Below are 461,373 nucleotides of genomic sequence, written 5' to 3'. Positions count from 1 at the left end.
ATAACTGACGATTAAGTAACTGTGCAGGGACGAATTAATCGCGAACAATACGCCAAATAAGAGTAGCCCGAGTGTGACGGTTACAAAAGGCGAAATCCCAATCATAAGTGCTAGGGCAATAAAAGCAGGTACAAAGGCGAGTAAGAATGCCCATAATATCGCACTGCGGCCATCCGGCACTTGGACATTTGTAGCCTGAGCATCTGCATCCAGAGCATTCGCTACTGCACTTTTCTTACCGCCAGTAAGCTTAGGCGCTTGGGTCTGCACTATGCCATAGGCAATAACCCAGAGTGCTAAAAAGCCCCCAACCGCCGAGTGTCCCCAACCAAACTGGCTCGATAGATACACGGGGAGCGCCACCACAAACCACACATCCCTCGCCGCGAACAGGAATAACCGCGCCGCCGAGAGGATATTTACGTTAGTGCTTTTAGAGAAGATTTCGGTAAATTTGGGCTTATTCTTCGCCTTACCTAAATCCCGTTTAAGCAGCATTAAACTGAGTAGCCAAACCACTGCCAAGGAAGCCATCATGGCCGCAACTGCCGCGTTAAAACCAAGTACGGCAAGCAAAGCACCACCGAGGAAAAAGCCCGCGCCCTTAAGGGCATTTTTAGAGCCTGTTAACAGCGCCACCCAATGATATAACTTCCCCTGTTCGCCCTTGGGCACTAAGAGTTTAATGGCACTCTTGGCACTCATCTTATTAAGATCTTTAGCAATTCCTGACAGCGCCTGCGCTGCCATCACCCAAGGCACGCCCGCAAGCCAAAGTGGTAATAGGCTTGTGGGCACCAATAACATCCCCAAGGCGAAAACCTGCATCCCAAGACCTAAGTTCATGGTGCGATTAAGCCCTAAACGCGCCCCTAAATAGCCGCCGACCAAGTTAGTCACTACGCCAAAAATCTCATAGAACAGGAACAACATGGCAATGGATAACGGCGAATACCCCAAATTGTGGAAATGCAGTACCACCAACATCCGCAGTGCACCGTCGGTGAGGGTAAAGCTCCAATAATTGAAGGTGATCAGCAAGTATTGCCGCACCGCAGTGGGCAATTGCATTAGTAATTCAAAGGGCTTAGCGCAGGCCTTAGTCAGGGACACAGGTATTCTCCTAGCGCGGTAAGTCAAGCTGGCCGACTAAACGCGCCAGCTCGGCGGTGCGATTGGCGTATCCCCATTCGTTGTCGTACCACACATAGAGTTTGAGTTGAGTACCATTGACCACCATGGTCGAAAGCGCATCGACAATGCTCGAACGTGGGTCGGTTTTGTAATCCACAGAGACGAGAGGACGCTCTTCATAGCCAAGAATGCCCTTAAGTTCTCCTTCGGCAGCAGTTTGTAAAAGCGCATTCACCTGCGCTTCAGTCACGCTTCGCTCAAGCTCAAACACACAGTCGGTTAAGGACGCGTTTGCCAGTGGCACACGTACCGCATGGCCATTTAATTTACCCTTAAGCTCTGGGAAGATATGGGTAATGGCCGTGGCGCTGCCGGTCGTTGTCGGAATGAGACTAATACCGCAGGCTCTGGCACGGCGCAGATCTTGATGCGGAGCATCGAGGATAGTCTGGGTGTTAGTAATGTCATGAATAGTTGTCATCGAACCATGCTTGATACCAATCTGCTCGTGAATCACTTTCACCACAGGTGCCAAGCAGTTAGTGGTACAAGATGCCGCCGTCACAATCGGATGGATGCTAGGGTCATATAACTGATGATTCACACCCATCACCACGTTAAGTACGCCGTCTTCTTTTACAGGCGCAGTCACCACAACGCGTTTAACACCTTGATCTAAATAGGCTTGTAATAAAGCTTTGGTTTTCATCACGCCCGATGCTTCAATCACCACATCACACTGTGACCAATCGGTATCACCAATGGCCTTATTGCGGCTGGTCGCAATCGATTTACCTTGGATAACAATTTTATCCCCATTACTGCTCACGGCATGACCCCAACGGCCATGGACAGAATCAAACTCAAGCAGGTGCGCTAGGGTCGCAGCATCTCCTGCGGGATCGTTTATTTGCACAAACTCGACATCGTCCCATTCCCAAGCCGCGCGTAGCGCTAAACGTCCCATGCGGCCAAAACCATTGATACCTATTTTGATTGCCATGATTGATAAATACCTAGTTAACTTCCAATATAATGATTTTAAATGCTTTTAATTTATAATTGCGCTTAAGATTCAAACCAATGCCTTGTCCTATTGGCAAAATACACCAGCGATAACATCACTGGCACTTCCACCAACACTCCAACCACAGTCGCCAGCGCTGCCCCCGAGTGCAGGCCAAATAGCGAAATTGCCACCGCGACCGCTAACTCGAAAAAGTTAGAGGTACCAATCATGCTGGCGGGCGCCGCAACGGCGTGGTTGAGTTTAAGCTTACGGGCAAGAAAGTAGGTCAGGATAAAAATGCCATAGCTTTGAATAATCAAAGGAATAGCAATTAACAAAATATTCTGTGGTTGACTTAAAATCGTCTGCGCCTGAAAGCCAAACAGAAGTACCACAGTCGCCAAGAGCCCAATCACGGACCAAGGTTTAAGTTTGGCCAATAACATGGGCAAAGCGTGGGGATCTTGGCGTGCTTCGAGGCGTTTACGGGTTATCACGCCTGCTAGCAGCGGCAATACGACATACAACACCACAGACAAAAGTAAGGTTTCCCAGGGCACTTGAATATCACTCACCCCCAGCAAGAGGGCACAAAGCGGCGCAAACAGAAACACCATAATGATATCGTTTACCGACACCTGCACTAAGGTGTAGTTGGGGTCGCCCTTAGTTAATTGGCTCCAAACAAACACCATAGCGGTACAGGGCGCAACACCGAGTAAAATCATCCCCGCGATATATTCCCCCGCGGTTTGCGCATCAACCAAATCGGCAAACAGCCCTTTAAAAAACAGCCAGCCGAGAAGCGCCATGGTAAAGGGCTTAATCAGCCAGTTGATGGTCAGGGTCAGTAATAATCCCTTGGGACTCTTACCCACATCCTTCACCGCCGAGAAATCAATCTGCACCATCATGGGATAGATCATTACCCAAATAAACAGCGCAATAACTAGGTTAACGTGGGCATATTCCAGTGCTGCTACAGCCGCAAAAGCACTCGGAAACCAATTCCCCAGCAGCACGCCCGCCACAATACTTAACCCTACCCACACGCTTAAATAACGCTCGAAAATGCCCATAACTGCCTCACACTTTGAAATGGCTTAACAACAGGCACGGGCACGTTCTGGCCGCGCGCCCATGCTACACAGATTATCTAAATGCGCCGCAAGCAATGTGCCGTTGGCCTCACAGCTTTGGGCTAAAACAGCTTGGCACCACTGACTTAGCGCAGGATTTATCTTGTAAAACACCCATTGCCCCTGACGTCTATCCACCAACAGGCCCGCCTTTTTTAACTCTGCCAGATGGCGCGAGATTTTGGGCTGACTCTCCGCGAGCGCGGCCATTAACTCACAGACGCACAGCTCACCCTCACGCTGAATAAGCAATAAACATTTCAGCCGAGTCTCATCGGCAAGGGCCTTGAAAAAAGCAACCGCTTGCATGGCTTAATCCTTAATAAAAACATATGGAAAAAAGTATATATGAAAAAACATATATATCTAGTAAGCAGAAGTAAAAGGGAGCTGAGTAAGAATGGTTTTACTGCCTAAAGGCAAGATTAACTTTGAACTGGCTCTCAAATAGTAAAGGAATGTAAATTAACAAAATTGCAAATGATAATAATTACCATTAAAATCCGCATTAATTAAACAGCTAGAGCTGTATCAGACTGTTTTACGGTCTCGAAATACAAAAATCGCTTTAGTTACAAAAACAACAAGATTGCTGCGCTTCCCATATCGGAGTCTATTCCTATGTCGACTAAAGGCATTTTTCGTTTATCCCTCATTCAACTCGCCATCCTTGGTGCTCTTTCCCAAACAGTGTACGCCGAAGAGGTTAGCGCTAATATCGAGCGACTCGAAGTCAAAGGCGTTCGTCAACCGTTCAGGGGCGATGTACCGCTAAAGGCACAGCCTCAGGCAGTAGAAAGCCTGTCGATGGAGCAGTTAAGCGATGCGGGCATTTCGACACTGATGGACGCCCTAGATCTCTCAGGCTCAGTCAATCGTCAAAATAACTTTGGTGGCGTGTGGGACAGTTTCGCCGTACGCGGCTTTGTGGGCGATGAAAACGTGCCTTCAGGCTACCTAGTCAATGGCTATGATGCCGGACGTGGTTTCGGCGGCCCACGTGACACCGCCAACGTGGAAAGTATTGAAATTATGAAGGGTCCAGGTTCTGCCCTGTATGGCCGCTCAGAACCCGGCGGCACTATTAATATCATTACCAAAAAGCCCAAATTCTCCCAAGAAGGTTATCTGCAGGCCAGTGCGGGCCGCTGGGATAACTACCGCTTCGAAGGCGATTACACCAATGGCATTACCGATTCGCTAGCATTTCGCGTCAACGGCGCCTACGAAGATAAGGGCAGTTTTCGTAATCCAGTCAACTCCGAAAAACGCGTATTAACCCCTTCCCTGCTTTGGGTGGCGAGTGATGCAACCCGTGTTAGCTATGAGCTTGAATATTCTAGCCAAAAAGTCCCATTCGATCGCGGTATCGTCGCCATAAATGGTGATATCGATGCCCTGCCCGTCGACAGATACTTAGGCGAAGCTAGCGATGGCCCGACTCAAATTGACCTTTTAGGCCATCAATTTTCCCTAGAACATGATTTGGGAAATTGGAGCCTATTGTCGGGCATCAGCTACCGCGACACGGCGCTCGAAGGCTATTCAAGCGATCCTGAACTGGTGAAAGGCCGTCAAATGCTATTCACCGATGGCGAGACTTTAAGCCGTCAGCACAGCTACCGTGACTTCCAATCAAGCGACCTGTCTGGCCGCGTTGAGTTAAGCGGTAAGGTCGAAACCGGCTCTATCAACCACCATATTCTGATTGGCGTTGATGGTTATCACTTCCACTTCGACAAATATTGGGAGCGTTACCGCCCAACGGCGGGCGATGCGACCTACAGCATCAATGTGTATAACCCTGAATATGGCCAAATAGCCCCTGAAGGCGTATTGCTCTACAACCAAGTAGAAACCCAAGATAACTACGGTATTTACGTTCAGGATCAGCTTGATCTAAATGAGAAATGGAAGCTGACCTTAGGTGGCCGTTTCGACAGCTTCGAGCAAAACATTGAAAACCATAAAAACCAGACCGAAACCGACCAAAGCCAAAACGTGTTTAGCCCTAGAGCCGGTGTGGTTTACGAATGGCAACCTTGGTTAAGTGTCTATGGCAGCTACTCTGAAGGTTTCCGTCCTAATACGGGTTCGGATTATCGCGGCGTGGCCTTCAAGCCAGAAGAAAGCAAATCCTTCGAATTCGGTACTAAGTTTGAGCTCGAAAGCCTAAGTGGTTCTATCGCGCTGTTCCGCGCCGAAAAGAGCAACGTGCTGACCGCAGACCCTGTCAACTCAGGCTTCTCAGCGGCATTGGGTAAGGCAGATAGCCAAGGAGTGGAGTTAGATTTAGCCGCTTACCTAAGCCAAGATACTCAGCTTTTGCTCTCCTATGCCTATACCGATGCTCAAACGGCAAACGATATTCTTAACGCCGATTGGGGTGTGAGCATTCCCGAGGGCAGCCGTTTAATTAACATTCCAAAGCACAGTGGCAGTCTCACGTTAAAGCATGATACCTCACTGTTTGGCTCCGATGCCTCGGCCGGTGCGAGTGTGTTATACGTTGGCGATCGCGTAGGTGAAACTATCGATCCAAGCTACGAGCTGCCAGCATATACCTTAGTGAATCTATTTGGTACCTACGCGCTAAATCAGGCTGTTAGCCTACAGTTTAACGTGAATAACCTGTTCGACGAGGTGTACTATCAAAGCTCTTACTCATCACTGTGGACTATGCCTGGCGAGCCTCGTAGCTATAAAGTGAGTGTGCGTTATAGCTTCTAATCTCGGCTAAGTGATTGCCTGAAATAACAAAAAGCCCCAGCACAAGTCTGGGGCTTTGTATTATCAGTGGCTATTTATTGTTAGCGGCCTTTAGGACTACAATCCCCGCTGCCATTCCTGCCTAAGGGGAATACTGCGCGGCGCATTAATGGCAAGCTCAACCTGGGCTAAAAGCTTTGCCTTATCCTTACCCAACACGCCCTTAAGCACTAAATAGTTCGAGGCATGGTCTGAGCGGAAAATGGTTTGCTCAAGCTCCAAGTTACTCAGCAGTGTGTGCATCTCACGAAATAGCCCCATTTGGTCAGGCAGTTGGAACTTACCATCGAATACCGCGTCCATACGCTCGCTGCCAAGCGGCAGAGTGACCACCAGTGTCGACAGATAATCAGGCTGGGCGGCATTCATCAGCTTGGCGGAATTGATGGCATGTTGCTCTGACAATGCCACCCCACCTAAACCGTTTAAAATCATCACAGATGACTTCATTCCCGCGGCGCGAATTTTTTGGAGCGCAGAAAGTGAGGATTCAAAGGTTTCACCCTTTTGAATACGCGCGAGCACTTCATCATCACCACTCTCACAGCCCACGTAGAGCAGGCTTAAACCCAGTTCTCGCAGACGGGCGAGTTGCTCTGGGGTTTTGTTAGTTAAATTTCGCGGCAAACAGTAACTACTGATGCGGTTAACTTGCGGCAGATGGGTGTTAATTAACTCACAAATGGCCTCTAGGCGGGCAAAGGGCAAACTCATGGCATCGCCATCGGCCAAGAACACCCTAGAAACAGGCATGCCAGTGCGAGCAATGGCGAGAATATCCTGCTCAATCTTATCGATTTTTTGCGCCCTGAACGCCTTTTGCGGCTCGGTATACATGTCACAGAAGCTGCATTTATTCCAACTGCAGCCGTTGGTGACTTGCAGTATCAATGACTTCCATTCAGACGGTGGTCTAAATACCGGTTCGATATAGTTAATTAACACAGCACGCTCCAACGCTTAGGCAATCACTTGGTGGTAGGTTTCCACATGGAATGACTCAACGAGATCGGGCATCACTTGGTGGAAATAGTGTTGAATTGCATCCTTGGCGCAGTGCTCATCGAAGGCTTGGATGTCGACAAACTTCTCTACAAAGGTCACGCGGCGTGGCTCATCGCGACTGACATTAAGCTCATAACGGATACAACCCGCTTCACGGCGGGTGTCGGGGATCAAGGATGCTAGCGCCTCTATGAGTTGCTCAGTCTTACCTTCCTTCGCCAAAAAGCTCGCCACGCACACGATTTGTTGTTGGTTAATTTTGTAGTTGCTTGTAGACATTGTCTTTCCTTAAATAATGAATAATTTCTGTCGCACTCGTTTACTGACGCGCAAGATGCTGTTACTGAGAGTTATAGCGCATATCGAGATGGGGAATACCATCTTCCAAATACATCTCGGAGCAAGCCACAAAACCCAAGCTTTGGTAAAACGTTTTTAGGTAATCCTGGGCGCCGATTTGAATGCCTACGCTCGGCCAAGTGTTAAGGGCGGCTTCAATCGCGCCCTGCATCAGTGGTGTCGCTAAGCCCTTGCCCCGTGCATTGGGTGCAACCACCACGCGGCCAATACTCGCCTCGGGATAACTTAATCCCGGCGGCAAAATACGGGCATAGGCTTGCAGTTCGCCGTTAGCCGATACGCCAAGAAGATGAATAGTCTCAGGGTGTCTGTCCTTATCATCTAACTCGGGATAGGCACAGGCCTGCTCGACCACAAACACATCGACCCTGAGTTTGAGAATGTCGTACAAGGTATTGGCGGATAATTGATTAAAGGGCAGATACTGCCACTGCATCGGCAAACTCCTAGGGAAAAAGAAACCAGAGTCTATCATAGCGCCAATGCTTAAACATAAGCGCTTAAACATGAGCCAATCAACACTCTGCACCTTCAAGATTGAGCCTTCAACACTGAGGTCAGCATGACCATTTAAGGGTGCCCATAAAAAAGCGCCTTAATTCACGTTGACTAAATCACAGGGAAAAAGGCGCTCAATTTCAGCGGCAAGTAGTGTGATACCTAAGCTTGGCTTCTAAGAAGAAACTATTCCACCACCGCATCGTAGGCAACAGGGCCTTGAGGTTTACGGATAAGCAACACGGCCACCACAGCAATCAATAACAGCGCTCCCATGATAAAGAACACATCGTTATAGGCCTGAATATAGGCCTGCTGACTCATGGTTTGGCCTAATAATGCCTTGGCTTGAATAGAAGCAGTGTAGGGATCTGAGCCGCCCTGTTGCAGTAAACTTGCACTTTGGCTCAAGTAATCCTGCGCCTGCGCACTTACCGCGGGTAAGGATTCCTTCACATGGGCTAAATGCCCACGGGCGAGGTTATCGGTCAAGGTCGCTACCAAGGCAATACCGAAGGCGCCGCCAAGATTACGCATCACGTTAAGTACCGTCGATGCAGAGGAGTTTTCATGGGGCTTTAGGTGCGCCGTTGCTAGCATACCAATAGGCACCAGAATAAACGGCTGACCGAGGGCACGCACCACTTGGGAGGCAATCATCTGCTGCCCTGCGAAATCGACGGTCATTTGGCTATTCATGTAATAACTGAGGGCAAACATAAAAAAACCAAAGGCGGCCAGATATCGGCCATCGAAACGCTGCATTAATCGCGGCACTAACGGCAACACCAATAACTGCGGGAAGCCCATCCACATGATCACTTCGCCAATTTCCAGCGGAGTGTAATCATGGATTTGTGATAGATAAAGCGGGATCAGATAGATAGCACCAAAGAGCGCCATCCCCAGCAAAAAGTAAGCTATGGTCGACAACACAAAGTCGCGCTTAGCGAGTAATCGCAAATTCACCAGCGGGTCTTTACGCTTAAGCTGCACCCAGACGAACAGCACTAGGTTTACCGCAGCAATGATCGCCAGGTTGCGGATAAGATCCGAGCCAAACCAATCCTTACGGTTACCTTCTTCGAGCACAACTTCAAGGCACCCCATACCTAGCGCCATAGTGACTATACCCGCAAGGTCGGCATTCTTAAGTTTGTCCCAAATGATGGGGCGCTTTTCGAGGCCATAGGCCAACATCGCCATCACCAGTAATCCCGGCGGCACGTTGATATAAAACAGGTAATGCCAGCTAAAATGCTCGGTTAACCAACCACCTAAGGTTGGGCCAATGGAAGGCGCGAAGGTTGCCGTTACCCCAAAGAGCGCCATCCCCACGGCGCGCTTATTCTCAGGCACAAATTCGAGGATCAAGCGGAACGCCAATGGGATTAACGCACCGCCAAAGAAGCCCTGCAACGCCCTAAAGGCAATCATCGCCTCTAAATTCCAGGAAATGGAGCACAGAATCGAAGCAAAGATAAAAGCCGCTGTCGTCCATAGCAGATAACGCCTTACCGACAGACCAGTACTCAACCAGCCCGATAACGGAATCGCGATCATCTCGGCAACCAGATAAGCGGTTGAGATCCAGCTGCCTTCCTCCAACGTCGCCCCTAGACTGCCCTGAATTTCCTTCATCGAGGCGTTAGTAATTTGGATATCGAGGATCGCCATAAAGGCGCCAATCAAACCGCCAAATACCGCGATCCAAGAACGGCGACTGCCGCGCTCATAACCGTTAGGCACTGTGGGAGAGCCGCTAGGTGCGCTTGGTGCAGCAGGGAGTGTTTTTAGCTCAGCGGTTGAGCCTGTTGCACTCATCCCATTTGCAGTCATCTTAGTTACCTAGTTTTGCTGCGATGGCAGAAGATGCTGGCTTTGATGCCGTATCGACTTTAACCACGGCGCTTAAGCCTGGTAGTACGCGGGTCTCTTCGTTGGATAAGTCTAAGCGGATGCGAACTGGAATTCGCTGCACGATTTTAGTGAAGTTGCCAGTCGCATTTTCGGCGGGCAGTAAACTAAATTTGGCTCCTGAGGCCGGTGCGAGACTATCGATAACACCGTTAAAGGTTTTGTCGGGAAACGCATCGAGACTGACCTGCACCGACTGGCCGGGTTGCATATGTTGGATCTGGGTCTCTTTAAAGTTCGCCGTGATCCACACAGCCCCGTCTGGAACCAAACTGTAGATGGCTTGGCCTGGCTGTACATATTGCCCCACCATAGCGCCGCGTTTACCTATCACCCCTGAAAATGGTGCAGTTACGCGGGTATCATCGAGTTGAATTTTTGCAAGCTTCAGCGCGGCATCCGCCTGCTCAACCACTGAGTTGGCTTGAATTAATTGGGCATTGAAAACCGCCAGTTCTCGCTGTTTGGCCACCAGCACGGCGTTGGCTTGATCAAGACCCGCGGCGGCTGAATCGAAACCCGCCTGCAATTGATCAACATCGTCCTGCGAACTGTAGTTGCTCGCCTTTAACTTTTTAGAGCGGCTTAATTGTTGCTCGGCGCGCAGTTTATCGGCTTGAGCGGCAACCACACCGGCATTGGCTTGAGTGATCAGCGCACGTTGCAGTTCAATTTTGGCGCCAAGGGTCTGAACATCTGCCTGCGCACTGGCAAGTGACGCCTCAGCTTGACTCACCTTGGCCGTGAATTGGTTATCTTCTAACTGCGCCAGTAACTCGCCCTTGCGCACATGTTGGTTATCGGTCACATCGGATAGCACCACATAGCCCGGCACCTTCACACTCACATTGGAAATATCCGCCTCAACATAGGCGTTATCCGTTGATTCGATGAAACGTACCTGACTCCACCAGTAATATCCGCCCGCAGCTGCGGCAACGAGAACTAAAGGCAGGACAATAGCGAACTTACTTTTGGACATGAATGACTCCTTGATTAGTACCCACTAGTATACTACTGTCTCATCAAACTTATTAGATAGCTTAAAATCAACCCACTGTTCCACAGGTGTAACAATCATGGATCTCAATCGCGTGCAAATCTTCGCCCAAGTGGTCGAGCAAGGCAGCTTTACCGGTGCCGCAAAAGCCCTTGGCCTCACCAAAGCCACCGTCAGTCGTAAGATTGCCGAACTTGAGGCCGACACTGGTACCCAGCTGTTGTTTCGCACCACCCGAGCCCTCAAACTCACCGAGGCGGGATCGGGTTATTACAACAGGATCAATAAGATCTTGAGCGATCTACAGAGCGCCGAAAATCAGCTCAGCGCCCATCAGCAATTGATCAAAGGTAATCTCAAAATCGTCTGCCCTATAGAACTGGGACAGTTGTTTTTAGGACCCATTTTCGCGCAGTTTTTAGCCCTCTACCCCGAGATCACTATCGAAGCCGAATTGACTAATCGTAAAGTCGATGTCATTGAAGAAGGTATCGATCTGCTGTTTCAAATCACAGATGCTACCGATCATCGTCTGCAAACCTACTCTATGGTTAACGCCTACAAATCCTTAATGGCTAGCCCTGATTATCTTGCCAAACATGGCACACCAAAGGTGCCGCAGGATTTAGCCCAGCATAAAGCCATTCGATTACAATCAGCCCATATTGAGGGCGCGTGGAAATTATTCGATGGTAAATCATGGGTCGAAATAGAGCCCGTTGCACAACTGACGGTGAACAATGTGACGATTGCCCGTGAAGCGGCGATTGCAGGATTAGGGATCACTGCGGTTCCCTCGATCATTGCCCAAGAGGCCATTGAAAATGGCTATCTTGTCCCGCTACTCGACGATTACCCCATGGTGCAAACTAAGGTAGTACTTAGTTACCCCAAACGAGCCTATCTTCCGAGAAAATATCGAGTATTTATCGAGTTTATTTATGCTGCGCTCTTTAAACGTTGGGGCGCGCAAGTGCTTGAAGTACCAGACTTCGTGACTGGATTACCACAAATACAACCTGCCCGTTAAGCCCTAAGACAATGCCTACTCAGCGCATTGGCGCCTTCATATGTTCATTGCGGAAATTCATTAGCCCCTATAAGCTGAGATTGTAACAGGCAGCATTTAAGCGCTTGGTTTTCCTGATACAACTTATAAAAATACTACTTTAGATTTGGAGGGAACCTAATGAGCTTACTTAAAGAATTTAAGGCGTTTGCATCACGCGGTAACGTGATTGATATGGCGGTCGGTATTATCATCGGCGCGGCTTTTGGCAAGATAGTGTCATCCTTTGTCGCTGACATCATCATGCCTCCCATTGGTATGCTTCTCGGCGGAATGAACTTCAGCGATTTGAGCATAGTGCTTCAGGCCGCTCAAGGTGATACCCCCGCCGTCGTTATCGCCTATGGCAAATTTATTCAAACCGTGCTCGATTTTACCATCATCGCCTTTGCGATCTTTATGGGCTTAAAGGGCATAAACAGCCTCAAGCGCAAGGAAGAAGAAGCGCCAAAAGCGCCACCGGCACCGACCAAAGACCAAGAGTTACTCTCAGAAATCCGTGACTTACTCAAGGCGCAGCAGGATAAGTAGTTTAAGACTTCAAATCGAAATCCAATAAAAAACCATCGCTGACGATGGTTTTTTATTGGGCTCAAACATTGCAAGAATTGCTTCAAACAACCCCGAGCAAATTAACGCACTAACTATTTAAATACACAGTGTTTCGCGTAATCAGCCGCTTCGTTTGCAGTCCAGTCACCCGATGGCTTTTCTTTCATTTGTTTACACCATGCTTCACTGCCCACTTCTGGTGCACAGGCACTTAGCCCCGCCGTAAAAGCTAACACCAGAGACACTGTCGTCACTTTTGTCACAATAGATTTCAACGATGACATAGATAATTCCTTATAAGTGATACCCATCATGGGCGGTTAAAACGTTGATCGCTTTGCGATCCATTCAATTGCGTGGGCTTTTTGTTCCAGCGGAAACCAAGCTACCTCCCCCTGCATAAAGGGGCCGAGTAAACGCACAGCGTTACCGACCCAATCTGGGCCGCCAACAAATACGAGTGCTTCAAAATTCGGTAGCTGCACCTCGCCACTTCCCGTGAGCGATGCAAACTCCCACCCTTCGAGCAATACGTCGGCTTCAATATACAAACAAACTTGGCCCCAATCCTTACGGTAACTCTTAATTGCCGGTTGCAAACGGGTACGATAATCGGTGGAGGAAAGGCGTCCACTGGCAAAAAGACTGATAACACCTTTAGCAATATCGGGGATTTGGCATAACATAAAGGCACTCCGAATCGAGAACATGATTGCCCGCTCACGTTACGGCAGCACAAGCAATTATGCGAGCGATAATAACAAATCTAGTAGAAAGCCATAAGCAGTTATTGTTTGCTTATCAATTTACGCTGAAAAAGCGAGGTCTTGTTAACGTTTCGAGATTAGCTTTTGTAAGTTATGGCATGCTCAGTCCGCGAAGCAAGGGGACAGTGTAGTTACTCTACTCACATGATGAGTGACAAAACGAAGGTGCTTGTCAGCCCCCTTCGGGCAGTGTTTGGATGGAGTTTATGTTACGTTAGCATCTGTTTATGTCGGTTAACTACACAGTACAGACTTTACTTTGCATAGACTCCAACCAAAATGCAGTAAAACACCCCTTAAACGTCAACACACCTAACTTACTATGATAAAAATCTCAAACCGCGTTGAACTGCCTGAAAATGAAATTGAGTGGCAGTTTATCCGCTCAAGCGGTGCAGGCGGCCAAAACGTCAATAAGGTCTCTACCGCAGCCCAGTTAATATTCGATATCAGGGCCTCATCACTACCGGAGTTTTATCAGGAGCGACTACTGAATAAAGCCGACCATCGCATTACCCAAAGCGGCAAAATCATCATTAAATGCCAAGCCAGTCGCAGCCAAGATGACAATCGCCAAACCGCACTGGCGCAATTTATCGCTCTTGTGGCCAGTGTGGCCGAAGTGCCCAAAAAGCGGATTCCGACCCGCGCAACGAGAAGTAGTCAAACCAAGCGTCTCGATGCCAAAAAACAGCGGGGCGCCACCAAGGCAATGCGACAATTTAAACTAAGTTGATAACAGCTAAGAGTGTTTAAAAAGCGTGAGAGTTTTATCGGATTCAGCATGGATGACTAATGCAAAATCCTAATGAACAGGGTAAGTTAATGCCAATACCGTCGTTTGATGCACCTTAAAGGAAGGCAAAATGCACCACAAAATTCTGCTGATCAATGGGCCAAATTTAAATCTTCTTGGGCGCCGTGAGCCCAGTGTCTATGGCAATCAAACTTTAGCCGACATTGTTTCGCTTCTTAGTTCCCAAGCAAAAGCGGCGGGAATTGAGCTTGAGCATATCCAATCCAATGCCGAATTTGAGTTGATCAATGCCATCCACGCCACAGAGGCTGGATTTATTATTATCAATCCGGCGGCTTTTACCCATACTAGCGTTGCCCTGCGCGATGCCCTGCTTGGGGTGGATATTCCCTTTATCGAAGTGCATTTATCCAATGTGCATGCCCGAGAACCCTTCCGCCACCATTCATACCTGTCGGACAAAGCCGTCGGTGTAATTTGTGGTTTAGGCTCCCAAGGCTATGAGTTTGCCCTTACCGCCGCAATCAAAAGACTCAAGCAAATCTAATTTTTGCATTTGGTGCAGACCAACTAAGGAGCCGTGCATGACAATGGATGTGCGCAAAATTAAAAAGCTAATTGAAATGGTGCAAGAATCCGGCATTGCAGAGCTTTCCATCACCGAAGGCGACCAGTCGATTCGTATTATCAGTCAGGGTCCGCAGCCTACGGGCATAGCAGTAAACCCAAAGCCAGCTGCTTCTCAGGCAAAGCAGCCCATAGCAAAAATTGAGACTCCCGTTATCGCAGGATTTGTACAAACATCTCCAATGGTCGGCACCTTTTATGGAAAAACGTCACTAGGCAATACCCCCAAACTTGGCCAGCACGTTCTCAAGGGGGAAATCATCTGTACCATTGAAGCCATGCGGATGCAAAATCCCATAGAGGCTGAGCGCGATGGTATCATGGGTGCTTTCTGGGTGAAGGATGGCGATGAGGTCGTGTTCGATCAACCCCTATTTACTTTAATCTGAAGCCGTATTTTAGAGGTCATCATGTTATTAATTACTGGCGCAAGTAGTGGTTTAGGCGCGGCACTTGCCGCACGTTATGCAAAAGAAAATCAAGCCTTAACCCTAACTGGTCGTGATGCTAAACGCCTGCAAACCGTGGCTAATGCTCTCACGCCCTTTTCCACTGAGTCCATCGGCGCCATCGCAGCAGACTTAAGTGATGAGTTAAGTGTGCAATCACTGTTTGATGGCCTGACTTCACCCCCAAAAACCGTGATTCACTGTGCGGGCAGCGGCTATTTCGGCACAATTGCCAGCCAAAGTGCGAAGGACATCCAAGTCCTGCTCAATAACAATGTCACCTCAACCATTTTACTGCTGCGTGAACTTGTTAAACGCTATCAAGATCAAGCAGTAACTGTAGTCGTGGTAATGTCGACCGCCGCCCTCGCGGCCAAGGCGGGAGAATCAACTTACTGCGCCGCCAAATGGGCTGTCAGGGGCTTTATCGAATCTCTACGTTTAGAGCTAAAGCAAAGTCCGATGAAAATCATCGCGGTTTACCCAGGCGGTATGGACACTGACTTCTGGCCAAGTAGCGGTAAAACCCTCGATACCTCAAACTTTATGTCCGCCGATGAAGCGGCTGGTATGCTCAAACAGGCATTGCTCGCCACCGAGCATGGTTATATTTCAGATATTACCATTCAACGGGGTTAAACTGGTGATATCGCCCAAACAAGCGTCCGTTTAACCAGTTATTCGATGCAATGTTCACTTCAGGCTCGGAGCGGTGCCTATTCTAGGTTTAAGCCAGCCACCACACATTAACCCATCAAGGGATGATAACGGGTGGCATAGCCTTTATGCGCAAATACTTTACCCAACAAGATTAGTGAGCGGTTAAGTCTTAACTAGCTTTTCATTCCCCATTAGGACCAATAATTAGCCAACCTTTTAAAATTTAGTACTTTCTCGCTAACGAGTTTAACTCATCAATAAGTTGCGCAAGATTGACATTCATTGCCCGTCCAAGCGCTATACCATTGCGCTCTGCACCTATAAAAGCCTCAGAAAATTGCGCCGTACCCATAGTGCGAATCAAATTATTATATATAACCTGGTTGTCACGTTTATCGACCAACTGGTAGTTCATGGAAATATGAGGAGACATAGAAAGACCGGGATCAAATTCCACATTAGTTAACGTACTTACCAACATAAAACTACCTGTTTCTGCAGGTGCTATAAGCCTTGCATCGTTAAGTGCGAATTCAATATCTTTGGTCAAAATTTCCGCTCTGACAGCGAATTGCTCAGATGTAATCTGCACAGGAGCAACGCTTATCTGTCCAGTAAAGTTGCTATAGGGGTCAATATTGAAATTTGAAATGCGCTGAGCTTCGTTACTGTCAAACGAGACATAGGTTGGTTCTCGTGGACCAGACGCACAGCCGGTGATAATAAACGTAATTACAACTAAAAAAATTCTTAAAATCATATAAATATACTCCCAAAAAAAAGCCGCTTAAAATCTTAGCGGCTTTCAAACTGCATTTTTACAAACTGAATTTCGACACCATGTCTTCAACAACCTGACGCATCAGCTTGTCATGAATGGCTCTTCGCCGATCTGCAGGACTCGCTCCGGTAGATAAGGCTTCACTTGAGCCTTGCAATAACTCCGGTGTGCTATCCTGCTCCTGTAACGGGGAGTAAGCGTTACAGAAACCCTCTGCACAATATATTGCGGTTTTTGTTTCAATCAGCTCGTTATTGTCCAAAGACTGCTGATGGTTCCATTCGTAAAACCAAATTGCGCGGCCATTTTCAACTAAAGTAACACTTGAGTTGATAGTGGCACTTAACACCTCATTGGCACCTAAAACTGACATTTCATTACGTTTTGCAATGTTATCTAGCTGACTGGCAATAGCAGGTGTCACAGCCGCCGCTTTCTGCTTTCTCAGTTTGGCATCAGTTTCCTGATAACGACGTTCCCAACGGGCATCCTGTCCGGCTTTAGAGGTAGAACGCTCTAAAGAATTAATCTGAAACAAAGCATCTGCTTGTAACTGTGTTGCCGCCTCTAAGTGCGTTTTGGCAACTTGCATTTCATTTTGCAGTACTTTCCAACTGATAACCCCATACCCTGCTTTTGCCAATGAACGCTCGATTTGTGCCATTTCAACGCCACAAGCTGTTTGCATGACGTTAGTTTCCGCTTTAGCGTTACCGCTGCGTTCGGTCTGCGACTCGCTAATACAATGATCAGGCGCTTTAACTGCTATCGTCTTAATTTTGTGAAAACTAGAAGAAAAATCCGTCCCTTTAGTAATAATTGGTGGTGTGGTTTGCGCTTCATTCACACGAAATGTTGAATCCACTAAATAGTAATTAACGGAACTACAACCAGATAGACCAATTCCTACCGTTAAGATACTTGCAAGCAATCCCAGCTTTTTCATAGCGTCCCCTTTTTTTATTTGCAACTTAATTAATATGCCAAGTTAAATCAGGCGGTGTACTCACCCGCAATTGGCGGGCGATAATAAATCCATCGCGATTAAAGGCCTGCAAATCAGCACAAGATGTTTCGAACTGAAACCTAATGCTACGACCTGTTTTAAGCATTTCAGCCAGAACAGTACCACCAGCGTAGAGCACTGTATTGCCATCATCACTACATGGCGTTGCGATTATTTTTTCCACTGTCTGGCCTGAATTATTAATAACAATGAGCTCCGCTGGCTTTATTTTAGGTGCCGAACTACTACAAGCACTTAGCAATAAAACACTCAACGCAGAGAAAACAATTGATTTGTACGGCATATGGATTCCCACGACTCGTATTAAAAATCATAAAAAGAACAGAAAATCATACAAATATAAAACAACGGATTAACGTATAAGACCCATATAGGATCCTGTAAAGGTTGGATGGAATAACAACAAGAGTGTGTTTTACACTGAAAACCACAACGCCGCCCAGCCACAGGTAAGCTTCCAAGAGTTAAACCTAGGCCAAAAAACGCCATCATTAGTGGGATTCTAATCGACCCGACTTAAGTCATTGGAGTACAGTTGACGCAAGGTAATTTGTACAAACAAAAAATTCCATTGCAGCGATACCCAGTCCCAGCCAAACATCGCGATTGTTAGGGATTTCAAGCTCATTCTTGGTGCGGGCGTTTGGTGATGCAGCTATATTGGGCGCAACATAGATGAATCATCACAGCAGAAATAGTTTCGATAATCGCCACAATGCCAATGTAGGCGCACCAGCCTAGGATTCATCACACCCAAGTCGCAAAGGGCGCACCGAAGATGGTCGCTAGCATTAATCCAATCATCACTCACCAAACGGCGTGCACCCTCATTTCGGGCTGCACAAACGAAGCGGCAAGCAACAGGGTCGCCCCCAAAAAACGCCGTGGGGTAAACCACTTAAAAAGTAAAAACACACTAGCCAACGTAGATTCAGAACAAAATTGCTAAAGCCGTTAGCGATTGCTATTGGCGCCACTAAACCAATCAGCGTAGTGATTCGCCTAATCCTGTCCCAAGTTTCATAACGATCGGTTAACCCACGACCACAACGATGGCATAAGCACGTATGAACAACTCATCTGGACCACTCTCACCCTTAAGTCATCTAGGGCTTGAGGCGCTAAGGTTGTAGCAGCAAATTTAGTAACTCCTAAGGCAGAATGAAAAGGCCAAGGACAATAATACCCAAAGGGACGTGTGCTTTTTGGTGGGTTGATAGTAGCTATTGCAAGGGATTTTGGGGCTATTCAGTAAATGATGGTATGTTTCAATATTTTCTTCGCGACTGTGTAAAACGATAACTTGCGTCGAAAACAATTTGGGGGCCTTAAGGCTCCAACTGTGCCTCTATGGGTAAATCAGACTATTTGACGAGTTGTTCTTGATAGGATTGGCTATCCCAATCGAAGGCATAGAGAACGCCCTGCCATTCGTATAGGGTTCTACCTTCATGCTGCACAAGTTTAGCATTTGCAGGCAGACTCGAAACACTGCGCCCTCTTGGTAGCGATATTTCATGATTTATAGCACTGCGACCATCAGGCTGCCCATTTGCGCCCAATGTCGTAGGCATCACTTGGCTTGACACCATTCTTTCAGTCTCTTGAGCCCCCAGCTCTTGCGAAGCGTATTGCATACTGGTTGTCACTTGGGTTGGCGCAGAGCGATAAACCTCTGACTCATTTGCTCTTAAAGGGAGCGAAATTCCAATTCCTGAATAGGGACCATTCCAATACACTGAGCCGCCATTGTTCCAGCCATTTCCATACCAGCCATTGTTATAAAAACCATTGATCCATCCCCATCCCGTCGCCAGACTTAAGCCTAAACCAAGCCCCCAAGGATAATAGGGTCGGTAAGGGTAATATCTGTGATGATGCCTGTGATGATTCTGACCGTGGCGGTTTTTTTCGTAAACGTTTGGCCTATAGTGATTGCTTATATGCCCTCCTCTGTCTGCACTAACACCCGCAGCATGGACCAACGTTGACATCATTAAAAGTGGTATGAGGGACATGAGTACGGCGCATTTGCTAATGGGCAGCTTTGAGCAAACCATCTTTGCCCATAGGTTTTTAAGATAATATTTATCTAGGGGAACCTTTGAAAATCGCAACATATCCACCTCGATGTGCCACATTTGACCGCCGCTGAGATTGTCATTTTACGCTTCTTACTGGCGAAGATCACTGAATTGGTTAACCCTAAAACAGAAAAATGCTATAGTGCGCGCCACACGGATTTCCACAGCAGAGGCTATTTCCACATGAGTTTTAAGGATTTACGCAGCTTTATCGACCATCTGGAAGCCAATGGCGAACTAAAACGCATTAGCTACCCCGTTGATCCTCATTTAGAAATGACAGAGATCGCCGATCGCGTTCTGCGCGCTCAAGGCCCTGCACTGCTATTTGAAAATCCAACCAATCATTCGATGCCAGTTCTGGCGAACCTCTTCGGTACGCCTAAACGTGTGGCTATGGCGCTGGGTAAGGAAGACCCGCTCGCCCTTCGCGATGTAGGTGAACTGCTGGCCTTTTTAAAAGAGCCTGAGCCACCGCGCGGTTTTAAAGACGTCATCGCCAAGATTCCGATGTTCAAGCAAGCCTTGAATATGCCCCCAAAAACCGTGCGTAACCCAAGCTGCCAACAGGTAGTGATTACCGGTGATGATGTGGATTTAACCAAATTACCTATTCAGCACTGCTGGCCGGGCGACGTTGCGCCGCTAGTGACCTGGGGATTAACCATCACTAAGGGGCCGCGTAAGAATCGCCAAAACTTAGGTATTTACCGCCAACAGCTGCTGGGTAAAAACAAACTTATCATGCGCTGGTTGTCCCACCGCGGCGGCGCCCTCGACTTTGCCGACTTTAAAAAGCAGTTCCCTGGCGAGCGTTATCCTGTGGTCGTCGCCTTAGGCTCAGATCCCGTGACCATTTTAGGCGCAGTCACCCCTGTGCCCGATGCCATGAGCGAATACGCCTTCGCGGGTTTGTTGCGTGGCGAACGCACCGAAGTTTGTCAGGCACTTAGCTGCGATTTAGAGGTCCCAGCGACGAGTGAGATGATTCTCGAGGGTTATATTGATCCTGAGGAAATGGCCGAAGAAGGTCCCTATGGCGATCACACTGGTTACTACAACGAGACAGACAAATTCCCAGTCTTTACCGTGACCCATATAACTCACCGTAAGGACCCGATTTACCACAGCACTTACACGGGTCGTCCGCCCGATGAGCCAGCCATGTTAGGTCTGGCACTCAACGAAGTGTTTGTGCCGATTCTGCGTAAGCAATATCCAGAGATTGTCGATTTCTACCTACCGCCCGAGGGCTGCTCCTATCGTATGGCGGTAATTTCGATTCGTAAGGAATACCCAGGTCATGCAAAGAGAGTGATGATGGGAGCCTGGTCCTTCCTACGTCAGTTTATGTACACCAAGTTTATTGTGATTGTGGATGACGATGTGAATTGCCGCGACTGGCACGATGTGATTTGGGCCATTACCACCCGCATGGATCCCAAACGCGATACCGTGATGGTGGATAACACCCCAATCGATTACCTCGACTTTGCCTCGCCGGTTTCGGGCCTAGGTTCAAAGATGGGACTCGACGCCACCAATAAGTGGGAAGGCGAAACTACCCGCGAGTGGGGCACACCAATCGTGATGGATCCGAAGGTGAAACAGAAAATTGATGATATCTGGAATGAGCTAGGTATAGACGACAGCCCAACCCTATAATTCAGCTTAAGCTCAACAAAACCGCTTAAGCCAAGAGAACAAGCCTACCAAGGGCGATTAAAATGACACCTGCCTCCATAGAGGTGCAAAGGAAGTTTGATGAAGACCATACGTTGTAAGATAGAGAAAGTTAGCCCATTTAACGATGCCGTTTATCAGGTATTGTTATCACCAGAAACCGCCTTCGATTTTAAGGCGGGACAATACCTGTGTATCGTCATGGGCGAAAAAGATAAACGCCCTTTCTCTATCGCCTCGGCCCCTAATGCCGAATTCATCGAACTGCATATCGGTGCCGCGGTAAGCGAAAGCTACCCAATGCAAGTGGTTGAAAAGTTGCGTACTAGCACGCACATCGATATCGAAGCGCCTGGCGGCGAAGCTTATTTACGCGAAGAAAGCCATCGCCCACGTCTGTTGATTGCTGGCGGTACAGGTTTCTCTTACATCAAAAGTATTGTTGAGCAGCAAATCGCTTTAAAACAAAAAATTGAAACCACTCTTTACTGGGGCTGCCGCACTCCAGATGCCATGTACTATGAGTCTATCGCCCGTGAGTGGCACGACGCTCACCCATGGCTGCACTTTGTACCAGTAGTAGAAGAAGCACCCGTTGAATGGCAGGGTAAAATCGCCAACCTGCTTACCCAAATCAAACAGGATTTCGTGAGCCTCAATGGCTATGACATCTATATCGCGGGTCGATTCGATATGGTGGGTGCGGCGCGTGAAAACTTCCGTCAAATGGGTGTGGATGAAGCGCATCTCTACGGTGATGCGTTCGCATTTATCAAATAATGCGATGATTTGTTTGCGGGTTGTCTCGCATAGCCACAAAGGCTAATTGGCCACATTAAACCCTAGCCTTGGCTGGGGTTTTGTTTTTACGGCGTGCCGTAATTGTCAGATAGCTTGCAAAGAAGCCACTCAAAGCACCGACAAAAAGTCTACGATAGAGATTAACAATTCCATTGTTGTACTAAATACCTAGTAAAGTTAGCCCGAAAAATTAATCAGCGAATTTTTCGATAATATCCTTTTGCATGGCTTCAATCAGCTCGCGATTCGCGGCTTGAGGTAACAGGGGATTATCGAGATAGAACAAGGTTCTTTTACTGAATTTGGCCTTAGCAAAGGCTGCTTGATGAGCGGGAAAACCAAAGAACAGCGCGTCAAAGGAGCCATCTTTATGTGCCTCCTCTAGACCAAATTGCAAGCGCTCGGCGAGCAATGGATTGTTTTTCGAAACAAAAAAGTAAATTGCCGCGGGATACACCACACCCAAATGATCATCGGCAATGACATCTGACTTAGGGCGCTCATCTATTTCGCTGTAGATTTCAGTCACCGCCCGCGGGAAATAATAGCCCTTATGCTGGGCGAGTTCTTTGTACATATCTCCTTCGTCCACATCGCTACGCACCAAAAAGCGATTCACCCGCATAATGGCGGTATCGGGCCAATCGCGCCCTAACAAGGCTGGCCAAGCGGCTAATTGTTCACGACTTTTGAGTGCAACAAAGCGTTGTTGATCACTCTGATTAATCGCAAACAGTCGGATACCATACATGCCCTTAGCCAAGGGAAAGCGCACAGGAAGCATATCCACTTCGCGGGCATAGGAGGTCATAGTCCAAAAAACGCTAATGCGGCCTTTGTTTAACTCACGGATTTGGCGATTCTGGGAAATATCAATATCGATGGGATTTAATGCAAACTCACCATATCGCACGGAGGATTTTTCCAGTGCCAATTTAAGCACTTCGATAAAATACACATTATTGGGGTTACGCTTGATGGATGAGGCATCGACGTAACTCACGACTGTCGTGGCCTCGGAGGCGACCACAGGTGTAGACAGAGCAAATCCAGCCAAATATCCCCAGATAATCAGCCAATAAGCATAAATTTGTCGAAAACGCCGGCAGCCCATTCGAGCAGTCAATCCTTTCATATCCTATTCCGTGCGGCTCCCTTACAGCTGTTGGGATTTTTTACGTTGCTTATCACTATACATGGCCTGATCAGCAGCGTGGAGCAGGTCACTAATGTCTCTAGCATCCTGCGGATAACAAGCTATCCCAAAGCTTAAACTAACCTCAATCGGGGTCGCATCATAGGTAAAAGGTGTTAAACAGGCCTGCTCAAGCTTTTGACGAACAAGTTCGATTTCAGTCATGCTGTATACTCGAGGCAGAATAATCAGAAACTCATCTCCCCCAAGGCGAGCCACCGTATCCGAACCACGTAGTGATTGCTTAAGTCTTTGTGCAACTTCTTTTAACAACGCATCCCCCGCATTATGCCCAAGAGTATCGTTTACTTGCTTAAAGCGATTTAAATCAATATTGATGATAGTAAAACGGCCATCTGCATCGGTGAGTTGGTCTAACACCATCATGGCATAACGCCGATTAGGTAACTTAGTTAATACATCCTGCAACGCGACCTGGTTTGCTAAACGGTAAGCTTGGAAGATAAAAATAAAGCTGATTAAAAATGAAATGGCAATAGAGTAGCCAGCAACTCGGGCAATATTATCCTTAGCCAATTTAGAAAGTGGACGAGTTTGATGCTTATCAGAATGGTTTATCCCTATCAACCAGCTGCCACTGGCGAGATTAACTGACTCTGTCACCAAAGGGTCATCAAAGACCCGAGCATCACCTAAAAATACTGGGCCTGATGCCCCCGTCGCATTCAGACCACGAATCGCAATTTGAATATTGTCGGGGAGATCGAATACCCCTGCATCTTTAAAAAGAGTATTAATATCAATAACTACACTACAATGCCCCCAATATTGGGTATTGAAGGGAGGATCAAAATACAACGGCATTCGGCCAATCACCGCCTCGCCTCCTTGAACTAACAGCAAGGGGCCTGAAATACTTAATCGTTGGGATTGTCTTGCCTGTACTATGCTCGCCCATTGCATGGGATTGTCATGAAAATCAAGCCCGATAACCCGCTCATTTCCTGCTAAGGGATACACAAAGGCAATCACATCGTTGGGTGCCACACTGATATTGCGAATGTGTTCGCCCTTTCGCACCAATAACTTAGCAACTTGCTCCCATTGAGCGGGCCCCGCATTAGGCGCAAAGGTAATTAGCGTTGCCATACTATCGGCGAGAAACAACTCAGCATTAACTTCCGCCTCAATATTGGCGCGGATAAGTGATAGGCGCTGAGCCAGCTTTTCAAGCTCTTGCGCTTCGGTATTACGGGAATAACTGCTTTGTAAATACTCCACAGTACTAAAAGACAACAGCAAGTAGAGTAAAACGAACAGCATGAGGCCGACATTGGTTTTAGTTGTTGTTATAAACGGCATGTTATTTCACATTATATTTACATAGCTTAATCATAAACCCTCAGGCAAGCTAATGAAAATAATTACTTACAATTGCATGATATCGCGCTCATACCTAGTTATAACTGCCACTTTTGCTGTCCTACCAAAGTCCATGCCTTCACATCACTACAACTGAGGCCGATGTAAATCGAAGCGCAGCGCCTCTGAGATACCATAATATGCCGATGGGCCACCCGCACGTAATACGGGTTCAGCTAACGCGGTTTGATAAATCCCTTCGCTATTGAGTAGATGGGCATCGATATGCACAGCTACTACTTCGCCAAGCACTAACCAGGTATCAATGTTGTCGCCATTGGCAGCAGTAAGTTGGATACATTGGGATATTTTACATTCAAAATGCACCGGACTTTCGGCTACTAAATCGGCTTTAACGATTTTGCCCTGTGTGGGTGTCAGTCCAGCAAATGCAAACTCATCCTGACCATGGGGTAGCATGGCTGAGGTTTGATTCATTTTATCGGCAAGGCTACGAGTCGTGAGATTCCACACAAATTCTCCCGTCTCAACAATATTGGCCACACTGTCCTTCCAGCCGGTGCTAGCAAAACCAATAATAGGTGGTTTGTAATTGAAACAATTAAAAAAACTGTAGGGTGCCAGGTTACGTTGTCCAGCCGCATTACGGGAAGAAATCCAGCCGATTGGCCGTGGGGCGATAATGGCATTTAAGGGATCATGGGGTAAACCATGTCCTTGGCTGGGCTCATAAAAATAACGATTGTTTGTCATTCGCTTGCTTCTCCGCTGTTACCACTGCTCAAGCCATTCTCATCAAGGATAAATACTTATGTTGGCTGAGTTCTAGGCTGCATATTAGCTTGTAAGTAAAGGAATAACACTGACAGAAAGTAAAGAAAGACCAAATAAAAAGAGGGACATGCGTCCCTCTTTTTCATTTGAATCGCGACTTATCTTGGATTAAGAACGGCGCGCTTTTTTAGCACGGCGAACAAACGCCATCGACAGTAAGCTCAGTAGGCTCCAACCTAATGCACCACCCGAACTAGACTCAGTTTCTTCAACTGGTGTCTCTGTTGTTTCTGGCGTTGGCTCTTTGCCATCTGAAACAACAGTCAGTTTAAAGCTAGTGCTCGCAGCATCAGAGCTGATCTCGTTATCACGAACCGTCACAGTTACAATCGTTTCGCCGTGGAAGTTCTTCTTCGGCATCAGAGTAAAGGTGTTCCCTTTCACTTCTGCAGTCACTTTATCGCCAGTGACTTCAATCGTGTTTGGTACTTTGTTCGCATCAACATAGCTCACCACTAGACCTTCTAGCTTGGTATTTTCAGGAACTACTTGGTCAGCAATTGGTGCGAGCTTAATGTTGCCATTAACGGTAACGGTATGAACTTGCTTGATAGATGGAGCACCTTCTAAGTCATAGTTCAGTTCGATATCCAAAGCCTTACCAGTCGCTTCTGGTTGTACCGCGACTTTGAAGCTCACTTCCATTTGGCTCTGCTCTGGACCTACATAGTCGTAACAGATAACCAGATCGTTGTGCAGCTTCTCATCTAAGTTATCGTAACCAAAGACTTCGTAAAGGTTACCATCTTTAGCGCCAACGGTTTTTGACCAAGGAGAATCAAAACCTTCAACGAATACGGCACCTTTCGCTAGGTTTTCGCCTAGATTGCTGTAGGCAAAGATGATTTCGAACTTACCAGGACGATAGTCAATACCACTGCGAAGAATCGCTTCGAAGTCGTACTCATCACCGGTTTTGGTGTCGGTTACGTTATCGAACTCAAGGAACAGCAGGTCACCTAGATCTGGACGATCTTCAGCGTACTGACTCGCAATCGTTAGACCCCATGGATCAGATGGGTCACGACGGTACTTGGTTGCAAAACTACCACGCCAGAATGGCACCACAGCTTCGTTCAGGAAGGTTGGACCACGGTGCTGAGACATGTACCAGAAACCAGTGTTGAATTGTAACGCACCCACGGTATGCATACGCATGTAACCCGCGTTCGGCTGGTTGTACACTTCGAACTTAGCGTCTTTTTTGTAGAACAACCAATCGATCGGTACATCAAATGAGGTGTTAAAATCACCAACAAACCAATCAGCAGTAGGCTGAATACGGAACTCACCCTGCAGGTCGATGTAACCACCAGTAGAGTACTCATCAATCAGCGGGGTGTGACACATCTTGTCAGTTAAGTTAGTGCTAACTTTATACTCACGGGCAACATCACGAGTCGACAGCTGTAAACCACTTAAGGTTAAACTGTGTTCATCGGCAACAATTGCCTTAGTCACGTCTTCGTTATTGGTCTGAATAGTGCCGGTGGCTAAACGCATACCTTCTGGAATTTTCAAATCGAACTTGTAGTTACGATCTTGAGTTTCCATGTTAGCAGCAATCTTCAGCGTAACGTCAATAACATCCATGCTACGGGCTTTATCTTGGCTGACTGACCAAGTTACCGCATCGTCTGCACGGCGAATATCCAATGCTGTGTAACCTAAAGTACCTTCAGCACCTGGCATGTTACCTAAGTCAAAACCGCCATAGTAGATATCGCCAGCTTTTGTTTCGGGTAAATTCCAGTTAATACCGATACTGTAGTTACCGTTACCATCGTGCGAAGCTGGGCCTGACATGGTCAGGTAACCTTTATCATCGTTTTCCATGATAATGGCATAACCGGTGTCGACGTTTACATCACCTTGGCTTTGGCCATAGGCAGCTGCAGTTGCCACCCAGTAAGTACCTGGTGTTGGGTTTTCGAAACTACAGTAGTTGTGCTCAGATAGGCTAGTTGAAATACAGACTAATTCGTCAACGTATTCCTGTCTGATTAGGGTAGCGCTAGTTGTGCCCTCTGTAACGAAGGTATTATTTTCGTTCTTATCCAGACCCACCATAATGAATGGTTGAGGTTGGCTATAACGAGGGTTTAAGTTCTCTAAAGTCGTGACCTTCTCAGCCTTCTGGACTGCAACAACGAAACGCTTTGTACCTTCAGGAATGACGACAGGACGAATATCCCAACCCTTATCGATGTTCGCTTTGCTCAGTAAAGCACTCACCGTTGTTAAGGTATTGGAGTACACTTCAGGTTTTACAGGACCATAGAAACGAGGCGTTAACTGGCTATAAGCGTCAGTGTTAACGGTTAAGGTTTCAGTACCTTGATCACGGGTGATTTCAAAGCGATGTGCAAGGGGTAACTGATTAGCAACACTTGCCACAACCACTGGCATATGTACTTCAGGTGAGTTGTTGTTAACCTCCTTTAATACCACTTGACCATTGAAGAAAGCATTCTTATTAAGGACACCACTCCAAGGCGCATCGACCTCTGCAGGCTCAGTCTTGTATTCGATAAAGCCAGGGTTTTTTGCCGTGATAATAATATCTTGGGTTTGACCGGCCTTAAGGGTGAAGGTGGCTGGCGAAACTGTCAGTTCAAAACCTTCTTCTTTAGCCACACCTTCAACGGTCCAAGAACCATCGCGTGTCGCTTTAACCGTACGCATCCAAGAACAGGTCTTCTCACACTCCATTTCAACCATAGAAGGTAAGTTCAACCAGTTAACGATACCACCATTATTGGGGTTAGCATTACGGTAGTTTTCAATGGTTTCATCCATTACTAAACCACTGTCAGCCGCACGTGCAACGTTAATCGCACCCGCACCCGCCATAAAGTTGTAGTAAGGATCAAGCAGCTCATAGCCTGTGTTCAGATATACAGGGCCTGCGGTTAACATAAGCGCAGATTGGATCTCCGCTGGTGTCCAGTCAGGGTGAAGCTGAGTCAACAGGGTCATGGCACCGGTTACATGCGGAGCAGCCATAGAAGTGCCGCTCATGAAGGTCCAGTCAGACGCTGTTGGATTATAGGTAAATGGCTGGTCGTCAGCGTTAGCCGCGTAAATATCCACACCTGGTGCAGTTAAATCTGGCACTAAAGTGTTGTTGGTCTTACTTGGGCCTAATGAGCTGAATGTCGCTAGGTTATTACCCATAGTCGCATCAAAATCATAACTATTGGTAAAATCGGTAATCGTTGCACGGGCCGCGGTGCCGTTTTTATTAACCCAGTTACGAATAGCCGTACGCTTCGCCGACTTAACTTGAATACCAGGGATAACAAACATATCCGCTGCTAGGTTATCCGCCGCTGTGCTGATGTTTTGCAGAATAATACCGCCTGCACCACCCGCTGCTACGTTTTTAGCTTTCTCAACACGGGCGATATCGCCGCGCTCACAAACCACGATTTGATCGCTTGTGAAAGTACCCGCTGGGAACGGCACGTTACAGCTTGCCGCTGTATAAGCATCGCTAGTGTCTGGATCAGCATAAGTTTCAGCCAGAACCACTTGACCTGTGATTGAACCCGAGAAGCTAGTCCCTTCGATTGGAGCAGTAGGCTTGCTTAATGAGCCCTCAAAGTCTTGCAGGGTCTTAATACCTTGCTTGAGCACGCGATCATGAGTCGTTGCCCCCACAGTAGTCACCCAAGGTGAACTGTGATCAGCCGTCCAGTAAGCGCCACTGTTACCCGCAGCCGCGGCAACAGAGATACCCGCTTCACGGGCTGCAAGGAAGGCCTCTTCCATTGGATCGCCCCAAGGCATTTGCTCAGATCCACCGATAGAGAAGTTAATCGCATCAACGCCATCGGCAATCGCATCTTCAAAGGCTGACAGGATCGCAGACTCTGGACAGCCCGCATAAGGGTCGCCGCTGCTACCAGGCCAACAAACTTGGTATGAAATAATGTGCGCGCGTGGTGCAACACCACTCGTTTGTGGGAAGTTAAATGGTACATCCACACCATCACTCACCGCATCGCCAGTAATACCTTGCAGCGGGGTGTTTTCAATGGTGTTACCCGCAACAGTACTTGCGGTGTGCGAACCATGGCCCGCGTAGTCTTCACCGTTGGCAGGGCGAATACGCTTGGTTGAATATGGTGAGCTTTGGAACTCAGCAGCCGAGTAAACGTCGGTGATTTCTGGGTATGAACGCACGCCCACTAGCTTGTTATTACAAAGCTCAGGGAAAGTACCACAATCACCGATAGGCGCGGCGTTTTTATAAGGGTTTAATCTTGCGTACTCTTCATCGTCAGCAAAAGCCACGTGGTCGGTGTTGATACCGGTATCGATAATACCGACGACCATACCTTCACCTTTAACTGGTAAGCCGCCTTGGGTTGCTGTGCCGTTCCACATTTTGTCCGCGCCAACAAAGCTTGGACCACGGTCGGTGCGTAATTCAAAAATACGGTTTAAAGAAATGCGTTTCACACCCGTTTGGTGTGACATTTTAATTGCATCTTCTTGAGTCATCTCAACAACTAACGCGTTGCTTGCAACCGTGAATTGTTTTTGAACTTTAACGTTAGCGCCCGCTTGACGCACTTTAGAAACAAACGAGTCCTGTGCGCTTAATAAATAGTTCTTATAGGATTGCGCTGTCGCAGTGTTCACACTGACGCGACCCTTTGCAATCACAGAACGGTTAACAGGCGCCCTAGTCGCTGCTAAACCAGGGATGTCACCTTCATAGGTAGCTAAGGGCTCAGCTTCAAGCTGGACAATATAGGTTTGAACACCATTAGAACTGGCTTGTGGCTGGAAAATCTCTTCAGGGGTGCGCGCCTTTTTCACGCGGTTTACCTGCCCTGGAGTGCCAACATAAATGTCGCCGCTGAGATCTGCTCGACGCTGTTCAGTCGCTTTCAGTACGTCTTCTGCGGTGAAAGTAGGAATATAAAAACTGCTACCTTCGGCCTTCTCCATCCTTGGTTCGGCCAATACAAACGTACTAGCACCGGCAACATAGAGAGCGGTTAAGCTCGCTATCGCGGTCCGTTTGAACTGCTGATTGTTCATAACATTTCCTTAAGCATTATATTGTTATTTTATTGGTGCACTAAAGTGCGGGGGGTAGGTATAACAAAATTCTCACAAAAAATGCGTACCATTATGTAACTTTTGCGCAACAACTAATCACACATTAAGAAACCAACTAGATGCAATTCGTTACATTTAACACAATAACGACCAGAATCGGTCCATAGAATCTTCACTCTCAAGCCTTAATCATCAGGCATTACAACTGGGTTCAAATAAAAATATACTTAAAATTCATCGCGTTTAATTAAAGCTGCTAGAGTGAGATCGAGGGGTAAGATCAATATTCATAGAGATTGAATTGATTACGGGGTGAGTGATGGTGATTGGAAAGCAAATCTCAAAACGTATGTTATTTACGGCACTTTTAGGCATTGCAGGTTGCGTTAGTGTTACCAATGTAAACTTCGATAGTCTCTACGGCAGCAGCTCACCCGATAATCGCGCACTATTAACGGCAAGTACGTCCGAGAACCACCGATTCGTCGCAGCAGCGGCAGAACCCATACTCAATAGCCGTTGTGTTGTGTGCCACGCCTGTTACGATGCCCCCTGCCAACTGAAAATGTCCTCAAAGGAAGGTATCGAACGTGGCGCAAATAAAGAGAAAGTCTATCAGGGCACACGACTTACAGCGTCGTCGCCTAACCGCCTATTTTTCGATGCCTTCGAGGTGCAACAATGGCGCGATCGTGGGTTCTATCCCGTCCTCAATGAACGTGCTCAAACACCTACCGCTAATACCCAAGCCTCGGTAATAGGGCGCATGTTGCAGCTCAAACAGGCACATCCACTGCCGGATACTAAACTGCTCGATAATCAATTTGATTTAAGTCTCGATAGGGTGCAGCAATGCCCTACGCTTGAGGAAATGCCAAGCTTTGAGCAACAACAGCCCCTTGCAGGTATGCCCTATGGACTACCCGCACTTAATGCCAAGGAGCATCACACTTTGATGCAGTGGCTTGAAGCAGGTGCTCCGCTGCCAAGCAAAAAACCACTGGGGTCGGCTTTTGATGTTGAGATTGCCCGCTGGGAACGTTTTTTAAATAACGACAGCTTAAAAGCGCAGCTTAGTGCCCGTTATATCTATGAACACCTTTTTGCTTTTCACCTGTATTTTACTGAACTGACCGCCGCCAGCAGTCCAGCCAGCTATTTTGAATTGGTGCGTTCGCGAACACCGCCAGGACAGCCTATCGAGCTTATTGCCAGTCGCCGCCCCTTTGATGATCCAGGCACGTCACGGGTGTATTACCGTTTTAGGCACTATAGCGCCACCATAGTCGATAAGACCCATATACCCTACGCCTTAGACCCGCAATTACTCATGAAATGGCAACAATGGTTTATCGATGCCGATTACAAGGTGGATGCTCTGCCCAGTTATGAAGCTAGCGTAGCGGCCAATCCCTTTGATGCCTTTATGCAGCTCCCCGCCAGTTCACGTTATCGCTTTATGCTAAATCGTGCCCAAGACACCATTATGGGTTTTATCAAAGGACCCGTTTGCCGTGGTCAGGTAGCACTCAATGTGATTAACGATCGCTTTTGGGTCTACTTCGTCAATCCCGAATATATGAACGATACCGATTTCAATCACTTTTATCAGAGTCAGCTTGAAAACCTGAACATGCCTGCCGAAGAAGACAGTACGGCACTTGCGGTCACTTGGGTCAAATACGCCAAAAAACAGGGGGAATACTTAAGGGCGCGCAACCAATTCTTAAATGAAAAATTTAAAGATGGTCAGCGCTTAAGCCTAGAGGGTATTTGGGATGGCAACGGCAGTAACGATAATGCCAGCTTAACGGTGTTTCGCCATTTCGATAATGCTACTGTAGTCAAAGGATTAGTCGGATCACCACCCAAAACAGCTTGGATTATCGACTATGCTCTGCTCGAGCGGATTCATTACCTATTAGTGGCGGGATTCGATGTCTATGGCAATTACGGCCACCAGCTACTTACCCGCCTTTATATGGACTTTTTACGCATGGAGGGGGAATCTAACTTTTTAACCCTACTGCCACAGGAGGAGCGGCGCAAACAGCTACAGGACTGGTATCAGGATGCGGGCACTCAGCTCACCGACTATATCACCGGTGACATCAATGGCTTTAACCAACCCACAGGTGAGCTTTACTATTCCAGTGATTTTAAGAGCGAATTATTCAAAAAGCTTGGTTCTAAAGTCGCTAAGGTTCAACCTAACCGCTACCGAATCGAAAACAGCACCCTTAACGCTAATAGCCAAGCCTTACTGCGGGCGCTTGCTAGGGTGAAAGGTCAACAGGCGACGTTACTGCCTGAACTTACCATGATTATGATTGAACCCAGCCATGGGAGAAACGCCGAGCTATTTACCTTAGTGCGTAACAGCGCCCATAAAAATATCTCCAGCCTATTTAGCGAAGAAAGCAATCGCGCTCAAATCCATGATGACGTAACTTTAGTGCACGGTCTTTTGGGGAGTTATCCAGAGGCATTTTGGCATATTGAGGAGGCGCAGCTCGCCAAGGTGACAGCAATGGTTGAGTCGTTGCAGACTGAAGATGACTATCAGGCACTGATGGATTTAGTCGGAGTGAGGCGAACCAATCCTGCATTTTGGGACTTTAGCGATAAACTGAATCAGCAGTTCTTCGCGAACCAACCGATTGAGAGCGGTTGGCTGGATTACAATCGGTTGCAGAATCGCTAAATGCGTTTGCACCTTAAACAGGTTATCGATTCAATTCCCGAAACCTCAGCCAAATAAAGAAGGGAACCTAAGGTTCCCTTCTTTATTCAAGCTCGATTACCAGATCTGTACCCGATCCTCTGGTGCCAGATACAGCTTGTCGCCCGGTTTAACGTCGAAGGCGGTATACCAAGCATCGAGGTTACGCACTGTGAGTGCGCGGTACATGCCTGGAGCGTGGCCATCGGTCGCCACACGGGCGCGAAGTGCCTCATCACGCATCTTAGTCGCCCAGGTCTGTGCAAACCCGATAAAGAAACGTTGATCACCGCTAAAGCCTTCGATCACTGGTGCTTCTTCACCCTTTAATGAGGCGCGGTACGCATCATAGGCTGCAGCTAAACCCGCCACGTCGGCAATGTTCTCACCTAGGGTGAGCTTGCCATTCACGTGTAAATCAGGGAATGGTGCATAACCGTCGAACTGTTTAGCCAGTGCTTCACCCTGTTTGGCAAACTGGGCAAAGTCAGCCGGTGTCCACCAGTTGCGCATCGCACCAGTTGAGTCAAACGCTGCGCCGTTATTATCGAAACTGTGGCTGATTTCATGGCCAATCACAGCGCCAATGGCGCCATAATTATAGGCCGCATCAGCCGCTGCATCGAAGAATGGCGGCTGTAAAATCCCCGCAGGGAAGTTAAGCGCGTTCTGCACTGGCAGGTTAACCGCGTTGACGACTTGAGGCGTCATCCACCACTCACCCTTATCCATCGGCTTACTGATTTTCGCTAACTGGTGGACGTACTCGGCCTTCTCACCGTTGATCGCATTAGCATAGGCATTGGTTGGTGAAACCACATAGCTGCCGTAATTGCGCCAGTGCTCAGGGTAGCCTACACCCACGGAGATAGTTCCCACTTTAGCGAGTGCTTCCTTCTTGGTTTCGCCATCCATCCAATCAAGTTTTTCAACCCGTTGGCCGAAGGCACTCACAATGTTGTCGACCATGGCGCTAACTTCGGCCTTGGCAGAAGCTGGAAAATATTGCTCGGCATACACGCGGCCAACCGCATCACCTAAGTAATCGTCTAATGCACTGAGGGCACGTTTATCGCGGCTGCGCTGCTCTGGCGTCCCAGAAAGCTTTGTACCATTAAAGGCAAATGCGGCATTATCGATAGTCGATGGCAATACATCGGCGTGACTGTTGATATGATGGAACACCAACCAATCCTTCCAGGCATCTAATGGTTCGGTGGCCACCAATGCAGAAAGCTGCGTAATCGCACTGCCGTGATAAGCGGCGAATCTATCTTGCGTACCCAGTTGAGCTGCCACTAAGAAGGCTGTCCAATCGATGCCCGGCGCCTTAATATCAAAGTCTGCGCGGCTCCATACGGCGGATGCCTTAGTAAAATCTTCACTGTCTTCACGACTAACATGGGCGGCAGCAATTTTACCTTCGAGGGCAAAAATACGATCAGCGCGTAATGCGGCATCACTCACGCCTGCGTCGTTTAACAGCGTCTCAATATAGGCGCGATAAGCGGTGCGAATTTCGGCCATTTTAGGCGCGTCAGAGAGGTAATATTCACGTTCTGGTAAACCTAAACCGCCCTGAAGAATGTAAGGCAGCACCTCACCAGGGGTTGCTAAACCTTGGGTCACAAAAATACCAAATAGGTTTTCAGTAAAGAAATCGGTCGCATTGAGCGGATCCACGTCGGCGCGAAGATTAGCCCCTAGGACTTCAGATAATTGTTGTGTATTGCTGATCGCTAGATAACGCGTCAGCTCAGCTTGTGCAGGCTTCATACCCGCGGCATCGATGGCGGCAACATCGGTATAGGCCTTGTAGAAATCGGCGATACGCGCTTCATCACTACCTGCACTGTGTTGTACTTTCACTAAATCTGCAATTAGGCTGGTTTTGTGTTTTTCCGTTTCGAGGAAGGCGACGAAGAAGGCACCAGTGCTTGAGCGGTCTGCGGGTATTTGGGTGTTCTTCATCCACTCGCCATTGGCGTAGGTGTAAAAGTCATCCCCAGGTTTTACGCTAGGTGACATAGAGGCGATATTAATACCAATCGACGGCGCTTCAACCTGAGAGGTCGCTTTAGATGCCACTTTAGCGGCTATATCACTGTTATTGATATTATTTACGGTGGGGTTATCGCCACAGGCGCTGAGTCCGGCTAGTACTGTCGTTGACAGTAGCAACGCGGGGATAAAACGGTCCGACATGAAAGACTCCTATTATATTAGTTTTTGTATTTTTTATAGTTAGATTTTGGCTAAGACTCAGCCTGATACTCGTCAATGAGCTCGATTGCAAATTGCCTAGCTGGTCGCGCTGCAGTGTAACTGGCGCTAGGGGCAGATGTAAAAGCAAACTCGCAGGCTCAAGCACTATATCCTAGGTTCAGCTTAACGAGCGAAGTACCTCGAAATAGCAAGCTTTGAATTTAAGGGCGGCTTTCATTAGAATTGCCGCTCCCATTTCCCCTATCAAAGGTATTTACATGCAACTCTCCTCGTTAACTCAACCCATTTACGACCACCTATACCGTGATATCAGTGAGTTTCGCAGCACCTTTGATTTAGCAGTGAACGATGCAGCCTCGTTAGATGACAAGGCAGATATCCTTCATACCTCGTTGATCATTGAAGAATTAACTGAGCTTGCAGAGGCCGATAGCCGTATAGAACAGGCCGATGCTATCGTCGATTCAGTCTATGTGTTGATGGGACGTTTAGTGCATTTAGGCGCCGTTAAAATGGATGCACGCTTAGAGATTAGCTACCTTATCGACCTGCTGCTTTGCGTGGCAAAAAACCGCGAAATTGATTTTATTCGCTGCTGGGATGAAGTGCATTCGAGCAATATGAGTAAAGTGTGCCGCAATGAGCAAGAACTGGCTGAAACGGTTGCGTTTTATGCCGAGCAAGGTGTCGAGATCGTGGGCAGCAAAAAAGGCGATTTTATTATTGCCAAATGTGCTAAAGATGTTGAAATGGCTGGTAAAGTCGTACGTCAGGGTAAAGTGCTTAAATCCGTCTACTATCGCCCAGCCGATTTAAGCAAACTCGTTAAAGCTTAAGCTTGAAGGCCTGTATGCTTGCCCGCAGTTGTGTTGTTGAGTGCCCAAAGGTGTCATTCACCTAGGGCGCTCATGCTGATAATTTGGCTAGACATCCATATCGATAGCTGCGGGTAATCGCACTTCCACCAACGTCATCCCCTTTGCCTCATCAACCTTAAGGCGAGTATCGCCCCCTTGAGCTCTGGCAAACAGGCGTGCTGCGTAAGTACCAATGCCGGTGCCATCTCGCTTACCTTCAGTGGCATATTTTTCCCAAAATCGCTCGCGAATCGACTCAGGGATCTTACCCAGATTCTCAATGTGTATCACGACTAACTGCGCTTCACGGGAGAAGCGTATGGCGATATTGGTATGGGGTGGCGCCGCCTCAAAGGCATTTTTGAGCAAGTTAAAAAAAAGCGGATGACATAATCTCGGTTCGGCCATGAGGTCGAAAGTGCTACTGATGTCTTCTTCGGGGGTAAAGGTAACCGCTAAGTGTTTATTTGTAAAAGTTCGCTGCATTAGTGCTGCAAGCTTTTCCATCAATTCGAGCACCGAAAACCACTCGGCTTCGACCTCGTATTCCCCAGCTTCGATAAGCAAAATATCCGATGCCAAATTAATGGTTTGAATCGACTGCAGTGCTAATTCATCCACCAAATTAATCTCTGATAACCACTCCTTCGGAAAACTGGCCTCTTGGGCAAATTTTTGTGCGAGTGCACTAATAGTCGCTAAGGGCCCCTTCAGATCATGAGTGATGATGCTGTCGGCGCTATCACGTTGCTCAAGATACTGCTTAATCTCCTCATGTTGTTGCTTAATGCGGTTCTGTTGTCGACGTCTAGCCAACGAATTTGCAATCTTTTGCTTAAGAATATCTGCCTGCACGGGCTTAACTAGATAGTCACAGGCACCAAAGCGCAGCCCTAGTAATTGTTGGTCGACATCATCGAGTGCACTGATAAAAATCACAGGGATCTGCGATGCCTTTGGGTGCTCGCGCATGCGTTTAAATACTTGGTGCCCATCCATCCCCGGCATCATCACGTCGAGCAACACTAAATCGGGTGGCGTATCGGATAAACAGTAATTGAGGGCGCTTTGACCATCCTGAGCCTGGAGCACTTGGTAGTCGTCGCCAAGTAATCCTGCCATCAGCACTAAATTTTCGAGGAGATCATCAACGATCAAAATAACACATTGGGCATTGTCCAAAGGCGCATCTTGACCAGACATCTCAAGCTGATTACTCACTTCAGAGGAAGATGCGGCCTCCAATTTTGCCCTATGGGAGGCCAGTGCCTGTATCACTCGACTCTGCAACGTTTTGGCATTAAAAGGTTTAGCGATAATGTCTAAAACCCCATACTGAATAGCGACTTGTACTAAGCTTCTGTGGGTATTAGCGGTCACCAGCACTACAGGTAACTGCTGCCATTTTTCCTGCAGCCTGAGATGATCTAATAACTCCTGACCATGGCCTTCGGGCATACTCCAATCGAGCAACATGAGATCAACAGCATTATTTCTCAATATTTCTTGCGCTTGCTTACCACTGTCCGCCTGCAGCACCTGCCCAAATCCCATTTGGCGTAATTGCTCTGCAATAATCTTTCGAAGCGAATCAACATCTTCAACCACTAATACCTGTAAATGGGTTAATTCCATGGTTAGCTCCTATCCTCAGTGGACAGATTAAGTTCAGTCATTAACGCGTTAAGCCCCTCCATGGCAGGTTCAAAATCAAAGAGTTCCACATCCATTTTCAATTGTTTTAGCAAGCCCCTTTGGGATTGCAATTGTGGAGCCTGAATAAGTTTATCCACTAGATCCAAAGCGTTTGTGTTGTAATCCCTTAAACTCTGTTGGAGTTGAGTTAGCAAGGAGCCTAAAGCTTCATCGGACAGTTCAAACTCAACTTTACGAAGCGTTTGCTGGCGTGACCAAGTACCAAGGCCACTCACCATGCACTGCAAATCAACCTGCAGCGCGAGTAATTGCGCTACAAAATCCTTTGTTAACGGTGGTTCTTCGGTTCGACAACGGCTTTCTAATTCTGCGGCTTGTCGACTCAAATCCACAGCGCCAAGATTGGCGCCCACGCCTTTTAGCGTATGCAAACACAGCATTAACGCACTGATATCATTTGCTTTAGAAGCTTGTTGTAGTTGAGACAGTAACGTGTCACCGGTATTGATAAATAAGCCTAAAAGTTGGCTGTAGAGCGCCTCATTGCGATCGCAAAGCGCCAGTCCCTTCTGGGTATTAAGACCATCGATTTGAGGAAGCGTTATTCCACCTACAGATTTTTTAGCGCTCACGGGAACGGGTTTACGCTGTTTAGGGGTAATCCAACGGGCCATCACAGCGTAGAGATCCTTTACATGTACAGGTTTAGTGATCTGATCGTTCATGCCGACATCCAATGCCTTTTCAATATCTCCCGTCATGGCATGGGCAGTCATGGCAAGTATGGGTAATTTGGAGAATGCATCGATAGCACGAATGCGCTTTGTCGCCTCATAACCATCCATTACCGGCATTTGGCAATCCATCAACACGCAGTCGAAGGCTCGTTTTTGTACTAATTCGACCGCCTCAAGTCCATTATTCGCGACCGTTACAACCATCCCTGCTTGGCGTAATAGCTCCACAGCAAGCTCTTGATTAAGTTCGTTATCCTCAACTAAGAGTACTTCAGCCCCCGCCAGCTGAGTCTTTAAACCATGCAGAGAATGCTCCTGAGTGAGTTGCACATCACCCTCCTTGTCGAGATCAAGTAGCATCAATAAAGCATTACCCACAGCGATTGGCGTGATGGGTTTAGTCTGAAACATAAGCTGTGTATGACTTTCAATTAATTGCCTCGACTCTTCCTGCTCCGCTAATGTGCCTAATAACAACATTTTCGCCTTAGGCGCATTAACTAAAGCAGTGCGCACTCCCTCATTGAACGCACTATAGTCACAGATAAGTACAGGTGCAGCGCCTAATTCCTTGTCCTGCGACGACGATTCTTGGTGTTGGTTGAGTGAATCAATCACCTGTTCCTCATTAATACTGCTAACGGACATCTTTGCCGAATTGCCATGATCGGTAAGTAATTTATCCAGCCTAGGATCTAGACCGACCAAATTAACGCTGACTCCGGCTAATGCCTTAAATGGTGAACGGGGTGCATGGTAATCCACCATTTCCAAGGTCAGTTTGAGATAAAAATGGCTGCCCTTTCCCTCCTCACTCTCACACCACACTTCCCCCCCCATCAAACTCGCCAGACGACGACAAATCGCCAAACCTAAACCTGTTCCGCCATATTCACGGGAGGTAGACGCATCGACTTGTTCAAAAGAGCCAAATAACACTGCCAATTTATGCTCAGGGATCCCTATACCAAAGTCTTCAACACAAAACGTGATGTCGACTTGGGCTTCCCTTTGTTCAACTTGGCAACTAAGAATGACCTTACTCATAGGCTCGGAAAACTTAATCGCATTGTTACAGTAATTAATGAGGATCTGCCCTAAACGCAGGCTATCGCCATAGAAATAGCGTGGAAGTTCAGGGGGAAGATCAAAGAGAAAATTCATCTGTTTCTCTTCGACCTTATAGCTGATTACATTGGCCAAATTAGAGAGCACATCGTCCAAATCAAACTCAGTCCATTCAATCTTCATCTTGTCGGCTTCGATTTTAGAGAAGTCGAGAATATCGTTGAGTATACCCAGTAAATTACCCGCCGCTTGATGCACCTTACCAACATAATCCCGCTGCTTACTCGACAATTCTGTCTGCAATACTAAATAGGACATACCTAAGATGGCATTCATTGGCGTGCGAATTTCGTGTGACATATTAGCGAGAAAATCTGACTTAGCTTGGTTAGCTGCCTCGGCAGCATCTTTTGCATCGGCTAACTCCAGCTGAATACCCTTAGCTTCTGTGATATCCAGCGCCCAACACAGGTTAGCATTTTGCCCGTCCTGCACTGTGTAATAGGCCGTAATCAATACATCCCTTGGTTCACCATCACGGTCAAACAGTTGAGTCTCAAAAATGGTACTTTCTTTATCTAAGGCAAGTTCCCTAATACGATTGTCATAAACATCAGGATCGATAAAAAGCGGATAAACCGACTGTCCCACTTCGAGCCCCGTCATCTCTGTGAGTTTCTCATTTACATAGCGACAGATCCCACCGATACAAATCCACACTCCTATTGGACTTTTCCCGAGGACGTTTTTCAAAAGATCACGCTCTCGTTCAAGCAGAGCACTCATCAACTTACGATCTGCCAGATCGTGGTAAGACCCCAGAATATATTGCTCTCCGTTGATTTCTATCCGTTTGAATTGCGCCTCAACGTCAACGATTTCGCCAGTGGTGGTCAGCAGTTGCGACTCAAATTTATATTGGCCATGGTCTAACACATTCTGCAATCGCTCAGCAAAACGCGACGACTTATCTCCATCGACGCTCTCCTCTGGATAATAGATCTGAACACTTTTGCCTATTAATGCCTGCTTATTCTCAAATTTCAGCATTGCTAACAGTGCCGTATTACATTCGAGAATGGTGCCTGTTTTATTGATGATCAAACAGGGGTCGACGGCGGATTCGAACAAGGCCTGAAACTTATGCATGCTCAAGCTGAGCTGCTCTTCCTTATCGATTCGTCTGGCTAAATCACGATTCAAGCGCCAATTACGAAGACCGAAAAACAACACCACTAACAGCACACCCACAATGATACGTACTAACCAGTTGTAAACCTCTTGCTTTTGAAGCCCAAGATCGTATTGCACATTCACCCATCGATTTTGAATTTCACGGGCTTTTTCATCTGAGATTTGGGCCAGAGCCTTATTCAAGATCCGTTGTAACTCGGGCCAGTCCTTGCGAATGCCCATAGACACTCCAAAGCGGTAATCACTAACGGCAGCAATACGCAATCGATTAAATTTCGCGGTTTGAAGTAAGTAAGCTGCCGTTGGAAAATGTACAAAGGCGGCATCGACCTCGCCCGAGTCAACTGCACCAAGGGCTTTATCTAAACGATCAAACAGCACGAGTTCGATTTCTGGGTGGTCTTTTACGAGTTGTTTATGTGATACATCATCCGCAACGACACTGATCCTTTTTCCCTTTAATTGTTCCAAGCTCTTGGGATGCTCACCTTCAATTAGCGTCACAATCACTGGCGGGTATTGCTCTATTGGGGCGGTGAATAACATCGATTGCTCACGATCCGCACCGGGCGAAGCCAAGGAGAGCATATCGACCTCCTGACGAGTGAAATCCTCTACCGCTTTTGCCCAACTCCCCTCGTTATAGGTTTGAAACGTCAACGGGGTAATACGGCTAATTTCGGCGAGATAATCCGCCATCATGCCTCGATGCACACCGTTTTCATCAATAAAATCAATTGGTGCAGAGGAGGGATCAACACCCACTCGAATATTAGGATGTTGTTTAATAAAAGCTCTTTCCTGTGTCGTTAATATGGTTAAAAAACGATGTAAATCCATATCAGGGATCAAGCTCAAAGGGCGATAATCGATATGACGAAGGCGAGGATTAAGGGCAAGCGATGCCTTAGTAAATTCTGGCTTTAACGTATCAAACTCAAGTAACTCGAAGTAATCATTGTAATTATGTTGATTAATGATCAACGGGGCGATTAAAAACTCAAAGCCCTTACTGTGAATATCAATACCATTTAAATGATCAAACATTAACACCAGCGCGAAGGCCCCTTGAAATTCAACTCCGCCCACACCGGCACTAACCTGACCATTTTGAATTGCCTCAGCTAGGGGTAAATTCCACGTTAATGAGCCAATTTGAGGGGCGGGAAGAGGTTTAGCCGCCTGCGCAAGCGCTGAGACAGTGAGGGCCATTTCGGAATTCATGGTAACCACAGTATTAATATCGGGGTCTAATTTCATCGCCTTCAAATAGGCTTGCTCGGTGCTCTCAACGCCCCAATCTGTATAAGCCACCCTAAAACTAGCATCAGGAAACTGGTTTTTAACGACGTTCTCAACCTCTAAGGTACGTTTCTGCACGTCCAAATTGTCTTTAGTACCGACTAATAGTAGCAAATTCAGCCGCTTCACTAAGCTCTCACCCTCCAGCATATTGTCGAGTAATTGCTGACCGAGGGCATCGTCGTTAACGGCGACCCGACCTATCCAGTTGGGATTCTGTTGTCGAAGGAATAAAGATGCGAGTTTGAAATTGGAATTGATAGTAACGACGGGAATTTGCTGTTGATTCGCCTCAGTGAGTAGCTCGTCCCCCATGCCCTGAATAGGCACAAAAATAAGCCCTGACACACCAGATTGAATCGCCTTTCGTCCAAGCGCCATCAGAGTCTCGGGGGTATCATCGCCATACACAACCTCTAGCTGAATATTGAGATCTTCTGCGGCACTGGAGGCAAATTTCTCTACTTGTCGCCAGTAGGGTCTATCCGCCTCCAAGATCAGGGTCACCCGATGCCGATGAGATAGCTTTTGTGCTGGAGTCAGCTGTGACAGCTTACTTGCACTGACTTTAGATTCATCATCAATGGCCATTGCAACGCAGGTAAAAACACTTAGACTCGCCAATATGACACTGACAATCAGCAAATAGCATCTTGATAGTGTTGACCAATACGACATACCACTAACTTGTTTATTGTGCATGGCAGAACTGCCCGCACTCAACAGACCAACAACAGACCGCTGTAATAGTGAACACACCCCGCCGAGTACGGCCATTGTGTTCCCCCTCAATTTTCGCCCCATAAGCTGGGGATTCTTAGTTGTAAAATTCACCAAAGATGTCGCCTATGGTGTCCAAACACACAGTTAGAGCAGCTCAAAGCCACCTTCGCAAAAAATTGACTCATAACAGTATAATGCGAAGAAATTGGTCTGTAGGCTTGGGCGAAAGTAAGGGATTAAAATAAGACATTCATCTGATATTGCTTAGTAAGCGAAAAATTGAAAAGAGTGCAGCTAGCAACGAGCCTTTCACTCTTATCAATGGAGGTTTTGGACTGTTTAGCCGTTTTATTATTTCGCAAAACGATTGGCAAAATTTCGTGTCATACTCTAGTAATTGAGCGTTTTAGATTCAGAGAATTAGTTTTCAGCGACTTACCAAGATGTAAAGGAATTCAGCAGCAAATCCTGCCGAAGTTGGCCTAGCTGGACGCATGGTAGAGCACAGCTTTAACCGACGTTGAGTTTAGCCAATCAAAGCTCAAGTTGAGGCAAAACGATGACCGATAGCACAACCAAGCCAACGTTACTTGTCGTGGATGATACCCCGAATAATATCCAGATTATCCACGGGATTTTAGGGAATGAATATAATATTCGTGCAACTACATCGGGGGCAAAAGCGCTAAAATTGGCCGCGACAGCCCCCTTTCCTGATTTAATTTTACTCGATGTGATGATGCCTGAAATGGATGGTTTCGAGACCTGTAAGCACCTGAAGCGCGATCCTAATACCAGCCAGATCCCCGTTATCTTTGTCACCGCTAAAACCGATACTATTGATGAGCAAACAGGCTTTGAGCTTGGGGCTGTCGACTATATTTCAAAGCCCATTATCCCAGCAGTGCTGAGGGCAAGAACTAAAACCCACTTGGCTCTGAGCAATCAAGCACGTCAGTTAGAAGCACTCGTTCTGGAGCGCACTCAACAGCTCGAAATTACCCGTTATAAAATCGTTCAAAAGTTAGGTTTAGCAGCCGAATACCGAGATAACGAAACAGGGCTTCACATTACTCGAATGAGCCATTACGGGCGCATTCTGGCTGAGAAAGTCAGTAATTCGAGTGCTTGGATTGAAATGTTCTACACCGCCCTGCCCATGCATGATATTGGCAAAATCGGCATTCCCGACGCCATTTTATCTAAGCCAGGTAAACTCACTGACGCCGAAAGGCTTATCATTCAGCAGCATTCAGTCACAGGTGCACAAATTTTGGGGGATGACGATGACCCGCTGATTTCCCTTGCAAAGGAAATTGCCCTTAACCACCATGAACGCTGGGATGGCACTGGATACCCTAATGGTATTAGCGGCGAACATATTCCCGTTAGCGCAAGAATTGCCGCCATCGCCGATGTGTATGATGCTTTGACATCAGATAGGCCTTACAAGGTTGCATGGAGTGCCGAAAAGGCCTTTGACTATATAGCCGAAAATGCAGGGACCCAATTCGATCCCGAATTAGCTCGAATTTTTCTAACCTGCAAAGAACAAATATTAGAAGTGCAACAACGCTTTGCAGAACCGGCTCCCCTTTCGGCCTAGTCGCACGAAAACAAGGATGCCAAATGAATGACGGCAAATGTTTTATATTAATCTGCAATCAAGGAACTCAGAGTGCATCCCTCTAAAGTCATTAGAGCCGAGGTGAAGTTATTAACTGACCTACCGAATATTGGCGCAGCCTGTGCCGAAGATTTACGTCAGCTTGGGTTAACCAAGCCTGAACAGTTGATCGGTCAAAATCCCTATCAACTCTACGAAAGACTCAATAGCATCACAGGCCAAACCCACGATCCCTGTATGCTGGATACCTTTATCTCTATCACCCGCTTTATGGATGGGGAAGATCCCAAACCTTGGTGGTTTTATACCGTAGAACGCAAACAAACCCTCAAGCTCAAAGCTAAGGATTAAAGCGCTGAATCTCGGCTTATGTCGGCCTCTGATGCTGAGTCAGTTGCTGTTATCTCGGGCGCATCGTGCAACCATTCTCGCCAAATTGCCACCAGCAGCGCCATAAGCACGGGGCCAACAAACAAACCGACAAACCCCATGGTTTTCACCCCACCAATTAAACCAAAGAAAGTCGGTAAGAAAGGAAGCTTTATCGGCCCACCCACTAAGTTAGGTCGCAGGGTTTTATCGACAATAAAGAGTTCAATACTGCCCCAAAGGAATAAACCCACACCGGCTGTCATATTACCTGTTCCCACTAAATAGATGGAAATTAGGGTAAACATAGTCGGTGCTCCACCTGGCACCAGCGCCATAAAGGCGGTTAACACCCCAAGTGCCACGGCAGAGGGCACACCGGCAATCCAATAGGCTGTCCCAAGAACAATCCCCTCACCAATGGCAATAAGCGTCATGCCAATCACAGTCGAACTGACCGTTGCAGGTACAACCCGCGAAAAGCGGTGCCAACGCACGGGTAGGATGCGCTCACCGACAATATCGACCTGTTTAGCAACAGACTCGCCATCCTTATAGAGGAAAAACAGTGTGATCAGCATAAAAAGGAGCGTCAACAATAAACCTAAGGTATTCCAGCCAAATTGCAGCACCCAACGGGAAATTCCACTTAAATTCTGACCACTAACGGCACTTACAATCTTGCCAAGCTCATGGGGCTCGCCAATAAATTGTTGCCATTGCAGAGTTAACCATTCACCCACTCCCGGCAGCTCTGTTATCCAAGTCGGAACGGGGGCACCGTGCTGATTGGCATAAACTAACCATTCAATCCAAGTACGAATTTCCTGTAATGCGTAGGAAAGTACCAAGGTCAGTGGCGTAATCAGTCCGAGAATGATAAGCACAAGGGCGATACTGGCAGCGAGTGTCGAGCGACCACCGCATTTATCTAATAGCTTTTGATACAAGGGCCAACTGGAAAAACACACAATCAGCGCAGCGAGGGCGGGAACTAAAAAATCGACAAAGAAGAACACACCGGCACACAGCAATAAAATCAATAGGGTACGACCAACCGCGGCATTGCTGATAATCTGTGCCATGGGTAAAACTCCTCGGAAATCCAATAATGGATACAACAGCGTCGGTAAGGGAACACTCACCATCGGGATTAATGCCTTTTAGGATCGAAAAACTTCGCCCCTATTCCATGGGCATGACATTAATTCAAATCGTTAGCTGATTTCAATTAGGTCATACAAAATAAACAACCTTCCATACCCTTAGGGCCCGTTATCTAGCGCATCTAATTCGCTGTCGTTAGTTTTAATGAGGTTAGCGGGTTTAGTGAAATCGGAAATCAGCTTACGCACTTTACCCTCCATTCTCCCTAGCTATTTCGTAATAGTGTAAATACCGAAATGAGTAAATTACCCTTACTACCAAAATCTATTAGAACCTTAAACCAAATGCTAATTGCTTGGTTAGCTCGGCGGCGGGGATGGCTCGACAGCCAGTCGCATTTTGGCCGCACCATAGGGGGCTAAAGTCAGCCAGTTCCTTGCTCTCGGCCACGCTTCTAAGCCCCGCAACCGCGCTTGACGCCAGAGGAAAGTCGGGTACGGCATCGTTGATAAATCCCATCTCATCCATAAAACGATTGACAATGCCGCGGGCGGGACGGCCTGAAAATAAATTGGTCAGAGCTGTGTGCTGCGATGCTTTGCTTTGCAGCGCGCGTCGATGAATCGCGCTGGTATTGCACTCGGGGCAAAGCAGGTATGCAGTGCCGACCTGCACTGCCGATGCCCCCATCGCCATTGCTGCTCTCACGGTAGTCGCATCGACAATGCCGCCCGCGGCAATTACGGGAATATTCACCGCTGCGATAACTTGCGGTAACAAGCTAAAAGTCCCTAGCTGCTGAGTTAAATCAGCGGATAAGAAGTGCCCTCTGTGGCCGCCGGCCTCAAGTCCTTGGGCGATAATCGCATCGACGCCACGCGCCTCTAACCAGAGCGCTTCTTCAACTGTGGTTGCAGTTGAGATGACTTTAGCGCCCCAAGATTTGATTTCAAGCAGTAGATCATCATTGGGTAAACCGAAATGAAAACTCACCACCTCGGGTTTATATTTGGCTAAGATTTCTGCCTGCGCCTTGCTATAGGGAGTGCGCTGTGCCCCAGTATTTTGCGTGTTGGGGTCGAGATTGAACTGTGAAAAATAAGGCGCGAGTTGCCCAAGCCAAGCCGCCTGTTTATCCACTTGAGCTGGCGGTTCGCTGTGGCAAAAAAAGTTAACATTGATAGGGTTGCTGGTATGCTGGCGTATAAGCTTAAGCTCTGTTTCGAGCGCGTCGAGGGACAACATGGCGCAGGGCAGTGAGCCTAAGCCCCCCACATTTGATACCGCAATCGCAAGCGCACTTCCCTGTACGCCCGCCATAGGCGCTTGAATAATCGGCAATGGGATCCCAAATAATTGCGTTAATCGGCACGGCATACTTCACCTCCTTTGAATTAATGCTTTTTACCGCGAGCGACTCACCCACTAGTCGCGAACAACGCCTAATGATGACACAAAATTAAAATAGGTAATCGGCACCTAGACCAATAAACAGTGCCAATCCAGCCCAGTTATTATTGAGGAAGGCCTTAAAACAAGGCGCACGCTCGCGGCCAAAAATCAGCATTTGCTGGTAGGTACTAAAGCCAACAAACGTTAGCAACCCTAAACCGTAGAGCAAGCCTCGGTCGGCAGTCCAGCCCGCGGCGATAAAGCACAACAGCGCGGCAAGCTGGAATAAGCCTATGATTTGACGATCGTATCGACCAAACAGAATCGCAGTCGATTTAATCCCGACCTTCAAATCATCGTCCCTATCAACCATGGCATACATAGTGTCGTAGGCAACGGTCCAAAACCAGTTCGCCGCAAATAACCACCATGCTTCCACGGGCACTTCGCCTGTTTGCGCCGCATAGGCCATGGGAATCGACCAACTCCACACCACCCCTAAAAACATCTGCGGCATGTTAGTGACCCGCTTAGTGAAGGGATAAATGATGGTGAGGATAATGCCGACAACTGAGAGTTTGACCACTAAGGCATTGAGCATTAACACTAACCCAAATGCCGATAAACCTAAGATTACAAACAGAGTTAAGGCTTCTTTAGTACTGATCTCGCCACTGGCAAGGGGGCGAGATTTAGTGCGCTCCACATGGGCGTCGAGATTACGGTCTGCGTAGTCGTTAATGATGCAGCCGCAGGCGCGCATGATAACTACTCCAATAATGAAGATGATCAGCACCTTAAGATCCGGCATGCCTCCCGCTGCCAGCATCAAGGCCATCAAACAAGGCCAGAGCAGGAGCAGAGTACCAATCGGACGGTCGAGTCGAGTCAGACGGGAATACACATCCCACTTTTTCTTTAAATTCATTAACTAACTACTCCAAACCTATTTTACTGCTACCATGGCCTTAACTCGTTAAAGCGGGTCGCTATTCTTATCGTATTTTTGTGTTAGAGCGCTTCTAAACGGGCGTAGGCCACGACCAGCCATTTACTGCCAAAGTCATGGAAATTCACCTGCACCCGCGCTTGAGCGCCGCTACCTTCAAAGTTAGTCACTTTGCCTTCGCCAAATTTCGGATGCATCACCCCTTGGCCCACATTAAAGCCAGTGTCGTTGGCCGCGGCCGATTTTTGGGTGCTAAAGCGATTGTTCGCCATGGGCGTTGAAACCTGCGCCTTTAGGCGGATTTCATCGACGAACTGCGGCGGAATTTCCTTAATAAAGCGCGACGGACGGGCGTAATCCTCGCGGCCATAGATACGGCGGGATTCGGCGTAGGTGATATAGAGTTTTTCCATCGCGCGGGTCATACCTACGTAACACAGGCGGCGCTCCTCATCGAGTCTATCGCCCTCTTCAAGTGCCATTTTGCTTGGAAAAATCCCCTCTTCGACACCCGCCATAAACACCATAGTGAACTCAAGTCCCTTGGCCGAATGCAGTGTCATTAGCTGAACTGCATCGGTAAAGGCATCGGCCTGACCCTCACCCGCCTCTAATGCCGCATGGGATAGGAAAGCATTTAACTCGCCCATATCCTCAAGCTCTTCTAGCATTTCGAAGGTGCGTGCTGCTGTGACCAATTCCTCTAAGTTTTCGATACGGGCGTGGGCCTTTTCACCCTTTTCCGCCTCGTACATCGCCTTAAGACCCGAGGCTTGGATAACGGTATCGGCCATGCGATAGAGCGCCATATCCTGGGTGTCTTCCTGCATAGTGACGATTAAATCCATAAAGCCACGCACCGCGCTGGCAGCGCGCCCAGCTAGCACCTTTTCATCCAGCAAGCGTAAACAGGCTTGCCACAGGGTGAGTTCCTGCTGCCGAGCGGTCGAGCGCAAAATATCTAAGGTTCTATCGCCAATACCGCGCGGCGGTGTATTGACGACCCGCTCAAAGGCGGCATCGTCGTTTTTATTACTGATAAGACGCATATAACCCATAGCGTCTTTGATTTCTTGGCGTTCGAAGAAGCGCAGGCCGCCGTAGATTCGGTAGGCTAAGCCTTTGTGTAATAAGGCTTCTTCAAGTACCCGCGACTGGGCATTTGATCGATACAAAATCGCGCAGTCACTTAAGTTACCGCCCTTTTCATGCCAATCGTTGATGCGACCGACAATAAAACGGGCCTCATCCATTTCGTTAAAGGCGCAGTAAAGGGAAATTGGCTCGCCATCGGCTTCGTCCGTCCAGAGTTCTTTACCTAAACGCTCAGGGTTATTGGCGATAAGGGCGTTAGACGCCTTCAGGATATTGCCCTTAGAACGGTAGTTCTGCTCGAGACGAATGGTGGTTGCCGTTGGGAAATCCTGTAGGAAGCGATGCAGGTTTTCGACCTGGGCGCCGCGCCAACCGTAAATCGATTGGTCATCATCACCCACTATCATCACATTGGCGGTTTGCCCAGCCAGCACTCTAATCCACGCATATTGAATCGCGTTGGTGTCTTGGAATTCGTCCACCAAAATATGCTTAAAACGCTCTTGGTAATGGGCGAGCAGATGCGGCTTATTGAGCCACAGTTCATGGGCGCGCAGCAGGATTTCGGCAAAATCGACCAGACCTGCGCGATCGCAGGACTCTTGATAAACCTGATAAATCTTCAGCAGATTTTGCTCAATCGGAAAGCCACCCGCATCTATATGCTTAGGACGAAGACCTTGGTCTTTCTTGCCGTTGATATAGGCCTGTGCCTGACGCGGTGGATATTGTTTTTCATCCAAATTTAGGCTTTTAAGAATACGCTTAAGCAAACGCACCTGATCGTCTGAGTCGAGGATTTGGAAACTCTGCGGCAGACCCGCATCTTGGAAGTGAGTGCGCAGCAAACGATGGGCTAAACCGTGGAAAGTCCCTATCCACATGCGCCCCATATTGGCGCCAACGACCTTCTCCACCCGTTCACGCATTTCGGCTGCGGCTTTATTGGTAAAAGTCACGGCTAAAATTGAGTAAGGGCTCTGCTGTTCGACCTGCATTAACCACGCGATTCTGTGGGTTAATACCCGCGTTTTACCACTGCCTGCGCCCGCGAGCACTAACATGCTAGATTGCGGTGCCGCTACGGCTTCACGCTGTTTATCATTTAGGCCGTCAAGTAAAGAAGATACGTCCATTCTCGCCTCCAAAAAATCGATGGCGCAGTATAACAGAATTAGCACGCTTAGCGTGCAGGGAGTTGAGGTCAGCAGTAAGGAGAGTAATTTAAGGGATAAATTATATAAAAATTAGATAACTAACACGTCGAGCATTAGAACTTAGCACTCTTTACGACCCCATCAAATTTAAGACAATCCTCAACCCTTTGCCTTTGAATGGCCGACAAATCATGGATTTCGAAGAAGTGAAACTCACTGTGCTCCTCACTCAATTTAATCTCTGCATCTTGGGGTAATTCACAGCGGAAAATAAAGGCTTGGGACTGGTAATGACTGTGATAATAAACGCCGCTGAGATAGTTAATGTTAACCTCAAGGCCAAGCTCTTCACGGCACTCGCGCATTAGTGCTTCATGGATGGTCTCGCCTGGCTCTAACGCGCCGCCAGGCAGTCCCCAAGCAGAATTGCCATAATTTGCCTTAAGCTGCAGGATTTGGCCTTGTTCGTTGGTTATCACCCCATGGCTACTTAATCTAAAGGTGTCGTTAAAGGCCACAGATTTCCCTTATTTTTTTATTCGGTTAAACGGACTTTCCGTTAAACGATCTTGCTCAGTTAAACGATCTAATTCAGCTAAACGCAAAGCTCGCGTTATTTCGCCGTAAAGGTATTGCAGCTGGCGATATCGCCCGAGGCAAAACCGACCTTAAACCACTTGATGCGCTGCGCCGAGCTACCATGGGTAAAGGCCTCAGGCTGCACCGCCCGCCCCGCCATTTTTTGTAAGCGATCATCCCCTACGGCGCTGGCGGCAGCAATCCCTTCATCCACATCGCCCGCTTCGAGTAAATTGAGCTGCTTATCGACATAATGTCCCCAAACACCCGCATAACAATCGGCCTGCAACTCGAGACCCACACTAAGCTGATTGGCACCGACCTTGTCAGTGGCTTGCTGCGCCTGACGCACCTTGGCATTAGTACCTAACAGATTCTGTACATGGTGGCCAACCTCGTGGGCAATCACATATGCGAAGGCAAAATCCCCTGGGGCGCCGAGCTTTTTAAGCTCCTCTAAAAAACTTAAATCGATATAGACCTTACTATCGGCGGGGCAATAAAAGGGGCCAGATTGCGCCTGCCCCATGCCGCAACCCGTCGAGGTCATGTTGCGATACAGTACCAACTTGGGATCCACATAGCGCCCTTTGAGCAATTGATTCCACACAGTTTCGGTCGTGCCAAGAATCGCCGCCACAAATTGGGCGTTCTCATCCTGCAGTTGTCCATTTGATGCAGATTGAGACTGGCTAAAGCCTGAGGTATTACTGGGTTCGAGGGAATAACCACCAGTAAAGTATTGGAAGGCTAGATAAGCGCCGCCAAGCAGTAACACTATGCGACCGATTTTAGTGCGCAGTAAAAAAGGCAATAGTCGCATCAGCAATGCACTCGGCACACCCGCCGAAGCCATCTGCTGATCCCGTCTGTCCTCAATGTTCGAACTTTTATCCGTATCTCGCCAACGCATCGCCGTGCCCACCACAATGATTACAGAGGAACTCTCATTTTAGCCGTAATTTAGCATCGCAATTCAAACCAATAGCCATCCTGCATATAAGTGCATTTTGGCCTAAGCTGGATTTTCATGCTTAACATAATCAATGTGATTGGTCTCGGCAAGGGTATGCTCATCCCCCATCAATTCGTTAATGAGTCACTAAATCCCCAGCTAAATCATTCATTGAGCCATTTGACAGAGCCGCATCCAAGACCAACACTCAATAGGCTAATAGTTAACAGGATTTCCCCTCCTTTGATTCAATTAAGGACAGCCCCTTGAACACTCTACTCCTCGGAAAAGGCGAGCAACAGGTTCTGCTCAATCTCAAATATGCTAACCGCCACGGTCTCATTGCTGGCGCCACAGGTACAGGTAAAACCGTCACCCTAATGAGCATTGCGGAAGGATTTTCCCGCCAAGGGGTTCCAGTGTTTATAACCGACATCAAAGGGGATATTTCTGGCCTTGCCGTAGCGGGCTCTGCCAATGATAAACTGCTCAAACGCGCCGCCGATATCGGCATCGAAGACTATCAAATGGAAGCGAATCCCGTGGTATTTTGGGATTTAGCCGGCGAGGCTGGTCATCCTCTGCGAACCACAGTCAGTGAAATGGGTCCCACCTTACTTGGGCGTATTCTCGAACTCAACGATACCCAAAGCGGCATTTTAGACATTGTGTTTCAACTCGCCGACGATCAAGGCTTACTACTGCTAGACCTCGATGATCTTAGGGCGCTACTCAATCTTGTCGCCGATGAACGTAAACAAATATCCGCTAAATACGGGCTTATCAGTGCACAATCACTAGCGGCGATTCAACGCGCAGTGCTCGGTTTAGAACGGGATGGCGGTAAAGACTTTTTTGGAGAACCCGCGCTCGATCTCAATGATTTGATGCGTACCAACCTCCAAGGAAAAGGCATGATTAACTTACTTGCCGCCAATAAGCTCATCCTCACCCCTAACCTCTATTCCAGTTGTATTCTTTGGTTACTGTCGGAACTGTTTGAAAACCTGCCCGAAGTGGGCGATTTAGAAAAACCCAAGCTAGTGTTTTTTATCGACGAAGCCCACCTGCTGTTTGAGGGTTGCCCTGCAAGCCTATTAAAGCGCATAGAACAGATCATGCGCCTTATCCGTTCGAAAGGTGTCGGCGTATATTTCTGCTCGCAGTTTCCCGACGATGTACCCAATGAAATCTTAGGTCAACTGGGTAATCGCGTACAACATGCCCTTAGAGCCTACACACCAAGGGATCAGAAGGCGGTTAAAACCGCCGCCGAAACCTTTGTCTCGAATCCCAAACTCGTAGTGAGCGAGGTCATCTCCCAACTTGGCGTGGGTGAAGCCTTGGTTTCAACCCTAGCCGACAAGGGCGTACCTACTATGGTGGAACGCGCCTTAATTTCACCACCTCGGTGCCGAATGGGGCCCGCAACACCCGAAGAGCAGCAACAGGTTCGCTCACAGAGTCCCATCGGAGGTAAGTACGACAACTTAGTCAATCGCGAATCCGCCTATGAAATGCTGAACCAGCGCCATACAGAAAACACAAATGGCAAAGCGACAGAACCCACTCCAACCGCACCTGCCAGTGTTCTCAAACAACCCAAAGAGGAAGAACAGGACTGGTTTAGCGAGCTGATATTCGGCAATAAACGCCGCCAAGGTCTGGCCGAAACCCTCTCTAAGCAAGCCGCTCGCACCGTAGGTAATCAGTTAGGTAAACAAATTCTACGGGGGTTACTCGGCGGCATAATGGGGAAATCTGGGCGTAAATAGTGGGTAACCAGCCCATATTAAGAACTTAAATTAGACTATGGAAACAGTGAACTATATCGCACAATTTATATACAAACTGGCACTAGCATTAGCGTGAATTATTCTAAGAAGGCAGTGGATCTTAGTCAGGTTTTAGGTGATAAGATTATTTTGCGAGTAGGGCTCAGAGAGGCAAATTAATTCAAATAAATTACTAATTGTTTTAAATAGATGAGATTTAAAAGCATTGTAATTCTAGAGTTTTGTTTTAGCTTCTATCAGGACGTCATGGAAACGGGTTTATGCAGTGGCTTACATGATTAGCCTGATTGACAACCACTAATTAACAACCACATGTGTACATGGAGTTAGCTATGAGTAAAGAGCAAAAAAATCGCAAAGAAGCCAAGAAAAAGCCGTTAATGACGATCAAGGAGAAAAGAGCTGCAAAGCACGCTAAAAATGCTTCCAAAGGTCTCCTCGACAACGTCAAATAATATTGTGGCACTTTAGGGTGCGCCTTCAATATTCCAATTAAGGGTTAACTCAGGTTAGCCCTTTTTATTTTCTATGGTTAACCACCTACGTAACACTGCTTTAGGCTTACCAACTCTGGTGTATCTTAGACTAAAGCAACATCCACAAAGCCCAAGGATTTTGTTAAGGTCTTAATGCATCTTGCTGTCTTAACACATTCAATAGATAACAAAAATTTAGCCCACGTGACCCGCTTTCTGACAATCGTACTCTGGCGAAACTTACTCCAGTTGAAGCCTGTATTTTGCACAAAATTAGGTATATAAGTAATGGACGCAGATTTGCAAGCGATTGAACCACCTAGGTAAGCCGTATATAAACTGATAATAAATAAGGATATTAGCCAATGAAGATCAATAAACGTTTTATCATGGCAGGCGCCGCCCTCACCCTATCGCTCAGCGCTGCAACTATGGCTGCAGCTCCAGCCTTTATTAATATTCTCACTGGTGGAACCAGTGGAGTGTATTACCCTATTGGAGTGGCGCTGTCACAGCTCTATGGGAATGGCATCGAAGGGGCGAAAACCTCAGTGCAAGCCACTAAAGCCTCGGTTGAAAACCTCAACTTATTACAAGCGGGTCGCGGTGAATTAGCCCTCGCATTGGGGGATTCAGTCGCCGCAGCTTACCAGGGGGATGAGGATGCTGGCTTTAAAAAACCATTAGATAAAATCCGAATTCTTTCAGCAGCCTATCCTAATTACATTCAAATCGTTGCCAACAAAGAATCAGGCATCAAAACCTTAGCGGACTTAAAGGGGAAACGCATCTCCGTTGGCGCCCCTAAATCGGGAACCGAACTGAACGCTCGAGCCATCTTAAAAGCCGCTGGCCTAAGTTACGATGATCTGGGCAAAGTGGAGTTTTTACCCTATGCCGAATCGGTTGAACTGATTAAAAACCGTCAGCTAGACGCCACATTGCAATCATCGGGTTTAGGGATGGCGGCTCTGCGAGACTTAGCTTCAACCATGCCGGTTAACTTCGTCGAAATCCCTGCGGACGTAGTTGCCAAAATCAACAACCCAGCCTATCAAACCGGCGTGATCCCCGCTTCAACCTACGATGGTCAAACAACGGATATCGCAACGGTTGCGATTCAAAATCTGTTTGTTACCCAAATGGAAGTGTCTGACGAACTGGCCTATCAAATGACCAAGCTTATGTATACCAACTTAGACCGTCTCGGTAATGCTCACTCTGCGGCCAAAGCCATCAGTTTAGACAAGGCGACTAAGAATCTACCTGCACCACTGCATCCTGGTGCTGAACGTTATTTCAAAGAAGTTGGCGCACTCTAAGCTTTAACTCAGTGATAACTATCATTCTAATCAAGCCCTTGGGAAGGTTTCCAAGGGCTGCTTTACCCTCTGTTGTCTAATGCTGTGGGGCATACATAAATGAGCGATTCCGAACAAGGCTTAGGCGCGCAAACCAGTGACTGGCCCAAGGCGCTATTTTATACCGCGCTTGTCTTCTCGATTTTTCAAATCATTACTGCGGCTTTTCACCCGGTATCCACCCAAGTACTGCGGGCGACCCACGTGGGGTTTCTATTATTAGTAGTGTTTTTAAGTTACCCCGCCTTAGGTAAATCCCGCCCATGGCAGCCCCTTGCCTGGGTACTTGGCCTTGCTGGGATGGCCACGGCCGCCTATCAATGGATTTTTGAAGCCGATCTCATTCAACGTTCGGGTGAACTAACCGATAGCGATATGGTGATAGGCATTATTTTGATCGTGCTGGTTTTTGAAGCCGCTCGCCGAGTTATGGGGATTGCCCTGCCCATTATTTGCAGCATTTTTTTAGCCTATGGCCTATTCGGCCAATACCTGCCCGGAGACTTAATGCACCGCGGCTATGGTGTCGATCAGATTATCAACCAATTAGCCTTCGGCACCGAAGGACTCTACGGCACACCCACCTATGTGTCGGCGACCTATATCTTTCTGTTTATCCTATTTGGCGCCTTCCTCGAACAGGCGGGCATGATCAAACTGTTCACCGACTTCGCGATGGGGCTCTTTGGCCATAAGCTTGGCGGCCCCGCTAAAGTTGCGGTAGTGTCCTCGGCAATGATGGGCACAATCACGGGCTCAGGGGTTGCAAACGTTGTGACAACGGGGCAATTCACCATTCCGCTAATGAAGCGCTTTGGCTATCGCGCCGCCTTTGCCGGAGGCGTTGAATCGACTTCGAGTATGGGAAGTCAGATTATGCCACCCATTATGGGCGCCGTGGCTTTTATCATGGCCGAAACCATCAATGTGCCCTTTATTGAAATCGCAAAGGCGGCATTGCTTCCTGCTCTGCTCTATTTCAGCTCAGTGTTCTGGATGGTGCATTTAGAGGCCAAACGCGCCAACCTATGCGGCCTACCAAAGGATCAATGTCCTAATCCATGGACGGCGGTCAAGGAACGTTGGTATCTACTTATCCCATTGTTTATTCTTATCTATCTATTGTTCTCGGGTAGGACGCCACTCTTCTCAGGCATGGTGGGCTTAGCGCTAACTTCCATCGTCATCTTAGGTTCGGCGATTATCCTAAAACTGCCGTCTAATGCCATGCGAATCGCCTTTTGGATTGCGCTTGGCGTGCTATGCGCAGGCTTCTTCCAACTCGGGATTGCCGTAGTGTTTGGTGTTATCGCCATCTTAGTGGCCATTTGTTGGTTTATTAAGGGCGGAAAAGACACCTTGCTTATTTGCCTGCAGGCCCTCGTTGATGGAGCTCGCCATGCGGTGCCCGTGGGCATAGCCTGTGCACTGGTTGGGGTCATCATCGGCATAGTGTCACTGACCGGAATAGCCTCTACTTTTGCCAGCTACATTCTAGCAATCGGCCAGGACAATCTCTTCCTATCATTAGTGCTCACTATGCTGACCTGTATGGTACTTGGCATGGGGATCCCCAGTATTCCTAACTACATTATTACCAGTTCGATTGCTGCACCTGCACTGCTCGACCTAGGTGTGCCGCTTATCGTGTCACATATGTTTGTGTTTTACTTTGGGATTATGGCCGACCTCACCCCTCCCGTCGCCTTAGCCTGTTTTGCCGCGGCGCCGATTGCTAAGGAGTCCGGCCTTAAAATCAGCCTCTGGGCTATCCGCATTGCCATCGCGGGTTTCGTTATCCCCTTTATGGCCGTCTACGATCCCGCTTTGATGCTGCAAAGTGACAGCTGGCTTGCTATTGGTTTTGTCGCCATAAAAGCCACCGTCGGCATTGGTATTTGGGGCGTTATTTTCACCGGCTACTTACTGCAAAATCTCTATTGGTGGGAAAGAGTACTGGGCTTTGTCGCGGGTGCGAGTTTGATCCTCGCCACACCATTAAGTGATGAAATTGGCTTTGGCCTCGCCCTTGTCTTTATCGTGCAGCACAGCTTAAGGGCGCGCAGACTTAAACGCCATAATGAGCAGAGCGAGTAAATATCCTTGAGCGCTAAAAATACCTATAGGAAAAACAGATGCTAGGTCTATGTTTAGGCCTAGCGGGCAGTCTGTGGGCATTTGTGCCCACGGACAACTTCACGCTGGCATGGCAGCACACGATAGAGAAAATTCGCTGGGAAGAGGATTACCGCATTTTACCAAAGGGATTAGTGCTCACCAAAGCTAGGGTAAAAGGCACAGGTGCGGGCATGGAAATCCCCGATAATGCCGTCTTTAGCGATGGCAGCTGGCATTATCAACCCACACTCCCGATAATCCCCAAATTACGCTTAGGAAGAACTCCTGAAGCGGGCGACTATGATATTTGCTTCGACCAAGCGGGTCAGGTTAAGTGTCAGGCGATGGCGCTTTGGGTTGGCATACCAGATAAGCAAACTGCAGCGGTTGAAATCTGGGGCTGCGAGCACACTCCTCTTTAAACAGCCTTGCCACGACCTCAACAGAGCAAATTTACTACCACGGTTTACTCCGGATTTAACGCGAAACGATAACTGTGCTTACCCTGATGTTTGACCTGATACATAGCGGCATCTGCACGTTCACAGCTCAAAGAAAAACTGTCTCCAGGGTTGAAAATATCAACCCCAATACTGAGCCCTATTTCGACATCATTCCCCTCTATCGAAAATGGCTGTTCATATTCGGCCAGCAAGGCCGTGGCAATTGAGGCTAAAAATACCCGATCAGAGGTCGCGAATAAAATCACAAACTCATCACCGCCAAGGCGAGCAATCTTGGCACTCTTCCCCGCATGGATAGTCAGACTCTGTGCCACATGGATAAGAATTTGATCACCAAATTTATGCCCATATTTATCGTTTAACTCTTTAAAACCATCGAGGTCGATAAAGAAAAGTGCGCCTGAGCCATTCGCTGACTCGAATGCATTCGCCACGGCCTGACGATTAAGTAATTGGGTGAGAGGATCGCTATGGGCCAATCGTGCAAGGTCAATTTCGTAGCGTTTTTCCTGGGTGATATCGATATGACTACCCATCATCCGCAGTGGCGTACCATCGGCTAAACGCTCAACGATGCGCCCCCTATCGGATACCCAAGTGATGCTACCATCCTTGTGCAACATACGATGTACTACTTGATAGTAATCAGCTTTACCGCTGATATGGTCCTCAAAGGCCTGAATAACCCAATCCCTGTCTTCCGGATGGAGTTTACTCTTCCAGCTATCAACATGGGCAGCAAGCTCCTCGCGACTAAACCCGAGCAGCTCACCCCACTTAACATTAAACAGAGTGAGATTGCCGCTGGGAACATGCTGCTCCCACAAACACAGACCATTGCCATCGAGTGCTGCAAATAGCTTTTCCTCGGCACGGCGATTTAAGGCCGTTAAACGTGCATTCTCACGTTTAAGCCTTTCGATTTCGGTCTGTTGTTGAGCAACTAATGCTGCCAAGGATTCCGATGACACTGCTCGTATCTTCCCCTTTACTCAATGTTGGCTAAGTGTAAAACACACTACAGTTAAGTAACACCCCAAAATCAGCCAGCCAGTTCGGTTTTGGCCGGAGCGGATTAATCGCGGGTCAAGACCTCAAGTAGTTCGATTTCGAAGGTTAAGTCGGAATTTGGTTTAATATGAGCGCCCACTTGACGCTCACCATAGGCCAGGTGAGCTGGCACTAACAATTTACGCTTGCCGCCAACCTTCATTCCCATCAACCCCTGATCCCAGCCTTTAATCACACGGCCAGTACCTATTACACACTGAAAAGGCTGACCACGGTCATAGGAAGAGTCGAATTGGGTGCCATCCTGTAAAAAACCACGGTATTGCGTGGTGATCAACGCGCCTTTCACGGCTTCTTTACCTTCGCCAACTACTAAGTCAATTACTTCTAATTCAGTCATTTTCTTCATCTCTTTCGTGTTGCTCGGCTATCGAGTCATTCAATCATGGCCAATGTTAACATTGGCGACAGCCGTTGTCGGTGTTGTTTGCTATTTTCTGAAGGTATAAAGGGTTCTCCCTCACGCCCTTTAAATTCGCGAACTCATCCCCATATCCTGATTATTGCTACTGCGCTGGAGCCCTATCATGATAATTGCCTGCCCCCATTGCCACACCCTAAACCGCGTTCCAGATGAACGCCTGCAAGAGCAGCCGAGCTGCGGTAAATGCAAACTCAGTGTGATGAGCCCTGAGCCCGTCGAGCTGACCAGCGCAAACTTTATCAACCATGCCCATAAATCCGAGCTGCCACTGGTTGTCGATTTTTGGGCCAGCTGGTGCGGTCCCTGTAAAAGCTTTGCGCCTATCTTTAATGAAAGCGCTAAATCCTGGGCGGGAAAATACCGCTTCGGTAAAATTAATACCGAAGAGCAACAGGCGCTTGCAGCGCAATTTGGCATTCGATCGATTCCGACTCTGATTATCTTTAAACAGGGTAAAGTGATTGCCCAGCAAGCTGGTGCCTTCCCTAAATCGGCACTGGATCAGTGGCTAAAAAGCTATATTTAAGTTTCCTCATAAAAATACCCAGCTAAGCTGGGTATTTTTATATTTGCTCTAAGTGATGATTTTAGACATCCCAAAACATATGGGCGATAACGGCCAGTACTAACATGCTGAGAAAGTTGACTATCATCCCGACCCGCACCATTTCTGACTGTTTCACATGACCAGAGCCATAAACGATAGCATTAGGCGGCGTAGCCACGGGCAACATAAAGGCACAGGAGGCGGCAATACCAATCAACACCGAAAGCATCACGGGCGATAAACCTAATGCCTCCGCTATCGCCGCAAATACTGGCACCAAGAGGGCGGCGCTCGCGGTATTACTGGCAAACTCGGTCAACATCACCACAAAGGCAATCACCGCCACTACGAATAACGACATATGGGTACTGCCAAAAATATCCGTCATCCAATGGGCTAAAAAGACACTGGTGCCGGTACTCTTTAGAATCGCGCTTAGGGTTAACCCACCACCGAACAAAATTAGCACTCCCCAATCCGTTGTCGATTCAATTTTCTTCCAACCCACCAGCCCTAGACCCGAGAGCAGCACCACGGCACTGAGTGCGACGATGGAATCAAACTGACTAATTCCACCGAATATCTTGGCCAGTGGCACACTGAAAATCCAACTACATACGGTGGCAAAGAAGATAAACAGTGTCAGTTTCCCCTGAAAGCTCAGCGTCTGTGTCGTCTCCTCAAGCTCACATTTCGCCGATAAATCAGGCTTTAAATACCAATATAAAGTCAGCAGCATTAAAGGTAATAACAAGACTACGGTTGGAATACCAAACCTTAGCCAATCGCTAAAACCTAAACCCGCTTGAGCCGCCGCAATCGCATTTGGAGGACTGCCAACTAAAGTACCAATACCGCCAATATTGGCAGAATAGGCAATCCCAAGCAGCATGAACACATAGGTACTGTGGTAAGTTTTACGGTCAAGCTGCTGCAAAATCCCCAGTGCGAGGGGCAGCATCATGGCCGTAGTCGCAGTATTACTGATCCACATAGACAGCAGCGCCGTAACCCCAAAAAGCATAAGACAAGCAACGCTGAGCTTTCCCTTAGAAGCACGCAGTAATTTTTGGGCAATCAGGGTATCGATCCGCTGATGTCGCAATGCCGCCGCAAGCACAAAGCCACCAAAGAACAGATATATAATCGGATTTGCAAAGTTGCTCATCGCTTCTTTGGTTTCAAATACCCCAAAGAACACCGCCAGAATTGGCACCAGAATCGCGGTCACACTGATATGAATCGCCTCGGACAGCCATAACACCCCAGCAAACACTAAAATGGCCAGTCCCGTATTAACACCTTGATCGAAGGGCAAACCGTAATAAAGGGCAAACAGCAGCACAATATCCGCTGCGAGGATCAGCATTTTGCGCTGATCAAAACCGAGGTTCGCTGTTGATGAAGGGTTTGATTCAGGAATTTTATGGGCTGACATGTTTACGACCTTTTATGCCATAGTGTTTTTGAGCCAACTTAAGGCATAGGACACACGAGACAAAGCAGTTTATTTTGTCGTTTTATCACCTTACAAAATTAAATCAGTTTGAAGCACCTAGTAACAACAGCATTAACAAGATCCCGATCACCTTGATTTGATCCCTACTGGCGTAAAAATATTTCAAAAAATCTAATCCCAGCCCAAATGCAGCTGCGACTGTAATTGAACAACGCTTACAAATTTGTGATGCGAATCAACCTCCCTAAGACAACAAACAATAGAGCTCCTTGGTAACGGCAATACTTAAGTTTGCTTTGTTAGCAATTTGTTGCCCACGCACTCCCCTTCAGTTACATTTGCCCTTGTTAAAATGCCAAACCTATAAAAATTAAAGTATTTAGTATCGTTTAGTCTTCTCAGTGTGCATGCCATGTGTGCGCACTTTTTACTGCAGGAAAGCACAATGATAAGAAATGATTTCAAAGTTCCTAGTTCGTTCAGCCTAATGACACTCATCCCTGTTGGGTTAGTAATCATCCTCATCATCTCACTGTTTAGCAGCTGGTACACAGTCGACCAAGGTGAACGTGGCGTAGTACTACGTAATGGTAAAATCATTGGCACCGCCGAACCTGGCCTAGGGTTTAAAATTCCCTTCATCGATACAGTCGTGAAAATCTCTACCCAAACCCACACCACTAGCTATAGCTCACTTCAGGCCTATAGCCGCGATCAACAGCCTGCCACCCTGCGTGCATCCGTCACTTACAGTGTGCCAGCGGATCGCGTCGATGAGGTTTATGCTAACTTCAAGAGTATCGATGCCATGGTAGCTCGCCTGCTCGACCGCCAAGTGCCCACCCAAGTTGAGAACATCTTCGGTAAATACACGGCAATTTCTGTAGTGCAGGAGCGGATTAAATTCGGTCTCGATGTAACTAATGCCATCATCCAATCGGTTAAAGGCCCGATTGAAGTGAGTTCGGTGCAAATTGAAAACATCGACTTCTCCAATGCCTACGAGAAATCAGTAGAAGACAGAATGCGCGCCGAAGTTGAAGTGCAGACCCAATTGCAAAACCTCGAAAAAGAAAGAGTCAGCGCGCAGATCGCCGTAACCCAAGCACAAGCGGCGGCAGACTCGCAGCTCGCCCGCGCAAAGGCCGAAGCCGAGAGTATTCGTATTAAGGGGGATGCAGAAGCATCGGCCATTAAGAGCCGCGCCGAGGCATTGGCACAAAACCAAAATCTGGTGGAATTAACTAAGGCCGAAAAGTGGGACGGTAAACTGCCGACAACAGTCCTACCGTCAGGCACCCTGCCCTTTATTGATGCGAAAAAATAGCTCACGCATAAATAAACAGGAGGTGGGATAGCCACCTCCTGTTTATTACACTTTTAAAACGGTGTTAATAGGAAAAACTATCAAACACGGCGAATATGTTACGTCGCTAGAATAAGTGACTCACTTCCCCCGGGGCCCAAAGCCAAGCGGCGCCACGAACACCCGATGATGCGCCATGGCGGTTTTTCACCACGAGGGTTTCACACTCACCACCTAGAACATACTGGGGTAAAATCTTTGGTAAATGCTCATAAATCAGGTCGATATTAGAAACCCCGCCACCGAGCACAATCACATCGGGATCCAGAAGATTGATCACATGGGCCAAGGAGCGCGCTAAACGGTCAATAAAGCGAGTAAATGCGACTTGAGCCAGAGCATCACCGGACTGCATCAGTGACACAATCTCAATGCCACTATCCGCAGTACCACCTAAGCTTCTAAAATCTCTGACAAATCCAGTGCCAGAAACGAAGGTCTCAATACAATCGGCATTGCCACAGAAGCAGCGGGTCGAATTAAACTCCTGTGCCGTCATCCAAGGTAAGGGATTGTGGCCCCATTCACCGCCGATTCCATTCCCACCCGCATGAACTTTGTGGTTGATTGCAATCCCAGCACCGCAACCTGTTCCTAAAATCGCACCGAACACTAGCTTCTTGCCTGCACCGGCACCATCTACGGCTTCCGATACTGCAAAGCAATTGGCGTCATTCGTGATACGCACCTCGCGCCCCAGCATAGCGCCCAAATCTTTATCCATGGGGCGACCATTTAGCCAAGTTGCATTGGAGTTTTTCACTAAGCCTGTGCGCGACGACACAATACCGGGGATACCGATACCAACACTGGCACTTTGCCCGACGGTTTGCTCGGCCTCGCCAATCAGCTCTGCTAAAGCTGCCAGCGTAGCGTCATACTCCCGCGGCGTCGCCACTTTCTTTCTGAAGCACTCGCCGCCATGAATATCGAGCATCACTAACTCAATTTTAGTGCCACCTAAATCTACACCTATGCGATACATAAACGTCTTGAACTCCATGAAAAACTTAGTTAGACGCCACAGGCATGACTAAAATGGATGCGCCGTTACAATCGAGCGCTTCAGTGATGGGTTTCCCTTTCACAATCGCCACATCGGCCAATTGCAAATCGGCGCCTTTCTCTACATGTAATTTCATAGGGCTAAATACCTGTCTCAGGGAATCGCTATTTGCAACCAAACAACTCAACGGAATACTGACTTGACGCCACTGACCATCGGCCTTGAGGTGCTTAGCAAGCGGAACCGTCGCCTGACAACCTGATTCACAGCTTAAGCCAACTGCAATCTCTCCCGCAGCAACACTTTCAACTGCCATTGAAAAATCAAGATAGCTATCCTTGAGATCAAAGCGGCGAAGATCCATCGAAAAATCATCACTAAAGCTCACCATGGCTGGCGCATTTAACGTAAAACGTCGTGCATCTTCCTGCACTAAACGGTTCACACTGCGTACCGACCAATCTCCCTGCTGCCACAATCCTGCCCCCACTTTGTGCATACCGTTACTGTTACCCACCGCGAGATGCCAAGGGGCTTTAATTGCCTTATTGAAGATTTCCAGTCTTGCAGAATCCACATCGCTAATGCCTGTATCTTCATTCAAGCGCGGTAAGCTGACCTTACTTTGATAGTTAAGTCCTTCGCCTACTTTGTATAATGGTGGATGCTGCTTAGCGTCACTCTTTAGATCCGCATCATAGCCATCTGCCAATGGAGAAGATGGCCATGGGAATGGCATAGTGCCTTTAAAATCCACCTGAGGTTTGCCATCTTTTCCCGCGACCAGTACATCAGCCACCCCAGCCCCCTCTGTGCCAGGTAACCATGCGGCGACGAAGGCATCGGAGGCATTAATCTCTGGATTCATCCACAGAGGACGTCCCGAGAGCAATACAGTCACAAGCGGTAATTTGTGCTCGCGAGCAGCATTGAGGAGTGCCAAGTCACGCTTGTCACCACGTTGATATTCCAGATTATCGAGGTCACCGTTACCTTCGGCATAGGGGTTTTCACCTATCACAGCAAGTACGAGATCGGGGCTGAAACCTGTGGGGATTTTGCCATCGACACTCAAGCGAGCCTCACCGCCAGTGGCCGCTAAGGCGCTTTGCAGTCCACTCAATATGCTAGTTGAACCAGGAAAATCGGCATTCGTTACCTCAGTGCCCTGCCATGTCATACTCCAGCCGCCCGATTGCTTAGGAATATTGTCGGCACCATCACCTATGACTAACACGCGCGCACCAGCTTTAATAGGTAGAGCGTTTTGATTGTTTTTAATCAATACCAATGACTTAGCTACAGCTTGTCTTGCGAGTAACCTGTGGCTTGAATGACCAATCCACTCTTGGTCTGCCGCAAATGGTCTGGCCGATGGGGTTTTAGCCTCAAACAATCCTGCACGCATTTTGACCCTTAGTATGCGACTGACCGCATCGTCGAGACGCTCGGCAGAAATAACACCCGCTTTCACATCCGCAATGGTATTCGGATAAAGCGCACGCCAACTGTCACCTGGAGCCATCAGAATATCGACACCGGCGTTGATTGCCGCCGCGCAATGTTCGTTATCGCAGCCGGGCACAAACCCATGGCCTAACCAGTCACCCACCACCAGGCCATCAAATCCCATTCGCCCCTTCAGCACGTCGGTCAGTAGGTAGTGGCTGCCATGCAACTTTTCACCGTTCCAGCTGTTAAAGGAGGCCATCACAGTTTGAGCGCCAGCGGCTAAGCCGCCGAAATACCCCTGAGCATGGCGTGCAATCAGAGTGCTTTCATCAACTTGAGTATCGCCTCTGTCGTCACCATTGGTCGTGCCGCCATCACCAATAAAGTGCTTCACGGTCGCTAGGGTATGGCTTGCATCTAACCAATGCTCACCCCAAGGACCCTGCATGCCTTCAACAAAAGCCTTACCATAACGTTGAATTAACTCAGGATCACGGGCATAACCTTCATAAGTACGACCCCAACGTAGGTTATCGACCATAGCGACTGTTGGCGCAAATACCCAATCAATCCCCGTTGCGCGAACCTCTTTCGCCGTTGCGGCGGCGATGTCTCGAATAAGCGCCTCATCTCTGGCAGCCCCTAAACCGATATTGTGGGGAAACAAGGTTGCCCCGAGCACATTGCCATGGCCATGAACGGCATCCGTCCCCCAAATCGGGGGGATAGCGATACCATCTTGAGAATCATCTATGGCCGCTTGATACATTGCATCGGCAAGAGCTACCCAATCGGCAGCAGTGGCTTTGCTATTATTGCCGGGGAATGAACCACCACCATTGAGGTAGGAGCCAAAGCCATAGCGGCGCATCTCATCAACACTGAAATCTCGGATTTCGGGCTGAATAAGTTGGGCGACCTTCTGCTCAAGCGTCATCGTCGCCAATAACTTCGCAACGCGCGCTTCAAGAGCCGCATCGGTTTTCACCTGATAGACCGACTTCGGCCAAAGCTCGATTTTTTGGTCTGTCTTTGGCATGCCTTCAGATTGATTTGGAGCAGCGATAGCCGCCGTAGATAAGACGCAGTGAATGGCAAGAGCCGTAATCGATAACGCTAACTTCATGTTTAGGCCTCCTGAGCCTTAGAACCACGCAGGCCATAAAACAGGATATAGCCATAACAAAGAACGGGAAGAATGAAAGAACTTGATAAACCTATGCTATCAGCAAGCAGCCCCTGTAATAACGGAACCACAGCACCGCCAACAATCGCTAAACATAAAATACCAGAGCCCTGCGCAGTTGCTGGTCCTAGGTTTTTCAGTGCGAGACTAAAAATGGTGGGGAACATAATAGAGTTAAAGAGTCCGACCGCAAGAATGGCCCACATTGACACCATGCCCTCGGTGCTGATCGCAACTAACACTAAGATTGCTGCCATCGCCGCGTTAAACCCAAGTACCTTACCAGCATCAATTTTTTGCATTACGGCGGCACCGATAAAGCGTCCCACCATAGCGCCGCCCCAGTAGAAGGCAATGTAATGCGCGGCCTCAGACTCAACCATTCCCGCTACATGGGGTTGACCTAAAAAGTTCACTAAAAAGCTACCGATGGCAACTTCACCACCCACGTAAACAAATATCCCTAGGGCACCCAAAACCAAGTGCCTATGGCTTAACGCACTAACTTTTGCAGCCCCTTGAACATGGTCTTCCTGCTCATGTAAATGTGGCAGTTTCAACAATGCAAAAACCACTGCCAGTACAATGAGCATGCCACACAGGAGGAGATAAGGTAGTTTTACCGCCTCAGCTTCGGCCTCAGCAGAAGCCCCCACCGCGGCAGATAAAATCAGCACAGAACCAAAGGCGGGAGCCACTGTGGTACCTAAGGCATTAAATGCTTGAGTCAGGGTTAATCGACTAGAAGCGGTTTGCACCGGCCCAAGCGCTGCCACATAGGGATTCGCCGCCACCTGCAATACAGTGATCCCACTAGCAAGAACAAACAGGGCGCCTAAAAATACCCCGTAGGTTGCCGATACAGCTGCAGGATAAAAGAGTCCACATCCCAGAGCTGCGGTCAAAAGACCAACTACTATGCCCTTTTGGTAACCAAGACGTCTAACTAAGGCTCCCGCAGGCACAGACACAAGAAAATACGCACCGAAAAAACAGAATTGAATCAACATTGCCTGAGCATAATTAAGCTCAAACACCGCCTTTAAATGGGGGATCAGAATATCGTTCAAACACGTAATAAATCCCCACATAAAAAACAAACTGGTAAGCGATGTTAACGCAAAACCATAGCGTCCGTTTGCTCCGCTGGTATTATGCGTAGCACTCGATTGCGAAAGAGGTGTCGCAGCCATTTTTATCCCCTGATTTTTGCCGTCATTTCTGCGGTCTTATAGCTTTATGATTGACCTTTGAATGTTCAGCCATTAGATTAATGTAAGCGCTTTCATTTTTAACACTATGCTAACTCTTGTCAACTTGTTTAGCCTATTAAACCAGCCGTATGACTGGAAAAGGGTAAACTGCTACAGGGTCAAGATCTGGAACTACACGACAATGACAACAATTCTGCCTTTCACTCTGCCGAGTGATTCAGCAATGATGCAAAAAGATTTTTTATATGGCGTAGCGACTGCGTCCTTTCAAATTGAAGGTGATGCACAACATCGTCAGCCCTGTATTTGGGATACTTTTTGCACCACAGAGGGCAAGATTGCCGACGGCTCTGACGGAAAAGTGGCCTGCGATCATGTCAACCGCTGGCAAGATGACGTTGAACTCATCGATTCCTTAGGCGTTGACGCTTATCGCCTCTCAATCAGTTGGGGACGAGTAATAAATGCCGATGGCAGCATTAATCATGATGGACTGAAGTTTTATATTTCTCTTTTGGATGAGCTCAATCGCCGTGGCATTAAAGTTTTTGTCACACTTTATCACTGGGATTTACCACAACACTTTGAAGATAAAGGTGGTTGGCTAAACCGTGAAACGGCCTATGCCTTTGCAGAATATGCCCGAATTGTCACGACCCATTTTGGAAATAGGGTATACGCCTATTCAACCCTCAATGAGCCTTTCTGCAGCGCATTCCTTGGTTATGAAGCCGGTATTCACGCCCCAGGGCGCACGAGTCGTCAAGAAGGTCGCTTAGCAGCACACCACCTACTGTTAGCACACGGACTGGCGATGCAAATCATTCGACGTGAAGCGCCAGAGGCACTGGCGGGCATAGTGCTGAATTTTAGCCCCAGCTTTGCGTTGACCGAAAGTGAGGAAGATTTACAAGCCGCCAGCCTAGCCCATGAATACCACAACACTTGGTATTTAATGCCTCTGATGCTCGGACGCTACCCCGATATTCTGAACTTACTCGCCCCCCATGAAAGACCATTGATACATCCAGGCGATATGGACATCATACGTGCGCCTATGGATTACCTTGGGATTAACTATTACACCCGCACCGTTTATCAAGCCGGTGGCGAGCTCGGGTTTGAGGAGGTACGCGTCGATAATGTGCCCCGAACCGATATGGGTTGGGAAATCAGCCCAGATGCCTTTACCTATCTACTTAAGAGCCTGTCTGAGGAATTTGATTTGCCGCCCATTTACATCACCGAAAACGGGGCGGCTGAACGTGATTCGTTAGTCGATGGCGAAGTATATGATCCTATGAGGCTCGATTATCTGCAATCACACCTGCTGGCTGTGCACAATGCCATTGAGCAAGGGGTCGATGTTCGCGGCTATTTTGCCTGGAGCTTGATGGATAATTTTGAGTGGGCCGAAGGCTATCGCAAACGCTTTGGTTTGGTATACGTAGATTACGATTCTCAAGCTCGGATCCCTAAGGCGAGCGCAAAGGCCTATCAGGGACTACTCTCACACAGGCGCGCAGTTTGCCAAAAATAATAATAAGGAGATTGCCATGTTAAGCGTCAAAGAAAAAATCGCATATGGATTAGGCGACACTGCGAGCAACATCATCTTTCAGACTGTCATGTTGTTCTTGACGTTTTTCTATACCGATATTTTCGGTATTTCGGCGGCCTTTGTCGGGACAATGTTTCTCGTAGTTCGCATTATGGATGCGGTAACCGACCCTCTGATGGGCTATTTGGCCGACCGCACTCGCAGCCGCTGGGGTCGCTATCGCCCCTACTTGCTCTGGTGCGCCCTGCCCTTTGCCGTCATCAGTGTATTAGCATTCACAACGCCCTCGCTCAGTGAAAGTGGTAAAGAAATCTATGCACTGATCACCTACGCCTTACTGATGCTGGCCTACACTGCCATCAATATTCCCTACTGTGCGCTAGGGGCGGCATTAACTACAAATCCGACCGAACGGGTATCAGTGCAGTCCTATCGATTTGTTTTTGCCATGCTGGGCGGACTTATCGTCACAGCACTCACCTTACCTTTAGTCGACTTTTTTGGGCATGGAGATAAGGCCAAAGGCTATCAGTTGACGATTTTCGCCATGAGCATACTGGGTACAGTGATGTTTTTGCTGTGCTTTGCTGGCACAAAGGAGAGGGATTTTAGCACTGATGACTCCAACGACAACCTGAAACTCGCCACCAAAGCCCTGTGGGCCAATGATCAATGGCGAGTGTTATCTGCAGCGGCGATATTTTTGCTGACGGGTTTAGTCCTCAAATCCACACTGGCAATTTACTATGTTAAATACTTCCTTGGCCGCGAGGACATGATAAGCGTGTTCGTGACCAGCGGCGTCGTAGGCAATCTCGTCGGGGTTGCGCTGGCACAAAAACTGGCTGACAAAGTCTGTAAGGTCAAAGCCTATATTCGTCTGCAGCTGATTGCGGCTGCACTGTGCGTTGTCGCATGGTTTGTACCCGGTGACCAATATCTGCTCGCGCTAGGGCTCTATATAGCTTGGAACTTTAGCATCAACATGGGCACGCCTTTGCTGTGGGCCAAAATGGCGGACACTGTCGATTATGGGCAATTTAAGACTGGTGTGCGCACCACGGGATTGGTTTACTCATCAATCATCTTCTTTATCAAACTCGGGCTTGCCATTGGCGGCGCGCTCGCAGGATGGTTACTGGCAGCCTATGGCTATCAGGTGGATGTAGCTCAAACCCCAGAAACCTTAGAGGGAATACTGCTGTGTTTCACCCTGTATCCTGCGCTTGCCTCAGTAGCAGTTGCCTTTGTCATGGGACGATATACACTGGACAACCAAAGAGTTGCTGAAATCAACTCCACGCTGAAACAAAAACTATCAGTTACATAGTAGTAAAAGGACTGCCAGTGCCTATGGCCACAATTTACGATGTTTCCTTTCTGGCCGGTGTTTCGCTAGCGACAGTCTCACGAGTAGTGAATAACACCGGCAAAGTTAGCGATAAGACCAAGAAAAAAGTCCACGATGCCATGGCAAAGCTGGATTATCGACCAAACACTATTGCCCAATCATTGGCATCCAATCGTTCTAATAGCGTTGGCGTGTTGGTATCACAACTCGATGGTCCCTTTTACGGCCCGATGATGCGAGAAATTGAATCGGCATTAAGGGCGGCAAATAAACACGTGATTATCGCGGCAGGACACAGTGATGCTGACCAAGAAAAGGACGGTGTGGAATTTCTGCTTTCCCGGGGTTGTGATGCGCTGATTGTCGACGCCGAAATTATCTCAAATGCCTATTTAGTCGAACTTTGCCAAGGTAAAACCCCCGTGGTACTCATTAACCGACATGTGGATGGCATTGATGAAAGATGCGTACATCTGAATAACCTTCAGGGTGGTTTACTCGCGAGTCGCCATGTACTTGAAAAAGGACATAAACAAATAGCTTATATCTCAGGGCCGCTCTTTAAACTCGATGCCAGAGAGCGCCTCGAAGGACATCGTCAAGCCTTAGCAGAATGGGGGCTGACATTTGATGAACGCCTGTTTTATGAGGGCGATTTCCGTGAAGAAGGCGGTTACGCCGCAATGGCGGCGCTTTTAGATCGCGGAGTGCTATTTACCGCCGTGGTTTGCGCTAACGACCAAATGGCCTCTGGCGCTATTAGTCTCTGTTTAGAAAGAGGCCTGAGAGTCCCTGAGGATGTGTCCTTTGTTGGCTTCGATAATATTAATTTCCCTCGCTATATTTCACCCAAACTCACCACGATTTCTAACCCTATCAATGAAATGGGGCGCATGGCCGCCCACTGGATACTAAGGGAAGTCTATGACAATACCGAGGTGTCCTTTAGCCATCGTTTCGAGCCAGAACTTGTCATCCGCGACTCAGTAATTTCACTGTGATTCCCACCTAAAAAAGGGAGCCAAATGGCTCTCTTTTTTGCTTAAAAATTAAGAGCAAACGCTAAATCGCCACTTTTTTAAACAATTTTTTAATATTGCGCCTCAAAATTGTTGACATAAAAATCAGCTCGCCCTACTTTATGTAAGCGCTTACATTTATGCTCGCAAGGGGAGCGCTGGATGCGAGCAAGTAAGGCCTTACAACTATAACCCCCTGGACCACTTATACGGTTACGGGTATGAGGGAGAATAAAAATGCGACCTACACAATTTAAAAAATCCATGTTAGCCACTAAGGTGTCGCTGGTATTGGGTGTGATGTCAGCCCTACCTGCGGTTGCCGAAGAAGCCCCTAAAGCAGAAAGTAATATCGAAGTTATTCAAGTCACTGGTATCCGTGGTTCCCAAGCAAGATCCATGGATCTGAAACGTCAGTCAGCCGGTGTTGTCGATGCAATTTCGGCTGAAGATATTGGTAAATTCCCAGATACTAACTTAGCAGAATCACTGCAACGTATTACCGGTGTTTCCATCGACCGCGTTAATGGTGAAGGCAGTAAAATCACTGTGCGTGGTTTTGGCCCAGATTTTAACTTGATTATGCTGAATAACCGTGTGATGCCAACGGCCCAAGTATCAGGTGAATCAACCCGTTCATTTGATTTTGCCAACCTATCTTCAGATTCAATCAGCGGTGTTGAAGTTTATAAAACCTCAAAAGCAGATATCAGCTCTGGCGGTTTGGGAGCAACGGTGAATATTCTGACGGCCCGCCCATTCGATACCCGTGACTTAGTAGCCACTGTAAGTGCTAAAGGCCACCACGATACTGAGGTTGGCACCGGCGACAGTTTGACTCCTGAAGTTTCGGGGATTTTCAGCAACACCTTTATGGACGACACTATCGGTTTAGGCTTTAACGCCTCTTACCAAAAACGCGATAGCAACCTCCGTAAAGCAACTATCGACGGTTGGCGCCAAAACGTTCATGCCGAGTTAAATCCAAACGCCGTTGTGGTAAATGAAAACAAAAACCCTTACGGCAATACTTTCTATGCCCGTAACGTTGGCTTTGCGGATCAAAATTCAGAGCGTGAACGTACCAATGCTCAAGCTGTCTTCCAATTTGCGCCAACAGATAAAATTGAAACAACGCTAGATTACACCTACTCAAAACTGTCGGATGTTTCTAATACTGACACTTGGGGTCTGTGGTTCTCGGGCCCTGGCAACGCGACCTACGCCCATATCAACGAACACGGCACCTTCGATTATGTGACTGAAGTTGATGGTGACTATTCAGGCACCATGAACCAAAATGCTTCAGACAATATCAATAAGTCACTGGGCTTTAACATTAAATGGCAAGCAAAAGACAACCTCGAACTGTCGTTTGACGCCCATGACTCTAAGGCAACCGCTGAAGGTGGTTTAGACAACAACGCGGATAATATTTTCTTTATCCTCGGCGCCCTAAACGTTGCTAATAAAACCTACGATGCAACAAGAACTGATATTCCGCTGTTAGGCGCAAACTACCTTGATTTAAACCCGAACGGTGAGCCTCATCTACAGCCTGAAGACTATGCCTCATTGTTTGCCGGTGTACGCGCTGGCCGCAATGAAACCGATGTGAACCAATATCAGTTTAACGGTAAGTGGTTAAACGAAGGTAATGACGCACTGGCTTCTATCGATTTCGGCCTTGCATTCACCTCAATGGAAACCCACGCCCAGGCTTCATACACTGGCCCTATCAGCGCTGGTTGGTATGGCAATAAAGGCATTTGGGCAGATGATGTCAGTTACGTTGGCCTAGGCTCAGACTTCCTGTCTGATTTCTCAGGTGGTGGTAACGACATGCTGATCCCATACTACTACACCTACAACCAACAAGCTGCAATGGATAGAGCCGAAGGCCTCTACGATGTTGAATATGTTGCCGCGCCTTGGCAGGACGATCACCGCATCCAAGAAGACACGACTTCTGCATACATCCAAGCCAACATCGCAAGTGAATTCAATAAAATGCCACTTAACATTGTAGTTGGTCTGCGTTATGAGCAAACCGATGTTACTGCAAGCTCAATGCAGCAGGAAGCGGAAGAGTTGGTGTGGTTAAACCCGACCGAGTGGCAAACCGTGTTTTCGGACGACTTCACTTTCAGTCATGAGTCGAGCGACTACAAAGAATTTTTGCCAAATCTGGACATCAATTTAGAAATCACAGACGACTTGATTGCTCGCTTCAGTTACAGCCGCACTATCAGCCGTCCAACCCTAGGGTCAATGCGGGCAACAACCTCGCTAACGCCAATTCCTAAAGTAGGTTCACGCACGGGCTTTTCGGGTAATACAGCACTGAAACCTTACAGCTCTAACAACATCGATCTGTCTTTAGAGTACTACTATGATGACGCAAGCTATGTTTCTGTTGGTTACTTCAATAAGGAAGTTGAAAACTTCCTTGCCGGCACCATCGAAACAGTAAGCTACGACAACCTACGTGATCCCTATTCAGGTCCCGCCGCAGAAATGGCCCGTGCAGAGCTAATTGCTAACAATCAAACTCCAAGCGATGAAGCCGTATTTCAATGGCTTATCGACAATGGCTATGGCAATGCTGACGGCCGAGTGCATCAGTCAGATTCAGATCCTATCGCCGAGTGGAAAATCAGCAAACCGAACAACGTTGAAGATATGAATATCTACGGGATTGAATTTGCATGGCAACATTGGCTCTGGGACACAGGTTTTGGTTTTGCCGCTAACTACACCTTAGTTGATGGCGATATTGAATATGATGTTGAGAAAGTGGATGAGCAATTTGCTCTACCAGGTCAATCAGATACTGCTAACTTCTCAATTTTCTACGAAAAATACGATGTACAAGCTCGCTTAGCCTACAACTGGCGTGATACCTTCCTCTCTGGATTGGGTCAAGCGGAAGCTGGCGGTCCTGCACCACAATTTACCGAAGCCTATGGCCAGTTAGACCTGAGTGTGAGTTACCAGCTGACTGACAGTCTAACTATCTTCGCTGAAGGTATTAACATTCTGGCACAGGAAAAGCGCGTTTACGGTCGTTACGAAGAGCAAATGCTGCTGGCACAACAAAACTCAGCACGTTATGCAATCGGAGCTCGTTACAGCTTCTAATCGCTTAAACACTTGAGTAAAAAAATCCCCAGCCTTGCTGGGGATTTTTATTTTCGATTTTCGGCAGCGGACTATCAGAAACTATGAACAGCAATCACTGCGGCGTACCCAGCTACGGGGAATTTTTTGCCACAACACGCGCGCCATTAACGCAGCCAACACTATGCCTGAGGTAGCGACTAACCAGCTCGGTAACATTTGGTGTTCATGGCCAATCTGTGGCATCACCACAAAACCAAAGCTATCAACCAGATAGTTAACCACCATTCCCGCCACTAAGGCCACACCCAAAACGCCACTTAAGTAACCAAACAAGGCACGTTTACCCAGCTCATTACTCACCACGCCTAAGGTCGCAATATTGGTCGCAGGGCCTGCCATCATAAACACCAGTACAGCCCCAGGTGAGACACCCGCCAACAATAAACCCGCGGCAATCGGCGTCGATGCGGTCGCGCAGATATACATTGGGATAGAAATCAGCACCATCACTAACATAGCACCGATACCATCGCCCCATTTCGCTAAAAAGTCAGCGGGAACATAGGTTTGTACTAGCGCCGCGAAAAATAAACCCACCAGCAACCATAAAGTTGTATCACGCACTAAATCGGTCGCGGCATATTTAAGCCCAACACCAATACGGGTAAGTACCGATTCTGATTTTAATTCGGTCGCTGTATCTTTAGTTGAAGCGCAGCAACTCGCGCCTTCAGCCTGATCCGATACTGATTGAGCCAATTTAGTTGCAGGCTCACTGCCACAGCAAGAGCCCTTTTTTACCACCACAATGGGTGCAGCTTCCTGATCGGCTTTAGCCTCAGAGCTACAGCAACTTGCGCTTGGCTTTACCTTTTCAACCTGCGCAGCATTGCTAACAGTTGGAGATATAGCCTTAATGCTACCTATTGCCACAGTGCCAGCGGGTGCATTCGCCGCCATAAGTGATGATGACTGCATTGGCATCATCTTGAAGGCAGGTTTTGCTTCTACTTTATCCTCTACTTTTACTTTGGCTTTGTTTTCACTCGATGAGCAGCAACTTGAAACGGGTTTCACTGAGGGAGCAGCCTTTGTCGAACTGCAACAGCTAGAAGTGGTGTCAGTCCCAATTGCTTCATTTGCACTAGCCGCTTTATTTGCATTAAGCGCTTTATTCGCCATAACCGCATCATTTGCTTTTGGTGCGCAGCATGAGCTAGTCGCAGCCGTTGTTTTGGCAGCATCGCTAGCAATAGCAGGTTTACCATCGTCATCATCGCGGCCAACCAAGAGGCCTGCAACGATGGCGCTCGTTACCGCAGCTATGGGTCTGACTATCGCCATAAAAGGCCCAAGCAGCACATAGGAGACGGTAACAGAGTCGACCCCAGTTTCAGGGGTGGAGACTAAAAAGGAAGTCGTTGCCGCTTTAGAGGCGCCCGAACGTCTAAGACCCACTGCTGCAGGAATAACGCCGCAGGAACATAAAGGCAGAGGTGCGCCTAATAGCGCCGCCTTAACCACGGTTTTAAAGCCGTGACCACCGAGCTGCTTTTGCATCCACGCCATAGGCACAAAAACTTTTAGCAGCCCCGCCAAAATAAGCCCCAGTAGCAGCCAGGGGGCTGAATCGAGAAACAGATCGATAAAATTCTTAAGTAACATGATAAATCCCCTGCGCTAATCTCTGCATTGAGCCTTTGCGCTCATTTCAGCAACGGCCGCTTGATGTTCGTGTTCACTGTGCTGTGCGTGATGATGCTCAGCTCTCACCTCTTCGGTGCTAGATTCCAGCGCCTCAAGAATCGAGCAATATTCAGCGCTACGTGGCCCACCACAACAGGCATCGGAAAGTCGTTGTAAGCTGCCTTGAAAATGTACCAGCTCGGCAATTTTGGCCTGCACCTGCGCCAATTTATGATCCACCATGCCCTTCACATCGGCGCAGGCCCAGTTGGATTTATCCAGCTCAATCGATAGCAGCTCGCCAATTTCACTCAAGGTAAAACCCACGGCCTTTGCCCGCAGAATAAACTTAAGCCTTGCGGCATCGTCCTCGGTATAAACCCGATAGCCAGAATCAGTCCGGCTCGAAGGGGCCAGTAATCCGTGCTTCTCGTAGAATCTTAATGTGTCGGCCTTCACCTCACATAAATCGGCCAACTCACCAATTCGGTACATAGTCCCATCCTTATCTGGCGTAGGTTGAATCCATCGTTCGATTCCAAACCTTTCACTATGGCGCGAGTATAAACCTTGGAGTCTACTCCAAGGTCAAGGGTTATTTTCCACTTTACTCTTAGGTCGAGTATTAAGCCACTTTGTTCTGAAAATCATATTGTGATATCGCGTAGAAAAAACAACGACGGGATCTCTTTTGCGGTAGAATACGCGCGCCTGACGATGGGACACAAAATATACGTAGGACCAAGGGGCTTTTGGAAAGCAGGATTAAATAGTCGTGCTTCTGTTTTCCGAAAGATCCTTGAAACTAAAATAACTGGACCCTGTACCCAAATGACTGTTGCAAATAATGCCAGACCCATTCGTCGCGCGCTGTTAAGCGTTTCAGATAAAACCGGAATTCTTGAGTTCGCCAAAGCTCTTCACGCTCAAGGTGTGGAACTGCTTTCAACTGGCGGCACCGCTCGCCTGTTAGCGGATAACGGCGTGCCTGTTATTGAAGTATCTGATTATACAGGTCACCCTGAGATTATGGATGGTCGTGTTAAGACTCTGCATCCTAAAGTGCACGGCGGCATCCTCGCGCGCCGCGGTCTTGACGAAAGCGTTATGGCCGACAACAACATCAACGCAATCGATCTGGTTGCAGTTAACCTCTACCCCTTTGCAGACACTGTTGCACAAGCTGGTTGCACCCTTGAAGATGCGATTGAAAACATCGACATCGGTGGTCCAACTATGGTGCGCGCAGCGGCTAAAAACCATAAAGATGTGACTATCGTTGTTAATGCAGCCGATTACGATCGCGTGTTAACCGAAATGGCCGCCAACAATGGCAGCACAACCCATGCTACCCGTTTCGACTTAGCCATTGCCGCCTTCGAACACACTGCGGGTTACGATGGCATGATCGCCAACTACTTCGGCACTATGGTTCCTGCGCACAGCAATGACGAGTGTTTCGAAGACTCTAAATTCCCACGCACCTTCAACACTCAATTAGTGAAGAAGCAAGATCTACGTTACGGCGAAAACAGCCACCAAACTGCGGCTTTCTATGTCGACACTAAGATCGATGAAGCTTCAGTCGCAACAGCCGTTCAGCTGCAAGGTAAGGCACTGTCTTACAACAATATCGCTGACACTGATGCCGCCCTTGAGTGCGTTAAAGAGTTTAGCGAGCCTGCCTGCGTTATCGTTAAACACGCTAACCCATGTGGTGTTGCATTAGGTAAAGACCTGCTCGATGCCTACAACCGCGCTTACCAAACTGACCCAACGTCAGCCTTCGGCGGCATCATCGCCTTCAACGGCGAATTAGATGCCGAAACGGCAAGTGCTATCGTTGAGCGTCAATTTGTTGAAGTCATCATCGCACCAGCAGTCAGCCAAGGTGCCCGCGATGTGGTGGCTAAGAAAACCAACGTACGTTTATTAGAGTGCGGTCAATGGGATACTAAGACCAAGACCTTAGACTACAAACGTGTTAACGGTGGTCTGTTAGTGCAAGACCGTGACCAAGGTATGGTTGGTTTAGACGACATTAAAGTGGTGACTAAACGTCAACCCACTGAAAGCGAATTAAAAGACTTAATGTTCTGCTGGAAAGTAGCTAAGTTCGTTAAATCTAACGCCATTGTTTACGCAAAAGATGGCATGACCATAGGTGTTGGTGCAGGCCAAATGAGCCGCGTATACAGCGCGAAAATCGCCGGTATTAAGGCCGCCGATGAAGGCTTAGAAGTGGTTAACTCTGTGATGGCATCGGATGCCTTCTTCCCGTTCCGCGACGGTATCGACGCAGCGGCAGCGGCAGGCATTAGCTGCATCATCCAGCCAGGCGGCTCAATGCGCGATGCTGAAATTATCGCAGCAGCCGACGAGCACGGCATGGCCATGGTGATGACGGGCATGCGCCACTTCCGTCACTGATAAAATAAACAGCCAGCACACAACCGTGCTGGCTGTTTCGTTATCACTGACACTGGCGGCTTTAAACTGTGATTAGAAAATAAAAATTGAAGGGATGATTCACATGAAAGTATTAGTTATTGGTGGCGGTGGCCGCGAACATGCCCTCGCTTGGAAAGCGGCTCAATCGGCACAAGTTGAAAAAGTCTTCGTGGCACCAGGTAACGCAGGTACTGCGCTCGAGCCAAAGTTGGAAAACCTGAACATCAGCGCAACCGACGTACCAGCCCTGCTGGATTTCGCTCAAACTAACCAAATCGCCCTGACTATCGTAGGTCCTGAAGCACCATTAGTGATTGGTGTGGTAGATGCCTTTAACGCTGCCGGTATGCCCATTTTTGGCCCAACTAAAGCGGCGGCTCAGTTAGAAGGTTCTAAGGCCTTTACCAAAGACTTTTTAGCGCGCCACAACATTCCAACCGCGGGCTACAAAAACTGTACCGAAATCGAAGACGCTAAAGCCTTCGTACTTGAATTGACTGGCACGACTGGCTATCCAGTCGTAATCAAGGCCGACGGTTTAGCTGCGGGTAAAGGCGTTATCATCGCCCAAGATCAAGCCGAGGCCGATGCCGCTATCGAAGATATGTTAGCGGGTAACAAGTTTGGTGAAGCCGGTTCGCGCGTGGTTATCGAAGAGTTCCTAAAAGGCGAAGAAGCCAGCTTTATCGTGATGGTCGATGGTAAAAACATTCTCGCCATGGCAAGCAGCCAAGACCATAAAGCCCGTGACAATGCCGACAACGGCCCGAACACTGGCGGTATGGGTGCTTACTCTCCAGCCCCTGTTGTGACGCAAACCGTTCACGATTGGACCATAGCTAACGTTATCCGCCCAACCGTGGATGGCATGGCAGCCGAAGGCAATGTGTACACTGGCTTTTTGTATGCGGGTCTGATGATCGCACCCGATGGCAGCGCAAAAGTACTGGAATACAACTGCCGCTTTGGCGACCCAGAAACTCAACCTATCATGATGCGCTTAAAATCGGATCTGGTAGAACTTTGCTTAGCCGCCACCCGTGGTGAGTTAGATAAAGTGACCGTTGAGTACGATGAGCGCGCCGCAGTGGGCGTAGTACTGGCGGCCGGCGGATACCCAGACGAATACCGCAAGGGCGATGTGATCCAAGGCTTAAGCCTAGGTAACAACGACGGTAAAGTGTTCCATGCGGGTACCGAGATGAAAGACGGCCACGTGGTGACTAACGGTGGCCGCGTACTGTGCGCAACAGCACTGGGTCACAGCGTAACGCAGGCCCAGCAAGCCGCTTACAAGCTGGTTGAAGAAATCCACTGGGATGACGTGTATTTCCGTACTGACATTGGTTACCGTGCGATTGCCCGTGAACAACAGGGCTAAGTCTATTCGTTAAAAAAGACCGGCGAACGCCGGTTTTTTTATGCCTTAAATTTGACGAACGTCAAAATTAAGTTAATGAATAATAAGGGATTTAACATTGTAAGACCTACTTTAAACTACCTTAGTTCGCTACAATAGCACGCGAATATCCCAACGAAATAAGGACTCTCTATGGGAATGAGATTCGTCTCAATCACAACCGCATTATTACTTGCAGGTTGTGGCGGCTCTGAGGATGCAGGGCCAACAACACCAGAAAAACCCATTCAACCGCCCGTTGTCAGCCAATACACTGCTAGCAGTGCAACAAGCTTAGGCGGCGCCTTAAGCCCGAGCAGTCAACGCGTGGATGCGGGCAAAAGCGCGCAATTTACCATTAAACCCGAAAGTGGCTATGTACTCGACAGTATCTCGGGCTGTAATGGCACACTCAATGGTGCGACCTACACCACGGCAGCGATGTCAGGCGATTGCAACATTGCGGCCGTGTTTATCACCAATGCCGAAAATGCCATAAAGCATCAGGATCACCAACTTGCTAGCGCCGAAGAGCTTATTGATTTTAGCCATGCACAGCTAAGCCAGATTGATACTGAGCGACATACACTCGTCAGCGCCCTGTTCCAAGGCGTTGGCTCGACCATTAGCTGGGATCCCAGCCATGACTCTATCACCTTCTCAAGCTTTATGCCGGAGAACACCTTTACCCTGCTACCATCAAATGTCGACGGCAGTGGCAATCCCGCCGTTAATGGCTTAGTGATGGTGAGTGAACAGCAAAACCTGCGCTATGGCGCCATGGCAGCGAACCTGTTCTCGGTAAATATCTCTAAGCAAACCGAAACCCTGCTCAGCAATCTCATTGGCTGGCTAACCCAGGGCAAAGATCGCATCGATGGCTTCTCGATTGTTACCGCGCAAATGCCAAGCCGCGCCGACAGTCAGTATTTTCCCCATAACGAAGCCATTCGCAATTGGCTAAGCAATCATTACCCTAACGCCCATAGCATTAATACCGCTAACAGCTGTGACTATGCCGAGCTGTCGACCTGTATCGACAACTTTAAGCCGGATTTGATTGTACTAAGCGACATCGACCGAGCATCCCTAGGTTATGCAGGCATTAAGGCGGCAGTAGAAAAAGCCAAAACTGCAGGTATTCCGATACTGTTATCGAACTATTCCCGCAACCAAAGCGAGATGTTAGCGCCTCTCTACCTTGAGATGGGACTTTCTACCGCAGGGAACTACTGGAGCAAACTGAAGGCGAGCGATCTGAGCTTGGATGATATTCTCGCCCAGGATCAATCACTACTGAAGGTGAGTGAATTGCTCACCCAGCTTCGCAATCAAACATTCAATACGGCAGTGTTAGATGACTGTACGGGCAATTACTTAAGTTGCACTAGCCCAGCCTTTGTCGATGCCTTTAAAGTGGGTGCAGATTGGTATCGCACTAACGCCATCAGCATAGATAACAACCATCTCGACATCTTTAAGGGCGCGAGCTTCCCGTTGATGAAGGCCGGACTGTTACTCGCAGATAAATACCGCGGCGACATCGATTACCCCATCGCCTATACCGAACAAAGTCAGTGGCAACAGGCGCTATTTGCCGACTGGGTGATAAGCTATGCCCGCAGCTTAAACCCAGCGCAGGCTGATTTGGGGGAGTTTGTTACCGATAAGAGCAACTTAACTAAGGGCACCTCGGCTAATTACACCTACCCAGCCACAGAATCGGAACGTAAAACCATAAGCGTGCCTTACACAGGCCAGTGGACGACGACGGGTTGGTATGCCCTGCCTGGCACGCCAATTAAGCTAAGTCGTGTGGATAGCAATAGCGCCAGCGTTGAAATCAAACTCAATTACCATAGACGCAATACTAATCGCGCCTATGAGCAAAAGGTTTACCGCGCTCCGCTTGAGCTCGCCCAGCAGCGCCTTAAGCTCAATGCGGATGAAAGCATCGAATTTTCGACGCCCTATGGTGGCCCTATTTATTTCTACATAACTGGCAGCGACTTAAGTGTCGAGGTTAATGCCGAAAATGTGGCGAAGCACCCCACCATCATGGATTTCACCGACACTGTTCAGATCAGCAACTTTAATGATCGCATTCAAAATACTGAGTTGCCCCATGTAGATCTACGCACCGACGGCGCGGAGCAGCACCTGCGTCGCGATCGGTTTATGAATGCGATTGGCGGTAACATTCCAGATGTGGACGCCTTGCTGACGAGCATTGTCGATGATCATATCAATAGCGTGTACACGCTGGCGGGGCTTAAAGTGCAAGGTAAGACATTAAACGAGTCTCTACCCAGCGATGTATTAGCCATTTGTAAGGGGCTATTTGGTGATGACTGCACCGATGCCAATTTGCACACCCGCAGTATCATCCAACATGCAAACTATGACCAAAATGCCCACTGCGGCTCAGGTTGTAGTGGTAATCCCTGGGATGCGGCTTGGAATATTTCACCAACGGGTTGGGGCGATAACCACGAGCTTGGCCACAACCTGCAAACCAACCGCCTCAACGTGCAATACGCAGGGGCGGAAAATATCGATAACTGGGCGAGTTACAGCAGCCGCGCGGGGGAAAACTCCAACAATATTTTCCCCTATGTAGTGCTGTGGAAAACCCATTATCTGCGCAATAAAGGTGAAGACATCATCAAAGATAGCCATATGAATCATAAGGATCTTTTCTATGTCTTCATGTCCGATGCGGCAGCGACGAAGGACAGTAATGGTAATCGCATCGTCTTTAACGCTAACTGCAAAGTGATCGATACGGGGACGGACAGATACACAGCGCCGTGGGCGAATAATAGCTACGCGGCGCACAACGGCTTTCGCATGGCCTTTTATATCCAAATGGCGCTCAAAGCCCATGGCATGACCATGGCCAATGGCACAGTGCTCAATAACGGCTTTAACCTGTTTACCCTGCTGTACCAACACAGCCGTATCTTTGGTAAATACGCCAATAATGCCAATGACTGGGAAGCCAATCGCGTCAATTTAGGATTTGGGCTTTTCCCCTATAGCGGCGGCAGTGTCTATGGTGGCAAGAGCGTGAAGGATATTCCCGGCAACGACTTTATGCTGGTGTCCTTAAGCAAATTAACTGGGCGCGATTGGCGCAGCCATTTCGATATGCTGGGTCTGCGTTATTCAAGCCTCGCGGCAACGCAAGTGGCCGCCAATGCCGACCTTGGCACTGTCCCTATGGGTATGTATGAATTGGAAACTGACCTGCCACCCGCCAATATGAGTCAAGGGCTGAATTTTATTCCTATGTCACTCACCGATGGCACAACGCTGTGGAAAAATTCAGGCTCGCCGACACAATGTACTAAGCCTTAAAACATGAGTGCTCATGCTTAATACCTAAACCACTGAAATTTAGTAGCTTCCCAAAAATAAACCTCGCCATGCGAGGTTTATTGTTATCAAGCAAAAGGCCAATAATTAATGCCCTGAGGCAATTGCTTTACGGGCAATTTTATCGATAAGTCCCGGCGCAATCAGTTTAATCCAGCGAGCCATTTTACCACGCATTGAAATAATTAACTGCCGTCCACGGCGAGCAATCACGGGTAACATCATCTCGGCGCACTGCTCAGCCGTTTGAATTTTCGATTCCTTCATCGGCGTTTCCCCCAACGGTTTGCCATTGCCATCGAGGGCGCGCTTGTGAGTTTGCGTGACGACAAAGTCGGGGCAAATGACAGTAACAGCCACATCATCGTCTGCAAGCTCAATACGTAGCGAATCGAAGAAGCCAATAAGCGCATGTTTAGAGGCTGCATAACCGCTTCGCGCTGGCACACCGGTAAGACCGGCAACCGAAGCGACCGCAACAACCTGCCCCTGGGTTTGTTTAAGATGCGGAAGAGCTGCGTGGGTTAAATAAGCTGGGCCTAAGTAATTGACCCGCATAATGTCATCGAGAATAGACAACTGGGATAACTGATCGAAACGCGACCACATGGTCATGCCGGCGTTATTCACTAAAATATCCAGCTTGCCATAGTGCGCAACCGCAGCTTTGACTAAGGCTTCGCATTCTGCGGGCACGCCCACATCTGCGGCAAAGACGAAGGGCGCAGGGCCATGATTGGCGATTTCGAGTGCCAGTGAAGCGAGCCTGGTTTCATTGCGGGCACTGAGCACCAATTTACAACCGACCTTTGACAGAGCGAGTGCAAGTGCACGACCAATCCCCTCCGAAGCACCTGTCACTATGACCACTTTGCCAGTAAGACCATCCATAAGCATTTACTTGTTACCACCGTGTTAATTCAACTTTGTGGTAACTTGTCATAATCATCTTTAAAGCGCAATCACTTATGCGCGCTGTATTTGGCGTTCTTCGACCAACTTGCTGTAATGTGCTAAGGGTTGCGGGCGACCTATGGCATAGCCTTGGGCATAATTAATCCCAAGGATTTGTAACCTCTCTATGGTCTCTTGGTTTTCAACAAATTCGGCCACGGTTTCAATACCCATCACACGGCAAACGTCCTGAATCGACTTCACAATCGCGTAGTCCTTGGCATTAACGGCAAGGTTTTTCACGAAGCAGCCATCGATCTTCACATAGTCGACGGGCAATTCTCGAAGATACCCATATGATGCTAAGCCACTACCGAAGTCATCTAGGGCAAAAGAAAAACCTAACTTACGGAGTTGCTTGAGCATTTCTAGACCACGTTGGCGATTCTGGATTGCCGTGGTCTCGGTAATTTCAAAGCAGATACATTGGCTCGGAATATCAAAGATATGCTGCTGAGTCGCGATATATTCCAACATTCCATCGGCACCTAAACTGTTGCCAGATAAATTGATCGAAATACAGTGATCCGCCCATAAATGGGGATGTAAAGAAAGCCAAAAGAACGTCTTACGGATAACTTCTTTGTCGATATCTGGCATCAATTTAAAGCGCTCCGCCGCCGCAATAAATTGCGCAGGAGGTAAGATACGGCCACAGGGCTCCTGGATCCTGAGCAGAATCTCCATCCGTTGGCGTAACCCGCTTCGACCTAGTCCTCTTATCGGTTGGTAATAGAGCAGCAGTTCGTTTTCTTCAATTGCCTTAGCAATACGTACAGCCCATTTAGGGGCATTACGTTGGTAATTCAGTTCTTTATTTTTATCGTCATAGATATGGATTTGATTTGCGCCCTTAGCCTTTGCCGCAATACAGGCAATATCCGCGTCTTTAAGTAATTCTTGCGCATCAACAACTGCACCATGATTAAAGGCCACACCTACACTCACCCCAACCCTATAGCTGCAATCATCATCAACTAAAACTTGCTTGCCGACATTGACGATAATTTGCTTGAGTAACTTGACCACAGAAACGGCACTGCGATTACGGATGACGATACCAAATTCATCCCCACCTAATCGGGCTAACAGCTCATTGTCCGTCAATAAGCTTTGGATAGCCTTAGCAACCAAAGACAACATGCGATCCCCTGCCCCATGGCCGCAACTGTCATTAATCAATTTAAATTGCTCAAGATCCAGATAACACATGGCGATATTGGAGGATGTGCTAACAAAGCCCTCGAGCTGCTCATCGAAGGCTTGGCGGTTTAGTAACCCAGTAATGCCATCGAAATTCGCCCTTTTTTGCAGTTTGAATTTCAGCAACTCCTGCTCTGTAATATCCCTTAGCACCAGCACTGTGCCAACAATGGCTCCCTGATGATTAAACACATTACTGATACTGCGCTCCAGAATGCGCCAAGAACCCAGCAACATTTTTACACTGGTGACACTAGGCGCACTGCCCCCATTGGCAATACTTTCAAACACTGCTTGATTCAGCTGTTCACCGGCCTTAATTAGCCCCGCCAATGTTTGACCTTCGGCGCTATCCACATCCACGTTTAGCAGGATTGCGGCTCTCGAATTCATATAAAGCACGTTGGCATTAAGATCGGTGAGGATAACCGCCTCGGCAATAGCCTCTAAGGTTGTCTTACTACGTTCTTTTTGTTGGTAAACTTGGGCAAGTAAGGCATTCACACTCGATGCGAGCACCTCTAGGGTTTGATGCCCTTCTCCGCTAACGGGGCGATAAACACTGGCAAAGGGATCTATCAGCGATAATTGCTTCATCAAGCCATGGAGCGGAGAGAGCAATCGAATACGAAGGCGAATATAACCGAAGGTCAAAAACAATAATGCTAAAAGCATCAAAGAAGCGGCCATAACGCTGCGGTCTACTGCCAATAGCGTAAGAGACTGCTCAACAAAAGGCAGGGAAAAATAATCTGGGCCGAACCTATAACTCAGGCTCAAGAATACAAGCACTAATGCAGGTAAACAAAATCCTGCCATAAATATTAATATTTTGTTGCCTATGCGCATCTTGCACCACGGTTCTATCGTTCAATCGTTATGGGCTTTTAATCAGCCTGTTATCGTCACGCAAAATATCGTATTTGCCATGGTGATGAAATCTCAATGACGACTGTTCGTTGCAAAAGCAGGCAATAGCATGCCGCCATTTACTTAAAACACTTTTGATTTAACTCAGTAAAAAGTAAATTAAATTAAAAAAGTGGCATATTTATCAATACCATAACCAACAAGCATTGACCGAAACAATTTGAATACATTTAATCATTTTGATTAAAACAATGCTTTATATGTAACATTTCGTATCATTGATGTATGAAATTGTGACCACCAGCGCCCCATCTTTTAGGCATAAAAAAACGGACCCTAAGGTCCGCTAGTTTTAATCTTCAACAATATTATTTGTGGTATTGCTTAGATTGAGCGTGAACGGCTTTGATAAAGGCGCCTGCATGCTCAGGGTCAACATGTTGGTGAATACCGTGACCTAAGTTAAATACATGACCAGTACCTTCACCGTAACCCGCTAGAATTTGGCTCACTTCTTCTTCGATACGTGGAATTGGTGCATATAACATTGATGGGTCCATGTTGCCCTGCAGAGCCACTTTATGGCCTACACGACGACGGGCATCGGCGATATCCACAGTCCAGTCTAAACCTAAAGCATCACAGCCCGTTTCAGCCATGGCTTCTAACCATAAACCGCCGCCCTTAGTAAATAAGGTCACAGGCACTTGGCGGCCATCGGCAAAACGCGTCAAACCATCAACAATCTTCTGCATATAACGCAGTGAAAACTCGCGGTAAGCGGTGTGTGATAACGCGCCGCCCCAAGAGTCGAAAATCATCAGCGATTGCGCGCCGTTAGCAACTTGAGCGTTCAAGTATAAGGTTACAGAATCAGCTAACTTGTCTAAGAGCATGTGCAGAGCGGCAGGTTCTGCGTAGGCCATCTTTTTAATTTTTTCGAAGGTTTTGCTTGAGCCACCTTCAACCATATAAGTAGCCAGTGTCCAAGGGGAACCAGAGAAACCGATTAATGGTACTTGGCCGTTAAGTTCACGGCGAATGGTGCTAACCGCTTTCATCACATAACCCAGATCATCTTCAGGATCGGGGATGGCTAGCTTTTTGATCGCATCGATAGTGTCTGTTGGGCGCTCAAAACGTGGGCCTTCTCCCGTCTCGAAGTAGAGACCTAAACCCATTGCATCTGGAACGGTTAGAATATCGGAAAACAGAATCGCAGCGTCTAAGTCGTAACGACGTAATGGTTGCAGTGTTACTTCACAGGCCAGATCATGGTTTTTGCATAAAGACATGAAATCACCCGCCTGTGCGCGAGTCGCTTTATACTCAGGAAGATAACGACCCGCTTGACGCATCATCCACACTGGCGTCATATCAACGGGTTGTTTTAGTAGGGCGCGTAAATAACGATCATTCTTTAATTCTGCCATGTGGCTTGATTCCTAGACTTAATTTGAGATCCGCTGGGTCGGTAGTTTAGCATTTACGCGAATAATGTAACCAACATGTGCAAATTAATGTGAGCTAATCCCCATCCTTGATCATCCTTTCAGCACATTGTGTCGAAATGTTAAACAGATAACACACTGTTTATTAATCGAACCCGATCTCACAGAGTTGCAGAAAAAAGTTGCACCTACTTGCTCCCTTTGATATAAAAAGTCTGCGCTAGCAAGAACAATCAAGAAGCTCGTCGCATCGAGCCTGCTGTAAACAATACTCGCCCAACGATAGTTTTCTATCGTTGGGCTTTTTATTTTGCGGTATTTCTCATACAAAACAACTGGTTTGTCCATCGCTATGATCTTTCAAATTCCGATAAAAACAGTTGATCGATTAACCATTTCTCTCCTACAGTAGAGAGATGTCCTGGCACTTAAATGGAATGCATCATGCTGAGAGAACTCGAAAAAGCAGAACAGAAGTGGGGCGGTTCAAATAAGCTTATAGATCAATGGCTAGAAAATCGTCGCAAACTCCTGGTGCATTACTGCCAGATTGCTGGACTACCTCCTTACGCTAAGGCAGAAAAGTCCCTTCCAACCTTCGACAATGTAAAATCCTTTTGTGATCTGTTAGTAGATTATGTATCCGAAGGTCATTTTGAAGTGTACGATCAAGTGGTCAATGCCTGTGAAAAATTTGGCCCGTCGAGTAAATCCTTAGCACAGCAAGTACTGCCGAAAATTACTCCGACCACCAATGCCGCCCTCGACTTTAATGATAAGTATGCAGAAGCCGAAGATGATCAAGTGTTGTATCAGCTCGATGAAGATTTATCCGAGCTTGCCCATACCATGGAAACTCGCTTTGAGCTTGAAGATAAACTACTCGAAGTACTGCATAACAAACATTCTGAATCAGCGCAACAAGCCTAAATTCACCCCATTTGCCGCAATGCTTTAACTGCATTGCCGCAAAAGTTCAATAAAAAAGCCAGCAAATGCTGGCTTTTTTGTTCTTACATCAGTCGATTACACGGCTGATTGAAAGATCACTTGTGATGCTTTGTTAGTGTAAGAATCGATTTGATCGAAGTTCAGGTAACGGTAAGTGTCAGCCGCAGTTGCGTCTAACTCTTTCGCGTATTCTTGGTATTCTTCAACCGTTGGCAGACGACCTAACAGGGCTGCAACCGCCGCTAATTCCGCAGAGGCTAAGTAAACGTTAGCACCTGTACCTAAACGGTTCGGGAAGTTACGAGTCGAAGTCGATACCACAGTTGAACCGTCAGCTACGCGTGCTTGGTTACCCATACACAGTGAACAGCCTGGGATCTCGATACGCGCACCAACGCGACCGAAAATACCGTAGTAACCTTCTTCAGTCAGTTGGTCTTTGTCCATCTTAGTCGGTGGAGCAATCCACAGACGTGTTGGCAGCGTCTTAGCAAACTTGTCTAACATCTTACCGGTAGCACGGAAGTGACCGATGTTAGTCATACAAGAACCAACGAACACTTCGTCGATTTGCGTTTGCGCAACAGAAGACAGTAATACTGCATCGTCTGGATCGTTAGGCGCACACAGAATTGGCTCTTTGATCTCGTTCAGATCGATTTCGATCACTGCAGCATATTCAGCATCGGCGTCAGCGCTCATCAGCTCAGGATTAGCTAACCACTCTTCCATGCCTTTGATGCGACGCTCGATAGTACGACGGTCACCGTAACCTTCAGCGATCATCCACTTCAGCATAGTGATGTTTGAAGTCAGATACTCGATGATTGGCTCTTTGTCCAACTTAATAGTACAACCCGCTGCAGAACGTTCTGCAGAAGCGTCAGACAGTTCGAATGCCTGCTCAACTTTCAGGCTTTCTAAGCCTTCGATTTCCAGTACGCGACCAGAGAAGATGTTGATCTTACCTTTCTTCTCAACGGTTAGCAGACCCATCTCAATCGCTTTTAATGGAATCGCGTGTACGAGGTCACGTAGGGTGATGCCAGGTTGCATCTTGCCCTTGAAGCGAACTAATACTGATTCTGGCATGTCCAGAGGCATAACACCGGTCGCTGCTGCGAAGGCAACTAGACCAGAACCTGCTGGGAATGAAATACCGATTGGGAAACGCGTATGTGAGTCACCACCAGTACCTACTGTGTCTGGTAATAGCATACGGTTTAACCAAGAGTGGATAACACCGTCACCTGGACGCAGTGATACACCGCCACGGTTCATGATGAAGTCTGGTAGCGTGTGGTGAGTGTTAACGTCAACTGGTTTTGGATAAGCGGCAGTGTGGCAGAATGACTGCATAGTCAGGTCTGCACTGAAGCCTAAACAGGCTAAGTCTTTCAGCTCGTCACGGGTCATAGGGCCGGTAGTGTCCTGTGAACCAACAGAGGTCATCTTAGGCTCGCAGTATTGGCCTGGACGCACGCCAGCAACGCCACAGGCTTTACCTACCATCTTCTGAGCAAGGGTGTAACCTTTGCCTGAGTCAGCGATGTCTTGTGGACGTACGAATACGTCAGATGCTGGTAAACCTAATACTGCACGCGCTTTGTCAGTTAAACCACGACCGATGATCAATGGAATACGACCACCCGCACGCACTTCGTCTAACAGTACATCGGTTTTCAGGCTGAACTCAGAAATCACTTCCTCAGTGCCATGACGCTTAACAACACCAGCGTATGGGTAAATGTCGATCACATCGCCCATTTCCATTTTGCTGACGTCAAGTTCGATTGGCAGCGCGCCCGCATCTTCCATGGTGTTGAAGAAAATCGGTGCAATTTTGCCACCTAGGCAGAAACCACCAGCACGTTTGTTAGGTACGAATGGGATATCATCGCCCATGAACCACAGTACTGAGTTAGTCGCTGACTTACGTGATGAACCTGTACCTACAACGTCACCCACGTAAACTAATGGGAAACCTTTGGTTTTCAGTTCTTCTAATTTCTTGATTGGACCCACGCTGCCTGCTACGTCTGGCTCGATGCCATCACGCGCGTTTTTCAGCATCGCTAATGCGTGCAGTGGGATATCTGGACGTGACCAAGCATCGGGTGCTGGTGACAGATCGTCGGTGTTGGTTTCGCCAGACACTTTGAATACGGTCAGAGTCACTTTGTCCGCTAATTTTGGACGGCTTAAGTACCAGTCTGCGTTTGCCCAAGCTTCAACCACTTGCTTAGCGTAGGCATTACCCGCTTGCATCTTCTCAACCACATCGTGGAAAGAATCAAACATCAGCAGAGTGTGGGCAAGAGCCTTAGCTGCTAATGGCGCCAATGCTGGGTTGTCTAATTGCGCGATCAGCGGCTCGATGTTGTAGCCACCTTGCATGGTGCCTAATAACTCAGTCGCGCGCTCGGCAGACAGGATAGGTGAAGTTGCAGTGCCTTTCGCTACCGCATCTAAGAAAGCGGCTTTAACGTAAGCAGCTTCGTCAACACCTGGGGGAATTCGATTTTCTAGCAGGTCAAGAATAACGGCTTCTTCACCAGCGGGTGGATTTTGAACTAACTTAACCAGTTCAGCCACTTGATGTGCATCTAATGGCTTAGGGACTACGCCCTCTGCGGCACGCTCTGCGACGTGTTTACGATATGCTTCTAGCACGGCAACATTCCTCTTTGTTTGGCGCTCTAACAACGAAACTGCCGTCTTCTCAATTGAAGCTAACAGTCCGACATGTTCGACCCGAATTTCCGGGCAGCAGTATACTACAGCTTTGCAAAAGTATGAATCAGGTCACACTCAGCGAAGGGCGAAATATGGGCTAAATCCTAAGTTGGCGCTCACCATAGGGGAAGAATAAAACAAAGGAAATTAGACAATAGTTTGAAAACAGACAAAAAACTATACACTACATATAGTTAACATATCTCGATAAATTTAAATTCGAACAAAAAATTTTCAATCTCGTTAGGCCCATTCTACGTAAAAAATTATCAATTTCGGTGATTTGGGCTTTGAAGATAGTCCCTTTGAACATACACTCAAGCCCCTCAGACTGAATTTGCAGTGATCATTTTTGTCCCTTGGAGCAGCCATGACAGCCCTAAGCATTCAAGCCGTGATTTTTGATATGGATGGCGTGTTAATTGATTCAGAACCCGTTTGGCAAAGGGTTGAATATGAAGTATTAGCAGCGCTCGGTGTACCCGTAACGCTCGAACTCATTAGGCAAACGACCGGACTTCGTATCGACCAATGCGTTGACTATTGGTACCACAAGTCACCTTGGACCGATTACGATAATGCTAAGGTCAGCCGCGAAATCGTAGAAAGAGTGGCAGCTGAAATCCTGTCAACTGGCGAAGCGATGGAGGGGGTCAAAGAGGCAATCGAATACTGTAAATCCAAGGGATTAAAGATTGGTTTAGCCACGTCCTCCCCTCGCCTTTTAATCGATGCAGTGCTGACCAAACTTGAAGTAAAACGTGAATTTATGGCGATAGAATCTGCCGAGCTACTTATCTATGGCAAACCCCACCCTGAAGTGTACTTAAATTGCGCGGCTGCATTAGGGGTCGATCCGCGGTATTGCCTCGCCATTGAAGATTCCTTCAATGGTCTTGTCGCCGCTCGCGCCGCCAATATGCAAACCTTAGCGATACCTGCTGAAGAACTGCGTGGTGACGCTAAGTGGGCGATTGCCCACCATCAAAAAGACAGTTTATTCGCGCTGCACGAAGTACTCGGCTAATGACTCTGTGCCAAGAGTTCATCACCATTTGAACGGCTAAGTTATCTAGTACCGCGTTTCACCTATACCAACAAATAAAAAAGCCAGACATCTGTCTGGCTTTTTTTTCAGTTCAATCCGTCGCTAAATCAATGTAACAGACTGAATTACCAGATTTTTACGCGTTCTTCTGGTTTAAGGAACATCTTATCGCCCTCTTTCATATCGAAGGCTTGGTAGAAAGCTTCAATATTACGGGGCGTACCCATCGCACGGTAGTGGCTTGGTGAATGCGGGTCAGTCAGTAAACGACGGCCCAGCTCTTCATCACGGTAGTTGCGACGCCACACCTGTGACCAACCCACAAAGAAGCGTTGCTCGCCGGTTAAGCCATCGATAACAGGAGCAGGCTTGCCCTCTAAGCTCATGGCATAGGCACGCGCAGCAACCGTCAGGCCACCTAAGTCACCAATGTTCTCACCTAAGGTTAAGTCGCCGTTCACAAACTTACCTGGCAGAGCTTCAAACTGAGAGTACTGGGCAGATAGCTGCTTACCCCGTTTTTGGAACTCTTCACGGTCTTTATCCGACCACCAGTCGCGCAGGTTACCGTCGCCATCAAATTTAGCGCCTTGGTCGTCAAAACCATGGCTGATCTCATGGCCAATTACCGCGCCGATACCACCATAGTTAACTGCATCGTCAGCTTCCATGTTGAAGAAAGGTGGTTGCAGAATAGCTGCAGGGAACACGATTTCGTTACCTACTGCACTGTAGTAAGCATTTACCGTTTGTGGTGTCATGTGCCACTCAGTGCGATCGATAGGCTCACCTAACTTGTTGATCATTTCCTGATATTCGAAATTGGCGTAACGCATATAGTTACCCACCAGCTCGTCGGATTTGATCTCTAAAGCCGAGTAGTCCTTCCACTTATCTGGATAACCAATCTTGTAGGTAAACTTAGACAGTTTTTCCTGGGCGGCGAGCTTAGTTTCCGGCGTCATCCACTCCAGCTCGTTGATACTGACTTCGAAGCCTTTGATCAGGTTTTTGATCATGGTTTCCATACGTGCTTTGGCTTCTGGCTTGAAGTATTGTTTAACATACTCCTCACCCACCAACTCACCAATCACTTGGTCGGCACCGTCAACGGCCTTCTTCCAACGTGGTTGCTGCTCTTCAACCCCCATCAGAGTCTTGTCTTTGAAGTTAAAGCTTAAATCGACAAACTTTTTGCTTAACAGCTCGGCGTAGCTATCCACTAAGTGAAAGGTTAAATAATCCTGCCAAGCTGAAACTGGGAAGGCTTCAAAGTTAGCGCCCAGTTTTTCAAAATAAGAAGGCTGACGCACGATAATGTCCGTCACGTTATCGCCTAAACCTGCACTCGCAGCAAAGGCATTAAAGTCGAACTTGCTGGTCAGCTTTTCAAGGGCTGCGCGGTCTAACTTGTTGTAGGCCTTGTTAGCATCGCGAGATTCCACTCGGCTCCACTGGCTTTTGGCGATCATCATTTCGATGTCAGCAACGTTCTTCGCCGCACGCTTGGCATTTTTATAGCCAGCTTCGGTCAACACATCGGTCACGTATTTCGCCATTGCTTCGCGATTGGCAATAAACTTAGCGTCGTCCTTCAGGTAATAATCGCGGTCTGGCAAAGTTAAGCCAGCTTGGCTTAAATATACAGCGTATTGAGTTGAGTTTTTCGCGTCGTTGTTAACGTAGAAACCCATTGGAATGCTGGCACCACTTGTAAGTAATTTACCCATTACCGCAGGCAATTCGCCATGGGTTTTGACTGCAGCGATATCGCCAATCAGTGGGTTAAGCGGTGTAACACCTAAGGTTTCGAGCAAAGCGGTGTTCATAAAACTGGCGTTGAAGTCACCAATTTTCTGGTTGTTTGAACCAGGGGCTGCATCTTTTTGCGCAGCGGCGGTATCAATGATTTTCTTCAGCGCATCTTGGCTTTGATCGTACAGTACAGAGAACGCACCGTAGTTTGATTTGTCGGCAGGGATAGGCGTGTTCGCTAACCATTTGCCGTTAACGCTGTAGTAAAAATCGTCCTGATGGCGAACTGAGGCATCAAAATTTTGTAATTCAATGCCAGAAACCGCGGCGACTTCCGTTTTAGGTTCGCTGCTGCAAGCAGCTAATCCTAGGCTCAAGGCGATGCCCAGCGCCAGTGTGCTAATCTTCTTCATTGTTTTCCCCAGCTTCCGTTGGTGTGTTGTTATTTTTCCTGCAAAACCTTAGCATCTCGCCCAAGTGAGCTGTAGCAAGATTTTGTAAAAGGTTATGACACTTTCAAACGCCAAGGCAACCATTAAGGTGCTTACCAGCTCGATTTAGGGGCTTGTTTTTACAGACAATAAGGGCATAACTCTGCGACTATCAGCGTTATGCCCTGCTCATTGAATACGTAAAGCGCGCCTAGAAAGCCTTGCCCACGAACAGATAAATCGATTTATTTCCTTCGTCGGTCGCCCCAAAACCAATGGCTGCCGGCCCCATTGAAGTATCGGTGCCAACATACAAACTCGAAGCATAGATTAGATCGGATAACTCAACCGCATCACGCTCAAACCACACATTCCCCGCCTCGAGACTCCAGCCCAAATAGAGGGGGTATTCCGTCATGCCAAGGGCATCTCGCCCCAGATCATATTGATACACAAAGGCGCCGAAGATTTTATGGGGAGCGGTCAACGCCTCCTTATTGTAACCAGATAGATTTAAGAAGCCCCCTAGGTCCGCAAGGTGCAATGAGCTATAACCGTCGTTATTGGTTGCCAGCGAAATCTTACCCACAAGAGCATGATTACCTAAGCTAAGGGCTCCCTTCCAATCAGCTTCAACTTGAACGCTGTATTCCTTGTCATCCTCTGAGAGGACTTTGTCGAAGTGCTCATTGCGTACATAGACGTTTAGGGTGACACGTTTACCTGAAGTGGGGAAACTAATGCTATCTAAACTGTCGTAACCGAATTTGAGATAGCCGCCGTAGGAGTCAAAATGAAAGTCGTCACTAAGCAGTACATCGTTAGCAATCAAGCCCTTTTCGGCCACAAGTCCTAATTCGATAATCCCCTCTGCGACATAGTTGTAGCCTATACCCAATTCAATCGCGTGTGTCTTTTTGTCGAAGACAATGGGTTCAATGCTGGCACCGTAGAGATTCCATTTATGAATATCGTATTGATAGCGGGCCCGGCTATAGAACTGCTGATCCCTATCTAAGGGCTGATAAAACTCACTGGCAAACAATTTATCGAAACCGAGTTTTAACTCGTTGCGCCACTCACCACCATTATCGGTTAAGTCCGTCATGGTATAGGCCATATCGAAGCTGATTGCCGAATTACTACTAAAATCATCCTCCCAGTTAAACCCGAGCTGCAGATAATTTGGCCCCCAGGATTTAGCGCGGGTGGTAATCGTTAATACTCGGCCGTCTTCCTCCTCAACAAACTCGGCATCAACCCGCTCGAATTTATTGAGGGAATAAATACGTTTTAGCGCTTCGTTAAGTTCATCCTTAGTGACCGTTTGCCCCGCTTTAAGATCGAGGGTTTCCTTCAGTAAATTGAGGCTGACCTTAGAATGGTTTTCATACACAATTTCCTTGATAGGATGGGCGATATCGGCGATTAATCCCTGCCCCTTGCGCTTTTTTGCTTCAACATAATCGGCGTATTGCGCCTCGCTTACGCTCAATGGCAGTAGTTTATCTAACTGGAGATTGGCAGCATCCTTACCTAACCCCAAGGCCACCGGCATAATGGTAAAGTCTGTGGTACTCAAGGCATCGATGGCGGGACGAATTAACACATCCTTTTCGGTCAGAAGTTGCTTTTGCCTTTCGGTGCTAGCGTTGGTCAAAAAGTTGGATAGCTGATCGAGCACTGCAATTGTGCTGTCGAGCTTATCCTTACTCACTAAGGGCGAGCCAATATCGACGGCAATAACAATATCTGCCCCCATGGCTTTAACCACATCGACGGGCATATTGTTAGCGATACCACCATCGACTAATAGCTTGCCATCAATCATGGTAGGCTGCAGCGCACCAGGCACAGTAGCCGATGCCTGCATGGCTTTAACTAAGCTCCCATGGTTAATCACCACGGGAAGTGAAGTTTCGAGATCGGTCGCCACCGCACGGTAAGGAATGGCTAAATCGTTAAAGTCACCAAATTGCTGCACTAAATCGGTAGACTGGCGTAATAACTGTGACATCGTTTGCCCGCGCAGCAAACCACTTGGCGCCCGCACTTCGCCTTCGTTATAGCCCATGTTGAGGGGAATATTATAACGATCCCTTAATTGTTTATCGCGATAACTCAGCACATTTCGGGGAATGGTATCGGAGTAGCCACTATCCCAATTAACTCCCATCATAATGGCTTCAACTTCGGATGCGCTGTAACCAAGGGAATACATGCCCGCGACATAGGCGCCAATACTGGTACCTGCGATATAGTCGACAGGAATATGATGTTCTTCGAGCACCTTAAGCACCCCAACGTGGGCGGCCCCCTTTGCCCCACCACCACTCAATACCAGGCCGATTTTGGGTCGCTCGGCGGCAAATAAGGGGGAGATAAAAAGACATAAACACAGGGAAGCGATTAATCGACGCATCATAATGAGCTACTTATTCTTGGCTAATATTTTCGACTGAATATTAACAAACTTATCCCATTAATCCTCAGTCATACTTGTGCTTTAAATCGTATCCATAGACTTAGAGCCGACATTAACAATAACGTTGGCAGGCTGAATTCAATATTAATAAAATTAAATTAACCAATTACCATAAGCCATACGATTAAATGCTGAATGGCGTATTATTTATCTAACTTAAGATCTGGCTTCGCTAAATTAAGTAGATATTGCTCAAAATCTGTTACTGACATAGGTTTGGCAAAATAATAACCTTGAATAATATAACAACCACGACTCAGCACTTGCTCGATTTGCGCTAAGTTTTCAATCCCTTCTGCCACAACGGTTAATTTAAGGTTACGCGCTAATTCAATAATACTGCTTACGATCGCCTGATCGGCTGTATTAGTGGCAATATCAATCAGGAATGAACGATCAATTTTTAAGGTATTCACATCGAAATGGCGCAAATAGGCTAAAGAAGAATATCCAGTACCAAAGTCATCAATGGCGACCTCAATGCCCAACTCCTTCAGCTTAGTCAAGTGGGTTTTCGCCACCTGCAGTTCCTTCATCAATACCCCTTCGGTAATTTCAAAACCTAACGAAGACGGTGGGATGTGGGTTTCGCGGAGAATAGTTTGAATACCATCAATAAAATCGAGCTGGCGGAAATGGGCCGCCGAGATATTAATGGATAATTTGAAATGCCCATCGTACAGTTTTGCCCATTTAGCTCCCTGTAAACAGGCTTCCCGTATTACCCAACGATCGATATCGACAATTAAACCGCAAGCTTCGGCTACCTTAATAAAAATATCGGGACGAACAAAGCCTTCCTTCGGATGGTGCCAACGCAGCAGCGCTTCCATGCCGATGAATTTATCCCCCTGCAGAATGTCGATTTGCGGTTGGAAATACAGTTCGAACTCTTGTCGCTCAATGGCCTTACGAAGATCTGCCTCTAAACGTAAATGGTACAGCGCCTGGGCATTGCGTTCAGAGGAATAGTATTTGAAGTTGCCGCGCCCTTCCTCCTTCGCGTGATACATAGCAAGATCGGCATTCTTGATAAAGGCTTCGGGCTGCACCGCATCATCGGGCCAAATACTAATTCCAATACTCGTAGAGATATAAAACTCACGACCAAATAACTTAAAGGGCGCCACTATTTGGGCTAACAAGCGCTCGGCTATATGATTTATCTCATTAATATCATTAGCATGGCGCAGAAGCAGTACAAATTCATCACCACCAAAACGACAGAGCATATGCTCACTGGAGATACAAGATTGCAGACGGTTTGATGCTTCAATCAGCAGAGCATCACCCATACTGTGGCCATAGGAATCATTCACATGCTTAAAGCGATCAAGATCGAGGAACAGTAATGCTAGCTTCTCACCCGTTTGCTGCGCTTCCTGAATCGCTTGGAGTAATCGGCTGGAAAACAAGGAACGGTTAGGTAAGCCCGTCAGCACATCATAATTAGCTAAACGCCTTAAATCCGCTTCTGTTCGCTTACGTTCAGTAATATCAGAAAATACAATAACATAATGTTTCACTGTCTGGTTATTAGAGTACATTTCAGACACGTTAAGCCACACAGGACAGATTTGATTGTTCTGGGTAATCAACTCCCTTTCACCCGTCCAAGATTGCTCACCTGAAAGCAGCAGGCCTAACTCAGTGGCCAAACCGTCTTTCATTTGAATAAATTGCCCAAAGGACTGCCCAACTAAATCCTTCTGTGGAGTGCCAATAATGCGCTGCGCCGCCGAGTTAGCGACGCGGATATTTTCTTCAGCATCGAGAATTAACACGCCTTCGGAGGTATTTTCAAAAGCTTGAGCGAGTAAGCTGTTTTGATCTTCTAACTCCCGCTGCAGGGTTATATCGCTGTAAATACCGGCAACACGTTCGACCTCATTGGACAGTTTGTGACGGCTCACTGGGCGACCACGCACCCTTAACCAGCCCCATTTTCCACCTTTACGGCGATAACGGTATTCGGCTTCAAACAAATCCACTTCACCCGTCAGCATCTTTTGCCAACCTTCGTAGGCACGCTCGCTATCCTCTGGATGCACAGGTAAATCCTCAATGGGCACCACATATTCACTTACATCAGATCCCAATACACCACCGCGATTGTCTAAGTAAAACAAGCGAGTATCCCGATGCCATTCCCAGAGATCCGAGTCACTGCCCCTCAGTGCTTGGCGTAATCGGTCATCGGTCTCAGTAAGTACAAGGTTCATCTGCTTAAAGGTACGAATCTGACGTTGGCGATACCAGGCAATGCTTAAGGTGATTATTAAAAAAAATAATAATAACAGCAGCTTAAAGCTTTGAGTTAGCCACCAATGTTGCTCAACTTTAAAGGGATAGGTAAAAGGCTTGTTCGACCAAATACCGTCTACCTGGCTCAAGACATCCAGCTCATATTCACCCGCGGCTAAACCTGCGAGGTTAATCTGGGTTTCCCCCTGCAGCAGCACATAATTATCCTCTTCACCTTGATAATGAAGTCGATATTTAAACTGAATAGGGGAATCGTCGAGGTAATCGAGGTTCGTGATTTGCAGGCTCACCATATTCGCATCGGGTTTTACCACTAGTCCCGGTTTGGGAAGGAGCGACACCTCAGTGCTAGTGTCGTAATAGACGGACACCGACTCCAGCATCACATGGTCATCGCTGATCCTGTTGGCCAGTTTATCAGTGTCAATCAGCATCACCCCTTCTGGCGTCCCAAGGTAAAGCCCTTGAGCAGGCGAATAGAAATAGGCGCCTTCGTTCAATTCATCGGAAATCAAACCATCGAGTTGATTGAACATCGCAATATCACCGGATTTAATATCCTGACGAATGAGGGAGTCTGCGCAGGCGACCAGATTCGCATTTTCAGTTTTTTGGATCAAAAATACAGAGTTACAGCTTACCTGCCATTCCGAGGTCAACGACTTAATGGCACCCGTTTGTGGGTGGTATTCGAATAATCCTTTCTCGTAGGTACCAAACCAGATAACGCCTGGAGACATTTCAGCAATATGGCTCACGGTTGGCATCGCATTTAATTGCTTAAACAAATTTCTCTGGTCATGAAACTCATCGTTTTCATCCACATAGCCCAATAGATGTTTACCACCGAGCCATAATTTCCCATCCGATGTCCGACGCAGTATACGTACCGCTGGTCGCGTCGGTTCAGAGTCAGTTTTAAACTTCTTAAAGTCATAGGCTTTAGGTTCATCCTGCCCTGGCTGCCAGTAAAACAGCCCTGTTGAAGTCGCAATCCAAATACGCCCAGCGATTTTAGTGTCGGCATAGGTTTTATAGATGAGTTTATTTCTAAACTCATCACGCCCATTTAACCAAAATGCAAAACTGCTGCCCTTGCGAGTATTTCTATCGACAACAAATAACCCACTCGTGGTCGACACTAATAGGAAGTGCTCTGAAAAAGGCGTGAGATCGTAGATATTCTCATGGGGTAATGCACCTTCAATCGGAATATCTATTGCTGTCTTTGCGCCCTTTTCGATATACATCAAACTAGAACTTCCCATCCAAAGTCCATCCTCTAGCTGAGCGATTGACCAGACCATAGAATCACTTAAGGCATAGGGCGGATTAGTGGTATAGGTATCTAAAATGAACTCCGGCTGGGAGGCGAGCAACGCCAATCCATCACCCGAACCGCCAACCCACATCAAACCAGAGCGATCAAATAACATGGCCTTAAGGGTTTCCATGTTGGCTTGTTCCTTAAGCTCCTGTTGATAATTCACTATCTTGTGGGTTTCAGGCGTCCATTTCAAAAGGCCAATGCGACTCGAAAACCAGAGGTCTCCATCGGGGTCCTCAACAATTACAGTACTCCAATCAGGAAGTTCAGGGACAGCATAAGCCTGCTGCTCAGTTAAATCTAAGCGATAAATTCCACGGCTAGTCGCAAGCCATACTCTTTGCTTAGAATCTTGAAAAATATCGAGAATACTCCCCATGGATTCAGTCCATGGGTACTGCGATAGTGTATTTCCGCTCTGGTCGAGACGACGCAATTCAAACTGCCCCGCCAGTAATAACTCCCCCTCAGGGAGAGCGATCAGTTTTCGCCAGGGAAGATCGCGATTGACGGGTAATCGGGCTAAGGGAGTGAGTTCGAGTGATGAAGGTGTAAAACGAAGAATCTGACCACTGGCGGCCAATAACACCCAGTATTGCGAGTCGACTTTCGCAGCCGAAAGAAGTGCGCCACCTTGGTAGTCGGGGAATAATGACGTGGAACCAAACGCAGAAAATTGATTGAGTTCTATATCATATAGAAATATTCCCGCATCGGTGCTGACCAAAAGTTTGTCATGCCCAATATTGACGACTGAATTGATAAATTCATCGATAAGACGTAACTCTGTACCGATTTTATCAATACGACGAACCTTAGAGTTACTTACGCGATATAAACCTTGCTCCGTTGCTGCCCATAAAAAACCATGGTCATCTAAAGTCAAATCACGAATGCTTGTGGCGGCTAATCCATCACGGTCGGTAAAAACGCGTTGTACAAAATCACCAGCCCAAACTGCATTGAGGCCAGTACACAAAAGGATGAAACTTGTCAGGAAGAATTTAATTATTTTAGTTTGCATTTGACGACTTACTTCATACCGTAGCTGTACTTTAGCAGTTCAAAAGCTGCAATTCATCCGCTTGATCACATTAAAGTTACAATTGTGACAACCAATTAATTCAGGCAATAAAAAAGCGCCCAATGGGGCGCTTTTTTTTTGCGTTAGATTAAATTACTTTTTCTTTGCCTTTGGGTTTGGCAGGTCAGTAATAGAACCTTCGTATAACTCAGCCGCTAAACCCACTGATTCGTGCAGAGTTGGGTGAGCGTGGATAGTTAATGCTAAATCTTCAGCATCACAACCCATTTCAATTGCTAGGCCGATTTCGCCTAACAGTTCGCCACCGTTAACACCAACGATTGCACCACCAATTACGCGGTGAGTGTCTTTGTCGAAAATCAGCTTAGTCATACCTTCGCTGCAATCAGAAGCGATTGCACGGCCAGATGCTGCCCATGGGAAAGTCGCTGTTTCGTAAGCAATACCTTGCTCTTTCGCTTCTTTCTCAGTCAGACCTACCCAGGCCACTTCAGGATCTGTGTAAGCGATTGATGGGATCACTTTTGGATCGAAGTAGTGCTTCATGCCAGCGATAACTTCAGCCGCTACGTGGCCTTCGTGCACGCCTTTGTGAGCCAACATTGGTTGACCAACGATGTCACCGATTGCGTAGATGTGCGGTACGTTAGTACGTAATTGCTTGTCTACGTTGATGAAACCACGCTCATCGATGTTAACGCCTGCTTTGTCAGCGTCGATCAGCTTGCCGTTTGGCGTACGACCGATTGCCACTAATACGGCATCGTAACGTACTGGCTCAGTTGGCGCGCTCTTACCTTCCATAGAAACGTAGATACCGTCTTCACGGGCTTCAACTGCGGTAACTTTAGTTTCGAGGATAAGATTAAACTTCTTCTTAATTTGCTTAGTGAATACGCGAACGACGTCTTTGTCAGCAGCAGGGATCACTTGGTCAAACATTTCAACCACGTCGATTTGGCTGCCCAGAGAAGAGTAAACTGTACCCATTTCTAAACCGATGATACCGCCGCCCATCACCAGCAGTTTGCCTGGAACTTCTTTCAGTTCTAATGCGTCGGTTGAATCCCAAATACGTGGGTCTTCATGTGGAATGAATGGCAGTTTGATTGGGCGAGAACCGGCTGCGATGATCGCTTGGTCAAACTTAACAACGGTTACGCTGCCGTCTTCAGCAGTCACTTCTAGGCTGTTAGGGCCAGTGAACTTACCGAAACCGTTAACTACGTTAACTTTGCGCATTTTTGACATGCCGCCCAAGCCACCAGTTAACTGGCTGATTACTTTTTGCTTGAAGCTACGTAACTTATCTAAATCGATTGTTGGCTCGCCGAATACTACACCGTGTGCAGCAACAGCTTTGGCTTCTTCAATCACTTTAGCAACATGTAGCAGTGCTTTCGATGGGATACAACCCACGTTCAGACACACACCACCGAGGGTGCTAAAACGTTCAACAATCACAGTTTCCAGACCTAAGTCTGCCGCACGGAAAGCTGCAGAATAACCCGCAGGGCCTGCACCTAATACCACTACCTGAGTTTTGATTTCGTTACTCATGTTTTCCTCTAATTCTCATTCAATCCATTGGCTAAGAGCAATCCTGCCAACAGAAATGCGCCAGCGCGTAAGGTGGGCGCATTTTAACCCGTGTTTGATACTGATCACAATAAACAAAAGGCTACTCGCAGCGAGCAGCCTTATTTGTTTACAGAATCAGAGTGCGAATATCGGACAGAATTCCTGACAGTGTCACACTAAAGCGTGCAGCCATGGCACCGTCGATCACGCGGTGATCGTAAGACAGTGACAGCGGAAGCATCAATTTAGGCTCGAATTCCTTACCGTTCCATTTAGGCTTAATTTCAGATTTAGACACACCTAAAATCGCCACGTCTGGGTAGTTTACGATTGGGGTAAACGCAGTGCCACCAATGCCACCTAGGCTCGAGATGGTGAAACAGCTGCCCTGCATATCGGCAGATTTAAGCTTACCGTCACGGGCGCGGATAGAAATATCTGTCAGCTCGCGTGATAACTCGATAATGCCCTTCTTATCCACGTCACGAACCACGGGCACGACAAGACCGTTTGGCGTATCTACCGCCACACCTATATGGTAGTACTTCTTCTGGATCAGTGATTCACCGTCAGAGCTTAAGCTTGAGTTAAACACTGGGAACTGCTGCAGCGTCTTCGCCACGGCTTTCATCATAAAGACCAGAGGCGTGATTTTATAATCGGCTTTCTTCTTCGCCGCCGCATCGTTTTGCTGCTTACGGAACTCTTCCAGCTCAGTGATATCGGCTTCATCAAACTGAGTCACGTGTGGAATAGTGACCCAATTGCGGTGCAGGTTAGGACCTGAAATCTTCTGGATACGGCTTAATGGGATTTCTTCCACTTCACCGAACTTGCTGAAATCAACTTTAGGCGCTGCAATCACCTGCAGGCCGCCACCGTTACCCGCTGCAACTGAGGTTGCTGCTGTCGCCTTAGGACGAGACAGTTCGTACTTCACATATGCCTGTACGTCTTCCTTCATGATACGACCCTTACGGCCAGTACCAGTGACTTGAGTCAAATCGACACCAAACTCACGAGCTAGACGACGCACCGCAGGAGAGGCGTGAACCACACCAGTAGCAACTGGCGCGCCAGCACTTGGGTGGTGCGGCACAGGAGGACGACTCACAGGCGCTGGAGCCACAGGTGCAGGTGCTGCAGCTTGAGCAACAGGCGCAGGAGCTGATGCTTGTGCAACAGGAGCACCAGCACTTACTGTTGCAACAGAATTAGTTTCAATCGTCGCAATCACGCTGCCCTGAGAAACCTTATCGCCAACCTTAACGGTTAACGACAATAGTTTACCGGCGAATGGCGCAGGGACTTCCATGGTCGCTTTATCGGTTTCAAGGGTGATTAAGCCCTGATCAACCGTAATGTCATCACCGACAGACACCAGCACTTCGATCACATCGACATTGCTCGCATCACCAATATCTGGCACTTGGATTTCTTTCACGGCAACCACTGGCGCTGCGGCTGCTACTGGAGCCACAGGCGCAGAGGCTGCTTGCGTGCTCGCTTGCGGAGCAACGGCAGCAGGTGCCGTACCGCCCACTTCGAGCATAATGACCAGTGAGCCCTGGGAAACCTTGTCACCCACTGCCACTTTCACTTCCTTTACCACACCGGCGAATGGTGATGGTACGTCCATGGTCGCTTTGTCGGTTTCAAGAGTGATAAGACCTGCATCGACGTCAATCTTATCGCCGACGGCAACTAAGACTTCGATAACAGACACATCGGTGTCACCACCGATATCCGGCACACTAATTTCGACAACTTTAGCTTCAACCACTTGGGTTGCGCCCGTCGCTGGCGCTGCAGCTACAGGGGCTGCTTGTACTGGAGCAGGTGCAGATGCAGGTGCCGCCAGAGCGGGTGCTGCAACAGGAGCAGGAGCGGCAGCGGCAGCTCCCGCTGCTTGCATCATCGCAATTAAGGTGCCTTCGCTGATTTTGTCACCGACAGCGACTTTCAGCTCGGTTAACACGCCCGCGAAAGGCGCAGGAATATCCATGGTCGCCTTATCGCTTTCAACGGTCAGAATCGATTCTTCCGCAGCCAGAGTGTCACCCACAGAAACACAGATTTCGATAACCTGTACTTCGTCGCCGCCGATATCAGGAACAAAAACTTCTTTTAATTCAGCCATTATTCTTGCCTCTTACGCGTACTGTGGATTGATCTTGTCAGCGTCGATGCCGTATTCCTTGATGGCATTGGCTAACACATCAACAGGCAGCTCTTTACGGTCAACCAGTGATTTCAGTGCTGCGATAACGATGAACTTAGCGTCCACTTCGAAGTGGTGACGCAGGTTCGCGCGGCTGTCTGAGCGACCGAAACCGTCAGTACCTAACACTTTGTAATCGGTTGGCATGTAAGCACGTAATTGCTCGCCGTAAATCTTCATATAGTCAGTGGCCGCGATTGCTGGTGCATCGCTAGAAATCACTTGGCTGATATACGCTTGTTTTGGCGTTTCAGTTGGGTGCAGCATGTTCCAACGCTCAACTGCTTGACCATCGCGAGTCAGTTCGTTGAAGCTGGTTACGCTAAATACGTCGGCAGTAATGCCGAAGTCTTTCGCCAGTGCTTGAGCCGCTTTACGGGTTTGCTCAAGAATAGTGCCACAGCTCATTAACTGAACTTTGCCTTTACCCGAGCCAGCAACGGTTTCTAACTTGTAGATACCTTTAACGATGCCTTCTTCTGCGCCTTCTGGCATGGCAGGTTGCTCGTAGTTTTCGTTCATTGTGGTTAGGTAATAGAAGATATCTTCTTGCTGCTCGCCGTACATACGACGAATACCATCTTGAACCACAACGGCAATTTCATAACCGTAGGTTGGATCGTAAGTAATACAGTTAGGAATAGTGTTAGCCAGTACGTGGCTGTGACCGTCCTGATGCTGTAAACCTTCACCGTTTAGGGTTGTACGGCCAGAAGTACCACCCACTAAGAAGCCACGAGCACGCATATCACCCGCTGCCCAAGCCATGTCGCCAATACGTTGGAAACCGAACATTGAGTAGTAGATGTAGAATGGGATCATAGGTACATCGTTCACTGAGTAGCTGGTCGCAGCCGAAACCCAAGATGACATTGCACCCAGTTCGTTAATACCTTCCTGCAGTACTTGGCCAGACTTATCCTCACGGTAGTAAGCCACTTGATCAGAGTCTTGTGGGACGTATTTTTGGCCTTCGTGGGCGTAAATACCCACTTGACGGAACAGACCTTCCATACCAAAGGTACGGGCTTCGTCAGGGATAATTGGCACAATGTTTTTGCCAATTTTCTTGTCTTTTAACAGCGCGGTCAGTACGCGAACAAACGCCATGGTTGACGAAATTTCACGGCCATTAGAACCCTGCAGAATCGAGTCGAAAATCTTCAGTGACGGTACTTCCAGCTCTTCGCTGAATTTCTCCAGACGACGTGGCATGCTGCCATGCAATTCTGCACGACGGCTCATCATGTACTTCACTTCTTCCGAATCTGGACCTGGGTGGTAGAACGGCAGATCTTCTAATTGATCGTCTGGAATTGGGATATTGAAACGATCGCGGAAGTAACGGATAGACTCGATACCCATTTTCTTCACGTTGTGGGCGATGTTTTTACCTTCACCCGCATCACCTAAACCGTAACCTTTAACGGTTTTCGCGAGGATCACCGTTGGACGACCTTTGGTCTTCTTGGCGTGATCTAATGCTGCGTACACTTTAACTGGGTCATGACCACCACGGTTTAAGCGCCAAATGTCATCATCAGACATGTTGGCTACCATTTCAGCGGTTTCTGGGTACTTACCGAAGAAGTGTTCGCGAGTGTAAGCGCCGCCCTTGGCTTTACAGTTTTGGTATTCACCGTCGACGGTTTCTTCCATTAACTGCAGTAACTTACCGCTAGTGTCACGGGCCAATAATGGATCCCAGTAACGACCCCAAATCACTTTCACGACTTCCCAGCCAGCGCCGCGGAATTCGCCTTCAAGTTCTTGAATTATCTTACCGTTACCACGTACTGGGCCGTCCAGACGTTGCAGGTTACAGTTGATGATGAAGACTAAGTTATCTAACTCTTCGCGAGCGGCTAAACCGATTGCACCTAAAGCTTCTGGCTCGTCACACTCACCGTCGCCTAAGAAGCAGTAAACGGTTTGCTCAGAACAATCCTTCAGACCACGGTCGGTCAGGTATTTTAAGAAGCGCGCTTGGTAAATCGCTTGGATTGGACCTAAGCCCATAGATACCGTTGGGAATTGCCAGTAGTCAGGCATTAACTTAGGGTGCGGATAAGAAGACAGACCTTTGCCATCGACTTCTTGACGGAAGTTCGCCAGTTGGTCTTCGGTTAAACGACCTTCAAGGAAAGAACGCGCGTAGATACCTGGGGCGATATGGCCTTGGAAATACACTAAGTCGCCGCCGTCTTTTTCGTTAGGCGCGCGGAAGAAGTGGTTGAAACACACATCATAAATGGTCGCGCTGGAGGCGAAGCTCGAAATGTGACCACCTAATTCTAAATCTTTCTTAGAACCACGCAGAACCATAGCTAAGGCGTTCCAACGGATGATGGCGCGAATGCGACGTTCCATCTCTTGGTTGCCTGGCATGTGGGGCTCTTGACCGGCAGGAATCGTGTTTAGATAGGCCGTGGTCGCAGTGTAAGGTAAGTGCGTACCATTGCGGCGAGCTTTATCGATCAGTTTCTCTAGTAGGAAATGGGCACGTTCAGGGCCTTCCTGTTCTAATACGGCTTGCAGGGCGTCAACCCATTCCTGAGTCTCTAACGGATCTAAGTCTTGTAGCATATCTTCAGACATGACACTGTCCTTCTCTATATACATGATGGAAATTAGTTTTGGCAGGTTTTGCGCTAGCTCGTGGCTAACTTAAAACTTAAGCGCCACTCTTTAAACGGCGCAAACTACGCTGCAACCGGCTATCTTCTTCCCGCACAGATAACATGACCTCTTCGATATAACTCAAATGCTCGTTCGATGCTTCTCTGGCGGCTTCGGGATCACGACGAACGATAGCAGCGAGCAGCGCCCGTCTGTGATCGTTTGCCATGGTTGAAGCTTCTTCGCGGCGGCTTAAAAGCTCCAAGTTCTGCGCCACATTCTTATGCAGCACAGGGGTTAAACTCAGTACAAGGTGAAGCATGGCCACGTTGTGCGATGCTTCGGCAACGGCGCGGTAAAAACGCACAATGGCGCCCGCCTGTTGCTCAATGCTATTTGCCTCTTCCACCTCGAGGATCATGCGCTTGATATTTTGCATATCGGCATCGGTTCCACGCAGGGCGGCGAAATAGGCCATCATGCCCTCGGTGGCATGACGAAACTCCAGCAAGTCGTATTGACTCTCTGGATCGGCATTCATTAATTCAACGATAGGATCGGCAAGACTCTGCCATAGCTGTTCTTTTACATAGGTGCCACCGCCTTGGCGGCGCATCAATAGACCTTTGGCCTCAAGCTTTTGAATCGCTTCACGCAATGACGGACGAGAAACTTCAAACTGAATCGCCAGTTCGCGCTCCGGCGGTAACTTCTGCCCAGGCTGCAAACTGCCTTCAAGGATCATTTGCTCTAAATGAGCCATGATCACATCAGAAATTTTAGGCTGACTAATTTTACTGTAGGCCATTAGGCGCGTAGCTCCATCTCAAGCTTATTTGTTCTAGCGATTGAGCTAGAAAATTAAAGTAAAAGCTCAGTTGTCAATTGGTCTTACCAATTTTTTTGAGTGGGCGCACTTTATCAAATCAGCCTATTGATGTCCAGATTGAAAATCGACCCTATCGCCCAGCCCGTTTAAAACACACTGACGATAAAGAAAAGCTGCGATAGCACTCAATAAAATACAATCAGTTAAATTCGCAGGGATAAATTGTGAAGGCTAATTAGAAAACCAAAGCTGCAAAATTCACCCTATAAATCCCCTCACTTACCAGCAGTAAAACTCGTGCTGTCAAAGGATAGACCAATTTTATCGGCTTAGAGAAAGCCAGCTCATCTGAGCCAGCATTATTGAAAATCGCCAGCGTGCGACTGCATTTATCATGGCAGCGATGACGCTGATTACCTCAATGGATTGTGACTTAGCATAGCTATAGATCACAGCTTAAAAGCCGCTTTTTGTGATCGAGGCCGATGTTGTTGATGGTTTGCAAAGGAGTTACGTAATATTTCGCAACTCCTTTGCAACGTGAGTGAAACTGTGACTTAGGTTGGCTCTTGAAGCTGGTGAGTCTAGCGAATGACGGGCATTAGCTCACAATCCCAAAGATGGTCAGCAAGGACAGTAAAGTCACCATCAAGGTGAAATTGCGTTTACTCAAGACCAGCAGGGCTAAAGTCGATTGCACGCAAATGGGCGCATTTGAGACTTCAGGCAGAGGCTGCGAGGCTAACGCGGTTTGCGTGACTAGCTTTCTGGCACTGGTATTGATATTGAGTGCATGTTCACTCCATGCCGATAGTCCCTCGCTAAATTGACCGCTTAGGGCATAACCAAAGGCAAAAATGCGGCTAGGGATCCAATCGAGGACAAACATCAAATCATCTATCAGTGGCAAGTTAAGTGATTTACAGATATTTTCTTCGGCGTAAAAACGCGATGTACAATAGAGCACGGCGCCCACTGGCCCTAAAAAGATGAAACACAAAGCCACAGCGCCATAATAACGGTAATTAATCCAAGCGACACTTTGACCCACCTTTGCGCCCAGCTCCTTTTCAGACACCGCATCGAGACATTCACTGCAATCCAGCTCTGAAGCAAAGTGATAGCAGGCCTGCACATCACTGCGGCACGCTGCCAGCATGTACTTTTTGAACATTTCCCGTTGTTTTTGATGATTAAAACAAATCACCGCCACCACAACCCAAAGGGCAAGATTGAGTAATCCCCAAAACATGCCAGAGACTAACCAACCGAGAACATAAACCACTACAGCTGGCAGAATTAAGGCTAACGCCATAGTCGATGGTGTGAGTGAGGCTTTGTCGCCAAAAAACGTGCTTTGATAGGATTGCAGTACTCGGTCGCACTGCCATGATGATGGGAGAAATTTAAGTCGCTCCACCAAAATGGCAACCAGCAATGAAAATAATGCCATCGATTCCTCCTTGATTAGCCTTTGATTCAGGCGAAAATTGAGCGCATAACTAAGAATAACAACTTAACGCAACATTGGTAAAATCGCATAGCATCAATTACCTATTTAACACTCTCTGCTTACTTGGGTGTAATTTACAACGTATTCACGCTTGGCTATTCGCCTAAAGCGGTTAAATATCGCTTCCAATCAAAACTCGGGCCTGGGTCAGTTTTACGCATAGGCGCAATATCGCAATGGCCGACTATCCGCTTTGCACTCATCAATGGGTACTGTGCAATCAGTGCCTCGGTTAGTAAGACCAGCTGTTGATATTGCGCATCGGTATAAGGCTCAAGGTCGGTGCCTTCGAGCTCAATTCCCACCGCAAAGTCATTGCAATTATCACGCTCGCCATAACGCGACACGCCCGCATGCCAGGCTCTGTCGTCGCAACTCACATATTGCACGCACTCGCCGTCGCGTCGAATTAAAAAATGCGCCGAGACTTCAAGTCCGGCTAAATCCTTAAAACTCGGATCGGCATTGATATCCAAACAACCTTGAAATAGCTGGTCAATAAAGGGCAAGCCAAAGCAACCCGCTGGCAGGCTGATATTGTGAATGACTAACAGGCTCACTTCGCCAAAGGGACGCTGATTAAAATGTGGCGACTCACAGCGCCTAGCCGATGAAAACCAACCCGCATTAAAGCTCATATATCACCATTCACCTCTATAACCATTATTGTTGGAGTTTGGGCTAATCAATAACAGCAAATGTCAGGGCAGCCATGTGATTTTTACCTTGCGATTAAACAGCTGGCTTCCTAACAAAAACCTAAGCAGTTTACCAGCTTAGGTAGCTGAATACACTGCGGATAGATAAGGAATAAATAATACCCATACGTGGATAAAACCGTATTGATGAATCCATTGCGGTCTATAATCTTAGACGGTTAAAGGCGCGTGACTTTTTATCCTATGCCTGAGGTGGTAACCTTAGCGCCTCATAAGGCTCGAACAAAACCTTACTGCGAGTAGTCATTCCAAATTGAGTCAACTACTGGCGATTAATGCTAAATCTTCGGAAGTCGCTAAATCTAAGGAAGTAGCTTTACCTTCGGAAGTCATAAAAGAGTCACGCAGGCAGTAAAGCAAGGATCTATACCATGTTAGAAAACGATATTCGCCACGCAGTCAAAACCGCCCTCAGTGAAGATCTCGGCGGTATCGAAATCAGCGAGCACACTAAAGCCCAAGCCCACGGTGACATTACCGCCCAACTGATCCCCGCCGATAAATATGCCGAAGCGACACTGATCACCCGCGAAGAAGGCGTTTTTTGTGGCAAAGCTTGGGCAGAGCAAGTGTTTAATCAACTCGGTGGCGAAGTCGCCATCCGTTGGCATGTGGACGATGGCGACCTATTAGTACCAAACCAAGTGTTGTGTGAACTCTCCGGCCCTGCCCGTGCCATTCTGACGGGCGAGCGCACCGCAATGAACTTTATTCAAACCCTCTCCGGGGTTGCCACACTCACAAAACACTATGTTGATAAGTTAGCGGGTACTCACACTCGCCTGCTCGATACCCGCAAAACTATTCCTGGCCTACGCACAGCCCAAAAATATGCCGTGACTTGCGGTGGCGGTAAAAACCACCGTATCGGTTTGTACGATGCCTTCTTAATTAAAGAAAACCACATTATGGCCTGCGGCGGCATTGCAGAAGCAGTGTCTACCGCACGTGGTTTGCATCCAAATAAACCCGTTGAAGTGGAAGTCGAATCCTTAAGCGAACTCGCGTTAGCCTTAGATGCAGGCGCAGATATCATCATGTTAGATAACTTCGATATCACTATGATGGTTGAAGCGGTTGAACTAAACAGTCAATACAAGTCCAAAGGAAGCGGCGCCAAACTCGAAGTCTCGGGCAATGTCACCTTAGATACCTTAGCTGAATTTGCCAAAACGGGCGTTGACTATATCTCAGTCGGTGCGCTGACTAAGCATATCAAAGCGTTGGATTTATCCTTAAGGTTAAAATCGTAACGGCTGGTTCTAGGTTCTAGGTTCTAGGTTCTAGGTTCTAGGTTCTAGGTTCTAGGTTCTAGGTTCTAGGTTCTAGGTTCTAGGTTCTAGGTTCTAGATTCTAGATTCTAGGTTCTAGGTTCTAGGTTCTAGGTTCAGAGCCTAGAATCTAGATGATAACTATCACGTCAAAATATAGTGATCCAACTCCTAAAACAATCACACCTAATAAAAGTACGATAAAACAAACAAATACCTTTTAATCAAATCGCTCACTTCCCTATCGAGGGGTTTTACTGCCAATTAATCGGGTAAAATCCTAAGCCTAACAGAAACTTACCCTCACCTATCAAAATGACAAAATATTGGCATTCATAACCAAATCGCCAATAAAATATCGATGTCAAAATATTGTTAGAACCTAACGCTGGATATTGCTATTTTTTTAGACAAAATAATCATTTTATTGATGTTTTCTTAAAAAAAGCTGTTTCAATTTGTATAACTTTGTACTAACTTTTACCGAGGTGAAGCGACCTAGGTCGACCTAACCGAAACGCGGGATAAATACCATGCAACTTTATGCGAAGTGCTATTAATACCTAGTGTGTTTCTACCATGTAAAGCTTACTAAGTAGGCATAGCATCAGCATAGGCGGCAAGGCCTCATACCGAGGAGATTTAGTACCGAGTAACGTTAAGATTGGTTAACAGGCAAAGCAATTTAAGCTTAAGCCCTAAGCTAATCGAGGTTTACACAAGCTGGATGGCGAGCAAAAAATGCTTGACGATTCAATTGGGTATAACCTATACGAAATGACGTGCTGATGGTTTGTAGATTTATTGTTAACAAAGAAATTTGTAGCTACATCAATTTGTCACTCACCATGGTATAGTCGTATCGAAATTGTAGCCAAGCTGTATACACTGGCTGCATAAAAAGGTTGTATGGACGATAAGTCTTGTGCTCACTACAAGCCTCAATATGGAATAGAGGGCTGCTAGTAAAATGAGTTTTGAGATAAGTCGATAACTCACTTACTTTACGGATTGTACTCAAAACACAGAGTGTTAATTCGTTAAAAGTAAACAGTTAATTTTACACTGCGTAAGCTGGAGAGATTAAAATGAAAGCAATGAACAAGCGTTTAAACACTAAGTTAAACAAAAAGGCTCAGGGTTTTACTCTGATTGAATTAATGATCGTAGTTGCCATCATCGGTATTTTGGCTGCTATCGCATTACCTGCTTATCAAAATTACATTAAAAAATCTGCATATACTGAAGTGATTAATGCAACGCAAGCAGCTAAAGTTGCTATTGAAGCCTGTGCACAAGTAGAAGGTCCTGATAACTTTGCTGCTAACTGTAACACTCCCGGAACAAATGGAATTCCAAACGACTTAGGTGATAACGGCGCAGCTGTTGCATCCGTAGAATGGGATGGTACAGACTTAGTAGCTACGCCTAATGCTTATAAAGGATTAGTAGCTGCAGATACTTACACATTGACACCCAATGTACAAACTGATGGTTCTGTTCGCTGGAGTGTCGATTGCGCCAATGAAGAACTATGTTCTAGCAAGTCTTACGCAGCAGCAGCACCAGCAAACCCATAATAGAAAAACCTTAAGGCATTCGAATTATCGAATGCCTTAAGGTAAAAAGTAAAAAATATGCCTACATCCGGTCTTCATTTAGGTTTATCAACTCTCTTTATTCGTAAGGGTCTGCTTAATGAAGAGCAGATGGCCACTGCTATTGCCAAATCGAGGCAATCAAAGCAAGCATTAGTAAGTACTCTAGTACAAACCCAGCTGATTTCATCCCGTAGCATTGCCGAGCTTTGCTATGAAGAATATGGCACCCCGCTACTGGATTTGGCCGAATTTGATATTGGCGCCATCCCCGATGAGTTCCTGAATAAAAAACTAATAGAGAAACACCGCTGTTTACCATTATTTAAGCGCGGTAACCGCCTCTATATTGCCACATCCGATCCCACCAATATTGCCGCCCTCGAAGAATTTCAATTTAGTGCAGGTTTGCACGCTGAAGCGATTTTGGTGGAAGAGGATAAGCTAGCCAAAGCCTTAGAAAAGGTACTCGAAGAAGATTTATCCAGTCTCGATTTAGGTGGAATGGATGAGGCGGCACTTGCGGGAATAGAAGTTACCGATACCGACAAACGGCCAGAAGATAATGCCGATGGCAGCGATGATGCACCCATTGTTATCTATATCAATAAAATCCTAACAGATGCCATCCGTAAGGGCGCATCGGATTTGCATTTCGAGCCCTACGAGAAGCGCTACCGTATTCGTTTTCGCATCGACGGTATTTTGCATGAAGTGTCTGAACCACCTATTAGCTTATCAGGACGCTTATCAGCGCGCTTAAAGGTGATGTCGAAACTCGATATTGCTGAGCGCCGAGTCCCCCAAGATGGCCGAATTAAGATGAAGCTTTCCCGCACTAAGTCCATCGACTTTCGGGTAAGTACACTTCCGACCCTCTGGGGTGAAAAGATTGTAATGCGGATTTTGGATTCCTCCTCCGCACAATTGGGCATCGAAAAACTGGGCTATGAGCCGGACCAAGAAAAGCTTTACCTTGAGATGCTAGCCAAACCCCAAGGGATGATCTTAGTCACTGGCCCTACGGGTTCGGGTAAAACAGTATCTCTATATACTGGTTTAAATATTTTAAATACCAGCGAACGTAATATCTCCACCGCTGAGGACCCGGTCGAAATTAACCTTGAAGGGGTTAACCAAGTTCATATTAACTTAAAGGCGGGCTTAACCTTCGCCTCTGCGCTACGCTCATTTTTACGTCAAGACCCCGATGTAGTGATGGTTGGGGAAATTCGTGACCTTGAAACCGCAGAGATTGCCATTAAGGCGGCACAAACGGGTCACTTGGTGTTATCGACGCTGCATACCAACTCCGCTGCCGAAACCCTCACCCGTTTAATCAACATGGGTGTACCTGGTTATAATATCGCAAGCTCCGTAAACCTGATCATTGCCCAGCGTCTTGCACGGCGTTTATGTACTGAGTGTAAGCAAGAAGAGCATATTCCCGAGCATGAACTGCTTCGTTTAGGCTTTACCCAAGATCAAATTTCCCAAGGCTTTAAAACCTATAAACCCGTAGGTTGCGAGCACTGCTCCGGCGGCTATAAGGGCCGAGTCGGTATTTACGAAGTGATGAAAATGTCCGATGAAATTGCCCGAACTATTATGGAAGGCGGCAATTCACTGCAGATTGCCGATCAAGCCAAATCACAGGGAATGCGCGATCTGCGTGAATCTGGCTTATTAAAAGTAGTTCAGGGCGTAACCAGTATCGCCGAAGTGAATCGCGTCACTAGTTTTGGATAACGAAAGGTTCTAGGTTCTAGGTTCTAGGTTCTAGGTTCTAGGTTCTAGGTTCTAGCACTTCGATAAACAAAAGGATTATTTATGGCAACCGCAACTAGCGCAAGAAAGTCGCGCAATGGCCGAACTGAACAAAAAGCTCCACCTAAGATTTATACTTTCGAATGGAAAGGCCTAAACCGCGATGGCCAAAAAACCGGTGGTGAGCTTAAGGGCGCTACTGTTGCCGAGGTAAAAAGCCAGCTTAAATCCCAGGGCGTAAACCCTAAAACAGTACGCAAAAAAGCGGCACCTTTTTTTTCTCGAAATCCCGATATTAAACCCATGGATATCGCCATGGTCACTCGCCAGATAGCGACCATGCTGGCCGCAGGTGTGCCTTTAGTCACCACAATCGAAATGCTTGGCCGTGGCCATGAAAAACAAAAAATGCGAGAACTATTAGGGGGTATTCTTTCTGAGGTGCAATCGGGTATCCCCTTATCCGATGCGCTGCGCCCCCATAGGCGCTATTTCGATGATCTCTATGTCGACTTAGTGGCTGCGGGTGAACACTCAGGCTCCCTCGATGCAGTATTCGATCGTATTGCCACCTACAGAGAAAAAGCAGAGGCACTAAAATCAAAAATCAAAAAAGCGATGTTTTATCCTGCTGCGGTAGTAGTAGTCGCTATTCTGGTAACTACGCTTCTATTGCTCTTTGTTGTTCCTCAATTTGAAGAGATTTTTGCAAGTTTTGGCGCAGAACTGCCCGCCTTTACCCAGCTCATTATCGGTATTTCACGCTTTTTACAAAGTTCTTGGTACTTTTTCTTTGCAGGCATTGTAATTGCTATTTGGTTATTTGTTCGCGCCCATCGTAATTCGCAAACTTTTAGAGACAGAATCGATGAAATGGTGCTAAAAATACCTGTAATTGGTGAGATTTTACATAAAGCCGCGATGGCGCGTTTCTCTCGCACCCTAGCCACTACCTTTGCCGCCGGTGTGCCTTTGATTGATGGTATGGAGTCAGCCGCTGGCGCTTCCGGTAACGCCGTATATAAAAAAGCCCTATTAAAAGTACGCCAGGAAGTGATGGCGGGGATGCAGATGAACGTCGCTATGCGCACCACTGGGCTGTTCCCCGATATGCTAATCCAAATGGTGATGATTGGTGAAGAATCGGGTTCGCTTGATAATATGCTCAATAAAGTTGCCAATATCTACGAGATGCAGGTAGATGATGCGGTCGATGGTCTTTCTAGCCTAATTGAACCAATAATGATGGTGGTAATTGGCACCTTAGTTGGCGGTTTGATTGTTGGTATGTATCTGCCTATCTTCCAAATGGGTAATGTGGTGGGTTAACGGTCTACGGTCTACGGTCTACGGTCTACGGTCTACGGTCTAGGGTCTAGGGTCTAGGGTCTACGGTCTACGGTCTACGGTCTACGGTCTACGGTCTACGGTCTAGGGTCTAGGGTCTAGGGTCTAAAATATGAACCCAAAAATAGTCAGCGCTAATTTATAAGAATTAAAATGTCCGAATTTATCTCTAGTCTAGAACGGCTTCCTTGGCTGTTTATAAGTTTAAGCTTTATCTTTGCCGCCACTATTGGCAGCTTTTTAAATGTAGTGATTCACCGCTTACCCGTGATGATGAAGCGGGAATGGCAGCAGGAATGTAATGGCTATTTGGAAGAATACCATGCCGATTTACTAACACAAATTCGACAGGTTGGTATCGATACACTCAATAAACCCATTGATCATTACCCTGAAAAATACAATTTAATTGTGCCAGGTTCTGCCTGTCCAAAGTGTAAAACCGCCATCAAACCATGGCATAACTTGCCGATGCTGGGTTGGTTGATGCTTAGGGGCAAATGCGCCGCCTGCAAAGCACCGATTTCTGCACGCTATCCCATTATTGAGTTAATCACAGGGCTTTTAGTAGCAACCCTTGCTTGGCATTTTGGCCCAAGCTGGCAGTTTGTCTTTACTAGCCTGCTCACCTTTGTACTCGTTGCCCTAACAGGTATCGACTTAGATGAAATGCTACTGCCCGATCAACTCACCCTGCCGCTGTTATGGTTAGGTTTACTTTTAAATCTTAACCAGATGTTCACGAGCCCCACCGATGCCATTATTGGTGCCGCGGCAGGTTATTTAAGCCTCTGGTCAGTATTTTGGCTATTTAAATTACTCACGGGTAAAGAAGGTATGGGTTATGGCGACTTTAAGCTGCTAGCCGTATTTGGTGCTTGGCTTGGTTGGCAAATGCTGCCGTTGGTGATTCTACTATCATCCCTAGTTGGGGCTGTTGTGGGTATCACTATAATAGTGGCTAATCGTAAGGGTATGCGCAATCAATTGAGTAACCCCATTCCCTTTGGCCCCTATATCGCTGCAGCGGGTTGGATTGCAGTCATTTGGGGTCAACCCATTGTAGATTGGTATTTAAGTGCTATTTAAGCCCTAGAACCTAGAACCTCCAAAATATCCCATTAAGACAGAAGTTAAGAAAAGAGTTATGGCTAAATTTATTGTCGGTCTAACAGGTGGTATTGGCAGTGGCAAAACCACAGTCGCCAATTTGTTTGCCGAACTGGGGATACCTATTGTCGATGCCGATCTGGTTGCCCGTGACGTAGTAGCTCCAGGTTCCCACGGCCTGCAAGCAATCGTAAATCACTTTGGTGTTGATATTTTAACCCCAAATGGCGAGCTCGATCGCGCCAAGTTAAGGGCACTGATTTTTAGCCAAGGTGAAGAGCGCGAATGGCTAAACCAATTACTGCACCCGATGATCCGCCAAGAGATGTTTAATCAAGTTAAAAATGCTCACTCTGATTATGTGATTATTGTTGCACCCTTGCTATTTGAAAATGGGTTAGATAAGTTAGTCAATCGGACTTTGGTGGTGGATATTTCACCCGAGCTGCAAGTCAGTCGCACAGTAAAACGGGATAATGTCGATGCAACTCAGGTAAATAGCATTATCAGCAGCCAATGCAGTCGCAGTGAGAAACTCGCCAAGGCCGACGACGTCATTGATAATCAGGGTGAGGTTTCAGCCCTAAAACAAGAAGTGCATGCATTGCACCAACGCTACTTACAATTATCCGGTACGCATATTGCCCATGACTGATTTAGTTTATGAACAGCCGTTAAATGAGAAAATCCGCAGTTATCTTCGGCTCGAATACCTCAATAAACAGCTTAGTAATAATCTCAATCACGACCACCAACACCGTTGCTTTTACCCGCTTTTTTCCCTGTGTGAATTATCCGAGCGCTGCGATTATCGCAATGAAGTATTAAAAGATATTGAGCGTAATCTTATCCAACTCGGCAAATGGCAAGCGCTTGAACATGTAGACAAGCAACAAATTGAGCAATATATCGAGGCATTGTCGCTGGCTCGCGAACCACTGCAAAAACCCGAGCGCTGCGGCACTCAGCTAAAACAGGACAGATTCCTCTCCGCGTTAAGACAGCGCTTTGGTATGCCGGGCGCCTGTTGCAACTTCGACCTACCGCAACTGCATTATTGGCTCGCTAAGCCTTGGGAAGAACGTCAGCAGGACTACCGACACTGGATTGCACACTTTGAGCCACTGCTCAACCCCATTAACCTTCTATTACAACTCACCCGCAGTACGGCACACTTTGATAACGCCACCGCCCATGCCGGATTTTTTCAAGGCGATAGCGCTCAAGCTCTCTCCTTAGTCAGAGTCAAACTCGACGCCGCACATGGCTGTTATCCAACTATCAGCGGCCATAAAAACCGTTACGCCATCCATTTTGTGCAATTCGACCAGCAACGTCATTCGGACCGCAGTATCGATTTCCTACTGGCGACCTGCGCCTGAAGTCTTTAGACTAACGGCAATTAGCATCGCCACACTGTCTGCTCTAGCTCAATCTAATAAGGTTTAGGCTTTAGTACTGCAATACTATTGCGATGCATCTGCTATTAAAGAGAGCCTTTATATGCCGTTAACTGTTAATTGCCCTATCTGTAAAACCCCAGTTGAATGGGTACCACAGTCCGAATTTAAGCCCTTTTGTAGTGAGCGCTGCAAGATGATTGACCTTGGCGATTGGGCGTCAGAAAAACACGCCATTCCGGTAAAATCAGAATTTGATCTCGATGCCTTAGATGAACTCGGTTACGACGAAGAAAGCTTTTTCAAAGAATAGGTTTTAAAGAATAGTCTTCAAAACATAAGTTTAAGAATAAGCCCAAGGCATTAATTTAATAATGCCCCTCAAATAAACGCATCAGCTTTAAGAAGAATCCCATGACAAAACGTATCCATGTTGCCGTTGGCATTATCCTCAACGCGCAGGGCCAAGTCCTCCTCGCCAAACGTCCTGACCATTTACATCAAGGTGGCAAATGGGAATTCCCGGGTGGCAAAGTAGAGTTAGATGAAACCGTCTCACAGGCGCTAATCCGCGAGCTAAAAGAAGAAATTGCCCTCGATGTAGAATCGAGCGAACCCTTTATGGCATTGAGTTACGATTACCCCGACAAGCAGGTATTGCTCGATATCCATACCGTGACTCAATTTAGTGGCAATGCCCAAGGGCTTGAGGGTCAGCTTATTGCTTGGGTGGATAAAAGCGAACTCGCCAACTATGACTTCCCCGATGCCAATAAGCCGATTCTAGAAAAGCTATTAACGCACGCTTAATAGAAGCGAGCAAAATCATAAATTTGCGAGCAAGTAGCTAAAATCGCCAAGTGTTGCGTGATCTGGCTTGCAGCAAATGGATTAGCTACTTTTAGAAAAGCTTTATTAGTGTTTGAATGCAACCTCATATTCTTCTTCGACTTTGAGGACATATCATGCACAATAATGTCAAAGCATTACTCGCCACAACCGCGTTGTTTTTTAGCTGCCAAACGCTGGCAAACGGTGGCTGTGGATTTGAAGAGCAACAACAGGGCTTGATTGCGACCTGCAGCGAGGAGAAACAAGAAGTGATTTTAACCGGTAAAGTTGAAGCGCAGCATTTAGTTAAAGACCTCAACGAATTCGCTGAGGGCTACAAAAGCTATCAGGTGGATACCACCTCAATTGCACCACTCAAAGCGGTAACAGAGCCGACTGAGATTGTCGTGATCATTGGTACTTGGTGCCCAGATTGTCACCGTGAAACCCCACGTTTTATCCGCATTATGGAAGAAGTGGCCAACCCAAATATCAAAGTGACCTACATTGGGGTTGACCGTACTAAACAAGATCCTGATGGTTTAGCGGCTAAGTACGATTTTAAACGCATCCCAACCTTTATCGTGATGCAAAAGGGCGAAGAAATTGGCCGTATCGTTGAGCGTCCAACCGTTTCACTCGAAAATGACTTAAGCGATATTCTTAAATAAATTCAAGATTTACACTTAATACAAAAAGGCCGCTAAGTTACTCGCTTAGCGGCCTTTTTGTTAATCAATGTAGTCATCGAGATAGGTTAGATCGTTTCTTCCAAAATCCGCTGGGCTAACATCATCAGCACCCCTTCCCTTAGCGCGCCACCCGACAGGGTTAACTGCTCAACACCTAAATGTTCAAACAGGGCAATAAGTATGGCCACACCCGCTGCAAAGGTTGGTGCACGTTCGCTACTCAAGCCAATAATCCCTGAGAGCTTAGCATCTTCCTCGGCCAGAATTTCTTCCTTAAGCTGATTTAACACTTTTAAGGTGATGGCTTCGGACTGTTTACGATAAAGCAACACTTCGACCACGGATTGTACCGCCCCTGATGCGCCAACCACACAGTGCCAACCGAAATCCTTTAAGGTTTTACGATGCTCGCCCAAGACAACCAATGCATCCTGCTTAGCATCCTCAAAATCGAGCTCTTGGAAAGGGGCATTACTGAAGAAGCGGCGATTATAGGTCACGCTGCCCATAGGTAAACTGGTTTTAAATAACACTTGATGACCGTCACCAACAATAAACTCAGTACTGGCGCCACCTATATCGATAACGAGTCGGCGCCCCTGCCCAGTGGTCGTAGCAACCATGCCCTGATAAATCAACTCGGCTTCGCGCATCCCCGAGATAATCTCGATGGGACGACCCAGTATCGGTATCGCTTTTGCGTTAAACTCATCGGCATTATTGATACAACGCAGTGTCGCGGTGGCAATCACCGCAACATGGTTAGGTTCAATCTTATGCAGCGCAAGCATCTCGGCAAACATGCCCAGGCAATCTAAACCGCGTTGCATGACCTCAGGCGTTAAACTGCCAGATTCACCGATACCTTCAGCGAGCCTAACCTTGCGCTTGTATTTAGCAATAATGTGGGGCTGACCGCCTTTTGTCCTTGCGATCAGCATATTAAAACTATTAGAGCCTAAAGTAATGGCAGCATAAGATGGTGTTGGCATTTACGACTGTCTACGTGTCCTGTCATGGCGAGGTGGACGTCCACCACTTCGATGGGCACCCTGTGGTCGCCCAGTTCCAGAACGCTCGCGCGCATTACGCGGGCCGGATGGATGTTTACGGTGGATTTTTACCGGTGGCGGAATATCTTCAAGCAAGGCATCGCGATCATAATTACTGACCGGAATCGAGTGATTGATATAGCTTTCAATCGCCGGCAGATTCAAGGCATATTCTTCGCAGGCAAAGCTGACCGACACCCCTTTGTTACCCGCACGGCCAGTACGGCCAATACGATGCACATAGTCTTCACAATCATCGGGTAAATCATAATTGTAAACGTGGGATACGTCGGAGATATGCAGGCCTCGCGCAGCAACGTCTGTTGCAACCAGAATATCTAGCTGACCTTGTGTGAATTGCTCAAGAATACGAATACGTTTCTTCTGTGGCACATCACCAGTGAGTAAACCCACGCGATGGCCGTCACCTTCAAGCCAAGACCAGAGGTTTTCGCAGCTGTGCTTAGTGTTGGAGAATACAATGGCTTTTTCAGGCCAATCTTCTTCAATCAGCGTCAGCAGTAAGCGCATTTTATCTTCTTGGGAAGGATAGAAGATTTCTTCTTTAATGTTCTTAGAGGTTTTCTCTTCTGGCGCGATCTCGACTTTGACCGGATCGTTCATATGATCGTAGGCCAGTTCCTGTACCTTCATCGACAGTGTCGCCGAGAACAACATATTAAGGCGTTGGTCTGCACCAGGCATGCGTCTAAACAGGAAACGAATATCTTTGATAAATCCTAGGTCAAACATGCGGTCGGCTTCGTCGAGCACCACGGCTTGAATCGCGTTTAAGCTAATCACCCCTTGGCGCACGTAATCGATAATACGTCCAGTGGTGCCGATAAGAATATCTACACCTTGATCTAATACTTTACGTTGTGTTTCATAGCTTTCACCACCATACACAATCCCCACTTTTAAGTGAGTATGTTTGGCGAGGAGAATCGCATCCTTAGCGATTTGAATTGCCAGCTCACGGGTTGGCGCCATAATGATAGCGCGGGGCTGATTTAATTGGCGACCTTCAGGAACGGAAGTCGATAGCAAGTGGTTAAACGTGGCTACCAAAAACGCCATCGTCTTACCTGTGCCCGTTTGAGCTTGACCAGCAATATCTTTTGATTGAAGTAATACAGGAAGCGATAACGCCTGAATTGGCGTACAGAATTCAAAGCCGTTTTCGGCAAGGGCCTGTTTTACCTCTGGATGCAAAGGTAGGTCGGCAAATTTTTGATTGGATAAATGTGTTTGGCTCATTGTGCAAGCATACCATTTGGGGTTGCAATAAGATACTCGATCGTTTGAAATAGCCACATTGTAAAAACGGTACCTTGAAAAGCTATTTTTCAACCACAATATACATGGTAAGCCATTAACAAACCAGCAATGGCAGCCAAACTGGAGAACATCATGAGCGATAAAATTGTATATCTGAGCGACGACAGCTTCGAAAACGACGTATTAAATGCAGAATTACCCGTTTTGGTAGACTTCTGGGCTGAATGGTGTGGTCCTTGCAAAATGATCGCGCCAATCCTAGACGACGTTGCAGAGGAATACGCTGGTCGCGTGACTATCGCTAAATTAAACGTTGACCAAAACAACGTTTCTCCTGCGAAATACGGCGTTCGCGGCATCCCAACTCTACTGTTATTCAAAAATGGTGAGTTAGCAGCCACTAAAGTGGGTGCGCTATCTAAAACCCAATTAAAAGAGTTCATCGACGCACAAATCTAATTTGCAGTCGCTATGAGTGACCTCCGGCACAAGCTTAAATTAATTGTGCCGGATTTCCCCTAAAAATCTGGACGCCCCGCTTTGTTAGTGCTACTTTAATAACCAGATTCTTTCTAACTAAACCTCTTCTCGCTCATCAATCACTATCCATAATCACAAAACTTTACTGATTGATTGCGGTAAGCTTTGTCGCGTAAAACAAGATCCCCAACATGAACTTAACTGAATTAAAAGACACCCCCATTTCCGACCTAGTCTTGCTAGCCGAAAATATGAAACTCGAAAATATGGCCCGTGCTCGCAAGCAGGACATTATTTTCTCTATTCTGAAAGCCCACGCCAAAAGTGGCGAAGATATTTTCGGTGGCGGTGTATTAGAAATACTCCAAGACGGTTTTGGTTTCTTACGTAGTGCTGATGGATCTTACTTAGCAGGCCCTGATGATATTTATGTATCACCGAGCCAAATTCGCCGCTTTAACATGCGAACGGGTGATACCATTTTTGGTAAGATTCGCCCACCAAAAGAAGGTGAACGTTATTTTGCCCTTCTAAAAGTCAACGAAGTTAACTTCGATAAACCAGAAAACTCCCGCAATAAAATCCTCTTCGAAAACTTAACTCCACTCCACGCTGAAGAGCGTATTCGTATGGAGCGTGGCAACGGCTCAACCGAAGATATCACTGCACGTATTCTGGATTTATGTTCGCCAATCGGTAAAGGTCAACGTGGTCTTATCGTTGCACCGCCAAAAGCCGGTAAAACCCTATTACTGCAAAACATTGCTCAATCAATTACCTACAACAATCCAGAAGTGGTGTTAATGGTATTGCTGATCGATGAACGTCCTGAAGAAGTGACAGAGATGCAACGCCTAGTTCAAGGCGAAGTTATCGCATCAACCTTCGACGAACCAGCAAGTCGCCACGTACAAGTGGCTGAAATGGTAATTGAAAAAGCTAAACGTTTAGTTGAACACAAGAAAGACGTAGTGATCCTGCTCGATTCTATTACTCGTCTGGCACGTGCTTACAACACTGTTATCCCATCATCGGGCAAAGTGTTAACCGGTGGTGTTGACGCTAACGCCCTGCACCGTCCTAAGCGCTTCTTCGGTGCTGCACGTAATATCGAACATGGCGGCAGCTTAACCATTATCGCCACCGCACTGGTTGATACTGGCTCGAAAATGGACGAAGTGATCTACGAAGAGTTTAAAGGTACTGGTAACCAAGAGCTGCACCTGTCTCGCAAGGCCGCGGAAAAACGCGTATTCCCTGCGATAGACTTTAACCGCAGCGGTACTCGTCGTGAAGAAAAACTCACTAGCCCTGATGAGCTGCAAAAAATGTGGATCCTGCGTAAGATCTTAAATCCAATGGACGAAGTCAGCGCAATGGAGTTCCTCATCGATAAATTGGCCATGACCAAAACTAACGATGAGTTCTTCACCGCGATGAAACGCGCCAAGTCTTAATCGCAGTTAAATAGATAAGTCTGCAAAAGACGCATAAAAAATGCCGCATCATGCGGCTTTTTTATTGCCCTTGATTATCAGACTTAAGATACGCTGCCAAAGTACGGCTTAAAGTTTGAGTCTGCTGTCTCAGCATTTCACGCAGGAGCAAAATCACAGGCGTCACATGCTCACGTCCAGGACACACTAGATATAAATTGACGGCCTCACCGCGATATTCAGGTAACAGAGGCACTAACCGCCCCTCCATAATATCTGCGGCGAGATCTAAGCCAGATTTAAAGACGATTCCTTTACCCGCCACCGCCCATCGACGAGCAATCTCGGCATCATTTGCGCTGCGATTGCCAGTGACTCGGATTTTAAACTCCTGACCATCCCGCTGAAATTGCCATTGGTCATGGGTTCTATCATCTAATTTATAAAATAGACAATTATGCTGTGTCAGCTGCTCCAAGGTCTCGGGTTCTCCAAACGCCGCTAAGTATTCTGGAGAAGCACATAACAGCCGCTCTACGCTACAGATAGGAAACGCAACTTGGTTGGAATCCTGCGGCTTGCCATAGCGCACGGCTATATCAATTTTATCGTGATAGAAACTGCTGATATTGTCACCCAAATGCAACCGAACTTGCAGCTGCGGAAAATCCTCGAGGAAGTCGTCGAGCCAAGGAACGAGTAAATTACGTCCAAAATCTGAAGAGACCGAAAGACTTAAAGTGCCTGAAATCTTGCCTTTATCACTCGCAATCGCCTGCTCACCTAGGGTGAGATCGTTCAAGGCGCGGCGGCAATGGATAAAATAACGCTCCCCCTGCGCCGTTAACCTTAAACTACGGGTAGTTCGGACAAATAAACTGGTATCAAGCTGTTTTTCAAGCCTTTTAATCGCAGCGCTCGCAGCCGCAGCAGAGATATCCATTTCTGTAGCCGCAGAAGAAATGCTGCCACTATCAGCAACACGAACAAACAATGCGAGATCATTGAGCAGCATGATTATCAAAAATCCTTTGAAAATATTACAAACATTACCCCGTTTATTATGGAGTCAATATTTCACACAATGGCACTCAATAACAAGTCACGCTCATCCAGAACACTAGAGGAATTGATATGAAAGCGATTGGTTACCAAACCGCAGGTGAGATTAGCGCACCAAATGCATTAGAGAACATCACATTAGCTGAACCAATACCGCAAGGTTTTGATCTTTTAGTTGAAGTTAAAGCCATTTCAGTCAACCCCATAGATACTAAGGTACGTAAATCAAACTCGGCACCAGCGGGCGAATACAAAATCCTCGGTTGGGATGCAGTCGGTGTCGTTAAAGCCGTTGGCGATAAGGTGAGTCTGTTTAAGGTAGGGGATGAAGTATGGTATGCCGGCGATATTAGCCGCAGTGGCAGTTATGCCGAGTACCAATTAGTGGATGAGCGCATTGTCGGCCACAAACCTAAGACCTTGTCCAACGCACAAGCTGCTGCATTGCCTCTAACTAGCATCACGGCATGGGAACTCCTGTTTGATCGCTTAGGCTTACCACAGGATAGTTCCGCCCACGATGCGCGCATTTTGATCATTGGCGCTGCCGGCGGTGTAGGCTCGATCATCACTCAGCTTGCAGTAAAACTGACTGGGGCAAGGGTTATCGGCACAGCATCACGACCAGAGACAGTTGAGTGGGTAAAAAAATTAGGCGCCCATGCGGTTATTGACCACTCACAATTACTGTCTGAAGAATTAGCTAAACTGGATATCGCCGATGTGACCCACGTGATTAGCTTGACCCATACGGATGTACATTTCGATGAAATTATTAAGGTGATAAAACCACAAGGGAAACTGGCGCTAATTGATGATCCTAAAGAGCCATTAGATGTGCTCAAACTCAAACGTAAGTGCCTATCTTTACATTGGGAACTGATGTTCACCCGTAGCTTGTATCAAACCGAAGATATGATTGCCCAAAATCAGCTGCTAAATAGAGTCAGTGAGCTAATCGATTCAGGCGAACTTCATAACACCCTAGGGCAGCATTTCGGTGCAATAAACGCCGAAAACCTGATAAAAGCACATACTCTTATCGAGTCTGGCAAAGCGATTGGCAAAATTGTTCTCGAAGGTTTTAGCTCATAACACCCTGATTGTTGGGAAAATCGAAGCGCCTTTGACCTGTCTTAGGCGCAGCAGATACTCGATAATCGGCGAACCAGTCTTACTCCAAGCTTAGTCGTCGCCCCCACTCATGGCTTTTGAATATGATGCCGCTTTGGGATTGATGATATGTGATCTGCCCAAGCGGTAAAGATAAACCTTTGACAAGCATACACTGTAAATTTTTATGAAGCTGAACAAGCTCTTAGACGAAAAGCTTGAGCCAAATAAGCTGAATGCATAAAAAGTGATGCCGATAAACATCCCGCATGAAAAAGCCGCAAAATGCGGCTTTTTCATGTGTCCCAAATTGGGTCTATCATTAGGATGCAACCCCAATCGGTATTACACCAGTGTCATCGCCATTTTGCGGCGCAGGTAAGCAATCTGCTGCATATGGGGTAAATCTTTCGGGCAGTTATCCTGACAACCGAGCAAGGTCATACAACCGAACACCCCATCCTGATTCCCAATCACATGGTAAAAGTCCTCAGCACTACGGGCATCACGGCTATCGAGCTCGAAACGGGCAATTTTCATCATCCCAACAGCACCCACAAAGGTGTCGCGCATCTGTTTAGTCGCACAGGCCGACACACAAACGCCGCATTCGACACAGCGCTCAAGCTCGTACAGACGTGCGGCTTCTTCTGGCGCCATAGGCTCTTCGAGGCGATGGATACTGATATCGTTGGATTTTGGATGTAGCCACAGCTTTAAACGCTCGGCGAGTTCACGCATAAATTTGCCGGTATTGACCGATAAATCCCCAATCAGCTCAAAGCCAGGCAACGGCATTAGGGTGATTTCACCCTTTGGGTATTTCGCCGTTAGCGTGCGGCAGGCTAGCGTTGGAAAACCATTAATCACCATAGCGCAGCTGCCGCAAATCCCCGCGCGGCAAACAAAATCGAACTGCAACGAAGTATCTTGTTCTTCCCGCAGTTTATTCAGCGCAATAAACACTGTCATGCCAGGGGTTTCGGTGAGCTGATAACGCACCATTTTGGGCTTATCGTTTGGCTCCTGGGGATCATAACGAAAAATATTAAAGGTTAACTGGCGACCTTGGCTCATTATGATTGTTCTCCTCGGGTGTTGGCGGCTGGTTTTAAGGTATCGCTTAAACGTTCATTCTTCGCTTGCAAACTTGGTGGTAAATCAAATGGCATTAATGCAGCCTGACGTTGATAGCGGTCGGCATCTTCACCAAGACTGGCCAAGATCTCAGCAATTTGTTGTTCACGCTTGGCGGTATCCGGATGAACAATGGCATTATCGATGCCATAACCACGGTAGCCTGGTGGCAGCTCCATCTTCATCACATCGAGCGGCTCATAGCTCAGCACTGGCTCGAGCGAATTCGCATCGGGCCAACTTGCTAGGGTGCGATTCAGCCAATCCCTGTCATTTCGCTGCGGGTAATCCTCACGGGCATGGGCGCCGCGACTTTCTGTGCGGGCCGCTGCGCCGCAGGCAACCGTCAAGGCGACTTTCAACATGCGTTTAACCCTTAGCGCTTCTACCAGCTCTGGGTTAGCATGACGTTTCTTACATTTAATGCTGAGGTTGCGAGAGCGTTCGAGCAAGGCTTTAAGTTCAGTAACCGCTTTATCAAGCTCGGGGCCATTACGAAAAATTCCTACGTAATCCATCATGATACGTTGCATTTGATGCTTAATTTCGAAGGGGTTTTCGCTGCCGTCACCATTAATAAGCGAATCGATTTCAGCCTTAACCTTATGCATAAATGATTCGGCAAGCTTAGTATCTATTTCAAGGCTGTTATTCTCACAAAAATCGGCCACGTATTTGCCGATAATCATGCCGCCGACCACGGTTTCGGCGAGCGAGTTGCCACCTAGGCGGTTAAAGCCATGCATATCCCAACAGGCGGCTTCGCCTACGCTAAATAACCCCTTAAGCTGCGGACTCTCACCGGTAGCCTTAGTGCGAATACCGCCCATGGAGTAATGCTGAGTCGGGCGCACGGGGATCCAATCCTTCGCTGGGTCGATGCCAAGGAAGTTCTCGCAAATCTCCTGTACTTCCCGTAAGTTAGTTTCGATATGTTTGCGGCCAAGCAGGGTAATATCGAGCCATAAATGTGGACCATAGGGACTGTCGACACCTTTACCCTTACGCATATGCTCGGTCATGCGACGTGATACCACATCCCTTGAAGCCAGCTCTTTTTTCTCCGGCTCATAGTCCGGCATAAAGCGATAACCGTCTTTATCGCGCAGCAAACCGCCGTCGCCGCGGCAACCTTCCGTGGTCAGGATCCCCACGGGCACAATCGCCGTTGGGTGGAATTGCACCGCTTCCATATTACCGAGCGTCGCAACGCCGGTTTCCAGTGCCAACGCTTGGCCAATGCCTTCGCAGATAATGGCGTTGGTTGAAACCTCGTAAATTCGACCATAACCGCCGGTCGCGATAGTGGTCGACTTAGCCACATAAGCACGGAGTTCACCCGTAATAAGACAGCGGGCAATGACCCCATGGCAACGTTTACCATCGTGAATTAGAGCTAAGGCTTCTACTCGCTCATGGACGGGAATATCCATGGAAATGGCCTTGTTATCCATAGCATAAAGTAGCGAATGACCCGTGCCATCGGCGGTGTAACAGGTGCGCCATTTCTTGGTGCCACCAAAGTCTCGGGCATTGATAAGTCCGTGGGCTTCTTCGGCTTCCTGCAAAGTGACTTTTTGCGCGTTAACAATCACATCCCTTGGTCCTGCCGTCACCCGTGTCCAAGGTACGCCCCAATTCGCTAATTCGCGTACCGCCTTTGGTGCACAATGAGCAAACATTCGCGCCACTTCCTGATCGCATCCCCAATCCGATCCTTTAACCGTATCCTGAAAGTGCACGTCCTCATCATCACCCATGCCCTTAACGGCATTGCCAAGACTCGCCTGCATTCCCCCCTGCGCGGCAGCAGAGTGTGAACGCTTTGCCGGAATGAGCGATAACACTAAGGTATCTAGCCCACGTTCCTTCGAGGCGATGGCAACCCTAAGGCCTGCAAGTCCAGCACCTACCACTAATGAATCGGTATAAATCAGTTTCACGCCTGCTCCTTACTATTGGGTACGGCTATTGTCGTCAGGTTCATGTATTTAATTATTTAGCTAACTAGCATGGGGCAGAAAGGCCAACAACGAGGCAACTCCCACTACCACAAACAACACGCTCACTATGGTTTTAATTTTGCGTAATCGGCTGCGGCTGTTTAAGTCGCGAGCGGCGCCCCATTTCAATGCCACTCGGTAAATCCCAATAGCGGCGTGCAGCTCTACGGTGAATAACAGAGGCAGATATACCATCCACACGCCTTGGTTCCAGATACGCTCGGCACTGCCCTGTGGGCCAATGGTTTCGGGGGCTGAGCCGATAAGCCACAAATGCACGGGCAATAACAGCAGAATGACTACGCCCGTAATGGCCTGCCAACGCCAAAGGCGAGTATCACTGTGATTAATCACCTGCATTTGCTGGCGTAAAGATCGTTGCTGACGCAAGCTCATTGGCAGTTTTTGCAGAGCCACCAGCACATGCACTAAGGCCAGCGCCGCAATGCCCACAGCAATGCAGGACACCACCCAAGGGTAACCATGGCCATCGGGGGAAAGGAAACTCAGTTCCATTGCGCGAGCGACAAAATTCATAGCCTCGCCCCCCAATAAAATTGACGACACCAAAACGAGGTGCGTCCATAAAAACACCGCTAAAATCACCCCGGACAGACTCTGGCTCACATCCAGCCAGGCACTCCATTTTTTTATACTGAGTTTGATTGCCATTGTTTTCGCCCCATGCGTGGTGTGGCAGTCACTTGCCAACCCAATTAGATTCCAACCTTAGACTCAACTATCGCGCACAAAATCTTTAAAAATCCTGTGTTAGATCAAACAGAATGCGAATAGTTAACCTAATGCTTAAATAGTAGTAGCGAAACAATAGCTTGCCTTGCTTCTTCGACTAAAGAAGCAAATTGAATCAGTAAAATCTATTTAATGATTAGGTATATAGGGCGTTACTGGCACACCGAGATCGCTACCAATAATCACGTACGACACTAAACTGGCGATCCCTAGACACAACAAATATACAATCAATACTTTAGCGATTTTACGTAGGCCACTGCGGTGCTGAGTAATGCCCCACTTTACCGCCACACGGTAAAGCCCAATCAGCGCATGGATAACGACAGCTGGCAGCAATAACGCATACAGCAGCCAAGCATTGTCGTGGTACACCCGCTCTGCCGATAAGTGCGGGCCAATTTCGGGATTAAGGATCATGGTAAAGAGGTGCACTGGCACGAGGAAAAACAGGATGAAACCGGTGATTAACTGCCAAAACCAAGCATGGGTATCCCTGTGGTTAATTCCCCCTAGGTGGGAGCGCAGTGCACGCCACTGACCAAGTTGAGCCGGAAAACGCCTTAAAGCAACAGCCGCATGGGTAATCACCACCAGCAGCATAAACACGGAAAAAAGTTTGGTCACAATAGGGAAGCCATGGCCAGTGCTGCTAAACATGCCGCCTTCAAGCATTTGCACGACACGATAAAAAGCCTCTTTACCGAGCAGAATGCTGGATTCAAAGTGCATATGTAGCAATAAAAAGCCCCCAAGCATAATGCCTGTCGCGCTTTGCAATCTGTCGGCCCTCGCCGACCAAGGGTGGCCAATCCCCTTAATCCTCACCCTGTTGTGAATTCGCGTCACGCTTGTCATCTTGCTTACCTTCTGCTGGTTAGTCGACACCACTGTGCAGCCTAAAACATAGCAGCAACTTAACAGCGGATTCAGATGGATAAATTTAAAGCGTGAAGCAACTCACTTCTTTACTGCCCACTCTTAGAAGGGGATCACAAAAGCCGACATAACAATCAAACAAAGGTAAAACCAATTAACCAATAAATTTCATAATGTTAAGATATCATACAAAACAACAAGCTGATTTTAGCTGCATGAAATGGGATATTAATTAACTCTCTGTATTAGCGAGAGATAAATGTAAGACCTCTGTTGCCAATCCCAACAACATCGCAGTCACTCACATCGATATTCCCCTATGTCATACCCGTTAACGTTCCTTTATCGATGAGCTTAAATTACAGGGCTATCCTGCAATTTAGCGCGGTTTCGGTATACAATAGGCCAATATTTTTTAAACCTAGCCACAGGATATCTCCATGCCTTGGATCCAACTTCGCATTAATACCAACAGTGATGATGCTGAAACTATCAGCGACTTACTACTGGAAGAAGGCGCTGTTTCTATTACCTTCGAAGATGGTAAAGACACCCCCATTTTTGAACCTAAATTAGGTGAAACCCCACTGTGGCGTGATACCGTGGTTGTCGCCCTATTCGAGGCAGACATGGACTTAAGCCCAACCATCGATATGCTCAAAACCCTGCCATTTTTAGGCGAAAACTTTGGCCATAAGGTTGAGCAGATTGAGGACAAAGACTGGGTTCGCGAATGGATGGACAACTATCACCCCATCCAGTTTGGTGAACGTTTATGGATTTGCCCAAGCTGGCGCGAAGTGCCAGATCCTAATGCTGTTAACGTGATCTTAGACCCGGGCCTTGCGTTTGGTACGGGGACTCACCCAACGACTGCACTCTGTTTAGAGTGGTTAGACAGCTTAGATTTAAGTCAAGAAGAAGTGATCGACTTTGGCTGTGGCTCAGGCATTTTAGCCGTTGCTGCCCTCAAACTGGGCGCCAAACGCGTCACAGGTATCGACATCGACTATCAAGCCATTGATGCTTCCAAGGCCAATGCCGAACGTAACGATGTTGCCGACAGACTCGAACTTTACCTCCCCGAAGATCAACCCGCCGATCTTAAAGCCGACGTTTTAGTGGCCAATATCCTTGCAGGCCCATTGCGCGAACTGGCGCCACTGATTGCCGAACGCGTAAAAGTGGGCGGTAAATTAGCCCTTTCTGGTTTGCTGCGTGAACAAGCGCTGGAAATTGCAGAGTTTTACAGCCAATGGTTCGATATGGATGAGCCATCCTATAAAGAAGATTGGAGCCGCTTGACAGGCGTACGTAAATAGAGCTAATGGGTGGCGCAGCAAGCGCCACCACTGGTTTAGGCCGATTTTGCCAATTACGTCTCACACGTAAAAAGTCAAGAAAAAAAATTGCTTCTAGGTCATTTATTGACCTTTTCACGGCCCATAAAAAGGGCTACTATAGCGCCCCTTTGAAGAGCTAAGGTGAAACATAGAATGCAAATTGGACCCTATCAACTGAAGAATCAGCTGATCGTGGCACCAATGGCAGGTGTCACCGATCAGGCTTTCCGTAATCTTTGTCTTCGCTTTGGTGCAGCCTTAGCGGTGTCTGAGATGCTCTCATCCAATCCTGAAGTATGGGATACGGATAAGAGTCGCCAGCGTATGACGCATTCTGGCGAGGAAGGCATTCGCTCAGTGCAAATCGCAGGAGCCGACCCCGAGTTAATGGCGCAAGCTGCCCAGTTCAATGTTGAACAAGGCGCTCATATCATTGACATCAATATGGGATGTCCTGCAAAAAAAGTGAATAAAAAGCTGGCAGGTTCCGCCCTGATGCAAAATCCACCCCTAGTGAAAGCAATTTTACAGGCCGTGGTTGGTGCTGTGGATGTACCCGTCACGTTAAAGATTCGCACAGGCTGGGAGCCTGAACACAGGAACGGTGTTCAAATTGCCCAAATTGCCCAGGATTGTGGCATCGCCTCGCTCGCCGTTCACGGCCGCACGAGACAATGTATGTATAAAGGCAACGCCGAATACGACACCATCAAAGCAATTAAACAAAATGTCTCGATTCCTGTCGTCGCAAATGGGGACATCGACAGTCCGGAGAAAGCACGTTTCGTGCTGGATTACACCGGTGCCGATGCTCTGATGATAGGACGGGGTGCTCAAGGACGACCTTGGATTTTCAGAGAAATCCAGCACTACTTGGACACAGGTAAGAAGCTAGCGCCTATTGAGATGGCACAGCAGCGTCAAGTTATGCTTGAGCATCTCACCAAACTTTATGAATTGTATGGTGAATACAAGGGTATCCGCTTCGCCAGAAAACATATCGGGTGGTACCTAGACCAAGAAGATCAGCGCCAGTTCCGGGCTGACTTTAATCAGCTGGAAACCGCTGCAGAACAGTATTCCCTCGTGGAATATTATTTTGATGAATTAGTACAGAATTAATAAAGAGCAGAATAGAATGTTTGATCAGACAACTAACACTGAAGTTCACCAGCTTACCGTTGGCAAAATCGAAACCGCAAACGGCACTATCAAGCCCCAGTTATTACGTGACGCAGTAAAGCGTGCCGTGACTAACTTCTTCGCACAGTTGGACGGTCAGGAAGCACAAGAAGTGTACGAAATGGTGTTAAGTGAAGTTGAAGCACCTCTGCTAGACATCATCATGCAACACACTCGCGGCAACCAAACTCGCGCAGCAAACATGCTAGGTATCAACCGTGGTACTCTGCGTAAAAAATTAAAGAAATACGGCATGAACTAATCCTTTAGGATTAAGCTGTTGTATTAAAAAAGCCTGAAGCAATTCAGGCTTTTTGCTTCTTGGCATTAACAAAATCGAGTTTTTACTCTCCCGAGCGTTTACCTATCTATCTACTCTTGTCTTTTTAGAGGTCGTTTAATTGTCGACTCACACAACCATCCGTCGAAACAGCCCCCATTATCTCCTTGCCCTGCTACCTGACACGCCACTCAATGCACAAATGCACTTTTGCACCCTGCTTTTATTGTGTCTTTGATGACTGAATTAAAAAATGGACAGAATGCGGTAAAGGACAATGTGGAACCGAGTTCGACTTTTGCATGACATTTATCACTTCCACGACTTTATTAAGGAATAAATTCAAACTCTTTGTGGAATCTAAACTAATATAAAAATGGTACAAAGATTGAACTGTGGGATGACATTTATAAAGAGTTGATACATTTCATTCTGTAATTGGTCTCTGTGCATTGATGATAATAATGATTAGTTACACTTAAAGGTTCGCCTAATCATCCCGCACCAAAATATGTAATCAGGAATCTGTAGTTCCGTACAAATACAGATGATTCAAGTTATAGATTTATAACTCGTTGAGGTAATAACGGAATGGAAAACAAGGAAATCATAGCGGTCGAAAACCGTATCGTCACTAAGTTTTTAGACATGTTCATTAAGTTTGGCATGTTACTCGCGCTAGCTTCATTCTGCTTCACTATCTTCTCCCCCTTTTTGAATCTCATGTTGTGGGCCGTGATCCTCGCCGTGGTCATCTTCCCCTTTCACCAACGCGTCGCTAAGCGGCTAAATGATAAACAGGGTAGAGCCGCTACCCTATTGATTGTGCTTGGCTTAATGATATTGGTGTTACCGACGATTTGGATGGTGAGCTCAATGGCAGATAACATGGGCAGCCTTGTTGAGCGCGTATCTCAAAACACCCTCGAAGTCCCTGCACCAAAGGAAAGCATTGCCAATATCCCCCTCGTTGGTAAAAAAGTTTATGGCGTTTGGCAAAAAGCCTCCACCGACTTACCTTCGTTAGTCAAAAGCCTACAACCACACTTAGGCGATGCCGTAAAACAAGTGCTTCATGCGCTTGCGAGCATCAGTGGTAGTTTATTACTGAGCATGTTCTCTTTTATTATCGCAGGCGTCATGATGGCCTATGGCCATGCAGGCGCTAAGAGTTCAACTCGGATAGCAATTCGCATTGCGGGACCTGAACGGGGCGCAAAATTGATCAACATCTGTTCCTCTACTATTCGTGCCGTTGCCCTCGGCGTTATTGGTGTCGCATTCATTCAAGCATTGTTAGTCGGTATTGTGATGACCTTTGCGGGTATCCCTGCCGTGGGTATCTTCTTTGTGGTGGTCTTAGTGCTAGGTATTGCTCAAATCCCTGCCTTATTAGTCACTTTGCCAGCCATTGCCTATATCTGGATGGCAGGTGACAACGGCACATTATTAAGCATTATCTATACAGTGTTGATGATGCTTGCGGGGGCGGTGGATAACGTGCTCAAACCCATCTTTCTCGGACGCGGCGTTGATGCTCCCATGCCAGTGGTGCTCATCGGGGCCTTAGGCGGTATGGCCACCAGCGGCATCCTAGGTATGTTTATTGGTGCCACGCTACTGTCTATCGGATACCGCATCTTTATGATGTGGGTGGATGAAGGCCTCGAAGATGAATTGAGAGAGCAAGATGATAATTGATCGCTTTGTTCCCCGCTTAGTGGTTGGCGGGGTATGCGTGCTACTCAGTGGCTGTACTGTGCTAGGGCCTGATTATCAACGTCCCGTAGTACCTGAGATTGAAGCGTGGCAAAGTGCTAAAACGCAGCTATTTAGCGGGGCGCCAACGGCCAAAGATTACCAGCAATGGTGGACCCAACTTAACGACCCTGCGCTCAGTGCCTTGATTCATGAAGCCATGCTGAAAAATCCCGATGTACGTATTGCGGGATTACGGATTCTTGCCGCACAGGCTCAACTTGGCATAGCAGAGAGTCTTAAGAATCCCCAACTCACCCAAGCTACAGCCCAGTGGCTTGGTGCCGGACAAACTCAAAGCGGCAAAAGCACCTCAGGCAGCAGTTACGGCGCAGCCTTTAATTTGGGCTGGGAGCTCGATTTTTGGGGTAAATTTCAGCGCAGTATCGAAGCAGCCGATGCCAGCTATTTTGCCACTATCGCTCAGTACGACGATGTACAAGTATTGATGATTGCCCAGGTTGCCCAGCTGTACGTGACGATTCGTACCCTTGAGGCACAGCTGCAAATTGCCAATGAAAATGCCCAGATCCAAGCGCGCAGCTTAGAGATCACCCAACGTCAATTTAACAGCGGTAATACCGCCGAGCTGGATGTACAACAAGCTAAGACTCAATACTTAGCAACCCTATCAACTATCCCGCAGTTAGAGACCAATCTGCGCCAGAGCCAAAATGCACTCAGCACGATTTTGGCAAGAGCACCTGGCCCCTTGCCAGAAATGGCGAGTAATACGGGGGTTATCCCTGAGGGGAAATTGGCATTAGTCGCTGAAATGCCAGCTGATTTATTACGTCGCCGCCCAGATATCAGGACCGCTGAGCGCCAACTTGCCGCCCAATCGGCGCTGATTGGTATTGCAGAAAGCGATCTGTATCCATCGATAACCCTCGCAGGCACCCTAGGGATTAATGCCACAGGCAGTGGCCATTCCGTTTTTTCTTGGGGCGTGGGTCCATCGATAAGCTGGAATATTCTCGACAGCGGCAGATTAACTAACCAAGTATTAGTGGAAGATGCGGTTTTTTGGCAAGTCCATGAACTCTATCGTGAAACTGTATTTAATGCCGCACGGGAGGTCGATGATGCCGCTATCGCCTACGCCAACAGCGAGACCGAAATTAAGCTGCTCACACAGACAGGCGAAGCCGCTAAACGATCACTCGAAATCGCTAATACCCGTTATCGCGAGGGAATGGCGGATTTTCAACGGGTATTAGAATCTCAACGTGCCCTGTTTAGCCAACAAGCTCAGCTCGTTAACAGTCGCGGCGCGCATATCGCTAACCTCATTCGTCTTTACAAAGCGCTTGGTGGAGGGTGGGAGCAAGGGCGACTGCGCCCATTAGTTACTCCAGAGGTAGAGAAACAGCTTCGCTCACGAGATGACTGGACCCCATTACTCGATAGCAGCCAACCAAAAGCTGGAGCTGAGCTAAGCGCCCAATCTCCATCGACTCATTAAAAGGGAATTGTGAATGACTGACAATGCACCCGCTCCAGGAAAAGCCAGTAAATATGCCACCTTAGGCCTATTGGCATTGATAGTGATATTGCTGTTCTGGTATCTCTTGGCCGACCGGCTGACCCCCTACAGTTCTCAGGCAAGGATTCAGGCCTTTGTTGTACCGATTACAGCCGAAGTCACGGGGCAAATCCTTAAGGTCTATGTCAAAGATAATCAAGATGTTACTGAAGGCGAGGCACTTTTTGATGTCGATCCCGAGGCCTATGATATCGCGCTAGCCAAAGCAAAATCCGACTATGAAACGGTACTCAGTGGTGTTAAAGCCAATAGCGAAGGCGTTAAAGCTGCCCAAGCGAAATTAGAAGCCATGCGCGCATCCTACAACAACGCCGTAAAAGATGCGGAACGTCAAGAGCGCCTATACCGCCAAGACCCTGGGGCCATTTCAGTGCGCCGACTCGAAATGGCTCAAGCTTCTCGTGAAACAGCCAGCAGCCAAGTCACAGCGGCAGAAGCCGATGTGAGACGCGCAATAGAGGCGGCAGGGGTTAGTGGTGAAAACAACTCGCAACTTCTCAGTGCCCGCTCCGCGGTTAATAAAGCCGAGCGCGATAAACAAAATACCCACGTGGTCGCGCCAAGCAGCGGTTTAATTACAGATTTAAATACCGATGTGGGGCAATTTATCGGCGCAGGAACTCCAGCCATGACGCTGATTGCCATTCACGATGTATGGATTTCCGCTGATTTTACCGAAAACAATCTGGGCAATGTGCAGCCTGGGGATAAGGTATCAATTTTACTCGACAGCATGCCGGGCAAACTTTTTAGCGGAGAAGTCCGCAGCATTGTCTATGGTGTTGACGATGGTAAAAAGCACGCTGTTGGATCTTTACCCTCCGTCAGTAATAGTCGCGACTGGCTGCGCCAAGCACAGCGCTTTCCTGTCAAAATTGCCTTCTCACCCGATGATATGCCGCCCGCTGAAAACTTACGGGTTGGAGGTCAAGCCGATATCTTGATTTACAGCGAGGAACATAGCCTGCTTAACCCCCTCGGCGCCCTGTATATTCGACTCATGAGCCTATTCTCGTACCTGTATTGAGGTCAAATATGCACCCCGCAGACACTACGGCACTCAGGATTAGCGTTGGTACAGGTTTAGCGGTCTTTGTCTGCTTTGGGTTTGGGCTACCTATGCCCCATCTTGGCTGCATTATGGCTTGGGTCATACTCTGTATGCCCGGTGAGGCGCTGAGCCTCAAAAAAGGCATCGTTGGTGGCACCTTGCTGGCACTTATCATGACTGCAGGCGTCTTGTTAGTACCTCTATTAAATTATTACCCCCTAGCCGCTGTGTTGTTAGTTGCGTTACTACTCTACTTTTTGATGGTGATGTCGGTTACGGGCAAGGGCGTACTTGCCATGTTGTTAACAATGGCGATTACCCTCATCCCCATTGCAGGCTTAATTGAGCAAGCCCTCGCACTCGCAATCGCGCAGCTAATCGCTGTAGGTATGCTGATTGGCACCCTAGTCAATGCAGCAGCCCATGCACTGTTCCCACCGCCTCCCGTTGCAGCGGTGAATAAACCAAAACCATTACCGCCAGAACACCCTAAAAGGCTGGCACTGCGTGCGACCGTAATTGTGTTGCCAATTTGGTTTCTAGCCCTTAACGACCCTGCGTTTTATATCCCTGCTGTGATGAAAACAGTGATGCTGGCACAGCAAAGTACCCTGCTTAATGCTAAAGAGGCGGGGCGTGAACTGGTGCTATCCACCTTGGTGGGCGCGCTGCTTGCCTTCGCCTTATGGATGGGATTAAGCATTTGGCCATCATTATTGATGTTAGTCCTTATGCTCACCCTGATGACCCTGTGGCTAACACAACGCATGCTTCAACTCGTGCCAACGCGCTTTCCTGCATCATTCTGGAGTAATAGTTGGATCACTGCCCTTATCCTTTTTGGTCCAGCCATTGCCGATAGTGCTAATGGCAAGGACGTTTGGCTAGCGGCATCAATGCGCTGCAGTCTGTATTTAGCCATCGCAGGTTACGGCTGGCTATGTTTTAAGATCCTCGAACAACACTGGCCCGCTGGTCGACCTGTATCAGAAACCCCTGTAGGAGAATGAAATGTTTTTAGCATTAGCCGTTGGTTTGCCAATTATCTTAATGAATATGTTGCTGCAATCCTTGGCAACCATGTGGTGCCTGCGTTTCTACAATAAGCGGATGCACGAACGTAATAGCATGATCGCGGGGGTGTTTGGTCTATTTGGCATTACTACTATCGTCATGATCGGTAACCTTTTACAAACCGTCACCTGGGGCTGCTTATTTTTCGTCTTAGGCGAATTCGACACCTTACATCAGGCGATTTATCACTCAGGGGTGAATTTCGCAACCTTAGGCTATGGCGATATTGTGATGAGTGATAAATGGAAATTACTCGGACCAATTGAAGCGATGAATGGTGCCATGATGATCGGTTTATCGGGTGCATCGATGCTGGCGGTATTACAGCAATATATCCAAAAGAAGTAATACTCCCAACGAATCCCTAACTGCTTCAGAGTGATACACTTTAAAGGACATCATACTGAAACAAATCGTTAACTTAATTGACATCTTTTAGCTCTATTCTCCCGCTCGTCAATTAAGTTAACGATTATTCAGGAGTTTTAGATGTTCAAGCCCACCTTGCTCTGTGCTAGCCTTTTAGCTTCAAGCCTATTCGCCTCACAAGCCTTCGCCTTAAATATTGTGCTCACTAATGATGACAGCTGGAATACTGACAATATCCAGGTCATGTTCAGCGCCCTAAAATCAGCAGGTCACAATGTCGTTATGTCGGCACCTTGTACAGGCCAAAGTGGTAAAGGTGGCGCCATCAGTTTTCTTAAGCCCGTGGTGACCAATTACACTAAAGCGGAGGATATGCAGTACTGCGTAGGCGATACCGATACTAGCAAAGCTTTTACAAACTACGTTGAAGGCACGCCCATTATGGCGGTACTGCACGGTATCGACGTCGCAGCACAAACAGCTTGGGGTAAGGCGCCCGATCTAGTGATCTCAGGCCCTAATGAAGGCAATAACTTAGGTTACTTAAACAACAGCTCAGGCACCCTTGGTGCGGCTATGGTGTCGATTACCCGCGGTATTCCTGCTATTGCTATAAGCGCAGCCGATGGTGATGCAGAAAAAGCGCCAAAAGTTGCCAAGATCGTTATCGATATCATCAGCACTTTGGAAGCCCAGCGCTCCGAGGGTCAACCACTACTGCCACCGTTTACGGGTCTAAACGTCAATACACCTTCTGATCTTGATAACAACAAAGGCTACAAGTTTACCCAAGTGGGTTGGAATGCGGGCGCCGATATCGTCTTTCGTAGCAATTTAGCCGAGGACACAAGCGCCATGTACTACATGACTCAGGGCATTATGGAGGCGAAAGGACTCGATCAAGCTGCAGCTTCAGCGGTGGCCAAACAGTTACTCGATGGCAAAATGGGAATTTCCTTCGCCCAGGGTGAAGATTTAGTGAAAGATCACGCCGAAGATTCCGAGGGCGTTGCCCTATATAACGGTTATATCACTATCAGTACTATCGATGCCCAAGTGCAGGCAAGCCAAGCCAAAGCGGCGCTCACTCAATTAAAACTTAACTCGCTAATTAAATAAGGGCAGGCCATGAAACGCATCATTCTTTCTTGGCTACCTATTATTGCGCTCACGGGATGTGGGGACGATAACCATAGCGAGCCGACAGTCGAAACACCAAGCCACAGCATAACCGCTGGTCACTATCAGGCCGTGAGTTTAACCGACGAAGGTATGCCCATTCTGTGGCAGGCCAACTTAGTGGATTCAGCGCTTATTACCCTGCAAAGTTTGGATGAGCGCGATACGAAAATGCAGTGGGCTGCGAGTTTCGATAACACCACTGGCCAAATTGAGTTCGATAGTAAGCATCAATGCCAGCAGGACGAAAGCAGCTTAACTTGCACGCTGAATGGTCAAAGTATCAGCTTTAGCGCAGTCGAGGCGAGCACTGTGGATATCGCTACATTGGCGGGTAACTATCAAGTGCTAGTCGATGGTGATGTCGCAGAGGTTACTATTAATCAAGATGGAAGCTTCTCGGGTGAGTGGCTAGATTGTCAATTTAGCGGCCAATTTAGCCAACAAGGCATCACTAGCGTCGATGTGTCACAGAGTGATTGTAAAAACCTGACGGCGCAGGGCGTAGTCACAACCGCTTCGCTTTATAACGCCGACGACACCTTAGTGGTAACCCTACCAGAGTCGCTGCTCTCGGGGATTTGGTTTAAGCACTAAGTTGTGATGGCACTTAAAAGTAATTCCACAACGCTGTAATTGCACCGCCCTGTAGGCGAAACGCTTTTGGATTCAAGCGTTTCGCCTTTTCCTTTAATCGCTCTCACCACACCTCCCCTGATCAAAATGCACTAGCAACTTCGCTGGTCATTAGATTGGCGAAAAACTGGTCATTCATCGGTTAGCATGTTACAAAAAGTGAAGTGTTATAGAGGGATAAGACATCCATGAATAATCCTCCCTTTGTGCTCGATGATATTTCAGATTTACACGAATCCGCCCAAGTGGAATTTAAGCTCGCCGCTGGGCGCGATGGCCAAGGACAATTGCCCGAAGATATCTGGGCAACCTATAGCTCTTTTGCCAACACCTTAGGGGGCGAGATTATTCTCGGGGTACGGGAAGATCAGGGACAGTTCACCATCGAGGGTATTGCCAATCCCCTGCCGGTGTTAGAGCACTTTTGGGAAATCCTCGACGATCCAAGCCAAACCAGCCACAACATATTGGCATTATCTGATGTGCAGCTAATTGAAATCTTGAATAAAAAGCTTATTCGGATCCGCGTCCCAGAAGCGCCCGAACACTTAAAGCCTATTTTTATTGGCGGTGATGCATATACAGGCACTTATTTTCGCGTCGGCGATGCGGATATGCACGCCAGCCGAAGGCAGGTGACGCAGCTAATGCGCCGCGCCCACCATTGTAATAAGTTGCTAAAGGGCCGTTAACAGGGTGACTTGAAGGTTTACGGCAATAACAGGTGCGCAAGCCCATGAAGAGCAGTGATCTCCACATGGGGCAGTATTGCGGTTATCGGTATTGTTTCGACTCGGCCAAAACTGGGGTTTAACCACACCGACTGACACCCCGCAAGTCTCGCCCCCTTAACATCGGCATTCATACTATCGCCAACATGTAGCAGTTGCTTATGCTCAATGTTGAGCCGCTCACAGGCAAGATCGAACATATCCTTTGCGGGTTTCATCCGCACCCCGTTGCCAGGGTGCAGTACAAATTCAAAGCTATCACTAAGACCAATCCGCTTAGCATCCACATTGCCATTAGTAATGCCAATCAGACGATAATACTTAGCTAATTCGCTGAGCAGCTTAAGCACCTCGTTTGATACCTTAAAATCGCTGCGGTGGTAGTAAAAACAATCAAGCCCCGCCTGAGCGCCGAGCTTTGCCTCTGCGTCGCTGTAACCGAGCTCCGCTAAACCTTTTTCGAGTGTTGCAACCCTCGCTGCCGAGGTATCGTGGGCAAGCTCAGGATGTTGCTTTAACAACTGCAATTTAAGAATGCGCCAATCGTGAAAATGCCAATTCTGGGTTAAGGGATATTGTTGATGTAAAAACTGAATTAACTGCTCTTCAGCCCTTAAGATATGCGGGTAGTTATCGTAGAGTGTGTCATCGAGGTCGAAACTGATAGCCTTGATATTTTGCGGTCTTAGGTAACAACGCATCATTTATCCTGCTGTTTTTTCGCCCTCGGATGGGCACTATCATACACCTTAGCTAAATGCTGAAAATCCAAGCTAGTGTAGATTTGGGTGGTCGACAAATTCTCATGGCCCAGTAACTCCTGTACCGCCCGCAGATCGGCACTGGATTCAAGCATATGGGTCGCAAAGGAATGCCTGAGTTTGTGAGGGTGCACTCGCATCGCCAGTGCCTGCTCTTGGCCCCATTTGTTCATTCGTACTTGAATACTGCGGTGGGATAACCTTTTACCCTGCTGGGTCACAAACAGCGCGTTATCCTCACAGGCAATAGCCTCGCGGCAATTTAACCAAGCTTTCAGCGCCTTAATCGCCACTCTTCCAACAGGGACGATACGATCCTTATTGCCCTTACCCACTACGCGCACTTCATGTTGGTCGTACTGGATACTTTGCACATCGAGCGCGGCTAATTCCGCTAAACGTAAACCGCTGGAATAAAACAGCTCCATAATGGCTTTGTCACGCAGCGCGAGGGGATCGTCACTATCGATTTCTAACAGGTGACTTAAGGAATCGACATCGATATTTTTCGGCAGCGGCTTAGCCTGTTTAGGCGCACTTAACCCCTTGGCAGGATTAAGGCTGATAACTTCGGCCCGCAGTAAAAACTCGCCCCATTGCTTGATGGCGGATAACCACAATGAAAGAGAGCGCGGGCTTAGCCCTTGGCGGTGTAACTTGGCCATCACCTGCTGCCAATGCTCACGCCCAACGTTAATAAGGTTAATGCCTTCGGGCAGCAACTCGCTGCCGCGCTGCAATTCATAGAGATAATTGCGGACAGTGTGCGCCGAGAGTTGGCGCTCCGAGCGCATATAGGTCTCAAACTGCTGTAAATATTGGCTGCAAGGTTCAGACATAAGAGTGAGTCACCGTGCTAACATCATCCAGTTTTACCTAACTGCAACGCACTGAAATACAGGATTGCAGCCAAGTTACCATTCAAATGACAAGACACACGCCGATCAGAGCTTAGCCAACATATGGGCCAATAATCGGCGTAGTTGTTCGAGTAAGGTGTTATCCATATCGGGGTGGAAATGGGCGGCATCCTGACTCGCCACGGCAAAAATCACCGGCATATCATCGGCTAACTTCACAAGCGCTACCGAGCCCACTTCACTGCCGAATAAACGCTTGGCTTCCTGCTGGGTTAAGCGACCAAAGTAATACTGTTTACGAAGGCGCTGTTCCCAAATGGCTTTCATCTCGACATCGGCTTCGAGCACGCTGATAAGACGCACATGGGTAAAATGGAACTGCTCTTTCAAACTATCCGCGAGTACTTCTTTAAGCGACTCTAAATTCACGCAATCGAGCAACTTAAACGACAACTCAGTGTTGAATACGAAAATTTTCTCGTTACGGGCGGCCATAGCTAGGAGGCTGGTGATCTCTTCCTCTAACTGGGCGACTCGCTGACGCAACAGCTCCTGGCGACGCTCAACCAAAGATACCGCCCCACGGTCGAGGTGAGGCAAACGCATCGCCAATAACAGCTCGGGATAACGATTAAAAAAATCCGGATTGTCGAGCAGATACTCGCGAATGATCAACTCATCAAAAGGCAGATTAGACTGCGGTATCATTGTCTCTGTCATAACTGAATTTGTCCGTCATATACGTGCTGCGCAGGGCCCGTCATCCACAGTGGCTTGCCTTCGCCTTCCCAATTGATGGTTAAAGTGCCACCGGGTAAATCTACTCTAACCTGCTGATCTAACTTGCCTTGGATTTGACCAACAACTACAGCTGCACAGGCACCCGTACCACAGGCCAAGGTTTCGGCCGCGCCGCGCTCATAAACCCTTAACTTAATATAGCCTGAGTTTACGACCTGCATAAATCCAACGTTGACTCCGCGAGGAAAACGCTCATGTTTCGTCAGCATAGCGCCGATTTCGGCCACATTAGCATTGGCCACATCTTCAACTTCAAGCACGCAGTGGGGATTGCCCATAGAAGCGGCACCGCAAAGGAAGGTTTGCTGCGGTGTTTGCAGGAGATAAGTTTTCTCGGCTTTTTTGGCCTTGAAAGGAATTTGGCTCGGTTCGAGAATAGGCACGCCCATATTAACGGTCACTGTGCCATCGCGCTCGAGGCGCAATGTCATCTTACCCACGGCGGTGCTGACGCGAATTTTATTCTTATTAGTCAGTCCCTTGCTACGCACGAAACGGGCAAAACAGCGGGCGCCGTTACCACAGTTTTCAACTTCGCCCCCATCGGCGTTGAAGATACGGTAATGAAAATCCAAATCGGGATCATAGGGCGGCTCGACCAAGAGTAACTGGTCGAAACCAATGCCGAAATTCCTGTCGGCTAAGCGACGAATTTGCTCAGGCGAAAAGAACACATTCTGAGTGACACCGTCGACCACCATAAAGTCATTGCCCAGCCCGTGCATCTTAGTGAATTGGATCAAGATACTTATCCTTTAAGCCTTGGCGCTTGCTAACAGTCCCTAGTCAAGCGCCTGAATCAATATAATATTTTACTCTAACCTCAACTCTGGTTTAGAGATGAATAAATCCAATCAACACAGCATAAATTAAGCACGTTACTTCAAACTTAGGCTTTGCACTGATGACAAGGCGAATTACCGCAACAATAGCAAGCCAATTGTAAGTCAATTCAACCTAGTTAAGCGGCACAAAGAGCTGTTTGATATACATTTATTATCCTGAGCTGAGATTAGCCTAAGGCAGCAGCTGCTCACCTTGCCACAGTTGCGCTAATTTTTCTCGCTCACGCACGAGATAAGCCTTGTCACCATCGACCATCACCTCGGCCGCACGCGGACGGGTATTGTAGTTAGACGCCATGGCAAAACCGTAGGCACCGCTCGAACGCACGACTAATAAGTCACCTGCGGCGATGGCTAAGTCACGGTCTTTACCTAAAAAGTCACCGGTCTCGCACACTGGGCCCACGATATCGAATTTGTGGGTTGGCTCATTGCGCGGATTCACAGGAATAATGTTCTGCCAAGCACTATAAAGCGCTGGACGAATTAAATCGTTCATTGCGCCATCGACAATCGCAAAGTTCTTGTCGCTGTTTTCCTTAAGATACAGCACCTCAGTCACGAAAATCCCCGCATTCGCGGCAATGGCGCGGCCTGGCTCAAAAATGAGCTTAAGCTGACGATCACCTAAACGTTCCAGCAGCGCTGCCGCATAAACATCTGGGTGCGGTGGTGTTTCATCGTCATAGGTCACGCCTAACCCGCCACCGACGTCGAAATGTTCAATCACAATACCTTGCGCGGCCAAACGGTCTATCAAGGCTAACATTCTGTCCATCGCATCGAGGAAAGGTTGAATCTCTGTGAGTTGTGAACCGATATGGCAATCCACGCCTTTCACCTTAAGATTCGGTAATTCATGGGCGCGGGCAAACACGACTTCGGCCTCATCCATCGCGATACCGAATTTGTTTTCCTTAAGACCCGTCGAAATATAGGGGTGAGTACCAGCATCTACGTCTGGGTTAACGCGCAGAGACACTGGGGCAACTTTATCTAAACGGCCCGCAACTTCGTTGAGTTGCTCAAGCTCGGCGCTCGATTCGACGTTAAAGCAGTAAATACCTAGGTTTAATGCTTGCTCCATTTCAGCAACGGTTTTACCTACGCCCGAGAACACGACTTTCGCAGGATCACCACCGGCCTCAATAACACGGGCAAGTTCACCACCAGAGACGATATCAAAACCACTGCCAAGGCGCGCCAGCACATTAAGTACGGCTAAGTTAGAGTTGGCTTTTACCGCGTAACAAATCAAATGCGGGTGGCTGGCCACCGCATTATTAAACGCGTGCCAGTGACGCTCTAAGGTTGCGCGTGAATAAATGTACAGTGGGGTGCCATAGGTTTTAGCTAAATCGTTAACCTGACAGCCTTCAGCATGTAGGGTGTTATTTTGGTAGAGAAAGTGATCCAATGTCCGATTCCTTACTGCGATTTTTATTATTTCTTTATCTTTATTGTGTTTTTTCAGCTTCTGCTTGGCTTACCGCACTCGGCTGTGCCTCAGTCGCCACGCTCTTTGGCGTTTTAAGTTTTTTAGGCTGAGTCACCTCTGCTGCTGAGGATTTGTACAGAGGCCCTTTTTGGCCGCATGCCGTGATGAATAGGCTACCAAGCAATAACAATAAAAACAGTCTCATTTTTCTCAACATCTGTGCATCTAGTGACTAATGGCCTTATAATCGCACCCATCTTGACGAAAGCAAAGGACAGAAATGCATGGCCATGACAGATACAGAATTTCACCAGCTCGCCGATGACATGTTCCAAGCGATAGAATCCGCCATTGAAACCGCGATTGATGAACAGGACGCCGATGTCGATATCGACGCCAGCGGCAACGTTTTACAACTGGAATTTGTCGATGGTTCGAAGATCGTCATTAACAAACAAGAACCCCTACACGAAATCTGGGTAGCGACCCGCTTTGGTGGCTATCACTTTGGTTTTGTTGACGGAAAATGGATTGACGGCCGCAACGGCGGCGAGTTTATGCCTTTTGTTCAGGAGTCGATCCTTCGTCAAAGCGGTATCGACTTAAGCTTCTAAGCTGTTTGGGCGGGAGTCACTCCCGCCTAAAACTCCACATCTGCATTGGTTAAATCCACCCCAAAGGGCATTACCGTTAGCTCGCCCGCCACCCGCACTAAATGGAAGAATTGCGGAATATTAAATCTCGCCTTAGCCGCATAATATTCATCAAATACATAGTGATGACTCACTTTGTTCACTAGCTCCGCCATATTCGAGCCCGACTGTACATAGTGACTCAGCTGATTGTCCTCATCGAGGATAAACACATCCAAATTGTCGGCGCGCTGACGCAGGAAATATTGAATCGCACCCTTAGCCGCAAAGTTCTGAATAATCTTGGGCATACTGGTAAAAGGATCGTCACCTAGTTTAGGTCGCGGCAACTGTACTAAATGCGAGTGCGATAACTGCTGATAAAAAGACTTTGCATCACTTAAATCTTGGTAGGCCATCCCCAGCGCATTAAAGAAAATGCCATAGCGGGTGTGACTGATTTGCAGTGGTTGCACTAAGGTGCTCGACGGCTGTGCCTGCCGACAAAGACGCACGGTTTGTCTGAGCAGGTTTTTCACCGCCAACTTAAGCTGTGGCCTGAGTTTTTGCGAGCAGCTGATCACGTCCATATCAACGCTCTGGGTAGCACGTCTAAGACCCGGCGTCACAAACGCGAGCGCCTGCAAAACGGCGGTTTCGCCCTCAAAGCGATGGCATTGCCACTCACCCCAACTGTTCAAACAAATCGCATCCAAGGCGCCGAGCATATTTTCCTTTTTACGCCCAAGGGAGAATACGTTGGCATTCATCATGTCGACCATCATCTCTTGGCCGCGCCATTCGATGGTGGGGTCGCAATCGAGGTTGAGCACAAATATTAGCTTTCTAAAGTGCCAGGGCTGACACAAATCGAGCTTAGAGACCCGCCAGTCGTGGTCGATAAAATTCAGCAGTCGCTGCGCGGCCTCTGTTAAGCGGCGAGACTTCACCTTACTCTGACCGAAATCGTGCCATTTAGTCTCAGGCGTCGAAACGCCATTCAAACACGCCCAAATCATTAGTGCAGACGGTGTCTTGCCCTTACAAATTGCAGGCTCACCTAATAGGTTTTGTGGACTTGGCCCTTGCCGATAAAGGTAATAGCGATTTTCTTGATCGCTTGAGACCATAGTCACTTCGGACTCGGCCACCGTTCGACTCCAGAGCAAATTGAGCTTAGCAATCTGATCTTCGTCTTGACTGAAATAGGTATGTAGCTTGCGCGTTAACATGCCTAGCTCTTCAATCCTCAGCCCTTCGTTAAGGGCATGGGTCGATGCAAACCGTAAAAGAGTCTGATAACTCGCGAGCAATAATTGATTGAGTTGATCGTTAAACCAATGCAGCTGGCCGCTATGCCAATGTTCACAGTCATCCAACGTCTGGATAAGACTGTCGGGCCACTGCCAGTCCTGCACTAACTGCTGCATCTTAGGATAACGCCAATCTTTGTTCTCATCGGCGCGGCTTAGGTAAACACCGCATTTGAGATAAAAGCAGCGCCTGACAATTTCCAACCTTCGAGCATCGTTTTGCTTAACTAAATAGGCTTCGATGACCTCATAAATTGAGTAATAAGCATCGTTACTGGTCGAAAAATCCCCTTCAAGTGTTTTTTGCCATAACCTGTCGCATAGCAGCTGCGAGTTGGGATAGTCACTGGCGTAGGCTTCAAGTAGCAGTACTTTAATGAGTGCTTTATGGGGTTTATTCAGCCCCTTATAGAGTTGCCAAAGTGAGGCGCCAAAATACTCACTGGCGGGCAACTCATGTACATTGCCTAGGTAAAGCAATCCTGGGATTAACTTAGCATCGGGCCACCAGGCAATGGTTCTCCCTGCCAAACGAATTTGGCTACGGTAAAACTCCTCCAGTAATAACCAATGCTGAGTACTGCCACTGTGTTCATGGGCCATGGAAGACTGGCAGCCTAATCTCGACAATGCGCCATCGCTAAATTGCTGCGGATGCACGAGGTAAAAATTCACTTCAAATTGGTAATCAGCAAACCATGCCGTGAGACTCGTCATCTTGCAGCGAATTAATGCCAGTTCAGATTCCGTCAACTGCGCGTTATGAACCAGCCAAATATCCACATCGCTTTTTTTGTTTTGGCCAAAACTAGCAGTACTGCCCATGGCATACACGCCCTCAAAGGCATAATACTTTGCAGCATCATCCATAAATGGCAGCTTAAAGACATCGCAGGCTAAGGATTCGACCGAGTTAGGTACATAGCCATGAACACCGCAGGGGGTTTTGACGTCGGTATAGCCCGGCAACTGCAGCGCATTATGGTGGAGAAAATAGGGAATGAGTTGGAATAAGTGTTTTTGCAAGGGCGAAAGCAAAGCTTGAGCTCGTGCGATACGAACCTGATTAAGTCTCTCGGCAATCTCAGGAAACTGGCTTTGCTGATCCATCCTTGAACACGGCGCCTAATAACTTATTAGAAGTGTGCTCATGTTAACACTTTTGCAAGACAGAGCAACAAAATGGGATGCACGTCACACTTTTGACCTATTTAGAACCTAGCCGACTTCAAAGAATCACAATGGCTTTCTTACATTAACCCATTGCCAATGTTAGCATTGATGCAACTAAGATCTTTGATGGAAGCTAGGCATGTCTGAAAATCGTATCCGTATCGCTACCCGCAAGAGCCCGCTCGCCATGTGGCAAGCCGAATTTGTTAAAGCCGAATTAGAGCGCATCCACCCAGGTATCATTGTTGAGCTGCTGCCTATGAGCACTAAGGGTGACGTCATCTTAGACACGCCATTAGCCAAAGTCGGCGGTAAAGGCTTGTTTGTAAAAGAACTCGAAGTCGCCATGCTCGAAGATCAAGCTGACATCGCCGTGCATTCGATGAAAGACGTGCCTGTGGATTTCCCCGAAGGTTTAGGCCTTGAGGTAATTTGCGAACGTGAAGACCCGCGCGATGCCTTCGTCTCAAATATCTATAAATCAATCAGCGAATTACCACAGGGCGCAATCGTAGGCACATCGAGCCTGCGCCGTCAGTGTCAATTACGTGCAACTCGCCCAGATCTCATCATTAAAGACCTTCGCGGTAACGTAGGGACTCGCCTCGCCAAACTCGATAATGGCGAATACGATGCGATTATCCTCGCTGCTGCCGGCCTAATTCGTCTAAAACTGTCTGAACGTATCGCGAGCTTTATCTCTGCCGAAGAATCATTGCCTGCAAACGGTCAAGGCGCTGTCGGTATCGAATGTCGCACCAACGATGAGCGTGTTAAAGCCCTATTGGCGCCACTAGAGCATTTAGAAACCCGCTACCGCGTGATTGCCGAGCGCGCCATGAACACCCGCTTAGAAGGCGGTTGCCAAGTACCAATCGGTGCCTTTGCCGAGATTAATGGCGAGGAGATGACGCTGCGTGGTTTAGTCGGCAACCCTGACGGCAGTGAAATCATCGAAGGCGTGATCACAGGTCCTAAGACCGAAGCCACTCAACTAGGTGTCGCCCTTGCCGACGAGTTATTAAGCAAAGGGGCCAAAGCCATTCTCGACGCCGTTTACGCTAAAGCCTAAGTCGATGAAGATCTTACTGACGCGCCCCGAGGGGCGCAATCAGTCGATGGTGGATGCCTTAACAGAAAGGGGCATCGACCACTGCGTGACCCCACTCTTGTGTGTTGAACCTACACCGCTGCTCGAATTTTCTCCCTCCCATCCAATTGCTACTGCAGAGCTAATTATTTGTATCAGCGCCAATGCAGTGAGTTTTGCAGAGAGTGCCATTCAAGCTGCATCAATAAACTCTGGTAACACAATTGCTTGGCCACAAGTTCCCTACTTCGCCGTTGGGCATGCGACTTGGGAAGCATTTGATACGCTCGGCATCATCGCAATGGAAGCGCCAGAAGAGAGTCAGCAGAGTGAAGGTTTACTCAGCCTTGACCAGTTGCAACAAATTCAAAGCAAAAACATCACTATCATTCGAGGGGTTGGCGGGCGCGAATTGCTGGCCGAAGAACTCTCTGCACGTGGTGCCAATGTACGTTATTGGGAAGTCTATCAAAGGGCTTGTCCTAAGCTTGATGGACAGAAAATCGTGCAACAGTGGATAGATTCTGGGATAGATACTATTGTGGTGACTAGTGGTGAAATACTAGAGAACCTAATAAATCTAGTGCCAAAAGAGTTATTTGCATGGCTGCGCTCATGTCATATCATAGTCCCCAGTAACCGAGTAGAAGCTCAAGCTCATGCCTTTGGTATAACCCAAGTCACCAATGCCAATGCCGCCAACAGCAAAGCCGTGCTAATCGCCCTTGAACTTTAAGTGCTATTTTAGCCCGATTTTACTCGAATTCGGCTGCAGCATGTTTTTAAGGACGGTTAAATGGATAATAAGCACGAAGCACAAGGCCCTGAGTCGCAAAAATTAGCATCAGCAAACCCAGAATCAGTGGAACACGCATCGGATCAATCCGAGCCAATCAAGCCTGAAACTGCTGACATTCCCCCAGTTGAAGCAACTGACGCGACGGCTAAAAATGAAATTGCAGCACCGAAAATCGCTTCAACGCAAAAGGCCGATTCTGGCTCGACCCCAACCCGCAGTTCTTGGGGGATCCGCTTTGGTGTCTTACTCGCCTTAGGCATATCCGCTTGCACAATCGGTGCAGGCTTTATGCTGTATCAACAATTACAACAGCAATTAGTGCTTCAAGAAGGCAAAAACACTCTACTGCAGGAAAAGTTACAACAAGCGCTTCAGCAACCCAACCTACGTATTAGCCAGCTTGAACAGCAACAAGCTAATGACGCTAAAACCTTCCAAGACCTTTCAAAGTTGGCCAATGGCCAAAGCCAACTTCATGAAAGAATTAACAAGTTAGCCCAGCGTAGCCCAACCCACTGGATGGCTGCTGAAGCGGAATATTTAGTGAATATGGCCGGACGTAAACTCTGGCTCGAAAAGGACCCACGCACCGCCACCGATTTGCTCAAGTCCGCCGATGAAACCATTGCGGCCATGAATAATCCAGCCTTGCTGCCTATTCGTAAAGCTTTAGCTAAGGACATTGCTGCCACTGCAAATATGAAAAGTGTTGATATCGACGGCAATGTACTCGCCCTCGACGCCTTGATTGAACAGCTCGATAAGCTGCCACTGAGCCGTAACGACGGTGAAGCCAATGCCGAGGAAGACACGACTATTTCCGCAGATGTCTCCGATTGGCAAGCAAACCTCAATAAAACTTGGAAAGCCATCACCCAAGACTTTATTACCATTCGCCACCGCACAGCAGATGCCCCAGCACTACTCGCCCCAGATCAACAATGGTATTTAGTTGAAAACATTCGCCATAAACTGCTGCAATCGCAATTAGCCTTGTATCGTTATGACGCCGCTTCGTATCGTCAATCATTGATGATGGCCAAGCAGTGGCTGCAAACCTATTTCGATACACGGGCTCATCAAACTCAAGAAACTATCGCTAAGATTGATGAGCTTGCAGGACTTGAACTCAACCTAATTACCTTGACATCTTTTGCGGCTAAACCACTGTTATTACAGTTAACCAGTTACGGTGAATTGACCTCAGAAGAGGAACCGCAGCTATGATTAAGGCACTCATTTTTCTTGGAGTTGTGCTTATAGGACTCTGTCTTAGTCCTTGGGTTGTTGGTAATACAGGTTATGTTTATATCACAGCCGGCGATTACCAACTCGAAACTAGCTTAGTCTTTGGCATCTTTATGCTGATCATTTTCTACGCCCTCTTCCAAATACTGGAATGGCTAGTGATTGGCGCGATTAATTTATTACTTCGCAGCCGTTTTATTCCCCAGCAGTGGCGTAAACGTTCAGCGAAAAAGAACACCCTTATCGGTGCACTGGCCTTGGCGGAAGAAGATTGGCCTGCAGCTGAGCGGGCAATGATTAAGGGGGCTGACAACGGTGAGCTACCGGCACTGAATTTATTAGCCGCAGCAAGGGCTGCTCAATATCAAAATAAAATAACTGAGCGCGATGGCTATCTTGCACGTGCTGCAGCACAGCCCCATGCTGAAACCGCAGTCGCGACCACTCGCACCCGCTATTTACTCAAGCAAGGCGACCTCGCTCAAGCCCGCACAGAGCTCGATAAATTAGCACCTACCAGCAAGAGTAAGACGCCCATTCTTAAACTCGCGTTGGAACTTTACCGCGCACAAGAAGATTGGGATGCGCTTAAGCTACTACTGCCCATTCTAAAGAAACGTCAACTCCTTGATGACGCGCAATTTGATGCCTTAACATTGGAGACAAACACCGCGTTACTTAAAGTTGCAGGTATGAAAGGTGAAGAGGCACTAGAACAGTGCTGGCAATGGCTAAGCCGCAGTGAGCGAAATCAATCTGAATACCTTTCAATTTATGCCGTGGCACTGTGCCGCTTTAATAAAAGAGAACAGGCATTAAAGTTAGTTTCGAAAAAACTACGTAGCTCACCTGAAGCTCCGCTGTTAACTGTCATTCCTCAAATCACGACTGCCCATGATCTCGAGATCCGTAAGCAGCTGCTTAAGCATGAAATTACCCATGAGAATAATGCTGACTATCAAATTTGCTTAGCCCAACTCTATGAGCAGACAAGGGATATAAAAGAAGCCAAGACATGTTGGCAAAACGTGTGTCGTATCGCACCTAACAAAGCATCCTGGCTAGCCCTCGCCCGCATTCAAGAACAATTGGGTGAACAGGCAAATGCCAACCAAAGCTACCGCCAAGCAGTGAACCTCTAATCAAACCTTGCCGTGTACCTTTAAAAAGTGCACGGCATGTGTTTCGCCCAATTCAGAGCGTTTAGCCCAAATTTTATCATGTCTCTAAACTAAATTTTTTAGCGACTAGACAGTATAGAGTTGTTGTACTATTGTTAACCTTCAACTAATTTAAGATACTAAATACGGTTAAAATCACATAAACCACACTAGATATAGTGATTTATCAAATATTGTCACCCCCTTCGAAAGCACAGTAAAACCCAGTCACAGCAAGCAATTCCGTCGCGTCAAAAAATTGACTTAGCTCAAAACACCAGCTAATATTTCATCAATTGCATCACATCTTCAAAACAAATGTTGAATTTGTGTATCTTGGTTAACACAGTTTAAGCTGTTGGGAGCTTATTATGGGATCCGTCACTACATCTAAAAATGGTTTGCTGAAGCTTGTTAAAGGGCAAATCAGTGTCGAAGTTAATGGTTCAACTCAATCCGCTAAGGATGGAGATGTGCTCCCTAAAGGCGCTGTGCTAACAATCGGGGACAATGCAACCTATGAGATCACCTTCGACGATGGCACTAAGCTATCTAACGAAGCTGTCCCAAGCGAATCTGAGTCAGCATTTGCAGCTCCAGGCGCTTCTAGTGAGGCTCTCCCTTCAGAAATCCAAGCATTACAGGATTTAATTGCCTCTGGTGAAGACCCCACTCTAGGTTTGCCAGAAACCGCCGCAGGTAACACCCCAATCGCAGGGGGCGGAGGTGACTCTGGTTATGTGAGTCTTTCGCGTGATGGCGCAGAAGCTTTAGCCTCAGCTGGATATGACAGTAGCGGCCAAGTACTTTTAGCTGCAGATGCGGGCATAACAGAACAAACCATCACCGATGTCCCCTCCATTTTGGCTAATGATCTCAACGAGATTAATGAAGATGAAATTGCGACTGGGAACGTATTGGATAACGATTCCGATCCTGACACCTTACTCACTGTAGTTAGTTTTACTGTTGGCGATACGACTTATGCAACTGGAACCACTGTCATTCTTGATGGTGGTAACCTAATTATCAATAGCGATGGTAGTTATACTTTTACACCAAATGAAAACTGGAATGGCCAACTTCCTTTAATAACCTACACCACTAACACTGGTGCAACAGCAAATTTAACTATTAATGTAATTCCTGTCGATGACCCTTCGGTTTTAGTTGATGACACCAATACCATTGCAGAGGGTGAAGTAGCCATAGGCAATGTTCTTGATAACGATAGTGATATCGACTCTTTACTAAGAGTTGCTAGCTTCAGTGTTAACGGAAACAGTTATGCCGCGGGAACAACAGTACTACTCGACGGTGGTAGCTTAGTCCTTAATGTTGATGGCTCTTACACCTTTACACCAAACACAAACTGGAACGGCCAAGTACCAGAAGTGGTTTACACCACTAATACAGGCTCTACTGCTACGTTAAATATTGATGTTACTCCTGTTGTAAATGGTGGACCAAGTGTAACCATTAATACAGACCTTAATAATGATGAATTCATTAGTAATGCAGAACTCAATGGAAGCACAATAATTAATGTTACTATCGGCTTAGATAATACAGGCGCAATTGCTGGAGATACCTTAACCGTTAATGGTATTGATTACGTGCTATCACAGCAAGACATCGATAACGGATTCGTTAATCTCGATTTCCCCTCACCAGGTGAAGGCGCCACTATCACCGTAATCGCAACAATTACTGACACTGCTGGTAATGTATCACCAGAGGGCAGTGATACTGCATTAATTGATACCATCCCACCAGTTATCACTGTTGATGCCCCTGACAACACTCAAGATACAACTCCTACAATCACTGGTACCACAGATGCAGATCCTGGTAGTGTTGTAACCATTGTTATAACTGATAGCAATGGTGACCAACAAACTCTAACAGCCATTGTTAATGACGATGGCACTTACTCTGCCGATGTAACCACCCCTCTAGCCGAAGGCTCATATACAGCAGAAGCTACAGTGACTGACCCAGCAGGTAATAGTGGAGCTGCCGATGATAATGGAAGTGTAGATCTTACCGCCCCTGCAGTGTCAATTGTCATCACTGAAGATGCCAACAACGATGGCTGGATTAACATCAGCGAACTCAATGGTAACGTGAATTATTCAGTGACTCTCGGCGCCACTACTGCCATAGGCGATACCTTAGTCATCACTGACCAAGACGGTAATGAACTCTTCAGCGGCCTTGTCACCGCTGACATGTTGGCAAATGGCCTGAATTTAGAAACCCCAGCACCAGCCAATGGCACCAAACTAACGCTTACAGCGACCGTAACTGACCCAGCGGGTCACACTGACTCCGCTAGCGACAGCGCTACCATTGATACCGACATCAGCGCCAGCATTGACCTGAACCCTATCGTAGTCGGCGGCGACAACGTCATTAACCAAGCAGAAAGCAGCGGTAAAGTCACCTTAAGTGGTACTGTCGGCGGCGATGTACAGCTGGGCGACACTGTCACCCTGAGCTTGGATGGACAAACCCTTATCACCACTACCGTGGTCATGATTGACGGCCAGTTAGGCTTCAGCGTTGACGTCGATGCCAGTGCCTTAGTCGGTGCCACCACCGACAGCATTACCGCCTCTGTCACCGCCACCGATGCAGCGGGTAACTCTAAAACCGCCACGGATACTGAAACCTACGGCGTCGATACCGACATCAGCGCCAGCATTGACCTGAGCCCTATCGTGGTCGGCGGCGACAACGTCATTAACCAAGCAGAAAGCAGCGGTAAAGTCACCTTAAGTGGTACTGTCGGCGGCGATGTACAGCTGGGCGACACTGTCACCCTGAGCTTGGATGGACAAACCCTTATCACCACTACCGTGGTCATGATTGACGGCCAGTTAGGCTTCAGCGTTGACGTCGATGCCAGTGCCTTAGTCGGTGCCACCACCGACAGCATTACCGCCTCTGTCACCGCCACCGATACTGCCGGTAACTCTAAAACCGCCACGGATACTGAAACCTACGGCGTCGATACCGACATCAGCGCCAGCATTGACCTGAACCCTATCGTGGTCGGCGGCGACAACGTCATTAACCAAGCAGAAAGCAGCGGTAAAGTCACCTTAAGTGGTACTGTCGGCGGCGATGTACAGCTGGGCGACACTGTCACCCTGAGCTTGGATGGACAAACCCTTATCACCACTACCGTGGTCATGATTGACGGCCAGTTAGGCTTCAGCGTTGACGTCGATGCCAGTGCCTTAGTCGGTGCCACCACCGACAGCATTACCGCCTCTGTCACCGCCACCGATGCAGCGGGTAACTCTAAAACCGCCACGGATACTGAAACCTACGGCGTCGATACCGACATCAGCGCCAGCATTGACCTGAGCCCTATCGTGGTCGGCGGCGACAACGTCATTAACCAAGCAGAAAGCAGCGGTAAAGTCACCTTAAGTGGTACTGTCGGCGGCGATGTACAGCTGGGCGACACTGTCACCCTGAGCTTGGATGGACAAACCCTTATCACCACTACCGTGGTCATGATTGACGGCCAGTTAGGCTTCAGCGTTGACGTCGATGCCAGTGCCTTAGTCGGTGCCACCACCGACAGCATTACCGCCTCTGTCACCGCCACCGATACTGCCGGTAACTCTAAAACCGCCACGGATACTGAAACCTACGGCGTCGATACCGACATCAGCGCCAGCATTGACCTGAACCCTATCGTGGTCGGCGGCGACAACGTCATTAACCAAGCAGAAAGCAGCGGTAAAGTCACCTTAAGTGGTACTGTCGGCGGCGATGTACAGCTGGGCGACACTGTCACCCTGAGCTTGGATGGACAAACCCTTATCACCACTACCGTGGTCATGATTGACGGCCAGTTAGGCTTCAGCGTTGACGTCGATGCCAGTGCCTTAGTCGGTGCCACCACCGACAGCATTACCGCCTCTGTCACCGCGACCGATACTGCCGGTAACTCAGCAACCGCCACGGATACTGAAACCTACGGCGTCGATACCGACATCAGCGCCAGCATTGACCTGAACCCTATCGTAGTCGGCGGCGACAACGTCATTAACCAAGCAGAAAGCAGCGGTAAAGTCACCTTAAGTGGTACTGTCGGCGGCGATGTACAGCTGGGCGACACTGTCACCCTGAGCTTGGATGGACAAACCCTTATCACCACTACCGTGGTCATGATTGACGGCCAGTTAGGCTTCAGCGTTGACGTCGATGCCAGTGCCTTAGTCGGTGCCACCACCGACAGCATTACCGCCTCTGTCACCGCGACCGATACTGCCGGTAACTCAGCAACCGCCACGGATACTGAAACCTACGGCGTCGATACCGACATCAGCGCCAGCATTGACCTGAACCCTATCGTGGTCGGCGGCGACAACGTCATTAACCAAGCAGAAAGCAGCGGTAAAGTCACCTTAAGTGGTACTGTCGGCGGCGATGTACAGCTGGGCGACACTGTCACCCTGAGCTTGGATGGACAAACCCTTATCACCACTACCGTGGTCATGATTGACGGCCAGTTAGGCTTCAGCGTTGACGTCGATGCCAGTGCCTTAGTCGGTGCCACCACCGACAGCATTACCGCCTCTGTCACCGCGACCGATACTGCCGGTAACTCAGCAACCGCCACGGATACTGAAACCTACGGCGTCGATACCGACATCAGCGCCAGCATTGACCTGAACCCTATCGTAGTCGGCGGCGACAACGTCATTAACCAAGCAGAAAGCAGCGGTAAAGTCACCTTAAGTGGTACTGTCGGCGGCGATGTACAGCTGGGCGACACTGTCACCCTGAGCTTGGATGGACAAACCCTTATCACCACTACCGTGGTCATGATTGACGGCCAGTTAGGCTTCAGCGTTGACGTCGATGCCAGTGCCTTAGTCGGTGCCACCACCGACAGCATTACCGCCTCTGTCACCGCCACCGATGCAGCGGGTAACTCTAAAACCGCCACGGATACTGAAACCTACGGTGCTGATACCACGCCACCCAACGCCCCAACGGTATTAATCGTTGATGACACCGACAATAATGAACGATTGACTCAGGACGAAATCGGTAGTGATAACGTCCAAATCCAAGTCACCATCAATGATGCGGATTTCCAAGAAGGTGGCTTTGTCACTCTCAATATCGACAACAGTGGTACTGAATCCACCGTGGTGCTCTACCTGATGGACGGCGACCTGTATGTCGAAGATGCTGATGCCGAAAGTGGTTATGCGCTTGCTGCAGGATTTAGCTACAGCAACGGTGTCATCAGCTGGACTGAAACTGCTCCAGATGAAAAAGAAAGCATCACTGTCACCGCCACGCAAACCGATAAGGCGGGCAATGAGTCCGTTGAAGCCAGTGATACTGCGACCGTGGACGATGAAACTGCACCTGACGCACCTACCGTCCTCATTGTCGACGACGGCGATCCTGGCGATGGCTTATTGACTCAGGACGAAATCGGTAGTGATAACGTCCAAATCCAAGTCACCATCAATGATGCGGATTTCCAAGAAGGTGGCTTTGTCACTCTCACTATCGACAACAGTGGTACTGAATCCACCGTGGTGCTCTACCTGATGGACGGCGACCTGTATGTCGAAGATGCTGATGCCGAAAGTGGCTATGCGCTTGCTGCAGGATTTAGCTACAGCAACGGTGTCATCAGCTGGACTGAAACTGCTCCAGATGAAAAAGAAAGCATCACTGTCACCGCCACGCAAACCGATAAGGCGGGCAATGAGTCCGTTGAAGCCAGTGATACTGCGACCGTGGACGATGAAACTGCACCTGACGCACCTACCGTCCTCATTGTCGACGACGGCGATCCTGGCGATGGCTTATTGACTCAGGACGAAATCGGTAGTGATAACGTCCAAATCCAAGTCACCATCAATGATGCGGATTTCCAAGAAGGTGGCTTTGTCACTCTCAATATCGACAACAGTGGTACTGAATCCACCGTGGTGCTCTACCTGATGGACGGCGACCTGTATGTCGAAGATGCTGATGCCGAAAGTGGCTATGCGCTTGCTGCAGGATTTAGCTACAGCAACGGTGTCATCAGCTGGACTGAAACTGCTCCAGATGAAAAAGAAAGCATCACTGTCACCGCCACGCAAACCGATAAGGCGGGCAATGAGTCCGTTGAAGCCAGTGATACTGCGACCGTGGACGATGAAACTGCACCTGACGCACCTACCGTCCTCATTGTCGACGACGGCGATCCTGGCGATGGCTTATTGACTCAGGACGAAATCGGTAGTGATAACGTCCAAATCCAAGTCACCATCAATGATGCGGATTTCCAAGAAGGTGGCTTTGTCACTCTCACTATCGACAACAGTGGTACTGAATCCACCGTGGTGCTCTACCTGATGGACGGCGACCTGTATGTCGAAGATGCTGATGCCGAAAGTGGCTATGCGCTTGCTGCAGGATTTAGCTACAGCAACGGTGTCATCAGCTGGACTGAAACTGCTCCAGATGAAAAAGAAAGCATCACTGTCACCGCCACGCAAACCGATAAGGCGGGCAATGAGTCCGTTGAAGCCAGTGATACTGCGACCGTGGACGATGAAACTGCACCTGACGCACCTACCGTCCTCATTGTCGACGACGGCGATCCTGGCGATGGCTTATTGACTCAGGACGAAATCGGTAGTGATAACGTCCAAATCCAAGTCACCATCAATGATGCGGATTTCCAAGAAGGTGGCTTTGTCACTCTCACTATCGACAACAGTGGTACTGAATCCACCGTGGTGCTCTACCTGATGGACGGCGACCTGTATGTCGAAGATGCTGATGCCGAAAGTGGCTATGCGCTTGCTGCAGGATTTAGCTACAGCAACGGTGTCATCAGCTGGACTGAAACTGCTCCAGATGAAAAAGAAAGCATCACTGTCACCGCCACGCAAACCGATAAGGCGGGCAATGAGTCCGTTGAAGCCAGTGATACTGCGACCGTGGACGATGAAACTGCACCTGACGCACCTACCGTCCTCATTGTCGACGACGGCGATCCTGGCGATGGCTTATTGACTCAGGACGAAATCGGTAGTGATAACGTCCAAATCCAAGTCACCATCAATGATGCGGATTTCCAAGAAGGTGGCTTTGTCACTCTCACTATCGACAACAGTGGTACTGAATCCACCGTGGTGCTCTACCTGATGGACGGCGACCTGTATGTCGAAGATGCTGATGCCGAAAGTGGCTATGCGCTTGCTGCAGGATTTAGCTACAGCAACGGTGTCATCAGCTGGACTGAAACTGCTCCAGATGAAAAAGAAAGCATCACTGTCACCGCCACGCAAACCGATAAGGCGGGCAATGAGTCCGTTGAAGCCAGTGATACTGCGACCGTGGACGATGAAACTGCACCTGACGCACCTACCGTCCTCATTGTCGACGACGGCGATCCTGGCGATGGCTTATTGACTCAGGACGAAATCGGTAGTGATAACGTCCAAATCCAAGTCACCATCAATGATGCGGATTTCCAAGAAGGTGGCTTTGTCACTCTCACTATCGACAACAGTGGTACTGAATCCACCGTGGTGCTCTACCTGATGGACGGCGACCTGTATGTCGAAGATGCTGATGCCGAAAGTGGCTATGCGCTTGCTGCAGGATTTAGCTACAGCAACGGTGTCATCAGCTGGACTGAAACTGCTCCAGATGAAAAAGAAAGCATCACTGTCACCGCCACGCAAACCGATAAGGCGGGCAATGAGTCCGTTGAAGCCAGTGATACTGCGACCGTGGACGATGAAACTGCACCTGACGCACCTACCGTCCTCATTGTCGACGACGGCGATCCTGGCGATGGCTTATTGACTCAGGACGAAATCGGTAGTGATAACGTCCAAATCCAAGTCACCATCAATGATGCGGATTTCCAAGAAGGTGGCTTTGTCACTCTCACTATCGACAACAGTGGTACTGAATCCACCGTGGTGCTCTACCTGATGGACGGCGACCTGTATGTCGAAGATGCTGATGCCGAAAGTGGCTATGCGCTTGCTGCAGGATTTAGCTACAGCAACGGTGTCATCAGCTGGACTGAAACTGCTCCAGATGAAAAAGAAAGCATCACTGTCACCGCCACGCAAACCGATAAGGCGGGCAATGAGTCCGTTGAAGCCAGTGATACTGCGACCGTGGACGATGAAACTGCACCTGACGCACCTACCGTCCTCATTGTCGACGACGGCGATCCTGGCGATGGCTTATTGACTCAGGACGAAATCGGTAGTGATAACGTCCAAATCCAAGTCACCATCAATGATGCGGATTTCCAAGAAGGTGGCTTTGTCACTCTCAATATCGACAACAGTGGTACTGAATCCACCGTAGTGCTCTACCTGATGGACGGCGACCTGTATGTCGAAGATGCTGATGCCGAAAGTGGCTATGCGCTTGCTGCAGGATTTAGCTACAGCAACGGTGTCATCAGCTGGACTGAAACTGCTCCGGATGAAAAAGAAAGCATCACTGTCACCGCCACGCAAACCGATAAGGCGGGCAATGAGTCCGTTGAAGCCAGTGATACTGCGACCGTGGACGATGAAACTGCACCTGACGCACCTACCGTCCTCATTGTCGACGACGGCGATCCTGGTGATGGCTTATTGACTCAGGACGAAATCGGTAGTGATAACGTCCAAATCCAAGTCACCATCAATGATGCAGATTTCCAAGAAGGTGGCTTTGTCACTCTCAATATTGAGAATGCAGGCGAGACTACCACCGTTAAGCTCTATCTTGAGTTTGATGACGACGGTGATTGGACGTTAATGGATGATGATTCAACCAGAACCTTCTCTTATGACGAAAGCACTGGCGTCATCAGCTGGACTGAAACGGCTCCAGATGAAAAAGAAAGCATCACTGTCACCGCCACGCAAACCGATAAGGCAGATAACGAGTCCGTTGAAGCTAGCGATACTGCGACCGTGGTTATAGACGGTAGCGCTGAAGTCGTGCTTTTAGAATCCTCTTTACGTGATGCTGCATCAACACAAGCGAATGTAAATGTTAGTTTCACTGCAGGAAATGAAGCACTCACACAGTTCCAATTCCATTTCGATGCACAACCAACAGTAACCAATCTCAATGGCGTGGTGATTTATTGGGAATTGTCATCTGATGGTTCTGAATTAGTTGGTCACCTTGAGAATGCTGACGGCGCATCAGTAATCAAACTTACATTTGCTGACCCCGAGCAAGCCATTGCAGCAGGCGAAACCGGTAATATTACGGTTACGGTAACGCTTTTAGATAACCTGCCACAATTAAATGCAGCTGGTGAGAACCTACATTCTCTGATTGAGGGTATTGTCATTCAAGCAACGTCTGCAGATGGCGACTTTAAGGACATAGGTACTTTAAGTTCTGATTTATCCATTGTTATACAAGATGATATCATTGATGCATCTATAACGAATGTTAGTGTTGCGAATGCTGAAAATTCCGAGATTTCCGGATTTATAAATATTGCAGGTGCAGACAACAACCCATATGCCGCGGATTTGAGCGTAAATATTGTCGGGTGGACAGCAGGTGATCCTAGCTCCTGGTTCCACGAATCAGGAAAATTTACAGGCAATGGCGAGAAAATTTATTATTTCGTAGATGAAGATGAGCCAAATGTTTTAATTGCCTATACCGATCCTGATGGAGATGCTTGGGATGGCAGTCAGAACCTTATATTCACACTGACCCTAGATCCAGCGAGCGGTGAATATACATTTGCATTGAATTCACCTATCACCGAGTTAAGTCCATTTGAAGTTAAGTCAACCGGATCTATAGGTGGTAATTGGGATACACTTTACGGCCTATCAGACGGTACTCTTTCAACTACAGAACCATCCAACTTAGCATTCACTTTGACTGCGACGTCAAGAGATGGCACCTCTAATAACACTGTAAATGGCTCAAAAAATGGTTTTGGTGTCGGAGAAGGCAAAGATATTGGTAATGATGACAAATTAATCGTCACGTTTGAGAATAATGTTGCACAAATTAGCAAGATGGGACTCACTGCAAACAGTGGCAAAACTTACAATGGAAATATCAGTGTTGTCGTACACGGTTATGACAAATACGGTAATTCAATCACTTCAGCACTATTGACTGGCACAAGTACCCAATTAATTTCAATTATTAATTCGCTAGGCTATGCTGCTATCTCACAAATTGATTTCATGAAATCAATAAACCAAACAGACCCAGATCTAAACGGTTTAGATTTCAATTTATATGACATCAATGGCACAGCCTACGCACCTTCACCTACTGGTACTACGCTTAATTTCAATGCCAATATTATTGATAGCGATGGTGATATTGATAGTAGTAATCCATTTACAGTCACCTTAACTGTTGACGGTAATAATACCACTAGTACGTCTCCAAGCTCGTCAACTACAATCTTAGCTACCGAACATGACGATGTACTTACTGGTACCGATGACGATGACGATGGTGATAACTCACTATTTGGCCAAGATGGTTCGGATATCCTACTTGGATTAGCAGGAAACGATTATCTCGATGGTGGAAGTGGTCATGATGTCCTCCTTGGTGGGTCTGGCAATGATACCCTTATTGGCGGTCTTGGAGATGACACTCTACGTGGAGGCAGTGGAAATGATGTTCTTGACGGAGGAGATGGCAACGACTCACTTGATGGTGGTCAAGGTAATGACGTACTAACTGGTGGTGATGGTGAAGATACCTTTGTCTGGCGTTATGCTGATACCAATAACAGTGTCGACCATGTCACCGATTTTGACGTTACTCAGGACACGTTAGACCTTAGTAGTCTGTTGCAAGACCTGCCTGAAAATTTCACTGCAGAAACACTGCAAGACTATTTACTGTTTAGTCAGCAAGAGGATTCTGATGGCATTTCAACTGTCATCGATATCGATGCAGACAAGGATGGCGTTTTTGAACAACACATTATTCTCGACGGAGTCGACTTGATTGGACAATATACCAATGAGGAAACTGTTGATGATAATTTAGCGGTAATTAATGGATTATTAAATGCTTCGGGTCATACGCCATTAATTGTCGAGTCAGCCCCTGTTGTATTGGAATCTTCTTCATCAAGCTTAGCCGCCCCTGATGAGGAGAAACATATAGCCTTTGTACCATAACAAACATTAGTCATAAATTGACTTTCGATGGCCTATAGTAATATAGGCCATCTTGTTTCATACTTCTGATTAACAAAATAAAAACATCAAAGGATAGATGAGTCTGTGTCTGTAACTGCATCTGAAAAAGTTGAGCAGTGGACTATTTCTGCCTCACAGCGAGTGATAGTTGATCCATTGTTGGATTGCTTGGTTTTATTGACTGAGCATTTTGGGAACCCCTGTTCGAGCGAATCTATGGCCGCGGGTTTACCCTTGTCTGGCGCAGTACTAACACCAGATCTCGTTCCTCAAGCCGCATCCCGAGCGGGTTTAGCCGCCAAATTATCCCGTAAGGGACTAGACGATATCTCTCCGATACTGTTGCCTTGCATTTTATTATTAAAGGATAAAAAGGCCTGTATATTACGGGAATTTGATCTCGAGTCTGACAAAGCCGTGATTCAGCTGCCCGAGACCGGCGGCGAACAACTACTTTCGATAAAGTCACTCGAAGCTCTCTACGTGGGTTATTTATTCTTAGTAAAGCAGGAATACCGCGGTGACATGGGCTTTGATGTCTATTTGCACGACAACAAAACCCACTGGTTAATCCAAACCTTAAAAGATTCAGCCCCAATTTACCGTGATGCACTGATTGCCTCTGTACTGGTAAATATCTTTGCCCTAGTGTCACCGCTGTTCATTATGAACGTCTATGACAAGGTGGTACCCAATCTCGCATTTGAATCACTTTGGGTTTTGGCAATCGGTGCCTCTATCGCCTATTTATTCGATTTTATCATGCGGCAATTACGCAGCTACCTTATTGATGTCGCTGGCAAAAAGGTCGACATTATTGTCTCCTCAAAACTCTTTGCAAAAGCCATTGGCATCCCGCTTGAAAAGCGCTCCCCGAGTATTGGGGGCATGGCAAAACAAATGGGAGAATTTGACAATATTCGGGAAATTCTCACCTCGGCGACGATTACTACGCTAGTCGATTTACCCTTTGCGGTATTTTTCTTGATCATCATCTATATTGTCGCTGGGGATCTCGCCTTTATTCCAGTGGTTGGCGGCGCAATCATCATCGCCTACACCCTTTACATCCAACCCAAATTGAAAGCAGCCATTGAGGAAGGCAACAAGTTCTCCAGCCTCAAGCACGGTCACTTAATTGAAAGCCTCTCAGCCATGGAATCCATTAAAGCTAATGGCGCCGAAGGGATAGTGCAAAAAAGTTGGCAACAAATGATCGGCCATAGCGCCAACTGGCAGCTGCGTTCTAAAAAGCTCTCAAATTCAGTCTCCCACGTTGCAAACTTCATTGTGCAATTCACTGTTGTTTGCGTAGTCATTCTCGGGGTTTATCACGTTTCCGAAAACCTAATTTCCATGGGGGGAATCATCGCTGCAGTAATGTTATCTAGCCGCGCGATAGCCCCCATGGCGCAACTTGCAGGCTTAATGACCCGTGCAAATCATACGGCGAGTGCGCTAAGGCAGTTAAATGAACTGATGACCCAAGAAGATGAATTCGAAAATAAAGGGCATCTCGTCAGTAAACACAGACTAATAGGTAAGATTGAAGCCGATCATGTGGGCTTTAGCTATCCAGGTTCAGAAAGGCCTGTACTGCATCCATTTTCCCTCACCATAAGCCCCGGCGAGCGTATCGCAATTATTGGTCGTAATGGCTCAGGGAAAAGTACCTTAGCCAAACTCCTTGTTGGATTATTTAAGCCCACAGCGGGAAGTCTTCGCTACGATGGCGTAGATTCGGCACAAATTCACCCCAGCGATCTTCGCCGTAACTTTGGCTATTTACCCCAAGACGTTGTGCTTTTCCACGGTTCAATCAGGGACAACATTCTATTTGGTACCAGACAAGTCACGGAGCATCAGCTGATACGTGCTGTGCAGCTTTCGGGTGTCAGCCAGTTTACCCATCTTGAAGCGGAAGGTTTAGATCAACAGGTGGGTGAAGGCGGTATGTCTCTGAGTCGCGGCCAACGTCAAACGGTTGCCCTCGCCCGTGCGACGCTAAACGATCCACCAGTGCTGTTGATGGATGAACCAACCGCTAGCTTAGATGCCCGAGCAGAACAGCAATTTATTCGCTCAATGCAAAATGTCAGCAGAGACAGAACCCTACTTATCATTACTCATAAAATGCACTTATTACAGTTAGTTGATCGCATCATTGTGCTTGAGAGAGGCCATGTGGTCGCCGATGGGCCTAAAGCCGAAGTGTTAGCAAAACTTAATTCGGGTCTCGTAAATGGAGGCCTGCAAAAATGAGCAAAAACCTGACTGCCAATGATCTCGATATGGTCGATGATGTCTACGGTGCCATGATGACTGATGCGCCAAGCGGCCATCGGCTGATTATTTGGGCACTGACCGCAATGATGGTGTGTTTTCTACTTTGGGCAAGCTTTTCTAAACTGGATAAAGTGACGACAGGCTCTGGTAAGGTTATCCCTTCTTCGCAGGTGCAAGTCATTCAGAGTTTAGATGGTGGCATTATGCAAGAGTTATACGTGCAGGAAGGTCAAATCGTGACTAAGGGGCAACCTTTGGTACGTATTGACGATACCCGCTTTCGTTCTGACTTTGCACAGCAAGAACAAGAGGTTTTTGGATTAAAAACCAACGCAATACGTATGCGCGCCGAATTAGATAGTATACTGATATCTGATATGACATCGGATTGGCGTGAGCAGGTCAAAATCACCAAAAAACCTCCCGTCTTCCCCCAAGAAATTGTCGCTGCAGAACCGGCATTGGTTAAACGCCAACAAGAAGAATATAACGGCCGCTTAGATAATCTGAGTAACCAGCTTGAGATTTTGGTTCGTCAAATCCAACAAAGACAGCAAGAGATCGATGACCTAGCTTCCAAAACTGCAACATTAACGACCAGTATGCAGTTGATTTCAAGGGAATTAGAACTCACTCGCCCCTTAGCTAAAAAAGGCATTGTCCCTGAAGTTGAGCTGCTAAAATTAGAACGAGCAGTAAACGATTCACAGGGCGAACTTAATTCATTACGCCTACTAAGGCCAAAATTAAAGGCTGCCTTAGATGAAGCCATTTTGAAGCGCCGTGAGGCCGTGTTTGTTTACGCCGCCGATGTTCGAGCACAGCTAAATGAAACTCAAACTAGGCTGTCACGAATGAATGAGGCTCAGGTAGGTGCGCAGGATAAAGTCAGCAAAGCTATTATCACCTCACCTGTGAATGGCACAATTAAAACTACACATATCAATACATTAGGTGGCGTTGTCCAGCCCGGTGTTGATATTATAGAAATTGTTCCTTCGGAGGATCAATTACTGATTGAGACAAAAATATTACCGAAAGACATTGCGTTTTTACATACAGGATTGCCCGCGGTCGTCAAAGTGACCGCCTACGATTTTACCCGCTATGGCGGCCTTAAGGGAACGGTGGAGCATATCAGTGCTGATACTTCACAGGACGAAGAGGGAAATAGCTTCTATCTTATTAGAGTCAGAACAGAAGAATCGAGTTTAATGAAAGACGATGGCACAGAGATGCCAATTATCCCGGGGATGCTGACTACAGTTGATGTGATCACGGGGCAAAGATCCATTCTTGAGTACATTTTAAATCCAATTCTAAGGGCTAAGGATACCGCTCTACGTGAGCGATAAGCCTGATTAAAAAACCGGGAGGTTTGCAATGAATACTTTTGTAAGAAGACAATTTAAATGCTCTAGGATAGCGGTGGTAATGTCCGCATTACTGCTTCCGTTATCGGCACACAGCCAAACGTTAGAGCAGGCAGTGGCATATACCCTAGATACGAATCCTGACCTGCGTATTGCGTTTAACCGCTTTAAAGCCAGCGAAGAAAAAGTTAACCAAGCGATTTCGGGCTATATGCCAACCATCGACATTACCGCGGGTTACGGTTGGGAACAAACCGACAGTATCTCTACCCGCAGACGCCCTGGTGTTGGTGAAGTCGATAGTGACGGTGTTGCTGAACTTGAGCGCGGTGAGTTTGGCGTCAGTCTGAAACAAATGTTGTTCGACGGTTTTTATACTAGCAGTGAAGTGGATCGCTCAAGTTTTGAAGCCAGTGCCGATCAATGGGCATTATTAGCGGGTGCAGAAGACATTGCCTTAGAAGTCAGCAAAGTGTACCTCAATTACATGCGCACCGATGAGGTCTATAAGCTCGCTGAGAAAAACCTCAATAGCCACAAAGAGATTTACGAGCAAATCAAACAGCGTACCGACTCAGGTTTAGGCTCAACGGCTGACCTATCGCAAATCACAGGCCGTCTTGCCCGCGCTAATGCCAACGTGGTTTCGGCACGGAACAATCTGTTTGATGCCAGAGCACAGTTTATTCGTGTGGTTGAAGCTGAACCCGTCGATTTAATTCAACCTGTTCCTGATGCCGATATGCTACCAACGGATCTCAATACAGGCCTTGCAGAAGCGCAAGAAAATCATCCAGTGCTAAGATCTGCTGCTAATGACATCCGCGCAGCGGAAAACGAACGCTCATCGGTGCAAGCGAGTTACTACCCACAGGTGTCATTAGAAGTTAATGGCAACTGGAATAATGATATCGGTGGCGAAGACGGTGTTAGCTTAATCCCAAGCCAAAATGTGAATGGTTATAACAACGATATCGTGGCCATGGTTCGTATGAAATACAACCTGTTTGCCGGTGGTAAAGATTTAGCCCGCGAGAAAGAGACAGCCTACAAACTCAATGAGGCGAAAGAAATTCGTCAACGTGCTCAACGTGAAGTCGTTGAAGGAGTAAACCTCGCTTGGAATGCCTACGAAATGCTGGGCTCGCAAAAACAATATATCCGTGAGCATGTTATTGCCTCGAAGGATACACAAAGTGCTTACTCTCAACAGTTCAATCTAGGCCAACGCAGCTTACTCGACTTACTGGATACCGAAAACGAGCTATTCGAAGCCCGTAAGGACTATCTACAAGCTGAATACGATGAAATCATTGCGAAATACCGCGTACTGAACTCTACAGGTCGTTTATTGGATTCACTCAGAGTAACCCGTCCAGAAGCGTGGCGTGGCGAACGAAACTATGAAGGAGGGGCAAACAAATGAAAACAACAACTAGCCTATTAATTGGTGTGGCACTGCTGGCTGGCGGCTGCTCAATGCGAGATACCGTTAACATCGAAGAAATGCCTACAACTCAGGTATATGACCTTACAGATCCTGATACTGATGGTGTTATCGAAGCACGCGAACGCTGTAATGACACAGTCAAAGGTGCTGGTGTCGATAATTATGGCTGCGGAAAAGTGAAAGCCATCAACGAGCGTAAGGACATCAACGTATTATTCCCTAACGACTCTGCCTATATTGACCCTCAGTACTATCCGCAGATTGAGGAAATCGCTAATTTCCTCAAGCAATATCCCAACACTCAAGTCACCATCGAAGGCCATACAAGCCGTACAGGTACCGACGAGCGTAATGCGGTGTTGTCTCAGGAACGTGCGGATGCTGTGACATCCGTTTTAGTAAATACCTATGGTATTGATAAAGCACGTTTAACTGCAATTGGATATGGCCCAACTCGACCACTTGTGCTTGAGCGTTCCCCTGAGGCAGAAAGACAAAACCGCCGCGTAGTTGCCGAAGTCACGGGCGATGATACCCAGTCTGATATGAAGTGGACCATTTATTCAGTTGATGGTCCTGAAGACATGATGGATACGCCTGTGGATGGAACTGCACCAGAAACGCCATTTGATGGAACTCAACCCGTAGATCAACCAACCTACTAAAGGCTAATAAACTAGGCTATGAGCGGCAGACGTTGTCACCAAAATTCGTTTTTGCGAGTCTGCCGCTTTACTCTAATAGCGACAGGCCTAGGCATTTGCGGCCTTTATGCCGCGCCAACTCAAAACCTCAATGAAGCCAAAATCGTTTCTGCACTAGAGCGACATTATGGCGGCCGAGCGGGTATGCGTGCTAAAGCTTGGTTTAAAGTGTTAACTGAAGGCCGATCCCTAAGTGAAAAAGATAAACTCGTCAAAGTGAACAACTTTTTCAATATGTTCCGCTTTGTTGATGATATTAAGTTGTGGGGAATATCAAATTACTGGGCAACACCGATGGAATTTATTGGCGTGAATGGTGGGGATTGTGAAGATTTCTCCATCGCGAAGTACTTCACCCTACTCCAGCTTGGTGTACCTGAAGATAAAATGCGGATCACTATGGTTAAAGCAACCACAGTAAATCAGTATCATATGGTGTTAGCTTACTACGATACCCCTTCATCAGTGCCATTGGTTCTCGACAACCTCGACCGCACCATAAAACCCGCAACACAGCGTAGGGATTTACTACCAGTTTACAGCTTTAACGGTAAACAATTATGGTTAAATAAAGAACAAGGGCGAGGTGTGTTAGCTGGCTCGTCCGCACGATTAGAAAAATGGAATGACCTTAACCATAGGTTAGGTGTTGATAGGCTCAGACAACCCAAATTAAAAGTGGAGTAGCCCAAAAGATGACACTGTTTAGACAGATTTATTCGTTGCTTTTTAGCCTATTTTTGATGGTGATTGCCACATTAGGCTATGTGCAATTTACAGAGACGCAAAGCTTTTTAACCAAGCAGATGGAATCGGATCTAAACAATACCAGTACCTCGCTTGGTCTAATGCTAACGCCTGCACTGGAAGCTGGCGATACCGTGGCAGCTGAAACCCTTGTCAATGTGATATTCGAAGGGGGTTATTATCAGAACATTAAACTGAACTGGATGGTCGATGGCAAACAGCAAGAGTGGAATAACGATATCAAAATTGAAGATGTTCCCCAGTGGTTTATTAATCTCAGCTTGTTTAAAACCATCAAAAAAGAAAGCACGATAACCTCAGGTTGGTTACAACTAGCGCAGCTAGAAATCACCGCCCACCCAGGCTTTGGTTACCACGAGTTATGGCGCATTATGTCCAACACTATCATCGCCTTCTCGCTGTTATTCCTTGTGGCCATTTTTACCGCAAGGGTTGGGTTAACGTGGATTTTAAAACCGCTACATTCACTGTCTGAATACGCTCGCAATATTGCTGCTCGCCAGTTTGGCCCTGACTTACCATTACCAAAGACCATGGAGTTAAAGGATGTTGTGGTCGCCTTTAACACTATGTCGGCACAACTTAAGCAGGTATTCCAATCCTTAGACGAAGAAGTCGGCGCCCTACGTAAGAAAAATTTAGTTGATGCTGCGTCTGGATTACCTAATCGTATCTACGTCGTTAATCGCTTAAATGGTTGGTTAAGTGAGCCCGGCAGTGGTGCATTGATCCTAACTAAACTCGATTGGCTAGAAGAAGTTCACAGTAAATACGGCTATCAAGTGCGTGATGAAACCATCCGCATCCTTGCAGAAAAACTGCAGGAACAACTCAACGAAGTTACACCTTCCGTCATCGCACGGATTGCCGCCTACGAGTTTGCCTTCCTGCTAACTGATGTTGAACACGACCAAATTAGTAAATACTTACAAACATTGATCCGCACCATCAATCAGGAAATGTCCAAAGCAGGCTGTAAGCCAAATGAAAACTTTGCTATCGGTGTGGCTGAACGCATAGGCCAAATGCAAGTGTCAGACATTTTGGCCCAGGCCGATAATGCGTTGCAAAAGGCCCTGAAGGAACATAAAACCTTCCACTGGTTTGAAACTAACGAACAGCAGCTGTTTACCCGTGAGCAATGGCGTGACAATTTAAGCCATGCGATCAGTAACCGTAAATTTAAGTTCAGATGGCAACCGATTCAGTTCTGTGAGGGAACAGGCATTGTTCAGCGAGAGCTTTATTGTCAGTTGGAGCTAGCGGATAAATTAGCCCATGCGGGTCAATTTATGCCCTACGTCGAATTGCTGTCACTCGGCTCTCTTCTCGATAAATGCCTTATTGAAACCATTTATGATCTCAAGTTACTTGAACGTAACTTTGAGCCAATTGCAATCAACCTGACCCATCAGAGTCTGAGTGATAAACAATTCCATGAATGGCTAAACCATTTCCTACGCAGTGCTGATCATGCCGATAGGATCTGTTTTGAAATCCCAGAGGCTGGGGTTTATACCGACTTAGACTCCTGCATCGCACTGTGCAATATCATCCGTGACAATGGTGCACATTTCGGTATCGACCATTTCGGACGTCAGTTTGGTTCAATGTCATATCTTCAGGAACTCAGACCTAGCTATGTGAAACTCGACCAGTCCTTCTCATATTATGATGAAGCTTCACACAACAGCGAGCTGTGTCGTGCCATTATCAATGTGGCAAAGGGATTAGATATTCAGGTAATTGTGACAGGTATCCAAGAGAAAGCTCAACTTGAGCGCTTCCATGAACTGAGAACCGATGCCTACCAAGGTTTTATCGCGCCACCAGTCAATATCGAATAATTCAATGAATGTCTTAATAAGGCTCCCTCGGGAGCCTTATTTATTGCAGCACTTAAGCATCGCCCAAATCCGCTAACATCCACTTGGGTCATTAGAGAATTGCAAGAGAAGACAAGAAGAAGGCAGATACAAAAAAGCCCCAGTGATTCCGAAGAATGCTGAGGCTTCTATGTAATTGGTCGGTGATAGAGGATTCGAACCTCTGACCCTCTGGTCCCAAACCAGATGCGCTACCGGACTGCGCTAATCACCGTATTTGTTAACTATTTACTCGTTAAAAACGAATGCGCTAGTTCTGCGAATAATGTGGTCGGTGATAGAGGATTCGAACCTCTGACCCTCTGGTCCCAAACCAGATGCGCTACCGGACTGCGCTAATCACCGAGATGTGTAAATGAAATGGGGTGACTGATGGGGCTCGAACCCACGACAACCGGAATCACAATCCGGGACTCTACCAACTGAGCTACAATCACCACTGAATTTCACTTTACTGCTAACATCAAGCTCACTACTCGTTCGGAGAAATGGTGCGCCCAAAAGGATTCGAACCTTCGGCCTCACCCTCCGGAGGGGTGCGCTCTATCCAGCTGAGCTATGGGCGCTCGCCTTGGTTAGCGCCGCATATAGTATGGAGAAATGCCCCCTGAGTCTATAGCTATTTGCATTTTTTTCTCTGACTGCTCAAGTTTTGATATATTTGTCTATTTTTTCAACTTCATGGCGTCAGAAATTTGGCTTGGATGTTACGGTATTTCATGTTAAATATGTTTTTTGATAACAATTAATTCAAAGCGGACAAGTATCATGTTTAAGGATGAAGATGAAACTACCCCACCTCACACGCCTCAGATCTCGCGCTTAAAGAAAAAATTAGTACGGTTAAAATACTTAGCTAACAAATATAAACGCGCTGAGATAGTACAGAATGCCCTGCTTGATCTTTCCCATATGGCAACGCAGGTATCAAGCCTAGAAGAATTCTATATCGGAGTACATCAGCACCTTAAGCAACTGATTTCCGCTGATAATTTCTTTATTGCCACTCAAGATAGTCACACAGGAGCTATTTCAGTGCCCTTCTTTGCCGATGAGAAAGATGAGCATCCTTCACAAATGTTTCCTGCTCAGACGCTATCAACCATGCTGCAGCAGGGCTTAACGGGTTATGTATTTAGAAACGGAAATCCCCTACTGTGCAGCGAAGAAAAAGTCGAAGAGCTTATTGCCGCCAATGAAATCCTTAACTTAGGTTCACCTAGTCATCTTTGGCTTGGCGTGCCCGTAAAATATGAAAACCGAGTCACTGCAGTATTAGTTGTACAGACCTATGACACCAATGTGCATTATGGCGAAATAGAAGTCGAGCTCATGACCTTCGTTTGTCATCATATTGCCGGAGTCATGGAGCGGCTCAAACATCAAGAACAGCTTGAGCTTGCCATTCAGCTTCGCACAAAAGAACTAAGCCAAGCCTACGATAAGCTGAAACTTGAGGTCTATGAGCGCCGCAGAGCAGAACGATTACAAAAGTCATTATTTGAAATTGCAGAACTGGCGAGTTCTGGCACAGACAATCCCAATTTTTACCCACAGCTCCATAATGTCATCCGCCATTTAATTCCGGCGAATAACTGCTATATAGCTCTACTGGATGAGCAGGGAAGCCATTTGACCTTTCCCTTTTATGTATCCCAGCTCGGTAATACTCATCCTGGTAGCAGAGCCCTAAAAGACGGGCTCACAGAATATGTCTTAAAACATCGCCGTCCGCTGCTATTAGCTCAGGCGGACATTAGGCAACTGATTGAGTCGGGAGAGCTATATGCAGAGGCGCCGGATCTCAACCAAACCCAAAATATGCATCAATGGATTGGTATACCGCTGTTTATCCATAATCAGGTTCGCGGAGCTATCACTATTTATAGCCTAAGTATGAACCAGAACTACCAAGTAAAAGATCTAGAACTACTGACCTTTGTATCGCAGCACATTAGTGCCGCCATCGAGAAAAAACTGGCCGCAGAATCCCTTCGTCGAAGCTATGAAGAATTAGAAGAAAAGGTTGTCGCCCGCACGACAGCATTAGCTGAACTAAATAAAAATCTCGAAAAAGAGATCAAACAAAGACGCAAAATGGAGGCCAAGCTAGTACATGATGCAAAACATGATGCGCTGACAGGCTTACCCAATCGCGCCATGTTTATGGAAAGACTCGATCAGGCCATCAAGCATGTACATCGCCACCGCCTAGAACAATTTGCCCTACTGTTTATCGATCTCGACGGCTTTAAGCAAGTCAACGACACTTTGGGACACCTAGAAGGGGATAAATTCTTAATTGAAACAGCAACCCGCTTAAGATCCTGTATTCGCGGCAATGACACTTTGGCGCGGCTTGGCGGCGATGAATTCGTCATTCTGCTCGACTCCATTAGTGGTATATCTGATGCCCAAGATGTGGCCGAGCGCGTGATACAAACCATTTCTCAAACCTATCACCTAGGCGATGCAGAGATCCATTCTGGTGCCAGTATTGGCATCACCCTCAGTGGAAAGCACAAAACGGATACCAGCGAGTCTATGCTGCGTAATGCCGATACCGCAATGTACCAAGCCAAGGCCAACGGCAAAGGCTGCTTTGTGATTTTCGACGATAGTCCTTCGCACAACGTGTTGCGCGATATTACCTTTGAGAATGATTTTAGGCAGGCGCTTGAGCAACATAAGTTAGAGCTTCAATATCTCCCTATCGTCCATTTAGATACGAAGCAGATTCATGCACTCGAGTGTCACCTCTGCTGGGAACATCCAGTATGGGGGAATATTCCCTACGAGCATTTAGTAGAAATTGCGGAACAAGCCAACCTAAAAACTGAGTTAGATCTTTATATTCTCGCCGCGATTAATAAAAATTCCCCAATCCTTAAGGCAAAGTTTAGCGATACAATCCAATTACATTTGATGTTATCGAGTCAGCACCTCAAACATAAACAGGCACTGCGCGAACTTAAACTTGCCCTGAAGCAAACGGGGGTAAAGCCACAGCAGTTATGGCTATTTTTTAATGAAAAAGCACTGGTACAAGAAACCGAAAGCCATAACAATGGCTTTGAAATCTTAGACAAACTCGGTGTAAATCTTGGGATAAGTCACTATGGCAGTGGACATAGCGCTTTAAATAGCTTGCTGTTATTACCTATCAAAGGATTAAAGCTTGCGCCTCTAACTTCGATGCCACTGCAGCCAAAACAGCTCAAATTAATCACTGCCTACCAACAAGCCGCATCAACCCTAGGATTACAAACCATTGTTGCTGGCGTTGAGCAGATTGAACAGATACAGATGTTGCATTCGATAGGTTATGTACTTGGTCAAGGCGCCGCGCTGGCCTCCCCCTTTAGCCTTCAAGAAAACACGAGTTTAGTTTGCGCATAAAAAATAATGCCAGAGGCTTACACCTCTGGCATTACGCTACCTTAGCAACATCCTTTCGTTTCAATATCTGCAATACTACTTCTTAAACATATCCCTAAGATTGGAAATATGGCTTTTACCCGTCTGAATTCGTTCCTGCTCGGTTTGCTGCGGTTTTCGGTTTTCCCAAATCAAATCGTCCTGGGGCAATTCATGCAAGAATCGGCTCGGCTCACAGCGCATAGTTTCGCCGAATTGACGTCGCTCGCGGCAGAGGGTAAACCACAGTTCTCGCTGCGCCCTCGTAATACCTACGTAAGCTAGGCGGCGTTCTTCGTCGACATTGTCCTCATCGATGCTGGTTTGATGGGGTAAAATACGCTCCTCTACCCCAACCATAAATACATATGGGAACTCCAAGCCCTTAGAGGCATGCAGCGTCATTAGTTGTACTTGATCGCCACCTTCATCCTCACTGTTACGCTCCATCATGTCCCTTAGGGTCAAACGATTCACCACCTCAGGTAAGGTCATGGCTTCGTCCAACTCATCACCCGCAAGCATCTCAGTTACCCAGCGATACAGCTCGGAGATATTCTTCATTCGCATCTCTGCGGCCTTAGCGCTGGTACTCGTTTCGTAGAGGTAATCTTCGTAATTAATCTTACGAATCAGCTGCTTCACCGCTTCAACGGGTTCACCACGCTCGGCATGCTCGCCGGTATCGACAATAAAACGCCCAAATTGATAAAGAGACGACATAGCCGCAGGCGGCAGATGATGATTTAAATCTGGATCGAAAATCGCCTCAAACATCGAGATATGTTTTTCGTTAGCAAAATTGCCTAAACGCTCTAAGGTCGATGGGCCAATACCGCGCTTTGGCAAGTTAACAATGCGTAAAAAGGCGTTATCGTCATCGGGGTTTACCACTAACTTAAGGTAACCCATGATGTCTTTAATTTCGGCGCGGGCAAAAAATGAGGTACCGCCACTTAACTTATAGGGAATGCGGTTGGTCATCAGCGCCCGTTCTAATAATCGCGATTGATGATTACCACGGTACAAAATTGCATAGTCGCCAAACTGGGTTCGTCCCACAAACTTGTGGCGTACAATCTCGGCCACCACCCGCTCGGCTTCCTGCTCCTCGCTGGCAGCAAAAAGCACTCTTAGTGGCTCGCCATAGGCCAACTCACTAAACAGTGCCTTATCGTAAACGTGGGGGTTATTAGCGATTAAGATGTTGGCAGCACGCAAAATGCGCTGACTCGAACGGTAGTTCTGCTCGAGTTTAATCAACTTCAGTTTAGGGAAATCTTTGCCCAGTAATACTAAGTTCTGCGGTTTAGCACCACGCCACGAATAAATTGATTGGTCATCATCGCCTACTACGGTAAAGCGCTCACGCTCTCCCACCAGCAACTTAACCATTTCGTATTGGGAGGTGTTAGTGTCTTGATATTCGTCCACCAGCAAATATTGAATGCGAGTTTGCCAGCGGGTTCGCACCTCTTCATTGTGCCTTAATAGCAAGGTTGGTAGCAGAATAAGATCGTCAAAGTCGAGCGCGTTATAGGCCTTCATGTGTTGGGCATAACGCTGATAGAGCATAGCAAACAGTTGCTGCTGTTCATCCTTAGCCAGTTTGCGCGCCTGATCGGGGATAACAAGACCCCCCTTCCAGTTAGAAATCGCCCCTGCTAATGCCTTTAAAAGATCTTTGTCTTCCTGCAACTCCTTTTGGGTCAGCTCCTTGAGCAGCGCCAAGGTATCCTGATCGTCGAACAGCGAGAAACCCGGCTTTAATCCAAGTACCTTGTGCTCGCGCTTAATGATCTCAAGCCCTAAGGTGTGGAAGGTCGAGATCCACAGTCCCCGAGCCTCCTTACGTCCCATCGACTGCGCTACCCGCTCCTTCATCTCACGGGCGGCCTTATTAGTAAAAGTCACCGCAGCGATATTACGGGCGTTGTAACCACACTTTTGCACTAAATAGGCAATCTTATTGATAATTACGCGTGTTTTACCGCTACCCGCACCCGCCAATACTAGGCAAGGTCCCGAAACATAATGAACCGCATCATTTTGGGCAGGATTGAGTTTCATCTTCGCGCAATATCCAAACAAGTCTACAAAAGGGGGATGGGATCATAGCAGAAGCCAGCAAGCCAAGGCTATTAAATCCCCCCAACCCCAAAGATGCGAAAGTCGAGAGAGGCAATACGTCTTCGCCGTAATGGGCTACGCAATCGGGGCAAAATTCCCAATCCTGCTGTGGGGTTTACTTTAGAAAGCTAGCACACTGAGTTACAATAAATTTATTCAGTGACAAGGTAGAAATGATTATGTTTAATCCAAAGAAAATCGAAGATATAGCGAAACAGCTGAGCGACAATCTGCCCAGCGGTCTAAAGCAATTTGCTGGCGAGTTTGAAGAGCGCAGCAAACAAGTGCTGCAAAATCAGTTACTCAAATTAGATTTAGTTTCCCGCGAAGAATTTGAAGTTCAGCAACATGTTCTACTGAAAACTCGCGAAAAATTAGAAGCGCTGCAAGCCCAAGTTAACGAGTTAGAAAAAAAGCTCAACGCAGCCGAGTAATTACCACCTACCGCGACTCATTATCTAATAAATTGATTAAGCACAGCCATTAACTGGCTGTGCTTTGTATTTTTAAGGTTTGAAATTAGCATTGCTGCTGGCGGGAATAACGGTGCTTTAGCCCTTTGTCATTGGCCTTTACCAGCTTCCAACGCTCACAACCATTAAAACGGGCATATTGGCGAACTGCCATCTCAAAAGCGTGGTAAAAATCCTCATCAAGCCCAAGGCTAGCTTCCTCTAGCGTCAACTGTTGCAACAGCAGCATCCCCTTGGGTCTGTCAGCCTTCACATCCACTCGGCCAACAAAACTATCGCGCCATAAAATAGCCAGAGAATAATAGCCATACTGACGCTTCTCGGCAGGCACATAAACTTCAATCTGATAATCAAAGCCATACCACTGTCTCAATCGTTGGCGTTGGATGAGTAAATTATCGAAGGGATTGAGTAACCAGACTCGATTTTTCAATGGTGAGATTAACTGCAGATTCGGGCGATAAAAATATTGCTGCCCCGATGCCTTAAAGCTCGCTAATTCGCCCTCTGCTTGCATTTCGATTAAAGCCTTGGATACTAAGGATTTTACCCCCTTACGTAGATACGCAATTTGCGCGCAGCTTCCAAAGGCATGGGCAGCTAAAAAGCGCTCAATTAAATGCCGAGCAAACTCCTCCTCGCTGGGTGGTTTGCTGTTAATGTTCGAAGGCAATACCCGCTCAGTTAAATCGTAGCACTTTTGAAATTTATCCCGCCGCAGCACCATTAACTCACCGCGCATAAACAGTTGTTCCAGAGCCTTTTTGGCCGGCTTCCAGTCCCACCAAGCACCATTTTTACCCGCCGCATGCTCAAAATCGCTCGCTTTCAGTGGGCCTTCGGCAGCAATCCTCGCTTTCACCTCCTGCATCGCCTTAAGGTCAGCGTCAAACCAATGTTTGCCACCGTTTTGCAGTTGTAACTTACGTTGCAGACTAAAACGATAATCCTCTATGGGGAGATAAGCCGCCGCATGTGACCAATATTCAAATACTTCCGAATTTGCCAGCGCAGCATCAAGCATCTGCGGCTGATAGTTTGACATGCGGCTATGGAGTACATGGTGATGTGCACGCTCGACCACATTAATAGAGTCAATTTGCACATAGCTCAGGCGGGATATCAGCTCTGAAACCGAGGTATGCGAATCCAGCAACCCCTGTTGCTGCATGTTGAGTTGTAACCATTCTTTGGGCGAATAGGGACTTACTTTCGACATCCTCAGCACCTCAAATTTAGGCTGTACGTTTCAGTACCGTCCTCATTTAGTATTAAAGTCTTCAGCTACCGCTAACCACTTTGCCATAATTTTGCCACTATTGATCAGCAGCTTGCCCTAACTTATCTGGGTAAATCTGTTTTAATAGAAAACATCTCCCATGTGTAACTCAGTTCAATATTGCAGGGAAGGCATTAGGGCTTATGTACAGCATGATGACCCTGATTAACTGAGCCTATCGCAGTGTAATCATCTGGTTTTTCAAGGTGCGCTTGACCAGAACTGGCGCACTGTAAGTTCAAGGCACTTATGCCAACTTACGTCACCCTCTTGAAGACCCCCGACAGCCCGCTTTCGCTGTCGGGATTTTTTTGCCGTTTTCGCACTTCACATTCGCTTTGAAGCGAAGCATTTTTGTCGACTCCCCGCGAGATCTCCTTCGACTCAATCAGCTCAAACCAAAAAAATCCCCGCAAATGCGGGGATTGATATATTCAAACCGAACGCATTAACTCAGCACTTCTTCTAATGCTCTTAGGCACAGCGCCACATTTTCGCGGCGAGCACCAAAGCCCATCAGGCCAATACGCCAAGCTTTGCCCGCAAGTGCCCCAAGCCCCGCGCCAATTTCTAAATTGTAATCGTTGAGCAAACGAGTACGCACAGATGCATCATCGACGCCTTCCGGAATAAACACGGCATTAAGCTGTGGCAGGCGAGAGGCTTCTTCCACCACAAAGTTTAGGCCTAACTTTTCAAGGCCTGCACGCAGCACTAAGTGCATTTCTTTGTGGCGCTGCCACGCATGTTCTAAGCCTTCTGCCGCCAATAAGCGCAGCGATTCATGTAAGGCATAAAGGGCATTAACAGGCGCAGTATGATGATAACTGCGCTTACCACCCGCACTGCTCCAGTAAGCCATCACTAAACTTTGATCGAGGAACCAGCTCTGAACCGGCGTTTTACGGTTTTTCAGTTTTTCAACCGCGGCGGGTGAAAATGACACAGGCGATAAACCCGGCACACAGGATAAACACTTCTGGCTACCGGAATAAATTGCATCAATTCCCCATTCATCGACACGTAGCTCAACGCCACCTAAGGAGGTCACCGCATCGACAATCGATAAACAGCCATGTTGTTTTGCTAGCGCACACAAGGTCTTAGCATCACTTAATGCGCCCGTTGAAGTTTCGGCATGCACAAAGGCTAAAAACTTGGCATCAGGGTTAGCTTTTAGTGCTACTTCAACGGCAGCAGGGTCAACAGGTGTGCCCCATTCGTTATCTACTACAACGGCAATTGCGCCAACGCGCTCAACATTTTGGCGCATACGCTCACCAAACACACCATTACGGCACACAATCACCTTTTCGCCCGGCTCTACTAAGTTCACAAAGCAGGTCTCCATGCCCGCACTGCCAGGTGCCGAAACCGCCATGGTCATTTCATTCTGGGTTTGAAAGGCATATTGAATCAGGCTTTTAAGCTCATCCATCATTCCTACAAAAAGCGGGTCTAAATGGCCTACTGTCGGTCTTGCTTGAGCTGCCAACACTTCGGGATAGACATCCGACGGACCTGGCCCCATTAAAATACGGCGAGGCGGATTAAAGGCTTGAAATTGCGGTGCAGGTAACATCATGTCTCCTTAGTGCGTGAAATTAGTGCGTGAGGTCTTTTTATCTGCCGAAGGGTTACCCCTTCTTTTTATCAGTGCCAAGCTACCATAAAAAGAGGCGCCTGTGCGCCCTTTAAGTGTTAGCCCGCTTTATGTTTGGTATTTGCAGCATTCAAAAACAATTGATACGCGGGACTTTGGGTTTCTTCCTGATACACAAAGCCAAGCTCGGTTAAAAACTGCTGGAACGGCAGCGCATCACTCATCGGCACTTCAAAGCCTGCAAGTACCCGCCCAAAGGCGGCGCCGTGGTTACGGTAATGGAACAAGCTAATATTCCACTTACTCTGCAGGGTAGTTAAAAACTTGAGCAGCGCACCAGGATGCTCGGGGAACTCGAAGCTAAAAAGCCTCTCTTCTAATGGCTCCGGCGGATGACCGCCTACCATATAGCGCACATGCAGTTTCGCGGTTTCATCACCGGATAAGTCCTGTACCTCAAAACCGTTGCGCTCTAAGGTATTGATAATATGTTCTAGCTCATCATGGCCCTTGGTCAGGCGAATGCCCGCAAACACAACAGCCATATCACGACTGCTAAATCGATAGTTAAATTCTGTCATCACCCGCTTATCGAGGAGCTCGCAGAAACGCAAAAAACTACCGGGACGTTCGGGCACTTTCACCGCCAGCACCGCTTCTTTTTGCTCACCTAATTCGCAGCGCTCCGACACATAACGCAGGCTATGGAAGTTCACATTGGCGCCACTTAAAATCGCAGCAACTTTCTCGCCGCGACCACTGTCGCCATCGGCATTGGTGCCGACATACTTCTTAAGCCCAGCTAGGGAGAGTGCTCCAGCGGGTTCGGCTATGGCGCGGGTATCCTCAAAAATATCCTTCACCGCCGCGCAAATTTCATCAGAGGTAACAGTAACGACATCATCGACAAAATGCTTTGCAACACGAAACGGCTCTGTGCCGATACGCTTAACAGCAACACCGTCGGCAAATAAACCGACCTGAGGCAAAGTCACTGGCTCACCCGCTTCCATCGCCGCCTTTAGGCAAGCGGCATCTTCGGGTTCGACACCAATGATCTTGACCTTAGGCATCACAGCTTTGTAATAGGCCGCAATCCCAGCGACTAAACCGCCACCGCCCACGGGCACAAATACCACTTCTAAATCCCGTTGCTGCTGGAGCATTTCTTGGGCGATGGTGCCTTGACCCGCAATCACGGCCTCATCGTCAAAGGGCGCGATATAGACTCGCCCTTCCACTTTAGCCATGTCCATGGCAAAGGCGTTAGCCTGATCGAAGGCTTGACCATGCAATACCACATTGCCGCCTAAACGGCGCACTGCATCGACCTTAATGTCGGGGGTGGTTTCGGGCATCACAATCACGGCATCCACGCCACGACTCGCCGCCGACATCGCTACACCTTGGGCATGGTTGCCCGCCGAGGCACACACCACACCGCGCTGACATTCCGCAGAACTTAATTGAGCTATACGGTTATAGGCACCGCGAAGCTTAAATGAATGCACCGGCTGCATATCTTCACGCTTTAAAAAAACTTGGCAACCGAGGCGCGCCGAGAGCTTATTAAGGCTCGATAATGGCGTCACCTTAGCCACGTCGTACACGGATGAGAGCAAAATCTTCTGCAGATAACTCTGTGCCAATTGATCCTTGGCAAGCTGGTCGAGTTGATTGGATGGCACAAAATCATCCTCTGGCTTTGCGGCAGTAAACATATCAATCCTCCAGTTTACTGCGATCGCGCACCGCGCCCTTATCGGCACTGGTAGCAAGCATCGCGTAGGCTTTGAGCGCCATGGACACGTAGCGTTGGCGGTCCAGCGGTTTCCACGCCATCGGGCCACGACTTAACATGGTTTCACGGCGTTCTGCCAGCTCTGCATCACTCACGGCAAGTTTGATACTGCGCTTTGGAATATCGATTTCGATCCGATCGCCATTTTCAATCAGGGCGATAGTGCCGCCCGCCGCAGCTTCGGGGGATACGTGGCCAATCGATAAGCCCGATGTGCCGCCCGAGAAACGACCGTCGGTGATAAGCGCGCAGGCCTTTCCTAAGCCGCGTGACTTTAAGTAACTGGTTGGATACAACATTTCCTGCATACCCGGACCACCTTTTGGCCCTTCGTAGCGGATAACGACGACATCACCAGCCACAACTTCGCCGCCTAGGATGCCAGCGACCGCATCGTCTTGGCTTTCATACACGCGGGCGCTGCCCACAAAGGTCAGATTCGATTCATCGACACCTGCGGTTTTCACGATACAGCCGTTGTCGGCCAAATTGCCTGACAACACCGCAAGACCGCCCTCTTGGCTAAAGGCAAACTCGCGGCTGCGGATGCAACCTCCTTGCCTGTCATCATCGAGTGTCGGCCAGCGACATTCCTGACTAAAGGCCTTAGTGGTCGGGATACCCGCAGGGCCTGCCATAAAGAATTGTTTTACTTGTGGATCTTCTGTCTGCATCACATCGAAACGCGCAAGCACTGACTTTAAGGTGCCGCTATCAGGCGTGCCATCATTTAACGCCGCCACATGGTAAACATCGGTATGTAGAAGCCCTGCCCTATCTAACTCACCTAAGATCCCCATCACACCGCCGGCGCGGTGCACGTCTTCCATATGATATTGGGGAGTCGATGGAGCCACCTTACATAGGTGCGGCACTTGGCGTGACATACGGTCGATATCCGCCATAGTGAAATCGACTTCGGCCTCCTGCGCCGCCGCTAACAGGTGCAATACGGTATTAGATGAGCCGCCCATGGCGATATCCAGCGCCATAGCATTCTCAAAGGCTTTGAAACTGGCGATATTGCGCGGTAATGCGGAGGCATCATCCTGTTCGTAGTAGCGTTTAGTCAGCGCCATTACCCGGCGACCCGCCTCTAAAAACAGCTCGCGGCGATCCGCGTGAGTTGCCAACATGGAACCGTTGCCCGGCAGCGAAAGACCCAAAGCTTCGGTTAAACAGTTCATCGAGTTAGCGGTAAACATGCCTGAACAGGAACCGCAGGTTGGGCAGGCACTGCGCTCAATCTTAGCGCTATCTTCATCGCTCACATTCGAGTCGGCCGCCGCCACCATGGCATCGACTAAGTCGAGCTTGATAAGTTTGTCAGACAGCTTGGTTTTACCCGCTTCCATCGGCCCGCCCGAGACAAACACCACGGGGATATTGAGGCGCAGCGCCGCCATTAACATCCCTGGGGTGATCTTGTCGCAGTTGGAGATACACACTAACGCATCGGCGCAGTGGGCGTTGACCATATATTCCACGCTATCGGCAATTAACTCGCGCGATGGCAAGCTATAGAGCATGCCGCCATGGCCCATGGCGATGCCGTCATCCACGGCAATGGTATTGAATTCTTTGGCGATACCGCCCGCTTCTTCAATGGCGCCCGCAACGAGTGAGCCCATATCTTTTAGGTGCACGTGACCTGGCACAAATTGAGTAAAGGAGTTGGCAATGGCAATAATCGGCTTACCAAAATCATTGTCTTTCACCCCTGTGGCGCGCCAGAGTGCGCGGGCGCCCGCCATATTGCGGCCTTCGGTGCTGGTAGCTGAACGTAACTTTGGCATTGACTGTATCCTTTCTCTCAAATCAAAAATCGGTCTTTATACTGCGCGTCTCGGTACAACCCAGACGGTGTGGTGATGCAATGGTTTCCATGCCCTAGGCGTGGGCTTTTTGCGGCACATTCAAAGGTAACAATACCTTACATTGAGTCACATCAATCAGTTTATTTAATTGATTACTCAACAATTCGATGGCGCGCTCACTATCAACTTCCATATCCAGCGACAGACTCGCATCCTCATTCATCCGCATCTGCATCTGGGTCACGGTAAATCCACGGTGACGGGTCACTCGCAGTACCCTTTCTACTACTTCGGGGCGTTGTTGCATGGTTAGCTCTAGGGAGTGAATCATGTTTGTTTCTCCATTTCTTCCATCATGTCGCTGTTTGATGCGCCGGGGGGCACCAGTGGCCAAACGTTAAAAGCATCGTCGATTGCTACGTGTAACAAATAAGGTCCCTTCGCCAACAACATCTCGGTCAGCGCTTCTTCGACTTCATCGGAAGAGAAAATCGTGCGGCCAGGAATGTCAAAAGCCGAGGCTAACTGCACAAAATCGGGGTTATCCGACAGGTCAGTTTCGCTATAACGCTCTTCAAAGAATAGTTGCTGCCACTGCTTAACCATGCCGAGTTTTTGATTATCAATAAGCAAAATTTTCACCGGCAGTTTACGGCGCTTAATGGTGGTGAGCTCCTGCACGTTCATCATAAAAGAACCGTCGCCAGAAACAGTCACCACAGTGGCATTCGGGCGGGCAACCTGAGCACCAATCGCAGCGGGTAAACCAAAGCCCATAGTGCCTAAACCCGCACTTGAAAGATGATCCTCAGGACGGCGGAACCACATATGTTGCGCCACCCACATTTGATGCTGACCCACATCGCAGCAAACCACGCTGTCTTCGGGCAGTTTATTCGCTAAACGGCGCAGCATAGCGGGCGCATAAATCAGGCTACCGGGATGTTGATAATCCCATTGATGTTTTCGCCCTAAGTGGGCAACTTCGACCTGCCAAGGGGTGATATTTAATGGCATAGCTAACGCAGGTAGGATTTGACGCAGATCGCCCGCAATCGCCACATCCGGCATCCGTAATTTACCCAGCTCAGCGGCGTCGATATCTAAATGGATCACCTTAGCGTTCTGGGCAAAGGTTGCTAAGCGGCCAGTGACTCGGTCGTCAAAACGTGCACCAACTACGACCAATAAATCGCATTCCTGCACTGCAAGGTTGGCTGCCTTGCCTCCGTGCATACCTAACATGCCCAAATAACCTTGAGTGCCGTGGGCGATAGTGCCTAACCCCTTTAGGGTGGCGACCGACGGCATGCCAGTGACTTCGATAAACTCGCGCAGCGGCTCAACCGCGCCCGCCATGCCGACACCACCGCCCACATACAACATAGGTTGTTTAGCCTCAGTAAGCAGAGCGCGGGCCGCAGCGATTTCCGTTTGCGCAGCCTGCGGCTCGCTAGTCACTGCTAGCAATGGCGTGCGGTATTCCACCTGTGCGATTTGGATATCCTTAGGAATATCCACCAGCACGGGACCTGGTCTACCAGAAGCTGCAATTTCAAAGGCTTGATAAAGGGTTGGGATTAGATCTTTAACGTCTGTCACCATAAAACTGTGTTTAGTGCAGCTTAACGACATGCCTAAGACGTCAATTTCTTGGAAGGCATCGGTGCCGATAACAGCGGTGGACACTTGACCCGTGATAGCAACAACAGGCACTGAATCTAACAGCGCATCGGCCAAAGAAGTGATTAAGTTAGTCGCGCCAGGCCCAGAAGTGGCAAAGCACACTCCCGTTTTACCGCTCGATCTGGCGTAACCCACGGCGGCAAAGGCGGCGCCCTGCTCGTGGCGGCTTAGGAGATGTTCAACCGGACTGCCGTAAAGGGCATCATAAATCGGCATAATTGCGCCACCAGGATAACCAAACACTGTGGTCACCCCGTGTGCCGCCAATACTTTGATGACGGCGTCTGCGCCTCTGATCATTTGTCCTGGTTCCATAACGTCTCTCACCACCCTCATCCTGTTCTGCCCAAATTCTTTTCGAATTTAAGGCTTTAAAACGAAGAACCCCCCGGTCCTTTCGGAGAGGGGGGTTCTTTCGAAACTTTGAGCCTTTTAGGTCTACCAGTTTGCCAAACGCCGCCCCCGCTGTGATTTAATAATCACTACGGTAATAATCACGAGAATGAGCTTGGCAGCTAGGTTAAACATTAATAATCAGACCCTAATCGGTGTGTTCAAAAAAATGTGCATCGCTTGAAATCTGCGCATCGGACACTCGTCCTATCGCTTGTTACTAGCTTTACCATAAAGCACTAGCCAAACACAATTAAAAATTATTTGTTCAAAAAAAATTCAGCTTCCCTGCCGAGACAATACAAAACAACAAAGTGAATCGTTAACAAACGCACATGAGTCAGCGTGATTGCCTACTAACCAATGTCAGTTTTGCCCGCTCGACAGCCTAACTAAGCAGGTAAGGTAAAACATACCGAGGACTGTTTAATCACAGCCTCGGCGCAGAACTTAAGCACCTACAATGCTCTTCATATCAGTCATATAACCACGAAGCTCGGCACCAACATACTCCACTGCCGTGTGGCGAATCGCTTCGTTTACTGCGATTAATTTCAGGTTATCAACCCCGTTGGAGCTATCTTTCAGGCCTGCACCTAAATACTCAGGCGACATGTTATTCACATAGTCGCGCAGCAGTGGCACTGCGGCATGGTTAAACAGGTAACAACCGTACTCAGCGGTGTCTGAAATCACCACGTTCATTTCATACAAACGTTTACGGGCGATAGTGTTAGCGATAAGCGGGGTTTCGTGCAGAGACTCGTAGTAAGCCGACTCTTCGATAATGCCTGCAGACACCATAGTATCGAAGGCTAATTCCACGCCCGCTTTGATCATAGCGACCAAGAAAATCCCTTTATCGAAGTAAGTCTGCTCGTCGATATGCTCGCTGCTCACGGGTGCTTTTTCAAAGCCAGTTTCAGCAGTTTCGGCACGCCAACGCAGCAGGTTAGCATCGTCATTCGCCCAGTCCTGCATCATAGTGCGAGAGAATTCGCCGCTGATGATGTCATCCATGTGCTTTTCGAATAACGGTTGCAGAATGTCTTTTAAATCTTCAGCAATTTCAAACGCTTTGATTTTTGCAGGGTTGGACAATCTGTCCATCATATTGGTGATGCCGCCGTGCTTTAATGCTTCAGTCACGGTTTCCCAGCCCTGTTGAATTAATTTCGCGGCATAACCTGGCTCAACGCCATCAGCCACCATCTTGTCGTAACCTAAAATCGCACCGGTCTGCAGCATGCCGCACAGGATGGTTTGCTCACCCATAAGGTCAGATTTTACTTCGGCGATAAAGGATGACAGCAATACGCCGGCACGGTCACCCCCTGTCGCGCTCGCATAGGCCTTAGCGATGTCTAAGCCGTCACCATTAGGGTCATTTTCAGGATGAACCGCAATCAGTGTTGGCACGCCAAAACCACGTTTGTATTCTTCACGCACCTCAGTGCCTGGGCACTTAGGCGCCACCATCACAACCGTGATATCGGGGCGAACCTGCATGCCTTCTTCAACGATGTTGAAACCGTGGGAATAGGACAACGTTGCGCCTTGCTTCATCAGTGGCATCACAGTGTTTACAACATTGGAATGCTGTTTGTCCGGCGTTAAGTTCAGGACCAAATCCGCATCTGGGATCAGTTCTTCGAAGGTGCCAACGCGAAAACCATTGTCTGTGGCTTTTTGCCATGAAGCACGTTTTTGAGCGATGGCTTCAGCGCGAAGTGCAAAGGCGATGTTGAGGCCAGAATCACGCATGTTCAGGCCCTGGTTAAGCCCTTGGGCACCACAACCTAAAATAACAATATTCCAATCTTTGATGTAATTGCAGCCATCGACGAACTCACTGCGATCCATAAAGCGACATTGGCCCAATTGCTCTAATTGTTGACGTAAATTCAGAGAGTTAAAATAGTTAGCCATCTCAGACACCACCCTTCAGTCGGAAATATTTGTCTCAACCCAATCCATTAAATGTTAATGATTGGTTGTCATTGAAATCACTATAACCTATGGCTATCGTTGCTTAAAATGATATATTCGAAACTTAATATTGCGTTTTATGCAATATTGTTTTCGACCTTCAATTTCTCAGGTTGCAGCGAATAGGACGAAGTTATGGATATACGTACCCTGAAATTGTATCTGCATTTGTGTGACAGTTTGCACTTCGCCAAAACGGCGGAGCAGATGCACGTCAGCCCATCGACATTAAGCCGTGCGCTGCAAAGATTAGAAGAAGAAGTTAACGCCAAACTGTTTGAGCGGGATAACCGCAGCGTGACCTTAACCCACGCGGGGAGGGAATTTAAAACCTTCGCCGAACAAACACTTAATCAGTGGCACACCCTAAAGCACAGCATCGATATCAAGCAAGATGTGCTGCGCGGCAGACTAAATTTGTATTGCTCAGTGACTGCCGCCTACAGTCATCTCCCCAGTTTGTTAGATCGCTTTCGCCAAGAACACCCCTTCGTGGAGATTGCACTCACTACGGGCGATGCTGCCAATGCGCTTGCCGAAGTGCAGCAAAACCGTGTCGATATCGGTATCGCAGCCCTGCCCGATCCCTTTCCGAACAATTTGTATTTCGCTAAGATTGAAGATGTGCCGCTATCCATCATAGCCCCCACAATGCGCAGCAAAGTGCAGCAACAAATCAGCCAAACCCCGATTGATTGGGCCAAGCTGCCCTTTATCATTCCCGAACACGGCCCCGGCAGACGCCGCGCCGATAACTGGTTCAAACAAATGGGATTCGTACCCAATATCTATGCCCAAGTTTCGGGACAGGAAGCCATTACCTCCATGGTGGCGTTAGGCTGCGGCGTGAGTATTACGCCCGAGGCGGTGATCAATAACAGCCCTGTGCGGGATCGTATTCAAATCATCCCTTCCCCAAAGGCCATAGCCCCCTTCGAGTTAGGTTGTTGTTGCAAGATCAAACGCTTAGATGACCCCATCATAAACGCCTTTTTAGAGGTGATATAAAAAAGCGAGGCCATGCCTTTGTAGCATCGCCTCGCTCTTCTTTTTAAAACCAAAATGTGATTAGGTATCGGGCGATGCCGCTTTGTCATTGTTGGCCTCAATGCGTGTCACTAGCAATTGGTCGACCTTGTAGGCGTCGATATCCACCACCTCAAACTTATAACCCGCATAGTTCACAAAGTCAGTGCGTTTAGGGATTTTTCGCAGCATATACATCATAAAACCGGCGATGGTTTCGTAGTTTTGATTGTGTGGGAACTCTTCAATCCCAAAGGCACGCATTACGTCGGTAATCGGCGTCACGCCATCCACAAGCCACGAATTACTATCACGGGCAATGATTTGCTCTTCACTCTCGTGCAACGACCATGCACCCATTACTGCGCGTTGCAAATCGTTGGTGGTCACAATCCCTACCACGAGGGCATATTCGTTCATCACCACGGCAAAGTCGGCGCGGCTGTTTTTAAAGTATTCCATCGCCTCAGACAGGCTCAATGTATCAGGGATGATTAAGGAATTATGCACTAAAGTATTGTCATTTAAGGTGATTTTTTGACCATTGATAACACGGATTAATAATTCCTTGGCATCCACAAATCCCTTAATCACATCAAGCTGACCATCGCAGACCAAAAACTTAGTGTGGGGATCTTCGGCAATTTTACGCTTAATATCTTCCTCGCTGTCCTGCAGTAGAAAGTACACTAAGCTCTCACGCGCGGTCATGGCGGAGGTGACTGAAACGGTTTGCATTTCAAATACGTTTTCCATCATTTGCTGCTCACCCTTGTCGAGTACGCCCGCCTCGGCACCAGCATCCATTACCGCATAAATATCGTCTGGGGTGATATCGTCGTTTCGCGCGGTAGGGATTTGCAGCAGCTTAAAGATGCCGCTCGCCATCCCATTGAAAAACCATACAAGTGGACGAAGTACAGTGATGCAAAACGTCATTGGACCAACGAGTGTCAGCGCCACGGTTTCAGGCATCGCCATCGCGATACGCTTGGGCATCAAATCGGCAATCAGAATAAAGGCACTGGTCACGATAAAAAATGACATCACAAAGCTTGCCTGAGTGAGCCAAGGATCGCTCAACCAAGGTGATAAAAATTCATAGAAATAGGGACGAAATGCCGACTCACCCACGATACCGCCCATGATGGCGACCGCATTCAAACCAATTTGCACTACGGTAAAAAAGCTGCCGGGATGGGCTTGGAGTTGCAACACTTTTTCGGCGCGGGCATCGCCCTCATCGGCTAACTGACGTAAACGGATTTTTCGCGATGCAGCCAGTGCAATTTCCGACATAGAGAAAAAGCAACTCGCCCCAATTAAACACAATACGATCATCACGTTATCTAAGAGACTCATGAAACACCTTTCGATTAACACTAGACTGACTTGAACCGGCGGGCGCTGTAATTTCCCGCCAGTAGAATTTGAGCCACCGATTTCACATCTTTAATTTGTAGGATTATTTTACAGGGATGGCGATAAGGCCTTTACTTCACTAACAAAATCACCCAACGTTTAAAAAGCATATGGGTTTATTATATCTGCTATTCACTTTTCTATTCGTTTTTCTGCTATGGCTAAATGCGCATGCAGAGCCTGACCCACTTAAGTTACGCTTTTGTGTCGAAGAGACGGAATATCTGCCATTTAATTACCTTGTCAGACGAAATGGGATTAAGACTGATCAGGTTAGTGGCATGGGCCGACTAACACGCACATTCAAACCCATCGACGTTGTCTATGACGTGTTGGCTTAACCTTGGTTGGTAGCGTTGTTTAAAACAACGTACAAAGAGGCAGTATCGATACCGTGATGAGTGCGTCAATGAATTAGCAAAAGGCAACCAATTATATCCCATCCGCGACCTATTATTCTCTCATCCACTGTTATTTTTATTTAAAAGCTGAGCTAGATCCGCCATTTCCCACAAAATATTTCAATCAGTTGGCTGAGTTCGGTACAGTTTTTGGCATTGAATGTCTTTAATTACGGTAATGTTGGTAAGTTCAATGAAACGCCCTTAATTGAGATTAAAGCACTTTGGCACATCCCAAAATGCTGCTTCGACTAAAGATGTAAATTCTTCCTTGTCCGCTCATCTCGCAGGGACTTTGGAGCGACTCAAATACAGCACGTTCACAGAGAGCCTTCTAGCCAAGCCTTCCCAATGCCAAAAGCACCTTTCTATTTGTTGATTTCTAATCAATCGCCCCATAGGGTTCCCATTGCCTACGACTTCACCACCCAGTCAATAAACAATAGGCAAGCAAACACCCTGGGCTTTTATCTGCTTTTCTTCAATCACTTAGCCTCGCTGGCGATAGGGGCAATAATTAGGTTTAGGGCCAATCTGCGGATGATTGCGGCAAGTTTCGGGACGCTGATGATAGATAGTGCAGCGGCGGGTTTTACTGTCTAGATACAAACAATCGTCATTGGCCATGCGTGCTAGGGTAAAAATCGAAGTCTTGTGGTTAAAGTTATCGATTAGCCGCGCCTTTTGTAGCCTTTTAGCAATGGCTTTGAGATCGCCCTCTGCTTCAAACTCATCCACAAGCGCCATGCGCACTAAATCACTCACAGTCACTTCAACGGGCAGCGTGCAGCAGGTCGCATGGCAGGTATCGCATAAACCCTTGCGGTATTTTTGCCATGTGGCGAGGTCGTCAATATTAAAAATCGCCACCGAATTTGCCGCGTTTTTACTGCGTTTAGACACGTTACAACCCTGCCAATTACATTAAGGACAAGTCAAAAGGGCGGCAATTATAGCAAGCCAACATCATAAATAAACACGGCACGTTTAAGGTATAAGCAGATGAAAGATGCCTGTCGGAGAGTCAAGAATTAAGGCTAAAAAGCTCAAGATTGCCTTAAGACTAATCTCTGTTAATATATGTATAAATTCACAGTGATTGAGTGCTAACGACTTGCAGCAATTGGATCTTGTTCCGATTACAGACCTTAAAGGCGTCGCCAAAAAGGTCGCGGAAAAACTCGCGAAGCTCGGCATTACGACAGTCCAAGATCTGCTGTTTCACCTTCCCCTGCGTTACGAAGACCGCACTCAAATTTATCCCATTGCGGCATTAATGCCCGGCAACTACGGCACGATAGAAGCCGAAATCCAGTCAACCCAAATTATTCAGGGCCGCAAACGCATGCTGGTGTGCAATGTCCGCGACGAAACGGGCAGCATGACACTTCGCTTCTTTAACTTCTCCGTCGCCCAGCGCAATGCCATGCAAAATGGATTAATGATCCGCGCCTACGGCGAAATCCGCCGTGGTAATCATCAAGCTGAGATAGTGCACCCCGAATATAAAATCGTCTATCCCGGTGAAGATATTCGCCTAAGCGACACACTCACGCCTATTTACCCAACAACCGAAGGCCTAAAGCAGGCGAGCTGGTTAAAACTCACCGAACAGGCGCTGGAATTATTAGAAGACGGCGGTCTAACCGAGTTACTGCCAGCGAATCTGCAACCCAATAACTTAAGCCTAAAGCAGGCACTGCAAACATTGCACCGCCCCCACGCAGGCATTTCCCAATTCGATTTAGAGTTAGGTCAACACCCCGCGCAGCAACGCTTAGTACAGGAAGAACTACTGGCCCATAATCTCAGCATGTTACGCCTGAGGCAGCGCGCTAACTTAGATGCGGCCGTCTCCATGCATGCCACAGGGCAACTCCTCAACCCCTTTTTAGCGTCATTGCCCTTTAAGCCCACTGGCGCCCAGCAACGGGTTGTGGCCGACATCGGATTGGATTTAGCTAAACCCCACCCTATGATGCGCTTAGTACAGGGCGATGTGGGCTCGGGAAAAACCCTAGTGGCAGCCCTTGCGGCGCTGCAGGCTATCGAAAGTGGTTATCAGGTGGCAATGATGGCGCCCACTGAGCTTTTGGCCGAGCAACACGCCGCTAACTTTGCCGCTTGGTTTGAACCACTCGGACTCAAGGTTGGCTGGCTCGCGGGGAAACTCAAGGGAAAAGCCCGTGCTCAATCGCTCGCAGATATTGAATCCGGCGCGGCGCAGATGGTGATAGGCACCCACGCGATTTTCCAAGAGCAAGTGACCTTCAATAAATTGGCGCTGATTATCATCGATGAACAGCACAGGTTCGGCGTGCATCAGCGTATGGGGCTTAGAGAAAAAGGTATGCGACAGGGATTCCACCCCCATCAGCTGATTATGACCGCCACCCCGATTCCGCGAACCTTGGCAATGACCGCCTACGCCGACTTAGATACCTCGATTATCGACGAGTTACCACCCGGCAGAACGCCAGTAACAACTGTCGCTATCCCCGATTCTCGCCGCAATGAAGTACTGGAGCGCGTTCGCAGCAGCGTGATGCACGACAAACGTCAAGCCTATTGGGTCTGTACCCTGATTGAAGAATCTGAAGTGCTCGAATGCCAGGCCGCGGAAGACACCGCCGAGGAGCTGCGCCAAGCATTGCCCGAACTCAATATAGGGCTTGTTCATGGGCGGATGAAAAGCGCTGAGAAACAACAGATTATGGCCGAATTTAAAGCGGGCAATATCCATCTGCTGGTTGCCACCACAGTCATTGAAGTAGGCGTGGATGTACCTAATTCTAGTTTAATGATCATTGAAAACCCCGAGCGCCTCGGGCTGGCGCAACTGCACCAACTGCGCGGCCGCGTGGGTCGTGGCGCCATCGCCAGTCACTGCGTACTACTTTACAAAGCCCCCCTGAGCCAAACTGCCAGTCAACGGCTGAATGTGCTCAGACAAAGTAACGATGGTTTTGTTATTGCGCAGAAGGATTTAGAAATTCGCGGGCCGGGTGAAGTATTAGGCACAAAACAAACGGGACTTGCCGACCTCAAAATTGCCGACCTTGTAAGGGATCAAGCACTCATCCCTCACATTCAGAAATTGGCCAGCCATCTTATGGTACAAGCTCCTGCGTCAGTCGATGCCATCATCTACCGTTGGTTGGGGCATAAACAACAGTATGTACAGGCATAACGGCGTGCTAACCCATTAAGGGCAAATATATTTGCCATGCACGATAGGGTGCTATGGACATGTTTGTGGAATCTTGCACAATGGATGGGTAACCAAGGGCGAGTTCTCACAGGTCATTCACATCGCTGCCGTTACCAATTTCCTTGAAACTGAGTCTAAGGATGTAAAATGCAAGTTAACCAAGAAGATAGAATAACCCCTCAAGAAACCTCATCGGGCAGTAATCGCTTCGCGATGTTTGCGATCGTGCTGGTTATTCTGCTCTCTATCGCGGGCTACTATTACTACATTAAGGATAACAGTGGCCCAAAACTCATTCCCAATGCACCGATTGTACTTCCCGAATCGCCACCTACTGAGCCGATGATACTTGATAGCAGCCCAGAAGAGCCTGCTCAAAACGAGACAGATACACAAGAGCCAACCACAGAAACCTTGAATAGTCAGGAAATGCCAGAGCCGGTTACCATTGTCGAAACCGTGCCGAGCCTGCCTGAAAGTGATGAATTTGTTCATCAAAAGGCCTTAGCCATCATTAACAACACCCAAGTAGGTTCAGCGCTGGTCACCCAAGACTTAGCGCGCCAGTTTGTAGTATTTGTCGATAACTTAGCCCAAGGGGATTTGACCCGTAAAGTCAGCCCAGTGAAAGGCCCTGAAACTCTATTTAGCGTTTCTGAGATCACCAACAAAGTGTATTTAAATCCAGAAAGCTACCACAGATATGACGCCTACGCGTCTGTATTGGCCAATATGGATAGCCAGACCTTATTGGCCACCTATAAGCAATTAACCCCGCTATTTGACGAGGCGTTTGCTGAGCTTGGTTATACTGACGCCAAGTTCAATGACCGAATACTGCAAGCGATAAAACTGATGCTCGCAGCACCCATCATCGAAGAGCCGATCGAACTGAGTTCAATTAGTGTGAACTATCGCTTTGTGGATCCTAACCTCGAAGCGCTGCCCAGCGCTCAAAAGTTAATGATCCGCATGGGACCAGAAAACTCCCGCAAAGTAAAAGCCGCGCTGCGAAAACTCGAAAACCAGTTGGCGCAGTAATATTCGGGTGAATTGCCCCGCTTGACCCCAAAAGGCGCATCCAGCGCCTTTTGTCTTTTCAGCCTTCCTTGGCTTGTCGTGTTACCTAAGTGCTATGAGCCAAACTGTTACAGATAGATAAACGTCATCTCACCAATTCAAAAATGGCTTAGCCTTTGCTTATATGTGCCATAAATCTACTGCTCAAAAAAGATTGAAGACAAGGGCTGCGTTAAAGCATGGAGACTTATTTAATGACAAAGATGGCGTTGAACATTAGACCGAGCATAAGAACAACGATGAAAATGGTATTGGACGATCTCAAAGGCTCTGAAATTGCAGCTCTTTTAACAGAGCACCTTGAAGATATGCGCGCAACTTCGCCACCCGAAAGTGTCCACGCGCTGAATTTGGAAGGATTACGCCAAGACAATATTCGTTTTTGGACACTTTGGGATGGCGATAATCTTGCGGGTTGCGGTGCACTAAAATGGTTAGATACCCAGCATGCTGAAATCAAATCGATGCGCACTGCCGCCACCTATAAACAACAAGGTGTCGCCTCTCGGGTTTTACAGCACCTGATTAATGAAGCAAAAGCTAAGGGTGTGGAGCGACTTAGCCTCGAAACTGGCTCGATGGACTTCTTTATACCCGCACGCCGTCTTTATGCAAAATTTGGCTTTGAATTATGCGGCCCCTTTGCCGATTACGGCCTAGATCCCAACAGCGTGTTTATGACAAAAAGGCTCTAATTGTTTTTAGGTTAAATAGATAACAACCTCTGATGCCTCCTTTTAGATCAGGCTCAAGAACAACTCTTTGCAGCTGCTCACGACCTAACACAGATTTACGACATTCCCACTGAAAGTGGCTATTCTTATTGATATTGTAGTGTTAGCTGCCGTTCGCTTAAATGGCCCTTTAAATCAATAATAAAAGACAAATATGTATCGGCTAAGTAGTACCGCTTTAGCAACATGTCTTATTGTTGCAACCCTTTTAATTTTTCCTGGGATTGCTTATCTTAATCAAGCAATGTCGGGGAGTTACGGCATTGCCACCCATCAAGAAACGTCCATCGATTTCACCTGGCAGGATATTCACGGAAGAAACCACCAATTCAGCGATTGGCGGCAGGGGCCGAGTTATCTGTTTCTGGGATTTTTAAATTGTTCCCAAATTTGCCCTATCCGTACCCATCAGGTGCAAACGCTATGGCAGCAGCTCAACGAGCAGGAACAATCCCAACTGCGCTTTATGTTTATCACTATCGATCCGCAAAATGATTTGCCCGCGCTCAGGGAGCAAATGATCGATAGTCAATCAGCGCAATTTGTAAGTGCAGAGTTACCTCGAGGCCAATTAGCCAAGTTACAGCGTCAGCTTGCTGAAAAGTCGAGTTTTAACGATGACCTAGGGGAGCATAGCGGCCATCTTTACTTAATTTCGAAAGAAGGAAAACTCAGCCAGACCTACACCCAACGCCAACTTGACAGCAATAAATTACTGACCGACCTGAAAACCCTGATGCATTCAAAATAGGTTAATTAAAATGAATAACTTACCTGCTATGTCGATAACAGCTAAACACGATAAGACCCTATACCAACTGCTGATGGCTCAGGCACCTATTTTGCTGATCAGTGGATTTGTCGGTGCACAAATGCTGAACTTTGCCCTGCTGTCAGCAGTGTCCATCTTCATTCTCACCCAAATAAGCTATTCCCTACTCAAGGGCACCCCTGCTTTTGCGATTGTGGCGGCGGTGATCATGATGACAGTTTCTGCCATGCTCATCCAAAGCCAGATGGGTATGTTAGAAATGCATTTTCATATCTTTGCGACTATGGCGGTATTCCTTATTTATCAGCGCTGGGAGCCCATATTGGCCGCCCTGCTCACGGTAGCCGTTCATCACGTGCTGTTTACCTATATTCAACTGCATAACATAGAGATTAATCAGGTCGCGATTATGATCTTTGCTGGTGCGTGCAACTGGGAAATCACCTTAGTGCACGCCCTGTTTGCAGCTACCGAGGCAGGCATTCTCATTATGCTAGCGGCCATGATGCATGCCGAATCCTCCGCTAATCAGCGCATCGCCGATGCCATTGAGCAAATATCAGAAAACAAGGATATTTCGATTCGTCTCGAACCTGCAAAAAACCATGCAGAAATCGCATTTAACACTATGCTGGAGGAGCTTTCTAAGGTGTTTAGCGATTATCGTTCCATCGCTATTGATATGGCCAAAACCACAGCGCATCTCACTCAATTAAGCGAGCAAACCCAACACTCAGTTCAAAGCCAACACCAGCAGGCACTGCATATCTCTGATATCGCCCAAAATGTTATCCAGCAAATTAACCAAGCGGCGGCAGACAGCCAAGACTCTGCCCATGGCGCACGTTTAGCGGCAGACTCGAGTAGTGGGGATAGAAAGCGGGCGCTAAATATTATGGAAGACATGAAAAAACTCGAACTGAACACTACTGAGGTTACTCAGTTTTTATCTGAGCTAACACAGGACGTGAAATCGATTACCTCGCTGCTTGAAGCCATACGTAGCATTTCGGAACAAACCAATCTGCTAGCCTTAAATGCCGCCATTGAAGCCGCAAGAGCGGGTGAAAGTGGCCGTGGATTTGCCGTAGTCGCCGATGAGGTCAGAGCGCTCGCTCAACGTACTGGGCGCTCAACCGATGAAATCGCTACAGTACTGGCACACCTCAATACCAGTATGATTAAAACGGTCGAATCGATGGATTTGAGTAAACGCAGTACCCAAGACAACCTTAAACACACCAACGATATCGCCAATGGGATAGCCGAACGTTCAGAACAAATAACTCAAGTCGCCATTGCTAGCGAAAGCGTGGCTCACACCACCCAAACCCAGTGCGAAGTTTTAACTCATATAGGCGAAGACATTATCGAAAATGCCAATGCCATCAATCAACTGGTCGCTAAGATTCAAGAGTTGTCGTCAGGAACGATAGAAATGAGCCGTATCGCCAACGCTTATCAATCCAAGGCGGCGATTTACAAGCTTTAAAGAAATACTAGCACTTCACTTGCCATGGCGCAGTAGCCCTTCTGCGCCATAAGGCAACCTCTTAACTAAAAGACAACGCAATTTCTAATGCGGTTATGGATGTTGCCTGTCTCCAGCGATAGCCCAAAATAAACTTCCCAAGCTTGCGGCAAACAATTCATTAGAATAAACTTATTGAAACTTTTCTAATGGGACGATTGTAATGTTTCAATCTTTACTGGCTAAATTTACTGGTGGCCGCAGCGGTGAGCTTTGCTGGCAACTCATTGTGCAGGGCGCCCAAGTGATCGATGTTCGCTCTCCAGAGGAGTTTGCTGCTGGTCATTTACCGCAAGCAATCAATGTACCTCTCCCTGTTTTAGAGCAATGGTTAGCCCAAGTTGAAAATAGAACCCAAACCTTCGTGCTTTATTGCGGTGCGGGCATTCGCGCCCAAAAGGGTTGTGATATTTTTAAAGCCAAGGGATTTGAGTGTGTGATAAACGGCGGCTCACTCAATGATATGTTATCCAGCCAACCGAAATAATCGCAGCAAGAATATGCCTAATCCAAAGCGCAACATAGACGATGCCCCCCCCTGCGCCGAAAACGCGAACCGAGCCTGAGTTGAGTGAGATTCTTCGTCATACTCGGTTTCAATTTTCGCCGAGTCGCGGTCACGCCAGCATAAAAGTGCGCTATGTCGAAACCAGCGATATGCGCCAAATCTGCAGGTTATGCCAATAATGTTTGTCTTTAGGCAAAACTCAAACCCGTCAGATGAGGTCGCAGAGAGCACTAACGCAAAAACTGAGAGACAAAAATGCCAGCAGGTTTGCTGGCATTTTTAATGGGTTAGCAAATAAAGCGCGATTCGATTAAGCGGTTAAGGCATCGATGCTGGCTTTCGCTTCGCTAATACCTTTTTGGTTTGCTTCTTCACCCATGTTCAAGGCTTCAGCGTAAACCACTTCAACATCAGTGATACCGATAAAACCTAAGAAAGTTTTCAGGTAAGGCACAATGTGGTCGGTTGGGCTGTTTTTGTGAGCGCCACCACGGGTTGTGATAAGCACTGCACGTTTACCTTCCACTAAACCCTTTGGACCGTTTTCAGTGTAGGTGAAAGTCACACCGGCACGGGCAACGAAGTCAATCCAGTTTTTCAGTTGGGTCGGGATGTTGAAGTTATACATAGGTGCAGTGATAACGATAGTGTCGCTGCTTTTCAACTCTTCAACTAAGGCGTTTGATAAATCAAGCATTTCTTGTTGGCGAGGGGTTAAATCTGCGCCACCACGAAAGCCCGATGCAATTTCACCATCGACCATTGGTAATACATCTTGACCCGCTAAATCGCGCACTTTAATGGTCGCACCTTGATCTTCTAATTGGCCAATCAAGTGGTCAACTAATAAGGCAGATTGTGAATATCCGCCAAGAATACTGGATTTTAACACTAGGACTTTAGACATAATCTGCTCCAAAAATTAATTGATTCGAGCGCCTAAGAGTGACACTCGACGCTATGGAGGTAAGTTTATTCGCCCATAAAAAAGAATAAAAGTGGAATAAATCTGAGATTAAATTCGATTTTTTAGAAAGATTTTACATTTTAGGCACACTGAAATACAGGCCCTCGAATACGGCGCAGCAGCTATCCCCACAATAGAGCTTAACCTCAAGCTTTACCTTTGCTTTTTTGCCTTTCAGCAAAGACGATAAATCGGCATCTTGCCACGCGACTCTGGCTTCAGGCGAAAGGGCAACAGGCGCGAGATAACGCATATGGGCATCGGCCAACACGATATCGCCATCGACATTCTGTAATTTCTGCTGTAACCACACCATGCCCCAACCCGTTAACGTCATCAGGGTATAAATACTGCCTGCAAACATGGTCTGGTGTAGATTGATGTTCGGCGCGATGGGCGCACTGACCCTAAGTTCATTGTCAATAAAGCGTTGCGGCGATATCTGCATAAACTCGCTAACGGGAATGGTTTGATGCCAAGTCTGGCGTAATTCGTTGAGTAATTCGTCCATGGATTCTTAGGGCGTTATCCGCCTACACCTGTAAATTGAAAGTCACTGGACCGTCGTTAATCAGCTCGACCTTCATATCAGCACCAAACTGTCCTGTTTCGGTTTTAACCCCTTTAGCTCGGCAAAATTCAACAAATTCGTCATAGAGTTGCAGCGCTTGATCCGGCGTGCCTGCGCCTGAAAAGCTCGGTCTTAATCCCCTGCCCGTATCAGCTGCTAGGGTAAATTGTGAAACCACTAACAGTGAACCGCCCGCCTTCTCAAGATTTAAATTCATTTTGCCGTTTTCATCGGAAAACACCCGGTAGCTCATCACCTTAGTCGCAAGTTTCTCCATCTTCTCACGGTTATCTTCCCGCTCGACCCCAAGCAGCACTAATAGACCCTTATCGATGGCACCGATAGTTTGGTTGTCAACGACCACACTCGCGCGGCTCACTCTTTGAATTAGGGCAATCACTTTGTTTCCTTTGTTATTACTAGCGAACGACATCTGGCGTTTACACACTGCAGATTACCAATGCACCAAAGACCATACACTTTGACCATTGAGTGGGCGAAATTAACATTGCATCTTGAGGGTTACAAGGGCGAAGTCAATGAAGTATTAGTGCCGGAGCTGAGTTATGCCCAATGCTGTTGCTTTACCCAATCTCCCATAGCCTTAATTTCTAACATTACTGCAAGGGAGATAGCCTCGCTTTTCAGTGAATGGCCCCCCTCAATAAGACTTCGAACCTCAATGTTGGGCGAGGTGATTTGCCCTAAAAAAGCTTCAAGTAGATGCGGCGGACATATGGCATCGGCCGTTCCTTGAAACAACAAAGTTCGAGCGCCGATTTTAGGGATGACACGCTGTAAAACATCGAACATATTAAAGTAATTATTGGCGACAAAGTGAAGCTGTATGCGCGCGAGGGAGAGTAAAACCGAGGATAAGCGCAGTGGTAACAAAGTTGGTAAGTCAGCTAAGGTTAATTCCCATTGAAGCCAACGCCTAGCGGCATCATAACAAATTCGTGGCTCGGGCGAATTTAGCCTTGCTCGGTAATCCTCAAAAAGTAATTCAAGGCTTAATGCTCCTCCAGTAAACTCCGAGTAATTATGGGGGAATAATTTGGCGGCGCCGGTTTTGCCATAGAGCCACTCAATCCCATTTTGAGACGGAATAAACAGCGCCCATAAAACCTGGGCAATTACTCGCTCGGGAAATAATCCGCTGTAAACCAATGCCAGCGTCGCACCAAATGAGCCTCCAACCAAACACCATCGCTCGATACCAAGTTGCTGACGAATGGTCTCAATATCGCAGATCAACCCATTTAGGTGGTTATGTTCAAGCTCAGCCGAGGGTTGTGACTGACCCGCGCCCCGCTGATCTAACAATAAAATCCAGAATTGCTCGGGCGCAAACAAGGTTAGCTCACTGACATCAACGCCAGCACCTGGGCCGCCGTGTAAATACAGCAGAGGAATCCCCTTGGGATTGCCGAATTGGGCAAGATGAAGCTGTTGGCCATTCCCAACACTAAACCAGTCTCGGCGAATAAAAGCAGGCAGATGTTGAGCGATAGCGGTCATAGTCGATTCGAAAAATCTAAAATTGATTCAGCAAGTTAAAACTCTATATCGTTACTTATTGAGTGTAGTTGCTGATTCATTTTGCGCACTGTCCTTTATGGGTTCCACCGCCGCTAACGGTCGACCATCGAGATCGGTTTCATTATCATCACTGCTGGATTCATAGTCCAAATATTCAGGCATTGCCGCGGTGATTTCGGCGCCGAGCAGCACAATCAACCAAGATAAATGTACCCACACAAAAAGGATTGGAATTGTCGCCAGTGCACCATAAATGGCTTCGTAACTTGGGAATTTAGTCACATATAGGGCAAAGCCTTTTTTGCCTAACTCAAACAATAAAGCCGCCACAATCGCCCCTAAAAGGGCATGTAAAAACTTCACTTTCTTATTGGGGACAACCATATACAACAGCAAAAAAGCGGCGATTGAGAATAATATGGGGAGCTTACCAATCAAGAACGGAGCAACACCAGAAAGTGCATCGCCTTCAAACAGCTTGAGTGAGACGACATAGGATGTCGCCACTAAGCTTGCGCCCACAAGTACAGGTCCTAGGGTAATCACCATCCAATACATAGAAAAGGCAACTACCATGGAGCGTTTCTCTTTAGTCCGCCAGATATTATTGAGCGACTTATCGATGGCCGAGATCAACATAATGGCAACGATCACTAACGCTGCGATCCCGACTGCCGTCCCCTTGGAGGCATTCACCACAAATTCATTGATATAGACTTGAACCGTATCCCCAGCAGCGGGCAAGAAGTTCTCGTAGACAAAAGCTTCTATCTGGCCTCGAATACCTTTAAATACCGGGAAGGCTGATAGCATAGACATAGTCACAGCGACTATTGGCACCAAAGATAACAAAGTGACATAGGCAAGGTGCCCTGCACGGATATTAATTTGATCTTCCGCTAGGCGGCGCTTCAGATGCAGCAGAAACTGCCAGATCCCGCTAAATAAGACTCGAATTTGTGCCAGTTCAATCTTCTCAGTCACGGGTTTCTCTTGATTATGTTGGTAATGAATCATTATCTTCGTACAATAAACACTTCATTTACAAGTCTAAGGAGTGAATTGATGTCACAACAAGGATCAGCCGGCAATGTCATCGCTGCTATCGCAAGTCTATTTTTCCCCGGTTTAGGCCAGCTATTACAGGGACGCATCTTGGCTGCCCTAATGTTTTTTCTGGTGACTGTGGTTGGCTACGCCCTGTGGTGGTTAATCGTTCCGGCCGTGATAGGCGCCATCTTCCATTTATGGAGCATCATTGACGCGGCGCGCTTTACGCCCGATTCAGCCCACAATTTGTAACGGACTAACCGATGAAAAAGATAATGACCTCAAGCATACTCACCCTAAGCCTCTTACTGAGCGGCTGCCAAAGTGCCTACTACGGGGCAATGGAAAAGGTGGGCTACCATAAGCGCGACATCATGGTCGATCGGGTAAAAGCCGCTAAGGAATCCCAAGAGGATGCCCAAAAGGAATTCAGCTCGGCACTCGAAGAGATGCAAGCTCTGCTCAATCACAACGGTGGCAACCTAGAAAAAGCCTATAACAAAGCAAAAGATGAATACGAATCAGCGCAAAATGCCGCAGACGATGTCAGCGATCGCATCGACAAAGTCGAGAGTGTTGCCGAAGCACTATTTGATGAATGGCAGGCCGAAATTGGCGAAATTAGCAAAGCCAGTCTGCGCCGTAACAGCGAGCTGAAGTTGAAAGAAACTCGCCGCTCCTACGAGCAACTGATGAAAACCATGCGCCGCGCCGAATCGAAAATGCCGCCAATCCTGACTGCCATGAAAGACAATATGTTGTATTTAAAGCATAACCTGAATGCGCAGGCTATTGGTGCCATTAAGGGTGAATTTGCCAGCCTGCAGACGGATATTTCCGGCCTGATTAAAGAAATGAATAAGTCGATTGCTGAATCAACCAAATTTATCGACGCACTGGAAAACGCAAAGAGCTAATCATTTTCCTGCTATCTACACTGCCAGCATCTCGCCCATGCTGGCAGTATTTTCGATTTTTTCAGATAGATATACTACTAATACCTAGTCACACTGGCCTAAGGCATGAACTTCCCCTTCTCCATGACTTCAACACAGCTGCCGTTCGACTGCGATGTAAGATGATATTTTCATGATCAGTACGACACGTTGCACTCAATGGCATATCAATTCGCCAAAAATTAAACTTCAAAAAATATCTTAAATTTCAGCTAATTAAAAAATCATTAAGTCAGAGCGATAAACATCGCTATTTCCACAGCAATGCTGAAATTGCCTATAAATCACACTTGAAAAATAACTTATATATTCAGCCCTCTGCGTGATTGACCTGTTTATACACATTAACGATACCGATGGGCATTTAGAGGGTGCAAAGCGATAGCAGCATTAAGACGCGAATATTCCGAAACAGCATGCCCACAAGAGCGATATTGTTGCCTACGATCAGCCGTAAAAATTTATCATGTTTCTGCTTAGCAGCTGAAGCCAAATAACATTTTCGCAATAAGGTCTTTGCAAGCCCAATAGGTATCGCCGAATCACTATAATATTGGGTCCTACCCAGCATTGTTAGAACAACCCCCAAGCCAAAGGACCGGGATGATTATTCAACCTCTGTGAGCTTTGCCACGCTTTTAACCCGCCATAAACTCAATATCAGATCTACGACACAATTTTGCTTTAACCACAGAAACTTATGGCACTACCCCCACTCAGATTAGGTAACCCAATTCAATCTGCAGTTTGACCATGACATTTATTGAATCGCTGACCCTTATGTTCGCCCTGATGTATATCGCATCTTTAAATTATTGGAGCGGTAAAAGGTGGGGCGCTTTAGTCACCCTTTTCCTGAGTTTTTCCGCCGTTGCGGTAAGCCTGTATTGGCCACTTGGCATTGCACTGGTTGCCGCCCTTTTTGTGACCATCTTAGTCAATCAATTCGCGCCTACCGAGTTTAAGGGTGAAATCAAAATCAACGTCTTAAGGCAAGGTTGCCAGCATCTGTTGGCGCTGTCCTTGTTTATGGTCGCGATTCAATACTGCATCAATGCCATCCAGCTTAAACAAGGTGCGACTCCTTGGTTGATGCGCCCCGATGTGGTTGACGCATTCCTTCCTATTGCCGGCGGAATAGAGTTAAAGGCCATTATTAGCCTCAATTTGTGGGACCAAACCCACCCCGCGGCAGCGGTAATGCTGGCTGCAGTTTTACTCACAGGATTAATCTGCAAACGCGCCTTTTGTGGCTGGGCCTGCCCACTCGGATTAGCAGGCGAATATCTTTATGGCCTAAGAAAGCGGTTTATCAAAGCAGAATTGTTGCCACCCGCTTGGTTAGACTGGCCACTACGCATGCTTAAATATCTGTTATTGCTAGCACTTTGTTACATTGTTATCGGTATGCCGAGTGCATCAATTCCCTACTACCTACAAGGCAACTACCACAAGATTGCCGACCTTAAAATGGGGATGTTCTTTATTACCCCAGGGATAATAACCTTAGCCTGCTTTGGGGTTATTCTGATGCTTGCCGCATGGCGTCGTCAGGGATTTTGCCGCTATCTTTGCCCCTATGGCGCCATGCTGGGAATATTGAGTTTTGCCAGCCCATTAAAAATCCGTCGTAACAAGGAGCATTGCCTCATCGAAGCTAAGGGAATGAAGTGTGATAAGTGTACCCGTGCCTGTCCGGCAAATATCATCATCCACACACAGACCACAGTAAGAAGCGATGAATGTCAGGCCTGTATGCGCTGCGTGTCCGCCTGCCCTAAATCCGAAGCCTTAGGTTTTAGCTTGAAAACGGGCCATAGGGTGAGCCACAAAGTTTTAGTGGTGCTGCTATTGCTGTGTCTGTTTGCCTTGCCGCTAACAGCCTATTTATCTGGCTTCTGGCATAGTCAAACTCCGGATGATATCCGGATGCAACTGATTCAAGTGATTGACCGCGTGGGCCATTAGTGGAGTTATTCTTAAGTGTAAGCAAATATCACCTAAGCAATAAAAAGGGGCAGAATTATCTGCCCCTTCTCCATTAGCCTTTAAGCATGCTAAACATCATAGCGATCGGCATTCATCACTTTAGTCCAAGCGGCCACAAAGTCCTTCACGAACTTCTCTTTAGCATCATCTTGGGCATAAACCTCAGCATAGGCACGCAGAATAGAGTTAGACCCAAAGACTAAGTCTACTCGGGTGGCCGTCCATTTCACCGCACCGGTTTTACGGCAAACGATGTCGTACAAATTGGTACCCTTAGGTTTCCAGCTATAGGCCATGTCGGTGAGGTTGACGAAAAAGTCATTGCTCAATACGCCGACCTTATCGGTAAATACCCCGTGTTTGCTGCCGCCATAGTTGGTACCTAGGACACGCATCCCCCCGATAAGCACTGTCATCTCATTGGCAGTTAAGCCCATGAGTTGGGTACGATCGAGCATCAGCTCTTCGGGCTGAACCACATAGTCCTTCATCTGCCAATTACGATATGCATCGTGGAGCGGCTCAAGTACAGCAAAGGATTCAACATCGGTTTGATCCTGAGTCGCATCACCACGCCCCGGCATAAAGGGCACAGAGACATTCACCCCACCATCAAAGGCGGCTTTCTCAAGCGCAGCCACGCCGCCTAAGACAATTAAGTCGGCAATACTGACTTTTTTGCTTAATCCCGCCTGCAGATCCGTTAGCACCTTAAGCACTTTTTGCAGGCGTTCGGGCTCATTACCCTGCCAATCCTTTTGCGGTGCTAGGCGAATCCGCGCACCATTTGAGCCGCCACGGAAATCCGAACCGCGGAAAGTACGGGCGCTATCCCAAGCTGTGGAGATAAGTTCAGAGACGGTTAAGCCACTGGCTAAGATTTTTGCCTTAAGATCTTCAATCTCACCCGCATCTAAACGGTAATCGACAGTTGGAATTGGGTCTTGCCAGATTAGATCTTCGCTTGGAACTTCAGGGCCGAGATAACGGCATTTAGGGCCTAAATCGCGGTGGGTCAACTTGAACCAAGCACGGGCAAAGACTTCGGAAAAATAGGCGGGATCCTTGTAAAACTTCTCGGAAATTTTACGGTATTCAGGATCCATCTTCATCGCCATATCCGCATCCGTCATGATGGGATTATATTTGACGTTAGGATTTCCGACAGAAGGTACCTTGTCTTCATCTTTAACGTTGATGGGCTCCCACTGTGAAGCGCCGGCGGGGCTTTTTTTCAGTTCCCAATCATAATTTAGCAGCAGGTGGAAGTAACCGTTATCCCACTGTGTCGGATGACTTGTCCAAGCGCCTTCTAAACCGCTGGTCACTGCATTGGCACCAATGCCATCACCCTTCTTGTTGAGCCAACCTAACCCCTGTGCTTCTAACTCTTCGCCTTCGGGCTCAGGACCTAGGTTTTCGGCTTTACCATTACCATGGCATTTACCGACCGTATGGCCGCCAGCAGTTAAGGCAACAGTTTCTTCATCATTCATCGCCATACGGGCGAAGGTGACACGCACGTCCTTCGCGGTACGCAGCGGATCAGATTTGCCGTCCACCCCTTCAGGGTTCACATAGATTAAGCCCATCATTACCGCTGCCAAGGGATTTTCGAGGTCCCTTTCACCGGAGTAGCGGCTATTGGGATTATTGGTTGGGGCTAGCCATTGTTTTTCAGAGCCCCAGTAGATGTCTTTTTCGGGGTGCCAAATATCGGGTCGACCACCACCAAAGCCGAAGGTTTTTAATCCCATCGACTCGTAGGCCACATTGCCCGCGAGGATCATTAAATCTGCCCAAGAGAGTTTATTGCCGTATTTTTTCTTGATTGGCCAGAGTAAACGCCGCGCTTTATCTAGGTTAGCGTTATCTGGCCAGCTATTGAGGGGCGCAAAACGTTGATTACCTGTGCCTGCGCCGCCGCGACCATCGGCGGTGCGGTAAGTCCCCGCGGCGTGCCACGCCATACGGATCATCAAACCACCGTAATGGCCCCAGTCGGCAGGCCACCAGTCTTGGCTGTCGGTCATTAAGGTGTGTAGATCTAATTTCACCGCCTTGTAGTCCAAACTCTTAAAGGCGTCGCGGTAACAAAAGCCGGGATCCATAGGATCAGTTTTGCTGTCTTGCTGATGTAAAATGTCAAGGTTGAGCGCCTTGGGCCACCAGTCCATATTATTACCGGCGACCGATGAGTGCGCCCCGTGCATCACAGGGCAACCTGAGCTTTGCGTCTTGTCCATCTGATATTCCTTTACTTGGAGTGTACAAATAGAGCTTGTGCCCCTAGGTTGCAAACCTAGTTGTTAATTTAGCGACAACGCGGGAGCACTAACAGGACTACCACTGCGAACCTTCGCAATGTGCCAACTCGATTGGCATTTTCCATGACAGAAAATTTATCCAGAATATTCTCGATATTCCGTCACAGAGTAGTAGCCCGACAATTAAAGCTAGGCCAAATAGGGGAAAACTCCACTCAATTTGTATGATTATTCCGATATTGCGAACGGCAAAAATGAGAGGATTAATCTACAGCCCTCTCCCCTTTGCTCGATTGAATTGCCCAAATAAAAAACCGCTATTTCTTGCGAAATAGCGGTTTTATCGAATGATGAAATCAGGGTGTTAGGTGATTAAGACAGCGTCTCTAATTCACCATTGCGCCATGGTTCGATTACAACTTTGATGTGTGGGTTCGGCTTCATCAATTGCTTAAATGCACCCGAAACGCCGTCCATACCCACTTTACCAGTGAGCAGCTTACGCCAAGGCACTTTGCCTTCAGCCAGCTCTTGCAAACACTGCGCAAACTCTTCTGGCTGATAGTAGTAAGAGAAACGCATATCCAGTTCTTTCACTGTCGCATAGGCGTAGTTGATGTTTGCATCGGCAGTGTGGATACCCGTCACAACGATAGTCGCCTTAGCAGGAGCACGCTTCACAAAACCTTCAATCAGCTTGTGAATACCCACACATTCGAAGATCACTACACGGTTACCTGCAGCAATTTCAGTCGCGTAAGCCACTTCGTCTTGCTCACCTGGGTTAACTGTGTGAGTCGCTCCGAATTCACGAGCAAGCTCCAGTTTTTCACTCTGTAGGTCGGCGGCAATAATGTTGCGAACACCACGAAGGTGCAGAGCAGTAATTGCGGCTAACCCGATAGGACCACAACCCACGACAATCGCAGTGTCATCCACGCCCACTTCACCACGGTTTACGGCATGTAAACCAACGGCTAATGGTTCTGCCAGTGCAACCGCTTCCGAGGGTAAATCATCAGGAACGGGCATTAACAGCGCTTCATCAAGAATGAAGTACTCAGAGTAAGCACCGTTCACGCCTGGAGTCACACCGACACCCGCACCATTTTGGCTCAAAAGGAAAGGGACAGACGTCACACGAGTACCGACGGCCAAAGTTTGTTGCGTCTGCGGACCGAATTCAACCACTTCAGCGCAGAACTCGTGACCTAACATCACAGGAGCATGATCATCTACACCCTCAGGCATAACACCGAGTTTACGGTAGAAGCTGAACACTTCGCTGTAGTGGCGAGTAATGTGGATATCTGAACCACAGATACCGCAGGCAAGGCTACGTACTAATACTTGGCCAGCCTGTGGTGTTGGTAATTCGACTTGCTGCAGGGTGACTTCACCATCCTGCATCACAATGGCATTCATCATGCTCATAGCGAGATCCTTATTCTGCGTCACTCATGCGAGCTTGAGCACCTGGTTTGATGTAACGAGCAGTGAAGCCCTGAGCTTTCGCCGCAGCAACAACAGCTTGCTCAATCCAACCGGCATCCATCATGAACATGAAGTTACCATCTTCATCAAAGTTCACATTACAACCAGTGATCACCATAAAGCCGTCAGCACCTTCAGAATCTGCAGGGCAGTGGAAAGTATGAATAGAACCACCTGGCTCATACAGGTAGCTGCCAGCAGTTTGAGGTTGATCTGGGTATTCTAGGTAGTTCCAACGGCCAGATAGTGTATAGAAATGAACAACACCAGTGTGGAAATGCTTAGGTAGAGTAATACCCGGCTTGAACTTAGCTCGGATTACCCAAGTGCCGTTCTCTGGATCTAAGAACAGTGGGTAAACATCAACACCAGGCAGTGCATCTTTGATGATGTTTTCTTCGTTAGTGTTAAGTGTTAATAAAAAGTCTTGATGATTAATAACGTCTGGTAATGCCATTTTGCGTTCCTCGTTGTTTTTATAATATTTTTAGGTTAGTAAGCCACTACCCCAGCAGTGGATATTTGAAGTTTTCGAAACCGTCAGAAGCATTTACGGTACAACCGTTAATGCAGTTTGCTTCGTCACTCACTAAAAATGCCACGACATCAGCAATTTCACTTGGTTGAGTGAAGGTATTGCGCATCTGTTCCTTGCGAATGTGCTCCCATAAACCCAAGGCTTCGTATTGACGAAGCATTGGCGTATCAACGCGACCCGGAGCGATAGCGCAAACGCGCACGCCGATGGGTGCAAACTCAAGGGCTGCACACTTAGTCATCATATCGACAGCAGCTTTACTGACGTTGTAGGTAAAGGTCATCTCTGCGGCCATTTGGGCATACACAGAAGACGTATTCATGATCACGCCCTTAGTGCCTTGATCACGGAATTGACGACCTGCGGCAACGATGCCATGGTAGACCCCTTTTTGATTCACATTGGTTACAGGGTCGAAATCGCCCACAGGATCGTGGTCTAAAAGCGGTTTGGCTAAACCAATACCGGCGTTGTTAATCATGATATCTAGCTGACCGAATGTGTCGGCAGCGTGCTTCACCATAGCTTCAACTTGTTTGAAATCGGTCACATCAACGGCGAAGGTCACGAGTTTATCGGCGGGAATATCTTGGAATACTTTAAGCGCATCGGCAGAGAGATCCGCAGCAACGACGCGCGCACCTTCGGTAAGTAGTTTTTGGATGATCGCTTGCCCTATGCCCCCGGCAGCGCCCGTTACTACTGCAGTCTTGTTGTTTAAACGCATTTTTGTGTCCTTTATTTTAAGCTTATAAGTGTAGTTATTAAGACAGTGTTAATCTAGACGGTTAATCCGACATAATCTTGACATTTGGCGAGTCACAGTTGATATTTCACGAGTGTTAGACCAAAGTAGACTAAGCAAACCATGTATCTAGTACGAAGTGGAGCCATCAGCCAATTTGAGCAGTTAGTGCTAGAGCTAGGTGAGAATCCTATCGAGATGATCCAGCAGGCTGGATTACGCCAAGCGCAATTTCGCGATCCCAATACCTATGTGGCCTACACTCGCATTGCCGAATTGTTGGAAATTGCCGCCCGTCGCTGCCAACAACCACTGTTTGGTTTGATGCTTGCCCAGCGACAAACCCTGCATGTATTAGGTGATTTGCCGATGTTAGTGTCCCGCGCTGCAACTGTGGCCGATGCGCTAACGAGGGTAAATGAATACCTGTATTTGCATGCCTCAGGGGTAACTCTGCAATTACATCCTATGGGCGAGCAAGTTCGCTTAGTGTTATCGATTAATGTGCATAGTTCCCGAGGCATAGACCAGCTTCTGCAAATGAGTGTGGCGCAGCTTGCAATGTTTGTCTCGAGCCTACTCAACATTAGCCTCAATACTCTGCCACTGTATTTATGCCAAGCTAAACCCATTGATTTAGATCTTAATCGTCTTAGCCAAATCGTGCGTTTTAAGGAAGGATTCGATGGCTTAGTACTAAAAAGCGCTCAGCTCACCGGCCGTAACTACCACGACGAAGAAGCGCTAAACCGCCACTTACAGCGGCACCTTCACTATTTACAAAGCCACTACCCCGATAATCTGGCCGATCAGGCGCGCGATTTAATACATCGGTTATTACCCACCGGCGAATGCTGTATCGAGCGGGTTTCTACCGCCCTTGGCATACACGAACGCACACTGCAAACACGGCTAAAAGAAAGTGGTCAAAGTTACCGCAAGTTATTGCAGGAAATCAGGCAAAACATAGCCGAGCAACAACTGAGTTACGGCACTCAAACCATCACTGAACTTGCACTGCAATTAGGTTATGCCGAAATCGCTGTATTTAGTCGCCATTTTAAAAGTTGGACTGGAGTGTCGCCAAAGCAGTGGAAACTACAACATAAAAAATTACCTATAGATGATTAAGCTTAAGTGATTGCCCTAAATAAAAAAGCCCCGCTAAGTTACCTTAGCGGGGCTTCATTTTTTGACTGTTAGGCTTTGACTATATCAGCCACAACCACCATTAGCCGCGGCTAGCGCGCTTACGGTCGTTTTCAGTTAAGTGTTTCTTACGAACACGGATGCTCTTTGGTGTTACTTCTACTAATTCGTCATCATCGATAAACTCAAGTGCTTGCTCAAGAGTTAAGGTGATTGGCGTAGTCAGTACTTGAGCTTCGTCAGTACCAGAAGCACGCATGTTAGTCAGCTGCTTACCTTTCAGACAGTTAACTGTCAGGTCGTTAGAACGTGAGTGGATACCCACAACTTGACCTTCGTAAACTTCAGCTGCGTGGCCGATAAACAGACGACCGCGGTCCTGCAGACCGAACAGTGCGAATGTCAGCGCCTTACCGGTCGCGTTAGAGATCAATACGCCGTTAGCGCGTTGACCGATATCGCCACCTTTGTGCGGACCGTAGTGATCGAATGAATGGTAAATCAGACCGGTACCAGAAGTTGCAGTTAAGAACTCGGTTTGGAAACCGATTAAACCACGACTTGGGATAACAAAGTCAACGCGTACGCGGCCTTTACCGTCAAGCTGCATGTCTTTCATTTCAGCCTTACGTACACCCAGCTTCTCGATAACTGTACCTTGATGTTCTTCTTCAACGTCAACGGTCAGTGTCTCGTATGGTTCACACAGTTCGCCATCGATGGTTTTTAAGATAACTTCTGGGCGAGAAACTGCTAATTCGTAACCTTCACGACGCATGTTTTCGATCAGGATAGATAAGTGTAATTCACCACGGCCAGATACCGCGAAACGGTCTGGACTGTCGGTTTCTTCAACACGCAGTGCCACGTTGTGCACTAATTCCTGTTGCAGACGCTCAAGAATGTTACGTGAAGTCACGTACTTACCTTCTTTACCTGCGAAAGGTGAAGTGTTGACTTGGAAGGTCATGGTCAGTGTTGGTTCGTCAACTGACAGTGGTGGCAGAGCTTCAACATTACCCGCGGCACACACAGTATCAGAAATCTTCAGCTCGCCTAAACCGGTAATCGCCACGATGTCGCCAGCGTTTGCTACGTCAACTTCGGTACGCTCTAAGCCCATGTAACCTAATACTTGGCCCATTTTACCATTACGAGTCTTACCATCGGCGCCGATTACGGTCACTTGTTGGTTAGTCTTGATGCTACCACGCTTGATGCGGCCAACACCGATAACACCCACGTATGAGTTGTAATCGAGCTGAGAAATTTGCATCTGGAATGGACCTTCAGCGTCAGCTGCAGGTGAAGATACTTTTTCAACAATAGTTTGGAACAGTGGCGTCATATCTGTGCCAACTTCGTCTGGATCTAAGGTTGCGAAGCCGTTTAACGCAGAAGCGTAAACCACTGGGAAATCTAATTGCTCGTCGGTCGCGCCTAAGTTGTCGAACAGGTCAAATACTTGGTCGATAACCCAATCAGGGCGAGCACCTGGACGGTCAATCTTGTTGATAACAACGATTGGCTTTAAGCCTTGAGCAAACGCTTTCTTAGTTACGAAGCGAGTTTGCGGCATTGGACCGTCAACGGCGTCAACCAGCAGTAATACTGAGTCAACCATAGACAATACGCGCTCAACCTCACCACCGAAGTCGGCGTGGCCTGGGGTGTCTACGATGTTAATGCGGTAGTCGTTCCACTTGATGGCAGTATTCTTTGCCAGAATCGTGATCCCACGTTCCTTTTCAAGATCGTTGGAGTCCATCACCCGCTCAGTTGCTTCTCCTCGGGTTGCAAGGGTTCCTGATTGCGACAGCAGCTTGTCAACCAGGGTCGTTTTGCCATGGTCAACGTGCGCAATAATGGCGATGTTACGTAAATTCTCTAGCACGGATAAACCTCTTACCATCAAACTAAAAATAGGGATATTTCGATATTCGTTACAGCTATCCACGTTAGCAATCTACGTTGAGTCGCCATAAAAAAGCGTGCCATTCTACTCTAGAGCGGCCATATCGCACAGGATTATTTTTGAACACTTATAAAACAATCCTCTCTTACACCAAACTAAAGAGTAAAAGTGGCGCCTCTGTAATGCCTGTCTTTAGATAGGCAGGGAACCATTAATAGCCCAAGTTGTTAACCCACATGAAAAAGCAGGTTTTCATTCGATTAGCCGCTAACACCTTAATGCACTAAAGCTTAAAAAACGCTCAAAGTATAGCCAACTTCCCCATCACATGTTGTTGTAGCTGTAACGCCTTGTATCAACTATCAAAAGGAGTGCTCATTCTTTAGCGATCCCAATTTCATTAATCCGCTGATTTAGCTAATTTTGCTGGCTGCTACACGGCTTTAAGTAAACACAATTCATCCTTTCGAACGATATTGAAGTTAAGAATATGGTATTAGATCCGACCGTAAAGACGGTATTTAGGTGCGTAAAGCAAGTATCGATTTAAGTTCGCACCGTTTTATGACAAATTGATTAGCAATAAATCGCCGAATAAAAAATGAGTTGCCACGGCTTTCCAATACAACTGATGTACTAACGTCAGTCTGCTTCATTTTGGTCACCTATAGGCAACTCAATGAATAATGCGTTTATTCTCAGCGGATTTGGGTAAGTTCCCCGCGAATTCAGCAGAGGGGCAATTTGCAATAAGGTGAGGCGCACTAAAATGAGCCAATCAAAACGCGCACCAAAATGGGATAACGCACCAAAATACCACAGACATAAGCACCATTATGGTGCATTAATTGAATCTATTGCGATGAACATTACCCATAACCATTAACTTTCAAATAGTTAAAATATTGGCATGGTTATCGCTTTATAGTTCGTAAGTTTGGCTCAGGTAAGACTTGAGTTAAAGATTATAGAAGGGACCTCCCTTTACCCTACTGGAGACTTGAGAATGTCAGCAGAATCAGTTTTAAAGCAACTTGAAGAACTAGAAGTTAAGTTTGTTGATTTACGTTTTACCGATACTAAAGGTAAAGAGCAGCATGTCTCTATTCCTGCACATCAGGTAGACGCTGACTTCTTCGAAGACGGTAAAATGTTTGACGGCTCTTCAATTGCTGGTTGGAAAGGCATTAACGAATCAGACATGGTGCTGATGCCAGATCCAACAACGTTCGTATTAGACCCTTTCACTGAAGAAACCACTGCGCTTATCCGTTGTGACGTTCTTGAGCCAGGCACTATGACTGGTTACGACCGTGACCCACGTTCTATCGCTAAACGTGCTGAAGAATACCTGCGTTCTACTGGTATTGCTGACACTGTATTAGTTGGTCCAGAGCCAGAATTCTTCCTGTTCGACGACGTTCGTTTCGGCACTGACATGTCAGGTTGTTTCGTTAAGATCGACGCTAAAGAAGCAGCTTGGAACTCGGGTACTAGCTACGAAGAAGGCAACACTGGTCACCGTCCATTCGTGAAAGGCGGTTACTTCCCAGTTGCACCAGTTGACTCATCACAAGACCTGCGTAGCGCTATGTGTTTAGTGCTAGAAGAAATGGGTCAAGTCGTTGAAGCTCACCACCACGAAGTGGCGACTGCGGGTCAAAACGAAATCGCAACTCGCTTCAACACGCTGACTAAGAAAGCGGACGAAATCCAAATTCTGAAGTACGTTGTTCACAACATGGCTCACGCCTACGGTAAAACAGCGACTTTCATGCCAAAACCAATCGTTGGCGACAACGGTAGCGGCATGCACGTTCACCAATCTTTAGCTAAAGACGGTGTTAACCTGTTCGCGGGTGACAAATACGCAGGTCTGAGTGAAACTGCTCTGTACTACATCGGTGGTATCATCAAGCACGCTCGCGCTCTGAACGCGTTCACTAACCCAAGCACTAACTCTTACAAGCGTTTAGTACCACACTTCGAAGCACCAGTTATGTTAGCTTACTCAGCTCGTAACCGCAGCGCCTCAATCCGTATTCCAGTGGTTCCAACGCCAAAAGCGCGTCGTATTGAAACTCGCTTCCCAGATCCAACGGCTAACCCATACTTAGGTTTCGCAGCTCTGCTGATGGCCGGTATCGATGGTATCCAAAACAAGATCCATCCAGGCGAAGCAATGGACAAAGACCTGTACGATCTGCCTGCTGAAGAAGCGGCTGAAATCCCACAAGTTGCGACTTCATTAGAAAACGCACTTGAGAACCTGCAAGCTGACCACGAGTTCTTAACTCGCGGTGGTGTATTCAGCGAAGATTTCATCCAATCTTATATCGCTCTGAAAACTGCTGAGTCTGAGCGCGTAAGCCGCACTACTCACCCATTAGAGTTCGAAATGTACTACAGCCTGTAATTTTAGGCGCAAGTTACTCAAAGCCCCGCTTAGCGGGGCTTTTTTATGGGCGCTCGAAAATTTCATTTTAAATCAATCATCACTTGCACTTAAATAAGACTGTCGTTAGTTTGAGACTGTCGATGCTGCATAATGGCGACCCATTAATTTCGGCCAATTTCATTCCTTCGCTCTTTCCTTCCATAGGCGTAATGATATGTGGCAAAAACTTAAACCCTATAAAGATTCTCTTATTTTGCTCAGCGCCCTTTTTATCGGCGGCCTGCTCGGTAGCTATTGGCCCGAATTCGCACTCAAGCTAAAACCCCTAGGGCAAATTTTTTTAAATCTGTTGTTTATGATCATAGTGCCCTTAGTGGCCGTGAGTGTGACCTCCTCTATTGCTCGGATGACAGATCTTAAAAAGCTAGGGGCAATTTTAGCTTCCATCATGGGGGTCTCGATTATGATGGCGGCGATTCCCGCCATCGGTATCACGTTACTTGCCCTCGCCTTTGACCCCGCACAGGGCGTGACCTTAAGCCTTGATAAAACCGTTAGCGATACCTCGGGGAATATGGATTTTGTGGCGCTACTCACCACCAATGACTTTTCGGGCTTACTGTCTAAGTCGAATATTCTCGCCTTGATCATCATGTCAGTGATTGGCGGCATTGCCATAGGTCAATCGGGGGAGGATGGCCGTAAAGTCTCCGCCCTGCTCGACAGTTTCAATACCGTGATTATGAAAATTGTCTCGCTGCTGATGGTAGTCGCACCCGTCGGTTTAGGTGCTTACTTTGCTGCAACCATGGCAAGCCAAGAGCCAGATGTTGTGGTCACCTTTGCCCGCGCCGTAGGCATCTTTTTGGCGGCCAGTTTTATTTACCTCACGCTGGGTTCAACTTTTTATGCTTGGTTAGGTGGCGGGCGAGATGGTGTTAAACAATTTTGGCGCCATGCGATTGAACCTGCGATTACCGCCCTTGGCACAACCTCATCACTGGCAACGCTGCCAGTCACTATGCGGGCGGCGCTTAAGATGGGCATTAAACCCGAAATTGCCGAAATCAGCCTGCCGCTGTTGGTGAATCTCAACAAGGGCGGCGCTTCAATTATTACCGCGCTGAAAATCGTGTTTATCTACTCCCTACTCGGACTCGATTTCACGACTGATGTGTTTGTGGTGACCATTTTGATTTCGGTATTGTCCGCCTTTGTGATTGGCGGTGTACCGGGCGGTGCCTTCCTCGGGGAAATCTTTATCGTCACAACTCTTGGCTTACCGATGGAAACGATTCCAATCTTAGTGGTGCTCGGCGCGCTGACTGATGCCCCTTCTACTGTGATTAACGTGGTGCACGATCTCAGTGCCACTCAAATCGTTGAGCGGCTTAATCGTAAACACACTTAAGCCACGCGTTCATTAATCCCTAAATCGACCCCCATAAAAAACCAGGCGATTGCCTGGTTTTTCTCATTTAGCTATTTACAAATGCCGTTAACGATTCGCTTTGATCACGTCCAGCAATTGCTGAATATCGGCTTCGTCGTTATAGATGTGGGGTGAAACTCGAATACCCAGACTGCGGGCATCGACACTGATATTTGCGTTGGCGAGTGCAGCCATAATCTTGGCTTGCTGCTCGCCAAATTGCAGAATTAAAGTGCCGCTGCGTTTTGCACTGTCCCTTGGTGAGGCAAGTTCGTTATCCAAATGCTCGGCAACCAAATCCATCAATTTTAGGTTATGGCGGCGCATCGCCTCCGAACCCATTTTCGCAAAGTAACCAATGCTATGTGCTGCAATAGCATAGGGCGCAATTGATGGCGTACCGCCCCAAAAACGCAGCGCTGTGCCATGGTAACGAAAATCGTGAATATCGAACTCGAAGGGATTTTCGTGGCTAAACCAACCCACATCCTGCGGCTGACACTGTGGCAGCATATTGGGGTTAATCCACAAATAGGCAGCACCAGGGCCAGAGCAGAGCCATTTCACACTCGAACCAATCATAAAATCGGGCTGCAATGCGGCTAAATCCAGCGGCAAAATCCCCGCCGACTGCGCCACATCCACTAGGCTTAAACAGCCTCGCGCACGGGCAAGCGACATAATCTGCGCTATCGGTGCCTGCTGGCCAGTATTGGAATAGGCATGGCTCACAAAGACTAAATCGACATCGGCGCTGATATGCGCATCCCACACGTTAGGGTCAGTCACATCGAGCCCTTTAGGGATAAAGCGTAATTCGCAGCCCGCAGGTAACGCCTTTTTCAAGGCAAAGCCCATGCTTGGAAAGTCGATTTCGCTCATCAGCACGACGCTGCCTTCGCGTTTTAGGCAATCGAGCGACATCACTAACTTTGCTAGCGCACTCGATAAATTCACCTGCGGACAAAAGTCCTGCGGCTTACCGTTGAACAGCTGTGCCAAGGCGTTGGTGAAATTATCAATCACCCCAAGCCATTGCCCCCATGGCTCCCTGCCCGAGTCCTGCCACGGTGACAGAAATGCCTCCTTAAAGGCTTGCTCGGTCGACTTAAGCGGACGTCCCACAGAATGGTTTAACAGGTAACCAGGGCCTGCGAGGCAAAACTCGGATTTAACATTTTCCAACATACGCTTACCTCAGGCTCGCCTTGAGCTTTTGCATATCGTCATAACGGGTGCGGATATCGCTGCGCAAAGCTGCCGCGCGTCTATCCCTTAAACGCTCAAGGGATGCCAGCAGTACGTGCAATGGTGGGCCGCTGGCGGTCACTTTACTCAGATGCTGCTGCTCCATATTTACTGACGGCTCGGCAATATATTTAGTCACTAGCTCATTATGGTGTTGAATCGCGGTCTCGCCGTGAAGCTCACAAACCTCAATGAAAAGCTTAAGGTTTTCTTGGTACCACTCTAAATTGATACTTGCCTCAGAATCTAAAAACGCATCCATCAGATTTGGACGACGCATACATTCACGCAGAATTTGCTGATCCTCTGGCATCATATAGAGGAACTTATCCACCAGCATTTGCGAGTAGGCAGCTTCGTTGGCAAAACATAACCCTAGGGTTAGGTCGATGACGTTAATGCCCGCAAAATCTCCGGCATTGGCACCGCGATACACAGCAGAGCCAACACGGTATGGCTTGTAATACGGACGCACACAGTAGAAAAAGCGGTCTGTATCTAAACGATTAAATAGTTCTTTATTAGACTCTCTCACATCCTGCAGCGCCTGTTTAGCGACCCGCAATAAATCATGGCTAATTGGATGGGAAATCCCTAAGGGCTGAATTTTTAACAGTGCATCGGAGGCGCGCTTATAGGCGAGAATGCCCTTAGTGTTGTAATCCACAAACAGCTTTTCATCGGGCAAGTCGGTGAAACGCTTATAAATACCGTTAACAGCACGGTTGTGGGTGGTTAAATGCGCAGTGGCAAAACGGGGGGTCACACCAATTGAAGCACCGATATGCATTGCCAGCGCTGAGGCTTCGAGCAATGGCGAGGTCATCTCGCGGGTGGGTTCGGTGATTTCGTGGCGACGGCAAGCGGCCATGTAAAGACCGACGTTACCGAGCAGGTCGAAGGCGCTATCGAAGCCCTCATCGGTATTGCCCTCTTCGAGCAGGGCTTTAATCAGTTCACGTCCTTCAGATTCCAGCATCTGCTTTAAATCAGTGCCAACATCCACTACATTGGCGCGGTCGGCTTGCTGATAATAGAGCGTTTCGAGCTGCGAGTTCAGTTCCACAAATCGGGTGCGGATCCACTCATCGAAGGCTTGAGTGTTGTAGGTAGCAGGTTTCACTTGGACATCCTTGGATTTTATTATATTTATCAGCGCAGAATACTGCTGGCTGGCGCAATCTTAACAAAGTCGAAACCTTCTCCACAAATATCTAGCGCCACTTCAAATTTCCAGAAAAATACCGACCTCTTTTTCAACTGCCGTGAGGCAACGCAAGTTCTTGTTTAGCAATCACTCGCAAAATTAGGCTGTGCAAAAACCAAAATAATGAATCTCAGCCCTGACGCGTAAGGTTAAACAACATGATTACTATAGAATTTTTAGTCGTACTAGGCTGCCTCCTAGTCGGTACTCGCTTCGGCGGTATGGGCTTAGGGTTAATCAGTGGTATAGGATTATTTATCCTCACCTTCGTGTTTGGCTTAGTACCTGGCAAGCCTCCTGTACAAGTGATGTTAACTATTCTTGCCGTTATTGGTTGCGCCTCCGTGCTGCAGACCGCCGGCGGCTTGAACGTGATGATGCAATTTGCCGAACGCCTACTGCGCCGCCATCCACAGTACATCACTATCCTCGCGCCATTAACCACTTGGACCTTAACCTTCCTCTGCGGAACAGGGCATGTGGTTTACACTATGTTTCCGATCATCTCGGACATCGCGCTAAAGAAAAACATTCGTCCAGAACGCCCAATGGCTGTGGCTTCTATCGCATCGCAAATGGGGATCTGCGCATCGCCGGTTTCAGTGGCCGTGGTTTCTATGGTATCCATGTTAGCCGCGAATCATGGGGTTGGTCGTGCCTACAGCATGTTAGAAATTCTCGCGGTATCCATTCCTGCGACCCTAACTGGTGTGCTTGTGGCCGCACTTTGGAGTCTGCGCCGTGGCAAGGACTTAGATAAGGACGAAGAATTCCAAGCCCGTATCCAAGATGCCGAGCAAAGAGCCTACATCTACGACAAATCAGAAACCCTGCTCAATCAAACCTTTCCGAAAGAAGCGTTTTGGGCAACGGGGATTTTTTTCGCGGCGATTACGGCCGTAGTGGTACTCGGCGCTTTCAGTGATTTACGCCCCGCCTTTGAGGTCAAAGGCAAAATCACCCCACTGGATATGAACCTCACCATCCAGATGATGATGCTGATCGCCGGCGCCATTATCTTGATGTTATGTAAGGTAAAACCCGGCGACATCTCAAATGGCCCAGTTTTTAAAGCGGGGATGGTGGCGATTTTCTCAGTATTTGGCGTGGCGTGGATGAGTGATACCTTCTTCGCAACCCATATGGATTTGTTGAAGGAAACCCTCTCCCATGTAGTGGAAAGTAAACCTTGGACTTACGCGATTGTGTTGTTCCTGGTTTCTAAACTGGTGAATAGCCAAGCAGCCGCATTAGTGGCCATTGTACCTATGGGACTGGCGCTCGGCGTCGACCCAAAACTTATCATCGCCTTTATGCCAGCCTGTTACGGCTACTTTATTATTCCAACCTATCCCAGCGACTTAGCCTGTATCGGCTTTGACCGCTCAGGCACCACGCGTATCGGTAAATACATTATCAACCACAGCTTCCTCGTGCCTGGATTGATTGGGGTTTTCACCGCCTCTGTTGTAGGTTACCTGTTAGCGACCAGCTTCTACTAAAACGATTAGCCATAAAAAAGGCCGACTCGATTCCCATCAGTCGGCCTTTTTTATAAAAGTGGTTACCGTGGCAGCTTATGCTGCGGTTCAACCAACAGCCTCAACAGACTGTGATTCCATTACTAGTCCAGCGACTTGAGTTTCAGCAAGTGGATTCTCAATTGCGTTGCTCGCTAATTCGGCCTGGGCTGCTCGCTCCGCCTTTGAAATATATTTAGGCTTATTGCTGCTATGCAGTTTGGCATTCGCTTTTTTTGCCTTCTGCTTAAGCGTCTGATTAATATATTTTTTGCGATTCATACTTCACCCAAACCAAGCTAATTTCGCGCCATTATAGCCCAATTGCCACCTCTACAGGCTAGTTGGAATCAAACCCAAATGCAGATCCTAGTTAACATGATTCTGCATGGAATATGCTAACTCGGTCACAAGCTGCGCTAAGTGGTTATTTAATGCACAATTTATTTACATTCGGCTAGACAACCAATATCGACTCCCCTAAAATCCGCAGTTAATAAAAATCGTTATCATTTGCAATGCTGTTTAATGGAATAGCACCATGCCACGGAGAAGGGCCAAGCAAATTAACTCGTCTTCGATAGGAAATTATATGACGTTCAAAACCTCGTTTGTTGCCCTCGCCGTTTTCAGCGCGCTGACTCAATCGGCAGTGGCACAGGATGCCCCTGATAGCGCTACTAACAAAAATAAAGAAATCGAAAAAATCACTGTGACCGCGAGCCGTATGGAAAAATCGCCAAGCGCGATTCCAAACACTGTGACTATCATCGACCAAGTGCAGTTAGAAGAGCAGTTCCGCACCACTAAAGATTTATCGACCATTATCGGTAACCTAGCGCCAAGCTTCACCCCAAGCCGTCAGAAGATGAGCAACACGGGTGAAACCCTCCGTGGTCGTCCACCTTTGATTATGATCGACGGTGTACCTCAATCTAACCCGCTGCGTAGCGGTGGTCGCTCGGGTCAAACTATCGATCCTGCGATGATCGAACGTATCGAAATCATCCACGGTGCGAACGCGATGCACGGTCTTGGTGCGCAGGGCGGCATCATCAATTACATCACCAAAAAACCATCGGGTGATGCCAAGCATAACCTAAGCTTTGATGTCACTGTGCCTGATTCAATGAAATCAAACGGCATGAGCTTTGGCGGCAGCTACGCTTTCTCGGGCGAGTCTGATCTTATCGATATGCTAGGCTCGGTGAGCTACCGCAACAATGGCGTGTACTACGATGCTAACCACGATGTGATTGGTGTCGACACGACACAAGGCGAGTCGATGGACAGCCAGAGCACGGACTTCTTCATCAAGTTAGGCCATAACTTCGATGAGTCTCGTTTAGAGCTAATGGTTAACCATTTCAATATGGATAACAACGGCGACTGGATGCCAGTTAAGGGCGATATCGCCAACGGTATCGCAACTGGTGCCATTGAAGAAAAACAACCCTGGGATGCGGCTAACAACCAAGTCACCACCAGCAGCTTAACCTACAGCCACCAAAACATTGGCGGCCAACAGTTAAGTGTGCAACTGTTCAATCAAGACTTCCAAGCTGTCTATGGCGGTGGCTGTAACAAGACCTTCTTCGACCCATCATTAGCGAATACCCCTGGCCTTATCGCCTGTACAGGCAGCAATAACGCGGCTTGGTACTACGACCAATCCCGTAACTCTTCGGTAAAATGGGGCCTTAAAACCTCATTAGTGGCTAAGGATATTGCCAATACCGGTATCAGCGCCGCCTATGGTCTGGACTTATTCCGCGACACCACAGAGCAGGACTTAGTAAAAACGGGCGTATCCTGGGTGCCTGAAAGCACCTACGATAACTTTGCACCATACCTACAGTTAGACTTTGATGTCATTAATGATTTAACGCTTTCGGGCGGGGTTCGTTACGAACATGCTAAGTTAAGTGTTGATGACTACAAAACCCTATACGGTGCCGGCAATAAGGAAATCGAGGGGGGCGATACTAGCTTCAACGAAACCCTATTTAACGTTGGCGTATCCTACAAAATCATCCCATCGGTTCGCCTATATACTAGCTATAACCAAGGCTTCGGCATGCCTGACATCGGCCGTATCCTGCGTGATGGCAATAGCTTCCCTGCGACCGACTCCAGCATCAGCAACTCACTGTCACTCGCACCTATCGTGACAGATAACGTTGAATTTGGTGCCGATTATCAAGGTGAGTTCATCAGCGCCAAGTTAGCCTATTACCGCTCAGCAACAGACTTCGGTGCCCGTTTAGCACTTAACAGCGATGGTTTCTACGATGTGAAACGTGAAAAAAGCGTGATTGATGGTATCGAAGCGAATCTGACCGCCTACCTTGGCAGCAACGATGATTTAGGAATTAACCTCGCGATGCAACGCGGCGAATACGACTCGAACGATGATGGCAAAACCGATACTGATTTAGATGGCGCCAACATGCCACCGAATCGCGTTAACCTGTTCTGGACCCACAACTTCGATAACCAAATGTCGACCCGCGTTCAGGCTAACTTCTTTATCGACCGTGACTTTACCGATGCCGATGGCGAAGAGTACGCCAACTTTAATGGCTACACGACAGTAGACGCCTCATTCTCAATGCCACTGTTCAAGGGCACGCTGAGCTTAGGCCTACAAAACCTGCTAAATGAAGACTATTTCAACTACTACTCACAAACCATGGGTACAAATGATCGTTACTTCAAAGGCATGGGTCGCACCGCGACTATCGGCTACAGCATCGCCCTGTAAGCGTTAATTTACGGAGACAAAAAAGCGCAATCTTGTTTATAAACAAGGTTGCGCTTTTTTATTGGCCCTTCGAAACTACTCGGCCTTAGTCACCACCCAGAGCGCATGCAGCAAACCGGGGAACCAGAATAACAGACACAGCACGATATTAATCAGCAGATCTTTACCCGCACCCGCCTTTAAAAACACGGCGACTGGCGGCAGAAGAATCGCAATAATGACTAGCAATAATTTATTTGTATCCATAACCTAATTTGCTCCTTGGGTGCAGATGGGTTGCTCATCCTGACCCTGTAAACTTCGCAGGAAGCCTTAGGTTTTGCAAATGCTTTATCCAAAATACCCTACATTTGCCCACCGTTAGCAACTAACGCGACGGCCATTCGAGCGATTCAGGCACCTGCCATTCATTAAACGCTGCAACCACGGAATCCGTCTTAAATGCCTCTCCCTGTTGCGGTGTATCCATAAAGCGATATTGCTGCCAAGTGCCAGTCCCAGCGTGGTAGTAGTCGAAATGTAAGCAGTAGGCATGCAGATAGCAGCGATCGGCCTCATCGGAGCCGTAGAGATTGTCCCCCAAAATAGGCACCCCTAAACTTGCCAGCGCGACACGCAGTTGGTGGGTCTTCCCCGAATGTGGCTTAAGTAAATACAGTCTTAAGCCTTCAGCTACACTCACGGAGAAAAACTGGGTTATGGCAGGATTTTCCTTCGTGCGCAGCAGCTTAAACATGCTGCGGCGGGATTTAGCCATATCGCCAATCACCCAGCCCTGCTTCTTCTTCGGTTTGCCCTTGGCCAATGCCAAATAATACTTTTGCACTTTATGGGCGCTAAAGAGTTCGGTAAGTTGCCGCGCCGCCTCCACATTTTTGGCCAGCAGCAGTAAACCCGATGTCGGCGTGTCTAATCGATGGACGGAAAACAGCTTTATCCCTAAATCCTGTTCAAGCTGAGCAACCACACCAGCCGTACCATCTTGACTGTGAAAATGCACATTAGCGGATTTTGAAATAACAATAAAATCAGCCTCATCGGCTAGGATTCGATACATGGCGAACTCGATAACTCATCTCTAAAGCAGGAAGGAACAACCTTAAAACCTAATGGTCACCAACAGACCCGGATGATTGTCTTCTAGGGTAATTTGCGCATTGTGCCGCGATAAGATGGCTTTGACCATAGATAATCCGAGGCCAGTGCCCTGCAAATGACGACTCGGGTCGAGGCGAACCAAACGCTCGAACACTCTATCTTTACTCTCGTCGGGAATACCTGGGCCATTATCGGCAATCTTGATGGTTGCGCCGCTCTGAATGATATCGATGCGGGCACCAGGGCCCGAATACTTCATCGCATTATCGACTAGATTGTATAGCGCTTGAAATAGCAGATATTTATCACCATTAATTTGATGATCGGTGAGCAACGACAGGCTAATGGTTTGCTCGTTAGACTCGGCCACGGCGTCGGCCATCTCAAGCAAATCCGTACATAGGCCAGCCAAGCTTAACTCCTGTAAATCTAGGGTCTGCTGACCTTCTTCGATACGGGTGAGGGATAACATGGCATCAAAGGTTGCCAGACAATGGTCGAGCTCCTCGATAATATTGGCGCAATCGTCACTGAGTTCATCGGTGGATTTAGCCGCTAACTCCTCAAGCCCAATCCGAATATGGGATAGCGGCGTACGTAAATCGTGGGCGATATTATCGGTCACACCTCGCACTGCCATTAGGTTATTTTCGAGAATATCCAACACGTTATTAAACTGCAGCGCCAACATATCAAACTCATCCTGACGCCAGCTTAGGGGCAGACGAGTGTCGTAATGGCCGCGCTCAATCTGTTCACTTAAGCGGTTGTATTGCACTAAACGGCGCAAAATTGCCTTGGAGAATAGATAGCCCAGCGCCAAGGTCAAGATGATCGTCAGCATCACCGCGGTAGCTGCAGCGCTAATAAATTTATCGATTAAGGTGGCTAAGTTGTCAGTTCGGGTGGCGATAAGCACAGGGCCGTAGCGGGTCATCACCAACCCGCCGGTGAGAATGTGCAGCTTATCGGGACCGCCGGTTAAAATCGGGAAATCCCGTGTCTGCGGCAACATGGGCATATTCTCGGGCATAAAGCTTAATGCCCCCACCATGTCGTAGCTATTTCGCCAAGCAATCAATGCAGTTTGAGGATCGGCGGCGCGGATTTGTGCCGCAAAACTGCTGCGATCGACGGTCAACGCTAACTGCTGATAGCGTAGAGTTTCGGATTCGAGATACTGGGTAACTTGATACTGTTGCTCAATAATGAGCTGGCGATAAAGAGCAAACAGCAGCGCGCTTATGATCACTGTCACTAGAGTGGAAAAAATAATCGTAATGCGCCAGGCGCTGCTTTGGTAAGGCTTAATGCCTTTGGCGTAAGCGATAACCCGCCCCTCGAACGGTTTCAATTAATTCGCCGTGACCTAGCTCTTCAAATTTGCGGCGTAATTTTGCGATATGCACATCAATCACGTTAGTTCTTGGGTCGAAGTGATAATCCCACACCGCTTCGAATAACAGCGTACGGCTGATGACCTGATTTGCATGCTCCATCAGGTACTTAAGCAACTGAAACTCTTTCGGCTGTAACATCAGCTCATGTCCATCTAGGGTGACGTTACGGGTGAGCAGCTCCATCTTCAATGAACCCACGACTAAGTCTGTCGTGACAGGTACCGACTGACCACGTTGCATTAGCTTTTCGGCACGTACGAGCAACTCCGAAAAAGCAAAGGGCTTAGTCATATAATCATCACCACCAGCGCGAAGCCCTTTGACTCGCTCGTCCACATGGGCAAGAGCAGAGAGAATTAATACTGGGGTTTGATCGCCGGTGGCCCTTAATGCTGCCAATAATTTAAGGCCATCGAGGTGGGGCAGCATTCGGTCGAGAATTAACAAATCGTACTGTCCGCCAGTTGCTAACAACAAACCTTGCTGACCGTCGCTGGCATTCTCAATATTGTGCCCCTGCTCCAAAAATCCTTTGACTATATATTCAGTCGTTGTCGCATCATCTTCAACTAAAAGTATTTTCATCTGTATGCTGCGCTCCTCAAACTACAATTAGCGGCCAAATCTACACTTAATCCCATTGAAGTAAGGGCAGTTGACGTAAATTTTCAATATCGAAGGCCAATTTGTACTTTCCGCTGTCATTTAACAATTTTAGCTCTAAGTAACTGATACCTAAGTCATGGTCTAATTTGGCATCGGTCAAAAATGCCCGATGATCCTTGGTCACTAAGGCAATAATTCCGGAAAATGTCTGATGCTTAGCCGTAATCAACCGACTCGCCTCTACCTCCCCTAAGTCATCCTTAGTCACTTTCACACCCTTTTGCTTCAACAACTTACCGTCACTAGCGCGGTATTCTAATTGGGTAATAGAATTGGCGAGGGGATTAATTAATTCGAAATGATAGACGAGATCACTGTCCTGTATTTCCATATCAAATTCGGCGATGACACCGATAAAATCCTTCTCAATTTGCTGCATCACACTTAGTGGTGGCACATAACTGCCCCCCACTAACATCGAATACATGCTCTGCGCGGCGGTCACCACCCCTGAAAGCAACATGATTCCTAGCAACCATAGTCTCATGGTTCCTCCATAAAAATCGGCTAAGTTTGTATCTTATGAGACAATCAGTTAGATGTCGATGGGCTGCCAAAGTCCGCCATCAACTCTGATAAATCACACCGATTATTGCCTTTAAAAGCTAATCTTTTTTGCACACCAACTTCGAATTCCCCACTCGCGCCATGACTTGATGTTGGAATTCACGCATAACCAGTACTCAAGTACGTATGGGATGCTCAGTCTAACTAATCGCGGCTAAAACACCGATGGAAACAAGATTAAGCTTTGATCATCTTAGGGATTTTACTCATGAACAGGATGAAAAATTAGGCAATAATTCAACCTTAAAATCGCAAACCTTTTGAATCGATTAAGAAATGAGTCAACAGATACCAACTGTTATTGGATTGGGAATTTTCTCATTCTAATCTTCAAGAATATGGATTTGCTCAGATTTGAGCGCCACAGTAGTTTGCATCCCCTTCGCAAGGTTAAGCTTTTGCGCCAAATGCAGCGGCACTTCGGTATTGAGTTGTAGCTGAGTTCCCGCCACAACACAGACTAGGCGTACCGACTCCCCCATCACCAGCATCGAATCGATAGTGACATCTAATTTATTGAAACTGCGACATAAGCGACCATTAGAAATCGAGTTAAAACGAATGCCTTGATTTGGGATGACCCAACGCACTTTGCTGCCGACGGGGCGATTACGCCCAAAATCACAGGCGAGTTGCTGATCAGCAAACTTAAGCCAGGTCATATCCTTAGTACTTTCCTGATGCAGCACCTCTGCATCAAAGATATTTCTTAGCCCCATCTGCCGTGCCACCAACTCATTGCGCGGCCGGGATAACACCTCAAATGGAGCGCCCTGCTGCAACATCTGCCCCTGACTGATGAGGATCATCGAATCTGCCAACAACAGCGCCTCGTTCAAATCATGGGTTACCATAATTACTGGGCATAACAACTGCTCCTTAAGGCGTGCAAGCTCGAGGTACAACCGCTCACGAGTTTCCCTGTCCACAGCCGAAAAAGGTTCATCGAGGAGTAATACTGAAGGTTCACGGGCAAGAGCGCGGGCAAGGGCGACACGTTGGCGCTGACCGCCCGACAAATGCATGGGTAGTCGGTCGGGCAGACCATGCAAATTAACTCTTTCCAGCCAGTCTTTAGCGCGAGCGACCCGCTCATCTTTAGGAATATGGTCGAGTCCCGCCACCACATTTTCTAGCGCGGTGAGGTTAGGAAACAATCCAAAATGCTGCGGCATATAGCCGATATGCCTTTGCTGGGGTGTTAATGCCGTGCGGGTTTTATCATTAAACCAAGGGGTATCACCAAACTGAATACAACCAGAGTCGGGATGATTAAGCCCTGCAATCATTCTTAGCAGGGTGGTTTTACCACCGCCCGATGGCCCGACTACTGCCAACACTTCACCCGCTTTACAACTAAAGTCGGCGGTGAGTTTAATGTGTTTATGACTTTGGATCTGACAATGCAAATCAGCGATGATTTGAGCCATGCTGACCTCCAAAGCGTCTCGATAAACTGGTTGTCAGCGCAAGAGCCGTAATCGCAAACAACAGCAATACTAATGACATAGTGCTAGCAGCGTTAAAATCGAAGGCCTGTACGCTGTCATAAATTGCAATTGAGATGGTCTTAGTTTCACCCGCAATATTGCCGCCCATCATCAGCACCACACCAAATTCACCGAGCACATGGGAGAAACACAGCACCATGGCCGTTAACACCCCAGGCCAAACCATAGGTAACTCGATTTTCAGCAGGATTTTGAGGGAACTCATACCGCAGCAAGCCGCCGCATCACGCACATCCTGCGGCACAGCTTCGAAGGCACGCTGTATAGGTTGAAGTGCAAAGGGGATATTCACCAGAATGGATGCGATGACTAAACCTGAGAAATGAAACACCAATTGCTGTCCAGTGAGTTTTTCGAGCCACTGCCCTAACCAGCTTTGGCTCCCAAGCCCCACTAACAGATAGTAACCAATGACAGTAGGCGGCAATACCAAAGGCACCATCACCAGCGCTTCAACCCAGGACTTGCCCATAAAGCTGCGGTAAGCCAAGGCGCGCCCCGCTAGAATAGCGAGGGGAATAAGTAGCAATACCGTAATGCTACTGAGCTTGACCGATAACCACAGCGCCTGCCAATCCATTAATATCCTTATTGATTAGGTAATCCAAAACCATACTGACTAAAGACAAGTTTTGCCGCATCTGTTTGTAAATATTGATAGAAACGCTGCGCCGTTGTGCCCGCCTTGGGCAGCAGGGTCATGCGCTGCTCAAGCGAACCATGGAGTGTTGCAGGCAACTCTACATAATTACCCATTGCCTTAAACTGGGGAGCCATCGCCAACGACAGGGCAACAATCCCGCCCTGAGTCGAACCACTCACGGCAAACTGCGCCGCCTGGGACACATTCTCCCCAAGGATTAACTTCGGCTGCAGCGGATCCCATAGACCTAAATTAACTAAGACTTCCTTAGCGCGCTCACCGTAGGGAGCATGCTCAGGATTGGCTATCACGAATCGATTAAGTTTCCCCGTATCCAATAGTGCCTTCACGCCCTTGAGTTCTGCATCGAGTGGTAAAGTTGAGTCCTTAGGTACCGCTAAAGCCAAACGGCCAACAGCATAAGGCACACCTTCATCTTGGATCACCCCCGCCTTATTGAGCTCACGAATGTATCTTTCATCGGCGCTGAGGAACAATTCAAAGGGCGCACCGTGCTGAATTTGGGCAACGAAATTGCCGGACGAACCGTAGGAAATCTTAAGCTTAAGACCTGTTTCGGCGGTAAAGCTTTTGGCGATATCATCTAAGGCGAACTTAATATTGGCCGCAGCCGCAATGGCAGGCACGTCAGAATCTGCGCGGCACAGTGATGGCACAAACGCCACTGAAAGGGATAAACAAAGGGAAAAAACGGCCCCAAAGATATGGCGTAGTCGACGCAAATTCAGCATAGCTAAACCTATAATAGCGAACCTAAAAGCAACAATCTTTCCGATTGAGCATAACTAGTTATCCTTGTGCTGCCACAACTTAGCGGCCTGCTCATCGGCATCCTTGGCTTCGACCCAATTTTTGCCCTTATCACCCGCTTCTAATTTCCAGAAGGGCGCCTTGGTCTTCAAGAAGTCGATAAGGAACTCACAGGCGGCAAAGGCGGCCTTACGGTGGGCACTGGTGACACCAATAAACACAATCTGCTCACCTAGCGCCATAGTGCCAACGCGGTGAATAACAGTAACCCTATTGAGCGGCCAGCGGCTTCGGGCCTCGGCGACAATTTGCTCCAGCACTGCTTCTGTCATGCCCGGATAATGCTCAAGGGTTAGATCGGTCACCACAGAGCCATCGTTAAAATCACGCACTTTGCCGACAAAGGTCACCACGGCACCGTCGCTATTATCCTGGGCTAATTGCAAGTATTCCTCGGCAACATTGAAATCATCAACTTGCACACGCACATTAGGCAAAGTGGTCATATTAACCTCCTGTCACTGGAGGGAAAAACGCGACCTCATCGCCATCGTTTACTGGCGTATCCCACTGGCTAATGGTCTGATTAACCGCCACCAGCAGTTTGTCTGAGGCTAACACTTTCGCCCATTTATCATCGGTAGCGGCTAAGGTTTCCCGTAATGCGGCTGCAGTTTGAGTCTGTTCGCTGGCCTCAACGGATAACTTGGCCGTCCCTAAAAGCTCACGAATTTGCGCAAAAAATAACACATTAATCATCTTTTTATCTCGTTTAATAATTATTCAGCCTTAAAGTGACCCGACTTGCCGCCACGTTTCTCCAGTAAGCGCACCTGAGAAATCACCATATCCTTTTGCACCGCTTTACACATGTCGTAAATGGTAAGTGCAGCCACAGAAGCTGCAGTTAACGCTTCCATTTCGACTCCCGTCTTGCCCGATAATTTACACAGGCTAGCGATGCGAACGCGGTTATGCTCTGGCTGGGCTTCGAGCTCAACTTCAACTTTAGTCAGCATCAGTGGATGACAAAGCGGGATTAAATCAGAGGTCTTTTTCGCGGCTTGAATGCCCGCGATTCGGGCGGTAGCAAACACATCACCCTTGTGGTGACTGCCGCTCATAATCATCTCTAGGGTTTCGCTCGCCATTTCGATAAAAGCTTCGGCGCGTGCCTCACGCTCGGTAACCGCTTTTTCGGTCACGTCGACCATGTGGGCATTGCCATCGGCATTAATATGGGTAAATACATTGCTCATAAGGGCGATCCTTTGTTCTGTATTTTAGGCAGATTAATAGGTGCATCTGAAACCAACGCATAGGGAAATAAACTGCACAGGCCGCCCCCAAACTCGACAAGAAGGAGTGAGGAGGCTATTACGGGTTAGCCGCCGATCGAAGCCAAATGCTGGGTCACACCTGTAATGCCCTGATGCAAATAATGGGTTTCTTTTTTCTGTGCTAATTGGGCATGCAAGCGCTCAATTAATTCCGCTTGTTGGTCAGGATGTTGCAGTAGATCACGTAACTCAAGCCCTGACTCGGTAAAAAGACACAAGTGTAATTTACCCTTAGCCGATACCCTTAAGCGGTTACAGGTCGCGCAGAAGTTTTTAGCATAGGGCATGATTAAGCCGATGCGACCTCTATAGTCGGGATGGCTGAAGTTTTGCGCTGGACCATCATCAATGTCGGCAATATCCAACGACCAGCCCTGCGACTGTAATTGCGCCTTAATGTCGGCACCTGCGAGGTGATGGGCCTGAAAATAATCGCGGCCAAGACCGGTTTCCATCAGCTCGATAAAGCGCAAATCGATAGGGGTATTTTTGATCCAGTTTAGGAAACGGGGTAAATCCTTATCGTTCATTCCCTTAAGTAATACCGCATTGACTTTGACCCGCTCAAATCCGGCGGTTAAGGCGGCATCGATACCACGCATCACCTCATCGAACTTATTCTCACCGGTGATTTGGTAAAACATTTTAGGATCTAAACTATCCACCGACACGTTGATACGACGCAGACCTGCGTCGAACCACTCCTTAGCATGCTGTGCGAGACGATAACCGTTGGTCGTAGTCGCCACTGTATGAATGCTAGGATTGTCGGACACGATACGAACGATATCGGTAAAGTCTTTACGCAGGGTGGGTTCACCGCCTGTGATGCGGATTTTTTGAGTGCCGACCTGACTAAAGGCGGATACGAGATTTTCGATTTCACTTAAGGATAAAAAGTGTTGTTTGCCAGTAGGATGATAACCATCGGGCAGGCAATAACTGCATTTGAAATTGCAAACGTCAGTGACTGACATCCGCAAATAGTGAAACCTTCGACCAAAATTGTCTTGTAACTGGGACATGATCACCTTTCCAAGTGTGGGAGGTGAGAGCATTTCTTTTCTCACCCCGGTGGCATTATTACCACGGCTATACCTCCATATCTGCTGACGTAGGTAGGCTAGCTCGGAGAACCGTCTACAGTGGATTATATGCCTAAAATGCCCCCTAGCTATACCCCTAAGCGGGTATTTATTTAGCGCTTTTCGGAGTCCGTTAACGATCTGTGACAGCGCTCACCCAAAGATTTATGCCCTTTTCACCCTAACTATTCATTTCTCTACTGTGCCCTAAGCCCATTTTCAGGTAAGGTGTTCACATTCTATAAAACGAGCGTTTACAAACTACAACACCCGATCAAAATTGGGGATACATGAGGAAGAGGTGAATTGATGGAACGCGAATCAATGGAATTCGATGTTGTTATCGTCGGAGCTGGTCCCGCTGGCCTAGCAACCGCCTGCCGTTTAATGCAAATATCACAGGATTCGGGTAAAGAAATTACCGTCTGTGTGGTAGAAAAAGGTTCCGAAGTGGGTGCCCACATTCTTTCAGGCGCCGTATTTGAACCTAAAGTCCTCGAAGAACTGTTCAGCGATTGGCGCGAGAAAGGTGCACCTGTTACTACCGCTGTCAGCCACGATGAAATCTACCTGCTGAGCTCTGCCACCGAAAGCAAAGCCATGCCAAATGCCCTTGTGCCAAAAACCATGCACAACGAAGGCAATTACATTATCAGCGTAGGTAACCTATGCCGCTGGTTAGCAACCCGTGCAGAAGAACTCGGCGTTGAAATCTTCCCAGGCTTTGCCGCTAGCGAATTACTGTTTAACGAAGATAACAGCGTTAAGGGCATACTGATTGGTGACATGGGCGTTGGTGCCGATGGTCAGCCGAAAGACAGCTTTATGCCAGGCATGGAATTACATGCTAAATACACCGTATTCTCAGAGGGTTGCCGTGGCCACCTAGGCAAGCAGCTGATTGAAAAATATCACCTAGATAACGGCAAGACGCCGCAGCATTACGGCTTAGGCTTTAAAGAAATCTGGAAAATCCCAGCAGAGCAGCACGAGCAAGGTAAAGTCGTTCACACTGGCGGCTGGCCTCTGACCGACGGCGCCTCTGGCGGTGGCTTCCTCTACCATATGGAAGACAACCAAGTTGCCGTGGGGTTGATTATCGACCTGAACTACAAGAACCCGCATCTAAGCCCGTTCGACGAGTTCCAGCGCTACAAGACTCACCCTGTTATTGCTAAGTATTTAACTGGCGGTGAGCGTATCACCTACGGCGCCCGTGCAATTGCTAAGGGTGGTTTGAACTCGCTGCCTAAGATGAGCTTCCCCGGTGGTCTTATCATTGGTTGTAACGCAGGGACTTTGAACTTCGCGAAGATCAAGGGCACCCATACGGCGATGAAGAGCGGTATTGTGGCGGCAGAAACCTTAGCTAAGGCAATGCTCGCTGGCGTTGAAGGTGGTAAGGATCTGGATTGCTACCAAGAGCATCTTGAAGAAAGCTGGCTACACGAAGAGCTGTATAAATCACGTAACTTCGGCCCTGCAATGCACAAGTTTGGTACTTTCCTTGGCGGTGCGTTCAACTATATCGACCAAAACTGGTTTGGCGGTAAGTTCCCGATCACCCTACGTGATGAACAACCCGACTACGCGCAAATGGCGCCAGTGACAGCCTACAGCAAGATTGATTATCCAAAACCCGATGGCAAGTTAAGCTTCGATAAACTGTCCTCAGTTTACCTGTCGAGCACTTACCACGAGGAAGATCAGCCCTGCCACCTGCGTCTTAAAGACAATAGTATTCCTTTGGGAATTAACCTGACACAGTTCAACGAGCCTGCACAGCGTTACTGCCCTGCGGGGGTTTACGAAGTGGTGGAAGAGGCAGGTCAACCTAAGTTTGTGATCAACGCGCAAAACTGCATTCACTGCAAAACCTGCGACATTAAAGATCCAAGCCAAAACATCACTTGGGTGACACCAGAGGGTGGCGGCGGCCCTAACTACCCGAACATGTAACATTTAATTAAGGCGCTCAATGAGCGCCTTAATTTTTATCAATGCCCCCTTGATAGGTTTAATCCCGCACTGACTGCTCAGCGATAAATTTAATCGTGAGTGGATACCGATATACCTGCCCTTCGCTTGCCTTGATCATGCCGATGACGGTGCAGATTAAATCCAGCGCTGCCAATGCCAGCAGCAGAATAACGCCAATCCCGATAATGGCGAGCACAGCGCCAATTAACACATAAACCAGCATACTCAACTTAAAGTTAAGGCAGCTACGGCCGCAGCGGTCGACAAACGCGGATTCATCACGCTTCATCAACCAGAGGATCAGCGGCCCCAGAATCGAGCCAAAGGGCACTAAGTATCCGATGAAACTGGAGGCATAAACCAACAGTCCAAACTCGCGTTCGCTTTTTGTTACGGCGTGTTCCATCACACTATCCTTGTTGTAGGCCTCAACTTAGGTTGATGTTTTACTTATCGGCCGTTTGGACCATATAACCGCTTTTGCCAATCTTCAATGGATTGAGTCGCTAAACGGCGTTGCAGGGTATTAAACCAAGTTAAAGCTAAACCTTCACAGGAGGCGAGTCTGTCGTAGGCTCTTGCATCGAAGGTGGGGGAGAAGTAAAGCGCCATCGCCTCGGCAACGCTGACATCAGTCTTTCGCTGCACTAATTCTATCTTATCGGTGACATTGATAACGCCAGGTGTGATCACCCTATAAAACCAACCACATAGCTGACTTTCCTGCATCGCAAGGGCAAAATCCTTGTGGCCAAATTGCAAATTAAGTTTAAAGCAAGGAGAGCGGGGCTGAGTGACTTGCACCGTGACCTCACCGATTTGCAGTATATCGCCAATATTGACTTGGGTTTCATTTAGTCCGACTGTGCTGATGTTCTCTCCCATGCTGGGCACATCTTCAAGGTGAGTGATGAGATCCCAGCGGCGATATTGGCCGTAATGCTCCCTTGGAAAGTGGTGTAACACGCGATCGTCTCCACCATGGTGTTTTACATCGGCCTGTATATTCCCTTGCACATGACTGCGATGCACTTCGAGTTTCGCTGCAGCTCGCTTACCCTTGATGCCAGTAAGTACGCCCGAAACTTCCTGCACTTCAGTGCCCAGATACAAACCCGATAACTTGCTAACCAACAGTGTCGACATTTGCCGCTCCCTATGTAATCCCTCAACAGTACGCAATGAAGAGTCTAAACCGCGAGATGACCTAATTACAATTGGTCTTTAGCGCCATTTTTCGGGTAAAAAAATGCCCCATTGGGGAATGGGGCAAAAGCGAACGAAGGAATGGGAGAAGCCCAGACATGCTCAGGAACAAAGCAAATTGTCAACATGAGACACTCTACCCTGCATAAATGACAGAATGATGACTCTCTCCCGCTATTTAAAAACCAAATATAAATAACGATCTCGTGCCAATAGAGTGAAAAATGCTAGTGCAGCTCATTGAGGTAGTGCCTTAGTGCATCCCCCGGAATCGAGCTGTCAGTAGCGACCGCAAAGGCCGCCCAAATCGCGCCTTCTTCCATGGCTTGAACGATCGTTTTGCCCGCACAGAGACTATGGATAAGCCCTGCAGCATAGGTATCTCCAGCCCCTGTTGTATCAACCACCTTGGCGGGTACGGCGGGCACATGCGTCATTCCATCGGCGGTGTAGACTTTGGCACCATTGACTCCATCGGTGACCACAAAATATCGCAGTGACTCACCACCAATACTGAAACCATAATCCCAACGAATCACATCGCAGCGGCCTTGAAGGTCGCTTATCGAGGCAATAAGCACGTGGCATGGCCTTGGCCTATCGTCCTTAGCGAGCTGGGCGACAACGAGGCAATGTTCGAGCGCGGTTTTCGCCCAGCTCACTGTGCCCTCAGCAGAGGTATTAAAGTACAGTGCATCCCATTGCTGCCACTTGGGCGGTACGGCTAATTCAAAAACAGGCCGCTGCGGCCGAATGATCGTGCGCTCACCATCTGGGGTCATGACGAGCAGCATTTCACAGGTATTCCCCGCGCGGCGCTGCACTAAACGGCAATCAAGCCCTAGGGTACTCGCCTCTGCAATCACCCAATCGCCCATTTCATCGCGCCCTACTTGGCTTACCAGCGCCACCCTGTGACCTGCCCATACCAGTCCAAGTCCAGTATTAGCGCCTCCGCCGCCAAGCCTTTGGCCGCCATCTTGATAATGGAAACGTCCACCGGTTTGCAGAGGTTTGTCGAGCACTAAGATCCGGTCACAATTTAAGTTGGCAACGAGTAAAATATTCGCCATTTGGAGGCTCCATTGGTGTAAAGGGCGGCATCCATTAGGCTGCTTCAGTTACGCCTAAGTACGCTCATTTATGTTAAGTGTCCACCAGCGATGGGTCATTAGCTTAATCAGTCCTAAGCACTTAGACCTTGACCATCCTCAAAAGAATGAAATGAACAATAACCACTTTTATATCAGCCATCTCTAAGTATCGTAAATAGGTGACCAATACAATGATTGTTCGCGATGGCGATAGGATTTATCAGACAACAATAAGGAAGAAAAGAGATGTGGCCGTACTGAATATACAGAGCAGTTAGTTTGAAATAAAGCTAACCGCTCCAAGAAGATGAATGCGTTAATTCGCCGATTTGAAAGGAGAAAGTGAGGTAAATTTCACATCTAGTTGCCAATCTTGGATTACCATTTCTGAACGCTGCCAACTTTCATCGACCCATTCATAAATCAACCCTGGGTCATCATCGGCATTAACGAGCAAACGGCGTCCATCCTTTAAAACTAAGGTGTAATCCAACCCCTGTGCATCAACACTCTCAATGTCCCCCAAGACCTTGTGATGGATGCTCGATATTGCGCCTGTCGCTTTGACGGCCGCAGTGTCCTCTGCTCCGCTGTAAAATCTTAACGCCTCATGACTAGCGGGTTTATGAAAAACAAACTCCTCAGTCACCCCCACAAAGATCGACGGATCACGCTCATACCAAGCGGGTATCCATAATGCGTTCATTGCCATCCCGTTCTATCCTGCTTAATAATTTTACGGACGACTTCATTCTGCCCTAACCTCGGCAGATAAAATACTGCTCGTAGATAAAATAATTTTAATCCACTGGCCTTGCAGGAATTTACAGGCTAGAGCCCGATATTTATCCCCTATTAGTGCCATACCAGCATTGGAGTCGGCACAAGTTTCTGCTAGCTTAGGAGCTACAAATAATCTAGGTCTGCTGTTGCCTAACAGCCTTGAACTTATAAGCCCAAGCCGCGCTGATGAGAGTTTTTTGCTCATTGCTAACGATGGAGCGTGCTTACCCTAAGGAGAGACCCTATATGCAATCGGCACATACACTCAAACTAACAGGTGAGAGTGCAGCGCTAAAACGCGACGAGCTTAAGCAGTATTACAACCAGACGTGGGCCCTATATGAATCCCTATTTGAAGTCATTCAGCAGGATAGTGCTTATTTTCTTAAAGCAGAACCGCTGCGCCACCCACTGATTTTTTACTTCGGCCATACTGCGACCTTCTACATTAATAAACTCAAGCTCGGCAAATATCCAATCGAGCGGGTGAACGATCACTTTGAATCCATGTTCGCCATCGGTGTGGATGAAATGTCGTGGGACGACCTCGACGAAACCCACTACCAATGGCCTACTGTCGATGAGGTCAGAAGCTATCGCAATCAGGTCAATCAGCTGGTAAATCAGTTTATCGACACTATGCCACTCACCTTACCCATCACCCAAGATAGCCCTGCTTGGATTATCTTAATGGGCATAGAGCATGAGCGTATTCACCTCGAAACCTCCTCGGCCATTATTCGCCAGTTGCCACTTGAATTCGTTGCCCAACATCCAAGCTGGCCGGAATGTACCGATGTCGGCAGCGCCGAACCCAACCAGCTTATTGCCGTTACAGGCCAAAAGATTACCTTAGGTAAAAAAGAGACCGACCAAACCTATGGCTGGGATAACGAGTACGGCAATAAAACCTTTAAGGTAGCCGACTTTAAGGCGGCAAAATTCCTGGTCAGCAATCAGGAATACTTAGCTTTTGTTGAGGCAGGTGGTTATCAACAAGCTGAATTTTGGAATGAAGAAGGACAAGCGTGGCTAAGTTATACCAAAGCCAGTATGCCGCGCTTTTGGCGCTTGCATGGGAATAAATGGTGGCAGCGAAACCTGACATCTGAAATCCCTTTACCTTTAAATTGGCCCGTAGAAGTAAACCAGCTCGAAGCCAAAGCGTTTTGTAACTGGAAAGCGAAGCAATCCCAAAGCAATATCCGCCTATTAACCGAAGCCGAGTGGTACATTCTTAGGGGCAAAATCAGCAGCGATGCCCCCGACTGGCAAGAAGCGCCGGGCAATATCGCCCTCGCCTATTACGCCTCTTCTTGCCCAGTGAATCGCTTCGCACAGCAGGGCTTTTATGACATTGTGGGTAACGTGTGGCAATGGACCGAAACGGCCATCGATGGTTTTAACGGCTTTGCAGTGCATCCACTTTATGATGACTTTTCGACGCCCACCTTTGATGGTAAACATAATCTCATCAAAGGTGGCTCTTGGATTTCAACCGGCAATGAAGCTATCGCGGCCTCACGCTATGCTTTCCGCCGCCACTTTTACCAGCATGCAGGATTTCGCTACGTCGAATCGTTGCAAAATCCAGAGCAAATGGCCGAGGTCAATGTGTACGAAACCGATGAATTGATCTCCCAGTATCTGGAATTCCATTACGGCGCCCAATACTTTGGCGTGCCCAATTTTTGCGTCAACGGCGTCCAGCAGGCATTGAGCGAAATCCAGCTGGAACACACGGCCAAAGCCCTAGACATTGGCTGCTCAGTCGGCCGCGCAAGCTTTGAGCTAGCGAAGGTTTTCGACCATGTCGATGGCATCGACTTTTCGGCACGCTTTATTCAGCAGGCCTATGCCCTAACCGAACAGGGCGAAAAGCGCTACACCATCAGCACCGAAGGGGATTTGCAGGAGTTTAAGAGCGCAAGCCTAGCCAAACTGGGTTATAGCGAAGAGGCCAAAAAGGTCAACTTTATGCAAGGTGATGCCTGCAACTTAAAGCCTCTTTATAGCGGCTACGATCTTGTGTACGCCTCTAATCTTATTGACAGATTGAACGATCCAAAGCAATTCCTCACCACAATTGGCCAACGGATTAACCGTGGTGGTTATTTGGTGATTGCCTCCCCCTATACCTGGCTAGAGGACTACACCCCTAAGGATAATTGGCTCGGCGGCATCAAAGTCAAAGGCGAAAACTTTACCACCTTAGATGGTCTCACCGAGACCTTAATTGGCCAGTTCGAGTTAGTGGCCGTAAAAGAAATCCCGTTTGTGATCCGCGAAACCAAGCGCAAGTTCCAGCACTCGCTGTCGGAAATGACCATTTGGCGTAAGCGTTAATTAGTTTTACCCAACTTAAGGAGAAGTCGTAATGAGTGTAATCGAGCAGGTCAGTGTCGCTAAAAATGCCAATGTGTACTTCGATGGCAAGGTCGTGAGCCGTAGCGTATTTTTCGCCGACGGCAGCAAACAAACTCTAGGGATAGTGTTGCCGGGGGAATACGAGTTTGGCACCGCGACGGGTGAAGTCATGGAAGTTACCGGCGGCAGCCTAGAAGTATTACTGCCAAGCAGCGACACTTGGCAGGTATTTTCTACCGGTGAAACCTTTGAGCTGGCGGCAAATGTTAGCTTTAAAATCCGCAACACTGCCATCGCCGAATATTGCTGCAGTTACTTATAATTCATAAAGCTAGAATGCATCAGCATTCTAGCTACTCCTTCATCTACTTTATAGTCAAATAAAGCAACTGGACGCCCAGTCCAAATTATTTTATCCTCCTCGCCCCTGAAAAATGGCCTCCATCTCCCTGTCTGTTGTTCGCAAACCTGATTACGATATGAATCCAAGGTATTTCCGCGGAGGGTTTACTCGGCCAGGCAGGCGACTTTCAGCGGGCTTGGCACCGAAGTCCAATGCTACAAAGAGTGTGGCAATAGCAACTTGCGATGCCCTCACTTGTCGTTGAATCGGTTTAATCTCTGTAACACAGGACAATCACACATGTTCAATTTTGCCTACTACAATCCAACTCGAATCCACTTTGGTAAAGATACCATCAATGAAATCAATTCATTAGTACCGAGCGATGCGCGCGTGATGGTTCTGTTTGGTGGCAGCAGCGCCAAAAAAACTGGTACCTTAGATGAAGTCAACCAAGCCTTAGGAAATCGCTTTGTGGTGGAATTTGGCGGCATTGAACCCAATCCGACCTACGAGACCCTAATGCAAGCGGTTGAGCAAGTTCGCGAACTGAAGATTGATTTCCTGCTAGCAGTAGGTGGAGGTTCGGTTATCGACGGCACAAAATTTGTTGCCGCTGCCGCTGAATTTGAGGGTGAACCATGGGACATTCTTACTAGCTGGGGCGGAAAAGTCACTAAAGCCATGCCCTTTGGTACAGTGCTGACCCTGCCTGCAACGGGTTCTGAGATGAACTGCGCGAGCGTAGTCACCCGTAAATCCCTAAAGGCCAAACTACCCTTTAGAAACGAACTGGTTTACCCGCAATTTTCTATCTTAGATCCTACCAAGACCTTCACCCTGCCAGAAAGACAACTGGCCAACGGTGTGGTCGACGCGTTCGTCCATATCACCGAGCAATACCTGACTTACCCTGTGAATGCGGCGGTGCAGGACAGATTTGCCGAAGGCTTACTGCAAATTCTCATTGAGTTAGGGCCAAAGGCTTTAGCTCAACCGCAGGATTACGATATTCGCGCCAACCTGATGTGGGTTGCCACTATGGCGCTCAACGGCACTATCGGTACTGGCGTTCCACACGACTGGGCAACTCATATGATTGGCCACGAGTTAACGGCACTCTACGATATCGACCATGCCCGCACACTCGCCATAGTGCTGCCATCACTGCTGCGCTGCACCAAAACGGCAAAACACGAGAAGTTACTTCAGTTTGCAGACCGCGTGTGGCACATCCAAGCAGGCACTGAAGATGAGCGTATTGAAGCCGCCATCGCTAACACCCAAGCCTTCTTCGAAGCCATGGGCATTGGTACAAAGCTGGCCGACTACAATCTAGGTAAGGATGATGTTGAAGCCGTGCTGAAACAACTCGAAGACCATGGCATGGTAGCCCTAGGTGAACACGAAAATATCGATTTAGCCATGAGCCGCGATATTTTAACCCTCGCAATCTAATACCTTTCTTTCTAAATCGTAAGTGGGCGATACCGTGTGGGTATTGCCCACTAAATGAGCTAATGTTTATGGGCGCACCATATTAGTGCGCTCATTTTCCCAAAAAACTGACATGTCAACGCCTGCGATCTTCCTCATCCACCCACATCAAATAACTAAGATTTAGTTGAATCCTTATTTTATCAATAAGATAAGTTAAAACATGCTCTTTGCGGCTCAGTCTAGACTGGGCAACTCAGCCCTTAGCCTATTTGACCTTGGCTAATAAAACGCATCAACACTTAACCTCGCTCTGCAAGACAGATAAACATCATGCTTTTTGATACAAAACAGACTAATCTTGAGTAACTTAACTCCTTTGGCAATAGGACTTTCTAATGCGTATTTTCACTCTTTTAAGCTTATTACTCATTAGCCTTCTGGCTCAGGCAACTGTGTATAAATGGGTCGATAAGGATGGCAAAGTTCATTATTCCGATGAACCCCACCCTAAGGCAGAAGTGGTTGAGTTAAATGAAAAAACACAAAACCAAATCGCATTACCAATCCCCTCGGTCAGCAATGAGCCAACGACTAAAGCTGAACCAATCAAATACCAAGTGATCATTACCTCGCCGCAGGAAGAAGAAACACTCAGAGATAACAACGGTGATCTTGATGTCACTGTGACTGTCACCCCCGAAATCAAAGGTAAACTCCTTTTCAGCTTAAAACTCGATGGCCAGACGATTGGCTCTCCGCAGGAACGCCCCATCTTCCACCTCACCAATATCGATCGTGGTGAACACACCATAGTAGTAGATGCCATGCTTCAAAACGGCAAAGTCTTTGCATCAAGCCAACCAAGAAAGATTTTTCTTCATCAGGCGTCTGTGCATTAAGGAACAAACAACCGGTTTTAAATGCTTAAAATAGCTTTAAATACATGTTGTTATAATTTGCCATCCATTATAGACCGCTTGATGTTGACGAGTTGCAGCTTGCACCAAATTGGTGCACCATAGTGGTGCAACCCTATTTTCAGGAACGGTAGATGGATAAAGAATCTCTGCTCAATCATTTAGTGACCGCTGTACTTGTCATAGATAAGGGACTTAAGACCTGCTATGCCAATGCCGCCGCAGAGCAACTATTGGGAGTGGGCAGCCACAGACTCGTTGAACAATACCTGCCTGAGCATTACCAAATTCTTGGGGTTGAGGCGCAATTATTAAGTGATGCGGTCAGAAGTGGCCAAAGCCTGACTGTCAACACCGCAGCCCTAGTCACATTAGATGGCCAACATCATACCGTCGATCTAACCCTGATCCCGCTCGAGGAAGAATCGCAACTTAGTCTGCTTGAACTACGTCAGGTCGATCAGCAACGCCGAATCCACCAGCAATTGAGCCAAGATGCCCAGCAACAAGCAGCGCAGTTTTTAGTGCGTAACCTCGCCCATGAGATTAAAAACCCCTTAGGCGGTCTGCGCGGTGCGGCGCAGTTATTGTCGCGCGAACTCGAAGACCCGGCACAAAAAGAATTTACTAACCTCATCATCGAGCAGGCTGACCGTCTGCGAAATTTGGTCGACAGGCTACTAGGCCCGCAGCGTCCGACTCAGCACAGCGTGCACAATATCCATGAGGTAGTGCAGAAGGTGTATAAATTGGTCGAAATGGCGCTACCTGCCAACATCCAATTGAAACGGGATTACGATCCGTCGATCCCCGATATCGAAATCGACCCCGATCAGATGCAACAGGCCGTGCTGAACATTTTACAAAATGCGGTGCAGGCGCTCGAACATAGCGGCGGCGAAATCCTTATCCGCACTCGTACTCAGCATCAGGTCACTATCGGCACACAAAGACATAAATTAGTGCTTACCCTGTCGATTATCGACAATGGCCCAGGTATTCCGCCCGAGCTGATGGATACCCTGTTTTATCCAATGGTAACTAGCCGTGAGCAGGGCTCAGGCTTAGGGCTATCCATCGCCCATAACATTGCACGTCTACACTCGGGCAGAATCGACTGTATCTCAAGTCCGGGACATACCGAATTTATTATCTCGTTACCGATTTTAAGCGCCAAGTAACTGAGTTTAAAAGTAACATTGCCAGAACCAACCAAGACCGTATGAGGAAGCAAAATGCGAATGAGTGAACAAGTGTGGATCCTCGACGACGATAGTTCGATTCGATGGGTGCTCGAAAAAGCACTCCAAGGTGCCAAACTTAGCACCGCCAGCTTCGCGGCAGCGGAGTCCCTGTGGCAGGCATTAGAAATTTCCCAGCCGAGGGTCATAGTCTCCGATATTCGCATGCCAGGCACTGACGGTCTTACCCTGCTCGAACGCTTACAGATGCATTACCCGCATATTCCGGTGATCATCATGACGGCGCATTCCGATTTAGACAGTGCGGTGAGTGCCTATCAGGCCGGAGCCTTCGAGTATTTACCCAAACCCTTCGATATCGATGAAGCCATTTCATTGGTTGAGCGCGCCCTTACCCACGCGACCGAGCAGAGCCCGACGCCATCGCAGGAGACACAGGTCAAAACACCTGAAATCATTGGCGAAGCACCAGCGATGCAAGAAGTTTTTCGGGCCATTGGCCGCCTTTCTCGCTCATCGATCAGCGTGTTAATTAACGGGCAATCGGGAACGGGTAAAGAATTGGTTGCCGGTGCGCTACACAAACACAGCCCACGCAAGGATAAACCCTTTATTGCTTTGAATATGGCCGCTATTCCAAAGGATTTAATCGAATCAGAACTATTTGGTCATGAGAAAGGTGCTTTTACCGGCGCAGCCAACGTGCGCCAAGGACGCTTCGAGCAGGCCAACGGCGGTACGCTATTCTTAGATGAAATCGGCGATATGCCGTTAGATGTACAAACCCGTCTGCTGCGAGTTCTGGCCGATGGTCAGTTCTACCGCGTCGGAGGCCATAGCGCCGTGCAGGTGGATGTACGTATCATCGCCGCAACCCATCAGGATCTTGAATTATTGGTTCAAAAAGGCGGTTTCAGAGAAGACCTGTTCCACCGCCTCAATGTGATTCGAGTGCATCTACCGCCACTGTCACAACGCCGCGAGGATATCCCGCAACTGGCGACTCACTTTTTAGCCTCAGCGGCCAAGGAGATTGGCGTCGAGACTAAGATCCTCACCAAGGAAACGGCAGCTAAATTGTCGCAACTACCTTGGCCTGGCAACGTACGTCAATTAGAAAACACCTGCCGCTGGTTAACTGTGATGGCTTCGGGACAAGAAATTCTGCCCCAGGATTTGCCACCTGAGCTATTGAAAGAGCCTATCAGCATCAATCATCAGGCAAAAGGCAGCCAAGACTGGCAATCGGCCTTGACCGAGTGGATAGATCAGAAACTCTCCGAGGGGAATAGCGATCTGCTTACGGAAGTTCAGCCCGCCTTCGAGCGCATTCTGCTTGAAACCGCACTCAAACACACCCAAGGCCATAAACAGGAAGCCGCAAAACGCTTAGGCTGGGGCCGTAATACCTTGACCCGAAAGCTGAAAGAGCTGTCGATGGACTAACAAAAAAGGGATAGCTAATGGCTATCCCTTTGGTTAACTCAAGTAATCAGCTTAAAACTGATAGTGCAAGCCAATAGCTAACTGTTGGATTTCCCCATCGAAGTCATCAAAATCATAATGATCCGCCTCTAGCTCCCCCTCTGTTACATCGTAGCTTAAACGTAAGTTAAGGTTTTCAGTCATAGCCATATTCATACCTACGCCGAAAGTCCAGCCATAGCCAGTAAAGTCTTCATCAATGCCATAGCCACTCACATTCACCGCTGCAGAAGCAAGGCCTATCTTTGCATAAAGTCCAAATGTTTCATTCACTTGCCAAGTAAATTTTGGGGTCACATTGAAAACGGCTACACTAATATCGAAACCTTGCTCACCGAGATCGCCAGAGCCAAACAAATTTGACTCTAAACCGAACCAGCTATTGAAATTGTAACCACCATATAGACCTAGCCCTGTACCAGAAATAGAGTCGTAGGAATCATCAAGAGTAGTTTGGTTTAAAGCACCTCCGATATAAAAACCAGTGCTATCGGCAGCTAGGACCTGAGTTGTGACAAGAGAAGATAGTAACGCAACGGCTGAAAGGGCAAACTTGTTCATTTTATATCCTTATAATCTTCAATGAAATCATGAAGTCACGCGGATATTACACCAGAATTTCGAATTGTAAATATACTGTGAACCATACGAATTAATGACTAATAGTAAAGTAGCAATTCCTTTAGGCATTAGACCCTAAATCTGTGTCTTACAATTATGATATTTACTGCATCTTCTATCGCAGCAAAAGCCGCAAAACACCTAAGTGGAAATCGCAATACGCTGACCTATAGGCTATGGAACTATCAAATGGACTAGGAATACAAAAAGGATAGCCCATGGCTATCCCTTTTTTTAACTCATTAACAATTCAGAACTAAACAACTTAAAATTGATAATGCAGGCCAAGAGCTAACTGTCTGATATCTGTGTTTTCATCGCCGTAATAGTAGCCAACATCGCCCGATGTCACATCGTAACTAACACGTAAATTAAGATGCTTAGTCACAGCCGCATTCAAACCAAAGCCAAAGGTTATCCCCGTACCAGTGTTGTTGTCCTCAAAGTAATAGTCATAGTTATAACCGTACTCGTAACCACTAATATTCACCGCCATAGAGGCAAGGCCGATTTTAGCGTAAACACCAACAGTGTTACTTAACTGCAGAGTAAACTTCGGTGTGATGTTAACGACCACAGCACTCATATCGTAGCCGTTTTCGCCTAAATCACCTGAGCCAAAGAGGTTAGACTCTAAGCCAAACCATTCATTGAAATTGTAACCACCATAAATCCCTAATCCAACTCCAGAGATAGAACCATAGGAATCGTCAAGCGTTGTTTGGTTTAATGAACCACCAATATAAAAGCCGGTAGTATTGGCCGCCAGAGCCTGACCAGTCGACAGCGCAGCTAATAGTGCTAAGGCTGCAAGGGCAAATTTTTTCATTTAGTTTCCTTATGATCTTCTAGGTAATCACGAAGCCGAGCGGATGGTACAACAGGGATTTATTTAGTAAATACGTAGCAAAATATATCGACAATTAAGGTTAAAAAGTGGGGAGTTTTCGGGGTAAATGACAGGTTTTGCATCCATGCAAAACCAAATAAACAACAATATAAGATCAATTTAGCAACCAAGCGATTACACAGGATCTTGGTGAATAATAACCTCGGCATCCTCAAAGGCCTCTTTGACTCGGATCCCTGTAGAGTCGGCAATACTGTGGGCTTCTTTTAGGGTTAAGCGGCCATCCAGTTCGAGGTGGAACTGAATAAAAATGGTTTTTCCCGCTTGGCGAGTGCGCAAATCATGTAGCCCTTGCACCCTTGGATCCTCCTTCGCAATCTGTTTAATGCGCTGGCGAGTATCATCGTCAAGTTCTCTATCTAGTAACGCCTGAATAGAGCGATATCCCAAATCAAATGCTTGATGACCAATATAAAAGGCAATCATTACCGCAAATAGCCCATCGGCCCACCACCAGCCATATTGGGATAAAACGAGTGCCAGCAAGACCGCGGCATTAAGAAATAAATCCGATTTATAGTGCAGCGAATCCGCTTCTACAACTGTGCTATTAGTTGCAGCGAGGGCGCGCTTTTGTAACATCACTAGCGCTAAGGTCAACACTATCGCGACTCCCGATACAGCAACACCTAAAGTGGCATGCTCAACTTCAACGGGATTAATTAAACGCTCGCCGCCATAAAACAACAGCAAAAAGGCTGAGCCCATAATAAAGGCTGACTGGGCGAGTGACGCTAAGGGCTCGGCTTTACCATGGCCATAACGGTGATCCGAGTCGGCAGGCACAATGGCATAGCGAATGGCAATAAAATTAATAATCGAGGCGAGTGCATCGGCAAAGGAATCCGTTAAGGACGCCAGCATACTGGCCGAGCCTGAATATAACCAAGCCAGTAGCTTGATAATAATCAGGGTCAAAGCGGTAGCCACGGATGCACGGCTAGCCAGTTTGACCCAGAAATCGTATTGAGAAGTTTGAGTCATAGGGTTAAATATCTGGAAACTATGACTCTATTGTATAACAGTAAGACAGCTTAACCTTGTGGTTCTTTTTCAGCTTGTGCTTCAAATCTCGCTTTGAACTTAGTCTGTTGTTCAGGCGTCAGCAGATTGTAGATTTGGTTCTGCATCTTCAAATGTTCGATCATCTGGGATTGGCGCTTTTCCTGTTGGGCATCTAACCACGCCTTTGCCTTGACCTCATCAAAGCTGCTCGCAGTCACAATTTCCTGCATGTCCTTACGCATAGCTTCACGTTCTTCCTTGGGTGGACGATTCTCTTTACGGACTGCACGTTGTTCTGCAAACAGCTTCTTAATATCGGCTTTTTGCGCTTCGGTCAGATCGAGCCCCTCGAACATTCGGTGCATACCATCGCGCCCCATGCGCTCTCCCTTATGGTGAAAATCACCGTGGTGGCGACCCATATCTTTTTCTGGCTCAGCACTCACTGATGTAGCCAATACAGTAGTACTTGCCAAGATAGCAAATAGGCTAGCTTTTAATGGGGATAATGTTTTCATCATGTTTACCTCAATAGTTCATTTGCAATTGCAAAGACAAGACACAGTGACGAGCCATTTAAAAGCCGAATCACTTTCGACGATTACAGTCTAAAGCCTCCTATGTAAGTGTGGGCGTGACCTGAGTAAATGAATGTAAAGTTGCCGTGAAATTATCAGGCCTCGTGATCTTTACTTTAGCTTACATTGCTACACAGCAATTGACACCAAAAGCGGTATACTCAGCCGAAGCAGCAAAAGTGACTGTTTTAACGCTACATCATCAAGATAAAGGAGCACTATGAGTCGCATATTGTTAATCGATGACGATTTAGGTCTTTCAGAACTCCTAGGCCAATTACTCGAGCTCGAAGGTTTTAAACTCAACATGGCCTACGATGGCAAACAGGGTTTAGAGCTCGCGCTAGCGTCGGATTTCGATTTGATTCTTTTGGACGTTATGCTGCCCAAACTCAGTGGTTTTGAAGTGCTGCGTGCCCTGCGTCAACATAAACAAACGCCCGTGCTTATGCTAACCGCCCGTGGCGATGAAATTGACCGCGTGGTTGGCCTTGAAATCGGTGCCGACGATTACCTACCTAAACCCTTTAATGATAGAGAGCTTATTGCACGTGTGCGCGCCATCATTCGTCGCTCCCATCTCACTTCACAAGAGCTCCAAGCCACAACCGAGCTCGATTTTGGCGATCTACGCCTAGACCCTTCACGCCAAGAAGCCTATTGCAATGAGCAATTGATCATTCTAACTGGCACTGAATTCACCCTGTTACATACACTGGCCTCCCACTCTGGCGAGTTGATGAATAAAGAAGTGCTCAATGAACTAGTGCTGGGCAAAAAGCTGATGCCATTCGATAGAAGCTTAGATATGCATTTGTCGAATTTACGCAAAAAACTCCCAGAGCGAACCGATGGCAGACCCAGAGTAAAAACCATTCGTGGTAAAGGTTATATCTGGCTTCCCTGATGGCGGAGACTCACGTGCCTAATCGTCTATTTATCAAGTTACTCCTAGGATTTTGGCTCTGCAGCTCTTTGATCATCGCCATTGTCGGTCTGTTGCCGTTACTGCAACAGAACCACGATAGGGCACCAGTCCCGCCACCAATGGCACAGATGCTCGAAAACATCGCAATGCGCATCGAGGAAAATCCTGCTGTGCTGCAGTCAGATTTCCTGCGTCGTTGGGAAAGACGCGGCAAAATGGAGGGCAAACCAGTTAGACTTTATCTTGCCAATTCACAGGGGCAAGTGGTTAACACCAATAGAGTAAGCCGCAATGTTCGCAGCTTTATGCTAATGGCAGATGAAGAACAAACGCCTATAAGTCATCAATTTAAAGATGAATTTGTCTTCGGTCCGGCAAGATTAATGTTGAACGGTGAACCCTATTTCCTTTACGGCCGCCTGCCGGATATGCACCCTCGGCCTTGGTTCTTCTTTTTCATTGAAAACAAACTATTAACCCTAAGCCTTGCCATTTTGCTCTCGGGCTTACTCTGCGGCTTGTTGGCGTGGCATTTAGGCAAGCCACTAAATTCACTTAAAAAAAGTGCCAATGCGCTCGCTAAAGGGGATTTGAGTCACCGAGTCGACAAATCAACGACACAGCGCAGTGATGAAATTGGTCAGCTCGCCACCGCTTTCAACAGCATGGCCGACTCGATTGAAGCCATGGTGAAGAATCAGCAGCGATTAATGGGCGATATTTCCCATGAATTACGTACGCCGCTTACACGATTGCAATTATCATTGGCCCTTGCCCGTAAAAAAGGCCAGCAGTCGACCGAGACTGACCGCATTGCCTACGAGGCTGAACAACTCGAACAGCTTATTACCGAACTGCTTGAACTCTCGCGCGTCAAGCTAAGTAACAATGAGACACGCGTGCATTTAGGTTTGGCCGAGTCATTAAGCCAAGTGCTTGATGATGCCGAGTTTGAAGCCGAACAACAGGGTAAACAACTCAGTATTGATATCGACGAAGCAATTGAACTTAGTCACTATCCTAAGTCGTTATCTCGCGCGGTAGAAAATCTACTCCGTAATGCCATCCGTTATGCCGACTATGAGATTCATATTGAGGCTAAACAACAGGGTGAACAGATCTATATCTGTATTCAAGACGATGGCCCAGGTGTTCCAGCTGAGGAACTTGAAGCGATATTCAAACCCTTCTACCGACCCGATACCGCCAGACAAAGGGAAAGCGGCGGCTGGGGTTTAGGGCTTGCGATCACTGAAGCCGCCATCAGCGCCCATAAGGGCAGTATTAAAGCAAATAACCGCATTCCTAATGGGCTTGAGGTCATCATTAGTTTACCCGCATAAGACAAAACCCGATGGCGCTTACTATCGGGTCACATTTCACGTGGTAAGTACTTTTGTCAAACACCGGATGATTTGGCTACCTCAATCCTTTATGCCAAGTTGCTTTAACCTGCGATATAAGGCGTTACGACTAATACCTAATCGCTTAGCACATTGGCTGACATTGCCTTCGCACGCGCTAAATACCTGCAATACATTCTGATTAATCGCACTATGTAGCGATTCGTTTTTCTGCAGGCAACTCCCTGTTATAACATGCTGATTAATACCTACCGTTGGTTTAGCGGCGCACTTAGCTAACTTGTTGGCCAAATAGTCGGGTAAATGCATCAGATCTAATACCTCCTCCCCCTCCGCCATTAAACAAGCAACTTGCATCAGGTTATCTAACTCACGTAGGTTACCCGGCCAATCGTAGTGCAACAGCAGATCGAGTAGTTGGACACACATGGTTTGCGCACAGCTACGATGCTTACGGTGCAGCTTATGGATAATGCGTTCTATATCCTGTCGCTCTCGAAGTGCAGGTAATCTCACCTGCAACCCATTGAGACGGTAGTACAAATCTTGACGGAACAACCCTTGAGCTACTAATGATTCTAAATCCATATGGGTCGCAGCAATAATTTGTATATCGACCTTAAAACTTTGATTACTGCCGACAGGCACCACTTCACGCTCCTGTAAAACCCGCAGTAAGCGGCTCTGCGCCGCAAGGGGCATTTCACCAATCTCATCGAGGAACAAAAAGCCCCCATGAGCTTGGCGAATCTTACCGATAAAACCGCTGCGATGGGCGCCAGTAAAGGCGCCAGCTTGATAGCCAAATAACTCAGATTCAACCAACTCAGCAGGTAGCGCTGCACAGTTCACAGCCACAAGCGGCTGAGCACGGCGAGTACTTTGAGCATGAAGCTTTTTCACAAATTGCTCTTTACCAACCCCAGTCTCCCCCAAGACAAGAAGAGGAATTTGCCTAGTGAGAACCTTATTAGCTTGCTGCCAGGCGCGCTCAAGTAAAGGGTCACGAAATCTCACCCCCAATTGAGGCTGGGATTTATCAACTGCAGTTGCCATTTTTTTGATAGGCATTGGTCCAATAGCTTGAGTCTGCAAATGAAGCGCCAAATCTCGATGAAATCCGCCCAATCTAGCCCAACTACCCCCTAAATGTTGCTCAATACTATCACCCAGCTTAGCCTGACTAAGCAGTTGTTTTGCCATCGGATTACAACCAACAATCCGCCCATCACTATCGGCAATCACAATGCCTTGCCAACCGGAATTTAAAAGACTCGGTTGTGCTGCAAGTTCAATTCGATAATGACTATCTGGTAGTTGACACAGCAGTGCTATCTCTACCTGCTGAACTAGGCTCGACACTAACATTAAGGTCAGCGGCGAATGACGATGCTGCTCGCTACTAATATCAAGCACTCCAAGCATTTCGCCCTCATGCGAAAATATTGGACAGGCAGTACAACTCATAAAGCGGTTTTGGCGGATGAAATGTTGGTCCCCGATAACGGCGATTGCCCGCTTTGAAGTCAGCGCAGTGCCGATTGCATTGGTGCCTCGGTATTTTTCAAGCCAGTTAACCCCAATATCGAGGGCGACATCGGCAAGTTTGCTGGAATAACGACTCACTCCCCAGTGCTTAAGAACATAGCCTTCGGCATCCGCTAGCAATAATCGGCTGTTGGAGTGGGCCATTAACTGGTTAAACAGTGGCACTGCATGGGATTGCACTAAATCGATGAGCTGTTGATATTTCTCATGTTTAGATTTGAGATCTGGGCCATTTAGCCTGAGCTCTTCTGCCGGACTGAACTCCGACAACCCTGCGCTAATACTACGCTGCCAAGATTCCGTTAACCAAGCCTGTGAGCTTTTCAAATGCGGTTCTACCGTCATAGCCGTGCCCCCTGGCAGTGTTCCATTTCGGCACATCTCTAGTGTGCCGCTGAATGACAAAATCACTACTAGGCATCTTTCATTCTGTAAATGCTTAATAGCCTTAAAACTACAAAATTAGCTTTTCATCATAGTGTTAGCTCAACAATTGTACAACTCCTGCCAGTTTGGCACCCTCCTTGCGATATGGATTGAACCGCAGGGCTAAGGTGTTACGTAGGCGAACAATCATTAAATTAATCTTTACCCAGCAACTTCTTAGCCGACGAGGAAATTGAAAAACTGAACACCATTTCAACAAGACCCGCCGTTAAAGCACTGTGCCTTTCGTGCTCGGCAGCCATAAAAGGAAGAACGCTATGATTTATGCTCAACCAGGAACCGAAGGTGCCATCGTTAACTTTAAAGAAAAGTACGCCAACTTTATTGGCGGCAAATGGGTTGCTCCGGTAAATGGGGAATACTTCGATAATCGCTCCCCGGTCAACGGCCAGGTCTTCTGTCAAATCCCTCGTTCCGATTACCGCGATATTGAACTGGCACTCGATGCGGCCCATGCCGCAAAGGACGCTTGGGGCAAAACCTCAGTAACAGAACGCGCAAACCTACTGCTACGAATTGCCGACCGTGTTGAGCAGAATATTGAGTATTTAGCTGTGGCAGAAACCTGGGAAAATGGTAAAGCGGTACGTGAAACCCTCAATGCAGACCTTCCCTTATTTGTCGACCATTTCCGATACTTCGCTGGCTGTATCCGCGCCCAAGAAGGTAGCGCCGCCGATATCGATGGCAATACCGTCAGTTATCACTTCCCCGAGCCTTTAGGGGTCGTAGGTCAGATCATTCCTTGGAACTTTCCACTACTGATGGCCGCATGGAAAATTGCCCCTGCCTTGGCCGCTGGTAATTGCGTGGTACTCAAACCCGCAGAACAAACGCCAGTGTCCATCCTAGTGCTGCTAGAACTGATTGAGGATTTATTGCCAGCCGGGGTATTAAACGTCGTAAACGGCTTTGGTGCCGAAGCCGGACAAGCAATCGCTATGAGTAAACGAATCGCGAAACTCGCCTTTACTGGTTCGACTGAAATTGGCTACCACATTTTAAAATGTGCCGCAGAGTCATTAATCCCATCAACCGTCGAGTTAGGAGGTAAATCACCCAATCTGTATTTTGCCGACGTGATGGATCATGAAGATGAATATCTTGATAAAGCCGTTGAAGGAATGCTACTTGCGTTTTTTAACCAAGGAGAAGTCTGCACCTGTCCATCAAGGGTGTTAATCCAAGAATCTATTTATGACAAATTTATTGAAAAAGTCATCGCCCGCGCGCAAACCATCAAGCAGGGCAATCCGCTCGATACCACCACACAAGTCGGCGCACAGGCATCGCGAGAACAGTTCGATAAAATCTTGAGCTATCTCGCTATTGGTAAAGACGAGGGCGCACAGGTGCTTTTAGGCGGAACCCTGTGTCAGCTCGATGGCGACCAAAGCAAAGGTTATTACATCAGCCCAACCATCATGAAGGGCCATAACAAAATGCGGATTTTCCAGGAGGAAATCTTTGGTCCAGTGATTTCGGTAACAACCTTTAAGGATGAAGCAGAAGCCTTAGCTATAGCTAACGATACCGAATATGGCTTAGGTGCGGGTGTATGGACTAGAGATATGAACCGCGCGCAGCGTTTGGGCCGCGGCATTCAAGCGGGTCGCGTCTGGATTAACTGCTACCATGCCTACCCAGCCCATGCAGCCTTTGGTGGCTATAAAAAATCAGGCATTGGTCGTGAAACTCATAAAATGATGCTAAACCACTACCAAAATACTAAAAACCTGCTTGTGAGTTACGATATTAACCCACTTGGTTTCTTTTAAATTGCCAACCTAAAGGGGCTAGTCATGAAAAAGAAAGGGCGTATGCCCTTTCTTTTTTGCATTCTCAAGATTCAAAATTGACTAAGACTTATACGGCATTGGGCCTAAATAGTCCTTCTTACCGACATCAACACCGTTATGGCGCAAAATGGCATAGGCCGTCGTCACATGGAAATACAAATTCGGAATTGCATGCTGCACCGCAAACTCATATCCGGTTAAATATTTACCTTCCCAGCGCGGCTGTGAAACTTGAATCGTAGACGCATCGGCAAAATCCGCCTCCGTAAATTGGGCTAAGTACTCGATAACAGAAGCAATACGCGCCTGTAGTTCAGGCAGAGTTGTTTCACTATCCTCATGCTTAGGTACTGTATTTAAATTACCCGTTAAGCGAGCAACACCTATTTTGGCCGTATCACAGGCAATTTGTACTTGACGGATCAGGTTAAATTGGTCAGGAGCCAAACGTGAATTCAACAGAACCGTCATATCCACTTTCTTAAGATTCGCGAATACTTCACCTTTCTCGAGAATAAGACTCAAATTTTTAAGCATCTTGCTAAATTGCACTGCCGTTAAATCGTAAAGCATAACATCAACTCCTGTAATGAAGGCCACAAAATTGCAGCAACCAAGATAATCTTGGGATGAAATAGTCAATTTCAACGGCCAACACTAAAGATTTGTATGTCCGGGACTCCCCGACAACGACTCACTGGTAAGAAATTTAAGTGAAATGAGATAATTGAACTGCATAAAAGAAAAAAGCCTCATCTTTCGATGAGGCTTATCTCTTTGTGTTGGCGGAGCGGACGGGACTCGAACCCGCGACCCCCGGCGTGACAGGCCGGTATTCTAACCAACTGAACTACCGCTCCAACTCTTTATGGTGCTACTTACTTCAAGTAGAGACCAAATTAGGCGCTTGGCGATGACCTACTCTCACATGGGGAGACCCCACACTACCATCGGCGCGATTGCGTTTCACTTCTGAGTTCGGGATGGGATCAGGTGGGACCACAATGCTATTGTCACCAAGCAAAAAATTGTCTGGAACAATTTTTAACGCGCTTTAGCGCGGCCCGTTAGGGTCAACTACATGGATGTAGTTGATAAATTTTTATTCCAGTTAAATTCGGAAAGCTGTTTTGAGTCACTTCTTAAGTGTTTGTATTCTATCTAAGCACGCTTAGTAAAACCCATCTGGGTTGTATGGTTAAGCCTCTCGAGTCATTAGTATCAGTTAGCTCAACGCCTCACAACGCTTACACACCTGACCTATCAACGTCCTAGTCTCGAACGGCTCTTTAGTGGACTTAAAGTCCAAGGGATGACTCATCTTGGGGCTCGCTTCCCGCTTAGATGCTTTCAGCGGTTATCGATTCCGAACATAGCTACCGGGCAATGCCATTGGCATGACAACCCGAACACCAGCGGTTCGTTCACTCCGGTCCTCTCGTACTAGGAGCAACTCCCCTCAATCATCCAACGCCCACGGCAGATAGGGACCGAACTGTCTCACGACGTTCTGAACCCAGCTCGCGTACCACTTTAAATGGCGAACAGCCATACCCTTGGGACCGACTTCAGCCCCAGGATGTGATGAGCCGACATCGAGGTGCCAAACACCGCCGTCGATATGAACTCTTGGGCGGTATCAGCCTGTTATCCCCGGAGTACCTTTTATCCGTTGAGCGATGGCCCTTCCATTCAGAACCACCGGATCACTATGACCTACTTTCGTACCTGCTCGACGTGTCTGTCTCGCAGTTAAGCTGGCTTATGCCATTGCACTAACCGTACGATGTCCGACCGTACTTAGCCAACCTTCGTGCTCCTCCGTTACTCTTTGGGAGGAGACCGCCCCAGTCAAACTACCCACCAGGCACTGTCCTCAACCCCGATAAGGGGCCAGAGTTAGAACATCAACACTACAAGGGTGGTATTTCAAGGACGACTCCACGAGAACTAGCGTTCCCGCTTCAAAGTCTCCCACCTATCCTACACATGTAGGGTCAATGTTCAGTGCCAAGCTATAGTAAAGGTTCACGGGGTCTTTCCGTCTAGCCGCGGGTATACGGCATCTTCACCGCAATTTCAACTTCACTGAGTCTCGGCTGGAGACAGCGTGGCCATCATTACGCCATTCGTGCAGGTCGGAACTTACCCGACAAGGAATTTCGCTACCTTAGGACCGTTATAGTTACGGCCGCCGTTTACCGGGGCTTCGATCATGAGCTTCTCTTGCGATAACCCAATCAATTAACCTTCCGGCACCGGGCAGGCGTCACACCGTATACGTCATCTTGCGATTTTGCACAGTGCTGTGTTTTTGATAAACAGTTGCAGCCACCTGGTATCTGCGACTGCCGTCAGCTTAGGGAGCAAGTCCCATCACCAACAGCAGCGTACCTTCTCCCGAAGTTACGGTACCATTTTGCCTAGTTCCTTCAGCCGAGTTCTCTCAAGCGCCTTGGTATTCTCTACCCGACCACCTGTGTCGGTTTGGGGTACGATTCCCGCTAACCTGAAGCTTAGAAGATTTTCCTGGAAGCATGGCATCAACTACTTCAGTCCCGTAGGACCTCGTCATCAGCTCTCAGTGTATAGTGACCCGGATTTGCCTAAGTCACCCACCTACCACCTTAAACGCGGACTACCAACGCCGCGCTAGCCTAGCCTTCTCCGTCTCTCCATCGCAGTTAGCGGAAGTACAGAAATATTAATCTGTTTCCCATCGACTACGCCTTTCGGCCTCGCCTTAGGGGTCGACTCACCCTGCCCCGATTAACGTTGGACAGGAACCCTTGGTCTTTCGGCGAGGGGGTTTTTCACCCCCTTTATCGTTACTCATGTCAGCATTCGCACTTCTGATACCTCCAGCGTGGGTTACCCCTTCACCTTCAACGGCTTACAGAACGCTCCTCTACCGCGCAACCCTAATGGATTGCACCCGTAGCTTCGGTGGTATGTTTAGCCCCGTTACATCTTCCGCGCAGGCCGACTCGACTAGTGAGCTATTACGCTTTCTTTAAATGATGGCTGCTTCTAAGCCAACATCCTAGCTGTCTAAGCCTTCCCACATCGTTTCCCACTTAACATACACTTTGGGACCTTAGCTGACGGTCTGGGTTGTTTCCCTTTTGACGACGGACGTTAGCACCCGCCGTCTGTCTCCCGGATAGCACTCTTTGGTATTCGGAGTTTGCAAAGGGTTGGTAAGTCGGGATGACCCCCTAGCCTTAACAGTGCTCTACCCCCAAAGGTGTTCGTCCGAGGCGCTACCTAAATAGCTTTCGAGGAGAACCAGATATCTCCCGGTTTGATTGGCCTTTCACCCCCAGCCACAAGTCATCCGCTAATTTTTCAACATTAGTCGGTTCGGTCCTCCAGTTGATGTTACTCAACCTTCAACCTGCCCATGGCTAGATCACCGGGTTTCGGGTCTACGCCTTGCAACTAAACGCGCAGTTAACACTCGGTTTCCCTACGGCTCCGCTATTCGCTTAACCTCGCTACAAAACGTAAGTCGCTGACCCATTATACAAAAGGTACGCAGTCACGGTCTCAAGAACCGCTCCCACTGCTTGTACGTATACGGTTTCAGGTTCTATTTCACTCCCCTCACAGGGGTTCTTTTCGCCTTTCCCTCACGGTACTGGTTCACTATCGGTCAGTCAGGAGTATTTAGCCTTGGAGGATGGTCCCCCCATATTCAAACAGGATATCACGTGTCCCGCCTTACTCGATTTCATCAAAGGTTAGTTTTCGTGTACGGGGCTATCACCCTGTGCCGCTGGACTTTCCAGACCATTCCACTAACACCCCTCTGACTTAAGGGCTAATCCCCGTTCGCTCGCCGCTACTAGGGGAATCTCGGTTGATTTCTTTTCCTAAGGGTACTTAGATGTTTCAGTTCCCCTCGTTCGCCTCACTACACTATGTATTCATGTAGTGATAACAGCTTATGCTGCTGGGTTCCCCCATTCGGACATCGTTAGCTCAAATGCTTGTTACTAGCTCGCCAACGCTTTTCGCAAGTTACTACGTCCTTCATCGCCTCTGACTGCCAAGGCATCCACCGTATACGCTTAGTCGCTTAACCATACAACCCAAATGAGTTTCACTCACCCAGGTCGTTGCGACCAGCTGGTTTTACTTGTCTCATCTTCGACCAAGAAGATGGACTCGCCTTAGACTTGAATATTCAAGACACTTAAAAAGTGTTTTAAGAACTCAATTTTTTTCGTATTAACACAACGACAGACATCATTGTATTAATTACTATCAGCTTTCCAAATTGTTAAAGAACAATGCTTACCGGCTCGCGGTGCATTTCGCTCTCCCTTCCTTTACAGGAAGTTCAACAAGCCATCTGTGTGAACACTCAACAAACATCGAGTTAGTCGTATAGGTAAGGAGGTGATCCAGCCCCAGGTTCCCCTAGGGCTACCTTGTTACGACTTCACCCCAGTCATGAACCACAAAGTGGTGAGCGCCCTCCCGAAGGTTAAGCTACCCACTTCTTTTGCAGCCCACTCCCATGGTGTGACGGGCGGTGTGTACAAGGCCCGGGAACGTATTCACCGTGACATTCTGATTCACGATTACTAGCGATTCCGACTTCATGGAGTCGAGTTGCAGACTCCAATCCGGACTACGACGAGCTTTGTGAGATTAGCTCCACCTCGCGGCTTTGCAACCCTCTGTACTCGCCATTGTAGCACGTGTGTAGCCCTACTCGTAAGGGCCATGATGACTTGACGTCGTCCCCACCTTCCTCCGGTTTATCACCGGCAGTCTCCCTAGAGTTCCCGCCATTACGCGCTGGCAAATAAGGATAGGGGTTGCGCTCGTTGCGGGACTTAACCCAACATTTCACAACACGAGCTGACGACAGCCATGCAGCACCTGTCTCAGAGTTCCCGAAGGCACTAAGCTATCTCTAGCGAATTCTCTGGATGTCAAGAGTAGGTAAGGTTCTTCGCGTTGCATCGAATTAAACCACATGCTCCACCGCTTGTGCGGGCCCCCGTCAATTCATTTGAGTTTTAACCTTGCGGCCGTACTCCCCAGGCGGTCTACTTAATGCGTTAGCTTGAGAGCCCAGTGTTCAAGACACCAAACTCCGAGTAGACATCGTTTACGGCGTGGACTACCAGGGTATCTAATCCTGTTTGCTCCCCACGCTTTCGTGCCTGAGCGTCAGTCTTTGTCCAGGGGGCCGCCTTCGCCACCGGTATTCCTCCAGATCTCTACGCATTTCACCGCTACACCTGGAATTCTACCCCCCTCTACAAGACTCTAGTCGACCAGTTCGAAATGCAATTCCCAGGTTGAGCCCGGGGCTTTCACATCTCGCTTAATCAACCGCCTGCGCACGCTTTACGCCCAGTAATTCCGATTAACGCTTGGACCCTCCGTATTACCGCGGCTGCTGGCACGGAGTTAGCCGGTCCTTCTTCTGTAGGTAACGTCACAGCTGCAAGGTATTAACTTACAACCTTTCCTCCCTACTGAAAGTGCTTTACAACCCGAAGGCCTTCTTCACACACGCGGCATGGCTGCATCAGGGTTTCCCCCATTGTGCAATATTCCCCACTGCTGCCTCCCGTAGGAGTCTGGGCCGTGTCTCAGTCCCAGTGTGGCTGATCATCCTCTCAGAACAGCTAGGGATCGTCGCCTTGGTGAGCCATTACCTCACCAACTAGCTAATCCCACCTAGGTTCATCCAATCGCGGAAGGCCCGAAGGTCCCCTCCTTTCCCCCGTAGGGCGTATGCGGTATTAGCAGTCGTTTCCAACTGTTATCCCCCACGACTGGGCAGATCCCTAGGCATTACTCACCCGTCCGCCGCTCGCCACCTCAGGAACAAGTTCCCTTGTGCTGCCGCTCGACTTGCATGTGTTAGGCCTGCCGCCAGCGTTCAATCTGAGCCATGATCAAACTCTTCAATTAAAAGTTTTTTGAACCCGAAGGTTCGACTCAATGAATTCTGATTTGTCGTTTCAACTCGAAAGTCAAAACAAACTGTACATATTGCTATGAACACTCATTCATTGATTTAATTCTTTGATTACTCGCCAAACGGCAGAGTAATTTCGATTAACTCAACACCTGTGAGTGTCCACACAGATTTCTTGTTTAGATTGTTAAAGAGCATTTGACCTCAAGCTTTCGCGTTACCGCTCAGCGGGTCAGGGCTGCGTATTCTACGCATTTCCCATTTCGCGTCAAGGAGTTTTTTCAACTTCTTTTCGCACTTGAATCGTTTGATTAAAAGCTGTTCGATTCAAGCTGAATCAGCATTCGCTTTCGCGCTTTGCCGTGTCAGTGGATGCGCATTATAGGGAGCTTGAATTTTTGCGCAAGGGCTTTTTAAAAGAAAAAAGATCGCTTGGCGATCTTTTCTACAGTGGCGCTGTATTCATGCTCAATCTGGGTATTAATTGGGCGCTTTAGCAGCTTTATCGATAAAACCTTGGATAATTTTTTGTGCTTTAGCGTCATCCCAGTCGACAAATGAACGCACAAATGCGATCAATTGGCCGTTCTGATCGAGAATAAAAGTCGCGGGGATCGTATCTAATGGGAATACTTGGCCGAGATTCTGCTCTGGATCGTAATAGGAATTAAAGTTCGGCATACCTAATGAGGTTAAAAAGGGTTTAACTTGTTCCTTACCATCTACATCGATTGAGATTGGCAGTAACACAAAATCATCCGCTTTAAACTTTGTAGCCAATCTTTCGATGGCTGGTAGCTCCCTCACACAGGGCGGACACCAAGTCGCCCACATATTTACCATCACCACCTTGCCTTTATAGTGACTGAAGTCGATGGTTTTACCATCGACATCATTAAAGGCCACAGGTTTGATAGGAAAAGTGTGCGGCAAGACATTGATCAAATCCGCTGTCGACGCGATCTGCTTATTAGCCTGTTGCATCCCCGGATAAGCCTGAGCGCCACCAGCTAATAATACTGACATACTACTTAATAGGAGTGCGCCGAAGATAGAATGCTTCATTTAGTGTCACGCTTTAATAGTGCATCTAGCGCTTGCTGATCTTCAGCACTCAATTCAGCCGCTGAATTGCCATTAATACGTTGCTTGCGAACAAAGACAAAACCAATCAGCAAACCAAAGAGTAATAATGCAACTGGACCTAACCATAGGATATAAGTCTTGCTCTCCATTTTTGGCTTATAAAGAACGAACTCTCCATAGCGACTGGTCATAAACTCGATGATCTCATCATCATTCTTACCTTCATCTACCATCTTGAACACTTCAAGACGCAAATCTCGGGCTACGGGAGAATTAGAATCAATAAGGTTTTGGTTTTGACACTGAGGACAACGCAGTTCGTTTGCCAGCGCTAAACCACGCTTTTGATTCTCCACTGACTTAAACTCATAGGTATCAACTGGTGTGGCCATAGCAGCAGTAACCATGCTGCATAACAACACTAACCCTGCAATTATTTTTACTAACTTACTCATGCTGCTCCGTCCTTCGCCGCTTCGTCTTGTAGTTGCTTAATCATTGGATAGAGGGTTTCAGACCATATACGTTGATCGATAGGTCCAGCATAGCGATAACGAATAATACCTTTGTGATCCACAATAAAGCTTTCAGGTGCACCGTATACACCGAGGTCTAACCCTAAACGGCCATCTTTATCGAAGATATTGATGTGGTATGGATCGCCCTGACGTTTAAGCTCCTCTAAAGCAGGGACACGCTCATCACGGTAGTTGATTCCGTAGATAGGCAAAATGTTTTGACGCTTAAGCATCACAAGAAAAGGATGTTCGTACTTACACGATGGGCACCATGTTGCCCAAACATTAAGTAACGACACCTTACCTTTCAGCTGCTCATTGGTGATCATCTCGTTAGCTGATTCGAGACGTTCGAGTTGGAAAGCCGGAATCGGCTTTCCTTCAAGAGCTGAATCCAGTTTCTGTGGATTTAAAAACAGTCCTTTGTATAAAAATACCCCCATGACAAGAAAAATCACCAATGGGATAAACAGAACCAACTTCTTCATACATTCCCCAACTTTTATGCAGTTGCTAATTTTGCTTTTTCAGCCTGCGGTGTAACCGTTACCGCGGCTTTGGCGCGGTAGCGCTTGTCTGATGCCGCAAAGAAACCACCGATCATCATGAAAATCGCACCAAACCATAACCAACGCACGAAAGGTTTATAGTTCAAACGAACTGCAAACTCGGTGTTACTGATTGGGTCGCCCATAGTGACATACAGATCGCGGAACAGCCCCCAGTCGATACCCGCTTCAGTCATATCCATGGTACGCACGTTGTATTGACGACGATCGGGCTTCAGTAAAGTTAAGAACTCCTCACCTTTGTATATTTCAATTTGACCTTGCTGCGCAGTGTAGTTAGGACCTACTACGTTTTTAGTCTCGAGATACTTGAAGGTGTAACCAGCTAACTCTTGGCTAATGCCAGGACCCATACGCACACTTTTCTCGACAGAATAATTTGACACCATAGTCGCACCAACAACAGACACGGCGATACCTAAGTGAGCGATAATCATACCTAACTGACTGCGTCCCATACGGGCAATACTGAGCTCGCCATCCTTAGGCTTAACAATATTGTAAGCTGCACGCGCTGTTGCTAGCACAATCCAAGCTGCAGCTGCGATACCAAAGGCAACCCAAGCATTGAATACACCATCGACTAAGAACGGTGTAACAATACCAATAGCCAATGACGCAATCGCAGGAATCATCAACTGACGTTTTAACTCACCCGCCTTAGATTTTTTCCAGCGGATGATTGGGCCAATCCCCATAAAGCCAAACAGCACTAATACGATAGGTACGAATACCGCGTTGAAGTATGGAGGTCCAACAGAGATCTTACCCATACCTAAAGCATCGATGAGTAAAGGATAGAGTGTACCTAAGAGCACAGTGCCCGCTGCTACAGTCAGCAATACGTTACAGACTAACAGCATCGTTTCTTTTGATTTAAGCTCGAAACGTGCAGGGCTACTCATCTCACTAGCGCGGAAAGCAAATAGCGTGAGTGATCCGCCAATCGCAAGGCCGAGCAATAACAAAATGAACATACCGCGACTTGGATCCGCCGCGAATGAATGCACTGAGGTCAATACGCCAGAACGTACAATAAAGGTACCTAATAAACTTAACGAGAAGGCGAAGATTGACAGCAGAACAGTCCAGTTACGGAAAGCACCTCGCTTCTCTGTTACGATAAGAGAATGCACTAAGGCCGTACCCACTAACCAAGGCATGAAAGAAGCATTTTCAACTGGATCCCAGAACCACCAGCCACCCCAACCTAATTCGTAGTAAGCCCACCAAGAACCTAGCGCAATACCACCGGTTAAGAATACCCATGCAGCTAAAGTCCAAGGACGTGACCAACGAGCCCAAGCCGAATCTAAATGGCCACTCATTAATGCCGCAATTGCGAAAGCAAAGCTCACAGAAAAGCCTACATAACCTAAATACAGCATTGGCGGATGGAAGATTAAACCCACATCCTGCAGCATTGGGTTCAGGTCACGGCCTTCTGCAGGCATCGGGAACAACCGTTCAAACGGACTAGAGGTCAGCAACATAAATAGGCTGAAGCCAATCACAATCAAACCGAGAACCGCTAACACGCGGGCAGTAAAGACCTCTTCGAGCCCCTTACTAAAGAGCGCCACTGATGCCGCCCAAGTTGATAATGCGAATACCCAGAATAACAATGATCCCTCATGACCACCCCATACGGCAGCAATCTTGAAGAAGATAGGTAATTGAGAATTGGAGTGATGGGCAACATAGGCGACAGAGAAATCATCAACGGCAAAACTATAACCGAGGGAAACCACTGACAAAGTAATAAAGAAAAACATTCCATAGGCTAACGGCCAAGCATACCTCACTAAATATTGGTCTTTACGGGCCACACCGATCAGGGGAACACTAACTAATAGGAATGCAAAGGCGACTCCTATAATCAGTGAAAAGTGTCCAAGTTCTGGGATCATGGGTTTTCCTCAGTCTCAAATAATATGTTGATTTAGCAAGAAACTAAGCCAACGCACAACATGCTGTTCACAAAAAATGCACGAAATTTTGTTCATTTTAGTATTTGCTATTGTTCCTGTCTGCCACTTTAGTACAAAACTGGGTGACTTGTCGCATTCTCAATTTTTGCTTAAATGACAATCACATTTGGATGCCAGTTTCGCATGTGACAGATAATTGAGCCTTAAGTTTCAACAAAAATTTACCAAAAGAATCAATTTGTGAACCAGTCCCCAACTATCGGCTTTCCCCCTTGTTAATCCCTTATATTACTGTTCAATGATTAATCTTTACGTATAATCTGGCTACCAAGGTGGCGGTAACACCGCTTTTATTCAAACTAAAGTGAATATAGAAACAATGACGACATTTTGGATTTTTATTGCGCTTGTAGTATTGGTCAGCTTAACGCTGATTTGGATTCCGCATTTCAGACAGCAGAAATTGTTACGCACTGAAGAAGCTGGTGTTCGTCGACAAACGAACCTTGAATTATTTAATGAACGTCTTGCCACTCTAGAGAAAGAACTTAGCGATGAGTTACTCGATCAAGCTGAATTTGATGCATTGAAAAAAGAGCTGGAAATTAGCTTACTTCAAGATATCAAACAAGCTGGCGATGATTCACTTGTTAATCAAATTAAACCCAAGAGTGTCCTGTGGCCTTCGATTATGTCCGTTGGCTTAATCGCCATCTCAGGTTATCTCTATAACCACTTAGGTGCTTTCGAAAATATCGGTAACACCGCCCAAAACCAGCCAGCAAATCCACATGCTGGAATGGATATGGCTCAAATCATGGCGCAACGTGTTCAAGCCATGGAAGCCCAAGTGCAAGCAGAACCTGAAAACAGCCAAGCTTGGTTTAGCTTAGGCCATGCTTATATATCCGCTAACCATTTCGATAAAGCGGTTGCGGCTTTCGATAAAGTGATGGAATTAGTGGGGACTCATGCAGAGTTGCTCGGTCCAAAAGCAACGGCCCTGTACTACAAGGCTAATCAACAGATGACCCCGCAAATTCAAGCATTAATCGATCAATCTTTAGCACTCGATCCACAGGATCCATCAACGCTATTATTAGTAGGTATGGACGCATTCTTTACAGCAAGTTATCAAAAGGCGATTGATTCATGGCAATTGATCCTAAGCAGTGACCGTACTGATGTTGACCGCACTGCGCTAATCAATGCTATCGAAACCGCTAAGTTACGCATGCAATCTGAAGGTAATGGTATGCCCGATGATGATGTACATAAAAAGGCGAAGGTAGCAGTGAAAACTGTAAGCGTGGCCATCTCTATTGCGCCTGAACTTGCGGCAAATGCTAGCCCTGATGATACTATCTTTGTTTTTGCACGTGCGAGTGAAGGGCCAAAAACACCTTTGGCTGCAACCAAAGTAAGCGCCAAATCTCTACCCGTAACTGTCACATTAGATGATAGTACTGGCATGGGTGGTGATATGAAACTGAGCCAAACAGCAAGCGTTGAAGTGATTGCGGTACTGTCTAAACATGGCAGTATCAAGCCTCAAACAGGCGATCTACAAGGCAAGATCAGCAAAATGAATCTTGGTGAAACAGCAAACTTAGTATTAGATACTCAGGTTCAATAATGTTTCTATCTTTTCACTCAGCAATTGTTGTGTGAATACATAAAAAAAACCGGCTAGTGCCGGTTTTTTTTACTGCCAAAAAATTACTGAGCTTTAGACATGAACTCAATAGCTGCTTTGTAATCTTCGTCAGTACAATCTGTACACATACCGCCTGGTGGCATTGCGTTTAAACCGGTTTTAACGCTGCTTACTAGCGCGTCCATACCTTTGGCTAAACGAGGTTCCCACTCAGCAGCATTGTGTGCTTTTGGCGCGCCAGCAACACCCATGCTGTGACATACAGTACACGCCTTGTTATAAATAGCCTCAGCTTCTTGAGCTGAAACGTTGACTGACATAGTCAAAGCAGCGACTGCTGTCATTGCTAACAATTTTTTCATGTTCAATGTTCCTAATGCAAATACTTACAAAGCTCGACGCTGCCCTAATAGGCAGACTCATTATAGCGGTCTAAGAGTACTACAAACTTCAATAAAACTCACTATTTTGTGATTAGATTCTCAGCACTACTTATATAAGGCGACAAGCGTGACAAATTCGTTAATATATTAGCAAGTATTAAAAAAGTTCGACTAACTCAATAAAAATTGCGGTAATTGGAACCACTTCAAATTGCTGATAACTAGTTTAAAGCAAGTGTAAACCCCGCATTAACGACTGTGTTAGACTCACTTGTGTTTCCTTCCGGCTTGAGATAGAGGGTTCAGTGACAAATATAACTCCAGTAAACACACTGTTATCAGCAAACAAGCTGACTTGTATCCGCGAAGAACGCATTCTATTTGATGAATTAAGTTTTCAAATTAACGCGGGTGATATTGTCCAAATTGAAGGCCCTAATGGCGCCGGTAAAACCAGTTTATTACGCATTTTAGCAGGCTTATCTCGTCCTTACGCAGGGCAAACCTTTTATCAGAGTGAGGATATCAACCGTTGCCGTGATGAATACAATCACGACTTGCTTTACCTTGGTCACCTTGCTGGGGTTAAGTCCGAATTAACTGCCGAAGAAAATCTTAAGTTTAACTTAAAAATCAGCGGTTATGATGATTTTGATACACCAGCAATTTTAGCTAAAGTCAACTTAGCGGGATTCGAAGAGGCCCTAGCAGGCCATTTATCAGCAGGGCAACATCGTCGTACCGCCCTAGCAAGACTTTGGCACAACGATTGTAAAATCTGGATTTTAGATGAGCCTTTTACCGCAATTGATAAAAAAGGCGTAGAAGAGCTAGAACAATTATTTATTCGACATGCGGATAATGGTGGTTGCGTGATACTAACAACACACCAAGATATGGGCATCATCAAAGATGATAGGCTTCGTAAAATTCGTCTAGATTATCGCTTTGTATAAGGTGTTGCATAATGAAAAGAGGTATCAGCTTTACTCAAGCATTTTTTACTTTATTAAAGCGAGATTTGAAAATTGCCATTCGTCATCGTGGTGATATTTTTAATCCATTATTGTTTTTCATCATGGTTGTGACCTTATTCCCATTAGGTATTGGACCAGAACCACAAATGCTTGCCCGCATTGCACCAGGGATTATCTGGGTAGCAGCTTTACTTGCGTCAATGTTATCCCTTGAAAGATTATTTAAAGCGGATTTTAGTGATGGTAGCTTGGAGCAAATGCTATTAAGTCCACAGCCGTTATCAATATTAGTTCTGGCAAAGGTATTAGCCCATTGGCTACTAACGGGTGTACCCTTAATTCTCATTGCTCCATTACTTGCTGTATTACTTAATTTAGATAGCAACAGTTATGGTGCTCTCATTGCTACACTCGCATTAGGGACCCCCGTGTTATCTTTACTCGGGGCTATTGGTGTAGCGCTTACCGTTGGATTACGTAAGGGAGGCGTTTTACTCAGTTTGCTAATCTTGCCACTTTATATACCGGTACTGATTTTTGCGACCAGTGCCATAGATGCTGCGGGTATGAATTTACCCTATGATGGTCAACTCGCTATAATTGGCGCAATGTTGATCGGTTCGTTAACCTTGGCACCCTTTGCAATTGGTGCATCTCTACGAGTGAGTACTAACTAATATGTGGAAATGGTTACACCCATATGCGGATCCTGAACGCGCTTACAAGTTATCAGGTACGTTATTCCCTTGGTTCGCAACATTAGCCTGCCTATTTATTACCGTTGGTACAGTGTGGGGACTAGCTTTCGCACCAACGGATTATCAGCAGGGCGATAGCTATCGAATCATCTTTATCCACGTTCCAGCGGCATCTATGTCAATGGCAGCCTATATGGGCATGGCAACAGCAGCCTTTATTGGCCTTGTATGGCAAATTAAGTTAGCCGACTGGGCTGCGGCCTCAATTGCACCAATAGGTGCCGTTATCACCTTTATTGCACTCTTTACTGGCGCCACTTGGGGGAAACCAATGTGGGGGACTTGGTGGGTGTGGGATGCACGCTTAACTTCAGAACTAGTATTACTGTTCCTCTATTTAGGTGTAATTTCTCTCTATGCCTCATTTGAAGACAAAGTTCTCGCAGCTCGCGCGGCTGGTATTCTGGCGATAGTGGGTGTGATCAACATTCCAATCATCAAATACTCTGTAGAATGGTGGAGCTCACTACATCAGCCATCAACAATCAAAATCACCTCAGAGTCGACCATGTCGAGCTCAATGTTATATCCACTTTTAATAAATATTTTAGGTTTCGGCCTTATGATTGGTGCTATCACTATCGTGAGATTTAAAGCCGAAATTCTTGCAAGGAATGGCATGCGTCCATGGGTTCGTGAACTTGCTAAAGCTGAGGAGGTCAAATAATGCAATTCGATTCTATCAGTGATTTTTTTAATATGGGTGGTTATGCCTTTTATGTATGGCTAGCCTACGGTGTTACTTTTTTTTGTTTAACAACGCTGATCATCAGTAGTGCACGTCAAAAGCGAAAAGTGCTCATTGAAATCGCGAAAAAAATGGACCGTGAAGAGCGCCTTAAAGAGACGAGGAGTAGCAAATCGTGAATACTAGACGCAAAAAAAGACTGACCTTAGCAGTGGCTTTGATTGGCGGTGTTGCTGCAATCGCATCGCTCTTACTGTATGCACTCAATTCAAACTTAAATCTGTTTTATACCCCAACAGAGATAGTCAAAGGTAAAGCCGATACGGGAGTTAAGCCTGAGGTTGGCCAACGTATACGCGTCGGAGGCATGGTGACCGAAGGCTCTATGGTACGCGATCCAAACAGCTTACACGTGGAGTTTGCCGTTCACGATTCATTAGGCGGAGAGATCCTAGTTACCTATGACGATCTGCTACCAGATCTTTTCCGTGAAGGCCAAGGGATTGTCGCTCAAGGTGTCTTAGGCGCGGATGGCAAACTTGCAGCGACCGAAGTCTTAGCAAAACATGATGAGAATTACATGCCGCCTGAAGTCGCCGAAGCCATGGGTCAAAAACACGAAAAACTGGATTATAGTCAGCAGAAAACTGCAACTGTCCAGTAATTGGATTACATTAAAAAAGCACTAGCTTGAAAGCCTCTTCGGAGGCTTTTTTATTACCTATTAATCGCGTTAATAGCTCATACACAGGTTCAACATGCTGAAGAAATGCTCGATAAATTAATCACAAATCTAATTTTTACAGACTCTTAAAGGGCAAGTGATCAAAACCAATACGATTGAAATTAGTAAGGCAAACATGACGAACAATCTCTGCGAGGACCAAAGGGCAAACCTGAGCGATTCAAAAATAGGCATTTAGCCTGATATGTTATTAAGAAGACAGAATGAAGCACTGGAGAATCAAAATTAGCGGCATGAAGATACTTAGTATCAGATTAAACAAACGAATCACGAATCAAATTCTGTTAATTCAAATGTTGACGTAATCAAGTTAATTGAGCGTATCTCGGAATAAATGGCATCTTTCAAAAGTAGTAACTAACAAAGACCCTAAAATGGGGAAGTGGTAGATTAAAGCTCGCAACGAATACAGAGATTAAACTGTCGAAGATCAAACAAAACTAATGACATAAAAAAACCGGGCATATAGCCCGGCTTTTTAATTTGTAACCTTAATTATTCAGCAGCTTCAACTTCTACAGCTTGAGCAGCTTCTGGACGACCTACTAGCTCGATGTAAGCCATTGGGGCTTTATCACCAGCACGTAAACCGCACTTAAGGATACGGGTATAGCCACCAGGACGTTCCTGGTAACGTGGACCCAATTCAGTGAATAACTTACCTACGACTTCAGCGTCGCGAGTACGTGCAAACGCTAAACGACGGTTTGCAACGCTGTCACTCTTAGCAAGTGTTATCAGAGGCTCAACTACGCGACGCAGTTCTTTCGCTTTAGCTACAGTCGTCTTGATAATTTCATGACGAACCAGTGAGCTTGCCATGTTACGGAACATAGCTTGGCGGTGGCTGCTGTTGCGGTTAAGTTGACGACCACTCTTACGATGGCGCATGACCTAATCCTTATAACCTAAATCTGTACAAACCTGAGACTTATAGGTCGTCTGCTAAACTAGCTGGAGGCCAGTTTTCCAAACGCATACCTAACGACAGTCCGCGAGAAGCTAAAACGTCCTTAATTTCAGTAAGAGATTTCTTACCTAAGTTCGGGGTCTTAAGCAGCTCAACTTCAGTGCGTTGTACCAGATCTCCGATGTAATGAATCGCTTCGGCTTTCAAACAGTTAGCCGAACGTACAGTTAGCTCTAAATCGTCGACAGGACGCAACAGAATCGGATCGAACTCCGGTTTCTCTTCTTTCATTTCTGGCTCAGTCACATCGCGCAGCTCAACAAACGCATCCAGCTGTTCAGCTAAAATGGTTGCAGAACGACGGATAGCTTCCTCAGGATCGATAGTGCCGTTTGTGGTCATATCGATAACGAGTTTATCCAAGTCAGTACGCTGTTCAACACGAGCTGCTTCTACATTGTAGGCAATACGTGCAACTGGCGAGAAAGAAGCATCAACCAGCAAACGGCCGATTGGGCGATCATCGTCTTCAGTCTGTGCACGAGCAGATGCTGGCACATAACCACGACCACGCTCAACGCGAATACGCATGCTGATATCATTGTTACCTGTTAAGTTACAGATAACATGATCAGGATTCACGATAGTGACATCACCATCATGCGTGATATCTGCTGCGATGACAGGGCCTGCGCCGGACTTGCTTAGAGTAAGCATAGCCTCGTCTTTACCCTCGATAGTCACTGCTAACCCTTTCAGGTTAAGCAAGATTTCAAGGATATCCTCTTGCACGCCTTCCTTACTGCTGTATTCGTGCAGTACACCGTCGATCTCGACTTCTGTAACTGCGCAGCCAGGCATAGACGACAATAGGATGCGACGCAACGCGTTACCTAAAGTGTGGCCGAAACCACGCTCAAGCGGTTCCAAAGTAACCTTGGCACGTGTTGAGTTAACCTGCTCGATATCAACGAGACGCGGTTTAAGAAATTCTGTAACAGAACCCTGCATTGTGTCCTCTCTTGTTTGTTAGCCTTACTTAGAGTAAAGCTCGACGATCAGCTGTTCGTTAATTTCCGCAGACAAATCGCTACGTTCTGGAATGCGCTTGAAAGCACCTTCCATTTTCGCGCTGTCGACTTCAACCCATGTAGGCTTCTCGCGTTGAGCTGCCACTTCTAAAGCTGCTTTGATACGAGCTTGAGTGCGTGACTTTTCACGGATGCTTACAACATCATTCGCAGACACTTTGAATGACGGAATGTTAACAACACGACCGTTAACCATAATTGATTTATGGCTTACTAGCTGACGTGATTCTGCACGAGTCGCACCGAAACCCATACGATAAACAACGTTATCTAAACGAGTTTCTAAAAGTTGCAACAGGTTCTCACCGGTGTTGCCTTTCAGACGTGCAGCTTCTTTATAGTAGTTACGGAATTGTTTTTCTAACACACCGTAAATACGACGAACTTTTTGTTTTTCGCGTAACTGTAAACCGTACTCTGACAGACGTGGCTTACGAGCGCCATGCTGTCCTGGTGCAGATTCCAGTTTACACTTAGAATCGATTGCTCTCACACCGCTTTTTAAGAAAAGGTCAGTACCTTCTCGGCGGCTGAGCTTGAGCTTGGGACCCAAGTATCTTGCCATGATCTTTCTCCAACTATCCTAATTAAACGCGTTATACACGACGTTTTTTAGGAGGACGACAACCATTATGAGGGATCGGCGTCACATCGGTAATGTTGGTAATTTTGTAACCAACAGCGTTCAGCGCACGAATGGCTGATTCACGACCTGGACCTGGACCCTTCACAAACACTTCAAGGTTTTTTAAACCGTAGTCTTGAGCAGCAACACCTGCACGCTCAGCAGCTACCTGTGCAGCAAATGGAGTAGATTTACGTGAACCACGGAAACCTGAACCACCTGAAGTAGCCCATGACAACGCATTACCTTGACGATCTGTAATGGTGACAATTGTGTTGTTGAAAGAAGCATGGATATGAGCCATGCCATCTGCAACCTGTTTACGTACGCGCTTACGCGGAGAACGTGACGGAACTTTAGCCATTGTCTACCTTCCCGTTACTTCTTGATTGGTTTACGTGGACCTTTACGCGTACGCGCATTGGTCTTAGTACGTTGCCCACGGAGAGGCAGGCTACGACGATGGCGGAGACCACGATAACAACCAAGATCCATAAGACGCTTGATGTTCATTGAAATCTCACGACGTAAGTCACCTTCTACAAGGTATTTGGCGACTTCTTCGCGTAGTGTGTCAATTTGAGCTTCGCTCAATTCCTTGATCTTAGCAGTTTCAGCGATTGCTGTAGCCGCGCAGATTGCTCTAGCGCGAGTACGGCCGATGCCGAAAATAGCAGTCAATGCGATGACTGTGTGCTTTTGATCAGGAATGTTAATGCCAGCGATACGGGCCACTATGCACTCCTTAAGTTAAAGGCCAACTGCGAAAAGCCCGAAAGGATACTCGACAGTCGACAGATTTGCAAACAATATTTTGTTCAGCCCATAATTGGGCTGAACAAATTTCTTTTATTAGCCTTGACGCTGTTTGTGTTTTGGTTCAACACAGATAACGCGTACAACGCCACTACGCTTGACGATCTTGCAATTACGGCAGATCTTCTTCACGGAAGCTCGAACTTTCATTTCATCACTCCGTAAGCTAATTAGCGACCAAAACGATCTAAATTCGCTTTGTTTACTAGGTTAGCTTTCTTCATCACAGACTCATACTGATGAGACATCATATGGGTCTGAACCTGAGCCATGAAGTCCATGATCACAACTACCATAATAAGTAGTGAAGTACCGCCAAAATAGAACTGCACTTTCATTGTGATTAACATGAACTCCGGAATTAAACAGATAAAGGTAATGTATAACGCGCCTGCTAATGTCAAACGGGTCATTACTTTATCAATGTAACGCGAAGTCTGTTCTCCAGGACGGATCCCAGGGATGAATGCACCACTCTTCTTCAGGTTATCGGCTGTTTCACGTGGGTTAAACACCAACGCTGTGTAGAAGAAACAGAAGAAGATAATTGCTGTTGCATACAATAATGAGTAAAGCGGTTGTCCAGGTGACACGGCCAGTGAAAAATCACTTAACCATGACATGGACTCATTTTGACCAAACCACTGAGCTAGGGTTCCAGGGAACAAAATGATGCTTGACGCAAAAATTGGGGGAATGACACCCGCCATGTTTATCTTCAACGGTAAATGTGTGCTCTGCGCAGCAAAAACCTTACGGCCTTGCTGACGCTTCGCGTAGTTCACAACGATACGACGTTGGCCACGCTCCACAAATACTACAAGATAAGTCACTACGAATACAATCGCCGCGATCAACAACAACACTAACACATTCAGGTCACCTTGACGCGCCTGCTCAGCCGTTTGGCCGATAGCGGAAGGTAATCCAGCAACGATACCTGCGAAAATTAAGATCGAGATACCATTACCTATACCTCGTTCGGTAATTTGCTCACCCAGCCACATCAAGAACATCGTCCCTGTTACTAAGCTCACAACTGCAACAAAGTAAAAACCAAAACCTAGATTGACCACAAGGCCTGGAACTAAGTTTGGTAAACCCGTTGCAATACCGATCGACTGGAATGTACCCAGCACTAACGTACCCCATCGTGTATACTGACTGATTTTTTTACGTCCAGACTCGCCTTCTTTCTTCAATTCAGCGAGTGCAGGATGCACAACAGTCAATAACTGCATGATAATCGATGCCGAAATGTACGGCATGATACCTAATGCGAAAATAGAAGCACGCTCAAGTGCACCACCCGAGAACATGTTAAACATGCCTAGGATGGTACCACTTTGCTGAGCAAACAGCTCTGCTAATACAGCTGCGTCAATACCAGGAATTGGCACAAACGAACCGGCCCTAAAGACGATAATCGCACCAATCACGAACAGTAGGCGTGCTTTCAACTCCGAAAGACCACCTTTCGCGCTTTTTAAATCAAGTCCTGGTTTTGCCATCGACGTATTATTCCTCGATCTTACCGCCGGCAGCTTCAATCGCTGCACGTGCACCTTTGGTTACCTTCAGACCTTTTACGGTCACTGGGCGCTCAATGGTACCTGAAAGAACGATTTTCGCAAACTGGATATTGCGAGTAATCACGTTCGCATCTTTCAGAGCGTTTAAGTCGATAACATCACCGTTAACTTTAGCCAGTTCGAGTACACGAACTTCAGCTGTTACCATAGCGCGACGCGAGGTAAAACCAAATTTAGGTAAACGGATCTTAAGTGGCATTTGACCACCCTCGAAGCCAGGGCGTACACCGCCACCGCTACGAGATTTTTGGCCTTTGTGACCACGACCAGCAGTTTTACCTAAGCCTGAACCCATACCACGGCCTACGCGCTTTGGTGCATGCTTAGAGCCTGCAGCTGGAGATAGAGTATTTAAACGCATCTATTAATCCTCCACCTTAACCATGTAGTAGACCTTGTTGATCATACCGCGAACAGAAGGAGTATCTTCTAATTCAACAGTGTGACCAATGCGACGCAGACCAAGACCAGTTAAGGTTGCACGGTGTTTTGGTAAACGACCGATTGCAGATTTAGTCTGAGTAACTTTTACAGTTTTAGTTGCCATGGTGCATTACCCCCGAATTTCGTCAACATTCAGGCCACGCTTAGCTGCGATTTGCGAAGGTGACTTCATGTGCACCAGAGCATCTACAGTCGCGCGAACGATGTTGATCGGGTTAGTAGAACCGTATGCTTTTGACAGAACGTTATGTACGCCTGCTACTTCCAATACGGCACGCATTGCGCCACCGGCGATAATACCGGTACCCTGTGATGCTGGTTGCATGTAAACACGTGAACCAGTATGACGACCTTTAACTGGGTGATGCAGAGTGCCTGCATTCAACTCAACGGTCACCATGTTACGACGGGCTTTTTCCATAGCTTTTTGAATTGCTGCTGGAACTTCGCGCGCTTTACCATAGCCATAGCCGACCTTACCGTTACCATCACCCACTACTGTCAGTGCAGTGAAGCTAAAGATACGACCGCCCTTAACTACTTTAGAAACACGATTAACTGCAATTAATTTCTCTTGCAGATCGTCTTTTTGCTGAGCTTCTAATTTAGCCATTTTTATAACCCCTTAGAACTGGAGGCCAGCTTCACGAGCAGCATCTGCTAGAGCAGCTACACGACCGTGATACTTGAAACCAGAACGATCGAACGCAACCGCAGCTACGCCCTTCTCGATCGCACGCTCAGCAACTAGTTTACCTACTGCTTTAGCCGCGTCTACGTTACCGGTACTCTTCAGTTGCTCTTTAACCGCTTTTTCCACGGTTGAAGCAGCTGCCACCACCTGAGCTTCAGGATTGATCACCTGAGCATAAATGTGACGCGGTGTACGATGTACAACCAGACGGTTCACGCCCAGCTCTTGGATCTTCTTACGAGCGCGAATAGCGCGACGTAAGCGAGATGTTTTCTTATCCATATCGCGTTACCTACTTCTTCTTAGCCTCTTTACGGCGTACTTCTTCGTCGTCATAGCGAACACCCTTACCTTTATATGGCTCTGGTGGACGGTAGCCGCGAATCTCAGCAGCGACTTGGCCAATTAACTGTTTATCAACGCCACGTAGGACGATGTCAGTTTGGCTAGGACACTCTGCAGTAACGCCTGCGGGCAGTTTGTGTACTAACGGATGAGAGAAACCTAAAGTCAGGTCAATATCGCTACCAGATACTTTCGCACGGTAACCAACGCCGACTAACTTTAACTTACGCTCAAAACCTTGAGATACACCAACAACCATGTTGTTTACTAATGCACGTGCGGTACCAGCCTGTGCCCAAGCGTTAAGAACGCCTTCAACAGGTAGGAATTTAATCACGCCATCTTCGATAACAACATTGACCGCATTGTTGATCACTCGAGTCAGACTACCTTTACCGCCTTTGACGGTAAGAGTCTGTTCGTTTAAGGTCACCTCTACGCCAGCTGGAATAGATACTGGTGCTTTTGCTACACGAGACATTCCTAGCTCCTTATGCTACGTAGCAGATAACCTCGCCACCCATGCCTGCAAGGCGGGCGGCACGATCAGTCATCAAGCCTTTAGAAGTGGACACAATTGCGACACCCAGACCGCCCATCACTTTTGGTAGCTCGTTTTTACCTTTGTAAATACGAAGACCAGGACGGCTTACGCGCTGGATAGTCTCAACGACTGGTTGGCCTTGGAAATACTTTAAAGTGATTTCCAGTTCAGGCTTGGCTTCATCTGCTACGGCGTAATCAGCGATGTAACCTTCTTCTTTAAGCAGTTTCGCGATAGCGACTTTCAGCTTAGCAGAAGGCATCTTCACAGATACTTTGTTAGCAGCTTGGCCGTTACGAATACGGGTTAACATATCCGCAATAGGATCTTGCATGCTCATATTAGCTTACTCCGTGACAAGTGCTTACCAGCTAGCCTTACGCAGGCCAGGAACTTCACCACGCATGGTTGCTTCACGTAACTTGATACGGCTTAAACCGAACTTACGCAGGAAACCATGTGGGCGACCAGTTTGATTACAACGATTGCGTTGACGCGATGCGCTGGAATCACGTGGTAGAGCTTGCAGCTTTAATACTGCATCCCAACGGTCTTCATCAGAAGTTGCTGGACTTGCAATAATCGCTTTCAGAGCAGCGCGCTTTTCAGCGAACTTAGCTACGAGCTGTGCACGCTTTGCTTCACGTGCTTTCATTGATGTTTTTGCCATTACGCTACCCTTATTTCTTGAATGGGAAGTTAAAAGCGTCTAACAAAGCACGACCTTCTTCGTCATTTTTCGCAGAGGTAGTGATAACAATATCCATACCGCGAATCTTATCGATTTTATCGTAATCGATTTCTGGGAAGATGATCTGCTCACGCACGCCCATTGCGTAGTTACCACGGCCGTCAAACGCTTTAGCGCTCAGACCACGGAAGTCACGAATACGTGGGATTGCGATATCGACTAAACGCTCTAAGAATTCCCACATACGCTCACCGCGCAGGGTCACTTTACAGCCAATAGGGTAGCCTTCACGGATTTTAAAACCAGCAACTGATTTACGAGCAACAGTCACTACTGGTTTTTGACCAGCGATTGCAGTCATGTCACGAACAGCATGTTCCATAACTTTCTTGTCTGCAACGGCTTCGCCAACACCCATGTTCAGGGTGATTTTCTCAATCCGAGGGACTTGCATGACACTGGTATAACCGAACTTTTTAGTCAGTTCAGCGACAACAGTCTCTTGATATTTATCATGCAGTTTCGCCATCGTTTACTCCAGTTACTTAACGAGTTCACTGTTCGATTTAAAGAAACGAACTTTTTTGCCGTCTTCAAATCGGAAACCAACACGATCCGCCTTGCCAGTGACAGGGTTAAAGATCGCAACATTTGATGCTTGAATCGGTGCTTCTTTCTCAACAATACCACCTGCTACGCCCAGTTGTGGGTTTGGCTTTTGGTGTTTCTTGACAAGATTGATGCCTTCAACAATTAATTTACCAGTAGGTAGGACTTGAGAAACTTTTGCACGTTTACCCTTGTCTTTACCTGCTAATACGATTACTTCGTCTAGACGACGGATTTTAGCTGCCATTTTGAAGCTCCTTACAGTACTTCTGGTGCCAGCGAGACAATCTTCATGAACTGCTCAGAGCGCAATTCACGTGTCACTGGTCCAAAGATACGAGTGCCAATCGGCTGCAGGTTGTTGTTCAGAAGAACAGCTGCATTCCGATCGAAGCGAATGACAGAACCGTCTGGACGACGTACGCCTTTCTTAGTACGGACTACCACCGCGTTATACACATCACCTTTCTTCGCTTTAGCGCGAGGAATCGCTTCTTTAACAGAAACCTTGATGATGTCGCCGATACCGGCATAACGACGATGAGAGCCACCCAAGACCTTAATACACTGAACTCTGCGTGCGCCGCTGTTACATGCGACGTCTAGAGTCGATTGCATTTGGATCATTTTAAGTGCTCCGCTATCGTTACTACACAATTCCCACTATTGGGACTATATACGTCCATTTTTGCTTTCAATTTAGTCAAAAATGGCGCGCAAATATAACACCATAAAAGTGGAATGTATAGTATTAAAAAACAAACGGCCCCAGTTCCTGGAGCCGTTTACCTAAATACCTAATAAAATTAGGCCTTTGATACTACTTCAACCAGAGTCCAAGATTTTGTCTTAGACAGAGGACGACATTCGCGAATCGCTACTACATCGCCTTCGTTGCACTGATTAGCTTCATCGTGTGCATGGATCTTAGTCGTACGCTTAATGTACTTCCCATAGATTGGGTGTTTCACTTGGCGTTCGATAGCTACAGTGATGGTTTTATCCATTTTGTTGCTAGTTACACGACCTTGCAAAGTACGGATTTTATCAGACATTATGCACCCGCCTTAGAAGTAATAATGGTCTTAACGCGCGCAATGTTACGGCGCACTAATTTCAGTTGATGAGTCTGAGTCAACTGACCAGTGGCGTGTTGCATACGCAGGTTGAACTGCTCACGCAGCAGACCAAGTAGTTCAGCGTTCAGTTCTTCAACGCTCTTTTCTCTTAGTTCGCTCGCTTTCATTACATCACCGTCTTAGTTACGAAGGTAGTCTTAATTGGAAGCTTGGCAGCAGCTAAAGTAAACGCTTCGCGAGCGATTGCTTCAGAAACACCATTCATCTCATAAAGAACCTTACCAGGTTGAATCTGACATACCCAGTATTCAACGTTACCTTTACCTTTACCCATACGCACTTCAAGAGGCTTAGAGGTAATTGGTTTGTCCGGGAAAACTCGAATCCAAATTTGTCCCTGACGCTTAATGTGACGTGTCATGGCACGACGTGCAGATTCGATCTGACGAGCAGTTAAACGACCACGGCCGACTGCTTTCAGACCAAAAGTACCAAAGCTAACTTCGGTACCGTTCGCTAGACCACGGTTGCGGCCTTTGAACATCTTGCGAAACTTCATACGTTTAGGTTGCAGCATTGCCGGCTCTCCTATTTACCACGAGGCTTGCGCTTAGGTTGCTGCTGTTTCGGCTCTTCAATCTGTGGCAGCATTCCGTCCAGAACTTCACCTTTGAAGATCCAAACTTTAACACCAATCACACCGTATTGAGTGTGACTTTCAGAGGTTGAATAGTCGATATCAGCACGCAGTGTGTGCAAAGGTACACGACCTTCACGGTACCACTCAGAGCGCGCAATCTCAGCACCGCCTAAACGGCCACTAACTTCAACTTTGATACCTTGAGCACCAATACGCATTGCGTTTTGTACTGCACGCTTCATAGCGCGACGGAACATAACACGACGCTCTAATTGCTGTGCAATAGAGTCAGCAACTAACTTGGCATCTAGCTCAGGTTTACGGATCTCAGCGATGTTAATTTGAGCAGGAGTGCCAGCAAGTTTTGAAACTGCAGCACGCAATACTTCAACGTCTTCACCTTTCTTACCGATCACAACACCTGGACGGGCAGTGTGAATAGTAACGCGGATGCTTTTCGCTGGGCGTTCGATAACGATCTTAGATACTGACGCAGCTTGCAGTTTGTCTGCAAGATACTTACGCACTTCCCAGTCGCTGTTCAGGTTATTTGCATAATCTGACTTATCTGCGTACCAGGTAGAGATCCAAGGCTTGGTGATACCCAGACGGATACCATTAGGATGTACTTTCTGTCCCATTGCTCTCTCCTAGCGATCTGATACAACCACAGTAATGTGGCTGGTACGCTTCATGATACGATCAGCGCGGCCTTTAGCACGTGGCATGATACGCTTCATAGTTGGACCCTCGTCAACGAAGACGGCGCCTACTTTTAGCTCATCAATGTCAGCGCCTTCGTTGTGTTCGGCGTTTGCGATAGCTGAGTCAAGTACTTTTTTAACCAGTACGGCGGCTTTCTTTGGGCTGAAAGTCAAAATTTCGAGGGCCTTAGCAACAGGCAAACCACGAATCTGATCAGCAACAAGACGAGCCTTCTGCGCAGACGTACGGGCAAAACGATGTTTAGCTAAAACTTCCATCTTATTCCTCCCGTATTAACGCTTCTTCGCTTTCTTATCAGCAGCATGGCCGCGATAAGTGCGAGTTGGTGAGAATTCACCAAGTTTGTGGCCGATCATTTCGTCAGTTACGAACACAGGAACGTGCTGACGACCATTATGGACAGCGATGGTCAAACCAATCATATTTGGAATGATCATAGAGCGACGTGACCAAGTCTTAATAGGCTTCTTGTCACCTGCTTCCATCGCTTTCTCTACCTTCTTCAGCAAGTGCAGGTCAATGAAGGGACCTTTCTTGAGAGAACGTGGCATGGCGAATCCTCTTACTATTTATTACGACGACGTACGATGTACTTGTCAGTGCGCTTGTTACTACGAGTCTTATAACCCTTAGTTGGCACACCCCATGGAGTCACTGGGTGACGACCACCAGAAGTACGGCCTTCACCACCACCGTGTGGATGGTCTACCGGGTTCATTGCAACACCGCGAACTGTTGGGCGAACGCCTCTCCAGCGCTTAGCACCTGCTTTACCTAACTGGCGTAGCATGTGTTCGGCATTACCAACTTCACCAAATGTTGCGCGGCAATCAACTGGAACTTTGCGCATTTCGCCAGAGCGAAGACGTAAAGTCGCATATGCGCCATCACGAGCAACAACTTGTACATAAGCACCAGCTGAACGCGCGATCTGAGCACCTTTACCAGGCTTCATTTCTACAGCGTGCACAACAGAACCTACAGGAATGTTGCGCAGTGGCATTGCGTTACCGGTTTTGATTTCGGCTTCAACACCAGACTGGATCTTATCGCCAGCTTGCATGCCTTTAGCAGCAAGAATGTAACGACGCTCACCATCCGCATACAGTACTAGGGCAATGTGCGCAGTACGGTTTGGATCGTATTCCAGACGCTCAATTTTTGCAGGGATACCGTCTTTATCGCGTTTGAAGTCGATTAAACGGTAATGCTGCTTGTGACCGCCACCAACGTGACGAACAGTGATACGGCCAGTGTTGTTACGGCCACCACTCTTAGATTTTTTCGCCAACAGGCCAGCAAAAGGTTTACCCTTGTGCAGGTCAGAGTTCACCACTTTAACAACGTGGCGACGACCTGGAGAGGTTGGCTTACACTTAATAACTGCCATGATAATTCTCCTTTGCTTACTCAGCGCCGCCGACGAAATCGATGTCAGCACCAGCAGCTAAAGTCACGTAGGCTTTTTTCCAATCGCTACGACGACCAGCACGGCCACCAGTACGTTTAGTTTTGCCCTTGCTCACTAAAGTGCGAACTGATTCGACTTCAACTTCAAATAGCTTTGCAACAGCAGCTTTAATTTCAGCTTTAGTTGCATCGATTGCTACGCGGAAAACAACAGTGTTGTGCTTCTCAGCATTCACAGTGCTCTTTTCAGAGATGTGAGGTGCAAGAATAACTTTTAGCAAACGTTCTTCGCGGATCATCATGCTAGCATCTCCTCGATTTGCTTAACTGCATCAGCAGTCACAAGCACTGTGTTGAACGCGATCAGACTTACTGGGTCTAGACCTGCAACGTCACGAACGTCAACCTTGTACAGGTTGCGAGCTGCTAAGAATAAATTCTCGTCAACTTCAGAAGTCACAATTAACACGTCTTCTAAGTTCATTGCTTTCAATTTAGCTTTCAGCTCTTTAGTTTTAGGAGCTTCAACGCTGAATGATTCAACAACAACCAGACGGTCTTGACGTACCAGCTCAGACAGAATGCTTTTCAGCGCGCCGCGGTACATCTTTTTGTTAACTTTTTGGCTGTGATCTTGGGTTTTAGCAGCGAATGTTACGCCACCACCACGCCAGATTGGGCCCTTCACACCACCCGCACGAGCGCGGCCAGTGCCTTTTTGGCGCCATGGCTTTTTGCCAGAGCCATTTACTTCCGCACGAGTCTTTTGAGCACGAGTGCCCTGACGCGCGTTTGCAGCGTATGCTACAACTACCTGATGAACCAGTGCCTCGTTAAAGTCACGGCCGAAGGTAGTTTCGGAAACTTCAAGAGCGCTTTGCGCGTCTTTCAATACCAATTCCATTACTATCTCCTCAGACCTTAAGCTTTAACTGCAGGCTTGATGATCAGGTCGCCATTAGTTGCGCCCGGAACAGCACCTTTAACCAGTAGCAGGTTACGTTCAACATCCACACGTACAACGTCTAGATTTTGAGTAGTAACACGCTCGGCACCCATGTGGCCTGACATTTTCTTGCCTTTAAATACGCGACCAGGCGTTTGGTTCTGACCGATAGAACCGTTCGAACGGTGCGACAAAGAGTTACCGTGAGTCATGTCTTGAGTACGGAAGTTCCAACGCTTAACGCCGCCTTGGAAGCCTTTACCTTTAGATTGACCAGTAACATCAACTTTCGCTACATCAGCGAAGATACCAACATTTAGCTCAGCACCAACTTCAATGCCTTCGCCTTCACCGTCAGCCAGACGCAATTCCCACAGTCCACGACCGGCTTCTACGCCGCTCTTAGCAAAGTGACCTGCTTCTGGTTTAGTGATGCGATTGGCTTTTTTGGTACCAGTAGTAACTTGAAGTGCACGGTAGCCGTCAGTTTCTAAAGTTTTCACTTGAGTAACACGGTTGCCAGCAACTTCAATTACTGTAACAGGTATAGAAACACCATCTTCAGTGAAGATGCGAGTCATACCAACTTTACGACCAATAAGACCGATAGCCATCTCTCAAACCTCTTCTAAGGATCTCAATTAACCCAAGCTAATCTGTACGTCGACACCAGCCGCAAGATCTAAACGCATTAGAGCGTCTACAGTCTTCTCAGTTGGCTCTACGATGTCAACCAGGCGCTTGTGAGTACGGATTTCGTACTGGTCACGAGCATCTTTATTAACGTGCGGAGAGATCAAAACGGTATAACGCTCTTTGCGCGTTGGCAGTGGAATTGGACCACGTACCTGGGCGCCTGTACGCTTAGCAGTTTCAACGATTTCCGCTGTAGACTGATCAATTAAGCGATGATCAAATCCTTTTAAGCGGATACGGATTCTTTGGTTCTGCATTGACCAGAGCTCCTAAAATGGACACATAAAAAATCACCCTCTAGCTTCTTCCTTACTGGAAAAGCAGAGCGAGATGATTTAACCGTTCGACTCCCAATCGGAGCCGCTATGATAATGACAAGTTCAATGACTCGTCATTTAATTCGCTAGCCTTGGCTAACGAGGGGCTAATTATACTCATCTATATCGAGAGATCAAGCCCACTGCGTAAATTGTCATCAAAAAGACAAAATCACATTTGATGGCGCGCATTCTACACAAATTTCTGCAAAAAACCAGCCCCAAATAAAAAAGGAAGCCGAAGCTTCCTTTTTCAGGGTAACTTTAAATTCGCGATTAAGCGAAGATCTTAGCTACAACACCAGCACCTACTGTACGGCCACCTTCACGGATTGCGAAGCGTAAACCTTCGTCCATCGCGATTGGGCAGATCAGAGTGACTTTCATCTTGATGTTGTCGCCTGGCATTACCATCTCAACGCCTTCTGGCAGTTCGATAGTACCTGTCACGTCAGTTGTACGGAAGTAGAACTGTGGACGGTAGCCTTTGAAGAATGGCGTGTGACGACCACCTTCTTCTTTTGACAGAACGTAAACTTCTGATTCAAAAGTAGTGTGTGGGTTGATTGAACCTGGCTTAGACAGTACTTGACCACGTTCTACGTCATCACGTTTAGTACCACGTAAAAGGATACCACAGTTCTCACCTGCACGACCTTCGTCAAGCAGCTTACGGAACATTTCAACACCAGTACAGGTAGTCTTGGTTGTGTCGCGGATACCAACGATTTCTACTTCGTCACCAACACGTACAATACCACGCTCAACACGGCCAGTTACTACTGTACCACGGCCAGAGATTGAGAATACGTCTTCGATTGGCATCAGGAATGGCTTATCGATATCACGCTCTGGTTCTGGAATGTAAGTGTCCAGTGCTTCTGCTAATTCAATGATCTTAGCTTCCCACTCTGGCTCGCCTTCAAGAGCTTTCAGTGCAGAACCTTGGATAACTGGTAAGTCATCACCTGGGAAGTCGTATTCTGATAACAGTTCACGAACTTCCATTTCTACTAATTCTAACAGTTCAGCATCGTCAACCATGTCACATTTGTTCATGAATACGATGATGAATGGTACGCCTACTTGGCGAGACAGCAGGATGTGCTCACGAGTTTGTGGCATTGGACCGTCAGTAGAAGCAACTACTAGGATCGCGCCGTCCATCTGTGCAGCACCAGTGATCATGTTTTTAACATAGTCAGCGTGGCCTGGGCAGTCTACGTGTGCGTAGTGGCGAGTTGGTGTATCGTATTCGATGTGAGAGGTATTGATTGTAATACCACGCTCACGCTCTTCTGGAGCGTTGTCGATTTGAGAGAAGTCTTTAGCTTCACCACCGTAGGTCTTAGCCAGTACGTGAGAGATAGCTGCAGTCAGAGTGGTTTTACCATGGTCAACGTGACCGATGGTGCCCACGTTTACGTGAGGCTTACTACGTTCAAATTTAGCTTTTGCCACGATATATTCCTTTCTTTTCAGAATAGTCCTGTATGTACAGGACCTCATTACATTTTTGTCGTAACTGATTAGCTACGAGATTCAATAATCGCTTTCGCAATGTTTTGCGGTGCATCGGTGTACTTCAAGAACTCCATAGAGTAAGAAGCACGTCCCTGAGTTGCAGAGCGCAAATCAGTTGCATAACCAAACATTTCAGAAAGAGGTACTACAGCATGGACTATCTTGATGCCACCAAAGCCATCATCCATACCTTCAATCAAACCACGGCGACGGTTTAAATCACCAACAACATCGCCCATGTAGTTCTCAGGTGTAGTTACTTCTACTTTCATGCAAGGCTCGAGCAACACAGGATTCGCTTCAAGCGCACCCTTTTTGAAGCCCATAGAACCCGCAATTTTGAACGCCATTTCATTCGAGTCCACATCATGATATGAACCGTCGAATAGAGTGACCTTCACGTCCAACACAGGGAAGCCAGCGAGTACGCCATTCTTCATCTGTTCTTGGATACCTTTATCAACCGCAGGAATGAATTCACGAGGAACAACACCACCTACGATCTCATTGATAAATTCGTAACCAGCGCCCTCTTCATTAGGCTCTAGTTTTAACCAAACATGACCGAATTGTCCACGGCCACCCGATTGACGTACGAACTTACCTTCAGCCTCGACTGACCCGCGAATGGTTTCACGGTAGGCCACTTGTGGCTTACCTACGTTACACTCAACACCAAATTCGCGACGCATACGATCGACGATGATATCTAAGTGTAACTCACCCATTCCAGAAATCAGTGTTTGTGATGATTCTTCGTCGGTTTCAACTCGGAAAGATGGGTCTTCAGCGGCAAGTTTTTGCAACGCAATACCCATTTTATCCTGGTCGGCTTTCGACTTAGGCTCAACGGCAATGGTAATTACTGGCTCAGGGAACTCCATACGTTCCAAGATCACCTTGTGATCTGAATCGCAGAGTGTGTCACCCGTAGTGACCTCTTTAAGACCAATAGCCGCGGCTATATCACCAGCGCGAACTTCTTTCAGTTCTGTACGATCATTAGCGTGCATCTGCACGATACGACCGATGCGTTCACGTTTCTGTTTGACAGAGTTATAAACGCCAGAACCTGATTCGAGTACACCGGAGTAAACGCGAATAAAGGTCAGAGTGCCCACAAACGGGTCTGTAGCAATCTTAAATGCCAATGCAGCAAATGGCGCATTGTCATCTGATGGGCGTTCTACTTCTTGCTCATCATCGTCGATACCCTTAATTGGGGGGACATCAACGGGTGCAGGTAAGTATTCAACAACCGCATCTAAAACCGCCTGCACGCCTTTGTTCTTAAACGCAGAACCACAGGTTGCTAAAACGATTTCATTATTGATAGTACGTTGACGCAGTGCCTTTTTTATCTCTTCTTCTGACAGGGTGCCTTCTTCAAGGTACTTGTCCATCAGTTCATCTGAGGCTTCGGCAGCAGTTTCAACCAGATACTCATGCATTTCGGCCGCTTTGTCGGCTAATTCTGCAGGGATCTCTTCATAAGTGAAGGTCATACCCTGGTCATTTTCGTTCCAGTTAATTGCCTTCATCTTGATTAAATCGATCACGCCGGTGAAGTTTTCTTCTGCGCCAATATTCAATTGAATAGGCACACAAGTTGCTCCAAGACGAGTTCTGATTTGCTTCACTACACGTTCGAAGTCAGCGCCTGCACGGTCCATTTTGTTGACAAATACTAAACGTGGAACGCGGTATTTGTCAGCTTGACGCCACACGGTTTCTGATTGAGGTTCAACACCTGAAGAACCACAGAAAACCACGACTGCGCCATCCAGAACACGTAAAGAACGTTCAACTTCAATAGTGAAGTCAACGTGACCAGGAGTATCGATGATATTGATGCGGTGTTCAGTGAATTGAGCATCCATACCACGCCAGAAAGTGGTTACAGCGGCCGAGGTGATAGTAATACCACGCTCTTGCTCTTGTACCATCCAGTCTGTGGTCGCGGCGCCGTCATGCACCTCACCGATTTTATGAGACAAACCGGTATAAAACAGAACACGTTCTGTCGTGGTAGTTTTACCTGCGTCCACATGAGCACAAATACCGATATTACGATAACGCTCAATTGGGGTTGTACGAGCCACTATGTATACCCTCTCCACCAAGACAAAACTCTTGGCAATATCAACAACAATGGTGTGGGCCTAAGCCCACACCATCAGATTACCAACGGTAATGAGCAAAGGCCTTGTTAGCTTCAGCCATGCGGTGCACGTCTTCACGCTTCTTAACAGCAGTACCTTTGTTTTCAGACGCATCTAGCATTTCACCTGCTAGACGTAAAGCCATAGATTTTTCACCACGCTTACGAGCAGCTTCAACTAACCAGCGCATCGCCAGTGCGTTACGACGCACAGGACGAACTTCACATGGTACCTGGTAAGTAGAACCACCAACACGACGAGATTTAACCTCGACTGATGGGCGAACGTTGTCCAGGGCTGCTTCAAGAACGTCTAAATGGTTAGCGCCTTTCTTTTCAGCGATAACATCTAGCGCCTTGTAAATGATTTTTTCAGCAGTCGACTTTTTGCCGTCCTGCATAATGACGTTGATGAACTTAGCCAGCAACTCACTGTGAAACTTTGGATCTGGTAGGATTTTACGTTGTCCTACAACGCGACGTCTTGGCATAACAATTCTCCGTATGCTTCAGGGATTTCCAAAACTGGAATTCTCAAAATAAAACTAGCTTGGCCTTACTTAACGGATTGCGTTAAGACTTAGGACGCTTAGCACCGTACTTAGAACGACCTTGGCGACGTGTGTTCACGCCAGCACAGTCAAGGGCGCCACGAACAGTGTGATAGCGAACACCAGGTAAGTCTTTAACACGACCACCACGGATTAAGATCACGCTGTGTTCCTGCAGGTTGTGGCCTTCACCGCCGATGTACGAAGTTACTTCGAAACCGTTAGTTAAGCGCACACGAGCTACTTTACGTAGTGCAGAGTTAGGTTTTTTAGGGGTGGTAGTGTACACACGTGTACAAACACCACGTTTTTGTGGGCACGCGTTTAACGCAGGCACGTTAGTCTTGTCGACTTTAGGTGCGCGCGGCTTACGTACCAACTGGTTTACAGTTGCCATGTATAGCTCCGAAACAGTTGAATCAAACTCAACGATAAGGTGTGAAAAATCTATATCCCACAATGGTGGGACGCGGAATTTTAGAAAGGTAAAGCCCGACTGTCAAGAAATAGCCAACTTTTGCCTCACATTCCAATAAAAAAGGCGCCCATGGCGCCTTTTTGTTACAAACTGATTACTTATTCTTCGCCACCGGCCAAGTTTAAGAGGTCTGCAAGGTTCTGTTCTGCTTCACTTGCAGTGATCTTATTCACTACAACTGGCTCGTCTTTCTTAGCACGGGCATCGTTACGGGTCTTGTGATACGCATAACCAGTACCGGCTGGGATCAGACGGCCAACGATTACGTTCTCTTTCAGACCACGTAAGTTATCAGACTTACCACCTACAGCAGCTTCAGTCAGTACGCGAGTCGTTTCTTGGAACGAGGCTGCAGAGATAAACGATTCTGTTGCCAGAGACGCTTTAGTAATACCCAACAGTTCACGTTCGAAGGTCGCAGGTACTTTGCCTTGCTCGATAAGTTCGCGGTTTGCGATCTTAACGCGAGACACTTCTACTTGCTCGCCTTCTAAGAACTCAGTGTCACCTGCAGAGGTGATCACGCACTTACGCAGCATTTGACGGATGATCACTTCGATATGCTTATCGTTGATCTTCACGCCCTGTAAGCGGTAAACGTCCTGAACTTCGTTCACGATGTAGTTGGCTACGTTGTGGATACCACGTAGACGCAGAATGTCGTGAGCCGCTTCTGGACCGTCAGCGATAACTTCACCACGTTCGACTTTTTCACCTTCGAACACGTTTAAGTTACGCCATTTCGGGATCATCTCTTCGTATTGATCGCCACCATCCGCTGGAGTAATTACCAGACGACGCTTGCCTTTAGTCTCTTTACCAAACGAGATGGTACCCGAGATTTCCGCCAGAATGGCTGGCTCTTTTGGCTTACGGGCTTCGAACAAGTCAGCAACACGTGGAAGACCACCGGTGATGTCGCGTGTTTTAGACGATTCTTGCGGAATACGTGCTAACGCGTCACCCACGTTGATTTGTGCATTGTCGTCGAGGTTAACGATCGCACTGCCTGGTAAGAAGTACTGTGCTGGCACTTCTGTACCTGGGATCATCAAGTCGCTACCATCAGCGCCAACAAGACGGATCATCGGGCGCATTTCTTTACCCGCTGAACCACGTTGACCTACGTCAAGGATCACAATTGATGACAGACCCGTCAGTTCGTCTGTTTGACGTGTCATAGTCACACCGTCAATCATGTCTACGAACTTGATACTACCCGCCACTTCAGAAATGATTGGGTGAGTATGTGGATCCCAGTTTGCGATAATTTCGCCAGATTCTACTGTTGCATCTTCCAGCTTCTCGAGCACAGTACCGTAAGGCACTTTATAACGCTCTTTCTCACGACCTAATTCGTCGATGATTGCCAGTTCTGATGAACGAGAAACGATAACTAGCTTACCGTCACTGTTAGTAACGTGTTTCGCGTTGTGCAATTTCAGCGAACCGGTGTTCTTCACTTGAACACTGTTTTCTGCAGATGCACGAGATGCCGCACCACCAATGTGGAATGTACGCATCGTTAACTGTGTACCTGGTTCACCGATTGATTGAGCCGCGACAACACCGATGGCTTCGCCGTGGTTAATCAGGTGACCACGGGCTAAGTCACGGCCATAACATGCCGCACACACACCGAAGTCGGTATCACAGGTAATTACTGAACGAACAATCACTTCGTCGATCGAGTTTTCTTCTAACTTGTCACACCATGCTTCATCGAGCAGCGTGTTACGTGGAGCCAGTACGTCTTCTGTACCTGGGTACAGAACGTCAACTGCAACCACACGACCCAGTACGCGTTCACGTAATGGCTCAACAACGTCACCACCTTCAATTAGCGGCTTCATTGTTAGACCTTCGTGGGTACCACAATCGTCTTCAATCACGACTAAATCTTGAGCAACGTCAACCAGACGACGAGTCAGGTAACCCGAGTTCGCTGTCTTCAATGCGGTATCGGCTAGACCTTTACGCGCACCGTGGGTTGAGATGAAGTACTGAAGTACGTTCAGACCTTCACGGAAGTTCGCCACGATTGGGGTTTCGATGATCGAACCGTCTGGCTTCGCCATCAGACCACGCATACCCGCTAACTGACGGATCTGTGCGGCACTACCACGAGCGCCCGAGTCGGCCATCATGTAAATGCTGTTGAACGAAGCTTGTTTCTCTTCAACGCCATCACGGTTAATCACTGTCTCTGTTGACAGGTTTTCCATCATCGCTTTAGAAACTTTTTCGTTCGCACTTGCCCAGATGTCGATAACTTTGTTGTAACGCTCACCCGCGGTTACCAGACCTGATTGGAACTGCTCTTGAATCTCGAGCACTTCTGCTTCAGCGTCAGCAACTAAGGTGTACTTCTCATCTGGAATAACCATGTCGTCAATACCGACAGAGGCACCAGAGATAGTCGCGAAACGGAAACCGGTGTACATCAGTTGGTCAGCGAAGATAACAGTATCTTTCAGACCTAATTGACGGTAACAAGTGTTCAACAGTTTAGAAATCTGCTTTTTGCCCATGTTCTGGTTAACCAGATCAAATGACAAACCTGCTGGCAGAATAAGTGACAGCAGAGCACGACCCACAGTTGTATCTACGATACGACGTTGTTCAGTACGTTCACCATCGTCACCAATAATGGTTTCAGTGATGCGTACTTTCACACGGGCATGCAGTTCAGCTGCGCCAGTTGCGTAAGCTTTTTCAACTTCAGCAACAGACATAAAGTACATACCTTCACCACGGCCGTTGATACGCTCACGGCTGGTGTAGTACAGACCTAATACCACGTCTTGAGACGGAGTGATTACTGGCTCGCCGTTCGCTGGTGACAGGATGTTGTTGGTAGACATCATCAGGGCACGGGCTTCAAGCTGCGCTTCCAGTGTTAACGGTACGTGTACCGCCATTTGGTCACCGTCGAAGTCGGCGTTGTATGCCGCACAAACGAGTGGGTGTAACTGGATTGCTTTACCTTCAATCAGTACGGGTTCGAAGGCTTGGATACCCAGTCTGTGAAGTGTTGGTGCACGGTTAAGCATCACTGGATGTTCGCGGATCACTTCATCCAGTACGTCCCAAACTTCCGCCACTTCACGCTCTACCATCTTCTTAGCAGCTTTGATGGTTGTCGCTAAGCCACGACCTTCCAGCTTGCCATAGATGAATGGCTTGAACAGTTCCAGTGCCATCTTCTTAGGAAGACCACATTGGTGCAGACGTAAAGTAGGACCTACGGTAATTACCGAACGACCTGAGTAGTCAACACGCTTACCTAACAAGTTCTGACGGAAACGACCTTGTTTACCTTTGATCATATCGGCCAAAGATTTCAGAGGACGTTTGTTAGAACCTGTGATAGCACGGCCACGACGACCGTTATCTAATAGCGCATCAACAGACTCTTGTAACATACGCTTTTCGTTGCGTACGATGATGTCCGGCGCAGCTAAATCTAACAGACGCTTCAAACGGTTGTTACGGTTGATCACGCGGCGATACAGATCGTTCAGATCTGAAGTCGCAAAGCGGCCGCCATCGAGCGGTACCAGCGGACGTAAGTCAGGTGGCAACACTGGCAGTACTTTTAAGATCATCCACTCTGGCTTGTTGCCAGAGGTGTAGAACGCTTCCATCAACTTCAGACGCTTGGTCACTTTCTTGCGACGGGTCTCAGAGTTGATTGATGGCAGCTCTTCACGCATTTGTTCGATTTCTTTTTCGAGATCGATTGCGCGCAGCAGTTCTAATACCGCTTCAGCACCCATCTTGGCTTCGAATTCGTCACCGTATTCTTCTAATGCGTCTAGATAGTTTTCTTCTGTCAGCATTTGGCCACGCTCAAGGCTGGTCATGCCAGGCTCGATCACGACGAAAGATTCAAAATACAGTACGCGCTCGATATCACGCAGCGTCATATCCAGCATTAAACCGATACGGGACGGCAGTGATTTCAAGAACCAAATGTGGGCAACTGGACTTGCCAGTTCGATGTGACCCATACGCTCACGACGTACTTTAGTCTGGGTAACTTCTACACCACACTTTTCACAGATCACACCACGGTGCTTCAAACGCTTGTACTTACCGCACAAACATTCGTAATCTTTGACTGGGCCAAAGATACGCGCACAGAACAGACCTTCACGCTCAGGCTTGAAGGTACGGTAGTTAATGGTTTCTGGCTTCTTAACTTCACCAAAAGACCAAGAACGGATCAGATCAGGCGATGCCAGACCAATTTTGATGCCGTTAAATTCTTCAGTCTTGCTTTGCTGTTTCAGAAACTTTAATAAGTCTTTCACGTTTCTCTCCTGAAGGAGTTAAACCGGGTGCTCCGCTCTCACGGAGCACCATTCTGTTGCCAAACGCGGCTAAATGCCTGCGCTTATTCTTGATCCAACTCGATATTAATACCGAGTGAACGGATCTCCTTCAGCAATACGTTGAAGGACTCTGGCATGCCAGGCTGCATCTGATGGTTACCGTCAACGATGTTCTTGTACATCTGAGTACGACCGTTAACGTCATCCGATTTAACAGTGAGCATTTCTTGAAGCGTATAAGCGGCACCGTATGCTTCTAGTGCCCACACTTCCATCTCACCGAAACGCTGACCACCGAACTGAGCTTTACCGCCCAGAGGTTGTTGAGTCACTAAGCTGTACGAACCGGTAGAACGGGCGTGCATCTTGTCGTCAACTAAGTGGTTCAGTTTGAGCATGTACATGTAACCTACAGTTACTGGACGCTCAAATTCGTTACCGGTACGACCATCAAATAATTTCAGCTGACCAGAGGTTGGCAAGCCTGCAAGCTCAAGCATCTGCTTGATCTCTTTTTCTTTAGCACCGTCGAATGCTGGCGTAGCAACAGGTAAACCACCTTTCAGGTTGTTCGCTAAGCGCAGTAACTCATCGTCAGAGAATGAATCGATGTCAACGCGCTGCTGCACTTCGTCACCTAATTCATAGACCTGCTTGATGTAGTCACGAACTTCAGCCAGTCCCTTCTCGCGCTGATCTTCCAGCATTGCAGCAATCTTGTTACCAATACCTTTAGCAGCAGCACCTAAGTGAACCTCAAGTACCTGACCAATGTTCATACGTGATGGAACACCTAGCGGGTTCAATACGATGTCTACTGGGTTACCTTGTTCGTCGTACGGCATGTCTTCGATTGGGTTAATCTTAGAGATAACACCCTTGTTACCGTGACGACCCGCCATCTTGTCACCAGGTTGGATAGTACGTTTAACCGCTAAGTAAACTTTAACGATCTTCAGTACGCCTGGCGCCAAGTCATCACCTTGGGTGATCTTGCGACGTTTAACTTCAAACTTCTTATCGAAGTCTGCTTTCAGCTCTTCATGCTGTTCAGCTAATTGCTCAAGCTCAGTTTGTTTTGCTTCGTCGTCAATTACTTGAACCAAAACATCTTTACGTGGCAATGCTGCGATTTGTGCTTCAGTGAAACCAGCGCCTAATAATAGGTTGCGTGCACGGCTCAATACGCCTTCTTCAAGGATCTTGAACTCTTCGCCTAAGTCTTTACGAGCTTGGGCAATGTGCATTTCTTCGATTTCAATGGCACGCTTGTCTTTCTCGACGCCGTCACGGGTAAATACCTGAACGTCGATGATGGTACCTTTAACAGAGTTAGGTACACGCAGTGAGCTGTCTTTAACATCAGACGCTTTCTCACCAAAGATGGCGCGTAATAACTTCTCTTCTGGTGTCAGTTGAGTCTCGCCTTTTGGCGTGACTTTACCAACCAGAATGTCGCCGCCCTTCACTTCTGCACCGATGTAAACGATACCTGACTCGTCGAGTTTCGACAGAGCAGACTCACCTACGTTTGGAATGTCAGCCGTGATTTCTTCGCTACCCAGCTTGGTATCACGAGCGATACAAGACAGCTCTTGAATGTGGATAGTGGTGAAACGGTCTTCTTGAGCAACACGCTCAGAAATTAAAATCGAGTCTTCGAAGTTGTAACCGTTCCAAGGCATGAACGCGATACGCATGTTCTGGCCAAGGGCTAAGTCACCTAAGTCAGTAGACGGACCGTCGGCTAACACGTCACCACGTACAACTGGCTCACCAACAGCGCAACATGGACGTTGGTTGATACAAGTGTTTTGGTTAGAACGGGTGTACTTAGTCAGGTTGTAAATGTCGATACCCGCTTCGCCTGGGCGCAGCTCGTCTTCATTTACTTTAACTACGATACGGCTTGCATCAACGTAATCGATCACACCGCCACGTTTAGCGGCAACTACTACGCCTGAGTCCACTGCTAGCGTACGCTCAATACCAGTACCGACCAGAGGCTTCTCTGACTTCAGTGTTGGTACCGCTTGACGTTGCATGTTCGCACCCATCAATGCACGGTTCGCGTCGTCGTGTTCTAAGAACGGGATCAGTGACGCAGCAACAGAAATAATCTGTTGTGGTGATACGTCCATGTATTGAATGTCAGACGCGCGCATAAAGGTAGATTCACCTTTGTGACGACATGCAATCTGTTCTTCAACCATGCGGCCTTGAGCATCAACTTCGATGTTCGCCTGTGCAATCACATAACGACCTTCTTCAATCGCTGACAAGTATTCCACTTCATCAGTGATCACACCGTCTACCACTTTGCGGTATGGGGTTTCTAAGAAGCCGTAAGAGTTAGTACGGGCAAAGCTTGCTAATGAGTTGATTAGACCAATGTTTGGACCTTCAGGGGTCTCAATTGGACATAAACGACCATAGTGAGTTGGGTGTACGTCGCGGACTTCGAAGCCTGCGCGTTCACGGGTCAAACCACCTGGGCCAAGAGCAGAAATACGACGCTTATGCGTTACTTCTGACAGCGGGTTGTTTTGATCCATGAATTGTGACAGCTGAGAAGAACCGAAGAATTCTTTGACTGCCGCAGAGATTGGCTTAGCGTTGATTAAGTCTTGTGGCATTAGCTCGTTCAGATCGCCTAATGACAGACGTTCACGCACGGCGCGCTCAACACGGACCAGACCAACACGGAATTGGTTTTCAGCCATTTCACCCACAGAACGGATACGACGGTTACCTAAGTGGTCGATATCGTCCACTTCGTCAAAGCCGTTACGGATGTGAATGATGTTCTTCATCACGGCAACGATGTCTTCTTTAGACAGTACGCCGCTACCTTCGTCATCAGGAATGCTCAGACGACGGTTGAACTTCATACGACCTACTTTAGACAGGTCATAACGTTCTTCGCTGAAGAATAAGTTTTGGAACAGGGCTTCTGCTGCATCTTTGGTTGGTGGCTCACCAGGACGCATCATACGGTAGATCTCAACTAACGCTTCTAAGCGGTTAGTGGTTGGATCGATACGCAGAGTGTCAGAGATGTAAGCACCGTGATCCAGCTCGTTAATATATAACGTGCTTAACTCTTTGATGCCGGCCAGTGATAACTTCGCTAAGTCTTCTAGGCTGATTTCACTGTTAGCAGAAACCAGAACTTCACCCGTATCCGGATCGATGTAATCTTGGGCAGCATATTTGCCCACGATGTATTCAACTGGCACTTCGAGTTCAGTGGTGTTGGTTTTTTCGAGTTGGCGAATATGGCGCGCAGTAACACGGCGGCCGGCTTCAACCAAAACAGTACCTTCAGCATCCTTGATGTCGTAGCTGGCGGTTTCGCCACGCAGACGCTCAGGTACTAAGGTCATTACCAGAGTATCTTTCTTGATCTTGAACTCTACGCGTTCGAAGAACAGGTCGAGGATCTCTTGAGTAGAGTACTCTAATGCACGCAGAATGATGGTCGCAGGTAATTTACGGCGACGGTCAATACGTACGAACAACGCATCTTTAGGGTCGAATTCAAAGTCTAACCATGAACCACGGTAAGGAATGATACGTGCGTTATAAAGCACTTTACCTGATGAGTGGGTTTTACCACGGTCGTGATCGAAGAATACGCCTGGGCTGCGGTGTAATTGAGATACGATTACACGCTCAGTACCGTTGATAACAAAAGTACCGTTATCAGTCATCAATGGGATATCACCCATGTAGACTTCTTGTTCTTTAATATCTTTTACAGTGCCGGCCGCTGCTTCACGATCATACAACACCATGCGTAATTTAACGCGCAGTGGAGCTGAATATGTAACACCACGGATCTGACACTCTTTCACATCAAAAACAGGCTCGCCAAGCTTATAGCTGACGTATTGCAGTTCTGAGTTACCAGAAAAGCTCTTGATGGGAAAAACGCTACGGAAGGCGGCTTCTAAGCCGCGCTCACCGGTAGGATCTTGATCGGTGAACTTCTTAAAAGAGTCTAACTGAATAGACAATAGGTAAGGGATATCCAACACCTGTGGACGCTTACCAAAGTCTTTGCGAATACGCTTCTTTTCAGAATAGGAGTAAACCATGGGTTTCCTCTGCTTGCGAGATGTGACCAAGACTGAACTAATGACGTAAGCCATTGAATTCAGCACGTTTGCCCATCACCGTTGATGGCAAGAACCTAACCAGTAATCTCTGCTAGGGACTGCAAAAATTGGCGATAAACGGTGAAAAAAAATCGCCGGCGCATATAGCGCAAAAAAGGCCGACGGTTAAAAAACCGCCAGCCCTCCACCCAAATGGCTTGGGTGAGTAAGCTAAATAATAGCTTACTTGATCTCTACTGTAGCACCAGCTTCAACCAGTTCTTTCTTCAGAGCTTCTGCTTCTTCTTTAGAAACAGCTTCTTTAACAGCTACTGGAGCAGCTTCAGCCATAGCTTTAGCTTCTTTCAGGCCTAAACCAGTTGCGCCACGGATTGCTTTAATAACAGCAACTTTGTTGTCGCCGTGAGCAGTCATCATAACTGTGAATTCTGTTTGCTCTTCAGCAGCAGCACCTGCATCAGCAGCACCGCCAGCAACTACTGCAGCAGCAGCAGAAACGCCGAACTTCTCTTCCATAGCTTCGATCAGTTCAACAACTTCCATTACAGACATAGCTGCAAAGGCTTCTAAGATTTGGTCTTTAGTGATAGACATAAGAAATATTTCCTATTGTTCTGAATTCAATTCTATTAAGCAGCCAGCTTGAAATTAAGCGGCTTCTTGTTTTTGATCGCGTAAAGCGGCCAGTGTACGAACGAACTTGCCAGCAGATGCTTCTTTCATAGTCATCATCAGCTGTGCCAGTGCTTCTTCGTAAGTTGGCAGTTTCGCCAAACGATCAATCTGAGCTGCAGGGATGAATTCCCCTTCAAAGGCAGCGCCTTTAACTTCGAACAGTGCTTGCTCTTTAGCGAAGTCTTTTAACAGACGAGCTGCGGCACCTGGGTGCTCGTTAGAGAAAGCAATCAAAGTTGGGCCAGTGAACGTTTCTGCTAGGCACTCAAAAGCAGTACCTTCAACAGCACGACGAGCCAGAGTGTTACGTACTACACGTACATAAACACCAGCTTCGCGAGCTTTTTTACGCAGAACAGTCATAGCACCTACAGTTACACCGCGAGAATCGGCGGCAACTGCAGAAAGCGCACCTTTGGCAGCTTCGTTGACTTCAGCAACAATCGCTTTTTTGTCTTCGAGTCTTAATGCCATTGGCTTTACTCCTGGATTCTACCTAGGGTATTCCCTAGTATTTACCATACTAAATACTTATGTATTTAGTCACTTACGGCGCAGATTATCCAGTTTAAAAAATTTAACTGGGGCCTGACACCGTCTACGCAGGAAATTAAGTAAACCATTAAGGAAAACACCTGCGGTCTTGGACGGAAGTCTGCTGTAAAACTGTTAAGTATTAAGCAACAGACTTCAACCCACAAAGTGCGCGCATTATAGTCTAATACGCGTACCTTGTAAAATTAGTTAGCTGTATCGAGAGTCGCTTGGTCGATAGCTACACCTGCACCCATAGTGGTAGAGATGCTAACTTTCTTCACGTATACACCTTTTGCAACTGCAGGCTTAGCCTTTTTCAGTGCAGATACTAACGCTTCCAAGTTTTCTTTCAATTGAACTGGTGTGAAATCCACTTTACCGATAGTAGTGTGGATAATACCGTTCTTGTCGTTACGGTAACGAACTTGACCAGCTTTAGCGTTTTTAACCGCTTCAGCAACGTTTGGTGTTACTGTGCCAGTTTTTGGGTTAGGCATTAAACCACGTGGGCCTAAGATTTGACCTAACATACCAACAACGCGCATTGCATCTGGAGATGCGATAACTACGTCGAAGTTCATTTCACCAGCTTTGATTTGCTCAGCCAGATCATCCATACCAACGAGTTCAGCACCAGCAGCTTTAGCAGCTTCAGCATTTGCACCTTGTGTAAATACTGCAACGCGAACTTCACGACCAGTACCGTGTGGTAATACAGTAGCACCACGAACGTTTTGGTCTGATTTACGTGGGTCGATACCCAGGTTAACAGCTACGTCAACGCTTTCAACGAACTTAGCAGTTGCTAATTCTTTTAACAGAGCAACAGCGTCATTGATTTCGTATAATTTAGTACCGTCAACTTTCTCGCGGATTACGCGCATGCGTTTAGTTAGTTTTGCCATTATATTAACCCTCTACAACCAAACCCATTGAACGCGCAGTACCTTCGATTGAGCGAGTCATCGCTTCAATATCAGCACCAGTCATATCAGCCGCTTTCAATTCAGCAATTTCTTGAATCTTAGCGCGAGCGATAGTACCTACTTTCTGAGTGTTAGGACGTGAAGAACCTGATTTCAGGCCTGCAGCAGTCTTCAGTAAGTAAGAAGCTGGCGGAGTCTTAGTTTCGAAAGTGAATGAACGGTCACTGTATACAGTGATCACGACTGGAATAGGCATGCCTTTTTCCATTTTTTCTGTACGGGCGTTAAACGCTTTACAGAATTCCATGATGTTCACACCTTTCTGACCCAGAGCTGGACCAACTGGTGGTGAAGGGTTCGCAGAACCTGATTTTACTTGTAGCTTAATATAAGCATCAATTTTCTTTGCCATCTGACATTTCCTCAGTTTGGGTTCAAACGCGCATCAGCGACATGCCGACGTGCTCCCCCGAAAACAACGGGTGCGGATTATATAGAAATCCGCACCCGTTGCCAAACGGATTTTTGTATTTAATTTAATCAGCCTTTTTCGACCTGATTAAAATCGAGCTCAACTGGTGTAGAACGACCGAAGATCATTACTGACACTTTTACTCGGCTCTTATCATAGTCCACCTCTTCAACGGTACCGTTGAAGTCAGCAAATGGACCATCACAAACACGCACCACTTCACCCGGTTCGAAAATAACACGGTGAGTAGGTGATGCTGTGGTTTCTTCTAAGCGACGCAAAATTGCATCTGCTTCTCTATCTGAAATTGGAGCAGGACGATCAGAAGTTCCGCCAATAAAGCCTAAAACACGCGGGATGCTTTTGACTAAGTGCCAGCTATCGTCGTTCATTTCCATCTGTACGAGAACATAACCAGGGAAAAACTTACGCTCGCTCTTGCGACGCTGGCCTGCACGCATTTCAACCACTTCTTCGGTCGGGACTAATACTTCGCCGAAGTATTGTTCCATGCCGTGCATCTTAATGTATTCAATCAGTGACTTACAAACTCGGCTCTCATAGCCTGAGAATGCCTGCACTACATACCATCTTTTTTTAGCTTCTTTAGCTTCAGTCATTCGAGGTGCCTATACGCCAGTGATAAAATTGACAATTCGCATTAACACAGCATCCAAACCCCATAAAATAAGGGCTAAGATACCTGTAGCAGCAAGGACAATAAAAGTGGTGTTAAGCGCTTCTTGACGTGTAGGCCATACAACCTTGCGCACTTCAATTTGCGACTCACGAGCAAAAGCTAATGCCTGTTTACCCTTTTCAGTCTGCAGGGCAATAAAACCAGCAATAGCGAATGCAACGATAACAGCCAGTGCACGTAGGACGACACTCGTCTCGCTATACATTTGATTGCCAATAACAGCAGCGGCCAGCAATAGGATCGCTAAACCCCACTTCACGATATCCAGAGAGTTATTCTGGTTTTCAGTATTTGTTGTCATCGGTTATTCCGTTACTCAATACGGCCTGAGCTTGAGCACTATATAAGGGACTAACGCCCCAGTTACTATACGCTTTTAATATTTCGCATTTCCGATACCCCTAGAAACGCAAATCGCATTCAGCTCAGGGTCAAAAATCGGCCATAGATTGTATTCTTATTCGACTTTGTAAGCAAGGATGCACAGCCATTGCAACCCATAAAAGCTCGCAAATAATCGACCTAAACAAAAAAGGAAGCCGAAGCTTCCTTTTTCAGGGTAACTTTAAATTCGCGATTAAGCGAAGATCTTAGCTACAACACCAGCACCTACTGTACGGCCACCTTCACGGATTGCGAAGCGTAAACCTTCGTCCATCGCGATTGGGCAGATCAGAGTGACTTTCATCTTGATGTTGTCGCCTGGCATTACCATCTCAACGCCTTCTGGCAGTTCGATAGTACCTGTCACGTCAGTTGTACGGAAGTAGAACTGTGGACGGTAGCCTTTGAAGAATGGCGTGTGACGACCACCTTCTTCTTTTGACAGAACGTAAACTTCTGATTCAAAAGTAGTGTGTGGGTTGATTGAACCTGGCTTAGACAGTACTTGACCACGTTCTACGTCATCACGTTTAGTACCACGTAAAAGGATACCACAGTTCTCACCTGCACGACCTTCGTCAAGCAGCTTACGGAACATTTCAACACCAGTACAGGTAGTCTTGGTTGTGTCGCGGATACCAACGATTTCTACTTCGTCACCAACACGTACAATACCACGCTCAACACGGCCAGTTACTACTGTACCACGGCCAGAGATTGAGAATACGTCTTCGATTGGCATCAGGAATGGCTTATCGATATCACGCTCTGGTTCTGGAATGTAAGTGTCCAGTGCTTCTGCTAATTCAATGATCTTAGCTTCCCACTCTGGCTCGCCTTCAAGAGCTTTCAGTGCAGAACCTTGGATAACTGGTAAGTCATCACCTGGGAAGTCGTATTCTGATAACAGTTCACGAACTTCCATTTCTACTAATTCTAACAGCTCAGCATCGTCAACCATGTCACATTTGTTCATGAATACGATGATGAATGGTACGCCTACTTGGCGAGACAGCAGGATGTGCTCACGAGTTTGTGGCATTGGACCGTCAGTAGAAGCAACTACCAGGATCGCGCCGTCCATCTGTGCAGCACCAGTGATCATGTTTTTAACATAGTCAGCGTGGCCTGGGCAGTCTACGTGTGCGTAGTGGCGAGTTGGTGTATCGTATTCGATGTGAGAGGTATTGATTGTAATACCACGCTCACGCTCTTCTGGAGCGTTGTCGATTTGAGAGAAGTCTTTAGCTTCACCACCGTAGGTCTTAGCCAGTACGTGAGAGATAGCTGCAGTCAGAGTGGTTTTACCATGGTCAACGTGACCGATGGTGCCCACGTTAACATGGGGCTTAGAACGTTCAAATTTAGCTTTAGCCATGGTATTGCCTCAATCCAAGAGTCTTGGTGATGAAAACATACATATAGAAAAAATCCGATGCATAAAAATGACATCGAACCGATTATTTTAGGTAATGGAGCTTATTTTAGAAAGGCTGGTGCTGATAGGCAGATTCGAACTGCCGACCTCACCCTTACCAAGGGTGTGCTCTACCAACTGAGCCATATCAGCAACTAATTTGGAGCGGGCAGCGGGAATCGAACCCGCGTTATCAGCTTGGAAGGCTGGAGTAATACCATTATACGATGCCCGCGCAACCTAACTAAGGCTACCTAACTACCTAGGAAAATGGTGGAGGGAGAAGGATTCGAACCTTCGAAGGCGGAGCCGTCAGATTTACAGTCTGATCCCTTTGGCCACTCGGGAACCCCTCCAGTAAAATGGTGCCGGCACCAAGAGTCGAACTCGGGACCTACTGATTACAAGTCAGTTGCTCTACCAACTGAGCTATGCCGGCAAATCATTTCGGAACGGGATATTAGGTAAATGTCAGTCTAAGTGCAAGTGAAAATCGTCTATTTATTTAAAAAAGGCTTTCAAATGATGTTTTTTTACACGCTGACGTCATTAAAAGCCTATTCAGGCCATATTCTGTGACGAAGTATCATAAAACACGGAGGTGTATAGACATTTTATATTGTCGTGACAAAGGTCATGGTGTACTGTGCGATCCTCAAGCCGAGGAAGCCCCATGACATCACAGAATCCAATTCAAAAAGCGCTATATCATGCCTTCGAGCGCGCCCAATGGTCAGTGTTACGAGACGCGGTACCCATGACCTTAAGTGAACAGGATTTAGAGCATCTTAGGGGCATTAATGAAAAGGTATCTCTTTCTGAAGTGACAGACATTTACCTACCCTTGAGTCGCTTGCTTAATTTGATCGTTAAATCAAAACAGCAACGGGGTTTGGTGCTTGACGAATTCCTCGGCCAGACACCTTCCAGCAGTCCCTATATAATCAGTATTGCCGGCAGCGTTGCTGTAGGGAAAAGTACTACTGCGCGTATTCTTCAAGCACTACTACGCAACTGGCCAGAACATCCCAAGGTTGACTTAGTGACAACCGACGGTTTTCTATATCCTTTGGCAGATTTAAAACGTAAAGGCTTATTACAGCGTAAAGGCTTCCCTGAAAGTTATGATATGAAGATGTTGCTTGAGTTTATTTCGGCAGTCAAATCGGGGCAGGCCCATGCCAAAGCACCAATATATTCACACGTAACTTACGATCGGATTAAGGGGCAGCATCAAACTGTCTCTCAGCCCGATATTCTGATTTTAGAAGGTCTTAATGTATTGCAAACGGGTTTAGATTCGCCTGTTGATATTCGTAGACCCTTTGTATCTGACTTTGTCGACTTTTCCATCTATGTGGATGCTGAGGAGTCCCTACTAAAACAGTGGTACCAGGAACGGTTCTTACAGTTCCGTAAAGGTGCTTTTAGTGATGAAAATTCTTACTTTCATCATTACGCAAGTTTGAGTGACGATGAGGCGAACAGCACATCAGCGAAAATTTGGGACACCATCAATGGGCCTAATTTGCAGCTAAACATTCAGCCGACAAGGGAAAGAGCACATTTGATCCTCCAAAAGGGGCAGGATCACTTAATGTCCCATGTATTGTTACGTAAATAACCTCCGACACATTACCCAAGTACTTCACAAAACAGAATTTTTGACATTCTAAGTCTCAGCCTAAGTCTATCTGAGCCTAAGACTATCTCGGTCTTAGGCTGATCTCTCCACCAATGAAAGCTTGAATTCCATTGGCAGTTTCAAGCAGTACAGCCCCCTGCTCGTCAATACCACGACAAGTACCATCCACATGATTTCCAGCCATTAATAATCGAATGGCTTTACCGTGGAATAGATCAGCTGACTGCCAACGTAATTTAAACGCCGCTAAACCTTCACGTTCAAATAACTGGATGTCTTTCTTAAGTTGTTTCTGTAGTGCAATAACTAGGTCCGTTTTATTGGGCAATTCCTGAAGCTCTGAGAGATCGCTCCAGGGCTGATTAATTCCCTTACCCTGTTCTTCAGACATCGACATGTTGACGCCAATTCCGATAATCAACTGGCATTCACTGTCAGCTTGTCCGGACATTTCAATCAAAATACCAGCCAGTTTCTTTTCGTTAAGGTAAATATCGTTGGGCCATTTAAGTCCAACATTCTCCACACCTAACTGTTGTAGTACCTCAACGAGGGCACAACCGACAACTAAACTTAAGCCCATAGCTTGAGCCATTCCCTGCGGGAAAGACCAAAATTGCGAATAATATAAATGATGTCCGTAGGGCGATACCCAAGTGCGCCCTCTTCGACCACGCCCCGCAGATTGGTATTCGGCTATACAAACGTCACCACTTTTAAGCTCGCCCTTATGGGTTAACATAAATCCATTGGTACTTGGGATTTCGTCGAAGTAAAAACAGCGGTTATCGATAGACTCGACCAGTTTTGCTGAATCAATCAAAGAGACTGGATTGGCAAGTTTATAGCCTCGCCCTTTGACGCTAAAAATAGCCACACCATATTCTTCGAGCGCATCGACGTGCTTACTCACTGCTGCACGTGAGATCCCTAGCTTTGTCGCTAAGTCTTCCCCTGATACAAAGTGTTTACTCGACAACAAGCCTAAAATCTGACGCTTACGTACCCAGTTTTCAGACATCTAAATGCCCCTCTCCGGCAGTTCCGATGATTCTTGGTTCAGCCTCTAGCAACACGCCAAAGACTTCATTCACCTTAGCAATCACATGTAATGCCAACCGGCAGATATCCTTGCCAGTTGCGCCGCCTTTATTGACTAACACTAAGGCCTGTTTGTCATGCACAGCGGCATTGCCTAACACAAAACCTTTCAATCCGGCCTGCTCAATAAGCCAGCCAGCAGCGAGCTTAACATCACCGTTTTTTTGCGCATATCCCACAATTGTTGGGAAACGTTGTGTCAAACGAATATATTGCTCAGCTTTAATTATCGGATTTTTAAAGAAACTCCCCGCATTCCCTAATACTGCAGGATCGGGTAACTTTTCACTTCTTACTTTGCAAACGGTATCGAAGATTTCTCTCGCAGTAACTGTCTTTGAGTCAAGGGACTGTAATGGACCGTAACTTATTTTGGGCTGCCAGTGTTTACTCAAACAAAAACCCACAGCGGAGATCACTGCTTTATCCCTCAATTTACCCTTGAAAATTGATTCACGGTATGCAAACTCACAATCGCTACTTTTGAGGCGTTTTAGATCTCCCGAAGCTAAATCGAGGTATTCTACCCAATCACAAATGTCACAAAGCTCAACGCCATAGGCACCAATATTTTGGATAGGTGACGCCCCAACGGTACCAGGGATCAAAGCTAGATTTTCTAGCCCTGGTATATTGTTACTTAAGGAGTATTCGACAAGTTCATGCCAGTTTTCGCCAGCTTCGACCTCTAAATAGAAATTAGCCTCATCTTCAGTCAGCTTTATTCCCTTCGATAAGACTCGAATTACAGTGCCATTAAAGTCATCGGTCAGTACCACGTTACTGCCACCACCTAATACCAACAGAGGTTGCTTGGCTTGCCAAACAGCCGAACAATGGGCAACTAATTCTCCCTTAGATTTGGCTTCCACTAAGGAGAAACAGGATTGTTCTAGTCCAAGGGTATTGAATGGCTTGAGCGAATAAAGGCAAGGCATAGCATTGTTCTGTCATGGTAAATGCAGCATTGTAATATCTAGATATTATAAAAGCAGTAGGCTAGGGCTGCAGAATGGATAAGAATTTACTGTGTGCGAGAATATACCGTTTAAAAGCTCGGAAAACCCAAAATTATACTCAAGGATTTATGTAATTTGAGGAAGATAAGACAAATAGAATATTTCCAGCAACGCAAATGCAAAAAAGCCAGCTTATTCAGCTGGCTTCGTTACATCTCATAGAGATAATTAGGCGCTTGGCGATGACCTACTCTCACATGGGGAGACCCCACACTACCATCGGCGCGATTGCGTTTCACTTCTGAGTTCGGGATGGGATCAGGTGGGACCACAATGCTATTGTCACCAAGCAAAAAATTGTCTGGAACAATTTTTAACGCGCTTTAGCGCGGCCCGTTAGGGTCAACTACATGGATGTAGTTGATAAATTTTTATTCCAGTTAATTCGGAAAGCTGTTTTGAGTCACTTCTTAAGTGTTTGTATTCTATCTAAGTACGACTTAGTAAAACCCATCTGGGTTGTATGGTTAAGCCTCTCGAGTCATTAGTATCAGTTAGCTCAACGCCTCACAACGCTTACACACCTGACCTATCAACGTCCTAGTCTCGAACGGCTCTTTAGTGGACTTATAGTCCAAGGGATGACTCATCTTGGGGCTCGCTTCCCGCTTAGATGCTTTCAGCGGTTATCGATTCCGAACATAGCTACCGGGCAATGCCATTGGCATGACAACCCGAACACCAGCGGTTCGTTCACTCCGGTCCTCTCGTACTAGGAGCAACTCCCCTCAATCATCCAACGCCCACGGCAGATAGGGACCGAACTGTCTCACGACGTTCTGAACCCAGCTCGCGTACCACTTTAAATGGCGAACAGCCATACCCTTGGGACCGACTTCAGCCCCAGGATGTGATGAGCCGACATCGAGGTGCCAAACACCGCCGTCGATATGAACTCTTGGGCGGTATCAGCCTGTTATCCCCGGAGTACCTTTTATCCGTTGAGCGATGGCCCTTCCATTCAGAACCACCGGATCACTATGACCTACTTTCGTACCTGCTCGACGTGTCTGTCTCGCAGTTAAGCTGGCTTATGCCATTGCACTAACCGTACGATGTCCGACCGTACTTAGCCAACCTTCGTGCTCCTCCGTTACTCTTTGGGAGGAGACCGCCCCAGTCAAACTACCCACCAGGCACTGTCCTCAACCCCGATAAGGGGCCAGAGTTAGAACATCAACACTACAAGGGTGGTATTTCAAGGACGACTCCACGAGAACTAGCGTTCCCGCTTCAAAGTCTCCCACCTATCCTACACATGTAGGGTCAATGTTCAGTGCCAAGCTATAGTAAAGGTTCACGGGGTCTTTCCGTCTAGCCGCGGGTATACGGCATCTTCACCGCAATTTCAACTTCACTGAGTCTCGGCTGGAGACAGCGTGGCCATCATTACGCCATTCGTGCAGGTCGGAACTTACCCGACAAGGAATTTCGCTACCTTAGGACCGTTATAGTTACGGCCGCCGTTTACCGGGGCTTCGATCATGAGCTTCTCTTGCGATAACCCAATCAATTAACCTTCCGGCACCGGGCAGGCGTCACACCGTATACGTCATCTTGCGATTTTGCACAGTGCTGTGTTTTTGATAAACAGTTGCAGCCACCTGGTATCTGCGACTGCCGTCAGCTTAGGGAGCAAGTCCCATCACCAACAGCAGCGTACCTTCTCCCGAAGTTACGGTACCATTTTGCCTAGTTCCTTCAGCCGAGTTCTCTCAAGCGCCTTGGTATTCTCTACCCGACCACCTGTGTCGGTTTGGGGTACGATTCCCGCTAACCTGAAGCTTAGAAGATTTTCCTGGAAGCATGGCATCAACTACTTCAGTCCCGTAGGACCTCGTCATCAGCTCTCAGTGTATAGTGACCCGGATTTGCCTAAGTCACCCACCTACCACCTTAAACGCGGACTACCAACGCCGCGCTAGCCTAGCCTTCTCCGTCTCTCCATCGCAGTTAGCGGAAGTACAGAAATATTAATCTGTTTCCCATCGACTACGCCTTTCGGCCTCGCCTTAGGGGTCGACTCACCCTGCCCCGATTAACGTTGGACAGGAACCCTTGGTCTTTCGGCGAGGGGGTTTTTCACCCCCTTTATCGTTACTCATGTCAGCATTCGCACTTCTGATACCTCCAGCGTGGGTTACCCCTTCACCTTCAACGGCTTACAGAACGCTCCTCTACCGCGCAACCCTAATGGATTGCACCCGTAGCTTCGGTGGTATGTTTAGCCCCGTTACATCTTCCGCGCAGGCCGACTCGACTAGTGAGCTATTACGCTTTCTTTAAATGATGGCTGCTTCTAAGCCAACATCCTAGCTGTCTAAGCCTTCCCACATCGTTTCCCACTTAACATACACTTTGGGACCTTAGCTGACGGTCTGGGTTGTTTCCCTTTTGACGACGGACGTTAGCACCCGCCGTCTGTCTCCCGGATAGCACTCTTTGGTATTCGGAGTTTGCAAAGGGTTGGTAAGTCGGGATGACCCCCTAGCCTTAACAGTGCTCTACCCCCAAAGGTGTTCGTCCGAGGCGCTACCTAAATAGCTTTCGAGGAGAACCAGATATCTCCCGGTTTGATTGGCCTTTCACCCCCAGCCACAAGTCATCCGCTAATTTTTCAACATTAGTCGGTTCGGTCCTCCAGTTGATGTTACTCAACCTTCAACCTGCCCATGGCTAGATCACCGGGTTTCGGGTCTACGCCTTGCAACTAAACGCGCAGTTAACACTCGGTTTCCCTACGGCTCCGCTATTCGCTTAACCTCGCTACAAAACGTAAGTCGCTGACCCATTATACAAAAGGTACGCAGTCACGGTCTCAAGAACCGCTCCCACTGCTTGTACGTATACGGTTTCAGGTTCTATTTCACTCCCCTCACAGGGGTTCTTTTCGCCTTTCCCTCACGGTACTGGTTCACTATCGGTCAGTCAGGAGTATTTAGCCTTGGAGGATGGTCCCCCCATATTCAAACAGGATATCACGTGTCCCGCCTTACTCGATTTCATCAAAGGTTAGTTTTCGTGTACGGGGCTATCACCCTGTGCCGCTGGACTTTCCAGACCATTCCACTAACACCCCTCTGACTTAAGGGCTAATCCCCGTTCGCTCGCCGCTACTAGGGGAATCTCGGTTGATTTCTTTTCCTAAGGGTACTTAGATGTTTCAGTTCCCCTCGTTCGCCTCACTACACTATGTATTCATGTAGTGATAACAGCTTATGCTGCTGGGTTCCCCCATTCGGACATCGTTAGCTCAAATGCTTGTTACTAGCTCGCCAACGCTTTTCGCAAGTTACTACGTCCTTCATCGCCTCTGACTGCCAAGGCATCCACCGTATACGCTTAGTCGCTTAACCATACAACCCAAATGAGTTTCACTTGAATTGTTGCGACCAGCTGGTTTTACTTGTCTCATCTTCGACCAAGAAGATGGACTCGCCTTAGACTTGAATATTCAAGACACTTAAAAAGTGTTTTAAGAACTCAATTTTTTTCGTATTAACACAACGACAGACATCATTGTATTAATTACTATCAGCTTTCCAAATTGTTAAAGAGCGGGCTTAAAAAAGCCAAAGATAATTTTTCAGTTTATCTTTGGCATCTCTAACCAGATTGCAGTAAATGGTGGAGCTATGCGGGATCGAACCGCAGACCTCCTGCGTGCAAGGCAGGCGCTCTCCCAGCTGAGCTATAGCCCCATTTACATGCAGTGCGAGTATCAGATGTCCAACCCTTAAGGATTGGTGGGTCAGAGTGGACTTGAACCACCGACCTCACCCTTATCAGGGGTGCGCTCTAACCAGCTGAGCTACAGACCCATCGTTTACTCTATCTTCTATCAAGTAAATCTGTGTGAACACTCAACAAACATCGAGTTAGTCGTATAGGTAAGGAGGTGATCCAGCCCCAGGTTCCCCTAGGGCTACCTTGTTACGACTTCACCCCAGTCATGAACCACAAAGTGGTGAGCGCCCTCCCGAAGGTTAAGCTACCCACTTCTTTTGCAGCCCACTCCCATGGTGTGACGGGCGGTGTGTACAAGGCCCGGGAACGTATTCACCGTGACATTCTGATTCACGATTACTAGCGATTCCGACTTCATGGAGTCGAGTTGCAGACTCCAATCCGGACTACGACGAGCTTTGTGAGATTAGCTCCACCTCGCGGCTTTGCAACCCTCTGTACTCGCCATTGTAGCACGTGTGTAGCCCTACTCGTAAGGGCCATGATGACTTGACGTCGTCCCCACCTTCCTCCGGTTTATCACCGGCAGTCTCCCTAGAGTTCCCGCCATTACGCGCTGGCAAATAAGGATAGGGGTTGCGCTCGTTGCGGGACTTAACCCAACATTTCACAACACGAGCTGACGACAGCCATGCAGCACCTGTCTCAGAGTTCCCGAAGGCACTAAGCTATCTCTAGCGAATTCTCTGGATGTCAAGAGTAGGTAAGGTTCTTCGCGTTGCATCGAATTAAACCACATGCTCCACCGCTTGTGCGGGCCCCCGTCAATTCATTTGAGTTTTAACCTTGCGGCCGTACTCCCCAGGCGGTCTACTTAATGCGTTAGCTTGAGAGCCCAGTGTTCAAGACACCAAACTCCGAGTAGACATCGTTTACGGCGTGGACTACCAGGGTATCTAATCCTGTTTGCTCCCCACGCTTTCGTGCCTGAGCGTCAGTCTTTGTCCAGGGGGCCGCCTTCGCCACCGGTATTCCTCCAGATCTCTACGCATTTCACCGCTACACCTGGAATTCTACCCCCCTCTACAAGACTCTAGTCGACCAGTTCGAAATGCAATTCCCAGGTTGAGCCCGGGGCTTTCACATCTCGCTTAATCAACCGCCTGCGCACGCTTTACGCCCAGTAATTCCGATTAACGCTTGGACCCTCCGTATTACCGCGGCTGCTGGCACGGAGTTAGCCGGTCCTTCTTCTGTAGGTAACGTCACAGCTGCAAGGTATTAACTTACAACCTTTCCTCCCTACTGAAAGTGCTTTACAACCCGAAGGCCTTCTTCACACACGCGGCATGGCTGCATCAGGGTTTCCCCCATTGTGCAATATTCCCCACTGCTGCCTCCCGTAGGAGTCTGGGCCGTGTCTCAGTCCCAGTGTGGCTGATCATCCTCTCAGAACAGCTAGGGATCGTCGCCTTGGTGAGCCATTACCTCACCAACTAGCTAATCCCACCTAGGTTCATCCAATCGCGGAAGGCCCGAAGGTCCCCTCCTTTCCCCCGTAGGGCGTATGCGGTATTAGCAGTCGTTTCCAACTGTTATCCCCCACGACTGGGCAGATCCCTAGGCATTACTCACCCGTCCGCCGCTCGCCACCTCAGGAACAAGTTCCTTTGTGCTGCCGCTCGACTTGCATGTGTTAGGCCTGCCGCCAGCGTTCAATCTGAGCCATGATCAAACTCTTCAATTAAAAGTTTTTTGAACCCGAAGGTTCGACTCAATGAATTCTGATTTGTCGCTTCAACTCGAAAGTCAAAACAAACTGTACATATTGCTATGAACACTCATTCATTGATTTAATTCTTTGATTACTCGCCAAACGGCAGAGTAATTTCGATTAACTCAACACCTGTGAGTGTCCACACAGATTTACTTGATAAATTGTTAAAGAGCGTTGACTCAGCGAACCATTTGTTCATCTGGTCAGGGCTGCGTATTTTACGCATTCCCGTTTTTGCGTCAAGCAGTTTTTTCAACTTTCTTTACACTCATCAATCAGTGAACTGCTTGATGAACTGGCACTTGAAACTGCTTATCGCTGTCTGCCGTGTCAGTGGATGCGCATTATAGGGAGCTGAACTTTTTGTGCAAGGGCTTTTTCATCATAAATGCACTGTACGTTTATATTTTAAACATGATGATTAATTTTTATTAGATTTTGCTTTTATTCTGATTATTTTCGACAGCGAAATCACAATCTGAGCTCATTTTTTCGGCAGCAGTCTAGTTTAAAAGTAAATAATTCATTACCATATGCCCTGCTGTTAACAGTTGTGTATCATTTTCTATTTCATTCAGAGAGCATTCTTATGCAAAAGTCATTTCTTATTGCTTTAGCAATTGCCATTCTCGGCGCTGTCGCGTTATCCCAGTTTGCGACGTCATTACCTGCTTATATCGCTTTTGTTGCTGGTGTAATTATTACTAGCCTAGTGTTTAAATTAGTCCCTGAGACAAACCAAGCCCAAGGTTCAGAGGAACAATATGCGGGTCCTACCATGACACTTTATGTTGGCAACCTGCCATACCGTGTTCATGAGGGCGAAGTTAAAGTTCTATTTGGCGAGTTCGGCCCTGTGAACTCAGTGCGTTTAGTGCGTGACCGCAAGACAGGACGTCGTAAAGGTTTTGGTTTTGTGGAGATGTCTGAAGCGGGCGCTCAAAAGGCTATGGTGAAGTTGAATGACTTCAACTTCCAAGAACGTACCTTAAAGGTGAGAGAAGCTAAGACCCAAGATTCTGAAGCGGCCGAACGTACTGGCACCGACGAATAAGTTTAAGTTCACTTCCCGATTAGTTGATTGTGGTGTAATGCTCAATGGAAGAGAAACCACAATCAACTAGTGTTTGCTCTAACCCCTCACTGATTTTCGAAGCTGTATAATAGCCCTCAATTTTCGGCGCAGCGACATCACTCTTTCTATCATCAGCCTCTATTTGCTTGCCTTCAAATTGAGTGAGTAACACAACAACCCTTTTGGCAATAGCTTCGCCAGAGTCCAGAAGACTGACCCCCTCGCCCAGAACTTGTTGCAATTCGGCTCTGATCATTGGGAAGTGGGTGCAACCTAACACTAGTACATCGAGATCGGCCTCAACAACTGGCGCAAGAATTCGCTTAAGGCTGGTTGTATCCAATTCACCCGTGGCAATCTTTTGCTCTGCCATCATCACCAGCTCAGAACATCCAAAGAGTTCAACGTGGCAATCATCGGCAAATTGACTAATAAGTTCGTGGGTATAGTGGCGTCTTACCGTACCGGGTGTCGCTAATAGACCGATACGTTTACTCTTTGATAATTTCGCAGCAGGTTTTATCGCCGGCACTACTCCGACGACTGGAATAGTTAATGCGGCGCGCAATGCTGGCAAAACGACTGTACTCGCGGTATTACAGGCGACAACCACTATTGCGGCGTTCGTCTTGGCAACGAGTTGTTGAATTAAGGCAACGCAGCCCGAAATTAACTCCTGCTCTTCAAGTTCACCATAGGGCAATCTGGCATTGTCGAATAGATAGCAGTAGTTATACTGAGGCAGCAGTTTGCGAATTTCCGCCAAGACGGAAAGTCCACCAATTCCTGAATCGAACACTAATATTGGTTGCGACAAGAGCGTCTCCCGTTATTGTTGCCTCACATCAATCGCGGCGGATTTTCCCACAGCTTAGGGCAAACCGCAAAAGCAAGATGCTGGACATTCGTGCCACCTAGTATAAAATTTGCGCCCCAATTTACAGAACGGTGAATCAACAATGAATTTAGCAGCAATGGATCCCAATACATATGATGCGCAGCTTAACCAGAAGCGTATCAAGTTAGAGCAGGCCTTTGCCGAATTTGAAACACCGAGTGTAGAAGTATTTGCCTCGCAGCCGGCTAACTACCGTATGCGCGCCGAATTTCGAGTATGGCACGAAGGCGATGATCTGTATTACTACATGTTTGATAAGGTCCTGAACGATAAAGTACGTTGCGATCAATACCTACCTGCAAGCACCTTAATCAACGAGATGATGGCGGCACTAATTGCCGAGTTAAAGCCAAACCATGCTCTGCGCCATAAACTTTTCCAAGTGGACTTTTTGTCAACCCTAAGCGGCGAGATTTTAGTTTCATTGCTGTACCACAGACAACTTGACGATCAATGGCGCGCTGAAGCGACCGCATTAAAAACGCGTTTAAGTAGCCAATTTAAGGTCAATATCATTGGTCGTGCCCGTAAACAAAAAATCGACTTAGATAAAGACTTCGTAGTGGAATCACTGCAGGTCAACGATAAGACATTCTTATACAAGCAAATTGAGAACAGCTTTACTCAGCCTAATGCCAAAGTGGCAATCAAAATGCTGGAGTGGGCAATTGATGTTACCCAAAACAGTCAAGGCGATTTGCTCGAACTCTATTGTGGTAATGGTAACTTCTCTATTGCGTTAGCTCAGAACTTCAATCGTGTGTTAGCGACAGAATTGGCCAAGCCTTCAGTGGATGCTGCGCAGTACAATATCGAGGTAAATGGCATTGAAAATCTGCAGATTATTCGTATGTCGGCGGAAGATTTTAGCGATGCAATGGCAAAAAAACGCAGTTTTAGACGTCTCGAGGGTATCGATCTCGACAGCTATGTTTGCAATACCATTTTTGTTGACCCACCACGCGCGGGTATCGATCCAGATACTTTGGCATTAGTGCAAGGTTATGAGCGTATCCTGTATATCTCGTGTAACCCAGACACCTTAAAAGACAATCTGCAGCAACTACATAAGACCCACAAAGTGACGCGTTTTGCTCTATTCGATCAGTTTCCATACACCGACCATATGGAAACAGGCGTACTGCTAGAGCGCATTAAATAAGGATTTTATCCATATTTTTGCACATAAAATACACCTAGGGACGGAAAGAGGGAGCGGGTAAGTCATATCCACTTACCCTCCCCTTTCTTTTAAAGTAAACCTAGCATTTGCCTAGAATGTGCTTAGTTATGTTGGGATAGACTTGTAGATTTTTGTTCATGTTGATTAGCATAAAAATGCGGTCATAGAGCGCTGAAATATGCATCTTGAGCATTGCAAACTGGTCCAGTGACATTTCTGACAACAGCATCGGCCTCATATCACAAATGAACAATTTTAGAGCCTTGCTATCCCCATTATCCCTTCTATCTAATCTACATATGTGTTGCTCTGGTCACCCTGAGTCTGAATAGACTTATTAGCTTTTGAAAATAATTGGCCGGACACAATGCATTGAATATCTGAGTTAGCCTTTTATCTCTATAGCTTGGCTTTTTAGCTGTTAAAACGCATGTAAGTTTCGGTAATTAACTCAATATTGATTCCACTCCGTAGTGCTTAATAAATTTCAAACGATTATTAAATCAGATCAGACTTAACGCCCCGACATCACCATCAAGTAACGGCTGGTGCCAAGCCATTCGAACTTGTAGTTGGTTTGCATTGTTTACTAACTGATTTACGATGATTTTCCGGCCTTCAACGGAACGGTTTTCCATATGATTTAAGCTAACTCGAGGGGAGTGAGGACTCTTTCTATGCAGCCCCTTTGAGAAGGTTAAATCAATGGAATGCATAAATAATGCAACAATAATGTTAAATTTTTTACATTGTTTAAAATGAGGCTTTAGTAGAGTGGCTTCGCGATATGTTAATAACTTGCTAATTCTGGAATGGTATCAGTTCGGAATGAGTGATCGCCTTTACATAGGTGCTTTACATCAAACTGTTTGAGGAACTTCCGCCAAATCAATACTTGAGCAAGAAACTCAATAAAAACTAACTACAAAATGCCAGATTGACGCAGATTGTACTTTATTACATATATAAATTTGCAGGAGGCAACGGTGGAGTCCAATCATATCATTTCAATAGGCCTACCTATTTCACTGGTGATCATTATGATCGGAATAGGTATGACGTTAACCTTAAATGACTTTCGTCAGATAACTCGCAAGCCCAAGGGGCTGATACTTGGAAGCGTTAGCCAAATTGTGGGAATGCCTATAATTGCTGTAGTGTTAGCCAAGGTGTTTGATTTATCGCCAGAAATGGCTGTAGGGCTTGTGATAATAGCGGCTTGTCCTGGAGGAACCGCATCAAATTTATTTGTACTATTGTCACGAGGTAATGTTGCTTTATCCATCATGCTTACGGTGATTGCCAGCTTGATAACCATTGCAACGCTGCCACTAGCCACTGGATATGCGATGTCACTCTTTAGCACTTCATCAGTGAACATTGAACTTCCAGTAGAAAAAATGGTTGCGATGATGGTTGGCGTGGTGCTAATTCCAGTAATGGTAGGAATGATATTGCGTACTTTTTGGCCTCGCTGGGCGATTAAAGCTGAAAAAGGGGTGAGCAAACTGGGTGGGATAACCCTAGTGTTGCTCGTTGCAAGCATACTCTATGACATTGGCGGAAACCTGCTGCAGTTAATAATTCAGGCGGGAGCTGCAGCGATATCGCTTAATATCATTGGAGTTGCATTAGGTATTTTCACCGCAAAATATTGTCGACTGCCTAAAGAGGATGGTTTAACTATTGGGGTTGAACTTGGCGTTAAAAATAGCACGTTAGCGCTTATGGTTAGCATGACAATTCTTAGCTCTGAGACGATGTCCATCCCAATCATTGTTTACAGTGTCAGCATGTTTATCTGTGCATTTGTAATCACTGTATTTGGTCGACGTAGCAAAGCGAGCTCCATCACTTCAGCGAATATGGTCTAAGTAAGCAGTAAAATCCCAAGTGCATGAATTTATTGCGGGTCTAGTAAAGAGCTAGACCTTTATTCCTAAAGGTCAACTTTGATCAAAACAGTAGCCGAGACAAAAGGAATTATCGTTCACAAAGGCGCTATTTTTACTAACTGTAAGCCATCAAAACATGGTGAGCATCTAGCATGAAAAAATGGGGTTGTGTCTAACTCAAAGGTGCTAACTGCTCACGCCTTTCATTTGAGCAACCATTAAAACGAGCTATGTGATTAATGTTATTACACTTAATAGCAAAATCACTAATCACTCCCACCTGCATGGACAAAGAATGGCGCCTGTTGCGTTCATTTATTTGATTTGCCCTTCTCATAGGACTGGCGAAATCGCAGTAAGCCGCTGGATTAAAAGGATAATTGACTCGCACATTCCGCTTAGGATAAATATTTGCCGACTATATGGGAAAGGGTTTGTAGCTAGAACCTCGTCAACCCGTAGAGATAACTGGTATAAAAATACAGGCGCCAATAGGCGCCTGTATTTTTGCACTTTGCAAAACCACCAAACTAGCGATGATCAAACTTGTTCTGTAGCGCTTCGGCGCCCTTAGCAACCATGCGTAGCTGCATTACTAACTGGTCGGCCAGAATCTTACGGTCGGCGCGCTTCATATCTAGGGCCGCAGCCCCAGCATTAAAAACTAAAGTCACCAACGCTTCGGCCTGTGCCCTTGCCAGCATAGGCGTACGCCCAGCCGTCGCCTCGGTGTAATGGGCCAATTCTGAGATAAAATGCTCAATCTCGCGCTCTACCGCGGCGCGAAATGCGGCCGATGTACCAGAACGCTCATGTAGCAGAATTCGAAATACGTTCGGATTAGAATCGAGAACTTCCATAAAGGTTTCAACAGAAATCCGAATCACGCTACCGCCGGCTTCAGCACGCTGACGCCCCTTACGCATCATTTGCCTCAAAGTTAAACCGCCCTCGTCGACCATAGTCAAGCCGAGTTCGTTCATATCCTTAAAATGGCGATAGAAGGAAGTAGGCGCAATATTGGCCTCACGCGCGACCTCTCGCAAACTTAAACTCGAAAAACTGCGCTCGGCGCTCAACTGATTAAAAGCAGCATCAACCAGAGCTCGACGAGTTTTCTCTTTTTGCTGTGCACGAATTCCCATTCTTAAATCCGCTAACTGAATGTATTGCCGTGATAATACCGCTTTTACACTTGAAACACAGCCCCAATGGACCTTGACCAAACAATAATGCTGAGATAGATTAGCTTACAGTTGTACGCTCAAAAGCGGATCATGGACACAAAAATGAATAAACCACCTATCATCTGGCTGAACGTCTGTTTGTTTAGCTTAACCCTACTCGGTACCCTCGTTCTCATTCCTTGGTATGGAATCATTCACGGTTATGCCGCGAGTGAATGGATTGCCTTTATCCTGTTAGCCTATTACAGCGGGCTCTCTATCACCGCTGGCTACCACAGACTCTGGTCACACAAAGCCTATAAAGCCCATCCGGCAGTACGTTTTTTCTATGCCTTAGGCGGTGCCTTAGCGTTGCAAAACAGTGCGCTACACTGGGCATCTGATCATAGAGTTCATCATAAACATGTGGATGATAACGACAAAGACCCTTACTCTGCCAAAATGGGTTTTTGGTACAGCCACATAGGCTGGATGCTGCGTGAATACCAAGCACATCGCTACCACGACTACCAGAACGTCCGTGACCTACAAAACGATCGCATAGTGATGTGGCAGCATAAGCATTACCTCGCCCTTGTCGTACTAATGAATATCGGTTTACCCGCGTTATTGGGGTGGTTTACAGGGAATGTGGCCGGTATGCTCTTGTTGGCAGGCTTACTACGTTTAGTGGTTGTGCATCACTGCACTTTCTTCATCAACTCCCTCGCCCACGTTTGGGGAAGTCAGCCATACACGGATAAAAATACCGCTAGAGATAACGGATTTCTTGCTGTGCTCACCTATGGCGAGGGCTACCATAACTTCCACCATATTTTTGAAAACGATTACCGCAATGGTATTAAATGGTGGCACTACGACCCAACCAAGTGGCTGATTAAAGCCTTGTCTTGGGTAGGTTTAGCCAAGGATTTACGCACGAGTCCACAGGAGCGCATTGAGAGTGCGCGTCTGCAAATGCAGTTATTAAATGCTAAAAACAAGGTTGTGCATTTACCCAATGCAGATGAAATTATTGATAAAATCCAGCAGGAATATGAGTTAGTCAAAACTCACCTGCTTGAATACTATCAAGCGAAAAAAGCACTGTTAGAGGCCAAGCGCAAACAACTTGTAGACCAACAGCTACTACTTCAGGTTGAGGAATTAAAGGCGCGCTTTAAGCTTCAACAGAAGAGTTGGCAAAGTTTGACGGCAAGTTTTAGTTAGTCTGTTAACCAATAAAACGACCACCATCAGGTGGTCGTTTTATTGGGAGAATTTAATGCTCCATGATCCGCTACAGGGATTGCCTAGCTCACAACCGAATTTCGCTTTTCAAGTAAATCATCAACCCTCCTATGCAGCTGTTCACTATGTGTATCACCTTGAACTACAGCGTCAATATCAATGGCTACCTTTGACCAAAAGCGTTTCGGGCGAGTCGTCAGTGCGTGTCCATCTTTATGGCTAAAGTAAGACCCCCATAAGCCCGATAGCGCCATCGGGATAACTGGCACCGGATCTCGGGCAAGAATTTTATCGATACCGGGACGGAATTCTCCTAACTCTCCGTCTGGCGTTAACCGCCCTTCGGGGAAGATACAGACCAGTTCACCGTTAGCAAGTGCTTGGTGAATCGTCTCAAAGGCTTGGGTATATGTTGTTTCACTCTGTTTGGGCGAACAAATTGGAATGACCCCCGCATGGCGGAACAGGTATTTAAGCAGCGGGATTTCGCTAATAGATTCATCCATTACAAAACGTATCGGTCTAGTCGATGCACCCATAATGATCAGCGCATCCACGTAGCTCACATGGTTACACACGATAATCCCTGCACCTTCTTTGGGAATATGCTCGCGGCCTGCGACCTTTACCCGATACATAATATGACTGAGTAAGTAACTGATAAATCGCTGTGTAAACTCAGGAACCTGTGAATACACATATAAAGCGACGACAAAATTCATTACAGCGAGGAGTAAAAATAACTGGGGAATGCTCCATCCCAGCACACCAAGGAATAACATCGACAAGACGGCCGATGTCACCATAAACAACGCATTCATTATATTATTGGCCGCAATGGCTTGTGCACACTCACCCTTTGCCGACCGTGATTGAATAAAGGCATACAGGGGCACGATAAAAATACCACCGCTCACACCAATCAAAAACAAATCCAGCATCACATGATAGTGCCGTGACTCCGCGATAAAACTGCTAAAGCTATAAGCTAAGTTGGGATCGGCAGGTGCCTCGGGAATCGCCCACAGTAAATCAATGCCAAATACTGTCAGCCCCAACACCCCAAATGGCAATAGGCCTAATTCAACGTGGCCGAAGGAAAATCGCTCACAGGCCAATGACCCCACTGCAATCCCAATAGAAAATAATCCGAGTAACAGCGACACCACTGTTGCGCCCGAATGCAGGTGGAGTTTAGCGAATTGGGGGAATTGGGTCAGATAGGTCGCCCCTAAAAACCAGAACCAGCTAATCGCAAGAATCGCCATCCAAATCGAGGGGGTTTTACGTGCTTTGTTAATCGTGTGCCAAGAGCCTGAAATTGGGCGAAACTTGATCTTCGCTACTCTCCCTTGGGGAGGTAATGCGGGGATGGCTCGGCTCGATAAATACCCAGCCAGAGCAAGCACAGTAACGGTCACCGCAGAACTCATCGTCGCGTTATCACCAGCCACTAAAATGCCTGCACTCAAGGTGCCGATGAGAATCGACAGGAAGGTGCCCATCTCCACCCAAGCATTACCTTTGACTAATTCCCCCTCTTTCAGCGCTTGTGGCAATAGAGAATATTTCACAGGACCAAAGTAGGCCGATTGACTGCCCATCAAGAACAGTAGCACTAACATCAGCATATATTGCTCAGTCACAATGGCGAACGCCGCGCTGAACATAATAATGACTTCGAGAAATTTTAAGCCCCGAATCAGCTTTGCTTTATCCAGATTATCGGCCACTATCCCCGCATGGGCCGAAAACAGAAAGAAGGGCAGAATAAACACACCCGCAGCTAAATTGACAAACATATCCACGTTAATGGGAAGTTCCTTTACCTGGCTAAAGGTGACCATCAACAGCAGAACATTTTTATAGATATTGTCATTAAGCGCCCCCAAACACTGGGTCGCAAAATAGGGCAGAAATCGTTTCGTTAGCAGCATTGTGCCTCTCCTTGAAAGCCCATTCCCTGTAAATACCCAATCACATGATTGTCGAGCAACGCTGTTAACGACAGCTCGTCGGCAAAGAGTTTATTATCCAGCGACAAGGCGGTTAAGCCATGAATGCCTCCCCACAAGACTCGGCTCATGCAAATTTGCTGTTCCGGGCTCAACAGGGGAAACACATGGGTTAACTCCCGCTCGACTAAGCCAAAAAGCCCACTGATTAATTCACTGTGGGACATAGGTAGCACTTCAACATCCGATAGTTGGAGCTCAAATACCAACTTAAAACATTGGCGATTAGCATGGGCAAATTCACTGTAGGCACGGGCCATGGCTTGGATCCTCGCGATGCCTAAATCCCCCTTAATCTTTGCCAAGTGTTCATGCAGTGCCAGCAGTGTCTGCTCCGAAATCGCCAATAACAAAAATTGGTAACTACCAAAGATATTAATGAGCGTGCTGGGCACATAACCGATTTTGCTGGCGACCTTGCGCAAACTCAGCCCCATTATGCCCTGCTCTACTAGGAGTTCCGTCGCCGCGGTAATTGCCATCGCTCGGATCTCGTCATGGCTATGTTCTTTGCGTCTTGCCACTATGCTAACTCACTCATGTTAATTTCATGTTAGTTAGCAACAGATTAGCAATCAATACAATAAAAAACAATGTTCATAATAAGTTTGTTTTATCGACTGCTAACATAAAAAAGCGGCGTACTTATCAAAGTACGCCGCTTGTTTCTACCGATTATGCGAGTTTAGGTTTAACCCAAGATACGGCTCATCACCACTCTGGCCTGATTTTCACCAAAGTAATCATCTTCAAAGCTAGAATCGACAAAGCCCAGACGTTGGTACAAAGCATAAGCAGGATTATTAGGATCAACGGTTAACTTTACGCAGGTTATGCTTGCTGGCATTTGAGATAAACACTGCGCTATCAATCTTTTGCCTACACCTTTACCGCGTGCCAGATCACTGACCGCAATGGATAAAATCCACATAGTATCGCTGCTACTTGCCTGGGCACAGAGGATATAACCTAAAGGGACATCATCTTCGAGGGCCACTAAAAATTGCTCAGGCCAGCAGTCAAATCCCTGCCGGAAAAAGAAATCGGGATAACAGTGCTCACCAAAAACCGTTTTTTCGAGTTGATAAATCGCCAACAATTCAGACTTTAATATCGGCCTAATGGTTGCCGCTGATACATCATTCGCCAATTAATATCTTATCCCATTCTAAGTTAGGTGCACCTACTACGATAAAATTCGGATTCTCTAAGCTTTCTCGCTCGTTGTAGGTCAAAGGTTGCAGCTCAATGTCCATCAGCTGCCCACCCGCTTCTTCAATAATGATCTGTGCAGCGCCCGTGTCCCACTCTCCCGTCGGTCCGACACGGACATAACAATCGGCGCGTCCTTCCGCAACTAAACAGCTTTTTAACGCCGCCCCACCCATAACAACTAATTCGCAGTATTTGGGATGATTGAACAGGGTCAATACCGATTGGGGATCTTGACGACGGCTGACCGCCAAACGCAAAGAAACCTGCTCACGGTACTCAATTTGGCGGCTCTTAATCCTAAGCTCTTGCGTATCGGTACGCTTATAGGCTCCGAGCCCCGCAATCGCGTAGTAACACACATGGGTCATAGGCGCATAGACTATCCCCATGACGGGGCGGTTATGTTCGACCAGCGCAATAATGACTGAAAAATCACCGCTACCGGCGATAAATTCCCCAGTGCCATCTAAGGGGTCGACCAGCCAATAGCGACTCCACGCCGCACGCTTACTTAAGGGAATGTCGGACGCTTCCTCCGATAGGATGGGGATGTCAGCCGTTAATGCGGCGAGGCGTTCACAGATAATCTTGTTAGCCGCTAAATCCGCCGAGGTGACGGGGGTATTATCAGACTTGGTTTCCCGCTCAAAGTTACCTTTCAGATAAATATCACGGATAGTGCGGCCCGCTTCCATGGCGATCGCAATGACCTCGTCGATCAATTCTTCAGGCTTCATAACCACTCCAATCGCTACATATCGCGAATGATTAACAAGCACTCAATGGCTGAACGCTTTAAAAGACTATTTAAGTTGTAGATGCTTCTGCGCTAAAAACAACGCGCTTACACTTCTGGATTCCGAAAAATCAGTTTCTTCGAGTAAACTTTCCCAGTCGGACAAAGGCCAAGGCACAATCTCAATCGGCTCAGGCTCATCACCCTCGAGTTGACTCTCGTATAAATCTTCGGCAATGAAAATCTGCATCCTGCTAGAAAAATACCCCGGCGCCAAACTTAACTCCTTAAGTAGAGTGAGTTTTCGGGCGCCAAAGCCCATTTCTTCCTGCAGCTCACGGTTTGCCGCATCAATGGCCTGCTCACCTGGGTCGATAAGCCCCTTAGGGAAACCTAACTCGTAATGATCTGTACCAGCAGCATATTCGCGGGCGAGTAGCATATTGCCTTGGTGCACTGGAACCACCATCACAGCACCGCGGCTACCGCCTTTCATGCGTTCGTACTGACGCTCGACACCATTGGAAAACTTTAAATGCACTTGCTCAATTTGAAACAATCGGCTCTTAGCGACAACTTCGGTATGCAAGATTTCCGGCTTCTGCCGCTGTGACATAACTGCCCCTGGTTAAAAATTGCGATAAACATATGTGGATAAATGACAATCTTACTACCCTGACTTTAATCTACAAACTGAATTATCTTACTAATTCATACTGAAGCATTAGGTTGCAACAGACCATAACACTTTAGTACCCAGCCTCTCGGTAAATGTAAACTCAATGGCTGGATCAATCGAATATAATCAGTATTCCCTAAGATTCCATATCAACTATCGTAGGTTCTGCATCCTTTCCAGGCTAATATGCCAAGATAAGATTGATGGCAATTAGCTTATCAACGAATCCCCTATCTGTGCATTGAGGTATTTGCAAATATAACCGTGATATAACTTAGACTTGATGCCACTTTTGATGGCTGAACTGCAATCTAACCCTTTAAAGCCTAGCCGAAAATAGGACTTTTAAATGTTTAATTGGAACGAAATCGATACCGTATTGCTCGATATGGACGGCACCCTATTAGATTTGCACTTTGATAATCACTTTTGGCTAAGTCTTGTTCCCCAAGAGCTTAGTCAACAGCGAAGGATTAGCGAGGATGAAGCGCAACGGTTAGTTGTTAAGGCGTACGATAGCGTGGCAGGTACCTTAGACTGGTATTGCCTCGACTATTGGGAGCAGCAATTAGGGTTGGATATTATGGGATTACACCGCACTCTCGTCGAACGAATTCAACTACGCCAAGACAGCATGCCCTTCCTCGATGCGCTCGCCAAGGCTGGCAAAAATCGCATATTAGTCACCAACGCCCACCCTAAAAGTCTGGCGTTAAAACTGGAGCACACCGAACTCGCCTCTGGACTCGATGCAATGATCTCGAGCCATGAGACGGGCTACCCCAAGGAACACCCACAATTTTGGCAAACCCTATTCGACAAGTTTAATCTCGAGCCGAGTCGTTGCCTATTTATCGATGACAGCGAAGCGATTCTAAATGCCGCCAAACTTGCAGGCGTTGCCCATCAATTGGGGATCGCAAACCCCGATAGCCAAAAACCCCTTAAAACCTTCAACGATTTTCCAGCCATCGACGATTACCACTTATTGCTCGAAGATCTACTTCGATAACTCACCGTTAGCCAGCAATAAGAAAGGCACCGCAGTGGTGCCTTTTGAAGGGTGCTTTACTCGTCATCAAAGCATGAATTACATTCCAGGAATTCGGCCTTGGTATTCCAGCGGGAAGTAACCATCGGCGCCACGTTTGCCGAGCATGCTTAGGGATTTACGCATATCTTCTGGCTGGTCGTTAGTCTCTTTGATCTTAGCGGCCACTTTTACCGTGTTACCTTCATCGAGCTGCAATGTGCCTTTGATACCAAGTTGGTTCTTAGTTTCATCGGTCGCTAACTGCACACGGCCTTCAACACAGCTTAAACCTAGCTCGATATTGCCCAGTGGATAATTGCCGAATTGGTTTTTCACATTAGTCTGATTTAAGAAAAGCTTACCGCTTAACTGCTCACACCAAGGTTTGCCCTGTTCTAAGTTTTCAACGAGCAGACTCACTTCCCCCTGAATCTCAGTTCTAAAAGGCAATTTAGCATTGCCAATTAAGAAGCTGTCGGGTGCATCAAAACGTAAACCTTGGGCACTAATGCCAGAAGGCGACAACGTGATAAGGCCTTTACCGCTTACGGCGGTGGCGCGACTGCCTACTTGTAGATCAACCTTAATCTTGCCCGTTAACAATGCCCATGGGCTCAACTCCCAATGCACCTGTTCGACTTGGCGCTGCTGCACCTTAAGGGTTTCGATATTGCCAGACCAAATACTGCCACTGACCCCAGAAATCATCACATCGCTTGGCAAAGGCGCAAAGCGTACAGCTACATTGGCGGGGAACAGCACCAATAAAAACACTAAATAAATCAGTAAGCCAACGATGACTTTTTTAATCACACTCACTACGACACCTTAACCTATTGCGCTAACTGGATACGTCTAACTTTGACATAACCAGGCGTTTCGCCCTCCGCCAAATCGACACTTTCGAGGGATAAGCCTTTATTCTGCACTAACTCGTCGAGATAACTCATCAACGAATCGAATGGTACGTCATCCATCCAAATTTGAATCTTATTCCCTTGAGGTTGCATGCGGGTAATCACTAAACCAAATTTCCCCGCCGCTTGGTTAACCACTGAACTTAAGCTGCCACTCGAGCTTGGTTTAGCACCGCTTTGCTTGAGTCCAGCAATTTTATTGGCCGTCTGTTTAACGTAAGTTAACGTCTGCTGCTGTGCGGTTAAACTGCGCAGTGCATCTTGCTCGGCATTAGAGATAGGCGTCCAAATACCCCAATACAAAATCCCAATAACCAAAAACACCGAACAAAAACCCACTAATTGTTGTTCGCGGGATGCGAGGCCCTGCCACCAAGTCTGCAAATTTTGCATCTTATTTGCTCCTCAAGGTTAAGGTGCTGGTGACTTCATCTTCACCGCTGTTCATCGTGCCGCCGTCCAGTTGGAACTTACGGCCAACAATCTCTTTAAACTTCTCAATCTGACCGTAGTTTTTTGCCGTAATTTGCATACGGATTTCGTTACGGGCGCTATCAAAACGAATGCTGTTAGGCTTAAGTTCTGGCACTTGTTTAAAGGCCTCCTGCAAACCATCGAGCATAGTGAAAAATGCTGCGCCAGAACCCTGCCCCTGTAGTGAGCGCAATTGGCTTTCCATTTGCGAACGCAGGTTAACAATCCGCGAGTTGCCCGGTACAACCTTCTTATAGATTTCTTCGCTTTGCGCCTTCAGCTCAGCAACTTGGCCATTCACCTGATAAATGGTCAGCCCTTTATTCACCAAAGATAACACACAGGCCAAGGCCACTACGATGACAGCACTCTTCCATTGCATAAGGTGTTTACTGTATTCACGCTTTGGCGTGTACACACCCGTCAATAGGTTAATCGGTGCGTGCAAAATGCCCTTCGCCAGCACCAACATGGGCAACTCTAAAGGTTGCGGCTCAAGCGCCACACCATCTAATGCCATCTCTGTGTAACTAGCAACGGTGACATCCTGCTCCTGCGAGGTGAGCTGCCCCATGGCGATAGGTAACCATGCCATCGGCAGGCTTTGACCAGTACCCACACCGGTACGCAACAGTAATTCGTTACCAAAACGCATTGCCGCCCAGCGACACTCTTGCAATGGCAACGCTAAGCAATCGGGCACCATGCGCTTAACCTTCAGGCCAGCATCGGCTAAACAATTTAACCACGACTGCATCTGTTCATGGGCAACGGCGACCACGCTTAACTCCTCACCGCTGCGAGGGCCAACGGTAAAGTGCATTGCATCAACATCTTCGGCAATCGATTCTTCGAGCATAAAGGGCAGCGCTTTTATTGCTTGGCGTTGACCCTTTTCGGGCAAATGCACGCTGGTCAGCGTCATTGCCGATGCGGGGACGAGAACGTCAATCGGGCGATTGCCCGCACGCTCAGATAAGGTCGCTAAGCCTTGGGCGTTAGCAAGTTCACCAGAGGCGATAATTTCCTGTTCTTGCTCTGACCACACCAACCAAGAACATGCTTGATCTGCGGTTCTGCCTAAGCGAATAAATAGCCGTTCACTCACAGTTTTTCTCCAACAGCGAATCTTAATGATTGCGCTTGTTTGCTATTATTTTTGTCCACCAAACTGACGGGTGAGCACTTCCATTTTGTTGCCACTGCTCTTTTTGAGCACGCTCTCCATCCTGAAAATCGCGTTATCGACCTTAGCGCCCGAGGCGAGGAGAAAATACTCACTGTCCACCACTAGGCTGGACTTCATCGCACCTTCCCATTTGATCGACCCCAACGAGGAGGAGTCCATAAAATCATCAACTTTTGAATAACCATCGCCGGGGCGCTGATTAATAATGCTTTCTGCTTCTCCGGTCGAAATCTGGTTATCCACCATTGCGGCCAACAAGGCGGCCTGTTCTTTTTCGAGCGTATTTACATTCAGTAACTGCCTGTCATTACCTGGGATCACGCAAATATAGGGCAATAACTTCAGGTAAATTTCCTGAGTGTAACCAATGACCGCTCGCAGTTCGCTGCGATGATTCATCAGGGTGTTCGCGGCGCGATATGGCACATTACGCGCCTCATATTCAGCATCTTCAGCGCCATAGGGACTGGCAATGGCGTCCTCGTCTAAATAATCCTTGAGGGTTTGCGTCAGATGATCCGCATTAAAGTCGTCCATCCCTAAGCCCATTAACAGCGCCTTGTACTGCTTTGCCGCCAAGGGCAACTTTGGCTGGCCGTTTTCCAGCTCTTTGGTTGTTACCGCTAATGCATTTAAATTAAAGCAAGAACGCATGTCAGTGATCTTGCCACCAATCTCGCCGTATTCAGCCGGAAAAATCACATCGCTCATTGCCCAATATTGCTGGCGGTGCACTCGTCCCTCGGAATCATCGAGATCCTGCTTTAAAATTTTCTTGGCCAGCTCCTCAGCCGAAATACTGTACCAGTAAGCTTGGTCATACTGCGCCAGATTTAACGTGCGGCGCATCGACAACTGATTCCGGCTAGTAATGTTAGTGGCGATAATGACCACCAAGGCCACAATCAGCATTACCACAATTAATGCCACACCGCGTTGTTTAGAAGGAGAATGAGTTATCATTCAGTTTCCTCATTCTCGGTATTGCCTTCACCACTTTCGCCCGAACCTTCATCGGTGCCATCATTCGTGTCAGTACTGTCGCTGCTACCATCCTCAGACCCCTCTTTATTGGTCTCCTCTTCGATGGATTTCTCCGGCGGCAGCGCACCTAAAGGCAACATAAACTTACGCTGAATTTTACCTAAGCCTTCGATTTCTATTTCCATGGCAATCGCTTTAGGTAGCTTAGTGGCCTCGACTTTGCGCTCCCACTTATCCTCCATAAAGAAGGAATACTCTACCGACACCACGTTATCGATAATCACAGTCTTTAATGGCTCGGCACCAAACTCAGGCTCTGGGTAAGGAAAATACCAGCGCTCCAGCTTGCCGTCTTGCACCACATAGGCGACCGATTGAATACTGCCTCGGGGCAATAGCCCATCGGGGTTTAACCAACCCAAACGGTAAAATACGAGAGCTTCGGATTCCGAGTTCAGCAAATCGTTACCGGTTTGCAGCACTGTGGTGCCGCGGCCACCCTCGAGTAATCTCGGTGTGCGGGCCACCATTTGACCAAGGTCGCGCTCGATGACGCCAAATCCCTGTTGCAAGGCCTTAAGCCGCACAGAGAAATGCTTTGTCACTTCATCATTGGTCATCACAGTGCTGAGCACTGCGTTTGCTGCTAAACCTAACATGGCAAAAATACCAATGGCGATCAGCATTTCGAGCAGGGTAAAGCCCGCTTGAATCTTATTCGGTCTTAAGGACATAACTGCTCACCTGTGCCGCGATGCGCTGATAACGCTCATCCTCGCTGACACTAATCCTAATCATCCGAAAATTATCATCCGCAGTTTTCACCACTTCGCGTCGCCAATACCACTCTTTGCCCGCCAGTTCGACCCTGCCTTCTTTTTTGCCAAAGGGGGGTGTCTGCGCTTCGAGGCGAGTATCAACCAATTGATTATCGGCCACCCACTGGGCGAGTGTGCGAGCCTCTAGGATCGGCATATTGGCCATCTGCTCGCTAAGACTCTTAGTTATAGACACGGCGGCAATAGCAAACACCGCCAAGGCCACAATCACTTCGAGTAAGGTCATGCCCTTAACGTGTTTCATCGGGGCGCCCCAAACTTAAGCGACCTAGCGCATCACCAACGACGAATACATCAATTGGGCCACGGTCGGTTTTAGTGATAAAACTCAGCTCAAAGGCGGTCATCTCACCGCTAGGGAATAATAAAATCTGCGGTTCGGGATGCTTTTTCTTATCTTCGGCGGAGGGTTCGATTAATGGCTCATCGAACCACGAATCCTCTTCTTCATCTTCCTGCACTAACGGCATCCCGTCGAGAACCAGGTTCATCACGACGCCAGGCTCCATCTGCTTGCTGGCAAGGAGTTTATCCTGCTCAAGCGGGTTCCACTTGCCGTCGTTGTAATACACAAACTGATAACTGTCTTTCTCAACCACTATGCCGATGAAATAGCCACTCAGTACGGTTTCATCGAGCACGAGTTCAGTTGCGGCAATAAATTGCTGCGCCGTCTTTTCCAGCGCCTGTTTCGGGCCGGAATTACCAATAGACATGGTCACGGCCGCAGCCGTGAGCCCCATCAATAAGACCACCAACATCACCTCAAGCAGGGTGAAGCCAGCTTGGCGCAGTTTTACCATCTTATTGGAAGTTCTGTAGGTTCCAGTTACCGATGTCGTCTTCGGTACCTGGTTGACCATCAGGACCAGCACTGAAAACGTCTAACTTGCTGTTTTCACCTGGGCTTAACAGCAGATAATCGTTACGCCATGGATCCTGTGGCAGACGTTTCACATAACCTTCTTCACGGTAGTTACGTGGCTCTGGCGAAATGGTTGGCTTTTGCACTAAGGCTTCTAAACCTTGCTCTGTCGATGGATACACGCCGTTATCTAACTTGTACATATCTAGGGCATTTTCGAGGGAAACAATGTCAGACACGGCTTTTTGTTGATCCGCTTTATCTTTGTTACCCATTAGGTTTGGTACCACCATAGAGGCCAAAATACCCAAAATCACGATAACCACCATCACTTCGAGTAAGGTAAAACCTTTGTGCTTCTTGTTCATTTGCATCTATTACTTCTCCTAAAAAATCGGCACCACAGCTTTAGCAATGGTATTAATCTAACCACTAATCAAATTGTTCAGTTCTAAAATCGGTTGCAGAATGGCCATCACGATAAAAAGCACCACACCCGCCATGCTAATCACCAACACAGGCTCGAACACCCCAAGCGCTAAGGTCACATTGCTCTCGAACTCGCGGTCTTGGTTATCGGCCGCACGCTCAAGCATTTCCTCTAACTGGCCACTCTTCTCACCCGAGGCGATCATGTACAGCATCATCGCTGGGAATAGCTTAGTGTTAGTCAGCGCCGCACCTAAGCTGGTTCCCTCACGGACCCGAGCCGTGGCGTCATCCACCGCAGCTCGCACGCGCATATTCTGCAATACTTCACTGGCGATACGCATACCGTCGAGTAAGGGTACAGAACTTGCGGATAAGATACTTAAAGTGCGAGCGAAACGCGCGGTATTCAAGCCCTTACTGACGCGGCCAATCACCGGCATTTTCAGCAAAAAGGTATCGTACTTCATTCGAAAGACGGCGGATTTCAGCATACGCTGGAACGCGACAATCATGATGACAATCGCCAACAATACGAACAGGCCGTAGGATTGCACAAACTCAGAAGCCGCAATCAGCAGGCGTGTCGATGCTGGCAGCTCGGCGCCCATATGCTCAAACTGACCAACTACCTTAGGCACAACCGCCGCTAACAATACAGATACCACACCAATGGCGACTAAGGTCAGCATAATTGGGTAAATCATCGCCTGCTGCAGCTTAGATTTAAGCTGTTGGCGACGCTCGGTGTAATCGGCTAAACGATTAAGGACGATTTCCAAGTGACCGGATTTTTCGCCCGAAGCCACCATGGCACGGTATAAGTCGTCAAAAATATGTGGAAATTCTGCCAGCGAATCGGCCAGGCTATAACCCTCAACCACGCGGGAGCGCACCGCCATAATCATGCTAGCAAGACGCGCCTTTTCGCACTGCTGACCGACCGCCTTAAGACATTCTTCAATCGGCAGACCCGCAGCAACCAGGGTTGCTAGCTGACGGGTGATCAGCGCTAACTCAGAAACCGAAATCCCCCGTTTAAAGGCTGAGAAGCCGGCGCTTTTCGCTTTAGCTTCTTTTTCGGTGACAGGCTGAATTTCCAGCGGCATCATGCGCTGATCCCGCAGTTGGCTACGGGCGTGTCTGGCGGTATCCGCCTCAATCACACCCTTGAGCTGTTTTCCTTGGGCAGAAAGCGCCTTATATTCAAATGCTGGCATAGCTTACTCCTCGCGGGTCACCCTTAGCACTTCTTCGAGTGTGGTGATGCCCAAGAGCACTTTGCTCATGCCATCGTGGCGAATGCTCGGTACCGATTGACGAATGTATTTTTCAATTGCTAGCTCTCCACGACCACCGTGGATCAGTTCGCGTACATTATCATCCACCAATAACAACTCGTGGATACCGGTACGACCGCGATAACCGCTACTTCCACAAGCCTTACAGCCATTGGCACGGTAAATAACCCGTGGATCGTCTGCGCTAATCCCTAGCAATTCTCGCTCGCGAGTATCGGGGGCATGCTCGGTCTTACACTTAGGACACAGGGTACGAATAAGACGTTGTGCTAATACCCCGAGTAAACTCGAAGATACAAGGAATGGCTCGACGCCCATATCCTGCAAACGGGTAATCGCGCCCGATGCAGTGTTGGTATGGAGGGTCGAAATCACCAAGTGACCAGTAAGCGATGCCTGCACCGCAATTTGGGCTGTCTCGAGGTCACGAATTTCCCCGATCATCACCACGTCAGGGTCTTGACGCAGAATCGCACGCAGACCACGGGCGAAGGTCATGTCCGCCTTAGTGTTCACTTGGGTTTGACCAATACCTTCTAACTCGTATTCGATTGGGTCTTCAACGGTTAAGATGTTGGTGTCTTTCGAATTAATTTCAGTTAAGCCCGCATAAAGCGTCGTACTCTTACCCGAGCCCGTTGGCCCCGTGACGAGGATAATGCCGTGTGGGCGACGAATTAATTCATCAAATTTCACCCGAATGCTGTCGGTCATGCCCAATTGTTTTAAGTCGAGATTACCGGCGTTTTTGTCTAAAAGACGCAGCACCACACGCTCACCGTGGCTTGATGGCATAGTCGAAACCCGCACGTCTACCGCACGGCCCGCAATCCGTAGTGAGATACGGCCGTCCTGCGGAACACGCTTCTCGGCAATGTCCAGACGCGCCATAACCTTGATACGCGACACGAGTAGCGAAGACAATTTACGGTTCGGCTTAAGCACTTCTTTGAGTACACCGTCGATACGGAAGCGCACCACTAGCTGCTTCTCATAGGTTTCGATGTGGATATCCGAGGCTTCTTCTTTAATCGCTTCCGACAACAGGGCGTTGATTAACTTGATGATCGGCGCATCATCATCCCCCTCGAGCAGATCTTCGGTCTGCGGCATTTCTTCGGCGAGGGTGAACAAGTCCATCTCGTTACCAATGTCTTCCATTAGCTGCTGCGCTTCAGAAGAGTTGGCTTGATAGGCTTGGGTCAGCTTAGCTTCAAATTTACCTGCCTCGAGCTGCACCAAAGGCAGATCGACACCCGAGTAGCGGCGCGCTTCGAGCATGGCCGCTAGCGGCGTTTTTGCGGTGTAAAAAAGGGTTAACTCACCCGTTTCGCCGTAGGACAGAATCACCTCGTGGCGATGGGCGAAAGCAAAGGGTAAACGCTCTTTACTATTGGAGCGAAAAACCTCATCACCTTCTGCCTCTAGACCCAGTTCATTTGAAACTAGGCCTAAGTCCTCGACTGGGGATACTTGGATTTCACTCATTGTGTTGTGTCTTTTGCTTGGTTTTCATCCAGCGCCTTGAGGGTCGAATCCGTATTACGGATTTGGGTGTCTAGGCCTTTACCTTCTTTGTAACGCTCTAAAATCTCGTTCACTTCAGGCGGTAGATAGTCAGACTGACTCCATTCTTCCAGCACCGGTACCTGAGTATTTGGCATTAAATTAACGCCACGCTCTTGCTGCTCAAGCTGTAATGCTCTGAAATAGTTATATTTACGACCTGCGATGCCTTCCATTGTCATACCATCACGGATAATGGTTGGCTTGATGAAGACCATCAGGTTCTTCTTAGTCTTTTTGCTTGAAGAAGATTTGAACAAATGACCAAGCACAGGAATATCACCAAGGATAGGCACTTTCTGCACACTCTCTTGGACTTCTTCGTTAATCAGACCACCGAGCACTACGATTTGGCCCGAATCAGCCATCACTGTGGTCGTTAAACGGCGGGTTGCAAAGGAAATATCCACGCCCGTATTACCATTAACCCCCGAGACTTCCTGCTCGATGGCGAGTTTAACGGCGTTACCTTCGTTGATCTGTGGCACAACCTTCAGCTTAACCCCAACCTCTTTACGCTCAACGGTTTGGAATGGATTGCTGTTACTTGAGCTCGCGGTTGAACCGGTCAGAATTGGTACTTCATCACCGACGATAAATGAGGCTTCTTGGTTATCTAAGGTCGTGATAGACGGCGTTGCCAGTACGTTGGAGTTAGTATCGGCTGATACAGCTTGGATGAGGGCACCAAAGTCACCCATGGCCACGCCCCATGCCATACCATTGACTTTGCCCAGAGCTGTCGCAAGCAGGGTGATATCCCCTTCTGTCTCAGGGTTAGTCGTCGTGACAGGGTTACCATTACTATCAATGGTGGTTACTGTGTCACCACCTTCACTTTGAGCCTGCCAGATACCGGCGCCAATCTCACCAATGGTTGGCCCAAGGTTATTAAATTGAGTGCCACCACCGGCCTTAGAGGCCCACTGTATGCCGAGACCAACGTTATCACCTTCGGCAACTTCAACAATAATGGCTTCAACCAACACCTGCGCACGGCGAATGTCGAGTTGGTTGATAACGCTCTCGATGGTACGCATTTGGTCTGGCTCGGCACTGATCACTAAAGCGTTAGTGTCCGTGTGGGCCATGATATTGATTTCATTACGGCGCTTACCCGCACCTTGGGCGCTGGTATCCTTCTCGCCCTCAAGCTTCTGGGCGAAACCCGTTAACACTTCAACCAAATCTTCGGCTTTAGCGTAACGCAGGTAACGTACCTTAGTATTGCCCGTGCTGGCCTGCTCGGCATCGAGACGATGGATAAGCTCAACCACGCGTTGGCGACTTTTCTCATCACCACTGACTATCACGGCGTTAATACGCTCGTCAGCAACTACCTTTGGCGCTTGGCCTGGCATTTGTGCTTGGTTAGCCGATGCACGGTATAAGGTATCGATGATACGCACCATTTCACTGGCTGAGGCGTATTCGAGCGGCACCACTTGCACTGAGGTATCACCCTGTTTATCCACGCGGCGAACGATTTCGACTAACTTGTTCACCACTGCGGCACGACCCGACAGCATTAACACGTTCGATGGGTCGTAGTTCACAACGTTACCACCACCGGCGTTATCGTTTAATTGGCGCAGCAGCGGCGCTAATTGCTTGGCTTCGGTGTTGTACAGTGCCACGATGCGGGTCACCATTTCATCACCCAAACCTGGGTCATTATCATTGGCAACACGGATTGCCGCGGTTTTCGCGTCTTTATCCTTGATAACCTTGATGACGTTGTTTTCCATCTCAACGATGGCATAACCGTAAACCTGAAGAACGTTGAGGAAAAATTGGTAGTACTGCTCATCGTTGAGCAGATCGTAGCTGCGTACGTTAATTTTGCCGCGAATCGTCGGGTCAACAATGATGGTCTTGTTCAGGTTTTTACCAACGATATTGATAAATTCCTGAATATCTGTGCCCTTAAAGTTGGCCGCATATTGCTCGGACCAAACGAATTGCGAGGTCAGCATAGTGGCGCCTGCCACAACTCCAGCAATCAGTTTGCGTCGAATCCGTTTGTTATTCATTGTTCTACTTTCCTCTAACGCGTGTTATTGCGGCAAACTAAACATGATTTCAACCAGTTGCCCTTCCCGCTCAACCATAACGGAAACTTCTGTTAATTCAGGTAACTGGCTCATTAATTCTAGGGACTGACTCATCACAGTCAGGTCAAATCCGTTAATCGATTTAGCAAGATCGTTGGGTTTGAACCCAGCCTGCTTAAATAGGTTCATATCCTTGCCAGGATTTAAGCGATAACCGACCACTTCTTCACCTTGTCTTACCGGAGAGATAGCAATGTAATCGGTGATTTTGCTTGGATCGGCGAGCAATTCACTACGGGATTCGGCCAAGTCCTGTGCTACTTCAGCATTTTGACGTTGGTCGACGCGGCTGACTTTCTCACTGCGAACGTTCTTGGCTTTTTGTAACTGTTGATTCGCTTCGCTCTGGCTGGTGTAAACCAATCCATCGAGCATTAGGGTTTCGAAGCGCCCTGCGTTGGTGATGATAATGCGGTCGGCGTACACCTCTTTAAGCGAGGCCTGAGTGCCTTTAATTTTGTCGCCTAGACTGTAGGTCTCTTGGCTACCGCTAGATTCAATAATGGCCAAACCTTTTTGATTCGCCGTAGAGGCAACAACACCGGTTAACTGAATCGAAAGTGTGGTTTTAGGGGCATCGGTTACGGTTTCAACCACTTCCACTTTCGGTTTATCGGATTTAGGTTCTGCTTTGCCAAACAGGGCGAGTTGTTTTAGGCCTGCGAGGTCAAACTGCCCGCTACCTTGAGTGGCTGTCGTTGTCGCCGTAGGAGACCAAGCACTTGTGGAGGCGTTACCGGGTACGAGTTTCCAGGTGATTTGCGCGGCCAACAGAATACACATAACAAAACCAAACCAGAATACAATTCGGCTCAACGGTTTATGTGGGATCCCTGCAGCTTTTGCGATGACTTTGTCTAATAAATCCATATATAAGTGGACCCTCTGTCAGGTCTCTGTTCTGATTATGTAATTAATGTTGCCCGCCACATGCTAACCTAGCGCGCATTTGGCAACAACCCCATAACAGTATTGCAATTGGCGAAAATTGACCAATTATGCTAACTTTGCCCGCCTTAATTGGGTGTGAGGCACACCACCCTTTTAGGCGATAAAAATGGGCCCTGCACATTTTCTTGCCCAGCATGTGAACTATTCGATCTTTTCCTTGGAGACACTATGGCACCAAGTCCAACGGACAATACTCACGTAAGGCTCGATAAGTGGTTGTGGGCAGCACGTTTTTATAAAACCCGAGCTATTGCCAAAGAAATGATCAATGGAGGCAAGGTACATTACAACGGTGCACGTACCAAATCTAGTAAGAATGCCGAGATAGGTGCCATCCTTAAGATTAGACAAGGGTTTGACGAGAAAGAAATCGTCATAAAAAAATTATCGGAATTGCGCCAAAGTGCGTCTATTGCCCAAGAATTATACGAAGAAACACCCAAAAGCGTGGCTAAACGTGCGGTGAATGCCGAAGCAAGGCGATTGAATATTCTCAATAATCCTGCACCTGACCACAAACCGGATAAAAAGCAGCGTCGCCAGATTATCCGTTTTAAAGAATGCTAACGCAGCACTGTGATAGTGACCCCAAAGTGAGATACAAAATGACACAAGATATTTTACACCGCTACCTGTTCGACAATGCCGATGTGCGTGGCGAATTAGTGCAATTGCAAGACAGCTATCAACATGTTCTGGGTACTCATCAGTACCCGCCTGTATTGCAGGTTTTACTGGGTGAATTACTGGCAGCGACCTCTTTATTGACCGCAACCTTAAAGTTTAACGGCGATATCAGCGTGCAATTACAGGGTAATGGCCCAGTATCACTGGCGGTAATCAACGGTAACAACCAGCAGCAATTACGTGGTGTTGCCCGCTGGGACGGCGAATTAGCCGATGATGCGAGCTTAGAAGACCTGTTTGGCCAAGGTTATATGGTCATCACCCTGACGCCAGAAGAAGGCGAGCGTTACCAAGGTGTGGTCGCGCTGGATAAACCAACACTGGCAGGTTGTGTTGAGCAATACTTTAACCAATCTGAACAGCTACCGACCGCGCTCTGGTTATTCGCCAATGGCAAACAGGCTGCGGGTATGTTCCTGCAGGTGCTGCCAAGTGATGAAGACCATAACGCTGATTTTGAGCACTTAAGCCAGCTAACCGCGACGATTAAGAGCGAAGAGCTGTTTAGCTTAGATGCAGAAGAAGTGCTGCATCGTTTATATCACCAAGAAGAAGTACGCCTGTTCGACCCAATCCAAGTGACCTTTAAATGTACTTGTTCACGTGAACGTAGCGCAGCGGCCATCAAAACTATCGATCAGGCCGAAGTTGAAGCGATTTTAGCGGAAGACGGTAACGTCGAAATGGGTTGTGAGTATTGCAATGCAAAATACGTATTCGATGGTATTGATATCGCAGCGATTTATGCCAATGGTACCGCTTCAAGCACCCAGCAATAATTGAGAAAGACAATAAAAATGGGCACCCTAGGGTGCCCATTTTTTTAGCCACAAACCCGATCCGCCTCACACTTTACCAACAGTTAGGATACAATCTACAGCACTTCGACCTAGGGTAAATGCCCATAGGACAGGTGAATAATCTAAATCGGCACACGATCGATAATAAAAAACCTAATTATAACAAGCATAAATAGATGGAGACCTCATTATGGCGGATGGATTAAACCGCGTTCATTACAACCCAACAACAGCTCAACTTGTCGAACTCGCCCTGCTACGCGGCGAGGGTGAACTGACCGCTAACGGTGCGCTAGTTGCTAAAACCGGTGCTCGCACTGGTCGCTCACCAGGCGATCGTTTTATCGTGAAAGAAGCAGGTTCTGAAGCAGATATCGAATGGGGCGCAGTCAACCAAGCCTTCGATTCAGGTGCCTTTGAAGGCCTGTGGGCACGTGTTGAAGCCTTCCTTGCCGATAAAGAACTGTTTGTATCGGATCTCGAAGTGGGCGCCGATACCGAGCACTACCAACCTGTGCGCGTGACCACTCAGTACGCATGGCACCAACTGTTTGCCCGCAACCTGTTTATCATTCCTGAAGAATTCAATCCTAAAGATAAGCCTGTATGGCAAATCCTTAACGCGCCAGAGTTTGTCTGTGTACCTGAGCGTGACGGCACTAACTCAGATGCCGCAGTTATCTTAAACTTCGCCGAGCGCAAAGTGCTACTTGCAGGTCTTAAGTACGCTGGCGAAATGAAAAAATCGATGTTCTCAGTACAGAACTTCCTGCTGCCAGCTCAAGGCGTGTTACCTATGCACTGCTCTGCCAACGTAGGTAAAGATGGCGACACAACCCTATTCTTCGGCCTATCTGGCACGGGTAAAACCACACTGTCTGCCGATCCTAAGCGTTTCCTGATCGGTGACGACGAGCACGGCTGGGCACCAGGCGGTGTATTCAACATCGAGGGCGGTTGCTACGCTAAATGTATCGACCTAAGCCAAAAGAACGAGCCTGTGATTTGGGATGCGATTCGTTTCGGTACTGTGCTTGAAAACGTCGTCATGGATGAGCAACGCGTACCAAACTACAAGGACAGCAGCCTGACGGAAAACACCCGCGCGGCCTACCCACTCGAGCACATCGCCCAACGTAAAGAAGACAACCGTGGCGCTGAGCCACACGCCGTTGTGTTCTTAACCTGTGACGTATCAGGTGTTCTGCCGCCAGTGTCTATTCTGTCGAAGGAACAAGCTGCCTATCACTTCCTGTCGGGTTACACCGCCAAGGTGGGTTCGACCGAAATCGGCTCAACCTCTGCGATTCAATCGACCTTCTCTACCTGTTTCGGCGCTCCTTTCTTCCCACGCCCTGCTGGCGTGTACGCGGAACTGTTGATGAAACGCATCGAATCATTCGGCAGCCAAGTGTACCTAGTGAACACTGGCTGGACGGGCGGTCCACACGGTATTGGTAAGCGTTTTGATATCCCAACCACACGCGCCATCATCGATGCGATCGTCACAGGTGCGTTAAAGGATGCTGAAACTATCCACTTAGACACCCTAAACCTAGCGGTTCCTGTTGCCGTTGAAGGTGTTGATAGCAACCTGCTAAACCCAGTCAACACTTGGAGCGACAAAGCGCTTTACGCTGAGTACGCCCAAAAGTTAGCAGAGGCGTTCACTAAGAACTTCGCTAAGTACCAAGTATCGGACGCTATCCGTAACGCGGGCCCTAAGGCTTAATCCGTCAGGCTTAAGCGCAACACTTTTGGCCTAACGCCATTAGCTTTGACAGCAATTCAACAGCGCCGACTCTATTGTCGGCGCTTTTTTATGTATTTATGTCTAAAAATCCGCCAAAATGCGATATTTTCGGCTAAATCGCTCCAGACTTAAAATCCGTATTTCGCAAAACCACCGCCAAATTCGCCGCAAAAAATGATCAAATCTCAATTTAAACTCAAAAATTTGAGAAAAGTTTAATTAATACCACCAAAATCTAAATTTTGCCTATTTTTACTCCAAGTTTGGCGATGTTTCACAAACCCTCCCCAATTAACTGTGATACCTTAGGCGCCCAAAAATAGATGTCGGGTCATTGGCCTTTTACACAGACTGTTCCTTAATCAATAGGACATGGCTAACCATGCCAGAGACTTTGGCAATCGGGAGTTTCAGATAAATGAAAAGCAAGAATTTATTAGGCAACATAGGTGTGCAGGTGGTGATCGCCATGATCATCGGCGCACTGGTGGGTTTTATGATGGGCGAAAGCGCCAGCGTATTTGCACCGCTGGGCACCATCTTTATCCATTTAATCAAAATGCTGGTAATCCCACTGGTATTAGTATCGATTATTAGCGGTGCAGCCAGCCTTGGTGATAGCCCATCGGCGGGCAAAATCGGTATCGGCACCTTCGGATTCTTTCTACTGACTTCCGGTGTGGCTGTTGCCCTCGCGCTGCTGATGGGAAATTTATTCCAACCCGGCGCAGGTGTCGATTTTACCGCCCACAGCCGCACCGATTTAATGCAAGTAACCGCCGAACAAGGTGCTCTACCTGGGGTGATGGATACTCTGATTGGTATGATCCCAACCAACGTGTTCGAGTCGCTCACCGGCGGAAACGTATTACAAATTTTGGTATTCAGCCTGTTCTTCGGTATCGCCCTGACCAAGGTCAAAGGTGATGGTGCTAAGCCGATTATGGCGGCACTGAACACTATCGTTGATGCCTTCGTATGGATGATTAACTGCGTAATGATTATCGCGCCAATCGGGGTATTTGGTCTGATGGCCGACTCTGTGGGCACCTTCGGATTCGATGCCTTAGAGGTGGTATTTAAGCTGTTCGCCGTGTTCGTGGTGGCGATTCTGATCTATGGTTTTATCTTCTTCCCAACCTTAGTGCAGCTGTTCTCTAAGGTTTCAGCGCGCCAGTTTTTGTCGGCGATGAAAAAACCACAGGTAATGGCATTATCGACCGCGTCATCCATGGCGACACTGCCAGTCAACATGGAAACCTGTGAAGAGGACTTAAAAGTGTCTAAGGCCACCACGGCCTTCGTACTGCCACTGGGTGCGACCATCAATATGAGCGGCAACGCTATTTATTATGGTTTGGTCGCTATCTTCTTCGCCCAAATGTACAACGTCGACCTGTCGATGGCCGCCTATGCCGCGATCATCTTCACCTCAACCTTAGGGGCGATTGGTCAGGCGGGTGTACCAGGACCTTCATTTTTAGTGGTTGCAGTATTAATTGCTGCAGGTATTCCGATTGATGGATTGCCATTACTGTTTGCCCTAGACCGTGTATTTGACATGATCCGCACCGCGCTCAATATTACCGGTGATGCCGCCTGCGCAGTGATTATGGATAAGTACAGCCCAGAGAAAGTCGAGGGTAATAACTAACGCTCTCGCTTTTACCTAAAAAGATAAGCAAACAATTAGGCCTGAATAGTCATGCTATTCAGGCCTTTTTTATTGGCTGAATGCTTACTCTGCTATACACAAAATTTTTCAAAAAAATCCGTAATCAATATGCAGTTCAGCATCCTATGCCCTTGCACAAATATGGGAATTAATGAAAAGATACCGCCCTAAAAATTATTCCCGTTATGGACTCATTTATGCGCTTGTTTTCCCCTTCTGTTATTGCAATGGCCTGTATGTATGCCAGCACGAATGCCTTTGCTGCCGAGCCAAATCCTGCGCCCCAAGCGGTAACCACTGAAGCCGTCGCAATCACGTCAAACGAAGCCGAAAACACGCCTACCGAGACGTTAGTCACCCAAGTCGCCGAAGCCATTAGTGCGACGTCTGAACGGGCAAATACCTTTATCAACGACAAAATTTTACCACCGAGCATCACTTGGCACGGAGCCAGCGAAGCACTGATGCAAGCCAGCGATAACGAATGGGCAACGCCGTTTGAGCAAAGCAATGGTGTTGAGAGCCCAAGTTACGATGACACTATTGCGTGGCTTGATCGTCTTGCTGCTGAATCCGAACTACTTAAAAAGGTCAGCCTAGGGAAGAGTCCTCAGGGGCGCGACATTTGGATGTATATCGCAAGCCTCGAAGGCATTAATGAGTCGGCGCGCCTAAAGCAAAACACTAAACCAACCGTGCTGGTTCAAGCGGGTATCCATGCGGGCGAAATCGACGGTAAAGACGCTGGCATGATGTTGCTTCGCGACATCATCAAGGGCGACAAGGCCACATTGCTCGACAAAGCGAACCTGCTGTTTGTGCCAATGTTCAGCGTCGATGCCCACGAGCGCAGCGGAGAGTTCAACCGCGTGAACCAACGCGGCCCTGTGAATATGGGCTGGCGCACCAATGCCAATAACCTTAACCTCAACCGCGATTATGCCAAGGCCGACACCCTAGAAATGCAGCACATGCTGCGCGCGCTCAATGTGTGGCAGCCGGATTTATATATCGACGTGCATGTGACCGACGGTATCGATTACCAATATGACGTGACCTTTGGCTACAACCTAGCCCAAGGTTATAGCCCTGCCAGCTTCAAGTGGCTCGAAAACAACTACCGCCCAGCGGTCGAAGCGGCGCTTACCGAACAGGGGCATATTCCGGGGCCATTAGTGTTCGCGCTGGATAATGGTGATATCACTAAGGGGATGTCACTGTGGAACCCAACACCTCGTTTCTCTAACGGTTACGGCGATGCGCGCCATCTGCCAACCATCCTGATTGAAAACCACAGCTTAAAACCCTTTAAGCAACGTGTACTTGGCACCTATGTGATGCTCGAGCAAACCCTGAAAACCGTGGGCGAACAAGCGACCAAGTTAAAGAGTGCGATTCAAGAGGATAAATACCGCGCATCGCCTTTGGTGACCTTAACCTGGAAATCGGCGCCGCTCGCTAAGGGTTGGGACTTTAAAGGAATAGACTATCGCGTTGAAAAGAGCCCAATCAGCGGCAGTGACGTCGTGCGCTGGACGGGCGAGCCTAAGCAGTATGAGAATCTGCCGGTAGTCGCCCAGAATATCCCCGATATAAAAGTCACGCGCCCGAGTGCTTACTATATTCCAGCGCAGTGGACGCAGGTTATCGACCGTTTGAACTTGCATGGAATTCGTCTGACTCGCCTGACTAAGCCTACGGAATTGAAACTTCAGCAATACACGCTGAGTAACCCAGTGTTTAACACCCAGGCCTTCGAAGGTCGCTTAACTGTAAAAGTCGAGTCTGAGCTGACTAAGGTAAAGACCACGCTGCCAGTGGGCACAGTCAAAGTCAGTACGGATCAGCCACTAGGTGATTTGGCAATGCTCTTGCTCGAACCTCAATCACCAGACTCGCTGTTACAGTGGGGCTTCTTTAACCCTATCTTCACCCGCACCGAATATATTGAAGATTACGCAGTTGAGCCAATGGCAGCCAAGATGTTAGCCGAAGATCCAAAACTTGCGGCAGAGTTTAATAAGGCGCTGGAAAACCCCGATTTTGCCGCCGATTCAGAGGCGCGTTTACGTTGGTTCTACGAGCGTAGCCCCTACTACGACAACCAATACCTCAAGTATCCGGTTTACCGTAGCCGTTAAACATTAGCCGTTAGCATTAGCCCTCATAGGTTAGATTCATCAAAGACACCAAGAGTAATTTGGTGTCTTTTTTTATGCCTTCGATTCTTTCCAACTGGCCAACCTGTTATTTCTAGAGTGATGAATTTCACCACTCTTTATGTAAATCCCGCACTTAGCGGACATGTCCGCGCTATTACCAGCGGACACTTTAATATTAACATCATGATAAATATAGCTTTAAAAAGTTGGCACAGGCTGTGCTAAGTCAGTCCCTACAACAAGTGCTACATAGTCACTGTTTAAGCATCTCACTAATTTCGAGACGCAATGATTCTTAAACTGAAGCTCGTAATAGTGAATGTCGTAGTCTCAAAGTTCAAAACAGTGGCATGGAAAAATAACGAGTAAAAAAGGAATAGCAATGTCCATCAAATCCCTACTCCCTATCGCCAGTTTAGGCCTATTAGCCGCAGGCGCTGCATCACTCTCTGGCTGCATTATTAATGTAAATGCTTCAGAAGACGCGCCCGATATTACCCCTGTGCACAAGGAGCTAACCCTCGATAGCCAAGGCCTGAAATCATTAATCGCAGAAACCGGCGCTGGCGGTTTAGAAATTGTTGGGATTGAAGGTCTTAGCCAAATTAAATTAGTTGCTGATATCTATGCCGATGAGTCGAGCGAAGTCATCCTCACCCTCGAGAAAAGCGGCAGCAATGCCAAACTAAAGGCTGAGATTAAGCCATATAGTAGCTTCAATAATTATTCTCCCTATATCGATTTAACCCTGCAGGTGCCCGCCGCCATGGCGCTGGATATCGACGATGGTTCGGGTGAAATTGTGATCACTAAGATGATAGGCAGTATCGATGTGAAGGACGGTTCAGGCGGTCTTTCAATTGAGGGCGGCCACAACGTCAGCATCGACGACGGCTCGGGTGAAATCGAAGTCAGTAATCTATTTGGTACCCTGAGTATCAACGATGGATCTGGTGGCATAAAAGTCACCAAAGTACAGGGCAATACCACGATTCAAGATGGTTCGGGCGAAATTGAAGTGAGCGATATCATTGGCAGCTTAAGCATTGTCGATGGTTCTGGCTCGATCACGGCCAACAATATCCAAGGCAGCGTGACCATCGAAGATGGCTCTGGCGAGATTGAGGTACGGGATGTAAAAAACGCCGTGACTATTACCGATGGTTCGGGCGATATCAATGTGTTTAACACCCAAGGCCTCACCGTTTTAGAAGCTGGCTCTGGCCAAATTCACTTCGACCAAATTAATGGTGCCGTGACTGTAAAATAAGTCGGCCAAATAAGTGAAGTAACACTCTTCCCGGCGTAGAGGCTGATGTCCAAGGGTTCCCACGGCTATCAGTCTTCTACCCACCCCGTTATGCGTTTATCCCTTGATGTACTTTTAGCTGTTATGCACTTTCGCCACTCTCCCTAGGAGTGGCTTTTTTTATTTCTGATTTCTCATTTATCTAAATCAGAATTTCATGAGTAGCCCTCCATCAGTTAATTCTTAATCAATCTGTTCGAACAGTAGTCAATTGTGGCAATTTGTTTCTTTTCAAAGATTTAAATGTTGCAAAACTGAGCAATAGTTGTTTGATTTTAGATTGAGCTTGTTAATTTCAGACTGTAGAATGCCGTCCCGTTTAAATTAACTAGGATGTTACCGTGAAAAAATTTGGACTAGTCGCACTCGCAATTTCGTCTGTATTTATGACAGGTTGCGGAAGTCTTAATAATGCCGCTGTTGAAAAAAACAAAAGTATTGAGCTATATCGAGTGTTTGATATCCATACTAATGCGCAAAGAACCGTAGTAACTGAAGCTGCGAGTGATGGCTTAGGTCGTAATGTTAGTTCTGCCGACGAGAAAAACCCTATCGTTATGGGCCAGACTCCAGAAAAACCAGGACGCTTTACTCCAGTTGATCAAATGAAAAGTATGCCAGGGCCTGCCGGCGGAATGATGGGATTAGCGATGCAGCTTGGCGCTGCTAATGCAATTACCAACCAACTTAAAGTCGCACAATGCGATGGCGCTGTTTGGACTGCAACGGCACAAAAGAACGTAGACAACGGTTTTGATATGTCTTTCAACCTCTGCCTGTGGAAGTACAAAGATGGCTATGCATTAGATGTGTACGCCAACTACACCAAAAAAGAGGGTGGTGGTTTCTTAGGTATGGACGGCCTAGCTCGTAAAGCTGCATGGGCTCTCGTAGGTACGCCAGAAGAGTGGGCAGAAAAAACGGTGCTAGACGTAGTTCGTTCTATAAAAGACAAAACTGGTGCTGAAATTAAGTACTTAGAGGGCTACCCTGATCTTAACAACGCTCCATGGTCAGACAGTGGTGAAGTGTTTAACGAGCAGGGCTACTTAGCTCCAGTTGTTGCGCCAAATTAATAGCATTAGCCCAGATATCAAGTAAAAAACAAGATATTGCCAGATTACCAAAAGCACTAACTTTGTTAGTGCTTTTTTATAACCAAATGATTTAAAAGTCATACAGTAACATCGCACCCCAAGCCTTCTATTGAGCAGGGATTTTATGCCAGTCCTTACAGGCTTAAATTCACTATATATCGATAATACCGAACTCACAGATGACAAAGCCCTCAGAGTTGCCACAGTGCGAATAGGCAAAATCCGTGAGTCGCTCAAGAAGACCGAGTAGCTTTCGCTGGTGTAGGGGCGAATGAAAATCGATGATTTTCGAGCTTATGACCGTGAGGGACGTCTTGGCTGATTGTTAAAATTGAGGCAAGGAGGATAGGACGAGCAGTCCTGCTTGGTCGGCTCTTGTTTTTAAAATCAGGGGTGAAGCCCCACGACTTTGATTGTTTTTGCTTTAACGAGAAACATCAGAAGTAACTAAGATGCGTTATGGATAACCTGAGTCACTGACTGAGAGCCAGTCTCAATCAAAGCGAGCTTCTTGGCTCGACTCAATTTCTTCACTGCGATTTCCCGCCTTAGCGCATCCCCATGGCTGCCGACCAACTCTTGATACATCAACGTTAACGGTCCTTTGCCTCGCAAAAACTTAGCGGCCTTAGCGCCACAGGATTGATGTTCGTTAAAGCGCCGCGTGACATCAGTGGTAATGCCAGCGTAAAGATGGCCGTTGGCACAACGGATAAGGTAGAGAGACCACAAAGATTCGGCCTTTTTAGCCGCGATACCACCAGCATCGAGAGGCTGCGATTGCGCTTTTGACCGTGAATGGGAGCGTGATTGGGATTGCGCTTTTGATGGCACTGGCTGCGCTGTAGACGGCAATGGCTGCGCTTGGGATTGCTCACTTAATTGCAAATGCTGACCACTCGACACAGGCGTTAAAGCTTGGTCAACCCCAGCTTCGGGGTTGACCAATGGACTAGCACTTGCCACTTCTAACGCAGCGCTTGTGACAGGCTTTTTCACTCGCTTCGTCATTTGCAATGATTAGCGACTACTTAGTTAGGCCCAGCAGGCTAAGGAAGAAGGTATATTCCTGCGCCGTATCTTGGTACTGGCGATAACGGCCACTCTTGCCACCATGGCCGGCATCCATATTCACATCGAATAACAGCACCTTGTCATTGGACTTGTACCACTTGTTTTGCACATCGCGCAGCTTAGCGACCCACTTAGCGGGCTCAAAGTACTGCACCTGAGAGTCATGCAAACCTGTGGTCACTAACAGATGTGGATATTCATGGTCGGCTACATTGTCGTAGGGCGAGTAACTTAGCATATAGTCAAAGTAGGTTTTCTCATTTGGATTACCCCACTCGTCGTACTCGTTTGTAGTCAATGGAATCGACTCATCAAGCATAGTAGTCACTACATCGACAAAGGGTACGTGAGCAGCAATAGCGAAGTATTTCTCGGGTGCCATATTAGCAATCGCGCCCATCAACAGGCCACCCGCACTACCACCTGAGGCGACAACCTTGTTTTTATCGCCGTAACCCTGCTCGGTTAATGCCGTGGTCACATCGATAAAGTCGTTAAAGGTATTCTTTTTATTCAGCAACTTACCCGCATCGTACCAAGGTCGTCCTAGCATTTCAGAGCCGCGAACGTGGGCAATGGCATACACAAAACCGCGGTCAAGCAGGCTGATAACAGATGAAGAAAAGTCAGGCTCGACCGTGTAACCGTAGGAACCATAACCATATTGATACAGCGGGTTAGTGCCGTCCTTTTTAAACTTATCCTTACGATAAACTAAAGATACCGGCACCTTAGCGCCATCACGGGCGGTGACAAATAACCGCTCGGCGCGGTACTGACTGGCATCGAAGCCACCCAGAACTTGCTCCTGTTTTAGCAGGTCGCGTCTATCGGGATTAGTTAAGTGATATTCGTAAATTGCCTCGGGTGTGGTCATGCTCGAGTAGTAGATGCGTAGCTTGTCGCTATCCTGCTGCGAGTTAACATCCAGCCCTAACACATAGGCAGGCTCGTCGAAGCTTAACTCAAAGTCTGGTTTGCCATTTAAGGGCATGACCTTGATGCGACTTAAGCCGTTTTCACGGATTTGCACAATCAAATAATCCTTAAGCAGCAAATCATCTTCAATACGCGCATTTGGATTGTGAGCAACGACTTCCTGCCATTTGGATTTATCGGCGGCATCCTTAATCGCCACTTTCATCAAACGGAAGTTGTTAGCCTGCCAGTTAGTGAGAATGTAATAACTATCGCCCAGCTTTGACACGCTGTACTCGTGGCCCTCTTCCCGCGGCAACACAGGTTTGAACAGGCTCATAGGATCGTTAGCGTCCAGCACCGAGACTTCACTGGTGGTGGTGTTCTCGTGGAACAGCACGATTTGTGATTCGTCTAAGCTCTTACCCAAATCAATGTAGTAGGAATCGTCCTGTTCCTCATACACCAGCACGTCACTCGATTGTGGCGTGCCCAATTCATGGCGGAAGACCTGATAGCCAAGCAGGGTCTGCAAATCCTTAGCAATATAAAACACATGGCGGTTATCATTGGCCCAGACAACTCTGCCTTCAGTGTTTTCAAGCACATCGGTGATCATCGCGCCGGATTCGATATCCTTAAAATAGATGGTATAGACGCGGCGACTTAATAGGTCTTCGCCAAAGGCCAGCATGGTTTCATCGGGGCTGACGCTCGTGCCACCTAGGCCATAAAACTCGTGCCCCTTAGCGCGCTCGTTAACATCCAGCAGTAATTGCTCAACACCGTCGCTGCCCTTACGCCCCAATATCGGGTATTCGCCGCCCTCTTGGAATCGGCGGTAATAGCTGTGTTGATGCCACTGATAGGGCACACTCGACTCATCGGCCACTAAACGTCCTGTAAGCTCCTTAAATAGACCATCTTGCAGCCCTTTGATCGGTTTGAAATAAGCCTCTGTATAACGGTTCTCTGCCTCTAGGTGCTTAATCACCTTAGGATCTTGGCGTTTGTCATCGCGCATCCAATAATAATCATCGGTGCGGGTGACACCATGTAAGGTCATAGTGTGGGGTATTTTTTCCGCCACGGGAGCAGTGGCCTGCCCCTTTGAAGTTGAACAACCGGGTAAGAGCATAGCAATACCTAATGTGAGCAGCAGCGCGCGCATTTATACGTCCTTGTGACGTTCCAAAACACCATCCTAAACGGGACGGCAGACCATAAGTTAGTGTGTAATATGATATACCTAGCGAAGAAGACTAGCGAGTTCAAGCCACAGAACGCCATACCATTTCAGGCATCGCCATTAGTCGCCAAACCAATCACACCTTAAAAGCGCGAGACTTGCCATTCAATTTAATTAGGCGCAACATAGCGGCGGTTTTAGGCTAAGCGCCTAAAACAATTCTCAGGGCGGGGTGTAATTCCCCACCGGCGGTAAATAGTCTGGTTGAATCAATGTTTACCAAACTAAAGCCCGCGAGCGCCCGAATTCGTTCGGGGTCAGCAGATCTGGTGACTCGGCAGTTTTTGAACTGACTTTCAACTAAGTCATTATCCTAAATGAACCGATATTCCAGAGCCGACGGTAATGGACGCATGCATTAGCGGCGTACTCAGTCCGGATGGAAGAGAATGTAAGACAACGCGCCGCGTGTAAGCCCATGAATTACGTAAAGCTTACAGATAAGCGCGTTAGCCTCATATTTTGCAATCACTTTGCCGGCGTGAATAAACGCATGGGCAAAGCTATATTGCTACAGCTATAGACTCCTGTGGGTTGAATGCTGTATTTCTGCACGCCCTGATTCTGGATATTCCCATGTCGTATTTTTGAAGGATATTAACCATGAATCAGTCTTTACTTGCCCCTTTTGGTACCGCTATCGAGCGCGTTGAAGCCGGTCTTAATGCCCTGCGTCAAGGCCAAGGCGTCCTCGTTGTCGATGACGAAGATAGAGAAAACGAAGGCGACCTGATTTTCGCTGCCGAGTCATTAACGAACGAGCAAATGGCGATGTTAATTCGCGAGTGCAGCGGTATCGTTTGCCTGTGCCTACCCGATGACAAAGTAAAAGCCTTAGAGTTGCCACCTATGGTCGAAGACAATTCGAGCCAATATGGCACCGCCTTTACCGTCAGTATCGAAGCTAAAGTTGGGGTTACCACAGGGGTTTCAGCGGCCGATCGGGTAACAACGATTAAAGCGGCGATTGCGGATAACGCAAAACCTAGCGATCTCGCTAGGCCCGGCCACGTGTATCCTCTGCGCGCTCAACCAGGTGGGGTATTAACCCGCCGCGGCCACACCGAGGGTACTATCGATTTAATGCAATTTGCCGGACTCAAACCTGCGGGTGTCTTGTGTGAAGTCACCAACCCCGATGGCACTATGGCACGACTGCCTGAAATCATCGCCTTTGGTAAACTGCACAATATGCCGGTACTAACGATTGAAGATATCGTCGAATACCGTAAATCGTTATTGGCTAAAGTGGGTTAATCGCCAAGGCGAGTGTGATTAAAGGACATCAATGAGATGTCCTTTTTTATTGGCGATTTGCAGCGGTGCTCTGCCGTTTAACCCTGTCGCTTAGCTGACTGAGAGGCTTATTTAGGCATTTACAAACAATCATTTACATATAATGCCTAATGCAGGCGTAATTTCGTGACCTAGATTAGAAATCAATGAATTATCGGTCGCTGGTCCTAGGTAGATGTGCTAAATATCGCTACCCCATTTTAGGTAATAGTTTGCCAGCCTCAACGGCTCGTTAGGTTAAGTAGCGAGAAGCCCACAGATGCACATGAAAAAGGAGTCATTTGCATGCCGTCTGCGATACATCACCTCAGTCTAAAACAGAAATTGATCCTGTTTTCACTATTGCCCCTACTAATGACCGCCATTCTTGTGCTGTCGCAAATGTATTTCTTATTCATGGAATACCACAACGCCAGCCGAAATCACTTTGCGATTCAGGCGACCACAGAAATAAACAATGCCCTTCACCAGCTCAATAATGAATACCAACTCAGCGTTGCTCCTCAATATTCCGGTAGCCCACAATCCCTGCTGCTAGCGCAGCAAAACACCTCTGCGGCCTTAGATAAGCTATTGAGCAGCTCGGCACTTAGCGCACTTATTGATACTGATTGGCAACTTAAATCAGGATTTAAGACCCATTACCAAGCACTCAAATATAAAGTGCAGCAATTGAATGAAGACAGTAGAAATAAGTCGCCATCGAATTCGACTCTCGAATCCTATGGCCAGTTAAGCCTGCAACTGTTGCAGCTAGTCGAACTCTTCCAGCGTCAAACCACTGATATTCAGCAGGCAAGATCCTATACCGAAGTTATTAACCTACTTAAAAACCATGAATTTAAACAAAATAATGACAATGGCACTGATTACTTTTTAGCGCCAAATGAGTTTAGTTTACCTGAGCTTGAGCAGCTCCATACTCAGGTCAATGCCATCACCACTGACATGGCGCATCTCAGTCATAACAATCAGCAGCGCGCACTACGACTGCTTGGACTCTATCTTGGCCTTATCACCCTAACCACGCTTGTAACCTTGTGGCTTGGACATAAAATCGTGCGTAGTTTTCTCGATAAAATCAGCGTAATTGCCAAGGATATGCAGCGCATGGCCAAGGATCCTTCACTGAATATCTATACCCAAGTACCTGGCTCAGACGAACTGGCACTGATGGCGCAATCCCTCAATCGCATGATTGCGGAGCGCAAGCGGTCGAATCATGCGTTAAGCCTCGCCGCCACTGTATTTGAGTATTCATCAGAAGGCATTATGGTCACCGATGCAAACAACCGAATAAAGCTGGTTAACCGAGCCTTCTGCCAGATAACAGGCTACAGTGCTGAGGAAGTCACAGGCGGCTCACCATCAATGTTGAGCTCAGAACGTCATCCGCCCCATTTCTACACCGCCATGTGGGATGCATTACAACAGCGGGGCTCTTGGGAGGGGGAGATTTGGAATAAACGCAAAAATGGCCAAGTTTACCCCGAATATCTGGCCATCACCGTAGTGCGTAATCCCGAGGGAGAAATAATCCAATATATCGGTTTATTTAGAGATATTAGTAATCGAAAACAGAATGAACAGAAGATCTGGTATCAAACCAATTTCGACAGTCTCACTGGACTACCAAACCGTAAGCTCTTTAATGAACGCCTGCAGCATGACATCCAAAATGCCCAACACGAGGGATGCAAACTGGCAGTCATGCAAATTGATTTAGACCAATTTAAATATATTAATGATGTGCAGGGTCACGCCTGTGGCGACCAGCTATTACAACAGGTTGCGCGTCGACTCGAACGACTTACCGACAAGCAGCAGTTTGTCGCTCGAATAGGCGGCGATGGTTTTGTGATGATCTTACCAAGGATCACCAATGAACTAGCCATTGAACATATGGCCAATCGGATTTGTGAAGCACTGGCGTTACCCTTTGAGTTATCGCAACAACAGCTCCATATTTCCGCCAGTTTTGGTATAGGGGTTTATCCCGAAGATGGCGCGGATGTCAGTACCCTATCCCGAAATACTGAGATGGCCATGTATCAAGCCAAGGGGGCTGGACGGAATAACTTTAAGTATTTCACCTCGGGCATGAACCAACGCATGCACTCGCGGATGCAGCTGGAGCAGCGCCTGCGCCGCGCTGTGGTTCACAATGAGTTTAGCCTTCACTATCAACCCATTGTCGATATGCAAACCGGAGAAGTGAACAGTGTAGAAGCACTTATTCGCTGGCAAGACCCTGAGTTTGGCATGATCCCGCCGGAGCAATTTATCTCGATAGCCGAAGAAACGGGCCTTATCGAACCTATGGGAGAATGGGTGCTCAATCAGGCAATGGCCGACCTAAAGGAATGGCAACAGAGTGGTTTGCTGCTTAATCTGGCACTCAATGTCTCCAGTCGCCAATGTGTGAACAGTCGTGGCATTGGCTTTGAACAGATACTAGCGGAATGCTTTAACCGCCATAAAATCAATCCTAAAAATATACATATCGAAATCACTGAAAGCATGTTAATGGGTGATGCGACCCAGGGGCTAAGTACTCTCAAGGCGATTCGGAAATTGGGCTCAGAGATCTACATGGACGACTTTGGCACTGGTTATTCTTCCTTGAGTTATCTGAAGCAGTTTCCGATTTCCGTCATCAAGATTGACCGTAGCTTCGTGGAAAATGTCCTAGAGGACAACTCCAGCGCAAATTTGGTGAAAGCCATTGTGATGATGGGGCAAAGTCTTGAAATGAAACTGGTCGCAGAAGGCATTGAGACCGAGGCACAATGGCACTTTCTGCAAGCGTTAGGCTGTCATTATGGCCAAGGATATTGGATTTCTAAACCCCTACCCTTTGATGAACTCTCTGAGCTACTTCACTCAAAGGGCTCACTGCTTAAAGTTGATACACAGCTCGTGGCCTGCGCAAACAGTTAGCTCCAACAAGGCTGCAAAAGTGATAAACAAAAAAGCAGCCTAGGCTACTTTTTGTTTGCTGTATTTGGCTAACAGGTTGAGCAATACATTCCACTATTGCGGAATTAGCGAATTAAGCCTCTTGTGGCCCCTGGCCATTCATAATGCTTTCGCCACCCTTTGAGGCCAGTTTAGCGAGGTCTTTATCAATAAAGAACAGCGCCTTACCATCTTCGCCTACTAGACGAATCTTATCTACGATTGATTTGAATAACTTCTCTTCCTCATGCTGTTCGGCAACGTACCACTGAAGGAAATTAAAGGTCGAATAGTCTTGATTTGAGAAAGCCGCATGGGCCAGTGCATTGATTTTGCTAGTGATCTGTTTCTCATGCTCATAGGTTAGCTCAAATAACGCCAATAGAGAGCCAAACTGAGACTGCGGCGCTTCAATCGCGCCAAGTAATGGCATGCCACCGGTTTCGCTCACATAGGTAAATAAACGGCGCATATGGCCCATTTCTTCGTCCGCATGCTCACGCATAAACTTAGCCGCGCCCTCGAATCCCTGATCTTCACACCATGCACTCATTTGCAGGTATAAATTTGAGGAGTAGAACTCCATATTGATTTGGTCGTTCAACTTTTCGATCATGGTTGCTGACAGCATAGTAAATCCTCATTGGCATTCGGTCTGAATCATCAGGCCTATTGTTATGAAGGAAGCTAACAAAAGCAACATAATTTACCTTCGTATATTTAGCTAAGCTAATGATTCAAAGATAAAATGATTTTCATTCATTACTGGTTTCCGTTTGTATTCTCAGAGACTCGATTCATTCGCGCCAAGATAGTGCGACGGCTAAACTTGCTCAATACCGTTAGAAACACCCTAAGGCAATTACAGATTCTCAGACACAGGTCATAGCTAACTTAACCTACCGTGGCATAATAGCCCTATGTTTGCCTTAGAGAATCTTCGCAAAGAGGAGGACAAGATGTCCGTTAAAGCCGATCCCTGTTCGCAACCGAGCCTGATGCACCCAGACCAAGCTATCCCTAAGTTGCTTGAACAGGTTCGCCCTGTTACTGACACCGAAGTCGTTACCTTACCCGAAACCCTTGGCAGGGTATTGGCGGAGGATTTGGCCTCCTGTATCGATTTACCACCGTTTGATAATTCCTCTATGGATGGTTATGCCTTCCGTTTTGAAGATCTCAATAGCCTCACCCATCAAACCACCCTGACTTTGATTGGTAGTTCCTTTGCAGGCCACTGTTTTGAAGGTGAAATCACGCCAAAGAGTTGCGTACGCATTATGACTGGCGCGCCGGTCCCTGCTGGTTACGATACAGTGCAGATGCAGGAAGAAACCGAGGCCGATGGCAATCTCATTCAAATCAATCACCCTAAATCAAAGGGCGCCAATGTACGCCGCCGCGGTGAAGAACTTCGACAGGGCACTAAAGTGCTCAAGGCAGGGGTTGAGATTAAAGCTGCCGAACTTGGTGTACTGGCAACCATAGGTGTTAGCCAAGTACAGGTGTATCGCCAATTGAAGGTGGCGTTTTTTTCCACCGGCGACGAACTACGCCCAGTGGGCAGCGATTTAGCACCGGGGCAAATTTACGACTCAAACCGTTACTCGATTCAAGGCTTACTCAGCCGCGCCAATGTGGAATGGATTGATTTAGGTGTCATCCCCGATGATCCCGAGGCCATTCGCCATGCGTTTCGTAATGCCGCCAATCAAGCGGATATGGTGCTCACCTCGGGCGGTGTGTCCGTAGGCGAAGCCGACTTTACAAAACAGATATTAGATGAAGAAGGTCAAATCACCTTCTGGAAACTGGCCATTAAACCGGGTAAACCCTTCGCTATGGGGCGCATCGGCAAAGCCGTATTCTGCGGCTTACCCGGCAATCCTGTGTCATCTATGGTTACCTTTTACAAGTTAGTGTGGCCAATTCTTAACAAGATGCAGGGCTTAACCCCAAGCACACCACTTTTTGTCAACGCAAAACTCACTACTCCAATCCGTAAACAACCGGGTCGAGTGGAATACCAAAGGGGCATTTTATCCCGTAATGCCCAAGGCGAACTCGAGGTTGCCATCACAGGTAGCCAAGGCTCAGGCATGTTGACCTCTATGATGCTTGCCAACTGTTTTGTATTGTTGGAGCAATTCCAAGGGGATACGCCAGAGGGCACGATAGTCACAGTCGAACCCTTTAACAGCGTTCTCTGCTAGGACGGCGTTATGAATCTAATCGATATAAACCCGCAGGGCGAAATCCTCAGCGACAGCGAACTGACCCGTTACAGTCGACAGATATCCATAAAAGCGATGGATATTGATGGTCAAGAACGCTTGAAGCTCGCTAAGGTGTTGATGATAGGCGCTGGCGGTTTAGGCTGCGCTGCTGGACAATATCTTACCGTCGCAGGGATTGGCGAATTAACCCTAGTGGATTTTGATACGGTTGAACTGTCGAACTTACAGCGCCAAGTACTGCATCGAGATAGTCGTATCGGCCAGCCAAAGGTCGAGTCGGCAAAACTCACCCTCAGTCAGCTCAACCCACATGTCAAAATTAACTCCATTAATGCGGTGTTAGATGACCATGAGATTGATGCCTTAGTTGCCAGCCACAGCATAGTGGTCGATTGCACCGATAATGTCAGCGTTCGCGAGCAACTCAATCAGAGCTGCTTTAAACATAAAGTGCCCCTCGTGTCAGCCGCCGCAATTCGAATGGAAGGCATGGTGACTGTGTTTGACTATCAAGCGCAAACACCCTGCTACCACTGCTTTAGCGCACTGTTTGGTGAGCAGCAACTAAGCTGCGTGGAATCGGGAATTCTCGCGCCTGTCGTCGGTATGGTGGGCTGTTTACAGGCGGTAGAAGCCATTAAGGTTATCTCCGGCATGGGCAGCACCTTAGCGGGGCGTATTTTGATGATCGATGCCATGACCATGGAATTTCGTGAGATGAAACTCCCTAAACTCCCCACCTGTAAGGTGTGTAGTCAGTAATAAAAAGGCCACAACATAGTGGCCTTTTTAGTGCTTAACATCTGTATTGGTTTATTGTTTAAACCAATTGTCACGCTCAACTTGGGAATGAAAGCTCCACGCTAAAACGCGGGTGATCTTATTGCCCTGATGCATCTCGATAGTTTTCACCGTATCCGCACCTAGCTTAGCCAACGCCTGATAACAGGGTTTTAGGTTTTCCTTCTTAGATACTAGGCTGGTGAACCAGAGGCATTGGAAAGAAAAGGCTTTGCTTTCACGGATCATGGTCGCAAGAAACTGCCGCTCACCCCCCTGGCACCAAAGCTCAGCGGCTTGGCCTCCAAAATTAAGACTCACCTTTGCGTGAGAAGCCTTTTCACCACGATTGAGTTGCAAATTGCGCACCTTGCGCTGCGAACCTTCACTCGCCTCCTCTAGGGATCCGTGGAAAGGGGGATTACACAGCGTCAGATCAAAGCGATCGTCTGTTTGAACAATTCCCTTAAATACCGCCTTTTCGTCCCGTTGACGGCGCAGCTCTATCGCACCTTGCAGTTTTGGATTGTTGTCGATGATCTGCTGCACATTAGCAAGGGAGGCGGGATTGATATCTGAGGCTACAAACCGCCAGCCGTAAGCCTGATGTCCTAAGATGGCATAGATACCATTGGCACCGGTGCCTATATCGAGCGCACGCACGGCATTTTTGGCATTCGTCTTACGCCCCTCATTCAGCAAGTCGGCGAGATAGTGGAGATAATCGACCCGACCGGGTATAGGTGGACACAATGCGCCCTTTGGAATATCCCAGTAATCAATACCATAGTGATGTTTAAGCAGAGCCGTATTCAGGTTTTTTACCGCGAGGGGATCGGCAAAATCAATCGACAAAGCCCCATAGGGTGTCGGCCTCACAAATGCCTTAAGTTTTGGCACGCTTTGAATGAGAGCTTTGAAATCATAGCCATGCAAATGGGCATTGCGTGGATGCAAAGCCTTTTTGATACCCGTTTGAGCTGCAGACTTAGCCGTTACCTTTGATTTCTTATTTGCATTGGTTTTAGAGGCAGACTTCAGTTGACCATGTGACTGCGTCTTTAACTTAGATTTGGGCATTTGCTTAGCTTTGTTGCCAGCAGTTAATGAGGATGGGCGGGGAGCCTTTGGGGCAGATTTTGACATCAGTTTACAACTCTTAGGGCTAACATTCCGTCAGCCCCTAGGAAATAACAACAATTAATCATAAAGATATGAAGTAAACAGCAGGTTTACCACTAAGGCTTTACCCGCCTCTTGGGTTAGCAGCTTATTGACCACATCAAAGCATTCACGGCGAATTTCTTCACGGCCTGTGAGCGACTTAACCTTTTCCTCCGCTTGATTACCTAAAACCTCAATAATCGCGGCGCGTAGCAAGGGATCATGTAATTCTAATGTGACGAGATCTTCTTGATTTTTAACCATTAACTCGACACTGAGTTTTACGAATCCTAATTTTTTACGATTAGATATGTAATTGGTCACTATCTCTGGTTCGAGGGCAAAATAGCCGTACTCGCTCTTTGGCGTCTCATCAGTCGCAGGCGTCGTTTCCTTCTCATCAGCCGCAAAACTATTAAACACAAAACCGAATAAAATTAGGCATAAAGATAATAATTTTTTCATAGCGACTGTGGGCTCCCTAAACATTTTTAGATAATGGCGAGCATTCTTGCAATCTACCTGCTCTCTTCGTGGCATGGTAGACTGCCGACGTTTGTTTATATTGTAACGAGTATTTGATGAAAGTGACCAGCTTAAGCTTTCCCTATGGTGAATCTATTCAATGGATTGCTGCAGAAAATGCCAACTTTCTGCCCAGCAATCCACTGAGAGAATGGTTACTCGCTCCTGGAAGCCTAACGCAGAAACTGAAAAACTGCTGCCATGATTTTGAAGTGAGAGTCTTGGGTGAAGGATTACACTTTCCCCTTGAAGGTGAATATCCGCAGCACCAACAGGTTTGGGTACGCGAAGTCTTGCTCTGCCTTGATGGCATTCCTTGGGTGTTTGCCCGCACGTTGATCCCGCCAGCGTTAATGTCGCAGCGCCAAGCAGACTTTCTCGGACTAGGCACTCGGCCATTAGGAGAGCTGCTTTACAGTCAGGATAAATTCCTCCCTGGCAGAATTGAAGTTGCACACTTTGCCTTGAGTAGCCGTCTTGCCCAACTGGCAAACAGCCTAGATCAGCCGGTAAACGAAGATCTTTGGGGGCGTCGTCGATATTTCCACTATGGCCACGAAGAAATGTTCGTCAGTGAAATGTTTCTACCAGCGGCGGTTCAAGCCATTGCCCGAGCAGTAGTTTAGCCCGAGTAACAAAAGAAAAAGCCTCTGTTAACAGAGGCTTTTTCAACGTTAAGCAGCTCGGCGCTGACGTCGCCAACCAACGGCACCTAAGAGACCTAGGCACAATAAACTGAGCCCGCCCCCACCGCTGCCACCACTATCCGAGATATCAGCCCCGGTTGTAGCAGAGGACACAAAGGTCACAGCCACACTCGTAGTTGCGGTGGCGCCAGCAGCATCAGTCACGGTTAAAGTGACGGTATAAGAACCTGAATTAGCATAAGTGTGTGTTGCAGACATTGAGGTACTCGTCGAGCCATCTCCAAAGTCCCACAAATAGCGGTAACCACTTTGCCCACCTTCAGCAATTGCCGACACTGTCAGGGTGAGATTTGCTTTGGAAGAATCAATTGCCGCGCTTAATGCCGTAGCTCCCGAGTCGGCGCTGGAGTTAACCAAACGGATCATGGCTGTACTGTTATCACTCGCCTGTGAAAGCACCTCCATCGACAGACCTAATTCCTGTAAAACCATGCCCGACTGTGGCTGCAACGGTGCACTGTAATCAAAACTATCATCAAATAAACTTACGGCATTGAGGTTGCTATCACCATTGTAAGCGGATTGTCTGACAGTGCTAAAAGCGGCATCGCGGATCTGAATTTCTGTAGAGCGATTACCAATCAGATTCTGGTCCGCATCAATCACCCCGATTAAGCCATAGCCTGGATGTTCAGACGAATTATTGTCGTAAAAACCAAAATTCTCTAACCACATCAACACACCTGGCTCATAACCTTCATATTGCAGCCCTGCGTCGACACCATTATGACTTCGAAGTTGAATAATATAGCGTGACTTAGCACCTGGTCGTTGGTCGGTGATTCGGCTAAATCCATCAAGGGTTATAGTATCTTTTGTCTCAGCATCATCGGCGAAAATTACCGTAGTCCCCTGCATAATGTTGATATTGTCTAAGACGATTCCCGACTCAATCCAGCCTTCATCCGTCACATAGTTAAATTCAATAGTTACGCTTTGTCCTGCGTAGGCGGACAGGTCATAAATCAAATTAACCCACTTATCCGCCCCCTCTGCGCCCGTAATGCTGGAGGAGTTCCCCGTGAGAATGTGCTTAGCGGAGTTACGAATATTGCTCGATTTAGTGAAGTTTCCTCTTATTGCGGTCTGATCGACTTTAACCTGCATATAATCGTAATCGGTTTCAATCGCCCAACTAGCTTTCATATTCAGTAGAATTTTATCTGCACCTGCGGCGGGCAAGGTTACATTAAACTCCATGCGATTATTCAACATATTGCCCTGATCAGAATAGTATTGGTAACTGCCCTGATAGGGTTTTTTGAAGCTAATAGGCGCGCCGGGTAGCGGAATAGAAACCTGATTGACGACCTCTTGATCGCTCGCTTGGTTCAAGGTGACAGTCATGCCCGATTTTGGAATAGTCTCTAACCCAATTTCACGCTCATTTAACCATTTACCCTTAAATTTTTCCTGTAAATAGGAACGAGCGTAAGGGCTAAAACCGCTAGGTTTAGAACCGGGAATATTTCCAGCCCAACTGCCGCTAGACATCAAAGACCACTGTCCAACCGGTGAACCATCTTGATCGCTGTTAAACGAAGTATCGTACTCATCGGGTAAACCAAGATCATGACCGAATTCATGGGTACAAACCCCAGTAGCTGCATCAATAGGCTGTATGGTGTAACCGAACAGCTTTAAATTTGTGCCAGGAATGCTATATCCCTCTGTTTCTTGATCAACAAAATAACGGTGTGACCAAATAGCATCGGCCCCCAACTTACCGCCACCCGCCTCTTCACCAATACTAGAGTGAAAAATCATCACATGGTCGAGGATCCCATCAGGCTCCTCATAATTGCCGTTGTTGTTCAAATCATAGGGATCTTCTACATCGTATGTCGCCAGTTCACTCGCCGACATACTCAATACGGCCTGACTTAGGGCCTCTTTTACTAATTCGGTAACTAAAGTATCCGATCCTACTTCGCCATCGTTAGCACCATAGTATTCGGCATTTTGGCTCGAGGTATACCAACCTTTCACTGTGCCAGAAAAGGTAAAGGTTTGTCCCGACACGGCTTGATAGTATTGATAAACGGAATCGAGAGTCTGCCCTTGCGGCCCCTCGAAGCCAGTAGTAGAAAAAAGTAAACCTTGATAATGAGAAGCTGGGTAACTTGAGTAATACATGTTGGTATCACTTGCCGTTAATCCATTATTGTTGTGACGCAGGTTAGGAAAATCGATAAGAACGGACAGTACCTTGACAGTTGTCTTGATATCCGCATCCACCAATTGAGCCGAAGATGGGGCAAGCATTTTCTTAGTAGGTTTGATTTTAGAAAGACGACGATGCTCCGCTTCAACCACTAGCCGAGGCATTTTCAGCTGCTGCCGATGAGCCCGCTGTATATAAGCCTCAACGGCAGCTTGTTTAGCGCTTTCGTTGGCATCAGCGGCCACTTCACCCCGCTCAGTTAGCCAGTAAAGAATTCGCTCTTTATTGATAACCCCAACGTCTACAGGTGCAGAGCTAGACTCAGCGTAACAAACGCTACAAAGAAAACTTAAGAACAATCCATATCCAATGACACTATTTTTAGCTTTACATCCCATGTGCAAAATCCTTTCTCTTTGGCTAGTGTCTAACTCACATATTAATGTGAGTTTGACATTAGGCAAGTTATAGCTCTAGCGGTAGAACATTTTCTATCGGCCTTAAGTAGTATAGGGGTTGTAAACTTAATGTTAGCTGTCTGTTACTTAATGAATTGCGCAGCGTGAATAGGTAAATCAATAAAAATAAAAAAAGCCGCATTAACTTTGTTAATGCGGCTTTTTTTATTGGAAAATATGATTTAGCCAGCTGTTTTCAGATAGTTAGAAATACCATCTAAGAACATTTGCACTGATATCATGACTAACACCATCCCCATGAGACGCTCTACTGCTGTTAATCCCTTCTCACCCAACATACGGGTAAAAGGTTTATAGAACATCAAAATTATCGCGCTCACAGCCCAGGCTGAAACTAACGCTATAGTCCAATCAGCCATCCGGCTGCTGTCGGTATGGGCAAGCAAAATCAAAGACGCCAAAATCGAAGGCCCAGCCATCAAGGGAATAGCCATAGGCACGATAAAGGGTTCTTCTCCCGCAGCGAGTCCCACCACACCGCCAGGCTGTGGGAAAATCATCCTTATTGCAATCAAAAACAATATAATCCCGCCAGCAATACTGACTGATTCTGAACGCAGATTTAAGAAACTTAATATTGCTTCGCCTGCATATAAAAAGCCTAGCATGATAATAAGGGCAAAACACAGCTCACGAATTAATACCGTTCGACGTTTTTTCGGATCTATATGCCGTAATATGGACGCGAAAATAGGTAAATTACCTAAGGGATCCATAATCAAAAATAACATCACTGCAGCAGAAAAAATGTCCATTTATCTTTATCAACACCCAAGCTACGAAAAACCGCATTGTATAACTTTTTCAACTACAAACTCGAATAATTATATTTATAAAATTAAGAAAAATTTGTACATCTACTATTGATTAACCTGTAAAGCCAAATTTATCACTCATCAAACCAAACCACGCTACTCGGTTAAATAGCCTGCCAGTAATTTACCTTCAAGTCGCTGCTCATTTGCGTTACAACTGGTATACTATGGCGTTTTTTCAGCAATTTTCCGTGGAACCCATGCTCTATCTTCTTGCTAGTTGTATTGCACTCCTTATCGGGCCACTGTTTTATCGCTACTTCTCCTCGGGTAGCGGTCTACAGAAGGGACTCGATGGCTTTATCTTCGTCTCTCTAGGCGGATTAGTGCTGATCCATATTCTTCCTGAGTTGTTAGAACACGGAGGGTTACTGGCGATTATTTTCGTGATTTTAGGCCTGTGGGGGCCGACTGCCAGCGAACGCTTATTTCACCGCTACTCAGAAATTACCCATAACCTCACCTTAACCCTTGGGATAGGCGGCCTATTGCTGCACACCATCACAGATGGCGGTGCTATGGTATTGGCACAACAGGACGGTAACTCCAGCCTCCTTGCCCTTGGTGTCATCCTACATCGTCTGCCGGTAGGTTTAGCCATTTGGTGGCTGCTCAAACCTCAAGTCGGCACTCGCTGGGCGAGTGTAGTGCTGGTCGCTATGATGCTGCTGACCAGCGTTGGCTTCTTCGCGGGTGAGCAACTGCTATCTCAACTCAGCCTCGATAACACAGTTTATCTACAAGCCTTTGTCACTGGCTCAATTTTACATGTGGTATTACACCAACCCCATGGCCAACAAGATGCTCACCAAGGCCAATATGAATATCAAGCTGGGATTGGTAGTCTACTAGGACTTGGTCTTTTGATGGTGCTGTTACTTATGGATTCGGGCGGACATGAACATGCTCACCACGACCACAGTACCGACCAACTGCTAACTTGGTTGATGACAATTGCGCCGGTATTGTTGCTTAGCTATGCCATAGCTGCGCTGCGCTTTAAACTCGGGCTCACACCGCAGGACGAAGGTCTTGGCCGTCGCTGGTTCCAGCGCTTAGTCGGGCCAGAGGCGCTGGTGCTGACAACATTATTACTTGGCCCTTGGTTAGCACTATTTCAATTGCTGGTTGGGTTTATCCTTAGCGCCTATTTGAGTCAGGCGAGAGTCGAAATCACTGACCCCCACCCTAAACTGCCTATCCATGCACTGCGTTTTGGTTTTGCCCAGATAGTGGATCGCAGTGCACCCTGGATTTTGCTCAGTCTAGTACTAGTAAACTTAATTGGGCACCCGTCTGTGCCATTAAGCAATCCTTTCCTGCAAATTGGGGTATTGCTACTGGTATTTTTACCTATGCGATTCTGCAACTTAGGTGCTGCAGTGTTATCTTTAGCGCTGGCCTATAGTGGTTGGAGTACACTAGCCATCATTTTACCGCTGATAGCTGCTCCTGTGCTCAACATCGCCCAACTTAAGTTGATGAACTGGACTCAGCGGGGAATTTTACTTGCTGTTATAGTGTTCTCACTGACTGCAGCACAAAGGCTGCCTATGTGGTTCTCCCTGATTAGCCTGCCAGAAGCCATTAATTTGGTTGCGCTTTTATTATTGTCTGGTCTCTTTGCGGCCAGTTTGTTACGCCTTGGGCCCCGCAAGTTTTTACGCCGCCTGATGGTAGTCAAACAACCCCATAAACATGGTCATGAGCACAGCCATGGACACTCACATAGCCATGCTCATTCGCATAACCAGGCTCATGCCCACACAGCAAATCATAGCCACAAGCATGCTCATGGTAAGCATGATGCGGATAAACACTCGCACTAACGCTGTTCATTTCACTGAAGACAGGCTAAGTTAATCCTATTCATGGATTAATTTAGCCTCCTATGTGCATTCTGTTTGTTGCCCTGAATACGCATCCCCAGTACCCCTTGGTGATCTGCGCCAATCGCGACGAATTTCATCATCGTCCCACTGAACCTGCGCAATTCTGGCCACCAGAACGTAATATTTTGGCGGGTAAAGATCTTCAGGCAGGCGGCAGCTGGTTTGGGGTAAATAAACAGGGGCAAATAGCCGGGCTCACCAATCTTCGGGTGCCACAAAAACCACAGCAAGCCGTGCGCAGCAGAGGTGAGTTAATTGTTCAGGCGCTCAGTTCAGGGTCGCTGATATGCCCTAACTGGCTTATTGAACACAGTAGCGACTACCAGCCCTTCAACTTGGTATTCGGCCAAGGAACTCATCTATATTGCTTCAATAGTCTTTCCCAAGAAACGGTCAAACTCGACGATGGCTGTCATGCGATAAGCAACGGCGCCCTCGATGATATTTGGCCGAAGATGGCCAAGGGACAACAGGCGCTACAGCAGCTAGTTCTCAGCGCGCAACCGTTGGATATTCCCTCACTGATTAAGTTAATGCAGGATGACACCCTGCCGCAGGATAGCGAATTACCCAACACGGGCGTTGGACTAGAATGGGAGCGGCGCTTGGCGGCAATTTATATTCGCCATGCCGACTACGGTACTCGCTCCACCAGCATCATGCTGCAGGACACTAATGGCACCATCCATTTCACCGAGGTCAGATACGATGGCAAGGGCAGATGCCTTGGCCAGCAAGATTTCCACTTCCCCATAACTCCCGAATTGCCGCCAAAGTGTTTAACTGAGACTAGCGCCAATTAATCCGAACTGTGGTCGATAGTAATGACCCAGCGATCTTCAATTTTTTCGATCAAAAGAGTAAAAACACCTGTGGGGGCATCCTTAGCACGGCGCAAATCCCAACGCCCTACAACCACTGCGGCATAGTTACTCAACATTCTGATATCTTTAATCGTGAATTTCAGCTCGCCAAGCGTCGCCCTATCGGGGTAATTTTTCTTATAGGCAGCTAAGGTTTCATCCCATCCGTTGCGAAACTTACCGTTAGAGACGAACCTTAACTGCTCACTCTGCCAATACCCCTGCATAAAGGCATCGATGTCGCCCCGATTCCAAGCGTTTTCCTGCTCCTTTAACATATTCATTATTTCATCGGTGGGTACCGCTTTAGCCGGACTACCAACCAATAAAAACAATAAGATAAAAATTTGAAAAAGGGATTTATTCATCCATCCTGATTGCAGCATAGTTTCGTTCTCTTACAATCACATTAGACTGTACTATAGCGGAATGGCTAAAAAGCATCCTGCTTTTTGGCCAATAAAAATAAAAAAGCTGATGATATTATTCACTTTTCGACTTGGGGCTCTCGAATATGTTTACTTATTTATCTCGTTGGATACTCAAAATCACAGGCTGGCGGTTTGATGGAGAGCTGCCCAACCAAAACAAATACATAGTGATTGTGGCGCCGCACACCAGTAACTGGGACTTTATTATTGGAGTGCTTGCCCGCGGGGCATTAAATACGCGAATTCATTTCCTCGGTAAACATCAATTGTTTATCCCGCCATGGGGCTGGTTCTTTCGCGCGATTGGCGGCAGCCCAGTGGATAGGCGCAAAAACAATAACTTGGTCGATTCGGCAGTGCAGTTATTCGAGACTGAGCCTAATTATAAACTGGCTCTCGCCCCCGAAGGCACCCGCAGCCAAGTGACTCGCTGGAAGAGCGGTTTCTACCACATAGCCCACAAAGCCGACGTGCCAATTGTCTGTGTTGGACTCGATTTCAGTCGTAAAGCCATTGTCATACGCGCCCCCTTAGCCGCATCAGGCAACATAGCGCAGGATATGGCGGTGATACTCGATTTTCACCGTAGCATCAAAGGACGACATCCAAAGCTGATTCCTGATTTTGCCACGACAACTCCCCCTCAAGAAACCGCGCAGAGTGACTAAACGAGTTAAGCAATGGAGAAAGACCCCGCAGCCAAGCCCTGACTGCGGGAATAAGATGGGCTAACCTTCGACGTTAACTGACTTTAAACTACGAATGTCGTTACCTGTAGGGGATTGGAACGCCTGCAAACCAAACTCCGGCAGCACAGCAAAGATATGATCAAAAATATCGGCCTGAATTGCTTCATAAAACGCCCAGCGAGTGTCGTTGGTAAAGATATAAATCTCTATCGGTAAACCTTCCGTCGTAGGCGCAAGCTGACGCACCATCAATGTCATCTGTTTATGGACTTTCTCATGGTGCTGCAGATATTCCTGTAGATAGGCACGGAAGGTGCCGACGTTTGTTAAATGTCTTCCGTTGACCTTCACATCCACATCCAAGACCTTGGCATTTGATTCAGTGATCTCATGGATTTTGGCGGGAAGATACTCTTTTAAGTAGTTAATCTTACCAAGCCGAATACGGTCTTCATCGGTTAAAAAGCGAATGCTATTGATATCGATATTGACCGCACGTTTAATGCGGCGACCGCCGGATTCGGACATGCCGCGCCAGTTACGGAACGCATCCGACACTAAGGCGTAGGCAGGGATCATAGTGATAGTATTGTCCCAGTTACGCACTTTGACTGTGGTTAACGACACTTCCTCAACGGCACCGTCAGCACCGTATTTATCCATCTGGATCCAGTCGCCCTTACTCACCATTCGGTTTGCGGCAAGCTGGATCCCTGCGACAAAGCCCAGAATCGTGTCGCGAAACACTAACATCACTAAACCCGTTGCCACACCTAAGCCGCTAAGGAAATACACTGGGGATTGGTCAGCGAGCAGTGAAATGGCGACAATTAAACCAACGAAGAACAGGAACAGCTTGATAAGCTGCACAAAGCTTTTGACCGGCAAGCGGCGACTCACTAAATTGATATCGGAAATCTCATTGACCGCATCCAAGCCCGCATAAATCGAACGAATAACAAGCACCACCAGCCAAATACTCAGCAGCCGGTCAACCAAACTACTCATGATAGAGTAATCACTTAACACGATTGGCACTAATAGCTTAAGTACGATAGCAGGCACTAACATGGCGAGCTTTTCCAGCACCCGGTAACGCATAAACACATCGTCCCAGGTCGCTTTAGATCGCTGTATAACCACATTAACCGCACGAATAACACCGCGGCGAACGATGAAATAAGCAATCAGGGCCAACAAAATACAGGCTAAAAACATAACCCCTGTCGACATCGCCCCCGACAGGTGGTTTTCAACCCCCAGACCCGTTAACCAGTTAGAGATTTCACGGCGAAATTCGATTTCCACACTTCACTCCTACGAACATAGCGCAACAGCCATTTGATACAAACATAGGTAAAACTCAACCGCCCCTAAGATGGCACCGATTTCATTACTGATAAACAATGGGGAGCGGTAAATAAAGCAAGTCGCGACAGCATACGTCATAATGGCTTACTTCGACCTTAATAAGCAGCATTAAATACCAAATGCCTAGGTCATAATCTCTGTATGTGCTCTATTTTAGGTAAATCAATGTGATTTGCATAAAAGGTCTGTAGGTATCCTTGGCCAGACTCACTCTTTATTACATTAAGATATCCCAAACAAGAGGGATAACGGAGAAGACAACATGATTCGCGGATTTCGTCTTAACCTATTTCACGTCTTATACGCACTGATATTATCATCCCCAGTGTGGGCGGCCGATGTCGCCACCCTCACCCTAGAAAATGGCACTAAGGTCAGACTCAAGGATGACTTTACCTGGGAATATATCATCACCGAGACTAAGCGTGCGCCAGAAGCTGCAACCGCTACAACGCAAACCACAGCCATAAACCCAACTGTAACCCCAACCACAAACTCGGCGCCTAACCTAGCCTCAAGCGCAGCCCCAACAGCAATAACTACATTGACTCAGGATGTGATGACCACCCCTGACATCCTCGGCACTACTGCTAAGGAAGATATAAAAGTCAGCTTTAAACAAAGCCAGTGGAAGGGTGATAAGCTCGGCCTGACCTTCGAACTGAGCAGTAACAGCAGCAAACACGTCACCTTAGTTAAAGTGGAAACCAGCTTCTTTGCCGACAACGGCACCCTGCTGAAAACCGAAAAGCTCGATGTATGGGAAGCGATTTTCCGCATGCCCGAAACTTACCTTCGCAAAGGTGAGCAACGCAACAGCGCAGTGATTTGGGTCGAAGGCATAGATAGGTCCCAATGGCAAAAACAGCTATTGAGCCTCAAAATCACCGAAATCAACTCCCGCTGAGCGACCTTAAGCCGAGGGGCAGCTTCTTTCGCCCCCTCAGTGAAACAAAACGCAATGGCGTCATCATAATCTAAGGCGATGACCAATACTCGAGTCAGCGAAAACTCGTCGCGCATTTATTGCGCCTTCAATTTGCAACTCATTGCCGCTGCACCATATCCCCAAACGATCTTAGCCTCCCCCTGATGCTCCCAAAAGCTTTCATTTCTTCCCTGATACTTAGCCCCGCTGCCACTGGGTTGAACAAACATTAACGACGTTTGATCGCCATATTCGGCGATTAGGGTAGCAGGCTCAGTTTTAAAATAACTGACCGCGACCTCATTCGCAGGATTTGCATTACAGACATAAAATAAAGGGCCTTTCATATCGACTAGTCGATATTGCGCCTGTAATTCGGCAATCCGTGTTTGATAACTGCTAGCCACACAGGCACGTTTATCCTCACTCTTCCAACACTCGTTACGCCCCTTCACCCAGCCGCGTTGCATCGCCTTGAGGATCGGCGGTTGCTCATTTTTAGCCTTGTCACTGGCGCTTTGGTAAACCTCGGACAACTGCTTATCGAATTGACTTAACCCCTCATCTTGGCAGACAAGCGCCTCAATAGTTTCCGCAGCCACTTTTGTGCAATCGAACGATGGCGCATCTTTGGCCATAGCTGCACCGCACAGCAGTGCAAAAGACGCTATCAGTGCATCTATTTTGGTCGTTATCTTCATGTTTCACTCCCTGTGATTCTTAAAAAGAGATTAGATAGTTTTCTGCAACTAATAGGTTTACTGAGTATAGAGCGACACCCCATCTAAATAGTGTAAATCGGCAACTAACGAGTAACTTGCACTATCTATGTGTCCGACCAAACGGACACTCGGGCGGACACTTAAGTCCTTCGGCCAGTAAAAGCGCGGACACCTATGCATATATTATTGATTATGTTTAATTAAACATTTGGCACATTTTCTGCCTAATGAACCTTTGCAGCAGCAATCGGCATATTCTGCCCATTATCCAAGGAAGCCAAATGAACACCTCAACCTACAATCTACGCAAGAATCTACACAAGCTGTTACTGCTGGCGCTTGTCCCAGCGGGACTTTGGGCAGGTTCTCAAGTTATCGCCCAAAGCGATACCAGCATCTCGGTTAACAGCCATAATCAACCGGATTTAGCTTGGATTTATGTACCACAAACAGGCGGCATGCATGTAGGCTCAGGCAACAGCGATGACTGGACTCGCATCAAAAAACAAGGCAACCCATATAATGCCAATTACTTTTGGGTTCGCATGGAAAATCAGTCCTACGCCATTACCGACCCTAGCCTTGTCGAGCAGCTTCAAGCCGTATTAAAACCCATGCAGGAACAGGGCGATAAAATGGAGCAGTTAGGCGCGCAGATGCAGCGAAAAGGTGATGCGATTCAGGCTCAAACCGAGATCATGATGCGCAATATGTCCCAGAACAAGGAAAACCCCACTGCAGAAGCCGCAATAGAAAAACATAGCCTAGAGATAGACTTGCTCAGTAAGCAAATGGATGAGTTAAGTCTACAAATGGATGAATTAAGTAAAGTGCACGATAAGCTAGTTAAAAACGCCGAGGAACAAGTGCTTAAGCTGACTCAGCAGGCGATAAAATCCGGCGCGGCGATACACTTGCCTTGAGCTGAGTTAGCCTTAATCCGTTAGATTGAGTCCTTCTCAAAGTGCACAATCTTAATTTGCCAACTCATTAAGCTAATCTATTGCCAAAAGAAAAGGCACAAATCCTAGTTAGGGTTTGTGCCTTAATTTTTACACTCTATTTTTTAAGCGCAAATTTTAAGCGCAAATTTTAAGCGCTAGGTTTAAGCGCCCATTCAGACAAATTAAAAGCTGGGCAAAATGCCCGCTGGCAGGTAAGCATTGAAGCTTGCGCTAAACAGAAGATCCGTCGCCGCATCAATATCCGGTGCGAAATATCTGTCTTTATCGTAATAGGCAACCACTTCACGCAGCTCAGCCTTAGCCTGTGCAACCGCAGCACTTGGCATTAATGGCGCGCGAAAATCTAAGCCCTGCGCCGCAGCCAGTAATTCAACCGCTAACACGCCACGGGTGTTTTCGCTCATATCGCGTAAACGACGGGCAGCGAAAGTCGCCATAGACACGTGGTCTTCTTGGTTTGCCGATGTTGGCAAGCTGTCGACCGACGCAGGGTGCGCGTAGGTTTTGTTCTCAGAGGCCAGTGCTGCCGCTGTCACTTGAGCAATCATAAAGCCCGAGTTCACGCCGCCGTTCTTCACAAGGAAAGGTGGCAGTTTAGATAAGCTTGAATCGATCAGCAGCGCGATACGGCGCTCTGCAATCGCGCCTAACTCGGCAATCGCAATAGCAAGGTTATCGGCAGCCATAGCAACAGGTTCAGCGTGGAAGTTACCGCCTGAGATAATGTCGCCAGTATCTTGGAACACTAATGGGTTATCGGTTACGCCGTTTGCTTCAGTCCCTAACACTTCTGCCGCTTGGCGGATTTGGGTTAAGCAGGCGCCTAATACCTGTGGTTGGCAGCGCAATGAATAAGGGTCTTGCACCTTTTCACAGTCAATGTGACTCAGGCTGATTTCAGACTCTTCACCCAGTAGGTGACGGAACAGCATAGCCGAGTCAATTTGTCCCTTCTGACCACGGGCAGCATGGATACGTGGATCGAATGGGCTGCGGCTACCCATTGCAGCTTCAACGCTCATCGCACCAATCACAGAACTGGCAGCGAATAAGTCTTCAGCATGGAACAGGCCTTCAAGCGCTAACGCGGTAGAAGCTTGGGTACCGTTTAGCAGCGCTAAACCTTCCTTCGCCGCTAAATCGATTGGCTTAAGACCGGCGATTTCTAAACCTTCGGCGGCAGAAATAATCTGACCTTGGTAGCTCATCTCGCCTTCACCCAATAATGGCAGACACATATGTGCCAGTGGCGCTAAGTCGCCCGATGCACCCACAGAGCCCTTTTCAGGGACACAGGGGTAAACTTCGGCATTCACTAGGCTGATGAGGAAGTTGATGACTTCTAAACGGATACCCGAGAAACCACGGCTTAAGGAGTTGATCTTTAACACCATCATCAGGCGCACTGTGGCGTCTTGCATATATTGGCCAGTGCCTGCAGCGTGGGATAACACGATTGAGCGCTGTAGCAGTTGCAGATCTTCTGGGGCAATTTTCGTGTTGGCCAGCAGACCAAAACCTGTGTTGATACCGTAAACGGTGCGGCCTTCATCCAATACCTTTTGCACGATTTGCGCGCTGGAATTGATTTCACTGATGGCCTCAGAAGAGAGTTCCATCGTCAGCTTATGACGGCTAATTTCACGCAATTGCGCCAGGCTTAAGCTGCCCGGAGTTAACACTAAATGATTGACTGATTTCATCTTCTATACTCCAGAAGCTTATTATTATTTGTTTGAACCGTTCAGCATTGGCAGGTCTAGACCCTGATCGCTTGCACAGTTTTTAGCAATCTCGTAACCCGCATCCGCATGGCGCATTACGCCAGTCGCTGGGTCGTTCCACAGTACGCGGCCCACACGCTTAGCGGCGGCTTCTGTGCCGTCACACACGATTACCACGCCTGAGTGTTGGCTAAAGCCCATACCTACACCGCCACCGTGGTGCAGCGACACCCAAGTTGCGCCACTTGCGGTGTTCAGCAGTGCGTTCAGTAATGGCCAATCCGACACAGCGTCTGAACCGTCCATCATAGATTCGGTTTCACGGTTAGGGCTGGCAACTGAGCCTGAGTCTAGGTGGTCACGACCAATCACGATTGGCGCCGACAGCTCGCCATTTTTCACCATTTCGTTAAATGCTTGGGCTAAACGTGCACGATCCTTTAAACCCACCCAGCAGATACGCGCTGGCAGACCTTGGAAGGCAATACGCTCACGCGCCATATCTAACCAGTTGTGCAGGTGTGGATTGTCTGGGATCAGCTCTTTTACTTTGGCGTCGGTCTTGTAGATATCCTCTGGATCGCCCGATAGTGCCACCCAACGGAATGGGCCAATACCTTCACAGAACAGTGGACGAATGTAAGCAGGTACGAAGCCTGGGAAATCGAATGCGTTCTCAACGCCGGTCTCAAACGCCATTTGGCGAATGTTGTTACCATAGTCTAAGGTCGCTGCGCCTGCGGCTTGCAATGCCAGCATGGCCTGCACTTGTACCGCCATAGAGGCTTTAGCCGCGTTAACTACAGCTGCTTCATCGGTTTTACGCATATCGGCCGCTTGCGCCATCGTCCAGCCCTGTGGCAAATAGCCGTTCAGCGGATCGTGGGCAGAGGTTTGGTCGGTGACAACGTCAGGTGTAATGCCACGTTTTACTAATTCTGCAAACACATCAGCGGCGTTTGCTAAGAGGCCCACAGATACAGGTTTACCTGCAGCATTAGCTTCATGGATCATGCTTAACGCTTCATCTAATGACGTCGCCTTTTTGTCCACATAACGGGTACGCAGACGAAAATCGATACGGGTTTCATCCACTTCACAAGCCAGAACCGAGAAGCCCGCCATAGTACCGGCCAGCGTTTGCGCGCCACCCATCCCACCTAAACCACCGGTTAGGATCCATTTGCCCGCAGCCACACCGTCGAAGTGTTGTTTTGCCACGGCTACGAAGGTCTCGTAGGTACCTTGAACGATACCTTGGGTGCCGATGTAAATCCAAGAACCCGCCGTCATCTGGCCATACATTGCCAGACCTTGCTTATCTAACTCGTTGAAGTGTTCCCAGTTCGCCCAGTGTGGTACTAGGTTTGAGTTAGCGATCAGTACGCGCGGAGCATCCGCGTGGGTACGGAATACGCCCACAGGCTTGCCCGATTGCACCATTAAGGTTTCGTCGTCTTCAAGGCGCTGCAGTACTTCAATAATCTTGTCATAGCAATCCCAGTCACGGGCTGCACGGCCGATACCGCCGTAAACCACGAGGTCTTCTGGGCGCTCGGCCACATCTGGATGCAGGTTGTTCATTAACATGCGCATTGGCGCTTCAGTTAACCAGCTTTTGCAGCTTAATTGCGTGCCGTGCGGGGCAATAATACGGCGGCTTGGATCGTGACGCTTATCCATGAATAGTTTCCTCTTCAACCTCTGGGCTTATCCATCAAAATGGGTAAGTGCTATTGTTTTTATTGTGTTTTCCATCTTTGGATGGCGTGTTAAAGGGTTAAGCCTTTAACGGATGACGCTTTGTTTTTAAGAACTTTTACTTGCTAATTGTTAGGTGGCCGCCGAGTTTGAAGCGGCTACCTGGGTGTACTAATTTGGCAAAACTCACCACCCCTTGGCGTGACCAAGTGCGGCGCAAAATCTGTAGGCAGGGCTCAGTCGATGGAATCGACAGCCGTTGCTGTAACTCGCTGGTCGCAACAATTGCCTCTATGGTGTGGTGCGCCTCGGTTAACGGCGCCACCTGAGACAGATACTCATGGGGCGTCTGCGCACTAAAATCTTGAAACAGATAATCAGGCGCAAAGGTCGGGTTCACAAAACGCTCCTCAACCTGTAGCGGCACGCCCTGCTCACAATGCACTAACACCGAATGGTACACAGGACTGCCAAGCTCAATGCCCAAGGCAATCGCAATCGGTGCAGAGGCATTCACCTCCTGCAGCATCATTTGCTTCACACTGTAACCATGGCCACGGTCCTTAATCTCATCGGCGATATTGCGAATCGCGAGCATTGAAGACTGCGACTTGCGTCCAGCCACAAAGGTGCCCAGTCCCTGAGCTCGCTCAAGCACGCCCGCATCCGTCAGCTCGGTTAACGCGCGTCTTGCGGTCATCCGGCTGCAGACGAACAACTCCGCCAGCTGATTTTCGGAGGGCACGCGGGCATGTTCTTCCCACTCCCCCGACTCGATGCAGGCGATGATGTGCTGCTTAATTTCCAAAAATTTTGGTGTCACCAAAACGCTTCCTCAAAATGCCTAACAGTTTCCGAAGGCAAGACCAAAAATGTTAACGCTCTTTTAAACATGTGAAATTACCGCTACAATCGTAACTTGTATATACAAGTAAATACAAGCTAGCTAACAAAACTTTCGATTATTAAGAGTTCGCGGGGCTAAAAGCCGACGCAGCGAGGGATACAGATGTCTTGGGATCATGTTTGGATAGACGTTAATTTAGCGACTTTGGACCCTTCTATATCAGCACCTTACGGTGCAATTACCGATGCAGCCATTGCAGTAAAAGACGGTAAAATTGCCTGGCTCGGTCCTCGTAGCGAGCTGCCCCCCTTCGATGTGTTGTCCATTCCGGTTTACAGGGGCAAGGGCGGTTGGATCACTCCAGGCCTTATCGATGCTCACACCCACTTAGTGTTTGCGGGAAACCGCGCCAATGAATTTGAACTGCGCCTTCAAGGTGCCACCTATGAAGAACTCGCCCGTGCCGGCGGCGGCATTATTTCAACGGTTAAGGCCTGCCGCGAAGCGGATGTCACCGAACTCTTCGACCTTGGTCGTCAGCGCTTAAATGCCCTGCTGAAAGAAGGCGTCACTACGGTAGAGATTAAGTCTGGCTACGGCTTAGATACTGAAACTGAAGTGAAAATCCTGCGTGTCGCTCGCGAATTAGGTGAGCACCACCCCATTGATGTGAAAACCACCTTCCTTGGTGCACATGCGATTCCGCCCGAGTACAAAGACAATAGCGACGGCTATGTCGACTTAATTATCAATAAGATGCTGCCAGCGGTCATCGAAGAAAACCTCGCCGATGCGGTGGATGTGTTCTGCGAAAATATTGCCTTTAACCTCGATCAAACCGAGCGGGTGTTAAGTGCCGCAAAGGCCGCTGGATTAGAAGTCAAACTCCATGCCGAACAGTTATCGAATATGGGGGGCTCTGCCCTCGCCGCTCGTCTTGGCGCTAAGTCTGTGGATCATATCGAATATTTGGATGAAGAAGGCGTTAAAGCCTTAAGCGAAAGCGGTACCTGTGCCGTGCTGCTGCCAGGGGCATTTTATTTCCTGCGGGAAAGCCAAAAGCCGCCAATCGACTTATTACGTCAATACAAGGTGCCTATGGTGCTGGCGAGTGACTTTAACCCCGGCTCGTCACCGATTTGCTCAACCCTGCTAATGCTGAATATGGGTTGTACCCTATTCCGCCTGACCCCTGAAGAGGCGCTAACAGGGCTCACCCTAAATGCGGCGAAGGCACTAGGGATAGAAGAAACGGTCGGCAGTTTAGTAGTCGGCAAGCAGGCGGATTTCTGTCTATGGGACATATCAACCCCTGCACAGCTCGCCTACAGCTATGGCGTCAACCCCTGCAAGGATGTGGTGAAAAACGGCAAGTTAGTGCATCAATAACAAACCCTCAAGCTAGTAGTGTGTACTTACTAACAAAAATACTAAAAGGTCAGTATTGGCTGGCCTTTTGTTTTACGCTTATCAATCGGCAGCGATTTCTCACTGCTCATCCTCTTGTTTTACCAATTTATGCTCACCCTCTGTTATAACAAAAGTACGAATAGCCTTCTCATATACCTAAATTAAATCCAAAAACCTTGGTTTATGAACGCCATAAACTGCTAGGATACCCCTTCACTTTAAGGCTGATAACGGCTGATTTGGTCAAGATGTTAAGGTTTTAGCTCAGTAGCAAAAGTGCGCTAAAACCCCAAAGGTATGAGTAACCTTATGAAAAGAATAATAAATGGATTGATGATTGGTTTGTTGGTCACAGGTTGTAGCGATCCGAGCGAGAGCCAGAACCAAGCTCAAACACAACAAGCAACAGGGCAAACAGAACAAGGCGCTACACAAGCGGCCAGCCTTAAAGAGCAATTACTCCCGCTGACTCAACGCTATTTTGCCCTAAGACCCGAAATCGCCACTTACTACGGCGTTGCGGAGGCCGATGCGGGTAAAGACATTTTATCAAAGCTGACCGATTACAGCCCATCGGGTGAAAATCGTCGCCGCAAAGCCTTTAGAGCCCTCCTGAAAGACATCAATGCCATCGACGCCAGCAAGCTAACGCCCTCGGAGCAAATCAGCTTAAACGCTATTAAGTCAGAAATGGCGGGCGCATTACTGCCGGGTGATGCCGTCGCCTACGGCACTATGCTGGGCGAGTATGGCAGCTGGTTTTTGCCCTACTCGGTCAACCACCTAACGGGTCTACACACTGAGTTCCCAGGCTATATGGAAGATAAATTTGCGGTCACGACCCCAGCAGAAGCTAAGGCCTATATCACTCGCCTAAGCATGTACCCCGCTGCTATGGGGACTGTGATTGATAAACTTTCGCAGGATGTGCAAATAGGGATTATTCCCCCCGATTTCATCATCGATAAAACCATCGCAGGCCTGCAGCAACAGTTAGTCAGCAAGGCAAGCGAGCACCCGCTTGTGACCACTTTTAGGGACAAGCTCGAGGCAGCTAAAGTGCCCGATAGCGAAGCGCTCGTCACCACTGCGACCGATTTAGTGGAGCGCAAGTACTTCACCGCCACGCGCCAATTAATCTCATCCCTGCAAAGCGTGCGCATTAAGGCGAAACACGATGCTGGCATCGGCCATTTACCTCAGGGTGCCAAGCTCTATAAAGCGCTAATTAAACACCTGGGTAATTCGGATAAAACCCCGCAGGAAATTCATCAACTGGGTCTAGATGAAGTCGCCCGTATCACTGAGGAAATGGACGGCTTACTCAAAGAGGTGGGCTATCAAGACGGTACCGTAGGCGAGCGGATGCAAGTGCTGCTCAAGGATCCAAAGTATCTTTATGCCGATTCTAATGATGGCAAACAGCAGTTAATGGCCGATATCCAAGGCTATCTGACGAAGGTCAATGCCAAGCTGCCGGAATGGTTCGGTCACCTGCCCGATCAGGATGTGGCCGTAGAAGTCGTGCCTGAAAGCCGCGCGGCAGCGGTTAGTGGTGCTTATTACGATGCACCGTCTCAGGATGGCTCGCGTAAGGGCACCTTCTGGATCAGCCTCTACGATATGGAGGCACTGCCTTCATATTCGCTGCAAACCTTGACCTACCACGAAACGAATCCAGGTCATCACCTGCAGACCATTATCGGCCTGTCGGACACCCTGCCGCTAATGAGCACTATTTTTTACTCTAACGCGGCGGGCGAAGGTTGGGGATTGTATGCCGAGCGCCTAGCGGCGGAGATGGGCATGTACGCCGATAACCCTATTAATAATCTGGGGCGCTTACAGGCAGAACTGCACCGCGCCGTGCGTCTGGTGGTAGATACGGGTATGCATGCGCTTGGTTGGAGCCGTGAGCAAGCTATCGATTATGTAGTGGCAACCGAAGGCATTCATGCATCGGCAGCGGCTGGAGGCGTTGATCGTTATGTAGTGTGGCCGGGTCAGGCTCTGGGCTATAAATTAGGTGAACTTAAGATTATTGAACTGCGTGAAAAAGCCAAACAAGCGTTAGGCGATAAATTCGATATCAAAGTGTTCCACGACAGATTGCTCGAGAATGGCGCCCTGCCATTAGATCTGATGGAGCAAAAAATCCTGCAGTGGATTGCCTCGGAGCAAGCAAAAACAGTCGCGGCCTAGGCCAGTTGCATTAACTTATAAGGGTCAGTGAACACTGACCCTTTTTATTGGCTAATCAACTAATAAAAAAGCCTATTAAGTACGGCGCAAGTTAAAAATCCACATGAAATTCAATATTTTTAAAGTGACGAATGTAAATTTTGGCTAAAGGTCTCTTCTTTGTCGCCATTCCACGAAGACTCACACTTGCAATTTGGGCTCATTAAATCAACAACTAAACGACTCACTCCCCGTCAAACAGCAATCCATCCTCCAACAATTTTAAAAAAAACAACATCTTAACCTATTTACACTCAATGGCACTTCCGCGAACTTCTGCTAAGTTCTAATCAGAGCAAATTATTAGCTCAATTTTAGAGCTTAAAAAACGATGCGAGCGTCAGCTTGTCATCCGGGAAATGGAGGTTAGAGATGCTTAAACGGACAAAACTTTCGACGGCATTACTTGGTGCGTTGGCATTAGTGCCTACGGTACATGCAGCCGATCAAAAACAACCCAATATATTAGTCATTTTTGGTGACGATATCGGTTGGCAAAACGTCAGTGCCTACGGCATGGGCACTATGGGTTACACCACACCTAATATCGACCGTATCGCAAACGAAGGGATCAAATTCACCGACCACTACGCTCAGCCCAGCTCCACAGCGGGTCGCGCGGCCTTTATTACTGGCCAATATCCAATCCGCTCAGGGATGACAACCGTGGCCATGCCTGGTGGTGATTTAGGCTTAAAAGCCGCCTCACCTTCATTGGCCGAAGTGCTAAAAGCCAAGGGTTATGCCACAGGGCAATTCGGTAAAAACCACTTAGGCGACCATAACTTCGCCCTGCCGACAGCCCACGGTTTTGACGAGTTCTTCGGTAACCTCTACCACCTCAACACCCAAGAAGAATCCGAGCAGCGCGATTATCAAAACTTCGCCAAGGCCTATTCGGGTTCTGCCGAAGCCTACGAGAAAAAATTCGGTACCCGCGGAGTACTACACTGCTACGCCACCGATAAGGACGACAAAACCGTCGATCCACGTTTTGGCGTCGTCGGCAAACAAAAATGTACTGATACGGGGCCGCTCACTCAGGAACGGATGAAGGACTTCGACGGTACCGAAATGATCCCCACCGCACTAAAATTTATCGAAAAATCCAAGAAAGATGGCAAACCCTTCTTCGTGTGGTTGAACACCAGTCGTATGCATCTCTACACTCGTCTAAATGATAAGTGGCGTTATGCCGCCGAGAAGTACACCAGTGAATACGATCTCCACGGTAGCGGTATGTTGCAGCACGACCATGATATCGGTGTGGTACTGGATAAGCTCAAAGATATGGGGTTAGACGACAACACCATCGTCATTTACAGCACAGACAATGGCCCTGAACACAACTCTTGGCCCCATGGTGCGACTACGCCATTCCGTGGTGAAAAAATGTCAACCTATGAGGGCGGCGTAAGGGTGCCTATGATGGCACGTTGGCCCGGCCATATCCCCGCGGGTAAAGTGCTGAACGGCATTCAAGGGCATCAGGATCTATTCACCACATTGGCAGCAGCAGCTGGTGAACCCAATGTAAACGAGAAAATGCTCAAGGAGAAAAAACAGTATATCGATGGTATCAACAACCTCGATTACTGGACAGGTCAGACTGCTGAGTCACATCGCAGATCCATCCTCTACTACTACGAAGGCAAACTCACCGCTATTCGTATGGGGCCATGGAAGTTCCACTTCTCAACCAAAGAAGATTACTACGCCAATTTAGTGCCGCTGACAGCGCCTAAAATCTACAACCTGCGAGCCGACCCTTTTGAAAGCTACGATACCATCGACTCTCAAGGTCACTTAATGCAGAAAATGTCATGGTTAATGGCACCAGCCACTGAGATCATCAATGGCCATGTTAAATCGCTGATGGATTACCCACCGGTTCAAGGTGGCACCAGCTTCGATATGTCTAACTTAATTGGAGATATATTAGAAAAAGGTCAGCAATAACCGAGTTAAGTTATTCGCTTAAATTGATAATGGCTCATAGGGTGCAATGCCCTATGAGCCATTTTATTTGTCGGCTCAGCTAGCAAGCCCAATCTACTGTGTCGTTCTCATTGCTATCGCACTTTTTCGCTACGACACTAATTTCGCAATGGCACTAATTTGCTATGACAATAGTGCGACTACGGCGCTGTATTAAACCGTAAATCATCAGCACCCCAAAGGTCGCCGCTAAGGTCGTTAAGGTACGCGCTAGCCCATAATAACTAAACACATTTAAACTCACGCCATCGGTCCAAAGTACCACCATACCCAGCGGCATCTGCATTAGTGCGGCCGCCATCAAATCAAAGGGATGACGACTGAATACCAGTCGATAGCAAAATAGCGTTACCGCAGAAAGCATTATCAACAGCACAGCATCGTGAATACCGAGGAAGAGATAAAGGCTGCTGTTGTGATTCATTTGGGAGATATTTTGCAAAAGCTCGGCCATATAACCCGCCTGCGCCACCAGCGCAAAACAGCTAAAACTACTGAGCGCCAACAGGATGCCAAGGCCGAGTGCAGGTAGATATTTCATATATTGCCCCCCATCGCCCCAAGTCATTTAAGCGAGCGCGATGATTGTTTTGATTGTGGAAAGAAGCCTAAATTTTGGCTCATCACAATAACAGCCCAAATTACGCTTAGCTATTAAGACCATAGTCTTATGGGAATGCTTTAACTGCTACATCTCGCTCAACTTTAGCGAGCTAACGGGCTAGCATAAGCACCTTTTGTAAGAGGACAATTTGTCATTCAAGATAAAAATCGCCAACTGATGAGGCAACTCCATCCCAATACGGGCGAAATAAACTAGCCAATTTGAACAATAACGCTTAGGATCGGGATTGCATTTTTTCGCCAACATATTGTGGAGTATCAGAACATTATGGGTATCAGAGCCATAGTCGTAGACACTGCTGGAACGACGACAGACCTAAACTTTATCCAAGATGTACTATTCCCTTATTCTGTCAAAGCGTTACCCGCCTTCTTAGAACAGAACCAACACAATGTGTTAGTAGAGAACTGTATTTGTGATACCCGTGATATCGCCCTCGAACCCGAAGCCGATATCGCCCGAGTGACCGAAATTCTGCAGCACTGGGTGGAGGAAGACCGCAAGGCGACGCCACTCAAGACATTGCAGGGCTTAATTTGGAAACAAGGCTATGGTCACGGCGAATTTAAAGGCCATATATTCCCCGATTTTATTGAAGCGGTTAAACGTTTTAGCGCCCAAAAACTGCGTATCTACAGTTTTTCTTCTGGTTCAGTCGAAGCGCAAAAATTATTGTTCAGCCACAGCGATGGCGGCGATCTGACCGAGATGTTCAGCGGCCACTTTGACACCCGTACAGGTAACAAGCTCGATAAACAGGCCTACGCAAACATTCTCAACACTATCAGCCTCAGCCCAAGGCAAGTATTGTTCGTGTCGGATGTAATGGAAGAACTCAAGGCGGCCGAAGCTGCAGGCATGATGACCTGCCAAATGGTGCGTGATGAAAAGCAGCGCACTGGCCACTTCCGCAAAATCAGCAGCTTCGATGAACTCCAAATCGAATAAGTCTTGAAAGGCTCATTAATACATCATTAAAGCGACCCTAGGGTCGCTTTTTTATGCGGCTTTTGTATACCAAATGTAAAGGTGTAGGTGCGCTAAAACACCTCATCCTATAGCGCGAACCTTGTCGCTACTTAAGCTTACTGATAGTCTGCTCAACTTAAACGAGCGTTTTAACGCCTGTCTGCCCTTCAGAGTGATGTTATGGAAAATACAATGGAAAAGTTTCTCGCCCAAAACCCAATCGTTACCGAAATCCCTGTCGCTTGGGGCGAGATGGATGCCCTGCAGCATGTAAATAATGTGGTGTATTTCCGCTACTTCGAAACCGCCCGTATCGATTTTTTCAATCGTTTATTCCCACTCGACGCCCTTTATAAAGACGGTGTTGGGCCCGTGATTAGCGAAAACCAAGCTCGCTATAAACGTCCGGTGACCTTCCCCGACACCCTGTTAGTGAGTGTAAGCATCAGCGATATTCACACCGACAGATTTACCATGCATTATCAGGTGTTTAGCAAGCAGCAGCAGGCAATAACCACCTTAGGATCTTCGGTCGCCGTAATGTTTAACTTTAAGACAGGTAAAAAAGCTGAATTACCAGAGGCACTGCTGGCTATCCTTAAGCAACACGAACAGGCCTAATGTTTCCCTGAGAGGAGAACGGTAATGTCTGAAAATCGATCTGAACTTGCCATTGAACATCAGCAGATGAACAATCGCTTTATCATAACCTTCGAAGGCTGTGAAGCCGTGTTGGAATACCGGCTTCAAGGTGCTGATATTGATTTTTGTCGCACCTTCGTGCCCAACGAGCTTCGCGGCAAGGGCCTTGCTGAGCGCTTAGTACGCCATGGTCTAAAGTGGGCAAAAGAGCAGCAGTATCAAATTGTTGCTAGCTGTTGGTATGTACAGAAGTTTTTGAAGACGAAATAAACCATTCTTCATCTTAACCGCGCAGTCGCTGCGCGGTTAAACTCGTAAATTTACGCACCTTCACCGTTAAGGCTAGCGAGGATTTGACGAATATCCTCAGGAATAGGTTGGCTTTTTTCGCTGCGATAGTCGTAATGCACTAAGGTTGTCTTTACTTCAGCGGTTTTAACCCCTTGCTGCCAGCAACTTTGAGTCAGCTCAAAGCTACTGTTACCAATACGACTGACATAGGTTTTCACAATCACGCTTTTGCCATAGTAAGTCGGAGTAAGAAAAACCACGGTAAAGCCCGCAACAATCAAATTCCATTGATTTAAATCGAGTTCTGGATTAAATATCTCAAACATCGGCGTACGCGCCGCCTCACACCAAACCGGGATCACCGTATTGTTGATATGGCCCAGACCATCGGTTTCGGTAAAGCGCGGGTGGATTTCGAGGCTAAATTCGGTAGCAGACATACACTTCCCTTTCATTGTTTTATCTGTTTCTTTATGACCAATGCCAACAGGCAATTAAGTCGCACAAGCCTAACAGAGCCGCCACCGTAAACCTACCTTAGACACCAAACAAGTTACCGCACACAATTCCCTAGGTAGCTTAGATTTAGCCCAAACAAAAGGCCGCATCAGTGCGGCCTTTTTGATGATCGACTCAAGGTCTCTCTTATTGATAGATCATATTAGTGCTAGCTGTACATCGCATTAATTTCGTGGGCGTATTTGTGATAAATCATCTTACGGCGCAGCTTAAGCGTCGGGGTGATTAAACCCGCTTCCATCGAAAATGCCTCAGGCAGTAGAGTGAACTTTTTGATCTGCTCAAAGCCCGCTAATTCCTGCTGCATCTGCTTTAGGCGTAACTCAAAATGCTCAACCACATGATTATGGCGCAGCAGATCCATAGTCGACTCGTACTTTAAGCCCTGCTCCTTCGCCCAAGCTTCTAACGATTCAAAGGCGGGCACAATCAAGGCGGTCACATAATTACGGGCATCGGCGATAATCGCCACCTGCTCGATAAAGGGACAACGTCCAACCGTGCCTTCAACCCGTTGCGGCGCGATGTATTTGCCGTTAGAGGTCTTCATCAGCTCTTTAATACGGTCGGTAATAAACAGATTACCTTCAGCATCGAAACGGCCCGCATCACCGGTTTTTAACCAGCCATCCTCAAAGGCGGCTGCCGTATCTTCGGGACGATTATAATAACCACGCATCACAGTATCGCCACGTACTAAAATTTCATCGTCTTTGCCAAGTTTGACTTCAACCTCAGGCAAGACTTTACCGTTAGAACCGGCAATGCGGTTATTCAAGGTGTTGCAGGTTACTGTGGCATTGGTTTCTGTCATGCCATAACCGCAAAGCACGGGAATACCGATACTGTGGAAGAATGCCCCCACATTCCTATCGAGGGCTGCGCCGCCGCAGGGCATAAACTTGAGGCGACCACCGAGTACGGCCTGAAGCTTGCTGTAAATCAGCTTATTAGCTAAACGCCATTGCAATGACAGGGCTAAACCGCCCTTAGCCCGACCTTGGCTGGCCTCAAATTGACGCTCACCGACCCTCATCGCCCAAGCAAACAGCTTTTGACGGCTCTTAGGAGACTTGGCTACTTTATCCTGCACTGCGCTGTAAACCTTCTCGAGGAAACGCGGCACCACACACAGGTTATGTGGGCGAACGGCACTAATGGCTTCCTTCACTCTTTGGGTATCTTGCAGATACACGTTATGGCCGCCACGGCACAATACGTAGAAACTCCAACCACGTTCAAACACATGGCTTAGTGGCAGGAATGCTAATGACACGTCGCCCGTCTTAAAGGGCAATACCTCATCGTGCTGACGTACGGTAGATGCCATATTTCGATAATCAAGCATCACGCCTTTAGGATCGCCCGTGGTGCCCGAGGTATAAATCAGGGTCAGTAAATCGTCAAGGTTAGCGCCTTGCAAGCGCTGCTCAAGCGCCAAAGCTTGGTCACAGCTCTTAGCCAGCAAAGAATCTAAATGCTGATGGGAGTCGGCCTTACCTTCGGCAAGCACGACATTTTTATCGAACACAATAATGTGCTTTAGGCTTGGGCAAAGTGCTTGCAGTTCGCAGGCCAGCGCATATTGCTTAGCATCGTCGACAAACAGCACTTTAGCGGCGGCATCGTTAATGATAAAACTCGCCTGCTCTACCGTACTGGTTGGATAAATAGGCACAACAACAGCACGACTCTTTAGAATACCGACATCCGCACAGGTCCACTGGGGACAATTTTGTGACAGAATCGCGCAGCGGTCTTGCACTTGTACGCCGATTTCGATCAACAGTTGTGCAATTTTACTACTAATAGTATCGAAATCCTGCCAACTCACTTTATGCCATGGCGCAGCCATCTCAAACCCTTCGAGGGCAATAGTGCCCTTCAAAGTCTGGCTTTGCTGCTTTAATAGACGAATAACGTGATATTGTTCGAGCGACATGAATGCCTCACCTTTTAGCTTACAAGTGTACCGCTTTTGGCGGCATTCTAACCGAAGGCCAGCTAAAACATAAGAGTTTTTACTCTAGAATTGTACAAATGTTGGCCAAATCACACTTAAAATGGCCCTCAAAATATACCTCAGCGGCGAAATATTCAGCATTGAGCCCCCTTATAAACGGTACATCCGCCCTAATAACAATCATTCAAGATGATGAGTTTATTCGTTTTTTGTCGACTTTATGACCAAATCACAGTAACTTTTACCCCAAAGAATCTCTGGCCAGTATTCCCTAGGCCAATGCGCTGACGACAAAAGCATAAGGAAAGTTGCCATGGAACATGGTTTGCTAAAATGGAGGCTCGGTGCTGTCCTCAGCTTACGGGCAATACAAAACAAAGCGGGCAGCTTAATGGCAGCCTTAACGCTGGGGATCTTGGCATTACCCGCTACGGCTTCTGAGGGTAAGGCCAATGAGCTTGAACTGGGCGATAGTTGTTACGTCGAAGGACTCTCCGACCGCTTAAGATGCGGGTTTATCACTGTCCCCGAAAATCCCCAATTACCTAATGGCAAGCATATCCAAGTGCATTATGCGGTGTTGCCCGCCATCAAGAATGTGAACCACGAAGAAGCCTTACTTGCCATTGCTGGCGGCCCTGGTCAGTCGGCAATCGATAATGCCGCTGGCTTTGAAATGATGCTGAGTAAAGTGCGCCAGCAGCGAGATATTCTCCTTATCGATCAGCGGGGCACTGGGCGTTCTAATGTACTTGACTGCGATCTCCCTAACCAATCGCCCTTTGCCTTCGATGATGACAATGCCGACAGTCTTGCCGAGGCACAAAAATGCCTAGGCAAGTTAACTGACACCGACGTAGGCCAATACGGCAGCCTCAATGCGGTGGCGGATTTCGAAGCCGTTCGAGCGCACTTAGGCTATAAAAAGTTACACTTGTACGGCATTTCCTACGGCACCCGCATGGCGCAGTTATACATGCGCTTATATCCCGAACATTTAGCCACTGTCACCTTAGATGGCATAGTACCGATGCAGCAGAGTGTGCTGGAAATCGGCTCGGCCATCGACCGAGGTTTCGAGCTGCTGTTTAAGGACTGCGAACAAAACCCAAGCTGCCATAATGCCTTCCCCGAGCTTAAAGCTGAGTTTGAGAAAGTCGCAGCCGCCCTAGCTAACGGGCCTATCATTGAGTCGGTTTTCCACCCTGTTACAGGGGAGAAAACCCAGCTAACCATGACGCGCGGTAAATTTTACGGTGCCATCCGCATGGCACTCTATCAAGCCAGCGTTCGCGCCCTCATCCCCCATGCGATTCATCAATCAGCCTTAGATAACTTTCAGCCCCTTCTCGGCCTATTTGCGCTGACCACAGATAACGCCGGTATGGCCATGGGTATGCATGCGTCTGTTGTATGTGGTGAAGATATTCACCGCATTACCCCTGCGATGCGCGAACAAGCACAAAGCTCCTTTATGGGTAAAACCATGCTCGAAGGCCTAGAAGCCACTTGCAAAGTGTGGAAGGTACCAGCGGTCGATGACAGCTTTAGCGAAGCTATTAGCAGTGATATCCCCACCCTGTTGTTATCGGGTGAGATAGATCCCGCGACGCCGCCCAGCTGGGGAACACTCGCCATGGAAAAACTGACTAATGCCAAGCACTTTATTGCCCCCTTTGCGACCCACGGCGTGGCTTATCAATCCTGCGCAAACAACATGGTGGCCGATTTAGTCCGTACAGGGTCAGTCAAAGACCTCGATGGTGAATGCTTAACAAAGGATGTTCGCCGCAGCTTCTACTTAAATGCCAGCTCAGTGGAGCCACTTGCCACCCCAGCCAGTACCACATCAAGCGCAAAGGAATAACAGATGATTAAGGTTAGCAATCTTTCTAAACGCATCGGCGATGTGCAGGCACTCAACGATTTAAGTTTTGAAGCGAAAAACGGCCAAATTACCGGATTGCTCGGCCCTAATGGCGCGGGCAAAACCACCTGTTTACGCACTATTTTTGCCCTCTTAAAACCCGATACTGGCACAGCCGAAATCGATGGTATCGATGTAAGCCTTGACCCAATTGCCGCCAAGCAGCAATTGGGATTATTCCCCGATCCCTTTGGCCTTTATGAGCGCCTAACTCCGAGGGAATACATTCGTTACTTTGCCGAGCTTAGTGGTTTATCGACAAGCGATGCCAAAGAAGCCACCAACAAAGTGATCGCCAAATTGCGCCTCGAAGATATCAGTGACAGACGCTGTAAGGGTTTCTCGCAAGGGCAAAGAATGAAAACCGCCCTCGCCCAAGCGATAGTGCATAACCCCAGCAATATCATCCTCGATGAACCGACACGAGGCCTGGATGTGATGAGCACTCGTCTGCTGCGCGACATTCTTATCGACCTTAAAAATCAGGGTCACTGCGTACTGTTTTCAAGCCACGTGATGCAGGAAGTTGCGGCGCTTTGCGATCAGGTGATTGTGATGGCACAGGGCCGGGTCGTTGCAGTGGGCAGCCCGAGTGAACTGTGCGAGCAAACCGGCAAAGCCTCTCTCGAGGATGCCTTTATCCAACTGATCGGCACCGATGAAGGAATCGCCGCATGATAATTATGTTTACAACCATCATGCAGCCACTTAAGGATTAATCATGAAAAAAATCATTGCTATGGTGCGCAAGGAACTCATCGATGCTGCCCGTGACAAACGCTCGGTGATGGCTGGCCTCTATTATGCTATCGGCACACCTTTGATTATGTGTGGCCTGTTTATGGTACTGATTGGCCAACTAACAAGCCCAGACGATCTTAAAATCACCCTGACCAATCCAGGCAATGCTCCCGATCTCGTGCGCTTCTTAGAGAATAAGGGCATCAGCCAAGCGGCAACCGATGGTAGCGATGCCAAGGAGCGCAAGGCAATAGAGCTTATTATCAGCCCTGACTATGCCGAGCAGATGAACCAAGGCAAAGCCGCTGAACTCATTATTGTTGCCGATAACTCGGACGAAAAACTGCAGAATTCGATTCGCAGACTAGAAAAGCAGTTACAGGCTTATAGCTCAGAAATGGGCAGTCTACGTTTGATTGCCCGTGGAATTGACCCCCGTATAGTGCAACCGCTTAAAGTCAATACCCACGATCAAGCTACTAGCGACTCTAAGGGCGGGATGATCCTAGGTATTGCGATTTTCACCATGATTTATTCGGTATTTATCTCGGGGATGAATCTTGCCATTGATACTAGCGCTGGCGAGCGGGAAAGCAATTCACTAGCGTTACTCCTAAGCCATCCCCTCACCACAAGGCAGTTAGTGCTGGCTAAAATTATCGCTGTCAGCCTGTTCGCGCTGCTTGGTTTAGTGTTGATTCTGCTGGTCTCTAAAATCGCTTACACCTTTGTACCTTGGCAGGAACTCGGGTTTAGCGTCAGTATCAGCGGCCAATTTATGGGATTAATGTTATTGATAGGTATCCCAGTCGCGCTGATGGCGGCCTGTCTACAATTGTTTGTATCCTTTATGGCGAAGACCTTTAAGGAGGCGCAATCTTACCTGACCATGGTGCTGTTTATCCCTCTGGCGCTGTCGATGGCGGCGAGTTACAACATCGCCCCCGATCTGCTGCAATGGCTGCCTGTTTCAGGTCAGCAGCAGGCGCTGATGGATTTTATTAAGGGTAAGGAAATGAGCATGATGCACTTGTTAGTCTCGACGCTGGGCACCTTAGCCATTGCTGTGCTTCTGGCGCTGGGAATGGAAAAATCCTTAAAGAGTGAGAAGGTGATTTTCGGTCTCTAAATGCATCGCTTTGCCTTAAGCAAACCAATAAAAAACCCAAGCAGTGTGCTTGGGTTTTATTTTAGTCATTAATTCAAATTGCTTATTTTGCCTTAGGGCGGAACGGCTTAATAACATCCTCATTGCATTCGAGGAATGGCCCTTCCATCAGGTCGATACAATAGGGAATCGCAGGGAATACCGCATCTAAACATTCGCGAATCGATTTAGGTTTACCGGGTAGATTCACAATCAAGGAATCACCGCGCAGGCCTGCGGTTTGGCGGGATAAAATTGCCGTTGGCACAAACTTTAAGGATTCAGCGCGCATCAACTCACCAAAACCTGGCATCATGCGGTCGCACACGGCTTCGGTCGCCTCAGGGGTCACGTCGCGCTTAGCAGGGCCAGTGCCGCCAGTAGTCACAATTAGGCAGCAATCCAACTCATCGGCCATCTTGATAAGCGTTGCCTCGATAACATCCTGCTCGTCAGGGATAACCTCATAAACGGGTTCCCACTCGCTGGTCAGATAATCATTCAGGGTCTCGATAATCGCCTTGCCAGAAATATCCTCGTAGATACCCGCACTAGCGCGATCGCTCACCGTCACAATACCGATTTTTGCTTTACCCATTTGCCACTCCCGAAAAACAATCTCAAACTCATCCTGCCCGTTTACTAAGGGCTAGGCCATTATTGCGATTAAAATAGCATAATTCGTCGATAGTTAGACGAGAACAACCCGATAAGCATCACGAATTGACGTTAATGCTGGAGAAAAGACCAACTGACGGTTAGCGCCTAAATACGTCTTGCGCTCCAATATTTAGATGCCCAATAACTGTTCAGCATGCTGGAGATCTTAACCCCTTGACTGGTCGAAACATGGAGAAAATTATTCTCACCCACATAAATACCTACGTGGTGTGAACTCCAGCCAGTTTTGAAAAACACCAAATCGCCCTTGCGCAGTTTATCCCGAGAAACGGGTCTACCGAGGGCTTGTTGCTCTTCTACGGTACGGGGCAAGGTCAGACCCAACATCTTTTGATAGGCAACAGAGACAAAGGCAGAACAATCGATACCCTTCTTGCTGCCACCGCCTAACCGATATGGCACGCCGCGCCACTCTTGGTGGAATTGGGCAATATTACTGTCTGTCCAAACGGACACAGGCTCAACAGGCGCAACAACCGGGGCTGGTTCAGGCGCGCTCGCACACGCGCAAAGAGCCAATGCAAATAACGTTATCCCTAATACTTTCAGATTCTTATAATTAATCTTTGGCAACTTAAGCTTCATTAATTTTGCTTTTCCCTTGCAACAGCTTTACGGCACGGCCAGTGACGAGCATCTTGAATCAATTAAATTATCACGCCGCCCTGAATAAACGAATACCCAGCAGCTCACGAAAAATCAAACTGATGCATAAATCTAATAAAAAGGCAGGCACACTTTTGATAAGTCTGCCCGCCCCTTTGTTTGGCTAGATTCCGAGTCACTCCAGTAAGAGATACGTTAGATAAGCCCGCTGTTATAAATCAATTGCAGACTCACCTGCGCCATCTTTCGGCCCTGATCTTCCCAGTCATCCGACACATCTTCGATAATGTCATATCCCGAATTACCAGGCTCTACAGCAACAAACTTTTCAGGGGTTTGTAAGCTGTATCCATTGTCCGATGCACGGTATTCTAAAGGCCCTTGAGATAAAGAAACACGCTTATCAGCCAGCAGTGTCGCATCCACCAGAGATGTCATCAACACATGATAACCTAATGCCTGACTGCGATAACTTCTATCTTGATAGGGCGTAATCTCAAACAACACCTTACCTTGAGTACGCAACATATCCATTTCAGAACGATGATTGTCATCCTGCGGAATTTGCTTCTTGTCCCGTAACTGCGCATCTAACAATCTTAGCGCTACATTACGGTTAATCGGCTTGACTCCATAGGCGAGTAACTCGTTGTTAAAACCTCGTTCGTACTCCTGCCACTGCCCCTCTGATAACAATGAGTTGCGACTTTTTACTGACGAAACTCGATACTCGTTAGCTACTGTGACTTGTTGGTACTCAGGCAATTCGCCGCTCTTCTGACCGAAATTAGTCGCAGTCACATTTACTCTATGATTGCTATACCAATCACTGATCACATCGTCGAAGCGCTCACCGATCAAAAACACAATTTTTGGGCTGCCCGCTTTACGGTATGCACGCTTAAAATCTGCTTGGCTCACCTCAATTAACGTTTGCGGTTGCTGCAGAGCTTCTCGTTGAGCATCAAAATAACTTGGTGCCATCATCGGCGCAGCAGGGGCATCCGCAGCTAAAACCTGCGGGGTCAGTAATAGACCTAAAGCAACACAAGCTGAAACCGATTTGAATGTTAACTTTGCTGCCGACATGATTAGCGGCCCTCTCTAAGTTCCACAACAAAGTTAGCAGCTTGACTGTTTAATGATGTTTCACTGTAAGTCGCTGTACCATTCGCCGGAATATACACTCGACGCCAATTACTCTCGTCATGCAGCGGCTTAGTTGAGGCATCAAAGAAAATAGCTTTTCCTTCAACCTGCAAATCGTAATCGGTACGATTACGCAATACGGTCCACACCTCTAAGTTACCAGTATCGGTTCGGCTCATGCCTGAACGGTCAATAGTCACTTTGACTGTAGTCTTCACGTTTGTGCCAAAGAGGGTTTTATTCAAATCGGTTCGATTCAAATCGTGATCGATAAACACTATGGTGTTTAATTCAGAATCATTGGTTCTTTGAACTGGGTGGTTACCCGAGTAACCATTTTGAGTAGAGTTACATGCAGCAAGAAACAAGCTAACAGAAATAAGAGCCGCGCCCTTAAGCTTGAGATTCATATTCTTTTTCCTACAAAATTAGCTTAGATACGTGAGCGAGATGAGTGCCAAATAACCCGATTACCATTTTTATCTTGATACTCACGGAACACGCCCGATGGCAGAGCTAACGGGTTACCATCTATGTCTTGGTAGCTCGCCTGCCAGCCCGTTGATATTGGGTTTTGCTCGCCAGCACTTTGAAACGTTGAGGCATGCAGGATGTCTGGTAGACGTGACCAATAACGGGTATCTGCACGGGGCTTAACGTTCATCGACAACGCCATTTGCGCCACACCAACTAGGGCTAAAGCGTTACCTACTTGGCCAGCACTACCGCCCATCAGTGGAGCATACACATTGGCCGCAACGCCTAATTCACCTAAGGCTTTACCCATATCAGCATTGACCTGTCTGAACGCGGCTTTTCCTTCAATGATTGCATCAATTGGGCGACCACCACGGGAAGAAGCCTGCCAATACACGTCTTCAATCGGTTGAATCTGAGGGTTAGCATCTGGCGCAGTAATTTCTAAGGATTTCTCTTTGAAACGCTTACCACGACGGAACACTAATTCGTAGTGACCTACGCCATCGGCAAGCTTGCGAGGGGAAAAACCTGTCTCCGCAATCACTAGCACATTGTCCGATTCGGAAGGGATCGGGAAGTCAGGACGCAGGGCCTGCAATTCCTCATAGGCTTCTTTTGCAAGGCCCATACTGCCCATCTTTTGCGCCGACCATCCAGCAAGTAGCATCAACATGGCAATATCGGAGCGGCTTTGCTCTTCTTCAGCAAAGGCATCTTGCATTAAGCCTGCAATGAAACTCGCCCTAGCGTTGTCGTATTCAGCATCAATAAGATAAATAAGACCACGATAGTAATAGGCCATCGCCCTCTCATAGGGCTCACCCTTAAAGTCTTTCCGGCCCTCTTCGTGCCAGAGGCTTCGAGCTTGAAGTGCCTTTTCATCGGCTGCATAAACTGACTCGATACGCTCTAAAGCGATATCAAAACTCTGACGGGCGATCTCGATATCGCCTTGGTAAAACGCCGCGGTACCAATTTCCATTCGATTAAGGACTTCATTTTGTTGTCCCTCTTCAAACAGTTTGGTAAACAGTGGCTTAAGGTAATCAGGCTGCTGAGCAAGAACCTCGGCTTCCTGTGGATTGAGTGTCATCACCTGGCGCGGCTCAGGGCCGCTGGCACAGCCAGCAAGCCCACACACCAGAAATGCACTAGCGATAAACGACGTCGTCTTGCGCAGATTTCTGGAATTCATACATACCGCTCCAAACGTAAGTGCCAAGTTCCATATCCACCAGATCAAAAGAAATTTGGTGGTAACGTGAACGCTGCTGTGTACCTGTATCCATTGCGTCGAGAGACATAATGCGGCCAACTAGTTGGAAATCCACACCAGCGGTTGCCTGGGTTTGTCTGATAGTGCCACCATCAACCACGCCACGGCGTTTCAATTCGCGTTCTTTTTCAACCATCTTCATATGCTCACGGCCAACGAACACAATTTTCCCATTTGCCGCACGGTTTAAATTGCTACGTAAGCGTTCTGTTAACATATTTTTATTGATACGCGAGGAGCTTTCGTTCGTGAAGTTTTCGCTGTCGATAACAATGCGTGGAGCGACACTTCTACTCATGATTGCAGGACTATTGAGAATATCGCGCATCATTTGGTCGGTCATGGACATTACATCCTGTGATTCCAAACCAACACCTTGTACCTTTCCTGGTGAACGAGCATCTTCATAAACCGTCGCGCGACCGGCACTGTTATCAATATTGGTCGTGGAACAACCCGCTAGGGTTGCTACTACACCACAAGAAAATATCGCTAATAATTTTTTCATTTCTTTTCCAACCGATACTTTTATTTACGAATATCTATTAGTTTCTATTTAAAAAAACTAATAGATTCGTAAATATCATTAAATAAAATTAAAGTAGTGATGCCGTAGCACTATTATTGATAGTTACATTACGAGATGCTTCATATAGCGCTTGGCCATAGATTGTTTTTAAATCAGGATAAATTGCTTGGGTTGATTCTAAGGCATCTTGATAATGAGGATGAGTTGAATGAGTTACATACATCCACACTGCTAAATCGGCTAAATTATTAAATGATAAATCAGATGAGCTTTTAATTAACTCTTCACCACCTGACATTTTAATGGCGACTTCACGACCAACGCTGTTGCCAATTTCAGAACCGATCCAACCACCAACTAATGGAATCTGCTCTGCTAATTTTTGTCCTGCATAGGCACCCGCTAAACCACCAATGGTTGCACCCATATCAGCATTCACAGCCTTATCCACCCACTCAGTCATTACTCCGTCTGAGGTAAATGGGCTCATAAACTCACCTGTATTACCTTCAATTGGCTGCGGTGCAATTAATTGGTTTGGGGCTGCTATTTGAGGTTGCATAGCACAACCTGACATAAATAGAACAAAGATACTGATGAAGACAAATTTATATTTATTAATCATTTTTTAATTACCGCTTTATTGTGATTATTTTGTAAACATTAAGCAGCAGGATTCTAAATAGATATTCAGAATATTCAACAAACAATAACGTCAAATAATGACCAATTTACAGTTACCGAACAATAAACCATTTAAATCAATAGGTAACAATAGGTCAAAAAACTGTCACTTAAATCAAAAGAATTTAATTTTGACGCAACAAAGAACAATATTTGAGCAGCAAAACATCTGGAGAATAAAAAACGAACAACAACAGAGTATGATTTATGAGCAATTTAGTCATATTAATGACAGGTGTCATAATTAAAGGGGTTTCACTCAAAAATGAGTAGTAAAATTCTATTAACGGTAAAAATAATTAAAACCATCCTATTAAATAAAGCGTTTATGTTTATTTAATAAATACTCATCAATAATCTTAACCCTACTAAAACCATCAGAATGAGAATGATTTTTTTAAATAAACGGTCACTTATTTTTTGTTGAATCACTAATCCGAGCTTCACTCCAAGCCAGGCAAGTGGGGCTAGTAATATGGATATAAGAATATTCCCCTCATTAATCTGTCCTAATAAACTGTAGGGAATTAACTTGACCCAATTGACCACCGCAAAAAACATAACGGCGGTCGCTAGGAATTCGCTCTTGGGTAATTTTAATGGAATGAGATAGGCATTAAGTGGCGGTCCTCCAGCATGGGCAACAAAACTAGTAAAACCGGCGGTTAATCCGCAGAGCCGACCAATAGTAGCAGACGGTGTTGCTTGGGATTTATCTCCTAGGACTAAACCATAGAGACCAAAGCCCAAGGAAACCACACCTAATATCGCCTTAAGATACGCTTCATTAAGACTGTCAAACAGCAAATAGGCAATCACAATACCGACAATAGCTGCGGGTAAGAGGATCCAAAGCTGACGCGTATTGTGTTGACCCCACCAAGAGCGCACGCTTAAAAAATCCATATAGATCAACAGCGGCAACATAATAGCTGCCGCAGTTGCAGGGCTTATCGCTAGGGCTAAAAGTGGCACGGTTAAGCCGCCAACACCACCTGCAAAACCGGATTTAGAAATTCCAGTGATCAAAACAGCTGGAATGGCCACCAGCCAAAACAAAGGATCAGTTAACATCGCTTCTTCCAATTATTATGTCGTTCTTGCTGTCCTTTAGGAAAATCACGCTACCCTTATACGATGTCTTTGCCGTACCGCGAATAGGAACAACACTAGCCTATCAATAATCTTTCGCGCTGCAAGTGCGGATAAGGAGTCGAAATGCGCCATCAACACAGCAACGCCTCCGGCTATGTTCTCAGGACGGGCTCACAAGCCCATGGACGTTCTCAGGTGCAAGCCATCGAGCCCAAGTTAAGCGATGTTGGCGGGATCCCTGTCGCCCGAGCTTTGCCCCATAAGACGAGACGCCTCATCGGGCCTTGGTGCTTTCTCGATCATATAGGTCCTGTCACCGATGGTCCGTTAATGAATGTCGGTGAGCACCCACATATCGGCCTACAAACCTTTACTTGGATGCTTGAGGGCGAAATCATGCACCGCGACAGTTTAGGCAGCGCCCAAGTTATTCGACCTAAGCAAGTGAATCTGATGACAGCAGGCCATGGAATAGCCCATACAGAAGAGTCGGTTATTGGCCATAACACTATGCATGCAGTGCAATTATGGATAGCCTTGCCTCTTAAGCATAAAGACACTAGCCCAAGGTTTGACCATTATCCACAACTGCCCACTTGGCAGGAGGCGGGAGTCGATTTCACCCTACTGATTGGTGAATGGCAGCAAAAGCAAGCCCCGACACTCTTCTTTTCACCAATAGTGGCCATGGACGTTTATGCCAACCAAGCCTGCCAAATTGAGTTGCCGCTGGAACACCATTTCGAATACGGGTTAATGCCGCTAGAGGGAGACTTTCAACTAGAGGGACAATGTTTTAACGATAACCGCTTAGCTTACCTCGGGTTACATCGGCATTCGGTCAATATTATTCTCAATGCTGGAACAAGATTGCTATTGATTGGTGGCGCCCCGTTAGCTGAGTCAGTTAGTATTTGGTGGAATTTTGTGGGCCACAGCAGGGATGAAATCGCCATCGCTCAGCGGGATTGGGAAACCCAATCACCGCGTTTCCCTAAAGTCACTGGGTATGTGGGCGAACGGCTGATACCCCCTGTTATTCCGTGGTGAACAACCCATCTAAGCACCAAATTCTAGTCGTTCAACAATGGGTTATTGACGCAGTTGTACCATGAGTTCAAGGGCGGTATCGAAATCGTATTGCGAAACATGTTCAAGGATTTGCCCAAGATATTCCTGTTGGGTTTCATCCAAGGTCGATGCCGTTAATTTTTCAGCGACATCAATAGCACTGGTATCTGAGGAGCGAAGTAACTGTTCAAGCTGCTCTAATAAACGTTGATATTCGGGTAAATCTATCACAACTTTTGCTGCTTCGTCGGTTAGCTGCTTAAGGATGCTTTTAATCACTGGGGTTAATTCCAGCTGAACCAACTCAACAGCGTTGTCGATAACCTCTGGACTCTCATTTTGGCTGCAAGCATGTTCTAACTTAGCCGCTGCCGCATAAACCCCCTTAGCTGAAATATTACCGGCGCCCCCTTTTAAGGAGTGAACGTAACGCACTAATGTTTCACCACCAAGCAGCCTATGAGCGGCAAACTCCTCCTCAAATTGCACATACTGATTGGCAAATTTGATCAGTAACTTGCGGTATAGTTTTTGGTTACGCATGGCCCGTTGTAGCCCTTCATCCACATCGATACCTCGGATATGGGGAAAAACCGACATCACATTCGCCATGGAACTGATGTTACGATCATCCTGAGGGAGAACTCGCTGTGGGATTATCCAACGCTGCATAGTACTGAGCATTTCTGCTACATTGATTGGTTTAGCGATATGATCATTCATCCCCGCCATAATCACTTTTTCACGATCGCCAGCCATGGCATTAGCTGTCATCGCCAAAATGGGTAACTCTTGATATTTGAGCTGTTGACGGATTATTTGTGTCGCCGTGTAACCGTCCATTACTGGCATTTGGCAGTCCATTAACACGCCGTCGAATTGATGCTGTGTCAATTTTTCTAAGGCTTCCTGACCGTTATTAGCGACTATTACTTCCATTCCATGCTCACGTAATATCTCAAAAGCAAGCTCTTGATTGAGGTCGTTATCTTCCACTAGCAAAATTCTTGCGCCCTTTAACTCTGCAACATGGGTATTAATTTTACGCTGCCGATGATCGCTTCGAGATTCTTCTAGGCCCGTCCACCCTTTTAGACTCATGATGGTTTCGAGCAATACTGAAGGCGTAATGGGTTTAGCCAAAAAAGCTGTGAGCTGTAATCCTTCAGCCGCCATTTCGGCATCTTCTCTGCCATAGGCCGTCACCATAATAATGGTGGGTGTGTGGGTGATTTTTTGGCTTTGCTTAATTCTTGCTATGGTTTGAATACCATCCATCCCAGGCATCATCCAGTCCATAATGACCAGTTCAAAAGGACGTTGCCTGTCGGCGGCCTCTAACATATCGATCGCCTGTTGTCCCATGCTAGCTGTGTCGACCTGCATACCAAAGCTTTGTAATATTTCACGAATGATAGCTAACGACGTATCACTATCATCGACCACCAGCACCTTTAGTCCCTTAGCATTTCGGTGGGGCTCAAATCGGCGGGGGCTGGCATTTTCCTGCTTCCCTAAACAGATCTTAAACCCAAAAACACTGCCCTTTTCGAGTTCACTCTGAACCCAAATATCGCCTCCCATCATATCAACCAGCCGTTTAGAGATGGCAAGTCCAAGACCACTGCCACCAAAGCGCCGACTCATAGAGGCATCCGCTTGGGAAAACGAGCGAAACAGTCGTGATTGCGCTTCTTCCGAGATCCCAATCCCCGTATCTGAAACTTTGAACGCTAGCTCAACCTGCTTTTCGGATTCAGTCACAACGTCCACAGAAACCACGACTTCCCCCCCCTTAGGGGTAAACTTAACGGCATTATTGCCAAGGTTTATCAATATTTGACTCAGCCTTAAAGGATCGCCAATCAGTTCACGCGGCAAATTTGGAGCGAGTTTAAACATCAACTCAACACCCTTTTCCTCCGCTTTAAAGCCAACAAGGCTGGAAAGCGTGTCAAACACCTCCTCAATCCTAAAGGGCAGCAACTCCAGATCCATATGTCCGGCTTCAATTTTCGAGAAATCCAGAATATCGTTGAGTACACCGAGCAAACTTTCAGCCGAACGACTGACCTTTTCAATATAATTACGCTGTTTGAGTGTAAGTTCGGTTTTTAGTGCTAGGTGCGACATCCCAATAATCGCGTTCATTGGGGTGCGAATTTCGTGGGACATATTCGCCAAAAAGTTCGATTTAGCCTCGTTTGCACTGTCGGCCACTTTCTTCGCTTCGGTCAGTTGACGCTGCATTTCAATCCGTTCAGTAATGTCTTCAATCACACTAACGAAGAAATCAATTTCCCCTTTCTCATCTCGAATCATCGCTACCGTTAGATTCACCCAAACTAAAGAGTGGTCTTTACGGATGTAGCGTTTTTCCATTTTATAATTGGGGATATCACCTTTAACCAAGCTATCCAACAGAGACAAATCCGTCTGCAGATCATCAGGGTGGGTAATATCCTGAAAAGAAAGATGTAGTAATTCATTTTTGCTGTAACCAACAATTTCACATAATCGATTGTTTACCCTCAGCCAACTACCATCTGCTCCCACATGGGCAATCCCCACAGCAGCCTGCTCGAAGGTGTTACTGAATAACTGCTCATTGCGTTTAAGCGCTTTCTGCGCCTGATTGATTGCCGTTAGATCATAAAGACTAGCAAGTAGTAAACGCTCATTCTCAAAGGAGATGCTCGATACTCTCATCTCCACTGTAAATCGTGTCTTATCGGTCCGCACAAGCTCCCATTCGAAAGATAATTTGCCCTGTTCCTTGACCAGCTGAAGATACTCTGCAGCAAGCTCAGTTGAAAGGCGTCCATTGGATTGGTACTGGGGTGAAAATCGACTTGCGACCTTACCTAGCAACCCCTCCTTATCGGGCACCCTAAACATATTGATTGCCGCTTGGTTGCAGTCGACAATTTCTCCGCCGCGGATCAGTAAGTATGGAATGGATGCAGAATCAAAAAGATACTTCGCCCGAGCTTCACTGCGATAGACCTGTTCGAGCAAAGGAGAGACTAAACGTCGATTAAGCAACATGCCGATAAATATAGCGACAGCGGCAATAATAAACGCCACTCCGCCCGCTTTAAGATATGGCGCATAAATCTCTTCAACATCGACTTTAGCCACTAATCCCATATCTAAAAATGGCAAATACTTGTAGGCTGCTAGCACTTTATCACCAGTGTAATCCAGTCCTATCATCACCCCCGACTTACCCGCTAGGGCTTGGCGCATTGGCTCAGCTAAAGTCGAATCAATATTAACGGGTGCAGGGGTTTTATAGTCCTGATTACGGGCTGGCGAGACAAAGTAAATCTTGTCACCTACTCGCTCAGCTAACACTAACTCACCAGTATTCCCCAACCCCTGATAAGTGCGAAAACTCTCCCGAATCTGCCCTAATGTAGACTTTTTAGCTTGATTAGTCTGACTGCCAGTGAAATAAGCGTCGTACTTTGCGACGGCCTCCATCAATCGGCCCTGTACTTCAACAAGATCGGAAAGCTCACGCTTTTTACTTTCGATTGACATTTGGTACAGAGAGAAAAATCCAACTGCGGTGACGACACAAACCGTCGTGAAGAGAATGGCTAAAAAGCGCAGGGTGATTTGCGATTGATTCATGGTGTTCCTCATCGAACCACCCCTGAAAATTCATGCTGCTGGATATATTGCTCCCGGATTTCACGGGTACGACCGTTCTTAATCATGGTCTCGAGGATTTGGGATATTTGTGGCAGCAGGGCATCGTGTTTCTGATGGAGGTAATGGTACAAAAACACCATTTGCAAAATAGTGCCACTGTCATGTATCTGAGACAGGTTAAGCTCTCGGATAAGACTTAAGCCCGTTAACCGCGGCATGACCGCGACATCAATCTCACCGTCCACCAGCCAACGCATTAACGTTCGATAATCAGGGGCTTTTTGGTGATTACGGATGATAAGATTCTGTTCCGATAAAAACATGCCATCGATAAATCCAACTCGCAGTGGAATGAGGTCTTCCCAATTTCCTACCTTCAAATCACTTCTTAGGGAAAAGGCTTCAGCTTGTATCACATTAACAGGCACAGGAACTTGGACCAAGGACGGATAAACCCGAGACAAGCCATCTATACGCTGCAATTCACCATCGAACGTACCCGAGGACGATTTACGAATCAATTCAGCTGACGAACCCGAGACGATTTCTATCTCACGATTCAGTAACTTGTAGGCCTCTTGTAAGACTAAAAAACTGACCTGCTCATCTGCGGAATACTCGATCGCTGCGAACGTCAACTTGTTTTCCTCCGAAGCGGCGAAAAAAGAACACAACAGCAGTAAGCGAGTGACTAGTGAATGCCATTTCATAGCCATACACCCATGAGAGTCACATCCTCAAGCAAGTCATTTGCGGAGATAATGAGATTAGAGGTAACAAAGGGCTGCATTATCAAAACCACAGCAACAATTGCTCGTCCAAGAAACCGACTCTCTCCCATTCTTTTATACTCCCGAGCAAACGCTACTAGTCTTAGTAACAAGGTCATTGCTCAGAAGTATAGCGCTTGCTCAGACTTCGGAGGAGAAAGTCTATAAAAATCAGCAGTAATTTATAATTAACTAGTGCCCTATGAGAGAGAACTTAGGATTAGAAGCACAACAAAAAAAACTAAACCGCTTGCCCTGCTGCAACGCCCGATGCCCAGGCCCACTGAAAATTAAAACCGCCGAGCCAACCACTCACGTCCATCACCTCACCGACAAAAAACAGCCCCGGCAGCTTATTTGCTTCCATCGTTTTAGAAGAAAGTTCATGGGTATCTACACCGCCAAGGGTGACTTCGGCGGTGCGGTAACCTTCGGTGCCGTTCATTAATACCGTCCAGCGGTGTAAGTCATCCACCAGCTTGTCGCGTTCGGCATGTACGAGCTGGTTTAACGCTTTGTTCAACAGTTCTTCTTCAAACAGCACTTCCACCAAGCGTTTCGGTAAATACTGACTTAGGGTATTACGCAGGCTCTGCTTTGGATGTGCGGCATGTTGCTGCTCTAGCGTTTGTGCAAGATCCATATTGGGCAGCAGATTGATTTCAATGGTCTCGCCCGCCTTCCAATAGTTGGAGATTTGCAAAACAGCAGGCCCCGATAAGCCTCTATGGGTAAAGAGCAAGGCTTCGCTAAAGCTAGTACCATCCTTGGAGGTAATGCGACTCGGCACTGCAATGCCAGAGAGGGGCTCGAAACGAATTTTATCTTCGCTATGCCACGTGAATGGTACTAGGCCTGCATGGGTTGGCAGCACTTTAAGGCCAAACTGCTCGGCTAGCTGATAACCATAGGGCGTAGCACCTAATTTCGGCATAGATAATCCGCCGGTGGCTATCACTAGTGAGTCACAACTTAACTCGCCACTTGAGGTCTTAAGCTCAAAACGCCCTGTATCGGTCTTACTGACCGATAGAATATCGGTGCGCAGTTTAATGCTTACGCCCGCCCACTCACATTCAGTGAGCAGCATAGTGACTATCTCTTTCGCCGAATCGTTACAGAACAATTGGCCGTGGTCGCGCTCGTGGTACTCGATACCGTGACGCTCAACCAATTCGATAAATTGCTGCGACGGATAACGCGCAAGCGCTGATTTTACAAAGTGAGGATTGCCACAGATAAAGTTAGCAGGCTCAACCTTGAGGTTGGTAAAGTTACAACGGCCACCGCCGCTAATCAGGATTTTACGCCCCGCCTGCTTGGCATTGTCGAGCACTAGCACATCACGGCCTCGGTAACCCGCTGTGGCGGCACACATTAAACCTGCGGCGCCAGCTCCGATAATAATGACATCATGATGTTTCACGCTACTGCTCCAAACCATTGAGACGACACAAGGACGATTTTTGTAGACCTGCGTTTAAGAGTAACGACATTCAATACACTCTCAAACGTCAGAGTCGTTAACAATCAAGCACTAAGAATACTGCTAAAAAATCGCCAATAAAAAAGGGCGCTATTCTAGCACCCTTTCGCTTATTCGGCATTATGGCCGGATCATCACACCTTTCCCTTTAGGTTGGTGTTTCTGATTTCTTTTCTCTGCTGAGGAGTTCTTTTGCCGCATCGAGTGGCGATTTACCCTGGTATAACACCTGATATATCTGCTCAGTGATGGGCATTTCAACATCCATACGCTTAGCCAGCGTAAACACTTCTTTGGTATTGCGATAGCCTTCAACCACTTGACCAATCTCGGTCTGTGCAGTATCCACATCGCAACCTTTACCTAGGGCTAAACCAAAACGACGGTTACGGGATTGATTGTCGGTACAGGTCAACACAAGGTCGCCTAAACCCGCCATTCCCATAAAGGTCGCTGCATTTGCTCCTAGTGCTTCACCAAGGCGCGTCAGTTCAACTAAACCGCGGGTAATCAACGCCGTTCTGGCATTAGCCCCAAAACCAATGCCGTCCGACATACCTGCACCAATGGCGATTACGTTCTTCACCGCGCCACCTAATTGCAGACCGATAAAGTCGTCATTGGCGTATACACGCAGGCGTTTTGGGCTGTGCAGCAATTCGACCAAATCGTCGGTAAATTGAGGACAAGTACCGGCAACCGAAATCGCCGTAGGCAAGCCCATGGCAAGTTCTTTGGCAAACGTTGGGCCAGACAACACCGCTAGCGGATATTGCTCCCCTAAGACATCACGGGCCACATCTTGGAGCAAACGACCGGTTTCAGGCTCGAGACCTTTAGTAGCCCAAACGATGCGAGCATCCTTGCGCAGTAAAGGTTTAGCCTGCGCTAATACCGAGGCAAATACATGGCTCGGCACGACCACTAACACATTGTTACTGGCCGCAAGTGCAGTGGCTAAATCGGCTTCAACCTGGAGGCAATCTGGAAACGCAATACCCGGCAAATAGGCCTGGTTGCATTTGTCCTGAGCCAGAGTTTGCATATGGGCAGCTTCGTGCCCCCACAGCAAGGTTTTATGACCATTGCTGGCTAAAGAGATGGCAAGGGCGGTGCCATAAGAGCCCGCCCCCAACACCGTAATATCGGCAGAGTTTTTCATGTAATTAAGCAGTAGCTTCTTCAGCTTCTGGTGCAGTTGATGCTGCAGCCGCTTGACGTTGTTGCACGTATTGTGCAAACAGTGCATCAAAGTTTACTGGCGCTAGGTTCAGTTGTGGGAAAGTACCACGAGCAACTAAGCTACCAACGGCTTCACGCGCATATGGGAACAGAATATTAGGGCAGTATGCACCTAAAGAGTGAGCTAACTGTGGCTCAGTTAAACCAGCGATAGAGAAGATACCCGCTTGTTGAACTTCACACAGGAATGCAGTTTCGCCAGCGTTTTGTGCAGTAACAGTCAGAGACAGTACAACTTCGTATACGTCGTCAGCTAATTTAGCGCTGCGAGTGTCTAAGTCTAACTTAACTTCTGGGTTCCATTCTTTTTGGAAAACCGCTGGGCTGTTAGGGGTTTCGAAAGAAACATCTTTAGTGTAAACACGTTGGATGTTGAATTGTGGGGCTTGTTGTTCGTTATTTGCTACTTCAGCCATAATTTCCTACCTATCCTATCAATGTTGTGCCAGCTCATGTTGGCTGACTTATATGTTTTTTAGCTCGGGCTTTATTCTTAAGATTCGTTCTTAAAACTACCCAAATTTTCCCTTAGCGGGTATCTAACCCATCTAAAAACTTAAATTAAGCCCTTAGCAACCGCAGGATCTGTATGCCAACAATAATGGGGTTGGTGTTGTGCCTATGATGCGACAACACCATGCATCACTGCCGCCGACAACTTATCTTTTGCTTTTTGAAACAGGCATATTGGCTGCCTGCCATTCACCCATACCACCTTTCAAGTTATACAGGTTCTCAAAACCCTTTTGACTTAAAAGCTGAGCCGCTTGAGACGAAGTCATTCCAGCATTACATACCAATATAATGGGACTGCCTTTATGCTTTTCAAGGGTAGAAATTTGATTATTTTTGATTTCTGCAAGTGTTACGTTAAGTGCATCAACAATATGCCCCTTACGGAAGTCGTCACTTGAACGCACATCGACCACTTTTGCATTTTGTTTGTTCACTAAAATGGTGAGCTCTTGATGGTTGATATTCTTGATTTTAGAGAAGCTAGATTTAACCACTGTGACGACAAACGCAACCAACAAACCTATCCAAGCCAGACTTAACATAGAGTGAGCTTTAAAAAATTCGATATATTCTTGCATCTTTAGGGCCCGTATAAATGGCGAAAATTCGTTTAAGGGCACAGAGTATACCGATTGCCTTAGGAGATTGCAGCTCTTAAGTCACAGTTCGAGACAGCGAGCAAAGCCTGTTGGCTAACGATTCTGTTCATATCAAATGAAATGCGCTTAATTATTGAGTCGATGAACCTAATCTAGGTAAAGCGCTTTGTCGTACTTCGCTTACGTAGTAATATTTGACCAATTTCAGATTTCTTAGATTCTTTAAAACTTAAAGGTATCACCATGACGACAACTAAACGTCCTATCGCGTTGTTGATCCTCGATGGCTGGGGTTACCGTGAAAATACGCATATGAATGCGGTGCATCACGCCAACACACCGGTACTCGACAGACTCAATGCCCAATTTCCCCACGGTTTAATCTCTGGTTCTGGCTTAGATGTTGGCCTGCCGGATGGTCAAATGGGTAACTCTGAAGTAGGCCACATCAACTTAGGTTCTGGCCGTATCGTTTACCAAGAACTGACCCGCATCAGTAAAGCCATTGATGACCACGAGTTCGAAGCGAATCCTGCGCTGTGTAACGCAGTAGATGCCGCCATTAAAGCCAACGGCGCAGTACACATCATGGGTCTGTTATCGCCAGGTGGTGTTCACAGCCACGAAGAACATATCGAAGCCATGTGCCGCATGGCAGTTGAGCGCGGTGCCACTAAAGTTTACCTACATGCTTTCCTAGATGGCCGCGACACGCCACCACGCAGCGCGAAAGGCACCTTAAGCCACTTTAACGACCTGTTTGCGAGCTTAGGCCACGGCCGTATCGCCTCTGTTATTGGTCGTTACTTTGCCATGGACCGTGACAACCGCTGGGATCGTGTATCCCAAGCCTATGAGCTGATCACCCAAGGTAAAGCCAAATTTCAATATGATAACGCTGTGACTGCATTAGAAGCCGCCTACAGCCGTGAAGAGAATGACGAGTTCGTGGCTTCATCTGCTATTGTCGATAACCAAGGTCAAGTAGCCACATTAAATGATGGCGATGCGCTGATTTTCATGAACTTCCGCGCAGACCGTGCTCGCCAGATCACCCGCAGCTTCATCAATCCAGATTTCGACGGTTTCGAACGTGCTGTGACGCCAAAGGTTCACTTTGTCACCCTGACCGAATACGCAGCCGACATCAAAGCACCCATCGCTTATCCGTCTGAAAACTTAGTAAATACTTTAGGTGAAGTGCTGCAAAACCGTGGCCGTACTCAGTTACGTATCTCCGAAACTGAAAAATATGCCCACGTGACCTTTTTCTTCAACGGTGGTAAAGAAGAACCGTTCACTGGTGAAGACCGCATCCTGATCAACTCACCTAAAGTAGCAACCTACGACCTGCAACCTGAAATGAGTTCAACAGAACTGACTGACAAGTTAGTTGCAGCAATCGAATCAAATCAATACGATGTAATCATTTGTAACTACCCTAATGGCGATATGGTTGGTCACACGGGTAACTTTGATGCGGCGGTTAAAGCCTGCGAAGCTGTCGATACCTGTATCGGCCGCGTAGTAGATGCGCTCTCCAAGGTTGGCGGTGAATGTATTATCACTGCAGACCATGGCAACGCTGAGCAAATGACAGACGAGAGTACCGGTCAAGCCCATACTGCACACACCAGCGAGCTAGTGCCCTTTGTGTTTGTTGGCCGTGATGCCACTATCGATGAAGGTGGCAAGCTCAGCGATGTCGCGCCAACCATTCTCCATCTGTTGGGTGAAGCGGTTCCTGCTGAAATGACAGGTAAACCTTTAATTCACGTAAAAGAGTAATAGTGAGCTAGTGAGTATTAGACTCCCCATTAAAGCCAGCATCATCGCTGGCTTTATGATGTTTTCTTGCTTGGCAGACGCTTCTGATTTGGAGAAGCGTCAGTCCGATTTGAAATCGATTCAAGCGCAAATCAATGCTCAACAAAGCGCGCTCAAGAACACCACTAAACAACGGGAAAAACTGCTTTCATTGCTGCGTAGCGATGAAGAAGCCATTGCCGCTGCGGCGAAAAAGGTCAACAGCACCAAAAACAGTCTAGCGCAAATCGATACTTCGCTCGCCGAACTCAAGCAGCGCCAGTCTGAGTTAGAAACCTTGAAGGTGACTCAGCAAAACACCCTGTCAAAACAGCTTTCAAGCGCCTATTTAGCCGGTAATCACGATTACACTAAAATGATGCTAAATCAGCAGAGTCCCGCCAGTATCGAGCGGATGTTGGCCTATTACCAATATCTCAACAAGGCAAGGATGAAATCCATTAATGAGCTCAAACAGACGCTTAATGAGCTGGAAGACATCAAAGCCACTCAAACTAAAAAGCAAAAACAACTCAACAGTTTGATTGCCGAGCAGCAGGTGCAATCTAAGCGCCTGAGCCAAGAACAAAATCAACGTCAAGCAACGCTTAAAGAATTACAACGTACCCTCAACTCTAAGGGCGCGGAACTCGAGCAATTGCAAATTGAAGAGGCCAGCTTAAAGCGGGTCGTCGATCAAGCGCTCAAGGCTTCACGCAGTGTGCCTTCGATGGAAGGTTTTGATAAACAGGGCGGCAAACTCAAATGGCCGACTAAGGGTCGGGTCAGTGCTAGCTTTGGCAGCCCACGCTCGGGCCAAGTCGTCTGGAAAGGCACTTTGCTGTCTGCGCCTGAAGGCCAAAATATTCGCGCAGTTTCTGGCGGTAAGGTGATTTACGCCGATTGGCTAAAGGGGTTTGGTCTCGTGATGGTGGTCGATCACGGCAAAGGCTATATGAGTCTTTATGGTCACGCCCAAGCATTATTAAAAAGCCCTGGCGATATGGTCAAAGCTGGCGATGCAATTGCTTTAGTTGGTCGCTCAGGTGGACAGACAGAGCCTGGCCTATACTTTGAAATTAGGTATAAGGGGCAAGCCGTCGATCCAGCCAAGTACTGTCGCTAATCAGTACTTAGCTAACGTGGTTGTCCCCGAATTTATAGGGGACAGCCATGAATCAATTCATCCGCAATTTTGCCTGTGTCACACTCGGCCTAAGCCTTGGACTGTCCGTTAGCCTCTCTAGCCAAGAGAATGCCAAAACCTACCGCAGTGACTTCGACTATCCCCTATTGCAGGATGTGCTTGAGACTGTCGAAACCTATTATGTAAAAACCCTCACGAAAGAAGAATTAGTACAAGCCGCTATTAAAGGAATATTCGAACACTTAGATCCCTATTCCAGCTTTTTAAATCATCAAGAACTCGTAGATTTGCGCGACAACAATCGCGGTGAATATTTTGGGTTTGGTTTTGAAGTGGCCAGTGATAAAGACAAGATCAGTATCGTTACCCCCTTTGCCAACTCCCCTGCAGAACTTGCAGGTATTGAAGCGGGTGACACTATCGTGAAGTTAAATACAACGTTGGCAACTGAGTCTAATCTTGCCGAAATCCTAGATAAGATTAAGCAACATAGCATTAAAAATCAGAGTATTGAGTTAACGTTAAAACACCGCAACAATGACAAAGAATTTGTGGTGACCCTAAAACCCAGCACTATTACCATCGAATCTGTCAGCAGTAAGTTGCTTAATGGCAATATAGGCTATATCAGGTTATCAAGCTTCCAAGAGAACTCCACCGTGGATATGGTTCGTTCGCTCACGCCATGGCAGCATCAACACTTAAATGGCCTGATCCTCGATTTACGCAACAACCCAGGGGGACTCCTCGACCAGGCCATTAAAATCGCAGATCTCTTTCTTGCCAAGGGCCGTATCGTCTCCACTTCGGGACGTTATTTTGATGCTAACTCAGATTACTATGCATCCCCTAAAACTATGCTTGGTAATGTGCCTATGTTAGTACTTATCAATAAAGGCTCAGCTTCAGCAGCTGAAGTACTCGCAGCAGCATTACAGCAGAATGGCCGCGCTAAATTGCTCGGAGAAACCAGTTTTGGTAAAGGCACTGTTCAGAGTCTTATCCCCATACTTAACGATGGTAACGCTATTAAGCTCACCATTGCCCAATACAACACCCCAAGGGGCGATAATATCCACGATATGGGTATTGTCCCAGATATCAAAATCGCTTCTGGCAGCAGCCAAGATAATCTAGCTATAATCGATGCCATAACAGCACGGACCGATGTTAGCCAAGACAATATCGTCAACACCGCGATAGCTTGGATGAAACACCACGACTAATAAGTGAGCACAGTGCGCCTACAAACTATTCTGACCCTTGGGATGCTTTTTATCGCACCCAGCCATGCCGCGCAAATCGCCCTAATAATGGATGACATCGGTGATCGCAAAGCCGATGTCGACGTGCTAACGCTTCCACCTTCGGTCACACTATCCGTCTTACCCTATACCCCATTAACAACCAAACTGGCAGAGATAGGACACGAAAAAGGCCATGAAATCATGCTGCATTTACCCATGCAGGCATTGAACGGTAAAGCGATGGGTTCCGGTGGGCTCACCAGTGAAATGGGTGAAGATGAATTTCGCCAACAAGTACTATCTGCACTCGCCAGCGTTCCCCATGTCAAAGGGGTAAATAATCATATGGGTAGTCTGTTAACCCAAATGGGGCAACCTATGACGTGGTTAATGGATACTCTTAAGCAACAGCAAGTGTATTTTATCGATAGCAGGACAACACAATATACAATTGCTGAAACAAGTGCACAAAAGGCAGGGGTACCAGTACTGGCACGTAAACTATTTCTCGATAACGACGTCAGCGAACAGGCAATAGAATCGCAATTCAACTTAATGATTCAACAGGCACATATTCAAGGGCAGCTTGTAGTTATTGCTCATCCCTATCCACAAACGATTAAATTTTTAAGGGCGAATATCGAACGGTTAGAGCTGGAAGGAATTCAGCTAGTCACACCAACTCAACTCCTGAGCAGCAAGTTTGCTTTACAACCTGTTAGTCCAACTTTAAGACTGAAATAGACAGATCGGGCAATAATGCCATCAATTCATCTTTGTTGGTCACAATGTCCTGCAGACAGTATTGATCAAGCACACCAAGATAAGCTTCCACCGCCTTGGCTAACACACCTTTAAGTTGGCAAGCTGGGGTGAATTTGCAATAGGGTTTACTACAATCGATAGGAGCTAAAGAGTGTTCAAGCACACGCACCAATTGCCCTAGGTTAATCTCTGACGCAGGCTTGCCCAAACGAAAACCACCCATTTTCCCTCGAATGGTCTCTAAATAACCGAGTTTTCCTAAGTGATGCACAATCTTAGAAACATGATTAGGAGATAAATCAAAAACCTGAGTAATTTCAGCGATTCGAAACAGCGTACTTCTGTCAGGCTGTATTGCTAAGTACATCAAGGTACGAATGCCAAAATCGGTATAGCGAGTTAACTGCATATTTCACCTGCCTGTGACAACACTACTGTGTAGTCTGAGATTCGAGGTGGGTAATCAACCACAATGCCTCTTCATTTGAATGACCACAGACATCCAAAGTAGCCTCAAATTCACTACAAACCGCGGGGCGATCCTTTGACCCGAATATCAAACATAAATTGTCTTCGCTTAATTGCACGCAACGCTCACCAGCAGCCTTTCCTTCAGGCATACCTGGAATAGCACTACTAATCGACGGCGCTATACAACAAGCACCACAACCAAGACGACAATTCATTTTGATGACTCTTACCTACTACAAGACATTATACCGTTTAATGCAAGCTACGGCAGGATCATACCCCAATACTGCTAGCTTGCGCACAAGCTTAAGTTGATAAGCCTACAGAAACGCATAAAATAAAAAAGCCTCATCTTTCGATGAGGCTTATCTCTTTGTGTTGGCGGAGCGGACGGGACTCGAACCCGCGACCCCCGGCGTGACAGGCCGGTATTCTAACCAACTGAACTACCGCTCCAACTCTTTATGGTGCTACTTACTTCAAGTAGAGACCAAATTAGGCGCTTGGCGATGACCTACTCTCACATGGGGAGACCCCACACTACCATCGGCGCGATTGCGTTTCACTTCTGAGTTCGGGATGGGATCAGGTGGGACCACAATGCTATTGTCACCAAGCAAATTTGTTATTTACTTACCCGTCTTATCTTTGCGCAGGCAGTAAATTAAATTCGGAAAGCTGTTTGAGTCACTTCTTAAGTGTTTGTATTCTATCTAAGTACGACTTAGTAAAACCCATCTGGGTTGTATGGTTAAGCCTCTCGAGTCATTAGTATCAGTTAGCTCAACGCCTCACAACGCTTACACACCTGACCTATCAACGTCCTAGTCTCGAACGGCTCTTTAGTGGACTTAAAGTCCAAGGGATGACTCATCTTGGGGCTCGCTTCCCGCTTAGATGCTTTCAGCGGTTATCGATTCCGAACATAGCTACCGGGCAATGCCATTGGCATGACAACCCGAACACCAGCGGTTCGTTCACTCCGGTCCTCTCGTACTAGGAGCAACTCCCCTCAATCATCCAACGCCCACGGCAGATAGGGACCGAACTGTCTCACGACGTTCTGAACCCAGCTCGCGTACCACTTTAAATGGCGAACAGCCATACCCTTGGGACCGACTTCAGCCCCAGGATGTGATGAGCCGACATCGAGGTGCCAAACACCGCCGTCGATATGAACTCTTGGGCGGTATCAGCCTGTTATCCCCGGAGTACCTTTTATCCGTTGAGCGATGGCCCTTCCATTCAGAACCACCGGATCACTATGACCTACTTTCGTACCTGCTCGACGTGTCTGTCTCGCAGTTAAGCTGGCTTATGCCATTGCACTAACCGTACGATGTCCGACCGTACTTAGCCAACCTTCGTGCTCCTCCGTTACTCTTTGGGAGGAGACCGCCCCAGTCAAACTACCCACCAGGCACTGTCCTCAACCCCGATAAGGGGCCAGAGTTAGAACATCAACACTACAAGGGTGGTATTTCAAGGACGACTCCACGAGAACTAGCGTTCCCGCTTCAAAGTCTCCCACCTATCCTACACATGTAGGGTCAATGTTCAGTGCCAAGCTATAGTAAAGGTTCACGGGGTCTTTCCGTCTAGCCGCGGGTATACGGCATCTTCACCGCAATTTCAACTTCACTGAGTCTCGGCTGGAGACAGCGTGGCCATCATTACGCCATTCGTGCAGGTCGGAACTTACCCGACAAGGAATTTCGCTACCTTAGGACCGTTATAGTTACGGCCGCCGTTTACCGGGGCTTCGATCATGAGCTTCTCTTGCGATAACCCAATCAATTAACCTTCCGGCACCGGGCAGGCGTCACACCGTATACGTCATCTTGCGATTTTGCACAGTGCTGTGTTTTTGATAAACAGTTGCAGCCACCTGGTATCTGCGACTGCCGTCAGCTTAGGGAGCAAGTCCCATCACCAACAGCAGCGTACCTTCTCCCGAAGTTACGGTACCATTTTGCCTAGTTCCTTCAGCCGAGTTCTCTCAAGCGCCTTGGTATTCTCTACCCGACCACCTGTGTCGGTTTGGGGTACGATTCCCGCTAACCTGAAGCTTAGAAGATTTTCCTGGAAGCATGGCATCAACTACTTCAGTCCCGTAGGACCTCGTCATCAGCTCTCAGTGTATAGTGACCCGGATTTGCCTAAGTCACCCACCTACCACCTTAAACGCGGACTACCAACGCCGCGCTAGCCTAGCCTTCTCCGTCTCTCCATCGCAGTTAGCGGAAGTACAGAAATATTAATCTGTTTCCCATCGACTACGCCTTTCGGCCTCGCCTTAGGGGTCGACTCACCCTGCCCCGATTAACGTTGGACAGGAACCCTTGGTCTTTCGGCGAGGGGGTTTTTCACCCCCTTTATCGTTACTCATGTCAGCATTCGCACTTCTGATACCTCCAGCGTGGGTTACCCCTTCACCTTCAACGGCTTACAGAACGCTCCTCTACCGCGCAACCCTAATGGATTGCACCCGTAGCTTCGGTGGTATGTTTAGCCCCGTTACATCTTCCGCGCAGGCCGACTCGACTAGTGAGCTATTACGCTTTCTTTAAATGATGGCTGCTTCTAAGCCAACATCCTAGCTGTCTAAGCCTTCCCACATCGTTTCCCACTTAACATACACTTTGGGACCTTAGCTGACGGTCTGGGTTGTTTCCCTTTTGACGACGGACGTTAGCACCCGCCGTCTGTCTCCCGGATAGCACTCTTTGGTATTCGGAGTTTGCAAAGGGTTGGTAAGTCGGGATGACCCCCTAGCCTTAACAGTGCTCTACCCCCAAAGGTGTTCGTCCGAGGCGCTACCTAAATAGCTTTCGAGGAGAACCAGATATCTCCCGGTTTGATTGGCCTTTCACCCCCAGCCACAAGTCATCCGCTAATTTTTCAACATTAGTCGGTTCGGTCCTCCAGTTGATGTTACTCAACCTTCAACCTGCCCATGGCTAGATCACCGGGTTTCGGGTCTACGCCTTGCAACTAAACGCGCAGTTAACACTCGGTTTCCCTACGGCTCCGCTATTCGCTTAACCTCGCTACAAAACGTAAGTCGCTGACCCATTATACAAAAGGTACGCAGTCACGGTCTCAAGAACCGCTCCCACTGCTTGTACGTATACGGTTTCAGGTTCTATTTCACTCCCCTCACAGGGGTTCTTTTCGCCTTTCCCTCACGGTACTGGTTCACTATCGGTCAGTCAGGAGTATTTAGCCTTGGAGGATGGTCCCCCCATATTCAAACAGGATATCACGTGTCCCGCCTTACTCGATTTCATCAAAGGTTAGTTTTCGTGTACGGGGCTATCACCCTGTGCCGCTGGACTTTCCAGACCATTCCACTAACACCCCTCTGACTTAAGGGCTAATCCCCGTTCGCTCGCCGCTACTAGGGGAATCTCGGTTGATTTCTTTTCCTAAGGGTACTTAGATGTTTCAGTTCCCCTCGTTCGCCTCACTACACTATGTATTCATGTAGTGATAACAGCTTATGCTGCTGGGTTCCCCCATTCGGACATCGTTAGCTCAAATGCTTGTTACTAGCTCGCCAACGCTTTTCGCAAGTTACTACGTCCTTCATCGCCTCTGACTGCCAAGGCATCCACCGTATACGCTTAGTCGCTTAACCATACAACCCAAATGAGTTTCACTCACCTAGGTCGTTGCGACCAGCTGGTTTTACTTGTCTCATTTCCGACCAAGGAAATGGACTCGCCTTAGACTTGAATATTCAAGACACTTAAAAAGTGTTTTAAGAACTCAATTTTTTCGTATTAACACAACGACAGACATCATTGTATTAATTACTATCAGCTTTCCAAATTGTTAAAGAACAATGCTTACCGGCATGCGGTGCATTTCGCTCTCCCTTCCCTTACAGGAAGTTCAACAAGCCATCTGTGTGAACACTCAACAAACATCGAGTTAGTCGTATAGGTAAGGAGGTGATCCAGCCCCAGGTTCCCCTAGGGCTACCTTGTTACGACTTCACCCCAGTCATGAACCACAAAGTGGTGAGCGCCCTCCCGAAGGTTAAGCTACCCACTTCTTTTGCAGCCCACTCCCATGGTGTGACGGGCGGTGTGTACAAGGCCCGGGAACGTATTCACCGTGACATTCTGATTCACGATTACTAGCGATTCCGACTTCATGGAGTCGAGTTGCAGACTCCAATCCGGACTACGACGAGCTTTGTGAGATTAGCTCCACCTCGCGGCTTTGCAACCCTCTGTACTCGCCATTGTAGCACGTGTGTAGCCCTACTCGTAAGGGCCATGATGACTTGACGTCGTCCCCACCTTCCTCCGGTTTATCACCGGCAGTCTCCCTAGAGTTCCCGCCATTACGCGCTGGCAAATAAGGATAGGGGTTGCGCTCGTTGCGGGACTTAACCCAACATTTCACAACACGAGCTGACGACAGCCATGCAGCACCTGTCTCAGAGTTCCCGAAGGCACTAAGCTATCTCTAGCGAATTCTCTGGATGTCAAGAGTAGGTAAGGTTCTTCGCGTTGCATCGAATTAAACCACATGCTCCACCGCTTGTGCGGGCCCCCGTCAATTCATTTGAGTTTTAACCTTGCGGCCGTACTCCCCAGGCGGTCTACTTAATGCGTTAGCTTGAGAGCCCAGTGTTCAAGACACCAAACTCCGAGTAGACATCGTTTACGGCGTGGACTACCAGGGTATCTAATCCTGTTTGCTCCCCACGCTTTCGTGCCTGAGCGTCAGTCTTTGTCCAGGGGGCCGCCTTCGCCACCGGTATTCCTCCAGATCTCTACGCATTTCACCGCTACACCTGGAATTCTACCCCCCTCTACAAGACTCTAGTCGACCAGTTCGAAATGCAATTCCCAGGTTGAGCCCGGGGCTTTCACATCTCGCTTAATCAACCGCCTGCGCACGCTTTACGCCCAGTAATTCCGATTAACGCTTGGACCCTCCGTATTACCGCGGCTGCTGGCACGGAGTTAGCCGGTCCTTCTTCTGTAGGTAACGTCACAGCTGCAAGGTATTAACTTACAACCTTTCCTCCCTACTGAAAGTGCTTTACAACCCGAAGGCCTTCTTCACACACGCGGCATGGCTGCATCAGGGTTTCCCCCATTGTGCAATATTCCCCACTGCTGCCTCCCGTAGGAGTCTGGGCCGTGTCTCAGTCCCAGTGTGGCTGATCATCCTCTCAGAACAGCTAGGGATCGTCGCCTTGGTGAGCCATTACCTCACCAACTAGCTAATCCCACCTAGGTTCATCCAATCGCGGAAGGCCCGAAGGTCCCCTCCTTTCCCCCGTAGGGCGTATGCGGTATTAGCAGTCGTTTCCAACTGTTATCCCCCACGACTGGGCAGATCCCTAGGCATTACTCACCCGTCCGCCGCTCGCCACCTCAGGAACAAGTTCCCTTGTGCTGCCGCTCGACTTGCATGTGTTAGGCCTGCCGCCAGCGTTCAATCTGAGCCATGATCAAACTCTTCAATTAAAAGTTTTTTTGTTTAACTCGCGTTAAACGACTCAATGAATTCTGATTTGCTGCTTCGACTCGAAAGTCAAAACAAACTGTACATATTGCTATGAACACTCATTCATTGATTTAATTCTTTGATTACTCGCCAAACGGCAGAGTAATTTCGATTAACTCAACACCTGTGAGTGTCCACACAGATTTCTTGTTTAGATTGTTAAAGAGCATTTGACCTCAAGCTTCGCGTTACCGCTCAGCGGGTCAGGGCTGCGTATTCTACGCATTTCCCATTTCGCGTCAAGGAGTTTTTTCAACTTCTTTTCGCACTTGAATCGTTCGCTTAAAAGCTGTTCGATTCAAGCTGAATCAGCATTCGCTTTCGCGCTCTGCCGTGTCAGTGGATGCGCATTATAGGGAGCCTGAGTTTTTGCGCAACCCTTAATTTAAAGATAATTGCTATTTTCGCGCTGTTCGTTGGAAATTTGACCTGACCTGTCAGTTTTTAACCTTTATAATGTGATAAAACACTCAATTAGGGACTTTTTTATGTCAGCGTCACTCAGATCTTATCAAGGAATTCGGCCACAATTAGCAGATAACGTATATATAGATGAGTCTTGTGTACTCGTTGGAGATATTGCCTTAGATAATGACGCCAGTATTTGGCCTATGGTGGCTGCGCGTGGTGACGTAAACCACATCCGTATCGGTAAGCGTTCAAATGTGCAAGACGGTAGCGTATTGCATGTGACTCGCAAATCAGCTTCTCGTCCAGATGGTCATCCGTTGCTCATTGGCGATGATGTAACGATTGGTCATAAGGCAATGTTACACGGCTGCAAGGTTGGTAACCGCGTATTAGTAGGCATGGGCGCAATTATTCTCGATGGCGCGGTTTTAGAAGATGATGTGATTTTAGGTGCGGGTTCTTTAGTCCCACCAGGCAAAGTTTTACAAAGTGGCTACTTATATGTGGGCAGCCCTGTCAAGCAAGCTAGACCGTTAACTGAAGCGGAGCTTAAGTTCTTACCTGAATCAGCAGATAACTACGTGCGTCTGAAAAACGAATATCTGGCAGAGCCTAAATCAGAGTAATGATTTAGGATCTATGGGATGGCTGAATAACCTTATTAGTCTCAGCCATCCCTATGTTTGAATCTGCGTTTAACCTAAGTGCACCGCACCAAACTCATCAAACTCTTCTGCTTCGATTAGCTCTTCTGCCATTTCTTCAGCATCAAATCTCACCGCATCGAACAGCGCTAACATTGCTGCCGCTTCGTCTGCCCTAGGCTGTGGCGAGAAATCATTTAACTGCGCCAGCTTTTCTGCACTGATATAACATTTGATATTCATCCCTTGAAGTTGAGCGATAAAACAGATTTGTTTGTTGTTATCGTCCCAATATTGCAGATCGGGGAACAGGACACTTTGATTCATTACACTTGCCTATTTGCTGACTTTACCAAGTTGCTCTCTTAATAAGTTAAGCACCCTTTGGCTATCTGGCTCAATACCCCGCCACAAAGCAAAGCTTTTCGCCGCCTGACCAACGAGCATTCCGAGGCCATCAATCACCTTTGCTGCACCTTGGGATAAGGCCCATTGATTAAATGTGGTTAGCTCGGCGCCATACATCATGTCGTAGCAGACCGTATGAGTCCCGATTACAGATGGTGAAATTGCAGGTAATTCGCCCACAAGACTAGCGGAGGTCGAATTGATCACCACATCATACTCGCCTGATAATTCATGGGTTGCGACTGCACTCAACTTATCGCGATAAAGAACAGCCTCAACCTCGCTAAAGATATCAACTAACTGCTGCGCTTTACATTGGGTACGATTAGTGATGACAAGTTGCCCTATCCCCGCCCCGAGCAAAGGCAAGATACAACCCCTCGCCGCACCACCCGCACCGACCAACAACACTTTTTGATGATGCAGACCGCCAAGGTTTGCCGTGAGATCGGCAACCAAGCCTAAGCCATCAGTGTTATCTCCCCGAATAGTGCCATCATCCTGCAAGATCAGCGTGTTTACCGCACCCGCTATCTCAGCTTCCGCACTCAAACTTTGGCAAAGCGCAAATGCCTGCTCCTTAAATGGCACAGTCACATTCGCCCCTTTACCACCGCTGCTAAAGAAGTGACGGAGCGATTCTTCAAAGCCATCAACGGGAGCAAGGATAGCCTCATAGGTCATGGCTTGATGCGTCATGGCGGCAAATTGGCCGTGGATGAATGGCGATTTACTGTGGTTAATGGGGTTACCGAAAACGGCGTATTTGTCTGTCTTAACCGATCTTGCTGTCATTAATGCTTTCCTGCCATGAATGCTTTGTAGTGACTGGGCTGATTTGGCAGTCTACCGCGCTTTTGGCTCTGCGCAACAGCAATTATCCGAACGCCTGTTTCAAGCTATAATGCACCATTGCTTCATAGACGATAGATAAGATGAATTGGCTAAAAAAGATTTTTACTAAACATGCAACACCTCAAGATGACCGAGACCCAACGCAATCCAATGCTTACGATTTGATTGGTGGCGACAAAGTCATTAAGGCGATTGCAAAGAGTTTTTACCAGAAGATGGCTTCTTCCGACGAAACCCAAGCATTGTTTGCCCTGCATAGAGCCCCTATCGCGGAGTCAGAACAAAAGCTATATGAGTTTTTAAGTGGTTGGCTCGGTGGACCGCAGTTGTACCAGCAAAAGTATGGGCACCCTGCACTGCGCGCTCGCCATATGCCCTTTGCCGTCGATGAAGCGATGCGGGATCAATGGCTATTCTGCATGAAATTTGCCATTGATGAACATATAAAAAAGCCAGAGCATCGTGCCGCCATTTTTGAGGCGATTTCTACTCTGGCCGATCATATGCGTAATCAATAGGATTTAATTACGAAGTCAACGCTGACATTCAGTGCTTATACCCAGTCGCGAGGTTTGAGGTAGTTATCGTACAAATCTGCCTCAGGACTCCCTGCCTCAGGTGTATAGGCATACTGCCAACGCACTAAGGGCGGCATCGACATCAGAATGGATTCAGTACGACCACCCGTTTGTAGGCCAAATAGTGTTCCACGATCATAGACCAAGTTAAATTCCACGTAACGACCACGGCGGTAGAGTTGGAATTCACGCTCACGCTCGCCATAGACTACGTCTTTACGGCGCTCAACAATTGGCGTATAGGCTTTTAGAAAGCCATTCCCCACCGCCTGCATAAATGCAAAACTGCTATCAAAGCCTGCTTGGTTAAGGTCGTCGAAAAACAGACCACCCACACCGCGGGTTTCATTGCGATGTGGTAGGAAGAAATAATCATCACACCACTTTTTATATTTTGGATAAACATCATCACCAAAGGGCAAGCACAGGTTCTTAGCAGTTTGGTGCCACTCTCTAACATCCTCTTCAAAGGGATAGTAAGGTGTTAAATCGAAACCACCACCGAACCACCAAACCGGATCAGCGCCCTCTTTATGGGCAATGAAGAAGCGTACGTTAGCGTGGGTGGTTGGGATGTAGGGATTATTTGGATGAATAACCAAAGACACCCCCATAGCCTCAAAGCTTCGGCCAGCCAATTCTGGGCGATGTGCAGTCGCCGATGCGGGCATTGCTGCGCCAGTCACATGGGAGAAGTTCACCCCAGCTTGCTCGAAAACCGCACCTTGAGTTAACACGCGGCTTGTACCACCGCCGCCTTCAGCGCGTGTCCAAGAATCTGCAGCAAAGGTGGCTTTACCATCTAATTGCTCCAACCCAACACAAATTCGTTGTTGCAGGTTGAGAAGAAACGCTTTTACGACTGACGCATCTGGCAAACTCATCTGTTTATCATCCTTACTAGGGTTCAGTTATTGTCCATTACGAAAAATTTTGCCGCTGCGGGCATCGATAATCGTTGAAGGCTGGCGCTGCTGACCTAAAGAGCCCAGCACTAAAGCATCGATTTTATTGTCGAAATCCTTCAGGATTTGCTCACCACTCAATGCGGGATTTTCCCCCGCCAAGTTAGCGCTGGTCGAAACTAAGGGTTTGCCCAAAGCCTCACACATAGATCTTACGCCTTCGTGCGCGGACACCCGAACCGCAATCGAATCAAACTCTCCGCATAAAAAACGTGAGACATGGGATTTAATCGGCATCACAAAGGTAAAGGGGCCCGGCCACTTAGAAAATGCAAACTCGAGTTGCTCTGCGGTTAGCTGTGAGTCATCAACATAGGCAAGGAGCTGCTTAAAATCACTGGCAACCAGAATCAGCCCTTTTTGCCATGGACGCTGCTTTACGGCCAAAAGCTTTTGAATTGCCTCATCATTATCGGGATCACAACCTAAACCATAAACGGCTTCGGTTGGATAGGCGATCACGCCACCATTAAGTACAACATCGTTAATTTCTGATGGGTGTAGCTGCAACATCTTAACAATTACCTTTTAGCGTTTGATGAGTTCAACAAGTAAATATCAACTATTGATAGTCCCATCCATGGAGAATTTGAATTATACCCACACAAGACACCTCGGCCAACGGTTTGGCACTAGGGCGCGTTGACGTTTTGAGATTAAATTTTGTTCGTTCTGGCAAGCTCGTACTCGCGAAACGAGAAATGACGTGTAGTTATTCTACTCAAATGACGAGCGGCTCTTGTGTAAAAGAGCAAGAGTAAGTGCTTGCCAGACGAACCCTTCGGGCAGCGTTTGGCTGACGTTTCTGCTACGTTATCGTCCGTTTATGTAGAATAACTACACGGCACGGACTTTGCCTTGCATAAACACCAGCCAAAATGCTGCAAAAATAACCCTGAAACGTCAACACGCCCTAGAGAGCTTGCTTGTATTTACAACTCTTCTGCGGACACTCTAACCGTAACCCACCCGCGCCTTTACGTTCAACTAAAATCCCATAGCCGCAGCTTGGGCATGTTTGCGCAACAGGTGGAAAATTAACGATAAACTTGCACTTAGGGTAGGCATTACAAGCATAAAAGCTTTTACCAAAACGGCTAGTTCTGTGCTCTAACTTACCGGTATGACATTCTGGACAAGCTACTTCCGGCTTATCTGTATCCTGTGCAGACTTTTCGATATGGGTACAACTCGGGTATTGAGTACAGCCAATAAAGATCCCAAATCGACCCGATTTAACTGCCAGCTCATGGCCACATTCGGGGCACTTTGAACCCTCAATCACTTGAGTATCAATCGATTCGTGCTGCACTAAAGGGCGAGTGTATTCACAGTGGGGGTAATTATTACAACCAATAAAACTGCCATGTTTACTGTGTTTTACCGATAGCTCACTGCCACACTCGGGACAGAGTTCAAATTCTTTTTCCAGCGCGTGCGCATGGGCACTAAAGAGTTGTTCGTCGATCTTAGACATAATTAATTACCACCAGTCATTGCGCTATCGCATATAACTCACTGTGTATGTTTACAAAAACACATGGCATCAAAAAAGGAGGACTTAGCCTCCTTTCCTATTATTCTATCGTATCGCAACATTTAAGAATGCAAGCGGCCGTCGGGCTGCTCAAATATTAAATCTTCCATTTGCTCATAGGCCGATTCGTGGCCAGGTGCATTAAACAGCACCATTAGAATAACCCATTTCAGGTCTTCAAGGATTAATGCTGGCTCGTCCAGCTCCATGACTCTGTCGATAACCATTTCACGGGTTTCGACATTAAGTACTTTAACCTGTTCAAGAAACAGTAAAAAGCCACGGCATTCCACATCCAACTTTTCCATTTCGTCTTGGGTATAAATACGAAATGAATGCTGATCATGATTGCAAAGATAGGGCTTATCACTTTCCTGTAACTCTGCGAGGCGCTCCAACCAAGTAAGTGCTTTTAATATCTCAGATTGATGAAATCCTGCCCGAGTCAGTTCTTTTGTTAACTCGTCTTCATCGACCAGCAACTCAACTTCACTATGAACATAGTTTTCAAATAGATACATGAGTATATCAAACATGGCTAGCTCCTCTTAACTCTAACGTAACCACCGGGTACCGCTTCCACCCAACCTTGCAACTCAAGTTCAAGCATTTGTTCTAACACCAGATCTATCGTTTTCCCACTATGTTCGACTACAGCATCAATTGATGTAGTTTCATAACCTACACTAGCTAACAGCGATGAAAATGGCAAACTACAAATTTCCCTCTGCTGTATATGGTGGCAGGAGTTTAACTCTTCAAGATGAAAGGCGGTTAAACTTGCCAGCTCTTCTACTATATCGGCCGCAGTTTCCACAAGTTTTGCCCCATCGCGTAATAAATCATGGCAACCTTGGTGGTAACCACCGAGGATTGAACCAGGCACGGCAAACACCTCACGCCCCTGCTCCATGGCCAATCTTGCGGTAATGAGTGAGCCACTTTTTCTGCAAGCTTCAACGACTAACGTCCCTAAAGATAGACCGCTGATAATGCGGTTTCGTTTCGGAAAATTGCCTGCAAATGGACCCACATCAGGCCAAAACTCGCTTATTATACAGCCTTGCTGCTGAATATCCTCATAAAGCTGTCGATGTCGCCTTGGGTATACAATATCAATACCAGTACCGAGCACCGCAAAGGTTGGTCTATTGTGCTCAACACAGGCCCTATGGGCCGCACCATCGATTCCTAATGCCATGCCACTACAAATACTTATACCTAGCGCAGAGACTTCCGTTGCAAGCTGATAGGCCACTTGTAATCCGCTAGGAGATGCATTGCGGCTGCCGACAATGGCCAAGGATGGATAAGCTAGGGCCTCTACAGGACCCTTAATAAAAAGGATGCTCGGAGGATCAGGGATTTGTTTAAGCAGCGGCGGATAGAGGGGATCGGAGAAATCAATTAGGGTATTGCTTGGGGAAGCTTGTTGCCACTCAAGGGCTAAATCGACTTTTTGATAATCAATAGTCAGGTTTTGGAGCAGTTGCCCAGACAAAGGTAGCGCTTCTCTTTCATGCTCTAACCTTTGTCTGAGGTCATCCACATCCATGTGTTGTAGTAATTGTTGTGTCCGAGCGGGTCCTAGCCCAGATACAGCACTAACAACTAACCAATCGACCAAGTGTTTGGAGATTATTGACCTCTTAGGGCTAATGTCTCTGGTGTGATCAACTTATCATCGACCCGAACGGGGCGCTCGGATGTCATGATTAACGCTAGACTGGTCTTATCAAACACTTTAAAGACCATAAGTTTACCGTGATAAATATCAGGCATCTGCAGAGAACTATCTGTGGAGAGCGAAGCCATCAAGCTATCATAGGCTGTACGCTCAGTGGCAAGTACAGGTACACCATCGTTATCTACGACGATTTGCTCACCTTCGCGGTAGATAGAAAAGACTTCACCAGGCTCTACTCCATCTGCTTTACCTTTATCTAGGTAAACCGCGTGTAATTTACCCGCTTCACGCAATTTAGTCGCAGTTGCCACAACATGCGCAGGCACCTGTAAGTCAGAGGGCTTTAACGTAAAATAGGCCGACATTAAGGATTCATCTTCCATCGGAAGAGCCCTAAAACCTGCTTTAGTTTCTTGGAAGTTACTCAGTAATTTTACCTCAGAAACCTTTCCTGATTTAATCACCTGTCCGGTTGATGCCAAGATAGCCTCTTGCCCAAGAGACTCGCCCGTTTCCTTATCAAAGAACTCACGGCCACTATCATACATAGCCAACTTTTGACCTACGGGATATTCGTGACCAATATAAATCACATCGCCAGTGACATGGCGACGTCCAGGTTTTTCACCCGCAAGCATCATAGGCTGTTCGGCTAACCAATCGGCATCGACAACTCGGTTTTGCACTAAGTAGTTTTGAATGAGTGACAGATCCACTGTAGGAACGGCATCACCCTTCTGTACGATGCGCCCCTCTGGGGTCTTTTTAATATGTGGCTTACCTTCGCCATTACGGACTAATCTTGGTTGACCATTGACGAAGACTAAGGTGAGTAAATCACCAGGGTAAATCAAATGGGGATTGGCAATCTGTGGATTAACATCCCATAGTTGAGGCCATCTCCATGGGTCACTTAAAAAAGTGCCAGAAATGTCCCAGAGGGTATCGCCTTTTTTAACGACATAGGATTCTGGGTGGCCGGCCTTCAACGTCAATGTATCGGCTGAAACCATTGTGCTACTAAACGTCATTAACGCGAGTAAAATTAACCGTTTCATGGTGCTGTCCATGTTGTTTGGCCCTTAAATCGAGCTTTTACTGTTATTGATTGGCACTAAAGATTAAAATTAGTCCATTAGCCTCAGTCAGTATAACCAACTGATTGAGATTTGACAGACTTGTTAAGAGTTTATGTATGGCATTACTAAAAGTTTTACGTTTCCCAGACGAAAGATTACGTACTCAAGCGCAACCGATTTCCGAGTTTAATGCTGAGTTACAAACGCAAATCGACGATATGTTCGAGACTATGTACCAAGAAAAGGGTATTGGTCTGGCCGCAACCCAAGTTGATTACCATAAACAACTGATCGTTATGGATTTGCAGGACGATATCGAGCGCCCTAAGGTTTTCATCAATCCAGAAATTATCGCCAGCAGTGGTGATTTTTGTAATGAAGAGGGCTGTCTGTCGGTTCCAGGCATTTATGCCAAAGTCGACCGTGCCGAGTTTATTACGGTTAAAGCCCTCGATAGACACGGTAATGAATTTATTGTCGAAGCAGATGAGCTATTTGCGATTTGTATTCAGCATGAAATGGACCATCTTAAAGGTAAGTTGTTTGTCGACTACCTGTCGCCATTGAAGCGTCAACGGATCAAACAGAAACTTGAGAAAGCGGCCCGTCTGGACGCCAAATAAGCACTAGGATTAGATTTGAAACCATTGAATATCATCTTCGCCGGAACACCGGATTTTGCCTCTCGCCATTTACAAGCTTTGATTAACTCAGAGCACAATGTTATTGGGGTTTACACTCAGCCAGATAGACCTGCAGGTCGAGGCAAAAAGCTCACCGCCAGCCCAGTAAAAGAACTCGCGCTAGCTAACAACATTCCAGTTTATCAGCCGGGGTCACTTCGTAAAGAAGCCGCCCAACAGGAACTTGCTTCGCTCAATGCCGATATTATGGTGGTAGTTGCCTATGGTCTGATCCTGCCGAAGGTGGTGCTCGATACACCGCGACTGGGTTGTATTAACGTGCACGGTTCAATTCTGCCACGCTGGCGCGGTGCAGCCCCTATCCAAAGAGCGCTTTGGGCGGGTGATAAAGAAACTGGTGTCACTATTATGCAGATGGATGTAGGTCTCGATACCGGCGACATGCTGCTAAAAACCTATTTACCCATCGAAGATGATGACACTTCTGCGACACTTTACGAAAAACTCGCTCAGCAAGGTCCGCAGGCTCTTTTGCAAGCCCTCCAAGGGGTAGCAGCTGGGGCCTTAAGTGCCGAAAAGCAGGATGAGTCGCTAGCGAATTATGCCGAAAAACTCAGTAAGGAAGAGGCAAGACTCGACTGGAGCAAATCAGCCAAACAGTTGTGGCAAGAGGTTCGTGCTTTTAATCCATGGCCTGTGAGTTACTTTGAGCATCAAGGCAACACCATTAAAGTGTGGCAAACTCAAGTGAGCGCAACCACCAGCAATGCTGCACCAGGTACTATTATCAGCGCCAGTAAAAAAGGCATTGAAGTCGCGACTGCCGATGGTGTGTTAACCCTGCTAAGTATGCAACTGCCAGGTAAAAAACCATTGAGTGTCGCCGATATTCTCAACGCCCGCGGTGAATGGTTTACACCTAATACCCGCCTAAGCAATGAGGCAGAATCACAATGAACCTGCGCGCACTGGCAGCCAAAGCCATCTTCGAAGTCTTAGAAAAAGGCGTATCGCTTTCTGTTGCTTTGCCAGAGCAGCAAAAACACCTCGCCAGCGGCAAAGATAAAGCGCTATTAGCCGAACTGTGTTACGGCGTGATGCGCACCCTGCCTCAGGTTGAAAAACGGATCAGTGAGTGCCTCGCTAAACCCCTTAAGGGCAAGCAGCGCATTATTCACCAGCTGTTGATCGTTGGTTGTTACCAGTTGTATTTCACCCGTATTCCGAGTCATGCAGCGATTTCAGAAACGGCTGAGGCTTGCAGGCAGTTAAAGTTCGAAGGTATGGTCAAGGTGGTTAACGGCGTACTGCGTAATATTCAGCGCCAACTGACCCCATTGAGCACCGAGTCAGACACGCTGGCATACAATACGCCGGGCTGGTTAATCAAACGCTTAAAGGCGGCATATCCTGACAACTGGCAGGAGATTATCCAGCAAAGCCATGAACGTCCACCGATGTGGCTGCGTAACAATCGTCTATCCCAAGGCCGAACAGAATACCTAGCAGCGCTAAACGCGCTAGAAATTGAAGCCAGCCCAGGCACGAGTAACGATGCCATCTTGCTTGCCCATCCTAAGGATGTCTCTACCCTGCCGCGCTTCCATGAAGGCGCTGCATCCGTTCAAGACGGTGCAGCCCAATGGGCAGCAACCCTGCTTGCCCCAAAGGCGAACGAATTAGTACTCGATGCCTGCGCCGCGCCAGGCGGTAAAAGCTGTCATCTGCTCGAGCTTGAACCCAGCATTAAGTTAGTTGCGGTGGATTTTGATGCCAAGCGTCTCGAGCGCGTGCAACAAAACCTTGACCGTTTATCATTAAATGCAGAAGTTATTCATGGCGATGCAGCCAATATTGATTCTTGGTGGCAGGGCGATAAATTCGATCGCATCCTGCTTGATGCGCCCTGCTCGGCAACGGGTGTAATTCGGCGTCACCCCGATATCAAATGGCTCAGAAAAAACCACGACATAGAAGAACTGGCTGAGCTGCAAAGACAAATTCTCGATCACTGCTGGAAGTGGCTCAAGCCTGGTGGCACACTCTTGTATGCAACCTGCTCGATTTTACCGCAGGAGAATCGCGACCAAATTAGCGCATTCTTAAGCCGCACCGCAGATGCTAAGCTCGACACACTCGACCAGCAGGCTTCGCCACAAGACATTGGATGGCAAATCACGCCGGGACAGGACAACATGGATGGGTTTTATTACGCCCGTTTAGTGAAAGCGACCCTTTAGGAAGTAAGCAAGGCCATGAAAATTATCATATTAGGAGCAGGTCAAGTCGGGGGAACCTTGGCCGAAAATTTGGTCGGTGAAAATAACGATATCACCATTGTCGATAGCGACAAGTCCAGATTGCGCGCCCTGCAGGATAAATATGACCTTCGCGTTGTAGTGGGCCATGGTGCCCACCCTGACGTACTAAAAGAGGCCGGCGCCGAAGATGCTGATATGCTCATCGCGGTAACGAACAGCGATGAGTGCAACATGGTTGCCTGCCAAATGGCCTATAGCTTGTTTGGAACTCCGACTAAGATTGCGCGTATCCGTTCAGAGCCTTATCTGGCGATGCGTGACAAGCTGTTTATCGACAGTGAAACCAAAAACAGCGAGGGCCGACCTCGTGGTGGTTTCGTGATTGATGAGTTGATTGCTCCAGAACAGTTAGTGACCGCTTACATCCAGCGCTTAGTGGAATATCCTGGTGCACTCCAAGTGCTTGAGTTTGCAGAGGGTCGCCTAAGTCTGGTTGCCGTTCGCGCCTACTATGGTGGCCCGCTTGTGGGTAATGCCCTAGCGGCACTGCGTGAACATATGCCAAATATTGATACCCGGGTGGCAGCCATTTTCCGTCAGGGTCGCCCTATCATGCCCCGCGGCACAACCATTATCGAGGCCGACGATGAAGTCTTCTTCGTCGCCGACAGCCGCCATATCCGCGCGGTGATGAGTGAGATGCAAAAGCTTGATAACTCCTACCGCAATATCATGATTGCAGGTGGTGGAAACATCGGACTGGGTCTTGCAAAACGACTCGAGCGCAGCCACTCAGTAAAACTTATCGAACATAAATTCGAGCGTGCAGAAACACTTTCTGAGCAACTCGAAAATACCACCGTTTTCTGTGGTGATGCTTCTGATCAGGAGCTTTTGCTCGAAGAACACATCGACCAAACCGACGTGTTTATCGCAGTGACCAACGACGATGAAGCTAACATCATGTCTGCCCTGCTGGCTAAACGCATGGGGGCTAAAAAGGTGATGGTGTTAATCCAACGTGAAGCCTACGTGGACATAGTTCAAGAAGCCAATATCGATATCGCGATTTCGCCGCAACAGGCGACGATTTCAGCGCTGCTGACCCATATTCGTCAGGGTGATATCTGTAACGTGTACTCCCTGCGCCGCGGCGCTGCCGAAGCCATTGAGGCGATTGCCCATGGTGACTCAAGCACCTCTAAAGTGGTCGGGAAAGCCATTGGTGACATCAAGTTACCACCCGGCACAACCATTGGCGCGATTGTGCGAGATGAAGAAGTGTTAATGGCCCATGATAAGACTGTTATCGAACAAGGAGATCACGTAATCTTATTCCTCGTGAATAAAAAGTTTGTCGGCGAAGTCGAGAAGCTTTTCCAACCGAGCGCATTCTTCTTCTAAGTCATCATCTTATGCTGAACTTCAGACCGCTGTTGTTTATCTTAGGGCTGTTTCTTTCGATGCTAACAGCCTTTATGTTGGTTCCCCTGCTCTTTGCAGTCTTCAACGGCGAAGAGACGGTCGGTGCATTTATGTTATCGGCATTCGTCTCTGGCATCACTGCGAGTTTGTGCCTACATAACGGTCAAAGTAAATCCATTAATCTCAATATCCGCGATATGTTTCTGCTCACTAGTCTGACTTGGCTGATCGTGAGTTTATTTGCGGCCATGCCTTTCACGCTTTACCACGGCATAGGTTATACCGATGCCTTCTTCGAGACCATGTCGGGTATTACCACCACCGGCTCCACCGTACTGTCGGGGCTGGATAATATGGATCACAGTATTCTTATTTGGCGCTCATTGCTGCAATGGCTTGGTGGTATTGGCTTTATCGTAATGGCGGTAGCGATTCTGCCCTTCCTCAACGTCGGTGGTATGCGGCTATTTCGTACCGAATCTTCGGATTGGAGCGACAAAGCGGTTCCCCGCACTCAGAATATGGCTAAGCATCTGTTCTTTATTTATATTCTGCTAACTATTGCTTGCGGTGTTTCATATCATCTAGCAGGAATGAACTGGTTTCAGGCCATTAACCACGCGATGACAACACTGTCGACTGGTGGCTATTCCACTTCCGATAGCTCGATGGCGGCTTTCTCTAATTCGGCCCATTGGGTGGGCGTTATATTTATGGCCGCGGGCGGTTTGCCGCTGTTAATGTTTGTGCAAACTGTCCAACAACGTGACTTTACTATTTGGAATGATGCCCAGGTTAAGGGCTTTTTAGTCTTCCTTTTCTGCACATCTTGGTTTATTGGTTTGTGGCTGTGGTTTACTCGAGATATCGCTCTTGTTGATGCCATGCGATTATCAAGTTTTAACGTGGTTTCAGTCGTCACGACAACCGGATATGGACTTACCGATTACGGTGCTTGGGGCGCCTTTGCCAATATCGCATTTTTATTTCTGATGTTTGTTGGTAGCTGCTCGGGTTCAACATCAGGCGGGATTAAAATTTTCCGTTTTCAAATTGCTGGCGCCATCATGCGCGAACAATTAAAACAGCAATGCCACCCTAACGGGCTATTTAGAGAACGTTATAACAACCGCGTGATTAGTGAAGATATTGTTCGCTCGCTGATCACCTTCGTACTGCTGTTTATGTTTGTGATTGTCGGCTTATCGTTAGTGTTAGTACTAACAGGTTTAGACCCTATGACCAGTTTTACCGGCGCCATTACAGCGGTGACTAACGTGGGGCCAGGGCTTGGCCCAATCATTGGCCCAGCGGGTAATTTTGCGACGCTGCCGGATGTTGCCAAATGGGCATTATCCCTTGGCATGCTGTTAGGACGATTGGAAATCTTGACCGTGGCGGTGCTATTTCACCCCAGCTTCTGGAAGTACTAATCAGCTGACATTGATGACAAAGAAAAAATGCACTCGCTGAGCGCATTTTTATTAGGCATTTTCAGGCTCGCTAACCAACTCAAGTAAATGATCAGCATAGGCTTTAACATCCTCCCAGTCAGTGAAGTCAATCACTGATTTAGGATCCGTTGGCCCCTTAGTGATTTTCATAATCAGCTGTATCATCAATCTGTCATACCAAGGCCATGAGGGATAATCCACCTTGCCGGCTATTATTTTCAAATCACTGGGTGTCCAAGGTGACAGGGTAATAAATTTCTGTAGATATTTATTATTCTCAGGGATTCGCTTTTCAGGGTTTCGTGCTACCACGTTCACGCAGAAGAAACTGTTTGGCAACGAACTCAACGCCTTGGCATGTTGTTCGACAAATCGGAATACCGACTTATCGTAGGTACCATAGAGCACGCAGGCACCAAAGGCCACCAGCTGATAGTCAGGCCAATTGATTCGCGTGGCTGCAGCACTGTTAATATCAACCAAATCCACTTTTGTGCCGCGCAGCGCTAATTGATCCGCAATTGCTGCGGCAATCTTGGCCGTATGGCCACCACGGCTAAAATAAAGCACCAAAACACGTGTCATGGGCAGTCCTCGCTCCATCTTAATCATATTTGCATTGTGGCAAGCTTTTGTTAAATAAACCTCTGATAGGATCACAATTCAGCGTTATCTCATATTCTTGGACTCAAAAATTGAGATATTTATACTCGGGCAGTATGATTGCGTATAGAAACACCATCAATTAGAATAATCTAATCAAAGCGATAAAGTGAGTGACCTTATGCAAAATGATATCGATGTGAATGCAATGGTAACTAATGCGGAAAGTGCAGCTAAATGGCTAAAAGCCATCGCGAATCCTTATCGCCTAATGATTCTATGCCTGCTATTGGATAAAGAATTAAGTGTGACCGAGCTGAACGAGACAGTACCTTTGAGTCAATCGGCCTTATCGCAACACTTGGCGGTATTACGCTCTGAGGATTTAGTCGATACCCGTAAGAGTTCGCAAATTGTTTACTACAAACTCAAAAATGAGCAGGTGACCCAAGTTATTTCGATTCTGCATAGCCGATACTGCGCTGTGTAATTTAGCTTTCTAAATCAAAAGCCAGAGTCGATAGCACGATTCTGGCTTTGTCATTTTTACGAAGGCAAATATTTAGCGCCGAGTAAACGCGCGGCCAAAGTCATCAACCTTAGCCCAATCGGTAAACTCAAAGGTTCCCTTAAGATCCGTCGGCCCCTTGGTCATCCACATGATAAACCTAATCATAGTGCGATCAAACAAGCCATATTTAGGGTAGTCAATTTTGCCTGCAAATACCCCGAGTTGCTGGGGCTGCCAAAGCGAAAGCTTAAGGAACTTCTGCATGTAAGGATTAGTGTCGGGAGTATTTTTAAGCGGCTTACGCGCGACCACATTCACGGTAAAGAAGCCGTTTACCTTTGTGTCTAAAACCGCCTGATGTTGGTTCACAAACTCATACAGCTTTGGACGATGCTTACCATAACGAATGCTCGCGCCAATCAATACTTTATCGAAATCCGATAAATTTAACGCCTCGGCTTGCTCCAAGGTCACTAGCGTCACTGTCTCACCCGCCTGTTCGGCAATTAACTGCAACCTACGGCAAATCTGCAGGGTTTGACCGTCAATGGTCGAATAGATTATTAACGTCTGCATATCAGTCCTTCCAGAACGTAGGTGTAAACAGAATCAACAGGGTGAAAATTTCCAACCGGCCAAACAACATCGCAACCACGAGCACCCATTTAGCGCCATCGCCAATGCTAGCGTAATTACTGGCCACTTCGCCCAAGCCGGGGCCAAGATTGTTTAGGCAAGCCGCAGTCGCACTAAAGGCGGTTATATCATCTAATCCCATCGCCATCAGCGCCAACATGCAAATCACGAACACTAAAGCGTAGGCAGAGAAAAAACCCCATACGGCATCGACGACGCGGTCAGGCAGCGCTTTAGAGCCAATACGAATAGAGAACATCGCTTTAGGGTGAACCAAACGCTTCAATTCGCGTGAACCCTGCAGCAACAATAGAATGACGCGAATCACCTTGATCCCACCCGCTGTCGAGCCACCACAGCCCCCAATAAAGCTAGAAAAAATTAACAGAATGGGTAAAAACAGCGGCCAGACATGGAAACTCTCAGTGCCAAATCCCGCAGTGGTAGAAACCGAAACGGCTTGGAATAATGCATGATCTAAGGTTTCCTCGGGGGAATCATAGATGCCCGAGTGATAGAGAGTGATAAAACAAATCCCAGTTAATACCAACTGGATAAGCACCAGCATCTTAAATTCGGCGTCTTTAAAATAAACTTTTAAATTAATGCCCCGTCGTGAAAATGCGGCAAAATGCACGCTAAAGTTCACCGCTGAAACTAATAAGAAGAACACACAAATCAGATTGATAAGCGAACTATCAAAGTAACCCATACTGGCGTCATGGGTCGAGAATCCACCAATAGCAATAGTTGAAAATGAGTGACAAATGGCATCAAACACACTCATGCCTGCAAGCCAATAAGCTCCAGCACAAGCTATGGTGAGCAGTAAATAGATATACCATAACGCCTTTGCCGTTTCGGCAATTCTGGGCGTCATCTTACTGTCCTTAACTGGCCCAGGGATTTCGGCGCGATAGAGCTGCATCCCCCCAATCCCCAACACGGGCAAGATGGCCACAGCAAGTACGATAATCCCCATGCCGCCTAGCCATTGCAGCATATGGCGATAGAACAAAATCGCCTTAGGTAGATAATCGAGGCCGACAATTACCGTGGCTCCAGTGGTCGTTAATGCGGAGAAGGATTCGAAGAAACTATCTGTCCAACTTAAATCAGGCTGCTTAGAAAAGATAAATGGCAAGGCACCTATTGAACCCAGTACCGTCCAAAACAACACCACAATCAAAAAACCTTCCCGTGTCCGTAAGTCTTCCTTGCACCGACGGTTGGGATACCAAAGCCAAAAACCAATGAAAAGGCTGACAAAAAATGCCTGGATAAACGCTGTACCGCCACCATCGTTATACCAAATGGCAATCAAAGCAGGCGGAAGCATAGTGGTGGAAAACAGGCCGATTAACAGGCCAATGATTCGGATGATGGTTTTATATTGCATTAAGCGGGTTCGATTATTCCATTGGCTGCAAAGGTATTTTCAGCATTGTAGTTATTTTGGCACAATTTGTACGGGTATCACAGATCAAACTCTGCGCGTAAACTGCCCTGACTTAAGGTGGCCAACCACTCGACTAATAGCTCCCTTTGCTGTTTACCAATTTGAAACTGTACATCAATTACCTCGGTAAACTGCTTGTCTGTAATCACGGCATCGAGCTGCGTTAATAGATGCTCAACATCCCTAAGTTGAGTGTAATCGCATTGTAATCTGGCAGGATAGCGAATTTGCTTAATCTCAGTCGTCAACTGATTCAATCCTTGCCTTAAACCAGAAGTATAGGCTCGCACTAGCCCACCAACGCCCAGCTTAGTGCCACCATAATAACGCACCACAACTGCACCTATCTCACCGATATTGGCTCCCTGCAATACAGCCAACATAGGACGCCCTGCACTGCCAGCGGGTTCGCCATCATCACTCGAACCCATCTGTACGCCATCATTGGGAGCCCCTGACACGTAGGCATAACAGTAATGACTAGCACCAGGATAATCTCGCTTAATGTTAGTGAGTACCAACTTCAAATCATCCAAACTATTGCAATGAAACAGAAAAGAGATAAAACGACTGTGTTTTATCTCTTCTTCTATCATCAGGTTTCCACTCGGGATCCGATAACATTCAAGCACGCATATATCCTAACACTTAAGCAAGACCCAGTTCGCGGGTCATATTTTCAATACGATCTTGATGCACGATGACATTATCTTCGATACGAATCCCGCCGAAGGGGCGAAGCTCGTCAATTGTCTGCCAATTGATTTGCTTGCCTCGGCTATCCTGTTTCAACTCATCCAGCAAGGTATCGATAATGTACAGACCAGGCTCCATGGTTAGCACCTGATTGGGTGCCAAAATACGAGTACATCGCAGGAAAGGATGTGCTTCTGGTGCAGCGATATGAGTGCCGCGCTCATCGTAGGAAAACCCGCCCACATCGTGCACTTGCAAGCCAAGCATGTGGCCTAGTCCATGGGGAAAGAATGCACTGGTAATGCCCTGCTCAACCAAGCCCTTAGCATCACCTGTTGCCAACTCAAAATCCAGCAATAGCTGCGCAACCTTATCGTGGGTCGCTAAATGTAAATCCAAGTAACGCACACCTGGGCGCATCATATCGATAAGCTCAAGCTGGGTCTTATTCATTGCCGTAATGAGTTCATCGAAACGATTCTTTTCAAACGCATAGGTACGGGTGATGTCGGCGGCATAACCAAAATAGTTAGCCCCCGCATCGATCAAAAAGGAGTTTCGTCGAGCAGGTTTTTGATGTTCGAGTGCGGTGTAATGCAAAATCGCCGCATTTTGATTTAACGCAATGATATTGCTATAGGGCACTTCGTTCTCGCTCTGTCCTACGGCAGATAAATATTGCTGCTGGATCTCAAACTCGCTAGCACCGTTATAAAAGGCATTCTTAGCCGCTAAATGCCCTTCGATAGCAAGCAAGTTAGCACGACGCATGCATTCTAGCTCGTACTCAGTTTTTGTTGTGCGATGGAAATGCAGGTAGTTCATCACCGCCACTGGATTACGATTACTTATGCCCAGCACATCGGCCACATCCAAATGCTCACCTATATAAGCCCAGTTACTGATGTCCGATGGTAATAACTCAGCGACTTTATCAGCCTTAGTCAAAAGCTTGATATCGAAGTGTTCTGTCCAGAACATCTCCGGCACATCAGAGACCTTGTGCCAAAAATCCACAGGGCGGTAGAAAATCAATTGCGGCTTATCGCGGCCATTCACCACCAGCCAGCAATTGGGGTTATCTAGTACAGGCAGCCAAGCCTTGAAATGCGGATTGGCTTTAAACGGATAATCGATGTCATCAAGGAACATTCTGTGGGGTTGGCCCGAGTGGATCACTAATCCCGCTAAGGCTTCCCGCGATAAGATTTCAGCGACTCGACGATTTAACTCGGCGATATGGGCGTGATAATGCTGAGCCAAGAGTTCCATTTGTCATATCCTGTGTTGAACATTAGTTAAAAATAATCCAAGCGTGATTAAACGCTGGTGAAATAGCCAAGCTTAGCCTGCAGCTCATCCACACCATTGCCGCATAACCGCCGCTTAAGTATACAATTAAAAACTAGCTTATTGATTTTAAGAATTAAACAGACAAAAAGCCTACACCCACATATAGTGAGAAGCCCAATCTCGATGGACAAAAAACAAAGTCTTTATACAGGATTTTGAGCGGTATCTAGGGTCTTTATCACTGTGTGCAGTGTATCACAAAGGTGAAATTTCACTCTAGCCGACAAGAAATTAAACACTCGTTTTAATTGGGTGTTGTAATTTATCGAATTTAGAAGCAAACTGGCATACAACTGGTCAAATGATGGCCGAAGCTGCTGTGAGATAGAGAGTCGTACTAGCGCCAAAAATAATGGTGAGTACCACTTTTAAGCCAAAAGGAAGCAAGCAATGATCTACCAAAGTCCTACAATTCAGGTTGAGTTACTCGAGGATAATATTGCCAAGCTGTGTTTCAATGCACCTGGCTCGGTAAACAAATTCGATAGAGAAACCCTATCCTCACTTGATGCCGCGTTAGATAGCATCAAGCAACAATCTAACATTCAAGCCTTAGTGCTAACCTCAGGTAAAGATACCTTTATCGTTGGCGCTGACATCACCGAATTCCTCGGCCTGTTCGCGCAGGATGATGCCGTTCTGCAATCTTGGGTTGAACAGGCTAACGCCGTATTCAACAAGCTTGAAGACTTACCGTTCCCAACCGCTTCTGCCATCAAAGGCTTTGCGCTGGGCGGTGGCTGCGAAACCATTCTTGCAACCGACTTCCGTATTGCTGACACTACAGCCAAAATCGGCTTACCAGAAACCAAACTGGGTATCATCCCTGGTTTCGGTGGTACAGTCCGTTTACCGCGCGTTATCGGTGCCGACAACGCACTAGAGTGGATCACCTCAGGTAAAGATCAGCGCCCAGAAGACGCTCTTAAAGTGGGTGCAATCGACGCTGTTGTTGCGCCAGAAGCTCTGGAAGTTGCTGCGATTCAAATGCTAAAAGATGCAATTGCAGAGAAACTGGATTGGCAAGCTCGCCGTCAACGTAAACTTTCGCCACTTGCACTGCCAAAACTAGAAGCCATGATGTCTTTCACTACGGCTAAAGGCATGGTGTTTGCGGTTGCGGGTAAACACTACCCAGCACCAATGGCAGTTGTTAACGTTGTTGAGCAAGCTGCGGGCTTTGGCCGCGCAGAAGCGCTGCAAGTTGAGCACCAAGCATTTATCAAGCTTGCTAAAACTGATGTTGCTAAAGCCCTTATTGGTATCTTCTTAAACGACCAACTAGTGAAAGGCAAAGCGAAGAAAGCGGGCAAACTGGCTAAAGACGTAAACAGCGCAGCCGTTTTAGGTGCTGGTATCATGGGCGGCGGTATCGCTTACCAAAGCGCGAGCAAAGGCACTCCTATCGTTATGAAGGATATCGCTCAGCCAGCGCTGGACTTAGGCCTGAATGAAGCTGCTAAACTTCTGTCTGCTCAAGTTGCCCGCGGCCGCTCAACGCCAGACAAAATGGCAAAAGTACTGAACAACATCACGCCAGCTTTAGACTACGCCCCAGTGAAAAACGCTGATGTGGTTGTAGAAGCTGTTGTTGAGCATCCAAAAGTAAAGGCTCAAGTGCTGGCTGAAGTTGAACAATACGTGAGTGAAGATGCGATCATCGCCTCTAACACCTCGACTATTTCAATTAACCTACTCGCTAAGAGCATGAAGAAACCTGAGCGTTTCTGCGGTATGCACTTCTTCAACCCTGTGCACAAAATGCCATTAGTTGAAGTTATCCGTGGCGAGCACAGCTCAGAAGAAACCATCGCTTCTGTGGTTGCTTACGCAAGCAAAATGGGTAAAACCCCTATCGTTGTTAACGATTGCCCAGGCTTCTTCGTAAACCGCGTACTCTTCCCCTACTTCGCGGGCTTTAACGGTCTATTAGCTGAAGGCGGTGACTTCGCAGCTATCGACAAAGTAATGGAAAAACAATTCGGCTGGCCAATGGGCCCAGCTTACCTGCTAGACGTTGTTGGCTTAGACACTGGTCACCACGCGCAAGCAGTAATGGCTGAAGGCTTCCCTGATCGTATGGGCAAAAACGGCCAAGACGCCATTGACGTGATGTTTGAGAACAAACGTCTAGGTCAGAAGAACGGTAAAGGTTTCTACGCCTATTCAGTTGATAGCCGCGGTAAGCCGAAGAAAGACGTTGATGCAGTAAGCTATGGCCTATTAAAAGAAGCCTTTGGTGAACTCAAGTCATTCGACGCCGATGAAATCATCGCTCGCACTATGATCCCAATGATTATCGAAACCGTACGCTGCTTAGAAGAAGGCATTATTGCTACTCCTGCTGAAGCGGATATGGGTCTTGTGTATGGCTTAGGCTTCCCTCCATTCCGTGGCGGCGTGTTCCGTTACTTAGACACAATGGGTGTAGCTAACTTTGTCGCACTAGCAGACAAATACGTTCACTTAGGTGGTCTGTATCAAGTAACCGACGCAATGCGTGCCCTAGCAGCCAATAACGGCAGCTACTACCAAGCCTAATCAGCGGAAAAGGAATTTAATTATGAAACAAGCTGTTATCGTAGACTGCATTCGTACTCCGATGGGCCGTTCTAAGGCTGGGGTATTCCGTAATGTACGTGCAGAATCTCTGTCTGCTGAACTAATGAAAGGTCTGTTACTGCGTAACCCGCAATTAGACCCTAACACTATCGAAGATGTTATCTGGGGTTGTGTACAACAAACGCTAGAACAAGGCTTTAACATTGCCCGTAACGCATCATTACTCGCTGGCATTCCAAAAACCGCTGGCGCAGTAACGGTTAACCGTCTGTGTGGTTCTTCAATGGAAGCTATCCACCAAGCAGCACGCGCCATCATGACAGGCATGGGCGACACCTTCATCGTGGGTGGTGTTGAGCATATGGGTCACGTTCCAATGAATCACGGTGTAGACTTCCACCCAGGGCTAGCTAACAACGTTGCGAAGGCTTCTGGCATGATGGGCTTAACCGCTGAAATGCTGGGTAAACTGCACGGTATTACCCGTGAGCAACAGGATGCGTTTGCTGTGCGTTCACACCAACGTGCTCATGCTGCCACTATTGAAGGCCGTTTCGCTAAAGAAATTTATGGTATCGAAGGCCATGACGCTAGCGGTGCGCTGATCAAGGTGCTGCACGACGAAGTAATCCGCCCAGAAACCTCTATGGAATCATTGGCCGCACTACGTCCAGTATTCGACCCAGCGAACGGCACGGTAACTGCAGGTACCTCTTCTGCATTATCTGATGGTGCTTCTGCCATGTTGGTAATGGAAGAATCTAAAGCTCGCGCTTTAGGTCTGCCAATCCGTGCTCGTATTCGCTCTATGGCAGTTGCAGGTTGCGATGCAGCTATCATGGGTTACGGTCCAGTTCCTGCGACTCAAAAAGCCCTTGCACGTGCAGGCATCAGCATCAACGATTTAGATGTTATCGAGCTGAACGAAGCGTTCGCAGCTCAGTCTTTACCATGCGTTAAAGATTTAGGCCTAATGGACGTTGTTGAAGACAAGATTAACCTGAACGGTGGTGCGATTGCCCTAGGTCACCCACTGGGTTGTTCTGGCGCGCGTATTTCAACGACGCTAATTAACCTAATGGAACACAAAGATGCGACTTTAGGTCTAGCCACTATGTGTATCGGTTTAGGCCAAGGTATCGCAACCGTTTTCGAACGCGTTTAATAGCAGATTAACCTATGCAAAAAGCCGGACTCCGTTCCGGCTTTTTTGTTGGTAAAATTTGAATAGACATTAGACGTTAGCATATGAAATCCCTCTCTTCTGAGTTGCTATTTACAGCTCTATCTACTTAACTTTTGTTAGCACTGCTGCTTTTAAATAGCTTGGAATGCGTTGAAAACCAACTGACAAAGCGCATTTCATTTATTCGCTATTGGGGATGTCATATGCTTCAAACAGAACAAACACTTTTTGAACAAATGCGGATTACCGAGTTGGAGATTGATTTCCGTAAATCCCTATTTTCGTTTTCGCCCGCCGACGTCAAAGCCTTGCAGTCCTTTAAGCCCACGATAGAAGAAAATATCGACCGTATCGTTGATGATTTTTATGGCCTACAAACCAGCGTATCCGAAATTGCTCTCTTGATTGGCGACTCCGACACGCTAGCACGCCTTCGCACTGCGCAGCGGCGTTATGTACTTGATTTATTTAATGGCGTGTATGACCTCGAATATGTCAACAACCGACTCAGAATTGGTTTAGTGCACAAACGTATTGGTGTGGAACCTAAGTTGTATCTATCTGCCGTTCATACCCTCAAGGAACTGATTTACACTGAAATAAATAGCACAGTAAAAGACCCTGCTCAGGGTGAACGTATCCGTGTCGCAATCGATAAACTCGTCCTTTTCGACGTGACGTTAGTGTTTGACACTTATATCCGAAGCTTGGTATCCGAAATTGAAAATGCCAAAGATAAGGCTGAAAGATATGCACAAAGCATGGAAAGCAAAGTTAAAGAACGTACTCAGCAATTGGAGGAGCTCTCCCAGACTGACCCATTAACTGGGCTGTTAAATGTTAGGCATCTACAAGAAATTGCCACAAGGATATTGAGATCAGCACAGCGCCGCGCCGAACCCGTGAGTGTTATCTACCTTGATGTCGATAATTTCAAAGCCTTTAACGATACTCAGGGGCATAAATCCGGCGACGAAGTTCTCTGCGCTGTTGCCGATGCCATTAAGAGCAGCTCTCGGGGTGAAGATCACAGTTTCCGTTATGGCGGCGATGAGTTTTGTATCATTATGCCAAATTGCCGCGAGGATCAAGCAAGAGACAACTTTATTGTCCGCTTCAATCAAAGCATCAAACAAAACCTTCTCGATATCTCTTTAAGCTACGGTATTGTCGACACTGGACCATACGATTACGACGATGCTAATACCCTTATTCATAAGGCTGATCAACGTATGTATAGCTTCAAACGTGCCGCTAAACAAAAGCTACATAAGCCTGATGGAGAAACCCATGAACCTAACATAGCAACCGATGATTCAGGTACTATTAGTTCGTGTTCGAGTGCTAATTTAAATGCAAGTACCAACTAAGCTCGTGGTCCTATGACAATGACTCCGATTTGTTTCACGTGGAACACCAATACTCCGTATCCCCGTATTTAGTCTGATATATTAATAATCCCATCACAGATTAATCCCACCGGCTTGGTTTATAAATCCTACTGCAGTAACATTAGCCAACACTGTTTAATCGTTCCTTTGAGGTTATATGAACGACGTTTTTTCAAATGCCCACCATAAACTTGATGCGCTAGGGTTACGCTGTCCAGAACCTGTAATGATGGTGCGTAAAACAGTTAGGCAAATGGCGCAGGGTGAAACCTTGCTAATCATTGCAGATGACCCAGCCACAACCCGAGATATACCCAGTTTTTGCGAGTTTATGGATCACACGCTAATTGCAAGTGATACTAGCCAAACCCCATATCAGTTTTTGATAAAAAAAGGACTCTAGTTGAGCCTATGGGCACAACTTAAATAACAACCTAAGGATGTTCAGTTATGCCTAATCTTGTCGCTATCGCTTACAAAACCGTTAAACGCGGTCCCATGAAAGAAGTGCTTTGTGCTAATGTGACTCAGCGCAGTGGCATTGAAAAAGACGTTCTTGGTAGACCTGGCAAACGTCAAATCACGGTGTTATCTAAGCCGCAATGGCTTATCGCCTGTGAGGAAGTTAAGACTGACCTTCCTTGGACAACCCGCCGAGCAAATCTCCTTATTGACGGAATTACATTCAGTGCTAAAGACGTTGGTAAGCAATTACATATTGGCGAGTTGTGTTTGGAAATCACAGGAGAGACAGACCCCTGTGACAAAATGGAGATGGCCTGCCCAGGACTTGAAGCTGCACTCACCCCTGATTGGCGTGGCGGCGTTACCTGCCGAGTACTCAATGACGCCATGATCCATCAGGGCGACTCCGTTATCCTTATAGGCTAATCACGTCGAAGCAATTTTCAATACCGATATATATCTTTCGATAACGAAACTGTTCGTCATTAATTGAAACAGTATTTCGTTTTCATCTACATCAATATTGCGATAACTTGTCTCAGCATTAACAGAAGTTAATCCAAATCGATTACGCCAAGAAAAAAACAGGATTGTCCATGCTGAGACCCAAATTATCTCCACTTTATATTGCCCTGCTTTTAGGGATTAACAGCGCTCACGCTGACACAGCAAATGCACAAAAACCAACTTGGGATGTGAATGCTCCAGCAAATGCACCGCTAGAAAAAGTAAAAATTGATGTCACCGAAGGTACTTGGATGAACCTAAGTATCAGCCCCGATGGTAAGCAGCTGGTATTTGATTTGCTCGGTGATATCTATCAAATGCCAGTAAGCGGCGGTGAAGCTAAACCTCTTGCTAAAGGTATTGCTTGGCAAATGCAGCCCGTCTATAGCTCAGATGGCAAACACATTGCCTTTACTTCAGACGCCGATGGAGGTGATAACATCTGGATCATGGATGCCGATGGTAGCAATCCACGTACCGTCACCACCGAAACCTTCAGGTTGCTCAACAGCCCAGCTTGGAGCCCAGATTCGCAATATCTGATCGGTCGTAAACACTTTACTGCCAGTCGTAGCTTAGGCGCTGGGGAGGTTTGGCTTTACCATGTAGCCGGTGGCGAAGGCGTAAAACTTACCGAACGTCCGAATGAAGAGAAAGACCTAGGCGAACCCGCCTATTCACCCGATGGCCGTTACATATACTTCAGCCAAGACGACACCCCAGGCAAAACCTTCCACTACTCGAAGGACTCAGTAAACGGTATCTACAAGATCAAACGCTATGATACCCAAACAGGCAAAATTGAAATCCTAATCCAAGGCACGGGTGGCGCAATTCGTCCGACACCGAGCCCCGATGGCAGCAAGCTTGCCTATATTAAGCGTGATGATTTTCAGTCATCACTGTATCTACTCGATTTAAAGTCGGGCGAAAGCAGCAAACTTTACGGCGACCTCGACCGCGACATGCAAGAAACTTGGGCCATTCACGGTGTCTATCCGACGATGGCTTGGACTCCCGATAACCAAGATATTTTTTTCTGGGCTAAGGGAAAGATCAACCGACTCAATGTAGCAGCAAAAACCGTAGCTACAGTTCCCTTCAGCGTTAAAACTGAATTAGATGTTCAACCTTCGGTACGTTTCAAGCAAGACATAGATAAAGAAGTATTTGATGTCAAAATGCTGCGGATGGCGCAGGTGTCTCCCGATGGCAGCAAAGTTGCCTTTGAAGCCTTAGGAAAAATTTGGCTTAAATCACTACCCGATGGAAAGATGTCTCGTCTGACTGAACTTGGAGATGATATAGAAGAACTTTACCCACAATGGTCACGTGACGGCAAAAATATCGTTTTCACCACTTGGAATGACCAAAGCCAAGGCGCGGTACAAATCATTAGTGCTAAAGGTGGTAAACAAAAACAACTGACATCTGAACCGGGTAAATATATCGAACCTACCTTTTCACCCGAAGGTGAACTAGTTGTGTATCGCAAGACTAAAGGCGGTAATCTGACGCCACGTTCTTGGTCACAAGAACCCGGCCTATATAAAGTCGATATCAAAACCAAACTAAATACCAAGATCACCGCAGATGGTTATCAACCCCAGTTTGGTGCAACCACTGACCGTATCTATTTTATGGAAACCGGTGAATCTGAAACCCCACAACTCTCGTCCATCAATCTTGATGGATTTGATAAACGCGTTCATTACAGCAGCAAACACGCAACTGAATTTAGAGTATCACCCGATGGTAAACAGCTCGCCTTCGCGGAACGTTTCAAGGTTTGGGTAACGCCATTCGCTAAGCATGGTGAAACCGTTGAGATTGGCCCCAATGCCAGCAACTTACCAGTTACTCAATTAAGTGTTCGCGCGGGTGAAAGTATTAGCTGGAACAATAACAGTGACCAACTTTATTGGACCCTAGGCCCTGAGCTTTATCAGGCCAATGTAGACACGCAATACAGCAAAGTTACTGAATCCAGTACCCCCAATATCATCAATATTGGTTTCACTGAAAAATCTGATGTTCCACGTGGAACTGTCGCCTTTGTCGGTGGCAAAGTCATAACCATGGAAGATGATAAAGTCATTGATAATGGTGTGGTCATCGTTAAAGACAATCACATTGTGGCTGTTGGCGATAATATTATTGAAATCCCCAAGGGTGCTCAGATCATCGATATTACAGGTAAGACAATAATGCCAGGACTGTTTGATGCACACGCTCACGGTCCTCAAGCCGATGATGAAATCGTGCCTCAACAAAACTGGGCTCTCTACTCAGGGCTATCTTTGGGGGTGACAACCATCCATGATCCATCGAATGATACCACCGAAATCTTCGCCGCGTCTGAACAGCAAAAGGCGGGAAATATCGTTGGCCCTCGCATTTTCTCAACTGGCACAATTCTCTATGGTGCGAATGCTCCAGGTTATACCTCGCATATTGATTCACTTGACGATGCAAAATTCCATCTGGAAAGGTTAAAAAAAGTCGGCGCGTTCAGTGTTAAGAGTTATAACCAGCCGCGCCGTAACCAACGCCAACAAGTCATAGCTGCCGCTCGCGAGCTAGAAATGATGGTCGTGCCAGAGGGCGGCAGCTTACTGCAACATAACCTCAGTATGGTGGCTGATGGCCATACAACGGTAGAACACTCCTTACCTGTCGCCAGTATCTACAATGATATTAAGCAGTTTTGGAGCCAGACAAAGGTCGGTTACACGCCCACATTAGTGGTCGCCTACGGTGGTATTTCAGGTGAGAACTATTGGTACGATAAAACCGATGTCTGGGCACATCCACGTTTATCAATGTATGTACCGAACGATATTCTGCAGGCACGCTCAATGCGACGTCCCCACGCGCCCGATGGTCATTATAATCACTTTAATGTGGCTAAGGTTGCCAATGAGTTTAATAACTTAGGTATTCATCCCAACATCGGCGCCCATGGTCAGCGTGAAGGTTTAGCCGCACATTGGGAAATGTGGATGTTTGCGCAAGGTGGGATGAGTAATATGGAAGCGCTGAAAACAGCAACAATTAACCCAGCCACCACCTTCGGCTTAGACCACCAGCTTGGTTCAATTAAGACAGGCAAACTTGCTGATTTAATCGTAATTGATGGTGATCCACTAGCTGATATCAGAGTGACAGATAAGGTCTCCTACACTATGGTTAATGGCAAACTGTTTGACTCCGAGACCATGAATCAACTCAATGGTGATAAACGCCAACGCAAACCATTTTTCTTCGAAAAAACGACGAAAATGTAGTGCTAAATAAGTAACCAAATAAGGCATGTTTCACGTGGAACATGCCTTAATTTTTTAGTGGTAATTTTGAAGATCGTGTAACAATAATCTTAAGGAGTGCTATTTAACACAACAGGCATCATAGGCAATACAATCGACTAAATGGTCGTTCACCATACCCACCGCCTGCATAAAGGCATAACAAATAGTCGGTCCAACAAAATTAAAACCTAGCTTTTTGAGCGCTTTCGACATAGCTTCAGACTCTGGGGTTTGTGCTGGTACTTCAGTCATTGACGTAAAACTATTCACTAAAGGTTTACCACCCACAAAACTCCAAAGGAACGCCGAGAAATCCTTACCCTCTTGAGTGTAGGCTAAATACCCTTTTGCATTGCGGATGATCGATTGAATTTTAAGGCGGTTACGCACTATGCCCGTATTTGCCATCAACTCCTCTACCTTAGCATCATCAAAGGTCGCAATAATTTCAGGCTCAAAATTCGCGAAGGCCTCTTCGTAATTCTTCTGCTTTTTTAGGATGGTAATCCAAGATAGCCCTGCCTGTTGTCCATCCAAACACAACTTGGCGAACAACTCCTTGGGGTCGTAAACCGGTCTGCCCCAGACATGATCGTGATATTCACGATATAGCGGGTCGTTGCTTACCCAATTACAACGAACTTCTTCCATGGCTTACTCATCTCAAGTTTTAACAATGAAGGTAAAAAATAACCTACATAAGCAGAGATCTACAAGGTATAATCGAAACCATTTTCTATTACAGCTGACGGCAGTAGACAAGTAGACATGACGACGAAACACGACGTAAAAACATTTCAGGGTTTCATCCTAACCCTGCAGGAATATTGGGCGCAGCAAGGCTGTGCAATTGTTCAACCTTTAGATATGGAAGTGGGCGCTGGTACATTCCACCCGCAAACCTTCCTACGCTCTTTAGGGCCTGAGCCAATGAGCAGCGCCTATGTGCAGCCATCGCGCCGCCCTACCGACGGTCGTTACGGTGAAAACCCTAACCGTCTGCAGCACTACTACCAATTCCAAGTCGTGTTAAAGCCTTCTCCTGATAACATCCAAGAACTCTACTTAGGTTCACTGCAAGCTCTTGGTATTGATACTCAAATCCACGACATTCGCTTTGTGGAAGACAACTGGGAATCACCTACATTAGGCGCTTGGGGTCTAGGCTGGGAAGTCTGGTTAAACGGCATGGAAGTGACTCAGTTTACGTATTTCCAACAAGTCGGTGGCTTAGAATGTAGCCCTGTAACGGGTGAGATCACCTACGGTTTAGAACGTCTTGCTATGTACATTCAAGGTGTTGATAGCGTTTACGATCTTGTTTGGACCGACGGCCCTATGGGTCGCATCACCTATGGTGATGTGTTCCACCAAAACGAAGTTGAGCAATCAACCTATAACTTTGAACACGCCGACGTAGACTTTATGTTTGCCCTGTTCGACCAATGCGAAAAAATGTGCCAGCACTTATTATCGCTTGAAAAACCATTACCTCTGCCCGCCTATGAGCAAGTGATGAAAGCCTCACACGCATTCAACCTGCTCGATGCACGCCACGCCATTTCTGTGACTGAACGTCAACGTTATATCTTGCGCGTTCGTACTATGGCTAAAGCCGTTGCTGAATCCTATTATCAGGCACGCGAAGCGCTTGGCTTCCCAATGTGTAAGTAGAGGTAATTACATGAATTTTGAAAACTTACTCATCGAGTTAGGCACTGAAGAACTGCCGCCAAAGGCACTGCGTAAATTAGCAGAGTCTTTCCTCGCGAACTTTACTGAAGAACTGACTAAAGCCGATTTAGCATTTAAATCTGCCGTTTGGTACGCAGCGCCACGTCGTCTAGCGATTAACGTTACCGAACTGGCACTTGCTCAAGCTGATAAAGTCGTTGAAAAACGCGGCCCTGCTGTGAGTTCTGCTTTCGACGGTGAAGGTAAGCCAACTAAAGCGGCTGAAGGTTGGGCACGTGGTAACGGTATTACCGTTGACCAAGCCGAGCGTTTAGTTACCGACAAAGGTGAATGGCTAGTTTATAACGCTAAGGTTGAAGGCGTTGAAACCAAGAGCCTAGTAGCTGATATGGCGCAGCGCGCTCTGGATAAACTGCCAATTCCAAAACCAATGCGCTGGGGCAGCAGCAAAACGCAATTCATTCGCCCTGTTCACACTGCCACTATGCTGTTAGGCAGTGAGTTAATTGAAGGCGAATTGCTAGGTATTAAATCGGCACGTAATGTTCGCGGCCATCGCTTTATGGGTACTGGCTTCGAGCTTGACCATGCTGACAACTACCTAACTCTGCTGAAAGAAACAGGTAAAGTCATTGCGGATTACGAAAGTCGTAAAACCTTAATCAAAGCGGATGCTGAAAAAGCGGCAGCTTTGATTGGCGGCACTGCCGACATCGAAGATGATCTCCTAGAAGAAGTCACCTCTCTGGTTGAATGGCCAGTCGTGTTAACCGCGAGCTTTGAAGAGAAGTTTTTAAGCGTTCCTTCAGAAGCATTGGTTTACACCATGAAGGGTGACCAAAAATACTTCCCAGTATTTGATGCAGCGGGCAAGTTACTGCCAAACTTCATCTTCGTTGCTAACATCGAATCTAAAGATCCTGCACAAATTATTGCCGGTAACGAGAAAGTGGTTCGCCCACGCTTAGCAGACGCTGAGTTCTTCTTTAATACCGACAAAAAGCACACGTTGGAATCGCGTTTACCGAGCCTTGAGACTGTGTTGTTCCAAAAACAACTCGGCACCCTCAAAGACAAAGTCACTCGCATCTCTGCCCTAGCCGCCTTTATTGCTGAGCAAACTGGCGCCAATGCAATTGATGCTGCCCGAGCAGGTTTATTGTCTAAAACAGACTTAATGACCAACATGGTAATGGAATTTACCGATACCCAAGGCACTATGGGTATGCACTATGCCCGTCTAGACGGTGAAACCGAAGCCGTAGCGCTGGCGATGGAAGAACAATACAAGCCTAAGTTCTCTGGCGATACAGTTCCTACTGCTGCCGTTTCTTGCGCTGTTGCCCTAGCCGACAAGCTTGATACCTTAGTGGGTATTTTCGGTATTGGTCAGGCTCCAAAAGGCGCAGCAGACCCATTCGCACTTCGCCGTGCTGCTATTGGTGTGCTACGTATTATCGTTGAAAACAAGTTGCCACTGGACTTAGTGACTCTGATTGCTAAGGCTCAAGAACTACACGGTAGCAATCTTAGCAATGCAAATGCTGCGGATGAAGTACTGGAGTTCTTAATGGCTCGTTTCCGTGCTTGGTACCAAGATAAAGGTATCGATGTTGACGTGATTCTTGCCGTTTTAGCGCGCCGTCCAACTCGCCCTGCTGATTTTGATAGCCGTATCAATGCGGTATCTCACTTCAGAAGCTTAGAAGCTTCTAGTGCACTGGCTGCGGCGAATAAGCGTGTGTCTAACATTCTGGCGAAAGTGGAAGGTGAATTACCGACTGCGATTAATGCCACTCTGTTAGCGGAAGCGGCTGAACAGGCATTAGCGGCTAAGCTTACCGAACTACAACCTCTGCTTGCACCACTGTTTGCAAACGCCGATTACCAACAGGCACTAACCCTGCTGGCGAACTTACGTGAAAGTGTTGACCAGTTCTTCGAAGACGTCATGGTAATGGCAGATGATGAAGCGCTGCGTAATAACCGCTTAGCTCTGCTGAACAACCTGCGTGAGCAGTTCCTGCATGTTGCGGACATTTCATTACTACAGTAATGAGTCATTAAATTAAAAAACGCGCCAATTGGCGCGTTTTTTACTTGCAATTTTTAAACTTAGAATTGCTGCAATTTTTGATGTAACTGCTCGAACTCATCTCTATCTAACATTACTTGTTCTAATAACTTATTCAGCAGTTCTGGAGAGAGTCTTTCGGCCTGCAGTAACATTGAAATCTCACTGATGATATTTGCCTGCCATACTACCGGCGCTAAACCATCCATAGGGCGTTGAGTCACATTAGCGAGCCTATCGAGCTCTATTTCAAATGCCTTAGGTAATTGCCAATGTTTTGCTAATAAAGCACTTAAGGTTAACGACTTAGATGTCATCACCTGCCGAAATAGCCAGGAATTTGGTTGTTCACCCGGTTCAGCTTGAACAAACGCATCAAGCAGCATTTTAAAAATCGCCAACTTCCCTACATCGTGGAGTAAGCCAAGTAAAAATGCCGTATCACTATCTTCTTCGCTTAACTCACTGGCTAGATAGGCAACCTGCATCGAATGGCGCCAAATCTCTGCCCCAAAACGGCGAAAGTATATAGGTTTAATGTCGAGCATCTCGCGAACTAGACAGCTCGTCACAAAACGCCTGAGCTGCTCCCTACCCAGCTGAATCAATGCCTGCTGTAGGCTAGTCACATCCCTATCACCACGCTTAAACGCGGGCGAATTACAGAGTTTAAGTACCTCCACACTTAGTACTGGATCACGCTCAATTAAGGCCAATAACTCTTTGATATCGAAGGCTGGATCTGCGAGCTTTTTATCTAATTCCAACACCTTGGACGGCAGTTTCAAGACGGTTTCTGCTATCACATCGGGGGATGTAAGCGCAGATTCAACTTCCCGAATCACACGCCGCTCAAGATTGTTAGCCACGCCACCAACATCCTTAGCTCGCACGGAAAACAACAGACTGTAGAAGAGTGCGGCAAGATCGACGCTGAGAATGGTACTGGTTTCTTCGGCGGGTAATTGTTTGGGTTTAGGTGCGACGGGCTTACCCAAATCGGTCTGAGTAAAACTCTTTGGTCGCTGAACAACAGCACCCTCTCGAACATTGAAAATCTTATTAAATATGGACTTTATCAAAATAGGCTACCCTTTTTGAGTCTTAATAAATTTCCCGTCAATCTCTGAAGTTTATATGCTATCTCATCCTTTCATCGGCTTTTTTCGCATCAATAATTCTCCATTGTTTTTGTTATTTGATCAGGGTAGCAATTCCATTTCAAAGGCGACTGTTCCACGTGAAACGCGGCTTAATGGGTGAGTTTTTAAGACATACGAATAACTTCTACTGCGAAAAAAGAAATAAAAAAGGAAGGCCTAAGCCTTCCCTTTCAATATCCATTAGAAACAACCGTTATCGATTATACGTCTAAGTTCGCCACGTTAAGCGCGTTTGCCTCGATAAAGTCACGGCGCGGTTCAACTTGGTCACCCATCAAACAGGTAAACAATTGGTCAGCACCCACAGCATCATCAATGGTGACTTGCAGCATGCGACGAGACTCTGGATCCATTGTGGTTTCCCACAATTGCTCAGGGTTCATCTCACCCAAACCTTTATAACGTTGGATATAGAGACCACGTTTCGCTTCTGAGATAGTCCAATCTAAGGCTTCGATGAAGCTACCCACTTCCTTCACGCGGTCGCCACGTTGAACATAACCACCGACTTCAATTAGGCCTTCAAGGGCAGCACCTAACTTACCAATGCGTTGGTAGTCAGTTGATTGGAAGAAGTCGTAGCTAAACAAGTAGTGAGTATCGATACCGTGTTTACGAATCGTAATCTTCGGCAGGTACACTTTACGCTCAGGATCCAATACGGGCTCGCCCGAGTACAGTACACCGCTGCTCTCTAATTCAACTAACTCATGAATAAAGGCATCAATCCATTCTTTCATCTTACCTTCATCAGCCAACATCTCATTACTGATCATTGGGTGGTAAAGCATACGATTGGTAATATGCGTTGGATAGCGTTGCTCTAAACGAGCAACAATCGCTTCCACTTCGCGATATTGCGTCACTAAACGTTCCAATGGCTCACCGGACATACCTGGTGCGCCTTGAGAAGGATAAATGCTTGTACCATCCAATGCTTGAGTGGTGAGATACTGCGTTAATGCCGCTTCGTCTTTCAGGTATTGTTCTTGCTTACCTTTCTTCACTTTAAATAAAGGCGGCTGAGCAATATATACATAACCACGTTCAATCAGTTCAGGCATTTGACGGAAGAAGAAGGTCAACAGCAAGGTACGAATGTGCGAGCCGTCGACGTCAGCATCCGTCATGATGATGATGTTGTGGTAACGGGTCTTATCTGGGTTGTATTCATCACGACCAATGCCACAGCCAAGCGCAGTGATCAGTGTTGCAACCTCTTGAGAAGAAAGCATTTTATCAAAACGTGCCTTCTCAACGTTTAAGATTTTACCCTTAAGTGGCAGAATCGCTTGGTTCTTACGATTACGTCCCTGCTTAGCGCTACCGCCAGCAGAGTCCCCTTCCACTATGTAGATTTCTGAAAGACCAGGGTCTTTCTCTTGGCAATCGGCCAGCTTACCTGGTAAACCACCTAAATCGAGAGCACCTTTACGGCGGGTCATTTCGCGGGCTTTACGCGCCGCTTCACGGGCACGAGCCGCATCGACAATCTTACCGACGATTAACTTAGCATCGGCTGGGTTTTCCAATAGATAGTCGTTCAGCTTCTCACCCATGGTTTGTTCAACCGCGGCTTTCACTTCGCTAGAGACTAACTTGTCTTTGGTTTGCGAGCTGAACTTAGGATCTGGCACTTTAACTGAAATAACTGCAGTTAAACCTTCGCGGGCATCATCGCCAGTCGCGTTGGTTTTGCCTTTCTTGTTATAGCCTTCGTTTTCCATGTAGTTGTTGAGGTTACGCGTCAGCGCACTACGGAAACCGGCTAAGTGAGTACCACCGTCACGCTGTGGAATGTTGTTGGTAAAACAGAAGATATTTTCTTGGTAACCGTCGTTCCACTGCATGGCCACTTCAACGGTAATACCGTCATCGCGCTCTTGCATAAAGTGGAATACGTCTTTGTTTACCGGCGTTTTATTGCGGTTTAAATAATCTACGAATGCGCTGATACCGCCTTCGTATTTAAAGAATTCATTCTTATTGTCACGTTCGTCAACGAGGCGAATACCAACGCCTGAGTTTAAGAATGACAATTCACGGACGCGTTTTGCCAGAATTTCGAAGTGAAACTCAACGTCGCTGAAAGTCTCTTCACTTGGCCAGAAACGGATTTCGGTACCCGTCTTAGTCGCATCACCAATCACTTTGATAGGTGCATCTGGCACACCATGGGTATAGAACTGTTCGTGAACTTGGCCTTCACGGCGAATGGTTAATTGCAGCTTTTTAGACAGGGCGTTTACAACCGATACACCCACGCCATGTAGACCACCTGACACTTTATAGGAGTTATCGTCGAACTTACCACCGGCGTGCAATACCGTCATGATCACCTCGGCGGCAGAAACGCCTTCCTCAGGGTGAATCGCAACAGGAATACCGCGACCATCGTCCCTTACAGAGACAGATCCATCCACATGGATGGTAATAGTGATATCAGTACAATGGCCGGCTAAGGCTTCATCGATAGAGTTATCGACAACTTCGAACACCATATGATGTAGACCCGTACCGTCGTCGGTGTCACCGATATACATCCCAGGTCTCTTACGCACTGCATCAAGGCCCTTTAGGACCTTAATACTCGAAGAATCGTAACTATTCTCTGACATATTATTCTCTCAATGGTTATTCAATTACCGTTACACGTCCCTGCTCCACCTGAAACATCCTATCGGGAGGCGTGTGTAACGAATCGACTATTGCCGCAGGCTCAATCGCGGTCACAAATACCTGTGCACCGGTTTCTGCCAACTGTTTCAGCAATAGTTGCCTATGCTGTGCATCCAACTCGGATGGAAGATCATCCACTAGATAAATACTGTTTTTATCTATCTGTTGTTTGAGCAACTTTCCCTGTGCAATACGCAATGCACAGACTAATAATTTCAATTGACCACGGGACAGGGCATCCTGCACCGGTAAACTACCAACACGAAGTCTGAGGTCAGCTTTATGGGGACCGCTGACAGTATGTCCTGTGGCCAAATCTCTGGGATATTGTGATTCGAGAAGCTGCGCAAACTCCGTTTTGCTATCCCAGCCACGGGTGAAAGAAACCTTAACATCGACCCGCGGTAAAAACTCCCCGATTATACCCTTAAGTAGCTCATTTAACGAGTCTACATAACGGTTTCGTATTTCTGTCACCTGCTCACTATAACGCACAAACTCCCTATCCCAATACTGGATATGGCTATAGGGTGTATTGTTCTTAAGAAGCTGATTTCGTTGCTTTAAAACACGTCTTACATTCATCCACGCTACATAGAACTGTGGGTCGGAATGAAACGCCCCCCAATCAATAAACTGCCTGCGAGATTTTGGTCCCTCAAACAATAACGAAAAGCTCTCTGGGGTGATCACTTGAATGGGTAACGTCTCAGCTAAGGTCGATAAGCGTTTGACCTTTTCGCCATCGATTTTGACCTCAGTTTCACCGCTGCGATACCGCCGTAAACCTATTTTGCTCTCACCCCGAGGTAAGGCTAAGTTGGCGAATAGGGTTAACTGTTCATGCTCATTATTGATTACCCGCTGGGATAAATGGCTTCGAAACGAGCGCCCCATCCCAAGGAAATATATCGCCTCAAGAATACTGGTTTTACCGCTACCGTTTTGGCCGTAAATAAGATTAATCCCAGCACCTGGGCTTAACTGCGCCAATTGAATATTGCGAAAAGACTCAATATTAAGACGAACAAGACTCATGGTTTACTCAGTGAACCGAACAGGCGAAATAGGTAAAAACTCTGAGCTGTTATCATACCGCAATAAATGTCCATTGGGGTGCTTAAAGCATTGATGACGAGCAAAGTTTGAATACATATACGCCGCTAAATAGCGGCGTATTGCACAAAGTAGGAAATCAGAAGTCTATAGACGCATTGGCATAACCACGTACATGGAATCTTCTTCCAAGTGGTTTTCGAGTAATGCGCTCGAGTTGCCATCGATTAAGGTGATGCGAACATCCTCAGACTTGAGGTTGTTTAATACATCAAGCAGATAACTAACGTTAAAACCGATTTCGAGTGGCTGGTTTTGATAATCCACGTCGATGATTTCTTCCGCTTCTTCCTGCTCAGGGTTATTGGCGGTGATTTTTAGTAACCCCGCTTCTAACTGAATACGCACACCACGAAACTTCTCATTGGAAAGAATAGAAGCGCGGGTCAGTGCTTGCTTAAAGTGATTACGGCTTGCGATAACGATTTTATCACCACCCTTAGGCAGTACGCGGCGATAATCAGGGAAGCGACCATCAACCAACTTACTGGTAAATACTGTCGTGCTGGTTGTCGCACGAATCGCATTATCACCGATCGCAATCACGATATCTAAATCGTCGGATTCCAGTAAACGCGCCATTTCCATCACGCCTTTACGAGGAACAATCACTTGCTTTTCAGGCAATTGAGCATCAATCACTCTGTGACTTAAGGCTAAACGATGGCCGTCAGTTGCAATTGCGCGCAACATATTACCCTCGGTTTCGATGAGTAAACCATTGAGGTAATAACGCACATCTTGGTTAGCCATTGAAAATTGCGTGGCATCGATAAGTGACTTAAGCACGCCCTGCTTTAAGGTAAATTCGATTTCAGCACGGAACGCTTCCACATTGGGATATTCTTCCGCAGGCAGCGTCGCTAATGAAAAACGACTACGGCCAGATCGCAGTAACCATTTGTTGTCTTGCTGCTCTACTTTTAATTCACTTTGCTCAGGCAAGGATTTAACGATATCTAACAGCTTTTTTGCTGGAACCGTGGTTCTACCTTCTTCAATCTCACCATGAACGACAGCCTGCCCCACCAGTTCGACCTCAAGATCGGTACCAGTTAATTTGAGTGAGTGACCACTTACTTCTACAAGGAGGTTTGCCAGAATAGGCAAATTATGGCGTCTTTCTACCGCACCACAAACCAGCTGAAGCGGCTTTAATAGGGCATCCCTATCAATTGAAAATTTCATAGTGTCCAAGTTCCCTGATTTTTAAGAAGATAAAGTTCTAATCAAGTTAGCGTAATCTTCCTTGATGTCGTGGCTCTCTTCCCGTAGCTGAGCAATTTTACGACAGGCATGTAACACTGTGGTGTGATCTCGACCACCAAAGGCATCACCAATTTCAGGCAAACTTTGGTTAGTTAATTCTTTCGCTAATGCCATGGCGACTTGTCTTGGGCGGGCAACACTGCGCGAGCGGCGCTTAGACAACATGTCTGCCATTTTAATTTTGTAATATTCAGCTACGGTTTTCTGAATATTGTCTATAGTGACTAATTTTTCCTGCAGTGCCAAGAGGTCACGTAAGGCTTCGCGAACAAAATCAATAGTGATCGGACGTCCTGTGAAGTTTGCGTTAGCAATAACGCGGTTTAACGCCCCTTCCAGCTCACGTACGTTTGAACGTAAACGCTTAGCAATAAAGAAGGCCACTTCATCTGGCAGGTTGATTCCACTCTCCTGCGCCTTGCGCATAAGAATAGCAACTCGGGTCTCAAGCTCCGGCGGCTCAATGGCAACCGTTAAGCCCCAACCGAAACGCGACTTTAGACGATCTTCAACGCCGTCGATCTCCTTCGGATAACGATCCGATGTCAGGATGATCTGATGATTACCTTCAAGCAAGGCGTTAAAGGTATGGAAGAATTCTTCTTGAGATCTGTCTTTGTTAGCAAAGAATTGAATATCGTCGATAAACAGGGCATCAACACTGCGGTAGTAGCGTTTGAACTCTTCAATCGCGTTGTTTTGCAGGGCTTTAACCATGTCCTGCACAAAACGCTCTGAGTGCATATAGACGACTTTAGCATCGGGCTTGTTTTTAATGATGCCATTACCTACCGCATGTAATAGATGCGTTTTACCTAAACCTGTTCCACCGTAAAGGAACAGCGGGTTATAGGCACCACCAGGATTTTCAGCCACTTGCAGCGCGGCAGCTTTACCAAGTTGGTTCGACTTACCTTCGACGAAATTATCAAACTGATAGGTTGGATTAATATTGCTGCGATGATTTGCGGTAGCAGCTGGCTCATTTGTATTAAAAGCCGTGCCTACAGACGCTTTAGTTTGTGGATTTGGCACACGCGCAGTCGCCATTGGGGCAGGCTCAGGCTTTTTAGCCGATGGACGACTACCAATATCGAAGCGTAACTTTGGGGCATCACTTCCCATTTGCTCAGTGAAAAACTGATTAATGATGTTGATGTACTTATCTCTAACCCAATCGAGTACGAAGCGGTTAGGCGCATAGAGCACCAAAGTATCCCCATCCATTTCGGCTTGTAACGGTCTGATCCACATACTGAACTGCTGAGCAGAAAGCTCATCTTGCAGTCGTCCGATACATTGCTGCCAAAGTGAAACCGCCAC

378 protein-coding genes, 12 tRNA genes, 9 rRNA genes and 2 riboswitches (1 of these 401 only partly in view) are annotated in these 461,373 nt (G+C 47.4%); of the genes, 152 read left to right on the top strand and 247 right to left on the bottom strand.

All coding sequences use genetic code 11. The features are described 5' to 3' along the window. The 4 genes from arsJ to K0H61_RS01970 form a co-directional block, all read right to left on the bottom strand. A protein-coding gene (arsJ, locus tag K0H61_RS01985; protein ID WP_220052409.1) for an organoarsenical effux MFS transporter ArsJ crosses the window boundary here: on the bottom strand, positions 1–1,071 show its 5' portion. It extends 183 nt beyond the left edge of the window; only the first 1,071 of its 1,254 coding nucleotides appear in the window; the start codon lies at positions 1,069–1,071; its stop codon lies off the left edge, out of view. A 52-nt stretch (positions 1,072–1,123) separates the two neighbouring features. Continuing rightward, positions 1,124–2,137 (bottom strand): ArsJ-associated glyceraldehyde-3-phosphate dehydrogenase, encoded by a 1,014-nt coding sequence (locus tag K0H61_RS01980; protein WP_220051105.1) that lies wholly within the window; start codon positions 2,135–2,137, stop codon positions 1,124–1,126. 65 nt (positions 2,138–2,202) lie between these two features. Then, the gene (gene arsB / locus K0H61_RS01975; protein ID WP_220051104.1) at positions 2,203–3,222 is read right to left on the bottom strand and encodes an ACR3 family arsenite efflux transporter; all 1,020 of its coding nucleotides are present in this window, start codon (positions 3,220–3,222) and stop codon (positions 2,203–2,205) included. Between the two features lie 24 nt (positions 3,223–3,246). Next, complete coding sequence (locus K0H61_RS01970) at positions 3,247–3,591, bottom strand: metalloregulator ArsR/SmtB family transcription factor (RefSeq protein ID WP_220051103.1); 345 nt, start codon at positions 3,589–3,591, stop codon at positions 3,247–3,249. Positions 3,592–3,903: 312 nt separating this feature from the next. On the opposite strand from K0H61_RS01970, the gene K0H61_RS01965 reads away from it, so the two are divergent. After that, entirely contained in the window at positions 3,904–6,012 is a 2,109-nt protein-coding gene (locus K0H61_RS01965) for a TonB-dependent siderophore receptor (protein ID WP_220051102.1), read from the top strand. A 96-nt stretch (positions 6,013–6,108) separates the two neighbouring features. Here K0H61_RS01965 and K0H61_RS01960 read toward each other — a convergent pair whose 3' ends face one another. The 5 genes from K0H61_RS01960 to K0H61_RS01940 form a co-directional block, all read right to left on the bottom strand. Then, positions 6,109–6,996: a radical SAM protein gene (locus K0H61_RS01960; RefSeq protein ID WP_220051101.1), complete on the bottom strand. Its 888-nt coding sequence runs from the start codon at positions 6,994–6,996 to the stop codon at positions 6,109–6,111. Positions 6,997–7,011: 15 nt separating this feature from the next. Then, complete coding sequence (locus K0H61_RS01955; protein ID WP_220051100.1) at positions 7,012–7,335, bottom strand: putative quinol monooxygenase; 324 nt, start codon at positions 7,333–7,335, stop codon at positions 7,012–7,014. Between the two features lie 61 nt (positions 7,336–7,396). Then, positions 7,397–7,852: a GNAT family N-acetyltransferase gene (locus K0H61_RS01950; protein WP_220051099.1), complete on the bottom strand. Its 456-nt coding sequence runs from the start codon at positions 7,850–7,852 to the stop codon at positions 7,397–7,399. A 248-nt stretch (positions 7,853–8,100) separates the two neighbouring features. Further along, positions 8,101–9,738: a DHA2 family efflux MFS transporter permease subunit gene (locus tag K0H61_RS01945; protein WP_434086609.1), complete on the bottom strand. Its 1,638-nt coding sequence runs from the start codon at positions 9,736–9,738 to the stop codon at positions 8,101–8,103. 16 nt (positions 9,739–9,754) lie between these two features. Further along, positions 9,755–10,813, bottom strand: coding sequence for an HlyD family secretion protein (locus K0H61_RS01940; protein ID WP_220051098.1), 1,059 nt, complete (start codon positions 10,811–10,813; stop codon positions 9,755–9,757). A 97-nt stretch (positions 10,814–10,910) separates the two neighbouring features. Here K0H61_RS01940 and K0H61_RS01935 point away from each other — a divergent pair, with 97 nt between their 5' ends. Next, positions 10,911–11,861 carry a LysR family transcriptional regulator gene (locus K0H61_RS01935; RefSeq protein WP_220051097.1) on the top strand — a complete coding sequence of 317 codons (951 nt, stop codon included), beginning with the start codon at positions 10,911–10,913 and terminating at the stop codon, positions 11,859–11,861. Between the two features lie 159 nt (positions 11,862–12,020). Continuing rightward, positions 12,021–12,431, top strand: coding sequence for a large-conductance mechanosensitive channel protein MscL (gene mscL, locus K0H61_RS01930; protein ID WP_220051096.1), 411 nt, complete (start codon positions 12,021–12,023; stop codon positions 12,429–12,431). Between the two features lie 113 nt (positions 12,432–12,544). Here the strand turns inward: mscL and K0H61_RS01925 are convergent, their stop codons facing one another. Together K0H61_RS01925 and K0H61_RS01920 are read right to left on the bottom strand one after the other, a co-directional pair. Next, entirely contained in the window at positions 12,545–12,736 is a 192-nt protein-coding gene (locus K0H61_RS01925) for a DUF3012 domain-containing protein (protein WP_220051095.1), read from the bottom strand. Between the two features lie 36 nt (positions 12,737–12,772). Further along, positions 12,773–13,138, bottom strand: a complete 366-nt coding sequence (locus K0H61_RS01920) for a SpoIIAA family protein (RefSeq protein WP_220051094.1) — start codon at positions 13,136–13,138, stop codon at positions 12,773–12,775. Positions 13,139–13,541: 403 nt separating this feature from the next. Here K0H61_RS01920 and arfB point away from each other — a divergent pair, with 403 nt between their 5' ends. The 4 genes from arfB (at position 13,542) to K0H61_RS01900 (ending at position 15,691) form a co-directional block, all read left to right on the top strand. Further along, entirely contained in the window at positions 13,542–13,955 is a 414-nt protein-coding gene (gene arfB, locus K0H61_RS01915; RefSeq protein WP_220051093.1) for an alternative ribosome rescue aminoacyl-tRNA hydrolase ArfB, read from the top strand. A 130-nt stretch (positions 13,956–14,085) separates the two neighbouring features. After that, positions 14,086–14,523, top strand: coding sequence for a type II 3-dehydroquinate dehydratase (gene aroQ, locus K0H61_RS01910; RefSeq protein ID WP_220051092.1), 438 nt, complete (start codon positions 14,086–14,088; stop codon positions 14,521–14,523). 37 nt (positions 14,524–14,560) lie between these two features. Then, positions 14,561–14,992, top strand: coding sequence for an acetyl-CoA carboxylase biotin carboxyl carrier protein (locus tag K0H61_RS01905; protein WP_220051091.1), 432 nt, complete (start codon positions 14,561–14,563; stop codon positions 14,990–14,992). 21 nt (positions 14,993–15,013) lie between these two features. Further along, positions 15,014–15,691: an SDR family NAD(P)-dependent oxidoreductase gene (locus tag K0H61_RS01900; protein WP_220051090.1), complete on the top strand. Its 678-nt coding sequence runs from the start codon at positions 15,014–15,016 to the stop codon at positions 15,689–15,691. Positions 15,692–15,935: 244 nt separating this feature from the next. On the opposite strand, the gene K0H61_RS01895 is transcribed toward K0H61_RS01900, so the two are convergent. The 4 genes from K0H61_RS01895 to K0H61_RS01880 all read right to left on the bottom strand — a co-directional run bounded on the left by K0H61_RS01895 (position 15,936) and on the right by K0H61_RS01880 (position 19,538). Beyond that, a complete protein-coding gene (locus K0H61_RS01895) occupies positions 15,936–16,472 on the bottom strand; it encodes a hypothetical protein (protein WP_220051089.1) in 537 nt (178 codons plus the stop codon). Between the two features lie 58 nt (positions 16,473–16,530). Next, positions 16,531–17,439: a hypothetical protein gene (locus K0H61_RS01890; RefSeq protein ID WP_220051088.1), complete on the bottom strand. Its 909-nt coding sequence runs from the start codon at positions 17,437–17,439 to the stop codon at positions 16,531–16,533. 25 nt (positions 17,440–17,464) lie between these two features. Beyond that, positions 17,465–17,803 (bottom strand): YajG family lipoprotein, encoded by a 339-nt coding sequence (locus K0H61_RS01885; RefSeq protein ID WP_220051087.1) that lies wholly within the window; start codon positions 17,801–17,803, stop codon positions 17,465–17,467. A gap of 1,081 nt (positions 17,804–18,884) precedes the next feature. After that, on the bottom strand, positions 18,885–19,538 hold the full coding sequence (locus K0H61_RS01880) for a hypothetical protein (RefSeq protein WP_220051086.1): 654 nt from the start codon (positions 19,536–19,538) through the stop codon (positions 18,885–18,887). 249 nt (positions 19,539–19,787) lie between these two features. Between K0H61_RS01880 and ubiD the strand changes: the two genes are divergently transcribed. Beyond that, on the top strand, positions 19,788–21,269 hold the full coding sequence (gene ubiD, locus K0H61_RS01875; protein WP_220052388.1) for a 4-hydroxy-3-polyprenylbenzoate decarboxylase: 1,482 nt from the start codon (positions 19,788–19,790) through the stop codon (positions 21,267–21,269). 99 nt (positions 21,270–21,368) lie between these two features. Next, the gene (gene fre / locus K0H61_RS01870; protein WP_220051085.1) at positions 21,369–22,067 is read left to right on the top strand and encodes an NAD(P)H-flavin reductase; all 699 of its coding nucleotides are present in this window, start codon (positions 21,369–21,371) and stop codon (positions 22,065–22,067) included. A 211-nt stretch (positions 22,068–22,278) separates the two neighbouring features. On the opposite strand, the gene K0H61_RS01865 is transcribed toward fre, so the two are convergent. From K0H61_RS01865 to K0H61_RS01850, 4 genes are all read right to left on the bottom strand, one after another. Then, the gene (locus K0H61_RS01865) at positions 22,279–23,223 is read right to left on the bottom strand and encodes a transporter substrate-binding domain-containing protein (protein ID WP_220051084.1); all 945 of its coding nucleotides are present in this window, start codon (positions 23,221–23,223) and stop codon (positions 22,279–22,281) included. Between the two features lie 21 nt (positions 23,224–23,244). Then, positions 23,245–24,606, bottom strand: a complete 1,362-nt coding sequence (locus K0H61_RS01860) for a diguanylate cyclase domain-containing protein (RefSeq protein ID WP_220051083.1) — start codon at positions 24,604–24,606, stop codon at positions 23,245–23,247. A 147-nt stretch (positions 24,607–24,753) separates the two neighbouring features. Then, positions 24,754–25,380, bottom strand: coding sequence for a flavin reductase family protein (locus K0H61_RS01855; RefSeq protein WP_220051082.1), 627 nt, complete (start codon positions 25,378–25,380; stop codon positions 24,754–24,756). A gap of 189 nt (positions 25,381–25,569) precedes the next feature. Next, on the bottom strand, positions 25,570–30,516 hold the full coding sequence (locus tag K0H61_RS01850) for a S8 family serine peptidase (RefSeq protein WP_220051081.1): 4,947 nt from the start codon (positions 30,514–30,516) through the stop codon (positions 25,570–25,572). A gap of 340 nt (positions 30,517–30,856) precedes the next feature. On the opposite strand from K0H61_RS01850, the gene K0H61_RS01845 reads away from it, so the two are divergent. Further along, on the top strand, positions 30,857–33,241 hold the full coding sequence (locus K0H61_RS01845; RefSeq protein WP_220051080.1) for a fatty acid cis/trans isomerase: 2,385 nt from the start codon (positions 30,857–30,859) through the stop codon (positions 33,239–33,241). Between the two features lie 96 nt (positions 33,242–33,337). On the opposite strand, the gene K0H61_RS01840 is transcribed toward K0H61_RS01845, so the two are convergent. Then, a complete protein-coding gene (locus K0H61_RS01840) occupies positions 33,338–35,464 on the bottom strand; it encodes a M13 family metallopeptidase (RefSeq protein WP_220051079.1) in 2,127 nt (708 codons plus the stop codon). 278 nt (positions 35,465–35,742) lie between these two features. Between K0H61_RS01840 and K0H61_RS01835 the strand changes: the two genes are divergently transcribed. Then, complete coding sequence (locus K0H61_RS01835) at positions 35,743–36,321, top strand: nucleoside triphosphate pyrophosphohydrolase family protein (RefSeq protein WP_220051078.1); 579 nt, start codon at positions 35,743–35,745, stop codon at positions 36,319–36,321. Between the two features lie 87 nt (positions 36,322–36,408). Here K0H61_RS01835 and K0H61_RS01830 read toward each other — a convergent pair whose 3' ends face one another. Next, on the bottom strand, positions 36,409–37,977 hold the full coding sequence (locus tag K0H61_RS01830; protein WP_220051077.1) for an ATP-binding response regulator: 1,569 nt from the start codon (positions 37,975–37,977) through the stop codon (positions 36,409–36,411). A 2-nt stretch (positions 37,978–37,979) separates the two neighbouring features. Further along, positions 37,980–43,076, bottom strand: a complete 5,097-nt coding sequence (locus tag K0H61_RS01825; protein ID WP_258405988.1) for a response regulator — start codon at positions 43,074–43,076, stop codon at positions 37,980–37,982. A 505-nt stretch (positions 43,077–43,581) separates the two neighbouring features. Between K0H61_RS01825 and K0H61_RS01820 the strand changes: the two genes are divergently transcribed. Together K0H61_RS01820 and K0H61_RS01815 are read left to right on the top strand one after the other, a co-directional pair. Continuing rightward, complete coding sequence (locus K0H61_RS01820) at positions 43,582–44,628, top strand: HD domain-containing phosphohydrolase (protein ID WP_220051076.1); 1,047 nt, start codon at positions 43,582–43,584, stop codon at positions 44,626–44,628. 72 nt (positions 44,629–44,700) lie between these two features. Continuing rightward, positions 44,701–45,000: a helix-hairpin-helix domain-containing protein gene (locus tag K0H61_RS01815; protein WP_220051075.1), complete on the top strand. Its 300-nt coding sequence runs from the start codon at positions 44,701–44,703 to the stop codon at positions 44,998–45,000. On the opposite strand, the gene K0H61_RS01810 is transcribed toward K0H61_RS01815, so the two are convergent. The 6 genes from K0H61_RS01810 to ypfJ all read right to left on the bottom strand — a co-directional run bounded on the left by K0H61_RS01810 (position 44,997) and on the right by ypfJ (position 52,210). Next, the gene (locus tag K0H61_RS01810; protein WP_220051074.1) at positions 44,997–46,103 is read right to left on the bottom strand and encodes an AI-2E family transporter; all 1,107 of its coding nucleotides are present in this window, start codon (positions 46,101–46,103) and stop codon (positions 44,997–44,999) included. The two genes, K0H61_RS01815 and K0H61_RS01810, sit on opposite strands and share 4 nt — an antisense overlap. A 349-nt stretch (positions 46,104–46,452) precedes the next feature. After that, positions 46,453–47,502: an NAD(P)H-dependent flavin oxidoreductase gene (locus K0H61_RS01805; RefSeq protein WP_220051073.1), complete on the bottom strand. Its 1,050-nt coding sequence runs from the start codon at positions 47,500–47,502 to the stop codon at positions 46,453–46,455. An 82-nt stretch (positions 47,503–47,584) separates the two neighbouring features. Next, positions 47,585–48,445 carry a 4-hydroxybenzoate octaprenyltransferase gene (gene ubiA / locus K0H61_RS01800; RefSeq protein WP_220051072.1) on the bottom strand — a complete coding sequence of 287 codons (861 nt, stop codon included), beginning with the start codon at positions 48,443–48,445 and terminating at the stop codon, positions 47,585–47,587. Between the two features lie 83 nt (positions 48,446–48,528). Then, positions 48,529–50,697 (bottom strand): DNA helicase II, encoded by a 2,169-nt coding sequence (gene uvrD / locus K0H61_RS01795; RefSeq protein WP_220051071.1) that lies wholly within the window; start codon positions 50,695–50,697, stop codon positions 48,529–48,531. 134 nt (positions 50,698–50,831) lie between these two features. Continuing rightward, positions 50,832–51,236, bottom strand: coding sequence for an NUDIX hydrolase (locus K0H61_RS01790; protein WP_220051070.1), 405 nt, complete (start codon positions 51,234–51,236; stop codon positions 50,832–50,834). Between the two features lie 95 nt (positions 51,237–51,331). Continuing rightward, positions 51,332–52,210 carry a KPN_02809 family neutral zinc metallopeptidase gene (ypfJ, locus tag K0H61_RS01785; protein ID WP_220051069.1) on the bottom strand — a complete coding sequence of 293 codons (879 nt, stop codon included), beginning with the start codon at positions 52,208–52,210 and terminating at the stop codon, positions 51,332–51,334. 308 nt (positions 52,211–52,518) lie between these two features. On the opposite strand from ypfJ, the gene K0H61_RS01780 reads away from it, so the two are divergent. The 5 genes from K0H61_RS01780 (at position 52,519) to K0H61_RS01765 (ending at position 58,425) form a co-directional block, all read left to right on the top strand. Beyond that, on the top strand, positions 52,519–54,027 hold the full coding sequence (locus K0H61_RS01780; protein ID WP_220051068.1) for a helicase HerA-like domain-containing protein: 1,509 nt from the start codon (positions 52,519–52,521) through the stop codon (positions 54,025–54,027). A 353-nt stretch (positions 54,028–54,380) separates the two neighbouring features. Continuing rightward, a complete protein-coding gene (locus K0H61_RS17760; protein WP_258405987.1) occupies positions 54,381–54,503 on the top strand; it encodes a hypothetical protein in 123 nt (40 codons plus the stop codon). A 386-nt stretch (positions 54,504–54,889) separates the two neighbouring features. Further along, the gene (locus tag K0H61_RS01775) at positions 54,890–55,846 is read left to right on the top strand and encodes a TAXI family TRAP transporter solute-binding subunit (protein WP_220051067.1); all 957 of its coding nucleotides are present in this window, start codon (positions 54,890–54,892) and stop codon (positions 55,844–55,846) included. Positions 55,847–55,945: 99 nt separating this feature from the next. Then, a complete protein-coding gene (locus K0H61_RS01770; protein WP_220051066.1) occupies positions 55,946–57,982 on the top strand; it encodes a TRAP transporter permease in 2,037 nt (678 codons plus the stop codon). Positions 57,983–58,020: 38 nt separating this feature from the next. Continuing rightward, on the top strand, positions 58,021–58,425 hold the full coding sequence (locus tag K0H61_RS01765) for a DUF1850 domain-containing protein (protein ID WP_220051065.1): 405 nt from the start codon (positions 58,021–58,023) through the stop codon (positions 58,423–58,425). A 44-nt stretch (positions 58,426–58,469) separates the two neighbouring features. Here K0H61_RS01765 and K0H61_RS01760 read toward each other — a convergent pair whose 3' ends face one another. Continuing rightward, the gene (locus tag K0H61_RS01760; RefSeq protein WP_220051064.1) at positions 58,470–59,438 is read right to left on the bottom strand and encodes a sensor domain-containing diguanylate cyclase; all 969 of its coding nucleotides are present in this window, start codon (positions 59,436–59,438) and stop codon (positions 58,470–58,472) included. A 104-nt stretch (positions 59,439–59,542) separates the two neighbouring features. Beyond that, complete coding sequence (locus tag K0H61_RS01755) at positions 59,543–59,878, bottom strand: FKBP-type peptidyl-prolyl cis-trans isomerase (RefSeq protein WP_220051063.1); 336 nt, start codon at positions 59,876–59,878, stop codon at positions 59,543–59,545. 187 nt (positions 59,879–60,065) lie between these two features. Here K0H61_RS01755 and trxC point away from each other — a divergent pair, with 187 nt between their 5' ends. After that, complete coding sequence (trxC, locus tag K0H61_RS01750; protein ID WP_220051062.1) at positions 60,066–60,488, top strand: thioredoxin TrxC; 423 nt, start codon at positions 60,066–60,068, stop codon at positions 60,486–60,488. A gap of 61 nt (positions 60,489–60,549) precedes the next feature. On the opposite strand, the gene K0H61_RS01745 is transcribed toward trxC, so the two are convergent. Continuing rightward, a complete protein-coding gene (locus K0H61_RS01745) occupies positions 60,550–61,947 on the bottom strand; it encodes a DASS family sodium-coupled anion symporter (protein ID WP_220051061.1) in 1,398 nt (465 codons plus the stop codon). A gap of 466 nt (positions 61,948–62,413) precedes the next feature. On the opposite strand from K0H61_RS01745, the gene K0H61_RS01740 reads away from it, so the two are divergent. Next, entirely contained in the window at positions 62,414–63,295 is an 882-nt protein-coding gene (locus K0H61_RS01740; protein ID WP_220051060.1) for an SPFH domain-containing protein, read from the top strand. Positions 63,296–63,401: 106 nt separating this feature from the next. Here the strand turns inward: K0H61_RS01740 and mak are convergent, their stop codons facing one another. The 3 genes from mak to K0H61_RS01725 are packed head-to-tail and all read right to left on the bottom strand — an operon-like array spanning position 63,402 to position 68,171. Next, entirely contained in the window at positions 63,402–64,319 is a 918-nt protein-coding gene (gene mak, locus K0H61_RS01735) for a fructokinase (protein ID WP_220051059.1), read from the bottom strand. A gap of 25 nt (positions 64,320–64,344) precedes the next feature. Beyond that, positions 64,345–66,918 carry a glycoside hydrolase family 3 protein gene (locus tag K0H61_RS01730; protein WP_220051058.1) on the bottom strand — a complete coding sequence of 858 codons (2,574 nt, stop codon included), beginning with the start codon at positions 66,916–66,918 and terminating at the stop codon, positions 64,345–64,347. Between the two features lie 2 nt (positions 66,919–66,920). Then, on the bottom strand, positions 66,921–68,171 hold the full coding sequence (locus K0H61_RS01725) for a sugar MFS transporter (RefSeq protein ID WP_220051057.1): 1,251 nt from the start codon (positions 68,169–68,171) through the stop codon (positions 66,921–66,923). A 211-nt stretch (positions 68,172–68,382) separates the two neighbouring features. Between K0H61_RS01725 and K0H61_RS01720 the strand changes: the two genes are divergently transcribed. The 4 genes from K0H61_RS01720 (at position 68,383) to K0H61_RS01705 (ending at position 75,264) form a co-directional block, all read left to right on the top strand. Continuing rightward, positions 68,383–69,732: a GH1 family beta-glucosidase gene (locus tag K0H61_RS01720; RefSeq protein ID WP_434086608.1), complete on the top strand. Its 1,350-nt coding sequence runs from the start codon at positions 68,383–68,385 to the stop codon at positions 69,730–69,732. 16 nt (positions 69,733–69,748) lie between these two features. Beyond that, positions 69,749–71,083, top strand: coding sequence for a glycoside-pentoside-hexuronide (GPH):cation symporter (locus K0H61_RS01715; RefSeq protein WP_220051055.1), 1,335 nt, complete (start codon positions 69,749–69,751; stop codon positions 71,081–71,083). A 23-nt stretch (positions 71,084–71,106) separates the two neighbouring features. Further along, positions 71,107–72,105 carry a LacI family DNA-binding transcriptional regulator gene (locus tag K0H61_RS01710; protein WP_220051054.1) on the top strand — a complete coding sequence of 333 codons (999 nt, stop codon included), beginning with the start codon at positions 71,107–71,109 and terminating at the stop codon, positions 72,103–72,105. 255 nt (positions 72,106–72,360) lie between these two features. Then, complete coding sequence (locus K0H61_RS01705; protein WP_220051053.1) at positions 72,361–75,264, top strand: TonB-dependent receptor; 2,904 nt, start codon at positions 72,361–72,363, stop codon at positions 75,262–75,264. A gap of 81 nt (positions 75,265–75,345) precedes the next feature. On the opposite strand, the gene K0H61_RS01700 is transcribed toward K0H61_RS01705, so the two are convergent. Then, positions 75,346–76,911, bottom strand: a complete 1,566-nt coding sequence (locus tag K0H61_RS01700) for a permease (RefSeq protein WP_220051052.1) — start codon at positions 76,909–76,911, stop codon at positions 75,346–75,348. A 15-nt stretch (positions 76,912–76,926) separates the two neighbouring features. Next, positions 76,927–77,427 carry a Zn(2+)-responsive transcriptional regulator gene (zntR, locus tag K0H61_RS01695; RefSeq protein WP_220051051.1) on the bottom strand — a complete coding sequence of 167 codons (501 nt, stop codon included), beginning with the start codon at positions 77,425–77,427 and terminating at the stop codon, positions 76,927–76,929. Between the two features lie 336 nt (positions 77,428–77,763). Between zntR and purH the strand changes: the two genes are divergently transcribed. From purH to K0H61_RS01680, 3 genes are all read left to right on the top strand, one after another. Continuing rightward, on the top strand, positions 77,764–79,362 hold the full coding sequence (gene purH, locus K0H61_RS01690; RefSeq protein WP_220051050.1) for a bifunctional phosphoribosylaminoimidazolecarboxamide formyltransferase/IMP cyclohydrolase: 1,599 nt from the start codon (positions 77,764–77,766) through the stop codon (positions 79,360–79,362). Positions 79,363–79,465: 103 nt separating this feature from the next. Continuing rightward, positions 79,466–80,764 carry a phosphoribosylamine--glycine ligase gene (purD, locus tag K0H61_RS01685; RefSeq protein WP_220051049.1) on the top strand — a complete coding sequence of 433 codons (1,299 nt, stop codon included), beginning with the start codon at positions 79,466–79,468 and terminating at the stop codon, positions 80,762–80,764. 171 nt (positions 80,765–80,935) lie between these two features. Next, positions 80,936–84,142 (top strand): ImpA family metalloprotease, encoded by a 3,207-nt coding sequence (locus tag K0H61_RS01680; RefSeq protein ID WP_220051048.1) that lies wholly within the window; start codon positions 80,936–80,938, stop codon positions 84,140–84,142. Positions 84,143–84,247: 105 nt separating this feature from the next. On the opposite strand, the gene K0H61_RS01675 is transcribed toward K0H61_RS01680, so the two are convergent. The 3 genes from K0H61_RS01675 to hemE all read right to left on the bottom strand — a co-directional run bounded on the left by K0H61_RS01675 (position 84,248) and on the right by hemE (position 88,620). Continuing rightward, positions 84,248–85,051 (bottom strand): SDR family oxidoreductase, encoded by an 804-nt coding sequence (locus K0H61_RS01675; RefSeq protein WP_220051047.1) that lies wholly within the window; start codon positions 85,049–85,051, stop codon positions 84,248–84,250. 75 nt (positions 85,052–85,126) lie between these two features. After that, the gene (locus K0H61_RS01670) at positions 85,127–87,136 is read right to left on the bottom strand and encodes a putative bifunctional diguanylate cyclase/phosphodiesterase (RefSeq protein WP_286670285.1); all 2,010 of its coding nucleotides are present in this window, start codon (positions 87,134–87,136) and stop codon (positions 85,127–85,129) included. 419 nt (positions 87,137–87,555) lie between these two features. After that, positions 87,556–88,620 (bottom strand): uroporphyrinogen decarboxylase, encoded by a 1,065-nt coding sequence (gene hemE, locus K0H61_RS01665; protein ID WP_220051045.1) that lies wholly within the window; start codon positions 88,618–88,620, stop codon positions 87,556–87,558. A gap of 462 nt (positions 88,621–89,082) precedes the next feature. Between hemE and rsd the strand changes: the two genes are divergently transcribed. After that, the gene (gene rsd, locus K0H61_RS01660) at positions 89,083–89,568 is read left to right on the top strand and encodes a sigma D regulator (RefSeq protein WP_220051044.1); all 486 of its coding nucleotides are present in this window, start codon (positions 89,083–89,085) and stop codon (positions 89,566–89,568) included. Positions 89,569–89,664: 96 nt separating this feature from the next. Here rsd and acnB read toward each other — a convergent pair whose 3' ends face one another. Beyond that, complete coding sequence (acnB, locus tag K0H61_RS01655; RefSeq protein WP_220051043.1) at positions 89,665–92,262, bottom strand: bifunctional aconitate hydratase 2/2-methylisocitrate dehydratase; 2,598 nt, start codon at positions 92,260–92,262, stop codon at positions 89,665–89,667. A 433-nt stretch (positions 92,263–92,695) separates the two neighbouring features. On the opposite strand from acnB, the gene hxpB reads away from it, so the two are divergent. After that, positions 92,696–93,352, top strand: coding sequence for a hexitol phosphatase HxpB (gene hxpB, locus K0H61_RS01650; protein WP_220051042.1), 657 nt, complete (start codon positions 92,696–92,698; stop codon positions 93,350–93,352). A 146-nt stretch (positions 93,353–93,498) separates the two neighbouring features. Here hxpB and K0H61_RS01645 read toward each other — a convergent pair whose 3' ends face one another. From K0H61_RS01645 to ampD, 9 genes are all read right to left on the bottom strand, one after another. Then, on the bottom strand, positions 93,499–95,541 hold the full coding sequence (locus tag K0H61_RS01645) for a M13 family metallopeptidase (protein WP_220051041.1): 2,043 nt from the start codon (positions 95,539–95,541) through the stop codon (positions 93,499–93,501). Between the two features lie 229 nt (positions 95,542–95,770). Continuing rightward, positions 95,771–97,984 carry a patatin-like phospholipase family protein gene (locus tag K0H61_RS01640; RefSeq protein WP_220051040.1) on the bottom strand — a complete coding sequence of 738 codons (2,214 nt, stop codon included), beginning with the start codon at positions 97,982–97,984 and terminating at the stop codon, positions 95,771–95,773. Between the two features lie 203 nt (positions 97,985–98,187). Beyond that, on the bottom strand, positions 98,188–102,660 hold the full coding sequence (locus tag K0H61_RS01635; protein ID WP_220051039.1) for an EAL domain-containing protein: 4,473 nt from the start codon (positions 102,658–102,660) through the stop codon (positions 98,188–98,190). A 153-nt stretch (positions 102,661–102,813) separates the two neighbouring features. Beyond that, positions 102,814–104,241 carry a dihydrolipoyl dehydrogenase gene (gene lpdA / locus K0H61_RS01630; protein ID WP_220051038.1) on the bottom strand — a complete coding sequence of 476 codons (1,428 nt, stop codon included), beginning with the start codon at positions 104,239–104,241 and terminating at the stop codon, positions 102,814–102,816. A 148-nt stretch (positions 104,242–104,389) separates the two neighbouring features. After that, the gene (gene aceF, locus K0H61_RS01625; RefSeq protein WP_220051037.1) at positions 104,390–106,402 is read right to left on the bottom strand and encodes a dihydrolipoyllysine-residue acetyltransferase; all 2,013 of its coding nucleotides are present in this window, start codon (positions 106,400–106,402) and stop codon (positions 104,390–104,392) included. 12 nt (positions 106,403–106,414) lie between these two features. After that, positions 106,415–109,081, bottom strand: a complete 2,667-nt coding sequence (aceE, locus tag K0H61_RS01620; RefSeq protein ID WP_220051036.1) for a pyruvate dehydrogenase (acetyl-transferring), homodimeric type — start codon at positions 109,079–109,081, stop codon at positions 106,415–106,417. Positions 109,082–109,157: 76 nt separating this feature from the next. Next, complete coding sequence (gene pdhR / locus K0H61_RS01615; protein WP_220051035.1) at positions 109,158–109,910, bottom strand: pyruvate dehydrogenase complex transcriptional repressor PdhR; 753 nt, start codon at positions 109,908–109,910, stop codon at positions 109,158–109,160. A gap of 622 nt (positions 109,911–110,532) precedes the next feature. After that, entirely contained in the window at positions 110,533–111,384 is an 852-nt protein-coding gene (gene ampE / locus K0H61_RS01610; RefSeq protein WP_220051034.1) for a beta-lactamase regulator AmpE, read from the bottom strand. Between the two features lie 155 nt (positions 111,385–111,539). Next, a complete protein-coding gene (gene ampD, locus K0H61_RS01605) occupies positions 111,540–112,082 on the bottom strand; it encodes a 1,6-anhydro-N-acetylmuramyl-L-alanine amidase AmpD (protein ID WP_220051033.1) in 543 nt (180 codons plus the stop codon). Between the two features lie 452 nt (positions 112,083–112,534). On the opposite strand from ampD, the gene nadC reads away from it, so the two are divergent. From nadC to K0H61_RS01555, 10 genes are all read left to right on the top strand, one after another. Continuing rightward, a complete protein-coding gene (gene nadC / locus K0H61_RS01600; protein WP_220051032.1) occupies positions 112,535–113,416 on the top strand; it encodes a carboxylating nicotinate-nucleotide diphosphorylase in 882 nt (293 codons plus the stop codon). Positions 113,417–114,522: 1,106 nt separating this feature from the next. Continuing rightward, positions 114,523–115,014: a pilin gene (locus K0H61_RS01595; protein ID WP_286670284.1), complete on the top strand. Its 492-nt coding sequence runs from the start codon at positions 114,523–114,525 to the stop codon at positions 115,012–115,014. Positions 115,015–115,071: 57 nt separating this feature from the next. After that, a complete protein-coding gene (gene pilB, locus K0H61_RS01590) occupies positions 115,072–116,781 on the top strand; it encodes a type IV-A pilus assembly ATPase PilB (RefSeq protein WP_220051031.1) in 1,710 nt (569 codons plus the stop codon). Between the two features lie 81 nt (positions 116,782–116,862). Then, positions 116,863–118,128, top strand: coding sequence for a type II secretion system F family protein (locus K0H61_RS01585; RefSeq protein WP_220051030.1), 1,266 nt, complete (start codon positions 116,863–116,865; stop codon positions 118,126–118,128). Positions 118,129–118,299: 171 nt separating this feature from the next. Then, entirely contained in the window at positions 118,300–119,235 is a 936-nt protein-coding gene (locus K0H61_RS01580; RefSeq protein ID WP_220051029.1) for a prepilin peptidase, read from the top strand. A 58-nt stretch (positions 119,236–119,293) separates the two neighbouring features. After that, positions 119,294–119,911 carry a dephospho-CoA kinase gene (coaE, locus tag K0H61_RS01575; protein WP_220051028.1) on the top strand — a complete coding sequence of 206 codons (618 nt, stop codon included), beginning with the start codon at positions 119,294–119,296 and terminating at the stop codon, positions 119,909–119,911. After that, a complete protein-coding gene (gene zapD, locus K0H61_RS01570) occupies positions 119,904–120,638 on the top strand; it encodes a cell division protein ZapD (RefSeq protein WP_220051027.1) in 735 nt (244 codons plus the stop codon). Before coaE ends, zapD begins: the two co-directional genes overlap by 8 nt. Positions 120,639–120,759: 121 nt before the next feature. Next, positions 120,760–120,969, top strand: coding sequence for a DNA gyrase inhibitor YacG (gene yacG, locus K0H61_RS01565; RefSeq protein WP_011621218.1), 210 nt, complete (start codon positions 120,760–120,762; stop codon positions 120,967–120,969). 101 nt (positions 120,970–121,070) lie between these two features. Beyond that, a complete protein-coding gene (mutT, locus tag K0H61_RS01560) occupies positions 121,071–121,466 on the top strand; it encodes an 8-oxo-dGTP diphosphatase MutT (RefSeq protein WP_220051026.1) in 396 nt (131 codons plus the stop codon). Positions 121,467–121,621: 155 nt separating this feature from the next. After that, the gene (locus K0H61_RS01555) at positions 121,622–122,158 is read left to right on the top strand and encodes a thioredoxin family protein (RefSeq protein WP_220051025.1); all 537 of its coding nucleotides are present in this window, start codon (positions 121,622–121,624) and stop codon (positions 122,156–122,158) included. An 86-nt stretch (positions 122,159–122,244) separates the two neighbouring features. Here K0H61_RS01555 and K0H61_RS01550 read toward each other — a convergent pair whose 3' ends face one another. Both K0H61_RS01550 and rhlB read right to left on the bottom strand, forming a co-directional pair. Continuing rightward, positions 122,245–123,171, bottom strand: coding sequence for a Ppx/GppA phosphatase family protein (locus K0H61_RS01550; RefSeq protein WP_220051024.1), 927 nt, complete (start codon positions 123,169–123,171; stop codon positions 122,245–122,247). Next, positions 123,172–124,491 carry an ATP-dependent RNA helicase RhlB gene (gene rhlB / locus K0H61_RS01545; protein WP_220051023.1) on the bottom strand — a complete coding sequence of 440 codons (1,320 nt, stop codon included), beginning with the start codon at positions 124,489–124,491 and terminating at the stop codon, positions 123,172–123,174. It lies immediately after the preceding gene. Positions 124,492–124,644: 153 nt separating this feature from the next. Here rhlB and trxA point away from each other — a divergent pair, with 153 nt between their 5' ends. Next, a complete protein-coding gene (gene trxA / locus K0H61_RS01540) occupies positions 124,645–124,971 on the top strand; it encodes a thioredoxin TrxA (RefSeq protein WP_220051022.1) in 327 nt (108 codons plus the stop codon). Positions 124,972–125,183: 212 nt separating this feature from the next. Then, a complete protein-coding gene (rho, locus tag K0H61_RS01535; protein WP_220051021.1) occupies positions 125,184–126,449 on the top strand; it encodes a transcription termination factor Rho in 1,266 nt (421 codons plus the stop codon). Positions 126,450–126,510: 61 nt separating this feature from the next. Here the strand turns inward: rho and K0H61_RS01530 are convergent, their stop codons facing one another. Further along, positions 126,511–127,443, bottom strand: a complete 933-nt coding sequence (locus tag K0H61_RS01530; RefSeq protein WP_220051020.1) for a LysR family transcriptional regulator — start codon at positions 127,441–127,443, stop codon at positions 126,511–126,513. 119 nt (positions 127,444–127,562) lie between these two features. Between K0H61_RS01530 and K0H61_RS01525 the strand changes: the two genes are divergently transcribed. Beyond that, positions 127,563–128,585 (top strand): zinc-binding alcohol dehydrogenase family protein, encoded by a 1,023-nt coding sequence (locus tag K0H61_RS01525; RefSeq protein WP_220051019.1) that lies wholly within the window; start codon positions 127,563–127,565, stop codon positions 128,583–128,585. Positions 128,586–128,948: 363 nt separating this feature from the next. On the opposite strand, the gene K0H61_RS01520 is transcribed toward K0H61_RS01525, so the two are convergent. From K0H61_RS01520 to K0H61_RS01505, 4 genes are all read right to left on the bottom strand, one after another. Further along, positions 128,949–129,680 carry a fumarate reductase iron-sulfur subunit gene (locus tag K0H61_RS01520; RefSeq protein ID WP_220051018.1) on the bottom strand — a complete coding sequence of 244 codons (732 nt, stop codon included), beginning with the start codon at positions 129,678–129,680 and terminating at the stop codon, positions 128,949–128,951. Beyond that, the gene (locus K0H61_RS01515; RefSeq protein WP_220051017.1) at positions 129,680–131,683 is read right to left on the bottom strand and encodes a fumarate reductase flavoprotein subunit; all 2,004 of its coding nucleotides are present in this window, start codon (positions 131,681–131,683) and stop codon (positions 129,680–129,682) included. The genes K0H61_RS01520 and K0H61_RS01515 overlap by 1 nt, the downstream gene beginning before the upstream one ends. Before the next feature lie 60 nt (positions 131,684–131,743). Next, on the bottom strand, positions 131,744–132,415 hold the full coding sequence (locus K0H61_RS01510) for a fumarate reductase cytochrome b subunit (protein ID WP_220051016.1): 672 nt from the start codon (positions 132,413–132,415) through the stop codon (positions 131,744–131,746). Between the two features lie 210 nt (positions 132,416–132,625). After that, complete coding sequence (locus K0H61_RS01505) at positions 132,626–133,354, bottom strand: fumarate reductase cytochrome b subunit (RefSeq protein ID WP_220051015.1); 729 nt, start codon at positions 133,352–133,354, stop codon at positions 132,626–132,628. Between the two features lie 461 nt (positions 133,355–133,815). Between K0H61_RS01505 and prmA the strand changes: the two genes are divergently transcribed. From prmA to K0H61_RS01450, 11 genes are all read left to right on the top strand, one after another. Beyond that, positions 133,816–134,697, top strand: coding sequence for a 50S ribosomal protein L11 methyltransferase (gene prmA, locus K0H61_RS01500; RefSeq protein ID WP_220051014.1), 882 nt, complete (start codon positions 133,816–133,818; stop codon positions 134,695–134,697). A 174-nt stretch (positions 134,698–134,871) separates the two neighbouring features. Continuing rightward, positions 134,872–135,840 carry a tRNA dihydrouridine synthase DusB gene (dusB, locus tag K0H61_RS01495; RefSeq protein ID WP_220051013.1) on the top strand — a complete coding sequence of 323 codons (969 nt, stop codon included), beginning with the start codon at positions 134,872–134,874 and terminating at the stop codon, positions 135,838–135,840. 16 nt (positions 135,841–135,856) lie between these two features. After that, the gene (fis, locus tag K0H61_RS01490; RefSeq protein WP_006083371.1) at positions 135,857–136,162 is read left to right on the top strand and encodes a DNA-binding transcriptional regulator Fis; all 306 of its coding nucleotides are present in this window, start codon (positions 135,857–135,859) and stop codon (positions 136,160–136,162) included. Between the two features lie 609 nt (positions 136,163–136,771). Further along, positions 136,772–137,881: an AI-2E family transporter gene (locus K0H61_RS01485; RefSeq protein WP_220051012.1), complete on the top strand. Its 1,110-nt coding sequence runs from the start codon at positions 136,772–136,774 to the stop codon at positions 137,879–137,881. Then, positions 137,871–139,403, top strand: coding sequence for an efflux transporter outer membrane subunit (locus tag K0H61_RS01480; protein WP_220051011.1), 1,533 nt, complete (start codon positions 137,871–137,873; stop codon positions 139,401–139,403). The genes K0H61_RS01485 and K0H61_RS01480 overlap by 11 nt, the downstream gene beginning before the upstream one ends. Before the next feature lie 13 nt (positions 139,404–139,416). Then, positions 139,417–140,511 carry an HlyD family secretion protein gene (locus tag K0H61_RS01475; RefSeq protein ID WP_220051010.1) on the top strand — a complete coding sequence of 365 codons (1,095 nt, stop codon included), beginning with the start codon at positions 139,417–139,419 and terminating at the stop codon, positions 140,509–140,511. A gap of 8 nt (positions 140,512–140,519) precedes the next feature. Continuing rightward, the gene (locus K0H61_RS01470; RefSeq protein WP_220051009.1) at positions 140,520–141,545 is read left to right on the top strand and encodes a DUF2955 domain-containing protein; all 1,026 of its coding nucleotides are present in this window, start codon (positions 140,520–140,522) and stop codon (positions 141,543–141,545) included. Between the two features lies 1 nt (position 141,546). Next, a complete protein-coding gene (locus K0H61_RS01465) occupies positions 141,547–141,957 on the top strand; it encodes an ion channel (protein WP_220051008.1) in 411 nt (136 codons plus the stop codon). A gap of 141 nt (positions 141,958–142,098) precedes the next feature. Next, positions 142,099–143,097 (top strand): 5'/3'-nucleotidase SurE, encoded by a 999-nt coding sequence (locus K0H61_RS01460; RefSeq protein ID WP_220051007.1) that lies wholly within the window; start codon positions 142,099–142,101, stop codon positions 143,095–143,097. Positions 143,098–143,106: 9 nt separating this feature from the next. Further along, on the top strand, positions 143,107–143,754 hold the full coding sequence (locus tag K0H61_RS01455; RefSeq protein WP_220051006.1) for a hypothetical protein: 648 nt from the start codon (positions 143,107–143,109) through the stop codon (positions 143,752–143,754). Positions 143,755–143,981: 227 nt separating this feature from the next. Continuing rightward, positions 143,982–144,485 carry an AlbA family DNA-binding domain-containing protein gene (locus tag K0H61_RS01450; protein ID WP_220051005.1) on the top strand — a complete coding sequence of 168 codons (504 nt, stop codon included), beginning with the start codon at positions 143,982–143,984 and terminating at the stop codon, positions 144,483–144,485. A 17-nt stretch (positions 144,486–144,502) separates the two neighbouring features. Here K0H61_RS01450 and K0H61_RS01445 read toward each other — a convergent pair whose 3' ends face one another. The 6 genes from K0H61_RS01445 to lptM all read right to left on the bottom strand — a co-directional run bounded on the left by K0H61_RS01445 (position 144,503) and on the right by lptM (position 149,446). After that, positions 144,503–145,225, bottom strand: a complete 723-nt coding sequence (locus tag K0H61_RS01445) for an HAD-IA family hydrolase (protein ID WP_220052383.1) — start codon at positions 145,223–145,225, stop codon at positions 144,503–144,505. Next, positions 145,225–146,124, bottom strand: coding sequence for a tyrosine recombinase XerC (gene xerC, locus K0H61_RS01440; RefSeq protein ID WP_220051004.1), 900 nt, complete (start codon positions 146,122–146,124; stop codon positions 145,225–145,227). The genes K0H61_RS01445 and xerC overlap by 1 nt, the downstream gene beginning before the upstream one ends. Positions 146,125–146,229: 105 nt before the next feature. Continuing rightward, on the bottom strand, positions 146,230–146,865 hold the full coding sequence (locus K0H61_RS01435; protein ID WP_220051003.1) for a DUF484 family protein: 636 nt from the start codon (positions 146,863–146,865) through the stop codon (positions 146,230–146,232). Continuing rightward, complete coding sequence (gene dapF, locus K0H61_RS01430) at positions 146,862–147,689, bottom strand: diaminopimelate epimerase (protein WP_220051002.1); 828 nt, start codon at positions 147,687–147,689, stop codon at positions 146,862–146,864. The genes K0H61_RS01435 and dapF overlap by 4 nt, the downstream gene beginning before the upstream one ends. 274 nt (positions 147,690–147,963) lie before the next feature. Continuing rightward, positions 147,964–149,208, bottom strand: a complete 1,245-nt coding sequence (gene lysA / locus K0H61_RS01425) for a diaminopimelate decarboxylase (RefSeq protein ID WP_220051001.1) — start codon at positions 149,206–149,208, stop codon at positions 147,964–147,966. Positions 149,209–149,248: 40 nt separating this feature from the next. After that, positions 149,249–149,446: an LPS translocon maturation chaperone LptM gene (lptM, locus tag K0H61_RS01420; protein ID WP_434086598.1), complete on the bottom strand. Its 198-nt coding sequence runs from the start codon at positions 149,444–149,446 to the stop codon at positions 149,249–149,251. Positions 149,447–149,513: 67 nt separating this feature from the next. Between lptM and cyaY the strand changes: the two genes are divergently transcribed. Beyond that, positions 149,514–149,843, top strand: coding sequence for an iron donor protein CyaY (gene cyaY, locus K0H61_RS01415; protein WP_220050999.1), 330 nt, complete (start codon positions 149,514–149,516; stop codon positions 149,841–149,843). A gap of 26 nt (positions 149,844–149,869) precedes the next feature. Here cyaY and K0H61_RS01410 read toward each other — a convergent pair whose 3' ends face one another. Next, the gene (locus K0H61_RS01410; protein WP_220050998.1) at positions 149,870–152,284 is read right to left on the bottom strand and encodes a class I adenylate cyclase; all 2,415 of its coding nucleotides are present in this window, start codon (positions 152,282–152,284) and stop codon (positions 149,870–149,872) included. Between the two features lie 202 nt (positions 152,285–152,486). Here K0H61_RS01410 and hemC point away from each other — a divergent pair, with 202 nt between their 5' ends. The 11 genes from hemC (at position 152,487) to K0H61_RS01355 (ending at position 176,279) form a co-directional block, all read left to right on the top strand. Then, complete coding sequence (gene hemC / locus K0H61_RS01405) at positions 152,487–153,419, top strand: hydroxymethylbilane synthase (protein WP_220050997.1); 933 nt, start codon at positions 152,487–152,489, stop codon at positions 153,417–153,419. Between the two features lie 4 nt (positions 153,420–153,423). Further along, positions 153,424–154,173, top strand: a complete 750-nt coding sequence (locus K0H61_RS01400; RefSeq protein WP_220050996.1) for a uroporphyrinogen-III synthase — start codon at positions 153,424–153,426, stop codon at positions 154,171–154,173. A 60-nt stretch (positions 154,174–154,233) separates the two neighbouring features. After that, positions 154,234–155,463, top strand: coding sequence for a uroporphyrinogen-III C-methyltransferase (locus tag K0H61_RS01395; protein WP_220050995.1), 1,230 nt, complete (start codon positions 154,234–154,236; stop codon positions 155,461–155,463). Continuing rightward, positions 155,460–156,626 carry a heme biosynthesis HemY N-terminal domain-containing protein gene (locus K0H61_RS01390; protein WP_220050994.1) on the top strand — a complete coding sequence of 389 codons (1,167 nt, stop codon included), beginning with the start codon at positions 155,460–155,462 and terminating at the stop codon, positions 156,624–156,626. The genes K0H61_RS01395 and K0H61_RS01390 overlap by 4 nt, the downstream gene beginning before the upstream one ends. 389 nt (positions 156,627–157,015) lie before the next feature. Then, a complete protein-coding gene (locus K0H61_RS01385; RefSeq protein WP_220050993.1) occupies positions 157,016–167,830 on the top strand; it encodes an Ig-like domain-containing protein in 10,815 nt (3,604 codons plus the stop codon). Between the two features lie 105 nt (positions 167,831–167,935). After that, positions 167,936–170,113 carry a type I secretion system permease/ATPase gene (locus tag K0H61_RS01380; RefSeq protein WP_220050992.1) on the top strand — a complete coding sequence of 726 codons (2,178 nt, stop codon included), beginning with the start codon at positions 167,936–167,938 and terminating at the stop codon, positions 170,111–170,113. Next, complete coding sequence (locus K0H61_RS01375; RefSeq protein ID WP_220050991.1) at positions 170,110–171,492, top strand: HlyD family type I secretion periplasmic adaptor subunit; 1,383 nt, start codon at positions 170,110–170,112, stop codon at positions 171,490–171,492. The genes K0H61_RS01380 and K0H61_RS01375 overlap by 4 nt, the downstream gene beginning before the upstream one ends. Positions 171,493–171,520: 28 nt before the next feature. Beyond that, positions 171,521–172,936: a TolC family outer membrane protein gene (locus K0H61_RS01370; protein WP_220050990.1), complete on the top strand. Its 1,416-nt coding sequence runs from the start codon at positions 171,521–171,523 to the stop codon at positions 172,934–172,936. Then, a complete protein-coding gene (locus K0H61_RS01365; protein WP_220050989.1) occupies positions 172,933–173,625 on the top strand; it encodes an OmpA family protein in 693 nt (230 codons plus the stop codon). Before K0H61_RS01370 ends, K0H61_RS01365 begins: the two co-directional genes overlap by 4 nt. 18 nt (positions 173,626–173,643) lie before the next feature. Next, positions 173,644–174,351, top strand: a complete 708-nt coding sequence (locus tag K0H61_RS01360; RefSeq protein ID WP_220050988.1) for a transglutaminase-like cysteine peptidase — start codon at positions 173,644–173,646, stop codon at positions 174,349–174,351. An 8-nt stretch (positions 174,352–174,359) separates the two neighbouring features. Beyond that, positions 174,360–176,279, top strand: coding sequence for a bifunctional diguanylate cyclase/phosphodiesterase (locus K0H61_RS01355; RefSeq protein WP_220050987.1), 1,920 nt, complete (start codon positions 174,360–174,362; stop codon positions 176,277–176,279). Between the two features lie 176 nt (positions 176,280–176,455). Here K0H61_RS01355 and K0H61_RS01350 read toward each other — a convergent pair. The 4 genes from K0H61_RS01350 to K0H61_RS01335 all read right to left on the bottom strand — a co-directional run bounded on the left by K0H61_RS01350 (position 176,456) and on the right by K0H61_RS01335 (position 176,884). Beyond that, positions 176,456–176,532 (bottom strand) — tRNA-Pro (locus tag K0H61_RS01350). A gap of 54 nt (positions 176,533–176,586) precedes the next feature. Next, a tRNA-Pro gene (locus tag K0H61_RS01345) sits at positions 176,587–176,663 on the bottom strand. A 16-nt stretch (positions 176,664–176,679) separates the two neighbouring features. Next, positions 176,680–176,755: transfer RNA gene (locus K0H61_RS01340), tRNA-His, on the bottom strand. A 52-nt stretch (positions 176,756–176,807) separates the two neighbouring features. After that, positions 176,808–176,884, bottom strand: a tRNA-Arg gene (locus K0H61_RS01335). Between the two features lie 202 nt (positions 176,885–177,086). On the opposite strand from K0H61_RS01335, the gene K0H61_RS01330 reads away from it, so the two are divergent. Further along, entirely contained in the window at positions 177,087–179,717 is a 2,631-nt protein-coding gene (locus tag K0H61_RS01330) for a sensor domain-containing diguanylate cyclase (protein WP_220050986.1), read from the top strand. A gap of 75 nt (positions 179,718–179,792) precedes the next feature. On the opposite strand, the gene rep is transcribed toward K0H61_RS01330, so the two are convergent. Further along, positions 179,793–181,805, bottom strand: a complete 2,013-nt coding sequence (gene rep / locus K0H61_RS01325) for a DNA helicase Rep (RefSeq protein WP_220050985.1) — start codon at positions 181,803–181,805, stop codon at positions 179,793–179,795. A 239-nt stretch (positions 181,806–182,044) separates the two neighbouring features. On the opposite strand from rep, the gene ubiK reads away from it, so the two are divergent. Continuing rightward, the gene (gene ubiK / locus K0H61_RS01320) at positions 182,045–182,299 is read left to right on the top strand and encodes a ubiquinone biosynthesis accessory factor UbiK (protein WP_220050984.1); all 255 of its coding nucleotides are present in this window, start codon (positions 182,045–182,047) and stop codon (positions 182,297–182,299) included. Between the two features lie 85 nt (positions 182,300–182,384). Here ubiK and K0H61_RS01315 read toward each other — a convergent pair whose 3' ends face one another. From K0H61_RS01315 to ilvC, 7 genes are all read right to left on the bottom strand, one after another. After that, entirely contained in the window at positions 182,385–183,557 is a 1,173-nt protein-coding gene (locus tag K0H61_RS01315; RefSeq protein ID WP_220050983.1) for a winged helix-turn-helix domain-containing protein, read from the bottom strand. A 508-nt stretch (positions 183,558–184,065) separates the two neighbouring features. Then, positions 184,066–185,199, bottom strand: coding sequence for a pyridoxal-phosphate-dependent aminotransferase family protein (locus tag K0H61_RS01310; RefSeq protein ID WP_220050982.1), 1,134 nt, complete (start codon positions 185,197–185,199; stop codon positions 184,066–184,068). A 119-nt stretch (positions 185,200–185,318) separates the two neighbouring features. Further along, positions 185,319–186,941 carry a threonine ammonia-lyase, biosynthetic gene (gene ilvA, locus K0H61_RS01305; protein WP_258405986.1) on the bottom strand — a complete coding sequence of 541 codons (1,623 nt, stop codon included), beginning with the start codon at positions 186,939–186,941 and terminating at the stop codon, positions 185,319–185,321. A gap of 1 nt (position 186,942) precedes the next feature. Further along, positions 186,943–188,817, bottom strand: a complete 1,875-nt coding sequence (ilvD, locus tag K0H61_RS01300) for a dihydroxy-acid dehydratase (RefSeq protein ID WP_220050981.1) — start codon at positions 188,815–188,817, stop codon at positions 186,943–186,945. A 94-nt stretch (positions 188,818–188,911) separates the two neighbouring features. Then, positions 188,912–189,169, bottom strand: a complete 258-nt coding sequence (gene ilvM, locus K0H61_RS01295) for an acetolactate synthase 2 small subunit (RefSeq protein ID WP_220050980.1) — start codon at positions 189,167–189,169, stop codon at positions 188,912–188,914. Then, positions 189,166–190,839, bottom strand: coding sequence for an acetolactate synthase 2 catalytic subunit (gene ilvG / locus K0H61_RS01290; RefSeq protein WP_220050979.1), 1,674 nt, complete (start codon positions 190,837–190,839; stop codon positions 189,166–189,168). Before ilvG ends, ilvM begins: the two co-directional genes overlap by 4 nt. Before the next feature lie 528 nt (positions 190,840–191,367). Beyond that, positions 191,368–192,846 (bottom strand): ketol-acid reductoisomerase, encoded by a 1,479-nt coding sequence (gene ilvC / locus K0H61_RS01285; RefSeq protein ID WP_220050978.1) that lies wholly within the window; start codon positions 192,844–192,846, stop codon positions 191,368–191,370. 195 nt (positions 192,847–193,041) lie between these two features. Here ilvC and ilvY point away from each other — a divergent pair, with 195 nt between their 5' ends. Further along, the gene (ilvY, locus tag K0H61_RS01280) at positions 193,042–193,914 is read left to right on the top strand and encodes an HTH-type transcriptional activator IlvY (RefSeq protein WP_220050977.1); all 873 of its coding nucleotides are present in this window, start codon (positions 193,042–193,044) and stop codon (positions 193,912–193,914) included. A gap of 60 nt (positions 193,915–193,974) precedes the next feature. Here the strand turns inward: ilvY and paeA are convergent, their stop codons facing one another. Together paeA and K0H61_RS01270 are read right to left on the bottom strand one after the other, a co-directional pair. Beyond that, positions 193,975–195,294: a polyamine export protein PaeA gene (gene paeA / locus K0H61_RS01275; RefSeq protein ID WP_220050976.1), complete on the bottom strand. Its 1,320-nt coding sequence runs from the start codon at positions 195,292–195,294 to the stop codon at positions 193,975–193,977. Between the two features lie 950 nt (positions 195,295–196,244). After that, the gene (locus K0H61_RS01270) at positions 196,245–196,658 is read right to left on the bottom strand and encodes a YkgJ family cysteine cluster protein (RefSeq protein WP_220050975.1); all 414 of its coding nucleotides are present in this window, start codon (positions 196,656–196,658) and stop codon (positions 196,245–196,247) included. Positions 196,659–196,869: 211 nt separating this feature from the next. Between K0H61_RS01270 and recG the strand changes: the two genes are divergently transcribed. The 6 genes from recG (at position 196,870) to K0H61_RS01240 (ending at position 203,570) form a co-directional block, all read left to right on the top strand. Then, positions 196,870–198,945: an ATP-dependent DNA helicase RecG gene (recG, locus tag K0H61_RS01265; RefSeq protein WP_220050974.1), complete on the top strand. Its 2,076-nt coding sequence runs from the start codon at positions 196,870–196,872 to the stop codon at positions 198,943–198,945. 168 nt (positions 198,946–199,113) lie between these two features. After that, a complete protein-coding gene (locus tag K0H61_RS01260) occupies positions 199,114–200,007 on the top strand; it encodes a DUF3014 domain-containing protein (protein ID WP_220050973.1) in 894 nt (297 codons plus the stop codon). Positions 200,008–200,285: 278 nt separating this feature from the next. Further along, on the top strand, positions 200,286–200,741 hold the full coding sequence (locus tag K0H61_RS01255; protein ID WP_220050972.1) for a GNAT family N-acetyltransferase: 456 nt from the start codon (positions 200,286–200,288) through the stop codon (positions 200,739–200,741). 193 nt (positions 200,742–200,934) lie between these two features. Next, positions 200,935–201,531 (top strand): SCO family protein, encoded by a 597-nt coding sequence (locus tag K0H61_RS01250; protein WP_220050971.1) that lies wholly within the window; start codon positions 200,935–200,937, stop codon positions 201,529–201,531. Positions 201,532–201,541: 10 nt separating this feature from the next. After that, complete coding sequence (locus K0H61_RS01245; protein ID WP_258405985.1) at positions 201,542–203,044, top strand: methyl-accepting chemotaxis protein; 1,503 nt, start codon at positions 201,542–201,544, stop codon at positions 203,042–203,044. Between the two features lie 202 nt (positions 203,045–203,246). Beyond that, positions 203,247–203,570 carry a rhodanese-like domain-containing protein gene (locus K0H61_RS01240; protein ID WP_220050970.1) on the top strand — a complete coding sequence of 108 codons (324 nt, stop codon included), beginning with the start codon at positions 203,247–203,249 and terminating at the stop codon, positions 203,568–203,570. Positions 203,571–203,901: 331 nt separating this feature from the next. Here the strand turns inward: K0H61_RS01240 and azoR are convergent, their stop codons facing one another. The 5 genes from azoR to K0H61_RS01215 all read right to left on the bottom strand — a co-directional run bounded on the left by azoR (position 203,902) and on the right by K0H61_RS01215 (position 207,655). Then, positions 203,902–204,498, bottom strand: a complete 597-nt coding sequence (azoR, locus tag K0H61_RS01235) for an FMN-dependent NADH-azoreductase (RefSeq protein ID WP_220050969.1) — start codon at positions 204,496–204,498, stop codon at positions 203,902–203,904. Positions 204,499–204,631: 133 nt separating this feature from the next. Then, complete coding sequence (locus tag K0H61_RS01230; RefSeq protein ID WP_220050968.1) at positions 204,632–205,069, bottom strand: thioesterase domain-containing protein; 438 nt, start codon at positions 205,067–205,069, stop codon at positions 204,632–204,634. Between the two features lie 22 nt (positions 205,070–205,091). After that, a complete protein-coding gene (dtd, locus tag K0H61_RS01225; RefSeq protein ID WP_220050967.1) occupies positions 205,092–205,529 on the bottom strand; it encodes a D-aminoacyl-tRNA deacylase in 438 nt (145 codons plus the stop codon). 164 nt (positions 205,530–205,693) lie between these two features. Further along, on the bottom strand, positions 205,694–206,650 hold the full coding sequence (locus K0H61_RS01220; RefSeq protein WP_220050966.1) for an alpha/beta fold hydrolase: 957 nt from the start codon (positions 206,648–206,650) through the stop codon (positions 205,694–205,696). A gap of 51 nt (positions 206,651–206,701) precedes the next feature. Further along, positions 206,702–207,655 (bottom strand): virulence factor BrkB family protein, encoded by a 954-nt coding sequence (locus K0H61_RS01215; RefSeq protein ID WP_220052378.1) that lies wholly within the window; start codon positions 207,653–207,655, stop codon positions 206,702–206,704. 81 nt (positions 207,656–207,736) lie between these two features. Between K0H61_RS01215 and K0H61_RS01210 the strand changes: the two genes are divergently transcribed. The 3 genes from K0H61_RS01210 (at position 207,737) to K0H61_RS01200 (ending at position 210,645) form a co-directional block, all read left to right on the top strand. After that, the gene (locus tag K0H61_RS01210; protein WP_220050965.1) at positions 207,737–207,973 is read left to right on the top strand and encodes a hypothetical protein; all 237 of its coding nucleotides are present in this window, start codon (positions 207,737–207,739) and stop codon (positions 207,971–207,973) included. 11 nt (positions 207,974–207,984) lie between these two features. Then, positions 207,985–208,638, top strand: coding sequence for a DUF2959 domain-containing protein (locus K0H61_RS01205; protein ID WP_220050964.1), 654 nt, complete (start codon positions 207,985–207,987; stop codon positions 208,636–208,638). Positions 208,639–209,430: 792 nt separating this feature from the next. Further along, on the top strand, positions 209,431–210,645 hold the full coding sequence (locus K0H61_RS01200) for a 4Fe-4S binding protein (RefSeq protein ID WP_220050963.1): 1,215 nt from the start codon (positions 209,431–209,433) through the stop codon (positions 210,643–210,645). A gap of 89 nt (positions 210,646–210,734) precedes the next feature. On the opposite strand, the gene katG is transcribed toward K0H61_RS01200, so the two are convergent. The 4 genes from katG to K0H61_RS01180 form a co-directional block, all read right to left on the bottom strand. Then, positions 210,735–212,912, bottom strand: coding sequence for a catalase/peroxidase HPI (gene katG / locus K0H61_RS01195; RefSeq protein WP_220050962.1), 2,178 nt, complete (start codon positions 212,910–212,912; stop codon positions 210,735–210,737). Positions 212,913–213,305: 393 nt separating this feature from the next. Next, complete coding sequence (locus K0H61_RS01190; RefSeq protein WP_220050961.1) at positions 213,306–214,367, bottom strand: zinc-binding dehydrogenase; 1,062 nt, start codon at positions 214,365–214,367, stop codon at positions 213,306–213,308. Between the two features lie 10 nt (positions 214,368–214,377). Then, positions 214,378–214,884, bottom strand: coding sequence for a 2,4'-dihydroxyacetophenone dioxygenase family protein (locus K0H61_RS01185; protein WP_220050960.1), 507 nt, complete (start codon positions 214,882–214,884; stop codon positions 214,378–214,380). 46 nt (positions 214,885–214,930) lie between these two features. Further along, positions 214,931–215,692, bottom strand: a complete 762-nt coding sequence (locus tag K0H61_RS01180) for an SDR family NAD(P)-dependent oxidoreductase (protein WP_220050959.1) — start codon at positions 215,690–215,692, stop codon at positions 214,931–214,933. Positions 215,693–215,833: 141 nt separating this feature from the next. On the opposite strand from K0H61_RS01180, the gene K0H61_RS01175 reads away from it, so the two are divergent. Beyond that, on the top strand, positions 215,834–216,841 hold the full coding sequence (locus tag K0H61_RS01175; protein WP_220050958.1) for a helix-turn-helix transcriptional regulator: 1,008 nt from the start codon (positions 215,834–215,836) through the stop codon (positions 216,839–216,841). Positions 216,842–216,941: 100 nt separating this feature from the next. On the opposite strand, the gene typA is transcribed toward K0H61_RS01175, so the two are convergent. Next, positions 216,942–218,753 carry a translational GTPase TypA gene (typA, locus tag K0H61_RS01170; RefSeq protein ID WP_220050957.1) on the bottom strand — a complete coding sequence of 604 codons (1,812 nt, stop codon included), beginning with the start codon at positions 218,751–218,753 and terminating at the stop codon, positions 216,942–216,944. A 1,027-nt stretch (positions 218,754–219,780) separates the two neighbouring features. Here typA and glnA point away from each other — a divergent pair. Further along, positions 219,781–221,190 carry a glutamate--ammonia ligase gene (glnA, locus tag K0H61_RS01165; RefSeq protein ID WP_220050956.1) on the top strand — a complete coding sequence of 470 codons (1,410 nt, stop codon included), beginning with the start codon at positions 219,781–219,783 and terminating at the stop codon, positions 221,188–221,190. Positions 221,191–221,386: 196 nt separating this feature from the next. Further along, on the top strand, positions 221,387–222,583 hold the full coding sequence (locus K0H61_RS01160) for a dicarboxylate/amino acid:cation symporter (protein WP_220050955.1): 1,197 nt from the start codon (positions 221,387–221,389) through the stop codon (positions 222,581–222,583). Positions 222,584–222,670: 87 nt separating this feature from the next. Here the strand turns inward: K0H61_RS01160 and K0H61_RS01155 are convergent, their stop codons facing one another. Both K0H61_RS01155 and K0H61_RS01150 read right to left on the bottom strand, forming a co-directional pair. Then, positions 222,671–223,792 (bottom strand): aminotransferase class V-fold PLP-dependent enzyme, encoded by a 1,122-nt coding sequence (locus K0H61_RS01155; protein WP_220050954.1) that lies wholly within the window; start codon positions 223,790–223,792, stop codon positions 222,671–222,673. 4 nt (positions 223,793–223,796) lie between these two features. Beyond that, positions 223,797–224,975: a PrnB family protein gene (locus tag K0H61_RS01150; RefSeq protein WP_220050953.1), complete on the bottom strand. Its 1,179-nt coding sequence runs from the start codon at positions 224,973–224,975 to the stop codon at positions 223,797–223,799. 242 nt (positions 224,976–225,217) lie between these two features. Here K0H61_RS01150 and K0H61_RS01145 point away from each other — a divergent pair, with 242 nt between their 5' ends. Continuing rightward, a complete protein-coding gene (locus K0H61_RS01145; protein ID WP_220050952.1) occupies positions 225,218–226,561 on the top strand; it encodes an anaerobic C4-dicarboxylate transporter in 1,344 nt (447 codons plus the stop codon). Positions 226,562–226,648: 87 nt separating this feature from the next. Here the strand turns inward: K0H61_RS01145 and K0H61_RS17755 are convergent, their stop codons facing one another. Continuing rightward, a complete protein-coding gene (locus K0H61_RS17755) occupies positions 226,649–226,861 on the bottom strand; it encodes a DUF2986 domain-containing protein (RefSeq protein WP_258405984.1) in 213 nt (70 codons plus the stop codon). 310 nt (positions 226,862–227,171) lie between these two features. Between K0H61_RS17755 and K0H61_RS01135 the strand changes: the two genes are divergently transcribed. Beyond that, positions 227,172–229,343: a TonB-dependent receptor gene (locus tag K0H61_RS01135; RefSeq protein ID WP_220050951.1), complete on the top strand. Its 2,172-nt coding sequence runs from the start codon at positions 227,172–227,174 to the stop codon at positions 229,341–229,343. 75 nt (positions 229,344–229,418) lie between these two features. Here K0H61_RS01135 and K0H61_RS01130 read toward each other — a convergent pair whose 3' ends face one another. From K0H61_RS01130 to moaA, 12 genes are all read right to left on the bottom strand, one after another. Continuing rightward, positions 229,419–229,589 carry a YqaE/Pmp3 family membrane protein gene (locus K0H61_RS01130; protein WP_220050950.1) on the bottom strand — a complete coding sequence of 57 codons (171 nt, stop codon included), beginning with the start codon at positions 229,587–229,589 and terminating at the stop codon, positions 229,419–229,421. A gap of 121 nt (positions 229,590–229,710) precedes the next feature. Continuing rightward, entirely contained in the window at positions 229,711–230,400 is a 690-nt protein-coding gene (locus K0H61_RS01125; RefSeq protein ID WP_220050949.1) for a TIGR01621 family pseudouridine synthase, read from the bottom strand. 42 nt (positions 230,401–230,442) lie between these two features. Continuing rightward, a complete protein-coding gene (locus K0H61_RS01120; protein WP_220052377.1) occupies positions 230,443–231,699 on the bottom strand; it encodes a sensor histidine kinase in 1,257 nt (418 codons plus the stop codon). Positions 231,700–231,748: 49 nt separating this feature from the next. After that, positions 231,749–232,426 (bottom strand): response regulator transcription factor, encoded by a 678-nt coding sequence (locus K0H61_RS01115; protein WP_220050948.1) that lies wholly within the window; start codon positions 232,424–232,426, stop codon positions 231,749–231,751. A 46-nt stretch (positions 232,427–232,472) separates the two neighbouring features. Further along, positions 232,473–232,994 carry a hypothetical protein gene (locus K0H61_RS01110; RefSeq protein WP_220050947.1) on the bottom strand — a complete coding sequence of 174 codons (522 nt, stop codon included), beginning with the start codon at positions 232,992–232,994 and terminating at the stop codon, positions 232,473–232,475. A gap of 403 nt (positions 232,995–233,397) precedes the next feature. Continuing rightward, on the bottom strand, positions 233,398–234,504 hold the full coding sequence (locus tag K0H61_RS01105; RefSeq protein ID WP_220050946.1) for an ABC transporter ATP-binding protein: 1,107 nt from the start codon (positions 234,502–234,504) through the stop codon (positions 233,398–233,400). Next, positions 234,485–235,165 carry a molybdate ABC transporter permease subunit gene (gene modB / locus K0H61_RS01100; RefSeq protein WP_220050945.1) on the bottom strand — a complete coding sequence of 227 codons (681 nt, stop codon included), beginning with the start codon at positions 235,163–235,165 and terminating at the stop codon, positions 234,485–234,487. Before modB ends, K0H61_RS01105 begins: the two co-directional genes overlap by 20 nt. 8 nt (positions 235,166–235,173) lie before the next feature. Beyond that, entirely contained in the window at positions 235,174–235,980 is an 807-nt protein-coding gene (modA, locus tag K0H61_RS01095) for a molybdate ABC transporter substrate-binding protein (RefSeq protein ID WP_220050944.1), read from the bottom strand. A 54-nt stretch (positions 235,981–236,034) separates the two neighbouring features. After that, positions 236,035–236,505: a molybdopterin synthase catalytic subunit MoaE gene (moaE, locus tag K0H61_RS01090; RefSeq protein WP_220050943.1), complete on the bottom strand. Its 471-nt coding sequence runs from the start codon at positions 236,503–236,505 to the stop codon at positions 236,035–236,037. Between the two features lies 1 nt (position 236,506). Beyond that, positions 236,507–236,758: a molybdopterin synthase sulfur carrier subunit gene (gene moaD, locus K0H61_RS01085; RefSeq protein WP_220050942.1), complete on the bottom strand. Its 252-nt coding sequence runs from the start codon at positions 236,756–236,758 to the stop codon at positions 236,507–236,509. A gap of 20 nt (positions 236,759–236,778) precedes the next feature. Further along, the gene (moaC, locus tag K0H61_RS01080) at positions 236,779–237,258 is read right to left on the bottom strand and encodes a cyclic pyranopterin monophosphate synthase MoaC (protein ID WP_220050941.1); all 480 of its coding nucleotides are present in this window, start codon (positions 237,256–237,258) and stop codon (positions 236,779–236,781) included. Between the two features lie 125 nt (positions 237,259–237,383). Further along, positions 237,384–238,364: a GTP 3',8-cyclase MoaA gene (gene moaA / locus K0H61_RS01075; protein ID WP_220050940.1), complete on the bottom strand. Its 981-nt coding sequence runs from the start codon at positions 238,362–238,364 to the stop codon at positions 237,384–237,386. Beyond that, positions 238,352–238,485: riboswitch (molybdenum cofactor riboswitch) on the bottom strand. (Overlaps the previous gene by 13 nt.) 248 nt (positions 238,486–238,733) lie before the next feature. On the opposite strand from moaA, the gene K0H61_RS01070 reads away from it, so the two are divergent. Further along, the gene (locus tag K0H61_RS01070) at positions 238,734–240,383 is read left to right on the top strand and encodes an electron transfer flavoprotein-ubiquinone oxidoreductase (RefSeq protein ID WP_220050939.1); all 1,650 of its coding nucleotides are present in this window, start codon (positions 238,734–238,736) and stop codon (positions 240,381–240,383) included. 58 nt (positions 240,384–240,441) lie between these two features. Here the strand turns inward: K0H61_RS01070 and K0H61_RS01065 are convergent, their stop codons facing one another. From K0H61_RS01065 to K0H61_RS01050, 4 genes are all read right to left on the bottom strand, one after another. After that, the gene (locus K0H61_RS01065; protein WP_220050938.1) at positions 240,442–240,810 is read right to left on the bottom strand and encodes a DUF4870 domain-containing protein; all 369 of its coding nucleotides are present in this window, start codon (positions 240,808–240,810) and stop codon (positions 240,442–240,444) included. 44 nt (positions 240,811–240,854) lie between these two features. Continuing rightward, complete coding sequence (locus tag K0H61_RS01060; protein ID WP_220050937.1) at positions 240,855–241,550, bottom strand: MOSC domain-containing protein; 696 nt, start codon at positions 241,548–241,550, stop codon at positions 240,855–240,857. A 287-nt stretch (positions 241,551–241,837) separates the two neighbouring features. Next, entirely contained in the window at positions 241,838–242,683 is an 846-nt protein-coding gene (locus K0H61_RS01055) for a PfkB family carbohydrate kinase (protein ID WP_220050936.1), read from the bottom strand. 337 nt (positions 242,684–243,020) lie between these two features. Next, entirely contained in the window at positions 243,021–243,416 is a 396-nt protein-coding gene (locus K0H61_RS01050; protein ID WP_220050935.1) for a hypothetical protein, read from the bottom strand. A 317-nt stretch (positions 243,417–243,733) separates the two neighbouring features. On the opposite strand from K0H61_RS01050, the gene ovoA reads away from it, so the two are divergent. The 6 genes from ovoA to glnG all read left to right on the top strand — a co-directional run bounded on the left by ovoA (position 243,734) and on the right by glnG (position 251,202). After that, positions 243,734–245,833 carry a 5-histidylcysteine sulfoxide synthase gene (ovoA, locus tag K0H61_RS01045; RefSeq protein WP_220050934.1) on the top strand — a complete coding sequence of 700 codons (2,100 nt, stop codon included), beginning with the start codon at positions 243,734–243,736 and terminating at the stop codon, positions 245,831–245,833. Positions 245,834–245,864: 31 nt separating this feature from the next. Then, positions 245,865–246,176, top strand: coding sequence for a pyrimidine/purine nucleoside phosphorylase (gene ppnP / locus K0H61_RS01040; RefSeq protein WP_220050933.1), 312 nt, complete (start codon positions 245,865–245,867; stop codon positions 246,174–246,176). 321 nt (positions 246,177–246,497) lie between these two features. Next, the gene (locus K0H61_RS01035; protein WP_220050932.1) at positions 246,498–247,655 is read left to right on the top strand and encodes an iron-containing alcohol dehydrogenase; all 1,158 of its coding nucleotides are present in this window, start codon (positions 246,498–246,500) and stop codon (positions 247,653–247,655) included. 377 nt (positions 247,656–248,032) lie between these two features. Next, positions 248,033–248,536, top strand: a complete 504-nt coding sequence (locus K0H61_RS01030) for a DUF4124 domain-containing protein (RefSeq protein WP_220050931.1) — start codon at positions 248,033–248,035, stop codon at positions 248,534–248,536. A 152-nt stretch (positions 248,537–248,688) separates the two neighbouring features. Next, a complete protein-coding gene (glnL, locus tag K0H61_RS01025) occupies positions 248,689–249,735 on the top strand; it encodes a nitrogen regulation protein NR(II) (RefSeq protein WP_220050930.1) in 1,047 nt (348 codons plus the stop codon). 54 nt (positions 249,736–249,789) lie between these two features. After that, entirely contained in the window at positions 249,790–251,202 is a 1,413-nt protein-coding gene (glnG, locus tag K0H61_RS01020; RefSeq protein WP_220050929.1) for a nitrogen regulation protein NR(I), read from the top strand. A gap of 51 nt (positions 251,203–251,253) precedes the next feature. Here the strand turns inward: glnG and K0H61_RS01015 are convergent, their stop codons facing one another. The 4 genes from K0H61_RS01015 to K0H61_RS01000 form a co-directional block, all read right to left on the bottom strand. Continuing rightward, positions 251,254–251,802: a porin family protein gene (locus tag K0H61_RS01015; RefSeq protein ID WP_220050928.1), complete on the bottom strand. Its 549-nt coding sequence runs from the start codon at positions 251,800–251,802 to the stop codon at positions 251,254–251,256. A gap of 325 nt (positions 251,803–252,127) precedes the next feature. Further along, the gene (locus K0H61_RS01010; protein ID WP_220050927.1) at positions 252,128–252,691 is read right to left on the bottom strand and encodes a porin family protein; all 564 of its coding nucleotides are present in this window, start codon (positions 252,689–252,691) and stop codon (positions 252,128–252,130) included. A 195-nt stretch (positions 252,692–252,886) separates the two neighbouring features. Then, positions 252,887–253,756: a cation efflux pump FieF gene (gene fieF, locus K0H61_RS01005; protein WP_220050926.1), complete on the bottom strand. Its 870-nt coding sequence runs from the start codon at positions 253,754–253,756 to the stop codon at positions 252,887–252,889. A 50-nt stretch (positions 253,757–253,806) separates the two neighbouring features. Beyond that, positions 253,807–254,295 (bottom strand): Spy/CpxP family protein refolding chaperone, encoded by a 489-nt coding sequence (locus tag K0H61_RS01000; protein WP_220052374.1) that lies wholly within the window; start codon positions 254,293–254,295, stop codon positions 253,807–253,809. A 280-nt stretch (positions 254,296–254,575) separates the two neighbouring features. Here K0H61_RS01000 and K0H61_RS00995 point away from each other — a divergent pair, with 280 nt between their 5' ends. Next, positions 254,576–255,262: a response regulator gene (locus tag K0H61_RS00995; RefSeq protein WP_220050925.1), complete on the top strand. Its 687-nt coding sequence runs from the start codon at positions 254,576–254,578 to the stop codon at positions 255,260–255,262. Further along, positions 255,262–256,626: an ATP-binding protein gene (locus K0H61_RS00990; protein WP_220050924.1), complete on the top strand. Its 1,365-nt coding sequence runs from the start codon at positions 255,262–255,264 to the stop codon at positions 256,624–256,626. Before K0H61_RS00995 ends, K0H61_RS00990 begins: the two co-directional genes overlap by 1 nt. Before the next feature lie 81 nt (positions 256,627–256,707). Here K0H61_RS00990 and K0H61_RS00985 read toward each other — a convergent pair whose 3' ends face one another. Next, the gene (locus tag K0H61_RS00985; protein ID WP_220050923.1) at positions 256,708–258,540 is read right to left on the bottom strand and encodes a sigma-54-dependent Fis family transcriptional regulator; all 1,833 of its coding nucleotides are present in this window, start codon (positions 258,538–258,540) and stop codon (positions 256,708–256,710) included. A 359-nt stretch (positions 258,541–258,899) separates the two neighbouring features. Here K0H61_RS00985 and exaC point away from each other — a divergent pair, with 359 nt between their 5' ends. Beyond that, positions 258,900–260,420 (top strand): acetaldehyde dehydrogenase ExaC, encoded by a 1,521-nt coding sequence (exaC, locus tag K0H61_RS00980; RefSeq protein ID WP_220050922.1) that lies wholly within the window; start codon positions 258,900–258,902, stop codon positions 260,418–260,420. 81 nt (positions 260,421–260,501) lie between these two features. On the opposite strand, the gene K0H61_RS00975 is transcribed toward exaC, so the two are convergent. From K0H61_RS00975 to K0H61_RS00935, 9 genes are all read right to left on the bottom strand, one after another. Then, positions 260,502–261,014, bottom strand: coding sequence for a DUF1993 domain-containing protein (locus K0H61_RS00975; protein WP_220050921.1), 513 nt, complete (start codon positions 261,012–261,014; stop codon positions 260,502–260,504). Positions 261,015–261,224: 210 nt separating this feature from the next. Continuing rightward, a tRNA-Asp gene (locus tag K0H61_RS00970) sits at positions 261,225–261,301 on the bottom strand. Positions 261,302–261,346: 45 nt separating this feature from the next. Beyond that, positions 261,347–261,462: ribosomal RNA gene (rrf, locus tag K0H61_RS00965) — 5S ribosomal RNA — on the bottom strand. Between the two features lie 173 nt (positions 261,463–261,635). Continuing rightward, positions 261,636–264,528: ribosomal RNA gene (locus tag K0H61_RS00960) — 23S ribosomal RNA — on the bottom strand. A gap of 310 nt (positions 264,529–264,838) precedes the next feature. Beyond that, a 16S ribosomal RNA gene (locus K0H61_RS00955) occupies positions 264,839–266,381 on the bottom strand. The 16S, 23S and 5S rRNA genes sit together here with 1 tRNA gene alongside, the layout of an rRNA operon. 487 nt (positions 266,382–266,868) lie before the next feature. After that, complete coding sequence (locus K0H61_RS00950; protein WP_220050920.1) at positions 266,869–267,453, bottom strand: TlpA disulfide reductase family protein; 585 nt, start codon at positions 267,451–267,453, stop codon at positions 266,869–266,871. Further along, positions 267,450–267,929 (bottom strand): heme lyase NrfEFG subunit NrfF, encoded by a 480-nt coding sequence (gene nrfF / locus K0H61_RS00945; RefSeq protein WP_220050919.1) that lies wholly within the window; start codon positions 267,927–267,929, stop codon positions 267,450–267,452. Before nrfF ends, K0H61_RS00950 begins: the two co-directional genes overlap by 4 nt. Beyond that, positions 267,926–268,480: a DsbE family thiol:disulfide interchange protein gene (locus tag K0H61_RS00940; protein ID WP_220050918.1), complete on the bottom strand. Its 555-nt coding sequence runs from the start codon at positions 268,478–268,480 to the stop codon at positions 267,926–267,928. The genes nrfF and K0H61_RS00940 overlap by 4 nt, the downstream gene beginning before the upstream one ends. 14 nt (positions 268,481–268,494) lie before the next feature. Continuing rightward, entirely contained in the window at positions 268,495–270,471 is a 1,977-nt protein-coding gene (locus K0H61_RS00935) for a heme lyase CcmF/NrfE family subunit (protein ID WP_220050917.1), read from the bottom strand. A gap of 400 nt (positions 270,472–270,871) precedes the next feature. Here K0H61_RS00935 and ccmI point away from each other — a divergent pair, with 400 nt between their 5' ends. Beyond that, positions 270,872–272,128 (top strand): c-type cytochrome biogenesis protein CcmI, encoded by a 1,257-nt coding sequence (gene ccmI, locus K0H61_RS00930; protein WP_220050916.1) that lies wholly within the window; start codon positions 270,872–270,874, stop codon positions 272,126–272,128. An 83-nt stretch (positions 272,129–272,211) separates the two neighbouring features. On the opposite strand, the gene K0H61_RS00925 is transcribed toward ccmI, so the two are convergent. Beyond that, positions 272,212–272,511 carry a c-type cytochrome gene (locus K0H61_RS00925; protein WP_220050915.1) on the bottom strand — a complete coding sequence of 100 codons (300 nt, stop codon included), beginning with the start codon at positions 272,509–272,511 and terminating at the stop codon, positions 272,212–272,214. A 326-nt stretch (positions 272,512–272,837) separates the two neighbouring features. Between K0H61_RS00925 and ccmA the strand changes: the two genes are divergently transcribed. Genes ccmA through ccmE form a run of 5 tightly spaced genes read left to right on the top strand, consistent with a single transcriptional unit; the run spans position 272,838 to position 275,619 of the window. Continuing rightward, positions 272,838–273,488, top strand: coding sequence for a cytochrome c biogenesis heme-transporting ATPase CcmA (gene ccmA / locus K0H61_RS00920; RefSeq protein ID WP_220050914.1), 651 nt, complete (start codon positions 272,838–272,840; stop codon positions 273,486–273,488). 11 nt (positions 273,489–273,499) lie between these two features. Continuing rightward, complete coding sequence (ccmB, locus tag K0H61_RS00915; protein WP_220050913.1) at positions 273,500–274,186, top strand: heme exporter protein CcmB; 687 nt, start codon at positions 273,500–273,502, stop codon at positions 274,184–274,186. Position 274,187: 1 nt separating this feature from the next. Next, positions 274,188–274,934, top strand: coding sequence for a heme ABC transporter permease (locus K0H61_RS00910; protein ID WP_220050912.1), 747 nt, complete (start codon positions 274,188–274,190; stop codon positions 274,932–274,934). Further along, on the top strand, positions 274,934–275,134 hold the full coding sequence (ccmD, locus tag K0H61_RS00905; protein WP_220050911.1) for a heme exporter protein CcmD: 201 nt from the start codon (positions 274,934–274,936) through the stop codon (positions 275,132–275,134). Before K0H61_RS00910 ends, ccmD begins: the two co-directional genes overlap by 1 nt. Beyond that, positions 275,131–275,619, top strand: coding sequence for a cytochrome c maturation protein CcmE (gene ccmE / locus K0H61_RS00900; RefSeq protein WP_220050910.1), 489 nt, complete (start codon positions 275,131–275,133; stop codon positions 275,617–275,619). Before ccmD ends, ccmE begins: the two co-directional genes overlap by 4 nt. Before the next feature lie 576 nt (positions 275,620–276,195). On the opposite strand, the gene rplQ is transcribed toward ccmE, so the two are convergent. From rplQ to K0H61_RS00675, 45 genes are all read right to left on the bottom strand, one after another. Further along, positions 276,196–276,591, bottom strand: a complete 396-nt coding sequence (rplQ, locus tag K0H61_RS00895) for a 50S ribosomal protein L17 (protein ID WP_011621033.1) — start codon at positions 276,589–276,591, stop codon at positions 276,196–276,198. Positions 276,592–276,631: 40 nt separating this feature from the next. Continuing rightward, entirely contained in the window at positions 276,632–277,621 is a 990-nt protein-coding gene (locus K0H61_RS00890) for a DNA-directed RNA polymerase subunit alpha (protein WP_220050909.1), read from the bottom strand. Between the two features lie 24 nt (positions 277,622–277,645). Beyond that, a complete protein-coding gene (rpsD, locus tag K0H61_RS00885; protein WP_011715468.1) occupies positions 277,646–278,266 on the bottom strand; it encodes a 30S ribosomal protein S4 in 621 nt (206 codons plus the stop codon). A 31-nt stretch (positions 278,267–278,297) separates the two neighbouring features. After that, positions 278,298–278,690 carry a 30S ribosomal protein S11 gene (rpsK, locus tag K0H61_RS00880; RefSeq protein ID WP_220050908.1) on the bottom strand — a complete coding sequence of 131 codons (393 nt, stop codon included), beginning with the start codon at positions 278,688–278,690 and terminating at the stop codon, positions 278,298–278,300. 14 nt (positions 278,691–278,704) lie between these two features. Beyond that, positions 278,705–279,061 carry a 30S ribosomal protein S13 gene (gene rpsM / locus K0H61_RS00875; RefSeq protein WP_089066698.1) on the bottom strand — a complete coding sequence of 119 codons (357 nt, stop codon included), beginning with the start codon at positions 279,059–279,061 and terminating at the stop codon, positions 278,705–278,707. A 117-nt stretch (positions 279,062–279,178) separates the two neighbouring features. Next, positions 279,179–279,292 carry a 50S ribosomal protein L36 gene (gene rpmJ / locus K0H61_RS00870; RefSeq protein ID WP_006083579.1) on the bottom strand — a complete coding sequence of 38 codons (114 nt, stop codon included), beginning with the start codon at positions 279,290–279,292 and terminating at the stop codon, positions 279,179–279,181. Positions 279,293–279,312: 20 nt separating this feature from the next. Then, positions 279,313–280,653 (bottom strand): preprotein translocase subunit SecY, encoded by a 1,341-nt coding sequence (secY, locus tag K0H61_RS00865; protein WP_220050907.1) that lies wholly within the window; start codon positions 280,651–280,653, stop codon positions 279,313–279,315. Between the two features lie 7 nt (positions 280,654–280,660). Next, complete coding sequence (rplO, locus tag K0H61_RS00860; protein ID WP_006083581.1) at positions 280,661–281,095, bottom strand: 50S ribosomal protein L15; 435 nt, start codon at positions 281,093–281,095, stop codon at positions 280,661–280,663. Between the two features lie 3 nt (positions 281,096–281,098). Continuing rightward, positions 281,099–281,281 carry a 50S ribosomal protein L30 gene (gene rpmD / locus K0H61_RS00855; protein ID WP_007644440.1) on the bottom strand — a complete coding sequence of 61 codons (183 nt, stop codon included), beginning with the start codon at positions 281,279–281,281 and terminating at the stop codon, positions 281,099–281,101. Between the two features lie 6 nt (positions 281,282–281,287). Then, positions 281,288–281,791 (bottom strand): 30S ribosomal protein S5, encoded by a 504-nt coding sequence (gene rpsE, locus K0H61_RS00850; protein WP_007644438.1) that lies wholly within the window; start codon positions 281,789–281,791, stop codon positions 281,288–281,290. Between the two features lie 12 nt (positions 281,792–281,803). Continuing rightward, a complete protein-coding gene (gene rplR / locus K0H61_RS00845; RefSeq protein ID WP_220050906.1) occupies positions 281,804–282,154 on the bottom strand; it encodes a 50S ribosomal protein L18 in 351 nt (116 codons plus the stop codon). A 10-nt stretch (positions 282,155–282,164) separates the two neighbouring features. Continuing rightward, the gene (rplF, locus tag K0H61_RS00840) at positions 282,165–282,698 is read right to left on the bottom strand and encodes a 50S ribosomal protein L6 (protein ID WP_220050905.1); all 534 of its coding nucleotides are present in this window, start codon (positions 282,696–282,698) and stop codon (positions 282,165–282,167) included. Positions 282,699–282,708: 10 nt separating this feature from the next. Further along, positions 282,709–283,101: a 30S ribosomal protein S8 gene (gene rpsH / locus K0H61_RS00835; protein ID WP_007644434.1), complete on the bottom strand. Its 393-nt coding sequence runs from the start codon at positions 283,099–283,101 to the stop codon at positions 282,709–282,711. Positions 283,102–283,125: 24 nt separating this feature from the next. Continuing rightward, a complete protein-coding gene (gene rpsN, locus K0H61_RS00830) occupies positions 283,126–283,431 on the bottom strand; it encodes a 30S ribosomal protein S14 (RefSeq protein WP_220050904.1) in 306 nt (101 codons plus the stop codon). Positions 283,432–283,441: 10 nt separating this feature from the next. Beyond that, positions 283,442–283,981: a 50S ribosomal protein L5 gene (gene rplE, locus K0H61_RS00825; RefSeq protein ID WP_220050903.1), complete on the bottom strand. Its 540-nt coding sequence runs from the start codon at positions 283,979–283,981 to the stop codon at positions 283,442–283,444. A 12-nt stretch (positions 283,982–283,993) separates the two neighbouring features. After that, positions 283,994–284,308: a 50S ribosomal protein L24 gene (gene rplX / locus K0H61_RS00820; RefSeq protein ID WP_220050902.1), complete on the bottom strand. Its 315-nt coding sequence runs from the start codon at positions 284,306–284,308 to the stop codon at positions 283,994–283,996. An 11-nt stretch (positions 284,309–284,319) separates the two neighbouring features. Beyond that, a complete protein-coding gene (rplN, locus tag K0H61_RS00815; RefSeq protein WP_011715463.1) occupies positions 284,320–284,688 on the bottom strand; it encodes a 50S ribosomal protein L14 in 369 nt (122 codons plus the stop codon). 179 nt (positions 284,689–284,867) lie between these two features. After that, positions 284,868–285,116, bottom strand: a complete 249-nt coding sequence (gene rpsQ / locus K0H61_RS00810; RefSeq protein WP_011070622.1) for a 30S ribosomal protein S17 — start codon at positions 285,114–285,116, stop codon at positions 284,868–284,870. Then, positions 285,116–285,307, bottom strand: a complete 192-nt coding sequence (gene rpmC / locus K0H61_RS00805) for a 50S ribosomal protein L29 (RefSeq protein WP_007644429.1) — start codon at positions 285,305–285,307, stop codon at positions 285,116–285,118. The genes rpsQ and rpmC overlap by 1 nt, the downstream gene beginning before the upstream one ends. Next, positions 285,307–285,717 carry a 50S ribosomal protein L16 gene (gene rplP / locus K0H61_RS00800; RefSeq protein WP_220050901.1) on the bottom strand — a complete coding sequence of 137 codons (411 nt, stop codon included), beginning with the start codon at positions 285,715–285,717 and terminating at the stop codon, positions 285,307–285,309. The genes rpmC and rplP overlap by 1 nt, the downstream gene beginning before the upstream one ends. Before the next feature lie 11 nt (positions 285,718–285,728). Beyond that, positions 285,729–286,421, bottom strand: a complete 693-nt coding sequence (gene rpsC / locus K0H61_RS00795; protein WP_220050900.1) for a 30S ribosomal protein S3 — start codon at positions 286,419–286,421, stop codon at positions 285,729–285,731. Between the two features lie 9 nt (positions 286,422–286,430). After that, a complete protein-coding gene (gene rplV, locus K0H61_RS00790) occupies positions 286,431–286,763 on the bottom strand; it encodes a 50S ribosomal protein L22 (protein ID WP_006083595.1) in 333 nt (110 codons plus the stop codon). Between the two features lie 15 nt (positions 286,764–286,778). Then, a complete protein-coding gene (rpsS, locus tag K0H61_RS00785) occupies positions 286,779–287,057 on the bottom strand; it encodes a 30S ribosomal protein S19 (RefSeq protein ID WP_006083596.1) in 279 nt (92 codons plus the stop codon). A gap of 14 nt (positions 287,058–287,071) precedes the next feature. Further along, on the bottom strand, positions 287,072–287,896 hold the full coding sequence (gene rplB, locus K0H61_RS00780; protein ID WP_011621028.1) for a 50S ribosomal protein L2: 825 nt from the start codon (positions 287,894–287,896) through the stop codon (positions 287,072–287,074). A gap of 16 nt (positions 287,897–287,912) precedes the next feature. Next, complete coding sequence (rplW, locus tag K0H61_RS00775) at positions 287,913–288,215, bottom strand: 50S ribosomal protein L23 (RefSeq protein ID WP_039977607.1); 303 nt, start codon at positions 288,213–288,215, stop codon at positions 287,913–287,915. After that, the gene (rplD, locus tag K0H61_RS00770) at positions 288,215–288,820 is read right to left on the bottom strand and encodes a 50S ribosomal protein L4 (protein WP_220050899.1); all 606 of its coding nucleotides are present in this window, start codon (positions 288,818–288,820) and stop codon (positions 288,215–288,217) included. The genes rplW and rplD overlap by 1 nt, the downstream gene beginning before the upstream one ends. Positions 288,821–288,837: 17 nt before the next feature. Beyond that, positions 288,838–289,476 (bottom strand): 50S ribosomal protein L3, encoded by a 639-nt coding sequence (gene rplC, locus K0H61_RS00765; RefSeq protein WP_011070617.1) that lies wholly within the window; start codon positions 289,474–289,476, stop codon positions 288,838–288,840. Positions 289,477–289,503: 27 nt separating this feature from the next. Further along, entirely contained in the window at positions 289,504–289,815 is a 312-nt protein-coding gene (rpsJ, locus tag K0H61_RS00760) for a 30S ribosomal protein S10 (RefSeq protein ID WP_011635639.1), read from the bottom strand. 336 nt (positions 289,816–290,151) lie between these two features. Continuing rightward, positions 290,152–291,336, bottom strand: coding sequence for an elongation factor Tu (gene tuf / locus K0H61_RS00755; RefSeq protein WP_220050889.1), 1,185 nt, complete (start codon positions 291,334–291,336; stop codon positions 290,152–290,154). Between the two features lie 68 nt (positions 291,337–291,404). After that, positions 291,405–293,501, bottom strand: coding sequence for an elongation factor G (gene fusA, locus K0H61_RS00750; protein WP_220050898.1), 2,097 nt, complete (start codon positions 293,499–293,501; stop codon positions 291,405–291,407). Positions 293,502–293,580: 79 nt separating this feature from the next. Next, positions 293,581–294,051 (bottom strand): 30S ribosomal protein S7, encoded by a 471-nt coding sequence (gene rpsG, locus K0H61_RS00745; protein ID WP_011715460.1) that lies wholly within the window; start codon positions 294,049–294,051, stop codon positions 293,581–293,583. An 82-nt stretch (positions 294,052–294,133) separates the two neighbouring features. After that, on the bottom strand, positions 294,134–294,508 hold the full coding sequence (rpsL, locus tag K0H61_RS00740; RefSeq protein ID WP_011715459.1) for a 30S ribosomal protein S12: 375 nt from the start codon (positions 294,506–294,508) through the stop codon (positions 294,134–294,136). A 179-nt stretch (positions 294,509–294,687) separates the two neighbouring features. Then, positions 294,688–298,905 (bottom strand): DNA-directed RNA polymerase subunit beta', encoded by a 4,218-nt coding sequence (rpoC, locus tag K0H61_RS00735; protein ID WP_220050897.1) that lies wholly within the window; start codon positions 298,903–298,905, stop codon positions 294,688–294,690. An 83-nt stretch (positions 298,906–298,988) separates the two neighbouring features. Then, positions 298,989–303,026 (bottom strand): DNA-directed RNA polymerase subunit beta, encoded by a 4,038-nt coding sequence (gene rpoB, locus K0H61_RS00730; RefSeq protein ID WP_220050896.1) that lies wholly within the window; start codon positions 303,024–303,026, stop codon positions 298,989–298,991. Positions 303,027–303,269: 243 nt separating this feature from the next. Continuing rightward, a complete protein-coding gene (gene rplL / locus K0H61_RS00725; RefSeq protein WP_220050895.1) occupies positions 303,270–303,641 on the bottom strand; it encodes a 50S ribosomal protein L7/L12 in 372 nt (123 codons plus the stop codon). A gap of 54 nt (positions 303,642–303,695) precedes the next feature. After that, positions 303,696–304,196, bottom strand: a complete 501-nt coding sequence (gene rplJ, locus K0H61_RS00720; protein ID WP_220050894.1) for a 50S ribosomal protein L10 — start codon at positions 304,194–304,196, stop codon at positions 303,696–303,698. Positions 304,197–304,462: 266 nt separating this feature from the next. Next, positions 304,463–305,164: a 50S ribosomal protein L1 gene (rplA, locus tag K0H61_RS00715; protein WP_220050893.1), complete on the bottom strand. Its 702-nt coding sequence runs from the start codon at positions 305,162–305,164 to the stop codon at positions 304,463–304,465. A 4-nt stretch (positions 305,165–305,168) separates the two neighbouring features. Continuing rightward, positions 305,169–305,597: a 50S ribosomal protein L11 gene (gene rplK / locus K0H61_RS00710; RefSeq protein ID WP_220050892.1), complete on the bottom strand. Its 429-nt coding sequence runs from the start codon at positions 305,595–305,597 to the stop codon at positions 305,169–305,171. 128 nt (positions 305,598–305,725) lie between these two features. Then, entirely contained in the window at positions 305,726–306,277 is a 552-nt protein-coding gene (gene nusG, locus K0H61_RS00705; RefSeq protein WP_220050891.1) for a transcription termination/antitermination protein NusG, read from the bottom strand. Positions 306,278–306,286: 9 nt separating this feature from the next. Next, positions 306,287–306,658, bottom strand: coding sequence for a preprotein translocase subunit SecE (gene secE / locus K0H61_RS00700; protein ID WP_220050890.1), 372 nt, complete (start codon positions 306,656–306,658; stop codon positions 306,287–306,289). Between the two features lie 276 nt (positions 306,659–306,934). Continuing rightward, on the bottom strand, positions 306,935–308,119 hold the full coding sequence (tuf, locus tag K0H61_RS00695; protein WP_220050889.1) for an elongation factor Tu: 1,185 nt from the start codon (positions 308,117–308,119) through the stop codon (positions 306,935–306,937). Between the two features lie 116 nt (positions 308,120–308,235). Continuing rightward, positions 308,236–308,311 (bottom strand) — tRNA-Thr (locus K0H61_RS00690). Between the two features lie 8 nt (positions 308,312–308,319). After that, positions 308,320–308,393: transfer RNA gene (locus K0H61_RS00685), tRNA-Gly, on the bottom strand. Positions 308,394–308,429: 36 nt separating this feature from the next. Further along, positions 308,430–308,514, bottom strand: a tRNA-Tyr gene (locus tag K0H61_RS00680). 7 nt (positions 308,515–308,521) lie between these two features. After that, positions 308,522–308,597: transfer RNA gene (locus tag K0H61_RS00675), tRNA-Thr, on the bottom strand. 234 nt (positions 308,598–308,831) lie between these two features. Here K0H61_RS00675 and coaA point away from each other — a divergent pair. After that, positions 308,832–309,782 (top strand): type I pantothenate kinase, encoded by a 951-nt coding sequence (gene coaA, locus K0H61_RS00670; RefSeq protein ID WP_220050888.1) that lies wholly within the window; start codon positions 308,832–308,834, stop codon positions 309,780–309,782. 82 nt (positions 309,783–309,864) lie between these two features. On the opposite strand, the gene birA is transcribed toward coaA, so the two are convergent. The 7 genes from birA to K0H61_RS00635 form a co-directional block, all read right to left on the bottom strand. Further along, positions 309,865–310,824, bottom strand: a complete 960-nt coding sequence (birA, locus tag K0H61_RS00665) for a bifunctional biotin--[acetyl-CoA-carboxylase] ligase/biotin operon repressor BirA (protein ID WP_220050887.1) — start codon at positions 310,822–310,824, stop codon at positions 309,865–309,867. Then, a complete protein-coding gene (murB, locus tag K0H61_RS00660; protein WP_220050886.1) occupies positions 310,817–311,842 on the bottom strand; it encodes a UDP-N-acetylmuramate dehydrogenase in 1,026 nt (341 codons plus the stop codon). Before murB ends, birA begins: the two co-directional genes overlap by 8 nt. A gap of 255 nt (positions 311,843–312,097) precedes the next feature. Further along, positions 312,098–312,213: ribosomal RNA gene (gene rrf, locus K0H61_RS00655) — 5S ribosomal RNA — on the bottom strand. Positions 312,214–312,386: 173 nt separating this feature from the next. After that, a 23S ribosomal RNA gene (locus K0H61_RS00650) occupies positions 312,387–315,279 on the bottom strand. 269 nt (positions 315,280–315,548) lie between these two features. After that, a tRNA-Ala gene (locus tag K0H61_RS00645) sits at positions 315,549–315,624 on the bottom strand. A 43-nt stretch (positions 315,625–315,667) separates the two neighbouring features. Beyond that, positions 315,668–315,744 (bottom strand) — tRNA-Ile (locus tag K0H61_RS00640). 70 nt (positions 315,745–315,814) lie between these two features. After that, positions 315,815–317,357 (bottom strand): 16S ribosomal RNA (locus K0H61_RS00635). A gap of 619 nt (positions 317,358–317,976) precedes the next feature. Here K0H61_RS00635 and K0H61_RS00630 point away from each other — a divergent pair. Next, positions 317,977–318,441 carry an RNA-binding protein gene (locus K0H61_RS00630; RefSeq protein ID WP_220050885.1) on the top strand — a complete coding sequence of 155 codons (465 nt, stop codon included), beginning with the start codon at positions 317,977–317,979 and terminating at the stop codon, positions 318,439–318,441. A gap of 19 nt (positions 318,442–318,460) precedes the next feature. Here K0H61_RS00630 and murI read toward each other — a convergent pair whose 3' ends face one another. Further along, the gene (gene murI / locus K0H61_RS00625) at positions 318,461–319,279 is read right to left on the bottom strand and encodes a glutamate racemase (protein WP_220050884.1); all 819 of its coding nucleotides are present in this window, start codon (positions 319,277–319,279) and stop codon (positions 318,461–318,463) included. Positions 319,280–319,421: 142 nt separating this feature from the next. On the opposite strand from murI, the gene trmA reads away from it, so the two are divergent. Next, the gene (gene trmA / locus K0H61_RS00620) at positions 319,422–320,522 is read left to right on the top strand and encodes a tRNA (uridine(54)-C5)-methyltransferase TrmA (RefSeq protein ID WP_220050883.1); all 1,101 of its coding nucleotides are present in this window, start codon (positions 319,422–319,424) and stop codon (positions 320,520–320,522) included. 1,007 nt (positions 320,523–321,529) lie between these two features. After that, positions 321,530–322,417, top strand: a complete 888-nt coding sequence (locus K0H61_RS00615) for a bile acid:sodium symporter family protein (RefSeq protein ID WP_220050882.1) — start codon at positions 321,530–321,532, stop codon at positions 322,415–322,417. 551 nt (positions 322,418–322,968) lie between these two features. On the opposite strand, the gene fabR is transcribed toward K0H61_RS00615, so the two are convergent. Continuing rightward, positions 322,969–323,583 (bottom strand): HTH-type transcriptional repressor FabR, encoded by a 615-nt coding sequence (fabR, locus tag K0H61_RS00610; protein ID WP_220050881.1) that lies wholly within the window; start codon positions 323,581–323,583, stop codon positions 322,969–322,971. A 144-nt stretch (positions 323,584–323,727) separates the two neighbouring features. Between fabR and K0H61_RS00605 the strand changes: the two genes are divergently transcribed. Continuing rightward, positions 323,728–324,834, top strand: a complete 1,107-nt coding sequence (locus K0H61_RS00605) for an acyl-CoA desaturase (protein WP_220050880.1) — start codon at positions 323,728–323,730, stop codon at positions 324,832–324,834. 83 nt (positions 324,835–324,917) lie between these two features. Here the strand turns inward: K0H61_RS00605 and K0H61_RS00600 are convergent, their stop codons facing one another. From K0H61_RS00600 to nudE, 5 genes are all read right to left on the bottom strand, one after another. Beyond that, positions 324,918–326,792 carry an MFS transporter gene (locus tag K0H61_RS00600; protein WP_220050879.1) on the bottom strand — a complete coding sequence of 625 codons (1,875 nt, stop codon included), beginning with the start codon at positions 326,790–326,792 and terminating at the stop codon, positions 324,918–324,920. Further along, positions 326,783–327,394, bottom strand: coding sequence for a TetR/AcrR family transcriptional regulator (locus K0H61_RS00595; RefSeq protein WP_220050878.1), 612 nt, complete (start codon positions 327,392–327,394; stop codon positions 326,783–326,785). The genes K0H61_RS00600 and K0H61_RS00595 overlap by 10 nt, the downstream gene beginning before the upstream one ends. Positions 327,395–327,561: 167 nt before the next feature. Beyond that, complete coding sequence (locus tag K0H61_RS00590; RefSeq protein WP_220050877.1) at positions 327,562–328,020, bottom strand: GNAT family N-acetyltransferase; 459 nt, start codon at positions 328,018–328,020, stop codon at positions 327,562–327,564. Continuing rightward, the gene (gene cysQ / locus K0H61_RS00585) at positions 328,010–328,822 is read right to left on the bottom strand and encodes a 3'(2'),5'-bisphosphate nucleotidase CysQ (RefSeq protein WP_220050876.1); all 813 of its coding nucleotides are present in this window, start codon (positions 328,820–328,822) and stop codon (positions 328,010–328,012) included. The genes K0H61_RS00590 and cysQ overlap by 11 nt, the downstream gene beginning before the upstream one ends. Before the next feature lie 66 nt (positions 328,823–328,888). Beyond that, positions 328,889–329,437 (bottom strand): ADP compounds hydrolase NudE, encoded by a 549-nt coding sequence (gene nudE, locus K0H61_RS00580; protein WP_220050875.1) that lies wholly within the window; start codon positions 329,435–329,437, stop codon positions 328,889–328,891. 412 nt (positions 329,438–329,849) lie between these two features. Between nudE and yrfG the strand changes: the two genes are divergently transcribed. Beyond that, a complete protein-coding gene (yrfG, locus tag K0H61_RS00575) occupies positions 329,850–330,512 on the top strand; it encodes a GMP/IMP nucleotidase (protein WP_220050874.1) in 663 nt (220 codons plus the stop codon). Between the two features lie 78 nt (positions 330,513–330,590). Here yrfG and K0H61_RS00570 read toward each other — a convergent pair whose 3' ends face one another. From K0H61_RS00570 to gspC, 12 genes are read right to left on the bottom strand one after another with little or no spacing between them, the layout of a single operon-like run. Continuing rightward, positions 330,591–331,352, bottom strand: coding sequence for a type II secretion system protein N (locus K0H61_RS00570; protein ID WP_220050873.1), 762 nt, complete (start codon positions 331,350–331,352; stop codon positions 330,591–330,593). Between the two features lie 14 nt (positions 331,353–331,366). Then, positions 331,367–331,843, bottom strand: coding sequence for a type II secretion system protein M (locus K0H61_RS00565; protein ID WP_220050872.1), 477 nt, complete (start codon positions 331,841–331,843; stop codon positions 331,367–331,369). 1 nt (position 331,844) lies between these two features. Then, positions 331,845–333,032 (bottom strand): type II secretion system protein GspL, encoded by a 1,188-nt coding sequence (gene gspL / locus K0H61_RS00560; RefSeq protein ID WP_220050871.1) that lies wholly within the window; start codon positions 333,030–333,032, stop codon positions 331,845–331,847. A 45-nt stretch (positions 333,033–333,077) separates the two neighbouring features. Further along, positions 333,078–334,076, bottom strand: coding sequence for a type II secretion system minor pseudopilin GspK (gspK, locus tag K0H61_RS00555; RefSeq protein ID WP_220050870.1), 999 nt, complete (start codon positions 334,074–334,076; stop codon positions 333,078–333,080). After that, the gene (gene gspJ / locus K0H61_RS00550) at positions 334,073–334,831 is read right to left on the bottom strand and encodes a type II secretion system minor pseudopilin GspJ (RefSeq protein ID WP_220050869.1); all 759 of its coding nucleotides are present in this window, start codon (positions 334,829–334,831) and stop codon (positions 334,073–334,075) included. The genes gspK and gspJ overlap by 4 nt, the downstream gene beginning before the upstream one ends. After that, the gene (gene gspI / locus K0H61_RS00545) at positions 334,812–335,180 is read right to left on the bottom strand and encodes a type II secretion system minor pseudopilin GspI (RefSeq protein WP_220050868.1); all 369 of its coding nucleotides are present in this window, start codon (positions 335,178–335,180) and stop codon (positions 334,812–334,814) included. Before gspI ends, gspJ begins: the two co-directional genes overlap by 20 nt. After that, entirely contained in the window at positions 335,167–335,739 is a 573-nt protein-coding gene (gene gspH, locus K0H61_RS00540) for a type II secretion system minor pseudopilin GspH (RefSeq protein ID WP_220050867.1), read from the bottom strand. The genes gspI and gspH overlap by 14 nt, the downstream gene beginning before the upstream one ends. Position 335,740: 1 nt before the next feature. After that, positions 335,741–336,175 carry a type II secretion system major pseudopilin GspG gene (gene gspG / locus K0H61_RS00535; RefSeq protein ID WP_220050866.1) on the bottom strand — a complete coding sequence of 145 codons (435 nt, stop codon included), beginning with the start codon at positions 336,173–336,175 and terminating at the stop codon, positions 335,741–335,743. 51 nt (positions 336,176–336,226) lie between these two features. After that, positions 336,227–337,450, bottom strand: a complete 1,224-nt coding sequence (gene gspF, locus K0H61_RS00530) for a type II secretion system inner membrane protein GspF (RefSeq protein ID WP_220050865.1) — start codon at positions 337,448–337,450, stop codon at positions 336,227–336,229. A 3-nt stretch (positions 337,451–337,453) separates the two neighbouring features. Continuing rightward, positions 337,454–339,019, bottom strand: coding sequence for a type II secretion system ATPase GspE (gene gspE, locus K0H61_RS00525; protein WP_258405983.1), 1,566 nt, complete (start codon positions 339,017–339,019; stop codon positions 337,454–337,456). Beyond that, positions 339,016–341,130: a type II secretion system secretin GspD gene (gene gspD, locus K0H61_RS00520; RefSeq protein ID WP_220050864.1), complete on the bottom strand. Its 2,115-nt coding sequence runs from the start codon at positions 341,128–341,130 to the stop codon at positions 339,016–339,018. The genes gspE and gspD overlap by 4 nt, the downstream gene beginning before the upstream one ends. A gap of 24 nt (positions 341,131–341,154) precedes the next feature. Next, positions 341,155–342,081, bottom strand: a complete 927-nt coding sequence (gene gspC / locus K0H61_RS00515) for a type II secretion system protein GspC (protein ID WP_220050863.1) — start codon at positions 342,079–342,081, stop codon at positions 341,155–341,157. 249 nt (positions 342,082–342,330) lie between these two features. Here gspC and hslR point away from each other — a divergent pair, with 249 nt between their 5' ends. From hslR to K0H61_RS17750, 8 genes are all read left to right on the top strand, one after another. Further along, a complete protein-coding gene (gene hslR / locus K0H61_RS00510; RefSeq protein WP_220050862.1) occupies positions 342,331–342,729 on the top strand; it encodes a ribosome-associated heat shock protein Hsp15 in 399 nt (132 codons plus the stop codon). A 38-nt stretch (positions 342,730–342,767) separates the two neighbouring features. Next, positions 342,768–343,628, top strand: a complete 861-nt coding sequence (gene hslO, locus K0H61_RS00505; RefSeq protein WP_220050861.1) for an Hsp33 family molecular chaperone HslO — start codon at positions 342,768–342,770, stop codon at positions 343,626–343,628. Positions 343,629–343,839: 211 nt separating this feature from the next. Beyond that, a complete protein-coding gene (locus K0H61_RS00500) occupies positions 343,840–345,381 on the top strand; it encodes a phosphoenolpyruvate carboxykinase (RefSeq protein ID WP_220050860.1) in 1,542 nt (513 codons plus the stop codon). A gap of 439 nt (positions 345,382–345,820) precedes the next feature. Beyond that, positions 345,821–347,056 carry a dicarboxylate/amino acid:cation symporter gene (locus K0H61_RS00495; protein WP_220050859.1) on the top strand — a complete coding sequence of 412 codons (1,236 nt, stop codon included), beginning with the start codon at positions 345,821–345,823 and terminating at the stop codon, positions 347,054–347,056. Positions 347,057–347,274: 218 nt separating this feature from the next. Then, the gene (locus K0H61_RS00490; RefSeq protein ID WP_220050858.1) at positions 347,275–349,218 is read left to right on the top strand and encodes a M14 family metallopeptidase; all 1,944 of its coding nucleotides are present in this window, start codon (positions 347,275–347,277) and stop codon (positions 349,216–349,218) included. 403 nt (positions 349,219–349,621) lie between these two features. Continuing rightward, positions 349,622–350,509, top strand: a complete 888-nt coding sequence (locus tag K0H61_RS00485) for a DUF4097 domain-containing protein (protein WP_220050857.1) — start codon at positions 349,622–349,624, stop codon at positions 350,507–350,509. A 380-nt stretch (positions 350,510–350,889) separates the two neighbouring features. Then, positions 350,890–351,624, top strand: coding sequence for a hypothetical protein (locus tag K0H61_RS00480; RefSeq protein ID WP_220050856.1), 735 nt, complete (start codon positions 350,890–350,892; stop codon positions 351,622–351,624). 145 nt (positions 351,625–351,769) lie between these two features. Continuing rightward, a complete protein-coding gene (locus tag K0H61_RS17750; protein WP_258405982.1) occupies positions 351,770–351,895 on the top strand; it encodes a hypothetical protein in 126 nt (41 codons plus the stop codon). Between the two features lie 197 nt (positions 351,896–352,092). Here K0H61_RS17750 and K0H61_RS00475 read toward each other — a convergent pair whose 3' ends face one another. Beyond that, positions 352,093–352,500: a GIY-YIG nuclease family protein gene (locus tag K0H61_RS00475; RefSeq protein ID WP_258406038.1), complete on the bottom strand. Its 408-nt coding sequence runs from the start codon at positions 352,498–352,500 to the stop codon at positions 352,093–352,095. A gap of 172 nt (positions 352,501–352,672) precedes the next feature. Continuing rightward, a complete protein-coding gene (locus K0H61_RS00470; RefSeq protein ID WP_220050855.1) occupies positions 352,673–354,808 on the bottom strand; it encodes a S9 family peptidase in 2,136 nt (711 codons plus the stop codon). 232 nt (positions 354,809–355,040) lie between these two features. Then, a riboswitch (FMN riboswitch) is annotated at positions 355,041–355,281 on the top strand. Positions 355,282–355,489: 208 nt separating this feature from the next. On the opposite strand from K0H61_RS00470, the gene ribB reads away from it, so the two are divergent. Continuing rightward, complete coding sequence (gene ribB, locus K0H61_RS00465) at positions 355,490–356,143, top strand: 3,4-dihydroxy-2-butanone-4-phosphate synthase (RefSeq protein WP_220050854.1); 654 nt, start codon at positions 355,490–355,492, stop codon at positions 356,141–356,143. Positions 356,144–356,467: 324 nt separating this feature from the next. After that, on the top strand, positions 356,468–359,122 hold the full coding sequence (locus K0H61_RS00460) for a putative bifunctional diguanylate cyclase/phosphodiesterase (RefSeq protein ID WP_220050853.1): 2,655 nt from the start codon (positions 356,468–356,470) through the stop codon (positions 359,120–359,122). A 112-nt stretch (positions 359,123–359,234) separates the two neighbouring features. Here K0H61_RS00460 and ftnA read toward each other — a convergent pair whose 3' ends face one another. Beyond that, on the bottom strand, positions 359,235–359,771 hold the full coding sequence (ftnA, locus tag K0H61_RS00455) for a non-heme ferritin (RefSeq protein WP_220050852.1): 537 nt from the start codon (positions 359,769–359,771) through the stop codon (positions 359,235–359,237). A gap of 328 nt (positions 359,772–360,099) precedes the next feature. On the opposite strand from ftnA, the gene moeA reads away from it, so the two are divergent. Together moeA and moeB are read left to right on the top strand one after the other, a co-directional pair. Beyond that, positions 360,100–361,353, top strand: a complete 1,254-nt coding sequence (gene moeA / locus K0H61_RS00450; RefSeq protein ID WP_220050851.1) for a molybdopterin molybdotransferase MoeA — start codon at positions 360,100–360,102, stop codon at positions 361,351–361,353. 9 nt (positions 361,354–361,362) lie between these two features. After that, positions 361,363–362,139 carry a molybdopterin-synthase adenylyltransferase MoeB gene (gene moeB / locus K0H61_RS00445; protein ID WP_434086597.1) on the top strand — a complete coding sequence of 259 codons (777 nt, stop codon included), beginning with the start codon at positions 361,363–361,365 and terminating at the stop codon, positions 362,137–362,139. 51 nt (positions 362,140–362,190) lie between these two features. On the opposite strand, the gene rlmF is transcribed toward moeB, so the two are convergent. Together rlmF and K0H61_RS00435 are read right to left on the bottom strand one after the other, a co-directional pair. Further along, positions 362,191–363,303, bottom strand: coding sequence for a 23S rRNA (adenine(1618)-N(6))-methyltransferase RlmF (gene rlmF / locus K0H61_RS00440; RefSeq protein ID WP_220050850.1), 1,113 nt, complete (start codon positions 363,301–363,303; stop codon positions 362,191–362,193). Positions 363,304–363,357: 54 nt separating this feature from the next. Beyond that, positions 363,358–363,786, bottom strand: coding sequence for a flagellar basal body-associated protein FliL (locus K0H61_RS00435; RefSeq protein ID WP_220050849.1), 429 nt, complete (start codon positions 363,784–363,786; stop codon positions 363,358–363,360). A gap of 116 nt (positions 363,787–363,902) precedes the next feature. Here K0H61_RS00435 and K0H61_RS00430 point away from each other — a divergent pair, with 116 nt between their 5' ends. Next, on the top strand, positions 363,903–364,472 hold the full coding sequence (locus tag K0H61_RS00430; protein WP_220050848.1) for a chorismate--pyruvate lyase family protein: 570 nt from the start codon (positions 363,903–363,905) through the stop codon (positions 364,470–364,472). A 48-nt stretch (positions 364,473–364,520) separates the two neighbouring features. On the opposite strand, the gene K0H61_RS00425 is transcribed toward K0H61_RS00430, so the two are convergent. Together K0H61_RS00425 and K0H61_RS00420 are read right to left on the bottom strand one after the other, a co-directional pair. Next, positions 364,521–367,115 (bottom strand): immune inhibitor A domain-containing protein, encoded by a 2,595-nt coding sequence (locus K0H61_RS00425; protein ID WP_220050847.1) that lies wholly within the window; start codon positions 367,113–367,115, stop codon positions 364,521–364,523. Between the two features lie 242 nt (positions 367,116–367,357). After that, positions 367,358–367,951 carry a YhgN family NAAT transporter gene (locus K0H61_RS00420; RefSeq protein ID WP_220050846.1) on the bottom strand — a complete coding sequence of 198 codons (594 nt, stop codon included), beginning with the start codon at positions 367,949–367,951 and terminating at the stop codon, positions 367,358–367,360. 260 nt (positions 367,952–368,211) lie between these two features. On the opposite strand from K0H61_RS00420, the gene K0H61_RS00415 reads away from it, so the two are divergent. Next, entirely contained in the window at positions 368,212–369,840 is a 1,629-nt protein-coding gene (locus K0H61_RS00415) for a metal transporter (protein WP_220052367.1), read from the top strand. 62 nt (positions 369,841–369,902) lie between these two features. Then, entirely contained in the window at positions 369,903–370,706 is an 804-nt protein-coding gene (locus K0H61_RS00410) for an NRDE family protein (protein ID WP_220050845.1), read from the top strand. Here K0H61_RS00410 and K0H61_RS00405 read toward each other — a convergent pair. Next, entirely contained in the window at positions 370,703–371,152 is a 450-nt protein-coding gene (locus tag K0H61_RS00405) for a YybH family protein (protein ID WP_220050844.1), read from the bottom strand. The two genes, K0H61_RS00410 and K0H61_RS00405, sit on opposite strands and share 4 nt — an antisense overlap. Positions 371,153–371,280: 128 nt before the next feature. Here K0H61_RS00405 and K0H61_RS00400 point away from each other — a divergent pair, with 128 nt between their 5' ends. Beyond that, a complete protein-coding gene (locus tag K0H61_RS00400; RefSeq protein ID WP_220050843.1) occupies positions 371,281–371,865 on the top strand; it encodes a lysophospholipid acyltransferase family protein in 585 nt (194 codons plus the stop codon). Positions 371,866–371,925: 60 nt separating this feature from the next. Here the strand turns inward: K0H61_RS00400 and K0H61_RS00395 are convergent, their stop codons facing one another. Then, positions 371,926–373,194: a mechanosensitive ion channel family protein gene (locus K0H61_RS00395; RefSeq protein ID WP_220050842.1), complete on the bottom strand. Its 1,269-nt coding sequence runs from the start codon at positions 373,192–373,194 to the stop codon at positions 371,926–371,928. Between the two features lie 325 nt (positions 373,195–373,519). On the opposite strand from K0H61_RS00395, the gene K0H61_RS00390 reads away from it, so the two are divergent. Continuing rightward, the gene (locus tag K0H61_RS00390) at positions 373,520–374,164 is read left to right on the top strand and encodes a DUF3157 family protein (RefSeq protein WP_220050841.1); all 645 of its coding nucleotides are present in this window, start codon (positions 373,520–373,522) and stop codon (positions 374,162–374,164) included. Positions 374,165–374,280: 116 nt separating this feature from the next. Here the strand turns inward: K0H61_RS00390 and K0H61_RS00385 are convergent, their stop codons facing one another. Then, a complete protein-coding gene (locus tag K0H61_RS00385) occupies positions 374,281–374,886 on the bottom strand; it encodes an MliC family protein (protein WP_220050840.1) in 606 nt (201 codons plus the stop codon). A 302-nt stretch (positions 374,887–375,188) separates the two neighbouring features. On the opposite strand from K0H61_RS00385, the gene K0H61_RS00380 reads away from it, so the two are divergent. After that, a complete protein-coding gene (locus tag K0H61_RS00380; RefSeq protein ID WP_220050839.1) occupies positions 375,189–375,830 on the top strand; it encodes a hypothetical protein in 642 nt (213 codons plus the stop codon). 203 nt (positions 375,831–376,033) lie between these two features. Here K0H61_RS00380 and hutH read toward each other — a convergent pair whose 3' ends face one another. From hutH to hutC, 3 genes are all read right to left on the bottom strand, one after another. Then, positions 376,034–377,575 carry a histidine ammonia-lyase gene (hutH, locus tag K0H61_RS00375; RefSeq protein ID WP_220050838.1) on the bottom strand — a complete coding sequence of 514 codons (1,542 nt, stop codon included), beginning with the start codon at positions 377,573–377,575 and terminating at the stop codon, positions 376,034–376,036. A 24-nt stretch (positions 377,576–377,599) separates the two neighbouring features. After that, positions 377,600–379,279, bottom strand: a complete 1,680-nt coding sequence (hutU, locus tag K0H61_RS00370; RefSeq protein WP_220050837.1) for a urocanate hydratase — start codon at positions 379,277–379,279, stop codon at positions 377,600–377,602. Between the two features lie 136 nt (positions 379,280–379,415). Beyond that, positions 379,416–380,123: a histidine utilization transcriptional repressor HutC gene (gene hutC, locus K0H61_RS00365; RefSeq protein WP_220050836.1), complete on the bottom strand. Its 708-nt coding sequence runs from the start codon at positions 380,121–380,123 to the stop codon at positions 379,416–379,418. A 183-nt stretch (positions 380,124–380,306) separates the two neighbouring features. On the opposite strand from hutC, the gene hutI reads away from it, so the two are divergent. From hutI to K0H61_RS00350, 3 genes are all read left to right on the top strand, one after another. Further along, entirely contained in the window at positions 380,307–381,533 is a 1,227-nt protein-coding gene (hutI, locus tag K0H61_RS00360) for an imidazolonepropionase (RefSeq protein ID WP_220050835.1), read from the top strand. A 330-nt stretch (positions 381,534–381,863) separates the two neighbouring features. Further along, positions 381,864–383,756 carry a DUF885 domain-containing protein gene (locus K0H61_RS00355; protein ID WP_258405981.1) on the top strand — a complete coding sequence of 631 codons (1,893 nt, stop codon included), beginning with the start codon at positions 381,864–381,866 and terminating at the stop codon, positions 383,754–383,756. Positions 383,757–384,167: 411 nt separating this feature from the next. After that, complete coding sequence (locus tag K0H61_RS00350; RefSeq protein WP_220050833.1) at positions 384,168–385,754, top strand: arylsulfatase; 1,587 nt, start codon at positions 384,168–384,170, stop codon at positions 385,752–385,754. 154 nt (positions 385,755–385,908) lie between these two features. Here the strand turns inward: K0H61_RS00350 and K0H61_RS00345 are convergent, their stop codons facing one another. Further along, positions 385,909–386,334, bottom strand: coding sequence for a hypothetical protein (locus K0H61_RS00345; RefSeq protein ID WP_220050832.1), 426 nt, complete (start codon positions 386,332–386,334; stop codon positions 385,909–385,911). 351 nt (positions 386,335–386,685) lie between these two features. On the opposite strand from K0H61_RS00345, the gene mtnC reads away from it, so the two are divergent. From mtnC to K0H61_RS00330, 3 genes are all read left to right on the top strand, one after another. After that, positions 386,686–387,366, top strand: coding sequence for an acireductone synthase (gene mtnC, locus K0H61_RS00340; RefSeq protein WP_220050831.1), 681 nt, complete (start codon positions 386,686–386,688; stop codon positions 387,364–387,366). Positions 387,367–387,579: 213 nt separating this feature from the next. Continuing rightward, positions 387,580–388,008, top strand: a complete 429-nt coding sequence (locus K0H61_RS00335) for an acyl-CoA thioesterase (RefSeq protein ID WP_220050830.1) — start codon at positions 387,580–387,582, stop codon at positions 388,006–388,008. Positions 388,009–388,032: 24 nt separating this feature from the next. Beyond that, entirely contained in the window at positions 388,033–388,299 is a 267-nt protein-coding gene (locus tag K0H61_RS00330; protein WP_220050829.1) for a GNAT family N-acetyltransferase, read from the top strand. A 50-nt stretch (positions 388,300–388,349) separates the two neighbouring features. Here the strand turns inward: K0H61_RS00330 and K0H61_RS00325 are convergent, their stop codons facing one another. Together K0H61_RS00325 and K0H61_RS00320 are read right to left on the bottom strand one after the other, a co-directional pair. Beyond that, complete coding sequence (locus tag K0H61_RS00325; protein ID WP_220050828.1) at positions 388,350–388,760, bottom strand: acyl-CoA thioesterase; 411 nt, start codon at positions 388,758–388,760, stop codon at positions 388,350–388,352. 227 nt (positions 388,761–388,987) lie between these two features. Further along, positions 388,988–390,781, bottom strand: a complete 1,794-nt coding sequence (locus tag K0H61_RS00320) for an AMP-dependent synthetase/ligase (protein ID WP_220050827.1) — start codon at positions 390,779–390,781, stop codon at positions 388,988–388,990. A 334-nt stretch (positions 390,782–391,115) separates the two neighbouring features. Here K0H61_RS00320 and K0H61_RS00315 point away from each other — a divergent pair, with 334 nt between their 5' ends. Genes K0H61_RS00315 through K0H61_RS00305 form a run of 3 tightly spaced genes read left to right on the top strand, consistent with a single transcriptional unit; the run spans position 391,116 to position 394,599 of the window. Then, on the top strand, positions 391,116–392,669 hold the full coding sequence (locus tag K0H61_RS00315) for an alpha/beta hydrolase (protein WP_220050826.1): 1,554 nt from the start codon (positions 391,116–391,118) through the stop codon (positions 392,667–392,669). Positions 392,670–392,672: 3 nt separating this feature from the next. After that, positions 392,673–393,407, top strand: a complete 735-nt coding sequence (locus K0H61_RS00310) for an ABC transporter ATP-binding protein (protein WP_220050825.1) — start codon at positions 392,673–392,675, stop codon at positions 393,405–393,407. A gap of 43 nt (positions 393,408–393,450) precedes the next feature. Further along, on the top strand, positions 393,451–394,599 hold the full coding sequence (locus K0H61_RS00305; RefSeq protein ID WP_220050824.1) for an ABC transporter permease: 1,149 nt from the start codon (positions 393,451–393,453) through the stop codon (positions 394,597–394,599). 82 nt (positions 394,600–394,681) lie between these two features. On the opposite strand, the gene mog is transcribed toward K0H61_RS00305, so the two are convergent. From mog to K0H61_RS00265, 8 genes are all read right to left on the bottom strand, one after another. Further along, positions 394,682–395,215 carry a molybdopterin adenylyltransferase gene (gene mog / locus K0H61_RS00300; RefSeq protein ID WP_220050823.1) on the bottom strand — a complete coding sequence of 178 codons (534 nt, stop codon included), beginning with the start codon at positions 395,213–395,215 and terminating at the stop codon, positions 394,682–394,684. A gap of 167 nt (positions 395,216–395,382) precedes the next feature. Then, positions 395,383–395,883 carry an NlpC/P60 family protein gene (locus K0H61_RS00295; protein ID WP_434086596.1) on the bottom strand — a complete coding sequence of 167 codons (501 nt, stop codon included), beginning with the start codon at positions 395,881–395,883 and terminating at the stop codon, positions 395,383–395,385. A gap of 216 nt (positions 395,884–396,099) precedes the next feature. Beyond that, positions 396,100–396,993 (bottom strand): hypothetical protein, encoded by an 894-nt coding sequence (locus K0H61_RS00290; RefSeq protein WP_220050822.1) that lies wholly within the window; start codon positions 396,991–396,993, stop codon positions 396,100–396,102. Positions 396,994–396,995: 2 nt separating this feature from the next. Beyond that, entirely contained in the window at positions 396,996–397,463 is a 468-nt protein-coding gene (locus K0H61_RS00285) for a DUF1425 domain-containing protein (RefSeq protein WP_220050821.1), read from the bottom strand. Between the two features lie 23 nt (positions 397,464–397,486). Next, a complete protein-coding gene (locus K0H61_RS00280; RefSeq protein ID WP_220050820.1) occupies positions 397,487–398,728 on the bottom strand; it encodes a COG3014 family protein in 1,242 nt (413 codons plus the stop codon). Continuing rightward, positions 398,685–399,317, bottom strand: a complete 633-nt coding sequence (locus tag K0H61_RS00275) for a penicillin-binding protein activator LpoB (RefSeq protein ID WP_220050819.1) — start codon at positions 399,315–399,317, stop codon at positions 398,685–398,687. The genes K0H61_RS00280 and K0H61_RS00275 overlap by 44 nt, the downstream gene beginning before the upstream one ends. A gap of 88 nt (positions 399,318–399,405) precedes the next feature. After that, complete coding sequence (locus tag K0H61_RS00270; RefSeq protein ID WP_220050818.1) at positions 399,406–399,963, bottom strand: hypothetical protein; 558 nt, start codon at positions 399,961–399,963, stop codon at positions 399,406–399,408. A 395-nt stretch (positions 399,964–400,358) separates the two neighbouring features. Next, entirely contained in the window at positions 400,359–401,096 is a 738-nt protein-coding gene (locus K0H61_RS00265; RefSeq protein WP_220050817.1) for a sulfite exporter TauE/SafE family protein, read from the bottom strand. A 144-nt stretch (positions 401,097–401,240) separates the two neighbouring features. On the opposite strand from K0H61_RS00265, the gene K0H61_RS00260 reads away from it, so the two are divergent. After that, positions 401,241–402,167, top strand: coding sequence for a pirin family protein (locus K0H61_RS00260; RefSeq protein ID WP_220050816.1), 927 nt, complete (start codon positions 401,241–401,243; stop codon positions 402,165–402,167). A gap of 42 nt (positions 402,168–402,209) precedes the next feature. Here the strand turns inward: K0H61_RS00260 and K0H61_RS00255 are convergent, their stop codons facing one another. The 6 genes from K0H61_RS00255 to K0H61_RS00230 form a co-directional block, all read right to left on the bottom strand. After that, positions 402,210–405,827: a hybrid sensor histidine kinase/response regulator gene (locus K0H61_RS00255; protein ID WP_220050815.1), complete on the bottom strand. Its 3,618-nt coding sequence runs from the start codon at positions 405,825–405,827 to the stop codon at positions 402,210–402,212. Between the two features lie 8 nt (positions 405,828–405,835). Then, positions 405,836–406,486, bottom strand: a complete 651-nt coding sequence (locus K0H61_RS00250; protein ID WP_220050814.1) for a type 2 periplasmic-binding domain-containing protein — start codon at positions 406,484–406,486, stop codon at positions 405,836–405,838. Positions 406,487–406,859: 373 nt separating this feature from the next. Continuing rightward, a complete protein-coding gene (locus tag K0H61_RS00245) occupies positions 406,860–408,044 on the bottom strand; it encodes a BaiN/RdsA family NAD(P)/FAD-dependent oxidoreductase (protein ID WP_220050813.1) in 1,185 nt (394 codons plus the stop codon). 208 nt (positions 408,045–408,252) lie between these two features. Beyond that, positions 408,253–409,266, bottom strand: a complete 1,014-nt coding sequence (gene gpsA / locus K0H61_RS00240) for an NAD(P)H-dependent glycerol-3-phosphate dehydrogenase (protein ID WP_220050812.1) — start codon at positions 409,264–409,266, stop codon at positions 408,253–408,255. Between the two features lie 4 nt (positions 409,267–409,270). Continuing rightward, a complete protein-coding gene (gene secB, locus K0H61_RS00235; protein ID WP_220050811.1) occupies positions 409,271–409,762 on the bottom strand; it encodes a protein-export chaperone SecB in 492 nt (163 codons plus the stop codon). Positions 409,763–410,005: 243 nt separating this feature from the next. Beyond that, on the bottom strand, positions 410,006–410,440 hold the full coding sequence (locus K0H61_RS00230; protein WP_220050810.1) for a rhodanese-like domain-containing protein: 435 nt from the start codon (positions 410,438–410,440) through the stop codon (positions 410,006–410,008). Between the two features lie 264 nt (positions 410,441–410,704). Here K0H61_RS00230 and gpmM point away from each other — a divergent pair, with 264 nt between their 5' ends. From gpmM to K0H61_RS00210, 4 genes are read left to right on the top strand one after another with little or no spacing between them, the layout of a single operon-like run. Further along, entirely contained in the window at positions 410,705–412,249 is a 1,545-nt protein-coding gene (gene gpmM / locus K0H61_RS00225) for a 2,3-bisphosphoglycerate-independent phosphoglycerate mutase (protein ID WP_220050809.1), read from the top strand. A 10-nt stretch (positions 412,250–412,259) separates the two neighbouring features. Further along, positions 412,260–413,393: a murein hydrolase activator EnvC family protein gene (locus K0H61_RS00220; protein ID WP_220050808.1), complete on the top strand. Its 1,134-nt coding sequence runs from the start codon at positions 412,260–412,262 to the stop codon at positions 413,391–413,393. 47 nt (positions 413,394–413,440) lie between these two features. Further along, positions 413,441–414,640 (top strand): S41 family peptidase, encoded by a 1,200-nt coding sequence (locus K0H61_RS00215; protein ID WP_220050807.1) that lies wholly within the window; start codon positions 413,441–413,443, stop codon positions 414,638–414,640. A 12-nt stretch (positions 414,641–414,652) separates the two neighbouring features. Beyond that, positions 414,653–415,405, top strand: coding sequence for a divergent polysaccharide deacetylase family protein (locus tag K0H61_RS00210; RefSeq protein WP_258405980.1), 753 nt, complete (start codon positions 414,653–414,655; stop codon positions 415,403–415,405). On the opposite strand, the gene K0H61_RS00205 is transcribed toward K0H61_RS00210, so the two are convergent. From K0H61_RS00205 to K0H61_RS00180, 6 genes are all read right to left on the bottom strand, one after another. Next, positions 415,380–415,835 (bottom strand): Rrf2 family transcriptional regulator, encoded by a 456-nt coding sequence (locus tag K0H61_RS00205; protein WP_220050806.1) that lies wholly within the window; start codon positions 415,833–415,835, stop codon positions 415,380–415,382. The genes K0H61_RS00210 and K0H61_RS00205 overlap by 26 nt on opposite strands. Before the next feature lie 22 nt (positions 415,836–415,857). Continuing rightward, positions 415,858–416,112, bottom strand: coding sequence for a YkgJ family cysteine cluster protein (locus tag K0H61_RS00200; protein ID WP_220050805.1), 255 nt, complete (start codon positions 416,110–416,112; stop codon positions 415,858–415,860). Between the two features lie 164 nt (positions 416,113–416,276). Then, positions 416,277–416,353, bottom strand: a tRNA-Asp gene (locus K0H61_RS00195). Positions 416,354–416,398: 45 nt separating this feature from the next. After that, a 5S ribosomal RNA gene (gene rrf / locus K0H61_RS00190) occupies positions 416,399–416,514 on the bottom strand. A 130-nt stretch (positions 416,515–416,644) separates the two neighbouring features. Further along, positions 416,645–419,537: ribosomal RNA gene (locus tag K0H61_RS00185) — 23S ribosomal RNA — on the bottom strand. Positions 419,538–419,846: 309 nt separating this feature from the next. After that, positions 419,847–421,389: ribosomal RNA gene (locus tag K0H61_RS00180) — 16S ribosomal RNA — on the bottom strand. A 528-nt stretch (positions 421,390–421,917) separates the two neighbouring features. Between K0H61_RS00180 and K0H61_RS00175 the strand changes: the two genes are divergently transcribed. Continuing rightward, positions 421,918–422,466: a gamma carbonic anhydrase family protein gene (locus K0H61_RS00175; RefSeq protein ID WP_220050804.1), complete on the top strand. Its 549-nt coding sequence runs from the start codon at positions 421,918–421,920 to the stop codon at positions 422,464–422,466. 69 nt (positions 422,467–422,535) lie between these two features. Here the strand turns inward: K0H61_RS00175 and K0H61_RS00170 are convergent, their stop codons facing one another. After that, a complete protein-coding gene (locus K0H61_RS00170; RefSeq protein WP_220050803.1) occupies positions 422,536–422,811 on the bottom strand; it encodes a DUF1488 family protein in 276 nt (91 codons plus the stop codon). Between the two features lie 9 nt (positions 422,812–422,820). Next, on the bottom strand, positions 422,821–423,687 hold the full coding sequence (gene aroE / locus K0H61_RS00165; RefSeq protein WP_220050802.1) for a shikimate dehydrogenase: 867 nt from the start codon (positions 423,685–423,687) through the stop codon (positions 422,821–422,823). Positions 423,688–423,827: 140 nt separating this feature from the next. Between aroE and K0H61_RS00160 the strand changes: the two genes are divergently transcribed. Continuing rightward, positions 423,828–424,265: a group II truncated hemoglobin gene (locus tag K0H61_RS00160; protein ID WP_220050801.1), complete on the top strand. Its 438-nt coding sequence runs from the start codon at positions 423,828–423,830 to the stop codon at positions 424,263–424,265. A gap of 35 nt (positions 424,266–424,300) precedes the next feature. Here the strand turns inward: K0H61_RS00160 and hemF are convergent, their stop codons facing one another. From hemF to K0H61_RS00130, 6 genes are all read right to left on the bottom strand, one after another. Then, positions 424,301–425,209: an oxygen-dependent coproporphyrinogen oxidase gene (gene hemF / locus K0H61_RS00155; RefSeq protein ID WP_220050800.1), complete on the bottom strand. Its 909-nt coding sequence runs from the start codon at positions 425,207–425,209 to the stop codon at positions 424,301–424,303. A 27-nt stretch (positions 425,210–425,236) separates the two neighbouring features. Further along, positions 425,237–425,803, bottom strand: coding sequence for an L-threonylcarbamoyladenylate synthase type 1 TsaC (gene tsaC / locus K0H61_RS00150; protein WP_220050799.1), 567 nt, complete (start codon positions 425,801–425,803; stop codon positions 425,237–425,239). A 400-nt stretch (positions 425,804–426,203) separates the two neighbouring features. Next, a complete protein-coding gene (locus tag K0H61_RS00145) occupies positions 426,204–426,767 on the bottom strand; it encodes a DNA topoisomerase family protein (RefSeq protein ID WP_220050798.1) in 564 nt (187 codons plus the stop codon). A gap of 122 nt (positions 426,768–426,889) precedes the next feature. Continuing rightward, positions 426,890–427,363, bottom strand: a complete 474-nt coding sequence (locus K0H61_RS00140) for a DUF494 family protein (protein ID WP_220050797.1) — start codon at positions 427,361–427,363, stop codon at positions 426,890–426,892. A gap of 2 nt (positions 427,364–427,365) precedes the next feature. Next, the gene (dprA, locus tag K0H61_RS00135; protein WP_491572528.1) at positions 427,366–428,328 is read right to left on the bottom strand and encodes a DNA-processing protein DprA; all 963 of its coding nucleotides are present in this window, start codon (positions 428,326–428,328) and stop codon (positions 427,366–427,368) included. A 137-nt stretch (positions 428,329–428,465) separates the two neighbouring features. Next, positions 428,466–429,584: a LysM peptidoglycan-binding domain-containing protein gene (locus tag K0H61_RS00130; protein WP_220050795.1), complete on the bottom strand. Its 1,119-nt coding sequence runs from the start codon at positions 429,582–429,584 to the stop codon at positions 428,466–428,468. 125 nt (positions 429,585–429,709) lie between these two features. Between K0H61_RS00130 and def the strand changes: the two genes are divergently transcribed. From def to K0H61_RS00105, 5 genes are read left to right on the top strand one after another with little or no spacing between them, the layout of a single operon-like run. Then, positions 429,710–430,216 carry a peptide deformylase gene (gene def, locus K0H61_RS00125; protein WP_220050794.1) on the top strand — a complete coding sequence of 169 codons (507 nt, stop codon included), beginning with the start codon at positions 429,710–429,712 and terminating at the stop codon, positions 430,214–430,216. 15 nt (positions 430,217–430,231) lie between these two features. After that, the gene (gene fmt / locus K0H61_RS00120; protein ID WP_220050793.1) at positions 430,232–431,194 is read left to right on the top strand and encodes a methionyl-tRNA formyltransferase; all 963 of its coding nucleotides are present in this window, start codon (positions 430,232–430,234) and stop codon (positions 431,192–431,194) included. Next, positions 431,191–432,477 (top strand): 16S rRNA (cytosine(967)-C(5))-methyltransferase RsmB, encoded by a 1,287-nt coding sequence (gene rsmB / locus K0H61_RS00115; RefSeq protein WP_220050792.1) that lies wholly within the window; start codon positions 431,191–431,193, stop codon positions 432,475–432,477. The genes fmt and rsmB overlap by 4 nt, the downstream gene beginning before the upstream one ends. A gap of 15 nt (positions 432,478–432,492) precedes the next feature. Further along, a complete protein-coding gene (gene trkA / locus K0H61_RS00110; protein WP_220050791.1) occupies positions 432,493–433,902 on the top strand; it encodes a Trk system potassium transporter TrkA in 1,410 nt (469 codons plus the stop codon). An 11-nt stretch (positions 433,903–433,913) separates the two neighbouring features. Further along, entirely contained in the window at positions 433,914–435,356 is a 1,443-nt protein-coding gene (locus tag K0H61_RS00105; RefSeq protein ID WP_220050790.1) for a TrkH family potassium uptake protein, read from the top strand. A gap of 51 nt (positions 435,357–435,407) precedes the next feature. On the opposite strand, the gene hemG (K0H61_RS00100) is transcribed toward K0H61_RS00105, so the two are convergent. Then, positions 435,408–435,962, bottom strand: coding sequence for a menaquinone-dependent protoporphyrinogen IX dehydrogenase (gene hemG / locus K0H61_RS00100; RefSeq protein ID WP_220050789.1), 555 nt, complete (start codon positions 435,960–435,962; stop codon positions 435,408–435,410). 199 nt (positions 435,963–436,161) lie between these two features. Between hemG (K0H61_RS00100) and K0H61_RS00095 the strand changes: the two genes are divergently transcribed. Then, complete coding sequence (locus K0H61_RS00095) at positions 436,162–436,470, top strand: ArsR/SmtB family transcription factor (RefSeq protein WP_220050788.1); 309 nt, start codon at positions 436,162–436,164, stop codon at positions 436,468–436,470. Between the two features lie 72 nt (positions 436,471–436,542). Here K0H61_RS00095 and hemG (K0H61_RS00090) read toward each other — a convergent pair whose 3' ends face one another. The 4 genes from hemG (K0H61_RS00090) to pepQ form a co-directional block, all read right to left on the bottom strand. After that, positions 436,543–437,067, bottom strand: coding sequence for a menaquinone-dependent protoporphyrinogen IX dehydrogenase (hemG, locus tag K0H61_RS00090; RefSeq protein WP_220050787.1), 525 nt, complete (start codon positions 437,065–437,067; stop codon positions 436,543–436,545). 1 nt (position 437,068) lies between these two features. Further along, entirely contained in the window at positions 437,069–438,526 is a 1,458-nt protein-coding gene (locus K0H61_RS00085) for a TrkH family potassium uptake protein (protein WP_220050786.1), read from the bottom strand. Between the two features lie 77 nt (positions 438,527–438,603). Next, positions 438,604–439,218: a YigZ family protein gene (locus K0H61_RS00080; RefSeq protein ID WP_220050785.1), complete on the bottom strand. Its 615-nt coding sequence runs from the start codon at positions 439,216–439,218 to the stop codon at positions 438,604–438,606. A 16-nt stretch (positions 439,219–439,234) separates the two neighbouring features. Then, on the bottom strand, positions 439,235–440,554 hold the full coding sequence (gene pepQ, locus K0H61_RS00075) for a Xaa-Pro dipeptidase (protein ID WP_220050784.1): 1,320 nt from the start codon (positions 440,552–440,554) through the stop codon (positions 439,235–439,237). Positions 440,555–441,025: 471 nt separating this feature from the next. On the opposite strand from pepQ, the gene fadB reads away from it, so the two are divergent. From fadB to K0H61_RS00045, 6 genes are all read left to right on the top strand, one after another. Beyond that, the gene (fadB, locus tag K0H61_RS00070) at positions 441,026–443,176 is read left to right on the top strand and encodes a fatty acid oxidation complex subunit alpha FadB (protein ID WP_220050783.1); all 2,151 of its coding nucleotides are present in this window, start codon (positions 441,026–441,028) and stop codon (positions 443,174–443,176) included. 22 nt (positions 443,177–443,198) lie between these two features. Beyond that, complete coding sequence (fadA, locus tag K0H61_RS00065) at positions 443,199–444,362, top strand: acetyl-CoA C-acyltransferase FadA (protein ID WP_220050782.1); 1,164 nt, start codon at positions 443,199–443,201, stop codon at positions 444,360–444,362. 224 nt (positions 444,363–444,586) lie between these two features. Continuing rightward, the gene (locus K0H61_RS00060; RefSeq protein WP_258405979.1) at positions 444,587–445,753 is read left to right on the top strand and encodes a diguanylate cyclase domain-containing protein; all 1,167 of its coding nucleotides are present in this window, start codon (positions 444,587–444,589) and stop codon (positions 445,751–445,753) included. A gap of 178 nt (positions 445,754–445,931) precedes the next feature. After that, on the top strand, positions 445,932–446,177 hold the full coding sequence (gene tusA / locus K0H61_RS00055; RefSeq protein ID WP_220050781.1) for a sulfurtransferase TusA: 246 nt from the start codon (positions 445,932–445,934) through the stop codon (positions 446,175–446,177). Between the two features lie 47 nt (positions 446,178–446,224). Beyond that, positions 446,225–446,665 carry an MOSC domain-containing protein gene (locus K0H61_RS00050; RefSeq protein WP_220050780.1) on the top strand — a complete coding sequence of 147 codons (441 nt, stop codon included), beginning with the start codon at positions 446,225–446,227 and terminating at the stop codon, positions 446,663–446,665. A gap of 170 nt (positions 446,666–446,835) precedes the next feature. Further along, on the top strand, positions 446,836–450,033 hold the full coding sequence (locus tag K0H61_RS00045; RefSeq protein WP_220050779.1) for an amidohydrolase family protein: 3,198 nt from the start codon (positions 446,836–446,838) through the stop codon (positions 450,031–450,033). A gap of 99 nt (positions 450,034–450,132) precedes the next feature. Here K0H61_RS00045 and K0H61_RS00040 read toward each other — a convergent pair whose 3' ends face one another. Then, positions 450,133–450,705 carry a DNA-3-methyladenine glycosylase I gene (locus K0H61_RS00040; RefSeq protein ID WP_220050778.1) on the bottom strand — a complete coding sequence of 191 codons (573 nt, stop codon included), beginning with the start codon at positions 450,703–450,705 and terminating at the stop codon, positions 450,133–450,135. Positions 450,706–450,822: 117 nt separating this feature from the next. Between K0H61_RS00040 and glyQ the strand changes: the two genes are divergently transcribed. Both glyQ and glyS read left to right on the top strand, forming a co-directional pair. Continuing rightward, on the top strand, positions 450,823–451,728 hold the full coding sequence (glyQ, locus tag K0H61_RS00035) for a glycine--tRNA ligase subunit alpha (RefSeq protein ID WP_011070431.1): 906 nt from the start codon (positions 450,823–450,825) through the stop codon (positions 451,726–451,728). 10 nt (positions 451,729–451,738) lie between these two features. Then, positions 451,739–453,805: a glycine--tRNA ligase subunit beta gene (gene glyS, locus K0H61_RS00030; protein ID WP_220050777.1), complete on the top strand. Its 2,067-nt coding sequence runs from the start codon at positions 451,739–451,741 to the stop codon at positions 453,803–453,805. Between the two features lie 59 nt (positions 453,806–453,864). On the opposite strand, the gene K0H61_RS00025 is transcribed toward glyS, so the two are convergent. From K0H61_RS00025 to dnaA, 5 genes are all read right to left on the bottom strand, one after another. Continuing rightward, on the bottom strand, positions 453,865–454,905 hold the full coding sequence (locus K0H61_RS00025; RefSeq protein ID WP_220050776.1) for an HDOD domain-containing protein: 1,041 nt from the start codon (positions 454,903–454,905) through the stop codon (positions 453,865–453,867). 281 nt (positions 454,906–455,186) lie between these two features. Further along, positions 455,187–457,604, bottom strand: coding sequence for a DNA topoisomerase (ATP-hydrolyzing) subunit B (gene gyrB, locus K0H61_RS00020; RefSeq protein ID WP_220050775.1), 2,418 nt, complete (start codon positions 457,602–457,604; stop codon positions 455,187–455,189). A gap of 16 nt (positions 457,605–457,620) precedes the next feature. After that, positions 457,621–458,703, bottom strand: a complete 1,083-nt coding sequence (recF, locus tag K0H61_RS00015; protein ID WP_220050774.1) for a DNA replication/repair protein RecF — start codon at positions 458,701–458,703, stop codon at positions 457,621–457,623. Positions 458,704–458,868: 165 nt separating this feature from the next. Beyond that, positions 458,869–459,969 carry a DNA polymerase III subunit beta gene (gene dnaN, locus K0H61_RS00010; protein ID WP_220050773.1) on the bottom strand — a complete coding sequence of 367 codons (1,101 nt, stop codon included), beginning with the start codon at positions 459,967–459,969 and terminating at the stop codon, positions 458,869–458,871. Positions 459,970–459,990: 21 nt separating this feature from the next. After that, a complete protein-coding gene (gene dnaA, locus K0H61_RS00005) occupies positions 459,991–461,373 on the bottom strand; it encodes a chromosomal replication initiator protein DnaA (RefSeq protein WP_220050772.1) in 1,383 nt (460 codons plus the stop codon).

This window comes from Shewanella acanthi, from assembly GCF_019457475.1.
Classification (GTDB): Bacteria; Pseudomonadota; Gammaproteobacteria; order Enterobacterales; family Shewanellaceae; genus Shewanella; species Shewanella acanthi.
This window is presented reverse-complemented; position numbering and strand designations above follow the sequence as displayed.

What these genes read in the sequence shown, in the direction of transcription:
- murB (WP_220050886.1), bottom strand. Translation starts at nt 311,842, where the DNA reads ATGCCTTGCCTTTATTCGCTCAAGCCATTCAATACCCTTGGACTAGAA.
- K0H61_RS00105 (WP_220050790.1), top strand. Translation starts at nt 433,914, where the DNA reads ATGCTGAACTTCAGACCGCTGTTGTTTATCTTAGGGCTGTTTCTTTCG.
- moaA (WP_220050940.1), bottom strand. Translation starts at nt 238,364, where the DNA reads ATGTCCCAGTTACAAGACAATTTTGGTCGAAGGTTTCACTATTTGCGG.
- ypfJ (WP_220051069.1), bottom strand. Translation starts at nt 52,210, where the DNA reads ATGCGTTGGCGAGATACGGATAAAAGTTCGAACATTGAGGACAGACGG.
- K0H61_RS00490 (WP_220050858.1), top strand. Translation starts at nt 347,275, where the DNA reads ATGCGCTTGTTTTCCCCTTCTGTTATTGCAATGGCCTGTATGTATGCC.
- gspK (WP_220050870.1), bottom strand. Translation starts at nt 334,076, where the DNA reads ATGATAACTCATTCTCCTTCTAAACAACGCGGTGTGGCATTAATTGTG.
- prmA (WP_220051014.1), top strand. Translation starts at nt 133,816, where the DNA reads ATGCCTTGGATCCAACTTCGCATTAATACCAACAGTGATGATGCTGAA.
- K0H61_RS00460 (WP_220050853.1), top strand. Translation starts at nt 356,468, where the DNA reads ATGCCGTCTGCGATACATCACCTCAGTCTAAAACAGAAATTGATCCTG.
- K0H61_RS01935 (WP_220051097.1), top strand. Translation starts at nt 10,911, where the DNA reads ATGGATCTCAATCGCGTGCAAATCTTCGCCCAAGTGGTCGAGCAAGGC.
- K0H61_RS01805 (WP_220051073.1), bottom strand. Translation starts at nt 47,502, where the DNA reads ATGCCGTGCCGATTAACGCAATTATTTGGGATCCCATTGCCGATTATT.
- ampE (WP_220051034.1), bottom strand. Translation starts at nt 111,384, where the DNA reads ATGGCATTATTTTCATTGCTGGTTGCCATTTTGGTGGAGCGACTTAAA.
- K0H61_RS00385 (WP_220050840.1), bottom strand. Translation starts at nt 374,886, where the DNA reads ATGAAGATAACGACCAAAATAGATGCACTGATAGCGTCTTTTGCACTG.
- K0H61_RS00305 (WP_220050824.1), top strand. Translation starts at nt 393,451, where the DNA reads ATGAAAAAAATCATTGCTATGGTGCGCAAGGAACTCATCGATGCTGCC.
- purD (WP_220051049.1), top strand. Translation starts at nt 79,466, where the DNA reads ATGAAAGTATTAGTTATTGGTGGCGGTGGCCGCGAACATGCCCTCGCT.
- K0H61_RS01240 (WP_220050970.1), top strand. Translation starts at nt 203,247, where the DNA reads ATGTTTCAATCTTTACTGGCTAAATTTACTGGTGGCCGCAGCGGTGAG.
- recF (WP_220050774.1), bottom strand. Translation starts at nt 458,703, where the DNA reads ATGAGTCTTGTTCGTCTTAATATTGAGTCTTTTCGCAATATTCAATTG.
- K0H61_RS00085 (WP_220050786.1), bottom strand. Translation starts at nt 438,526, where the DNA reads ATGCAATATAAAACCATCATCCGAATCATTGGCCTGTTAATCGGCCTG.
- K0H61_RS01955 (WP_220051100.1), bottom strand. Translation starts at nt 7,335, where the DNA reads ATGTCTACAAGCAACTACAAAATTAACCAACAACAAATCGTGTGCGTG.
- nusG (WP_220050891.1), bottom strand. Translation starts at nt 306,277, where the DNA reads ATGACTGAAGCTAAAGAAGCTAAAAAAAGATGGTATGTAGTGCAGGCA.
- aceF (WP_220051037.1), bottom strand. Translation starts at nt 106,402, where the DNA reads ATGGCTGAATTAAAAGAAGTTTTTGTTCCTGATATCGGCGGCGACGAA.
- K0H61_RS01175 (WP_220050958.1), top strand. Translation starts at nt 215,834, where the DNA reads ATGTATCTAGTACGAAGTGGAGCCATCAGCCAATTTGAGCAGTTAGTG.
- rlmF (WP_220050850.1), bottom strand. Translation starts at nt 363,303, where the DNA reads ATGTCAAAATCTGCCCCAAAGGCTCCCCGCCCATCCTCATTAACTGCT.
- K0H61_RS01865 (WP_220051084.1), bottom strand. Translation starts at nt 23,223, where the DNA reads ATGAAAGGATTGACTGCTCGAATGGGCTGCCGGCGTTTTCGACAAATT.
- mtnC (WP_220050831.1), top strand. Translation starts at nt 386,686, where the DNA reads ATGGGTATCAGAGCCATAGTCGTAGACACTGCTGGAACGACGACAGAC.
- K0H61_RS00925 (WP_220050915.1), bottom strand. Translation starts at nt 272,511, where the DNA reads ATGAAAAAATTGTTAGCAATGACAGCAGTCGCTGCTTTGACTATGTCA.
- hutH (WP_220050838.1), bottom strand. Translation starts at nt 377,575, where the DNA reads ATGAAATCAGTCAATCATTTAGTGTTAACTCCGGGCAGCTTAAGCCTG.
- K0H61_RS01055 (WP_220050936.1), bottom strand. Translation starts at nt 242,683, where the DNA reads ATGGCGAATATTTTACTCGTTGCCAACTTAAATTGTGACCGGATCTTA.
- gspD (WP_220050864.1), bottom strand. Translation starts at nt 341,130, where the DNA reads ATGAATAACAAACGGATTCGACGCAAACTGATTGCTGGAGTTGTGGCA.
- K0H61_RS01185 (WP_220050960.1), bottom strand. Translation starts at nt 214,884, where the DNA reads ATGGCATTACCAGACGTTATTAATCATCAAGACTTTTTATTAACACTT.
- rplJ (WP_220050894.1), bottom strand. Translation starts at nt 304,196, where the DNA reads ATGGCATTAAGACTCGAAGACAAAAAAGCGATTGTTGCTGAAGTCAAC.
- K0H61_RS00330 (WP_220050829.1), top strand. Translation starts at nt 388,033, where the DNA reads ATGTCTGAAAATCGATCTGAACTTGCCATTGAACATCAGCAGATGAAC.
- nrfF (WP_220050919.1), bottom strand. Translation starts at nt 267,929, where the DNA reads ATGAGTAAGTTAGTAAAAATAATTGCAGGGTTAGTGTTGTTATGCAGC.
- def (WP_220050794.1), top strand. Translation starts at nt 429,710, where the DNA reads ATGGCATTACTAAAAGTTTTACGTTTCCCAGACGAAAGATTACGTACT.
- trkA (WP_220050791.1), top strand. Translation starts at nt 432,493, where the DNA reads ATGAAAATTATCATATTAGGAGCAGGTCAAGTCGGGGGAACCTTGGCC.
- aroE (WP_220050802.1), bottom strand. Translation starts at nt 423,687, where the DNA reads ATGACAGCAAGATCGGTTAAGACAGACAAATACGCCGTTTTCGGTAAC.
- hemG (WP_220050787.1), bottom strand. Translation starts at nt 437,067, where the DNA reads ATGCAGACGTTAATAATCTATTCGACCATTGACGGTCAAACCCTGCAG.
- fadA (WP_220050782.1), top strand. Translation starts at nt 443,199, where the DNA reads ATGAAACAAGCTGTTATCGTAGACTGCATTCGTACTCCGATGGGCCGT.
- K0H61_RS00935 (WP_220050917.1), bottom strand. Translation starts at nt 270,471, where the DNA reads ATGATCCCAGAACTTGGACACTTTTCACTGATTATAGGAGTCGCCTTT.
- K0H61_RS00275 (WP_220050819.1), bottom strand. Translation starts at nt 399,317, where the DNA reads ATGAAAAAATTATTAGCGATATTTTCTTGTGGTGTAGTAGCAACCCTA.
- nadC (WP_220051032.1), top strand. Translation starts at nt 112,535, where the DNA reads ATGTTAGAAAACGATATTCGCCACGCAGTCAAAACCGCCCTCAGTGAA.
- K0H61_RS01395 (WP_220050995.1), top strand. Translation starts at nt 154,234, where the DNA reads ATGGATAATAAGCACGAAGCACAAGGCCCTGAGTCGCAAAAATTAGCA.
- K0H61_RS01730 (WP_220051058.1), bottom strand. Translation starts at nt 66,918, where the DNA reads ATGAAGTTAGCGTTATCGATTACGGCTCTTGCCATTCACTGCGTCTTA.
- zapD (WP_220051027.1), top strand. Translation starts at nt 119,904, where the DNA reads ATGACTGATTTAGTTTATGAACAGCCGTTAAATGAGAAAATCCGCAGT.
- K0H61_RS00145 (WP_220050798.1), bottom strand. Translation starts at nt 426,767, where the DNA reads ATGTCTAAGATCGACGAACAACTCTTTAGTGCCCATGCGCACGCGCTG.
- K0H61_RS00130 (WP_220050795.1), bottom strand. Translation starts at nt 429,584, where the DNA reads ATGGACAGCACCATGAAACGGTTAATTTTACTCGCGTTAATGACGTTT.
- mutT (WP_220051026.1), top strand. Translation starts at nt 121,071, where the DNA reads ATGACAAAACGTATCCATGTTGCCGTTGGCATTATCCTCAACGCGCAG.
- K0H61_RS00255 (WP_220050815.1), bottom strand. Translation starts at nt 405,827, where the DNA reads ATGAATCAATCGCAAATCACCCTGCGCTTTTTAGCCATTCTCTTCACG.
- K0H61_RS01765 (WP_220051065.1), top strand. Translation starts at nt 58,021, where the DNA reads ATGCTAGGTCTATGTTTAGGCCTAGCGGGCAGTCTGTGGGCATTTGTG.
- pdhR (WP_220051035.1), bottom strand. Translation starts at nt 109,910, where the DNA reads ATGGCCTACAGTAAAATTAGTCAGCCTAAAATTTCTGATGTGATCATG.
- ilvC (WP_220050978.1), bottom strand. Translation starts at nt 192,846, where the DNA reads ATGGCTAACTATTTTAACTCTCTGAATTTACGTCAACAATTAGAGCAA.
- K0H61_RS00390 (WP_220050841.1), top strand. Translation starts at nt 373,520, where the DNA reads ATGATTCGCGGATTTCGTCTTAACCTATTTCACGTCTTATACGCACTG.
- trxC (WP_220051062.1), top strand. Translation starts at nt 60,066, where the DNA reads ATGATAATTGCCTGCCCCCATTGCCACACCCTAAACCGCGTTCCAGAT.
- K0H61_RS01835 (WP_220051078.1), top strand. Translation starts at nt 35,743, where the DNA reads ATGCAACTCTCCTCGTTAACTCAACCCATTTACGACCACCTATACCGT.
- K0H61_RS01775 (WP_220051067.1), top strand. Translation starts at nt 54,890, where the DNA reads ATGAAGATCAATAAACGTTTTATCATGGCAGGCGCCGCCCTCACCCTA.
- K0H61_RS01105 (WP_220050946.1), bottom strand. Translation starts at nt 234,504, where the DNA reads ATGGCTCAAATCATCGCTGATTTGCATTGTCAGATCCAAAGTCATAAA.
- pilB (WP_220051031.1), top strand. Translation starts at nt 115,072, where the DNA reads ATGCCTACATCCGGTCTTCATTTAGGTTTATCAACTCTCTTTATTCGT.
- tuf (WP_220050889.1), bottom strand. Translation starts at nt 308,119, where the DNA reads ATGGCTAAAGCTAAATTTGAACGTTCTAAGCCCCATGTTAACGTGGGC.
- K0H61_RS01255 (WP_220050972.1), top strand. Translation starts at nt 200,286, where the DNA reads ATGAAAATGGTATTGGACGATCTCAAAGGCTCTGAAATTGCAGCTCTT.
- K0H61_RS00405 (WP_220050844.1), bottom strand. Translation starts at nt 371,152, where the DNA reads ATGCTGCAATCAGGATGGATGAATAAATCCCTTTTTCAAATTTTTATC.
- rpsL (WP_011715459.1), bottom strand. Translation starts at nt 294,508, where the DNA reads ATGGCAACTGTAAACCAGTTGGTACGTAAGCCGCGCGCACCTAAAGTC.
- moeA (WP_220050851.1), top strand. Translation starts at nt 360,100, where the DNA reads ATGTCCGTTAAAGCCGATCCCTGTTCGCAACCGAGCCTGATGCACCCA.
- K0H61_RS01925 (WP_220051095.1), bottom strand. Translation starts at nt 12,736, where the DNA reads ATGTCATCGTTGAAATCTATTGTGACAAAAGTGACGACAGTGTCTCTG.
- rpoB (WP_220050896.1), bottom strand. Translation starts at nt 303,026, where the DNA reads ATGGTTTACTCCTATTCTGAAAAGAAGCGTATTCGCAAAGACTTTGGT.
- K0H61_RS01310 (WP_220050982.1), bottom strand. Translation starts at nt 185,199, where the DNA reads ATGTTACCTGCACCGCAATTTCAAGCCTTTAATCCGCCTCGCCGTATT.
- rpsD (WP_011715468.1), bottom strand. Translation starts at nt 278,266, where the DNA reads ATGGCAAGATACTTGGGTCCCAAGCTCAAGCTCAGCCGCCGAGAAGGT.
- K0H61_RS01755 (WP_220051063.1), bottom strand. Translation starts at nt 59,878, where the DNA reads ATGACTGAATTAGAAGTAATTGACTTAGTAGTTGGCGAAGGTAAAGAA.
- K0H61_RS00995 (WP_220050925.1), top strand. Translation starts at nt 254,576, where the DNA reads ATGAGTCGCATATTGTTAATCGATGACGATTTAGGTCTTTCAGAACTC.
- K0H61_RS01970 (WP_220051103.1), bottom strand. Translation starts at nt 3,591, where the DNA reads ATGCAAGCGGTTGCTTTTTTCAAGGCCCTTGCCGATGAGACTCGGCTG.
- K0H61_RS01940 (WP_220051098.1), bottom strand. Translation starts at nt 10,813, where the DNA reads ATGTCCAAAAGTAAGTTCGCTATTGTCCTGCCTTTAGTTCTCGTTGCC.
- glyS (WP_220050777.1), top strand. Translation starts at nt 451,739, where the DNA reads ATGAATTTTGAAAACTTACTCATCGAGTTAGGCACTGAAGAACTGCCG.
- ovoA (WP_220050934.1), top strand. Translation starts at nt 243,734, where the DNA reads ATGCAATCGGCACATACACTCAAACTAACAGGTGAGAGTGCAGCGCTA.
- K0H61_RS01895 (WP_220051089.1), bottom strand. Translation starts at nt 16,472, where the DNA reads ATGATTTTAAGAATTTTTTTAGTTGTAATTACGTTTATTATCACCGGC.
- gpmM (WP_220050809.1), top strand. Translation starts at nt 410,705, where the DNA reads ATGACGACAACTAAACGTCCTATCGCGTTGTTGATCCTCGATGGCTGG.
- K0H61_RS00215 (WP_220050807.1), top strand. Translation starts at nt 413,441, where the DNA reads ATGAATCAATTCATCCGCAATTTTGCCTGTGTCACACTCGGCCTAAGC.
- hutI (WP_220050835.1), top strand. Translation starts at nt 380,307, where the DNA reads ATGTCTTGGGATCATGTTTGGATAGACGTTAATTTAGCGACTTTGGAC.
- moaC (WP_220050941.1), bottom strand. Translation starts at nt 237,258, where the DNA reads ATGAGCAATGTATTTACCCATATTAATGCCGATGGCAATGCCCACATG.
- K0H61_RS01640 (WP_220051040.1), bottom strand. Translation starts at nt 97,984, where the DNA reads ATGATGCGTCGATTAATCGCTTCCCTGTGTTTATGTCTTTTTATCTCC.
- K0H61_RS01245 (WP_258405985.1), top strand. Translation starts at nt 201,542, where the DNA reads ATGAATAACTTACCTGCTATGTCGATAACAGCTAAACACGATAAGACC.
- lpdA (WP_220051038.1), bottom strand. Translation starts at nt 104,241, where the DNA reads ATGAGTAACGAAATCAAAACTCAGGTAGTGGTATTAGGTGCAGGCCCT.
- K0H61_RS00940 (WP_220050918.1), bottom strand. Translation starts at nt 268,480, where the DNA reads ATGAAGAAGTTGGTTCTGTTTATCCCATTGGTGATTTTTCTTGTCATG.
- K0H61_RS01110 (WP_220050947.1), bottom strand. Translation starts at nt 232,994, where the DNA reads ATGAGACTATGGTTGCTAGGAATCATGTTGCTTTCAGGGGTGGTGACC.
- K0H61_RS01400 (WP_220050996.1), top strand. Translation starts at nt 153,424, where the DNA reads ATGAAGATCTTACTGACGCGCCCCGAGGGGCGCAATCAGTCGATGGTG.
- K0H61_RS01675 (WP_220051047.1), bottom strand. Translation starts at nt 85,051, where the DNA reads ATGGATGGTCTTACTGGCAAAGTGGTCATAGTGACAGGTGCTTCGGAG.
- K0H61_RS01635 (WP_220051039.1), bottom strand. Translation starts at nt 102,660, where the DNA reads ATGCAAACTAAAATAATTAAATTCTTCCTGACAAGTTTCATCCTTTTG.
- modA (WP_220050944.1), bottom strand. Translation starts at nt 235,980, where the DNA reads ATGCTGAATTTGCGTCGACTACGCCATATCTTTGGGGCCGTTTTTTCC.
- K0H61_RS00325 (WP_220050828.1), bottom strand. Translation starts at nt 388,760, where the DNA reads ATGTCTGCTACCGAATTTAGCCTCGAAATCCACCCGCGCTTTACCGAA.
- K0H61_RS01115 (WP_220050948.1), bottom strand. Translation starts at nt 232,426, where the DNA reads ATGAAAATACTTTTAGTTGAAGATGATGCGACAACGACTGAATATATA.
- rho (WP_220051021.1), top strand. Translation starts at nt 125,184, where the DNA reads ATGAACTTAACTGAATTAAAAGACACCCCCATTTCCGACCTAGTCTTG.
- rpsK (WP_220050908.1), bottom strand. Translation starts at nt 278,690, where the DNA reads ATGGCTAAAGTTCCGTCACGTTCTCCGCGTAAGCGCGTACGTAAACAG.
- K0H61_RS01450 (WP_220051005.1), top strand. Translation starts at nt 143,982, where the DNA reads ATGAATAATCCTCCCTTTGTGCTCGATGATATTTCAGATTTACACGAA.
- gspJ (WP_220050869.1), bottom strand. Translation starts at nt 334,831, where the DNA reads ATGTCCTTAAGACCGAATAAGATTCAAGCGGGCTTTACCCTGCTCGAA.
- ilvA (WP_258405986.1), bottom strand. Translation starts at nt 186,941, where the DNA reads ATGTTTACTGCCGCAAAGCCAGAGGATGATTTTGTGCCATCCAATCAA.
- K0H61_RS01825 (WP_258405988.1), bottom strand. Translation starts at nt 43,076, where the DNA reads ATGGCCGTACTCGGCGGGGTGTGTTCACTATTACAGCGGTCTGTTGTT.
- K0H61_RS01370 (WP_220050990.1), top strand. Translation starts at nt 171,521, where the DNA reads ATGAATACTTTTGTAAGAAGACAATTTAAATGCTCTAGGATAGCGGTG.
- K0H61_RS00950 (WP_220050920.1), bottom strand. Translation starts at nt 267,453, where the DNA reads ATGAAGCATTCTATCTTCGGCGCACTCCTATTAAGTAGTATGTCAGTA.
- K0H61_RS01890 (WP_220051088.1), bottom strand. Translation starts at nt 17,439, where the DNA reads ATGAAAAAGCTGGGATTGCTTGCAAGTATCTTAACGGTAGGAATTGGT.
- K0H61_RS01920 (WP_220051094.1), bottom strand. Translation starts at nt 13,138, where the DNA reads ATGTTATGCCAAATCCCCGATATTGCTAAAGGTGTTATCAGTCTTTTT.
- K0H61_RS01840 (WP_220051079.1), bottom strand. Translation starts at nt 35,464, where the DNA reads ATGTCGGACCGTTTTATCCCCGCGTTGCTACTGTCAACGACAGTACTA.
- K0H61_RS17750 (WP_258405982.1), top strand. Translation starts at nt 351,770, where the DNA reads ATGCCAGTCCTTACAGGCTTAAATTCACTATATATCGATAATACCGAA.
- cysQ (WP_220050876.1), bottom strand. Translation starts at nt 328,822, where the DNA reads ATGAAGCCTGAAGAATTGATCGACGAGGTCATTGCGATCGCCATGGAA.
- K0H61_RS01035 (WP_220050932.1), top strand. Translation starts at nt 246,498, where the DNA reads ATGTTCAATTTTGCCTACTACAATCCAACTCGAATCCACTTTGGTAAA.
- K0H61_RS01505 (WP_220051015.1), bottom strand. Translation starts at nt 133,354, where the DNA reads ATGACAAGCGTGACGCGAATTCACAACAGGGTGAGGATTAAGGGGATT.
- K0H61_RS01330 (WP_220050986.1), top strand. Translation starts at nt 177,087, where the DNA reads ATGTTTAAGGATGAAGATGAAACTACCCCACCTCACACGCCTCAGATC.
- K0H61_RS00050 (WP_220050780.1), top strand. Translation starts at nt 446,225, where the DNA reads ATGCCTAATCTTGTCGCTATCGCTTACAAAACCGTTAAACGCGGTCCC.
- K0H61_RS01130 (WP_220050950.1), bottom strand. Translation starts at nt 229,589, where the DNA reads ATGGATACAAATAAATTATTGCTAGTCATTATTGCGATTCTTCTGCCG.
- K0H61_RS00095 (WP_220050788.1), top strand. Translation starts at nt 436,162, where the DNA reads ATGCAAAATGATATCGATGTGAATGCAATGGTAACTAATGCGGAAAGT.
- K0H61_RS00200 (WP_220050805.1), bottom strand. Translation starts at nt 416,112, where the DNA reads ATGAATTGTCGTCTTGGTTGTGGTGCTTGTTGTATAGCGCCGTCGATT.
- K0H61_RS01770 (WP_220051066.1), top strand. Translation starts at nt 55,946, where the DNA reads ATGAGCGATTCCGAACAAGGCTTAGGCGCGCAAACCAGTGACTGGCCC.
- ubiK (WP_220050984.1), top strand. Translation starts at nt 182,045, where the DNA reads ATGTTTAATCCAAAGAAAATCGAAGATATAGCGAAACAGCTGAGCGAC.
- K0H61_RS00430 (WP_220050848.1), top strand. Translation starts at nt 363,903, where the DNA reads ATGAAAGTGACCAGCTTAAGCTTTCCCTATGGTGAATCTATTCAATGG.
- K0H61_RS00600 (WP_220050879.1), bottom strand. Translation starts at nt 326,792, where the DNA reads ATGCTGCTAACGAAACGATTTCTGCCCTATTTTGCGACCCAGTGTTTG.
- rplL (WP_220050895.1), bottom strand. Translation starts at nt 303,641, where the DNA reads ATGTCTATCACTAAAGACCAAATCTTAGAAGCCTTTGCAGCTATGTCT.
- K0H61_RS01745 (WP_220051061.1), bottom strand. Translation starts at nt 61,947, where the DNA reads ATGTCAGCCCATAAAATTCCTGAATCAAACCCTTCATCAACAGCGAAC.
- K0H61_RS00345 (WP_220050832.1), bottom strand. Translation starts at nt 386,334, where the DNA reads ATGAAATATCTACCTGCACTCGGCCTTGGCATCCTGTTGGCGCTCAGT.
- K0H61_RS01705 (WP_220051053.1), top strand. Translation starts at nt 72,361, where the DNA reads ATGCGACCTACACAATTTAAAAAATCCATGTTAGCCACTAAGGTGTCG.
- rpsG (WP_011715460.1), bottom strand. Translation starts at nt 294,051, where the DNA reads ATGCCAAGACGTCGCGTTGTAGGACAACGTAAAATCCTACCAGATCCA.
- K0H61_RS01950 (WP_220051099.1), bottom strand. Translation starts at nt 7,852, where the DNA reads ATGCAGTGGCAGTATCTGCCCTTTAATCAATTATCCGCCAATACCTTG.
- K0H61_RS00295 (WP_434086596.1), bottom strand. Translation starts at nt 395,883, where the DNA reads ATGAAGCTTAAGTTGCCAAAGATTAATTATAAGAATCTGAAAGTATTA.
- rplV (WP_006083595.1), bottom strand. Translation starts at nt 286,763, where the DNA reads ATGGAAGTTTTAGCTAAACATCGTTTTGCCCGTACGTCTGCGCAGAAG.
- rhlB (WP_220051023.1), bottom strand. Translation starts at nt 124,491, where the DNA reads ATGAGCCAAACACATTTATCCAATCAAAAATTTGCCGACCTACCTTTG.
- K0H61_RS00410 (WP_220050845.1), top strand. Translation starts at nt 369,903, where the DNA reads ATGTGCATTCTGTTTGTTGCCCTGAATACGCATCCCCAGTACCCCTTG.
- gspI (WP_220050868.1), bottom strand. Translation starts at nt 335,180, where the DNA reads ATGAAACACGTTAAGGGCATGACCTTACTCGAAGTGATTGTGGCCTTG.
- K0H61_RS01725 (WP_220051057.1), bottom strand. Translation starts at nt 68,171, where the DNA reads ATGGCTGCGACACCTCTTTCGCAATCGAGTGCTACGCATAATACCAGC.
- K0H61_RS01010 (WP_220050927.1), bottom strand. Translation starts at nt 252,691, where the DNA reads ATGAAAAAATTTGCCCTTGCAGCCTTAGCACTATTAGCTGCGCTGTCG.
- K0H61_RS00320 (WP_220050827.1), bottom strand. Translation starts at nt 390,781, where the DNA reads ATGTCGCTCGAACAATATCACGTTATTCGTCTATTAAAGCAGCAAAGC.
- hxpB (WP_220051042.1), top strand. Translation starts at nt 92,696, where the DNA reads ATGACAGCCCTAAGCATTCAAGCCGTGATTTTTGATATGGATGGCGTG.
- K0H61_RS01220 (WP_220050966.1), bottom strand. Translation starts at nt 206,650, where the DNA reads ATGACCGCTATCGCTCAACATCTGCCTGCTTTTATTCGCCGAGACTGG.
- K0H61_RS01205 (WP_220050964.1), top strand. Translation starts at nt 207,985, where the DNA reads ATGAAAAAGATAATGACCTCAAGCATACTCACCCTAAGCCTCTTACTG.
- rplQ (WP_011621033.1), bottom strand. Translation starts at nt 276,591, where the DNA reads ATGCGCCATCGTAAGAGTGGTCGTCAACTTAACCGCAACAGCAGCCAC.
- hemF (WP_220050800.1), bottom strand. Translation starts at nt 425,209, where the DNA reads ATGAGTTTGCCAGATGCGTCAGTCGTAAAAGCGTTTCTTCTCAACCTG.
- rplW (WP_039977607.1), bottom strand. Translation starts at nt 288,215, where the DNA reads ATGATCCGCGAAGAACGTTTGCTAAAAGTTATTCTTGCACCTCACATC.
- K0H61_RS01435 (WP_220051003.1), bottom strand. Translation starts at nt 146,865, where the DNA reads ATGACAGAGACAATGATACCGCAGTCTAATCTGCCTTTTGATGAGTTG.
- K0H61_RS01160 (WP_220050955.1), top strand. Translation starts at nt 221,387, where the DNA reads ATGTGGCAAAAACTTAAACCCTATAAAGATTCTCTTATTTTGCTCAGC.
- K0H61_RS01820 (WP_220051076.1), top strand. Translation starts at nt 43,582, where the DNA reads ATGACCGATAGCACAACCAAGCCAACGTTACTTGTCGTGGATGATACC.
- gspC (WP_220050863.1), bottom strand. Translation starts at nt 342,081, where the DNA reads ATGGATTTATTAGACAAAGTCATCGCAAAAGCTGCAGGGATCCCACAT.
- ilvM (WP_220050980.1), bottom strand. Translation starts at nt 189,169, where the DNA reads ATGATTCACTCCCTAGAGCTAACCATGCAACAACGCCCCGAAGTAGTA.
- rpsS (WP_006083596.1), bottom strand. Translation starts at nt 287,057, where the DNA reads ATGCCACGTTCTCTCAAGAAAGGTCCCTTCATTGACCTGCACTTGCTG.
- rpmC (WP_007644429.1), bottom strand. Translation starts at nt 285,307, where the DNA reads ATGAAAGCGAGCGAACTAAGAGAAAAGAGCGTTGAAGAACTGAACGCT.
- hslO (WP_220050861.1), top strand. Translation starts at nt 342,768, where the DNA reads ATGACACAAGATATTTTACACCGCTACCTGTTCGACAATGCCGATGTG.
- K0H61_RS00290 (WP_220050822.1), bottom strand. Translation starts at nt 396,993, where the DNA reads ATGTCGGCAGCAAAGTTAACATTCAAATCGGTTTCAGCTTGTGTTGCT.
- K0H61_RS01125 (WP_220050949.1), bottom strand. Translation starts at nt 230,400, where the DNA reads ATGTATCGAATCCTAGCCGATGAGGCTGATTTTATTGTTATTTCAAAA.
- rep (WP_220050985.1), bottom strand. Translation starts at nt 181,805, where the DNA reads ATGAAACTCAATCCTGCCCAAAATGATGCGGTTCATTATGTTTCGGGA.
- ilvY (WP_220050977.1), top strand. Translation starts at nt 193,042, where the DNA reads ATGGATATACGTACCCTGAAATTGTATCTGCATTTGTGTGACAGTTTG.
- coaE (WP_220051028.1), top strand. Translation starts at nt 119,294, where the DNA reads ATGGCTAAATTTATTGTCGGTCTAACAGGTGGTATTGGCAGTGGCAAA.
- K0H61_RS01845 (WP_220051080.1), top strand. Translation starts at nt 30,857, where the DNA reads ATGGTGATTGGAAAGCAAATCTCAAAACGTATGTTATTTACGGCACTT.
- K0H61_RS00140 (WP_220050797.1), bottom strand. Translation starts at nt 427,363, where the DNA reads ATGTTTGATATACTCATGTATCTATTTGAAAACTATGTTCATAGTGAA.
- ubiA (WP_220051072.1), bottom strand. Translation starts at nt 48,445, where the DNA reads ATGAATTTAAAGAAAAAGTGGGATGTGTATTCCCGTCTGACTCGACTC.
- glnL (WP_220050930.1), top strand. Translation starts at nt 248,689, where the DNA reads ATGGATAAAGAATCTCTGCTCAATCATTTAGTGACCGCTGTACTTGTC.
- rsmB (WP_220050792.1), top strand. Translation starts at nt 431,191, where the DNA reads ATGAACCTGCGCGCACTGGCAGCCAAAGCCATCTTCGAAGTCTTAGAA.
- K0H61_RS01700 (WP_220051052.1), bottom strand. Translation starts at nt 76,911, where the DNA reads ATGTTACTTAAGAATTTTATCGATCTGTTTCTCGATTCAGCCCCCTGG.
- rpsJ (WP_011635639.1), bottom strand. Translation starts at nt 289,815, where the DNA reads ATGCAGAACCAAAGAATCCGTATCCGCTTAAAAGGATTTGATCATCGC.
- mak (WP_220051059.1), bottom strand. Translation starts at nt 64,319, where the DNA reads ATGTATCGCATAGGTGTAGATTTAGGTGGCACTAAAATTGAGTTAGTG.
- rplF (WP_220050905.1), bottom strand. Translation starts at nt 282,698, where the DNA reads ATGTCTCGTGTAGCAAAAGCACCAGTATCTATTCCAGCTGGCGTAGAG.
- hemC (WP_220050997.1), top strand. Translation starts at nt 152,487, where the DNA reads ATGTCTGAAAATCGTATCCGTATCGCTACCCGCAAGAGCCCGCTCGCC.
- ilvD (WP_220050981.1), bottom strand. Translation starts at nt 188,817, where the DNA reads ATGCCAAAGTTACGTTCAGCTACCAGCACCGAAGGCCGCAATATGGCG.
- trxA (WP_220051022.1), top strand. Translation starts at nt 124,645, where the DNA reads ATGAGCGATAAAATTGTATATCTGAGCGACGACAGCTTCGAAAACGAC.
- gspH (WP_220050867.1), bottom strand. Translation starts at nt 335,739, where the DNA reads ATGGTAAAACTGCGCCAAGCTGGCTTCACCCTGCTTGAGGTGATGTTG.
- K0H61_RS01510 (WP_220051016.1), bottom strand. Translation starts at nt 132,415, where the DNA reads ATGGCAATCAAACTCAGTATAAAAAAATGGAGTGCCTGGCTGGATGTG.
- K0H61_RS01260 (WP_220050973.1), top strand. Translation starts at nt 199,114, where the DNA reads ATGCAAGTTAACCAAGAAGATAGAATAACCCCTCAAGAAACCTCATCG.
- K0H61_RS01680 (WP_220051048.1), top strand. Translation starts at nt 80,936, where the DNA reads ATGGGAATGAGATTCGTCTCAATCACAACCGCATTATTACTTGCAGGT.
- K0H61_RS00260 (WP_220050816.1), top strand. Translation starts at nt 401,241, where the DNA reads ATGCGCCATCAACACAGCAACGCCTCCGGCTATGTTCTCAGGACGGGC.
- K0H61_RS01585 (WP_220051030.1), top strand. Translation starts at nt 116,863, where the DNA reads ATGGCAACCGCAACTAGCGCAAGAAAGTCGCGCAATGGCCGAACTGAA.
- zntR (WP_220051051.1), bottom strand. Translation starts at nt 77,427, where the DNA reads ATGTACCGAATTGGTGAGTTGGCCGATTTATGTGAGGTGAAGGCCGAC.
- rplX (WP_220050902.1), bottom strand. Translation starts at nt 284,308, where the DNA reads ATGGCAGCTAAAATCCGTCGTCTAGACGAAGTAATCGTATTAGCAGGT.
- nudE (WP_220050875.1), bottom strand. Translation starts at nt 329,437, where the DNA reads ATGTCACAGCGGCAGAAGCCGGAAATCTTGCATACCGAAGTTGTCGCT.
- rpmJ (WP_006083579.1), bottom strand. Translation starts at nt 279,292, where the DNA reads ATGAAAGTTCGAGCTTCCGTGAAGAAGATCTGCCGTAATTGCAAGATC.
- rplD (WP_220050899.1), bottom strand. Translation starts at nt 288,820, where the DNA reads ATGGAATTGGTATTGAAAGACGCGCAAAGCGCTCTTGAAGTTTCCGAA.
- K0H61_RS01965 (WP_220051102.1), top strand. Translation starts at nt 3,904, where the DNA reads ATGTCGACTAAAGGCATTTTTCGTTTATCCCTCATTCAACTCGCCATC.
- fieF (WP_220050926.1), bottom strand. Translation starts at nt 253,756, where the DNA reads ATGACTCAAACTTCTCAATACGATTTCTGGGTCAAACTGGCTAGCCGT.
- purH (WP_220051050.1), top strand. Translation starts at nt 77,764, where the DNA reads ATGACTGTTGCAAATAATGCCAGACCCATTCGTCGCGCGCTGTTAAGC.
- K0H61_RS01355 (WP_220050987.1), top strand. Translation starts at nt 174,360, where the DNA reads ATGACACTGTTTAGACAGATTTATTCGTTGCTTTTTAGCCTATTTTTG.
- ampD (WP_220051033.1), bottom strand. Translation starts at nt 112,082, where the DNA reads ATGAGCTTTAATGCGGGTTGGTTTTCATCGGCTAGGCGCTGTGAGTCG.
- tusA (WP_220050781.1), top strand. Translation starts at nt 445,932, where the DNA reads ATGAACGACGTTTTTTCAAATGCCCACCATAAACTTGATGCGCTAGGG.
- K0H61_RS01810 (WP_220051074.1), bottom strand. Translation starts at nt 46,103, where the DNA reads ATGGCACAGATTATCAGCAATGCCGCGGTTGGTCGTACCCTATTGATT.
- K0H61_RS00270 (WP_220050818.1), bottom strand. Translation starts at nt 399,963, where the DNA reads ATGATTAATAAATATAAATTTGTCTTCATCAGTATCTTTGTTCTATTT.
- rplN (WP_011715463.1), bottom strand. Translation starts at nt 284,688, where the DNA reads ATGATCCAAATGCAATCGACTCTAGACGTCGCATGTAACAGCGGCGCA.
- ccmB (WP_220050913.1), top strand. Translation starts at nt 273,500, where the DNA reads ATGAAAAGAGGTATCAGCTTTACTCAAGCATTTTTTACTTTATTAAAG.
- fis (WP_006083371.1), top strand. Translation starts at nt 135,857, where the DNA reads ATGTTTGATCAGACAACTAACACTGAAGTTCACCAGCTTACCGTTGGC.
- ppnP (WP_220050933.1), top strand. Translation starts at nt 245,865, where the DNA reads ATGAGTGTAATCGAGCAGGTCAGTGTCGCTAAAAATGCCAATGTGTAC.
- K0H61_RS01900 (WP_220051090.1), top strand. Translation starts at nt 15,014, where the DNA reads ATGTTATTAATTACTGGCGCAAGTAGTGGTTTAGGCGCGGCACTTGCC.
- modB (WP_220050945.1), bottom strand. Translation starts at nt 235,165, where the DNA reads ATGGATTGGCAGGCGCTGTGGTTATCGGTCAAGCTCAGTAGCATTACG.
- K0H61_RS01860 (WP_220051083.1), bottom strand. Translation starts at nt 24,606, where the DNA reads ATGCCGTTTATAACAACAACTAAAACCAATGTCGGCCTCATGCTGTTC.
- aroQ (WP_220051092.1), top strand. Translation starts at nt 14,086, where the DNA reads ATGCACCACAAAATTCTGCTGATCAATGGGCCAAATTTAAATCTTCTT.
- ilvG (WP_220050979.1), bottom strand. Translation starts at nt 190,839, where the DNA reads ATGGAACCAGGACAAATGATCAGAGGCGCAGACGCCGTCATCAAAGTA.
- K0H61_RS00435 (WP_220050849.1), bottom strand. Translation starts at nt 363,786, where the DNA reads ATGAAAAAATTATTATCTTTATGCCTAATTTTATTCGGTTTTGTGTTT.
- K0H61_RS01710 (WP_220051054.1), top strand. Translation starts at nt 71,107, where the DNA reads ATGGCCACAATTTACGATGTTTCCTTTCTGGCCGGTGTTTCGCTAGCG.
- K0H61_RS00280 (WP_220050820.1), bottom strand. Translation starts at nt 398,728, where the DNA reads ATGAATTCCAGAAATCTGCGCAAGACGACGTCGTTTATCGCTAGTGCA.
- K0H61_RS01520 (WP_220051018.1), bottom strand. Translation starts at nt 129,680, where the DNA reads ATGAGCCAAGGTCGCCAGTTAACCTTTAATATTTTTCGTTATGATCCC.
- K0H61_RS01830 (WP_220051077.1), bottom strand. Translation starts at nt 37,977, where the DNA reads ATGGAATTAACCCATTTACAGGTATTAGTGGTTGAAGATGTTGATTCG.
- rplA (WP_220050893.1), bottom strand. Translation starts at nt 305,164, where the DNA reads ATGGCAAAACTAACTAAACGCATGCGCGTAATCCGCGAGAAAGTTGAC.
- K0H61_RS00355 (WP_258405981.1), top strand. Translation starts at nt 381,864, where the DNA reads ATGAAAAGAATAATAAATGGATTGATGATTGGTTTGTTGGTCACAGGT.
- K0H61_RS00605 (WP_220050880.1), top strand. Translation starts at nt 323,728, where the DNA reads ATGAATAAACCACCTATCATCTGGCTGAACGTCTGTTTGTTTAGCTTA.
- K0H61_RS00380 (WP_220050839.1), top strand. Translation starts at nt 375,189, where the DNA reads ATGAACACCTCAACCTACAATCTACGCAAGAATCTACACAAGCTGTTA.
- xerC (WP_220051004.1), bottom strand. Translation starts at nt 146,124, where the DNA reads ATGTCTGAACCTTGCAGCCAATATTTACAGCAGTTTGAGACCTATATG.
- coaA (WP_220050888.1), top strand. Translation starts at nt 308,832, where the DNA reads ATGACATCACAGAATCCAATTCAAAAAGCGCTATATCATGCCTTCGAG.
- rplR (WP_220050906.1), bottom strand. Translation starts at nt 282,154, where the DNA reads ATGGATAAGAAAACATCTCGCTTACGTCGCGCTATTCGCGCTCGTAAG.
- K0H61_RS00060 (WP_258405979.1), top strand. Translation starts at nt 444,587, where the DNA reads ATGCTTCAAACAGAACAAACACTTTTTGAACAAATGCGGATTACCGAG.
- K0H61_RS01850 (WP_220051081.1), bottom strand. Translation starts at nt 30,516, where the DNA reads ATGAACAATCAGCAGTTCAAACGGACCGCGATAGCGAGCTTAACCGCT.
- K0H61_RS01250 (WP_220050971.1), top strand. Translation starts at nt 200,935, where the DNA reads ATGTATCGGCTAAGTAGTACCGCTTTAGCAACATGTCTTATTGTTGCA.
- K0H61_RS00400 (WP_220050843.1), top strand. Translation starts at nt 371,281, where the DNA reads ATGTTTACTTATTTATCTCGTTGGATACTCAAAATCACAGGCTGGCGG.
- ftnA (WP_220050852.1), bottom strand. Translation starts at nt 359,771, where the DNA reads ATGCTGTCAGCAACCATGATCGAAAAGTTGAACGACCAAATCAATATG.
- K0H61_RS01460 (WP_220051007.1), top strand. Translation starts at nt 142,099, where the DNA reads ATGTTCAAGCCCACCTTGCTCTGTGCTAGCCTTTTAGCTTCAAGCCTA.
- K0H61_RS01000 (WP_220052374.1), bottom strand. Translation starts at nt 254,295, where the DNA reads ATGAAAACATTATCCCCATTAAAAGCTAGCCTATTTGCTATCTTGGCA.
- K0H61_RS00420 (WP_220050846.1), bottom strand. Translation starts at nt 367,951, where the DNA reads ATGGACATTTTTTCTGCTGCAGTGATGTTATTTTTGATTATGGATCCC.
- K0H61_RS01470 (WP_220051009.1), top strand. Translation starts at nt 140,520, where the DNA reads ATGCACCCCGCAGACACTACGGCACTCAGGATTAGCGTTGGTACAGGT.
- K0H61_RS17755 (WP_258405984.1), bottom strand. Translation starts at nt 226,861, where the DNA reads ATGAATCGCAAAAAATATATTAATCAGACGCTTAAGCAGAAGGCAAAA.
- K0H61_RS00170 (WP_220050803.1), bottom strand. Translation starts at nt 422,811, where the DNA reads ATGAATCAAAGTGTCCTGTTCCCCGATCTGCAATATTGGGACGATAAC.
- secE (WP_220050890.1), bottom strand. Translation starts at nt 306,658, where the DNA reads ATGACAACAAATACTGAAAACCAGAATAACTCTCTGGATATCGTGAAG.
- ribB (WP_220050854.1), top strand. Translation starts at nt 355,490, where the DNA reads ATGAATCAGTCTTTACTTGCCCCTTTTGGTACCGCTATCGAGCGCGTT.
- K0H61_RS00230 (WP_220050810.1), bottom strand. Translation starts at nt 410,440, where the DNA reads ATGCAAGAATATATCGAATTTTTTAAAGCTCACTCTATGTTAAGTCTG.
- K0H61_RS00285 (WP_220050821.1), bottom strand. Translation starts at nt 397,463, where the DNA reads ATGAATCTCAAGCTTAAGGGCGCGGCTCTTATTTCTGTTAGCTTGTTT.
- rplK (WP_220050892.1), bottom strand. Translation starts at nt 305,597, where the DNA reads ATGGCAAAGAAAATTGATGCTTATATTAAGCTACAAGTAAAATCAGGT.
- K0H61_RS00985 (WP_220050923.1), bottom strand. Translation starts at nt 258,540, where the DNA reads ATGACGGTAGAACCGCATTTGAAAAGCTCACAGGCTTGGTTAACGGAA.
- hutU (WP_220050837.1), bottom strand. Translation starts at nt 379,279, where the DNA reads ATGGATAAGCGTCACGATCCAAGCCGCCGTATTATTGCCCCGCACGGC.
- K0H61_RS01550 (WP_220051024.1), bottom strand. Translation starts at nt 123,171, where the DNA reads ATGCCAACACCATCTTATGCTGCCATTACTTTAGGCTCTAATAGTTTT.
- K0H61_RS01030 (WP_220050931.1), top strand. Translation starts at nt 248,033, where the DNA reads ATGCGTATTTTCACTCTTTTAAGCTTATTACTCATTAGCCTTCTGGCT.
- K0H61_RS01135 (WP_220050951.1), top strand. Translation starts at nt 227,172, where the DNA reads ATGACGTTCAAAACCTCGTTTGTTGCCCTCGCCGTTTTCAGCGCGCTG.
- arsB (WP_220051104.1), bottom strand. Translation starts at nt 3,222, where the DNA reads ATGGGCATTTTCGAGCGTTATTTAAGCGTGTGGGTAGGGTTAAGTATT.
- K0H61_RS01390 (WP_220050994.1), top strand. Translation starts at nt 155,460, where the DNA reads ATGATTAAGGCACTCATTTTTCTTGGAGTTGTGCTTATAGGACTCTGT.
- K0H61_RS01945 (WP_434086609.1), bottom strand. Translation starts at nt 9,738, where the DNA reads ATGAGTGCAACAGGCTCAACCGCTGAGCTAAAAACACTCCCTGCTGCA.
- K0H61_RS01230 (WP_220050968.1), bottom strand. Translation starts at nt 205,069, where the DNA reads ATGGACGAATTACTCAACGAATTACGCCAGACTTGGCATCAAACCATT.
- K0H61_RS00890 (WP_220050909.1), bottom strand. Translation starts at nt 277,621, where the DNA reads ATGCAGGGTTCTGTTACAGAATTTCTTAAACCGCGTCTCGTTGATATC.
- K0H61_RS01555 (WP_220051025.1), top strand. Translation starts at nt 121,622, where the DNA reads ATGCACAATAATGTCAAAGCATTACTCGCCACAACCGCGTTGTTTTTT.
- mog (WP_220050823.1), bottom strand. Translation starts at nt 395,215, where the DNA reads ATGGGTAAAGCAAAAATCGGTATTGTGACGGTGAGCGATCGCGCTAGT.
- K0H61_RS01980 (WP_220051105.1), bottom strand. Translation starts at nt 2,137, where the DNA reads ATGGCAATCAAAATAGGTATCAATGGTTTTGGCCGCATGGGACGTTTA.
- rplO (WP_006083581.1), bottom strand. Translation starts at nt 281,095, where the DNA reads ATGCGTTTAAATACTCTATCTCCAGCTGCAGGCTCTAAGCATGCACCA.
- rplE (WP_220050903.1), bottom strand. Translation starts at nt 283,981, where the DNA reads ATGGCGAAACTGCATGATAAATATCAAGAGACTGTTGTCGCTGAACTG.
- fadB (WP_220050783.1), top strand. Translation starts at nt 441,026, where the DNA reads ATGATCTACCAAAGTCCTACAATTCAGGTTGAGTTACTCGAGGATAAT.
- K0H61_RS00485 (WP_220050857.1), top strand. Translation starts at nt 349,622, where the DNA reads ATGTCCATCAAATCCCTACTCCCTATCGCCAGTTTAGGCCTATTAGCC.
- K0H61_RS01360 (WP_220050988.1), top strand. Translation starts at nt 173,644, where the DNA reads ATGAGCGGCAGACGTTGTCACCAAAATTCGTTTTTGCGAGTCTGCCGC.
- hemG (WP_220050789.1), bottom strand. Translation starts at nt 435,962, where the DNA reads ATGACACGTGTTTTGGTGCTTTATTTTAGCCGTGGTGGCCATACGGCC.
- ccmI (WP_220050916.1), top strand. Translation starts at nt 270,872, where the DNA reads ATGACGACATTTTGGATTTTTATTGCGCTTGTAGTATTGGTCAGCTTA.
- azoR (WP_220050969.1), bottom strand. Translation starts at nt 204,498, where the DNA reads ATGTCTAAAGTCCTAGTGTTAAAATCCAGTATTCTTGGCGGATATTCA.
- rpmD (WP_007644440.1), bottom strand. Translation starts at nt 281,281, where the DNA reads ATGGCAACTAAAACTGTAAAAGTTACTCAGACTAAATCTGCAATCGGT.
- gspF (WP_220050865.1), bottom strand. Translation starts at nt 337,450, where the DNA reads ATGCCAGCATTTGAATATAAGGCGCTTTCTGCCCAAGGAAAACAGCTC.
- gspG (WP_220050866.1), bottom strand. Translation starts at nt 336,175, where the DNA reads ATGCAAATGAACAAGAAGCACAAAGGTTTTACCTTACTCGAAGTGATG.
- K0H61_RS00350 (WP_220050833.1), top strand. Translation starts at nt 384,168, where the DNA reads ATGCTTAAACGGACAAAACTTTCGACGGCATTACTTGGTGCGTTGGCA.
- K0H61_RS01485 (WP_220051012.1), top strand. Translation starts at nt 136,772, where the DNA reads ATGGAAAACAAGGAAATCATAGCGGTCGAAAACCGTATCGTCACTAAG.
- K0H61_RS00310 (WP_220050825.1), top strand. Translation starts at nt 392,673, where the DNA reads ATGATTAAGGTTAGCAATCTTTCTAAACGCATCGGCGATGTGCAGGCA.
- moaE (WP_220050943.1), bottom strand. Translation starts at nt 236,505, where the DNA reads ATGACCACTTTGCCTAATGTGCGTGTGCAAGTTGATGATTTCAATGTT.
- rplP (WP_220050901.1), bottom strand. Translation starts at nt 285,717, where the DNA reads ATGCTGCAACCTAAACGTATGAAGTTTCGCAAGATGTTCAAAGGCCGC.
- rsd (WP_220051044.1), top strand. Translation starts at nt 89,083, where the DNA reads ATGCTGAGAGAACTCGAAAAAGCAGAACAGAAGTGGGGCGGTTCAAAT.
- K0H61_RS01855 (WP_220051082.1), bottom strand. Translation starts at nt 25,380, where the DNA reads ATGACAAACAATCGTTATTTTTATGAGCCCAGCCAAGGACATGGTTTA.
- moaD (WP_220050942.1), bottom strand. Translation starts at nt 236,758, where the DNA reads ATGATTAATGTGTTATTTTTTGCGCAAATTCGTGAGCTTTTAGGGACG.
- K0H61_RS01070 (WP_220050939.1), top strand. Translation starts at nt 238,734, where the DNA reads ATGGAACGCGAATCAATGGAATTCGATGTTGTTATCGTCGGAGCTGGT.
- K0H61_RS01580 (WP_220051029.1), top strand. Translation starts at nt 118,300, where the DNA reads ATGTCCGAATTTATCTCTAGTCTAGAACGGCTTCCTTGGCTGTTTATA.
- tsaC (WP_220050799.1), bottom strand. Translation starts at nt 425,803, where the DNA reads ATGTTGCAGCTACACCCATCAGAAATTAACGATGTTGTACTTAATGGT.
- K0H61_RS00425 (WP_220050847.1), bottom strand. Translation starts at nt 367,115, where the DNA reads ATGGGATGTAAAGCTAAAAATAGTGTCATTGGATATGGATTGTTCTTA.
- K0H61_RS00175 (WP_220050804.1), top strand. Translation starts at nt 421,918, where the DNA reads ATGTCAGCGTCACTCAGATCTTATCAAGGAATTCGGCCACAATTAGCA.
- pepQ (WP_220050784.1), bottom strand. Translation starts at nt 440,554, where the DNA reads ATGGAACTCTTGGCTCAGCATTATCACGCCCATATCGCCGAGTTAAAT.
- gpsA (WP_220050812.1), bottom strand. Translation starts at nt 409,266, where the DNA reads ATGAAAAACTCTGCCGATATTACGGTGTTGGGGGCGGGCTCTTATGGC.
- rplC (WP_011070617.1), bottom strand. Translation starts at nt 289,476, where the DNA reads ATGGCTATCGGTCTTATTGGTCGTAAAGTTGGTATGACTCGCATCTTC.
- birA (WP_220050887.1), bottom strand. Translation starts at nt 310,824, where the DNA reads ATGTCTGAAAACTGGGTACGTAAGCGTCAGATTTTAGGCTTGTTGTCG.
- K0H61_RS01905 (WP_220051091.1), top strand. Translation starts at nt 14,561, where the DNA reads ATGACAATGGATGTGCGCAAAATTAAAAAGCTAATTGAAATGGTGCAA.
- dnaN (WP_220050773.1), bottom strand. Translation starts at nt 459,969, where the DNA reads ATGAAATTTTCAATTGATAGGGATGCCCTATTAAAGCCGCTTCAGCTG.
- K0H61_RS01465 (WP_220051008.1), top strand. Translation starts at nt 141,547, where the DNA reads ATGTTTTTAGCATTAGCCGTTGGTTTGCCAATTATCTTAATGAATATG.
- rplB (WP_011621028.1), bottom strand. Translation starts at nt 287,896, where the DNA reads ATGGCAGTTATTAAGTGTAAGCCAACCTCTCCAGGTCGTCGCCACGTT.
- K0H61_RS00415 (WP_220052367.1), top strand. Translation starts at nt 368,212, where the DNA reads ATGCTCTATCTTCTTGCTAGTTGTATTGCACTCCTTATCGGGCCACTG.
- K0H61_RS01315 (WP_220050983.1), bottom strand. Translation starts at nt 183,557, where the DNA reads ATGTCGAAAGTAAGTCCCTATTCGCCCAAAGAATGGTTACAACTCAAC.
- K0H61_RS01475 (WP_220051010.1), top strand. Translation starts at nt 139,417, where the DNA reads ATGACTGACAATGCACCCGCTCCAGGAAAAGCCAGTAAATATGCCACC.
- secY (WP_220050907.1), bottom strand. Translation starts at nt 280,653, where the DNA reads ATGGCAAAACCAGGACTTGATTTAAAAAGCGCGAAAGGTGGTCTTTCG.
- arfB (WP_220051093.1), top strand. Translation starts at nt 13,542, where the DNA reads ATGATAAAAATCTCAAACCGCGTTGAACTGCCTGAAAATGAAATTGAG.
- trmA (WP_220050883.1), top strand. Translation starts at nt 319,422, where the DNA reads ATGAATTTAGCAGCAATGGATCCCAATACATATGATGCGCAGCTTAAC.
- rpsC (WP_220050900.1), bottom strand. Translation starts at nt 286,421, where the DNA reads ATGGGACAGAAAGTACATCCTAATGGTATCCGTCTGGGTATCACCAAG.
- K0H61_RS01670 (WP_286670285.1), bottom strand. Translation starts at nt 87,136, where the DNA reads ATGGCAGGATTTTGTTTACCTGCATTAGTGCTTGTATTCTTGAGCCTG.
- glnG (WP_220050929.1), top strand. Translation starts at nt 249,790, where the DNA reads ATGCGAATGAGTGAACAAGTGTGGATCCTCGACGACGATAGTTCGATT.
- K0H61_RS01595 (WP_286670284.1), top strand. Translation starts at nt 114,523, where the DNA reads ATGAAAGCAATGAACAAGCGTTTAAACACTAAGTTAAACAAAAAGGCT.
- K0H61_RS01375 (WP_220050991.1), top strand. Translation starts at nt 170,110, where the DNA reads ATGAGCAAAAACCTGACTGCCAATGATCTCGATATGGTCGATGATGTC.
- K0H61_RS00630 (WP_220050885.1), top strand. Translation starts at nt 317,977, where the DNA reads ATGCAAAAGTCATTTCTTATTGCTTTAGCAATTGCCATTCTCGGCGCT.
- K0H61_RS01060 (WP_220050937.1), bottom strand. Translation starts at nt 241,550, where the DNA reads ATGTCGACACTGTTGGTTAGCAAGTTATCGGGTTTGTATCTGGGCACT.
- yrfG (WP_220050874.1), top strand. Translation starts at nt 329,850, where the DNA reads ATGTTTAATTGGAACGAAATCGATACCGTATTGCTCGATATGGACGGC.
- dusB (WP_220051013.1), top strand. Translation starts at nt 134,872, where the DNA reads ATGCAAATTGGACCCTATCAACTGAAGAATCAGCTGATCGTGGCACCA.
- K0H61_RS01015 (WP_220050928.1), bottom strand. Translation starts at nt 251,802, where the DNA reads ATGAACAAGTTTGCCCTTTCAGCCGTTGCGTTACTATCTTCTCTTGTC.
- K0H61_RS01480 (WP_220051011.1), top strand. Translation starts at nt 137,871, where the DNA reads ATGATAATTGATCGCTTTGTTCCCCGCTTAGTGGTTGGCGGGGTATGC.
- K0H61_RS00990 (WP_220050924.1), top strand. Translation starts at nt 255,262, where the DNA reads ATGGCGGAGACTCACGTGCCTAATCGTCTATTTATCAAGTTACTCCTA.
- K0H61_RS01385 (WP_220050993.1), top strand. Translation starts at nt 157,016, where the DNA reads ATGGGATCCGTCACTACATCTAAAAATGGTTTGCTGAAGCTTGTTAAA.
- aceE (WP_220051036.1), bottom strand. Translation starts at nt 109,081, where the DNA reads ATGTCTGAAGATATGCTACAAGACTTAGATCCGTTAGAGACTCAGGAA.
- hemE (WP_220051045.1), bottom strand. Translation starts at nt 88,620, where the DNA reads ATGGCAGAATTAAAGAATGATCGTTATTTACGCGCCCTACTAAAACAA.
- K0H61_RS01885 (WP_220051087.1), bottom strand. Translation starts at nt 17,803, where the DNA reads ATGCCGTACAAATCAATTGTTTTCTCTGCGTTGAGTGTTTTATTGCTA.
- K0H61_RS00975 (WP_220050921.1), bottom strand. Translation starts at nt 261,014, where the DNA reads ATGCTTTACGATTTAACGGCAGTGCAATTTAGCAAGATGCTTAAAAAT.
- ubiD (WP_220052388.1), top strand. Translation starts at nt 19,788, where the DNA reads ATGAGTTTTAAGGATTTACGCAGCTTTATCGACCATCTGGAAGCCAAT.
- rpsN (WP_220050904.1), bottom strand. Translation starts at nt 283,431, where the DNA reads ATGGCAAAAACATCAATGAAAGCACGTGAAGCAAAGCGTGCACAGCTC.
- K0H61_RS01210 (WP_220050965.1), top strand. Translation starts at nt 207,737, where the DNA reads ATGTCACAACAAGGATCAGCCGGCAATGTCATCGCTGCTATCGCAAGT.
- K0H61_RS00205 (WP_220050806.1), bottom strand. Translation starts at nt 415,835, where the DNA reads ATGCAGTTAACTCGCTATACCGATTTTGGCATTCGTACCTTGATGTAC.
- fre (WP_220051085.1), top strand. Translation starts at nt 21,369, where the DNA reads ATGAAGACCATACGTTGTAAGATAGAGAAAGTTAGCCCATTTAACGAT.
- K0H61_RS00040 (WP_220050778.1), bottom strand. Translation starts at nt 450,705, where the DNA reads ATGGAAGAAGTTCGTTGTAATTGGGTAAGCAACGACCCGCTATATCGT.
- gyrB (WP_220050775.1), bottom strand. Translation starts at nt 457,604, where the DNA reads ATGTCAGAGAATAGTTACGATTCTTCGAGTATTAAGGTCCTAAAGGGC.
- K0H61_RS01065 (WP_220050938.1), bottom strand. Translation starts at nt 240,810, where the DNA reads ATGGAACACGCCGTAACAAAAAGCGAACGCGAGTTTGGACTGTTGGTT.
- K0H61_RS17760 (WP_258405987.1), top strand. Translation starts at nt 54,381, where the DNA reads ATGAGTAAAGAGCAAAAAAATCGCAAAGAAGCCAAGAAAAAGCCGTTA.
- K0H61_RS01525 (WP_220051019.1), top strand. Translation starts at nt 127,563, where the DNA reads ATGAAAGCGATTGGTTACCAAACCGCAGGTGAGATTAGCGCACCAAAT.
- moeB (WP_434086597.1), top strand. Translation starts at nt 361,363, where the DNA reads ATGAATCTAATCGATATAAACCCGCAGGGCGAAATCCTCAGCGACAGC.
- K0H61_RS01145 (WP_220050952.1), top strand. Translation starts at nt 225,218, where the DNA reads ATGATTACTATAGAATTTTTAGTCGTACTAGGCTGCCTCCTAGTCGGT.
- rpsH (WP_007644434.1), bottom strand. Translation starts at nt 283,101, where the DNA reads ATGAGCATGCAAGATCCTATTGCGGATATGTTAACCCGTATTCGTAAC.
- K0H61_RS00265 (WP_220050817.1), bottom strand. Translation starts at nt 401,096, where the DNA reads ATGTTAACTGATCCTTTGTTTTGGCTGGTGGCCATTCCAGCTGTTTTG.
- K0H61_RS01050 (WP_220050935.1), bottom strand. Translation starts at nt 243,416, where the DNA reads ATGGCAATGAACGCATTATGGATACCCGCTTGGTATGAGCGTGATCCG.
- K0H61_RS00160 (WP_220050801.1), top strand. Translation starts at nt 423,828, where the DNA reads ATGAATTGGCTAAAAAAGATTTTTACTAAACATGCAACACCTCAAGAT.
- glnA (WP_220050956.1), top strand. Translation starts at nt 219,781, where the DNA reads ATGTCAGCAGAATCAGTTTTAAAGCAACTTGAAGAACTAGAAGTTAAG.
- K0H61_RS00335 (WP_220050830.1), top strand. Translation starts at nt 387,580, where the DNA reads ATGGAAAAGTTTCTCGCCCAAAACCCAATCGTTACCGAAATCCCTGTC.
- ccmD (WP_220050911.1), top strand. Translation starts at nt 274,934, where the DNA reads ATGCAATTCGATTCTATCAGTGATTTTTTTAATATGGGTGGTTATGCC.
- K0H61_RS01190 (WP_220050961.1), bottom strand. Translation starts at nt 214,367, where the DNA reads ATGAGCATGATGAATGCCATTGTGATGCAGGATGGTGAAGTCACCCTG.
- exaC (WP_220050922.1), top strand. Translation starts at nt 258,900, where the DNA reads ATGATTTATGCTCAACCAGGAACCGAAGGTGCCATCGTTAACTTTAAA.
- K0H61_RS00045 (WP_220050779.1), top strand. Translation starts at nt 446,836, where the DNA reads ATGCTGAGACCCAAATTATCTCCACTTTATATTGCCCTGCTTTTAGGG.
- K0H61_RS01410 (WP_220050998.1), bottom strand. Translation starts at nt 152,284, where the DNA reads ATGGATCAGCAAAGCCAGTTTCCTGAGATTGCCGAGAGACTTAATCAG.
- katG (WP_220050962.1), bottom strand. Translation starts at nt 212,912, where the DNA reads ATGGACAAGACGCAAAGCTCAGGTTGCCCTGTGATGCACGGGGCGCAC.
- cyaY (WP_220050999.1), top strand. Translation starts at nt 149,514, where the DNA reads ATGGCCATGACAGATACAGAATTTCACCAGCTCGCCGATGACATGTTC.
- gspE (WP_258405983.1), bottom strand. Translation starts at nt 339,019, where the DNA reads ATGAGTGAAATCCAAGTATCCCCAGTCGAGGACTTAGGCCTAGTTTCA.
- lptM (WP_434086598.1), bottom strand. Translation starts at nt 149,446, where the DNA reads ATGTTGAGAAAAATGAGACTGTTTTTATTGTTATTGCTTGGTAGCCTA.
- K0H61_RS01645 (WP_220051041.1), bottom strand. Translation starts at nt 95,541, where the DNA reads ATGAAGAAGATTAGCACACTGGCGCTGGGCATCGCCTTGAGCCTAGGA.
- mscL (WP_220051096.1), top strand. Translation starts at nt 12,021, where the DNA reads ATGAGCTTACTTAAAGAATTTAAGGCGTTTGCATCACGCGGTAACGTG.
- K0H61_RS01445 (WP_220052383.1), bottom strand. Translation starts at nt 145,225, where the DNA reads ATGCGTTGTTACCTAAGACCGCAAAATATCAAGGCTATCAGTTTCGAC.
- K0H61_RS01880 (WP_220051086.1), bottom strand. Translation starts at nt 19,538, where the DNA reads ATGTCCCTCATACCACTTTTAATGATGTCAACGTTGGTCCATGCTGCG.
- K0H61_RS00470 (WP_220050855.1), bottom strand. Translation starts at nt 354,808, where the DNA reads ATGCGCGCGCTGCTGCTCACATTAGGTATTGCTATGCTCTTACCCGGT.
- paeA (WP_220050976.1), bottom strand. Translation starts at nt 195,294, where the DNA reads ATGAGTCTCTTAGATAACGTGATGATCGTATTGTGTTTAATTGGGGCG.
- uvrD (WP_220051071.1), bottom strand. Translation starts at nt 50,697, where the DNA reads ATGGACGTATCTTCTTTACTTGACGGCCTAAATGATAAACAGCGTGAA.
- K0H61_RS01155 (WP_220050954.1), bottom strand. Translation starts at nt 223,792, where the DNA reads ATGTTGGAAAATGTTAAATCCGAGTTTTGCCTCGCAGGCCCTGGTTAC.
- glyQ (WP_011070431.1), top strand. Translation starts at nt 450,823, where the DNA reads ATGACGACGAAACACGACGTAAAAACATTTCAGGGTTTCATCCTAACC.
- yacG (WP_011621218.1), top strand. Translation starts at nt 120,760, where the DNA reads ATGCCGTTAACTGTTAATTGCCCTATCTGTAAAACCCCAGTTGAATGG.
- K0H61_RS01715 (WP_220051055.1), top strand. Translation starts at nt 69,749, where the DNA reads ATGTTAAGCGTCAAAGAAAAAATCGCATATGGATTAGGCGACACTGCG.
- secB (WP_220050811.1), bottom strand. Translation starts at nt 409,762, where the DNA reads ATGGCTGAAGTAGCAAATAACGAACAACAAGCCCCACAATTCAACATC.
- K0H61_RS01455 (WP_220051006.1), top strand. Translation starts at nt 143,107, where the DNA reads ATGAAACGCATCATTCTTTCTTGGCTACCTATTATTGCGCTCACGGGA.
- fabR (WP_220050881.1), bottom strand. Translation starts at nt 323,583, where the DNA reads ATGGGAATTCGTGCACAGCAAAAAGAGAAAACTCGTCGAGCTCTGGTT.
- K0H61_RS00910 (WP_220050912.1), top strand. Translation starts at nt 274,188, where the DNA reads ATGTGGAAATGGTTACACCCATATGCGGATCCTGAACGCGCTTACAAG.
- K0H61_RS01740 (WP_220051060.1), top strand. Translation starts at nt 62,414, where the DNA reads ATGATAAGAAATGATTTCAAAGTTCCTAGTTCGTTCAGCCTAATGACA.
- K0H61_RS01365 (WP_220050989.1), top strand. Translation starts at nt 172,933, where the DNA reads ATGAAAACAACAACTAGCCTATTAATTGGTGTGGCACTGCTGGCTGGC.
- K0H61_RS00565 (WP_220050872.1), bottom strand. Translation starts at nt 331,843, where the DNA reads ATGCAAAATTTGCAGACTTGGTGGCAGGGCCTCGCATCCCGCGAACAA.
- rpsE (WP_007644438.1), bottom strand. Translation starts at nt 281,791, where the DNA reads ATGGCTAAATTAGAAGCTCAGCAAAAAGACGATCTGCAAGAGAAATTA.
- K0H61_RS01530 (WP_220051020.1), bottom strand. Translation starts at nt 127,443, where the DNA reads ATGCTGCTCAATGATCTCGCATTGTTTGTTCGTGTTGCTGATAGTGGC.
- K0H61_RS01200 (WP_220050963.1), top strand. Translation starts at nt 209,431, where the DNA reads ATGACATTTATTGAATCGCTGACCCTTATGTTCGCCCTGATGTATATC.
- K0H61_RS00315 (WP_220050826.1), top strand. Translation starts at nt 391,116, where the DNA reads ATGGAACATGGTTTGCTAAAATGGAGGCTCGGTGCTGTCCTCAGCTTA.
- K0H61_RS00495 (WP_220050859.1), top strand. Translation starts at nt 345,821, where the DNA reads ATGAAAAGCAAGAATTTATTAGGCAACATAGGTGTGCAGGTGGTGATC.
- K0H61_RS00500 (WP_220050860.1), top strand. Translation starts at nt 343,840, where the DNA reads ATGGCGGATGGATTAAACCGCGTTCATTACAACCCAACAACAGCTCAA.
- hslR (WP_220050862.1), top strand. Translation starts at nt 342,331, where the DNA reads ATGGCACCAAGTCCAACGGACAATACTCACGTAAGGCTCGATAAGTGG.
- K0H61_RS01180 (WP_220050959.1), bottom strand. Translation starts at nt 215,692, where the DNA reads ATGCGTTTAAACAACAAGACTGCAGTAGTAACGGGCGCTGCCGGGGGC.
- rpsQ (WP_011070622.1), bottom strand. Translation starts at nt 285,116, where the DNA reads ATGTCTGATAAAATCCGTACTTTGCAAGGTCGTGTAACTAGCAACAAA.